443 protein-coding genes, 8 tRNA genes and 1 other RNA gene (1 of these 452 running past the window's edge) are annotated in these 443,117 nt (G+C 71.4%); 297 read left to right on the top strand and 155 right to left on the bottom strand.

From position 1 onward, the window contains the following. The 3 genes in view from ACWH95_RS02560 to ACWH95_RS02550 are tightly spaced (each overlapping or abutting the next) and all read left to right on the top strand, a layout consistent with a single transcriptional unit that may run on beyond the window. A protein-coding gene (locus tag ACWH95_RS02560; protein WP_454120113.1) for an SDR family oxidoreductase crosses the window boundary here: on the top strand, positions 1 to 636 show its 3' portion. It extends 267 nt beyond the left edge of the window; only the last 636 of its 903 coding nucleotides appear in the window; the start codon falls outside the window, past its left edge; it ends in the stop codon at positions 634 to 636. Next, positions 633 to 1,415, top strand: coding sequence for a MaoC/PaaZ C-terminal domain-containing protein (locus tag ACWH95_RS02555; protein ID WP_454120112.1), 783 nt, complete (start codon positions 633 to 635; stop codon positions 1,413 to 1,415). The genes ACWH95_RS02560 and ACWH95_RS02555 overlap by 4 nt, the downstream gene beginning before the upstream one ends. Next, positions 1,412 to 2,326, top strand: coding sequence for an NAD-dependent epimerase/dehydratase family protein (locus ACWH95_RS02550; protein WP_136034126.1), 915 nt, complete (start codon positions 1,412 to 1,414; stop codon positions 2,324 to 2,326). The genes ACWH95_RS02555 and ACWH95_RS02550 overlap by 4 nt, the downstream gene beginning before the upstream one ends. Here ACWH95_RS02550 and coaE read toward each other — a convergent pair. Together coaE and ACWH95_RS02540 are read right to left on the bottom strand one after the other, a co-directional pair. Further along, positions 2,301 to 2,933, bottom strand: a complete 633-nt coding sequence (gene coaE / locus ACWH95_RS02545; protein WP_454120111.1) for a dephospho-CoA kinase — start codon at positions 2,931 to 2,933, stop codon at positions 2,301 to 2,303. The genes ACWH95_RS02550 and coaE overlap by 26 nt on opposite strands. 24 nt (positions 2,934 to 2,957) lie before the next feature. Continuing rightward, positions 2,958 to 3,467, bottom strand: a complete 510-nt coding sequence (locus ACWH95_RS02540) for a GNAT family N-acetyltransferase (RefSeq protein WP_136034128.1) — start codon at positions 3,465 to 3,467, stop codon at positions 2,958 to 2,960. A 130-nt stretch (positions 3,468 to 3,597) separates the two neighbouring features. On the opposite strand from ACWH95_RS02540, the gene ACWH95_RS02535 reads away from it, so the two are divergent. Beyond that, a complete protein-coding gene (locus tag ACWH95_RS02535; RefSeq protein WP_136034130.1) occupies positions 3,598 to 4,158 on the top strand; it encodes an acyl-CoA thioesterase in 561 nt (186 codons plus the stop codon). Between the two features lie 39 nt (positions 4,159 to 4,197). Then, positions 4,198 to 5,598 (top strand): hypothetical protein, encoded by a 1,401-nt coding sequence (locus tag ACWH95_RS02530; RefSeq protein WP_136034132.1) that lies wholly within the window; start codon positions 4,198 to 4,200, stop codon positions 5,596 to 5,598. Here the strand turns inward: ACWH95_RS02530 and ACWH95_RS02525 are convergent. The 3 genes from ACWH95_RS02525 to ACWH95_RS02515 are packed head-to-tail and all read right to left on the bottom strand — an operon-like array spanning position 5,553 to position 7,380. Then, positions 5,553 to 6,143 (bottom strand): hypothetical protein, encoded by a 591-nt coding sequence (locus ACWH95_RS02525; RefSeq protein ID WP_247637793.1) that lies wholly within the window; start codon positions 6,141 to 6,143, stop codon positions 5,553 to 5,555. The two genes, ACWH95_RS02530 and ACWH95_RS02525, sit on opposite strands and share 46 nt — an antisense overlap. Continuing rightward, positions 6,140 to 6,703, bottom strand: coding sequence for a hypothetical protein (locus ACWH95_RS02520; protein ID WP_454120110.1), 564 nt, complete (start codon positions 6,701 to 6,703; stop codon positions 6,140 to 6,142). The genes ACWH95_RS02525 and ACWH95_RS02520 overlap by 4 nt, the downstream gene beginning before the upstream one ends. After that, positions 6,700 to 7,380 carry a hypothetical protein gene (locus ACWH95_RS02515; protein ID WP_454120109.1) on the bottom strand — a complete coding sequence of 227 codons (681 nt, stop codon included), beginning with the start codon at positions 7,378 to 7,380 and terminating at the stop codon, positions 6,700 to 6,702. The genes ACWH95_RS02520 and ACWH95_RS02515 overlap by 4 nt, the downstream gene beginning before the upstream one ends. Positions 7,381 to 7,454: 74 nt before the next feature. Between ACWH95_RS02515 and ACWH95_RS02510 the strand changes: the two genes are divergently transcribed. The 6 genes from ACWH95_RS02510 (at position 7,455) to rocD (ending at position 15,195) form a co-directional block, all read left to right on the top strand. Continuing rightward, complete coding sequence (locus tag ACWH95_RS02510) at positions 7,455 to 11,108, top strand: proline dehydrogenase family protein (RefSeq protein ID WP_454120108.1); 3,654 nt, start codon at positions 7,455 to 7,457, stop codon at positions 11,106 to 11,108. Positions 11,109 to 11,276: 168 nt separating this feature from the next. Continuing rightward, positions 11,277 to 11,711, top strand: a complete 435-nt coding sequence (locus ACWH95_RS02505; RefSeq protein ID WP_136034142.1) for a hypothetical protein — start codon at positions 11,277 to 11,279, stop codon at positions 11,709 to 11,711. Next, entirely contained in the window at positions 11,711 to 11,941 is a 231-nt protein-coding gene (locus tag ACWH95_RS02500; RefSeq protein WP_136034144.1) for a helix-turn-helix transcriptional regulator, read from the top strand. Before ACWH95_RS02505 ends, ACWH95_RS02500 begins: the two co-directional genes overlap by 1 nt. After that, a complete protein-coding gene (locus ACWH95_RS02495; RefSeq protein WP_136034146.1) occupies positions 11,938 to 12,930 on the top strand; it encodes an NAD(P)-dependent alcohol dehydrogenase in 993 nt (330 codons plus the stop codon). Before ACWH95_RS02500 ends, ACWH95_RS02495 begins: the two co-directional genes overlap by 4 nt. A 166-nt stretch (positions 12,931 to 13,096) precedes the next feature. Continuing rightward, on the top strand, positions 13,097 to 13,975 hold the full coding sequence (gene ddaH / locus ACWH95_RS02490) for a dimethylargininase (RefSeq protein ID WP_136034148.1): 879 nt from the start codon (positions 13,097 to 13,099) through the stop codon (positions 13,973 to 13,975). Next, positions 13,972 to 15,195 carry an ornithine--oxo-acid transaminase gene (rocD, locus tag ACWH95_RS02485; RefSeq protein WP_452313275.1) on the top strand — a complete coding sequence of 408 codons (1,224 nt, stop codon included), beginning with the start codon at positions 13,972 to 13,974 and terminating at the stop codon, positions 15,193 to 15,195. The genes ddaH and rocD overlap by 4 nt, the downstream gene beginning before the upstream one ends. An 81-nt stretch (positions 15,196 to 15,276) precedes the next feature. On the opposite strand, the gene ACWH95_RS02480 is transcribed toward rocD, so the two are convergent. From ACWH95_RS02480 to ACWH95_RS02470, 3 genes are read right to left on the bottom strand one after another with little or no spacing between them, the layout of a single operon-like run. After that, positions 15,277 to 15,555, bottom strand: a complete 279-nt coding sequence (locus ACWH95_RS02480) for a hypothetical protein (RefSeq protein WP_136034150.1) — start codon at positions 15,553 to 15,555, stop codon at positions 15,277 to 15,279. Between the two features lie 60 nt (positions 15,556 to 15,615). Then, positions 15,616 to 16,950: an MFS transporter gene (locus tag ACWH95_RS02475; protein ID WP_136034163.1), complete on the bottom strand. Its 1,335-nt coding sequence runs from the start codon at positions 16,948 to 16,950 to the stop codon at positions 15,616 to 15,618. Positions 16,951 to 16,955: 5 nt separating this feature from the next. Then, the gene (locus ACWH95_RS02470; protein ID WP_136034152.1) at positions 16,956 to 17,396 is read right to left on the bottom strand and encodes a MarR family winged helix-turn-helix transcriptional regulator; all 441 of its coding nucleotides are present in this window, start codon (positions 17,394 to 17,396) and stop codon (positions 16,956 to 16,958) included. Positions 17,397 to 17,467: 71 nt separating this feature from the next. Here ACWH95_RS02470 and ACWH95_RS02465 point away from each other — a divergent pair, with 71 nt between their 5' ends. From ACWH95_RS02465 to ACWH95_RS02445, 5 genes are all read left to right on the top strand, one after another. After that, on the top strand, positions 17,468 to 18,211 hold the full coding sequence (locus tag ACWH95_RS02465) for a copper homeostasis protein CutC (RefSeq protein WP_454120107.1): 744 nt from the start codon (positions 17,468 to 17,470) through the stop codon (positions 18,209 to 18,211). 9 nt (positions 18,212 to 18,220) lie between these two features. Beyond that, the gene (locus ACWH95_RS02460; RefSeq protein WP_454120106.1) at positions 18,221 to 19,075 is read left to right on the top strand and encodes an alpha/beta fold hydrolase; all 855 of its coding nucleotides are present in this window, start codon (positions 18,221 to 18,223) and stop codon (positions 19,073 to 19,075) included. Between the two features lie 235 nt (positions 19,076 to 19,310). Continuing rightward, positions 19,311 to 20,048: a DUF1684 domain-containing protein gene (locus ACWH95_RS02455; protein ID WP_454120105.1), complete on the top strand. Its 738-nt coding sequence runs from the start codon at positions 19,311 to 19,313 to the stop codon at positions 20,046 to 20,048. A 33-nt stretch (positions 20,049 to 20,081) separates the two neighbouring features. Further along, a complete protein-coding gene (locus tag ACWH95_RS02450) occupies positions 20,082 to 21,131 on the top strand; it encodes a lipoate--protein ligase family protein (protein ID WP_136028538.1) in 1,050 nt (349 codons plus the stop codon). 65 nt (positions 21,132 to 21,196) lie between these two features. Then, a complete protein-coding gene (locus tag ACWH95_RS02445; protein WP_454120651.1) occupies positions 21,197 to 22,108 on the top strand; it encodes a DNA-methyltransferase in 912 nt (303 codons plus the stop codon). A gap of 3 nt (positions 22,109 to 22,111) precedes the next feature. Here the strand turns inward: ACWH95_RS02445 and ACWH95_RS02440 are convergent, their stop codons facing one another. Genes ACWH95_RS02440 through ACWH95_RS02430 form a run of 3 tightly spaced genes read right to left on the bottom strand, consistent with a single transcriptional unit; the run spans position 22,112 to position 24,352 of the window. Next, the gene (locus ACWH95_RS02440) at positions 22,112 to 22,462 is read right to left on the bottom strand and encodes a cupin domain-containing protein (protein WP_454120104.1); all 351 of its coding nucleotides are present in this window, start codon (positions 22,460 to 22,462) and stop codon (positions 22,112 to 22,114) included. Then, a complete protein-coding gene (locus tag ACWH95_RS02435) occupies positions 22,459 to 23,862 on the bottom strand; it encodes an NAD(P)/FAD-dependent oxidoreductase (RefSeq protein WP_136036949.1) in 1,404 nt (467 codons plus the stop codon). Before ACWH95_RS02435 ends, ACWH95_RS02440 begins: the two co-directional genes overlap by 4 nt. Positions 23,863 to 23,887: 25 nt before the next feature. Beyond that, positions 23,888 to 24,352, bottom strand: a complete 465-nt coding sequence (locus ACWH95_RS02430) for an Lrp/AsnC family transcriptional regulator (RefSeq protein WP_136036948.1) — start codon at positions 24,350 to 24,352, stop codon at positions 23,888 to 23,890. Positions 24,353 to 24,451: 99 nt separating this feature from the next. Between ACWH95_RS02430 and ACWH95_RS02425 the strand changes: the two genes are divergently transcribed. Further along, on the top strand, positions 24,452 to 25,900 hold the full coding sequence (locus tag ACWH95_RS02425; protein ID WP_366626510.1) for a gamma-aminobutyraldehyde dehydrogenase: 1,449 nt from the start codon (positions 24,452 to 24,454) through the stop codon (positions 25,898 to 25,900). Between the two features lie 24 nt (positions 25,901 to 25,924). Here ACWH95_RS02425 and ACWH95_RS02420 read toward each other — a convergent pair whose 3' ends face one another. Further along, complete coding sequence (locus tag ACWH95_RS02420; RefSeq protein ID WP_454120103.1) at positions 25,925 to 26,452, bottom strand: N-acetyltransferase family protein; 528 nt, start codon at positions 26,450 to 26,452, stop codon at positions 25,925 to 25,927. 122 nt (positions 26,453 to 26,574) lie between these two features. Here ACWH95_RS02420 and ACWH95_RS02415 point away from each other — a divergent pair, with 122 nt between their 5' ends. From ACWH95_RS02415 to ACWH95_RS02405, 3 genes are read left to right on the top strand one after another with little or no spacing between them, the layout of a single operon-like run. Beyond that, on the top strand, positions 26,575 to 27,723 hold the full coding sequence (locus ACWH95_RS02415) for an ROK family protein (RefSeq protein WP_247637787.1): 1,149 nt from the start codon (positions 26,575 to 26,577) through the stop codon (positions 27,721 to 27,723). 17 nt (positions 27,724 to 27,740) lie between these two features. After that, entirely contained in the window at positions 27,741 to 28,670 is a 930-nt protein-coding gene (locus ACWH95_RS02410; protein WP_454120102.1) for a polysaccharide deacetylase family protein, read from the top strand. Next, the gene (locus ACWH95_RS02405) at positions 28,667 to 29,992 is read left to right on the top strand and encodes an MFS transporter (protein WP_136045196.1); all 1,326 of its coding nucleotides are present in this window, start codon (positions 28,667 to 28,669) and stop codon (positions 29,990 to 29,992) included. The genes ACWH95_RS02410 and ACWH95_RS02405 overlap by 4 nt, the downstream gene beginning before the upstream one ends. A 3-nt stretch (positions 29,993 to 29,995) precedes the next feature. Here ACWH95_RS02405 and galE read toward each other — a convergent pair whose 3' ends face one another. From galE to galT, 3 genes are read right to left on the bottom strand one after another with little or no spacing between them, the layout of a single operon-like run. Further along, the gene (gene galE, locus ACWH95_RS02400) at positions 29,996 to 30,976 is read right to left on the bottom strand and encodes a UDP-glucose 4-epimerase GalE (RefSeq protein WP_454120101.1); all 981 of its coding nucleotides are present in this window, start codon (positions 30,974 to 30,976) and stop codon (positions 29,996 to 29,998) included. A gap of 46 nt (positions 30,977 to 31,022) precedes the next feature. Next, positions 31,023 to 32,201, bottom strand: coding sequence for a galactokinase (galK, locus tag ACWH95_RS02395; protein WP_247637786.1), 1,179 nt, complete (start codon positions 32,199 to 32,201; stop codon positions 31,023 to 31,025). Beyond that, positions 32,198 to 33,367, bottom strand: a complete 1,170-nt coding sequence (gene galT, locus ACWH95_RS02390) for a galactose-1-phosphate uridylyltransferase (protein WP_454120650.1) — start codon at positions 33,365 to 33,367, stop codon at positions 32,198 to 32,200. The genes galK and galT overlap by 4 nt, the downstream gene beginning before the upstream one ends. A 144-nt stretch (positions 33,368 to 33,511) precedes the next feature. Here galT and ACWH95_RS02385 point away from each other — a divergent pair, with 144 nt between their 5' ends. Next, positions 33,512 to 34,474, top strand: a complete 963-nt coding sequence (locus tag ACWH95_RS02385) for a LacI family DNA-binding transcriptional regulator (protein ID WP_378803836.1) — start codon at positions 33,512 to 33,514, stop codon at positions 34,472 to 34,474. Between the two features lie 2 nt (positions 34,475 to 34,476). Here ACWH95_RS02385 and ACWH95_RS02380 read toward each other — a convergent pair whose 3' ends face one another. Together ACWH95_RS02380 and ACWH95_RS02375 are read right to left on the bottom strand one after the other, a co-directional pair. Then, positions 34,477 to 36,483: a DUF2264 domain-containing protein gene (locus ACWH95_RS02380; protein ID WP_454120100.1), complete on the bottom strand. Its 2,007-nt coding sequence runs from the start codon at positions 36,481 to 36,483 to the stop codon at positions 34,477 to 34,479. Further along, a complete protein-coding gene (locus tag ACWH95_RS02375) occupies positions 36,480 to 37,493 on the bottom strand; it encodes a hydroxyacid dehydrogenase (protein WP_454120099.1) in 1,014 nt (337 codons plus the stop codon). The genes ACWH95_RS02380 and ACWH95_RS02375 overlap by 4 nt, the downstream gene beginning before the upstream one ends. A 193-nt stretch (positions 37,494 to 37,686) precedes the next feature. Between ACWH95_RS02375 and ACWH95_RS02370 the strand changes: the two genes are divergently transcribed. The 10 genes from ACWH95_RS02370 (at position 37,687) to ACWH95_RS02325 (ending at position 48,111) form a co-directional block, all read left to right on the top strand. Further along, positions 37,687 to 38,787 carry a substrate-binding domain-containing protein gene (locus ACWH95_RS02370; protein WP_454120098.1) on the top strand — a complete coding sequence of 367 codons (1,101 nt, stop codon included), beginning with the start codon at positions 37,687 to 37,689 and terminating at the stop codon, positions 38,785 to 38,787. 155 nt (positions 38,788 to 38,942) lie between these two features. Next, complete coding sequence (locus tag ACWH95_RS02365; protein WP_136034629.1) at positions 38,943 to 40,112, top strand: Gfo/Idh/MocA family protein; 1,170 nt, start codon at positions 38,943 to 38,945, stop codon at positions 40,110 to 40,112. Then, the gene (locus ACWH95_RS02360) at positions 40,109 to 41,320 is read left to right on the top strand and encodes a DUF993 family protein (protein ID WP_454120097.1); all 1,212 of its coding nucleotides are present in this window, start codon (positions 40,109 to 40,111) and stop codon (positions 41,318 to 41,320) included. Before ACWH95_RS02365 ends, ACWH95_RS02360 begins: the two co-directional genes overlap by 4 nt. Next, positions 41,317 to 42,189: a sugar phosphate isomerase/epimerase family protein gene (locus ACWH95_RS02355; RefSeq protein ID WP_454120096.1), complete on the top strand. Its 873-nt coding sequence runs from the start codon at positions 41,317 to 41,319 to the stop codon at positions 42,187 to 42,189. Before ACWH95_RS02360 ends, ACWH95_RS02355 begins: the two co-directional genes overlap by 4 nt. Before the next feature lie 60 nt (positions 42,190 to 42,249). Beyond that, the gene (locus ACWH95_RS02350; protein WP_378802821.1) at positions 42,250 to 43,014 is read left to right on the top strand and encodes a sugar phosphate isomerase/epimerase family protein; all 765 of its coding nucleotides are present in this window, start codon (positions 42,250 to 42,252) and stop codon (positions 43,012 to 43,014) included. A gap of 43 nt (positions 43,015 to 43,057) precedes the next feature. Then, entirely contained in the window at positions 43,058 to 44,122 is a 1,065-nt protein-coding gene (locus ACWH95_RS02345; protein ID WP_378802820.1) for a LacI family DNA-binding transcriptional regulator, read from the top strand. After that, complete coding sequence (locus tag ACWH95_RS02340; RefSeq protein WP_454120095.1) at positions 44,119 to 45,222, top strand: glycerate kinase; 1,104 nt, start codon at positions 44,119 to 44,121, stop codon at positions 45,220 to 45,222. The genes ACWH95_RS02345 and ACWH95_RS02340 overlap by 4 nt, the downstream gene beginning before the upstream one ends. A 141-nt stretch (positions 45,223 to 45,363) precedes the next feature. Next, entirely contained in the window at positions 45,364 to 46,215 is an 852-nt protein-coding gene (locus ACWH95_RS02335; RefSeq protein ID WP_136034641.1) for an ABC transporter permease, read from the top strand. Positions 46,216 to 46,246: 31 nt separating this feature from the next. Continuing rightward, complete coding sequence (locus ACWH95_RS02330) at positions 46,247 to 47,281, top strand: ABC transporter substrate-binding protein (RefSeq protein WP_447653225.1); 1,035 nt, start codon at positions 46,247 to 46,249, stop codon at positions 47,279 to 47,281. Between the two features lie 11 nt (positions 47,282 to 47,292). After that, positions 47,293 to 48,111: an ABC transporter ATP-binding protein gene (locus tag ACWH95_RS02325; RefSeq protein ID WP_447653224.1), complete on the top strand. Its 819-nt coding sequence runs from the start codon at positions 47,293 to 47,295 to the stop codon at positions 48,109 to 48,111. Positions 48,112 to 48,204: 93 nt separating this feature from the next. On the opposite strand, the gene pgm is transcribed toward ACWH95_RS02325, so the two are convergent. Next, the gene (gene pgm / locus ACWH95_RS02320) at positions 48,205 to 49,848 is read right to left on the bottom strand and encodes a phosphoglucomutase (alpha-D-glucose-1,6-bisphosphate-dependent) (RefSeq protein ID WP_136034647.1); all 1,644 of its coding nucleotides are present in this window, start codon (positions 49,846 to 49,848) and stop codon (positions 48,205 to 48,207) included. A gap of 77 nt (positions 49,849 to 49,925) precedes the next feature. Between pgm and pheA the strand changes: the two genes are divergently transcribed. After that, positions 49,926 to 50,876 (top strand): prephenate dehydratase, encoded by a 951-nt coding sequence (gene pheA / locus ACWH95_RS02315; RefSeq protein WP_136034649.1) that lies wholly within the window; start codon positions 49,926 to 49,928, stop codon positions 50,874 to 50,876. A gap of 79 nt (positions 50,877 to 50,955) precedes the next feature. Here the strand turns inward: pheA and ACWH95_RS02310 are convergent, their stop codons facing one another. The 4 genes from ACWH95_RS02310 to ACWH95_RS02295 form a co-directional block, all read right to left on the bottom strand. Beyond that, positions 50,956 to 51,162 carry a methyltransferase gene (locus ACWH95_RS02310; protein WP_136035692.1) on the bottom strand — a complete coding sequence of 69 codons (207 nt, stop codon included), beginning with the start codon at positions 51,160 to 51,162 and terminating at the stop codon, positions 50,956 to 50,958. 70 nt (positions 51,163 to 51,232) lie between these two features. Next, positions 51,233 to 52,270: an LLM class flavin-dependent oxidoreductase gene (locus tag ACWH95_RS02305; protein WP_247982217.1), complete on the bottom strand. Its 1,038-nt coding sequence runs from the start codon at positions 52,268 to 52,270 to the stop codon at positions 51,233 to 51,235. 82 nt (positions 52,271 to 52,352) lie between these two features. After that, complete coding sequence (locus ACWH95_RS02300; RefSeq protein ID WP_136034658.1) at positions 52,353 to 52,577, bottom strand: DUF2795 domain-containing protein; 225 nt, start codon at positions 52,575 to 52,577, stop codon at positions 52,353 to 52,355. Positions 52,578 to 52,646: 69 nt separating this feature from the next. Further along, entirely contained in the window at positions 52,647 to 53,069 is a 423-nt protein-coding gene (locus ACWH95_RS02295; protein ID WP_136034660.1) for an Hsp20/alpha crystallin family protein, read from the bottom strand. A gap of 124 nt (positions 53,070 to 53,193) precedes the next feature. Between ACWH95_RS02295 and ACWH95_RS02290 the strand changes: the two genes are divergently transcribed. Together ACWH95_RS02290 and ACWH95_RS02285 are read left to right on the top strand one after the other, a co-directional pair. After that, complete coding sequence (locus ACWH95_RS02290) at positions 53,194 to 53,508, top strand: MerR family transcriptional regulator (RefSeq protein WP_136035688.1); 315 nt, start codon at positions 53,194 to 53,196, stop codon at positions 53,506 to 53,508. Positions 53,509 to 53,538: 30 nt separating this feature from the next. Continuing rightward, on the top strand, positions 53,539 to 55,269 hold the full coding sequence (locus tag ACWH95_RS02285) for a cation:proton antiporter (protein ID WP_136035686.1): 1,731 nt from the start codon (positions 53,539 to 53,541) through the stop codon (positions 55,267 to 55,269). Positions 55,270 to 55,342: 73 nt separating this feature from the next. Here the strand turns inward: ACWH95_RS02285 and ACWH95_RS02280 are convergent, their stop codons facing one another. From ACWH95_RS02280 to ACWH95_RS02260, 5 genes are all read right to left on the bottom strand, one after another. Further along, positions 55,343 to 56,773: a dicarboxylate/amino acid:cation symporter gene (locus ACWH95_RS02280; protein WP_205812751.1), complete on the bottom strand. Its 1,431-nt coding sequence runs from the start codon at positions 56,771 to 56,773 to the stop codon at positions 55,343 to 55,345. A 143-nt stretch (positions 56,774 to 56,916) separates the two neighbouring features. Beyond that, positions 56,917 to 57,258 (bottom strand): hypothetical protein, encoded by a 342-nt coding sequence (locus ACWH95_RS02275; protein ID WP_136034667.1) that lies wholly within the window; start codon positions 57,256 to 57,258, stop codon positions 56,917 to 56,919. 72 nt (positions 57,259 to 57,330) lie between these two features. Next, positions 57,331 to 57,567 carry a helix-turn-helix domain-containing protein gene (locus ACWH95_RS02270; RefSeq protein ID WP_136034669.1) on the bottom strand — a complete coding sequence of 79 codons (237 nt, stop codon included), beginning with the start codon at positions 57,565 to 57,567 and terminating at the stop codon, positions 57,331 to 57,333. Beyond that, positions 57,564 to 58,316: a hypothetical protein gene (locus ACWH95_RS02265; RefSeq protein ID WP_247637773.1), complete on the bottom strand. Its 753-nt coding sequence runs from the start codon at positions 58,314 to 58,316 to the stop codon at positions 57,564 to 57,566. The genes ACWH95_RS02270 and ACWH95_RS02265 overlap by 4 nt, the downstream gene beginning before the upstream one ends. Continuing rightward, on the bottom strand, positions 58,316 to 58,939 hold the full coding sequence (locus tag ACWH95_RS02260) for a hypothetical protein (protein ID WP_454120094.1): 624 nt from the start codon (positions 58,937 to 58,939) through the stop codon (positions 58,316 to 58,318). The genes ACWH95_RS02265 and ACWH95_RS02260 overlap by 1 nt, the downstream gene beginning before the upstream one ends. A gap of 176 nt (positions 58,940 to 59,115) precedes the next feature. Between ACWH95_RS02260 and ACWH95_RS02255 the strand changes: the two genes are divergently transcribed. From ACWH95_RS02255 to ACWH95_RS02240, 4 genes are all read left to right on the top strand, one after another. Then, complete coding sequence (locus ACWH95_RS02255) at positions 59,116 to 61,647, top strand: ATP-dependent Clp protease ATP-binding subunit (RefSeq protein WP_136034677.1); 2,532 nt, start codon at positions 59,116 to 59,118, stop codon at positions 61,645 to 61,647. Positions 61,648 to 61,752: 105 nt separating this feature from the next. Further along, positions 61,753 to 62,253: an amino-acid N-acetyltransferase gene (locus ACWH95_RS02250; protein WP_136034679.1), complete on the top strand. Its 501-nt coding sequence runs from the start codon at positions 61,753 to 61,755 to the stop codon at positions 62,251 to 62,253. A gap of 60 nt (positions 62,254 to 62,313) precedes the next feature. Then, positions 62,314 to 62,958 (top strand): hypothetical protein, encoded by a 645-nt coding sequence (locus ACWH95_RS02245; protein WP_454120093.1) that lies wholly within the window; start codon positions 62,314 to 62,316, stop codon positions 62,956 to 62,958. A gap of 353 nt (positions 62,959 to 63,311) precedes the next feature. Continuing rightward, complete coding sequence (locus ACWH95_RS02240; protein WP_136034683.1) at positions 63,312 to 63,722, top strand: dehydrogenase; 411 nt, start codon at positions 63,312 to 63,314, stop codon at positions 63,720 to 63,722. Positions 63,723 to 63,737: 15 nt separating this feature from the next. Here ACWH95_RS02240 and radA read toward each other — a convergent pair whose 3' ends face one another. Further along, positions 63,738 to 65,105 (bottom strand): DNA repair protein RadA, encoded by a 1,368-nt coding sequence (radA, locus tag ACWH95_RS02235; RefSeq protein ID WP_454120092.1) that lies wholly within the window; start codon positions 65,103 to 65,105, stop codon positions 63,738 to 63,740. 100 nt (positions 65,106 to 65,205) lie between these two features. Between radA and ACWH95_RS02230 the strand changes: the two genes are divergently transcribed. Genes ACWH95_RS02230 through cydC form a run of 5 tightly spaced genes read left to right on the top strand, consistent with a single transcriptional unit; the run spans position 65,206 to position 71,690 of the window. Then, entirely contained in the window at positions 65,206 to 65,883 is a 678-nt protein-coding gene (locus ACWH95_RS02230) for an ArsR family transcriptional regulator (RefSeq protein WP_136034687.1), read from the top strand. After that, complete coding sequence (locus ACWH95_RS02225) at positions 65,870 to 67,285, top strand: cytochrome ubiquinol oxidase subunit I (RefSeq protein WP_136034689.1); 1,416 nt, start codon at positions 65,870 to 65,872, stop codon at positions 67,283 to 67,285. The genes ACWH95_RS02230 and ACWH95_RS02225 overlap by 14 nt, the downstream gene beginning before the upstream one ends. Positions 67,286 to 67,299: 14 nt before the next feature. Continuing rightward, positions 67,300 to 68,328 carry a cytochrome d ubiquinol oxidase subunit II gene (gene cydB, locus ACWH95_RS02220; protein ID WP_454120091.1) on the top strand — a complete coding sequence of 343 codons (1,029 nt, stop codon included), beginning with the start codon at positions 67,300 to 67,302 and terminating at the stop codon, positions 68,326 to 68,328. A 30-nt stretch (positions 68,329 to 68,358) separates the two neighbouring features. Next, complete coding sequence (cydD, locus tag ACWH95_RS02215; protein WP_454120090.1) at positions 68,359 to 70,026, top strand: thiol reductant ABC exporter subunit CydD; 1,668 nt, start codon at positions 68,359 to 68,361, stop codon at positions 70,024 to 70,026. Continuing rightward, on the top strand, positions 70,023 to 71,690 hold the full coding sequence (gene cydC, locus ACWH95_RS02210) for a thiol reductant ABC exporter subunit CydC (protein WP_454120089.1): 1,668 nt from the start codon (positions 70,023 to 70,025) through the stop codon (positions 71,688 to 71,690). The genes cydD and cydC overlap by 4 nt, the downstream gene beginning before the upstream one ends. Before the next feature lie 37 nt (positions 71,691 to 71,727). On the opposite strand, the gene ACWH95_RS02205 is transcribed toward cydC, so the two are convergent. After that, positions 71,728 to 72,504 carry a hypothetical protein gene (locus ACWH95_RS02205; RefSeq protein ID WP_454120088.1) on the bottom strand — a complete coding sequence of 259 codons (777 nt, stop codon included), beginning with the start codon at positions 72,502 to 72,504 and terminating at the stop codon, positions 71,728 to 71,730. Between the two features lie 140 nt (positions 72,505 to 72,644). Between ACWH95_RS02205 and ACWH95_RS02200 the strand changes: the two genes are divergently transcribed. Next, a complete protein-coding gene (locus tag ACWH95_RS02200; protein WP_454120087.1) occupies positions 72,645 to 73,691 on the top strand; it encodes a hypothetical protein in 1,047 nt (348 codons plus the stop codon). Between the two features lie 45 nt (positions 73,692 to 73,736). After that, positions 73,737 to 73,827 (top strand) — tRNA-Ser (locus ACWH95_RS02195). Positions 73,828 to 73,928: 101 nt separating this feature from the next. Here ACWH95_RS02195 and ACWH95_RS02190 read toward each other — a convergent pair. Further along, positions 73,929 to 74,132, bottom strand: a complete 204-nt coding sequence (locus tag ACWH95_RS02190) for an NAD-dependent epimerase/dehydratase family protein (protein WP_372490538.1) — start codon at positions 74,130 to 74,132, stop codon at positions 73,929 to 73,931. Then, a complete protein-coding gene (locus ACWH95_RS02185) occupies positions 74,129 to 74,887 on the bottom strand; it encodes an SDR family NAD(P)-dependent oxidoreductase (protein ID WP_454120086.1) in 759 nt (252 codons plus the stop codon). Before ACWH95_RS02185 ends, ACWH95_RS02190 begins: the two co-directional genes overlap by 4 nt. Before the next feature lie 80 nt (positions 74,888 to 74,967). On the opposite strand from ACWH95_RS02185, the gene ACWH95_RS02180 reads away from it, so the two are divergent. Continuing rightward, entirely contained in the window at positions 74,968 to 75,522 is a 555-nt protein-coding gene (locus ACWH95_RS02180; protein ID WP_247637752.1) for a TetR family transcriptional regulator, read from the top strand. Between the two features lie 161 nt (positions 75,523 to 75,683). On the opposite strand, the gene ACWH95_RS02175 is transcribed toward ACWH95_RS02180, so the two are convergent. Further along, a complete protein-coding gene (locus ACWH95_RS02175; protein WP_454120085.1) occupies positions 75,684 to 77,051 on the bottom strand; it encodes an FAD-binding oxidoreductase in 1,368 nt (455 codons plus the stop codon). A 121-nt stretch (positions 77,052 to 77,172) separates the two neighbouring features. Here ACWH95_RS02175 and ACWH95_RS02170 point away from each other — a divergent pair, with 121 nt between their 5' ends. Then, complete coding sequence (locus ACWH95_RS02170; RefSeq protein WP_247637750.1) at positions 77,173 to 78,375, top strand: phthiocerol/phthiodiolone dimycocerosyl transferase family protein; 1,203 nt, start codon at positions 77,173 to 77,175, stop codon at positions 78,373 to 78,375. A 217-nt stretch (positions 78,376 to 78,592) separates the two neighbouring features. On the opposite strand, the gene ACWH95_RS02165 is transcribed toward ACWH95_RS02170, so the two are convergent. The 4 genes from ACWH95_RS02165 to ACWH95_RS02150 form a co-directional block, all read right to left on the bottom strand. After that, positions 78,593 to 79,315 (bottom strand): CPBP family intramembrane glutamic endopeptidase, encoded by a 723-nt coding sequence (locus tag ACWH95_RS02165; RefSeq protein ID WP_454120084.1) that lies wholly within the window; start codon positions 79,313 to 79,315, stop codon positions 78,593 to 78,595. Positions 79,316 to 79,323: 8 nt separating this feature from the next. After that, positions 79,324 to 80,112: a class A beta-lactamase gene (gene bla, locus ACWH95_RS02160; protein ID WP_454120083.1), complete on the bottom strand. Its 789-nt coding sequence runs from the start codon at positions 80,110 to 80,112 to the stop codon at positions 79,324 to 79,326. Between the two features lie 391 nt (positions 80,113 to 80,503). After that, positions 80,504 to 81,118, bottom strand: coding sequence for a TetR/AcrR family transcriptional regulator (locus ACWH95_RS02155; protein ID WP_454120082.1), 615 nt, complete (start codon positions 81,116 to 81,118; stop codon positions 80,504 to 80,506). A gap of 153 nt (positions 81,119 to 81,271) precedes the next feature. Further along, positions 81,272 to 82,072, bottom strand: coding sequence for a DUF4839 domain-containing protein (locus tag ACWH95_RS02150; RefSeq protein WP_454120081.1), 801 nt, complete (start codon positions 82,070 to 82,072; stop codon positions 81,272 to 81,274). 24 nt (positions 82,073 to 82,096) lie between these two features. Here ACWH95_RS02150 and ACWH95_RS02145 point away from each other — a divergent pair, with 24 nt between their 5' ends. After that, positions 82,097 to 82,399, top strand: coding sequence for a hypothetical protein (locus ACWH95_RS02145; protein ID WP_378823466.1), 303 nt, complete (start codon positions 82,097 to 82,099; stop codon positions 82,397 to 82,399). 58 nt (positions 82,400 to 82,457) lie between these two features. On the opposite strand, the gene ACWH95_RS02140 is transcribed toward ACWH95_RS02145, so the two are convergent. The 3 genes from ACWH95_RS02140 to ACWH95_RS02130 form a co-directional block, all read right to left on the bottom strand. Next, entirely contained in the window at positions 82,458 to 83,153 is a 696-nt protein-coding gene (locus ACWH95_RS02140) for a TMEM175 family protein (protein ID WP_136035220.1), read from the bottom strand. Positions 83,154 to 83,200: 47 nt separating this feature from the next. Beyond that, complete coding sequence (locus ACWH95_RS02135) at positions 83,201 to 84,361, bottom strand: glutathione-independent formaldehyde dehydrogenase (protein WP_136035219.1); 1,161 nt, start codon at positions 84,359 to 84,361, stop codon at positions 83,201 to 83,203. A 195-nt stretch (positions 84,362 to 84,556) separates the two neighbouring features. Then, entirely contained in the window at positions 84,557 to 85,174 is a 618-nt protein-coding gene (locus tag ACWH95_RS02130; protein WP_136035218.1) for a TetR/AcrR family transcriptional regulator, read from the bottom strand. Between the two features lie 75 nt (positions 85,175 to 85,249). On the opposite strand from ACWH95_RS02130, the gene ACWH95_RS02125 reads away from it, so the two are divergent. Then, a complete protein-coding gene (locus ACWH95_RS02125; RefSeq protein WP_136034719.1) occupies positions 85,250 to 85,630 on the top strand; it encodes a DUF1761 family protein in 381 nt (126 codons plus the stop codon). A 17-nt stretch (positions 85,631 to 85,647) separates the two neighbouring features. Further along, positions 85,648 to 85,932, top strand: coding sequence for a DUF1905 domain-containing protein (locus ACWH95_RS02120; RefSeq protein WP_136035216.1), 285 nt, complete (start codon positions 85,648 to 85,650; stop codon positions 85,930 to 85,932). Positions 85,933 to 85,980: 48 nt separating this feature from the next. Here ACWH95_RS02120 and ACWH95_RS02115 read toward each other — a convergent pair whose 3' ends face one another. Genes ACWH95_RS02115 through ACWH95_RS02105 form a run of 3 tightly spaced genes read right to left on the bottom strand, consistent with a single transcriptional unit; the run spans position 85,981 to position 89,015 of the window. Next, positions 85,981 to 87,483, bottom strand: coding sequence for a hypothetical protein (locus tag ACWH95_RS02115; protein WP_247637743.1), 1,503 nt, complete (start codon positions 87,481 to 87,483; stop codon positions 85,981 to 85,983). Then, positions 87,480 to 88,109: an ABC transporter ATP-binding protein gene (locus tag ACWH95_RS02110; protein WP_136036087.1), complete on the bottom strand. Its 630-nt coding sequence runs from the start codon at positions 88,107 to 88,109 to the stop codon at positions 87,480 to 87,482. Before ACWH95_RS02110 ends, ACWH95_RS02115 begins: the two co-directional genes overlap by 4 nt. 12 nt (positions 88,110 to 88,121) lie before the next feature. Continuing rightward, positions 88,122 to 89,015, bottom strand: coding sequence for an SDR family oxidoreductase (locus ACWH95_RS02105; RefSeq protein ID WP_454120080.1), 894 nt, complete (start codon positions 89,013 to 89,015; stop codon positions 88,122 to 88,124). A 66-nt stretch (positions 89,016 to 89,081) separates the two neighbouring features. Here ACWH95_RS02105 and ACWH95_RS02100 point away from each other — a divergent pair, with 66 nt between their 5' ends. The 4 genes from ACWH95_RS02100 (at position 89,082) to ACWH95_RS02085 (ending at position 92,779) form a co-directional block, all read left to right on the top strand. Further along, the gene (locus ACWH95_RS02100; RefSeq protein ID WP_454120079.1) at positions 89,082 to 89,735 is read left to right on the top strand and encodes a TetR/AcrR family transcriptional regulator; all 654 of its coding nucleotides are present in this window, start codon (positions 89,082 to 89,084) and stop codon (positions 89,733 to 89,735) included. Between the two features lie 35 nt (positions 89,736 to 89,770). After that, positions 89,771 to 90,937: a sensor histidine kinase gene (locus tag ACWH95_RS02095; RefSeq protein WP_247637741.1), complete on the top strand. Its 1,167-nt coding sequence runs from the start codon at positions 89,771 to 89,773 to the stop codon at positions 90,935 to 90,937. Continuing rightward, positions 90,934 to 91,590, top strand: coding sequence for a response regulator transcription factor (locus tag ACWH95_RS02090; protein WP_247637740.1), 657 nt, complete (start codon positions 90,934 to 90,936; stop codon positions 91,588 to 91,590). Before ACWH95_RS02095 ends, ACWH95_RS02090 begins: the two co-directional genes overlap by 4 nt. Before the next feature lie 91 nt (positions 91,591 to 91,681). After that, positions 91,682 to 92,779, top strand: coding sequence for a hypothetical protein (locus tag ACWH95_RS02085; RefSeq protein WP_454120078.1), 1,098 nt, complete (start codon positions 91,682 to 91,684; stop codon positions 92,777 to 92,779). Here ACWH95_RS02085 and ACWH95_RS02080 read toward each other — a convergent pair. Continuing rightward, a complete protein-coding gene (locus tag ACWH95_RS02080) occupies positions 92,752 to 93,201 on the bottom strand; it encodes a MarR family winged helix-turn-helix transcriptional regulator (RefSeq protein ID WP_454120077.1) in 450 nt (149 codons plus the stop codon). The two genes, ACWH95_RS02085 and ACWH95_RS02080, sit on opposite strands and share 28 nt — an antisense overlap. A gap of 91 nt (positions 93,202 to 93,292) precedes the next feature. Between ACWH95_RS02080 and ACWH95_RS02075 the strand changes: the two genes are divergently transcribed. The 6 genes from ACWH95_RS02075 to ACWH95_RS02050 all read left to right on the top strand — a co-directional run bounded on the left by ACWH95_RS02075 (position 93,293) and on the right by ACWH95_RS02050 (position 99,987). Beyond that, on the top strand, positions 93,293 to 94,744 hold the full coding sequence (locus ACWH95_RS02075) for a DHA2 family efflux MFS transporter permease subunit (RefSeq protein WP_454120076.1): 1,452 nt from the start codon (positions 93,293 to 93,295) through the stop codon (positions 94,742 to 94,744). A gap of 13 nt (positions 94,745 to 94,757) precedes the next feature. Then, positions 94,758 to 95,690 (top strand): aminoglycoside phosphotransferase family protein, encoded by a 933-nt coding sequence (locus tag ACWH95_RS02070; RefSeq protein ID WP_454120075.1) that lies wholly within the window; start codon positions 94,758 to 94,760, stop codon positions 95,688 to 95,690. 32 nt (positions 95,691 to 95,722) lie between these two features. Then, positions 95,723 to 96,061 carry an ArsR/SmtB family transcription factor gene (locus ACWH95_RS02065; RefSeq protein ID WP_136035516.1) on the top strand — a complete coding sequence of 113 codons (339 nt, stop codon included), beginning with the start codon at positions 95,723 to 95,725 and terminating at the stop codon, positions 96,059 to 96,061. A gap of 1 nt (position 96,062) precedes the next feature. Further along, entirely contained in the window at positions 96,063 to 96,707 is a 645-nt protein-coding gene (locus ACWH95_RS02060) for a dihydrofolate reductase family protein (RefSeq protein ID WP_206252730.1), read from the top strand. A 9-nt stretch (positions 96,708 to 96,716) separates the two neighbouring features. Next, positions 96,717 to 97,178: an SRPBCC domain-containing protein gene (locus tag ACWH95_RS02055; RefSeq protein WP_136034748.1), complete on the top strand. Its 462-nt coding sequence runs from the start codon at positions 96,717 to 96,719 to the stop codon at positions 97,176 to 97,178. 94 nt (positions 97,179 to 97,272) lie between these two features. Next, the gene (locus tag ACWH95_RS02050) at positions 97,273 to 99,987 is read left to right on the top strand and encodes a glycoside hydrolase family 97 catalytic domain-containing protein (protein ID WP_454120074.1); all 2,715 of its coding nucleotides are present in this window, start codon (positions 97,273 to 97,275) and stop codon (positions 99,985 to 99,987) included. A 52-nt stretch (positions 99,988 to 100,039) separates the two neighbouring features. Here the strand turns inward: ACWH95_RS02050 and ACWH95_RS02045 are convergent, their stop codons facing one another. Then, positions 100,040 to 102,178, bottom strand: a complete 2,139-nt coding sequence (locus tag ACWH95_RS02045; RefSeq protein ID WP_454120073.1) for an alpha-galactosidase — start codon at positions 102,176 to 102,178, stop codon at positions 100,040 to 100,042. Positions 102,179 to 102,296: 118 nt separating this feature from the next. On the opposite strand from ACWH95_RS02045, the gene ACWH95_RS02040 reads away from it, so the two are divergent. From ACWH95_RS02040 to ACWH95_RS02015, 6 genes are read left to right on the top strand one after another with little or no spacing between them, the layout of a single operon-like run. Next, on the top strand, positions 102,297 to 104,732 hold the full coding sequence (locus ACWH95_RS02040) for a glycoside hydrolase family 97 catalytic domain-containing protein (RefSeq protein ID WP_454120072.1): 2,436 nt from the start codon (positions 102,297 to 102,299) through the stop codon (positions 104,730 to 104,732). Positions 104,733 to 104,776: 44 nt separating this feature from the next. Beyond that, positions 104,777 to 106,030 (top strand): ABC transporter substrate-binding protein, encoded by a 1,254-nt coding sequence (locus ACWH95_RS02035; RefSeq protein ID WP_454120071.1) that lies wholly within the window; start codon positions 104,777 to 104,779, stop codon positions 106,028 to 106,030. Beyond that, positions 106,027 to 106,965 (top strand): carbohydrate ABC transporter permease, encoded by a 939-nt coding sequence (locus ACWH95_RS02030; RefSeq protein ID WP_247982167.1) that lies wholly within the window; start codon positions 106,027 to 106,029, stop codon positions 106,963 to 106,965. The genes ACWH95_RS02035 and ACWH95_RS02030 overlap by 4 nt, the downstream gene beginning before the upstream one ends. Then, positions 106,958 to 107,845, top strand: a complete 888-nt coding sequence (locus ACWH95_RS02025) for a carbohydrate ABC transporter permease (protein ID WP_247982166.1) — start codon at positions 106,958 to 106,960, stop codon at positions 107,843 to 107,845. The genes ACWH95_RS02030 and ACWH95_RS02025 overlap by 8 nt, the downstream gene beginning before the upstream one ends. Before the next feature lie 3 nt (positions 107,846 to 107,848). Further along, a complete protein-coding gene (locus tag ACWH95_RS02020; protein WP_454120070.1) occupies positions 107,849 to 109,006 on the top strand; it encodes an ROK family protein in 1,158 nt (385 codons plus the stop codon). 30 nt (positions 109,007 to 109,036) lie between these two features. Further along, a complete protein-coding gene (locus ACWH95_RS02015; protein WP_454120069.1) occupies positions 109,037 to 109,564 on the top strand; it encodes a hypothetical protein in 528 nt (175 codons plus the stop codon). Positions 109,565 to 109,600: 36 nt separating this feature from the next. Here the strand turns inward: ACWH95_RS02015 and ACWH95_RS02010 are convergent, their stop codons facing one another. The 7 genes from ACWH95_RS02010 to ACWH95_RS01980 form a co-directional block, all read right to left on the bottom strand. After that, positions 109,601 to 110,548: a carbohydrate ABC transporter permease gene (locus ACWH95_RS02010; RefSeq protein WP_454120068.1), complete on the bottom strand. Its 948-nt coding sequence runs from the start codon at positions 110,546 to 110,548 to the stop codon at positions 109,601 to 109,603. A gap of 35 nt (positions 110,549 to 110,583) precedes the next feature. After that, a complete protein-coding gene (locus ACWH95_RS02005) occupies positions 110,584 to 111,510 on the bottom strand; it encodes a carbohydrate ABC transporter permease (RefSeq protein WP_454120067.1) in 927 nt (308 codons plus the stop codon). Positions 111,511 to 111,516: 6 nt separating this feature from the next. Then, positions 111,517 to 112,887: an ABC transporter substrate-binding protein gene (locus tag ACWH95_RS02000; protein WP_247637734.1), complete on the bottom strand. Its 1,371-nt coding sequence runs from the start codon at positions 112,885 to 112,887 to the stop codon at positions 111,517 to 111,519. A 39-nt stretch (positions 112,888 to 112,926) separates the two neighbouring features. Then, entirely contained in the window at positions 112,927 to 114,624 is a 1,698-nt protein-coding gene (locus ACWH95_RS01995; RefSeq protein ID WP_454120066.1) for a glycoside hydrolase family 13 protein, read from the bottom strand. 140 nt (positions 114,625 to 114,764) lie between these two features. Beyond that, on the bottom strand, positions 114,765 to 115,769 hold the full coding sequence (locus tag ACWH95_RS01990; protein WP_136035510.1) for a LacI family DNA-binding transcriptional regulator: 1,005 nt from the start codon (positions 115,767 to 115,769) through the stop codon (positions 114,765 to 114,767). A gap of 68 nt (positions 115,770 to 115,837) precedes the next feature. Next, positions 115,838 to 116,434, bottom strand: a complete 597-nt coding sequence (locus ACWH95_RS01985; RefSeq protein WP_454120065.1) for a class I SAM-dependent methyltransferase — start codon at positions 116,432 to 116,434, stop codon at positions 115,838 to 115,840. Positions 116,435 to 116,440: 6 nt separating this feature from the next. After that, entirely contained in the window at positions 116,441 to 116,833 is a 393-nt protein-coding gene (locus tag ACWH95_RS01980) for a VOC family protein (protein WP_136034763.1), read from the bottom strand. Between the two features lie 105 nt (positions 116,834 to 116,938). On the opposite strand from ACWH95_RS01980, the gene ACWH95_RS01975 reads away from it, so the two are divergent. Beyond that, complete coding sequence (locus ACWH95_RS01975; protein WP_454120064.1) at positions 116,939 to 118,255, top strand: MFS transporter; 1,317 nt, start codon at positions 116,939 to 116,941, stop codon at positions 118,253 to 118,255. A 7-nt stretch (positions 118,256 to 118,262) separates the two neighbouring features. Here the strand turns inward: ACWH95_RS01975 and ACWH95_RS01970 are convergent, their stop codons facing one another. The 3 genes from ACWH95_RS01970 to ACWH95_RS01960 form a co-directional block, all read right to left on the bottom strand. Continuing rightward, the gene (locus tag ACWH95_RS01970) at positions 118,263 to 118,784 is read right to left on the bottom strand and encodes a hypothetical protein (RefSeq protein ID WP_454120063.1); all 522 of its coding nucleotides are present in this window, start codon (positions 118,782 to 118,784) and stop codon (positions 118,263 to 118,265) included. Between the two features lie 82 nt (positions 118,785 to 118,866). After that, entirely contained in the window at positions 118,867 to 119,661 is a 795-nt protein-coding gene (locus ACWH95_RS01965) for an alpha/beta hydrolase (RefSeq protein WP_454120062.1), read from the bottom strand. Positions 119,662 to 119,737: 76 nt separating this feature from the next. Then, on the bottom strand, positions 119,738 to 120,571 hold the full coding sequence (locus tag ACWH95_RS01960; protein ID WP_454120061.1) for a zinc-ribbon domain-containing protein: 834 nt from the start codon (positions 120,569 to 120,571) through the stop codon (positions 119,738 to 119,740). Between the two features lie 68 nt (positions 120,572 to 120,639). Here ACWH95_RS01960 and ACWH95_RS01955 point away from each other — a divergent pair, with 68 nt between their 5' ends. After that, entirely contained in the window at positions 120,640 to 121,155 is a 516-nt protein-coding gene (locus ACWH95_RS01955; RefSeq protein WP_454120060.1) for a GNAT family N-acetyltransferase, read from the top strand. A 12-nt stretch (positions 121,156 to 121,167) separates the two neighbouring features. On the opposite strand, the gene ACWH95_RS01950 is transcribed toward ACWH95_RS01955, so the two are convergent. From ACWH95_RS01950 to soxR, 4 genes are all read right to left on the bottom strand, one after another. Beyond that, positions 121,168 to 122,568 carry a threonine/serine ThrE exporter family protein gene (locus ACWH95_RS01950; protein ID WP_454120059.1) on the bottom strand — a complete coding sequence of 467 codons (1,401 nt, stop codon included), beginning with the start codon at positions 122,566 to 122,568 and terminating at the stop codon, positions 121,168 to 121,170. Positions 122,569 to 122,619: 51 nt separating this feature from the next. Continuing rightward, positions 122,620 to 123,648 (bottom strand): fatty acid desaturase family protein, encoded by a 1,029-nt coding sequence (locus ACWH95_RS01945; RefSeq protein ID WP_136034775.1) that lies wholly within the window; start codon positions 123,646 to 123,648, stop codon positions 122,620 to 122,622. Positions 123,649 to 123,907: 259 nt separating this feature from the next. Continuing rightward, positions 123,908 to 128,029 carry a DUF7927 domain-containing protein gene (locus ACWH95_RS01940; protein ID WP_454120058.1) on the bottom strand — a complete coding sequence of 1,374 codons (4,122 nt, stop codon included), beginning with the start codon at positions 128,027 to 128,029 and terminating at the stop codon, positions 123,908 to 123,910. 332 nt (positions 128,030 to 128,361) lie between these two features. Continuing rightward, a complete protein-coding gene (gene soxR, locus ACWH95_RS01935) occupies positions 128,362 to 128,796 on the bottom strand; it encodes a redox-sensitive transcriptional activator SoxR (RefSeq protein ID WP_136034779.1) in 435 nt (144 codons plus the stop codon). Between the two features lie 96 nt (positions 128,797 to 128,892). Here soxR and ACWH95_RS01930 point away from each other — a divergent pair, with 96 nt between their 5' ends. From ACWH95_RS01930 to ACWH95_RS01895, 8 genes are all read left to right on the top strand, one after another. Beyond that, a complete protein-coding gene (locus ACWH95_RS01930; RefSeq protein WP_454120057.1) occupies positions 128,893 to 129,654 on the top strand; it encodes a hypothetical protein in 762 nt (253 codons plus the stop codon). A 91-nt stretch (positions 129,655 to 129,745) separates the two neighbouring features. After that, entirely contained in the window at positions 129,746 to 131,065 is a 1,320-nt protein-coding gene (locus ACWH95_RS01925) for a flavin monoamine oxidase family protein (protein ID WP_454120056.1), read from the top strand. Between the two features lie 128 nt (positions 131,066 to 131,193). Continuing rightward, entirely contained in the window at positions 131,194 to 131,358 is a 165-nt protein-coding gene (locus ACWH95_RS01920) for a hypothetical protein (protein ID WP_206252752.1), read from the top strand. A gap of 56 nt (positions 131,359 to 131,414) precedes the next feature. Further along, positions 131,415 to 131,783, top strand: coding sequence for a hypothetical protein (locus tag ACWH95_RS01915; protein ID WP_136034789.1), 369 nt, complete (start codon positions 131,415 to 131,417; stop codon positions 131,781 to 131,783). Positions 131,784 to 131,956: 173 nt separating this feature from the next. Then, positions 131,957 to 133,585 (top strand): MFS transporter, encoded by a 1,629-nt coding sequence (locus ACWH95_RS01910; protein WP_372490598.1) that lies wholly within the window; start codon positions 131,957 to 131,959, stop codon positions 133,583 to 133,585. A gap of 1 nt (position 133,586) precedes the next feature. Next, positions 133,587 to 134,042, top strand: coding sequence for a MarR family winged helix-turn-helix transcriptional regulator (locus ACWH95_RS01905; RefSeq protein ID WP_136034793.1), 456 nt, complete (start codon positions 133,587 to 133,589; stop codon positions 134,040 to 134,042). 61 nt (positions 134,043 to 134,103) lie between these two features. Beyond that, positions 134,104 to 134,598 carry a MarR family winged helix-turn-helix transcriptional regulator gene (locus ACWH95_RS01900; RefSeq protein WP_136036657.1) on the top strand — a complete coding sequence of 165 codons (495 nt, stop codon included), beginning with the start codon at positions 134,104 to 134,106 and terminating at the stop codon, positions 134,596 to 134,598. A 39-nt stretch (positions 134,599 to 134,637) separates the two neighbouring features. Further along, positions 134,638 to 135,726 (top strand): alkene reductase, encoded by a 1,089-nt coding sequence (locus tag ACWH95_RS01895; protein ID WP_454120054.1) that lies wholly within the window; start codon positions 134,638 to 134,640, stop codon positions 135,724 to 135,726. 18 nt (positions 135,727 to 135,744) lie between these two features. Here ACWH95_RS01895 and ACWH95_RS01890 read toward each other — a convergent pair whose 3' ends face one another. After that, positions 135,745 to 136,434, bottom strand: a complete 690-nt coding sequence (locus tag ACWH95_RS01890) for a DedA family protein (RefSeq protein ID WP_454120053.1) — start codon at positions 136,432 to 136,434, stop codon at positions 135,745 to 135,747. Positions 136,435 to 136,604: 170 nt separating this feature from the next. On the opposite strand from ACWH95_RS01890, the gene ACWH95_RS01885 reads away from it, so the two are divergent. The 5 genes from ACWH95_RS01885 to ACWH95_RS01865 all read left to right on the top strand — a co-directional run bounded on the left by ACWH95_RS01885 (position 136,605) and on the right by ACWH95_RS01865 (position 140,624). Then, entirely contained in the window at positions 136,605 to 136,754 is a 150-nt protein-coding gene (locus ACWH95_RS01885; RefSeq protein WP_168387185.1) for a hypothetical protein, read from the top strand. A 42-nt stretch (positions 136,755 to 136,796) separates the two neighbouring features. Continuing rightward, entirely contained in the window at positions 136,797 to 138,152 is a 1,356-nt protein-coding gene (locus ACWH95_RS01880) for an aminotransferase class I/II-fold pyridoxal phosphate-dependent enzyme (protein WP_454120052.1), read from the top strand. Further along, complete coding sequence (locus tag ACWH95_RS01875; RefSeq protein ID WP_454120051.1) at positions 138,149 to 139,381, top strand: aminotransferase class I/II-fold pyridoxal phosphate-dependent enzyme; 1,233 nt, start codon at positions 138,149 to 138,151, stop codon at positions 139,379 to 139,381. Before ACWH95_RS01880 ends, ACWH95_RS01875 begins: the two co-directional genes overlap by 4 nt. Before the next feature lie 14 nt (positions 139,382 to 139,395). Further along, positions 139,396 to 139,469, top strand: a tRNA-Cys gene (locus tag ACWH95_RS01870). 42 nt (positions 139,470 to 139,511) lie between these two features. Then, complete coding sequence (locus ACWH95_RS01865; RefSeq protein ID WP_206252763.1) at positions 139,512 to 140,624, top strand: DegT/DnrJ/EryC1/StrS family aminotransferase; 1,113 nt, start codon at positions 139,512 to 139,514, stop codon at positions 140,622 to 140,624. 2 nt (positions 140,625 to 140,626) lie between these two features. Here the strand turns inward: ACWH95_RS01865 and ACWH95_RS01860 are convergent, their stop codons facing one another. Next, positions 140,627 to 141,478 (bottom strand): AraC family transcriptional regulator, encoded by an 852-nt coding sequence (locus ACWH95_RS01860; RefSeq protein WP_136034807.1) that lies wholly within the window; start codon positions 141,476 to 141,478, stop codon positions 140,627 to 140,629. A gap of 119 nt (positions 141,479 to 141,597) precedes the next feature. Between ACWH95_RS01860 and ACWH95_RS01855 the strand changes: the two genes are divergently transcribed. Beyond that, positions 141,598 to 142,143, top strand: coding sequence for a carboxymuconolactone decarboxylase family protein (locus ACWH95_RS01855; protein ID WP_136034809.1), 546 nt, complete (start codon positions 141,598 to 141,600; stop codon positions 142,141 to 142,143). A gap of 43 nt (positions 142,144 to 142,186) precedes the next feature. Here ACWH95_RS01855 and ACWH95_RS01850 read toward each other — a convergent pair whose 3' ends face one another. After that, positions 142,187 to 142,906, bottom strand: coding sequence for a glutamine amidotransferase (locus ACWH95_RS01850; RefSeq protein WP_454120050.1), 720 nt, complete (start codon positions 142,904 to 142,906; stop codon positions 142,187 to 142,189). Positions 142,907 to 142,934: 28 nt separating this feature from the next. Next, complete coding sequence (gabT, locus tag ACWH95_RS01845; protein ID WP_136044788.1) at positions 142,935 to 144,278, bottom strand: 4-aminobutyrate--2-oxoglutarate transaminase; 1,344 nt, start codon at positions 144,276 to 144,278, stop codon at positions 142,935 to 142,937. Positions 144,279 to 144,354: 76 nt separating this feature from the next. Between gabT (ACWH95_RS01845) and ACWH95_RS01840 the strand changes: the two genes are divergently transcribed. Then, entirely contained in the window at positions 144,355 to 145,134 is a 780-nt protein-coding gene (locus ACWH95_RS01840; protein ID WP_454120049.1) for a YggS family pyridoxal phosphate-dependent enzyme, read from the top strand. Here ACWH95_RS01840 and ACWH95_RS01835 read toward each other — a convergent pair. The 5 genes from ACWH95_RS01835 to ACWH95_RS01815 form a co-directional block, all read right to left on the bottom strand. Continuing rightward, positions 145,116 to 145,349 (bottom strand): CDGSH iron-sulfur domain-containing protein, encoded by a 234-nt coding sequence (locus ACWH95_RS01835; protein WP_136034818.1) that lies wholly within the window; start codon positions 145,347 to 145,349, stop codon positions 145,116 to 145,118. The two genes, ACWH95_RS01840 and ACWH95_RS01835, sit on opposite strands and share 19 nt — an antisense overlap. Continuing rightward, positions 145,346 to 146,389 carry an iron-containing redox enzyme family protein gene (locus ACWH95_RS01830; RefSeq protein ID WP_454120048.1) on the bottom strand — a complete coding sequence of 348 codons (1,044 nt, stop codon included), beginning with the start codon at positions 146,387 to 146,389 and terminating at the stop codon, positions 145,346 to 145,348. Before ACWH95_RS01830 ends, ACWH95_RS01835 begins: the two co-directional genes overlap by 4 nt. A 130-nt stretch (positions 146,390 to 146,519) precedes the next feature. After that, positions 146,520 to 147,935, bottom strand: coding sequence for an MFS transporter (locus ACWH95_RS01825; RefSeq protein WP_454120047.1), 1,416 nt, complete (start codon positions 147,933 to 147,935; stop codon positions 146,520 to 146,522). Between the two features lie 38 nt (positions 147,936 to 147,973). After that, positions 147,974 to 149,050, bottom strand: a complete 1,077-nt coding sequence (locus tag ACWH95_RS01820; protein ID WP_454120046.1) for a carboxylate-amine ligase — start codon at positions 149,048 to 149,050, stop codon at positions 147,974 to 147,976. Between the two features lie 6 nt (positions 149,051 to 149,056). Continuing rightward, a complete protein-coding gene (locus ACWH95_RS01815; protein WP_136034827.1) occupies positions 149,057 to 149,323 on the bottom strand; it encodes a DUF7218 family protein in 267 nt (88 codons plus the stop codon). Positions 149,324 to 149,444: 121 nt separating this feature from the next. Between ACWH95_RS01815 and ACWH95_RS01810 the strand changes: the two genes are divergently transcribed. Beyond that, the gene (locus ACWH95_RS01810; protein WP_017829325.1) at positions 149,445 to 149,609 is read left to right on the top strand and encodes a hypothetical protein; all 165 of its coding nucleotides are present in this window, start codon (positions 149,445 to 149,447) and stop codon (positions 149,607 to 149,609) included. A gap of 70 nt (positions 149,610 to 149,679) precedes the next feature. On the opposite strand, the gene ACWH95_RS01805 is transcribed toward ACWH95_RS01810, so the two are convergent. Further along, positions 149,680 to 149,886, bottom strand: coding sequence for a CsbD family protein (locus ACWH95_RS01805; RefSeq protein WP_136034830.1), 207 nt, complete (start codon positions 149,884 to 149,886; stop codon positions 149,680 to 149,682). Between the two features lie 192 nt (positions 149,887 to 150,078). Here ACWH95_RS01805 and ACWH95_RS01800 point away from each other — a divergent pair, with 192 nt between their 5' ends. Next, positions 150,079 to 150,480 (top strand): hypothetical protein, encoded by a 402-nt coding sequence (locus ACWH95_RS01800; RefSeq protein WP_136036669.1) that lies wholly within the window; start codon positions 150,079 to 150,081, stop codon positions 150,478 to 150,480. A gap of 19 nt (positions 150,481 to 150,499) precedes the next feature. On the opposite strand, the gene ACWH95_RS01795 is transcribed toward ACWH95_RS01800, so the two are convergent. Then, positions 150,500 to 150,847, bottom strand: a complete 348-nt coding sequence (locus ACWH95_RS01795; protein ID WP_206252770.1) for a hypothetical protein — start codon at positions 150,845 to 150,847, stop codon at positions 150,500 to 150,502. A gap of 293 nt (positions 150,848 to 151,140) precedes the next feature. Here ACWH95_RS01795 and ACWH95_RS01790 point away from each other — a divergent pair, with 293 nt between their 5' ends. Next, positions 151,141 to 151,632, top strand: a complete 492-nt coding sequence (locus ACWH95_RS01790; protein WP_454120045.1) for an FBP domain-containing protein — start codon at positions 151,141 to 151,143, stop codon at positions 151,630 to 151,632. A gap of 27 nt (positions 151,633 to 151,659) precedes the next feature. Here ACWH95_RS01790 and ACWH95_RS01785 read toward each other — a convergent pair whose 3' ends face one another. From ACWH95_RS01785 to ACWH95_RS01760, 6 genes are all read right to left on the bottom strand, one after another. Further along, positions 151,660 to 152,532, bottom strand: coding sequence for a PaaX family transcriptional regulator (locus tag ACWH95_RS01785; RefSeq protein ID WP_454120044.1), 873 nt, complete (start codon positions 152,530 to 152,532; stop codon positions 151,660 to 151,662). After that, positions 152,522 to 153,763: a kynureninase gene (locus ACWH95_RS01780; protein WP_454120043.1), complete on the bottom strand. Its 1,242-nt coding sequence runs from the start codon at positions 153,761 to 153,763 to the stop codon at positions 152,522 to 152,524. The genes ACWH95_RS01785 and ACWH95_RS01780 overlap by 11 nt, the downstream gene beginning before the upstream one ends. Before the next feature lies 1 nt (position 153,764). Next, positions 153,765 to 154,730, bottom strand: coding sequence for a hydrolase (locus tag ACWH95_RS01775; protein WP_454120042.1), 966 nt, complete (start codon positions 154,728 to 154,730; stop codon positions 153,765 to 153,767). 1 nt (position 154,731) lies between these two features. Continuing rightward, the gene (locus ACWH95_RS01770; protein ID WP_454120041.1) at positions 154,732 to 155,583 is read right to left on the bottom strand and encodes a tryptophan 2,3-dioxygenase; all 852 of its coding nucleotides are present in this window, start codon (positions 155,581 to 155,583) and stop codon (positions 154,732 to 154,734) included. A 49-nt stretch (positions 155,584 to 155,632) separates the two neighbouring features. Continuing rightward, on the bottom strand, positions 155,633 to 156,688 hold the full coding sequence (locus ACWH95_RS01765) for an alpha/beta hydrolase (RefSeq protein ID WP_454120040.1): 1,056 nt from the start codon (positions 156,686 to 156,688) through the stop codon (positions 155,633 to 155,635). Between the two features lie 120 nt (positions 156,689 to 156,808). Continuing rightward, a complete protein-coding gene (locus ACWH95_RS01760) occupies positions 156,809 to 157,333 on the bottom strand; it encodes a TetR/AcrR family transcriptional regulator (protein ID WP_454120039.1) in 525 nt (174 codons plus the stop codon). An 80-nt stretch (positions 157,334 to 157,413) separates the two neighbouring features. On the opposite strand from ACWH95_RS01760, the gene ACWH95_RS01755 reads away from it, so the two are divergent. After that, entirely contained in the window at positions 157,414 to 158,124 is a 711-nt protein-coding gene (locus ACWH95_RS01755) for an MBL fold metallo-hydrolase (RefSeq protein ID WP_378823532.1), read from the top strand. Positions 158,125 to 158,367: 243 nt separating this feature from the next. Here ACWH95_RS01755 and ACWH95_RS01750 read toward each other — a convergent pair whose 3' ends face one another. Genes ACWH95_RS01750 through ACWH95_RS01740 form a run of 3 tightly spaced genes read right to left on the bottom strand, consistent with a single transcriptional unit; the run spans position 158,368 to position 161,695 of the window. Next, on the bottom strand, positions 158,368 to 158,937 hold the full coding sequence (locus ACWH95_RS01750) for a cysteine hydrolase family protein (RefSeq protein WP_454120038.1): 570 nt from the start codon (positions 158,935 to 158,937) through the stop codon (positions 158,368 to 158,370). Beyond that, positions 158,934 to 160,376, bottom strand: coding sequence for a purine-cytosine permease family protein (locus tag ACWH95_RS01745; protein WP_454120037.1), 1,443 nt, complete (start codon positions 160,374 to 160,376; stop codon positions 158,934 to 158,936). The genes ACWH95_RS01750 and ACWH95_RS01745 overlap by 4 nt, the downstream gene beginning before the upstream one ends. Before the next feature lie 35 nt (positions 160,377 to 160,411). Then, positions 160,412 to 161,695: a M18 family aminopeptidase gene (locus ACWH95_RS01740; protein ID WP_452312738.1), complete on the bottom strand. Its 1,284-nt coding sequence runs from the start codon at positions 161,693 to 161,695 to the stop codon at positions 160,412 to 160,414. 231 nt (positions 161,696 to 161,926) lie between these two features. Here ACWH95_RS01740 and ACWH95_RS01735 point away from each other — a divergent pair, with 231 nt between their 5' ends. Then, on the top strand, positions 161,927 to 162,787 hold the full coding sequence (locus tag ACWH95_RS01735) for an EamA family transporter (RefSeq protein ID WP_136034858.1): 861 nt from the start codon (positions 161,927 to 161,929) through the stop codon (positions 162,785 to 162,787). A 165-nt stretch (positions 162,788 to 162,952) separates the two neighbouring features. Here the strand turns inward: ACWH95_RS01735 and ACWH95_RS01730 are convergent, their stop codons facing one another. Continuing rightward, positions 162,953 to 163,609: a response regulator transcription factor gene (locus ACWH95_RS01730; RefSeq protein ID WP_206252786.1), complete on the bottom strand. Its 657-nt coding sequence runs from the start codon at positions 163,607 to 163,609 to the stop codon at positions 162,953 to 162,955. 319 nt (positions 163,610 to 163,928) lie between these two features. On the opposite strand from ACWH95_RS01730, the gene ACWH95_RS01725 reads away from it, so the two are divergent. Next, positions 163,929 to 164,978 (top strand): sensor histidine kinase, encoded by a 1,050-nt coding sequence (locus ACWH95_RS01725; RefSeq protein ID WP_247637706.1) that lies wholly within the window; start codon positions 163,929 to 163,931, stop codon positions 164,976 to 164,978. Positions 164,979 to 165,217: 239 nt separating this feature from the next. Here the strand turns inward: ACWH95_RS01725 and ACWH95_RS01720 are convergent, their stop codons facing one another. After that, the gene (locus tag ACWH95_RS01720) at positions 165,218 to 165,961 is read right to left on the bottom strand and encodes a GntR family transcriptional regulator (protein WP_454120036.1); all 744 of its coding nucleotides are present in this window, start codon (positions 165,959 to 165,961) and stop codon (positions 165,218 to 165,220) included. A gap of 169 nt (positions 165,962 to 166,130) precedes the next feature. On the opposite strand from ACWH95_RS01720, the gene ACWH95_RS01715 reads away from it, so the two are divergent. The 6 genes from ACWH95_RS01715 (at position 166,131) to ACWH95_RS01690 (ending at position 172,712) form a co-directional block, all read left to right on the top strand. Further along, a complete protein-coding gene (locus ACWH95_RS01715; RefSeq protein WP_136036454.1) occupies positions 166,131 to 167,060 on the top strand; it encodes a phosphate/phosphite/phosphonate ABC transporter substrate-binding protein in 930 nt (309 codons plus the stop codon). A gap of 119 nt (positions 167,061 to 167,179) precedes the next feature. Further along, positions 167,180 to 168,007, top strand: a complete 828-nt coding sequence (gene phnC, locus ACWH95_RS01710; RefSeq protein ID WP_136036455.1) for a phosphonate ABC transporter ATP-binding protein — start codon at positions 167,180 to 167,182, stop codon at positions 168,005 to 168,007. After that, entirely contained in the window at positions 168,004 to 169,773 is a 1,770-nt protein-coding gene (gene phnE, locus ACWH95_RS01705; protein WP_452312730.1) for a phosphonate ABC transporter, permease protein PhnE, read from the top strand. Before phnC ends, phnE begins: the two co-directional genes overlap by 4 nt. Next, positions 169,770 to 170,909, top strand: coding sequence for a TIGR03364 family FAD-dependent oxidoreductase (locus ACWH95_RS01700; protein ID WP_281733181.1), 1,140 nt, complete (start codon positions 169,770 to 169,772; stop codon positions 170,907 to 170,909). Before phnE ends, ACWH95_RS01700 begins: the two co-directional genes overlap by 4 nt. Beyond that, positions 170,906 to 171,613, top strand: coding sequence for a phosphonatase-like hydrolase (locus ACWH95_RS01695; RefSeq protein ID WP_447653190.1), 708 nt, complete (start codon positions 170,906 to 170,908; stop codon positions 171,611 to 171,613). The genes ACWH95_RS01700 and ACWH95_RS01695 overlap by 4 nt, the downstream gene beginning before the upstream one ends. Before the next feature lie 10 nt (positions 171,614 to 171,623). Continuing rightward, positions 171,624 to 172,712 (top strand): alcohol dehydrogenase catalytic domain-containing protein, encoded by a 1,089-nt coding sequence (locus ACWH95_RS01690; RefSeq protein ID WP_454120035.1) that lies wholly within the window; start codon positions 171,624 to 171,626, stop codon positions 172,710 to 172,712. Here ACWH95_RS01690 and ACWH95_RS01685 read toward each other — a convergent pair. After that, positions 172,709 to 173,224, bottom strand: a complete 516-nt coding sequence (locus tag ACWH95_RS01685; protein ID WP_136033179.1) for a CinA family protein — start codon at positions 173,222 to 173,224, stop codon at positions 172,709 to 172,711. The two genes, ACWH95_RS01690 and ACWH95_RS01685, sit on opposite strands and share 4 nt — an antisense overlap. Before the next feature lie 319 nt (positions 173,225 to 173,543). Between ACWH95_RS01685 and ACWH95_RS01680 the strand changes: the two genes are divergently transcribed. Continuing rightward, on the top strand, positions 173,544 to 174,227 hold the full coding sequence (locus ACWH95_RS01680; protein ID WP_168443062.1) for a site-specific recombinase: 684 nt from the start codon (positions 173,544 to 173,546) through the stop codon (positions 174,225 to 174,227). On the opposite strand, the gene ACWH95_RS01675 is transcribed toward ACWH95_RS01680, so the two are convergent. Beyond that, positions 174,224 to 174,733: an FHA domain-containing protein gene (locus ACWH95_RS01675; RefSeq protein ID WP_454120034.1), complete on the bottom strand. Its 510-nt coding sequence runs from the start codon at positions 174,731 to 174,733 to the stop codon at positions 174,224 to 174,226. The two genes, ACWH95_RS01680 and ACWH95_RS01675, sit on opposite strands and share 4 nt — an antisense overlap. Positions 174,734 to 174,917: 184 nt before the next feature. Here ACWH95_RS01675 and ACWH95_RS01670 point away from each other — a divergent pair, with 184 nt between their 5' ends. From ACWH95_RS01670 to ACWH95_RS01660, 3 genes are all read left to right on the top strand, one after another. Further along, positions 174,918 to 175,262, top strand: a complete 345-nt coding sequence (locus ACWH95_RS01670) for a DUF7882 family protein (RefSeq protein ID WP_136033177.1) — start codon at positions 174,918 to 174,920, stop codon at positions 175,260 to 175,262. 88 nt (positions 175,263 to 175,350) lie between these two features. Further along, positions 175,351 to 176,250 carry an SDR family oxidoreductase gene (locus ACWH95_RS01665; RefSeq protein ID WP_136033175.1) on the top strand — a complete coding sequence of 300 codons (900 nt, stop codon included), beginning with the start codon at positions 175,351 to 175,353 and terminating at the stop codon, positions 176,248 to 176,250. A 59-nt stretch (positions 176,251 to 176,309) separates the two neighbouring features. After that, positions 176,310 to 177,227, top strand: a complete 918-nt coding sequence (locus ACWH95_RS01660) for an EamA family transporter (protein WP_136033181.1) — start codon at positions 176,310 to 176,312, stop codon at positions 177,225 to 177,227. 8 nt (positions 177,228 to 177,235) lie between these two features. On the opposite strand, the gene ACWH95_RS01655 is transcribed toward ACWH95_RS01660, so the two are convergent. Beyond that, positions 177,236 to 178,000 (bottom strand): YidC/Oxa1 family membrane protein insertase, encoded by a 765-nt coding sequence (locus ACWH95_RS01655; RefSeq protein WP_136045592.1) that lies wholly within the window; start codon positions 177,998 to 178,000, stop codon positions 177,236 to 177,238. A gap of 61 nt (positions 178,001 to 178,061) precedes the next feature. Next, a complete protein-coding gene (locus ACWH95_RS01650; protein ID WP_136033171.1) occupies positions 178,062 to 178,334 on the bottom strand; it encodes a DUF6412 domain-containing protein in 273 nt (90 codons plus the stop codon). 84 nt (positions 178,335 to 178,418) lie between these two features. On the opposite strand from ACWH95_RS01650, the gene ACWH95_RS01645 reads away from it, so the two are divergent. Next, positions 178,419 to 179,567, top strand: coding sequence for an NAD(P)H-dependent flavin oxidoreductase (locus ACWH95_RS01645; RefSeq protein ID WP_136033169.1), 1,149 nt, complete (start codon positions 178,419 to 178,421; stop codon positions 179,565 to 179,567). A gap of 226 nt (positions 179,568 to 179,793) precedes the next feature. Here ACWH95_RS01645 and ACWH95_RS01640 read toward each other — a convergent pair whose 3' ends face one another. Next, positions 179,794 to 180,720 (bottom strand): hypothetical protein, encoded by a 927-nt coding sequence (locus tag ACWH95_RS01640; protein WP_454120033.1) that lies wholly within the window; start codon positions 180,718 to 180,720, stop codon positions 179,794 to 179,796. Positions 180,721 to 180,974: 254 nt separating this feature from the next. After that, a complete protein-coding gene (gene purU / locus ACWH95_RS01635; protein ID WP_136037330.1) occupies positions 180,975 to 181,826 on the bottom strand; it encodes a formyltetrahydrofolate deformylase in 852 nt (283 codons plus the stop codon). A gap of 84 nt (positions 181,827 to 181,910) precedes the next feature. Here purU and ACWH95_RS01630 point away from each other — a divergent pair, with 84 nt between their 5' ends. Further along, complete coding sequence (locus ACWH95_RS01630; RefSeq protein WP_136037329.1) at positions 181,911 to 183,125, top strand: cation:proton antiporter; 1,215 nt, start codon at positions 181,911 to 181,913, stop codon at positions 183,123 to 183,125. Beyond that, entirely contained in the window at positions 183,122 to 183,592 is a 471-nt protein-coding gene (locus tag ACWH95_RS01625; RefSeq protein ID WP_136033161.1) for a glutaminase, read from the top strand. The genes ACWH95_RS01630 and ACWH95_RS01625 overlap by 4 nt, the downstream gene beginning before the upstream one ends. Before the next feature lie 15 nt (positions 183,593 to 183,607). Here ACWH95_RS01625 and ACWH95_RS01620 read toward each other — a convergent pair whose 3' ends face one another. From ACWH95_RS01620 to ACWH95_RS01605, 4 genes are read right to left on the bottom strand one after another with little or no spacing between them, the layout of a single operon-like run. Beyond that, positions 183,608 to 184,324 carry a glutamine amidotransferase-related protein gene (locus ACWH95_RS01620; protein ID WP_136033159.1) on the bottom strand — a complete coding sequence of 239 codons (717 nt, stop codon included), beginning with the start codon at positions 184,322 to 184,324 and terminating at the stop codon, positions 183,608 to 183,610. A 40-nt stretch (positions 184,325 to 184,364) separates the two neighbouring features. Further along, positions 184,365 to 185,117, bottom strand: a complete 753-nt coding sequence (locus ACWH95_RS01615; protein WP_136033158.1) for a LysR family substrate-binding domain-containing protein — start codon at positions 185,115 to 185,117, stop codon at positions 184,365 to 184,367. Between the two features lie 10 nt (positions 185,118 to 185,127). Further along, positions 185,128 to 185,439, bottom strand: a complete 312-nt coding sequence (locus ACWH95_RS01610; RefSeq protein WP_136033156.1) for a hypothetical protein — start codon at positions 185,437 to 185,439, stop codon at positions 185,128 to 185,130. Further along, complete coding sequence (locus ACWH95_RS01605) at positions 185,436 to 187,019, bottom strand: PspC domain-containing protein (RefSeq protein ID WP_136033154.1); 1,584 nt, start codon at positions 187,017 to 187,019, stop codon at positions 185,436 to 185,438. Before ACWH95_RS01605 ends, ACWH95_RS01610 begins: the two co-directional genes overlap by 4 nt. Before the next feature lie 114 nt (positions 187,020 to 187,133). On the opposite strand from ACWH95_RS01605, the gene ACWH95_RS01600 reads away from it, so the two are divergent. The 3 genes from ACWH95_RS01600 to ACWH95_RS01590 all read left to right on the top strand — a co-directional run bounded on the left by ACWH95_RS01600 (position 187,134) and on the right by ACWH95_RS01590 (position 190,730). Then, positions 187,134 to 188,366, top strand: a complete 1,233-nt coding sequence (locus ACWH95_RS01600) for an ATP-binding protein (protein ID WP_136033152.1) — start codon at positions 187,134 to 187,136, stop codon at positions 188,364 to 188,366. After that, positions 188,359 to 189,018 (top strand): LuxR C-terminal-related transcriptional regulator, encoded by a 660-nt coding sequence (locus tag ACWH95_RS01595; RefSeq protein WP_136033150.1) that lies wholly within the window; start codon positions 188,359 to 188,361, stop codon positions 189,016 to 189,018. The genes ACWH95_RS01600 and ACWH95_RS01595 overlap by 8 nt, the downstream gene beginning before the upstream one ends. A 143-nt stretch (positions 189,019 to 189,161) precedes the next feature. Next, on the top strand, positions 189,162 to 190,730 hold the full coding sequence (locus ACWH95_RS01590; protein WP_454120032.1) for a metallophosphoesterase: 1,569 nt from the start codon (positions 189,162 to 189,164) through the stop codon (positions 190,728 to 190,730). Between the two features lie 52 nt (positions 190,731 to 190,782). Here the strand turns inward: ACWH95_RS01590 and ACWH95_RS01585 are convergent, their stop codons facing one another. The 4 genes from ACWH95_RS01585 to ACWH95_RS01570 all read right to left on the bottom strand — a co-directional run bounded on the left by ACWH95_RS01585 (position 190,783) and on the right by ACWH95_RS01570 (position 197,488). After that, on the bottom strand, positions 190,783 to 191,190 hold the full coding sequence (locus tag ACWH95_RS01585) for a DapH/DapD/GlmU-related protein (protein WP_136033147.1): 408 nt from the start codon (positions 191,188 to 191,190) through the stop codon (positions 190,783 to 190,785). Between the two features lie 81 nt (positions 191,191 to 191,271). Next, positions 191,272 to 192,045, bottom strand: coding sequence for a DNA-formamidopyrimidine glycosylase family protein (locus ACWH95_RS01580; protein ID WP_136033144.1), 774 nt, complete (start codon positions 192,043 to 192,045; stop codon positions 191,272 to 191,274). Continuing rightward, a complete protein-coding gene (locus tag ACWH95_RS01575; RefSeq protein WP_454120031.1) occupies positions 192,045 to 192,854 on the bottom strand; it encodes an EI24 domain-containing protein in 810 nt (269 codons plus the stop codon). Before ACWH95_RS01575 ends, ACWH95_RS01580 begins: the two co-directional genes overlap by 1 nt. 56 nt (positions 192,855 to 192,910) lie before the next feature. Further along, complete coding sequence (locus ACWH95_RS01570) at positions 192,911 to 197,488, bottom strand: ATP-dependent helicase (protein WP_454120030.1); 4,578 nt, start codon at positions 197,486 to 197,488, stop codon at positions 192,911 to 192,913. Between the two features lie 126 nt (positions 197,489 to 197,614). Between ACWH95_RS01570 and ACWH95_RS01565 the strand changes: the two genes are divergently transcribed. Both ACWH95_RS01565 and ACWH95_RS01560 read left to right on the top strand, forming a co-directional pair. Further along, positions 197,615 to 199,603 carry an acyltransferase family protein gene (locus ACWH95_RS01565; RefSeq protein ID WP_454120029.1) on the top strand — a complete coding sequence of 663 codons (1,989 nt, stop codon included), beginning with the start codon at positions 197,615 to 197,617 and terminating at the stop codon, positions 199,601 to 199,603. Then, positions 199,600 to 200,295, top strand: a complete 696-nt coding sequence (locus tag ACWH95_RS01560; protein WP_136033136.1) for a DUF1361 domain-containing protein — start codon at positions 199,600 to 199,602, stop codon at positions 200,293 to 200,295. Before ACWH95_RS01565 ends, ACWH95_RS01560 begins: the two co-directional genes overlap by 4 nt. 49 nt (positions 200,296 to 200,344) lie before the next feature. Here ACWH95_RS01560 and ACWH95_RS01555 read toward each other — a convergent pair whose 3' ends face one another. Next, positions 200,345 to 202,039 (bottom strand): ABC-F family ATP-binding cassette domain-containing protein, encoded by a 1,695-nt coding sequence (locus ACWH95_RS01555; RefSeq protein ID WP_454120027.1) that lies wholly within the window; start codon positions 202,037 to 202,039, stop codon positions 200,345 to 200,347. Positions 202,040 to 202,323: 284 nt separating this feature from the next. Here ACWH95_RS01555 and ACWH95_RS01550 point away from each other — a divergent pair, with 284 nt between their 5' ends. Next, the gene (locus ACWH95_RS01550) at positions 202,324 to 202,671 is read left to right on the top strand and encodes a hypothetical protein (RefSeq protein ID WP_205828297.1); all 348 of its coding nucleotides are present in this window, start codon (positions 202,324 to 202,326) and stop codon (positions 202,669 to 202,671) included. On the opposite strand, the gene ACWH95_RS01545 is transcribed toward ACWH95_RS01550, so the two are convergent. Further along, complete coding sequence (locus tag ACWH95_RS01545) at positions 202,644 to 203,324, bottom strand: alpha/beta hydrolase (protein ID WP_247637688.1); 681 nt, start codon at positions 203,322 to 203,324, stop codon at positions 202,644 to 202,646. The genes ACWH95_RS01550 and ACWH95_RS01545 overlap by 28 nt on opposite strands. A gap of 72 nt (positions 203,325 to 203,396) precedes the next feature. Here ACWH95_RS01545 and ACWH95_RS01540 point away from each other — a divergent pair, with 72 nt between their 5' ends. The 7 genes from ACWH95_RS01540 to ACWH95_RS01510 all read left to right on the top strand — a co-directional run bounded on the left by ACWH95_RS01540 (position 203,397) and on the right by ACWH95_RS01510 (position 210,777). Then, complete coding sequence (locus ACWH95_RS01540; protein WP_136044474.1) at positions 203,397 to 204,002, top strand: DUF4916 domain-containing protein; 606 nt, start codon at positions 203,397 to 203,399, stop codon at positions 204,000 to 204,002. 154 nt (positions 204,003 to 204,156) lie between these two features. Further along, positions 204,157 to 205,641 carry an APC family permease gene (locus tag ACWH95_RS01535; protein WP_136035651.1) on the top strand — a complete coding sequence of 495 codons (1,485 nt, stop codon included), beginning with the start codon at positions 204,157 to 204,159 and terminating at the stop codon, positions 205,639 to 205,641. A 14-nt stretch (positions 205,642 to 205,655) separates the two neighbouring features. Next, positions 205,656 to 206,429, top strand: coding sequence for a gamma-glutamyl-gamma-aminobutyrate hydrolase family protein (locus ACWH95_RS01530; RefSeq protein ID WP_247637687.1), 774 nt, complete (start codon positions 205,656 to 205,658; stop codon positions 206,427 to 206,429). A 32-nt stretch (positions 206,430 to 206,461) separates the two neighbouring features. Further along, positions 206,462 to 207,226: an SDR family NAD(P)-dependent oxidoreductase gene (locus ACWH95_RS01525; protein ID WP_136033124.1), complete on the top strand. Its 765-nt coding sequence runs from the start codon at positions 206,462 to 206,464 to the stop codon at positions 207,224 to 207,226. Then, entirely contained in the window at positions 207,211 to 208,596 is a 1,386-nt protein-coding gene (locus tag ACWH95_RS01520; RefSeq protein ID WP_247637686.1) for a glutamine synthetase family protein, read from the top strand. Before ACWH95_RS01525 ends, ACWH95_RS01520 begins: the two co-directional genes overlap by 16 nt. Position 208,597: 1 nt before the next feature. Then, positions 208,598 to 210,040 carry an aldehyde dehydrogenase family protein gene (locus ACWH95_RS01515; protein WP_247637685.1) on the top strand — a complete coding sequence of 481 codons (1,443 nt, stop codon included), beginning with the start codon at positions 208,598 to 208,600 and terminating at the stop codon, positions 210,038 to 210,040. 14 nt (positions 210,041 to 210,054) lie between these two features. Next, positions 210,055 to 210,777, top strand: a complete 723-nt coding sequence (locus tag ACWH95_RS01510; RefSeq protein ID WP_136036287.1) for a FadR/GntR family transcriptional regulator — start codon at positions 210,055 to 210,057, stop codon at positions 210,775 to 210,777. Between the two features lie 6 nt (positions 210,778 to 210,783). On the opposite strand, the gene ACWH95_RS01505 is transcribed toward ACWH95_RS01510, so the two are convergent. Beyond that, positions 210,784 to 211,851 (bottom strand): threonine aldolase family protein, encoded by a 1,068-nt coding sequence (locus ACWH95_RS01505; RefSeq protein ID WP_206252836.1) that lies wholly within the window; start codon positions 211,849 to 211,851, stop codon positions 210,784 to 210,786. Between the two features lie 61 nt (positions 211,852 to 211,912). Between ACWH95_RS01505 and ACWH95_RS01500 the strand changes: the two genes are divergently transcribed. After that, positions 211,913 to 213,382 carry an MFS transporter gene (locus ACWH95_RS01500; RefSeq protein WP_454120025.1) on the top strand — a complete coding sequence of 490 codons (1,470 nt, stop codon included), beginning with the start codon at positions 211,913 to 211,915 and terminating at the stop codon, positions 213,380 to 213,382. A gap of 149 nt (positions 213,383 to 213,531) precedes the next feature. Here ACWH95_RS01500 and ACWH95_RS01495 read toward each other — a convergent pair whose 3' ends face one another. Together ACWH95_RS01495 and ACWH95_RS01490 are read right to left on the bottom strand one after the other, a co-directional pair. Beyond that, complete coding sequence (locus tag ACWH95_RS01495) at positions 213,532 to 214,191, bottom strand: SDR family NAD(P)-dependent oxidoreductase (RefSeq protein ID WP_378802741.1); 660 nt, start codon at positions 214,189 to 214,191, stop codon at positions 213,532 to 213,534. Positions 214,192 to 214,296: 105 nt separating this feature from the next. Further along, positions 214,297 to 215,736 (bottom strand): DUF6421 family protein, encoded by a 1,440-nt coding sequence (locus ACWH95_RS01490; RefSeq protein WP_378802740.1) that lies wholly within the window; start codon positions 215,734 to 215,736, stop codon positions 214,297 to 214,299. Between the two features lie 72 nt (positions 215,737 to 215,808). Here ACWH95_RS01490 and ACWH95_RS01485 point away from each other — a divergent pair, with 72 nt between their 5' ends. Beyond that, positions 215,809 to 216,267, top strand: a complete 459-nt coding sequence (locus tag ACWH95_RS01485; protein WP_136037198.1) for an Lrp/AsnC family transcriptional regulator — start codon at positions 215,809 to 215,811, stop codon at positions 216,265 to 216,267. A 90-nt stretch (positions 216,268 to 216,357) separates the two neighbouring features. On the opposite strand, the gene ACWH95_RS01480 is transcribed toward ACWH95_RS01485, so the two are convergent. Continuing rightward, a complete protein-coding gene (locus ACWH95_RS01480) occupies positions 216,358 to 217,383 on the bottom strand; it encodes an ArsR/SmtB family transcription factor (protein ID WP_378802739.1) in 1,026 nt (341 codons plus the stop codon). A gap of 45 nt (positions 217,384 to 217,428) precedes the next feature. On the opposite strand from ACWH95_RS01480, the gene ACWH95_RS01475 reads away from it, so the two are divergent. Genes ACWH95_RS01475 through ACWH95_RS01465 form a run of 3 tightly spaced genes read left to right on the top strand, consistent with a single transcriptional unit; the run spans position 217,429 to position 219,097 of the window. Then, on the top strand, positions 217,429 to 217,791 hold the full coding sequence (locus tag ACWH95_RS01475) for a cupin domain-containing protein (protein ID WP_378802737.1): 363 nt from the start codon (positions 217,429 to 217,431) through the stop codon (positions 217,789 to 217,791). A 12-nt stretch (positions 217,792 to 217,803) separates the two neighbouring features. After that, the gene (locus ACWH95_RS01470; RefSeq protein WP_247637680.1) at positions 217,804 to 218,094 is read left to right on the top strand and encodes a DUF4287 domain-containing protein; all 291 of its coding nucleotides are present in this window, start codon (positions 217,804 to 217,806) and stop codon (positions 218,092 to 218,094) included. A 34-nt stretch (positions 218,095 to 218,128) separates the two neighbouring features. Beyond that, positions 218,129 to 219,097 (top strand): 1,4-dihydroxy-2-naphthoate polyprenyltransferase, encoded by a 969-nt coding sequence (locus ACWH95_RS01465; RefSeq protein ID WP_247637679.1) that lies wholly within the window; start codon positions 218,129 to 218,131, stop codon positions 219,095 to 219,097. A gap of 88 nt (positions 219,098 to 219,185) precedes the next feature. On the opposite strand, the gene ACWH95_RS01460 is transcribed toward ACWH95_RS01465, so the two are convergent. Then, positions 219,186 to 219,482, bottom strand: coding sequence for a DUF4229 domain-containing protein (locus ACWH95_RS01460; RefSeq protein WP_136028656.1), 297 nt, complete (start codon positions 219,480 to 219,482; stop codon positions 219,186 to 219,188). Between the two features lie 44 nt (positions 219,483 to 219,526). Then, on the bottom strand, positions 219,527 to 220,426 hold the full coding sequence (locus ACWH95_RS01455) for a hypothetical protein (protein ID WP_136028657.1): 900 nt from the start codon (positions 220,424 to 220,426) through the stop codon (positions 219,527 to 219,529). A gap of 375 nt (positions 220,427 to 220,801) precedes the next feature. Here ACWH95_RS01455 and ACWH95_RS01450 point away from each other — a divergent pair, with 375 nt between their 5' ends. From ACWH95_RS01450 to ACWH95_RS01430, 5 genes are all read left to right on the top strand, one after another. Continuing rightward, a complete protein-coding gene (locus ACWH95_RS01450) occupies positions 220,802 to 221,782 on the top strand; it encodes a glycosyltransferase family 2 protein (RefSeq protein WP_247637678.1) in 981 nt (326 codons plus the stop codon). Then, the gene (locus ACWH95_RS01445) at positions 221,779 to 223,146 is read left to right on the top strand and encodes a polysialyltransferase family glycosyltransferase (protein WP_378802736.1); all 1,368 of its coding nucleotides are present in this window, start codon (positions 221,779 to 221,781) and stop codon (positions 223,144 to 223,146) included. Before ACWH95_RS01450 ends, ACWH95_RS01445 begins: the two co-directional genes overlap by 4 nt. Positions 223,147 to 223,151: 5 nt before the next feature. Next, positions 223,152 to 224,321: a cytidylyltransferase domain-containing protein gene (locus ACWH95_RS01440; protein WP_378802735.1), complete on the top strand. Its 1,170-nt coding sequence runs from the start codon at positions 223,152 to 223,154 to the stop codon at positions 224,319 to 224,321. 91 nt (positions 224,322 to 224,412) lie between these two features. After that, the gene (locus tag ACWH95_RS01435; protein WP_136028661.1) at positions 224,413 to 225,285 is read left to right on the top strand and encodes an N-acetylneuraminate synthase family protein; all 873 of its coding nucleotides are present in this window, start codon (positions 224,413 to 224,415) and stop codon (positions 225,283 to 225,285) included. Further along, positions 225,282 to 226,682, top strand: a complete 1,401-nt coding sequence (locus ACWH95_RS01430) for a DUF6716 putative glycosyltransferase (protein ID WP_136028662.1) — start codon at positions 225,282 to 225,284, stop codon at positions 226,680 to 226,682. Before ACWH95_RS01435 ends, ACWH95_RS01430 begins: the two co-directional genes overlap by 4 nt. Before the next feature lie 31 nt (positions 226,683 to 226,713). Here the strand turns inward: ACWH95_RS01430 and ACWH95_RS01425 are convergent, their stop codons facing one another. The 3 genes from ACWH95_RS01425 to ACWH95_RS01415 form a co-directional block, all read right to left on the bottom strand. Continuing rightward, a complete protein-coding gene (locus ACWH95_RS01425) occupies positions 226,714 to 227,580 on the bottom strand; it encodes an SDR family oxidoreductase (protein WP_378802734.1) in 867 nt (288 codons plus the stop codon). Between the two features lie 160 nt (positions 227,581 to 227,740). Then, on the bottom strand, positions 227,741 to 228,520 hold the full coding sequence (locus tag ACWH95_RS01420; RefSeq protein WP_136028664.1) for an ABC transporter permease: 780 nt from the start codon (positions 228,518 to 228,520) through the stop codon (positions 227,741 to 227,743). Then, positions 228,517 to 229,554, bottom strand: coding sequence for an ABC transporter ATP-binding protein (locus ACWH95_RS01415; RefSeq protein WP_247637675.1), 1,038 nt, complete (start codon positions 229,552 to 229,554; stop codon positions 228,517 to 228,519). The genes ACWH95_RS01420 and ACWH95_RS01415 overlap by 4 nt, the downstream gene beginning before the upstream one ends. A 62-nt stretch (positions 229,555 to 229,616) precedes the next feature. Between ACWH95_RS01415 and ACWH95_RS01410 the strand changes: the two genes are divergently transcribed. The 3 genes from ACWH95_RS01410 to arfB all read left to right on the top strand — a co-directional run bounded on the left by ACWH95_RS01410 (position 229,617) and on the right by arfB (position 231,235). Then, positions 229,617 to 230,609 carry a helix-turn-helix transcriptional regulator gene (locus tag ACWH95_RS01410; RefSeq protein WP_206252849.1) on the top strand — a complete coding sequence of 331 codons (993 nt, stop codon included), beginning with the start codon at positions 229,617 to 229,619 and terminating at the stop codon, positions 230,607 to 230,609. 59 nt (positions 230,610 to 230,668) lie between these two features. Then, positions 230,669 to 230,744, top strand: a tRNA-Met gene (locus ACWH95_RS01405). Positions 230,745 to 230,794: 50 nt separating this feature from the next. Beyond that, on the top strand, positions 230,795 to 231,235 hold the full coding sequence (gene arfB / locus ACWH95_RS01400) for an alternative ribosome rescue aminoacyl-tRNA hydrolase ArfB (RefSeq protein ID WP_378802733.1): 441 nt from the start codon (positions 230,795 to 230,797) through the stop codon (positions 231,233 to 231,235). A gap of 9 nt (positions 231,236 to 231,244) precedes the next feature. Here the strand turns inward: arfB and ACWH95_RS01395 are convergent, their stop codons facing one another. Next, positions 231,245 to 231,859 (bottom strand): TetR/AcrR family transcriptional regulator, encoded by a 615-nt coding sequence (locus ACWH95_RS01395; RefSeq protein WP_136028668.1) that lies wholly within the window; start codon positions 231,857 to 231,859, stop codon positions 231,245 to 231,247. 69 nt (positions 231,860 to 231,928) lie between these two features. Between ACWH95_RS01395 and ACWH95_RS01390 the strand changes: the two genes are divergently transcribed. Then, the gene (locus tag ACWH95_RS01390) at positions 231,929 to 233,209 is read left to right on the top strand and encodes an MFS transporter (RefSeq protein WP_240744482.1); all 1,281 of its coding nucleotides are present in this window, start codon (positions 231,929 to 231,931) and stop codon (positions 233,207 to 233,209) included. A 42-nt stretch (positions 233,210 to 233,251) separates the two neighbouring features. Here the strand turns inward: ACWH95_RS01390 and ACWH95_RS01385 are convergent, their stop codons facing one another. From ACWH95_RS01385 to ACWH95_RS01375, 3 genes are all read right to left on the bottom strand, one after another. Continuing rightward, positions 233,252 to 235,330, bottom strand: coding sequence for a bifunctional lysylphosphatidylglycerol flippase/synthetase MprF (locus ACWH95_RS01385; protein WP_454120024.1), 2,079 nt, complete (start codon positions 235,328 to 235,330; stop codon positions 233,252 to 233,254). 67 nt (positions 235,331 to 235,397) lie between these two features. Next, the gene (locus tag ACWH95_RS01380) at positions 235,398 to 236,051 is read right to left on the bottom strand and encodes a DsbA family protein (RefSeq protein ID WP_378802730.1); all 654 of its coding nucleotides are present in this window, start codon (positions 236,049 to 236,051) and stop codon (positions 235,398 to 235,400) included. A gap of 67 nt (positions 236,052 to 236,118) precedes the next feature. After that, a complete protein-coding gene (locus ACWH95_RS01375) occupies positions 236,119 to 236,559 on the bottom strand; it encodes a hypothetical protein (RefSeq protein ID WP_378802729.1) in 441 nt (146 codons plus the stop codon). 74 nt (positions 236,560 to 236,633) lie between these two features. Between ACWH95_RS01375 and ACWH95_RS01370 the strand changes: the two genes are divergently transcribed. The 3 genes from ACWH95_RS01370 to ACWH95_RS01360 are packed head-to-tail and all read left to right on the top strand — an operon-like array spanning position 236,634 to position 239,504. Beyond that, positions 236,634 to 236,984 carry a PLD nuclease N-terminal domain-containing protein gene (locus ACWH95_RS01370; RefSeq protein WP_136028489.1) on the top strand — a complete coding sequence of 117 codons (351 nt, stop codon included), beginning with the start codon at positions 236,634 to 236,636 and terminating at the stop codon, positions 236,982 to 236,984. Next, positions 236,981 to 238,645, top strand: coding sequence for a 2-succinyl-5-enolpyruvyl-6-hydroxy-3-cyclohexene-1-carboxylic-acid synthase (menD, locus tag ACWH95_RS01365; protein ID WP_378802728.1), 1,665 nt, complete (start codon positions 236,981 to 236,983; stop codon positions 238,643 to 238,645). Before ACWH95_RS01370 ends, menD begins: the two co-directional genes overlap by 4 nt. 16 nt (positions 238,646 to 238,661) lie before the next feature. Then, the gene (locus tag ACWH95_RS01360) at positions 238,662 to 239,504 is read left to right on the top strand and encodes a polyphosphate kinase 2 family protein (RefSeq protein WP_206252856.1); all 843 of its coding nucleotides are present in this window, start codon (positions 238,662 to 238,664) and stop codon (positions 239,502 to 239,504) included. Between the two features lie 15 nt (positions 239,505 to 239,519). Here the strand turns inward: ACWH95_RS01360 and ACWH95_RS01355 are convergent, their stop codons facing one another. Further along, positions 239,520 to 240,773 carry an isochorismate synthase gene (locus ACWH95_RS01355; protein WP_378802726.1) on the bottom strand — a complete coding sequence of 418 codons (1,254 nt, stop codon included), beginning with the start codon at positions 240,771 to 240,773 and terminating at the stop codon, positions 239,520 to 239,522. A 54-nt stretch (positions 240,774 to 240,827) separates the two neighbouring features. Between ACWH95_RS01355 and ACWH95_RS01350 the strand changes: the two genes are divergently transcribed. From ACWH95_RS01350 to ACWH95_RS01325, 6 genes are read left to right on the top strand one after another with little or no spacing between them, the layout of a single operon-like run. Then, positions 240,828 to 241,391 carry a DUF402 domain-containing protein gene (locus ACWH95_RS01350; RefSeq protein WP_454120023.1) on the top strand — a complete coding sequence of 188 codons (564 nt, stop codon included), beginning with the start codon at positions 240,828 to 240,830 and terminating at the stop codon, positions 241,389 to 241,391. After that, complete coding sequence (locus ACWH95_RS01345) at positions 241,388 to 242,107, top strand: class I SAM-dependent methyltransferase (protein WP_136028849.1); 720 nt, start codon at positions 241,388 to 241,390, stop codon at positions 242,105 to 242,107. The genes ACWH95_RS01350 and ACWH95_RS01345 overlap by 4 nt, the downstream gene beginning before the upstream one ends. Positions 242,108 to 242,150: 43 nt before the next feature. Beyond that, positions 242,151 to 243,212 (top strand): polyprenyl synthetase family protein, encoded by a 1,062-nt coding sequence (locus ACWH95_RS01340; protein ID WP_136028851.1) that lies wholly within the window; start codon positions 242,151 to 242,153, stop codon positions 243,210 to 243,212. Between the two features lie 56 nt (positions 243,213 to 243,268). Next, positions 243,269 to 244,642 (top strand): FAD-dependent oxidoreductase, encoded by a 1,374-nt coding sequence (locus ACWH95_RS01335; RefSeq protein ID WP_378802724.1) that lies wholly within the window; start codon positions 243,269 to 243,271, stop codon positions 244,640 to 244,642. A 60-nt stretch (positions 244,643 to 244,702) separates the two neighbouring features. Next, positions 244,703 to 245,734 (top strand): hypothetical protein, encoded by a 1,032-nt coding sequence (locus ACWH95_RS01330; protein ID WP_378802723.1) that lies wholly within the window; start codon positions 244,703 to 244,705, stop codon positions 245,732 to 245,734. Between the two features lie 37 nt (positions 245,735 to 245,771). Further along, entirely contained in the window at positions 245,772 to 246,782 is a 1,011-nt protein-coding gene (locus tag ACWH95_RS01325) for an alpha/beta hydrolase (RefSeq protein WP_454120022.1), read from the top strand. Here ACWH95_RS01325 and ACWH95_RS01320 read toward each other — a convergent pair. Both ACWH95_RS01320 and ACWH95_RS01315 read right to left on the bottom strand, forming a co-directional pair. Beyond that, entirely contained in the window at positions 246,773 to 247,405 is a 633-nt protein-coding gene (locus tag ACWH95_RS01320) for a GntR family transcriptional regulator (protein ID WP_136028859.1), read from the bottom strand. The genes ACWH95_RS01325 and ACWH95_RS01320 overlap by 10 nt on opposite strands. Positions 247,406 to 247,812: 407 nt before the next feature. Beyond that, on the bottom strand, positions 247,813 to 248,301 hold the full coding sequence (locus tag ACWH95_RS01315; protein WP_136035747.1) for a YajQ family cyclic di-GMP-binding protein: 489 nt from the start codon (positions 248,299 to 248,301) through the stop codon (positions 247,813 to 247,815). Positions 248,302 to 248,490: 189 nt separating this feature from the next. Between ACWH95_RS01315 and ACWH95_RS01310 the strand changes: the two genes are divergently transcribed. The 42 genes from ACWH95_RS01310 to rplQ all read left to right on the top strand — a co-directional run bounded on the left by ACWH95_RS01310 (position 248,491) and on the right by rplQ (position 277,238). Next, complete coding sequence (locus ACWH95_RS01310) at positions 248,491 to 249,699, top strand: sugar ABC transporter substrate-binding protein (RefSeq protein WP_247637665.1); 1,209 nt, start codon at positions 248,491 to 248,493, stop codon at positions 249,697 to 249,699. 72 nt (positions 249,700 to 249,771) lie between these two features. After that, the gene (locus ACWH95_RS01305) at positions 249,772 to 251,376 is read left to right on the top strand and encodes an ABC transporter permease subunit (RefSeq protein WP_247637664.1); all 1,605 of its coding nucleotides are present in this window, start codon (positions 249,772 to 249,774) and stop codon (positions 251,374 to 251,376) included. A gap of 1 nt (position 251,377) precedes the next feature. Further along, a complete protein-coding gene (locus tag ACWH95_RS01300; protein WP_136028866.1) occupies positions 251,378 to 252,280 on the top strand; it encodes a sugar ABC transporter permease in 903 nt (300 codons plus the stop codon). A gap of 69 nt (positions 252,281 to 252,349) precedes the next feature. Further along, a complete protein-coding gene (locus tag ACWH95_RS01295) occupies positions 252,350 to 252,502 on the top strand; it encodes a hypothetical protein (RefSeq protein ID WP_168387200.1) in 153 nt (50 codons plus the stop codon). Between the two features lie 117 nt (positions 252,503 to 252,619). Next, a complete protein-coding gene (locus tag ACWH95_RS01290; protein ID WP_136028868.1) occupies positions 252,620 to 253,762 on the top strand; it encodes an ABC transporter in 1,143 nt (380 codons plus the stop codon). 65 nt (positions 253,763 to 253,827) lie between these two features. Then, positions 253,828 to 254,262, top strand: a complete 435-nt coding sequence (locus ACWH95_RS01285; protein ID WP_206252865.1) for a hypothetical protein — start codon at positions 253,828 to 253,830, stop codon at positions 254,260 to 254,262. Between the two features lie 49 nt (positions 254,263 to 254,311). Continuing rightward, positions 254,312 to 254,959, top strand: a complete 648-nt coding sequence (locus ACWH95_RS01280) for a spermidine/putrescine ABC transporter substrate-binding protein (protein WP_205812819.1) — start codon at positions 254,312 to 254,314, stop codon at positions 254,957 to 254,959. Between the two features lie 217 nt (positions 254,960 to 255,176). Then, entirely contained in the window at positions 255,177 to 255,545 is a 369-nt protein-coding gene (rpsL, locus tag ACWH95_RS01275) for a 30S ribosomal protein S12 (protein ID WP_013584051.1), read from the top strand. Positions 255,546 to 255,550: 5 nt separating this feature from the next. Next, entirely contained in the window at positions 255,551 to 256,021 is a 471-nt protein-coding gene (rpsG, locus tag ACWH95_RS01270) for a 30S ribosomal protein S7 (RefSeq protein WP_017201608.1), read from the top strand. 87 nt (positions 256,022 to 256,108) lie between these two features. Further along, positions 256,109 to 258,223, top strand: a complete 2,115-nt coding sequence (gene fusA / locus ACWH95_RS01265) for an elongation factor G (protein ID WP_136028870.1) — start codon at positions 256,109 to 256,111, stop codon at positions 258,221 to 258,223. 148 nt (positions 258,224 to 258,371) lie between these two features. Continuing rightward, positions 258,372 to 259,562: an elongation factor Tu gene (gene tuf, locus ACWH95_RS01260; RefSeq protein WP_136028873.1), complete on the top strand. Its 1,191-nt coding sequence runs from the start codon at positions 258,372 to 258,374 to the stop codon at positions 259,560 to 259,562. 154 nt (positions 259,563 to 259,716) lie between these two features. Then, positions 259,717 to 259,929, top strand: coding sequence for a hypothetical protein (locus ACWH95_RS01255; protein ID WP_105723378.1), 213 nt, complete (start codon positions 259,717 to 259,719; stop codon positions 259,927 to 259,929). A gap of 842 nt (positions 259,930 to 260,771) precedes the next feature. Continuing rightward, the gene (gene rpsJ / locus ACWH95_RS01250; RefSeq protein ID WP_017201594.1) at positions 260,772 to 261,080 is read left to right on the top strand and encodes a 30S ribosomal protein S10; all 309 of its coding nucleotides are present in this window, start codon (positions 260,772 to 260,774) and stop codon (positions 261,078 to 261,080) included. A gap of 8 nt (positions 261,081 to 261,088) precedes the next feature. Next, entirely contained in the window at positions 261,089 to 261,748 is a 660-nt protein-coding gene (gene rplC, locus ACWH95_RS01245) for a 50S ribosomal protein L3 (protein ID WP_136028875.1), read from the top strand. 2 nt (positions 261,749 to 261,750) lie between these two features. After that, the gene (gene rplD, locus ACWH95_RS01240) at positions 261,751 to 262,413 is read left to right on the top strand and encodes a 50S ribosomal protein L4 (RefSeq protein ID WP_136028877.1); all 663 of its coding nucleotides are present in this window, start codon (positions 261,751 to 261,753) and stop codon (positions 262,411 to 262,413) included. Next, positions 262,410 to 262,733, top strand: coding sequence for a 50S ribosomal protein L23 (rplW, locus tag ACWH95_RS01235; RefSeq protein ID WP_025102406.1), 324 nt, complete (start codon positions 262,410 to 262,412; stop codon positions 262,731 to 262,733). Before rplD ends, rplW begins: the two co-directional genes overlap by 4 nt. Before the next feature lie 20 nt (positions 262,734 to 262,753). After that, on the top strand, positions 262,754 to 263,593 hold the full coding sequence (rplB, locus tag ACWH95_RS01230) for a 50S ribosomal protein L2 (protein ID WP_136028879.1): 840 nt from the start codon (positions 262,754 to 262,756) through the stop codon (positions 263,591 to 263,593). Between the two features lie 12 nt (positions 263,594 to 263,605). After that, a complete protein-coding gene (rpsS, locus tag ACWH95_RS01225) occupies positions 263,606 to 263,887 on the top strand; it encodes a 30S ribosomal protein S19 (protein ID WP_017201589.1) in 282 nt (93 codons plus the stop codon). Positions 263,888 to 263,912: 25 nt separating this feature from the next. Beyond that, a complete protein-coding gene (gene rplV / locus ACWH95_RS01220) occupies positions 263,913 to 264,311 on the top strand; it encodes a 50S ribosomal protein L22 (protein WP_025102404.1) in 399 nt (132 codons plus the stop codon). Continuing rightward, on the top strand, positions 264,311 to 265,063 hold the full coding sequence (gene rpsC / locus ACWH95_RS01215; protein ID WP_025102403.1) for a 30S ribosomal protein S3: 753 nt from the start codon (positions 264,311 to 264,313) through the stop codon (positions 265,061 to 265,063). The genes rplV and rpsC overlap by 1 nt, the downstream gene beginning before the upstream one ends. After that, a complete protein-coding gene (gene rplP / locus ACWH95_RS01210; RefSeq protein ID WP_025102402.1) occupies positions 265,063 to 265,482 on the top strand; it encodes a 50S ribosomal protein L16 in 420 nt (139 codons plus the stop codon). The genes rpsC and rplP overlap by 1 nt, the downstream gene beginning before the upstream one ends. Next, positions 265,482 to 265,799 (top strand): 50S ribosomal protein L29, encoded by a 318-nt coding sequence (gene rpmC / locus ACWH95_RS01205; RefSeq protein WP_067121112.1) that lies wholly within the window; start codon positions 265,482 to 265,484, stop codon positions 265,797 to 265,799. Before rplP ends, rpmC begins: the two co-directional genes overlap by 1 nt. Beyond that, on the top strand, positions 265,799 to 266,116 hold the full coding sequence (rpsQ, locus tag ACWH95_RS01200) for a 30S ribosomal protein S17 (RefSeq protein ID WP_136028883.1): 318 nt from the start codon (positions 265,799 to 265,801) through the stop codon (positions 266,114 to 266,116). The genes rpmC and rpsQ overlap by 1 nt, the downstream gene beginning before the upstream one ends. Beyond that, entirely contained in the window at positions 266,113 to 266,481 is a 369-nt protein-coding gene (rplN, locus tag ACWH95_RS01195) for a 50S ribosomal protein L14 (RefSeq protein ID WP_102191664.1), read from the top strand. The genes rpsQ and rplN overlap by 4 nt, the downstream gene beginning before the upstream one ends. 2 nt (positions 266,482 to 266,483) lie before the next feature. Continuing rightward, on the top strand, positions 266,484 to 266,843 hold the full coding sequence (gene rplX, locus ACWH95_RS01190) for a 50S ribosomal protein L24 (protein ID WP_136028885.1): 360 nt from the start codon (positions 266,484 to 266,486) through the stop codon (positions 266,841 to 266,843). Continuing rightward, positions 266,843 to 267,433, top strand: coding sequence for a 50S ribosomal protein L5 (gene rplE / locus ACWH95_RS01185; RefSeq protein ID WP_136028887.1), 591 nt, complete (start codon positions 266,843 to 266,845; stop codon positions 267,431 to 267,433). The genes rplX and rplE overlap by 1 nt, the downstream gene beginning before the upstream one ends. 133 nt (positions 267,434 to 267,566) lie before the next feature. Beyond that, positions 267,567 to 267,965, top strand: a complete 399-nt coding sequence (rpsH, locus tag ACWH95_RS01180) for a 30S ribosomal protein S8 (protein ID WP_136028890.1) — start codon at positions 267,567 to 267,569, stop codon at positions 267,963 to 267,965. Positions 267,966 to 267,971: 6 nt separating this feature from the next. Next, the gene (gene rplF, locus ACWH95_RS01175) at positions 267,972 to 268,508 is read left to right on the top strand and encodes a 50S ribosomal protein L6 (RefSeq protein ID WP_136028892.1); all 537 of its coding nucleotides are present in this window, start codon (positions 267,972 to 267,974) and stop codon (positions 268,506 to 268,508) included. Positions 268,509 to 268,510: 2 nt separating this feature from the next. Further along, entirely contained in the window at positions 268,511 to 268,870 is a 360-nt protein-coding gene (gene rplR / locus ACWH95_RS01170) for a 50S ribosomal protein L18 (protein WP_136028894.1), read from the top strand. A 20-nt stretch (positions 268,871 to 268,890) separates the two neighbouring features. Beyond that, positions 268,891 to 269,565 (top strand): 30S ribosomal protein S5, encoded by a 675-nt coding sequence (gene rpsE, locus ACWH95_RS01165; protein WP_200838869.1) that lies wholly within the window; start codon positions 268,891 to 268,893, stop codon positions 269,563 to 269,565. Next, positions 269,565 to 269,750 carry a 50S ribosomal protein L30 gene (gene rpmD / locus ACWH95_RS01160; protein WP_067121122.1) on the top strand — a complete coding sequence of 62 codons (186 nt, stop codon included), beginning with the start codon at positions 269,565 to 269,567 and terminating at the stop codon, positions 269,748 to 269,750. The genes rpsE and rpmD overlap by 1 nt, the downstream gene beginning before the upstream one ends. Continuing rightward, positions 269,750 to 270,385, top strand: coding sequence for a 50S ribosomal protein L15 (rplO, locus tag ACWH95_RS01155; protein ID WP_136028896.1), 636 nt, complete (start codon positions 269,750 to 269,752; stop codon positions 270,383 to 270,385). Before rpmD ends, rplO begins: the two co-directional genes overlap by 1 nt. Positions 270,386 to 270,537: 152 nt before the next feature. Then, positions 270,538 to 271,860, top strand: coding sequence for a preprotein translocase subunit SecY (gene secY / locus ACWH95_RS01150; RefSeq protein ID WP_136028899.1), 1,323 nt, complete (start codon positions 270,538 to 270,540; stop codon positions 271,858 to 271,860). Beyond that, on the top strand, positions 271,857 to 272,462 hold the full coding sequence (locus ACWH95_RS01145) for an adenylate kinase (protein ID WP_136035977.1): 606 nt from the start codon (positions 271,857 to 271,859) through the stop codon (positions 272,460 to 272,462). The genes secY and ACWH95_RS01145 overlap by 4 nt, the downstream gene beginning before the upstream one ends. A gap of 1 nt (position 272,463) precedes the next feature. Next, positions 272,464 to 273,315, top strand: coding sequence for a type I methionyl aminopeptidase (gene map, locus ACWH95_RS01140; protein ID WP_136035978.1), 852 nt, complete (start codon positions 272,464 to 272,466; stop codon positions 273,313 to 273,315). After that, the gene (locus ACWH95_RS01135; protein ID WP_136028904.1) at positions 273,315 to 273,986 is read left to right on the top strand and encodes a DsbA family protein; all 672 of its coding nucleotides are present in this window, start codon (positions 273,315 to 273,317) and stop codon (positions 273,984 to 273,986) included. The genes map and ACWH95_RS01135 overlap by 1 nt, the downstream gene beginning before the upstream one ends. 168 nt (positions 273,987 to 274,154) lie before the next feature. Continuing rightward, positions 274,155 to 274,376, top strand: coding sequence for a translation initiation factor IF-1 (gene infA, locus ACWH95_RS01130; protein WP_028496510.1), 222 nt, complete (start codon positions 274,155 to 274,157; stop codon positions 274,374 to 274,376). A gap of 64 nt (positions 274,377 to 274,440) precedes the next feature. After that, the gene (gene rpmJ / locus ACWH95_RS01125; RefSeq protein WP_005050492.1) at positions 274,441 to 274,557 is read left to right on the top strand and encodes a 50S ribosomal protein L36; all 117 of its coding nucleotides are present in this window, start codon (positions 274,441 to 274,443) and stop codon (positions 274,555 to 274,557) included. Between the two features lie 149 nt (positions 274,558 to 274,706). Beyond that, complete coding sequence (gene rpsM, locus ACWH95_RS01120) at positions 274,707 to 275,081, top strand: 30S ribosomal protein S13 (protein WP_062632862.1); 375 nt, start codon at positions 274,707 to 274,709, stop codon at positions 275,079 to 275,081. Positions 275,082 to 275,111: 30 nt separating this feature from the next. Beyond that, the gene (rpsK, locus tag ACWH95_RS01115) at positions 275,112 to 275,510 is read left to right on the top strand and encodes a 30S ribosomal protein S11 (protein WP_045249905.1); all 399 of its coding nucleotides are present in this window, start codon (positions 275,112 to 275,114) and stop codon (positions 275,508 to 275,510) included. A 131-nt stretch (positions 275,511 to 275,641) separates the two neighbouring features. After that, complete coding sequence (locus ACWH95_RS01110) at positions 275,642 to 276,631, top strand: DNA-directed RNA polymerase subunit alpha (RefSeq protein WP_136028906.1); 990 nt, start codon at positions 275,642 to 275,644, stop codon at positions 276,629 to 276,631. Positions 276,632 to 276,665: 34 nt separating this feature from the next. Then, the gene (gene rplQ / locus ACWH95_RS01105) at positions 276,666 to 277,238 is read left to right on the top strand and encodes a 50S ribosomal protein L17 (protein WP_136028908.1); all 573 of its coding nucleotides are present in this window, start codon (positions 276,666 to 276,668) and stop codon (positions 277,236 to 277,238) included. A gap of 65 nt (positions 277,239 to 277,303) precedes the next feature. On the opposite strand, the gene ACWH95_RS01100 is transcribed toward rplQ, so the two are convergent. Next, positions 277,304 to 278,524, bottom strand: coding sequence for a PAS domain-containing protein (locus tag ACWH95_RS01100; protein ID WP_454120021.1), 1,221 nt, complete (start codon positions 278,522 to 278,524; stop codon positions 277,304 to 277,306). A gap of 160 nt (positions 278,525 to 278,684) precedes the next feature. Here ACWH95_RS01100 and ACWH95_RS01095 point away from each other — a divergent pair, with 160 nt between their 5' ends. The 14 genes from ACWH95_RS01095 (at position 278,685) to ACWH95_RS01030 (ending at position 291,069) form a co-directional block, all read left to right on the top strand. Beyond that, a complete protein-coding gene (locus ACWH95_RS01095; protein WP_206252867.1) occupies positions 278,685 to 279,704 on the top strand; it encodes a Bug family tripartite tricarboxylate transporter substrate binding protein in 1,020 nt (339 codons plus the stop codon). A 1-nt stretch (position 279,705) separates the two neighbouring features. Next, positions 279,706 to 280,263 carry a tripartite tricarboxylate transporter TctB family protein gene (locus ACWH95_RS01090; RefSeq protein ID WP_454120020.1) on the top strand — a complete coding sequence of 186 codons (558 nt, stop codon included), beginning with the start codon at positions 279,706 to 279,708 and terminating at the stop codon, positions 280,261 to 280,263. Further along, the gene (locus tag ACWH95_RS01085; protein ID WP_136035981.1) at positions 280,263 to 281,810 is read left to right on the top strand and encodes a tripartite tricarboxylate transporter permease; all 1,548 of its coding nucleotides are present in this window, start codon (positions 280,263 to 280,265) and stop codon (positions 281,808 to 281,810) included. Before ACWH95_RS01090 ends, ACWH95_RS01085 begins: the two co-directional genes overlap by 1 nt. A 46-nt stretch (positions 281,811 to 281,856) precedes the next feature. Next, positions 281,857 to 282,654 (top strand): sulfite exporter TauE/SafE family protein, encoded by a 798-nt coding sequence (locus ACWH95_RS01080; RefSeq protein WP_454120019.1) that lies wholly within the window; start codon positions 281,857 to 281,859, stop codon positions 282,652 to 282,654. 187 nt (positions 282,655 to 282,841) lie between these two features. Continuing rightward, positions 282,842 to 283,846, top strand: coding sequence for an SIS domain-containing protein (locus tag ACWH95_RS01075; RefSeq protein WP_136028921.1), 1,005 nt, complete (start codon positions 282,842 to 282,844; stop codon positions 283,844 to 283,846). Positions 283,847 to 283,862: 16 nt separating this feature from the next. Further along, positions 283,863 to 285,149, top strand: coding sequence for an extracellular solute-binding protein (locus tag ACWH95_RS01070; RefSeq protein WP_454120018.1), 1,287 nt, complete (start codon positions 283,863 to 283,865; stop codon positions 285,147 to 285,149). Between the two features lie 63 nt (positions 285,150 to 285,212). After that, on the top strand, positions 285,213 to 286,094 hold the full coding sequence (locus tag ACWH95_RS01065; RefSeq protein ID WP_136028925.1) for a carbohydrate ABC transporter permease: 882 nt from the start codon (positions 285,213 to 285,215) through the stop codon (positions 286,092 to 286,094). A 1-nt stretch (position 286,095) separates the two neighbouring features. Then, positions 286,096 to 286,938, top strand: a complete 843-nt coding sequence (locus ACWH95_RS01060) for a carbohydrate ABC transporter permease (protein ID WP_454120017.1) — start codon at positions 286,096 to 286,098, stop codon at positions 286,936 to 286,938. Next, positions 286,935 to 287,867: a PfkB family carbohydrate kinase gene (locus ACWH95_RS01055; protein WP_168442773.1), complete on the top strand. Its 933-nt coding sequence runs from the start codon at positions 286,935 to 286,937 to the stop codon at positions 287,865 to 287,867. Before ACWH95_RS01060 ends, ACWH95_RS01055 begins: the two co-directional genes overlap by 4 nt. Continuing rightward, positions 287,864 to 288,601 (top strand): GntR family transcriptional regulator, encoded by a 738-nt coding sequence (locus tag ACWH95_RS01050; protein ID WP_136028931.1) that lies wholly within the window; start codon positions 287,864 to 287,866, stop codon positions 288,599 to 288,601. The genes ACWH95_RS01055 and ACWH95_RS01050 overlap by 4 nt, the downstream gene beginning before the upstream one ends. A 46-nt stretch (positions 288,602 to 288,647) precedes the next feature. After that, on the top strand, positions 288,648 to 289,106 hold the full coding sequence (locus ACWH95_RS01045) for an FAS1-like dehydratase domain-containing protein (protein WP_136028932.1): 459 nt from the start codon (positions 288,648 to 288,650) through the stop codon (positions 289,104 to 289,106). Next, positions 289,106 to 289,507, top strand: coding sequence for a MaoC/PaaZ C-terminal domain-containing protein (locus tag ACWH95_RS01040; RefSeq protein WP_136028934.1), 402 nt, complete (start codon positions 289,106 to 289,108; stop codon positions 289,505 to 289,507). Before ACWH95_RS01045 ends, ACWH95_RS01040 begins: the two co-directional genes overlap by 1 nt. Next, positions 289,504 to 290,634, top strand: coding sequence for a UDP-N-acetylmuramate dehydrogenase (locus tag ACWH95_RS01035; RefSeq protein ID WP_136028937.1), 1,131 nt, complete (start codon positions 289,504 to 289,506; stop codon positions 290,632 to 290,634). Before ACWH95_RS01040 ends, ACWH95_RS01035 begins: the two co-directional genes overlap by 4 nt. Positions 290,635 to 290,664: 30 nt before the next feature. Then, entirely contained in the window at positions 290,665 to 291,069 is a 405-nt protein-coding gene (locus ACWH95_RS01030; RefSeq protein ID WP_136028939.1) for a VOC family protein, read from the top strand. 73 nt (positions 291,070 to 291,142) lie between these two features. On the opposite strand, the gene ACWH95_RS01025 is transcribed toward ACWH95_RS01030, so the two are convergent. Together ACWH95_RS01025 and ald are read right to left on the bottom strand one after the other, a co-directional pair. Continuing rightward, on the bottom strand, positions 291,143 to 292,342 hold the full coding sequence (locus ACWH95_RS01025; RefSeq protein ID WP_136028942.1) for a pyridoxal phosphate-dependent aminotransferase: 1,200 nt from the start codon (positions 292,340 to 292,342) through the stop codon (positions 291,143 to 291,145). Between the two features lie 81 nt (positions 292,343 to 292,423). Continuing rightward, positions 292,424 to 293,515, bottom strand: a complete 1,092-nt coding sequence (ald, locus tag ACWH95_RS01020; RefSeq protein WP_136028944.1) for an alanine dehydrogenase — start codon at positions 293,513 to 293,515, stop codon at positions 292,424 to 292,426. A 107-nt stretch (positions 293,516 to 293,622) separates the two neighbouring features. Between ald and ACWH95_RS01015 the strand changes: the two genes are divergently transcribed. Next, on the top strand, positions 293,623 to 294,141 hold the full coding sequence (locus ACWH95_RS01015) for an Lrp/AsnC family transcriptional regulator (protein ID WP_136028946.1): 519 nt from the start codon (positions 293,623 to 293,625) through the stop codon (positions 294,139 to 294,141). Positions 294,142 to 294,148: 7 nt separating this feature from the next. On the opposite strand, the gene pdxR is transcribed toward ACWH95_RS01015, so the two are convergent. Continuing rightward, positions 294,149 to 295,642 (bottom strand): MocR-like pyridoxine biosynthesis transcription factor PdxR, encoded by a 1,494-nt coding sequence (gene pdxR / locus ACWH95_RS01010; protein ID WP_454120016.1) that lies wholly within the window; start codon positions 295,640 to 295,642, stop codon positions 294,149 to 294,151. Between the two features lie 68 nt (positions 295,643 to 295,710). Here pdxR and ACWH95_RS01005 point away from each other — a divergent pair, with 68 nt between their 5' ends. Further along, positions 295,711 to 296,706 carry an aldo/keto reductase gene (locus ACWH95_RS01005; RefSeq protein WP_247637654.1) on the top strand — a complete coding sequence of 332 codons (996 nt, stop codon included), beginning with the start codon at positions 295,711 to 295,713 and terminating at the stop codon, positions 296,704 to 296,706. A 67-nt stretch (positions 296,707 to 296,773) separates the two neighbouring features. On the opposite strand, the gene ACWH95_RS01000 is transcribed toward ACWH95_RS01005, so the two are convergent. The 3 genes from ACWH95_RS01000 to aceA form a co-directional block, all read right to left on the bottom strand. Beyond that, positions 296,774 to 297,208, bottom strand: coding sequence for a hypothetical protein (locus ACWH95_RS01000; RefSeq protein ID WP_136029614.1), 435 nt, complete (start codon positions 297,206 to 297,208; stop codon positions 296,774 to 296,776). A gap of 92 nt (positions 297,209 to 297,300) precedes the next feature. Beyond that, positions 297,301 to 298,956, bottom strand: a complete 1,656-nt coding sequence (gene aceB / locus ACWH95_RS00995) for a malate synthase A (protein ID WP_206252877.1) — start codon at positions 298,954 to 298,956, stop codon at positions 297,301 to 297,303. 27 nt (positions 298,957 to 298,983) lie between these two features. Beyond that, positions 298,984 to 300,309 carry an isocitrate lyase gene (gene aceA, locus ACWH95_RS00990; protein WP_454120015.1) on the bottom strand — a complete coding sequence of 442 codons (1,326 nt, stop codon included), beginning with the start codon at positions 300,307 to 300,309 and terminating at the stop codon, positions 298,984 to 298,986. A gap of 132 nt (positions 300,310 to 300,441) precedes the next feature. On the opposite strand from aceA, the gene ACWH95_RS00985 reads away from it, so the two are divergent. From ACWH95_RS00985 to ACWH95_RS00955, 7 genes are all read left to right on the top strand, one after another. Then, complete coding sequence (locus ACWH95_RS00985; RefSeq protein WP_136029608.1) at positions 300,442 to 301,893, top strand: XRE family transcriptional regulator; 1,452 nt, start codon at positions 300,442 to 300,444, stop codon at positions 301,891 to 301,893. A 22-nt stretch (positions 301,894 to 301,915) separates the two neighbouring features. Further along, on the top strand, positions 301,916 to 303,043 hold the full coding sequence (locus ACWH95_RS00980; RefSeq protein ID WP_454120014.1) for a DUF6226 family protein: 1,128 nt from the start codon (positions 301,916 to 301,918) through the stop codon (positions 303,041 to 303,043). A gap of 202 nt (positions 303,044 to 303,245) precedes the next feature. After that, entirely contained in the window at positions 303,246 to 304,349 is a 1,104-nt protein-coding gene (locus ACWH95_RS00975) for an ABC transporter substrate-binding protein (RefSeq protein ID WP_206252883.1), read from the top strand. Then, complete coding sequence (locus ACWH95_RS00970) at positions 304,349 to 305,146, top strand: ABC transporter ATP-binding protein (RefSeq protein WP_136029602.1); 798 nt, start codon at positions 304,349 to 304,351, stop codon at positions 305,144 to 305,146. The genes ACWH95_RS00975 and ACWH95_RS00970 overlap by 1 nt, the downstream gene beginning before the upstream one ends. Beyond that, positions 305,139 to 305,987 (top strand): ABC transporter permease, encoded by an 849-nt coding sequence (locus ACWH95_RS00965; protein WP_136029600.1) that lies wholly within the window; start codon positions 305,139 to 305,141, stop codon positions 305,985 to 305,987. Before ACWH95_RS00970 ends, ACWH95_RS00965 begins: the two co-directional genes overlap by 8 nt. 103 nt (positions 305,988 to 306,090) lie before the next feature. Beyond that, positions 306,091 to 307,467 (top strand): NtaA/DmoA family FMN-dependent monooxygenase, encoded by a 1,377-nt coding sequence (locus tag ACWH95_RS00960; protein ID WP_206252884.1) that lies wholly within the window; start codon positions 306,091 to 306,093, stop codon positions 307,465 to 307,467. Then, positions 307,460 to 308,344, top strand: coding sequence for a ribokinase (locus ACWH95_RS00955; protein WP_136029596.1), 885 nt, complete (start codon positions 307,460 to 307,462; stop codon positions 308,342 to 308,344). Before ACWH95_RS00960 ends, ACWH95_RS00955 begins: the two co-directional genes overlap by 8 nt. 62 nt (positions 308,345 to 308,406) lie before the next feature. Here ACWH95_RS00955 and ACWH95_RS00950 read toward each other — a convergent pair whose 3' ends face one another. Continuing rightward, positions 308,407 to 309,102, bottom strand: a complete 696-nt coding sequence (locus ACWH95_RS00950; RefSeq protein ID WP_206252885.1) for a PadR family transcriptional regulator — start codon at positions 309,100 to 309,102, stop codon at positions 308,407 to 308,409. A gap of 101 nt (positions 309,103 to 309,203) precedes the next feature. On the opposite strand from ACWH95_RS00950, the gene ACWH95_RS00945 reads away from it, so the two are divergent. Beyond that, on the top strand, positions 309,204 to 309,713 hold the full coding sequence (locus ACWH95_RS00945) for a flavin reductase family protein (RefSeq protein ID WP_136029594.1): 510 nt from the start codon (positions 309,204 to 309,206) through the stop codon (positions 309,711 to 309,713). Beyond that, the gene (locus ACWH95_RS00940) at positions 309,710 to 310,153 is read left to right on the top strand and encodes a riboflavin kinase (RefSeq protein WP_136029593.1); all 444 of its coding nucleotides are present in this window, start codon (positions 309,710 to 309,712) and stop codon (positions 310,151 to 310,153) included. The genes ACWH95_RS00945 and ACWH95_RS00940 overlap by 4 nt, the downstream gene beginning before the upstream one ends. A gap of 102 nt (positions 310,154 to 310,255) precedes the next feature. Here the strand turns inward: ACWH95_RS00940 and ACWH95_RS00935 are convergent, their stop codons facing one another. Beyond that, entirely contained in the window at positions 310,256 to 311,764 is a 1,509-nt protein-coding gene (locus ACWH95_RS00935) for a PucR family transcriptional regulator (protein WP_136029591.1), read from the bottom strand. Positions 311,765 to 311,857: 93 nt separating this feature from the next. Here ACWH95_RS00935 and gabT (ACWH95_RS00930) point away from each other — a divergent pair, with 93 nt between their 5' ends. The 8 genes from gabT (ACWH95_RS00930) (at position 311,858) to poxB (ending at position 322,337) form a co-directional block, all read left to right on the top strand. Beyond that, the gene (gabT, locus tag ACWH95_RS00930; protein ID WP_205814365.1) at positions 311,858 to 313,219 is read left to right on the top strand and encodes a 4-aminobutyrate--2-oxoglutarate transaminase; all 1,362 of its coding nucleotides are present in this window, start codon (positions 311,858 to 311,860) and stop codon (positions 313,217 to 313,219) included. Positions 313,220 to 313,311: 92 nt separating this feature from the next. Next, on the top strand, positions 313,312 to 314,694 hold the full coding sequence (locus ACWH95_RS00925) for a flavin monoamine oxidase family protein (protein ID WP_136029586.1): 1,383 nt from the start codon (positions 313,312 to 313,314) through the stop codon (positions 314,692 to 314,694). Next, positions 314,694 to 315,578, top strand: coding sequence for a universal stress protein (locus ACWH95_RS00920; RefSeq protein ID WP_136036501.1), 885 nt, complete (start codon positions 314,694 to 314,696; stop codon positions 315,576 to 315,578). The genes ACWH95_RS00925 and ACWH95_RS00920 overlap by 1 nt, the downstream gene beginning before the upstream one ends. Next, positions 315,578 to 317,125 (top strand): APC family permease, encoded by a 1,548-nt coding sequence (locus tag ACWH95_RS00915; protein ID WP_136034422.1) that lies wholly within the window; start codon positions 315,578 to 315,580, stop codon positions 317,123 to 317,125. Before ACWH95_RS00920 ends, ACWH95_RS00915 begins: the two co-directional genes overlap by 1 nt. A 24-nt stretch (positions 317,126 to 317,149) precedes the next feature. Further along, the gene (locus tag ACWH95_RS00910; RefSeq protein WP_136034420.1) at positions 317,150 to 318,616 is read left to right on the top strand and encodes an NAD-dependent succinate-semialdehyde dehydrogenase; all 1,467 of its coding nucleotides are present in this window, start codon (positions 317,150 to 317,152) and stop codon (positions 318,614 to 318,616) included. Positions 318,617 to 318,638: 22 nt separating this feature from the next. Continuing rightward, positions 318,639 to 320,003, top strand: a complete 1,365-nt coding sequence (locus ACWH95_RS00905; protein WP_454120013.1) for an NAD-dependent succinate-semialdehyde dehydrogenase — start codon at positions 318,639 to 318,641, stop codon at positions 320,001 to 320,003. A gap of 117 nt (positions 320,004 to 320,120) precedes the next feature. Then, complete coding sequence (locus ACWH95_RS00900) at positions 320,121 to 320,558, top strand: pyridoxamine 5'-phosphate oxidase family protein (RefSeq protein WP_136034416.1); 438 nt, start codon at positions 320,121 to 320,123, stop codon at positions 320,556 to 320,558. Between the two features lie 54 nt (positions 320,559 to 320,612). Then, positions 320,613 to 322,337 (top strand): ubiquinone-dependent pyruvate dehydrogenase, encoded by a 1,725-nt coding sequence (gene poxB / locus ACWH95_RS00895; protein ID WP_136034414.1) that lies wholly within the window; start codon positions 320,613 to 320,615, stop codon positions 322,335 to 322,337. Between the two features lie 27 nt (positions 322,338 to 322,364). Here the strand turns inward: poxB and ACWH95_RS00890 are convergent, their stop codons facing one another. Continuing rightward, on the bottom strand, positions 322,365 to 325,163 hold the full coding sequence (locus ACWH95_RS00890) for a hypothetical protein (protein ID WP_454120012.1): 2,799 nt from the start codon (positions 325,161 to 325,163) through the stop codon (positions 322,365 to 322,367). A 20-nt stretch (positions 325,164 to 325,183) separates the two neighbouring features. Beyond that, the gene (locus ACWH95_RS00885) at positions 325,184 to 327,007 is read right to left on the bottom strand and encodes an HSP90 family protein (protein ID WP_454120011.1); all 1,824 of its coding nucleotides are present in this window, start codon (positions 327,005 to 327,007) and stop codon (positions 325,184 to 325,186) included. 193 nt (positions 327,008 to 327,200) lie between these two features. Here ACWH95_RS00885 and ACWH95_RS00880 point away from each other — a divergent pair. From ACWH95_RS00880 to nusG, 3 genes are all read left to right on the top strand, one after another. After that, positions 327,201 to 327,273: transfer RNA gene (locus ACWH95_RS00880), tRNA-Trp, on the top strand. Between the two features lie 40 nt (positions 327,274 to 327,313). Then, the gene (gene secE, locus ACWH95_RS00875; RefSeq protein ID WP_136034407.1) at positions 327,314 to 327,586 is read left to right on the top strand and encodes a preprotein translocase subunit SecE; all 273 of its coding nucleotides are present in this window, start codon (positions 327,314 to 327,316) and stop codon (positions 327,584 to 327,586) included. Positions 327,587 to 327,628: 42 nt separating this feature from the next. Continuing rightward, positions 327,629 to 328,663 carry a transcription termination/antitermination protein NusG gene (gene nusG, locus ACWH95_RS00870; RefSeq protein ID WP_136034405.1) on the top strand — a complete coding sequence of 345 codons (1,035 nt, stop codon included), beginning with the start codon at positions 327,629 to 327,631 and terminating at the stop codon, positions 328,661 to 328,663. Between the two features lie 81 nt (positions 328,664 to 328,744). On the opposite strand, the gene ACWH95_RS00865 is transcribed toward nusG, so the two are convergent. Continuing rightward, positions 328,745 to 329,143, bottom strand: coding sequence for a VOC family protein (locus ACWH95_RS00865; protein ID WP_454120010.1), 399 nt, complete (start codon positions 329,141 to 329,143; stop codon positions 328,745 to 328,747). A gap of 62 nt (positions 329,144 to 329,205) precedes the next feature. Here ACWH95_RS00865 and ACWH95_RS00860 point away from each other — a divergent pair, with 62 nt between their 5' ends. The 7 genes from ACWH95_RS00860 to ACWH95_RS00830 all read left to right on the top strand — a co-directional run bounded on the left by ACWH95_RS00860 (position 329,206) and on the right by ACWH95_RS00830 (position 334,313). Next, positions 329,206 to 330,183 carry a helix-turn-helix transcriptional regulator gene (locus tag ACWH95_RS00860; RefSeq protein WP_454120649.1) on the top strand — a complete coding sequence of 326 codons (978 nt, stop codon included), beginning with the start codon at positions 329,206 to 329,208 and terminating at the stop codon, positions 330,181 to 330,183. A 145-nt stretch (positions 330,184 to 330,328) separates the two neighbouring features. Further along, complete coding sequence (gene rplK, locus ACWH95_RS00855) at positions 330,329 to 330,760, top strand: 50S ribosomal protein L11 (protein WP_025102337.1); 432 nt, start codon at positions 330,329 to 330,331, stop codon at positions 330,758 to 330,760. An 11-nt stretch (positions 330,761 to 330,771) separates the two neighbouring features. After that, positions 330,772 to 331,461: a 50S ribosomal protein L1 gene (rplA, locus tag ACWH95_RS00850; RefSeq protein ID WP_136034399.1), complete on the top strand. Its 690-nt coding sequence runs from the start codon at positions 330,772 to 330,774 to the stop codon at positions 331,459 to 331,461. A 172-nt stretch (positions 331,462 to 331,633) separates the two neighbouring features. Continuing rightward, complete coding sequence (locus ACWH95_RS00845; RefSeq protein WP_136035368.1) at positions 331,634 to 332,452, top strand: amino acid ABC transporter substrate-binding protein; 819 nt, start codon at positions 331,634 to 331,636, stop codon at positions 332,450 to 332,452. Between the two features lie 3 nt (positions 332,453 to 332,455). Then, a complete protein-coding gene (locus tag ACWH95_RS00840) occupies positions 332,456 to 333,121 on the top strand; it encodes an amino acid ABC transporter permease (RefSeq protein WP_136034395.1) in 666 nt (221 codons plus the stop codon). After that, on the top strand, positions 333,108 to 333,911 hold the full coding sequence (locus ACWH95_RS00835; protein ID WP_136034393.1) for an amino acid ABC transporter ATP-binding protein: 804 nt from the start codon (positions 333,108 to 333,110) through the stop codon (positions 333,909 to 333,911). The genes ACWH95_RS00840 and ACWH95_RS00835 overlap by 14 nt, the downstream gene beginning before the upstream one ends. Before the next feature lie 45 nt (positions 333,912 to 333,956). Continuing rightward, complete coding sequence (locus ACWH95_RS00830) at positions 333,957 to 334,313, top strand: iron chaperone (protein ID WP_454120009.1); 357 nt, start codon at positions 333,957 to 333,959, stop codon at positions 334,311 to 334,313. Positions 334,314 to 334,319: 6 nt separating this feature from the next. Here the strand turns inward: ACWH95_RS00830 and ACWH95_RS00825 are convergent, their stop codons facing one another. After that, a complete protein-coding gene (locus ACWH95_RS00825; RefSeq protein ID WP_454120008.1) occupies positions 334,320 to 334,991 on the bottom strand; it encodes a LysE/ArgO family amino acid transporter in 672 nt (223 codons plus the stop codon). Between the two features lie 70 nt (positions 334,992 to 335,061). Between ACWH95_RS00825 and ACWH95_RS00820 the strand changes: the two genes are divergently transcribed. The 6 genes from ACWH95_RS00820 (at position 335,062) to ACWH95_RS00795 (ending at position 339,119) form a co-directional block, all read left to right on the top strand. Continuing rightward, positions 335,062 to 335,967, top strand: a complete 906-nt coding sequence (locus ACWH95_RS00820) for a LysR family transcriptional regulator ArgP (protein WP_454120007.1) — start codon at positions 335,062 to 335,064, stop codon at positions 335,965 to 335,967. Between the two features lie 155 nt (positions 335,968 to 336,122). After that, positions 336,123 to 336,749 (top strand): SipW-dependent-type signal peptide-containing protein, encoded by a 627-nt coding sequence (locus ACWH95_RS00815; protein WP_378802698.1) that lies wholly within the window; start codon positions 336,123 to 336,125, stop codon positions 336,747 to 336,749. Between the two features lie 7 nt (positions 336,750 to 336,756). Continuing rightward, on the top strand, positions 336,757 to 337,374 hold the full coding sequence (locus ACWH95_RS00810; RefSeq protein ID WP_136034381.1) for a SipW-dependent-type signal peptide-containing protein: 618 nt from the start codon (positions 336,757 to 336,759) through the stop codon (positions 337,372 to 337,374). A gap of 31 nt (positions 337,375 to 337,405) precedes the next feature. After that, on the top strand, positions 337,406 to 338,002 hold the full coding sequence (locus ACWH95_RS00805) for a signal peptidase I (protein WP_136034379.1): 597 nt from the start codon (positions 337,406 to 337,408) through the stop codon (positions 338,000 to 338,002). Continuing rightward, positions 337,999 to 338,628 carry a hypothetical protein gene (locus tag ACWH95_RS00800; protein WP_454120006.1) on the top strand — a complete coding sequence of 210 codons (630 nt, stop codon included), beginning with the start codon at positions 337,999 to 338,001 and terminating at the stop codon, positions 338,626 to 338,628. Before ACWH95_RS00805 ends, ACWH95_RS00800 begins: the two co-directional genes overlap by 4 nt. Continuing rightward, positions 338,625 to 339,119 (top strand): hypothetical protein, encoded by a 495-nt coding sequence (locus tag ACWH95_RS00795; RefSeq protein ID WP_136034375.1) that lies wholly within the window; start codon positions 338,625 to 338,627, stop codon positions 339,117 to 339,119. Before ACWH95_RS00800 ends, ACWH95_RS00795 begins: the two co-directional genes overlap by 4 nt. Positions 339,120 to 339,141: 22 nt before the next feature. On the opposite strand, the gene ACWH95_RS00790 is transcribed toward ACWH95_RS00795, so the two are convergent. Beyond that, positions 339,142 to 339,822, bottom strand: coding sequence for a YqaJ viral recombinase family protein (locus tag ACWH95_RS00790; protein ID WP_136034373.1), 681 nt, complete (start codon positions 339,820 to 339,822; stop codon positions 339,142 to 339,144). 295 nt (positions 339,823 to 340,117) lie between these two features. Here ACWH95_RS00790 and rplJ point away from each other — a divergent pair, with 295 nt between their 5' ends. Both rplJ and rplL read left to right on the top strand, forming a co-directional pair. After that, positions 340,118 to 340,606, top strand: a complete 489-nt coding sequence (gene rplJ, locus ACWH95_RS00785) for a 50S ribosomal protein L10 (protein ID WP_136034371.1) — start codon at positions 340,118 to 340,120, stop codon at positions 340,604 to 340,606. 48 nt (positions 340,607 to 340,654) lie between these two features. Beyond that, positions 340,655 to 341,038: a 50S ribosomal protein L7/L12 gene (gene rplL, locus ACWH95_RS00780; RefSeq protein ID WP_067194328.1), complete on the top strand. Its 384-nt coding sequence runs from the start codon at positions 340,655 to 340,657 to the stop codon at positions 341,036 to 341,038. 72 nt (positions 341,039 to 341,110) lie between these two features. Here the strand turns inward: rplL and ACWH95_RS00775 are convergent, their stop codons facing one another. After that, complete coding sequence (locus tag ACWH95_RS00775) at positions 341,111 to 342,115, bottom strand: LacI family DNA-binding transcriptional regulator (protein ID WP_136034369.1); 1,005 nt, start codon at positions 342,113 to 342,115, stop codon at positions 341,111 to 341,113. 286 nt (positions 342,116 to 342,401) lie between these two features. Between ACWH95_RS00775 and ACWH95_RS00770 the strand changes: the two genes are divergently transcribed. The 6 genes from ACWH95_RS00770 to ACWH95_RS00745 all read left to right on the top strand — a co-directional run bounded on the left by ACWH95_RS00770 (position 342,402) and on the right by ACWH95_RS00745 (position 354,803). Continuing rightward, positions 342,402 to 343,718, top strand: coding sequence for an ABC transporter substrate-binding protein (locus ACWH95_RS00770; protein WP_136036965.1), 1,317 nt, complete (start codon positions 342,402 to 342,404; stop codon positions 343,716 to 343,718). 108 nt (positions 343,719 to 343,826) lie between these two features. Continuing rightward, entirely contained in the window at positions 343,827 to 344,966 is a 1,140-nt protein-coding gene (locus tag ACWH95_RS00765) for a carbohydrate ABC transporter permease (RefSeq protein WP_136034364.1), read from the top strand. Beyond that, on the top strand, positions 344,963 to 345,925 hold the full coding sequence (locus ACWH95_RS00760; protein ID WP_136034362.1) for a carbohydrate ABC transporter permease: 963 nt from the start codon (positions 344,963 to 344,965) through the stop codon (positions 345,923 to 345,925). Before ACWH95_RS00765 ends, ACWH95_RS00760 begins: the two co-directional genes overlap by 4 nt. 345 nt (positions 345,926 to 346,270) lie before the next feature. Next, on the top strand, positions 346,271 to 349,963 hold the full coding sequence (locus ACWH95_RS00755; protein WP_454120005.1) for a fibrinogen-like YCDxxxxGGGW domain-containing protein: 3,693 nt from the start codon (positions 346,271 to 346,273) through the stop codon (positions 349,961 to 349,963). A gap of 225 nt (positions 349,964 to 350,188) precedes the next feature. Beyond that, positions 350,189 to 350,863 carry a hypothetical protein gene (locus ACWH95_RS00750; RefSeq protein ID WP_454120004.1) on the top strand — a complete coding sequence of 225 codons (675 nt, stop codon included), beginning with the start codon at positions 350,189 to 350,191 and terminating at the stop codon, positions 350,861 to 350,863. 202 nt (positions 350,864 to 351,065) lie between these two features. Next, a complete protein-coding gene (locus tag ACWH95_RS00745) occupies positions 351,066 to 354,803 on the top strand; it encodes a fibrinogen-like YCDxxxxGGGW domain-containing protein (protein WP_454120003.1) in 3,738 nt (1,245 codons plus the stop codon). Positions 354,804 to 354,930: 127 nt separating this feature from the next. On the opposite strand, the gene ACWH95_RS00740 is transcribed toward ACWH95_RS00745, so the two are convergent. Then, positions 354,931 to 355,929 carry a glycerophosphodiester phosphodiesterase family protein gene (locus ACWH95_RS00740; RefSeq protein ID WP_454120002.1) on the bottom strand — a complete coding sequence of 333 codons (999 nt, stop codon included), beginning with the start codon at positions 355,927 to 355,929 and terminating at the stop codon, positions 354,931 to 354,933. A 163-nt stretch (positions 355,930 to 356,092) separates the two neighbouring features. Between ACWH95_RS00740 and ACWH95_RS00735 the strand changes: the two genes are divergently transcribed. From ACWH95_RS00735 to ACWH95_RS00715, 5 genes are all read left to right on the top strand, one after another. Next, on the top strand, positions 356,093 to 357,469 hold the full coding sequence (locus ACWH95_RS00735) for a cystathionine beta-synthase (protein WP_136034207.1): 1,377 nt from the start codon (positions 356,093 to 356,095) through the stop codon (positions 357,467 to 357,469). Positions 357,470 to 357,523: 54 nt separating this feature from the next. After that, entirely contained in the window at positions 357,524 to 358,675 is a 1,152-nt protein-coding gene (locus ACWH95_RS00730) for a cystathionine gamma-synthase (RefSeq protein ID WP_454120001.1), read from the top strand. A gap of 156 nt (positions 358,676 to 358,831) precedes the next feature. Beyond that, positions 358,832 to 360,202, top strand: a complete 1,371-nt coding sequence (locus ACWH95_RS00725) for a multidrug effflux MFS transporter (protein WP_378802686.1) — start codon at positions 358,832 to 358,834, stop codon at positions 360,200 to 360,202. A 30-nt stretch (positions 360,203 to 360,232) separates the two neighbouring features. After that, positions 360,233 to 360,877 (top strand): phosphatase PAP2 family protein, encoded by a 645-nt coding sequence (locus ACWH95_RS00720; RefSeq protein WP_206252914.1) that lies wholly within the window; start codon positions 360,233 to 360,235, stop codon positions 360,875 to 360,877. Between the two features lie 20 nt (positions 360,878 to 360,897). Then, positions 360,898 to 361,515 (top strand): N-acetyltransferase family protein, encoded by a 618-nt coding sequence (locus ACWH95_RS00715; protein WP_447653139.1) that lies wholly within the window; start codon positions 360,898 to 360,900, stop codon positions 361,513 to 361,515. Between the two features lie 165 nt (positions 361,516 to 361,680). Here the strand turns inward: ACWH95_RS00715 and ACWH95_RS00710 are convergent. After that, a tRNA-Ser gene (locus tag ACWH95_RS00710) sits at positions 361,681 to 361,768 on the bottom strand. A 193-nt stretch (positions 361,769 to 361,961) separates the two neighbouring features. Between ACWH95_RS00710 and mpaB the strand changes: the two genes are divergently transcribed. The 12 genes from mpaB to trhO all read left to right on the top strand — a co-directional run bounded on the left by mpaB (position 361,962) and on the right by trhO (position 371,572). Then, positions 361,962 to 362,993 carry a daptide biosynthesis RiPP recognition protein gene (gene mpaB / locus ACWH95_RS00705; RefSeq protein ID WP_454120000.1) on the top strand — a complete coding sequence of 344 codons (1,032 nt, stop codon included), beginning with the start codon at positions 361,962 to 361,964 and terminating at the stop codon, positions 362,991 to 362,993. Beyond that, positions 362,990 to 364,249, top strand: coding sequence for a daptide-type RiPP biosynthesis aminotransferase (gene mpaD / locus ACWH95_RS00700; RefSeq protein WP_454119999.1), 1,260 nt, complete (start codon positions 362,990 to 362,992; stop codon positions 364,247 to 364,249). Before mpaB ends, mpaD begins: the two co-directional genes overlap by 4 nt. Positions 364,250 to 364,308: 59 nt before the next feature. Beyond that, positions 364,309 to 365,448 carry a daptide-type RiPP biosynthesis dehydogenase gene (gene mpaC, locus ACWH95_RS00695; RefSeq protein ID WP_240745419.1) on the top strand — a complete coding sequence of 380 codons (1,140 nt, stop codon included), beginning with the start codon at positions 364,309 to 364,311 and terminating at the stop codon, positions 365,446 to 365,448. Beyond that, the gene (mpaA1, locus tag ACWH95_RS00690; protein WP_275090549.1) at positions 365,432 to 365,566 is read left to right on the top strand and encodes an MpaA1 family daptide-type RiPP; all 135 of its coding nucleotides are present in this window, start codon (positions 365,432 to 365,434) and stop codon (positions 365,564 to 365,566) included. Before mpaC ends, mpaA1 begins: the two co-directional genes overlap by 17 nt. Positions 365,567 to 365,604: 38 nt before the next feature. Next, positions 365,605 to 365,730 carry an MpaA2 family daptide-type RiPP gene (gene mpaA2 / locus ACWH95_RS00685; RefSeq protein WP_275090548.1) on the top strand — a complete coding sequence of 42 codons (126 nt, stop codon included), beginning with the start codon at positions 365,605 to 365,607 and terminating at the stop codon, positions 365,728 to 365,730. A 36-nt stretch (positions 365,731 to 365,766) separates the two neighbouring features. Beyond that, positions 365,767 to 365,886: an MpaA3 family daptide-type RiPP gene (mpaA3, locus tag ACWH95_RS00680; protein ID WP_308194330.1), complete on the top strand. Its 120-nt coding sequence runs from the start codon at positions 365,767 to 365,769 to the stop codon at positions 365,884 to 365,886. A 61-nt stretch (positions 365,887 to 365,947) separates the two neighbouring features. After that, positions 365,948 to 366,775: a daptide-type RiPP biosynthesis methyltransferase gene (gene mpaM / locus ACWH95_RS00675; RefSeq protein ID WP_454119998.1), complete on the top strand. Its 828-nt coding sequence runs from the start codon at positions 365,948 to 365,950 to the stop codon at positions 366,773 to 366,775. A 58-nt stretch (positions 366,776 to 366,833) separates the two neighbouring features. Beyond that, positions 366,834 to 368,432 carry a daptide biosynthesis intramembrane metalloprotease gene (gene mpaP / locus ACWH95_RS00670; protein WP_454119997.1) on the top strand — a complete coding sequence of 533 codons (1,599 nt, stop codon included), beginning with the start codon at positions 366,834 to 366,836 and terminating at the stop codon, positions 368,430 to 368,432. A gap of 7 nt (positions 368,433 to 368,439) precedes the next feature. Continuing rightward, entirely contained in the window at positions 368,440 to 369,162 is a 723-nt protein-coding gene (locus ACWH95_RS00665; RefSeq protein WP_136034221.1) for an ATP-binding cassette domain-containing protein, read from the top strand. Further along, complete coding sequence (locus ACWH95_RS00660) at positions 369,159 to 369,887, top strand: ABC transporter permease (protein WP_136037038.1); 729 nt, start codon at positions 369,159 to 369,161, stop codon at positions 369,885 to 369,887. Before ACWH95_RS00665 ends, ACWH95_RS00660 begins: the two co-directional genes overlap by 4 nt. Further along, entirely contained in the window at positions 369,857 to 370,618 is a 762-nt protein-coding gene (locus tag ACWH95_RS00655) for a hypothetical protein (RefSeq protein WP_378878001.1), read from the top strand. Before ACWH95_RS00660 ends, ACWH95_RS00655 begins: the two co-directional genes overlap by 31 nt. Before the next feature lie 48 nt (positions 370,619 to 370,666). Next, on the top strand, positions 370,667 to 371,572 hold the full coding sequence (gene trhO, locus ACWH95_RS00650; RefSeq protein ID WP_136037039.1) for an oxygen-dependent tRNA uridine(34) hydroxylase TrhO: 906 nt from the start codon (positions 370,667 to 370,669) through the stop codon (positions 371,570 to 371,572). A gap of 16 nt (positions 371,573 to 371,588) precedes the next feature. On the opposite strand, the gene ACWH95_RS00645 is transcribed toward trhO, so the two are convergent. Genes ACWH95_RS00645 through ACWH95_RS00635 form a run of 3 tightly spaced genes read right to left on the bottom strand, consistent with a single transcriptional unit; the run spans position 371,589 to position 376,032 of the window. Further along, positions 371,589 to 373,856 carry a DUF3488 and transglutaminase-like domain-containing protein gene (locus ACWH95_RS00645; protein WP_206252922.1) on the bottom strand — a complete coding sequence of 756 codons (2,268 nt, stop codon included), beginning with the start codon at positions 373,854 to 373,856 and terminating at the stop codon, positions 371,589 to 371,591. Continuing rightward, positions 373,843 to 375,033 carry a DUF58 domain-containing protein gene (locus ACWH95_RS00640; RefSeq protein WP_454119996.1) on the bottom strand — a complete coding sequence of 397 codons (1,191 nt, stop codon included), beginning with the start codon at positions 375,031 to 375,033 and terminating at the stop codon, positions 373,843 to 373,845. The genes ACWH95_RS00645 and ACWH95_RS00640 overlap by 14 nt, the downstream gene beginning before the upstream one ends. A 9-nt stretch (positions 375,034 to 375,042) precedes the next feature. Continuing rightward, on the bottom strand, positions 375,043 to 376,032 hold the full coding sequence (locus ACWH95_RS00635; protein WP_136028517.1) for an AAA family ATPase: 990 nt from the start codon (positions 376,030 to 376,032) through the stop codon (positions 375,043 to 375,045). 116 nt (positions 376,033 to 376,148) lie between these two features. Here ACWH95_RS00635 and ffs point away from each other — a divergent pair. The 17 genes from ffs to ACWH95_RS00550 all read left to right on the top strand — a co-directional run bounded on the left by ffs (position 376,149) and on the right by ACWH95_RS00550 (position 398,660). Next, positions 376,149 to 376,245: signal recognition particle sRNA small type (gene ffs, locus ACWH95_RS00630), an RNA gene on the top strand. 54 nt (positions 376,246 to 376,299) lie between these two features. Next, on the top strand, positions 376,300 to 376,911 hold the full coding sequence (locus ACWH95_RS00625) for a rhomboid family intramembrane serine protease (RefSeq protein ID WP_206252924.1): 612 nt from the start codon (positions 376,300 to 376,302) through the stop codon (positions 376,909 to 376,911). Beyond that, entirely contained in the window at positions 376,908 to 377,603 is a 696-nt protein-coding gene (locus tag ACWH95_RS00620) for a hypothetical protein (protein ID WP_247982047.1), read from the top strand. The genes ACWH95_RS00625 and ACWH95_RS00620 overlap by 4 nt, the downstream gene beginning before the upstream one ends. Positions 377,604 to 377,664: 61 nt before the next feature. After that, entirely contained in the window at positions 377,665 to 379,791 is a 2,127-nt protein-coding gene (gene pta / locus ACWH95_RS00615) for a phosphate acetyltransferase (protein WP_206252927.1), read from the top strand. Then, positions 379,788 to 381,008, top strand: a complete 1,221-nt coding sequence (locus ACWH95_RS00610; RefSeq protein WP_136037140.1) for an acetate/propionate family kinase — start codon at positions 379,788 to 379,790, stop codon at positions 381,006 to 381,008. Before pta ends, ACWH95_RS00610 begins: the two co-directional genes overlap by 4 nt. A gap of 100 nt (positions 381,009 to 381,108) precedes the next feature. Further along, a complete protein-coding gene (locus ACWH95_RS00605) occupies positions 381,109 to 381,867 on the top strand; it encodes a beta-phosphoglucomutase family hydrolase (RefSeq protein ID WP_136034889.1) in 759 nt (252 codons plus the stop codon). After that, the gene (locus ACWH95_RS00600; protein ID WP_136044210.1) at positions 381,864 to 384,374 is read left to right on the top strand and encodes a glycoside hydrolase family 65 protein; all 2,511 of its coding nucleotides are present in this window, start codon (positions 381,864 to 381,866) and stop codon (positions 384,372 to 384,374) included. The genes ACWH95_RS00605 and ACWH95_RS00600 overlap by 4 nt, the downstream gene beginning before the upstream one ends. A 74-nt stretch (positions 384,375 to 384,448) precedes the next feature. Then, a complete protein-coding gene (locus ACWH95_RS00595; protein ID WP_454119995.1) occupies positions 384,449 to 386,866 on the top strand; it encodes a DNA polymerase III subunit gamma and tau in 2,418 nt (805 codons plus the stop codon). Beyond that, entirely contained in the window at positions 386,866 to 387,459 is a 594-nt protein-coding gene (gene recR, locus ACWH95_RS00590) for a recombination mediator RecR (RefSeq protein ID WP_136032137.1), read from the top strand. The genes ACWH95_RS00595 and recR overlap by 1 nt, the downstream gene beginning before the upstream one ends. After that, positions 387,456 to 388,385 (top strand): DMT family transporter, encoded by a 930-nt coding sequence (locus tag ACWH95_RS00585; RefSeq protein WP_454119994.1) that lies wholly within the window; start codon positions 387,456 to 387,458, stop codon positions 388,383 to 388,385. Before recR ends, ACWH95_RS00585 begins: the two co-directional genes overlap by 4 nt. A 149-nt stretch (positions 388,386 to 388,534) precedes the next feature. Next, on the top strand, positions 388,535 to 389,821 hold the full coding sequence (locus ACWH95_RS00580) for an aspartate kinase (protein ID WP_136032141.1): 1,287 nt from the start codon (positions 388,535 to 388,537) through the stop codon (positions 389,819 to 389,821). Between the two features lie 179 nt (positions 389,822 to 390,000). After that, complete coding sequence (locus ACWH95_RS00575) at positions 390,001 to 391,071, top strand: aspartate-semialdehyde dehydrogenase (protein WP_136036897.1); 1,071 nt, start codon at positions 390,001 to 390,003, stop codon at positions 391,069 to 391,071. 320 nt (positions 391,072 to 391,391) lie between these two features. Continuing rightward, complete coding sequence (locus ACWH95_RS00570) at positions 391,392 to 394,319, top strand: fibrinogen-like YCDxxxxGGGW domain-containing protein (protein ID WP_454119993.1); 2,928 nt, start codon at positions 391,392 to 391,394, stop codon at positions 394,317 to 394,319. A 153-nt stretch (positions 394,320 to 394,472) separates the two neighbouring features. Then, positions 394,473 to 395,903, top strand: a complete 1,431-nt coding sequence (gene mqo, locus ACWH95_RS00565) for a malate dehydrogenase (quinone) (protein ID WP_240745413.1) — start codon at positions 394,473 to 394,475, stop codon at positions 395,901 to 395,903. A 9-nt stretch (positions 395,904 to 395,912) separates the two neighbouring features. Then, the gene (locus tag ACWH95_RS00560) at positions 395,913 to 396,566 is read left to right on the top strand and encodes a thymidine kinase (RefSeq protein ID WP_136032149.1); all 654 of its coding nucleotides are present in this window, start codon (positions 395,913 to 395,915) and stop codon (positions 396,564 to 396,566) included. A 98-nt stretch (positions 396,567 to 396,664) separates the two neighbouring features. Further along, positions 396,665 to 397,390 (top strand): FadR/GntR family transcriptional regulator, encoded by a 726-nt coding sequence (locus ACWH95_RS00555; protein WP_454119992.1) that lies wholly within the window; start codon positions 396,665 to 396,667, stop codon positions 397,388 to 397,390. A gap of 10 nt (positions 397,391 to 397,400) precedes the next feature. Further along, positions 397,401 to 398,660 (top strand): alpha-hydroxy acid oxidase, encoded by a 1,260-nt coding sequence (locus ACWH95_RS00550; RefSeq protein WP_136032153.1) that lies wholly within the window; start codon positions 397,401 to 397,403, stop codon positions 398,658 to 398,660. Between the two features lie 20 nt (positions 398,661 to 398,680). On the opposite strand, the gene ACWH95_RS00545 is transcribed toward ACWH95_RS00550, so the two are convergent. From ACWH95_RS00545 to ACWH95_RS00520, 6 genes are all read right to left on the bottom strand, one after another. Then, positions 398,681 to 399,523 (bottom strand): DUF1295 domain-containing protein, encoded by an 843-nt coding sequence (locus ACWH95_RS00545; protein ID WP_206252934.1) that lies wholly within the window; start codon positions 399,521 to 399,523, stop codon positions 398,681 to 398,683. A 51-nt stretch (positions 399,524 to 399,574) separates the two neighbouring features. Next, entirely contained in the window at positions 399,575 to 400,342 is a 768-nt protein-coding gene (locus ACWH95_RS00540; RefSeq protein WP_454119991.1) for an HAD-IIB family hydrolase, read from the bottom strand. Next, on the bottom strand, positions 400,339 to 400,815 hold the full coding sequence (locus tag ACWH95_RS00535) for a VanZ family protein (RefSeq protein ID WP_136032158.1): 477 nt from the start codon (positions 400,813 to 400,815) through the stop codon (positions 400,339 to 400,341). The genes ACWH95_RS00540 and ACWH95_RS00535 overlap by 4 nt, the downstream gene beginning before the upstream one ends. 67 nt (positions 400,816 to 400,882) lie before the next feature. Beyond that, positions 400,883 to 400,959 (bottom strand) — tRNA-Pro (locus ACWH95_RS00530). 56 nt (positions 400,960 to 401,015) lie between these two features. Further along, positions 401,016 to 401,957, bottom strand: coding sequence for a metallophosphoesterase (locus ACWH95_RS00525; RefSeq protein WP_136032160.1), 942 nt, complete (start codon positions 401,955 to 401,957; stop codon positions 401,016 to 401,018). Next, a complete protein-coding gene (locus ACWH95_RS00520) occupies positions 401,948 to 404,521 on the bottom strand; it encodes a transglycosylase domain-containing protein (protein ID WP_240744587.1) in 2,574 nt (857 codons plus the stop codon). The genes ACWH95_RS00525 and ACWH95_RS00520 overlap by 10 nt, the downstream gene beginning before the upstream one ends. 87 nt (positions 404,522 to 404,608) lie before the next feature. Here ACWH95_RS00520 and ACWH95_RS00515 point away from each other — a divergent pair, with 87 nt between their 5' ends. Together ACWH95_RS00515 and ACWH95_RS00510 are read left to right on the top strand one after the other, a co-directional pair. Next, positions 404,609 to 404,833 carry a hypothetical protein gene (locus tag ACWH95_RS00515; RefSeq protein ID WP_136032162.1) on the top strand — a complete coding sequence of 75 codons (225 nt, stop codon included), beginning with the start codon at positions 404,609 to 404,611 and terminating at the stop codon, positions 404,831 to 404,833. Then, complete coding sequence (locus ACWH95_RS00510; protein WP_136036890.1) at positions 404,830 to 405,288, top strand: RidA family protein; 459 nt, start codon at positions 404,830 to 404,832, stop codon at positions 405,286 to 405,288. The genes ACWH95_RS00515 and ACWH95_RS00510 overlap by 4 nt, the downstream gene beginning before the upstream one ends. A 53-nt stretch (positions 405,289 to 405,341) precedes the next feature. Here the strand turns inward: ACWH95_RS00510 and acs are convergent, their stop codons facing one another. Beyond that, entirely contained in the window at positions 405,342 to 407,309 is a 1,968-nt protein-coding gene (gene acs / locus ACWH95_RS00505) for an acetate--CoA ligase (protein ID WP_136032166.1), read from the bottom strand. A gap of 417 nt (positions 407,310 to 407,726) precedes the next feature. Between acs and ACWH95_RS00500 the strand changes: the two genes are divergently transcribed. The 10 genes from ACWH95_RS00500 to ACWH95_RS00455 all read left to right on the top strand — a co-directional run bounded on the left by ACWH95_RS00500 (position 407,727) and on the right by ACWH95_RS00455 (position 417,059). Then, positions 407,727 to 408,734 carry a TadA family conjugal transfer-associated ATPase gene (locus ACWH95_RS00500; RefSeq protein WP_136032168.1) on the top strand — a complete coding sequence of 336 codons (1,008 nt, stop codon included), beginning with the start codon at positions 407,727 to 407,729 and terminating at the stop codon, positions 408,732 to 408,734. Beyond that, entirely contained in the window at positions 408,728 to 409,627 is a 900-nt protein-coding gene (locus ACWH95_RS00495; RefSeq protein WP_454119990.1) for a type II secretion system F family protein, read from the top strand. Before ACWH95_RS00500 ends, ACWH95_RS00495 begins: the two co-directional genes overlap by 7 nt. Positions 409,628 to 409,666: 39 nt before the next feature. Further along, on the top strand, positions 409,667 to 409,864 hold the full coding sequence (locus ACWH95_RS00490) for a DUF4244 domain-containing protein (protein WP_136032173.1): 198 nt from the start codon (positions 409,667 to 409,669) through the stop codon (positions 409,862 to 409,864). After that, complete coding sequence (locus ACWH95_RS00485; protein ID WP_206252947.1) at positions 409,861 to 410,202, top strand: TadE family type IV pilus minor pilin; 342 nt, start codon at positions 409,861 to 409,863, stop codon at positions 410,200 to 410,202. Before ACWH95_RS00490 ends, ACWH95_RS00485 begins: the two co-directional genes overlap by 4 nt. After that, positions 410,202 to 410,531, top strand: a complete 330-nt coding sequence (locus ACWH95_RS00480; protein WP_136032176.1) for an Rv3654c family TadE-like protein — start codon at positions 410,202 to 410,204, stop codon at positions 410,529 to 410,531. Before ACWH95_RS00485 ends, ACWH95_RS00480 begins: the two co-directional genes overlap by 1 nt. Before the next feature lie 78 nt (positions 410,532 to 410,609). Continuing rightward, a complete protein-coding gene (topA, locus tag ACWH95_RS00475) occupies positions 410,610 to 413,495 on the top strand; it encodes a type I DNA topoisomerase (RefSeq protein ID WP_454119989.1) in 2,886 nt (961 codons plus the stop codon). Continuing rightward, entirely contained in the window at positions 413,492 to 414,121 is a 630-nt protein-coding gene (tmk, locus tag ACWH95_RS00470) for a dTMP kinase (RefSeq protein ID WP_136032180.1), read from the top strand. Before topA ends, tmk begins: the two co-directional genes overlap by 4 nt. Positions 414,122 to 414,208: 87 nt before the next feature. Next, positions 414,209 to 415,366: a DNA polymerase III subunit delta' gene (locus ACWH95_RS00465; RefSeq protein ID WP_454119988.1), complete on the top strand. Its 1,158-nt coding sequence runs from the start codon at positions 414,209 to 414,211 to the stop codon at positions 415,364 to 415,366. Then, positions 415,363 to 416,916: an alpha/beta hydrolase gene (locus tag ACWH95_RS00460; RefSeq protein ID WP_454119987.1), complete on the top strand. Its 1,554-nt coding sequence runs from the start codon at positions 415,363 to 415,365 to the stop codon at positions 416,914 to 416,916. Before ACWH95_RS00465 ends, ACWH95_RS00460 begins: the two co-directional genes overlap by 4 nt. A gap of 70 nt (positions 416,917 to 416,986) precedes the next feature. Beyond that, a tRNA-Thr gene (locus ACWH95_RS00455) sits at positions 416,987 to 417,059 on the top strand. 85 nt (positions 417,060 to 417,144) lie between these two features. On the opposite strand, the gene ACWH95_RS00450 is transcribed toward ACWH95_RS00455, so the two are convergent. Both ACWH95_RS00450 and ACWH95_RS00445 read right to left on the bottom strand, forming a co-directional pair. Next, on the bottom strand, positions 417,145 to 418,134 hold the full coding sequence (locus tag ACWH95_RS00450) for a MerR family DNA-binding transcriptional regulator (protein ID WP_136032183.1): 990 nt from the start codon (positions 418,132 to 418,134) through the stop codon (positions 417,145 to 417,147). 3 nt (positions 418,135 to 418,137) lie between these two features. Then, positions 418,138 to 418,812 carry a HEAT repeat domain-containing protein gene (locus ACWH95_RS00445; protein ID WP_454119986.1) on the bottom strand — a complete coding sequence of 225 codons (675 nt, stop codon included), beginning with the start codon at positions 418,810 to 418,812 and terminating at the stop codon, positions 418,138 to 418,140. A 91-nt stretch (positions 418,813 to 418,903) separates the two neighbouring features. Here ACWH95_RS00445 and ACWH95_RS00440 point away from each other — a divergent pair, with 91 nt between their 5' ends. After that, entirely contained in the window at positions 418,904 to 419,485 is a 582-nt protein-coding gene (locus ACWH95_RS00440) for an isochorismatase family protein (protein WP_247982034.1), read from the top strand. Beyond that, entirely contained in the window at positions 419,482 to 420,015 is a 534-nt protein-coding gene (locus tag ACWH95_RS00435; RefSeq protein ID WP_454119985.1) for a DUF1697 domain-containing protein, read from the top strand. Before ACWH95_RS00440 ends, ACWH95_RS00435 begins: the two co-directional genes overlap by 4 nt. A gap of 21 nt (positions 420,016 to 420,036) precedes the next feature. Here the strand turns inward: ACWH95_RS00435 and ACWH95_RS00430 are convergent, their stop codons facing one another. Continuing rightward, entirely contained in the window at positions 420,037 to 420,279 is a 243-nt protein-coding gene (locus tag ACWH95_RS00430; protein WP_454119984.1) for a hypothetical protein, read from the bottom strand. A 25-nt stretch (positions 420,280 to 420,304) separates the two neighbouring features. Between ACWH95_RS00430 and ACWH95_RS00425 the strand changes: the two genes are divergently transcribed. Further along, on the top strand, positions 420,305 to 420,823 hold the full coding sequence (locus ACWH95_RS00425) for a CGNR zinc finger domain-containing protein (protein WP_136036245.1): 519 nt from the start codon (positions 420,305 to 420,307) through the stop codon (positions 420,821 to 420,823). Positions 420,824 to 420,826: 3 nt separating this feature from the next. On the opposite strand, the gene ACWH95_RS00420 is transcribed toward ACWH95_RS00425, so the two are convergent. The 3 genes from ACWH95_RS00420 to ACWH95_RS00410 all read right to left on the bottom strand — a co-directional run bounded on the left by ACWH95_RS00420 (position 420,827) and on the right by ACWH95_RS00410 (position 422,479). Then, entirely contained in the window at positions 420,827 to 421,372 is a 546-nt protein-coding gene (locus ACWH95_RS00420; RefSeq protein WP_136031454.1) for a type 1 glutamine amidotransferase domain-containing protein, read from the bottom strand. Between the two features lie 243 nt (positions 421,373 to 421,615). Next, positions 421,616 to 421,688: transfer RNA gene (locus ACWH95_RS00415), tRNA-Lys, on the bottom strand. 131 nt (positions 421,689 to 421,819) lie between these two features. Further along, positions 421,820 to 422,479 (bottom strand): fasciclin domain-containing protein, encoded by a 660-nt coding sequence (locus tag ACWH95_RS00410; protein ID WP_136031456.1) that lies wholly within the window; start codon positions 422,477 to 422,479, stop codon positions 421,820 to 421,822. A 177-nt stretch (positions 422,480 to 422,656) separates the two neighbouring features. Between ACWH95_RS00410 and ACWH95_RS00405 the strand changes: the two genes are divergently transcribed. The 5 genes from ACWH95_RS00405 to ACWH95_RS00385 all read left to right on the top strand — a co-directional run bounded on the left by ACWH95_RS00405 (position 422,657) and on the right by ACWH95_RS00385 (position 427,497). Then, positions 422,657 to 424,369 carry a cytochrome c biogenesis protein DipZ gene (locus tag ACWH95_RS00405; RefSeq protein ID WP_454119983.1) on the top strand — a complete coding sequence of 571 codons (1,713 nt, stop codon included), beginning with the start codon at positions 422,657 to 422,659 and terminating at the stop codon, positions 424,367 to 424,369. A 31-nt stretch (positions 424,370 to 424,400) separates the two neighbouring features. Further along, the gene (gene sigK / locus ACWH95_RS00400; protein WP_205812597.1) at positions 424,401 to 425,003 is read left to right on the top strand and encodes an ECF RNA polymerase sigma factor SigK; all 603 of its coding nucleotides are present in this window, start codon (positions 424,401 to 424,403) and stop codon (positions 425,001 to 425,003) included. Further along, on the top strand, positions 425,000 to 425,788 hold the full coding sequence (locus ACWH95_RS00395) for an anti-sigma factor (RefSeq protein WP_136031460.1): 789 nt from the start codon (positions 425,000 to 425,002) through the stop codon (positions 425,786 to 425,788). The genes sigK and ACWH95_RS00395 overlap by 4 nt, the downstream gene beginning before the upstream one ends. A gap of 28 nt (positions 425,789 to 425,816) precedes the next feature. Next, positions 425,817 to 426,446, top strand: coding sequence for a DNA-directed RNA polymerase subunit beta (locus ACWH95_RS00390; protein WP_136031462.1), 630 nt, complete (start codon positions 425,817 to 425,819; stop codon positions 426,444 to 426,446). Positions 426,447 to 426,612: 166 nt separating this feature from the next. Beyond that, positions 426,613 to 427,497, top strand: coding sequence for an aminodeoxychorismate lyase (locus tag ACWH95_RS00385; RefSeq protein WP_136035811.1), 885 nt, complete (start codon positions 426,613 to 426,615; stop codon positions 427,495 to 427,497). 60 nt (positions 427,498 to 427,557) lie between these two features. On the opposite strand, the gene pstB is transcribed toward ACWH95_RS00385, so the two are convergent. From pstB to ACWH95_RS00350, 7 genes are all read right to left on the bottom strand, one after another. Beyond that, the gene (gene pstB / locus ACWH95_RS00380; protein ID WP_136031466.1) at positions 427,558 to 428,337 is read right to left on the bottom strand and encodes a phosphate ABC transporter ATP-binding protein PstB; all 780 of its coding nucleotides are present in this window, start codon (positions 428,335 to 428,337) and stop codon (positions 427,558 to 427,560) included. Between the two features lie 26 nt (positions 428,338 to 428,363). Continuing rightward, positions 428,364 to 429,458, bottom strand: coding sequence for a phosphate ABC transporter permease PstA (gene pstA, locus ACWH95_RS00375; RefSeq protein WP_247982025.1), 1,095 nt, complete (start codon positions 429,456 to 429,458; stop codon positions 428,364 to 428,366). A gap of 1 nt (position 429,459) precedes the next feature. Continuing rightward, the gene (pstC, locus tag ACWH95_RS00370; protein WP_136031470.1) at positions 429,460 to 430,443 is read right to left on the bottom strand and encodes a phosphate ABC transporter permease subunit PstC; all 984 of its coding nucleotides are present in this window, start codon (positions 430,441 to 430,443) and stop codon (positions 429,460 to 429,462) included. A 105-nt stretch (positions 430,444 to 430,548) separates the two neighbouring features. Continuing rightward, positions 430,549 to 431,652, bottom strand: coding sequence for a phosphate ABC transporter substrate-binding protein PstS (locus ACWH95_RS00365; RefSeq protein ID WP_136031472.1), 1,104 nt, complete (start codon positions 431,650 to 431,652; stop codon positions 430,549 to 430,551). 181 nt (positions 431,653 to 431,833) lie between these two features. Next, on the bottom strand, positions 431,834 to 432,820 hold the full coding sequence (locus ACWH95_RS00360; protein ID WP_136035809.1) for an NUDIX hydrolase: 987 nt from the start codon (positions 432,818 to 432,820) through the stop codon (positions 431,834 to 431,836). Beyond that, positions 432,817 to 434,982 (bottom strand): RNA degradosome polyphosphate kinase, encoded by a 2,166-nt coding sequence (locus tag ACWH95_RS00355; RefSeq protein WP_136031477.1) that lies wholly within the window; start codon positions 434,980 to 434,982, stop codon positions 432,817 to 432,819. The genes ACWH95_RS00360 and ACWH95_RS00355 overlap by 4 nt, the downstream gene beginning before the upstream one ends. Before the next feature lie 45 nt (positions 434,983 to 435,027). Next, positions 435,028 to 435,711, bottom strand: coding sequence for a winged helix-turn-helix transcriptional regulator (locus ACWH95_RS00350; RefSeq protein ID WP_136031479.1), 684 nt, complete (start codon positions 435,709 to 435,711; stop codon positions 435,028 to 435,030). Between the two features lie 74 nt (positions 435,712 to 435,785). Between ACWH95_RS00350 and ACWH95_RS00345 the strand changes: the two genes are divergently transcribed. The 3 genes from ACWH95_RS00345 (at position 435,786) to ygfZ (ending at position 437,964) form a co-directional block, all read left to right on the top strand. Beyond that, positions 435,786 to 436,076: a hypothetical protein gene (locus tag ACWH95_RS00345; protein ID WP_168387152.1), complete on the top strand. Its 291-nt coding sequence runs from the start codon at positions 435,786 to 435,788 to the stop codon at positions 436,074 to 436,076. A gap of 149 nt (positions 436,077 to 436,225) precedes the next feature. Continuing rightward, entirely contained in the window at positions 436,226 to 436,828 is a 603-nt protein-coding gene (locus ACWH95_RS00340) for a nitrobindin family protein (RefSeq protein WP_136044510.1), read from the top strand. Positions 436,829 to 436,848: 20 nt separating this feature from the next. Then, positions 436,849 to 437,964, top strand: a complete 1,116-nt coding sequence (gene ygfZ / locus ACWH95_RS00335) for a CAF17-like 4Fe-4S cluster assembly/insertion protein YgfZ (RefSeq protein ID WP_454119982.1) — start codon at positions 436,849 to 436,851, stop codon at positions 437,962 to 437,964. A gap of 15 nt (positions 437,965 to 437,979) precedes the next feature. Here the strand turns inward: ygfZ and ACWH95_RS00330 are convergent, their stop codons facing one another. After that, entirely contained in the window at positions 437,980 to 438,807 is an 828-nt protein-coding gene (locus ACWH95_RS00330; protein ID WP_454119981.1) for a class I SAM-dependent methyltransferase, read from the bottom strand. 60 nt (positions 438,808 to 438,867) lie between these two features. Between ACWH95_RS00330 and ACWH95_RS00325 the strand changes: the two genes are divergently transcribed. Beyond that, complete coding sequence (locus tag ACWH95_RS00325; protein ID WP_136031487.1) at positions 438,868 to 439,617, top strand: phosphoglyceromutase; 750 nt, start codon at positions 438,868 to 438,870, stop codon at positions 439,615 to 439,617. Positions 439,618 to 439,692: 75 nt separating this feature from the next. On the opposite strand, the gene phoU is transcribed toward ACWH95_RS00325, so the two are convergent. Continuing rightward, positions 439,693 to 440,388 (bottom strand): phosphate signaling complex protein PhoU, encoded by a 696-nt coding sequence (phoU, locus tag ACWH95_RS00320; RefSeq protein ID WP_136031489.1) that lies wholly within the window; start codon positions 440,386 to 440,388, stop codon positions 439,693 to 439,695. A gap of 211 nt (positions 440,389 to 440,599) precedes the next feature. Here phoU and ACWH95_RS00315 point away from each other — a divergent pair, with 211 nt between their 5' ends. Together ACWH95_RS00315 and ACWH95_RS00310 are read left to right on the top strand one after the other, a co-directional pair. Beyond that, on the top strand, positions 440,600 to 441,820 hold the full coding sequence (locus ACWH95_RS00315) for a sensor histidine kinase (RefSeq protein ID WP_136031490.1): 1,221 nt from the start codon (positions 440,600 to 440,602) through the stop codon (positions 441,818 to 441,820). Next, positions 441,817 to 442,500 carry a response regulator transcription factor gene (locus ACWH95_RS00310; RefSeq protein ID WP_136031492.1) on the top strand — a complete coding sequence of 228 codons (684 nt, stop codon included), beginning with the start codon at positions 441,817 to 441,819 and terminating at the stop codon, positions 442,498 to 442,500. The genes ACWH95_RS00315 and ACWH95_RS00310 overlap by 4 nt, the downstream gene beginning before the upstream one ends. 60 nt (positions 442,501 to 442,560) lie before the next feature. Here ACWH95_RS00310 and ACWH95_RS00305 read toward each other — a convergent pair whose 3' ends face one another. Continuing rightward, the gene (locus ACWH95_RS00305; protein WP_136031494.1) at positions 442,561 to 443,034 is read right to left on the bottom strand and encodes a DNA modification methylase; all 474 of its coding nucleotides are present in this window, start codon (positions 443,032 to 443,034) and stop codon (positions 442,561 to 442,563) included. Positions 443,035 to 443,117 lie beyond the last annotated feature (83 nt).

Here is a 443,117-nt window from a genome sequence, read left to right as displayed (position 1 = left end):
GCGTTCGGACGACTGGACATCCTCGTGAACAACGCCGGGTTCGTGCGCGACCGCATGCTGGTCAACGCCGGCGACGACGAGTGGGACGCGGTGATCCGCGTGCACCTCAAGGGGCACTTCGCGCCGCTGCGCCACGCGAGCGCGCACTGGCGTGCCGAGGCCAAGGCCGGGCGGCAGCCGGTCGCCCGCGTCGTGAACACCTCGTCCGGCGCCGGGCTCCAGGGCAGCATCGGGCAGGCGGCCTACTCCGCCGCGAAGGGCGGCATCGCCTCCCTCACCCTCGTGGCCGCCGCCGAGCTGCAGCGGTACGGCGTGCACGTCAACGCGATCGCCCCATCCGCCCGCACGCGCATGACCGAGGGGCCCTTCGCCGACGCGATGGCCGCGCCCGCGCACGGCTTCGATCGCATGGACCCGGCGAACGTCTCGCCCGTGGTCGCCTGGCTCGCCAGCGCGGACTGCGACGTCACCGGCCGCGTGCTGGAGATCGAGGGCGGCCGCCTCTGCCTGGAGGAGGGATGGCGGCACGGGCCCCGGCGTGACCGGGATCGGCGGTGGGACGCGGCCGAGGTCGGCGAGGCGGTGCGGGCCCTGGTCGCCGAAGCTGCTGCCCCCGAGCCGGTGTACGGCGCATGAGCGCGGGCGACTGGGCCGGGCGCGACCTCGGCGAGCAGACAGTCGGCTACGACGAGCGCGACGCGATCATCTACGCGCTGTCTGTCGGGGCCGCCGCGACCGACCTCGATCTCGTGTTCGAGGACCGTCTGCGCGTGCTCCCGTCGTTCGGGCTGACGCTCGCGCAGTGGGCGCCCGACGTGCTCGCCGAGGCGGGGGCGTTCGACGACCGCGCCGTGCACGGCTCGCAGACGCTGGAGGTGCACCGGCCGCTGCCGCGCTCGGGCGAGCTGCGGCTGTCCGCCCGCGTCGGCGACGTGTGGGACAAGGGTTCCGCGGCCGTGTTCGACGTGATCGTGGAGTGCGCCGAGTTCACCGCGACCTGGTCACTGTTCGCACCCGGTGCGGGCGGGTTCGGCGGGGAGCGGGGCCCGGCGCGGGCTGCCACCGACGAGCGACCGGCGGGTGCGACGGCCGACGTGACGACGTTCCCGACGCAGGCCGCCCTGTACCGGCTGACCGGCGACCGCCACCACATCCACATCGATCCCGCGGCGTCCGCGCGGATCGGGCAGCCCGTGCCGATCCTCCAGGGGCTGTGCACGCTCGCCGCCACCACCCTCGTCCTCGCTTCCGAGCAGGGCGCGCATCCGGCCGACCTCCGCTCGCTACGGGGCCGGTTCAGCGGTCCGGTGATCCCCGGCGATGTGCTCGAGGTCGAGTCGTGGCACGGCGGCGACTTCGAGTTGCGGCGCGACGGGACGCCCGTGATCTCCGACGGCCTGGCGGTGTTCGCATGAGCCGGGTGCTGGTGGTCGGCGCGACCGGGATGATCGGCAGTCACGTCGCCGCCGACCTCGCCGCGCGCGGTGACGCGGTGACCGTGATGGCGCGGCGCGAGCCGTCCGAGCGCGACCCCCGGGCCATCGCCGGGATGCCGCGCCTCCGGGGCGACTACACCGACGCCGGGTCCGCCGCGCTGCTCGACGGTTTCGACGCGGTCGTGTTCGCGGCGGGCAACGACATCCGCCACGTGCCCGCCGCGCAGGAGGACGACGCGTTCTGGGAGCGCACGCAGAGCGTCGGGGTGCCGCGCTTCGCCGCGCTCGCGAAGACCGCGGGCGTCGGCCGGTTCGTGCAGATCGGCAGCTACTACCACCAGCTGCACCCGGAGTGGGCGGAGCGGATCCCCTACGTGGCGGCGCGGCGCGACGCCGACGAGCGCACCCGCGCCCTGAGCGACGACGGTTTCGCGGCGATCACCCTGAACCCGCCGTCGATCGTCGGCGCCGATGAGCGCGGCCTGCGGCGGTTCGCCCGCATGATCGCGTGGACGCGCGGCGAGCTCGACGAACCCGCGCTGTTCGCCCCGCCCGGCGGCACCAACTACCTGTCGGTGCGCTCGCTCTCGCAGGCCGTGCAGGGCGCGCTCGATGCGGGCGAAGGCGGGCGGGCCTACCTGGTGGGCGACGCGAACCTCACGTATCGCGACTACTTCCAGCTGCTCGCCGACGCCGCCGGCAGCGCGCACACGATCGAGGAGCGCGACGAGGAGCATCCGTTCCAGCCCGACCGCTTCATCGTGCAGGGCCGCGGCGCGGTGATCGCGTACGAGCCGGACCCCGCGGAGACCGCCCTGCTCGGCTACGACCGGGGCGATGTCGAGCGCGCGCTGGCGGAGATCGTCACCGCGGCGGACGCGCAGCGCTGAGCCGCTCCCACAGCACGGCCGTCGCGGCGAGAGTGTCGGCGAGGGTGCCGTCCGTGCGCAGCACCTCGTCGGCAATCGCGATCCGGTCGGCCTCGGCGCCCTGTGCGCGGAGCCGCCGCTCGGCCTCGGCCGCATCGTGCCCCCGCTCCTCCCGCAACCGTCGCAGGCGCATGGCCTCGGCGGCCTCGACCGTCACGACCCGGTCGTACGTCCAGGGCAGGGGGGCGGTGGTGCGGCTGAGCAGCGGGATCTCGTGCACCACGACACCCGGTTCGCGGCGGGCCTCGGCGATGCGCGCAGCCACCTCGGCCAGCAGAGCCGGGCGCAGCAGGGCGTTGTAGCGGGAGAGGAGGGCGGGATCGTCGAACACGCGTGCCGCGACCGCCGCCCGGTCGAGAGACCCGTCCGCCGCGCGGACCTCGGCCCCGAGCAGCGCCGTGATCCGGTCGAGCAGCGCCGCGCCGTCCGTGGTGCCGGGATCGACGATGGCACGGGCGGCCGCGTCACCGTCTACGATGCGGGCACCGTGCGCGGCCAGGGCGCGCGCGACCGTGCTCTTCCCCGCGGCGATCCCGCCCGTGAGTCCGACCAGGATCGCCGCCGTCACGAGGGTTCTCCCGGTCGCGACGCGTCAGGGACGGACGAAGCGGACCTCGGTGAGCGTCTCGCCGAGGAAGGGCTCGGTGTGCGAGGCGCCGTCGAGGTGGAAGCCGTTGCGCGTGTAGAAGCGGTGCGCGCGGGGGTTGTCCTCCGCGACCCACAGGTAGAGCGGCTCGTCCTTCTCGACCGCGGCGTCGAACAGCTTCTGGCCGATGCCGGTGGAGTGGTACGCGTCGAGCAGGTAGATGAAGTAGAGCTCCCGGAAGGCGGGGGCGTCCTTGTCGCGGGCGGGGCCGGAGCCGACGAAGCCGACGATCTCGCCGTCGACGAGGGCCGCGTTCATCTTGAAGTCGGGGCCCTGGGCGGCCCAGTGCGTCCACAGCTCGGCCATGCGGCGGGGCGAGACCTTCTCCAGCGCGGCCTTGCTGATCAGGTGATCGTAGGTCTCGTGCCAGCACTGCGCGTGCACGCGACCGAGGGCTTCGGCATCCACATCACGGACCGGACGGACGATGACTTCGGGCTGGGCTTCGGCGCTCATGCGGTGACTCTACGCGCGGCCCGTGAAAACTCGAAATCGGCGCGGAGCGGGGTGACGCGCGGGTGAACGGCCTGGAGGAACCGCACAACGATATTCACGGTTCGTGCGCCGCTGGCTACGATCGTCCCTCGTGAACGTGATCTGGCGGACCCTCCTCGTGATCCTCGGCGCGCGGCGTCGCGTGCGGCAGGGGAAGACCCTCGACCCGACCGCGGTGAGCAGCGTCACCGTCACGACCCTCCCCACCGACCTCGACATCCTCCGGCACATGAACAACGGCCGCTATCTGTCGCTGTTCGACCTCGGCCGCTGGGATCACCTGATCCGCACCGGGCTGTTCGACGTGATGAAGCAGCGCGGCTGGTACGCGGTCGTCTCGAGCGAGACCATCACGTTCCGCAAGTCGCTGCAGCTGTGGCAGCGCTTCGAGGTGCAGTCGCGGTTCATCGGCCACGACGACAGGGCGCTGTTCCTGGAGCACCGGGCCGTGGTCGACGGCGAGGTGTACGCCAGGGCCATCGTGCGGGCGCGCGTGCTGCGGCGCACGGGCGGCACCGTGAGCAACGAGGAGCTGTTCGCCGCGGTCGGCAAGCCGGAGGGCGTGCCGGAGATCGACGCCTGGGTGCACGACTGGGCGGCGGCGTCCGCCCTCCCGCCCGTGCGCACGCCCGCCCCCAGCGTCTGGAACTGATCAGGCGCGCGGCGGGCGCACTGCCGATATATTGACGCTGTGCTGGCCATCCTGACGACCGCCGGGCGCGTGCTGCTGCGGCACTGGCCCGCGCTCATGGCGTGGTACCTGGCCGGGGTCCTCGTGCACTACGTGATCACCGAGATCGCCGGTTTCGTGGGTGCCACCTCGGCCACGCTGGGCTTCCTGGTGCTGCCCATCGCGATCCTCGCCCGGCTCGTCAGCCTGGTGGCCATGTTCCTGGTGCTGCGCGACGGGCTGCGCAACCTGCAGGAGGTCGCCCCGCTCCCGGAGTCCGCCGCCGACCGGCGCCGGACGTTCCTCACCGCGCTGCTCGCCGGGATCCTCCCCTTCTTCGCCGTGTACTGGGCGCAGGGCCTGCTCGGCGAGGACGTGCGCACCTACTCGGCCCGTGCCCTCGAGGTGCGCTCCGGGATCATCTGGACCGCGAGCGTCAACGGCGAACCGGCCGTCGGCTCCGAGGACACGGTGCTCAACCTGCCCCTCAACGTCTGGACGATCGCGATCATCGTCGTCGCGTTCGCCGGGCGATGGGCGTGGTCGAAGTGGTCGCCGAAACTCGCCGCCTGGCTCTCGCCCGTGGCGGTGTACTTCGAGGTCGTCTGGGTGTTCTTCTCGGTCATGGTGCTCGGCGACGTGTTCGACGCGATCAAGGCCTGGGTCGACAGCCGAGCCGCGATGGCGGTCCTGGAAGACGTGCGCGAGGGACTGCTGGACGCGGTCGCGCCGCTGCGGTGGCTGTGGGACGGGGTCGGCTGGGTGCTGTCGGAGGCCGGTCCGGTGCTGCTGGCGCCGCTGGCGTGGCTCACGATCGCCGGCGTCGTGTTCGGGCAGGCGATCGTGGCCGAGAAGCTGCGCGTCGAGAGCCGGTTCCTGTCGCGGTTCCGTCAGCACGCCGAGGCCATCCCCAACCCGCTCGTGCGCCGGCTCAGAGACCTCGGCGACGAACTCGGCGCCCGGTTCCGCCCGATCGGTCGCGCGCTGCTGCTGATGTGGCGGGCCGGCCCGCTCCTGGTCGCGTCCTACGCCCTGCTGTACGTGGTGGTGAAGGCGCTCGAGTCGTACCTGGCCTTCGGTCTCACCCGCCTGATCGGTCCGCACGACTTCGTCTTCTGGGCGGTCGCGACGCCCCTCGTGTCCCTCGTCCCGATGCTGCTGATCGAGCCCGTGCGCATCGCCGTGATCAGCGGCGCGTACGACGCCACGCTCGGGCGACTGCGACGCAAGCAGCAGGAGCGCTCCGACACCACCACCGGTTCCGCGGCCGAGGCGGAGATGCGCGCCGTCGCCGATGCCGCGGGGCTGCTGCCCTCCTCGGTCGACGCGGTCGCCGCGGCCGTCGTCGCCGCCCCGCCGCGCGATGCCGTGGGGGGTCAGAGCTCGAACGCGAACCTGAGGAACGAGCCGCCCGCGTCGTAGGGTCGCACATCCACCCAGAACGGGCCCTCCGCGTCGTCCGGCACCACGAACGGCACGACCAGCTCGTACTCTCCGGCCTCTGCGCTCAGGCACGTCTCCGGCTCGTCCGGGTCGGACAGCAGCCCGATCTCCAGACGCACGGGGCGCCACTCGCGGCCCGTCGCCCGCTCCACCAGCTTCGGGGTCTCGCAGCCGATGCCCGCGGTGCTCGCGTCGACCGGCACCGCCACGGCGATCAGCCGCGTGCCGTCGGGGACGTCGAGGCCGCTCACGTCGTCGATCTCGCCCCCGCGCACCGGGCCCCACTCGGCTCCGGCGAGGTCGGCCGAGGCGTCTTCGTCGACCGTGATCGCGGTGACCGCCCTGGCTCCGAACCCGAAGTACTGATACCACTCCTGCCAGCCGACGGCCGCGGCGGTGACCGGGGCGAGCACCGCGAGGGCGACGAGCGCGACGGCGTTGCGACGCCACCACGACGGCCGACGCGGCGCCGGTGCGGGCTCGACCGTGGGCGCGGGCGGGAGCGGCGGAGGCGGGATCGTCATCGGCGGGCCCACCCGTTCTCGTCGAGGAGGATCGCGGACTCGACCGGGAGGTCGGCGAGGTCGAGCGGCAGGTCGACGACCCCGTCGAGCAGCACCTTGCCGATGCCGGCGCCCGCGACCCCGAGACGCAGGGTGGCGCGGTCGTCCGCGACGTCGTCTGGCAGCTCGAAGGCCAGGCTCCCCGCGCGGGGGACGCCGGTCACCAGCCGCTGCTGCGCGAACGTCGTCCCGCGATCGGTGGCGCTGAACGTGCGGTCGCCGATGGTGAGCTGCGCGAGCGAGAGGGTGCTGAGGTCCTGCGTCACGGCGGACGCGGCCTCCAGGTCGACCACCAGCCAGGTGCCGTCGGCCGACCAGCCGTCCGCGTCTTCGACCCGGTCGGCCAGGCGCACGTCGGTGATCGTCACGACGAGGTTGCGCACGGCGGCCTCCTCGCCGATCCGCGTGACCCGGGGGAACGCGGCCGTCGCGGCGTCGTCCGGAAGCGTGACCTTCGACACCACCCACGCGCCGGCGAGCAGCGCCGCGGTGAGCAGCCACACGAGGACGTGCTTCTTCACGGTGCCGTCCCCTCGCCGATCCGTGCCGTGAGGGTCGCGCCGACCCGCACGTCGGTCCAGTAGTCCCCGCGGATCACCCGCGAGCCGACCGCGTGCGTGGAGTCCGGCAGGGTGAGCGTGAGCTCCTCGCCCTCCCGGTAGTCGTCCGGCCCCACGAGCCAGGCGAGCAGCAGTCGTGCGGGGACGTCGGGCTGCAGCGTCGGGGCCCCGCGTCCGTCGTCGGCCCGCGACACCTGCCCCTTCTCGTCGAGGCCCTCGATGCGGATGCCGTCGACCACCGCCGACTCGGGGACGCCCGAGGTCGAGCCGCGCGGGGCGTGGAAGGTGTTCACCGCGTCGACCGTGACCACCAGCACGCGCTCGCCCTTCTCCTCCTCGGGGAACACCCACGTCTGCCCGCGGTCGTCGCGCAGCTCCACCGCCACGACCGTCAGCTCCAGGTCGGACCCCGCGTACGTCTCACCCACCGCGACCTCGGGGATCGGGTCGACCGCGGCCGCCTCCAGCCCGCCGAACACCGCGGTGCCGGCGAGGAGCAGCGCCCCCGCGCCGGTGAGCAGCCACGGGGTCGGGATCAGGTCGATGCTGCGCCGCGCCCACCCCAGCACCCTGGCCCGGGCGGCGGACGCGTCGCTGCGGCCCTGCGGCGCCGTCCCCTCCGGCGGTGTCGTGGTCACGGCAACAGCATAGGGGCGAGGTCGTGCGGCCCGGGCTCCCGCCGAAACAGGGGCCCGGTCATAGGCTGAGGATCATGGCCGAGCTCCCGCCGGATGCCGCGTCGTCCGCCCCCCTCTCCGACCGTGCGATCGACCTCGCGCGCCGCTGGGTGATCGAGGCCGCGGCGGCCGAGGTCGACCCCGCGGCCGCACGCCTGGCCGGGGTGCTGCGCGACGCGAACGGCCTGCCCTTCACGCTCGGCTTCGTCGACGGGGTGATGCGCCCGGAGAGCCTGACCGCGGCCGCCGCCCGCCTGCACCGCATCGCGCCGATCGTGCCCGAGTTCCTGCCCTGGTACCTGCGCTCGGCCGTGCGTCTGGGCGGGGGTGTCGCGCCCGTGCTGCCGACCCCGGTCGTGCCGATCGCGCGGCGGGCGCTGCGCGACATGGTCGGGCACCTCGTGGTCGACGCGCGTCCCGCCAAGCTCGGCCCCGCGATCGAGCGGCTGCGTGCCTCGGGCTCGCGGCTCAACCTCAATCTGCTGGGCGAGGCGGTGCTGGGCGAGGCCGAGGCGCAGCGCCGGCTGGACGGCATCCACGAGCTCATCCGCCGCGCCGACGTGGACTACGTGTCGGTCAAGGTGTCGGCCATCATGAGCCGCATCTCGATGTGGGGGTTCGACGCCGTCGTCGACCGCGTGGTGCAGCGTCTGCTGCCGCTGTACCTGACCGCGGCGGACGACGGCACCTTCATCAACCTCGACATGGAGGAGTACCGCGACCTCGACCTCACGATCGCGGTGTTCACGCGGCTGCTGGAGGATCCGCGGCTGGCGCGGCTGGAGGCCGGCATCGTGCTGCAGGCCTACCTGCCCGACGCGCTGCCCGCGCTGCAGGAGCTGACCGCGTGGGCGCAGGACCGCGTGGCCCACGGGGGTGCCCGCATCAAGGTGCGGCTCGTGAAGGGCGCGAACCTCGCCATGGAGCACGTCGAGGCGCGGCTGCACGGCTGGACCCCCGCGACCTACGACACCAAGCTCGACACCGACGCGAACTACCTCCGCTGCCTGGACTGGGCGCTCACGCCCGCGCACACCTCCGCCGTGAAGCTGGGGATCGCCGGGCACAACCTGTTCGGCATCGCCTACGCCTGGCTGCTCGCGGGCGAGCGCGGCGTGCGCGACGCGATCGAGTTCGAGATGCTGCTCGGGATGGCGCAGGGCCAGGTGCGGGCCGTGTCGCGCGAGGTCGGGGCGGTGCTCCTGTACGTGCCCGTGGTCGCCCCGGCCGAGTTCGACGTGGCCATCAGCTACCTGGTGCGGCGGCTGGAGGAGAACGCGTCGTCCGACAACTTCCTGTCCGCGGCCTTCCGGCTGCACGAGGACGAGGGGCTGTTCGCCCGGGAGCGCGACCGGTTCCTCGACGCCCTCGACCGCTCCACGGACGCGACCCTGCTCCGCGGACCGCGCCGCACGCAGGACCGGCTCGCACCCGTGCACGAGTCGGTTCGCCCGGCCGCCGCGGCCCCGATCCCCGAGGCCGACCTGACGCAGGCGGTGCTGGGCATCGCCCGCGGCGCCGACGGCGCGGACACCGGGGCCTTCCTGGAGACGGCGGTGTACGCGGCCCGCGAGCGCGGGGAGGACACGGGCGGCGCTCCGGGCTTCACCAACACGCAGGACACCGACCTCGCGCTGCCCGCCAACCGGGAATGGGCCGACGGGATCCGCGGTCGCCTGGCCGATTCGACCGTGGGGGAGGCCGTGCTCGCCGCCGCCAGGGTCGACGACGCCGACGAGCTCGCTCGCCTCGTGCAGGGCGTGCGATCCGCTGCCGCGTCGTGGGGCTCGCGTCCGGCGGCGGAGCGCGCGGAGGTGCTGCTACGGGCCGCCGCCGCGCTCGACGGTCGGCGCGGGGAGCTGATCGAGGTGGCCGCGGCGGAGACCGGAAAGGTGTTCGCCGAGGCCGACGTGGAGGTCAGCGAGGCCGTCGACTTCGCCCGCTACTACGCCTCCACGTGCCGCGAGCTCGACGCGATCTCCGGTGCCGTGTTCGAGCCGGCGCGCGTGACCGTGGTCGCGCCGCCCTGGAACTTCCCGCTGGCGATCCCGGCCGGAGGAGTGCTCGCCGCGCTCGCCGCCGGCTCGGGGGTCGTGCTCAAGCCCGCCCCGCAGGCGCGACGCTGCGCCGCCGCGCTCGCCGAGGCCCTGTGGGAGGGCGGCGTGCCGCGCGAGGTGCTCGCCCTGGTCGACATCGAGGAGGGCGAGCTCGGACGGGCGCTGATCACCGACGAGGCCGTGGACCGCGTGATCCTCACCGGCTCGTGGGAGACGGCGGCGCTGTTCCGCTCGTGGCGCCCCGACCTGCCGCTGCTCGCCGAGACCAGCGGCAAGAACGCCATGATCATCACGCCGTCCGCCGACCTCGACCTGGCCGTCGCCGACCTGGTCAAGAGCGCCTTCGGGCATGCGGGGCAGAAGTGCTCCGCCGCCTCCCTCGCGATCCTCGTCGGCCCGGTCGGCCGTTCGCAGCGCTTCGCCCGGCAGCTCGCCGACGCGGTCCGCTCCCTGCGCGTGGGCTGGCCGGCGGATCCGTCGGCCGAGGTGGGCCCCGTGATCGAGCAGCCGCAGGGCAAGCTCGCCTGGGCGCTCACCGAGCTGGAGGGCGACGAGCGGTGGCTGATCGAGCCCGCCCCCGTGGACGGCGACGAGAGCGGACGACTGTGGCGGCCCGGCGTGCGCGTGGGCGTGCAGCCGGGGTCGCGCTTCCACCTCGAGGAGTTCTTCGGCCCGGTGCTCGGCATCATGCACGCGCCCACGCTCGCGCGCGCGATCGAGCTGCAGAACGCGGTCGCGTACGGCCTCACGGCCGGGCTCCACACGCAGGACCCCGACGACCTGTCGCTCTGGCTGGACCGGGTGCAGGCGGGCAACCTCTACGTCAACCGCGGCACCACGGGGGCGATCGTGCAGCGGCAGCCCTTCGGCGGCTGGAAGCGGTCGTCGGTCGGACCCGGTGCGAAGCCGGGCGGCCCGAACCACCTGATCGGCCTCGGCACGTGGCGCTCGCAGCCCGGGGGCGCGGCATCGAGCACCCTGCACCTGCGGGGACTCGACTCGCGCATCACGGCGCTCATCGAGTCGGCGCAGCCGTCGCTGGCGTACGAGGCCTTCGAGTGGCTGCGGCGCGCGGCCCTGTCGGATGCCCTGGCCTGGGACCGTGAGTTCGGGCGGGTGCGCGACGTGTCGCGGCTGGAGGTGGAGCGCAACCTGTTCCGCTACCGTCCGGGGCACGTGGAGATCAGGGCGACCGAGGACGCACGCCTGCAGGACGTGCTGCGGGTCGTGATCGCGGGGGTCCGCGCGGGGGCGGGCTTCGTGCTCTCCACCCCGGTGGGGCTTCCGGCCGGGGTGCGGCACGCGCTGGGCGACCTCGACGCGGTGGTCTTCCTGGAGTCGGACGAGGAGTGGATGCAGCGCCTGCTGCGCGCGGAGGAGGAGCCGGCGGAGGGCGCGAGCGCGGGCGCGCGGTACGACCGGGTGCGTCTGGTGGGCGGCCGGGAGGCGGTCGCGACGCTGCGGGCGTCGCTGGCGGCGGCGACCGCGGGCGACCCCGACCTGGCGGTGTACGACGCGGAGGTGACCGCGGCCGCCCGCATCGAGCTGCTCCCGTTCGTGCACGAGCAGTCGATCTCCATCACGGCGCACCGCTACGGCAACCTCGACCCCTGGAGCGCTCCCGTCATCTGACCCCGCCCCCGCCCGCCGCGCCCACCGGTGCGGGGTCGAAAAGGTGCGTTCCGCGGGCGTGTCCGGCGCGTCTTCGATCCGGCACCGCCGGGCGTGTAAAAGATTCTTGACACGGTGATCCACCGCGCATAGCCTCATGTCAAGAATCCTTTACATTCGGAGGGCGTCATGGTCTACGAGGAACGCAATGTCTGGGCGGGGCTCATCATCAGCCCGATCGTGCTCGTCGCCTACGTGGTGCTCGTGCTGCAGCAGGCGGCGGGCGGACCGCTCACCGCGGTCGACTGGTTCCCGCTCATGCTCTGGAGCATCGGCGGCGGCATCGTCGGCACCATCCTGCTCAGCGTCGCCTGGGGCATCCTGGCCGGGATGCGCGACCCCGACGGCGTCGGCCGCTCCGACATCCGCGACCGCGACATCGGCCGCATGGGCGCCCGCGTGGAGCAGGCGTTCGTGGCGATCGCCGGACTCGGCGTGATCGTGCTGTGCGGGATCGGAGCCGACGTCTTCTGGATCGCGAACACGATGTTCCTCGGGTTCTTCGTGGCCGCGGTGGTCGGCGGCATCGCCCGGGTGATCGCCTACCGGCGGGGGCTCGTGTGATGGTCAAGCCCACCCTCGTCTCCAACAGCATCCGCGCCCACCGCGAGCGGGCAGGGCTCACCCAGGCCGAGCTCGCCAAGACCGTCGGCGTGACGCGCCAGACGCTCATCGCGATCGAGCAGCAGAAATACTCGCCCACGCTCGAGCTCGCGTTCCAGATCGCCCGTGCCTTCGGCGTCGGGCTCGACGAGCTGTTCTCCTATCCGAGCGCCCCCGGAGGTGCCGCATGACCGCCCGCATGGCCGCCTGGCGTCGCGAGACCTACGGCCCCGCCGACGGAGTCGCGCTCGAACGCCTCCCCCTGCCGCAGCCGCACCACGGCGAGGTGCTGCTCCGCGTGCGGGCCACCGCGCTCAATGCGGGCGACGTGCGGCTGCTGCTCGGCGATCCGCTGCTCGTGCGACCGGCGTTCGGGCTCACCCGGCCGAAGCATCCCGTGCGCGGCATGGAGGTCGTCGGCACGGTCGTGGGTGTCGGGCCCGACGTGGTGGGCGCCGAGCTCGACGAGCACGTGGTCGGGGAGCTCGTGGGCGGCGGAGGTCTCGCGGAGTACGTGCGGGTGCCGGCCGCCCGGCTCGTGCCGCTGCCGCCGGGCGTGGAGCCCGAGGTCGCCGCCACGCTCCCGGTCGCCGGGGGCACGGCGTGGCAGGCGCTCGACCTCGGCGGGGTCGGACTGCACGGCGGCACCCCGCGGGTGCTGGTGATCGGGGCGTCGGGCGGGGTCGGCACGTTCGCGGTGCAGCTCGCCGCGCTGCGCGGGGCCGAGGTGTGGGCGTCGTGCCGCGACCGCAACCAGCCGCTGATCGAACGCCTCGGGGCCGTGCGCACGTTCGACCACCGGGTCACGCCCCTGCGCGAGCTGCCCGCGGGGCACTTCGACGCGATCATCGACGTCGCGGGCGGCATCCCGCTGCGGCAGCTGCAGCGACTGGTGGTGCCCGGCGGTCGCGTGGTGCTGGTCACCGGCGACGGCGGGCCCGTGCTGGGTCCGATCCCGCGCATGCTGAGGGCGGTCGTGCTGTCGCTCGGATCGCGGCGCATCCGCCCGCTCGCGGCGACGCCCCGGCCCGAGGTGCTCGCCCGGCTGCTCGAGCTCGTGGCGGATGGCAGCCTCGTGCCGGTGATCGCCGAGACCTACGACTTCGCCGAGGCCGGGGCCGCGCTCGCCCGGCTGCAGGAGGGGCACGTGGTCGGAAAGCTGGTCGTGCGCGGCACCTGAGCGCGGCGGCGCGGGATCTGGCGGGCGGTCAGGCGCGGGTGGCACAATGGTCACCGGCGTGCCCGAGTCGCATCTTCCCCGCACCCGCTCCCGCGCGAGCGACGGGTCGAAGGACCGCCGGGCCCCTGGACAGCGTCCGCCGCGCCCGTTCACACGAGGAGCATCCATGTCGACGCCGGAGACCGCCGTCACCACCGCCCCTGCGCGCACCGCGCACCGCCGCCACTACCTGATGTGCCGTCCAGAGCACTTCACGGTGAACTACTCGATCAACCCGTGGATGGAGCCGGCCAAGCCGACCGACACGGCCCGTGCGGTCGAGCAGTGGCAGAAGCTGTACGACCTGTACGTCGAGCTGGGCCACGAGGTCGAGCTGATCGAGCCGCTCGCCGGATACCCCGACATGGTCTACACGGCCAACGGCGGCTTCCTGATCGACGGCCGCGCGTACGTGCCCGAGTTCCGCTTCGTCGAGCGTCAGGGCGAGGCCCCGGCGTTCGCCGACTGGTTCCGCGCCAACGGCTACGACACGGTGCTGCCCGAAGAGGTCAACGAGGGTGAGGGCGACTTCCTGCTGGTGGGTGACGTGATCCTCGCCGGCACCGGGTTCCGCTCCACGGGCGACAGCCACCGCGAGGTGGGCGAGGTGTTCGGCCGTGAGGTCGTGTCGCTCAACCTCGTCGACCCGCGCTTCTACCACCTCGACACCGCCATCGCGGTGCTCGACCCGGTGCAGGGCGTGGAGAACGGCGGCCCGGAGCGCGCCAACATCGCCTACCTGCCCGGTGCCTTCGACGACGCCAGCCGGGCCGAGCTCGAGCGGCGCTTCCCGGACGCGATCCTGGTGTCCGACGAGGACGGCGCGGTGTTCGGCCTCAACTCGTCCAGCGACGGCTACAACGTGATCATCTCGCCGCGCGCGAAGGGCTTCGAGCAGCAGCTGCGCGAGCGCGGGTACAACCCGATCACGGTCGACCTGTCCGAGCTGCTGCTCGGCGGCGGCGGCATCAAGTGCTGCACGCTCGAACTGCGCGGTGCGAAGTGACCGCGGTCGAGCCGGTGACCGCGGCGGCCGCTGAGGCCACGGCGCACGCGGAGCCGCACGTCGCGCACAACTACCACCCGCTGCCGGTCATGATCGCGCGGGGCGAGGGCGCGTGGGTCACCGACGTGGAGGGCAAGCGCTACCTCGACCTGCTCGCCGCCTACTCGGCCGTGAACTTCGGTCACCGCCACCCCGCCCTGGTCGCCGCCCTCACGGAGCAGCTCGGCCGCGTGACCCTGGTGAGCCGGGCGTTCCAGAGCGACACGCTCGAGCCCTTCGCCGCGGCGCTCGCCGAGCTGTGCGGCAAGGAGCTCGTGCTCCCGATGAACACCGGCGCCGAGGCCGTGGAGACCGGCATCAAGGTCGCCCGCGCCTGGGGCTACCGCGTGAAGGGCATCCCCGAGGGCGAGGCGCGCATCGTGGTGGCCAACGGCAACTTCCACGGGCGCACGACCACCATCGTGAGCTTCAGCGACGACGAGACCGCGCACGACGACTTCGGCCCCTACACGCCGGGCTTCGACCGGGTGCCGTTCGCCGACGCCGACGCCATCGAGGCCGCGATCACGGAGAACACCGCGGCCGTGCTGGTCGAGCCGATCCAGGGCGAGGCCGGGGTCGTGATCCCGCCGGAGGGCTACCTGCGCCGCATCCGCGAGATCTGCGACGCGAAGAACGTGCTGTTCATCGCCGACGAGATCCAGGCGGGACTGGGCCGCGTGGGCGAGACGTTCGCGTGCGACCGCGAGGGCGTCGTGCCCGACCTGTACCTGCTCGGCAAGGCGCTCGGCGGCGGCATCCTCCCGGTGTCGGCCGTGGTGGGCGACCGCGACGTGCTGGGCGTGATCCGCCCGGGCGAGCACGGGTCGACGTTCGGCGGCAACCCGCTCGCGGCGGCGGTCGGGCTGCGCGTGGTGGAGATGATGCAGACGGGCGAGTTCCAGGAGCGCGCACGGGCTCTGGGTGCGCACCTGGAGGCCGCGCTGCAGCCGCTCATCGGCCACGGCGTGACCGCGGTGCGCATCGCGGGGCTGTGGGCCGGCGTCGACATCGACCCGGCGATCGGGACGGGCCGGGCGGTCGCGGAGAGGCTGTCGGAGCGGGGTGTGCTCGTGAAGGACACGCACGGCCAGACCATCCGCATCGCCCCGCCGCTCGTGATCCGCGCGACCGAGCTCGACTGGGCGGTCGAGCAGCTCAAGCTCGTGCTGGCGGGCTGAGCGCCTCACACGCACGCGAAGGATCCGCGGGCGGGCACCGGTCTCCGGTCGTCCCGTCCGCGGTTCCGTCTGCGGGAGCGCTCAGGCCGGCGGGTTGTCCGGGTCGAGCGTCTTCAGGGTGTCCTCCTCGGCGGGGTTGTCCGCGTCGAGGCCGTCCTCCGTGTTCTCCGAGCCGCCGAGCGGGGCGTGACCGGGGCCGGAGCTGCCCTGGATCGCGCCGCCGGTCGACTCGCCGCGGGAGCTGTCGCCCTGGATCGCGCCGCCGGTGCCGTCGCCCTGGCCGTCCTCCTGGGGCACGTCGACGTCGGGCGCGCCCTCTGCCGGGTCCTGGGGGTGGGGGGTGCTCATGTTGTCGTCCATGGCCCGACCGTACGGCGTGGGGTGGGTGACGCGGAGGGCGTTGACAAAACGCCGCGGTCGTCACTCGCCGTCGTCGCGGCGCACCGTGCGGATCGGCGTGGTCACGGTCGCCTTCTCGGTGAAGTCGACCGGTTCGACGGGCTGCACGACCCGCAGCGGCCGCGTCTCGTCGAGGGTGAGCAGGAAGCGGCTGGTCTCGTGCCGGTGCAGGCGCCCGGAGGTGAGCACCCACAGCACGCCGATGGCGCACGCGACGAAGCCCGCCGTGCCGCCCAGCATGATCGCGGCGCGGGGGCCGAACGTGTCGGCGACCCACCCGGCGATCGGCGCGCCGACCGGGGTCGAGCCCATGATCACGGCCATGTACAGCGCCAGCACGCGTCCGCGCAGCGCCGGGTCGGTCGTGATCTGCACGTACCCGTTCGCCGTGGTCAGCAGCGTCACGATCATGAAGCCCGTGAAGGTGAGGGTCACGGCGTAGGCGAGGTAGCTCGGCATGGCGGCCGACACGAACGCGGCGATGCCGAACCCGCCCGCGGCGAGGATCACGACCCGCACGCGCGCGGTGTCGCGGCGGGCGGCGAGCAGCGCGCCGATCAGCGAGCCGATCGCGAGCACCGAGCTGAGCACCCCGTAGCCGTCGGCTCCCGCACCGAACTCGAGGGCCATGGTGGAGGCGAAGATCGGGAAGTTCATGCCGAACGCGCCGATCAGGAACACCGTCACGAACACGACCTTGAGGTCGCTGCGCGCCCACACGTAGCGGAAGCCCTCGGCCAGCCCGCCCCGGTTGCGGTGCTTGGGCCGCGGGGCGAGCAGGTTCGCGCGCATCAGCAGCAGGGCCAGGATCATCGCGAGGAAGGTGGCGGCGTTGGCGATGAACACCCAGCCGGAGCCGATCGCGACGATGAGGAGGCCGCCCACGGCCGGGCCCACCATGCGGGCGAGGTTGAACGAGGCGGAGTTGAGGGCGACCGCGTTCGAGGTGTCGGCGGCGGAGACCATGTCGGACACGAAGGCCTGGCGGGCCGGGGCGTCGAACGCGTTGACGATGCCGAAGCCGAGCGCGAAGGCGAACATCATCGGCAGTGTCATGACGCCGGCCAGCAGCAGCGAGCCGACGGCGATCGCGAGCGCGAGCAGCGAGCCCTGCGTGGCGAGCAGGATGCGGCGGCGGTCGAAGCGGTCGGCCACCCAGCCGGTGAGGCTCACGAGCACGAGGGGCGGCCCGAACTGGAGGGCCATCGTGATGCCCATCGCGGTCGCGTCGTTGTCGGTGAGCTCGGTCAGCACGACCCAGTCCTGCGCGGTGGCCTGCATCCAGCCGCCGACGTTGGAGACCAGGGCGCCCGCGAACCAGATGCGGTAGTTGATGTTCGCGAACGAGCGGAACATGGCGCTCATCGTTCGACCACCCTCCGCATCAGGGCGCTCGCATCGCGCAGGATCGCGAGCTCGGCCTCGGTGTAGTCGACCTCGCGGAGCATGTCGGCCAGCAGCTCGTCGCGGCGGCGGATGGTCTCGACCACGATCTCGGCGCCGGCGGGCGTGATGTCGACCTGCACGCGACGGCGGTCGTCCTCGTCGGGCGTGCGGGCGACGTAGCCCTGCTCCTCGAGCCCGTTGACGATGCTGGTCATGGAGGGGGCGGTCACGCGCTCGCGCTCGGCGAGGGTGGAGATCGTGCGGCGGCCGTTCATGCGCAGATCGGCGAGCACGGCGAGCTGGGTGTCGCTCATGGTGTCGGCGGCGCGGGCGCAGCGGAGGCGGCGGGCGAGCCGGAACGTGGCCAGGCGCAGGTCTGTGGCGGTGAGGGCGAGGAGATCATCGGGCGCAGACATACTTAGTTAGTCTATCTAATATTCGGGCGTCGTGGGCGGGCCGTCGCGGATCCACCCGGCAGAATGGACGGGTGACCCGTACCCTCGCTCTCGAACTCGCCGTCCAGGACCCCGCCGGAGTGCGCATCGCCGCAGAGATCGGCGCCGCCCGTGTCGAGCTCGCCACGGCCCTCGCGCTCGGCGGCCTCACCCCCTCGCCCGGGACCGTGGAGCTAGCGCTCGCCGCCGCCGCCGACGGCCCCGAGGTGCACGTGCTGATCCGTCCGCGCGCCGGCGACTTCCACTACGACGCCGACGAGCTCGCGGTCGCCGAGCGCGACGTGCGCCACGCGATCGCCGCGGGGGCCGCGGGCGTCGTGATCGGCGTGCTCGACGCCGACGGCCGCCTCGACCGCGACGCCGTCGCCCGTCTCCGCGACGCCGCCGGGGGAGCACCCGTCACGCTGCACCGCGCCATCGACGTGACCGCCGACCCGGTCGCCACGCTCCGCACCGCGCGCGAGCTCGGGCTGCGCCGCGTGCTCACCTCGGGCGGAGCGTCCGCCGCGATCGACGGCATCGACACGCTGCGCGCCCTGGTCGCCGCGGCCGAGGGTGCGATCGAGGTCATGGCCGGCAGCGGCGTCGACGTCGCGAGTGCCCCCGTGCTCGCCGAGACCGGCATCGACGCGCTCCACTTCTCCGCCAAGCGCGCGGTCGTCGCCGAGGGTGGCGTGCGCATGGGCTCGGCGTCCGACGGCGTCGGCGGCTACGAGGTCACCGACCGCGACATCGCGGTCGCGATCAGGGACGCGCTCGCGGGGCGCGACCGGTAGGGTCGCAGCGTGACCGACACCCGCGAGTTCACCGATTCCCACGGCATCGCCATCGTCTACGACCTCCACCCGGCTGCGGGCGAGCCCCGCGGCGTCGTGCAGCTGCTGCACGGCGTGGGCGAGCACGCCGGCCGCTATCCCGCGCTGATCGCCGCGCTCACCGGCGCGGGCTTCCACGTGTACGCCGACGACCACCGCGGCCACGGGCGCACCGGTCTGCGTCAGCACGGCGACCCCGAGAAGCTGGGGCGGCTCGGCCCCGGCGGACTCCGGGCGGCAAAGGACGCGATCTGGCAGCTCACCGGCATCATCCGCGACGAGAACCCCGACCTGCCGCTCGTGCTCCTCGGGCACTCGTGGGGGTCGTTCCTGGCGCAGATGCTCGTGAACGAGCACGCCGAGGCGTACGACGCGGTGATCCTCTCCGGCTCGGCCCTGCGGACGCCGCGGTCGCTGAACCCCGCGCCGCTGAACGCCGCGTGGGCCGCCGACGACGCGACCGGATACGAGTGGCTGAGCCGCGACCCCGCGGTGTGGAAGTCCTTCGAGGAGGACCCGCTCACCACGGGCGTGCCCCTCCTGAAGCTCTTCGGTCCGCTCGACGCGGCGCGGCTCTACGGTCGTCCGGCGAAGCACCTCGCCCGCGACCTGCCGATGCTCCTCCTGGTCGGCCGCGACGACCCGGTCGGCGGTCCGCGCAGCGTCCACAAGCTCGCCGACGAGTATCGCCGCCGCTCGGGCCTCACCGACGTCACGACCCTCGTGTACCCCGACGCCCGTCACGAGATCTTCAACGAGCAGCAGCAGGACGAGGTGCGCGCCGACGTGCTCGCGTGGCTCGACGCGCACATCCCCGCCCGCTGACATCCCCGCTGCCGGGCGGCGACCCCGGTGCGAGGTCGTTATCGGCCCTCCGCCCGGCCTCGTGGGCCCCTTTTCGCACCCGCACCGGCCCGTCCGCCCCCACACCCGCACGCGACCGAGGCGGACTGTGACGCGGGATGACGCGCGGTGAAGGAGTGTGACGCGAGCGCGCCGCGCCCGGCGTCGGCGACCTAGATTCGGCTCATCCGCAGCAGGGACGGGAGGGCGCGCGGCGATGGGTTTCCGGAGCGACTGGCACGAATGGCATGCGGCGCGCGAGCGCTACGCCGGCGCGGAGTACGGGCCGTCCGCGCTCGAGTCCACGAACTGGCTCATCAGCGAGCCCGCGGCCGTCGACGGCATCCCCGGGCTCTGGGCCCTCGCCGGCGACGATGGCATCCGCGGCACCGAGCTCGGTCAGGCGGGGTCGAGCGTCACCCTCCGTGGCACCCAGACCCTGCGTCTTGGTCGCCGCGAGCTGCGCGTGTTCGACCGCAACGGAGCGATCGCGCTGCGCGTGTGGAACCCCGCGCGCCCGCAGCGGGAGTGGTTCACGGCGATCGACGCCTACGCCCCGGACGAGCGGTGGCGGCTGCCCGCCACGTTCGAGCCGACGCCGGGCGAGCGGATCCTGGTGACCTCGGTCGACGGCGCCTCGCGCGAGACGGACGTGGCGGGGCGCCTGCACTTCACGCTCGCCGGAGCCCCGCACACCCTCACGGTCACCCGCACCGGCCAGGGCACCCTGAGTGCGGTGTTCTCCGACGGCACCAGCGGCCTGGAGACGTACCGGTTCCGTTTCCTCCCGGTCGAGGAGCCCGCCGAGGACGGGACGGCGGTGCTCGATTTCACCCGCGCCTACCTGCCGCCGTGTGCGTTCTCCGACCAGTTCGTGTGCCCGCTGCCGCCACCGGGCAACCGCTACTCCACGCCCATCCGCGCGGGGGAGCGCGTGGTGGTGCTCGGCGGCTGACCCGCGCGGCACGGCGCGCCTTAAGCTGGAGTCGTGCACGGTGAATACAAGGTCCCTGGGGGCAAGCTCGTCGTCGTCGACCTCGAGGTGGAGAACGACCGGATCGCGCGGTTCCGGCTCGCCGGCGACTTCTTCCTGGAACCCGACTCGGCGCTCGACGACATCAACGCGGCGGTCGAGGGGTTGCCCGTGGAGTCCGACGCCTCCGCGATCGCGGCCGCCGTCCGCGGGGCCCTCCCCGAGGGGGCGCAGCTGCTCGGCTTCACGCCGGAGGCGGTCGGCACCGCCGTGCGACGTGCCCTGGTCACCGCGCCGGGCTGGCGCGACTTCGACTGGGAGATCGTGCACGACAGGGCCGTCTCCCCGCGCATGAACCTCGCGCTCGACGAGGTGCTCACGTCGCGCGTGGGCGAGGGGCGCCGTCGTCCCACGCTGCGCATCTGGGAGTGGGACGAGTCGGCGGTCGTGATCGGCTCGTTCCAGTCGTACCGCAACGAGGTCGACCCGGAGGGCGCGGCCCGGCACGGGTTCGATGTGGTGCGCCGCATCTCCGGCGGCGGGGCCATGCTCATGGCGGCCGGCCAGATCATCACCTACTCGCTGTACGTGCCGGCGTCGCTCGTGGCGGGCATGACCTTCGCCGACTCCTACGCGTTCCTGGACGACTGGGTGCTGCAGGCGCTGCGCTCGCTCGGCATCGACGCGGTGTACCAGCCGCTCAACGACATCGCGAGCCCCACCGGCAAGATCGGCGGCGCCGCGCAGAAGCGTCTCGCCAACGGCGGGGTGCTGCACCACGCGACGCTGTCGTACGACATCGACGGTCAGGTGATGACCGAGGTGCTGCGCATCGGCCGCGAGAAGCTCAGCGACAAGGGCACCACGTCGGCGGCGAAGCGCGTCGACCCGCTGCGCAGCCAGACCGGGCTCGAGCGGGCGGAGATCATCGACCGGTTCGTGGAGACGTTCCGCTCGCTCACGTCCGCCGAAGACGGCACGATCACGCCGGAGGAGTACGCCGACGCCGAGGCTCTGGTGGAGTCGAAGTTCTCCACCGACGCGTGGCTGCACCGGGTGCCGTGACGACCTCGGACGCGGGCGCGGGCCGTCCCGTCGCCGCGGAGGGGGCGCCGCGGGGTGCGGTCGAGATCGTGGAGGGCGACAACCTCGCCGTCGCCGCGACGCTGCCGTCCGGATCGTTCACGCTGGTGTACCTCGATCCGCCGTTCAACACCGGGCGGGCGCGCGAGCGGCAGGTCGTGACCGCACGGCGGACGTTCACGACTCCTCACGACCTCGCCGATCCGGGGGCCCCCGGCGCCGACACGCGGGATTCGCCGGCGGACCTCCGGAGTTCCGAACCCGCGGCGGCGGAGGCCGAGGTGCGGCACGGGTTCCACGGCCACGCGTACGAGCGGGTGCGGGGCATGCTCCGCGCGTACGACGACAGCTTCGACGACTACGGCGCCTTCCTGATGCCGCGGCTGGAGGAGGCGTGGCGGCTCCTGGGCGACGACGGCACGCTGTATCTGCACCTCGACTACCGGGAGGCGCACTACGCCAAGGTGATGCTCGACGCGGTGTTCGGGCGCGACTGCTTCCTCAACGAGCTGATCTGGGCCTACGACTACGGGGCGAAGTCGCGGCGGCGCTGGCCCACCAAGCACGACACGATCCTGGTGTACGTGAAGAACCCGCGCGCGTACGTGTTCAACTCCGACGACGTCGACCGCGAGCCGTACATGGCCCCCGGTCTGGTCACGGCGGAGAAGGCGGCGCGCGGCAAGCTCCCCACCGACGTGTGGTGGCACACCATCGTCCCCACCACGGGCCGCGAGAAGACGGGCTATCCGACGCAGAAGCCCGAGGGGATCCTGCGGCGCATCGTCACGGCGTCGAGCCGTCCGGGCGATCGCGTGCTCGACCTCTTCGCCGGCAGCGGCACGACCGGGGCGGTGGCGTCGGCGCTGGGCCGTGACGCGGTGCTGGTCGACGACAACCCCGAGGCGGTGCGGATCATGGCCGAGCGCATGCCGCACGCCGAGGTCCGTCGCGGTTGAGGCTCAGACCGCGAGGGAGACCTTGCGCAGCGTCTCGGTCACCGTCCACACCGTGCGCATGCCGGCCGACAGGCGCATCACCGACCCGGGCCCGACCTCGACCGACGGCAGCGCGGGCTCGGTGAACTCGATGGTCGCGCGGCCAGACAGCACCACGAACACTTCGTCCTCCTCGGTGTCGCTCGCGGCGCCCGGCGTCATCTCCCAGACGCCGACCTCCGTCCCGTCCGTGGCGTCGAGCACGGCGTACGCCGCGGTCGGCGCTCCGTCGCGCACCTCGTCCGCGGGCAGGGGCTCGTGCGCGAGGGCGACGGCGCGCGCGTCCACGGGCGTGCCCGGTGTCAGCGCGGTCACGAGTCGAACCCCATGCCGAGGGCGTCGAGCGTCTTCAGGAACGGGCCGCGTCGTCCCCCGTCGTGGTCGGCGCGGTCCATCGCGGCGCGCACCAGGTTGATGCCGATCGAGGCGGCGGGCTCGGGCGGGAAGGGGATCGGCTTCTCGCGCACCATGCGCAGCTCCGTGCGCTCGGTCTCCTCCCCGGCGAGCTTGTCGAGCATCACATCCGCGGCGAACCGGGCGGCGCCCACCCCGAGCCCGGTGAATCCCGTGGCGTAGGCCACGCGTCCGCGGCGGGCCGTGCCGAAGAACGCGCAGAACCGGCTGGAGGAGTCGATCGCCCCCGCCCAGCGGTGCGTGAAGCGGAGCCCGGCGAGCTGCGGGAACGTGGTGAAGAAGTGGGAGGCGAGGCGTCGGTGGCTCTCCATCCGGTCCTCGTACGCGGGGCGCACCTTCCCGCCGAAGTGGTAGACCGCGTCGTAGCCGCCGAACAGGATCCGGTCGTCGGCGGTGAGCCGGTAGTAGTGGAACTGGTTGGCGCTGTCGGCGAGGCCCTGGCGGTTGCGCCAGCCGATCGCGTCGAGCTGCTCCGCCGACAGCGGCTCGGTCATCAGCACGTAGTCGTACACGGGCACCGTCATGAGCCGGTTGCGCTTCAGCAGCGAAGGGAACACGTTCGTGGCGAGGGCGATGTTCTCCGCGGTCACCCGTCCGCCGTCGGTCACGAGGGTGACCGGGCCGGCGTCGGGTCCCTCGATGCGGCGCACCATCGTGTGCTCGTGGATCTGCACGCCGAGCTCGACGGCCAGGCGCGCGAGCTCCAGGCCGAGCTTGGCGGGGTGCACGAGGGCCGTGCCCTCCCGGTCCCACGCGCCGGCGAGGAACGTCGGGGAGTGCACCTCGGCCTGCACGGCGTCGCGGTCGAGGAAGCCCTCCTCCTCGCGTAGCCACTCCACCTGGTGCGGCTCCACGGCCACGGCCAGCTGGCCCGTGCGCTCGAACTCGGCGTCGAGGGCGTACCGGCGCACGGTGTCCTCGATGCCGTCGAGGTTCTGCCGCCCCAGCTCCTCGAGCCGGTCGATCTCCTCCGGCCACCGGTTCACGCCGTTCTCGTGGCCGTGCGTGATGCTGGCCTCGCAGAAGCCGCCGTTGCGCCCCGACGCGGCCCAGGCGACGCGCGAGGCCTCGAGCAGCACGACCGTGCGCCCGGGGTCGCGCTCCTTCGCCCTGATCGCGGTCCACAGCCCGGTGTAGCCGCCGCCGACGATCGCGAGGTCGGCGTGCGCCGTCCCGCGCAGCGGCGGATGCGTCGGGCGGTCGACGTCGTCGAGCCAGAAGACCGACAGGGCGGTGTCGCGCAGGGACTCGTCGATGACGGACGGCGCGGGACGCCGGCGTTCGAAGACCGTGGTGCCCATGTTCACTCCCGGGTGCGGGGACGCGTCAGCGCGTTCCCCAGTTGTAGAGGTCTTTGTACAGTCCGGCGTAGAGCAGGCTCTCGGTCTGCACGATGCCGGGGATGGTGCGGATGCGGGTGGCGATGAGGTCGATCAGGTGGTCGTCGTCCTCGCACACCGCCTCGACGAGGATGTCGAAGGTGCCGAGCGTGACGACGACGTACGCGAGCTCGGTGATCGCGGTCAGCTCCTCGGCGATCGCGCGGGGGTCGCCGGAGACGCGGATGCCGATCATCGACATGCGCCGGAAGCCGAGCTGGAGCGGATCGGTGACGGCGACGATCTGGATGATCCCGGCCTCGGTCATGCGCTGCACCCGCTGGCGGGCGGCGGCCTCGCTGAGTCCGACCTCGCGCGCGATCTCGGAGTAGGGACGGCGGCCGTCCTCCTGCAGCAGCTCGACGATGCGCTTGGAGATGTCGTCGAGGGGCGGCTGCGGCGTCGGAGTCATGTACCGATAGTGACATTCTCAGGGGGCTGTCGCAACTGATTCCGTCGTTCGACCCTCGTCATCCTTCAGATTCCGCGTTCGAGTGGCTACCATGGCGCCATGCACACCCCGTCGACGACGACCGAGCCCCTGCACAACTTCCTCGGCGGCCGCGCCGTGCCCGCGCACGGACGGGGACGGCTGCCGCTGATCGACCCGGCGACCGAGGAGCCGTACGGCGAGATCCCCCTGTCCGACGCCGCCGACGTGGACGCGGCCGTCGCCGCCGCGGCCGCCGCGTTCCCCGAGTGGCGCGACACCACGCCCGCGCAGCGCCAGCTCGCCCTGTTCCGCATCGCCGACGAGATGGCCGAGCGGGCGGAGGAGTTCGCCGACCTGGAGTCGCGTGACACGGGCAAGCCGCGAGCCACGCTGGTCGCCGACGAGATCGAGCAGTCCATCGACCAGCTGCGCTTCTTCGCGGGTGCCGCGCGCAGCCTCGAGGGGCGGGCCGCCGCGGAGTACGTCGCCGGACACACGTCGTTCGTGCGCCGCGAGCCGATCGGGGTGATCGCGCAGGTCACCCCGTGGAACTATCCGCTCAACATGGCGGTGTGGAAGATCGCGCCGGCGCTCGCCGCGGGCAACACCGTGGTGCTCAAGCCCGCGGAGGCGACGCCGCTCACCACGCTGCTGCTCGCCGAGATCGTCGCGCGGCACACCCCGCCCGGCGTGTTCAACGTGGTGCTGGGCGACCGCGACACCGGCGCCGCGCTGATCGCCCACCCGGTGCCGCAGATGGTCGCGATCACCGGCTCGGTGCGCGCGGGCATGGCGGTCGCCCGATCGGCCGCCGACGACGTGAAGCGCGTGCACCTGGAGCTCGGCGGCAAGGCCCCCGCACTGGTGTTCGCCGACGCGGCGCTCGACCGCGCCGTGGAGGGCATCGTCGCCGGAGCGTTCTTCAACGCAGGGCAGGACTGCACGGCCGCCACCCGGGTGCTCGTGCACGCGTCCAAGCACGACGAGCTCGTGGCGGCCCTGGTCGCCCGCGCCCGCACGCACGCGCGCACCGGCGGCCCGCACGACCGGGGCGTGCTCTACGGACCGCTCAGCAGCGCCGCCCAGCTCGCCCAGGTGCAGGGCTTCATCGACCGCCTCCCCGCGCACGCCACCGTGGCCACCGGCGGCCGCCGGCAGGGCGACCGCGGCTACTTCTGGGAGGCGACGATCGTGACCGGTGTGCGGCAGGACGACGAGGTCGTGCAGGGCGAGATCTTCGGACCCGTGCTCACCGTGCAGTCGTTCGAGACCGAGGAGGAGGCGCTGGCCCTCGCCAACGGCGTGCCGTACGCGCTCGCGGCATCGGTGTGGACCACGGATCACGCCAGGGCGATGCGGTTCTCGCGCGACCTCGACTTCGGGTGCGTGTGGATCAACACCCACCTGCCGTTCGTGTCGGACATGCCGCACGGGGGCTTCAAGCACTCCGGCTACGGCAAGGACCTGTCCCAGTACGGCTTCGACGACTACACCCGCCTCAAGCACGTCATGAGCGCGATCGACTGACGGGCGGCCCCGGGCCGTCCGGGCTCAGCGCGGGCCGAGGAGCTTGACGCGGCGGTGCTCGCGGAGCGTGAACTGCGGGCGCTGGTCGATCTTGGTCGCCCCGTCGAGCTCCCACCCGTGCCGGGCGTAGAACCCGTCGGCGCGGTCGTTGCCGTCGAGCACCCACAGGTAGCCGCGCGTGTGCCCGACCTCGATCATGCGGGCCTCCGCGGCTTCGAGCAGCGCATGACCCGCGCCCGTCGACCACGTGTCCGGGTCGGCGTAGATGCCGTACAGCTCGGCGTCGTCGAGACCGTCGGGGTCGCGCCCCGAGCCGAACGACGCCCACGCGATCACCGCGCCGTCGCGCACCGCCACCAGGGTGCCCAGGCTCGTGGGCAGCGGGTCGGCGAAGATCCGCCGCCACCCCTCGGCGCGCTCCGAGACCGAGAGCCCGTCGAGCACCTCCTGGTCGATCAGGCCGCGGTAGGCGGTCTGCCACGAGCGCACGTGCACTCGGGCCACGGCATCGGCGTCGTGGGCGCGGGCGTCGCGGATCACGAAGGACGTCATCCCTCCACCCTAGGTGCGTGCGGCGACGGCGGAATCGGGGTGGACGCACGCGGCCGGATGTAGCATGCTGGCCGGGCACCCGAGCCGAACCACGAGCATCGACACCTCCGAGGATCAGCCGCATGTCACGACCCCTTGCCGGACCGCAGAGCCTGCTCCGGTCGCTCAACGGCCGCGCGATCCTGGAGCGGCTCGCCGACAGCGGTCCGCAGACGCGCGCGGAGCTGATGGCGGCGACCGGGCTGTCGCGCACGGCCGTGACCCAGGTGCTGCGGATGCTGGAGGCGGGCGGTGCGGTGGCGGCCGCCGGTGTCGACCGCGGTGCGCGGGGTCCCGCCGCGGGGCGCGTGGCCCTGCACCCGCTGCTCGGGGTCGCCGCCGCGGTGCACGTGGACCATCATGCCGCCCACGTCGTGCTGGTCGATGCGACCGGGACCGTGCGGGCCGAGCAGCACGCGCCGTTCCCCTCGTCCGGGGACCGGGTCGGGCACATCGCCGGGCTCGTGGCGTCGTGCCGGGAGTCCACGCGCGGCCCGCTGCACCTCGCGGTGGTCGGGGTGCCCGGCATCGTGACGGCCGACGGCGGCATCCGCGACGACCAGGGCCCGGACGGCGGTGCGTTCCGCTCGGCGCTGCAGACGGCGCTCGGGTGCCCCGTGCAGGTGGAGAACGACGTGAACCTGGCCGCGCTCGCGGAGCTGACGGCGGGGGCGGGGGCCGAGCTGAGCAGCTTCGCCCTGTTCCTGCTCGACGACGACCTCGGCGCGGGCATCGTGATCGAGGGGCTGCTGCACCGGGGCTTCTCGGGTGTCGCGGGCGAGATCATGTACCTGCCGCAGTCGCCGCTGCCGATCGGCGCCCCCGTCGTGGGGGAGGAGGTGGTGCACGACCTCGCGCTCGGTCTGGGTCTCGACGTGCGGGCGCCGCTGCTGGCCCACCTCGAAGCCGCGCAGCAGGGCGACGAGAAGGCGCGCGAGCTGGTGGCCGAGATCGGCCGGCGCCTGGTGGTGGCGGCGGGCACCGTGGCGCTCGTGCTCGACCCCGAGGCGTTCATCCTCGGCGGCGAGGCCGCGCACCCCGCGCTCGTGGAGGCGGTCGACCGCGTCGCGGAGGAGTTCGCCGCGCAGCTGCCGCTCCGGTTCCTCGTCTCGGCGTTCGGCCCGGAGGCTCCGCTCGTCGGGGTCGTGGGCGAGGCGGCCTCCGCCCTGCGCGCGCTCGTCTTCTCCCGTCTCCTCACCCCCGCGGCCGCCACCCCCCGACCCGGCCGCTGACCCCGACAGGACCCGCCATGACCACTCCGCCCCCGCTCGCCGACCGGCTCGGCCTCCCGTCCGGCGCCAGGGCGATCATCCTCAACGCCGACGACTTCGGCATGTGCCACGCGGCGAACACGGCGATCGGGAGCCTCCTCGAGCGGGGCCGTATCGACAGCGCGACCGTCATGGTCCCGTGCGCCTGGGCGCCCGAGGCGCTCGCGTTCGCCGCCGGTCGACGCGACCTCGATGTGGGCGTGCACCTCGTGCTCACCAGCGAGTGGCGGCGCTACCGGTGGCGTCCGCTCACCGGCCCCGGCACCACCCTCGTCGACGGCGACGGCTTCTTCCCGAACGAGGTCGCCGCGGTCGAGCAGGGGGCATCCGAGGCCGACGTGGCCGCCGAGCTGGCGGCGCAGGTGCAGGCCGCGCTCGACGCCGGAGTCGACGTCACACACCTCGACAACCACATGGGCTCGGTCTACGGACTGCAGAGCGGGCGTGACTTCCTGCGGCCGGTGTTCGAGCTCGCCGCCCGGCTCGGCCTGCCGTTCCGGCTTCCGCGGTACCGGGAGGGCGCGGAGGCCGACCAGGAGCTGCAGGCGAAGCTCGCGAAGGCCACGGCCGCCGCCGATGCGCTCGGCGTGGAGATCATCGACCGGCTGTGGACGCACCCGTTCGAGCTGGCCGGTGAGGGCACGGCGCAGGAGGAGACGTACGAACGGGTGCGCGACGGGTTCCTCGACGTGCTGCGGGCCGTGCCGCCCGGCGTGACCGAGATCTACCTGCACCCGATGACCGACGGCGCCGAGCTGCGCGCCGCCGTCGACTTCGGGGCGGCCAAGCGCGGCTACGAGCTGCGGCTGCTCGACGACCCGCTCGTGGAGCAGACGATCGACGACGAGGGCCTCGTGCGGGTCGGCTGGCGCGACCTGCGCGACCTGCAGCGCGGGGCGGCCCGGTGACGGCGCTCGCGGACCGGCTGCGCGACCGTCGCCTCGACGCGGCCCCGACGCGGGCGCAGTCGATCGCGTTCGGGGCGTCCGGGTTCCCCACGCAGCTGATGACGCAGACGTTCTCCGCGTTCGTCGTCTACTTCTACGTGTCGCACCTCGCGGTGCCCGCCACCTGGGTGGCCGTCGCGATGGTCGCACACGGCATCCTGAACGCGGCGCTCAACCCGCTGGTGGGCGCGCTGTCCGACCGGATCCGCACGCCGTGGGGCCGCCGCATCCCGTGGATCGGCCTCGGCATCGTGCCGCTGGTGGTGGCGTTCGCGCTGGTGTGGATGCCGCCCGACCTGCCCGCGGACGGCCTCATCGCCTGGTTCCTGGTGGTGGTCGCGGTCTACGACATCGCGTTCGTGGTGGTGGTGCTCAACATCTCGGCGCTGTTCCCGGAGATCTTCCGCACGACGGAGGAGCGCGCGCGGGGCAACGTGCCGCGGCAGATCTTCGCGATTCTCGGCATGGTGCTCGGCACGGCGGGCGCCCCGGCACTGTACGACGCGATCGGCTGGCCGGGCATGGCGCTCGTGCTGTCCGGGGTGTGCCTCGTGCTGCTGGCGTGGTCGTTCTTCGGCGGCATGATCGAGCGGCGCGTGCCGGAGGCGGCGTCGGAGGCGATGCGCTGGCGCGACCAGCTCACCTACACGTTCCGCAATCGGGCGTTCGTGCCGTACGTGCTGGGGTCGCTGTGCGTGCAGACCTCGATCGCGGTGATCCTCGCGTCGGTGCCGTTCTACGTGCGGTACTCGCTGGGTGCGGCGGAGGGGGAGGGCAGCCTGCTGCTCGGTGCGATCTTCGTGACCGCGATCCCGTCGATCGTGCTGTGGAGCACGGTGGTCCGCCGCACCTCCCCCCGCACGGCCCTGCTGTGGAGCGTGGCGGTGTTCGGGGTCGCGGTGCTCGGGTATCTGATCCCCACGTCGGTGCTCGGAGCGGCTCTCGTCGGCGTCGCGGTGGGCGTGGGCGTGGGCGGGCTGCTGCAACTGCTCGAGGTCGTGCTGGCGCAGATCATCGACGACGACGCGACGCGCACGGGGCATCGGCGGGAGGGCGCGTACTTCGGCGTCAACGGCTTCGTCGTCCGCGGCTCCGTCGTGCTGCAGGCGATCGTCGCGGCGGTCGTGCTCACGGCGTCGGGGTTCGACGCGACGCTCGGCGAGGCGCAGCCCGACACGGTCGACGGCGCCATCCGGCTCATGCTGGCCGTGATCCCGCTGGGGTTCACCGCGCTCGCGTGGCTGTGCTTCTGGCTCTACCCCATCCGCACCCGCGACGTGTGAGGCTCAGGCGCCGGCGGCCCGCCGTGCTTCCCAGCCCGTGCGCACCATCTCGTCGACCGTGTACCGCATGCGCCAGTCGAGGTCGCGCGCTGCGAGCTCGCCGGTGGCCACGATGCGGTCGGGGTCGCCCGGGCGCCGGGGGCCGACCTCGGGCGTGAAGTCGATGCCCGTGACCCGGGCGACCGCGTCCATGATCTGCGCCACGCTGAGGCCGTCGCCCGAGCCGAGGTTGTACGCCGGCTCGAGGGGCTCGCCCGCCGCGAGGCGTTGCGCGGCGGCCACGTGCGCGGCGGCGATGTCTCCCACGTGCACGTAGTCGCGCACGTTCGTGCCGTCGGGGGTGTCGTAGTCCTCGCCGAAGATCTTCGGGGTGCGGCCCTCCAGCAGCGCCTCGAACACGATCGGGAAGAGGTTGTGCGGGCTCACGTCGTACACCGCGGGGTCGGCCGAGCCGACGACGTTGAAGTAGCGCAGCGAGGTGTGCCGGAGCGGCCGCTCGCTGTCGGCGGTGGCGATGGCCTGGTCGCGCAGCAGCCACTCGCCGATCAGCTTCGACTCCCCGTAGGGGCTCGCCGGCTTCTTGGCGGTGTCCTCCACCACGAGCGGCACGTCGGGCGTGCCGAACACGGCGGCCGAGGAGGAGAACACGATGTTTGCGACGCCGGCGGCCTGCATGGCCTCCAGGATCACGCGGGTGCCCTCGACGTTCTGCGCGTAGGTGTGCAGCGGGCGCTGGACGGAGACCCCCGCGTACTTGTACCCGGCCACGTGGATCACGCCGTCGGCGTCGTGGTCGCGCAGGGCCTTCTCGACCAGGTCGCGGTCGAGGATGCTGCCCTGCACGAACGGCACGCCCTCCGGCACGAACGAGGCGACGCCGCTGGACAGGTCGTCGAGCACGACCGGGGTGAGACCCGCCTCCGCGAGAGCGCGGACCACGTGGGCGCCGATGTATCCGGCGCCGCCGGTGACGATCCAGGACATGCGTTCCTCTCCTGCCGCGACCGTGGCGGCTCGACCACTCATTGTGTCAGGCGTCGCGGCGCGGACCTGCGGACGGGCTGACGGTGAACACGTGCGGCTCGGCGTATCCGGCCTCGGCGAACCGGGCGCGCACGGCGGTCGTCACCGCCTCGACCTCGTCGCGCGGCACGAGCGCGATCGCCGCGCCCCCGAAGCCGCCGCCGGTCATGCGCGCCCCCAGGGCACCGGCGGCGAGCGCGGCGTCGACTGCGGTGTCGAGCTCGGGGGTGGAGATCTCGAAGTCGTCGCGCATCGAGGCGTGCGAGGCGACGAGCAGGCCGCCGATGGCCCGCGCGCCCTCCGCCCGCAGCACGGTGACGGTGTCGCGCACGCGCTGGTTCTCGGTGACGATGTGGCGCACGCGGCGGAAGGTCTCGTCGTCGAGCAGCTCCTGCGCGCGGGCGAGGTCCGCCACCGCGACGTCGCGCAGCGCGGGCACCCCGAGCGCCGCGGCGCCGCGCTCGCACGACTCGCGGCGCGCGCGGTAGCCGCCGGTCGAGTGGGCGTGCTTCACGCGGGTGTCGATCACCAGCACGGACAGCCCGGCCGCGGCCATGCCCAGAGGCACGACCTCGGCCTCCAGCGAGCGGCAGTCGAGGAAGATCGCGGCGTCGGGCTCGCCGAGCATCGACGACATCTGGTCCATGATCCCGGTGGGGGCGCCGACCGCCTCGTTCTCGGCCGTGCGACCGATGCGCGCGAGGGCCACCGCGTCGAGCCCGGTGCCCCACAGCTCGTTCAGCGCGGACGACGTGGCGCCCTCGATCGCGGCCGACGACGACAGCCCGGCGCCCACCGGCACGGTCGACGCGATCGCGATGTCGGCGCCGTGGCCCGGCACCCCCGTCGCCCGGCGCAGCGCCCACGCCACCCCGAGCGGGTACGCGGCCCACTCCGGCACCGCGGGGCGGCTCCCGGGCGCGGTGGGGAACAGGCGGTCGAGGTCGTCGAGGGCGACCTCCACGGGCTCGTCCGCGAACGTGGAGGTGACGCGGAGCCGACCGTCGTCGCGCCCGCCGACCGCCGCGGCCGTGCGCTGCGGGATCGCGAACGGCAGCACGAAGCCGTCGTTGTAGTCGGTGTGCTCGCCGATCAGGTTCACGCGACCGGGAGCCGACCACACGCCGTCCGGCCCGTGCCCGGTCAGGGTCGCGAACAGGGCCTCGGCCTCCCGCACCGCGGTCATGCGGAGACTCCGTCCACGGCGTCCGTGCGGGCGATGGCGTCGCGGAGGCGCTCGGCCCCCTGCTCCGGCGTGACCTCGGCGGCCCACGCCCACATCGCTGCCTCGGAGCCGGCGAGGTACTTGAGCCGGTCGGCGGCGCGGCGGGGGCTCGTCAGCTGCAGGTGCAGGCGCACGCTGTCGCGGCCCACGCGCACGGGAGCCTGATGCCACGCGGCGATGTAGGGCGTCGGGGTGTCGTACAGCGCGTCGACCCCGCGCAGCAGGCGCAGGTAGAGCGGGGCGAGCTCGTCGCGCTCGGCGTCGGTGGTCGAGGCGAGGTCGGGCACGTGGCGGTGCGGCATCAGATGCACCTCCAGCGGCCAGCGGGCGGCGAAGGGCACGAACGCGGTCCAGTGCTCGCCGCGGAGCACGACGCGCTCGGACCGCTGCTCGGTGTCGAGGATGCGGGCGAACAGGTCGGGCGCGGTGCGGTCGATCATGTCGAGCGTGCGGGTCGTGCGCGGCGTCACGTACGGGTAGGCGTAGATCTGGCCGTGCGGGTGGGGCAGCGTGACCCCGATCTCGGCGCCGCGGTTCTCGAACGGGAACACCTGCTGGATGCCGGGCAGTGCGGAGAGGGCTTCGGTGCGGTCGGCCCACGCCTCGATCACGGTCCGGGCGCGCGTGACGGTCTGGGTGCCGAACGATCCCGCGGGCTCGGGGCTGAAGCACACGACCTCGCAGCGTCCGACCGCGGTGCGGGTGCGACCGAGGCCCGGGGCGTCGAGGTCGTCGAGCCCGCGTGGGGCGTCGGCCGCGGCGGGGGCGGTGCCCACGGCCTCGGCGAGCGCGGGGCCGAACGCGGGGGAGCGGTTCTCGAACACGGCGACGTCGTAGCGCGACGGCACCTCGGACGGGTTGCCCGGGGTCTGCGGGGCGAGCGGGTCGGCGTCGGCGCTCGGCATCATCACGCGGTGCTGCCGATTCGCGGCGACCGTGATCCAGTCGCCCGTCAGCACGTCGAGCCGCATGGTCGCGGTGTCGGGTCGCGGGGCGAGGGTGCGGGCGTCGACGGCTCGCTCCGCGCCGAGGGCGGTGCCGGGGTCGTCGTAGTAGAAGAGGTCGCGGCCGTCGGCGAGGGTCGTGGCGCGGCGGACGACGCCGGCACCGAGGACCTGCGTCCGCATCTCAGGGGAATCGGGCGTGTTCACGTCAACATGGTAGGTCTCCGCGCGTGATAACGTCAACATGACGGAGTTGTGAACGGAGGACGCGTGGCACGAGACACCCCCGTTTCCGCATCCGCCGCGCCGGACGCCGCCCGCGTCTCCATGGCCCAGGTCGCCGCGCGCGCCGGAGTCTCGGGCCAGACGGTGTCGCGCGTCGTCAACGGCAGCCCGCGGGTCGATCCGGCCACGCGTGCCCGGGTCGAGGCGGCGATGGCAGAGCTCGGCTACCGGCCGCACCGCGCCGCGCGAGCCCTGCGCACGGGCCGCTCGCACACGATCGGCCTCGTCGTCACCACCCTCGCGACGATCGGCAACTCCCGCATGCTGCAGGCCACGGCCGAGGCGGCGGCCGAACGCGGCTACGCCCTCACCGTGGTCACCGCGTCCGAGGGCGTCGAGGCGGCGTTCGCCCAGCTCGCGGACCAGGGCGTCGACGGCGCGGTCGTCCTGAACGAGGCCTCCGCGCTCGTGCCGTCCGCCCCGAGGCCTCCGGGTCTGCGCCTCGTGGTGGTCGACGCGCCCGCCGAGACCGGGGCGATCGTCGTGCACAGCGATCACGCGGGAGGGGCGGCCGCGGCCACGGCGCACCTGCTGAGCCTCGGACACGCCACCGTGCACCATCTCGCCGGGCCCGCCGACTCCTTCGCCGCCGCCGAGCGCGAGCGGGGATGGCGGGAGGCGCTCGCCGCGGGCGGCATCGCGGCGCCCGCGGTGGTCCGCGGCGACTGGACCTCGCGGTCGGGATTCGCGGCAGGCGCCGCGCTGGCTCCCGCGACGGCCGTGTTCTGCGCGAACGACCAGATGGCCCTCGGTCTGCTGCGGGCCCTGGCGGAGTCCGGACGCCGTGTGCCCGCGGACGTGAGCGTGGTGGGGTTCGACGACGTGCCGGATGCCGCGGACTACCTGCCGCCCCTCACCACCATCCGCCAGGACTTCTCCGCTCTCGCACAGCGGGCGGTGGGGGCCCTCGTCGCGGCGATCGAGGGAGCGGACCCGGCGGCGGACGGCGACCGTGCGATCGTGCCCACCCGGCTGCTCGTGCGCGACAGCACCGCGCACCGCTGAGGTCAGCCGGACGGCAGCAGCTCCTCCGCGTCGAACGCGGTCGTCGACCCGTCCGCCCACACGATCAGCCACCCGCCCTCCTGCGGGGTGAGCTGCGGCGACGCCGAGGCCACGCCGAGCAGCACCCCCACCGCCACCCAGGCCCCCGGGCGCGCCGGAACGGTGAGCCACGGTGTCGCCGTCCGCGGGGCCAGGGGTGTCACGTCGGACTCGACCCGCACGCCCGAGGCCGCCCCGTCCGTGCCGTGCAGCCCCACGAGGCGGCTGTGCCGCGCGGGCGCGCGACCGCCGGGCCGCCCGATGCCGTGCGACGCGTTCCCCGCCTCGGCTCCGGCGGACACGCTCCCCGGGCCGTCCTCGACGAGATCCTCTCCCGACAGCGCCCATCCCCCGACGCGCAGCTGGTCGCCCTCCCGCACCCGCGTCGCGGCCGCCTCCCCCTCCGCGTCGCGGACACGCACCAGCCGCACCTCCCAGGCGCCGCGCACGACCGACACGACGTCGAGCACCGGCCCCGTCTCGGTGACGCGCGCCGCCGCACCGCCGCCCACGTCGAACGCCGACACGAACTCCCGGTGCCAGTGCACCCGCCCCGACGACCCGCCGAGCAGCGTGCCCTCGTGCTGGCAGAGCGTCCCGGTCGAGAAGCCGGAGCGGTGACTCGGGCGACCGTCCCGCACCAGGGCGGCGGTGCCGTCGAGCGGCTCTGTCAGTCCGGGCGTGCGGAGCACGGGCGCGGTCGCCGTCGAGTAGCCGAGCTTGGCGTAGAGCGGCGCGTCCGGATGGCGCTCTCCCGGAACGCCGTGGTCGGTGCCGTGGTTGACGATGCGCACGACACCGTCCTCCTGGGTGCCGCTCGCGAGCCACCCGGGCGCGGCGAGCACCCGCGCGAACGACCCCGCATCGATGGGCAACGGTTCTTCCACGGCCGTCCATACCGGATGGGCGGCGGGCAGCGCGAGCGCGAACAGCCCCTTCGCCGCCCAGGACGGCGACCCCGGTCCCGAGTAGTCCTGCGCGAGCGCCCGCCACGCGCCGTGCCAGCCCAGCGGGAGCACGCCGGAGGCGTCCGGCGTCCCGCGGTCGACGAAGTGCCGCACCTGGCCGCTGATCGCGCGGCGCAGCAGGCCAGGGCCGTGCCGCGATCCGCCCGTGAAGGCCGCAGCGCCCGCCGCCGCCGCTGACGCGAACCGGTATGTGAGGCTGCGGCCCTGGATCAGCGGTCCGCCGTCGGCGCCGATGAGGTGCAGGGCATCGTCGAGGTAGTCGTCGAGGCGGGCGCGGGAGCGGGCGATCCGGGCGGTGTGCCGCGGATCGTCGGCGACCATGTCGGCCCAGATCGCGGGATAGAAGGACAGCGCCCAGCCCGCGTAGTGGTCGAACGAGCGCGCGGCGCCGTCGGAGGTCCAGCCGTGGGCCCGCTCGAACCCGTCGAGCAGGGCGAAGTCGACCTCGCGGTCCTCCGTCGAGAACGGGCCGCCCACGCTCTCCAAGAACTGCTCGACGAGGATGCGGAACCAGGCCCAGTTGTTCGGCGGGTACGAGCCTCCGATGAACCCGGCGAGGTAGTCGATCGTGCGGGTGCGTGCCGTGTCGTCGAGTCGAGCCCAGACGGTGTCCCGCGTGAGGTGGAGCCCGACGGCGAGGGCTGCGGCCTCCACCTTCGCCTGATCGACCTCGTCGGGCCGGGGCCAGCGCTCCGGGTTCCCCCGGTCCACTCCGGCGGCGAGTCCGCGCGCATACCGCGCGGCCAGGTCGCCGGTGCCGTCGGGGTCTCCGGCGATGCGGAACGCGGCGAGCAGGAAGGTGCGGCTGAAGCCCTCCAGGGCGTCGACCGCGGGGCCGAATCCGCCAGGGCGGCCCGGATAGCGCACACCGGCGCCCGTGGGGCTCGCGTGCCGGGCGGCCCCGTCGAGGATGGCGTCGGCGGCCGCCTGGAGGTGCGCGCGACCCCAGCCGGTGTACGGCGACAGATCGCGGTCCTCCGGAGGGAGGGCGAGAGTGCTCACGCGCCGTGCTCCAGGTCGGCCGGGCGCACGGGGTGGAGCGGGGGAGCCCCGGCGATCCAGGCCTCCAGCTCGTCGAGGGCCGCATCGGCGAGCCGCCGCGTCTCGCTGCCGAGCGAGCCGGCGAGGTGCGGGGTGACCGCGACGTTCGGCAGCTGCAGCAACCGCGAGTCCAGGGGCAGGGGCTCGGGTTCCGTCACGTCGAGCACGGCGTCGAGTCGTCCGTCCGCGCACTCGTCGGCGAGGGCGTCGTGGTCGAGGAGCGCTCCGCGGGCCGTGTTGATGATGGTCGTGCCATCGCGGAGGGCGGCGAGCTGTGCGCGTCCGATCATGCCGCGGGTCGCCGGGAGCGCCGGAGCGTGCAGCGACAGCACGTCCACGCGGGGGAGCAGTGTCGCCAGCGGCACGAGCTCGGCGCCCGCGGCCCTGACCTCGGCCGCATCGGCGAACGGATCCGCGACGAGCGCCTCGATGCCGGGGAACGGCCGGAGCAGCTCCACCACGCGCCGGCCGATGCGCGAGAACCCGACGATGCCGACCGTCCGGTCGAGGTTGCCGATGCGACCGCCGACGCGGGCGCCTGTGCGGAGGTCGTGCTGCGGGTCGGCCGTCCGCAGGGGCACGAGGGCTCGCTTGCCGGCGAGGAGGATCATCGCGAGGGTGTACTCGGCGACGGGGGCCGCGTTGGCGTCGGCGGCGGAGGTGACGAGGATGCCGCGGTGCCACAGTGCCTCGGACACGAGGCCGCGGACGCTCCCGGCGGCATGGAACACCGCGCGCAGCCGGGGGAGCCGGGCCAGGGCCGCCTCGTCGAGCGCGGGCGCGCCCCACCCCGTGACGAGCGCCTCCACCCGAGCGAGGCGCTCCTGCGGGGCGGCGGCGTCGACGGCGGTGACGGGAACGGGGTCGTCGATCAGGGCGAGAGCCGCGAGCCGGTTGCGACGGGGGCTGTCGAACAGGAGGTCCCAGGCATCGGGGGACATCGCGACGAGGACGGTGGGACGGGCGGACATGGTCTCCTCGGGGCCTGCGCGACGGACGTCGGCGCCGCTCCAGTGAAGGACGGCGGAGCGGTGCGCGCAACGGAGACGAACACGGTCTGTCATGATCGAACACACTCGAACAAGGAGTCCCGATGCCGATCCCACACCGCGCCCGCTCGGCCGAGCGGTGCCGTGCATCCACGACACACGGGGAGGCCGCGGCGTGAGCGGCGGGGAGGAGGCGCCGCGCTTCGGCATCTCCCGCCGCGAGCGGATCCTCGACGAGCTGCGGCGCGCGGGGGCCGTGCGGGTGTCCGCGCTCGCGCGCGAGCTGGGCGTGGCCGAGCTGACGATCCGCCGCGATATCGCCGACCTCGCGGAGCGGGGGCTCCTCACGCGCGTGCACGGCGGCGCCACGCTCCGCAGCACCCTCGACCCGGCCGCGACTCGGCCGCTGTCCGCTCCGCGACGGTTCGGCATGGTGGTGCCGTCGCTGAGCTACTACTGGCCGCAGGTGGTGGAGGGCGCCCGCGTGGCGGGGATCGAGACCGACACGCAGATCGTGCTCCGGGGGGCGAGCTATGCGGCCGCCGACCAGCGCCGACAGATCTCCGCCCTGGTCGCGTCGGGGACGGTCCACGGGCTGATCGTGGCTCCCGAGACCGCGGGCGCAGACGGTCATGCCCTCCTCGCCTGGCTGGATGCGCTGCCCCTGCCCGTCGTGCTCGTCGAGCGTCGCGCGCCCGACGTGCTCGCGCTGACGCGTCTCGAGAGCGTCGTCACCGATCATGCGTTCGGGGGCGCGCTCGCCGCGAGTCATCTCGCCGGCCTCGGCCATCGGCGGGTCGGCATCCTCACCTCGCCCCAGTCGCCGACCTCCGCCGCCCTGCGCCGCGGGTGGGGCCGTGCGGTCGAGGAGCTCGGTCTCGAGCCGGGGGTCGACCGCGAGGTCGCTCTCGACCGCATGGATCGGTCGGCGGTGGGGCCCTTCGTCGCCGCGCTCCTCGACGAGATCCGGGCGACGGCGACGACCGCGCTGCTCGTGCACTCCGACCCGCAGGCGCTCCTGCTGCAGCAGCACCTGGTCGATGCGGGGTGGCGGGTGCCGGGCGACGTGTCGCTCCTCGCCTACGACGATGAGATCGCGATGAACGGGGCCCCGCCCCTCACCGCGCTGCGCCCGCCGAAGCCGCAGGTGGGCCGCCGCGCCGTGGAGCTGCTCCGCGAACGCCTGCGCGACGGCATCGATCGCCCGGCGGAGCGGGTGGCGCTGGCCCCGGCTCTGCACGTGCGCGCCAGCACGGGGTCGCCGCCGGAAGCGTGACCCGGCGGGCGGCGCGGTGATGCGGCCGGCCGTGCGCGCCCGAGGTCCGCCGCGGTTGCGGGGTGGACGTTCTCGTGCCATGATCTCGGAAAGCGCTTACCCGCATCCTCGAATCCGGGCCGCGCATCCCCCTCCACCGAAAGGAACGGACCGAGATGGCACAGGCCACGACCCGCGAGATCGGGATCATCATGAACGGCGTCTCCGGGCGCATGGGGTACCGGCAGCACCTGGTGCGCTCGATCCTCGCGATCCGCGACCAGGGCGGCATCGAGCTCGCGGACGGCACGCGGGTCACCGTGAAGCCGATCCTCGTGGGCCGCAGCGAGGCCAAGCTGGCGGAACTCGCCGCGGCCCACGGCATCGCCGACTGGACGACCGACCTCGACGCCGCGCTCGCCGACCCGCAGTGGGAGATCTACGCCGACTTCCTCGTGACGAAGGCCAGGGCCTCCGCGATCCGCAAAGCCATCGCCGCGGGCAAGGCGATCTACACCGAGAAGCCCACGGCCGAGTCGCTGGAGGAGGCGCTGGAGCTGGCCCGGCTCGCCCGCGACGCCGGCGTGAAGACCGGCGTCGTGCACGACAAGCTCTACCTCCCCGGCCTGCAGAAGCTCAAGCGCCTCATCGACTCCGGATTCTTCGGGCGCATCCTGTCGGTGCGCGGCGAGTTCGGCTACTGGGTGTTCGAGGGCGACTGGCAGCCCGCGCAGCGACCGAGCTGGAACTACCGCACGGAAGACGGCGGCGGCATCATCACCGACATGTTCCCGCACTGGAACTACGTGCTCGAGAACCTCTTCGGCGAGGTCACGAGCGTCTACGCCCAGGCGGCCGTGCACATCGCCGACCGCTGGGACGAGAAGGGCGAGCACTACACCGCGACGGCCGAGGATGCGGCGTACGGCATCTTCGAGCTGGCGGGCGGCGTCGTCGCCGAGATCAACTCCTCGTGGACGGTCCGCGTCAACCGCGACGAGCTCGTGGAGTTCCAGGTCGACGGCACGCACGGCTCCGCGGTGGTCGGACTCTTCGGCGCGAAGATCCAGCCCCGCAACGCCACCCCCAAGCCGGTGTGGAACCCCGACCTGGAGGACGACCACGACTACGACGCCGACTGGCAGCAGGTGCCCGCCAACCAGGTCTTCCAGAACGGCTTCCGGCAGCAGTGGGAGGAGTACCTGGTGTCCTACGTCGAAGGCACCGACTACCCGTTCGACCTGCTGGCGGGGGCCCGCGGCGTGCAGTTCGCGGAAGCCGGCCTGGCGTCCAGCGCCGAGGGCCGCAAGATCGTGCTCGAACCGCTGACGCTGGACCGGGCATGAGCGCCCTCCGTCTGCTCGCCGCCGACGGGCGCACCTCCGGCGTCGAGCTGCGTGCGCCCGACGCCGTGACCCGGCCGGACGGACCACTGCGCAGCCGGGTGGCGTACGCGGCGGCCCACGTGGTGCCGAAGCCGCACGCCGACAACACCCCCGGACGCCCCGCCGACATCAACTGGGACGCGACGCTCGCGTTCCGCCGCAACGTGTACTCGTGGGGGCTCGGCGTCGCGGATGCGATGGACACCGCGCAGCGCAACATGGGGCTCGACGCGGTCGCGACGCGCGAGCTCATCGCCCGCAGCGCCGAGGTCGCCCGCGAGGAGGGCGGGTCGGTCGTGGTCGGGGTCAACACCGATCAGGTCGACGACGCGCACATCCCGCTCGATCGCATCGTCGACGCGTACGTCGAGCAGCTGCACTTCGCCGAGGAGCAGGGAGCGGGGCCGGTGCTCATGGCGTCGCGACACCTCGCCAGGGCGGCCGAGAGCGCCGACGACTACCGCCGCGTGTACCGGGAGGTGCTGTCCCGCGCGTCCGCGCCCGTGGTGCTGCACTGGCTCGGCACCGCGTTCGACCCCGAGCTGGCCGGGTACTTCGCGCCGACGGCGGCCGCGGACGGCTCGGCCGGATGGGAAGAAGCGGCACGGGTGCTGCTCGACATCATCGCCGAGCACCCCGACGCGATCGCCGGGGTGAAGATGAGCCTGCTCGACGCCGACTCCGAGGTCTGGGTGCGCGACCGGCTCCCCGCGGGCGTGCGGATGTTCACGGGCGACGACTTCCACTACGTCGGCCTCATCGGCGGCGACAGCCTGGGCTCCGGCGGTGCGACGTCGGCCTCGCACGGGCACTCGGATGCGCTGCTCGGGGCCTTCGCCGCGATCGCCCCCGTGGCGTCGGCGGCGATCCAGGCGCTGGATGCGGACGACCCCGACCGCTACCTCGCGCTGCTCGGGCCCACCGAGGAGCTCAGCCGGCAGGTGTTCGCCGCGCCGACCTACTACTACAAGACGGGCGTGGCCTTCCTGTCGTGGCTCAACGGCCATCAGCCGGCGTTCCAGATGGTGGGCGGACTCCACTCCGCCCGGAGCCTCCCGCACCTCAGTCGCGTCGTGGAGCTCGCGAACGCGGCGCTCGCCCTGGAGCGGCCGGAGCTCGCCCGTGAGCGCTGGCACGGCCTCCTCCGGCTGAACGGCGTCGACGCATGACCGCCCCGTTCCCCGACCCGCGTCTCTCCCTCAACCAGGCAACGATCAAGCACGCCGACCTCGCCACGGCGCTGCAGGTCACGGCCGAGGCCGGGCTCGCGGCGATCGGCCTCTGGCGGGAGCCCGTGCAGGACGTGGGCCTCGCGGGGGCGGCGCGCATGCTCGCCGACTCCGGGCTGCGTTTCAGCACGCACTGCCGGGGCGGCTTCTTCACGCTCCCGGCAGGCCCCGCGCGCGAGGCCGCGCTCGACGACAACCGGCGGGCGATCGAGGAGACCGCGACGCTCGCGGCGGCGGGGGCCGAGGGGTCGACGGCGGTCCTGGTGCTCGTCGCGGGAGGGCTGCCCGAGGGGTCGCGCGACCTCGTCGGCGCCAGGGAGCGCGTGCGTGACGCGATCGGAGCCCTCGCCGACGATGCCCGCGGCGCGGGCGTGACCCTGGCGATCGAGCCGCTGCATCCCCTCTACGCGTCGGACCGCGCCGTGGTGTCGACGCTCGGACAGGCGCTCGACATCGCCGCCGACTTCGACCCGGCCGTGGTGGGGGTCGCCGTGGACACCTTCCACATCTGGTGGGATCCCCAGGTGCTCGACCAGATCGCGCGCGCCGGGCGCGAGGGCCGCATCGCCACGTACCAGGTGTGCGACTGGAAGACGCCGCTCGCCGCCGACCCGCTGCTGTCGCGGCACTACCCGGGGGAGGGGGTGATCGACTTCGGCGTGCTCACCCGCGCGGTGCGGGCGACCGGCTACGACCGGGACATCGAGGTCGAGATCTTCCGCGCGGACGTCTGGGCCGCCGATCCGCGCGCCGTGGTCCGGCGCACGGCCGAGTCGTTCGCCGCGACCGTCTCCCCGCACCTGCGATGACCGCCGGTCGTGCCACCGTGGCCGGGTCCCGTCGGCGAGGGGGATTGAGATGATGAGGCCATGACGGGGATGCGCCCAGGGTTGTGCTCGGTGACGTTCCGCGCGCTCGAGCCCGCCCGGATCGTCGCCCTCGCGGCAGCCGCGGGCCTGGAGGTGATCGAGTGGGGCGGTGACGTGCACGTGCCGCCCGGCGATGTCGCGCGTGCCGAAGAGGTGGCGCGGCTCACGGCCGACGCCGGGCTCGCGGTCGCGTCCTACGGGTCGTACTTCCGTGCGGGGTCGGCCGAGCCTCTCACGGCCGTGCTCGACAGCGCCGCCGCGCTCGGGGCCGACCGTGTGCGCGTGTGGGCGGGCTCGACCGGAGCCGCCGCGGCGACGCCTCGCGAGCGCGCCGAGGTGGTCACGCGCCTCCGCGCCGCCGCGGTCGAGGCGGCCGCCCGCGGGATCGGGCTCGCCCTCGAGTTCCACTCCGGCACCCTCGCCGACACGGCCGAGGCCGCCCTCCGGGTGCTCGCCGAGGTCGGCCATCCGGCGCTGTCGAGCTACTGGCAGCCGACGGTCGGGGCTCCCGATGCCGAGGCGCTCGAGGAGTACCGGCGGCTCGCCGCCCACGTGAGCGCCGTGCACGTGTTCTCCTGGTGGCCGCGCACCGAGCGGCACCCGCTGCGCACCCGGGAGGCGCTGTGGACGCGCGTCGCCGCGGAGGCGGCTGCGGCGGAGCGACCGCCCCGCGACGCCCTGCTCGAGTTCGTCCCGGACGACGACCCCGCGCACCTCGCGGGGGAGGCCGCCGCCCTCCGCGCCTACCTCGGCCGGCCCGCATGACCCCGGCCGAGGGGCCCGAGGCGCCCGCCGGTAGGCTCTGGGCATGACCACGCCAGCCGCCCCGGCGGAGCCGCCGACCGCGCGTCGTCCTCGCCACGCCCGCGGTCCGGCGCCCACCCTGCACGACGTCGCCCTCGAGGCCGGCGTCTCGCTCGCGACGGCCTCGCGGGTGCTCAACGGGTCAGAGCGCAAGGTCGCTGCCGCGTTCCGCGAGAGGGTGGAGGCCGCCGCCGCGACCCTCGGCTACACGGCCAACGTCTCGGCCCAGGCGACCGCACGGGGGCGCTCGCCGGTGATCGCCCTCCTCGTGGCCGACATCGCCGATCCCTACTTCGGTCTCATCGCCTCGGGCGTCGCGCGCGGCGCCGACGAGCAGGGCCTCGTCGTCACCGTGGCGATCACGGAGCGCGATCCCGCCCGCGAGGCGCGGATCGTGCGGGCTCTGCGCGGGCAGCGGCCGCAGGGCCTCATCCTCGCCGCGTCACGCACGCAGGAGGAGGGGCAGGCCGAGACGGCCCGAGAGCTCGCGGAGTTCATCCGACTCGGCGGACGTGTCGTGGCGTTCGGCGCGGAGGCCGAGGGAGCGCGCCGCGTCGAGATCGACAACCGCGCCGGTGCCACGGCCCTCGGCCGCCGGATGGCACAGCTCGGGTACCGCTCGGCCGTTCTCGTGGGGGCGGCGGAGGGCGTGCGCACCTCGGACGACCGCCTCGCCGGGTTCCGCGCGGGCTTCGAGGAGGGCGGCGGCGCGGTGGCGCAGACCGTCCGCGGCGACTTCCGACGCGAGTCCGCCGCGGCGGCGATGACCGCGGCCCTCGATGCGGGCGTGCCGACGGGCACGGTCGTGTTCGGGATCAGCGACGTGGTGGCCATCGGTGCGATGGCGGCGATCCGTGCGGCGCAGCGCGAGGTCGGCGCGGACATCGCGGTGTGCGGCTTCGACGACGTGCCGTCCAGCCGGGATGTGACCCCCGCGCTCACCACGGTCCGGGTGCCGCTCAGCGACGCCGGGTACGAGGCCTTCCGGGCGATCGTCGACGACGACTGGACCCAGCCGCCGCTCGCGCTCGAGGTGGTCGTGCGCGACAGCACCCCGGGAGCGGCGTGACCCGGGTCGTCCTCGCGCCCGACAGCTTCAAGGGCAGCATCACCGCGGCTGCGGCGGCGCAGGCACTCGCCGCGGGGTGGGCGGAGGTCGAGCCCGACGCAGAGTTCGTGCATCGCCCGATGGCCGATGGCGGGGAGGGCACGGTGGCGGCGTTCGCGGCGGCCGTCCCCGGGGCGCGGCGCATGCCCGTGCGCGTCACCGGTCCCGCCGGCGACGCGCACGACACGTCCTGGCTCCTCCTGCCGCCCGACGACGGTGCACCGCACGGCACCGGAGTGGTCGACATCGCCTCCACGTCGGGCATCGAGCTGCTCGCCGCACCGCGTCCGTGGGACGCGGACACCACGGGCTTCGGGCAGGCCATCGTCGCCGCGCTCGACCACGGCGTCTCGCGGCTGGTGCTCGGCATCGGCTCCAGCGCGTCGACCGACGGCGGCATCGGCATGCTCACCGCTCTGGGCGCCCGCTTCCTCGACGGCGCGGGACGCCCGGTCGCGCCCGGAGCCCGGGGCCTGGACGACGTCGCGGCCGTCGACCTCGACGGCCTGCGGGCGGCTCCCGAGGTGCGGGTGCTCACCGATGTGACGAATCCGCTCACGGGCGCACGCGGGGCCGCGGCGGTCTTCGGTCCGCAGAAGGGCCTGGCCGATCCGGGCGACATCTCCCGTGTCGACGCGGCGCTCGCCCGGCTCGCGTCGCTGCTGGACGTGGACGCGGAGCACCCGGGCGCCGGAGCGGCGGGCGGCACCGGGGCGGCCCTCGTGCGCTGGGGTGCTGTCCTCGCCCCGGGGGCTGCCGAGGTGGCGGAGCTCATCGGCCTCGCCGACGCCGTCCGGGGCGCCGACGTGGTGGTCACGGGCGAGGGGTCGTACGACGGCCAGTCCGGCGACGGGAAGGTGCCGTCGTTCCTCGCGGGGATGGCGGCCGCGGCGGGCGCACGCCCCCTGCTCGCGGCGGGGCGCATCACGCCCGACGCCGACGTCGGGATCTTCGCCGCGACCGTCTCCCTGACGGTCCTCGCCGGCTCGGGGGAGAGCGCCCTGGCGCACCCCGCCCGCTGGCTCCGCGTCGCCGGCGCCGCCCTCGCGCGCTCCCGGTGACCCGCGTGCCGGTCGGGGATCCCCGAGCCCGCGCGCCTCGACGAACCGCGCGCGTTGACACGAGGGAACCGGCGGCATAGACTCGCAACACCGCTCGGGAATGCGCTTTCCCGAATCCTTCACGAAGATGTCGAGGACCACATGTCGTCTGCCCCCAACGCGACCATGACCCTGGCGCTGGCCGCCGACCGACCCGAGCCCGCGGGCATCGTCCGCTGGTGGAGCCGCCACTGGCACCCGCTCGTCTTCGTGCTCGCGGTCATCGCCCTGTGGTGGGTCTCGACGAGCCTCGGGTGGGTGCCGGCGTTCATCATCCCGTCGCCCGCCGACACCTGGGCGGCCTTCACCGACAACGCGGCCTACCTGGCGCAGAACACCTGGGTCACGACCTACGAGACCGTGATCGGATTCGTCATCGCGGTCGTCGTCGGCGTCCTCGTGGCGGTGCTCATGGTCTACTCCCGCGGCCTGGAGCAGACGCTCTACCCGGTGATCCTGTTCGCCCAGGTCATCCCGAAGATCGCGATCGCGCCGCTGTTCGTCGTGTGGCTCGGGTTCGGCGCCGAGCCCAAGATCCTCGTCGCCGTGCTCATGGCGTTCTTCCCCGTCGTCATCTCGGGCCTCGCGGGTCTGCGCACCGTCGATCCCGAGATCCTCCAGCTCACGTCGACCATGGGAGCGAGCCGCTTCAAGACCTTCCTCAAGGTGCGACTGCCCGCCGCTCTCCCCGAGCTTCTGTCCGGACTGAAGGTCGCCGCCACGCTCGCGGTGACCGGCGCGGTGGTCGGCGAGTTCGTCGGCGCGAACGAGGGGCTCGGCTACGTCATCCTGCAGGCCAACGGCAACCTCGACACCGCGATGCTCTTCGCGGCGCTGATCATCATGTCGCTTCTCGGCGTGATCCTCTTCGGCATCATCCAGGTCGCCGAGCGCTTCCTCATCCCGTGGCACGCGTCCAAGCGCGACGTCGCCGCGGCCACCGTCCGACTCTGACCCCCCCTCGCACCTACGAAAGAAGGCACTGATGAAGAAGTCAGGCACCATCCTCAGCTCCATCGCCCTCGCGTCCGCGGCGGTGCTCGCCCTCTCCGGGTGCGGCGGCTCCTCGGCCCCGGCGGGCGAGGGCGGCGACGACACCGACGCGCTCACCCCGGTCACGCTCATGCTCAACTGGTACCCCTACGGGGAGCACGCCGCGTTCTACTACGGGGTCGACCAGGGCATCTTCGAGGAGCACGGGATCGACCTCACGATCAAGGCGGGGCAGGGCTCGACCAAGACCGCCCAGGCCGTGGGACAGGGCCAGGTCGACTTCGGCTGGGCCGACACCCCCGCCGTCCTCGCGAACATCGACAAGGGCGTCGGGATCAAGAGCGTCGGCGTCTTCCTCCAGACGACGCCGTCGGCCGTGCAGGTCTTCGCTGACTCCGGCATCTCCGGCCCGGAGGACCTGAAGGGCAAGACCATCGCCGTCTCCGCCGGCGACGCTCCGACCACGACGTTCCCGATGTACCTCGAGGCGGTCGGGCTCGACGAGGGCGACGTGACCCAGCAGAACCTCGACGCCGCGGGCAAGATCGCCGCGATGCTCTCCGGCCAGGTGGACGGGCTCATCGGGTTCGCCCACGACCAGGGACCGACCATCGCCGACAAGAGCGGCAAGGACGTCGAGTACCTGCGCTACTCCGACGCGGGGCTGAACTTCTTCAGCAACGGCCTCATCGCCCCGAACGACACGATCGAGAACGACCCGGAACTCGTCGAGGCGCTGGTCGCCGCGACCTCGGAGGCGTTCGAGGCCGCGCAGGAGGACCCGGAGGCCGCGGTCGCCGCGATGGAGGGCAAGGACCCGCAGATGCCGGCCCAGAAGGTGCTGCTGCACCAGTGGGAGGAGACCATCGAGCTGCTGCACACCGACGCCACCGAGGGCCAGGCTCCCGGAGCGAATGCCGCCGAGGACTGGGAGGCCACGCTCGAGGTGCTGTCGACGGCGGGCCTCATCTCCGGCGACGGTGACGTCGAGACCTACTACGACGACGCGTTCACCCCCGGGAAGTGAGGTCGGATCTCATGCTCACCCACGATCAGCAGGCGCGCGCCACGGCGGCCACGCCCACCGGCCCCGCGCTGGAGGTCTCCGACCTGGCGATCACGTTCGCCTCCAAGCGCCGTCAGGTCACCGCGCTCGAGGGGGTCGACCTGCGCGTGGAGGAGGGCGAGTTCCTCTCCATCGCCGGCCCGTCCGGATGCGGCAAGTCGACGCTGCTCAAAGCCGTGGCGGGACTCACCGCTCCCAGCCGCGGCAGCATCCGCCTCCGCGGGGACGAGGTCCGCGGTCCCCGGCGGGACATCGGGTACGTCTTCCAGCGCGCGGCGCTCCTCGAATGGCGCAGCGTCCGCGGCAACATCCTCCTCCAGGCCGAGATGCGCGGGATGGACATGCGCAAGGCCCAGGCCCGTGCCGACGAGCTCATCGAGATGACCGGTCTCACCGGCTTCGAGAAGTCGCTGCCGCACGAGCTCTCGGGCGGGATGCAGCAGCGCGTCTCGCTGTGCCGCGCGCTGCTGCACGAGCCGCGGGTGCTGCTCATGGATGAGCCGTTCGGTGCGCTCGACGCCCTGACGCGCGAGCGCATGAACGTGGAGCTGAACCGCATCTGGAGCGCCACCGGGACCACCGTCCTGCTCGTGACGCACTCGGTCGCCGAGGCGGTCTACCTCGCGAGCCGCGTCATCGTGATGAGTCCGCGTCCCGGCCGGATCCTGGAGGAGCACCGGGTCGACCTCCCGGCCCGCCGCGGGTACGCCGAGGTACTGGAGACGCCGGAGTTCCACCGGGTGTCGAGTCGCGTGCGCGAGCTGCTCGGCTCCTCCACCGACGCGGACTGAACCGCCCCGGCCTCCGGTCCCACCCCTGTGCGGGATCGCGAACGTCCCCACCCGCTCCGGGGTCGTTCCGATCCCGCCGGGGTCGCCCGGGTGTCAGTCGCCGAGGGCGGCGGACACCACGGCGCGGGCCTCCTCCTGCACCTCGGCGAGGTGCTCCGGGCCGCGCAGGCTCTCGGCGTAGAGCTTGTAGACGTCTTCCGTGCCCGACGGGCGGGCGGCGAACCACGCGTGCTCGGTCTGCACCTTGAGCCCGCCGATCGCCGCACCGTTGCCGGGGGCGTGCGACAGCTTCGCCGTGATGTCCTCGCCGGCCAGCGTGGTCGCGGTGACCGACTCCGGCGCCAGCTTGCCCAGCGTGGCCTTCTGCTCCGGCGTCGCGGGGGCGTCGACGCGCTGATACGCCGAGGCGCCGAACGCCTGCTCCAGCTCGGCGTAGCGCTCCGACGGGGTCTTGCCCGTGACCGCGATGATCTCCGCCGCGAGCAGGCACAGCAGGATGCCGTCCTTGTCGGTCGACCACACGGAGCCGTCGCGGCGCAGGAACGACGCACCGGCCGACTCCTCGCCGCCGAACGCGACCGTGCCGTCGAGCAGCCCGGGCACGAACCACTTGAACCCGACCGGCACCTCCAGCAGGCGGCGGCCCAGCGACTCCGCCACCCGGTCGATGATCATTGACGACACGAGGGTCTTGCCGACTGCGGCGTCGCGCGGCCACTGCTCGCGGTGGGAGAAGAGGTAGTCGATCGCGACGGCGAGGTAGTGGTTGGGGTTCATGAGCCCCGCATCCGGGGTCACGATGCCGTGCCGGTCGGCATCGGCGTCGTTCCCGGTGAGCACGTCGTAGTCGCCCTTGCGGGCGACCAGGGACGCCATCGCCGACGGAGACGACGGATCCATCCGGATCTTCTCGTCCCAGTCGAGGGTCATGAAACGCCAGGTCGGGTCGACCTCGGGGTTCACCACGTCGAGGTCGAGGTCGTGCATCTCGGCGATCAGCGCCCAGTACTCCACCGACGCCCCGCCGAGGGGGTCGGCCCCGATGCGCACGCCCGCGCTGCGGATCGCGTCGAGGTCGATGATCGACGGCAGGTCGCGCACGTACGCGTCGCGGAAGTCGTACCCGGTGATCGCGTCCCAGTCGACGTCGGCGAACCGCTCGCGCTTCACCTCGGTGAGGCCGTCGGCGATGAGCTGGTTCGCGCGGTCGGCGATCCAGCCCGTGGCGTCGGTGTCGGCGGGACCACCGTGCGGCGGGTTGTACTTGAAGCCGCCGTCGCGGGGCGGGTTGTGCGACGGGGTGACCACGATGCCGTCGGCCCGGCCGGGGTCGTCGGTCGCGCGACCCCTGTTGTACGTGAGGATCGCGTGGCTCAGGGCGGGCGTCGGCACCCAGGAGTCGCGGGCGTCGACGCGCACGTCCACGCCGTTCGCGAGCAGCACCTCGATCGCGCTGCGCTCGGCGGGCAGCGACAGGGCGTGCGTGTCGCGGCCGAGGAACAGCGGCCCGGTGATGCCCTGCGCGGCGCGGTAGTCGACGATCGCCTGCGTCGTGGCGAGGATGTGGTTCTCGTTGAAGCTCTTCGTCAGCGAGGAGCCGCGGTGGCCGCTGGTGCCGAACACGACCCGTTCGGCCGGGACCGTCGGGTCGGGCACGCGGTCGTAGTAGGCGGCGATCAGCTCGTCGACGTCGATCAGGTCACTTTCCTCCGCGGGGAGGCCGGCACGACTGCTCATCCTCTCAGTCTGCCCCGTGATCCGGATGCGCGCATCCGCTTGACATCCGGGAGGCCGGTGCGCGAGCGAGGGCTAGGCTGAACGCCGTGACCGATCGCCGCACCTACAGCTATCTCGGACCAGCCGGAACCTTCACTGAGGCGGCACTCGACCAGGTGGCGGAGGCCAGGGGGCAGGTGTGGCGTCCCGTGCACAACGTCGGCGAGGCGCTCGACGACGTGCTGGAGGGCCGCAGCGACGCCGCGATGATCGCGATCGAGAACTCGATCGAGGGCGGCGTCTCCACCACGCAGGACGCGTTGGCGACGCTCCCCGGGCTGCGCATCATCGGCGAGTACCTGGTGCGGGTCAACTTCGTCCTGGTCGCCCCGCGCGGCACCACGCTCGACCAGGTGGAGGTGATCGCGGCGCACCCCGTGGCGTACGCGCAGTGCCACGGCTGGCTCGGCGAGCACCTGCCGCGGCACTCGCACGTGCCGGCGGCGAGCAACGTGGCCTCGGCGATCGGCGTGCTCGACGGTTCGCTGCCCGCCCAGGCGGCGATCGCGGCCCCCGGCATCGTGCAGCACTACGACGTGGACGTGCTCGCGGAGGGCATCGGCGACAACGCGGCCGCCGTCACGCGCTTCGTGCTGGTCACCCGCACGACGCGCTCCCCGGAGCCGACCGGGGCCGACAAGACCTCCCTCATCGTGGAGCTGCCCCACGACCACCCCGGCTCGCTGCTGGAGATGCTGGAGCAGTTCTCCACCCGCGGCATCAACCTCTCGCTCATCGAGTCTCGCCCGATCGGCGACGAGCTCGGCCGCTACCGCTTCGTGATCGACGCCGACGGTCACATCGAGCACGAGCGCATGGCCGACGCCCTGCTCGGCATCCGCCGCTTCAGCCCGCGCGTGGTGTTCCTCGGGTCGTACCCGCGTGCCGACCGGCAGATCGTGCAGTACCCCGACCGCTACTCCGACGACGTGTTCATCGAGGCACGCGACTGGCTGCGCGGCATCCTCTCCGGCGAGCCCGAGTCCTGACACCCGTCCCCGGGCTTCGCGGGTCGAGCACGCGTCGGGACCGAGGGCCCCGGCGCGTCTCGAGCGACGGTCGCGGTGGTCAGTGCTCCTGGAACAGCGGCCACGCGCTGCCGGGAGCCATGCGCGCATGCAGTGCCCCCTTCGCCGACGCGAGGCTCGGGTAGGTCCCGGCCACGGCGTCCGCCCCGGCCATCGTGACCGCGTACCCCTCGTCGTCATGGCGGATGCTGCCGACCACGCCGTTCGGGCCGTAGGCGACCCACAGTGCGAGTGTCCTGGTGCTCATCGTCGAACCCCTCTCTCTGCCGCTGAGGCTACGCCTCGGAGTCGGCCGGGGCCAGCCCCTCGCGCCGGGCTCAGGCGGTCGCGATGAGCTCGAGCGTCTGCGTGCGTCCGGGCGAGGTGTCGGCGGGCTCGGCCTCGAACGCTCCGGCGACGGGCGAGAGCATGACCTCGTCCACGCCGTGCTGCGTGGCGAAGGCCCGCACCTCTGCGGCGACGGACTCGCCCGTGCCGACGAACCACCGCGACCGGGCGGCCTGCACGACCTGGTCGGTCGCGGCGTCGGAGGTCGCGGCGAGTGCCTGCTCCACGGTCTCCAGCGCCACCAGGGGCTGGTTGAGCCGCAGCCGGGCCATCATCCGCAGCTGGGGGAGGGCGCGCTGCTCGGCCTCGTCCGCGGTGGGGGCGGCGACCGCGTTGACGGTGAGGAACGTGCGCGGCTCCGGGTGCTCCTCGCTGGGGCGGTAGTTCGTGCGGTACAGGTCGAGCGCCCGCTCCAGCCCCTGGCCGGAGAAGTGGTTGGCGAACACGTAGGGCAGTCCGTGCGAGGCGGCGAGCTGCGCGGAGTAGTCGCTCGACCCGAGCAGCCACACCTCGGGCACGCCGGTCGCGGCGGGGGTGGCCCGCACGGTGTACTCGCCGCCCGACGTGAAGCGCACCGTGGCACCGTCGGCGGAGAAGAGCGCCGCGATGTCCTGCACGTGACGCGGGAACTGCTCGACGTCGCTGGTGGTGCCGCTGCCGCGCAGCAGCTGCGTGATGACGGGGTCGCTGCCGGGCGCGCGGCCGAGACCGAGGTCGATGCGTCCTGGCGCGATGGCCTCGAGCGCCGCGAACTGCTCGGCGACGATGAGGGGTGCGTGGTTCGGCAGCATCACGCCACCCGAGCCCAGGCGCAGCCGTCGGGTGCGCGCGGCCGCCGCGGCGATCAGCACCGGGGGCGTGGTCGAGGCCACCGCGGGCATGTTGTGGTGCTCCGCGAACCAGTAGCGGCGGTAGCCGAGACGGTCGGCGGTCTCGGCGAGCGAGAGGGAGGCGGCGATGGCCTCGGCGCTGGTCTGGCCGGAGCGGACCGGCACGAGGTCGAGGACGGAGAGGGCGACGTCGTTCATCCCCGGGTGCAACCCGAGACGTCGCGCGCGCATTCCCGGCCTCGCACCGGTGCGTCCGTGACGCGACCGCGCGGGTGCGGGCTCAGGCGGCCCGGGCGGCGGGGGTCAGCGACTCGCGGAGCGCGGCGCGGGCCAGGCGGTAGCGGATGTGCCAGGCGGCGCTGTAACTCTGCTCGGGGAGGGTGCGCAGCACGGCACGGTCGTCGGCGTCGAGTCCGTCGCGGGTGGCCTCGCGCAGCAGGTCGTCGCGCGTCGCCGGGTACTCCATGCCGGCGAGGAAGCGATCGAGGGTGGGGGAGAGGGCCATGGGTCGTCCTTTCTGCGGGGAGGAGGAAAGGGAAGGACGGGGGCGGCGCGTGGGCGCCGCCCCCGCGGGTCAGGCGTCGATGGCCTGGCGCTGCTCGCCGGACTCCACGACGATCTTGCGCGGCTTGGCGCGCTCGCTCACCGGGATCACGACCGACAGCACCCCGCTCTCGTAGGAGGCGCTGATGCTGTCGAGGTCGACGCCGTCGCCGAGCGAGAACTGGCGCAGGAACGAGCCGGCGCCGCGTTCGCGGGCGAGCCACCGCACGCCCTCGCGCGTGTCGGCGGTGCGCTGGGCGCGGATGGTGAGCTGACCGCCGTCGAGGTCGACGTCGATCGAGCCCGGGTCGGCGCCGGGGAGGTCGGCGTGCAGGATGTAGCGGTCACCGTCGCGGTACAGGTCCACCGGCATCGACCGGGGTGCGCGAACGGAGTCCAGCACGCTCGCGGCGAAGCGATCGAGCTGGCTGAAGGGATCGAAGGTCAGTGCCATGAGGTTCTCCTTTCGTGCGGCCCGTATGGGCTGAGGTGGTGTGCAGATTATCTGCACGTGGGGTATAGATTTGTTATAGAACGAGATGACCGATCTCGCAACCCCGATCCGAGGACACGTCAGGATGACCGCACGCGACTCGCGCACACCCGTCTACGGCATCGCCGTGGCTGCCCAGCTCGTCGACCTGCCGGAGGCGACCATCCGCCTCTTCGAGAGCAAGGGGCTGCTCGTCCCCGCCCGCAGCGACGGTGGCACGCGCCGCTACAGCGACGACGACATCGAGCGGCTGCGACGCGCGGCCGAGCTCCGCGGCGACGGGCTCAACATCGCCGGTATCGCCCGTGTGCTCGACCTGCAGGACGAGAATGCCGGACTCCGCGACGCGCTCGACGCGGAGACCGCCCGCACGCCCGCGCGGCGTCGCCCCGCCCGCTGACCCGTCCTCGGACGACGCTACGCTTCCCCCATGGAAGCCGGGATCTTCTACGTCCTCGTCGGAGCCGTCGCCGTGGCCGCGTTCGCGCGCTGGCGCGGGTGGCCGGCGCCGCTGCTGGTGACGGTGGTCGCGCTCGCCGCCTCGTTCCTGCCGATCGTGCCCGACCTGTCCATCGACGGGCACCTGCTGCTTGGCCTGGTGCTGCCGCCGCTGCTGTACTCCGCCGCGCTGGATGTGTCGTTCGTCGGCTTCAAGCGCAGCCTGCCGCAGATCCGACGGCTCGGCATCTGGCTCGTCCTGCTCACCGCGCTCGCGGTCGGCCTCGTGGCGTGGTGGATCCTGCCGTCGCTGACCCTCCCCGGTGCGCTGCTGCTCGGAGCGATCGTCGCACCGCCCGATGCCGTGTCCGCCGCCGCGATCGGCCGCCGTCTCGGGCTCCCGCGGCGCATCATGACGGTGCTGTCGGGCGAGAGCCTCATCAACGACGCCACCTCGCTGACCCTGTACCGCGTGTTCGCGGCGATCCTCGCCGGGGCCACCCTGACGGTGTGGGACGGGGTCTGGCAGTTCCTGGTCGCGGTGGGCGTCGGCGTCGCGGTCGGGCTCGTGTTCGGGATCGTGCTCCACCAGCTGCGCATGCGCATCAGCGACCCCGTCGTGATCGGCACGTTCGGGCTGCTCGCGCCGTTCGGGGCGTACGGCATCGCCGAGCACCTCCTGGGCTCCGGTGTGCTCGCGGTCGTGGCGATGGGACTGTACGTGGGGTTCAACGCCCCGCGCACCGACTACACGACCAGGCAGCAGGAGGCGCCACTGTGGCTGTCGGCCGACCTGCTGCTGGAGAGCTTCGTGTTCGCGTACATCGGACTGCAGTTCCCGCGGGTGCTCCGCGACCTGAGCAGCGAGTCCGTGGGGCGCATCCTGCTGCTGTCCCTCGCCGTGCTGGTGGTGGTGCTGCTCGTGCGGCCCCTGTACATCTACCCCACCAGCGCGTGGGCGAACTTCCAGGACCGCCGTCGGCTCGCGCGCATGGACCGGGGGATCGCCTCGGGGGAGTTCGACGAGCGTCGGCGGCGGTCGCGGCGCTGGCGGCAGTACAGCGCGGACGAGCTGCGCACGCAGATCGTGCGGGAGCGCATGGCCGGACTCCAGCTCACGTGGAAGGACAACGCCGTGATCTCCTGGGCGGGAATGCGCGGCGTGGTCACGCTCGCGATCGCGGTGGCCGCGGCCGACCTCGCGACGCTCGACACCGAGGCCTCGCACGCGATCGTCGTCGTGGCGTTCATCGTGACGGTGGGCACGCTGCTGCTGCAGGGGCTGACGCTCCCGCTGCTCATCCGGCGGCTCGGGATCCGGGGCGACGCCGAGCACGCGGAGGACGAGGCCGCGCTCGAGGCGGTCAAGGCCAAGAGCCGGGAGGCGGGCAAGGAGTACCTGGCGCAGAAGCGCGTCGAGTGGGAGCAGAAGCACGGTGCGGTCGACCTGAGCGTGTTCGACGCCTTCACGAAGCGCATGACCAGGGTGGAGAAGGACACCGACGAGGCGCAGCGGGTGGAGGACACCTCGAGCCGTCCGTCGTTCGACGACCTGGTCGCGCTGTCGAAGGGGTGGTTGCAGGTGCGGAGGGAGATCCTGGTCGCCGAGCGCGACGCGGGCAACCTCGACGAGGAGGTCATGCGGGAGCTGCTGACCGCGATGGATGCGGAGGAGCTGGCGATGGACACGCGCGGCGCCACGCGTCAGCAGGGCCGCGTCTGACGCGGTCGCCCCGCGCCCCGCACACGAGAACGCCCCGCCTCCCGGAGGAGACGGGGCGTTCCGGCGTGACGGGTCAGCGGGCGCCGGCCGGCTCCGGCGCGGTGTCCGAGGCGGCGTCGGCCTCGGGGGCGTCGTCGTCGGACGAGTCGTCGGCGAACGGCAGGCCCTCGCGCGGCGCGTTGTAGAGCTCCTCGTTGAGGATGCCCTCGCGCTTGGCGACGATGGTCGGGATCAGCGCCTGGCCCGCGACGTTGACCGCGGTGCGGCCCATGTCGAGGATCGGGTCGATCGCGAGCAGCAGACCGACGCCCTCGAGCGGCAGACCCAGGGTCGACAGCGTGAGCGTGAGCATGACGACCGCGCCCGTGGTGCCGGCGGTGGCGGCGGAGCCCACGACCGAGACGATCACGATCAGCAGGTACTGCACGAAGTTCAGCTCGATGCCGAAGAACTGGGCGACGAAGATCGCGGCGATGGCCGGGTAGATCGCGGCGCAGCCGTCCATCTTCGTGGTCGCGCCGAGCGGCACCGCGAACGAGGCGTACGAGCGGGGCACGCCGAGGTTGCGCTCGGTCACGCGCTCCGTGAGCGGCAGCGTTCCGATGGAGGAGCGGCTCACGAACGCGAGCTGCACCGCGGGCCAGACGCCCGAGAAGTACTGCTTGATCGACAGGCCGTGCGTGCGCACGAGGATCGGGTAGACCACGAACAGCACGAGAGCGAGGCCGATGTAGATCGCGGCGGCGAACCAGCCGAGCGACGCGAGCTTCTCCCAGCCGTACTTGATGACGGCGGAGCCGATGAGGCCGAACGTGCCGATCGGGGCGATGCGGATGATCCACCACAGCACGCGCTGGATGACCTTGAGCAGCGACTCGGTGAAGACGAGGAACGGCTCGGCCTTCTTGCCCGCCTTGAGGGCGGCGATGCCGACGACCGCGGCGACGACGATCACCTGCAGGATGTTGAAGCCCACCGTGGAGGTGAACGCGCCCTCGGTCGCGCCGGGGGAGGTGCTGACCGTGAGGCCGAGGAAGTTCTGGGGGATCAGGCCGAGGAGGAAGTTCCACCACGTGCCGACCGTGTAGGGGTCGCCGGGCTCGAGGCCCTCGCCGGCGCGGTTGCCCGGCTGGATCACGAGGCCGAGCCCGATGCCGATGATGACGGCGATGAACGCGGTGATCGCGAACCACAGGATGGTCTGACCGGCCAGGCGTGCCGCGTTCTGCACGCGGCGCAGGTTGGAGATGCTCGCGACGATCGCGGTGAAGATCAGCGGGACGACCGCCGCGCGCAGCAGCGTGACGTAGGAGCTGCCGATCGTGTCGAGCGTGGCGGACAGACCGGTGGGGTTCTCGGCCGTGGCGCCGAGCTGACGGCCGATCAGGCCGGCGGCGATGCCGAGGACGAGGGCGGCGATGATCTGGAAGCCGAACGAGGTCAGCAGCTTCCGGACCGGCCCGCGGGTGTCTGGCGCCTTCTGGGCGCGTGCGGTGGTGCTCATCGAGGTGGGGACTCCAGAGATCGCGGCGCGCCGGGATGCGCGCCATGAGGCTCAACGCTAGAGCTGGCTGGGAATTCCCTGGGCGGATATGACGAAGCATGACGGCCGCCCCTCCGCAGCCGTCATGCTCCGGGTTCGGGGGGTCAGGGCGCGACGCACTCGTTCAGGTTGTCGGTGATGATCTGCGTCGTGAGCGCCTTGTCGGCTTCGTCCTTCTGCTTGTCTTCGCCGTTGGCGATGTAGGTGAGCGTCTCGTCGCTCAGCTCGGAGTCGACCAGCGCGTCGGCGAGGCAGCTGGCGGCCTCGTCGGTCATCGCCTGCTCCTGGCTCGTGCCGGCGAACACCTTCTGGATCCCCTCGGCCACCTCGTCGGACGACGGGCGGGCCGGTCCGCCGCACGCGGCGAGGGACAGGGCGAGCGCGACGGCGGGCACGAGGGCAGCGAGGCGGGCGGCCGGGCGGGCCGCGGGTGCTGGCTTCTTCATGCGGACGACGCTAGTGCGCCACAGCAGATCCATAGAAGGGGCTTGCGTGCGGAGGCGCATCCATGCTCCGCGTCAGCGGGCCGCGAGCACGAGCAGGTCGCCCACGTCGCACTCCAGCGCCTCGCAGATCGCCCGCAGCGTGGAGTAGCGGATCGCGCGGGCGCGGTCGTTCTTGAGCACGGACAGGTTGACGATGCTCACGCCGACCGCGGCGCTCAGCTCGGTGAGGGTCATGCCGCGCTCGGCGAGCAGCTCGTCCAGGCGGCAGTGGATGCCGGTGAACTCCTCGTCGCTCTCGGCCGGGCTCACACTAGCCCCTCCGTCTCCTTCTCCAGGGCGGCGCGCTGCTGCTCCAGGCGCATGCCCTGCCGGAACACGGCGGCGAGGGCGAGCAGGCCGAGCGCGGCGGCGAACGGCAGCGGCGTCACGGTGAGCTGATACGCCGCGGGGTACCACGGGCTGCCGATCGGGAGGGCCTCCCGCAGGCCCGCCGTGGCGGCGATCCCGTTCAACAGGTCGGAGGCCACGCCGAGCACCACGAGCGTGACCGCGCCGCCGACGAGGGCGCGGGTCACGACCAGGGAGAACGCGCGCCCGCGCAGCGTGTGGAAGCAGATGAGGGCGAGGACCACGGCGGGCACCGTGGCGAGCGCCAGGCTGCTGAGCTGTGCCGCCGCGGCGAGGAGGCGGAGTCCGAGCGAGGCGTTGCCCACGGTGAAGTCCGTCAGTTCCGTGCCGCCGCAGGTGAGGGCGGTGTGCGCACCGTCGCCGAACTCGGAGCAGGGGAGGGCGGCGGGCCAGTCGAGGAAGACGACGGTCCGCCCGTGCAGCTCCGCCCAGTCGACCGCGAACGCCTTGACGACGACCGCGATCGCGCCGAGTGCCGACAGGATCACCCACCATCCCGACAGCGTGAGCGCCGCATCGAGGGTGACCGTGCGGCTGCCGCGCCGGCGGCTGTTCCAGACGACGAGGGCGACGACGGCGGCGCCGACGGCGAGGGCGATCGCGATGTTGAGCAGCGAGGGCCAGACGGCCTCCGAGCCGAACGTGATCATCAGACCAGCCCCTCCGTGTCGCGCTGCAGGCGGCGGCCGACGGCGAACACGCCCGCCACGAGGGCCAGGGCGAACGCCCACCCCACGGGTGCCAGGTCGAACTGCACGAGCAGCGTCCACAGCACGTCTTCGACGCCGGGTTCGGTCGCGGCCAGATCCTTCACGATCTCGGCCCGGCCGATGCCGCCGGCGAACTGCCCGAGCAGCGTGCCGGCCATCAGCAGGCAGGCGGCGACCGCGAACATCCACCCGAGCGAGGCGCGGAACGGGCGGGAGCGGATGAGGGACACTCCCAGCCACCAGACCACCGCGCACAGGGCGACCGTGGCGAGCGCGGGCAGCGCCGTCTCCAGCAGCAGCAGCCAGCGGGCGGCGGTGGGCGGCGCGGTGAGGGTGACGAGTGCGGAGTCGACGGTGGCGCCCTCGATCCCGGCCATTCCGTCGAGGGCGGTGAGGTCGACGTCGTGCACGGGCATCGCGATCGTCGGCGACGGCGAGAACAGGGTGGCGGCGGCCTGGGCGACGGCGACGATCGCACCGATTCCGACGCTCACGGCTCCGGTCGCGATCAGTCCGAGGGCGATGCCGTCGGCGAGCGAGGGTCGTCTATCCGTGGCGAGCATGGGCTCCTCCTGGAGATCGGGGGGTTATCGACTTTCGTTAACATAACGACTGTCGATAAACGGGTCAAGCCCCCGCTATGCCCACGGCGAACACGGGCATACCCGGCATTCCTGGTCGTTACTCTCGATGTACAAGCGCTTCATGCGTCTTCGCCCCGTGCGAATAAGGAGTCAACATGTTCGAGAGATTCACGGACCGAGCCCGTCGAGTGGTCGTCCTCGCCCAAGAAGAGGCGAAGATGCTCAACCACAACTACATCGGCACCGAGCACATCCTGCTCGGCCTCATCCACGAGGGCGAGGGCGTCGCAGCCAAGGCGCTGGAGTCGCTCGGCATCTCCCTCGACGCCGTGCGCGAGCAGGTGCAGGACATCATCGGCCAGGGTCAGCAGCAGCCGACCGGCCACATCCCGTTCACGCCGCGCGCCAAGAAGGTGCTCGAGCTCAGCCTCCGCGAGGCTCTGCAGCTCGGCCACAACTACATCGGCACCGAGCACATCCTCCTCGGCCTCATCCGTGAGGGCGAGGGCGTGGCCGCCCAGGTGCTGGTCAAGCTCGGCGCCGACCTCAACAAGGTGCGCCAGCAGGTCATCCAGCTGCTGTCCGGCGCTCCGGGGCGCGAGCCCGCGTCGGTCGGCGCGCAGACCAACGACTCGCCCGCCGGCGCCCAGGGTGGCTCCGCGGTGCTCGACCAGTTCGGTCGCAACCTCACCCAGGCCGCGCGCGACAACAAGCTCGACCCGGTGATCGGGCGCGAGAAGGAGGCGGAGCGGGTCATGCAGATCCTCTCCCGCCGCTCCAAGAACAACCCCGTCCTGATCGGTGAGCCCGGCGTCGGCAAGACCGCCGTCGTCGAGGGCCTGGCGCAGGCGATCGTCAAGGGCGATGTTCCCGAGACGCTGAAGGACAAGCAGCTCTACTCGCTCGACCTCGGCTCGCTCATCGCCGGTTCCCGCTACCGCGGCGACTTCGAGGAGCGCCTGAAGAAGGTCACCAAGGAGATCCGCACGCGCGGCGACATCATCGTCTTCATCGACGAGATCCACACCCTCGTGGGTGCGGGTGCCGCCGAGGGCGCGATCGACGCGGCGAGCATCCTCAAGCCGCTGCTCGCCCGCGGTGAACTCCAGACGATCGGCGCCACCACGCTCGACGAGTACCGCAAGCACTTCGAGAAGGACGCCGCTCTCGAGCGCCGCTTCCAGCCGGTGCAGGTGAACGAGCCGACGCTGCCGCACGCGATCAACATCCTCAAGGGGCTGCGCGACCGCTACGAGGCGCACCACAAGGTGCAGATCACCGACGGCGCGATCGTGGCCGCGGCGAACCTCGCCGACCGCTACGTCTCCGACCGGTTCCTCCCCGACAAGGCGATCGACCTGATCGACGAGGCCGGCGCGCGCCTGCGTCTGTCGATCCTGTCGAGCCCGCCCGAGCTGCGGGAGTTCGACGAGAAGATCGCCGCCGTGCGCGAGCAGAAGGAGCTCGCCTCCGAGGAGCAGGACTTCGAGAAGGCCGCGTCGCTGCGCGACGAGGAGAAGAGCCTGCTCGCCGAGCGGCTGCGCCTCGAGAAGCAGTGGCGTGCGGGCGACGTCGCGACCCAGGCGGTCGTCGACGAGGGCCTGATCGCCGAGGTGCTCGCGCAGGCCACGGGCATCCCCGTGTTCAAGCTGACCGAGGAGGAGTCCAGCCGACTCGTCTTCATGGAGAAGGCGCTGCACCAGCGCGTCATCGGTCAGGAGGAGGCCATCGCGGCCCTCTCCAAGACCATCCGTCGTCAGCGTGCGGGCCTCAAGGACCCGAAGCGCCCCTCCGGTTCGTTCATCTTCGCCGGCCCCACGGGCGTCGGAAAGACGGAGCTGGCCAAGGCGCTCGCGGAGTTCCTGTTCGACGACGAGGCCGCGCTCATCTCGCTCGACATGAGCGAGTTCGGCGAGAAGCACACCGTCTCGCGGCTGTTCGGTGCCCCTCCCGGGTTCGTCGGCTTCGAAGAGGGCGGTCAGCTCACCGAGAAGGTGCGGCGCAAGCCGTTCAGCGTGGTGCTGTTCGACGAGATCGAGAAGGCCCACCCCGACATCTTCAACTCGCTGCTGCAGATCCTTGAAGAGGGTCGCCTCACCGACGGTCAGGGTCGGATCGTGGACTTCAAGAACACGGTCATCATCATGACCACCAACCTTGGTGCACGCGACATCGCCGGCGGTCCCGTGGGCTTCCAGATCGAGGGCAACAACGCCACCAGCTACGAGCGGATGAAGGGCAAGGTCAACGAAGAGCTCAAGCGGCACTTCAAGCCCGAGTTCCTCAACCGTGTCGACGACATCATCGTCTTCCCGCAGCTGAGCAAGGACGAGCTGGTGCAGATCGTGGACCTGTTCACGAAGCGCCTCGGCGAGCGTCTGCTCGACCGCGACATGACGATCGAGCTGTCGCAGGCCGCCAAGGAGCGTCTGATCGAGATCGGCTTCGACCCGGCTCTGGGCGCCCGGCCGCTGCGTCGCGCGATGCAGCACGAGATCGAGGACCGTCTGTCGGAGAAGATCCTGCACGGCGAGCTCGACTCGGGCGACCACGTGAAGGTCGACGCGAAGGACGGGGAGTTCCTGTTCGAGCACGGTCCGCGCGGCGAGAAGGTCGCGGTCGGTGTCAACACCGGCGGCGGCGCCATCGCCGGTACGCCCGACCTGGCGATCACCGGCAACGACTGATCCCACCCGGGTCGTGAGCCCGGACGTGAAGGGGCGGATGCTGCGGCATCCGCCCCTTCCTCGTGTCTGGGAGGCGCACGGAGGGTGCGGTTCTAGGCTGGTCGGGTGAGCGACTACATCGTCCGGCCCGCCCGCAGCGCCGATATCGTCAGCATCCGCAACCTGCTCCAGCCGCTCGTGGAGCAGCGCATCCTGCTCGGCAAAGACCTGGCGGTGCTGTACGGCGCGGTGCAGGAGTTCGTGGTGGCGGAGGCCGACGGCGAGCTGATCGGCTGCGGCGCCCTGCACGTGATCTGGGAGGACCTCGGCGAGGTGCGCACCCTGCTCGTGCGCGACGACTGGCTGCACCACGGCATCGGTCGCGCGATCGTCGAGCGCCTGGAGGAGAACGCGCGCGCACTCGGACTGACGCGCCTGTTCTGCCTCACGTTCGAGGTGGATTTCTTCGGCCGCCGCGGCTTCACCCCCATCGGCGAGCAGGTCGTCGATCCCGACGTGTACTCGCAGCTGCTGCGCAGTGGAGACGCGGGTGTCGAGGAGTTCCTCGACCTGGCGCACGTCAAGCCGAACACGCTCGGCAACACCCGCATGCTCAAGGTGCTCTGAGGCCCGACGGGCGCACGACGCCTCCCAGGATCGCGGGGCTCGATCGCTTAACCTGGAACCATGCCCCGTCGTTCCGCCGCCGTCTACCGTCGTCGGCGTCTGGTGGTGCTGCTCGGGCTGATCCTGGTCCTCGCGGTGATCGGGGTGTCGGTGTGGCTGCTGGTCGCGCGCCCCTGGGCCGCCGCGACCGATGCGACCCCGGCGCCGACGTCCTCCTCGACGACCGAGACGACGCCGCCGCCCACGGGTTCCGCGAGCCCGGCGCCCACTCCGAGCGCCTCCGAGACGCCCGCTGTCGTGGCCTGCCAGGCGAAGGACATCGAGGTCACGGCTGTCACCGACGCCGACACCTACGCGGCGGGCGTCACCCCGCGCCTGTCGATCTCGCTGACGAACAAGGGCGCCACGGACTGCACGATCGACGTGGGGTCGAGCACCCAGGTGTTCACGGTGTCGAGCGGCGCGGACGTGTGGTGGCGGTCGACGGACTGCCAGGAGAACCCGAGCAGCATGATCGCGACGCTCACCGCCGGATCGACCGTGGTGAGCAAGGAGCCCGTGGTGTGGGACCGCACCCGGTCGAGCGTGGAGACGTGCGCGCAGGAGAACCGGCAGCGGGCGCCCGGTGGCGGCGCGTCGTACCATGTGGCCGTGTCGATCGGCGGCTTCCCCAGCGCCACCACGGCGCAGTTTCTGCTCTACTGATCGCACGCTACGGCTTTGCGGGCGATCCGGACGTGCGGCTTCGGATTGCTTCGTCTGCTGCGGCAACCGATCCGAATTGCGGCGACCTTCGCGTCGGAGGGCCTCTTGTGCTGACACGAGTCGTTCTTTGGGATACCATAGACATGACTCTCCGCCTATGCGGCATAAGCCATCCCCAGTGGCGTCGAACTACAGCGTCCCCAGCGCTTCGACACCGCCGCTCGAGAGTCCGAGGGCCCTCTCGAGTACCCCAGTCCCCAATGGAGGACTCGAGAGGGCCCCAATCTTTTTCCCGCGCCGGCCGGAGGTCGCCGTGGAGCCGCGCTCGTCGTGTCGATGCCTAAGCTGGAGACATGGCTGCGAAGAAGGCGAAGTCCGGCAAGAAGAAGCCCGCACCCGAGGACTTCCGGTCCGAGGCGCTGGCGGTGGCCCTCGAGAAGCAGGACGTGGCCGCGGTCGCTCTGGCCCTGCGGCACGGCACGACCGTCGTCCCGCTCATCAAGCCCGGTGCGCGCGACAACCCGCTCGACGGCGGCGAGGTGTGGACGTACCGCGACCCGAACACGGGCGACCTGGCGCTGCTGCTCTTCAGCGACGCGAAGAACAAGCCGGCCAACCTGCCGCCCGGTGTGGGCATCTACGACGCGGCCTGGCTGCGGCGGTTCCTCTCCGCGCACCCCATCACGACCGTGTTCCTCGACATCGCCGGTCCCCATCCCATGCAGGCGGATCCGGTCGAGCTGCTCAAGGCGCTCGACGCCTGATCGCGGCGCCGCGGCTCAGAACGGCGGGATGTCGCGGTCGGGACGCCGGGCCGCGTTCCGCGAGCGGATGTCGCCCAGGGCGGCGCGCAGCGTCTTCGACCGGTCGTCGACCACCTGTTCGTAGCCCAGTCGCGCCGCCTCCGTCCGGCGCTGCGCGGCCTGCGTGACCGGCCGCACCTCGCCCGCCAGGCTGAGCTCGCCCACCGCGGCGACCGTGCGCGGCACCGAGATCATCTGGATGGACCCCGCCACCGCGATCGCGATCGCGAGGTCGGCCGCGGGCTCGGTGAACCGCACGCCGCCCACCGTGGAGACGTAGACGTCGAGGCTGCCCGTGGGCACCCCGGCCCGGCGCTCCAGGATGGCCAGCACCATCGCGACGCGCGACGCGTCGAGGCCGTGCACGATGCGCCGGGGGTTCGGGGCGTTGCTGGGCACCGTGAGCGCCTGCACCTCCACCGGCAGCGCGCGGCGGCCCTCCAGCGAGATCGCGACGCACGTGCCGGGCTCGGATGCCCCCTGCGACAGGAAGAGACCGGACGGATCGGGCACCTCGGCGATGCCGTCGCCGGTCATCTCGAAGCAGCCCACCTCGTCGGTCGGCCCGAAGCGGTTCTTGAGCGCGCGGATGAAGCGCAGCGACGTCTGCCGGTCGCCCTCGAAGTGGCACACCACGTCGACCAGGTGCTCCAGCACGCGGGGACCGGCGACCTGCCCGTCTTTCGTGACGTGCCCGACGATGATGATCGGCAGGTCCCGCTCCTTGGCGACGCGGATGAGGGTCGCGGCGACCTCGCGCACCTGGCTGGGCTGTCCTGCCGCGCCGTCGGTCAGTGACGACGACACCGTCTGCACGGAGTCGACGATCACGAGCTGCGGCTGCACCTCGTCGATGTGGCCGAGGATCGTGGCGAGGTCGGTCTCGCTCGCCAGGTACAGCTCGTCGTGCAGCGCGCCGGTGCGCTCGGCGCGCAGCCGCACCTGAGCGGGGGACTCCTCGGCGCTCGCGTACAGCACCCGCCGCCCGGCACGTGCCGCCTGCGCGGCGACCTCGAGCAGCAGCGTGGACTTGCCGACGCCCGGCTCGCCGCTGAGCAGGATGGCGGCGCCGGGGACGATGCCGCCGCCCAGCACGCGGTCGAACTCGCCGACCCCGCTCGTGCGCCGGGGTGCGTCCTGTGTCGTGATCTGCGTGATCGGTCGCGCGGCGCGGTCGGCGGTGGGGGCGAGGGCGCTCACGCGTCGGAGGATGCCGGTCTGGGTGGCCTGCTCCTGCACGGTTCCCCACTGCTGGCACTCGCCGCAGCGGCCGACCCACTTGGCCGTCGTCCACCCACACTCGGTGCACACGTAGGCGGGGGGAGCGGGTTTCCGGGTGGCCATGCCCCCAGGCTATCGGCGGGATCAGACATCCCTATCGCCCGGGTGATTATTCACGGCCCGGTCCCCCAACAGGGGTGTGGATCGCCAGAATAATGGAGACATGTCCAACGGCGGGTCCGTCTGCGGACCGATCTCGAGCTACTCCCGGGTGCGCATCCTGCACCTGCTCTTCGAGGCGGGGGTGACCGGTGCGTCCCGGCACCTCACGATCGGCGAACTCTGCGCGGCCACCGGCCTGCACGCCAACACCGTCCGCGAGCATCTGCAGCGCCTCATCGAGGGCGGCTACGTGATCCCCGAGGTGGAGCACCGCACCACCCGCGGCCGCCCGCGCACGCTCTACCGCGCCGCGACCGGTGCGTCCGACGCATCGAGCCCGGTCGCCAGGGACAAGGCCAAGGCGGCGGCCCGTCGCGGCGACCTGCTGCGCAGCGTGGTGCCCTCCGCGGCCCCGAGCGCCCTCGGCCGTGACGCCGTGCACCAGCTCGACGCCCTGGTCGAGCACCTGGAGGAGAGCGGTTTCGAACCGGTCGTCGACGACCGGGTGCTGACGGTCGACCTGAGCCCGTGCCCGCACGCCGCCGGCCGTCCCGAAGACCGCCCGCTCCTGTGCCAGGTGCACCTGGGCCTCATGCAGAGCGTGCTGACCGAGGCCGGGGGACCGCTCGTCGCCGCGTGCGTGCGCGACGCTCAGAGCCCATCGGAGTGCACGGTGCAGCTGCGCGACACCACGACGCAGCAGTCCGACAGAAGAGGAGTCGCGCATGGAATGGCTTGATCCGCTCGTCCTGTCCCGATGGCAGTTCGGGCTGACGACCGTCTACCACTACCTCTTCGTGCCCCTGACGATCGGCATGGCCCTGGTGGCCGCGATCTTCCAGACGGCGTGGGTGCGCACCGGCAAGGTGCAATACCTCCACCTCACCCGCTTCTTCGGCAAGATCTTCCTGATCAACTTCGCCATGGGCGTGGTCACCGGCATCGTGCAGGAGTTCCAGTTCGGCATGAACTGGTCGGACTACTCCCGCTTCGTCGGCGACGTGTTCGGAGCCCCGCTGGCCTTCGAGGGTCTCCTCGCCTTCTTCTTCGAGGCGACCTTCATCGGCCTGTGGATCTTCGGCTGGGACAAGCTGCCGCAGAAGCTGCACCTCGCGACCATCTGGTGCGTCTCGATCGGCAGCATCCTGTCGGCGTACTTCATCATCGCGGCGAACGCGTTCATGCAGAACCCGGTCGGCTACACGTTCAACGAGGCGACCAACCGTGCCGAGCTCACCGACTTCTGGGCGTTGCTGACCAACCCCGTGGCGCTCGCCGCCTTCCCGCACACCATCTTCGGCGCGCTCATGTTCGCCGCCGGTGTCGTCATCTCGGTCTCGGCCTGGCACCTGGCGCGGGGCCAGCACTTCGACACCATGCGCGTCTCCCTCAAGTTCGGGCTGTGGGCCATGATCTTCTCCACCGCGGGCGTGGTGCTCACCGGCGACCAGCTGGGCCTGGCGATGTACGCCGCGCAACCCATGAAGATGGCCGCCGCCGAGGCGACGTTCAACACCGTATGCGGACCGGACGCCTCCTTCAGCCTGTTCACGCTCGGCACGCCGGACGGCAGCTCCGAGCTGTTCTCCATCCGCGTCCCGTACCTGCTGTCGCTGCTGTCGACGCACACGCTCGACGCGTGCGTGCACGGCATCAACGACCTCAACGCCGAGTACGCCCAGACCTACGCCGCCACGGGCCTGACCGACTTCGCCCCGATCCTGTGGGTCACGTACTGGTCGTTCCGCTGGATGATTGGCCTCGGCATGGCCGCCGCCCTCGTCGCGGTCGCCGGCCTCTGGGTCACCCGCAAGAACGCCAAGAAGCCGGTCGCGCCGTGGATGTGGAAGGTCGCGATCTGGTCGTTCCCGCTCGCGCTCGCCGCCAACATCATGGGCTGGGTGTTCACCGAGATGGGTCGGCAGCCGTGGATCGTGTTCGGGCTGATGTCCACGCGAGACGGCGTCTCGCCCGGTGTCAGCGGTGTCGAGGTGCTCATCTCGCTGATCGCCTTCACCGCGATCTACGCCGCCCTCGCGGTGGTCGAGGTGCGGTTGATCGTGAAGGCCGCCCAGAAGGGGCCGGACACCGATGAACAGCCCCATGAGGAGACGGCTCAGCTGCCGTCGGTCGTGTACTGAGAGGAAGGAGCATCATGGATCTCGCAACGCTCTGGTTCTGGATCGTCGCCTTCCTCTTCGTGGGGTACTTCGTGCTCGACGGATTCGACTTCGGCGTCGGCATGTCGCTGCCGTTCCTCGGCAAGGACGACGTCTCCCGCCGGCAGGTCATCAACACGATCGGCCCGGTGTGGGACCTCAACGAGACGTGGGTCATCGTGGCCGGTGCCTCGCTGTTCGCGTCGTTCCCCGAGTGGTACGCCACCCTCTTCAGCGGGTTCTACCTGCCGCTGCTGCTCATCCTGCTCGCGCTCATCCTGCGCGGCGTCTCGTTCGAGTACCGCCACCAGCGCGAGAGCAGGAAGTGGAAGCAGGGCTTCGACCGGATGATCGTGATCGGCTCGGTCGTGCCCGCGCTGCTGTGGGGCGTCGCCTTCGGCAACATCGTGCAGGGCGTCGCGATCGACGAGAACCACATCTACGTCGGCGGCTTCTTCTCGCTGCTCAACCCCTACGCGCTGCTGGTCGGCGTGACCACCCTGCTGCTGTTCTTCCTGCACGGCGTGCTGTTCGTGGCGCTCAAGACCGACGGGCAGGTGCACGCCGATGCCCGGAAGCTCGCCGCCCGCGCGGCCGTGCCCACCGTGATCGCCGCCGCCGCGACGGTGCTGTGGACCTACTTCCTCGCCGCGGGGCGGGAGGCGCCGCTGCTGTGGCTGGTCGCGGGTGCCGGTGCCATCGCCGCGGTGTCGCTCATCGCCGCGATCGTGCTGTCGCTGCGGGGCCGAGACGGCCAGGCCTTCACCGCGGGCATCGTCACGGTGATGACGGCCGTGGTGATGCTGTTCGCCGCGCTGTTCCCGTTCGTCATGCCGTCGACCATCGACCCGGCGTTCAGCCTGACGATCGCGAACGCGTCGAGCACTCCGTACACGCTGCAGATCATGACCTGGACCGCGCTGATCGCGCTGCCGCTCGTCATCGCGTACCAGACCTGGACATACTGGGTGTTCCGCAAGCGCGTCACCCGCAGCTCGATCGAGGGGGCGCCGGCCCACGCGTGACCCTGCCCCGCCCCCGATGATCGCCCCCGCATGAAACCCGTCGACCCGAGACTGCTGCGCTACGCGGCCGCCGCCCGTGGGTACCTCGCGGCCTCCGCGGTGATCGGCGTCGCGCAGACCGCGGTCACGATCGCGTTCGCGTGGCTGCTGACCGAGGCCATCACGGGCGCGATCGCCGGACGAGACGTCACCGTGGTGCTGCTCACGCTGCTCGCGACGGCACTGGTGCGCGGGGTGCTGATCGCCGCGTCCGACGCCGCGGGTACACGGGCGGCCGCGCGCACGGGCATGCAGCTGCGCTCCGCGCTCGTGGCGGCCGTCGGGCGCCTCGGGCCGGGGTGGCTGGCGCAGCGGAACCAGACGGCGCTCGCGGTGACCGCGGGGCACGGGCTGGAGGCGCTCGACGCCTACTTCGCCCGGTACATCCCGCAGCTGGTGCTCACGGCGATCGCGACACCCGTGCTGGTCGCGGTCATGTGGTGGCAGGACTGGCCGAGCGGGCTCACGGCCCTCATCACCCTGCCGCTCATCCCGCTGTTCCTCATCCTGATCGGCATCGCCACCCGCACCGTGCAGAAGCGGCAGTGGCAGACGCTGCAGCGACTGGCCGCCCGGTTCGCCGACACCGTGCAGGGACTGTCGACGCTGCGCCTGTTCGGCCGCGACGCCCGGGCGGCCGACCGCATCGAGGCCACCGCCGACGACTACCGTCGCGAGACCATGAAGGTGCTGCGGTTCTCGTTCCTGTCGGGCTTCTCCATGGAGCTGCTGTCGTCGCTGGCGGTGGCGCTCATCGCGGTCGCGGTGGGGTTCCGGCTGCTGTCGGGCGAGCTCACGCTCGAGGTCGGGCTGTTCGTGCTGCTGCTGGCGCCCGAGGCCTTCCTCCCCATCCGGCAGGTGGGCGTGCAGTTCCACGCGGCGGCGGAGGGGGTCGCCGCGACCGAGGACGTGTTCGCGGTGCTCGACGAGGCGCGGGGCGACGGCTCCGGGGTACACGACTCGGGAGCGCCTGCCGCGGTGAGCGCCTCCGGCGCGGTCCCCGGCGCAGCCGCCGTCCGTTCTCCGGAGTCGCGAACCCCCACGGACGGCGCCCTCGTCGTGGAGCAGCTGGGTGTGCGCGACCTGCCGCCCGTGTCGTTCACCGCCGAGCGCGGCACCATCACCCTCATCGAGGGGCCGAGCGGCGCGGGCAAGTCGAGTCTGCTGGCGGCCCTGCGGGGCGCGGTGCCGTTCGCGGGCGAGGCGACGTGGTCCGGGCGTGACGTCCGCGGCCTCGCGTCGTCGGAGTGGCTGGCGTGGGCGGGCCAGTCGCCCGGGCTCATCCGCGGCACGGTGGCGGACAACGTCGCCCTCGGCGACCCGGAGCCCGATGCCGAGCGGGTGCGGAGGGCGCTCGACGCCGCCTGCGCCGAGGGGATCGACCCCGCGCGAGAGCTCGGCGTGCAGGGCAGCGGACTGTCGGGCGGGCAGGCGCAGCGGGTCGCGGTGGCGCGGGCGCTCTACCGCCAGGCGGGGATGCCGCACGCCGTGCTCGCGCTCGACGAACCCTCCAGCGCGCTCGACCCCGCCACGGAGGAGCGGCTGTGGTCCTCGCTGCGCGCGCGGGCGGACGCCGGAGCGACCGTGGTGCTGGTCTCCCACCGCCGGTCGGCGCGCGACATCGCCGACCGCGTGGTCGCCCTGGGGGTGAGCGCATGAGCGAGACCACCAGGGCCCGGCGGGTGCGCGAGGTTCTCCGCCTGGCGCAGCCGCCCGTCGCGCGGTTCCTGCCCGGCCTGATCTGGGGCGTGCTGTCGGCGGGCGCGGCCGTGAGCCTGCTCGCGGTGAGCGGCTGGCTGATCGTGAGCGCCTCGATCGTGGACTCGCTCGTGCCGCTGTCGGTGGCCGTGGTCGGGGTGCGGTTCTTCGCCGTGACCCGCGCCGTGACCCGCTACCTCGAGCGGCTCAGCGGGCACGATGCGGCGCTGCGGCAGCTGGCCTCGACGCGCTCCGACCTGGTGCGCCGCCTCATCCCGCTCTCTCCCGCGGGGCTCGGCGCGACCGACCGGGGACAGGTGCTCGCGGCGCTCGTCGACGACGTGGAGAATCTGCAGAACCTGCCGTTGCGGGTGGTGCAGCCGCTCGCGGTGTCGGCGCTCGTCGCCGTGGGGGCTGTGGGGTTCCTCGCCTTCGTGTCGCCCGCGGCCGCGCTGACCCTCGCCGTGTGCCTGGTCGTCGCCGCGCTCGCCGCGATCGGGCTCGGGTGGGTGTTCGGCTCCCGGGCCGAGTCGGCCGTGTCTGCCCGTCGCGCCGAGGTGTCGGCGGCACTGGTCGACTACCTCGGCAGTCTCGACGTGCTGCTCGCCTACGGGGCGGAGGGCCAGGCGCGCGAGCGCATCCGGGTGGCCGACGCCGCCCTGCGCCGGGTCGTGAGCAGGGCCTCGGTCGCCCAGGCCGTCGCCGCGGGCACCGTGTCGCTCGTGGCGGGGGCTGCGTCGGTGTGGGCGCTCGCGGCGGCCGCGCCGGGACTCGCGACCGGGGCGATCGATGCGCCGTGGCTCGCGGTCGCGGTGCTCGTGCCGATGGTGGTGTTCGAGGTGTTCGGGGCCGTGCCGATCGCCGCGGCCTCGTGGCGCAGCGTGCGGGCGAGCGCCGAGCGCATCGTGGACGTGCTGCCGGAGCGCATGCCGTCGGAGCTGCGGACGGACGCGGGGGAGGATGTCGCGTTCGACGGCACACCGCGGGTCACGCTCCGCGGGGTCGCGGCGCACTGGCCCGGAGGGGTCCCGGCACTGCGCGGCGTCGACCTCGACCTCCGGCCCGGGGAGCGCGTGCTCGTGACCGGTCCGAGCGGTGCGGGCAAGAGCTCGCTCGCGGCCGCCCTGGTCGGGTTCCTCCGCGTGACAGGGGAGTACCGCATCGACGGGCGCGACGCCGCGGCACTGTCGGGTCCGGCGCTGCGCCGCACGATCGGCCTGTGCGAGCAGCACCCGCAGCTGTTCGACGAGGATCTGCGGCAGAACCTCCTGTTCGCCAGGGACACCGCGACCGACGCGGAGCTCCTCGACGCGCTCGACCGCGTGGGGCTCGGGGCGTGGGCGCGCGAGCGCGGGGGCCTCGACGCCAGGGTGGGCGACCGCGGGGCGCTGGTGTCGGGCGGCCAGGCGCAGCGCATCGCCCTGGCCCGCGCGCTGCTCCGGGGGTTCCCGGTGCTGGTGCTCGACGAGCCGACCGCTGGCGTGGACCCCGACGCCTCGGACGCCCTGTTGCGCGACCTGCTCGACGCCGCGGGCGACCAAACGGTGCTGCTGATCTCGCACGTGGATCCCCCCGCGGGAACGGTGGACCGGGTGGTGCGGCTCGACGGCGGTCGCACGCTCTGAGGCGTCGCGCGACCGGCGTCGCGGCGGGACATCGAGGTCAGACGCTCATGTCGACGGGCGGCTCCATCACGATGCCCTGCGCCTCGAACGCGCGGCGGCGCTCCTCGATGCGGCGGTGCATCTCCACCTGCGCGGCCTCGACCAGGCGCGGGTCGAGCTCGACGGTGGGCGGGTGCGGGTCTCCGTGGTGCGCGGCGATGTAGGCGTCGAGCTCGGGGCCGCTGGTCCACGACGTGATGAGGGCGTACCGCGGGGCCGTGCCGCGGTGCCACACGGCGTGCCAGAACCGCTGCGTGTCGATCACGATGCGGGAGCCGGCGTGCAGTGGCAGACGCACCTCGGTCGCGGGGTCGAAGCGGTCGGCACGGAGGATGAGCATCGACTCCGTGTCGTCGGTGAGGTTGACGTAGCCGCGCACCACCCAGCCCGTGCCCGGTTCGTTGAGCCGGTTGTTGTCGTCCTGGTGCAGGTTGTAGATCGCGTCGGCGTAGTCGTTGGGCTGCAGCTCGATCACGCGGCACCGGCCGATGCCCGCGCCCGGCTCCAGCGCCCGGCTCTGCAGCGTCGGCGCGATCGCGACCTGCGCGTCGATCCACACGCCGTCCTTGTCGGTGCGGGGAGGCGTGCGGTTCCAGAAGCCGTTGCAGTCGATGTCGCCCGCGTAGCTGGTGAGCGGGGCGAAGCGGGTGATGCCGGACGAGCGCCAGCCGACGTACTCCAGGTCGCGCCACTCGGCGGGATCGATGGGGCTCGTGTCGTCGTCGAGGACGACGTAGCCGGTGTCGGCGAGAGCCTCCGAGGTGATGAATGCCATGCTGCTGTCCTTCCCGTCGATGCCACCCCAAGACGGCGGGTTCTTAGGCAATCCTAACCGGCTGGTGCGGAGGTGCCGGGCGCCACGACCGGGCAAAAGGCGCGGGCGGTCGCGCCGCACCCCACCGATATCCTGGGGCGATGACGCAGCCCCAGGGTGCCCTTCTCGTGGGCAGTGTGAACTACGACGACGCCGAGACCACGATGCGCACGGCGGCGGAGCTGCTGGGCGACCGCCTGCGCCGCCTCCCCGACGGCGAGGTCGGCAAGCGGTTCCACTGGATCATGTTCCAGCCCGACGTGATCGGCCGGGCCGACGGCATCGAGCGGATCGGCGACGAGCCCATCCCGTTCCCGGCCGGCATCGACGCGCGGGGGCTCCGCCTCGCCGAGGGCGTCGACCCCGCGCGCATCGAGCTGCCCCCGCTCGGGTATGCCGAGGCCGCTCTCGAGTCGTACGCCCTGTTCACCCGGCTCCGCGAGGAGGGTGCCGTGGCGCCGGGCACCCGGTTCCAGGTGTCGCTGCCCACGCCGCTCGCCGTGATCTCCTCGTTCTTCCACGGCGACGACCGCGCGGCGATCGAGCCGGTGTACACCGCGGCCATCCTGCGCGAGCTCGATGAGATCCTCGCCGGGATCCCGCACCACGACCTCGCCGTGCAGTGGGACGTGGCCAGCGAGATGGGCATCATCGAACGCGCGTCGGGCTACGGCGCGGTCATGGAGGCGTGGTGGCCGGGCGACCCGTTCGACGGGCTGGTGTCGCGCCTCGCCGCCCTCGTCGACGCGGTGCCAGCCGACGTCGAGGTGGGGGTGCACCTCTGCTACGGCGACGCGGGGGAGAAGCACTTCTTCGAGCCGTCCGACGCCGGGAACCTCGTGCGCTACGCGAACGCCGTGGCCGCCGCGAGCTCCCGACCGCTCACGTGGCTGCACCTCCCGGTGCCGATCGCCCACGACGACGCGGCCTACTTCGCCCCGCTCGCACAGCTCGAGCCCGTGGACGAGCTGTACCTCGGCCTCGTGCACCGGGAGGACGGCGAGGAGGGCGCCCGTCGACGGATCGCCGCAGCGACCCCGTTCGTGCCGGCGTTCGGCGTCGCCACCGAGTGCGGCATCGGTCGCGCCCCCGCAGGCTCGACCGAGGGCATCCTCCGCACCCACGCCGCGGTCGCCGCGGCCTGGTGACCGCTCGATTCGCGCGGTCGCCCCGTGTGTCGTAAACTGATCCGCGGTGACGTGTCCGAGCGGCCGAAGGTGCAACTCTCGAAAAGTTGTGTAGGGTAACCCCCTACCGTGGGTTCAAATCCCACCGTCACCGCCACCACGAAGGCCCCGACTCCCGTTGATATGACTGGGATGCGGGGCCTTCGTCATGTTCGACGAAGCGGTTGCGGTAAGCCCAGTCTCTCCACTCGCTCGGGCTCAGGATGGATGACATTCACTCGCAGACTCCGTGGCTGGCGGGTTGCTCGTGCGGGTGAGGTCGGCGGTGGCAGTCCGGACGCCGAGGGCGCTGCCGCCGGTTCGGCGGCTGATGGCCAGGACATCCTTTCCGTCACGTGCGAGGCGGTCGACGATGCGGCGGCCGGTCTGCCCGGTGGAGCCGAAGACGGCGATCGTGCTCACAGGAGGACTCCACCGGAGACCTCGAGGCGCTCACCTGTGACCCACCGCATGCCGGGCGCGACGAGCGCGACGATGGCATCGGCGATCTCCGCCGGTTCGCCGACCCTGCCGAGCGCGGTCTGCTGGCTCAGCCCGGCGCGCAGTTCTGCGTCGTCGCGCATGGCGCCGCCATTGAAGTCGGTGGCCGTCGGACCGGGGGCGATCGTGTTGATGCGGATGCCGCGTCGTCCGAGCTCGAGCGCGAGACTCCGCGACAGGGCTTCGACGGCCGCCTTGGATGCCGCATAGACGGCGGTGGCGGGACTCACATGACGACTCAGCGAGCTCGACACGTTCACCACCCGTCCGCCTTCGGCGAGGTGCGGTGCGAGTGCCTGGATCAAGAGGAACGGCCCGCGGACGTTGACGCCGAACGTGTCGTCGATCTCGGCGGCCCTCACCTCACCCAGAGGGGCGAAGCGCCCGATCCCCGCGTTGTTGACGAGCACCGCGAGGGGAGACCCCGGCCACTTCGCAGCGACCGCGGCGAGAAGCGTCGTCGTCGCGGAGTCGATGGACCGCGGGTCCCCGATGTCCAAATGCAGCGGCAGCGCCTCGCCACCGGCTTCCTCGATGCGGCTCACGACGGCGCGGGCCGACGCCCCGGAGCGGGTCGCCACGACGACGCGGTATCCGTTCTCGGCGAGGGCCAGCGCGGTCGCTTGCCCCAGCCCCCGGCCTGCGCCGGTGACGATCGCGATCTCTGGATGATCCATGCTGACTCCTCGATAAGTAAATAACTACTTACCGATAACGTAGAAGCGCGGTCGGAGATCGTCAAGTCGAAGGGCAGCGCATGAGAGACGCGGAAGCCACCCGGTCACGGATCCTGGCCGCGGCCATCGAGGAGTTCGCCGCGCACGGTTTCGCCGGCGGCCGGGTCGATCGGATCGCGCGGGGCGCCGAGAGCAACGTGCGGATGATCTACGCGTACTTCGGGGGCAAGAGCGGTCTTTTCGATGCTGCACTCGAGACCGCGTTGCGCACGCTCGCGAACGATGTGCCTCCGGATCCCGACGACCTGGCCGGATGGGCGGGGAGAGTGTTCGACCATCACCAGGAACGTCCTGACATTCTCCGCCTGAGCATGTGGGCACGGCTGGAGCGACCTTCCGCGCTGTCTGAGCCCAGCGACGTGTATTCCGCCAAGGTGGAGGGGGTGCGGGCGGCGAGCCCGGGCGCTCTGTCGCCGGTCGACGTCCTCGTCTTCATCTACGCGATCGCGCAGGCCTGGCAGCTCTCTCCGACCGGCCTCACGGGCCTCGAGGGTGCGCACGACGATCCGCGCCGAATCGCGGCGCATCGGCGCGCGGTCGTCGCAGCGGTCGAAGGCATGCTCCGAGACGCGTGAAGCCCTCGGGCGAGAGCGAGTCGCATCCGAGGTAATCGTGACGATCACGACGGACGGTCGGCTGGGCCGTTCAGGGCCGGGGTGCGTGCAGGGCCGGTCCTCCGCGTGATCCACCACACGGCAGCGGTGATCAGGTCAGACGATGTCGTGCTTCCCCGGTGTCATCGACCGCGAGGAGTCGACCCGATGGGGATGCCGGTGAACCTGCCTGTCGGGTCCACGTCTCGTTTCACGGCGTCGAGGCGGGAGATGTTGTTGCCAAAGGTCGCGGCGGCACGTGCGGTGTCGCGGGGTGGGAGAAGGTTCGGGTAGGCGGCAGGGAGGGCGAGGGGGTGGAGCGCGTCGAGAATGCGATCCGCCCAGGCGATCTGCTCGTCGTGACCGTCCGTGTCGGCGGTGGCTGCGATGATCTCGACCATGAGGTGCGGTTCCCGGAGCGCCCATGCGGAATGGTCGGCGCTGATGCGGGTGGCGGCGCCGTGGAAATGGTGGATGTTGATCGCGCTCAGAGGAGACGTGCGGCGTCGCTCTCCGTCCGCCAGGACCTCGATGACCTCGGGTGTGAGGCCGGTCACGGACGCCGTGCGGAGTGTGTAGTGACGCCCGGAGGGGAACATGCCGTCGAGCGCGTGGAGCGCCTGCTGTGGCGTGGCGGGTCCGATCGTGGATGCCAGAGGTGTTCCCAGGCGTTCGATCACTCGCACCCACTCGGAACCCTCGTCGGCTTCGCCGCTCCAGTGCAGCGTCACGAGCAGCGCGGCGTGGCCGTCGGGGCCGCTGCCGATCGCGGGGCTGACGGCGAGCTGATCGGGGAAGGTGGGGAGGGCCCGGTCGAGGGAGGCGAGCACTTCACTCATGTCGGCCGGCGAGAAGACGACGGTCCCGGCGAGCATGGTCGGGACTTCCTCGAGGGAGATCTCGAGAGAGGTGACGACGCCGAAGTTCCCGCCCCCTCCGCGAAGTGCCCAGAGGAGGTCCGCGTTCTCCGCGTCGGAGGCTGCCACGATCGACCCGTCGGCAAGAACGACTTCTGCCGAGATGATGGTGTCGGCTGCGAGGCCGAGAATCCCGAGGTAGGGGCCGTATCCGCCGCCGAGGGCGAGCCCGGTGAAGCCGACCTCATTGACCGTGCCCACTGCGGCGACGAGGCCGTGTTCCCCTGCGGCATTGATCACGTCCTCCAGGCGGGCCCCGCCCTGGACCGTGGCGGTTCGTGCCGTCGCATCGATCCAGACGCCGCGCAGCTGCGAGAGGTCGAGGGTGAGGCCGCTCTCCGCCCGCGCTCGGCCGACCCAGTCATGGCCGCCGCCTCGGACGGCGATCGGCACGTCGTCCGGGACCGATTCGAGCACGTATCGGACATCTGCAGTGCTCGCGACTCGGGCGATGATCTCCGGGCGATGCGTCGGGTGTGCGCTCCAGAGTGCGACGGCCGTCGCGAACGAATCGTCTCCCGGCTGGAGCACCCGCTCTCCCATCACATCGCGCAGACGGCTCGCCAATGCGTCCCAATCGATGTCTCTCGTCATCGTCTCTCCTCTTCGTTCGAGCGGGTGGAACCGAGTCGAGCGGCAGGCCCTCCCCTCCGCGAGCTAGCACGCCGTGCTAGCTTCTGAGTACGCTAGCACGCCGTAATAGACCGGAGAGCCGATGAACATGCCCCCCACGTCCACCCTTCGCCCGTTGGGAGCGTTCGAGCGGATCATCGATCTCTACATCTCCCGCAATCCCGTGCAGTTCTCGCTCGCCGTCGAACTTGCCTCGCCGATCTCCCCGGGGCGGCTGAGGCGCGCGCTCTTCGAGCTGCAAGCTCTCCATCCGCTCCTGACGGCCCGCATCGACCGAGGTGACGACCGCCCAACCTTCCGCCGAGACCACGCCCTGATCCCCGTGAGGCAGGTGCGGGAGAGCGATTGGCAGACCGAAGCCGCCGCCGAACAGACCCGCCCCATCGACCCCGAGGGCAGCCCGCTGGTTCGTGCCACGTTGATCACCGACGCCGGGCCGACGCGCGCCTCGTCGGTGGTGCTCACGTTCTCTCATCAGATCAGCGACGGACGCGGAGCCCTCCTCGCCGTTCACGATCTGGTCGCCCTGCTGGCAGGACGAACGCGGCGCGCGCGCACCGTCCCGGACGCTCAAGAGGATCACGTGCAGCTCTTGCCTTCCGCCGAAACGCCGGCGGTCGGCCTGTCTGCCGACGAGGAGGCGCCGAGGCCCGCTGCCGTCCGACCCTTCGATGCCGCATCGCCCACGATCGACGTCGCCGAGCTCGACGACGTCACGACGGGCCGCCTTCGTGCCGCTGCCCGAGCGAATGATTCGACCGTTCAGGGGGTCCTGTGTGCTGCTGCGGCATTGGAGCTGCTCGCGGGCTCACCGCAGGAGCAGGTCCGCATCAACGTGCCCATCGACCTGCGTCCGCTCCTCGGGCTCGACGACGCCGTGGTCAATCGGTTCGTCGCGACCACCGTGATGCTGAGTGCGAACGCGGAAGACGACCTGTGGTCGCTGGCGCGGCGTGCCTCCATGCAGCTGCGGTCTGCCCGGGAGCGCGCGGCGGAATCGATCGCGATACTCGCGTCGCTCCCGCCCGGCGACGCGGCGGCGGCCGAGGCGGCGATGCTCACCGCGACGGCCGCCGACCTGGAGATCAGCAATCTCGGTGTCTCCGCCGACGAGGGCTCCGGCGTGCTTTCGATCTGGGGTCCGACGATGACCACGCAGGTGAGAGGCGAGCGCATCCTCGGTGTTCTCACGCAGGGGGGTCGTCTTCGGCTCACCCTCACGACGCACGAGCAGATCGGAACACTCGTCGCCGGCATCGTTCGCAGGGTGACGTCTGCCGTCTAGCGCGACCGCTCCTCCTATAGCGTGGGGGTGATGCCGACGTCGACGCGGTACTCGGCGCCGGTCAGCCACCCCGCTCGATCCGGAGGGCACGAGATGCCTGCTCTCGTTGCGGACCGTGGACCTCGAGAAGCGGTTCCCCGGTCTCGTCGACACCGTGGGCACGCTCGTGCAGGGGGCGAAGGCCTAGACACCACGATCCCCGCGGACGGACGTGCCTTCAGCCGGCGATGAGGTGGACGTAGACGACGGAGATGATCGATGAGGACGCGTTGTTGACGGCGTGCACGACGACTCCGGGCCAGACCGACTTCGTCTTGTGCATCAGCCAGGCGGACGCGAGGCCGACGATGACGGCGACCGGCGTCGACAGGTTGAGTCCGTGGCTGAGCGCGAAGACGATGCTGCTGAGGATCGCCGCGAGCCAGACGCCATAGCGGGTGAGCAGGGTGAAGAGCACTCCGCGAAACAGCAGCTCCTCGCCGATCGGGGTGAGGACCGCTCCGAGGAGGATGGCGCCGAGGAACCCGCCGATGCCGCTGGTCGCCGCGGATTGGTAACCGCTCTGGAGATTGGCGGCGTCCGTGGTCATGCTCACCAGCGTCGTCACGGCCAGGTTGAGAGCGACGACTCCGATGCCGATCATGAATGCGATCGCGAGCCATTTCGGCGCCACACGCGTGATGCCGAAGAGCGCTGCCGGACGCCTGCGAAGGGCGATCATGACGAGTACTCCGCCTGATGGCGCGAGCCCCGAGATCGCGAACAGCGCCAGGCCCTTGGCGACCGCGTCATCGTCCGGCATCTGGAGGTAGAGCAGGATCCCGATCGCGTAGAGCGTGATGGCGACGCCGGTGGCCAGCCAGAGGTCGGGCCAGGTGACCCGACCGTTCCTAACGCTGTCATGCAGGTTGGCGGCGGTGGTCCGATCGCTGTGCGACATTCTTCTCCTCAGGTGCTGCGGTCGAGTGCGTGCAGGGCGATGGAGGCGGCTCCGGCCACGAGCGTGTTGTCGAAGTCTGCATGTGGATCGTTCCGCGACGTCAGCACCGTGATGATGATGGGGTCTTCTCCGGGTGGCGTGACGAGGGCGATGTCGTTGCGGATCGGACCTGCGCCTCCGGATTTATCGGCGACCGTCCAGCCTGCTGGTGCACCGGCGCGGATGAGGGCGTCTCCGGTGCGGTTGTCGCTCATCCAGTCGACGAGCAGCGCCGTGTCCGCAGCGGACAATGTAGAGCCGTCCAGGATCCTCGCGAGCGAGGCCGTGAAGGCGGCAGCGGTCGTGGTGTCCTCGGCGCTGCCCGGTTCAATCGTGTTGAGGGTCGGCTCGTCGTTCACGACCTCCGTGGTGGCATCGCCCAGCTCGGCGAGTGCATCGTCGAGGGCTGCGGGACCGCCGATCCGGTCGAGGATGAGATTGAGAGCCGCGTTGTCGCTGACGCGCACGGCGGCTTCGGCGAGCTGCGCGTAGGTCAGGCCGTCCTCGACGTATTGCGAGGTCACGGGTGCATGGCCGGCGGCGGCGGCTTCTTCCGTCGTCCACCGCACGATCTCGTCGCGGGCTGCGCCCGACACGGACTGGAGGAAGACCGCCGCGGCGAAGGCCTTGATGGTGGAGGCGAAGCCGAAGCGACGGTCCTCGCCGTACGAGACGGATTCACCGCTTCCGGTGTCGACCGCCATGACGCCGACGGTCGCGTCGTATTCCCGTTCGAGACCCGCGAGTTCGTCTGCCACGAGCGCGTCGAGGTTCGATGAGGTCGCACGGGCCGGAGGAGACGCCGGGGCGGATTCGGCGGCAGGCGGAGGCGCGCCCACGCAGCCCGTGAGTGCGAAGCCGGCGAGAAGGCAGCAGAGGCCGAAGGTCAGATTTCGGCGCATGCCCTCACGCACCTCCGAACGCCCCGGTGGGCGCGAAGACGAGGTCGGCGAAGCGCGTGCCGATGAGGCGGTGCGTCTCGCTGTCCGGGTGCAGGGGCGGCGGATGGTTGCGCCTCCATCAGGCGCAGCTGAAAGTCGGCGTCACGCTGATACACGTGTGAGGGGAGCCTGTGCGGCCTCATCCCGCGTTCCACCTTCTCGAGCCGCGCCACGCCGTCGACGAGTTCGGGTGTGATGGGGGTGGTGATCATCGCGCGTCGGGCCACTCGCTCATGACCGCGTGCACGGCGAGCCGCAGACTCGCCATCTCGGCGTCGACGCCCACGGCATCGGAGGGCAGCGCACGTTCGGTCATGAGCCCCGCCAGCACGGTCGAGAGGAATCGCGCTCGCTCCTCGACCCGACCTCCGGAGATCGCACCCTCGTCGATCAAGGTGGTCAGCCATTGCGCGATGCGATGCCGCCCCATGCGGTCCAGCGCGATGTAGGTCGCTGCCTCGTCCTCGGATGGAGCCGTGGCCACATACGCCTCGTACAGCGCCCCCCATTGCTTCCGGACGCTCTCGCCCACCCCGACCTGACGGAGGATCAGCTGTAAGCATGCGATGAGTCGTTCCTCCGCCGTCGAGGAATGATCATTGATCGGATCATCGGGGATCTCCAGGTCATACATCGCGGCCACCACCGTGTCGATGAGTTCCCGCTGTGTCGGGAAGAAGTGGCGGAGCGAGCCCGTGCTCACCTGAGCGCGGGCTGCCACTGCTCTCACACTCAGACGTGCTGTGGGGTTCTCGCCCAGCATGGTTGCCGCAGCGATGAGTATCTTCGCCCGCGTTCCCGGTTCCTTCGATGCTTCGTCCATTTTCCCTCACGAGCCATCCGTCTATAACAGTGTGCTAGTTTAGCCGACGTTGACTATCTCACTGTATTAGATTTCTGGAAGTCGAGATGGCGGCGGGAACTGGACGCGTGGGAAGCGAGCCATGGCAGTGCCCCTGGCTACCGGGCGGAGACCTCAGCGCACGCTGGTCTGCACCGGCGTGAGAAGGAAGAGCTGACCGTCGGTCGAGCCGACGCGAGCGATGACGTGGAGGTTGTCGCCGACGCCGATCGTGTCCGGCGCGTCATCGGTCAGGTGCAGGTCGTTCGTGATGGAGACGTCGCGGAACTGGAAGCTCGGGCCACCGTTCGAATGGGTCTCGCTGTAGTCGCCGCTCGCGATGAGGATGTCGTAACGGGTCGTGGAGCCCTCATGGCGGTTCATCGCCCCGATCGCGCCGTCGAACTCGATCAGCTGGCCGGCGTACTGCGCGGCGAAGGCCTCGACGGTCGGGCCGTCCTGGGGACCCGTGAGCAGAGCCGCGAGGTCGGCGTTGTTCTCGACGGTCAGCGGACTCTCCTCAGCGGGAGCCGGCGCGGTGGACTCCTGGGGCTCCGTCGACGACTCGTCTTGCGGCGCGACGGCTTCGGAGCGGGGAGTGTCCGCCGGTGCCGGGCTGCCCTCTTTGTCATCGCCGGTGACCGCGACCATGATCCCGATGAAGATGCCGAGGACCACCAGCACGCCGCCGATGATCGCGAGCGGCTTCCACGGGAACGCAGGCTTGGGGCGGCGGAAGACGAGCTCGGTGCGGACCTTGCCGGTGTTCTGGGTGACGAGCTCCCAGCCGTCTTTCTCCCACTTCGCGGTCATGAGCTTCTCGGTGCCACGGACTGTCTGAACGCTCCTGGTCTCGTACTCCACCGTCTCGGCGGCAGCGTCGGATACCCTGGCGAGGATCTGAGGGGCGAACTGCCCACGCATCTTCCCTGGCATCGCTCATGCGAGATGGACGACACGGTGAACACTCACGACCGGCACGAGATCGACCCCGAAGAGACGGGTGAGTTGCGGCGGCAGCTCGAGGAGATCCGCATCGAACTCGAGAGCATCTCGCGCGATCGAATGCGATGGCCGGAGGGGTCCCCCCTCCACCTGCAGGATCGCTCGGAAGAGCTCGAGTCCAAGGCAGACGCGATCCGAGCGCGGCTGGGCATGCCACCGGCGACCGGCAGGCCCCCGAAGGGGAGTTGGTGGGGATGGCCCGCGTTGATCGGGGTCACTGCGGCGATCTTGGCCGGTGTCCTCTTGTTCACGCGCTGATGATGCGTGGCCCAGGACGGGGGTCACAGCCCACCGTCACCCTCGTCCCGTCCTGGGGTCAACGCTCGTCCTGCTTCCCCCGGGGGAAAGGCCGGGGCGCCCGGTCGTGCCCGTGGCTGGTGATGCCGTAGAACACGGGGATGGCGAGGAAGATCACGGACGCGACCAGCGGATGCACGAGGACTCCGAGCAGCCCGGCGGCGAGGTAGAGGGCGACGCCGATGAGCGCGCGCGGTCGCTCGTGCGCGAAGTACGAGTCCTCCACGTCGTCGTTCGTGAGGTCGGGATGCCGCGCCAGATGCGAGAAGAAGACGAGCCAGGCCGAGCACAGCAGGGCTCCGATGAGGGCATACAGCGCGACCGCGACCCGCTCGTCGGTGAGGTTGCCCGTCCGCGCCGTCTCGGCGATCACCGCGGTGGGCCACGGGATCAGGGCCAGGGCTGCGAGGATGCCGAGGTTCGCCCACTGCAGACCGCGGTCCATCTCGCGGATGCGGGTGAAGGCGGCCTTGTGATTCAGCCAGATGACGGCGAGGTAGGCGTATGACGCCGCATAGGCCAGGTAGGTCGGCCACTCCTCGAGCAGCGCGGTCAGCAGCTCGCCCGGCTCCGCTCGGGGTGGTCGGAGGTCGAGCACGAGGAGGGTGATGACGATCGCGATGATCGCGTCGCTGAACGCCACGGCGCGTCCGGGTTCCGCGCGCGTGCTGCGGCCCTTCTGCGGTCGGGGCTCCGGTGCGCCGCTCGTCGCCATCGCCTCACCCTCCTGTTCGACTCCTGCTGCGACTCAGTCCCGGTCCGTCACGCCGCGTCCGGTGCCTGGTCGGGGTGGAGGACGACCTTCGTCCAGCCGTCGTCGCGCTTGTCGAAGTGCTCGTACGCCTCCGGGGCCTCTTCAAGGGAGAGGTCGTGGCTGACGATCCGTGACGGCGTCGCCTTCTCTCCGGCGATGAGGTCGCGCAGCGCCCGGTTGTACTTCTTCACCGGGCACTGGCCGCTGCCGAGCTTCTGGCCGCGGAACCAGAACTCCCCGAAGTCGAAGGCGAGCTTGCCCTGTTTCGCCAGCTCGTCCGAGGCGCCGGGGTCCTGCGGGATGAACACCCCGACCACGCCGATCTCACCGGTGAACCGCACCGACTTCACGAGCCGGTTCAGCGTGAGGGTGGGATCCTCGGCGCCGCCGGGGTCGTGGGCCTGATAGCCGACGCACTCGCATCCGTTGTCCGCGCCGAGCCCCATCGTCATCTCGGTGACCGCCTCGACCGGATCCACCGCCGAGTCGTCGATCGCGATCGCTCCGATCTCCTCGATCTTCCGCAGGCGGTCGGGGTGCCGGTCGACGACCATGACCTTGCCGGCGCCCTTGATGATCGCCGAGTATGCCGCCATGAATCCGACGGGCCCCGCTCCGTAGATGACCGTCTGGTCGCCGGGCTTCACGTGCGCGAGCTCGGTGGCGTGGTAGCCGGTGGGGAAGATGTCGGCGAGCATCACGTAGTCGTTCTGCTTCTCCTCGGCATCCTCTCCCAGTCGCAGGCAGTTGAAGTCCCCCCACGGCACGCGCAGGAGTTCGGCCTGCCCGCCCGCCCACGGACCCATGTCGGCGAAGCCGTACGCGGCACCCGCCCATTCGGGCACCGGCTGCGCGGTCAGGCAGTAGTTGGTGAAGCCGCGCTCGCAGTTCTTGCAGTGCCCGCAGGCGACGTTGAAGGGGATCGCGACGTAGTCGCCCACCCTCACCTTGTCGACTCCGTCGCCGACCTCGATCACCTGGCCCAGGTTCTCGTGACCGAACCATCGGCCGGTCTCGAAGCTCGTGCGGCCTTCGTACATGTGCAGGTCCGACCCGCAGATGTTCGTGGTGGTGATCCGGACGAGTACGTCCGTCGGACGTTCGATCCGTGCGTCCGGTACGTCGGTGACGTTGACCGAGCGCGGACCCTCGTAGACGACTGCTCTCATTTCCTCTTCCTTTCAGCGATGTGAAACGTCGATGGGGTGTCGCAGTGAATCGGGGTCGGGCTGATCACCTCGCTTCGTCCGTGTCGTGACGTGGCTCTCGGGGCTGCGGAGAGCCCGGCCAGCGTGGCCCCGCACCCGGGGGCGAACTGAGGGCCTTTCCAGATCCGCGCCGACGGAGGACAATGCAGGCGCGGGTCAGGGCCGTCCGTAGCGGGCGAGGAACGCGTCGACCGCGCGGGGCACTGGGCCGCCCGTCTCGTCGACCCCCAGCAGTTGCGCGTTCAGGGCGGGCCCGATCACGAGCCACGTGAACTCGGAGGCCGCGGCGTGCGCATCATCGATCTGCAGCCCGCGGTCGACGGGGAGCTGCGCGAGCGTGTCGGCGAGGTTCTGGATGTTCCGGTTCCAGCTCTCCTCGAGGTAGAGCCGCGCGACCTCGGGGTGGGCCGGGGCCTCGGCGATCACGAGGCGTCGCATCCGCAGCACGGGCTCGCTCAGGATCCCCGCGCGCATGGTCTCCGCGAGCTCGGTGAGGCCGCGGCGCACATCGTCGTCGGCGGCGAGCCGTTCGAGCGCCGGGCGCATCGCGTCGCGGCCCGCGGCCGCCCACTGCCGCACGACCGCGGTGTACAGCTCGGTCTTGGAGGAGTGGTCGCGGTAGAGCGAGGCCTTGGAGATGCGGGCCCGTCGGGCGACCTCCTCCATGGACGCCCCGGCGTACCCGTGCTCCAGGAACACGTCGCGCGCGGTGGCGAGGAGGGCGTCGCCGGTGAGTCCGGGCGGGCGGCCGGGGCCGGAGGCGCGCGAGGTCATACCGCCCACTTTAGTACTTGACAGTTCTCTATGCCGAGCGTAGTTTCGTACCAATCGGTACTAAAGGAGCCGCTCATGATCGTCCTCGGCATCGCCCTCGCCACGGTGGCCTCGTTCCTCGCCAGCGCCGCGCTCTACGCCATCCCCGCGGTCTCGACGCTGATCGCACGGACCAGCACCCCGCGCCCCGGGCTCCCCGTTGCCGTGCAGATGCTCACGGTCGTCGTCCGCAGCCTGCTCGCCGCCGGGCTGATCGCCGGGCTCATGGCGACCGCGGGGTGGCACGGCGCCGGAGCCGGAGCGCTGCTCGGGCTCGCGCTCTCCGTGCTTCCCCTCACCCTGCTCTCGGGCGGCGTGATCCACGAGAACACGGCCGTGCCCGCGGCCGGTGTCCACCTGCTCGACTGGGTCGTGAAGCTCGTGCTCACCGGCGCCATCGTCGGGCTCTTCCTCTGAACGGCACGGGAGCCACCATGACGAACAGCACTCCGCTCGACATCACCTTCACCGCGACGCTCGGCAAGGTCCGCGACGGCGACACCTGGACGTGCGTGCAACTGCCCGACTCGGCGACGGTCTTCGGAACGCGCGGCCTGGTGAAGGTCGCGGGAACGGTCGACGGCGAACCCTTCCGCGGCGCGTTCATGGCCCTCGGCGACGGCACGCACAAGCTCCCCGTCGCGGCCGCCATCCGCCGGCGCATCGGCAAGACCGACGGCGACAGCGTCACGGTGCACCTGACCGAGCGCCTGAACTGACCGCGGGTCTCGGCACGGCCCGCACCGGTGGTCCTAGTGCCGGTGGTCCTAGTGCCGGTGGCGCCAGCGGTGCGCGCAGAGCCCGATCAGGACGACCGCGGTGCCGAGCGCGAAGCCGGGCACGTCGACGATCATCGCGGTCGCGGCGCCCGCGAGCCCCGCGAGCAGCACCCCCTGGAGTGCCCAGGCGAAGCGCACGGCGCCACCGAGGTCGCCCATCGGCGTCGGCATCGGCGCGAGCAGCGCGGGCGGAAGCGGCCCCTGGAGTGCGGTCGCCAGCCGCGTGAGGACCCCGAACAGTCCGAGGAGCAGCACTCCGAGGACCGGTGGCCAGACGGTCGACCCCGTCGCGGCCGCGCACACGACCGCCACCACGAGCAGCACGGCGGTCGAGACGGACACCGGGAAGAGGGCGTGTCCGGCGAGGAGTCGTTCGTCGCTCATCCCATAGAGCGGCAGATCGGCGGCCGCGGCCACGGCGTGCCGGATCCCGTCGGTGAGGGGACCGAGCCCGGCGAACAGGAGCACGCCGGCCGCCGCACCCCAGGCCCACTGCTGCCCCGACGCGCCCACGGCGAACGCGCCCAGCACGCCGGCGCCGGCAACGGCGACCACACCGAGGAGGAGCCGACCGGGCGTGCGCACGGCTCCGATCGCGTCGCTGCGCAGCACCACGACCGCGGACCATCGGTGCGGCCGCACGGCACGAAGCCGTCGACCGACCCGCGGGGGAGTCCGGTAGACCGCGGCCGCGGCCCCGAAGTCCATCCCCGTCGCCCGCACGGTCGCCGAGTCCCAGCGCAGCGACTGGGCGAGCAGGTCGGTGAGCTCCAGCCGATCCAGCAGCATCGGCACCGTCGCGGACAGCCCGGTGGCCAGCGCGCTCAGCGCGACCAGCGCGGCGAGCGCGGAAAGTGCGTCGCCGGCGGGGAACGCGAGCCCGGCCCAGCCCCAGGGCGTGAACGGCCGCAGACCCGGTGTGGCCGTGGTCGCGGCGCCGAGGGCGACGACCGCCGCCGCACCCGGCAACGCCGCGCGAGGAAACACCTGGCCGATCAGCCACAGGATCGTCGCGATGACGCCGACCAGCGCGCCCGCCACGACGAACACGGTGACATCGAGCATCCCGGTTCCATGGCTCGCGGCCACGGCAAGGCCCACCATCGCCGCCGACGCGGTGGTCAGGGTCGCGACGACGACGCCGGCCCGCAGCACCGGACCACGGAACACGTCCGCGCGGGCGAGCTCGGCGGAGGCGAGGGCATGCGTCAGGAACGGTGCCCGCAGTGCCGGTCCCCTCTTCGGGCCACAGAGCAGGGCCCCGCCCCACAGCCCGGCGACGATCGCGACGGTCGCGCCAGGCGCTTCGCCCGAGGTGAGCGCGAGCGTCGCCTGCGGACCGGTCAGACCCAGCCACGCCGCGCGGACGAGGGGGACGACCGCCACCAGCGCCACCAGGAGCCCGAGGTACGCGGCGTACGCGTGGTCGGCGCGGGTGCGGGCGCTCCGAGAACGCCAGACCCGCACGGCCGCGGTGACGCGGGTGCTCACGCTGCCGCGTCCAGCCAGAGCGTCTGGTCGGCGATCGCCTCCGCGAGCGTGGGGCTGTGCGTCGACACGACCACGGCGGCACCGTCGGCGCGGCGCGCCCGCAGCACGCCGATCATCGTCTCCAGATGCTCAGGGTCGAGGCGCTGCTCCGGCTCGTCGAGGATCAGCACCTCGAACGGCCGCGCGAGCACGAGCGCGATGCCGAACAGCTGCGTCTGACCGGACGACAGCTCGTGGGGGAAACGTTGCTCGAGGGGGGTGAGCCCGAGCTCGGCGAGCACGCGCCGCGCCTGCTCCGCGGCGCCGGCGGCATCGGCCGTCCACGTCGTCGCCACCAGGAGGGCGTGCTCGAACACCGTGAGGTCGGGCGCGGTCGGCGGCAGGCCGATCATCGCGGCGACGCGGCGGCGGAACCCGGGATCACGCGGCGCCACCGGCTCTCCGTCGATGCGGACACGGCCGTGCGAGGGCATGCGGGTGCCCGCCAGCACGCGCAGCAGCGTCGACTTGCCCGAGCCGTTCGCCCCGCGGATCACCAGCGCGGAGCCCCGCTGCGCGGACACTGTGACGGCCGGGAGGAGGGTCAGGTCGCCCGTGTGCACCGTGACACCGTCCACCTCGATCATGGACACATCCTTTCAGCTGCCCGCCCCCCGAGCGGGGTCCGGGCGGGTCGGCGACGGCGGCGCGCTGAGCCGGCGCGACTCCCGCAGCAGTGTGCGGATCTCGCGGGGGCGGTAGCGCAGGAAGATCCGCTGCGGTCGGGTGCCCCGCGTCAGGGCATCGGTCCCGCCGTCACAGTGGATGACCTGGCCGGTCAGAAAGCGGTTCTCGGCGGACACGGCATGGGCGAGCAGGGCGGCGACGGATGCGACCGGCCCCGGTGCCCCCAGCGGCTGCGGCAGCGCCGTCTCCAGCAGGCGCCGCTCGCGCTCCCAGTTCCGCATCACCAGTTCCGTGGCGATGATCCCCGGTGCGACCGCGTTCACGACAATGCCGCGACCCGCCCACTCCGGCCGCACGGAGGCGGTCCGGATCCACTGGTTGAGAGCGATCTTGCTGGAGCGGTAGAGCTGGCTGCCGCGGCGCGTGCGGATGAGCCTTGCGGCCACGCGCCGCGCGGTCGCCTCATCGCCCCGCAGGCACGCCCGCACCAGTGCCCCGCTCCCGCGGTTCAGCGTCGACGACGAGGACACGACGGCGGCGGCGGGGGCGGCTGACCGGGCGAGAAGCGGCCGCAGGTCCTCCAGGACGGCGACGGCGCCGAAGTAGTTGAGGGCCACGGTCTCCACCCGCGGTGCGCCGATGCCGGCCGCCGCGACGACGCCGTCCACGCGGCCGCCGCTGCGCGCGTCGACCTCGATGCGCAGCCGCGCGCGGCCCTCGGGCGTCGCCAGGTCGGCACGGACGTCGACCGTGTCGCCGATGCCGCACGTGATCACCCGGCCCTGAGCGGAGAGCCGGTCGGCGACGGCGCGGCCGAGGCCGGAGTCCGCTCCGGTGACCACGTACAGGCGGGGGTCGGCATCCATGATCACAGCATGGACGAAAGATTGCAGATCTGCAAACTTATGGCGGGGCGACGCTAGGCTCAATCCATGCGAGAGGCGCACGAGAACGGGCACGAGGCCCGACGCCGGCGGACCAGACAGGCCGTGCTGGCCAGCGCGTCCGAGCTCTTCCACGCCCAGGGGTACGACGCCACGACGGTCGCCCAGATCGCGCGCCACGCGAACGTCTCGGAGCGCACCTTCTACGTGCACTTCCCCGCGAAGGAGGACGTGCTCTTCGCCCACGTGCACGACTTCACGGCGCTCGCCCTGGGCGCCGCCCACGGCAGTGCCTCACCGCACGCCGCCGACCGCGTGCAGGAGGCCCTGCGAGTGCTCATCGACGCCTCCACCACCGACGAGGCGCTCGCTCGGCAGGCATCGATCCGCGCGGCCCTCGGGGCTCGCGGCGAGTTCCCGCGCGCCCTCGCCACTCAGCTCCTGGCGCTGGCGCGCGCACTCACCCGGGAGATCTCGGCGCGCACCGACGCGGGCGCCGCCGACGTCGCGCCGATGGTGGGAGCGGCGCTGGGAGCGGTCGAGGGCGCCGGAATCGACGCCGCTCTCCGCGGCGTCGACGGTGAGGGGAGGCGCACCGCGATGCGCGGGGCGCTGGACGCGGCCCTCCGCGGGTTCCGCCCATCCGCCGCGACACCGGGTGGGCACGACGGCGGAGGCCGCGGAACTCACCCGTCCGGGTGAGCCGCGCGAGCCTGCGGGGTGGAAGCATGAGGACGATGAGGTCGGACACCGGGGCGGTCGAGTCGACGGGGCGCGCCTGGGTGCGCGTGGACCTCCTCGTCGCCGTGATCGCCGCAATCGTGCTGCTGCCATCGAGCCTCGCCGTGCTGGGGGACCCGGCGTTCCGCCCCGAGCCGTTCGCGTTCGCCATCGTCGTCACCCTCTGCCTGCTCGTGCATGCCGCGACCTTCGTCGCGATCCGTCATCCCCTCGCCGCCCTCGCCGCCGCCGACGCGGTCATGCTCGTCCTCGTCCTCCTGTCGCCGACCGCCGCCGTCCCCACCGCCTTCCTGCCGTCGGCCGCGGCCTACCTGCTGGTGGTCGGCCAGGTGGCCGCGCGCTCGCGTCGGCCGTTCCCGATGCTCGCGCTGGCGGGCGGCATCGGCGGCGCTGCCCTCATCGCGGTGGTCGAACCGCACCTCGGCGACTTCCGGCTCGGCACGTTCGTCGGCCTCTGCGGCGCGATCGCGGCCGCCTGGGCGCTCGGCCTCGTCGTCCGCGTGCGCAGGGATCAGACCGAGGAGCGCGCCACGGCCCGCGTCGCGCGTGCGATCACGGATGAGCGCGCCCGCATCAGCCGGGACCTGCACGACGTCGTCGCCCACGCCGTGACCGTCATGATCGCCCAGGCGGAGGTCGCTCGGCTGACGCGCGACGACGATCCCGCCCGCAGCGACGCCTCCCTCGCGATCGTCGTCGACACCGGCCGGGAGGCGCTGCGCAGCATGCGGTCGACCGTGGCACCGGAGGCGCCGCGTGAACCGCTGCCCACGGTCGACTCCCTCGCGGCCCTCGTGGAGAGCGTGCGCACTCCGTCGGTGCGGGCGCTGCTCGAGGAGTCGGGCGAGCGGGGTCCGCTGCGCGCCGACGCCGCCCTCGCGCTGCATCACGCCGTGCGGGAGGCGCTCACCAACGCCCTGCGGCACACGTCGGCCCCGGTCGTGATCGACGTGCGCCTCCGCTGGCTCCCCGGGCGGCTGCGGGCGACGGTGACCGACGACGGCGGCACTGGTCCTGCCGAGTCCGACCTCGGCAGCGGCATCGGGCTGATCGGGATCGCCGAACGCGTGCGGCTGGCGGGTGGCACGCTCACCGCACGACCCCGGAGTCCCGCGGGCTGGTGCGTGCAGGTCGACCTCCCTGTGACGCGGAGCGCGGCATGAGTGTGCGGGTGCTGCTCGTGGACGACCAGGAGCTGCTGCGCACCGCGATCGCGCTGACCCTCGAACGGGACGCGCGCATCGCGGAGGTCGTCGCCGTCGCGTCGGGCGAGGCCGCCGTCGAGCACGTCCGCGCCCACGCCGTCGACGTGGTCCTGATGGACATCCGCATGCCCGGGATGGACGGGATCGCTGCGACGCGCGAGATCCTGCGCATCCGTCCCCGCCTCCGCGTGCTGATCCTCACCACGTTCGACCTCGACGAGTACGTGTACGCCGCGATCCGCGAGGGCGCGAGCGGCTTCCTCACGAAGGATGCGACACCGCAGGCGCTCGCCGACGCCGCGGTCACGGTGGCCGAGGAGGGGTCCGTGCTGTCGCCGCGCGCGACGGCGGCGCTGCTGGGGTTCGTGCGTGACGGGGCACCGACGGTCGATCCGGCCGAGGTGCTGGCACAGCTCAGCCCGCGGGAGCGGGAGGTGGCGCGCGCGCTGGCCACCGGCGCCTCGAACGACGACATCGCGCGTCGGCTCTTCCTGTCGGCGAACACCGTGAAGACGCACGTCAAGGCGGTGCTCGCCAAGCTCGACGTGCCCGACCGCGTGCACGTCGTCATCTGGGCGTACGAGAACGGGCTGTTGCGTCCGCGCGGGTGACCGGGCGGGCCCGGAAGGATCACCCGGACGGGTGAGGGTGACGCCTCCTGCGGGCGAGGTCGGAGGATCCGCGGATTCCTAGCGTGGAGGCATGTCACCTCTGAGTCGCCCCGTCACCCTCTGCACTCTCGTCGCCGTGGCCGCCGGCGCCCTGGCCGTCGCCGCCTTCACCCTGGCGACGATGGTCGTCCCGGGCATCGATCCGCTGCCCTCCAGTCTCGCGGGCCACCTCGGCGCCGGGGTCGAACGCGCCCTCTCGCTCATCGGTGCGCTGGCCGCGCTCGTCCTCTCGGTCGGTGCGCTGGTCGCCAGGGCGGTGTTCCGCAGTGTTCCTCCGTGGCTCGTCCGCACGGCGGCGCTGGTCGCCGCGCTGCTGCTTGCACTGACGACGCCCGGCGGCATCATCCCGGTTGCGGGGTACGCCTTCGCGGTGAGCGTGGTCGGGGGAATCGTCGCCCTGGTGATGCTGGTGGCGCTTCGCCGTCCCTGGAGGGGGCTTCTGCTCGGGGCTGTGCTGATCGGTGTCGCCGCGGCGGCGCTTGCGTTCGGATCGGGCGAGCTCGTGCCCCGGGTCGCGGAGGCGCTCGGTGCGATGCTCCCGGGCGCCGCCGTCCCGCTCGCCCACGTCGTCGCGTCCGCCGGTCTCTTGATCTGGACCATCGGCGAGGCCGCTGGTGCCCGCGGGCGGCTGGCCATCGCGGTGCTCCGACACCGCCGGTCGCTCACGGTCGCCGCGGCGGCCTGCGCCCTGCCCTATGTCGTCGCGCGGGCAAGCTGGCTGACGCCGTGGCCGCTCTTCGGGGGGAGCGCGGAACTCTTCGCCGCAGAGCCCACCGTCCGGGTGGTGGGTCTCGTGCTCGGTGCGGGGATGCTGGCGGGCGGTGTGCTCACGCTGGGCCTCATCCGTCCGTGGGGTCTCCGGTTCCCGCGCAGCCTCGCCGGCCTCGGAGGGCGACGGGTCCCGCCCGCGCTGGCCATCATCCCCGCGAGCGTCGTGAGCGTCCTGTTCACGGCTGCCGGGCTGCAGTTCGCGGTCGAGGGGACGGGATCGATCGGTGAGACCGGTTATCTGCTGCTCATGTTCCCGTTCTGGCTCTGGGGTCCGCTGCTCGGTCTCGCGACGTGGGGATACGCGATGGTCAGGGCCACACGACCGGCCCGTCAGCCTGCGACGGCGTCCGCCGGCTGAGGCGACGGGGCCTGCGTGAGCCGGGACAGGGAGCGCAGGAAGGGCTCCCTGTCCTCTTCCGGGAGGCGGTCGAGCAGCGACGAATAGAGGTCGTCGAGGGCGCCGGCGGTGGACGACACGATCGCGTGCCCTCGGTCGGTGACCTCCACGATCCGCACACGGCGGTCCTCCGCCAGGACGCGCCGCTCGGCCAGTCCCGCGCGTTCGAGGGCATCGAGGGTGTTCACCATCGTCGACTTGTCGAGGCAGGCCAGTTCCGCGAGTTCCTTCTGCGTCTTCTCGCCGGCTGTGGCGCAGAGGAGGACGCTCACCGTGCGCAGCGTGGTGTCCTGCGTCTCCAACTGCGCGGTGGCCTGCTGTTCGATCGACCGGGTCAGCAGCTGCAGCTGCACCACGAGGTCGCTCACCGTGCGCGCGATCATGTCGACAGAATAGCATCGCACTTATATCGTCTAGAGATAGATCATCTGCTACTGTCTGACCACCTCACTTCCCTATCGAACGGCCACCACCATGAATTCCGCCCGCGCCCGCTGGACGGCGCTCAGCGTCCTCTGCATCGGCACCCTGATGACGGTCCTCGACGAGACCATCGTCAACGTCGCGCTGCCGGTGATGCAGCGCGAACTCGGGTTCACCCAGGCCGGGGTGTCCTGGGTGATCAACGCCTACCTCCTCGCGTACGGCGGTCTGCTGATCTTCGCCGGACGCCTCGGCGACCTGATCGGGCATCGGCGCGTGCTGCTGATCGGCGTGTCCGTCTTCACCGTCGCCTCGGTGTCGGCGGGGCTGTCGTCGAACGCCACGATGCTCGTGATCTCGCGCTTCGCCCAGGGCAGCGGCGCTGCGATGATCACCGCGGTCACCCTGGCCCTGATCGTGACCATGTTCACCGACCAGCGGGAACAGACGCGGGCCATCGGGTTCTACAGCTTCACGTTCGCCGGGGGCGGTGCGCTCGGGCTCCTCGTGGGCGGGGTGCTGATGCAGCTGACCAGCTGGCAGTGGCTGTTCTTCATCAACCTCCCGATCGGACTGCTCAGCCTCGTCGTCGGTTGGCGTCTGCTGCCCCGCGGTCGCGGCCCCGGTCTGACCGCCGGACTCGACATCCTCGGCGCCGGTCTGCTCGTGTCGGCGGTGTCGCTGCTGGTCTACGGCGTCATCACGGCCGAGCACCTCGGCTGGGGCGGCCAGACCCTCGTTGCCCTCGGCGTCGCCGTCGTCCTGCTGATCGCGTTCGTCGTGCGGCAGCGCACCGCGCGGGTGCCACTGCTCGCCCTGCGCATCCTGAAGGATCGCGACGTCGCGGGAGCGAACGTCGTGCAGTTCCTGGTCACCGGCGCCCTCTACGGCTCCTTCTTCCTCGCGACCCTGCTTCTGCAGCAGGTGCTCGGATACGCCCCGATGCAGATGGCGCTGTCGTTCGTTCCGCTGACGGTCGTCACCGCGATCGCCTCGATCCTCCTCGCCCCGTTCGTCACGGCGCGCTTCGGCGAGCGGATCGCGCTCGTCCTGGGACTCCTGGTCTTCCTGGCGGGTGCGCTGCTGCTCTCGCACGTGCCCGTCGACGGGGGCTACCTCGCGGACGTGCTCGTTCCGCTGCTCCTGCTGGGCCTCGGCATCGGCACCGTGCTCCCGCCGATCATGGGCCTCGCGATGTCCGGCGCCGCGCCGGACCAGGTCGGCGTGGTGTCGGGGCTCGCCAACTCGACCGGGATGATCGGCGGTGCGGTCTGGACGGCGGTCGTCGCGTCTCTCAGCGGGGCGGTCACGTCGACGCTCGTCGCTGCCGGCGCCGACGAGCGGGTCGCACTCCGCGACGGGCTCGCGGTCGGAGCCCTCGCGATCGCGGGCGTCCTCGGCGTCGCGCTCGTCGTCGCGGGGGTCGTGCTGCGGCGACGGATCCCGGAGGAGGCCCAGGGGTCCGCGGACCGGGATCGACGCGACGTGCCGACCGCGCTGTGATGGACTGGCGAGCATGACCAACGAGGACCGACTCGCTCTTCCGCGTCCGATCCGCGAGCGGTTCGAGGCCGGCGACGCCGCGACCAGGGAGTGGGTGAGCGCTGTCCCCGCGGTCGCGCACGAGCTCTTCCAGCGGTGGGCGCTGCGACCCGACGGCGAGGTGCGGGCGGGGGAGGCGGGCATCGTCGTGCCGGTGCGCGGCGAGGAGGGCGCCCCGGCCGCGCTCAAGCTGCAGGTGCCGCGCCCCGAGACCACGGCGGCGATCCTCGGTCTCACCCGCTGGGACGGACGGGGTGCCGTCCGCCTTCTGGACAGCGACGAAACCCGGGGTGCCATGCTGCTCGAGCGCCTGGATGCCGAGCGACCACTCGCCGCGATCGACGACGACGACGAGGTCGTCCGGGTCATCGGCGACCTGCTGCGGCAGCTGCATCGCGCACCCGCCCCGGAGGGTCTTCCGCGCCTCGGGGTGGTCGCGGCGGAGATGATCGAGGCGGCGCCTGCCGCGGCGCGGGTGCTCGACGGCGACGACCGCACGCGGCTCGACCGGTGGGTGCGCACCGTCGCGGAGGTGCAGCCCGAGCCCGGAGATCGCCTCCTGCACTGGGACCTGCACGACGGCAACGTGCTCGCCGCCGACCGTGCACCGTGGCTGGCGATCGACCCCGAGCCGCTCGTGGGTGATCCCGGATTCGACCTCTGGCCCGCCCTGGACAGCCGGTGGAGTGCCGGCGGGGCGGCCGACGCCGTGGGTCTCGTGCGCCGCCGCTTCGACATCCTGACCGAGATGCTCGACCTGGATCGCCGCCGCGCCGCCGCGTGGACGCGCGCGCGGCTGCTGCAGAACACGCTGTGGGACATCGAAGACGGTCACACCGCCATCGGTGTCCCGGCGAAGGTCGTGGACGAGGCGCTCGCCTCTGTCGGCGTCGGCGAAGGGTCTTGACGGGAGAGGCACCCCGCCTAATACTTAGGTATATGCCTAAGTATCCCGACGACCTCGACGCCGTGCTCCGCGCCCTCGCGGACCCCACGCGCCGGGCGATCGTCGAGAGGCTCGCCTCATCGCCCGCCATCGTCTCGGAGCTCGCGGCGCCGTTCACGATGACGCTGCCCTCGCTGCTGCAGCACCTCGGAGTCCTGGAGGCCGCGGGGGTGATCACGTCGGAGAAGCAGGGCAGGGTCCGCACGGTCACCCTGCGCCCCGGCGGCCTCGACGTGCTCCACCTCTGGCTCGGCCAGCAGCGCACACCGGCCGAGCACAGGGCCGACCGGCTGGGCATCCACCTCGCCCGCACCGCCCCGAAGGAGCACTGACATGACCCGCGTCCGCATGGACCTGTTCGCCTCCCTGGACGGCTACACGCCCTCCGACCTCACACCCGACAGCCCCATGGGGGAGGACTGGGGGCGCCTCACCGCGGCCTACGCGGGCACCCGCACGTTCCGCGAGAGGATCTTCGGCGACACCAGCGGCGCCGGAACCACCGGTGTCGACGACCGCTACGCCCGCGCGTTCTTCCAGGGCGTCGGTGCCGAGATCATGGGCGCGGGGATGTTCGGCCTCCACTCCCACCCCGACGACCCCGACTGGAAGGGATGGTGGGGCGACACCCCGCCGTTCGGCACGCCCGTCTACGTGCTCACCCGCACCGCCCCCCGCCCATCGATCCCGATGGACGGCGGCACCACGTTCCACTTCCGCGACGCCGCGATCGAGGACGTGCTCGCCGAGGCGTCCGACGCCGCCGGCGACCTCGACGTGCGGATCGGCGGCGGGTACCGCACGGCGCAGGCGTTCCTGCGCGCGGGACTCGTCGACGACCTGCACCTCCTGGTCGCGCCGCTCTTCCTCGGCCGCGGATACCGCCTGTGGGACGACCTGACCGGCTTCGAGAACACCTACACCGTGACGACGGAAGCGGCCGAGAGCGGCGTCGTCCACGTCACCCTGACGCGATAGGACACCGCGATGACGACGGAGCACCGGCTCGCACACTCCGGATTCACCCTCACCCGCGACTACCCCGCGCCGCTCGACCGGGTGTGGGCCGCGTTCGCGGACGAGGACCAGAAACGCGGATGGTGGGGCGACGCGGACGCCATCGAAGAGCGGGAGTGGGCGTTCGACTTCCGTGTCGGCGGGCGCGACGTCCACGAGGGGCGGTTCCACGACGGACCCGTGTCGCGGTACGTGGCCACCTACACCGACATCGTCGACCGGGTGCGGATCGTCACCGCGTACGACATGTGGCTGGACGGGGAGCACATGTCGACCTCGGTCGCATCCCTGGAGTTCGAGGCGGTCGACCTCGGCACGCGCTTCACCCACACCGAGCACGGCGTCTTCCTCGACCGGTTCTGGGACGACGGACCAGGGCGCGAGGCCGGGACGCGCGGGCTCCTCGACGCGCTCGGATCCTTCCTCGCCTGAGCCCCCGCTCCTTCGGCGACTTTCTTGACGGCGTAACTTTACGGTGTCAATATAGTCGCGTCACCGCGACGACGCGGGGGCGGAAGGAGCCATGATGGCGAAACTCCAGAGGACGTCGCTGGCCACGGTGGCCGCGCTGGTCCTGTCCATGGGGGTGCTCGCGTCGGCCTCACCGGCGCTCGCGTCCACCGATCACACCGTCACGTCGCCCGATGGGCAGACGTCGCTCACGGTGCGGCACGAGAACGACGGATCGCTGTCGTACTCGGTCGTGCAGGGCGGCCTCGCCGTGATCGACAGCTCGAAGATGGGCGTCGTCACGTCCGCGGTCGACCTGTCGACCAGCCTCACGTTCGGCACCGAGACGACCACCCCCGTCGTGCAGAACTACTCCCTCGTGGAGCACTTCGACGGCCCGATCTCGTCGTCGGCGAACCAGATGACGCTCACGTTCACCCGCGGATCCGCGCAGCTCGCGGTCGTGGTGCGCGCCCAGAACGACGGCGTCGCGTTCCGCTACCAGGTGTCGGGCGTGGGATCGACCACCATCACCCGCGAGGCGACGACCTTCGCCCTCCCCGCGAACACCGGGCTGTGGGCGAGCGACTACCGGTCGGCGAGGGACTATGAAGACGCCTACCCCTACGTATCCGCCATGTCGATGGGGTCGCGTCACTTCGCGATGCCGACGCTCGCCAGCCTGTCGAACAACGCCAAATGGGCGCTGATCTCCGAGGCCGCGGTGTACGTGAACCCCACCTACCCGGCCGTCCGGCTCGACGCGCAGGGCAACAACAACCGCACGCTGAAGGTGCAGCTCCCCGGCCCGGACAGCAACGTGTTCGACACGTCCACCGCCGGCACCCAGGTCGCGACCACCGGCTCCTTCACCACGCCGTGGCGCGCGATCGCCGTCAGCTCCTCGCTCGACGCCATCGTCAACACCTCCCTCATCACCGACCTCAACCCGGCACCCGCCGCGGGCACCGACACGTCGTGGATCCGTCCGGGCAAGGCGCTGTGGTCGTGGTGGTCGAACGAGGAGAAGGCCTCGGAGGGCGACGACATGCTGCGCTCGCAGAAGGAGTACATCGACACCGCCGAGCAGCTGGGCATGCAGTTCGTGACGGTGGACTGCTGCTACAACGACGGCGACGGCTCGATCGAGCAGCTCGTCGCCTACGGCAAGAAGCGTGACATCGGCGTGTTCATCTGGAAGAACAAGGGCGACTACGTCAACAGCGACGGCAGCTACTACACGCAGGCGCAGCTCGACACCGCGATGCAGGCGATCGCGAACCGCGGGGTCGCCGGGGTCAAGATCGACTTCATGCAGTCCGACCGGCTGGAGACCATGGCCCTGTACGACCGGATCGCGAAGGCGGCGATGAAGGCGAAGGTGCTCGTCAACTTCCACGGCAGCACGAAGCCCGCGGGGGAGAACCGCACCTATCCGAACCTCATCACCTCGGAGGCCGTGCTCGGCAGCGAGCAGTACAAGTACGGTCGGCCGCCGACGGGCACCGACACGGCGACGTACCCGTTCACCCGCAACCCGATCGGCGGCATGGACATGACGCCCGTGATCTTCTCCAACTCGAACCTGCTCACCACCCACGCGCACCAGCTCGCGCAGAGCGTGCTGTTCAGCTCGGCCATGCAGCACTTCGCCGACTCGGCCGCCGCGTACGAGACCTGGGTGGGGCGGCACGTGCTGAGTGCGGTTCCGACCGTGTGGGACGAGAGCCGACTGATCGAGGGGTTCCCGGGCGACTACGCGACCATCGCGCGGCGGACGGGATCGGACTGGTTCATCGGCTCGGTGTCCGACACGGCGCGCACCACGAACATCCCGCTCACGTTCCTGGGCTCCGGCTCGTACACCGCCACCCTGTTCAAGGACGGCGCGACCGACCGGCAGATCGTGACCGAGACACGCACTGTGACGTCGAGCTCGACCCTGGCGATCCCGGTGCGCGCGAACGGCGGCCTGACGGTGCAGATCAGCGCGACGCCGCTGCCCTTCGCCGGTACCGGTGACCGTGTGCTGGAGGCCGAGGCGAGCGGCAACACGCTCGCGGGCGGCGCCAGCGTCGCCGCATGCCCCGGCTGCTCCGGCGGCTCGAAGGTCGGCAGCCTCGGCAACGGTGCCACCGTGCGCTTCAACGGCGTCCAGGCCGCCACGGCGGGGACGTACGTGCTGCGGGTGGGCTACCTGGCCGAGGACCCGCGCTCGTTCACGGTCTCCGTCAACGGCGGGGCCGCGCAGACCGTCAGCCCGCCGCGCTCCGGCAAGGGCAACGCGGGCAACCCGAGCGGCTGGGACATCGTGCGCGACGTCGAGGTGCCCGTGACCCTCGCTGCCGGCGCCAACACGATCACGATCGGCGGCAGCAGCTACGCCCCCGACATCGACCGCATCATCGTGCTGCGCTCCTACGAGGCGGAGGCGACCGGCAACACCCGCACCGGCACCGCGGCCGTCGTGGCGTGCACCGGACCGGAGTGCTCCGGGCAGAAGGTCGGCGACCTCTACGGCGCGTCCACCCTCGCCTTCACCGGGGTGCAGGCGCAGCAGGCGGGATCGACCACCGTGCACATCCGGTATGCGGCCGCCACGGCGCGGTCGGTGCAGGTCAGGGTGAACGGGGGAGCGCCGATCACGGTCGCGTTCCCGGTCACCGCCGACTGGAACGACATCAGCACGCAGACCGTGCACCTGCCGCTCGCGGCAGGGTCGAACACCATCACGTTCGACGCGGCCGGGGCCTACGCGCCCGACATCGACCGCATCATCGTGCGGCAGTAGCGGACACACAGGAGGGGCGGCGCGGATCGACCGCGCCGCCCCTCTTCCGTGCTCAGTCCGCGGGGGTCGCGGTGAGGTGCAGCAGCATCGCCTGCCCGGGATTGAGCACCGGCAGCGGCAGGCCCTGCGCGAGCACGGCTCCCGTGAACGTCAGCTCGGGCGCGGCTTCCACCCACGCCGGGTCGGCGACCTGGTGACGGCTGGCCGCGCCCACCTCCTCCCGGATCCGCACGCGGTAGTGCTGTGCGGGATCGAGCCCGGGGATCGGCACGCGCGGACTGTGCGCTGTCGCGCTCGTCGCCGTCCGCACCCACGCGAACACCGCCTCGGTCTGCGCGGTGTCGACCACCCCGTGCAGCAGGGCGCCGTCGTCCACCTCATCGCCGCGCACGGTGGTGCCGCCGTGCAGCAGGCCGCGCAGCTCGCGGTACAGCGCCGTCCACGCGGCGACCTGCGCCTTCTCCTCCGCGGTGATGCGGGTGAGGTCCCACTCCAGCCCGGCGTGACCGAAGAGCGCCGTGATGGCCCGGAACGAGAAGTCCGCGTGACGGTGGGTCGTGTGCGACTCGGTCGGACCGACGTGCGCGCCGATCAGTTCGGGCGGGAGGAGCGTCTGCGTCCAGCGCTGGATCGCCTGCCGCTCGACCGGGTCGTTGCAGTCGGAGGCCCACACGCGGTCGGTCACGCGGAGGATGCCGAGGTCGGCCCGCGCCCCTCCGCTCGCGCACGACTCGATCTCCAGGTGCGGATGGCGACGGCGCAGCTCCTCGAACACCCGGTACACGCCGAGGGTGTGCGCGTGCACCCTCCGGTCGCCGCGTGCACCGGTGGCGGCGTGGAGGTCGCGGTTGTGGTCCCACTTGAGGAAGTCCGCCGTGGAGGAGTGCACGATCTCGTCGAGGCGTTCCACGAGGTACGCCACGACCTCGTCCTGCGAGAGGTCGAGGACGAACTGGTGCCGCGACTCGAGCCGCGGGTCCTCCCCGAGGATCCAGTCGGGGTGGGCGCGCGCGAGGTCGGAGTCGGGGTTGACCATCTCGGGCTCGACCCAGAGGCCGAACTGCATGCCGAGGCCGTGCACCTGGTCGGCGAGGGGCCGCAGTCCCTCCGGCCACACGGTGTCGTCGACGTACCAGTCGCCCAGGCCCGCGGTGTCGCCGCGGCGACCGCGGAACCAGCCGTCGTCGAGCACGAACCGCTCCACGCCGACCTCGGCGGCGACGCGCGCGAGCTCGCGCAGGGTGTCGATGTCGTGGTCGAAGTACACGGCCTCCCACGTGTTGAGCAGCAGGGGGCGCGGCGACCGCGGGTGCGTGGGCCGGGCGCGGATCGCCTCGTGGAACCGCGCGGTCAGGCCGTCGAGCCCGCGGTCGCTCCACGCGAACACGGCCGTGGGGGAGGGGTACGACTCGCCGGGACCGAGCCCGACCTCGCCGTGGTCGAGGAGTTCGCCGGCGCCGAGCACGCTGCTGTGCACCCCGGCGCCCTCGGGGAGCCGCTCCACGAGCACCTCCTGGTTGCCGCTCCAGGCCAGATGGGCGGCCCACACCTCTCCGCTGCGGAACCGGAATCCGCGCGTGCCCGTCGCGGTGAGGAACGCGGAGTCGTGCCCCGGCCGCCCGCGTCGGGAGGAGCGCAGCCAGGTGCCGTCGCGCAGCTCGGACCGCTGCGGGTGGTGCTCGTGCGTCCAGCGGCCGGTGAAGTCGAGCAGCTCCTGCGCGCGCGCCGGAAGGGGCAGCAGCACGCGGGCCGCGGCGACGTCGATCCAGCGGTCGGAGGTGAGGTTGTCGATGCGGATGTCGGCGTGAAGAAGGCCCGCGGCATCGAGGCGGTAGGCGAAGGCCGCGTCGACCGAGGAGCTCTCGTCGCGGAGCGTGAAGACGACGCCGTCGGCATCGTGCTCGACGCGGTGGAGCTCGAAGCGCTCGATCACGACGTCGTCGTCGTGCACGTCGAGCGCGGGGGTGCCCGACCAGCCGAACGCCCTGGAGGCGGCGATCGAGAACGAGCGAGGCAGGTCGAGAGAGCTGTTCATGGCCGCGGGAGCGGTGCTGGCGAGGAGGCCGTCGAGCTCCTCGTCGCGGAGGGCGGCCCCCCAGTGCGCGACGGACGGGAGCCCGAAAACGTCGAACGCGAAGACGATGCTCGTCCCGGAGCGCGAGAGGTGGGCGTACTCCGGCGTGACCGTCACCCCGTCCCGGACTTTCTGTTCATCGTGAAGTTTCATACTTGACGTCATGAATTAATCATGCGTATCCTCGACACAACCCGCAACCCGAACTTTTCCGAACGACAACGGAGTCCGTGCCTTGAGCCACGCCACCCCCGCCACCGCCGTCGAGATCTCCACCGGCCGACGCCGCGCCGTCCTCGCGATCGCCGACGGCCGTCCCGCCCTGGAGCTCCTGCTCGACGAGGCGCCGCTCGCCCGCATCGCCCTCGGGGTCGACGTGGACGGTGCCGACCTCGCCGCAGGGGCCGCGATCGTCGGCAGCGACGACCGCGAGGTGCGCGAGGAGTGGGACGCCGCGCTCGGCAAGGCCACCGGGCCGCGCGCCGCCGTGCACCGCGAGACCACCGTCACGCTGCGCAGCGGCACGCTGACCTGGGCCGTGGTCGTGCGGGTGAGCGACGACGGCTTCGCCTTCCGCTACGTGCTCCCCGCCACCGCGGCCTCGCTCGGCGCCGAGCACACCCGCATCGACGCGGGCGACCACGGCCGCGCCTGGGTGCTCGAGTACCAGACCTGGTACGAGACACCGCGGTTCGGCAGCGACCTGCGCGACCTCGCCCCCGGGTCGTACGGCTTCCCCGTGCTGGTGGAGTGCGACCCGCAGCGGTTCCTGCTGCTGAGCGAGTCCGACATCGACGGTCGCAGCTCCGGCGCGCACGTCGACTGGGACGGGACCGTGTTCCGCGTGACCCCGGCGGACGACCGCATCGAGGTCGAGCCAGGACACCGCACGCCATGGCGCGTGATCGTCGCCGGCACGCTCGCCGAGGTCGTCGCCACCGAGCTGATCGACGCGCTCGCCCCCGCCGCGCAGCCCGATGCACCGCGGCCGCGGCCCGGGCGCGCCGCCTGGTCGTGGTGGTCGAGCCAGTACTCCGGCGCCTACCTCGACGTGCAGAAGCGCTTCACCGACTTCGCCGCGGAGCAGGGCTGGGAGCACGTGCTCGTGGACTGCGGGTGGGATGCCGCCTGGGTGCCCGAGCTGGTGTCGTACGCGAGCGCCCGCGGCATCCAGGTGCACCTGTGGAGTGCGTGGAGCGACCTCGACGGCGCGGAGGCCCTGCGCTCCCTCGCGCTGTGGCGGTCGTGGGGCGTCGCCGGCATCAAGGTCGACTTCATGGAGTCGGAGTCGCAGGAGCGCTACCGCTGGTACGACGCGATCATCGCCGAGAGCGCCCGCGTCGGACTCGTCGTCAACTTCCACGGATCGGTCATCCCGCGCGGCTGGGCCAGGACCCACCCGCACGTCGTCAGCTACGAGGGCATCCGCGGTGCCGAGTACTACGTGTTCTACGGGCACCCGCTCACCGCCGCGCACAACGTGATCCAGCCGTTCACGCGCAACGTGGTGGGCTCGATGGACTACACCCCCGTCACCTTCAGCGCCCCGGAGCGGGAGACCACCGACGCCCACGAGCTCGCGCTCGGCGTGGTGTACGAGAGCGGCATCACCCACTTCGCCGACGACCCCGACCAGTACCGCTCCCGTCCGCTCGCCGCCGCGTTCCTCGCCGAACTGCCCGCGACCTGGGACGAGGTGCGCCTGCTCGACGGTCACCCCGACACGCACGCGGTCGTGGCGCGGCGCAGCGGCGACCGCTGGTTCATCGGCGGGATCGGTGCGTACACCTCCGACGCGGTCGTCGAGCTCGACCCCGCAGCACTCGTCGGGGGCCCGGCCGCGGTGTGGGCGATCGGCGACGTCGACGGCGCCCTGACCGAACTCGCAGCCCCCGAGCCCGGAACCCGGATGCGCGTCCCGCTCGCGCCGCGCGGCGGTTTCGTCGCGGTCGTCGCCCCCGCCGCCGCTCCCGTGCGCCGGGCGGTCCAGCGGGCCGAGCTCCCCCGGCCGACCGTCGCCGAGAGCCTGATCGTGCTGCGCGGGACCGAGGTCACCGTGGGCACCGACGCGGCCGCCGTGCGCACGCCCCCCGGGTGGACAGCCGACCGCGGCGCCGACGGCGAGTGGATCGTCGCGCCGCTGCACCGTCCTGACCAGGGCGACGTGGCCGTGCTCACCCTGGAGAACCCCGGCCACGACGGCGTCCCCGTCGTGTCGCACGTGCGGGTGCTCACCCCGTTCGACGGCGGCGTGCACGACGTGTCGCGGCTGCCGTTCGTGTCCGCGCGCAACGCCGTGGGACCGGTCGAGCGCGGGCGCGCCAACGGCGGCGGCGACCCCAGGGACGGCGGCCCGCTGCAGGTGCGCGGCGTGTCGTACCCCGACGGGCTCGGCGTCTCACAGGACTCCGAGATCACGATCGCCGTGGCCGGATCCGCCACGCGCTTCACGGGCTCCGTCGCCGTGGACGACGAGACCCCCGACACCGCGGCCGTCGCCGAGATCCTCGTCGACGGAGTGACCGCCGCCCGGCTCACGCCGAGCGCCACGACCGCACCGCTGCCGTTCGACATCGACGTCACCGGGGCGTCGCTGCTGACGCTGCGCACGTCGCCCGACTCGGCCGACGAGACGCACGTCGACTGGCTGACGCTGCGGCTGAGCGAATGACTCCTGGCATCGTGGCCAGGCTGACCAAGAGGAGGACCACTCACATGCGCAGATGGACTGCTGGCGGGGTAGCGGCGGTCGCCGCCCTCGCTCTGCTCACCGGATGTTCGAGCACCGGGACGAGCGGTGACGACGCCGGGGGCGACGTCACCCTCACCTACGGGGTGTGGAGCCAGGACGAGACGATGCAGGCGCTCGTCGACGCCTTCGAGAAGGAGAACCCGGGCATCACGGTCGACCTCCAGGTCAACCCGTGGACCGAGTACTGGACCAAGCTGCAGGTCGGAGCTCAGGGCGGCACCGCCCCCGACGCGTTCTGGATGCTGGGCGACCGGTTCCAGGTGTACGCCGCGAACGACCAGCTCCTGCCGCTGGGCGATGCGATCGAGGACGCGGGGGTCGACCTCGGCGTCTACCCCGAGGCCCTGGTCGACCTGTTCACCTACGATGACGAGCTGTACGGCCTGCCGAAGGACTTCGACACCGTCGGCCTCTGGTACAACAAGACGCTGTTCGACGCCGCCGGGGTCGCCTACCCGACCGACCAGTGGACCTGGGACGACGTCTCCGCCGCCGCGGCGCAGCTCACCGACCCGGCCGCTGGCGTGTACGGCATCGCCGCGCCGCTCAACCGGCAGGAGGGCTTCTACAACACGGTCGCGCAGGCCGGCGGTCACATCATCGACGACGGGAAGTCCGGCTACGACGACCCGAAGACGCAGGAGGGCCTGCGCTTCTGGACCGACCTGCAGAAGGCAGGGGTCTCGCCCACGCTCGAGCAGTTCGCCGACACCGAGGCCGTCGCCCAGTTCGAGAACGGCTCCGTCGCGATGTACTACGGCGGCTCGTTCTACGCGCAGCGGTTCTACGAGAACGCCGACCTGCGCGCCGCGGTCGACGTGACCGTGCTGCCGCAGGGAGCCGAGCGGGCGACCGTGATCAACGGCATCCAGAACGTCGGCTTCGCCGGCACGAAGCACCCCGAGGAGCTGAAGAAGTTCCTGCTCTTCCTCGGCGGCAAGGAGGCAGCGGAGATCCAGGCCGCGACCGGCGCGGTCATCCCCGCGTACGAGGGGACGCAGCAGGCCTGGGTCGACTCGATGCCGGAGTTCAACGTCCAGGCGTTCATCGAGCAGGTTCCCGACGGCGTCGTCTACCCGGTCTCGGCCGACACCGCGGCGTGGAACGCGCTCGAAGACGATTACCTCCCCGCCGCCTGGAACGGCACCGAACCGGTGGAGGACGTGGCCGACCGGCTCGCGACCGCCATGAACGACGTGCTCGCGAAGGAACGATGACCTCTCACACGACAGGGCGGAGCGCCGCGGGGCGCTCCGCCCGCACGACCATCGCCCGCCGGCGCGCGCGCGTCTCCGGGCTGCCCGGGCTCGCGTTCATCGCACCGGCGCTCGTCGGTCTGCTCGCGCTGTACATCCTCCCGCTGCTGACCACGGTGTACCTCAGCTTCACCGAGACGAAGCCGTTCGGCGGCGAGACTTTCACGGGCATCGACAACTACGCGGCCCTGGTCGCCGACCCGCAGTTCTGGAACGCGCTGCGCAACAGTGCGATCTACACCGCGATCGTGCTGCTCGGCATCCCGATCAGCATCGTGATCGCCACGCTCATCCACGCCGTCCGCCGCGGCAAGAACGTCTACCGGGTGCTCTTCTTCCTCCCCATCGTCACGCTCCCGGTCGCGGTCGGCATGGTCTGGCGCTACATCTTCAACGGCGAGTTCGGCCTGCTCAACCAGGCGCTCGGGGTGGTCGGCATCGACGGGCCGAGCTGGGTCGCCGACCCGAGCGTCGCGATCTTCGCGGTCTCGATCGTCGGCATCTGGATGAGCCTGGGCACGAGCATCATCATCCTCGGGGCCGGACTCCAGGGCGTGCCGCCCGAGCTGCTGGAGGCATCGGCGCTCGACGGCGCAGGACCGGTCCGACAGTTCTTCGCGGTGACGCTGCCGCTGCTGTCGCCCAGCATCTTCTTCGTCTCGGTGCTCTCGGTCATCTCGTCGCTGCAGATGTTCGACCTCATCTACGTGATGCTGATCCGCGGGTCGCAGGCCGAGACCGCCTCGCAGACCATCGTCTACTACTTCTTCCAGCAGACCTTCGTGCGCTTCGACCGCGGCTACGGCTCGGCGATCGCGATCGTGCTGCTGCTGCTCATCATGCTGGTCACGGCCGTGCAGTTCCGGCTGCAGCGGAAGGCGGTGTTCTATGGCTGACACGGCCACGCTCGTCCTCGCCGACCCCGAGGTGCAGCGCCCGCCCGCGCCCCGGGTGCGCGCTCGCCGCCGTTCGCAGTGGCCGCTGCACCTGATCCTGGGGGTGTGCGCGGCCGTGATGGTGTTCCCGTTCGCGTGGCAGATCCTCACCGCGTTCAAGACCGTGTCGGAGTCGCGCGCCGTGCCGCCCGTGTTCCTCCCCGACGAGCTCGACTTCGGCGCCTTCGAGCGCTTCTTCGCCACCGTCCCGTTCGGGAGCATGCTCGGGGTGTCGGCCCTCGCCCTGATCCTCCGGGTCGCGGGACAGCTGGTGGTGTGCACGCTCGCGGCCTACGGCTTCGCACGGTTCCGCTTCCCCGGCCGCGACGTGCTGTTCGTGCTGTTCCTGGTGATGCTCATGGCGCCCAGCCAGCTGTTCCTCATCGCCCAGTTCGACCTGATGAAGACGCTGGGCCTGCTCAACACGGTGCCCGCGATCGCGATCCCCGGCGTGTTCTCGGCGTTCGGCACGTTCCTGCTGCGGCAGGCGTTCCTCGCCCTCCCCGCCGACTACGAGGAGGCCGCGCGCCTGGACGGCGCCAACGCCCTCCAGATCTTCTGGCGCATCATGCTGCCGATGGTCGGGCCGACGGTCGCGGCCCTCGCGGTGCTCACGTCGCTGTACTCGTGGAACGACCTGCTCTGGCCCCTGATCGTCACGTCGTCACCGGACACGATGACCCTGCCTGTCGGTCTGGCGAACCTTCAGGGGCAGTATGGAACCGACTACCCCACACTCATGGCGGGGTCGTTGGTGGCGTCGCTCCCGCTCGTCGTGATATTCATCGCACTGCAACGGCAGTTCTTCGCCGGAATCGCCTCGAGCGGACTGAAAGGCTGAAACGTGAATCGCATACCGGTCTCCTCGCCCGCCTCCGTCACGGTGTTCCGGCGCATCCTCACCCACGGGCCGATCGGCCGCGTCGACATCTCGCGCGCCACCGGCCTCTCCCAGGCCGCGGTGACGAAGGCCGTCACGCCGCTCATCACCGCCGGTTTCGTGGTGGAAGACGACGAGCTGCGCTCCACCCCGGTGGTCGGCCGCCCGATCAGCCCGCTCGCCGTGGCGCGCGACCGTGCGCACATCATCGGGATCAAGATCACCGCCGAGCGCACCTACGGCGTGCTGACCGATCTCGCGGCGAACGTGCTCGCGCGCACGGAGGAGCGCAACGCGAGCACCGCGGTCGACGACGTGATCGCCGCGGCGACGAGCGTCGTCGACCGGCTCCGCGATTCCTCGCCCACCCCGATCGACGGACTGGGCGTCGCGGTGTCCGGCGATGTCGACCGCGAGGGCGGCATGGTGCGCGACTCCCCGCTGCTCGGGTGGAAGGGGGTCGCGCTCGCCGAGGCGCTGGAGACGGCCACGGGCATCCCGGCCCTGCTCGAGAACGACGTGCGGGCGCTCACCGTCACCGAGCTTCTGTTCGGATCGGCGCGCGACGCCAGCTCGTTCGCGGTCATCACGATCGGCACGGGCATCGGCTGCGGCATCTACCTGCACGGCAAGGTGGTGGAGGGCGCGCACGGGGTCGCCGGCGAGATCGGTCACCTGCCGCTCGGTCCGCGCGACGCGGTGTGCAGCTGCGGCCGCCGCGGCTGCGTGGAGGCGGTCGCGTCGACCCCGGCCGTGCTCGAGCTCGTGCGTGCGGGGCACGACGACCCGTCCATCACGACGGAGGACGCGTTCGCCCTCGCGCACGACGGAGACCCGGTGGCGCGCCGCGCGTTCGAGCAGGCGGGGGAGGTGATCGGCTCCGCCCTGGCCGCGCTCGTCAACCTGGTCGGACCGGAGACCGTGGTGATCGCCGGGGAGAACGTGACGGAGTACGACCTGTACGCCAACGCCCTCCGCACCGCCTTCTCGGAGCACGCCTTCGGCGCCGCGAGCGAGTGCGACATCCAGTTGCGCCCGCACCGGTTCGACGACTGGGCGAGGGGAGCCGCCGCGTGCGTGATCGAGGTGATCGCCGGAGGTCTGGCCACCCAGGCCGCCTGAACGCCGCCCCGTGTTGGTAGCATCCCGCACATGAGCTCGCCGGAACCCGCCCCCTCTCGGCCGCCGCGCGACGAGGCCGTCGAGCGGGCCGCGCTCAAGGAGCGCGTGTACGCCACCTTCACCGGGCTCGCCATCGTGCTCGTGCAGAACGCGAACGCGGAGCACACCAGCGCCGCGCGGGCCACGGTCACCCTGCTGGTAGGCATCGTGGCGATCGCCCTCGCCGGGTTCGCGGCCGACCTGATCGCGCACCTCGCGACCCACGGCCGCTTCCCGCGCGGGGCCGAGCTGACGGAGCTGCTCCGGCTCACCGGCACCGCCATCGGCTCGGCCGCGATCCCGCTGCTCGTCCTGCTGGCGGCGGTGCTGGGCTGGATCGAGCTGCAGACGGCGCTCACCATCGCGTCGGTGGTGTACCTGGCGATCCTGGGACTCATCGGCTACGTCGCGGTCCGCCGTACGGGCCTGAGCGGATGGAAGCAGCTGATCGCGATGGGGATCCTCGTGGGGCTCGGCGCCCTCGTCGTCGTCGTGCAGCAGCTCGCACACGGGCACTGAGCGACGGTCGCGGCGCCGGCCCCGTCGGCGGCGCGGTCAGCCCTTGACCGCGCCGCCCAGTCCCGCCGAGCGCAGGAACACCGACTGGAACAGCAGGAACATCGCGATCGGGATGAGCGTCGCGATCGCGAGGGCCGCGAGGAACACGTCGAGCTCGGTCTGCGACTGCACCGCCGGGAGCCGCACCGACAGCGGCTGCACCGCGGGGTCGGGCAGCACCAGCATCGGCCACAGGTAGTCCTTCCACGCCGCGATGATCGCGAACACCGACACCACGCCGAGGATGGGCTTCGACATCGGCAGCACGATCGACCAGAACAGCCGGAACGGCCCGGCACCGTCGGTGCGTGCCGCCTCGAACACCTCGCGCGGCAGCGAGTCGAAGAAGCGCTTCACCAGCAGGATGTTGAACGCGTTCGCCCCCATCGGCAGCCACACCGCGAGGTAGTTGTTGAGCAGGTTCACGTCGCCGGGCAGCGGCGGGTTCACGATCGTCAGGTACAGCGGCACCAGCAGCACGATCCCGGGGATGAACAGCGTCGCCAGCACGAGCGCGTTCAGGATCGGCGCGTAGCGGGGGCGCAGCACCGACAGCGCGTACCCGGCCGTGGTCGCGACGAACAGCTGCACGAACCACGCGCCGAGCGCGATCACCACCGTGTTCAGGAAGTACTGGTCGATGTGGATGTCGTTCCACGCGGTCTCCAGGTTCGCCCAGTCGATGCCGTTCGGCCACAGCGCGAACGGCCGCTGCAGGGTGTCCTGGGTGGGGGTCACGGCGGACTTCGCGAGCCACAGGATCGGCCCGAGACCGGCCACCACGAGACCCACCGCGAGGAACACGTGCGTGAGGGTGAGGCCGACGCGGATGCCGGGGCGCCGGCGCTCGGAGGCGGAGATCACGGTGCGGTCGCCCACGGCGTCGGCGGCTCGGGCGGCCGCTCGTTCCGCGGCGCGGGAGGACAGGCGGGTGGTGAGGCTCACGTCGTGCTCCAGCGGTCGGTCAGTCGGAAGTAGAGCTAGGACAGGACGGCCAGCACGATCGCCAGCAGCACCGAGACCGCTGTGGCCTCGCCGTAGTCGCCGCCCAGGCTGTTCCGGAACGCCTTGTCGTAGATGTAGAGGAGCACGGTCTTGGTCGCGCCGGCCGGCCCGCCGCCCGTGAACAGGAACGGCTCGAGGAACACCTGCGCGGTGGCGATCACCTGCAGGATCAGCATGATGAAGAGGATGCCGCGCAGCTGCGGCAGCGTGACGTGCCACACCTTCTTCGCGATGCCGGCGCCGTCGACCTCTGCCGCGTCGTACAGCTCAGGCGGCACGCCGAGCAGCGCGGCCAGGTAGATGATGATCGATCCGCCGGCCCCGGCCCAGGTGGCCTCCAGCACGAGAGACGGCATCGCCTGCACCGCGTCCTGGATCCACGGCTGCGGCGGGATGCCCACCCACCCGAGCACGGTGTTGAACACGCCGGACGGGTCGGCGCTGTAGAAGAACTTCCACAGCAGCACCGCGACGACGGGCGGGATCACGACAGGGAGGTAGGCGAGGGCGGAGTAGATGCCCTTGCCGCGGCGCACCTCGCTCATCAGCACCGCCATCAGCAGCGGCAGCGGGAAGCCGAACAGCAGCGCGAGCACCGCGAACCAGAGCGTGTTGAGCACGGCGCGGCCGAGCTCCGGGTCGCCGATCACCGCGAGGTAGTTGTCGAATCCGACCCACTCGGAGACGATCAGGTTCGTCTTCTGCAGGCTCATGATCACGGACTGCACGATCGGCGACCACGAGAAGAACACGAACACGAACAGCATCGGCAGCACGAACACGAGGTTCGCGAGCCCGCCGCCGCGCAGCCACGTGAGCGGCGAGCGGCGACGGGTCGGGCGCACAGCGGGCGGCGGAGGGGTGTCCGCCGCCGCCCGCTGCTCGGGGAGCGTCATCGTCATGGAGCGTTACTCGTCGAGCTTCGCCTGGGCGTCGGTCTGCGCCTGGGCGAGCAGGGCGTCGATGTCGGCGTCCTGCTGGGTGAGCACGGTCTGCACCACCGCGTCGAGCAGCGCGTAGACCTCCTGGGTCTTCACCTTCGGCTCGCCTACGGGCGTCTGGTCCCAGATGCGGTCGCTGAACGGCTTCATCTGGTCGACCGGAACGTTGATGTAGTCCGCGATCCACACCTGCGACTCGTCGTACAGCTCACGGCTGAGCACCGGCAGCAGCGGGGTGCCAACGGCCTGCCCCGACTCGTCGAGGGTCTTCGCGTCCTGCACGGCCGCGTCCTCGTCCATCAGCTTCTGCATGTAGTACCAGTCGATCCAGGTGACAGCGGCGTCCTTGGTGGCGTCGTCGACCGTGGGGCTGATCACCGCGATGTCGCCGCCGCCGAGCGTGCCGGGGTCGTCGCCCTCCATCGGCACGACCGTCATGCCGTAGATCTCCGAGTCCATGCCGAAGTCGCGCACGAGGGCGGTGTAGATGTCGGAGCCCGAGGTGTACATGCCGATGTTGCCCGCGGCGAACTCCTGGTTGATGGTGCCCCAGTCCAGGTCGACCTTGGAGCCGAACGACCCGTCCTCCCACTTCACGTCGTGGAGGAACTGGAGGGCGGCCTTGGTGGCGTCGTTGTCGATCGTGGACTCGGCGGTGCCGTCGCCGTTGTCGGTCTGCGTGCGGCCGCCGCGCGCGACGGTCTGCGAGGTGAGCTGCCAGCCGCCGGTGTTGTTGATCGCCATCTGCGCGTAGCCGGCCTTGCCGGTGGCGTCGGTGATGGCCTTGGCGGCCTCGCGGATCTCGTCCCACGTCTGCGGCGGGTCGTCGGGGTCGAGGCCGGCCTGCTCGAACAGGTCGCGGTTGTAGTGCAGCGCGGCGGCGTAGGCCTGGCGGGGGAAGCCGTAGATCTTGCCGTCGTCGCCCGTGACGCCCTCGAGGATGATCGGGTTGAACTTGTCGGTGTACCCGAGCTCGTCGATCGCGTCGGTCACGTCCATGAGCTGGCCGTTCTCCAGCAGCGTCTTGGAGTCGGTGAACGGCACGGTGAACACATCGGGGAGGCTGCCGCCCGCGAGCTGCACGGCGAACGTCGGACCCTCCCACTCGTACTCGACACCGATGATGTCGATGTCGGGGTGCTCCTTCTCGAACTGCTTCTCCTGGGCGGCGAACGCGTCGTACGCGGCGGCGTCGGCGCCGGGCGGGAACGTCGCGACGCGCAGCTCGAGCCTGCCGTCGGAGCCGGAACCGGTGTCGTTCGCGGAGCATCCGGCCAGAGCGCCCGCCGTGGCGAGCACGGCGATCCCGGCGACCAGGGCCTTCTTCGGTGACTTCATCGTCTGTCCTTCCATGTGATGCGGATCGGGTGGTGCGGGTCAGTGGGGCGCGCGACCGGTGCGCGCCGGGCGCAGCGTGAGCCACGCGGTGGCGTCGGCCGGCAGGGTGCCGTCGAGCGGCGTGCTGGACAGCAGCACCGCGTGGTGGGCGGGGAGCGGGATCGGCGTCGCACCGAGGTTGGTGGTGCTGACGGTGTCGTCGCCGCGGCGGAACGCGAGCACGTCGGATCCGAGCTCGAGCCACGACAGCTCGCCGTTCGCCAGGTCGCGCACCTCGCGGCGCAGCCGGATGGCCGCGCGGTAGAGGTGCAGGGTGGACGCGGGCTCGAGCTCCTGCGCGTCGACCGTGAGCCCGGCCCAGTCGGCGGGCTGCGGCAGCCACGGGGCGCCGCCGAACCCGTACGGGCTCGCGTCGCCCGCCCACGGCAGCGGCACGCGACACCCGTCGCGGCCGGGGTCGACGCCGTGCGACCGGAAGTGCATCGGGTCTTCGATCGCGTCGAGCGGCAGCTCCACCTCGGGCAGCCCCAGCTCGTCGCCCTGGTACACGTACAGGCTGCCGGGCAGCGCCGCCACGAGAAGGGCTGCGGCGCGCGCTCGCCGCAGCCCGCGCGCGGTGTCGGTCGCGGTGCCGAAGCGCTTGCGCTCGAATGCGAACGACGAGTCGGCCTGCCCGTAGCGGGTGACGGGGCGCGTGACGTCGTGGTTCGACAGCACCCAGGTGGCGGGGGCGCCGACCGGTGCGTGCTCGGCGAGGGTGCGGGTGATGGAGGCGCGCATGGCCGCGGCGTCCCACGGCTGGGTCATGAACCCGAAGTTGAACGCCGTGTGCATCTCGCCGGGTCGCAGGTACCGCGCGAAGCGCTCGGCGTCGTCGAGCCACACCTCGCCGACGAGCACGCGCTCTCCGGCGTAGTCGTCGGCCACGGCCCGCCACTCGCGGTAGATGTCGTGCAGCTCGTCGCGGTCGATGTGCGGGTGGTTTTCCGCGGGGGCGGAGCCTGCGGGCAGGTCGGGCAGCGCGGGGTCCTTCACCGGCAGGGCGGCGGAGTCGATGCGCACACCGGCGGCGCCGCGGTCGAACCAGAAGCGCAGCACCTCCTCGTGCTCGCGGCGCACGTCGGGGTGGTTCCAGTTGAGGTCGGGCTGCTGCGGCGTGAACAGGTGCAGGTACCACTCGCCCGGTGTGCCGTCGGCGTTGCGCGTGCGCGTCCAGGTCTCGCCCTGGAAGCTCGACACCCAGTTGGTGGGGATGCCGGAGCCGTCGGCGCCGCGGCCGGGGTGGAACCAGAACCGTTCCCGCTCCGGGCTGCCGGGGCCGGCGGCCAGTGCCTGCCGGAACCACTCGTGGCGGTCGGAGATGTGGTTGGGCACGATGTCGACGATGGTGCGGATGCCGAGCTCGAGTGCCTCGGCGATCAGCAGCTCGGCCTCCTCCAGGGTGCCGAAGCGCGGGTCGATGGCGCGGTAGTCCTGCACGTCGTAGCCGCCGTCGGCGAGGGGGCTGCGGTACCAGGGGGTGAACCAGAGGGCGTCCACGCCGAGGCTCTTCAGATACCCGAGGCGGGAGCGGACGCCGGCGAGGTCGCCGATGCCGTCGCCGTTCCCGTCGGCGAAGCTGCGCACGTAGATCTGGTAGATCACCGCGGTGCGCCACCAGCCCTCGTCCGTCGGGGGGACGGGCCGGGAAGCGGGGGCGGTGCTGCGCAGAACGTCGGTGTCCACGGGTCTCCTCATCGACGGTGATGAGTTGAATGTAGCTTTCCGAAGGGATTGACGCAAGAATCGGACAAAAGAATGAAAAACAGAAAGGACTCAAGCACGTGCGAAAGCCCCCGGGGGAGCCCGCGGGGGAGGAGCGGCGGAACGCCGCCGATTCAGTGCAGCGGACCGGTGGAGGCGCGCAGCACGAGCTCGGGCTCGAACAGCAGCTCGTCGGCGGCCTGCGGCGTGCCCGCGATCTGCGCGAGGAGCAGCTCGATCACGGCCCGGCCCATCGACTCGATCGGCTGGCGCACGGTGGTCAGCGGCGGCTCGGTGCAGCTCATCAGCGCCGAGTCGTCGAAGCCGACCACGCTCACGTCGCCCGGCACGGACAGCCCGGCTCGGCGGGCGGCGCGCACGGCCCCGAGTGCCATCGGGTCGCTCGCGCACACCAGGGCCGTGGCTCCGGCGGCGAACAGTCGCGCGGCCCCCGCCTGGCCCGACTCGAGCGAGTAGAGGCCGCGCGCCACGAGCTCGTCGCTGAGCGGAGAGCCGAGCTGGTCGAGCAGTCGGCGGGCGGCGTCGAGCTTGCGGCGCGAGGGGATGTGGTCGTCCGGCCCGAGCAGCAGACCGATGCGCCGGTGCCCGAGCTGATGCACGTGGAGCACGGCCTGCTCCGCGGCCGCGACGTCATCGGTGGAGACGGTGGGGAACGGCAGCTCCGGCACGCGCGCGTTCACGAGCACGGTCGGCAGGTTCACCGCGCGCAGGCGCTCGTAGTGCTGGTGGGCGGCGTCGGCCTGCGTGTAGTTGCCGCCGAGGAACACCACGCCCGACACCTGCTGGGCGAGCAGCAGATCCACGTAGTCGGACTCGGTGACCCCGCCGGCGTTCTGCGTGCAGAGCAGGGGCGTGTAGCCGTTCTGGGTGAGCGCACCGCCGACGATCTCGGCGAACGCGGGGAAGATCGGGTTCTGCAGCTCCGGCAGCACGAGGCCGACCAGGCGTGCCCGCTCGCCGCGCAGCTTCGTGGGCCGCTCGTAGCCCAGCACGTCCAGCGCCGTGAGCACGGCCTGCCGGGTGGCGTCCGAGACGCCGGGCTTGTCGTTGAGCACGCGGCTGACCGTCGCCTCGCTCACGCCGACCTTGCGGGCCACCTCTGCCAGACGCTTCGACATGCGCTCAGTGTACGCAAGTCCTTGCAAGATCGCGCAAGCGGGTTGCGCTCACTCGCCGGGGCTCGCACTCACGCCGGTTTCGTCCACGTGAGGCTGAAGCGGTAGTAGAACCGTCGTCGCACCCGGCTGCCCGGGAGGATCGTGGCAGCGGCGTCGCGGATGTGCGTGAGGGATTCGGACGGTCGTGCGGTCGTCATGTCCGGATAGCCGGACTCACGGTGCACCCCGCTCATGACCCGGATCGGGAGCAGCAACGCCCCGGAGATCGCCCAGTCGAGGACGCTCGCGTTTGCCGACAGGCCGACGATGCGGAGCTGTCCTCCCGGAGCGAGCAGGTCGCGCAGGCGTTCGAGTGCCGGGATCAGCGGCAGGTGATGCAGCGTGGCCACGCAGGTGACGAGATCGAACCGCTGCCCCTCCAGGTCGGGTGAGGTCAACAGGTCACCGTGGATAAGGCGCACGGGCGAGGACTGCGGGAACCGCTCCCTCGCTCGGGAGAGCGCCGCGGCGTCGGGGTCGATGCCCGTGACCTGGCTCGCCCTTCCCGCGAGCTTCTGAAGGAGGAGCCCGTCGCCGCAGCCGACGTCGAGCACTCGGGCCCCCTGGCGCACGGCGGCGACGAGTTCCCGGTGGTAGGCGGTGTTGTGATTCCAGTAGTCGTCCACGCTGCTCTAACCCGCGACGGCGGGGTCCCCCGCGAACGCGATCGCGCCCAGGAAGTTGTCGCTCGGGTCGCAGAACTTCAGGAACCGCGCGAAGCCCAGGTCCTCGATGCTGGCGATCTGCGTGTCGGACGCCCGCAGCCGCGCGGCCAGGTCGTCGAAGCGCTCCGTCTTGAGGAAGAGGGCCGGCTTCGTGTCGCCGTCCACGGTGACCCGCATCGGCGTGTACTCCGCCGCCTCCCAGAGCATGAGGTCGAGGCCGGGGTCCAGGCGCAGCATGGCGTAGGTCCCGTAGTGCGTGAGCACGCGGAAACCGAGCACGTCCGAGTACCAGCCGATGGCCTCGTCCAGGTTCTTCGCGGGCAGCTGGACATGGTCGAGGGCGGTGACGACGGGGGTCATGGGTGTCCTTCCGGGTGGGACTCCCAACCTATCCGCGGCCGCCGTGGGGAATGCCGCGTCCGATACCCGCCAGAACCTCGGGCGGCGGACTGCTGGGCTGAGGGGATGCACCCGCGAGCCCCCCGCCCTCCGCTGCCTCCGGCGTTCACGCGACTGTCCTGGTCGAGCGTCCTCACGCAGTTCGCCGAGCAGATCGCCCTGGTGGCCGTCCCGCTCGCAGCCGTGCTGCTGCTGGGCGCCGACGCCGCGGGCACGGCGCTGCTCCAGGTCGCGCAGACCCTCCCGTTCCTGCTGCTCGCCATCCCGTTCGGGCTCCTCGTCGACCGTTCGTCTCCGCGCCGGCTCCTCCTGCTGTCCGAGGCGCTGCGCGCGAGCACGCTCGTGGCGGTGATCGTCCTCCTCGCCCTCGACGCCCTGCGCTTCGAGTCGTTGCTGGCCCTCGGTTTCGCGGGAGCCGTGGGCACCATGGGCATCAGCGTCGCCGTGCCCGCCGCCGTTCCGCGCACCGTCTCGCGCGATCGCCTGGTCGACGCGAACCGGTGGCTGGAGCTCGGGCGCAGTGCGGCGTTCATCGGGGGGCCGGCCGTCGCCGGGGCGATCGTGTCGCTGGGCGGCGCCGACACCGCGTTCGTCGTGGCGACCGTCGCCTGCCTGGCCGCGCTGGCCGTGCTCGCGCGCACCGACATCCCCGCCCGCGTGGCCGCACCCCGCACGACACCCTGGCGCGACATCGGCGAGGGACTGCGCTTCGCGTTCTTCCATGCGCTGCTGCGGCCGATGATCGTGACCTCCTTCGTGTTCAACGTGGGGTGGTTTCTGCTGCAGTCGGTGTTCGTGGTCTACGCGCTCGACCGCCTCGGCATGACCCCCGCGACGGTCGGCGCCGCGATGGCCGTGTACGGCGGCGGCATGGTGATCGGCGCACTGCTCGCCCCGGTGCTGTCGCGACGGTTCGCGCTCGGCGCTCTGACGATGCTGGGGCCGCTCGGCGGGTTCGCCGCCGCGCTCCTGATGGCTGCGACGCTGTGGGTGCCGGCGCCGGCGTTCGCGTTCGCGGCGTATCTGCTGTTCGGGCTCGGGCCGGTGCTGTGGACCATCGGCACGACGTCGCTGCGTCAGGCGGTGACGCCGGTGTCGATGATCGGCCGGGTGTCGTCGGTGCTGGTCGTCGCCACGTACGGGGCCCGCCCGGTCGGCGCGGCGCTCGGGGCCGTGGTCGCCGCCGGGGTGGGAGTCGAGGCGTGCATCGTGCTGTGCGCCGGGGTGTTCGCCGCGCAGCTCGGCTACGTCCTGCTCTCGGCGCTGCGCCGGGTGCGGGAGATCCCCGCCGACGCCGCGGACGCTGCGGTCGAGGCGACACCGCCGGACGAGTCCGCGGGCGGACGGACGGCACCCTCCGCCCGGGGGTCCGCATCCGAGTAGTTCCGCGTCAGACCCGGCCCGATTGCGTGCGCAGCGCCCTGGCCTCGGCCCGCGTGATGCGCGCCTGGACCACGGAGGCGACGCCCAGCGCGGCACTCACCACCACCAGCCCCGCGACCACGAGGAACAGCACGTTCGCGTCGATCGTGTCGGACTGCCAGCGCGACAGATCGGTCGGGAGGGGGGCGGGCTCGCCGAGGATCGACGTGATCGCCGGATCGAGCACGAGCGTCGCGACCGCGCCGATCGCCGTGACGATCGCGGCGATCCCGAGTCCGTTCAGCGGGAGGTAGCGGATGACCAGCGCCGCGATCCAGACCGGGATCAGCGCGATCGCGGCGATCGGGACGGCGACGGTCGCCCAGCGGTCGGCCCGGCCGAGCGCCGCGAGCAGGATGAGCAGGAACAGGAGGATCGCGACGGTGCCCACGACCAGCGTGAGCAGCACGTTCAGCTGCCGGACCGCCGCCGTCCCGCGGCGGTGCTCGGCGACGAAGTCACCGAAGTCCTGTTTGGCGCTGTGTGTCATGTTGCCGAGTCAAGCGCGCGGGCGGCGTGCGGTTCAACATCCCGGAGGAAGTGCGGACTCGACCGTTCGGCCAGTCCCGGAATCACGCGGGTGTGCGTCCGCCCGTCGCTCCATCGGACGACAGCCGCGGCTCGCCGATGCCGGAGGCGGTGAGGGCACCGAGGGTCTCGTCGAGCCACGCGATGCTCTCGGGAACCCAGCTCCGGGCGCGCGGCGAGAGGGAGCGCGGGTTCAGGTGCGCCGCCCCGGTCGAGAAACCGTGGGCACCGTACGAGTAGACGTGGGCCTCGAAGGGCACTCCGGCTCCGGCCAGCGCGGAGGCGAAGGCGAGCGTGTTCTCCACGACCGTCACGTCGTCGTCGCGCGTGTGGAAGAGGAAGGTGGGGGCGGTGTCGGCCGTGACGTGCTCCGCCGGGTAGGGCATGCCCGGTCGGCAGCGGTCGGCGATCTCCGGCAGGATCACCGGGTAGCCGAGGATCGCGGCGGCGGGCCGGTGCTCGGCCATGGTCGCCGCGACCGCCGCGAGGTGCCCGCCGGCGGAGAACCCGATGACGGCGATCTTCGTCGGGTCGAGGTGCCACGCCTCGGCGTTCGCCGTGAGCTGTGCCATCGCCTGCTCGTAGTCGTCGAGCGGGCGCGGCCAGGCTCCCTGATCGCCGACCGAATAGCGCAGCACGAACGCCTGATACCCCGCCGCGAGGAACGGGTAGGCGACGGGATCCGCCTCCCGGTCGCTGCAGTACTGGTAGCCGCCGCCGGGGAGGATCAGCACGGCCGGGCGCGCCGTGACCCCGGCGAACTCGCCGTCGACGGGCTGCACGTAGCAGGTGAGCGTGACGCCGCGCTCGGCGTTCAGGGTGACGGTCTCGCCGAGCATCGGGGCGGCCTTTCGGGGTGGGGGCGGGGTGGTCGTCAGGCTACCAAGCGCGGGACGTCGCGGGGGAGCGCGGCGCTCACGCGCGCAGATACGGGTCGACGAGGAGCGGGCCCCGGATCTCGCGGAGCCGCTCGACGAGCCGATCGATCGCCGCCCGGCCGAGCCCCGTGAGCTGCACGTCGTACGGGCCGAGGGGTTCGAGCGGACCGGTGCGCAGCCGCACGACCTCCCAGCCGGCGCCCCGCACCGCGCGGTCCTTGCGGCGGTCGGCCTCCTCGCGCTTGCCGACGTGCTCGAGCCCGTGACGGCCGACGGAGTCGTACTCGATCACGACCCGCAGCTCGGGCAGCAGGATGTCGGGCCACACCTCGGTGTGCCGGAAGAACGGCCGCACGACCTTGATCGCGTTGAGGCCATCGGTGAACTCCAGCCGGTCGCGCAGCATCGCGCGCAGCTTCGCCTCGGCCGCCGACGCGGGCTTCGGCGCGCACGCGCTGAGGAACGGGGTGCCCTTCGGCAGGTCGGGGGTCTTCGTGCACAGCGCGGGGGCGGGCTTCTTCGGGCGGGCGGGCAGCGCGCGAGCCTCGCCCAGCACCACCGGCTGCGGGCGGGCGAGCGCGGAGCACTCCGGACACCACGACGAACGCCGCCGCACGCGCCCCGGTCGTTCGCGCTGCTCGGTCGGGGTGGCCGCGAACCGGTGCCCGAGCGGACACTCCCAGCACAGCAGCACGTCGGCGGCCAGCGGCACCTGCGACAGCGCGATGCCGTGGTTCAGCTCCGGGTGGTACTGGCGGACGAGCTCGGGATACGCCGACCACGCCGACCGGTAGGTGCCCACCGCGTAGGGCACGGCGGCACCGCGCGAGAACTGGCGTCTCGCCCACCACGTCGGCACGGGATCTGGCATGCGGGAGACGGTAGGCGCGACCTCCGACATCGGTCGCGGATGTCGGAGGTCGACGGCAGACTCCCCGCATGGACACCCTCGCCCTGCGGCCGTGGTCGCCCGCCGACCTGCCGCTGCTGCACGCCGCCAACACCCCGGAGATGACCGCGCATCTCAACGGACCGGAGAGCGAGGCGGAGATCCTGGCGCGTCACGAGCGGTACCTCCGGCTGCAGCGCGACGGCGAGGCGCGGATGTTCGCGATCGTCGACGAGAGCGGTACGCCGCTCGGCTCGATCGGGCGGTGGAAGGTCGAGGGAAGCGCGGGCCCCTCATGGGAGACCGGGTGGTTCGTGCTGCCCGCGGCGCAGGGGCGGAGGGTCGCCGCGCGGGCGCTGTCCCTCCTCGTCGCGGAGGCGCGCGAGCACCACGAGGGCCGGAGGCTGCTGCTTGCGTTCCCCGCGGTCGACAACCCGGCCTCCAACGCGGTGTGCCGCCGCGGCGGGTTCGAGCTCGTGGGCGTGGCAACCGAGCGGTTCCGCGGGGCCGACCTCACCGTGAACGGGTGGGCGCTCGACCTCACCGCGACCCCTCGCCCGCGCTGAGCCGCGCCCGCGTCAGCGCCGCACGCGCGCCCTGGTCTTCGCGACGCCCGAGAGGGTCGCCCGCACGGGGGTGCCGAGGTAGAGGCCGAGGGAGGCGCCGGAGGCGAGCGCGATGCCGATCACCGCGGCGTCGATGAGCGAGCCGCCCGTGGCGAGCATCCCGGCGGAGGTGCCCGCCGCGTGCACCATCTCCAGCAGCCCCTGGAACACCGCGACCCCGGGCACGAGCGGCACGATCGCCGCCGTCGTCACCGCGACCGAGGGCACGTGCAGGTTGTGCGCGATCAGCATGCCGACGAAGCTCGCCAGCAGCGCGCCGACCGCGCTCGCCGCCGCGGGGTGGAGGTGTAGCGCCACGGTGCCCGCGTACCCGGCGAGCGTCAGGGCGCTCAGCAGCGCGCTCACCAGGATGATCCGCAGTCCCGCGCCGTTGAACACCGCCACGGCGACCGCGATGATGACGGCACCGGCGAACTGGTTCAGCAGCGGCCCGAACGGGGCGGGGTCGTCGGGCAGCCCCATCGTGAAGCCGAGCACGCCGCCCAGCTCCAGCCCGACGAGGATGCCGATCACGACCCCGAGGGTCTGCATCGTGAGGTCGAGGATGCGGCCGCCCGCGGTGAGCGCGAAACCGTCGATCGCGTCCTGCGCGGCACCGACCACGGTGAGTCCGGCGAGCATGAGCACGATGCCGGACGCGACGATGATCGACGGCCGGATGCCCACGAAGGGCTCGACGCCGGCGCTGCCCAGCGCGGACACCGCGACCGCGACGACCGTCGTCACGAACCCGCCCGCGATCTGGCTGAAGAACAGGGGCACCCGCAGCCGCGCGAGCCCGGCCTGGGTGAGCGCGGCGCACAGGGCCGCGACGAACGTGAGCCCGACGATGATCGGGGAGGCGCCCAGCATGATGCTCACGCCCACCGCGAGCAGCGCACGGGCCACGATCACGACCGGCTGCTGGTAGCGGAACGGCATCCGCCGGATCACGCGGAAGGCGGTGCGGGCGGACTCCAGGTCGAGCCCGGCGTCGATGTCGGCGACCAGGGCCTGCACGCGCTGCAGCTTGGCGTGGTCGGGGGCGGCGACCCGCACCACGCGCACCAGGGTCTCCGGCCACACCTCTCCGCTGAAGTGGAACGACACCGTGATCGAGTTGTAGGTGACGTCGACCTGCACGCCCTTGAGTCCGTAGGCCTCGCACACGCGGGTGATCGCGAGGGTCACCTCGTGCGCGGACGCCCCCACCGCGAACATCGACTCGCCGATGCGGGTCGCGAGGTCGAGCACGCGCGGCACGGTGCGCTCGTCGATGACGGGCAGGGCCTCGGTGTGCGCGACGCTCGACGGGTCGGTGTGCAGCAGCCGGCGGACCGAGGAGAGCAGTCGCTGGGGAGAACGCGCGGACATGGAGTCCATTCTCCCGCGCCGCGACGGCGCCCCCGGCCGGCCGGGCGGCGGTCAGGCGCGGCGCAGCTGGGCGGCGGCGGGGCAGTCGAACGGGTCGCGCGCGGCGAGCCCCACCCGGTTGAGGTAGTCGATCACGATCGCGTAGGAGCGCACGAGGCTCGTCTCGGTGTACGCGATGCCGTTGGCGGCACAGTAGTCGCGCACGATCTCCCGCGCCTTCGCCAGGTGCAGGCGCGACATGTTGGGGAACAGGTGGTGCTCGACCTGGTGGTTCAGGCCGCCCATGAGCCAGGTGACCCAGCGGCCGCCGTGGATGTTGCGCGAGGTGCGCACCTGCTTGGAGAAGAAGTCGAGCTTGGCGTCGGGCGCGATGATCGGCATGCCCTTGTGGTTGGGGGCGAACGACGCGCCCATGTACACGCCGAACACCGCGAGCTGCACCCCGAGGAACGCGAACGCCATCCCGAGCGGCAGCATCAGGAACACCGGGATCAGGATGATCGCGAACCGGGCGACGATGAGCGACAGCTCGATCCAGCGGCCCTTCACGTTCTTGCGGGTGAGCAGGTGCTTGAGGCCGATGTAGTGCAGGTTGAGGCCCTCGAGCGTGAGCAACGGGAAGAACAGCCAGCCCTGCTTGCGGGTGATCAGCCGCACGAGGCCGCGGGACTGCGCGGCATCGGTCTCGAGGAAGGAGATCGTGTCGACCTCGATGTCGGGGTCGCGGCCGACCTGGTTCGGGTTGCCGTGGTGGCGGGTGTGCTTCGAGTCCCACCAGTGGTAGCTCATGCCGACGATCCCGGCGAGGATGCGCGCGAGGCGGAAGTTCGCGGGACCGGACGACAGGATCTGCCGGTGCGCTGCCTCGTGCGCGAGGAACGCGATCTGCGTGAAGACGATGCCGAGCGCCGCCGCGATGAGCAGCTGGAACCAGCTGTCGCCGAGCAGCAGGAAGCCGGTGACGCAGCCGGCGAGGGCCAGCAGCAGGGCGCCGCCGACGAGCGAGTAGAACACGGGGGTGCGCTGCAGCAGCCCGGTCTCCTTCACCACCTGCTGCACGTCGCGGTACGCCCGTGTCATCGGGGGGAATTCGGCGGTGCCCGCGTAGGTCTGGCGGACGGGGCCGAGGGTGGAGGCGGGGGAGGCGGTTCGGGTGAGAGAGATGATGCTCTCCTGTCGATCGGGAGCCCTTGAGCTGTGGAAGCCAAGGGCGGATGCCGATCGCTGTCCTCAGGCTAACCCGGCCCGCATACGCCGCACGGCATGCGTCGAAGCGGCTCCGCAGACGACGAGAGCGGGGTGGCCGGATGGCCACCCCGCTCCCGTCGAGCACCGTCGACTACTCGGCGTTCATGTCGCTCCGACGACGGCGGGCGACGACGTACACGCCGCTGCCGACCAGCAGGAGCAGGAGCGCGATCGGCACCGACCACACCGGCAGCTCGCCACCGGTGGTGGCCAGGCCCGGCATCGGCGGCACGTCGTGCTCGGTGCGGCACGGCTCGTTGGCCGCGCAGCCGCCGCGCGGGTCGTCGGTGGTGACGACGTTGTCGATGTCGCCATCGCCGTTGCCCGTGACGGTCACCGAGTAGGTGATCGTCACCACGTCACCCGCGACGAGGTCGCCGGTCCAGGTGAGGTCCACGCCGTCACGGGTCACGGTCCCCGCGGACGCGACCGCATCGTCGTTGTACGTGGCGTCGTCGAGCACCGCGGTCAGATCGTCGAGGATCCGCGCACCGGGGATCGGTCCGACGCCGGTGTGGCGCACCGTCAGGGTGTAGTCGATCACGTCGCCGCGGTCGACCCGTCCCGGTGCGGGGTCCGATGTCTTCTCGAAGGTGTACGCGCCGACCTGGTGCACCGTGGCGCAGTCGGTCTCGCTCTGGCAGCCCGGGCTCGTGACCACGTTGGGCAGCTGCCCGTCACCCGATCCGATCGCCCCGACGGTCACGGAGTACGTGATCGTCGCGACCTCGCCGGGCGCGAGCGTCGCGTTCCAGGTGAGGTTCGCACCGTCCATCGCCACCGTGCCGAGGCTCGCCGCCACGTCGCCGTTGTACGACGCGTCGTCGAAGACACCGGTCAGGTCGTCCGACAGCAGTGCGGCCACCGATCCGGCACCGTCCTGCGTGACCGTGATCGTGTAGTCGATCACCTGGCCGGCCGCGACCGTCGTGCCCGACACCGGGTCCGAGCTCTTCACGACGGCGTAGGTGCCGGTGTAGTGCTCGGTGGTGCACACCGACTCGGATTCGCAGCCGGGGCTGGTCACGACGTTGGTGAGCGTCGTGTCGCCACCCTCGACGACGGTGACCGAGTAGGTGATCGTCACCACGGCGCCGGGAACCAGGTCGCCCGTCCAGGCGAGCTGTGCCGTCGCCGGGTCGAACGTCGCGGCACCGCTGGTGGCGGTGATCGTGTCGTCCCACGTGGCGTCGTCCAGCACCTCGGACAGGTCGTCCGTGAGCGTCGCGCCCGTCACGGCGGCGAGGCCGGACTGGGTGACGGTCACGGTGTAGGTGATCGTGTCACCCGTGGCGACGTCGGTGCCCGGGGCGGGATCGGAGTCCTTCACGACGGAGTAGGAACCCGCGAGGTGGTTCGTCGTGCAGTCCTCCGGCGTGAGGCAGCCCGGGCTGGTGACCGTGTTGGTCAGGCTGGTGTCGCCCGCGGCGGTCACGGTCACCGAGTAGGTGATCGTGACGACGTCGCCCACGGCCAGGTCGCCGGTCCAGCTCAGCTCCTGCGTGTCCTCGTCGTAGTCGAGGTCGCCGGCGGAGACCTCCGCGTCGTCGTTCCACGTGGCGTCGTCGAGCACCTCGGGCAGCTCGTCGGTGAGGACGGCGTCCTGCACCGCCCCGCTGCCGGTCTGCGTCACCGTCACCGTGTAGGTGATGACGTCCCCCGGCTGGACGGCCGTCCCCGGTGCGGGGTCGGACGTCTTGACCACGGAGTACGCCCCGACGAAGTGCTCCGTGGAGCAGACGTCGGCGGTGGCACAGCCCGGGCTGGTGACGACGTTGAGCAGGTCGGTGTCTCCGGCGCCGCTGACCCCGACCGAGTAGGTGATCGTGGCCACCTCGCCCGGCTGGAGCGTGCCGTTCCACGTGAAGGCGTTCGTCGCGGGATCGAACGACGCGGTGCCGAGGTCGGCCGCCAGGTCGCCGTTCCACACGGCGTCGTCGAGCACCCCGGTCAGGTCGTCCGTGAGCACGGCGTCGACCGCGCCCGTACCCGCCTGGGTGACGGTCACCGTGTAGGTGATGGTGTCACCGGGGGCCACGTCGGTGCCCGACGCGGGGTCGGACTCCTTGACCACCGAGTAGGTGCCGTACAGGTGCGTCGTGCCGCACGTCTCGGGCGAGGCGCACCCGGGGCTGGTGACCTGGTTGATCAGCGACTGGTCGCCGTCTCCGGTGACGGTCACCGAGTAGGTGATCGTCACGACGGCGCCGGGGGCCAGGTCGCCCGACCAGTCCAGCTGCTCGCTGTCCTGGTCGAAGGACACCGTGCCGGCGGAGGCGACGAGGTCGTCGTTCCAGGTGGCGTCGTCGAGCACGTCGGAGAGGTCGTCGGTCAGCGTCGCGCCGTCCACGGAACCCTGACCGGTCTCGGTGACGGTGACGGTGAACGTCAGCTTTTGATCGTCGGACACGGTCGTGCCGGACGCAGGGTCCGAGGTCTTCACCACGGAGTACGCGCCGATCGGGTGCACCGTCGAGCAGTCGTCCGCGGTCGCACAGCCGGGGCTGGTGACCACGTTGCCGAGACTGTAGTCGCCCGCGGGCAGGTCTGACATGTCGTCGACGGTCACGGAGTAGGTGATCGTCGCGGTCCCGCCCACGGGGAGGGTGCCGTTCCACGACAGGGTGGTTCCGGTCACGTCGACCGTTCCCGTGCTGGCGGTGACGTCGCCGTTGTACGCGGCGTCGTCGAGCACGTTCGCGAGGTCGTCGGTGAGCGTGGCGTCCGCGGGGACGTTGCCCACCTGTGCCACGTCGATCGTGTAGGTCACCACGTCACCCGACTGGACCGACTCGCCGTCGGCCGGGTCGGACGACTTCACCACGGTGTAGTTCGCCGCGGGTGCGACGATGATCTGCTCCTGCTCGTCGACCGGCGTGAAGGTCCAGTCGTCGATGTGGCGCACGTCGCCCCAGGGGCCGTCGACGCCGTTGTTCGCGTTGTTGGGCTGGATGCTCATGTCGCAGGGCCAGCCGTGCACGCCGCCGGGGACAGCGCTCGCCGTCCCCGCCCGTCCGTCCATCACGGGCGGAAGGCAGTCCGTGCGGTGATTCGCGAGCTCCAGGGTCGTGTCGTTCCAGTACAGGGTGGACGACCCGGCCGCCGGGCCGTTGATCGCGGTCACGGAGATGCCGCCGCGGCTCTCGATGTCGGAGTTGACGAAGTGGATCTCACCCGCCTTGGAGATACCGGCGCGCGCGGCGAACTGCGTCGTCGCGGGAATCGGTGCTCCGAAGGCGTCGAGTCCGTCGAAGGACACCGTCTGCGCGCCGTCCCCGTTGACCGCCACGGTGATCAGGCGATCGCCCGCGGTTCCGTAGAAGCCGTCGGCGTCCGCGTCGACCCAGAGGTCGACCGAGCCGACGTGACCGCTCGTGGTGAAGGTGAACGTGCCGGCACGCGTGTCGTTGCCGGCGGGCGCGAACGCGAAGCCGGAGATGTCCGGTGTTTCCGGCGCGGGCAGCACGAAGTGGCTGCCGTCCACGGCAGAAGCCGACGCGGGGAGGTCGGCCGCGGGCGTCTCGAAGAAGATGTGGTACGGCACACCGCACGAGTCGCTCGGCTCGATGCCGGGGATCTCCGAGCCGGTGGGCGCTCCCATGGCCGCGCTGCCGTAGTACGGCGTGCACGTCCCTGGCAGCACGTTGCCGAACTGGTTCACCTGGAACCGGCTCGAGATGCCGCGGAAGTCCGAGTACGTCGACCGGTACTGGTAGCCCGTCGAGCCGACGTACCAGAGGTCGAAGGTCGCCGGTTCCGTGTCTTCCATGATGAAGTCGTCGGACCACACGCGGCCGGGGATCGGCGTGCCGCCCGAGCTGACGGTGATGTTCCACTGGAAGGTGCCGGCGGCGGCCTGCGAGTCGGCGACGGGACGGACGAAGTCGATCGTCCAGATGCCGCTGACCGCCGCCGTCTGGGTGCCGAACGTGCAGGCGGTGCCGACGACCGCGTCGGCGGCCACGGTGCACTCGAACGTCTCACCGGACGGCGATGTGGCCCGGAGCGTGGCCGACTGGGATCCGACCCCTCGCACGAGCTTCGAGATGTCGCCGGTGAGCTGTTCGCCGGCGTTGACGTAGGCGAAGAACTGGTTGGTCTGACGAAGCGTCGTCGTGCCCCAGCTCTGGGTGGCCTCGGCGCTCGGAGCGGGGCCTCCGAGCGTGCTCACCCCGACCAGTGCCGAGGTGACGAAGAGCGATGCCAGGAGCATGCTCGTGAATCGGCGCACGCGACCGGGTGGTCGCGAGAGTACTGCTGCTGTGGAATCCACGGGTATCCCTTCAATGGTTGGTCGATCACGCCGGCGCGACGACACCGTGCGACGACGTGATGATCGGTTCCCTCGCGGACGCGCACCCGCGCCTGGCTGTCGGGACAGCCCGCGACCGTGAGGACGGCAACACGGATGGACGTGTGCCGTCTAGAAGGTAAAGGGTTACTCGTTACCGACACAACGCCGTTCGGACGGCCTGGCGGCCCGACGCAGAGGTCTGGCCGATCGTCGGATCCGCGCTGGACGAACGTCGAGCGCGGCGTGCCCGGTCAGATGCGGCGGGGGCCCGGACCGTCGTCGCCGAGGGTGTCGTCGGGATTGAGCAGGCGGCACGCCTTGAGCGACAGGCAGCCGCAGCCGATGCACCCCGTGAGCTCGCGCTGCAGGTGTTCCAGCTGGGTGCGACGCTCCTCGAGCTGTGTGCGCCACAGCTTCGCGACCCGGCGCCAGTCGGCGTGCGAGGGCGGCGTGTCGATGGGCAGCGTCTGGAACAGCTCCTGCACCTCGCTGAGCGGGATGCCGATGCGCTTGGCGACGACGATCAGCGAGACGCGGCGGAGCATGTGCCGGCGGTAGCGGCGCTGGTTCCCCGCGGTGCGCGTCGACGAGATAAGGCCGAGCTGCTCGTAGAAGTGCAGCGCGGAGGGGGCGACGCCGGTGCGCCGGGTGACCTCGCCGATCGGAAGCAGGTCTTCGGGTTCCATCGTGCGCTCCCTTCGCTCGACCTCAACAATAGATGAGGTCTGCGCGGGTGCGGGGCGACGGCGGCGCCCCTCCACCGGAGAACGGGGAGGGGCGCCGTGGGGCGAGGGCGGCTCAGCTCGCTCGCCCTGTGGTTCGTGCGGCACGAGAAGCGCAGCCGCATCGGGATCCTTTCCCGGGTCACGTTCGTGCGCGGCTCCTCCCTCGGGTGGGTGTACCTGACGGTCGCGGTGCTGGCCTTCGCGATCGGCACGGAGGCGTTCATCCCGCTCTTCGGGCAGGAGATCGGGGGACTGATGCCGTTCGTCGCCGGGCTGCTCGGTGCGGCGCTGTCGCTCGGGTGGTCCGTCACGCAGATGTTCACCGCGAACGCCACGGGGGTCCGGTCCCGGCGGGTGCTCATCACGGTCGGCCCGCTCACGGTCGCGCTCGGGCTCGCCGCGTACGGGCTGCTCCAGCACGAGGACCCGTCGGCACTCGTCGTCGCGCTGCGGTTCGTCACGCTGTTCGTCGCCGGTGCGGGGATCGGCCTGGGCTTCCCGCACCTCACGGTCGCGGCGCTCGGCAGCACGCGCGATGAGGAGGAGGGGGCGAAGGCGGCGGCCGCCGTGAACACGGTGTTCCTCATCGCGAGCGCCTTCAGCGCGGCGATGGCGGGCGTGCTCGTGAACCTGGCGCTGCCCGACCTGGTCGGCTCGGCGCGGCTGCTGATGCTGACCTTCGCGGTCGTGTCCGTGCTCGGCATGATTCTGGCGCGCGGAGCGAGCTGGGGCATCGGGCTTCGCGCGGACGCAGACGACGCGGACGACGCGACGCCCGCCACCACGGCGGTCCCGCGTCGGGCGACGGACGCGGGGTGACCCGCGTCCGTCGAGGTGATGGGGCGGTGGCGACGGGCGGGGATGGGTATCGTCGAGGCGAGGACGCCGATGTCCCGCCGCGGGAGGAATCATGGAACGGGTCGACACGGTCGTGGTCGGAGCCGGGGTCGCGGGACTGACCGCGGCACGGCTGCTGCAGGACGCCGGGCGCACGGTGGTCGTGCTGGAGGCTCGGGACCGCGTCGGCGGTCGCGTGCACACGGATCGGACGGACGGCGCCACCGACCTCGGCGCCTCGTGGATCCACGGCGTCGACGGGAGCCCGGTGGCGGCGGCGGCCGCGGCCTTCGGCATGCGCACGGTCGAGTTCACGGTGGGCGGCTACCAGGTCGACGGTCGTCCGATCGCGAACTACGGCGTGGACGGGCGGCGGCTGCCCGATGAGGCCGCCCGTGCCTTCGCGGCCGACGTGCACGCGGTCGATGCCGTCCTGCCCGAGGTCATTGCGGCGTCGGCGCCCGAGGCCTCGTACCGCGAGGCCACGGAGGAGGCCCTGGCGCGGCAGGGGTGGGATGCGGATCGCACCCAGCGCGTGCGCGAGTATCTGGAGCACCGCGCGGAGGAGCAGTACGGCGCGTGGATCGAGGACCTCGCGGCGCACGGGCTCGACGACGACCAGATCGACGGCGACGAGGTCGTGTTCCCCGACGGCTACGGCGCGCTGCCCGAACGGCTGGCGCAGGGTCTCGACGTGCGGCTCGGCCACGTGGTGACGGCCGTCGACTGGACCGACGGGGTGCTGGTGCACACGGGGCGCGGCGTGTTCGCGGGCGACACCGCCGTGGTGACGCTGCCGGTCGGGGTGCTCCACTCCGGGGCGGTCGACATCGTGCCCCCGCTGCCTTCGGCCAACGCCGACGCGCTCGGACGGCTGCGCATGAACGCGTTCGAGAAGGTGTTCCTGCGCTTTCCCGAGCGGTTCTGGGACGAGGGCGTCTACGCCATCCGGCAGCAGGGCCCGGAGGGCCGCTGGTGGCATTCCTGGTACGACCTCACCGCGGCGCACGGGCGTCCGACGCTGCTGACCTTCGCCGCGGGGCCGGCGGCGACCGCGACGAGGGACTGGGCAGACGAGCAGGTCGTGGCCTCGGTCATGGCGCAGCTGCGGCGGCTGTACGGCGACCGGGCCGTGGAGCCCGTGGCCGTGCACCGCACCGCGTGGCAGGACGACCCGTTCGCGCACGGCTCGTACGCGTACATGACGCTCGGTTCCACGACCGCCGACCACGACGATCTCGCGACGCCGATCGGGGGCGTGCTGCACCTCGCCGGGGAGGCCACCTGGACAGATGACCCCGCGACCGTGCCGGCCGCGTTGCTGTCCGGTCACCGCGCCGCCGAGCGCATCCTGGACGCGGCCGTCCCGATCGAGCGGCTCTGGGCCGACTGACCCCTGGGTGCTCGACGGGCGGGCTCGTGCTCGCGGGAGTGTGGGGCCTGGCGTGACGGCGGTCAAGCCCCTGCGCTCGGCCGTGGTCGCGCGCGTAGCGTCGGGGCACCAGACAGAGGAGGCACGACATGAGTGATCCGCAGAACACGCAGGGCACGCCGGGGGCCGACGAAGAGGCCGACACCGCCTCGGGTGGCGCACCCGACGAGGGCGGCGACACGACGGACGAGGTGCTGGAGCGCGAGACCACCGACGACGAGGGGCGCCCGCTCGACAACCCGTCGGGCGGCTGACCCCGCGGGGGTGGCGGGTCAGGATCGGTCCAGGTGGCCCGGGTTACCCTCGGGTCATGCGCCGATTCGCCGTCGTCCCCCTCCTCCTCGCCGCCGGGCTCCTCGCGGGCTGCTCGCAGGTCACCCAGGCGGCCGGCGACGCCCTCGGGGTCGATGTGCAGGGCGCGTGCGCCACGATCGACGACGCCTACGCGCAGTACCAGGGTCTGCTCGACCAGGGTGGGGCGACCGCGGAACAGGCGGATGCGGCGCGCGATCGGCTGGTGGCGACGCTCGACGATCTGGCGGCCGGGATCGACGGCCACCTGGGGGACGTGATCGCCTCGGGTGCCGATCAGATCGATGGACTGGGAGACCTCCAGTCTCCGGAGACAATCCAGGCCGTGGAGCAGTTGCACGAGTCGCTGGGGGCGTTCTGCGGCTGACGCGGACGGGGCTCCCGGGATAGTTGCGTTTTCGCAACCATCGGCGTATGGTTGATCTCGATCAACTTTCTACGCAGGAGCGTTCCCCCTTGTCACACACCTCTTCTTCTCCGGCCGACGCCACGCGCTCGGCCCGCGAGGTCTTCACCGCGATCTCCGGCCTCATCGTCGGCATGTTCGTCGCCGTGCTCTCGGGCACCGTGGTGTCGACCTCGATGCCGGTCATCATCGCCGACCTCGGCGGCACGCAGTCCCAGTACACGTGGGTCATCACCGCGAGCCTGCTGGCCACCGCCGTCTCCACCCCGATCTGGGGCAAGCTCGCCGACCTCGTCGACCGCAAGGTACTCATCCAGATCTCGCTGATCCTCTTCACGGTCGGCACCGTGATCGCCGGGTTCTCCACCGACACGAACATGCTCATCGCCGTGCGGGTGATCCAGGGCATCGGCGTCGGCGGGCTCATGTCGCTGGTCATGATCGCGGTCGCCCTCATCATCTCGCCGCGCGAGCGCGGCAAGTACATGGGCGTCGTCGGCGGGATCATGGCCCTCGGCACCATCGGCGGCCCGCTGCTCGGCGGCGTCATCACCGACGCGTGGGGCTGGCGCGCCAACTTCTTCGTCGGCGTCCCGTTCGCGATCGTCGCGCTCGTGCTGCTGCAGTTCACGCTGCACCTGCCCAAGCCGCAGCGCGACACGAAGGTGTCGATCGACTACTTCGGCATCGTGCTCCTGGCCGTGGGCGTGTCCAGCCTCCTCATCTGGGTGTCGATGGGTGGCAACCAGTTCGACTGGGACTCCTCGACGAGCATCGTGCTCGCCGTGATCGCCGGCGTCGCCATCGCCGGGTTCGTGGCGGTCGAGTTCTTCGTGAAGGAGCCGATCGTGCCGATGTCGCTGTTCCGCAACCGCACGTTCACGCTGTCGGTCATCGCCTCCATCGCGATCGGCGTCTCGATGTTCGCCACCTCGGTGTTCCTCGCGCAGTACTTCCAGCTCGCTCGTGGCGCCACGCCCACCGAGTCCGGCCTCATGACCATCCCGATGATCATCGGGCAGATGGGTGCGTCGATCATCATCGGCCAGCTGGTCAGCCGCTTCGGCAAGTGGAAGGGCTGGATGCTCACGGGCTCCGTGCTCGCCACGGTCGGCGTGAGCCTCATGTCCACGCTGCGCTACGACACCCCGTTCATCCTGGTCGCCGTCTACATGTTCGTGCTCGGGGCCGGCCTCGGCATGGTCATGCAGAACCTCACCCTCATCGTGCAGAACGACACCGATCCGCGTCAGCTCGGCGCCGCGTCGTCGAACGTCAACTTCTTCCGCACGATCGCCGGCACCATCGGCGTGACCGTGATGGGATCGCTGCTCTCCTCGAGCGTCGCGACGTACGTCAAGGACGGGCTCGAGGGCTTCACGCCGTCGAGTCAGGCGGAGGTCGACGCGCTGAAGCACCTCGCCTCGGGCGACGTGCCGAAGGTGGGCCAGCTGCCCGACGCCATCCGCTCGATCGTCGAGAGCGCCTACGGCCACGGTATCGCCGACGCGTTCATCATCGCCATCCCGCTCGCCGTGATCTCGATCATCGCGATCGCGTTCATCAAGAACAAGCCGCTGTCCACCAAGAACGCCGCGGAGCAGCTGCGCGAGCAGGCCGAGGAGTCGGTCATCGAGGTGTCGGAGGCCGAGGTGGGCGCCTCGCTCTCCACGGGCACGATCCGTACCACGCGGGCCGAGCCGGCGACCACCACGGGAACGGTGGGCGTGCTCGAGCGCGAGGATCGGACGCGGGAGCGCTGAGATGATCGCCCCCGACGCGGTCGGCACTGCCGACGTCGACACGGCGCTCAGCGACCTGCAGGCGCACCTCAACCTGATCTTCGCGCGGACCCGGTCGCTGTGGAAGGAATCCGCAGCCCGGGTCCACCCGGAGCTCCCGGTGGCGGGGTACAAGCTGCTCACGTTCATCGACAGGGCCGGGTCGGCCAATGCGCACGAGCTCGCCGAGCGCTTCGACATGGACAAGTCGGTCGTCAGCCGCCAGGTGCGGATGCTCGAGGAGCTGGGGCTGCTGGACTCCCATCCCGACGAGCGTGACGGCAGGCTGCGGGTGCTGACCGCGACCCCGGGGGCGTGCACCGCGCTCGCCGAGGTCCGTCGCGAGTACGGCACCCGGCTGCGGGCCGTGATCGACCAGCTCACGCCGCGCGAGATCGAGGCCGCGTCCAAGGCCTTCCGGCTGCTGTCGGAGGTGTGACGCCGCCCGCCCGAAGCCCCGCCACCCCGGAGGTGGCGGGGCTTCGCCGTACACTGGCGGCATGAGTGCCCCGTCCGACCCCGCCCCCGGCGAGGGCGCCGTCGACACCTCCGCGTCGTCGGAGATCGACGTCGATCACGCCGCCGTGGTGCGCGTCGAGCACGAGCTCGGGCGACTGATCGCCCGCATCCGCGTCGCCTGGCGCGAGGCCGCGGTGACGGTGCATCCCGAGCTGCAGCCGCTCGGCTATCAGGTGCTCACCTCGATCCTGTCGGGCAAGGCGGCGACGGCCGGTGCCCTCATCGAGCGGCTCCAGACCGACAAGTCCGCCGTCAGCCGGCAGGTGCGGCAGCTCGAACAGCTCGGACTCGTCGAGAGCATCCCCGACCCGGAGGACCGCCGTGCCCGTCGGCTCGTGGCGACGCCCCTCGCGCAGGAGCGGGTGGCACTCGCGCGTTCCCGCTACGAGGGGCGGATCGGCGAACGACTGCGGAAGTGGTCGACCGCCGATCTCGACCACTTCGCGACCCTGCTGGCCGACCTCGGCGGCGGCTGAGCGGGAATACCGCGGGCGCTGCGGGGATTGGTCCCCACTGTGACTCTTTACGACCCCGCCCTCCTCGGCGCCCTGCCGCTGTCCAACCGCGTCGTCATGGCGCCCCTCACGCGCACCCGCGCCGGCGCCGACGGCGTGCCGACGCCGGTCATGGAGGAGTACTACCGCCAGCGGGCCGGGCAGGGCCTCATCGTCTCCGAGGGCACCTGGCCCGCCCGTGAGGGCATGTCCTACCCGGGTCAGCCGGGCATCGTCACCCCCGCCCAGATCGAGGGGTGGCGTCGCATCACCGACGCCGTCCACGCGGCCGGCGGCACGATCGTGATGCAGCTCATGCACGGCGGACGCGTCGGGCACCCCGCCATCTCGGGTGAGCCGCGCGTCGTGGGGCCGAGCGCCCTCGCCGCCCCCGGCCAGACCCGGACGCCGGAGGGGAAGCGCGACCTTCCCGTCGCGCACGCGCTCACGCTCGACGAGATCCCCGTGGTCGTGGAGCAGTTCGCGCAGGCCGCGCGCAACGCGGTCGCCGCGGGCTTCGACGGGGTCGAGGTGCACGGCGCGAACGGCTACCTGGTGCACGAGTTCCTGTCGCCGGTGTCGAACGTGCGCGACGACCGCTACGGCGGGTCGCCCGAGAACCGCGCGCGCTTCGCGATCGAGGTCACGGCGGCCGTCGCGGCCGCGGCCGGCGCGGACCGCACGGGTATCCGCCTGTCGCCGCAGCACGGCATCCAGGGTGTTCTGGAAGACGACGCGGATGACGTGCGGGCCACATACACCGCGGTCGCCGAGGGGCTCGCGCCGCTCGGCCTCGCGTTCCTCGACGTGCTCCACGCCGAGCCGTCGGGCGACCTCGTGCAGCACCTCCGCCGGGTGGCGGGCGCGCCGCTGATCGTCAACACGGGCTTCGGCGTGCCCACCACGCGGGAGTCCGCGGAGGAGCTGGTGGCGGAGGGGTGGGCCGACGCGGTCGCGGCGGGCCGCCCGGTGATCGCGAACCCCGACCTGGTGGAGCGCTGGCGCACCCGCGCGGAGCTGAACGAGCCGCGTCCCGAGCTCTTCTACGGCTCCGCGGCCGAGGGGTACGTGGACTACCCGTCGCTCGAGGGCGTGCGCTCCGGGAACTGACGGCGGGAGGGGTCGGCGTCAGGCCGGCCCCTCCTCCTGCTCGCGCCGCGCGGCCGCCTCGCGCATCCGCCGCCGGATGCGCAGCGCGATGAAGACCACGAGCAGCAGAACGATGGCGCCGACCGCGATGTCGGAGAGCAGGCCGCTCCACTGCTCCAGGATCGGGCGGATCGCGGGGCCGAACGCGAAGCCCAGGCCGATCCAGATGCCGTTCCACACCGCCGACCCGATGGTGGTGTAGAGCGTGAAGCGCCACAGGGCCATGCGCTCGATGCCGGCCGGGATGGAGATGAAGGAGCGCACTAGCGGCATGCACCGGCCGAGCAGCACCGCGCGGCCACCCCACCGCTGGAAGAACGCCTCCGCCTTGTCGAAGTCGTCGTGGTCGAGCAGGGGGATGCGACCGACGAGGCGTCGTGTGCGGTCCCGGCCGATCGCGGCACCGATCGCGTACCAGATCCAGGCCCCGACGAGACCGCCGATCGTGGCGGCCGCCCAGGCGCCCCAGGCGCTCATACGTCCGTCGTACGCGAGGAAGCCGGCGGCGGGGAGGATCGCCTCCGAGGGGATCGGCGGCACGAAGGTCTCGATGAGCACGGCCAGCCCGACGCCAATCTCGCCGAGCGACTCGATCAGGCTGAGGACCCAGCCGATGAAGCCCTCGTATCCGGACTGGGGGGCGGCGAGGGCGAGGGTGCCGTGGGTCATCGTGTCCTCTGTCGGGGGATCGCGGTGATCGTGCGGGGGTCCCCTGCACGGTATCGCCCCTCCCTGGGCTCCACCTGCGCGGGTGCCGCACGCTCGCGCGTCCTGTCAAGGTGCTGGTGCGCGCAGGTCCGGTCGGCCGATGCTGGGACATCCGACCCCGAGGAGGAGACATGTCCGATCAGCGACGCGACGAGACGACCGGGTTCCACGGTGAACCGCCGACGGCGAACAACGGCGAGGGCGACGCCCCGGAGGTCGACGTCACCGACCTTGGTGAGGAGGAGCGGGAGGACGGCGTGGAGGTGGACGACCGCCCTTAGCCCGACTTTGACATAGGTCAATATCTGGCCTACGGTCGAGGCATGGCCTCGGAAGACTCGCGCGATCCCCTCCACGACCGGATCGCCGGGTCGACCGCCGCTGAGATCTCCGACAGCATCCGCGACCTCGTCGAGCGCGGCGCCCTCACCGCCGGCGACCAGCTGCCTCCCGTGCGCACCCTCGCCGAGCGCCTCGGCGTCAACCGCAACACGGTGCTGGCGGCCTACCGGGCCCTCGTCGTCGCGCGCATCGCGGCCACCGGCGGGCGCACCGGCACCACCGTGCTCGGCCCGGGGACCGGTCCCGACGAGGGTTTCACGCCGGGCACCGTGCTGCGCGACATCGGCAGCGGCAACCCGCAGGCGGCGCTGCTGCCCGACCTCGCCGCGGCGTTCGCGACCGTGCGCCCGGAGCACGTGCTGTACGGCGAGTCCGTCATCGACCCCGAGCTCGCCGAATGGGCGACCACGTGGATCGCCGAAGACCACCCGCGCCCGTTCCGGCTCTCGGTCACGGCGGGGGCGGTCGACGCGGTCGAGCGGCTCCTCGCCCAGACGCTCGTGCAGGGTGACCGCGTCGGGCTGGAGGACCCGTGCTTCCTCTCCAGCATCCAGACCGCGCGGCTCGCGGGGTACGCCCCCGTCGCCATCCCGGTCGACGCCGAGGGGATGACGGTCGACGGCGTGCGCGCGGCCCTCGACAGCGGGGTGCGCGCGATCGTCTGCACGCCCCGCGCCCACAACCCGACGGGCGCGAGCATCACCCCCGCGCGCGCGGCCGAACTGCGCGCCGTGCTCGCCCCCTACCCGCACGTGCTGCTGATCGAGGACGACCACTTCTCGCTGCTCGCCCCCACGCCCTACGCCAGCATCATCGCGCCCACCCATGCGCGCTGGGCCCTGGTCCGTTCGGTGTCGAAGTTCCTCGGACCCGACCTGCGTCTCGCTGTCACGGCGTCCGACCCGGTCACGGCCGGACGCCTGGCCCTGCGACTGAGCCCCGGCACGATGTGGGTCAGTCACGTGATGCAGCGTCTCGCCGCCGGCATGCTGCGCGATGCCGATGTGCGGGAGCAGATCGCCAGAGCCGGCGCGCACTACGCCGCCCGCCACGCCGACTTCGTCGCACTGCTGCGCGAGCGCGGGATCGCGGCCGACGACGGGGCCGGGCTCAACGTGTGGCTCGACGCGCACGACGATGCCGCGCGCGCGGCCGAGCGTCTCGCCGCGCGCGGCTGGCTCGTGCGCTCGGGAGCAGACTTCGCGCTCGAGCACGGGGGGCCGGGCGCCCGCCACCTCCGCCTCACGGTGCACGACCTTGACGACGACGACCTGCAGCGCCTGGCCGACGATGTCGCGGCGGTCGTCACGGTCGCGGGGCGGGAGTCCGCGGGATGACCGGGGTGCTGCGCGTCGGGCGCTCGTCGCGGCTCGACGGCGTGCAGTACGACCTGCGCGGCACGGTGGCCGCGCGGGCCGCGGAGCTCGAGGCCCGCGGCGAGGAGATCCTGCGGCTCAACATCGGCAACCCCGCGCCCTTCGGGTTCGAGGTGCCGACGGTGATCGTGGAGGCGCTGCGGGCCGCCCTGCCGCACGCGCACGGATACTCCGAGTCGCTCGGCCTGGTCGAGACCAGGGAGGCGATCGCGGCGCACTACGCCCGGCGCACGGGCTTCCCGCGGGTGGACCTCGACGACGTCACGGTGGGCAACGGCGTCTCCGAGCTGGTCGGCCTCGTGCTGCAGGCGCTGCTCGAACCCGGTGACGAGGTGCTCGTACCGAGTCCGGACTACCCGCTGTGGACGGCGTCCACGGTGCTCGCCGGTGGCACCGCGGTGCACTACCCCTGCGTCGAGGAGGAGGGCTGGCTGCCCGACCTCGACGCGATGGCCGCGCTGATCGGCCCGCGCACGGTGGCCATCGTGGTCATCACCCCGAACAACCCCACGGGGGCGGTGTACGACCGGCGCACGCTGGAGGGCATCGCCGAGCTGGCGCGACGGCACGGGCTCCTGCTGCTGTCCGACGAGATCTACGACCGGGTCGTCTATCCCGGGCACGCGCACCTGTCGATGGCGGCGGTCGCGTCGGATCAGCCGTGCGTGACGTTCGCGGGACTGTCCAAGACCCATCGCATCGCCGGGTACCGCGCCGCGTGGGCGGTGACCTGCGGCTTCGCGCCCGACGACCCGTTCCTGTCCGGACTGCGGCTGCTGGCCTCGCTGCGCATGTGCGCCTCCGTGCCGGCGCAGCACGCGATCACCGCGGCGCTGGAGCACGACACCTCGCTCGACGCCCTGGTCGCCGCCGACGGCAGGCTCACGGTGCAGCGCGACGCCGCCACCGCCGCGTTGCGGGCGATCCCCGGTGTCGAGGTGACGGAGGCGGGCGGCGGGCTCTACCTCTTCCCGCGGCTGGACCCCGCGCGCTACCCGGTGCTCGACGACGAGCGTCTGGTGCTCGACCTGCTCGACGCGGAAGGGATCCTCCTGGCGCACGGCCGCGGGTTCCACTGGCCGCGGCCCGACCACCTGCGGATCGCGTTCCTGCCGGAGGCGCCGGTGCTGGTGGATGCACTGCGGCGCTTCGGCGGGTTCCTCCAGGGCTACTCTCCGCCGGGGAGCTGACGCCGTAGAGACCCGGTGGAGTGACCGAGTGGCCAGGTCGCGGTCCGCAAGACCGTGTACGCAGGTTCGATTCCTGCCTCCACCTCCAGACCGGCTCGCCCGAGCCGACCAGACGACGAAGGACACCGCCATGCACGACCAGCTCATCCCCGCCGCGAAACCCCTGATCGGCGATGAGGAGGTGGCTGCGGTCGAGCGGGTGCTGCGCAGCGGCATGCTCGCGCAGGGCGCCGAGGTCGCGGCGTTCGAGGAGGAGTTCGCCGCCCAGTTCCTCCGCGGGCGCACGACCGTGGCCGTGAACTCCGGGACGAGCGGGCAGCTGCTGGGACTGATCGCGGCGGGCGTCGGGCCGGGGGATGAGGTGATCGTGCCGTCGTTCACGTTCGCCGCCGTCGCGAACTCGGTCGTGCTCGCCGGCGCCACCCCGGTGTTCGCCGACATCGAGCCCGTGCACTTCACCCTCGACCCGGAGCACGTGCGCGCACTCGTCACTCCGCGCACGAAGGGCGTCATGCCGGTGCATCTGTACGGCCACCCGTTCCTGGTCGATGGGATCGAAGAGGTCGCCGCGGCGCACGGCCTCGCGATCTTCGAAGACGCCGCGCAGGCGCACGGCGCGTCGTGGCGGGGTCGCCCTGCCGGCACGATCGGGTCGTTCGCGATGTTCAGCCTGTACCCCACGAAGAACATGACGGCGATCGAGGGCGGCATGGTCGCCTGTGCGGACGAGGGCATCGCCCGCCGTGTGCGGCTTCTGCGCAATCAGGGCATGGAGACGCAGTACGCCAACGAGATCGTCGGCTACAACAACCGCATGAGCGAGGTGCACGCGGCGGTGGGCCGGGTGCAGCTGCGCAAGGTCGCGGCGTGGACGGCGCAGCGGCAGCGCAACGCGGCCGTGCTCGATGCCGCGCTCGACGGCATCGACGGGCTCACCGTGCCGCGGGTCGCGGAGGGGGCGGAGCACGTGTACCACCAGTACACCGTGCGCATCGCGGACGGGGAGCGCGACCGCGTGCGGGAGGCGCTGCGCGAGGAGCACGGCGTGGGCACGGGTGTGTACTACCCGATCCCGAACCACCGACTGCCGTCTCTCACGCGCTACGCGCAGGGCGTGGAGCTGCCGGAGACCGAGCGGGCCGCGGCCGAGGTGCTGTCGATCCCCGTGCATCCCTCGCTCACGGACGGCGAGCTCGACCGCGTCGTCTCCGGGCTCACCGCCACGATGTCGGCGGGCGGCTGAGGCTACGCGGCGAGACCCAGCCACGCACGCGGCGAGTGGCCGAGACGCTGCGTGAACACCCGGGAGAACGCGGAGGCGCTCGCGTAGCCGAGCTCCGCGGCGACCGCGCTGACCGTCATGCCCGCGCGGAGCTGTTCCTGCGCGATCGTGAGCCGCCACTCGGTGAGGTAGTCGCCCGGCGCCCGGCCGACGACCTCTTTGAAGCGGGCCGCGAAGGCGCTGCGCGACAGGGCGGCGCGGCGGGCGAGGGCCTCCAGCGTCCAGGCCTCTCCGGGGGCCTCGTGCATCGCGACCAGGGCGGGGGCGAGCCGCTCGTCGGCGAGGCCCGGCAGCAGCCCGGGCGGCAGGGCGAGGCCGTCGGGGTGGTCGAGCATCCACCGCAGCAGTTGGATCAGCACGACCTCGAAGAGGCGGTCGGCGAGCAGCGGGCGACCGCAGCGGACGTTGTCGACCTCGGCGAACAGCAGGTCGAGCGCGGGGGAGAGGGTGGCGACCTCGTCGAGGGGCAGCACGATCACGGGCGGCAGCGTGCGGACGAGGGGGTGGGTGGCACCGCCGTCGACGTCGATCGTGGCGCACGCGAAGTCGGATTCCGCGGTCGGGGCGTTGAGGAACGTATGGTCGAGCGGGCGGGGGAAGAACAGCAGGCTCGGGCGGGTGATGCGCTCGCGCGCACGGCCGCCGTCGACGCGCGGATACGTCAGCTCCAGTTCGCCGCGGCGCAGCACGTGCAGGAACCCCTGTCCTCGGCTCGCCGCGAACTCCGTGGTGCCGCACAGGGGCCCGGTGTGGAAGAGCCGCGTGCGCACGCGGAACCGATCGAGCAGGGGTGTGAGGCGGTCGAGGGGTGGCACCTCTCCATTCTCTGGACGATCTGCGGTGAATGCAAGATCGGATGATGCGTATCGTCCGGAGGATTCGAGAAGACTGAGGGCGGGTCGACACCCGGCCCGATCGAACAAAGGAGCATCCCGTGCCCAACGTCCCTCTCATCGACCGTGACGCCGCCACCGGACCCGTCAAGGACCAGCTCGACCAGATCGGTGCCGCGTTCGGCGCCGTCCCCGCCATGTTCCGGGCCGTGGCGAACTCCCCGGCCGCGCTGACCAGCATGTGGAGCGCGTTCGGCGCCTACGGGGGCGGTTCGCTCGGAGCCGCGCTCAGCGAGCAGATCGCGGTGGCCGTCGCCAACCGCAACTCGTGCGGTTACTGCCTCGCGGCGCACACCGCGCTGGGCAAGAAGGCCGGGCTCTCCGCCGACGCGCTCGCCGCGGCGCAGGAGGGCACCTCGGAGGACCCGCGCACCGCGGCCCTGCTGACCTTCGCGCTCGCGGTGGTCGAGCAGCGCGGGCAGGTGAGCTCCGCCGAGGTCGACGCCGTGCGCGCCCAGGGCTGGAGCGACGAGGAGATCGTCGAGACGATCGGCCAGGTGGCGCTCAACCTGTTCACGAACTACGTGAACCTCGCGCTCGACGTGCCGATCGACTTCCCGACGGTGCCGCTGCGTCGCGCCGCGTGACGACACGGGAAGGGGCCGGATCCGCGGGGGATCCGGCCCCTTCTCAGTGCGCGGGCTCGACCTCGTCGAGCCAGGTTCCGATCGCCGTACGCGCGCGGTGCTCGAGTCGGGGGCCGTGCGCGGCCGCCTGTCTCCGGATCGAGCGGGGGTCGATGCCGCGGTGGTGCAGCTCGTGCGCATGGCCGATCAGCCAGCGCTCGATCGTGCGGTGGTCGGCTTCGACGTGGAACTGCAGCCCGAGTGCACGACCCCGCGAGAACGCCTGGTGCGGGAAGCCGGGCGTGCGGGCGAGGTGGCGCGCGCCCGGGGGGATCTCGAAGGCGTCACCGTGCCAGTGCAGCACGGGCTCGCCGTCCAGCGCCGACAGCGGTGAGGTGCGCCCGTCCGGCGTGAGGTCCACCGGCGCGTACCCGATCTCGACGCCGCCCGTCGGGGCGACCCGAGCCCCCAGCGCCTCGGCGAGCACCTGGGCGCCGAGGCAGATCCCGAGCGTGGGACGGTCCGCCGCGAGCCGTGCCGACAGGGCGTCCTTCGTGGGGGCGAGGAACGGGTAGCGGTCGTCGTCGTACACGCCGACGGGGCCGCCGAGCACCACCACCAGATCAGCCGAGGCGACCTCGGCCCGGTCGAGTTCGTCGACGCCGGCGTCGTGATACCGGACGCGGTAGCCGCGCTCCTCCAGTAGCGGCGCGAGGACGCCGAGGTCTTCGAACGCGACATGGCGCAGAGCGAGGGCGGTGCGCGTGGGGGTCGATGCGCTCATGGGTCTCCTGGTCGGGTGGGAGTCGCGGTCAGCCGAGTGCGGCGAGGGCGTCGTCGATCACGCTCACCGCCGTGTCGAGCTGCGCGTCGGTCGTGGTGAGCGTGGGGAGGAAACGGATGACGTTGCCGTCGCTGCCCGCGGTGAGGAGCAGGATGCCTCGCTGCGCGGCGAACTCCGCGATGGCCGTCGCGGCACCCGCGAGGGGCCGCGTGGTGCCGGGCTCGCTCAGCTCGAACGCCTGCATCGCCCCGATCCCGCGGACGTCGCCGATGATCCGGTGGCGCGACGCCAGCTCGGTCAGCCGTGCCCGCAGGTGCGCGCCGATGCGGTCAGCGTCGTCGAAGAACTCGCCCTCCGCGAGCTCGTCGAACACCGCGACGGCCGCGGCGATCGACACGGGGTTGCCGCCGAACGTGCCGCCGAGTCCGCCGGGGTCCGGTGCGTCCATGATCTCGGCGCGGCCGGTCACTCCCGCGAGCGGCAGTCCGGCCGCGATACCCTTCGCGGTGAGCACGAGGTCGGGCACGAGGCCGAAGTGCTCGCTCGCGAACCAGGTGCCCGTGCGGCCCAGGCCGGTCTGGATCTCGTCGGCGATGAAGACCACGCCGTGGCGCGTGCACCACTCCTGCAGCGCGGGCAGGTAGCCGTCGGCGGGCACGACGAAGCCGCCCTCGCCCTGGATGGGTTCGGCGATGACGGCGGCGAGGTCGCCCGCGCCGATCCGCTGCTCGAGGTAGCCGATCGTGCGGGCCGCCGCCTCGGCGCCGCTCAGGCCGTCGCGGTACGGGTAGGAGTTGGGGACGCGGTGCACATCGGGCGCGAACGGGCCGAAGCCCGCCCCGTACGGCACGGCCCGGTGGTTCATCGCGAGCGCCAGGTTCGTGCGGCCGTGGAACGCGTGATCGAGGGCGGCGACGGCGCGGCGGCCGGTGTGCCTGCGGGCGATCTTCACGGCGTTCTCGACGGCCTCGGCGCCGGAGTTCGCGAGCATCGTGCGCTTCTCGTGGTCGCCGGGGGTGTGCGCGGCGAGCAGCTCCGCGAGGTGCACGTAGCCCTCGTAGGGGGTGACCGTGAAGAGGGTGTGGGTGACGCGGTCGAGCTGATCCGCCGCCGCGGTGACCGCCGCGCGGTTCGTGTGCCCGATCGTGGTCACGCCGATGCCGCTGCCCAGGTCGAGGAAGCGGTTGCCGTCGACGTCGGTGACCCAGGGGCCGTCGGCGTGCTCGATGTAGACCGGCAGCACGCTGCCGACGCCGCGGGGCACGACGCGCAGGCGCCTCTCGTGCAGCGCGCGACTACGGGGGCCGGGCACCTCGGTGCGCAGGCGCGGGGTGATCAGGGCGGTGTCGGAGAACAGGCCGGGCACGGTCATGGGCGGACTCCTTCGGAGGGAGGGCGACGGCCGGCGGGCGCGCGGCGTGACTCGAAGCTATGTTAGATTTTGGCCTATGTCAAAGTCAGCCGACGAGGAGAACACCTCCGCCCGCTACCCCACGGCCACCACCGTCGCCGACTTCCGAGCCAACGTCGCCGCCGTCCGCGCGCGCATCGACGCCGCCGCCGACCGCGCCGGGCGCGATGCCGCGAGCGTGCGGCTGCTGCCGGTCAGCAAGACCGTGCCGACCGAGCGGGTGCGCATCGCGATCGACTCCGGGCTGCGGCTCCTCGGCGAGAACAAGGTGCAGGAGGCCGTGCGCAAGCACCGTGAGACGGAAGACCTCGACGTCTCGTGGGCGATCATCGGACACCTGCAGACCAACAAGGCGCGCGATGTCGCCGCGTTCGCGCACGAGTTCCAGGCACTCGACCGGCTCCGGGTCGCCGAGGCGCTGGACCGAAGGCTGCAGGCGGCCGGTCGCGGTCTCGACGTGTTCGTGCAGGTGAACACCTCCGCGGAGGACTCGAAGTTCGGCATGCCGCCCGCGGAGCTGTCCGGGTTCCTGAAGGCACTGCCGGTGTACTCGTCGCTGCGGGTGCGCGGGCTCATGACGCTCGCGATCCTCACCCCGGACGAGACCAGGGTGCGCGCGTGCTTCCGCGTGCTGCGCGAGTTCCGCGACCGCGCCAGGGCGGACGATCCCGACCTGATCGGCGACGGGGAGCTGTCGATGGGGATGTCGGGCGACTACGAGATCGCGGTCGAGGAGGGGGCGACGTGCGTGCGGGTCGGGCAGGCGATCTTCGGCGCGCGCGCCCTGCCCGACAGCTACTACTGGCCGGAGGGCTGACGCGGCCCCTCGTCGTCGGTCCGGAAGCCGGCCGCCTTGTGAGTGCCGTCGCAGAACGGCTTCACGGCGGACAGGCCGCAGCGGCACAGCGCGACCGTGCGGCGGCCGGGGTCGATCAGCGCGCCGTCCGCGGACCGCAACTCGATGTCGCCGCGGACGAGCAGGGGCCCGTCCGGGTAGGGGGTGACGGTGACCGGCTCGTCGCGCCCGCTCATGACGACTCCCGCCCGCGCAGCGCCGAGGCGCCGGCCGCCCAGGCGTCGAGCATGTGCTGTCCCGCCCAGCCGTCCACGGTGAGGCACGCGGCGGCCCCGAACACGATGTCGCCGAGCACCTCGGGGCGGTCCTCCGCCAGGCTGCCGGCGAGGTCGCGCGCGGCGATCTGCTCGTGCACCGCGTCGGCCTCCACGTGCTCGTCGAAGTAGGCGGCCACCTCGTCGGTGAAGCCGAGGCGCCGCAGCCCGTCCGCGTAGAAGCGGCACGGGATCGACGACGTCATCTCGTACGCGGCGAGGTGCCCGACGATGGCGCCGACCAGCCGGCGGTTGAGCCCGAACAGGGTCATCAGATTGTGCGAGGCGAGCGTGATCGCGGGGGCGTCGTCGACGTAGGCGCCGTACGTATCGTCGAGGTCGGCGGCCCGCATGGCCCTGGCGTACAGCTCCGCGTGCACGCGCTGCGGCCGGCCGCCGCCGTACTCGTCCGACTGGATCTCGACGAGGGCCGCCTTCGCCCGGCCGGTCAGACGCGGGATCGCCCACGAGTGCGGGTCGGCTTCGCGCAGCGTGTAGATCGAGCGGAGGATCAGCGACTCCTCCGCCTGCTCCCGCGTGGCCTTCTTGGCGATGTAGCGCGCCACGCTCGGTCCGGCGTCGGCGGCGGCGAGCGCGAACAGGGCCCGGCCCACCGCGTCGACCGTCGGCTCGGGCAGCTCCGGCACCGGCACGGTCTCGCGCAGGGCCGCCTCGAACGCGTCTTCCAGGAGGCGGCGGGCGGTGATGACGCCCGCGTCCCACTCCCGCGATGCGTCGAGCGCGGGAAGCGATCCGTACGACGACGCGTACAGCACGAACAGGGCGAGCTGGATGTCGTCGTCGCGGACGACGTCGGTGGTCTCGGCCACGGCGGTCGCCGCGAGCTCCGGCAGGTCGACGCTGTCGTCGCCGTGGACGAGGCAGGACAGCACGGCGGCCGACAGCGGGCCGCGCGGGGAGAATCCGACGGCGGTGTCGGGGTCGAGGGTGGAGACGGTCATGTGGAGGGGCTCCCATCGGATCGATCACCGGCATCATCGCGCGAGCGCGCGAACGGAGCCAGGGACTTGACGCCGAGCCGTCGGGGAGGCATGCAGCGACCGCGCTCCTGCGCGCGGACGTCTCGTGCTCTCAGCCGCGACCGGGCACGGGCGGGGCCGGAGCCGGGGCGCCCTCCGCGGAGGCCGTCGGGTCTTCGGACGGGTTGCGACGGATGCCGATCCACGACACCACGCCGCCCAGCACCAGGAGCGCGGCCGTGACCCAGGCGGCGCTGTGGAAACCGTCGAGGTCGAGGGCGCCGCCGACGATCGTCGACAGCATCGCCACCACCAGGAGCCCGGCCACGCGCGAGACCGCGTTGTTCACGGCCGAGGCGATGCCCGAGTGGTTCTCGTCGATCGCGCCGAGGATCGCGGCCGTCAGCGGAGCGACCGTGAGCGAGAGGCCCAGCCCCATCACGACCATGGCGGGAAGCACCTGCCACCAGTAGTCGAACTCGGCGGACACGGTCAGCAGCATCAGCGCACCGGCCGCCATGATCAGCGGACCGATCGTCATGAAGATGCGCGGACCCCAGCGCCCCGCCCACCCTCCCGCGCGCGAGCTCACCAGGATCATGAGGATCGTCATCGGCAGGCTCGCGAGACCCGCGGCGGTGGCACTGAGCCCGGCGCCCTGCTGCAGGTACACCCCGACCACGAAGCCGTTGAGCGAGAGCGCGGCGTACACGAACAGCGTCGCGAGGTTGCCCCAGCCGAAGTCGCGCACGCGGAACAGCCACAGCGGCATGAGCGGGGCGGCCGAGCGGCGCTGGCGCAGCAGGAACGCGGCGAACAGGGCGGCGCCCGCGACCGCGGGGATCCAGATCGCGGGCGAGGCCCATCCGAGATTCGGCTGCTCGATCAGGGCGAACACGACCGCACCGAGTCCCACGGCGCACAGCGCACCGCTCCACCAGTCCACCCCGACGCCGCGGGGCCGCTCGGGCAGCTGGAGTCGAGCCAGCAGCAGCAGCGTCACGCCGATGGGCAGCACGTTGATGAGGAACACGAACCGCCACGACAGGAAGTCGACGAACAGCCCGCCCAGCAGCGGCCCGACGAGCTGCGCCGCGGTCGTGAAGGCCGTCCAGACGCCGATGGCCCTCGCCTGCACGTCGCCGCGCATCGTGGCCGTGATCAGTGCCAGGGAACTCGGCACGAGCAGGGCGCCCGCCGCTCCCTGGGCCGCGCGGGCGACGATCAGCATGAGCGGGTCGACCGCCGCGGCGACCGCGATCGAGGCGATGCCGAACGCGATCAGGCCGATACGCATGACCACCACCCGGCCATACGCGTCGGACAGCGACCCCGCCAGCAGGATCAGCGCGCTCAGGGTGATGAGGTAGGCGTCGACCACCCACTGCTGCGTGGTGATGCCGCCGCCGAGCTCACGGCTGATGGCGGGCAGCGCGACGTTCACCACCGTGCCGTCGAGGAAGGTCACGAAGGACGCGAGCACCGCGATCGCGATGACGAGCCGCTGGAGGGGGGCGAAGGAGGCCACGAGCCGACCCTACTCCCGGCCGCGGACGCCGGGGCGGGTCAGGCCGACGCGGTCGCCGTCCCCGCGCGGAGCAGTTCCGTGAGCCCCTCGCGACCGCCGTCGCGGTAGGCGGTCCGCTGCCGCTCGGCGCCGGTTCCCTCCGCGCGCAGGCGTCCCAGGGCCTCGTCGACCGCGGCCTCGTCACCGAGCTGCTGCAGCACCGGGCGGATCTCGGCGAGCAGGCCCTCCGCGACCGCCCACGCGTCGGCGACCTCGCCGGACAGCGGGTCGACGATGCGCGCGCCCATCCCGGCCCGCGCCGCCGTCCACACCGACGCGTCCAGGGCGTCGATGCGTTCCTCGGCCAGCCGCTGCTCGGTGCTCAGCGCGATCGCCCGGCACAGCAGCGCCGACAGCACGGCATCGTCGGCGGTGAGCTGCGCGTCGGCGATCCGTGCCTCGACGGTGGGGTATCGCTCGGACAGCCGCACCGCCCACGACAACGAGCTGGCCTCGCCGATCGTGCCCAGGGCGAGCAGCTGCCCGACCCGGGCGCGGTAGTCGTCGAGGTCGTGGAACCGCGGCGGGCACCAGGATGAGGGCAGTCGCCGGATGAGCATGCTCCGCCAGCTCGCGAAGCCCGCGTCGAGGCCGTGGGCGAACGGGCTGTTGGCGCTCAGCGCGAGCAGCAGCGGGAGCCAGCCGCGCAGGCGGTTGAGCGCGCGCACCCGTTCCTCCTCGTCGAGCACCTCGACGTGCACGTGCAGGCCGTTCACCTCGTGCTCGCGGGTCAGGTGCGCGAGCCGCCGGGCCACGTCGTCGTAGTGCGGTGACGGGGAGAGCCGGGGTGAGCGCGCGGTGGTGAACGGGCTCCCGGTCGGGGCGGCCACCGCGTGGAGGGCGCGGGCGTGCTCGCCCAGCAGGCTGCGCAGGCCGCGCAACTGGCGTCGCGCCGCCTCCGGGGTCGACACCGGCTCGGTGAGGCACTCGAGCTGCGACGCCAGGTACTCCGTGGTCACCCGCCCGGTCAGCGGGCGGTCGCCGATGCGCTCCAGGATGTCGCCGGAGAGGCCGACGGGCAGCAGCGAGTTCTCATCGAGCAGGAGGAACTCCTCCTCGATCCCGAAGCGCGCCATCCCGCCTCAGTGGTTGCGCAGAGCGGAGATGAGCTCCGCCTTGCGCTTCCCGCTGTAGCCGGTCAGTCCGATCTCCTTGGCCCGCTTGCGCAGTTCGGCGACCGTCCAGTCCTCGTAGTCGCCGTGCTTCCCGCCCCGGCGGCCGACCGTGCTGCGGCCGTCCCTGGCGGCGGCGTTGGAGATGCGTGCGGCCTTCTCCTTCGAGGCTCCGTCGTCGCGGAGCTCTTCGTACAGCTCCGGGTCCTTCAGGGAGTTGTTACGTGCTCCTGGCATTGCTCTGCTCCTTCGCGCACTCGGAGGGTGGAAGTCAACCCCCTCGAACGAGGGTGTCCGTGCGGTCTAGCGTGAGGGCACCGCAGTCGGGCGCCCGCGCCCCCAGAGAAGGGAAAGACCGATGAACATCCTCCTGATCATCGTCATCGTCATCGCCGTGATCCTCGCGATCACCGGAGGACTGGTGCAGTCGCTCCAGTTCCTGCTGTGGGTCGGTCTGGTGCTCCTGGCTATCGCCGTGATCGCCTGGCTGATCCGAGCGATCAGCGGCAGCCGCAAGGTCTGACCCGTGTGCGGAGGGGGAGGCTCGCCGGTCCGGCGAGCCTCCCCCTCTTCATGGGATCAGCGGGGCGGGATCAGCGGTCGAACGCGTCCCGGACGCTGTCGCCGGCCTTGCCTGCGGCGTCCTTCACGTTCTCGCCGGCCTGCTTGGCGTCAGCCTTCACCTGATCCGCCTGGCCCTCGGCCTCGAGCTTCTCGTTGTCGGTGAGCTTGCCCACGCCCTCCTTGACCTTCCCGCCCAGCTTCTCGGCGGAGTTCTTCATGTCGTCTGCGCCACTCATGTGGGGCTCCTCTCCTCGGCGGATCGATTGCTCTCCGAGCCTCGCATCGGTGGCGACGACGGTCCACGGGATTGACAATCGCCCCAGGCCGTGTCAGCGTTCCGCCCCATCGACGGGGGACCCCCTCAGCGGCTAGCCTGGCGCCAGGCGGGTGGTCCTGCCCGCTGTCCTCGACGAAGGGAGCGGAGCCCGATGGACGCGACGATGATGGGCGCGATGTCGAAGAGCATGGAGTCCATGCCCGACATGGCGATGATGGACATGGCGGTGCTGCAGGCCTGCATGGACGCGTGCGCCGCGTGCGAGCAGGCGTGCACCGTGTGCTCGACGCAGCTGATGGACTGCGCGCCCGCGTGCATGAACTGCGCCGACATGTGCCACACGATGATGCGGTCGATGCTGCGGATGCAGGGCATGACCCCCGCGACGATGATGGCGATGCTCGACGCGTGCATCGCCATGTGCCAGATGTGCATGGACGAGTGCATGCAGCACGCCGATCACAGCGACGTCTGCCGCCTCTGCGCGCAGGCGTGCCAGGCGTGCATGAACGCGTGCATGGCCGTGCGCGACATGATGATGGCGAGCGCCTGACGCGGCAGGACGGTCGCCGTCAGACGGTGGCGACGTTGAAGCGCGCGTCTCCCACGGCCAGCACGCCGTAGGGGACGTGGAGGGCGACGGGGGTGCCGACGGCCGCTTCGAGCGCGGCGCCGGAGCCGTTCCACAGCGCGTGCGCGGTGCCGTCGAGGGTGCGCACGACCAGGTCGCCGGTCACCGGATCGGCGGACTCGACCAGCGCGTCTGCCCAGTCGGCGGGCGTGGCGGCGGCCAGGCGGGCCTGGATCAGGTGCAGCGCGTGTCCCGGTGCGATCGAGGAGCAGCGGCCACCCGCGCGGCACATGCACGTCGCACGCTCGCTCACCTCGAGGGGTGACAGGCGGTGGGGCGACGTGGACACGGTGGTCTCCTTCGGTTCGGCGTTCCGGCCACAGTAGGCGGCGCGGGCGGCGGGACGCGAGGGCGGGCGACATCGGGCGAAACAATCGGGTGTAGGCTCGCCGGGTGCTGTCGTCGATGAGCGCCCTCGGGGCGCGGAGCGGAGCCGCAGGCGCGTTCAGCGCCGCGGGCAGAGGCTGAGGACCGGCCGGAGGCGGAACCCCCGTCCCCGGTGCTGCACCGTACCCGGCTCCTGTCCGGGGTCCTCCACCTGAACCGACTCGCCGCACGGCGACCGTCCGAAAGCACACACCCATGCGTCCCCTCGACGAGCGCGACATCCGCGCCTCCTTCCTCAACGCCTCCCGCAAGGAGGTCTCCGACCTCACCCTGCCCGCCGGTTTCGCCGACATCGACTTCGATCGGCTCGATTTCCTCGGCTGGACCGACCCCAAGCAGCCCCGTCGCGCCTACGTCGTGACCTGGGTCGACGATGCCCCGGTGGGCGGGCTGCTGCAGCGCGCCGAACAGCGGGTGCTCGCCCGCGCCCAGTGCTCGTGGTGCGAAGACGTGACCCTCCGTAACGACGTGCAGCTGTTCGTCGCCCGCAAGGCCGGTCCGGCCGGACGCAAGGGCGACTCGGTCGGCGTGCTGGCCTGCGCCGGGTTCGAGTGCAACCGCTCGGTGCGGATGCTGCCGCCCCTCGCGTACCAGGGCTACGACCGGGAGCTCGCGCGCGACCTGCGGATCGTCCGGCTGCAGGAGCACGTCACCGGGTTCCTGGCCGAGGTGGCCGGGACCGCCTGAGGCCGTGGGCGGCGGGCCGGTGCGTCCTCAGCGCCGGTCCGCCACCGCCGGGTCCGGGGTGTCCGCCCGATCCACCCCGGCCGCCGTGACGGCGCGCACGTGCGCCAGCGCCGGCGCGGACAGCTCGGCCGACAGCGCCGTGAAGCGCTCCACGCTGCGGGCGCCGGGCCAGTCCGCCGGCAGCATCGACGCGGGCAGCCCGGGGTCGGTGTAGGGCAGCACGCGCCACCGGTCGAGCAGGTGCACATACGCGGCGAACGGCTCGGGTGGCAGCATGCTGAGCGACGCCTGGAAGGCGAGGTGCTCCGTCCGCAGCGCACCCAGGTCCCACCACTGCGCTGCCGCCTCCACGAGGGTGCCGGCGGGAGCGGGGGCCACGGCGTCGAACAGCGTCGCCCACTGCCGCGCGCCGAGCTCTTCCAGGATCTGCGTCGCCTCGTCGCGCAGGTGACCGGGGCAGATCCACAGGGCGGGCGACACCACGCCCGCGCCGATCCACTGCAGCCGGCGACGCAGCTGATGCCGCACGCTGCGGGCGCTCTCCGGGATCGAGAACGACACCAGGCACCACGGGTCGGTGTCGCCCATCTGCCGCATGGTGAAGATGCGCCGGTCGCCGCGCTCCAGCATGGGCAGCGCCTCCGGGTTCAGGCGGTATCCCGCGGTCTCGCCGCGCTCGGCCAGCAGCAGCCCCTTCTGCTTCAGGCGCGTCACGCCCGTGCGGGCCTGGGCGGCCGGGATCCCCAGCTCGCCCGCGAGGTGCACGAGATGCGCGGCGGAGATCCAGCCGCCGAGGGGCCGCAGATACAGCCCGATCAGCGTCCGCAGCAGCGACGCCGTGCTGCCGGGGCGGGCATCGATGTCGTCGCGCACGGCGGTCGGCGCCGCCTCAGTCGTCATCGGACTCCAGGGCGTCGCGCACGGCCAGCACGCCCGTGATCGTCTCGACGTGCGAGGTGCTGAGCGGGGAGAGTCCGAGGCGGATGCCGTCGGGGAAGCGGAAGTCGGGGATGATGCCGTCCGCCCAGAGCCGGCGGGTGACGTCGCGGAAGTCGGGGTGGCCGATCGTCACATGCCCGCCGCGTCGCGCGGAGTCGCGGGGGCTCAGCAGCCGCACGCCGAGCGGGGCGAGCACCTCGTCGTACGCGCGCACCGCGAGATCGGTCAGCGACTGCGACTTGGCCCGCACCCCCGCGATCGTCGACTGCTCGATCAGGTCGAGCATCCCCTGCATCGCGAGCATCGAGGTGACGGGCGGCGTGCCGCTGAGCAGCTGCCGGATGTCGCCGCTCGGCACGTACTCCGGCCCCATCGCGAAGATGTCCTCCGCGCTCCACCACCCCTGGATCGGCTGCCGGAGCACGCCCTGCAGCCCGTGGCGGAGGTACGCGAACGCGGGGGAGCCCGGGCCGCCGTTCAGGTACTTGTAGGTGCAGCCGACCGCGAGGTCGACGCCCCACGCGTCCAGCTGCATCGGCACGACGCCGGCCGAGTGGCACAGGTCCCACATCATGAGCGCCCCCGCCTCGTGCGCCGCCGCCGTGATGCCCGGCATGTCCGCCAGCGCGCCCGAGCGGTAGTCCACGTGGCTGAGCGACACGAGCGCGGTGCGGTCGGACACCGCGGCCGTCACGTCGTCCACCGTCACGCCGTGCACCGGGTCGGGTTCCAGCCAGCGGATGGTCAGCCCCGTCTCGGCGGCGAGGCCCTCGGCGAGGAACCGGTCGGTGGGGAAGTTGCCCGTCTCGATCACGAGCTCCGTGCGGGCGGGGTCGGCGGCGGCCGCGGCGCGCATGAGCTTGTAGATGAGCACGCTGGTCGAGTCGGCCACGACGGTCTGCCCGGGGGCGGCTCCGAGCGCGACCTCGCCGATGCGGTCGCCCAGGCGCATCGGCAGTGCCATCCACTGCTCGTCCCACGAGCGGATGAGCCGGGTGCCCCAGTCCTCGCGCACGAACGCGGCGAGCTTCTCCGGCATGTCCCGCAGGGGGCGGCCGAGGGAGTTCCCGTCGAGGTAGGCCGTGACCCCCGGCGCCTCGGCGAACGCGTCGAGGTGCGCGGCGAGCGGGTCGGCCGCGTCGAGGGCGCGGGCGGCGTCGAGCAGGGCGGCGTCGGAGGAACGGTCGGTCATGTCACACCTTCAGGTCGGCGGCGGTCAGCGGGCGGGCGTCGAACGGATCGGTCGAGCCGTCCGGGAGCAGGAGCAGCAGCGCGCCGGGCTGCCGCGGGTCCACGGGGGCGAGGGCGCGCAGCAGGGCGGCGTCGTCGAGCCCCGCGCGGCGGAGTGCGTCGAGCTCGGCGGGGTGGAGGTCGACCGGGGTGGGGCCGTTGCCCATGTCGGTGCCGTAGAGCACGGCGCCCCCGGCGGCGTGGAACCGTCGCACGTTGTCGACGGCGATGCGCAGGGCGGCGGGGTCGTGGATCGCGAGGGTCGAGATCCAGGAGACCGAGGCCGCGTGGCGGGCGACCTCGGCGTCGTCGAGGCGCTCGGTGAACGGCGCGTGCGCGAGGCGGGCGGCTCCGAGGCGTACGGCCCGCTGCGCCTCGTCGGGGCCCTCGGCGTGCACGACCACCGGCAGGCCGTGCGCGTCCGCGCGCTCGACGATCGCGTGGACGACCGCGTCGGCGAACACCGGACCGGCCGTGCTGTTGCCGGCGACCTTGAGGAGGGCGACCCCGGCGGCCGCGAGATCATCGACCGCGGCGACGGCGGCAGCCTCGTCCGCGACCTCCCGCACCGACCCCGCGGGGGCCCAGTCGCGGTCGGACGGGTAGCCGCCGGGCGGGGTGAGGAACGCTCCGGCGTACCGGACCTCGACGGCGTGATCCGGGGTGGCCGAGGTGTGCACCGCGAGCTCACGCAGCACCGCGGGGTTCCCGCCCAGGTCGTCGACCCGGGCGAGGCGCGAGGTGCGCAGCAGGGCGTGATCGACGAGCTGCAGGTGCACGTGGTGGTCGGTGAAGCCGCCGACGACCCCGCCGGGGACGCGGGGGAGGCCGGGGGCCGGAGTCTCGGCGCGGAGCCGCACGTGTTCCGCGGTCGCCTCGACGACGCCGTCGCGCCACCGGGAGCCGTCGAAGTACGTCGCGGCGTGCATCTCAGCTGCCGATCTCGGTGCGGACGGTGTAGAGCTCGGGGAAGAACGTGAGGTCGAGGGCGCGCTGCAGGAATCCGACGCCGCTGGAGCCGCCCGTGCCGACCTTCATGCCGATCGTGCGCGACACGGTCTTGAGGTGCCGGAACCGCCAGAACTGGAAGTTGTCCTCCAGGTCGACCAGGTCTTCGCACGCCTCGTACAGGTCCCAGTGCGTGCCGGGGTCCTGGTAGATGGCGCGGATCGCGGGGACCAGCGCCGGGGTCTCGCGGTAGGGCTCGCGCACGTCGCGGTCGAGGATCTCGGCCGGAACGGGTAGTCCGCGGCGGGAGGCGTAGCGCAGGAACTCGTCGTACAGCGTGGGCTTCTCCCACTCGGCGGTGAGCAGCGCCAGGTTCGCGGGATGGTCGCGGAAGACGCCGAGCATCTTCTCGTTCTTGTTGCCCAGCGCGAACTCCACGGCGCGGTACTGCACCGACTGGAAGCCGGACGAGGTGCCGAGTGAGCCGCGGAACTGCGCGTATTCGGTCGGGGTCAGGGTGGCGAGCACGGACCACTGCTGTGTCATCACGTCTTGGATCTTCTTGACCCTGGCGATGCGCTTGAGGGCTTCACGCAGGTCGTCGGCGGCCAGCAGCGTGCGCGCGGAGGACAGCTCGTGCAGCACCTGCTTGAGCCACAGCTCGGTGGTCTGGTGCTGGATGATGAACAGCATCTCGTCGTGGTGCTCCGGCTGGCTCACGGGGTGCTGTGCGGTGAGCAGCTGATCCAGGGCGAGGTACGAGCCGTAGGTCATCCGTCCGGTGAGGTCGGTGACGATGCCGTCTTCCAGGGCGCGCTGGTTCTCCGGGTGCATGCGGAAAACATATCACTTCCGTGGCGACCGTCACAGGAGTGAAATGTTCTCAGCGGGTGGTGTACTTCCCCAGGAACGCGATCGTCTCGTCCAGAGCGGTCCGGGCATCCGGCAGGTCGAGGTGGAACTGGTACTCGTGCGGCAGGGCGGGCTCGTGATCCATCGGCCAGAACAGCGTCGTCACCTCCACCCCCAGAGACTCGAGGCGCTTCGCCATCGGGATCGACTGGAGCCAGGTGAGACCGTCGCCGTTGCCGCCGGAGATGTAGGTGGCGGGGAAGTCCGCGGTGACCCAGTCGAGCGTCGACATCGTCGACCCGGTGGAGTCCTCCGCCCAGGTCTTGGTGCCCGAGTACGCCCACATCGCGGTCTTGAGGCCCCAGCCGGCGATGCCGTCGAGCTCGGCCAGGGCCGCGAGGTCGTACACGCCGCAGTTGAGGATCGTGGCGGCGAGCTGGTCGGCCTTCAGCGACGGGTCGATGCCGACGATCTCGGCGTAGTCGGGGTTGGTGATGAGCGCGGCCATCTGGCTGGCGAGCTGGCTGCCGGCGGAGTCGCCCGCGAGCACGATCTGGTCGGGGTCGATGCCGAGTTCCGCGGCGTGCTCGTCGATGTAGGCGAGGGCCTGGTCGAGCTGCCGCACGGCGAGCGGGTACACGCCCTCGGGCCCGATCGTGTAGTTCACCCCGACGGTCGTGTAGCCCTCGGCCGCGAGGATCCGGAGGTACGGGTCGACGTTCTCCTTCTCGCCCGAGATCCAGGCGCCCCCGTGGATCCACACCACGGTCGGCAGTGGACCGTCGGCGTCGGCCGGGCGGAACACGTCCATCGTCGTGTCGGTGCCCGCGTCGCCGTACGCGATCCCCTGCTGCACGTCGAGCGCGGTGTCGGGCACGTGCTTGTCCATCTCGGCGGCGGTCTCGTCGCCGCCCTTCGTGAACACCGCGCGGATGACCATGGCGGACGGCCAGGGGGTGAGGCTGCTGATGAGGGCGACCACGGCGGCGACGGCCACCACGATCACCACGATCACCTTCGTGCGGTGCCAGGGCTTCCGGGCCTTCGTGGGGTGGACGGACTCTCCGGTGTGCGCATCGGTGCTCATGGACCCTCCCGGCAACAGTGTGCCAGTATTCCGGCCTGTCGAATCGCCGGTGCGGGCGGGTGTGTCCTGGCGCCCCGTGCGATCGCGGCCGTCCCTGCGGGCCCGGGCCCGGGGAGGGGCTCAGCGGGAGAGGCCGCCGATGAGCTGCCGCAGGCCGTAGGCGTAGGCGCGGTCGACGTCGCCGCCCAGGCGGAAGGCGCCCGCGAGCTCCATCTGCAGGAACCCGGTCGCCCAGGCGGTGAAGAGCCGGGCGGCGTCGAGGGCGTCGTCGTCGCCGACCGTGGCCGCGCACGCCCGGATGACCGGTGCCGCCGAGCGCTCGAGGGCTTCCTGCGGCACGGGTGCGGCGAACATCAGCCGGAAGCCCTCGGGGTGCGCGTGCGCGAAGGCGCGGTAGGCGGTGGCGAGCTCGGCGAGGTCGTCGCCGGCCCTCTCGAGGCGCTCGCCCAGCGCGTCGACCGTGGCGGTCGCCACCGCGGCGAGCAGTGCCTCGCGATCCTTCACGCGCTTGTAGAGCGAGGGGGCGCGCACGCCGACGCGCGTCGCCACGGCCTGCATCGTGAGGCCCGAGGGACCGGACGCCTCGAGGATCTCTCGTCCGGCGGTCACGATCGCGTCGGTCGTGGTGCGTTCGGGGGTCGGCATGCATCCTCCAGTGATGGCTATTGACAGTAGCCATCATAGCTACGTATCGTAGCTATCGCAATCATCCGAGAGGACCCGCCATGCAGCTCGCCCCGCACCTCCACCGCCTCGGCAACGACATCGTCGCCTCGTACCTGATCGACCTGCCCGAGGGCATCACGCTCATCGACGCCGGTCTGCCCGGACACTGGAAAGACCTGCAGCACGAGCTGTCCGCGATCGGTCGTCCGCTGTCCGACGTCCGCGGTCTCGTGCTCACCCACGGCGACAGCGACCACATCGGGTTCGCCGAACGCCTGCGCCGCGAGACCGGCGTGCCCGTGATCATCCACGCCGCCGACGCCCACCGCGTGCGCACGGGCGAGAAGCCCCGGACGCCGATGGGGCCCGCGCGCCCGCTGCCGATGCTGGGCTTCCTCGCCTACGGCCTGCGCAAGAACGCGCTGCGCACGCCACACGTGACCTCCGTCGTCGAGGTGGAGGACGGTGCGGTGCTCGACCTGCCGGGTGCCCCGGTGGTCGTCGGTCTGCCCGGCCACTCGCCCGGCAGCATCGCGGTGCACGTGCCGGCGGTCGACGCGGTGTTCGTGGGCGACGCGCTCACCACGCGGCACGTGCTCACCGGGCGCGAGGGTGCCCAGCCGGCTCCCTTCACGGATGCACCCGCAGAGGCCCTGGCGTCGCTGGACCGGCTGGCCGCGCTCGACGCGTCGTGGGTGCTCCCCGGGCACGGCGCTCCCTGGCGCGGCTCCCCGGCCGACATCGCCGCCGCCGTCCGCGCCGCCGCCTGACCCCGTCCGCTCCGGTCGCGGTGCCCCGGTCGCGGTGCCCCGGTCGCGGTGCCCCCGGTCGCGGTGCGGATCGAAAACGCGCCCGGGTGGGACTCGCGCGGCCCGTTTTCCACCCCGCACCGTCTAGGGGGCGGGTTCTGGATCAAAAAGGGTCCGGGGGGTGCCCCGGGCGGTGCGTTTTCCACCCCGCACCCGCGCCCCGCACCGCACCCACGCCCCGCGCGCGCCCGCGAGCACGCGGGGTCAGCGCGACAGGAGGGCGGACGTCTCGGCGACCGTGATCTGCGGCGGGTAGAGGCTCATGACCTGCACCGCGGCGGCGTGGTTCTCCGCCGTGGAACCGGCGCAGGCGTCGGCGGCCAGGGTCACCCGGGCCCCCGCGTCCGCGGCAGCGAGCGCCGTGGAGATCACGCAGCAGTCGGTGGACACGCCGGCCAGCACCACCGGCCCGCCGTGTCCCACCACCGCCTCCAGCTCCGCGCCCCACTTGCCGAACGTGGGCAGGTCGAGCGTCGGGTGCGGGGACAGCCCGCGCGCCGCGGGAACCAGGTCGAACAGTGCGTCGTCGGCCGGGCGGTCGGCGAAGGGCCACGCGGCGAAGTAGTCGCCCCAGGAGGTGGAGCGGTCGGCCGTGGGCAGCCACCGCGTCACCAGCACGCGGTCGCCGAACGCGTCGGCGAGCCGCCGGATGTTGCCCATCGCGTCGTCGAAGAACGGCGACCCCCACGCGGAGTCGGGCGAGGCGAAGATGTGCTGAGGGTCGATCACGACCAGCCAGGCGTCCCGTGAACCCGGGCCGGCGGTCGTGGTCACGCCGCCTCCTGCCGGCGGATCTTCCCCGCCCTGGCGAACCAGGTCACGACGAACGACAGCACGAGCGCGAAGAACACCCCGAGGTTGGCGTACGCCCAGTCGCCGTCAGCGCCGCCGACCAGGAACAGCAGATACCCCTGCCAGTTGTTCCACGGGGCGGCCTCGGCGAAGCCGTTGAGCACGAATCCCCAGCCGATCACGCTCGCGACCACCAGGGTGACGATCGAGGTCCAGTCCCAGGCGCCGTAGCGGCCGCGGCTGTCGAACAGCGCCTGCTCGTCGTAGTCGACGCGGCGGCGGAGGATGTCGGCGATCAGGATGCCGGCCCAGGAGGCGAGCGGCACGCCGAGCGTGATGAGGAAGCTCTGGAACGGGCCGAGGAAGTCGGTCGCGAAGAACACCACGTAGATCGTGCCGAGCGTGAGGATGACCCCGTCGATCGCGGCCGCCGACGGGCGCGGGATGCGGATGCCGAGGCTCAGCAGGGTCAGGCCGGAGGAGTAGATGCCCAGCACGGCGCCCGACACGAGGGCCAGGACCGCGGTGAGCAGGAACGGCACCAGCACCCAGAGCGGGAGGATGCTCGCGAGCGCGCCGATCGGGTCGGCCGCGATCGCCGTCAGCAGGTCGTCGTCGGAGCCGCCGAGCAGCAGGCCGAACACGACGAGGATGACCGGCGCGACAGAGCCGCCGATCGTGTTCCAGGCGACGATCGCGCCGTCGGAGGCCGTGCGCTTCTGGTAGCGCGACCAGTCCGCGGCGATGTTGATCCAGCCCAGGCCGAACCCGGTCATCACCATCACGAGTGCGCCGATCACCTGCCCGATGCCGCCGTCCGGACGCGCGAGCACCACGCCGAGGTCGATGCTCGGGATCGCGAGGACGATGTAGAGCACGGTCACCGCGCCGGTGACCCAGGTGAGCACCGACTGCAGGCGCATGATCGTGTGATAGCCCAGCACGGAGGCCGTGACGATGAGCGCGGCCACCACGACGGTCGCGACGACCTTGAGCCACAGGCTGTCGCCGTCGCCGCCGAGCTGCGTGATCACGGTCGCGGTGGCGAGCACGGCCATGATCGCCAGGAACGTCTCCCAGCCGATCGAGGTGAGCCACGAGACGATGCCGGGGATCTTCTGCCCCTGCACGCCGAACGCCGCCCTCGAGAGCACCATGGTCGGCGCGGAGCCGCGCTTGCCCGCGATCGCGATCAGCCCGCACAACAGGAACGACACCACGATGCCGATCACCGACACGAGCGTCGCCTGCCAGAACGAGATGCCGAAGCCGAGCACGAACGAGCCGTACGACATGCCGAACACCGACACGTTCGCGGCGAACCACGGCCAGAAGAGGTCGCGCGGCTTCGCGGTCCGCTCGGATTCGGGGATGATCTCGATGCCTGCGCGCTCGATGAGAGCCGGCCTGATGTCGGTCATCTGCTCATGATGGCACTGCTGCGCCCGTGCAGGGCTCAGCCGGCGAAGAACGCTCCGGCCACGCGTGTCAGGTCGTGCAGGTCGCTCACGCCGGCGAGCTCCCGCGCCGAGTGCATCGACAGGATCGGGATGCCCACGTCGACCGTGCGGATGCCCAGGCGCGTCGCCGTGATCGGTCCGATGGTGGAGCCGCAGGGCACGCCGTTGTTCGACACGAACTCCTGCGTGGCGACGCCCGAGCGCTCGCACCACTCCCGCCAGGCGGCGCTGCCGACCGCGTCCGTGGCGTAGCGCTGGTTGGCGTTGAGCTTGAGGATGGGGCCGGAGCCGAGCACCGGCTGCACCACGGGGTCGTGGCGGCCGACGTAGTTGGGGTGCACCGAGTGACCCACGTCGCTCGACAGGCACCACGACGCGGCGTAGGCCCGACGGCGGGCCGACGCGTCGGCGCCCAGCCCGTCGTAGACCCGCTCCAGCACGTCCTCCAGGAACGGGCCGGCCGCGCCGGAGCGCGACTCCGACCCGAGCTCCTCGTGGTCGAACGCGGCGAGCACCGCGATCGGCGCACCAGCGGCGGGCTCGTGCGCCTGCAGCGCCACCACGCCGGCGTGCACGGAGGCGAGGTCGTCCAGGCGACCGGAGGCGAAGAAGGCGCTGTCCTTGCCGAACACCGCGCCGCGTGCCGCATCGGCCACTACCACGTCGTAGCCGCGGATGTCAGACGCCGACACCTCGGCGGAGGCCGCGAGCTCCGCGAGGATGTCCGCCTCGGACGGGTCGCCCAGTCCCCACACGGGCTGCGTCTCGGTCTGCTTGTCGAGCGCGAGGCCGTTGTTCACGCCGCGGTCGAGGTGGATCGCCAGCTGCGGCAGTCGCAGCAGGGCACCCGTGTCGGCGAGCACGACGCGGCCGTCGGCGAGGGCCAGGCGACCGGCGAGGCGCAGCTCCCGGTCGAGCCAGGAGTTCAGCAGCGGGCCGCCGTAGACCTCGACCGCCGCCTGCAGCCACCCGCGGACACCGGTCGTGGGCTGCGGCTTGAGTTTGAAGCCAGGGGAGTCGGTGTGGGCGCCGAAGACCTGCACGGGCGTGGTCGCGGTGGCGTCGGCGGGGACGACCCAGGCGATCGCGGCTCCGTCGCGCACCACGACGTACCGCCCGCCCGCGGCGGACGGCCACGCGTCGTGCTCGTCGAGCCGCGTGAACCCGGCGTCCTCCAGGCGACGGGCGACCTCGGCCGCGGCGTGATAGCTGGAGGGGGAGGCGGCGACGAAGTCGGCGAGGTCCTCGGCGTGGGCGAGAGCGACCGGGGTGACGGGCATGGGCATGACCTTCCTGCGCGGGGTGTCTTTCGAGCGTAGTCGCGACCGGCGTTCCCCTCCGGTTCACCTCGGACGGCTAGGGTGGTCCCGATAGCGCCTAGGGTTCCGGGGTCCGCACCCGTCTGGTCCGAGCGGCGCCACGGTCCGCTCCCGTGAGCGGGCCGTCATCTGACAGGACAAAAGCCCGGAGGACCCTGTTCGTCGTGCCTGCGCCGAACGGAAGGGTCTGTCGTGTCCCCACTCGCCTTCGTCCTGGTCCTCGGTGCCGCCGTCGCCCACGCCGCCTGGAACGTGATCGCGCACGGCATCAGCCGCGCCGGCTCGCCGTTCCTGTGGTGGGGCGCGGTGGCCAGCACGGCCGTGTGGATCGGGGCGGTGCCGTTCACGGGGGGCCTCGGCACGTCCGACCTCGCCTCGTTCGCCCTCGGGGTGGGTGTCTCGGCCGTGCTGCACGTGGTGTACATGGCGGTGCTGCAGCGCGGCTATCGCGAGGGCAGCCTGTCGACCGTGTATGCGACGGCGCGCGGGACCGGTCCCTTCCTGTCGGTGATCGTCGCGGTGCTGCTGCTGGGGGAGCGGCCGTCGGGCATCGCACTGGTCGGCGTCGCCGCGGTGATCGTCGGCGTGGTGGCGGTCGGGCTGGTGGACCGGGGGAGCGGCGGAGGGCGGGGCGTCGACCTCGGCCTGGTGTTCGGGCTGCTGACGGGCGTCGCGATCGCGGTGTACACGATCTGGGACACGCACGCGGTGCGCACGTGGAGCCTGTCGCCGGTGGCCTTCATGGTGGGCACGACCCTGCTGCAGGTGCCGTTCTACTCGATCGCGGTCCGTCGCCGCTGGCCCGCGGTGTGGGCGCTCGGGCGTGCCCAGTGGCGCCGCATCCTGGCGTTCGGTGTGCTGTCGCCGCTGTCGTACATCCTCGTGCTGTCGGCGATCCAGATCGCTCCGGTCGCGCTGGTCGCGCCGTTGCGCGAGGTGAGCGTGGTGCTGGTGAGCCTGTTCGGCGCGGTCGTGCTCAGGGAGTCGCGGCCAGGGTGGCGGGTGGGCGCCTCGCTCATCGTGCTGACCGGCATCGTGCTGCTTGCGCTGTGACCCCGGCGGTTCCATTCTGGAGATGGCGCGGGGTGGAAGAACGACAGCCCTCGGACCGTCGACGCCGACGGTCCGGAGATGGATGCAGGTGTGAGCACTCTCCCGGATCCCCGCGGCGCGAGCGGTGCGCCAGCGGGATGCCCGCGTGCCGCGCGAGGCACGGGGTCAGCGGAAGGTGACCAGCCCCGCGTGCGCGGCCGTGACGAGGATCTGCACGCGGTCGCGCAGGTGCCACTTCGACATCATGCGCCCGAGGTGCGCCTTGACCGTGCCCTCCGACACGATGAGTGCCTTGGCGATCTCGGCGTTCGACATGCCCTTCGCGAGGCACTGCAGCACCTCTTCCTCACGGTCCGTGAGCGGTTCGAGGGCATCGGCGGCGGTCGCGGCGGGCGTGGAGTCGCGCACGTGCCGGATCAGCATGGAGGCGATGCGCGGGGACAGCGAGCTCTGGCCGGCGAACACCTCGCGCACGCCGGTCACGATGTCCTCCGCGCTGGAGTCCTTGAGCAGGTAGCCCGACGCCCCGGCGCTCAGCATCGGCAGGACCGTGTCGCTGCCGTCGAGGGTGGTCACGGCGAGGATCCGCACATCGGGCCACCGTTCGGCGATGGCCGCCGTCGCCTCGATGCCGTTCATCTCGGGCATCTGGACGTCCATCATGACGACGTCCGGCTTCTCCCGTTCCACCGTGGTGAGGGCCTCGCGACCGTCCTCCGCCTGCGCCACGACCGTGATCTCCGGCGCGCGCGACACGAAGTGGGACAGCGCGGAGCGGACCAGTGGATCGTCATCGACGATCACGACGCGGATTTCCTGCATGGAGGAAGCCTAACCGCGCTGCACCCGCGGATCCGCGCTGTAGACCTTTGGCCATCGAGGTCTGGACTCAAGACAGATGTGCGCGCTCAGCGTCGTCGAGAAGATGAATACAGACATCGACAAACGACTACAAAATGGAGGTGAACGTAATGACTTTCTGGCAGCAGGTTAGCAAGTTCTTTGGTCTCGTCCGCTAGAGTACCTGGCGAATAGGAGATAGTGAACCATGGCCTTCGACCATTCGATTCGCGGGTCTGCGGATACACTCCGGCTGGTCCGAGGTGAGAAACTCACCGCTATCGAACGCATCGTCGTTCTGGTGATCATCTCCATCACTATCGCCGTCGATCTGATCGGCCTCGTCGTGACTCCGGGTGTGAACCCGGCCGTCCTCGTGGTGAGCATTTCTTCGACGGCAGTCTTCGCCCTTTATCTCTGGAAGCCCCTCATCGCGACATGCGCCCTCGGCGTCGTGTTCGCGCTCTCCTTTCTGGCAGGAACCGAGTACCAGGTCCTGACCGCCGCCGCTGTCGCGGCCGGATTGGTCATGCGACTCGGCTGGACCTCGCTGATCCTGTCGTACACCGGCGCGTTCCTCGTCGCTGCCGCCGTCGTCGCCATGCGCGACGCCGACGCCGGCGTGAACGTCGCCATCTACCTCGTCTTCGCCGCTGTCGCGGGAGCCGTCGGCTTCGCGCTGCGGATCGCGTTCGCACGCGGCAGCCGCCTGGAGCGTCAGCTCGAGGCAGCGGCCGAACAGGAACGCGAAGCAGTGCTCGCCGAGCGGCGATGGATCGCCGGCGAGTTGCACGACAGCATCGCGCACCACCTCACGGTGGTGTCGCTGCACGTGCAGATGCTCGAGGACCCCGGAACCAGTGACGATTCGCGTGAGGCCATCCGGGTGGCCGCGCGCAAGGCCATGACCGATCTCCGGTTCGTGATCGAGCTGGCCGACGACGGGCCCCGGTCGGCAGGCATGCCGACGGGCGACCTCGTCGCGGCGATCGACGAAGCACGCACCGAGTTCGCGGCCGCCGGGCACACGGTGGTGTGCGAAGGCGACCCGGGCGACGAGCGCATCCCGCGCGCCGTGGAGATCGTGCTGGCGCGCATCGTGCGCGAGTCCGCCACCAACATCTTGAAGTACGCCGGCGAGGGCACGGTCGAGATCCGTCTCGCCGTGGACGACGACACCGCGCACCTGACCCTGCGCAGTCCCCTTCCGACCACGCCCCGCCGCGAGCTCTCGTCGAGTCGCACGGGCCTCGGCCGCATGGCCGAGCGCGTCATGGGCGCGAGCGGTGAGTTCAGCGCGGGGGAGGTCGACGGGCACTGGCTCGTGTCGGCCGCACTGCCGGTGGCCTGAGGCGCTACAGTGGCAGAGTGCGCTGCGTGTGCACGAACAGACCTAGACGAAAGTCTAAAATGGTCTCGACTTTCGGCACTTCAGAGCCCAATTCGTACCGGCATATGCTGAAAGCTCCCCAGATAAAGCGTCCCCAGCGCTGCGATCGCGGGCGCGATCTTTCTGGCTTCTGAACACTCCCGTGCCCGCGATCGCGAATCTGTTTCCGGGCCCTTTCCCCTGCGGCCGAATCCCTCTCCTCACGCACCCACAGCGCGCATGAAGTGCCCATCGGTCGAGATGCCGGACGCCGCCACCGTGAACCGGACCACCTCGCTGAGGTAGCGGTCCTCCGAGGCCTCGAAGACGCGTCCGTCGGCGTCGCGCGACGTGCGCGTGAGTCGCAGGATCGGTGCGCCCCGCGGAACCCGCAGCAGGCTCGCGTCCTGCTCGTCGGCTGCGACCGCATCGATCTCGTGCCGCAGCGTGACGATCGGATGCCCGAGGGAGGCCAGGTACTCGGTGATCGAGACCTCGTCCAGATCGACCTCGAACAGCCGACGCCCGACGTCTTCGGTGTAGGCGAGGCGCTCCAGCATGGTCGGCCGCCCGTCGAGGAGGCGCAGGCGGACGACGCGGACGATGGTGTCGTCGCGCCCCACGCCGAGCGCGGGACCCAGGTCGCCGGCGCGGCGCAGGCTGAGCTCCTGCGTCTCGGCGCCGGGGGTCACGCCGAGCTCGCGCGCCCAGCGCGTGAACGGCACTGACACGTCGACCGCCTGGTTCGCCTTGCGCGCGACGACGCGCGCCGGGCGTCCGCGACCGGTCTCGATCAGCCCCTCGGCGCGCAGCGCCGCGAGCGCGTTGCGGATCGGGCCGCGGGAGGTGTGCCAGCGCTCGGCGAGCTCGGCCTCGGTGGGTACGTCGTCGCCAGGGCGCAGCGTGCCGTCGCTGATCCGGGCGCGCAGGTCGTCGGCGATCTGGGTGTACACAGCTTCGGCCACATAGGTACATTACTTCGCCATCGCGCGGATGCCGCGGATAGCCGGTGAGTGTTCACCCAGGCGAATGGCGGGTGAACGCGCCCTGAACTCTTCCGAGATAGGTATACATCTGAAGACCGGGCCTGTCAGAGTCATCGAGGATCACCCCTCCCACCCTGAAAGGTCCACCATGAAGCTCCGTGCTCTCCCCGCCCTCGCCGGCGCTGCGATCCTCGCGCTCGGCCTCGCCGCCTGTGCCGGAACGGCCGAGGCCACCGACGCCCCCGGCGACGCACAGTCCGCCGGCGCGAGCGGGTTCGCTGTCGACGAGAACACGCTGGTCTTCGGCGTCGTGCCCGACTCGGTCGACACCGAGACCAACTATCAGCCTCTGATGGACTACATCGCCGAGGTCACCGGGAAGACCGTCGAGTACCACGAGTCCACCGACTACGCCGCGCTGATCGAGGCCGCCGTCGCCGGGAAGGTCGACGTCGCGTCGTTCTCCGGCTTCACCTACGTGACCGCCACCAACAACGGCGCGAAGCTCACGCCCATCTCGTCGATCATCACCGAGGAGGGCCAGGAGCCCGGCTACTACTCGCAGGCGATCGTCCCCGCCGACAGCGACATCACCAGCCTGAAGGACTTCGCCGGCAAGAAGGTCTGCTTCGTCGACCCGTCGTCGACCTCCGGCTACCTCTTCCCCTCCTACAACCTGCTCGAGGCGGGCATCGACCCCCAGGCCGACATCACGCCGGTCTTCGCGGGCAAGCACGACGTGAGCGTGCAGAAGGTCGGCGAGGGCGTCGAGTGCGAGGTCGGGTTCGCCGAGGACTCCGAGGTCGAGAAGTCCGACAAGGTGAAGGTGATCGACGAGACCATGGTGCCCGGTGCGCCCCTGGTCTACTCCTCGTCCCTCCCGGACGAGGTCGCGCAGGAGCTCGTCGACGCGCTCGGCGAAGTCACGATCGACGACATCATCGCCGCGGGCATCGACGGCGCCGACTCCGACGCGTTCCGCAGCGTGTTCTACGCCACGAAGCCGGTCGACGACGCGTACTACGACCTGATCCGCGACATCTGCGCCGAGACCGAAGCGGAGCAGTGCAAGGCCTGACGGCCTGACACGCCCGTCGTCTCGCCGGCGCTCGCTCAGGAACCCGACTGCGGTTCCTGAGCGAGCGCAGCGGGACGAAGGGCCTCGCACCGGACCCGACCGCACGACAAGGAGATGCCATGACCGCGGCCACCGACACCCTCATCCGCCTCGACGGCGTGACCAAGACCTTCGGCAGCACCACGGCTCTGAGCGACGTGTCGCTCACCGTGGCCCGCGGCGAGATCGTCGTGCTGCTCGGCCTGTCCGGCTCAGGGAAGTCGACGCTCCTGCGACACCTCGACGGGCTCGAGGTGCCCACCGCCGGCACGGTCGACGTGCTCGGCGCCGCGGTCCCCGCGCTCCGCGGTCGGGCGCTGCGCGACCTGCGCAGCCGCGTCGGCTTCATCTTCCAGCAGTTCGAGCTCGTGCCGTCGCTGACCGTGCTGGAGAACGTGCTCACCGGCTCGCTCTCGCGCGTGCGCGGCCCCCGCCTCGGGCTCTGGGGCTACTCCCGCAGCGCGAGGCTGACCGCTCTCGAACACCTCGACCGGGTCGGCCTGCTCGACCGGGCGTACCAGCGCAGCGACACCCTCTCCGGGGGACAGCAGCAGCGCGTGGCCATCGCCCGTGCGCTCATGCAGAAGCCCGACATCCTGCTCGCGGACGAGCCCGTCGCCTCGCTCGACCCCGAGTCCAGCGAGCAGGTCATGGCCCTCATCCGCCGCATCGCCGCCGACGAGGGGCTCACCGTGGTGTGCAGCCTGCACCAGGTGGACCTCGCCATCAGCTGGGCCGACCGCATCGTGGGGCTGAGGCACGGAGAGGTCGTGCTCGACACCCCCACCGACGGCCTCAGCAAGGCGGAGGTCATGGAGATCTACGGACGTGTGGCCACGACGACCGCGGAGATCACGGCCGTGCAGGTCGAGCTCGCCGACGCAGCCACCCCGGCGGGCGTGGCATGACGGCCCTGGACACGTCGGCGGCGCCCGGCACCCGCGGCGGCGCGGCACCGCGCGGGGGCGCACCCACCGGTTCGGGCGGGGCGACCGTCGCGGCCCGTGCGCCCCGGCGCCGGCCCTCGCCGGAGCGCATCGCCGCGGGACTCACGCTCGTCGCGCTCGTCGTGCTCGGTGTGCTCGCGGTGCGCGACGTCGACATCTCGATCCCCGCGATGGTGCAGAGCTGGGGCAACGCGCAGAACTTCCTGGCCCGCGTCGGCGGCCTCTCCTTCCCGGAGCCCGGCGAGCTCCTGTGGCTCATCGCGCTGACGGTGGGCCTCGTGCTCGTGGGCACCCTGCTCGCCGCGGTGCTGTCGGTGCCGATCGCCTACCTCGCCGCCTCCAACACCACCCCGGGAGCGGGCTGGCGCGCCGCGGCGCGGTTCGTCGGCGTGCTGACCCGCGCCCTGCCCGACGTGGTGCTCGCGATGGCGTTCGTGCTGATGTTCTCGCTCGGCACCCTGCCCGGCATCCTCGCGATCGGCATCCACTCGATCGGCATGATCTCCAAGATGTTCGCCGACGCGATCGAGCAGATCGACGAGGGTCCGCGGCTGGCGATCCGGGCCGCGGGCGGCTCGAAGCTGCAGGAGTTCACCGCCGGCATCCTCCCGCAGGTGCTGCCGAGCTGGGTCGCGACCGTGCTGCACCGCAACGACATCAACCTGCGCGGCAGCGTCGTCCTCGGCTACGTCGGCGTCGCAGGGCTCGGTCTGGAGATGTCGTACGCGTTCAAGGCGCTCAACTACGGCAAGGGTCTCGGCATCGCGCTCGTGATCTTCGCGCTGTGCATCGCGATGGAGGTCGTGTCGAGCCTCGTGCGCGGGGCCATGCTGGGCGAGCAGCGGCAGACGCGCTCCTGGATGGACCGCCTGGTGCACCCCCGGCTGCGCCGCACGACCGCGCCCACCGCCGCCCGGTCGGAGTGGGCAGCGACACCGCAGACCGCCCTCCGCCGCCCCTGGACCGCGCAGCGCGTGCGCCACACCCTCGCCGGGGTCGCCGCCGTCCTGGTCGTGATCGGCAGCGTCGCGGTGAGCCAGATCACCTGGCTCGACCTCTTCACGTTCTGGGCCAAGCTCCCCGAGGTCGCCGCGCGCTTCTGGCCGCCGTCGTTCGGGAACTACGACGCGCCCGCGATGCTGGAGGCCATGCGCGAGACCGTCGCGATCGCGCTCGCCGCGACCGTGCTCACCCTGCTGCCCTCCCTGCTGCTCGGCTCGCTCGCCGCCCGCAACGTCGCCCCGAACGGAGCCGCGCGAGGGACCGCGCGCCTGCTGCTCGTCGGCATCCGCGGCATCCCGGAGCTCATCCTCGCGATCGTGCTCGTCGTCATCACGGGACTGGGCGCCCAGGCCGGCGTGATCGCGCTCGCGATCGGCGGCATCGGGTTGCTGGGCAAGCTCATCGCCGACTCCCTCGAAGAGGTCGACCGCGGACCGGAGCGCGCACTGCGTGCGGTCGGTGCGACCCGCCTGCAGACCTACGCGGCCGCCACCGTGCCGCAGGGGACCAGGGCGCTGATCGGGCACAGCTTCTACATGCTCGACACCAACATCCGTGCCGCCACCATCCTGGGCATCGTCGGCGGTGGCGGCGTGGGGTACTACCTGCTGAACGCCAGCCAGGGATCCCGCTACGAGACGGTGACCGCGATCGTCCTGATGATCCTGGTGACCGTGCTCGCGGTGGAGGGTCTCGCGATGTGGATGAGGAAGGTGTTCCGATGACCCGCGCGAACGACACCGCCGACGTGGTCGTGATCGGTGCGGGCATCGTGGGGCTCGGCGCCGCGTACGCCGCCGTCCGCCGGGGGCTGCGCGTGATCGTGCTCGACCGCAGCGACCGGCCCGTCGGTGCGACCGTGCGCAACTTCGGGCACCTGTGCATCGGCGCCCAGGGCGGAGACGCGCGGCGCTACGCCGACACCTCGCGCGAACTGTGGCTGCGGCTCGCCCGCGACGCCGGGTTCTGGCTGCGCGAGTCCGGCACGCTCGTGGCCGCCAGGCACCGGGACGAGCTGGACGTGCTGGAGGCCGCGGCGCACGATGGCGGCATCCGGATGCTGGACAGCGCCGAACTGCGCCGCCGGGCGCCGCTGCGCGCGGAGGGGCTGCACGGTGGCGCGCTCATCGATGCCGACCTGCAGACCGATCCGCGCACCGCGGCCGCCGCGATCGTGCGCCACCTCGCCGCGAACGGTGTGGACTTCCGCTTCCGCACCGCCGCGACCCGCCTCGCCGACGGACGGGTCGAGACCACGCGCGGTCGCATCGATGCCGGGGTCGTGGTCGTCGCCGTGAACCACGACCTCGACCAGCTGCTGCCCGAGGTCGCCGAGCGGCACGGTGTCGCCCGCTGCGCCCTCGACATGATGCGGGTCGCGGCGACCCTCCCGCGACCGCTCGACGCGCCCCTGCTCACCGGGTGGTCGCTCATCCGCTACGGCCGGTTCGCCGCGACCCCGCAGGCCGCGGCGCTGCGCGAGCGCCTACACGCCGAACGCCCCGACCTCGCCGCGCTCGACCTCAACCAGATGTACACGCAGCTGCCCGACGGCACCCTGATCCTGGGCGACTCGCACGCGACCGCGACCGCTCCCGCGCCGTTCCAGCCCGAGGCCGCGTTCGCCGCGTTCCTCGCGGAGGCTCTGGCGCTGTTCGACATGCCGGAGCCGCGCGTGATCGAGCGGTGGCAGGGCGTGTACGCCAAGGCCCCGGGCGAGTTCCTCGTCGACCGCGGCGACGACGGCACCCTGGTGATCGCCGCGACCACCGGCATCGGCATGACCTGCGGGCTCGGACTCGCCGAGCTCACCCTCGCCTCGGCCCTCGGCCGGGCACCCGCCCTGGAAGGAACACCATGACCACTCCGATCGAACTCGTCGTCCTCGACATGGCCGGCACCACCGTGCGCGACGACGGCGTGGTGGAGCAGGCGTTCCAGCGCGCCGCCGAGCGCACCGGGGTGGCCGCGCGGCTGCCGTGGGAGGAGGCGCTCGACCACGTGCGCGCCACCATGGGGCAGTCGAAGCTCGACGTCTTCCTGCACCTCGCCGACGGCGACCTCGCCGCCGCGCAGCGCGCCACGGCCGCGTTCGAGGACGCGTATGCGGAGATCGTCGCGGAACACGGCGTGACCGAGATCCCCGGGGCCGCGGACGCGATCCGGAGCCTCAAGGACGCCGGGCTCGCCGTGGCCCTGACCACCGGGTTCGCGCCAGTGACCCGGCAGGCGCTGCTCGACGGGCTCGGATGGGGCGACCTCGTCGACGTGGCGCTCTCGCCCGTGGACGCGGGCCGCGGCCGTCCGGCGCCCGACCTCGTGCTCACCGCGCTCCTGCGCTGCGGGGCCTCGGCGGTGCACGCGGTCGCGGTGGTCGGCGACACCGTGAGCGACGTGCAGTCCGGGCGCCGCGCCGGGGCCGGGTTCGTGGCGGGCGTGCTCACCGGCGCGCACGACCGCGCCGCCCTGAGCGGCGCGGGAGCCCACGCCGTGCTCGCCGACGTCACCGCCCTGCGCGGCGCGCTCGCCCAGCGCGACCTGCTGCCCACCGTCTCCGCGCGCTGAGCATCCGGCCATGGGAACCGTGCTGATCCGCCCGCCCGGTCACCGGAGGGACGTCGCCCTGCGCCCCGCCGCCACCGCCATGGTGTGGATCGGCGACGGGCACCCGCACGAGACCATCGCGGTGCCCGGCGTCGCCCTCGGCGACCACGACGTGCTGGTCGCTGTCGAGATGTCGACCATCTGCGGCTCCGACGTGCACACCGTGCAAGGGCGGCGCGCGGCCCCCACGCCGCTCGTGCTCGGGCACGAGAGCGTGGGGCGGGTCATCGCGCTCGGTGACGCCGGAGCGGACGCGACCGACGGGGCCCCGCTGCGCCTCGGCGACCGCGTGGTGTGGTCGGTCACGGTGTCGTGCGGCACGTGCGACCGCTGCCGCCGCGGGCTCACCCAGAAGTGCCGCGACCTGGGCAAGTACGGCCACGACAGGGTGGGCGTGCACGGCGACCTCACCGGCGCGTTCGCCAGCCACGTGCAGCTGCGCGCGGGGACGGCGGTCGCGCGGGTGCCGGAGTCACTGCCCGCCGCGGTGCTCGCGCCGGCGGGCTGTGCGACGGCGACCGCGTGGGCCGCGGTGACCAGGGCCGCGCGCGACATGCCCCTCGACGGCGCGACGGTGCGCGTGCACGGCGCCGGGCTGGTGGGGCTCTCCGCCGCGGCGATCGCCGTCGAACACGGGGCGGTGGTGGAGGTGCGCGACCCCGACCCCGCGCGACGGGCCCTCGCCGCGCGCTTCGGGGCCACCGCGCTCGACCGGGAGCCCGACGTCGTGATCGAGGCGTCGGGGCACGCGGTCGCGGAGGCACTGGCCGGGGTCGCGGTGGGTGGCACGGTCGTGCTGGTCGGCAGCGTGTTCCCCGCCGAGCCGGTCCCCGTGGATGCCGAGGCCGTGGTGCGGCGCCTGGTCACCGTGACCGGGGTGCACAACTACACGTCGCAGGACCTCGCCGACGCGGTCGCGTTCCTCGCCGGTCGCGGCCGCGCCTACCCCTTCGCGGACGCGGTCGGCGCCGTGCGCTCGCTGCTCGGCATCGACGCGGCCCTCACCGAAGCGGCGGCCCCCGGAGCCCCGCTGCGCATCGGCCTCGTGCCGGGCCGCTAGTCCTCGCCGCCCGACCCGCGGCGGGGCCCCGCGGGGTGCAGGCCCTCGGCGTGGAACGCGAGCAGGCGCACCGCGGCGTCGACGCTCGCCGACAGCACCTCGTCGGGGTCGCCCGTGAGCGCGAGCCGCCGGTGGCCCGAGTCCTCCGCGGTCGCCCAGCCGAGGTACACGGTGCCGGCGGGGTGGCCGCCCTCGGGGCCCGGGCCACCGACACCCGTGGTCGAGACGCAGATGTCCGCCTCGAACAGCCGCAGGGCCCCGGTGGCGAGCTGCTCGGCGCACGCCGCGGAGGTGGGGTCGGTTCCCGGCGTGAGACCGAGCACCCGCTCCTTGACCTCGGTGAAGTAGGCCACGATGCCGCCCGCGAACCAGTCGGACGCGCTCTCCCCGGCGCCGATGGTGTTCGCGAGCCGCCCGGACGTGAGCGACTCCGCCACGCTCACCCGCAGACCGCGGGTGCGGGCGAGCTCGCTCAGCCGCTCCAGCTCGGGCGTCTCGTTCGGCGCGGTCATCGCTCGCTGCTCTCGGACGTGCGCGTCATGGGCGATCCTCTCGTCTCGGTCGTCGCGCCACGCGTCCCGCCGCGGCGCCTGATCCGACGGTAGGGGACGGGGCGACACGGACGCAGGGGATTGACAAGGAGAGCGACGGCGTCAAGCCCCTGCCGGTGGTCGTCCGGCCCGGCCAGGGTCGGTCCATCGGACATCGCGAGGAGGCGGACATGGGAGAGCAGACGCGGGACACCGCGGGGATGCGTGCGGTCTTCTGGACGTGGGCGGGCATCATCGCGGTCGGGCTGGCGATCATGATCGCGCTGCCGCTGGGAGGTCGATGACCGTGCGGAGCCGGATCAGGGATCACGCCCTCAGCCTGTTCTTCCTCGCGCTGTTCGCGGCGGCGCTGATCGGCCAGTCGATCGCCGGATACCTGCGCAACAACGACGAGCTCGTGGAGCACGGGCAGGCCACGATCGGCTTCCTCGACTTCGTGTGGTCGTCGGACTTCGCGGTCGACGTGGCCGAGAACTGGCAGTCCGAGTTCCTGCAGTTCTTCCTGTTCATCGCCGCGACGATCTGGTTCGTGCAGCGCGGTTCACCCGAGTCGAAGAAACCGGGAGACGAGGGTCCGGGGAGCGACGCGGATCAGCTGGTGGGACGCCACGCCCGCCCTGACTCCCCGCGATGGGCCAGGGCGGGCGGGTGGCGCGCCGCCGTGTTCGGCAACTCGCTGCTGATCGTGATGGGGGCGGTGTTCCTGCTGTCGTGGTTGGCGCAGTCGCTCGCCGGGACCGTCGTGATGAACGCGGAGAACGCGCAGCACGGCGCGGCGGCGATCACCTGGCTGGACTACGTGGTCTCGCCCGACTTCTGGGATCGGACGCTGCAGAACTGGCAGTCGGAGTTCCTGGCCGTCGGCACCATGGTCGCGTTCGCGATCTACCTGCGTCAGCGCGGGTCAGCCGAATCGAAGCCCGTGGGGACGCCGCATCACACCTCGGCGTCGGAGTCCGACTAAGGCGCGCGCTCGCCGTCGCCGTCGTAGTCGGGGCGCGGCGGCTGCAGCGGCTGGTCGGAGTACTCCCCGCCGAGGCGTCCGCCGTAGGGGCGCCCGTGGTCGGCGAACTCGTCGCGGGCGAAGACCAGCTCCCACGGGCCGACCGTGAACCGCGAGCCGGTGCGCAGCGTCTCGGTGCGCTCGCCGGGGTGCGTGGCGTCGGCGTCGGGGTTCGAGTTCATCTCCCCGTCGGCGTGCAGCGTCACCACGTACTCGTCGCGGTCGTCGTGCACCACCGTGGCGTGCACGGGCTCGGTGTCGGCGAGGCGCAGCTCGTTGCCCGCCGCCGATCCGATGCGCACCTCGTCGACGTCGAGGGCGAACTCGGTGCGCTCGTCGTCGCGGCGCACGCGCAGGCGCGGGTTGCCGGCGCCCCGTTCGGCGTGGGTGGTGCCGGGCGTGTAGCCCTCGTCGGGACGGTCGTCGATGTGGCGTGCGTTCATGGCGGTGCCCTCCTCGGGTGTCATGGCCCCGAGGCTAGTCCGCTCCGGCTTCCCGCGCGCGGGGCTTGACTTCCGTGCCTCGCGCGCTCCAGGCAGCCACTCGGCCCGCGGAGTTGCGGCCCGCCCGGGGCGAGGGCTTACGCTACCCCCAGGGCACGATCCCGGCGGTGGCCGGGCGGGAACCGGATCGACCGAGGAGCATCACCCGATGGGCAAGTTCATCTACGAAGGAAGCGTGAAGAGCGAGATCGAGGATCGCGCCCTCACGCACCTGCAGCTCGTGATCACGGCGAAGCTGCGCCGGGGGGAGCCGTTCCCGTTCAGCTGGCGTGAGGACGCGAGCGTGGGCGGCGGACGCACCACGGTGTGGATCCAGCCGGGCAGCTCGCTCGTCTTCAAGTACTTCGGCAGCCGGCAGCCCTCGATCAACCGCGCCTGGATCGAGGCGCTCGCCTTCACCGCCAACGCCCCCAGCGGCCTGTACCTGGTGCCGGAGCCCGCGGAGGCGGGCGAGCAGCCGGGCGGAGACACCCCGGTCACACCGCCGCTCTGAGGTGTCAACCCCCTGCCCCCGGTCGGCGGTTGCCGTGATGCTCGATCCGAGCACGACACGACAGCCACTCGACACAGGAGGAGCGGACATGACCGACACCACCCGCGACAGCGGCCTCACTGACCCCCGGCACGCGCACCGCGAGGAGGGCTTCCCGGCGCAGAGCCAGGATCAGCCCGGACTCACCGAGCGCACCACGCCCGAACCCGACCACGGCGAGTCCTCGTACGTGGGCCACGGACGGCTCGAGGGGCGACGCGCGCTCATCACCGGCGGTGACTCGGGCATCGGTCGCGCGGTCGCGATCGCCTTCGCCAGGGAGGGTGCCGACGTCGCGATCGTGCACATGCCCGAGGAGCAGGACGACGCGGAGGACACGCTGGCCCTCGTGCGCGAGGCCGGACGCACCGGCGTCAGCATCCCCGGCGACGTGCGGGACGAGGCGTTCGCGACGGAGGCGGTGCACCGGGCGCGGACCGAGCTCGGGGGACTCGACGTGCTGGTGCTGAACGCCGCCTACCAGCACGACATCGACGGCTTCGAGAACCTCGACACCGAGAAGATGCGTCGCGTGTTCGACACGAACCTGGCCGGGCTGATCTTCTCCGCGCGCGCCGCCTTCCCCGACCTGGAGCCCGGCGCCAGCATCATCGTCACCTCATCGGTGCAGTCGGCGCAGCCCTCGCCGGGACTGATCGACTACGCCATGACGAAGGCCGCGCAGGTCGCGTTCGTGAAGGCGCTCGCCGAGGAGGCGGGCCCGCGCGGTATCCGCGTGAACGCTGTGGCGCCCGGGCCGATCTGGACGCCGCTGATCCCCGCTACCGGGTGGGGTCCCGAGCGCCTGGAGACCTTCGGGCAGGACACCCCGCTCGGACGCGCCGGACAGCCGGCCGAACTCGCCGGCGCCTACGTGTTCCTCGCGTCGGAGGAGTCGTCGTACGTCTCGGGCACGGTCGTCGCGGTGACCGGGGGCAAGGCCCTCTGAGGCCCCATCGAGCTGCGTGGGCGGCGGGGCGACGGGCTCCCGCCGCCTAAGCTCGTATGGTGCAGAAACCCGCGGCATCCGGCACCCTCGTGGGGGTCGCGCTCGTCATCGGCTCGTGCCTCTCGCTGCCGTTCGGGGCCGCCGTCGCCGCGCAGCTCTTCCCCGTCCTCGGCCCCTGGGGCGTGACCTCGCTGCGGGTCGCGATCGCCGCGGTGCTGCTGGTCGTGCTCGTGCGCCCGAGGGTGCGTGGGTGGACGCGGCAGCAGTGGCTCGCGGCCGTGCTCTTCGGGGTGTCGCTCGCCGCGATGAACGGCTTCTTCTATGCCGCCATCGACCGCATCCCGCTCGGGCCGGCCGTGGCGATCGAGTTCCTCGGCCCGCTCGTGCTCGCGGCCGTGCTCACCCGGCGGCTCGCCGATGCCGTCTGGGTCGCGGTGGCCCTGCTCGGCATGGCGCTGCTCGGCATCGACGGCCTGATCGGCGCGGAGCCCCTCGACCCGCTCGGCGTGGTTTTCATCCTGATCGCGGCCGGCTTCTGGGTGATGTACATCCGGATGAGCGCCCGCGTCGGAGCCCTCATCCCCGGCAGCAGCGGGCTCGCGATGGGGCTCGTCGTGGCGGCGGTGCTGCTGATCCCCGTGGGGGTGCCCGCGGCCGCGACGGTCGCCGCCGACCCGTCGCTGCTGCTGCTGGCCGCGGTGACGGCCGTGCTGTCGTCGGTCATCCCGTACAGCTTCGAGCTGGCGGCGCTGCGTCGCCTGCCGCAGCGGGTGTTCGGGGTGCTCCTGAGCCTGGAGCCCGCGTTCGCGACCCTCGCCGGATGGCTCCTCCTGGGGCAGGACGCGACGGTGCTGCGGCTGCTGGCCGTCGCGCTCGTGATCGCCGCGAGCGTGGGGACGACCCTCGGCGTGCGCCGGGACCGGAGGGGTGAGGAGCCGTCCGGCCCCTTCACCGCCCCGATCCCGCTGCCCGACTGACCCCGAGGTCACGCGCGGGCGGCGGCGGGCTCCGGCAGGGGGAACCGCCGGCGGAGCACCACGCGCTGCACGAGCGTCCACACGACCGTGACCGTGAGGTAGAGCGCGGCCGCGAGCGGGACGAACGCCGCGAACACGGCCGTGAGGTAGTGCAGCGCCGACATCGCCCGCAGCACCCCGGGCGAGCTGAGCGGCGAGTCGTCGCCCTCGACGGGCGCGGGGCGGAACACGCGCCGGGTGACCTCGGCGACCGCGATCATCACCGCCAGCAGCACCCCGAACACCGCGAACGTCGCCGGGGTCGCGGTGCCGCCGAACAGTGCGGAGACCAGGCTCGTGCCCAGCGGGGCGCCGAACAGGTCGTGCGCCAGCAGGTCGTTCGGGTGTCCGGCGATCTCCGGCCGCAGGAACAGCGTGTAGAGCAGCCCGACGACCGGGGCCTGGGCCAGCACGGGGAGCATCCCGGCGAACGGCGAGGTGTTCTCGGAGCGGTAGAGCTCCATCATCTCCTTCTGCAGCCGCTCGGGGTTCTTCTTGTGCCGACGCTGCAGTTCGCGCAGCCGGGGAGCGAGGCGCGCCCTGGTCTGCTCGGCCCTCGCCTGCGAGATGCCGACGGGGATGAGGAGGGCACGCACCAGGAGCGTGACGAGCACCACGGCGAGGGCCGCGGCGGACGGGCCGGCGAGGGGCTCGAGGGCGGTGGAGAGGCCGGTCAGGGCCGTGTAGGCCGCGTTCAGGAGCGCGGCGAGGGGAGGGAAGGCGAAGATGTCCACGGGTGTCCGTTCGTGAGGTCGGGAAGGGTCGGCGAAGGCCGCGCGCTCCCGTCGGAACGGGCTACGCGGCGATCGCGACTCCCGGCGCCCGCGGACGCGGATGCCCCGCGGCATCCGGGTCGCTCTGCGGCAGCAGAGTGCCGACGTCGATGGCGCGGAGGGGATGCGGGGCGTCGGCCTCCGGTCGCTGGCGCACGCTCAGCACGACGGCGAGGGTCAGCGCGGTGACCGCGAGGAGGGCCACGGCGAGCCCGAGCGCGGTGGCATCGGGAAGAGCGACGAGCCCGAGCGCGGTCGCGACGATGCCGAGCATCTGCCCGATCCACTGCCGCATGTGCACACCCCGCTCTCTGCCACCGAGGCTAGCAGGGGGCGTCGTCCCGCCCGCGGCCGTCCGCCGCGGGCGTAACGTCGAAGCATGAGCGACCTGCGCACCCTGTTCGGCATCACGCACCCGATCGTCCTCGGTCCCTTCGGCGGGCTGTCGTCCGTCGCGCTCACCGCGGCCGTGAGCAACGCCGGGGGCCTGGGGTCGTTCGGCCTCTATGGCTACGACGGCGACCGTATCCGGGCGACCGGGTCCGAGCTGCGCGCCGCGACCGACCGGCCGTTCGCGCTGAACATCTGGTTGCCGACCGGCGACGAGGTCGAGCCCAACCCGCAGCACACGGTCTTCGCCCAGGCGCTCCAGCCGTTCTACGAGGCCGTGGGGGTCGCCGTGCCGACGCGGCCGGAGCGCTACGTCCCGCCGCTCGACGAGCAGCTCGACGCGATCTGGGAGGTCGCCCCGGCGGTGCTCAGCGTGGTGTTCGGCGTGCCGTCGCCCGAGGTCGTCGCGGAGGCTCACGACCGGGGCATCCGGATCGTCGGCACGGCCACGACGGTGGCGGAGGCCGTCGCGCTCGCCGAGGCCGGTGTGGATGCGGTGGTGGCGACCGGAGCGGAGGCCGCCGGACACCGGGTGTCGTTCCTGCGTCCCGCCGAGGAGTCCCTGGTGGGGACGTTCGCGCTCGTGCCGCAGGTGGTGGACGCGGTCGGGGTGCCGGTGATGGCGGCGGGCGGCATCGCGGACCGCCGCGGCGTCGCGGCCGCCCTCGCCCTCGGTGCCGCCGGCGTGCAGGTGGGGACGGCCTTCCTCGCCACGGACGAGTCCGCGGCGACCGCGGCGCACCGGGATGCGATCCGCGCGACCGCCGCGGACGACACCGTTTTGACCCGGGCGATGAGCGGACGGCTCGCGCGCGGCGCCCGCAACCGCGCCGTGCGGGCGATCGAGGCGAGCGGCACCATCGCCCCCTTCCCGATGCAGAACTGGCTCACTGGCCGCTTCCGCACGGCGGCCGGGGAGCAGAACCTCGGCGAGCTGCAGTCGCTGTGGCTGGGCCAGGCGGCTCCGCTCGCCCGCGGCACCACCGCCGCCGACGTGTTCGCCGAGCTCGCCGCCGGGCTTGTCGATGGGCGTGTCCTCGTCGAGTGGATCCGGGACGAGAGGCTGCCTGATCGACTATCCCGTGCGACCTCTGAGCTTGATAGCCGGATTCGGGAGAACCGGCATGCCTGGGAGTGATTCGTTGGCGATCTCAGTGCACCCGTGTCGGTCTGTGCAGCAAAACGCCCGCACTTCCGTCGGGCGGAAGCGCGGGCGATCGCTGCGGAACTACGCCCACTGCCGGCTCTACTCGCGCGGCGTACGTCGGTTCTTGCGGTGCTTCTTATGTGACCTGCTCGCGATGGCGAAGAACACCACCAAGAAGAACATCGCAGACATCATCACCCAGAGCATGCGGGCAAACCTAACACTTCACGCTCGTGGGAATGAACGACGGGACGTCGAGCTTGAGGCAGCGACCTTCGCCGGACGCGTTGCCTGCCACGGTCGCGATCGCCGCAACTGCGCCCGCACCAACCGTGTACAGCACGGCGCTGACAGCTACCCCGCCAGGCAGCGCTGCGATCGCTGCACCCGCGGCGAGAATGAACCCGACGACGGCGCCTGTGTCTCGCATGCTTCGGGTTTCGGACTTGTTGTAATAGATCGAGAAGTAGTAACCGTGGCCAACGACGCGAGGATCAGCGGTCACGGGGAAAGCGGTGTTCGCGTCCGGTTTGATTCTCTGCAGGAGTTGGTTCCCGACGAGCTCGAAGGACGTTGCAACTTCCGCGCCGTTGGCATCGACGGCCCAGGGAGCGTCGATTGTTGCCAGAACGAATTCGCCGCTGAGTCCGTGCTTCCCCAGAGCGTCACGGAGAACAGGGCCGGGAACGATGTCGTAGCCTCCATCTGAACGCTTCTGAGCAGCCCACCCTTCCGGAATCTCGGTAGCGTACTTGGACACGAGATTCGAATCAGCGTCAGTGAATACCGTCAGAAGCCGCGCGCTCCCATCGGAGAGCACCTGCGCGGTGGTATCCGCGCCGTCTGAACTTCTGCTGTCCTGAGCTGTGAGCGTGAGCGACGGTCCCGAGTCGAGGTCGTACGAAATGCTCGCTTCCTGATGGTGTGCGTTCTCCGCCACCAGGGCGCCCTCCCCTGTGCTCAAGTCGACCGAAGCCGACTCGTGCTGATCGTTGATGACCTGTGCGTTCAGCGGCGCTTGTGCGATGGCATCCGCTACAGGATCACGTTCCTCCGCGCTGGCCGCCGTGACTCCGGATGCCACGAGCGCACCGGAGAGAAGCGCAGCATAGATCGCCAGTCTCGTCGTTCTCTTTGTCCTCATCGTTTCGTCCCCATTTCTGATACGGAGGCCAGGTCGACTCTCCGTTCCCATTCTTAGACGGGAGCCAAAAACTGTATGTAGGGTCTTCGGCCTACAGGCATATCACCTGTAACGTGATACTGGGCGGCCGACTTCAGTCGTTGTATGCCGCTCCTATAGGACTCGGCATGAAGGTACGACCGTCACTCCCCACCGCGGCGTCCCACGGTCTCGCCGTCGACGTGCTCGCCGGGCTCCCGGGGGAGTGAAGCGGGTCAGAGGATGACGGTCGAGCGGCCGTGCACGATCACGCGGTCCTCGGCGTGCCACTGCACGGCGCGCGCGAGCACGAGGCGCTCGACGTCGGCGCCCCGGCTCTGCAGCTCGGCGGCGGACTCGGAGTGCGTCACCCGCGTGACGTCCTGCTCGATGATCGGCCCCTCGTCGAGGTCGGCCGTGGCGTAGTGCGCGGTCGCGCCGATCAGCTTCACGCCGCGCTCCTTGGCCCTGGCGTACGGGTTGGCGCCGATGAACGCGGGCAGGAACGAGTGGTGGATGTTGATGACGGGGGCTTCGAGGCGCGTGATGAAGTCGTCCGTGAGGATCTGCATGTAGCGGGCGAGCACGACCAGGTCGACGTTGCCCTGCAGCAGTTCGAGCTGTCGCTCCTCCATGGCCTGCTTGTCGCCCGAGGGGATGTGCACGAACGGCACGCCGAACGAGCGCACGGCCTCGGCGAGGTCGGGATGGTTCGACACGACCATGGTGATGTCGATGTCGAGCTGCCCGCGCTGCGTGCGCCACAGCAGCTCCATGAGGCAGTGGTCGTACTTCGACACGAAGATCGCGACGCGCTTGCGCCGGGACACGTCGTGCAGCGACCACTCCATGCCGAAGCGCTCCGCGACGTCGGCGATGTCGGCCTCGAGGGCGGGGCGCGCGGCGGCCAGACCGGGGAGGTGGATGACGGTGCGCTGGAAGAAGCGTCCGCCCTCGGAGTCGGTGGAGTGCTGGTCGAGCGAGATGATGTTCGCACCGTGCCGCGCGAGCACACCGGCGACCGCGGCGACGATGCCGGGTTGGTCGTCGCAGGCGATCAGCAGGCGGGCGGTATCGGGCTGGCTCATGGGGGCTCCTCCAGGGTGTGCCTCGATTCTGCCGTGTCGCGCGGGCGGGGAGCGAATCGCCGGGGGCGTCGCTACCCTGAGACCGTGGACGCGAGCGACGTCGGCCTGGTGCTGATCCCCCTGCTGGCGGTCGCCGCCCCTCTGCTCGCCCGGGGCGTCCGGCCGCTCGTGCGCGTGCCGATCATCGTGTTCGAGCTCGTGCTGGGGATCCTCGTCGGCCCCGCCGTGCTCGGCTGGGTCGAGCCGGGTCCGCTGCTGGAGAAGCTGAGCGACTTCGGCCTGGCCGTGCTGTTCTTCGTCGCGGGCTCCGAGATCGACTTCCGCACGGTCGCCGGGAAGCCGCTCGCCCGGGCGTCGCTCGGGTGGCTGCTCAGCGTGCTGCTCGGGATCGGGCTCGGGTTCTTCTTCGCGCCGGGGGAGGGCATGGTCGTCATCGGGATCGCCCTCAGCTCCACCGCCCTCGGCACCCTCATGCCGATCCTCCGCGATGCGCGGGAGCTGGACACCCCGTTCGGCCGGGCGATCAGCACGATCGGGGCGGTCGGGGAGTTCCTGCCGCTGATCGCCATCTCCCTGTTCCTCAGCACCAGGACCACGCCCCTGGCGACCGCGGTCCTGCTGACCTTCGTGGTGCTCGCCGGACTCGCCGTTCTGATCGCCCACCGCATGCCGCACGGGCGACTGCACGGCATCGTGCGGGCGACGCTGCACACCTCCGACCAGTTCGGGGTGCGGTTCGTGATCCTGCTGATCGCCGCCCTGGTCGGACTCAGCGTGATGCTCGACCTCGACATGCTGCTGGGGGCGTTCGTCGCCGGCGCGATCTGGCGGATCATCATGGCGCGGGCCCCGAAGAAGGACGCCGAAGAGGTGGAGAGCAAGATCGAGGCGATCGCGTTCGGCTTCCTCGTGCCGATCTTCTTCCTCTACACCGGCGTCACGTTCGACCTCGACGCGCTGCGCTCCTCGCCGACGGCACTGGCGCTGGTGCCGGTGTTCCTGGTCGCGCTGCTGGTGTTCCGCGGGTCGGCCGCACAACTGTCCGCGCCGGCGGGAGCGGGCCTGCGCGACCGTACCGCCCTGGGCCTGCTCGCCGCGACCGGTCTGCCCATCATCGTGGCCGTCACCGGCATCGGCGTGGATCAGGACATGCTCGACACGGGCACGGCCGCGGCGCTCGTCGGTGCCGGCATGCTGTCCGTGCTGCTGTACCCGCTGATCGGCATGACCCTCCGCGGCGACCGCGCTCCGGTGGTCGGGCCCGCCCTCGCCGACCGCACGAGGCAGGGGGAGCTGTGACCTCCGCCTCCGCCCTGCTGACCGACGCGGTGGCCGCGCTCGCCGGGGTGCCGCGCGAGGGGCTCGGCGAGGAACGGGAGTCGCGCTGGCGCGGCCGCCGCATCGTGCGCGTGGGGGACGCCTGGCATCTGGGCGTGCTGCTGCTCACCGACACGCACGCCCTCGCCACCGCCGAGGTGCTGCGGGCGGCCGACCCCGGACGCCGCGGCTACACGGCCGAGTCGGCACGGGCGCGCGCCGAGCGCCGAGCGGAGGCTCTGCGCGGTGGCTTCCGGGAGGGCGAGGTGGTGCACGTGGGCTGGAGCGTGATCGACGTCGCCGGGGTGGACGCGGGCGGCTCCTCGGGCCCGCTCGCCCTCGTCGACGGGGTGCCATCGGTGCGGTGGAGCACCGCGGGCGGCTTCATGCCCCTGGAGTCGTATCTCCGCGAGCGGATCGAGCTGCTGCGCGGGGGCGCCACCGCGTGAGGGCGCGGTGACGGCTCAGGCGAAGGTCTCCGCGAAGCGTCGCAGCAGCGCGGCCCCCTCGGTGACCGACGCCGCGAGCACCTCCCGCTGCACGGCGTCGAACCGCTCGGGGTCGAAGTAGCCCGTGGTGCGGTAGAACGTCATCCGGTCGGCGAAGTCGCGCGGCGTGGGCTCCGGGTGGAACTGCGCCGCGTACAGGTGCGACCCCACCCGGTAGGCCTGCACGGGGCAGGCGTCGTTCGTGGCGAGCAGCACCGCGCCCGGAGGCACGGCCGCGGCGCTCTCCTTGTGCGCGGTGAACACCGTGAGCGCGGGCCCGCTGGGCCCGAACACGGGGTCGGCGTCGCCCTCCGCCGTCGTGCGGATCACGGTCGCGCTCGCCGGCTCCGGCATGGTCGTGACCACCTCGCCGCCCCGCATCCGCGTGAGCACGCCGATGCTGAAGCACGTGAAGAACGCCGCCACGGTGGCCGCGGTCGCGGCGTGCGCGATCGTCTCCAGATCGGCCTCCACGCGCTGCTGCGTCGGGCTCTTCACCCGGTCGCTCACGTTGAACGGCGATCCCCCGATCACGATGCCCCGGTAGCGCTCCAGATGCGCGGGGCTCAGCGGCTCATGCAGGAGGTCGAGCCGGTCGACCACGTCGACGCCGAGCGCCCGGCGGAAGGAGGCGTGCTCGGCGTCGGCCGCCCCGACCTCGGGACGCACGCAGACATAGAGGAGCGAGGCCATCAGGAGATTCTAACGAGGGGCCGGGACGGCGCCGACGCGCTCAGCGGGACGAGTTCGCGGTGCGTCCGCGCACGATCCCGACGAACGCCTCGACGTCGGGCGTCGTCCGGTCGCGGCGCCAGGCCAGCGCGACGGTCGACACGGGGCCGCCCGCCAGCACGCGGTGGTCGGCGTCCTTGCGGTGGTGCAGGCGTGCGAGCGACATCGGCACGATCACCACGCCCACGCCCGAGGCGGCGGTGGCGATCGCGTCGGACGTGGCGAGGGGTGCGAACCGCGCGGCCGTCGTCCCGGGGAGCGCGAGGCCGCCCCACACGTCGTCGCTCAGCGCGATGAGCACCTCGCCGTCCAGGTCGTCCGGGGTGAGCTCGTCCGCGGCCATCAGGTGGGAGTCCGCGGCGGCCACGACCACGGGCACCTCGTCGTACAGCGGGATCACGTGCAACGACGCGTCGTCGAGCGGCAGGCGGACGAGGGCGGCGTCGAGGTCGTCGAGAGCCGAGCGCTGCGCGGCGACCTCGATCGGGACGAGCTCGAGCGGCACGTCGGGGAGGCGCTGCTTCCACCGGTCGATCCAGGTGCCGGGAGTGGCACCGGGCACGGCGCCCAGCCGGAACGTGCGCGGCTCGTCCGCCGCGGCGGGTGCGGCGTCGAACACGACCTTGCGGGTCGCGGGCGCCGGGGCCTTCTTCGACGCCCCGGGGCGCGGACGCGCACCGGGGACGGCCCGGTTCCGGCGCGGGGGCGTGCCCTTGCCGGAACCCTTCGCGGGTCGTCGTCCCTGGTGCGCCATGCCGTCCAGGCTACTCGGCGGTGTGCGCGACCGGCGCCTCGGCCGCATCGGGGGCGAACGCCGCGACGCCCTCCGTCCGCCGGCGTTGGCCCCGCCGCACGAGCCCGGCGGCTCCGCCCACCAGCAGCAGCGCACCGGCGCTCAGCAGCACCACGGTGAGGATGGTGGCGGGCGTGAGGGTGCCCACTCCGTCGGCGAGGGCGGCGCGGCGGTCGTCGTCGGCGAGCACCCACAGGGCGGCCCCGGCGATCGCGGCCAGCACCACGCCCCAGATGACGGCGGCCCAGCGGGTGCGCGGGGTGGTGATCGTGTCCGTGCTCATCGGTCGTCCTCCGGTGATTCCTGGACCGTGATGGCGATGACGCCGCTGGTCTGGTGGATGGTGACGGGTTGCACGGTGGTCGGCGAACCGGAGCCGGACGTGATGTCCTCCGACACGGTCCAGGTGCCGTCGTCGCGCGTGAGGGGCCAGGTGCCGCTGTCGGTGATGCGGCCGGCCTCGGGGTCGACGCGGATCCAGCTCACCTCGACGTCGTCGCCGACCGTGCCGCGCAGCGCCAGGCGCACTCCCTCGTCCACGAAGATCTCGGTGCGACCGGAGCCCTTGTCGATCAGCATGGGCCGCGGTCCGTCGTCGTGCGCGTGCAGCTGCACGTACAGGTCGCCGAACGGCTGACGCACCTGTGCGGGCTGGTTGTTCGAGATCGACGCGTACCCCAGCGTGGTGCCGGGCACCGCCGCGACGCCGCCCGCGACGAGGCCGCCGACGAGCGTCGCGATGGTCGCGAACGCGAGGAAGCCGCTGCGGCGCCGGAGTGCCCCGGCGACGATCATCGACACCGCGAGCACGAGCGCGGCCGACAGCAGCCCGAGCGCTCCGCCCAGGCCCTCGCCCACCGCGAGCCCCACGCCCGCACCGACAACGATCGCGAGTCCGAGCGCGGCCATCACCGCGGCGAAACCGGCACGCGGGTTCGACGCCCGGCGGACGCGTCGTCGCTCGGCGGCCTCCGCGGCGAACACCGCGGCCTCGGCCTGGCGCTCCCGTCGCAGCTGATCCCTGGCGGCACGCTCCGCATCCTGCTGCTGGCGCCGCCACGCCTGGTCCTGCTCCTTCCAGGCCGCGTGCTGCGCGCGCCACGCCTCCAGCGCGGCGGGGTCGTTCGCTCCGGGCGGCAGGGGCGCGGGAGGGGCGGGCGGGAGGAGGCCGGTGTCGGCGAGCGGCACGGTGTCCGCGGGGGTCGCCGCCGCGGAGTCGAGCGTCGACGGCGGGACGGAGGTGGCGTCCGCCCCCTCGGCGGGACCCGAACCCGCGAGGGGGGCGGACGCGCCCGGGGCCGCCTGACCTGCGGAAGCCATCGGCAGGTCCGGCGCGGAAGCGCCCGGGGTGCGGCTCGCAGCGCGCACGATCAGGAAGAGCAGGCCGGCCGCGAGCACCAGGCCCACGATCCAGCTGAAGAGGGACAGCGCCGACCAGCTCTCGTAGCCCAGCCCGAACAGCCGCCCGGTGAGCGGTGCGGTGGGCAGGAGGCCGACGATCGCCATCGCGAGGATGCCCAGCTGCACCGGCTCGTACCGGCGCTCCAGCAGGTCGCGCAGGTGCACACGGCCGTCGGTGTCGGGCAGCAGCGCCCAGGCGACGGCGTAGAGGAAGATCACCGGCAGTCCGAACAGCGCGGCCACCACGAGCACCCCGCGCACGATCAGCGGGTCGATGCGCAGCCGTGCGGCGATGCCGGCCGCGACGCCGCCGAGCCACCCGTCGGAGCGCGCGACCCCGAGACCGGCGACCCACAGCAGGAAGCGCTCGGCGCCGCGGGGAGCGGTGCGTCCGGAGGGCGCGGCGCCGTCGACCGGGGTGTCGGGATCGGCGGGCGGCGGGGGAGCGGTCGGAATCGTCATGCTTCGATCCTGCCGTCCGCCGCGGCCGGCCGACCATCGGGGGAACCCCTGAGCGGACCCTGGTTCCGCGTCCGGGGAGCCCCCGGACGGCGCGACGGATGATTGGATGACGGTATGTCCTCCTCGGCGTCCGCCCCCGCGCCCGCCGGTCGCGTCCCCGTGTCGACGCGGCCGCCGTTGGCGCGCGACCGCGACTGCCTGGTCGCCGGGGTGAGCGCCGGGCTCGCGCGCCACCTGGGTGTGCGCGCGTGGATGGTCAGGGCGCTGTTCCTCGCGCTCACGCTGTGTGGCGGCGCCGGCGTGCTGCTGTATGCGTGGTGCTGGGCCTTCATGCCGTGGGCGGAGGGGGAGGCCGCGCCCACCCGTCGCGTTCCCGTCGCGTGGCTGCTGCTCGCCCCGGCCGCGGTGGGCGCCCTCGTGATCGTGGTGTGGCGGGGTGGGAGCGAGGCGCTCGACGGGTCGATCCCGCCCTCGGTCGCCGCCGTGGTCGTCGGCGGCACCGCCCTCGGGGCCACCGCCGCCGGGCTCTGGGCCACGCTGATCGACCGCACCGACACGGCCCGCGGCCCCCGGCATACCGTGTGGGTGCGGATCCTCGCCGTGCTGCTTCTCGGGCTCGTCTCGCTGCTGCTGCTGTCGTGGCCCATCGCCCGCTCCGGGGTGGCCCTGGCGCTGCTGCCGCTCGGCGGGCTGATCGCGGTGGTCGCGTCGGCCCTGATCCCGCGGTGGCGCGAGCTGGCGGGCGAGCGCATCCGGCGCATCAGGGAGGAGCAGCGCAGCGTGATGGCGGCGCACCTGCACGACTCCGTGCTGCAGACGCTCGCGCTCATCCAGAACCGCGCCGGCGCATCGAGCGAGGCCGCCCGGCTCGCCCGCGCGCAGGAGCGCGAGCTGCGCGCCTGGCTGTACGACGGCGACGCCCCGGCCGACAGCGACCTGTCCACCGACCTGCGCGACTACGCTGCCGCGCTCGAGCTCGACCACCCGGTGCGCATCGAGGTGGTGTCGGCCGGGCTGTCCGCGGAGCGGGCGAGCGGGGAGCTGGCGGCGGCCGCCCGCGAGGCGATGCTGAACGCGGCACGGCATGCGGGCGGCGAGGTCGCGGTGTACATCGAGGGCAGCGCGCGGGGTGTCGACGTGTACGTGCGCGACCGCGGCAGCGGCTTCCGCCTCGACGACGTGCCCGGCGACCGCCTGGGCGTGCGCCAGTCGATCATCGGCCGCATGCGCAGGGTGGGCGGGTCGGGCGCGGTGCGCAGCGACGACGGCGGCACCGAGGTGCACCTCACCCTGCCGGCGGTTCCCGCGCAGGACCGCACCCCGCTCGGACAGGAGACCCGTGGCTGACAGCATCCGCGTCGTGATCGTCGACGACCACTCGATCTTCCGCTCCGGGCTGCGCGCCGACCTCGACGCGAGCGTGACCGTGGTGGGCGAGGCGGCGGACGTGCCATCCGCGGTCGCGGTGATCGCCGAGACGCAGCCCGACGTGGTGCTGCTCGACGTGCACCTTCCCGGTGGTGCGGGCGACGACGCGACCGGGGGAGAGGCGGTGATCCGCGGATCGCTGCCGTCGAGCACGCGGTTCCTCGCGCTGAGCGTGTCGGATGCCGCCGCCGATGTGGTGCGGGTGATCCGTGCCGGGGCCCGCGGCTACATCACGAAGGGCTCGTCGGGCGGCGAGGTGAGCGCGGCCGTGCACGCGGTCGCGGAGGGCGACGCGGTGTTCTCGCCGCGCCTCGCCGGGTTCGTGCTCGATGCCTTCGGCGCGGTCGCCGGGGAGACGGCCACCGCGACCGACGAGCTCGATCGGCTGTCGGCGCGCGAGCAGGAGGTCATGCGGCTGATCGCCCGCGGCTACGCCTACAAGGAGGTGGCCGCCGCGCTGTTCATCTCCATCAAGACGGTCGAGACGCACGTGTCGTCGGTGCTGCGCAAGCTCCAGCTGTCGTCCCGGCACGAGCTCACGGCGTGGGCGTCGGAGCGCCGACTGCTCTGATCGGGCGTGACCCTGTCATACTGCCCGTTGTGCATTCGGCGTCCGACCTGTGACCCTGGATGCACCTCCGCTGTGGGACGGAGAGGGCGGGCGGTCGATCGTGGGGATCGACGGCGAACGGGGGTGGGGAGATGCGCTCTGCGATGCGCAGGAGCCGCGGTGTGCGGGTGCTCGGCGGGGTGCTCGCCGTGCTCGGGGGACTCGTGCTGGCCTCCCCGGCGGCGATCACGAGCGCCGGGAACGACGAGCGCGAGCGCCCGGAGCCCTTCACGATCGTGGTGCTGCCCGACACGCAGAAGTACACCGTCTCGGACGAGCTCGCGCAGAGCCTGAACGCGCAGACGCAGTGGATCGTCGACACCCGTGAGCAGCTCAACACGAAGTTCGTGATCCAGGTGGGCGACCTCGTCGACTCCTGGCCCGACGTGCACCAGTGGGAGCGCGCGAGCCGCGCGATGGCGATCCTCGACGACGCCGGGGTGCCCAGCTCCGTGCTGCCGGGCAACCACGACCTCGACGTGACGACGGGCGAGTCGAGCACGTACGACGAGTACTTCCCGCCGAGCCGCTACGCCGATGCGACCTGGAACAGCGCGACGGTGTCGTACGGCGGGTACCTCGGCCAGGACCGGTTCGGACCGGACGGCATCGACCGCCAGAACAAGGACAACTACAGCCTGCTGACCGTGGGCGACACGAAGCTGCTGCTGCTCAGCCTCGAGTACGAGACGCCCGCGTACGCACTGGAGTGGGCGCAGCGCGTGATCGACGCGCACCCCGACCGGACGGTGATCCTGGCCGTCCACGGTCTCATCACCACGGGCGGCGCGCGGTCGACCGCCACCGAGCGCACCGACGTGACCCCGGTGACCGAGGTCGACCTGTGGCGGGACTTCATCTCGCAGAACTGCTCCATCGCGATGGTGGTCAACGGGCACTGGGCGGTGGGAGACGCGGGCGAGGCGCGGCGCAGCGACCTCAACGCGTGCGGGCGCCCCGTGCCGCAGATCCTGTCGAACTACCAGGGCCGCGCCAACGGCGGCGACGGGTGGCTGCGGTACTACACCGTCGACCCGGCCGCGGGCACGGTCGATGCCCACACGTACTCGCCCACGCTGCGGCAGTACGAGAAGGACGACGACGGCCGCTTCGCGCTCCCGCTCGACCTCACGCCGACGGACGACCGGGTGCTGTTGCGCGGCGGGTCGGACTGGAAGGTGTGGAACGAGCTCGGCGCGTGGCCGCGCGGGTGGAAGAGCGCGGCGTTCGACGACGACGACTGGCAATCCGGCACGGCCCCGCTCGGGTGGGGCAAGGGCGTGCAGACGCCGATCGACCTCGGTCCGCCGCCGGAGAACCGTGCGCGTGCCATGTTGTTCCGGCAGACGGTGGATCTGGATGACGTCGAGGAGCTGTCGACGGTGACGGTGAGCACGAGGGCCGATGACGGCGTCGCAGTCTGGGTCAACGGCACCCTGATCGGCACCTCGCACCTCGCGTCGAAGAAGCCCACGAGTGAGACGTTCGCGGACGTCGGCCGTTCGACCGACAACGCCACGGACGACCCTGTGACCTTCACCGTGCCGCGAGGCCTGCTGCACGACGGCGAGAACGTCGTGGCCGCCTCCGTCCACGTGAACTACCTGGGCACGAACAGCAGCACGTTCGACCTCGTGATGACGGGTCGGCGATCCTCGTCCGACGGCGAGTGACCGGCCGCCGGACGGTGATGCCCGGTGCGGCCCGGCCCTGCCCGAGTCGCGGTCAGGCGGCCAGCCAGAGGCCCTTCTGATCTGTGGCGACCGTGAGGCCGGCGGCGACCGTCTCGTCGTCGCCGATGCGGGCGCCGGGCACGATGCGGGCGCCGGGTCCGATGTCGGTGCGGACGCCGACGTGCGCGTGGTCGCCCACCGCCGCCCCCGGTCCCACGTGCGCGTGCGCGTCGATGTACGCGCCTTCGCCGATCACGGCGTCTTCGTCGATCCACGCCCCGCGCGCGATGATGGCTCCCGCCCCGACGCGCGCGCCGGGTTCGATGTAGGCGCCCGCCTCGATGTGTGCCTTGGGGTGCACCTTCGCGCCGTGCGCGACGAGACCCCGACCGTTGGCGTGCTTGCGGTACCGCAGCGTCGCCCCGTGGTCGTTCTCGATGTCGACGTAGTTCTTGCCCACGATTCCTCCCGTGTTCCGGAGTTCTCCGGATATATCAACAACCACGGGCGGGGTGTTTTCATTCCCCCGGATGGATGCGGCTCAGCGCTGGCAGCGCGGGCACCAGAACGTGATGCGCTCGCGGGTGGGATCGGCGCCCTGCTCGCCCCGCCGGATGAGGGTGCCGCAGCGGCGGCACGGGCGTCCGGCACGTCCGTACACCCATGTCCCCTGGCCCGGACGATCGATGCCGGTGAAGGTGCGGTGGCGGCGGTCGCGGTTCGCGCGGATGGTGCGCACACCCAGGTCGAGCAGCGCGGCCACGTCGACGTCCGCCGTCGGCGTCGTCGGGAGGATTCCGCGCAGGAACAGGAGTTCCGCGGCGTACTCGTTCCCGAACCCGGCCACGTTTCGCTGGTCGAGCAGCGCCACGTGGATGCTGCGGGTGTCGGCACCGAGTCGTCGCACGGCCTCGGCCGCATCCCAGTCCGCGGCCAGCGGATCCGGTCCGAGGTAGCCCACCAGCTCACCCTCGTCGCGGGTGGGGACGACCTCGACCTCCGCGATGTCCACGCCGACGGCCTCACGCTCGGCGGTGCCCACGATCGCGCGCACCTTGAAGGCCGGGTGCCGCCACCTCTCGCCGGCGCGGTACACGAACCAGGCGCCGTCCATGCGCAGATGGGAATGCAGCGTGCTGTCACCGATGCGCAGCAGCAGATGCTTGCCGCGCGGCACCGCCGCGTGCACGCGCTGTCCGGTCAGATCGACCGTCGCGAAGCGGGGCACGCGCAGGTCGAAGCGCGTGACCTCGGCACCCGCCAGTGCCTCGTCGAGACGCCGTGCGGTGCGGAAGACGGTGTCGCCCTCGGGCATCAGCGCCTCCCGTCCGGTGAGGGCGGCGTCACGGCGGGCGGAACGGCGGCGTCGGACGGGGCGGTCGCCGCGGGCAGGGGCCGGCGGGTCATCATGTCGCGGGCGAGCATCGTGCTCCCGGCGACCGCAGCGGGCATCACCGCGATCGCGCCGCCGGGGATCAGGAAGCACAGCTGCGTCGCGACGCCGAAGCCCAGCACGCGCGCCCTGCTGCCGGAGAACAGGACAGCGCGGTCGGACGGGCTGAGCTCACGCGCATCGAACGCGCGCCCGGTCAGCTCGCGCGCCAGCAGCCGTCCGGTCAGGATCACGCCCATCACCGGGGCCAGGGCGCCGCCGACCGCCGGGATCAGGCCGAGCACCAGCACGAGCAGCGCGATCAGGATGCCGAGGACCACCAGCCGCAGGCCCTCGCCGACGGTGGTCCAGAACCCGCCGCCGTCCGTCGCGGGCGGGTGGCCGAGGTCGACCTCGACCGCGTGCCAGATGCGCTGGTAGAACGGGTCGCCGATCGTGAGGGTGAGGGCGCTGAACACCGAGCTGGCCAGGGCCAGGGCGGCCGCGACCACCACGAGACCGACGGCCGTGCGCAGCAGACCGCGCCAGGGCTCGTCCCACCGGTCGGCGAACGGCGTCAGCCAGGACGAGATCGACGGCATCCCGATGATGAGCGGGATGATCGCGGCGGCCAGCACGATCACGGCGATCACCGCGGGGATCAGCCCGAGCGCCATGAGCCCCGGGCGCGTGCGCCACACACCGAAGCCGCGGAACAGGGTGCGGACGCCGGCGCTGAACTCTCTGACCATGGCTCCAGGGTAGGTGTCGGGCGGGCGGGGTGGCGGCGACGAGCGCGCGGGAGTGCTCAGACGGCCTTGCGGAGCGTGAACCCCCGCGGCGTCTGCACGAACCCGGCCTCCTGCAGGGCGGCCGCGAGCTCGGTGCCGTAGACGCCCTCGCCGTTGACCTTCTCCACCGTGAGGGTGTCGAGGCGGCGGTCGCGGGCGGTCGCCGCGAGGTCGGCGGTCGCGGCGCGCAGCACCTCGGGGTCGTCGGTGAAGCACAGCACCGTGCGCCCGCCGCGCTCGAGCGACAGCACCAGCGCGCCGTCGACCAGCACCACGAGACCGCCCGCCTTGCGCCCGGGCCGGTGCGACACGCCGTCGAGCTTCGGCCAGCCGAGCGCGGCGCCATAGGGGTTCGCGGGGTCGGTGGCCGCGAGGGTCACAGCCGTGCGGGGCGGCGGATCCGCGAGCCCCGCGTAGGTGCGCAGCCGGTCGACCGTCGCCGAGGCCGCGAACTGCGCGGCGCCGAGCTTCTCGATCACATAACCGCGCCGGCAGTGTCCCGCCTCCTCGAAGCCCGCCAGCACGCGGTACGCCTGGGCGAAACCGCCGGGCACGCCCTCCGCCTGCACCGCGCCGCGGGTCACCACGCCGTAGCGGTCGAGCAGGAGCCCGGCGGTCACGGTGGCGCGTCGCGCGGCATCCGTCTCGATCGCCGGCAGCAGAGACCAGCGTCCGCCGATCGAGGTCGGCCGTGGTGCCGTGCGCGTGAGCGACATCCCGCGGTAGGTGCGCGCGCGGGGGGCACGCCGCTTCACCTTGTGCGCCTGCGACCCGCCCGCGAGCAGCGAGCGGATGGGCGCGAACGTGTCGTTCGTCACGTGCCCCGACCAGGTCAGGGCCCACAGCGCCTCGAGCACCGACTGCTCGTTCTCGGCTCCGGTCATGTCCTTCAGCTGCGCCGCGAAGTAGGCGCCGCCCGCGGCGAGGGCGTCGAGCAGCCGGGCCTCCAGGGAGTCTGCGGCGATCTCGGCGTCGGGCTCGGGAAGCGTGAACGGGGCGAGGTCGACGGGGTGCAGCGACACCCAGCCGTCGCGGCCCGGAAGCGTGCCGTGGCCCGACCAGATCACCTCGCCCGCGGCCGTGAGCTCGTCGAGCATCGCGGGGGAGTAGTCGCGCACCCGCGACGGCAGCACGAGCGACTCCCACGCGCTCGCGGGGATCGGCACACCCGCGAACTGCTCGATCACGGTGAGCACGCCGTCGATGCCCTCCAGCGGCCGACCGAGGTGCTGCCAGTCGGGCAGGAATCGCGCGTAGGCCTCCGGCGACACCGGCTCGACGGAGCCGCGGATTGCTGCGAGCGAGCGCATGCGCAGCCGTCGCAGGACCTCGGTGTCGCACCACTCGAGGTCGTCGCCGCTGCCTGCCGCGGTCGGCAGGAAGTAGCCGCTGGTCAGACGACCGTTCGTCTCCAGGCGCTGCAGCGTGTGCCGGGCGACCGCGGCGCCGAGACCGAACCGGGTCGCGACCGCCGTGGTCGTGAAGGGCCCGTGCGTCCGGGCGTACCGCGCCACCAGGTCGCCCAGGGGATCGGCGACCGGCTCGAGGAACGCGACCGGGATCCCCGTGGGCAGGGCCGCGCCGAGGGCGTCGCGCAGCCGACCGGCGTCTTCGATCGCGGCCACCCTGGCGACACCGGCCACGGTGACCGGGATGGCACGGCGGGCGCCGATCAGCTCGTCCAGCAGCGTCGCGGCGCTGGCACCGGCGGTCGAGTCGGGGTCGAGTCGCGCCGACACCTCGTCGGCGTCGAGCGGGCCCAGCATGCGCAGCAGGTCGGCCACGCCCTCCAGACCGCGCACCCGCCGCTCGGGGTCGAGGCGCTGTGCCTCGCGCTCGAACTGCGCGATCACGTCGGGGTCGAGCAGCTCGCGCAGCTCCACCGTGCCCAGCAGCTCGCCCAGCAGTGCGGGGTCGACGGAGAGGGCGGCCGCCCGGCGTTCGGCCAGCGGCGAGTCGCCCTCGTACATGAACGCGCCGACATACCCGAACAGCAGGTCGCGGGCGTAGGGGGAGGGCTGGCCGGGCTGGGTCTCCACGAGCCGGACGCGGCGGTCGCCGATCGCCGTCGCGAGCTTGCGCAGGGACGGCAGGTCGTACACGTCCTGCAGCACCTCGCGCAGCGTCTCCAGGATCACCGGGAACGTGGGGTGCCGGCGGGCGACCTCGAGCAGCTGCGCCGACCGCTGCCGCTGCTGCCACAGGGGCGTGCGCCGGTTGGGGTTCGTGCGGGGCATGAGCAGCGCCCGCGCCGCGCACTCGCGGAACCGGGAGGCGAACAGCGCCGAACCCCCCACCTCCTGCGTGACCAGCTGCTCCAGCTCGTCGGGGTCGAACACGAACAGCTCGGCGCCGGGCGGCTCGGCCTCGGCGTCGGGGATGCGCACGATGATGCCGTCGTCGCTCGCCACGGCGGAGCCCTCGACGCCCAGCCGCTCGCGCACCCGCGCGTTGATCGCGAGGGCCCAGGGCGCGTGCACCTTCATGCCGTACGGGGAATGGAGGATCACGCGCCAGTCGCCGACCTCGTCGTGACCGCGTTCGACCGTGAGGGTGCGGTCGGTCGGCAGGGTGCCCGTCGCCTCGCGCTGCTCGGTCAGGTGCGCCATCAGATTGGCGCGCGCCTGCTCGTCGAGCCCGGCCTCGATCAGCCGCTGCTGCGCCTTCTCCGGTGAGGCGGACGACACCTCGCGGGAGAACGCGCCGAGGGCCTCACCGAGCTCGTACGGCCGGCCGATCCCGTCACCGTGCCAGAACGGCACCTTGCCCGGCTGGCCGTACGCGGGGATCACGTTCACGCGGTCGTGGGTGATCTCGGCGATGCGCCAGCTCGTGGTGCCGAGCGTGAACACGTCGCCCACGCGCGACTCGTACACCATCTCCTCGTCGAGCTCTCCGACCCGCGCCCCGGTCGACTCGCCCGCGACGAACACCCCGAACAGCCCGCGGTCGGGGATCGTGCCGCCGCTGGTCACCGCGATGCGCTGCGCCCCGGGGCGACCGGTCAGGGTGCCCGCGTCGCGATCCCACACCAGACGCGGCCGCAGCTCGGCGAACTCGTCCGAGGGGAAGCGGCCGGCGAGCAGGTCGAGCGTGGCCTCGTACGCCGAGCGCGGAAGGGACTGGAACGGCGCGGACCGCCGCACGGTCTCGAACCACTCCTCGACGCTGATGGCGCCGAGGGCGCTCGCCGCCACGGTCTGCTGCGCGAGGATGTCGAGCGGGTTGCGCGGCACCTGGATGGCCTCGATCTTGCCGGCGAGCATGCGCTCCGTGACGATCGCCGTGTGCAGCACGTCGCCGCGGTGCTTGGGGAACAGGGCGGCGCGACTGATCTCGCCCACCTGGTGCCCGGCGCGCCCGACGCGCTGGAGCCCGGACGCGGCGGACGGCGGAGCCTCGACCTGGATCACCAGGTCGACCGCGCCCATGTCGATGCCCAGCTCCAGGCTGCTGGTCGCGACGACGCAGCGCAGCACGCCCGACTTCAGCTCCTCCTCGACCTGCGCCCGCTGCTCCTTCGACACCGAACCGTGATGGGCTTTCGCGAGCACCGGATCCGCTCCCGCGGTCGCCCCCGCCTGCGCCATCATCGCCGCGGGCACGGACGCGTCGGGAAGCGCGACCCCGATCCGCTCGGAGTAGATCTCGTTGAGGCGTCCCGTCAGCCGCTCCGCGAGGCGGCGGGAGTTCGCGAACACGATCGTCGAGTTGTTCTGGAGGATGCGGTCGACGATCGCCTCCTCCACGTGCGGCCACACCGAACCGGTCACCTCGGTGTATTCCGCGTCGATCCCCGGTGCCTCGGGCGGCGCACCGGGGGGCGGCGGCGGGTTGGTCATGTCGTCCATCGGCACGACCACGCCCAGCTCGAACGTCTTGGACGCCGGCGGGGCCACGATCTCGACCGGGTCGGCTCCGCCGAGGAACCGCGCGACCTCGTCGAGGGGTCGCACGGTGGCGGACAGCCCGATCCGCTGCGCCGGCTTCTCGTTGCCGTGCGCGGCCCGCAGCGCGTCGAGGCGTTCCAGGCTGACCGCCAGATGCGCGCCACGCTTGGTGGCTGCCACGGCGTGCACCTCGTCGATGATCACGGTGTGCACGTCGCGCAGGGTCTCCCCGGCGCGGCTGGTGAGCATCAGGTACAGCGACTCGGGTGTGGTGATGAGGATGTCGGGCGGGTCGGACACGAGCTTGCGCCGGTCGCTGGAGGTGGTGTCGCCCGAGCGCACCCCGACCGTGACCGCGGGGGCGGCGAGCCCCAGTCGCCGCGCGGACTGCCCGATCCCGATCAGCGGGGACCGCAGGTTGCGCTCGACGTCGACACCCAGCGCCTTCAGCGGGGAGATGTAGAGGATGCGCGTGCGCCCGGAGTCTGCGTCCACGGGCGCCTCGGCGCGCTCGCGGAACACGCTGTCGATCGCCCAGAGGAACGCCGACAGCGTCTTGCCGGAGCCCGTCGGCGCGACCACGAGCGCGTGCTTGCCCGCCGAGATCGCCTCCCACGCCCCCGCCTGAGCGGGAGTGGGCGCGGTGAAGGCGCCGCGGAACCAGTCCTGGGTGGCGGGCGTGAAGCGTTCGAGCACATCGCTCATCCCCCCATCTTCGTGGACGCCGCCGACATTGGGGCCGACGGGCGCTCGCCCCGGCGCGACAGGGGCGCACTCAGGAATACCGGGTAACGTCTAGCGTGTTACCGTCCGAATCGAAGTGACATCCTCATGCCTCTCCTCGCCTCCTCCTCCGCCGCCTCGGCGTCCCCCTCCTCTCGCGTCTCCGGGCTGACCGGACTGCGCGCCCTGGCCGTCGTCGCCGTCCTCGGCTACCACCTCCTCCCCGCTGCGGTGCCCGGCGGATTGATCGGCGTCGACGTCTTCTTCGTCGTGAGCGGCTTCATCGTCACCCGACTCCTGCTGCGCGAACGCGCGCGCACCGGCCGGGTGTCGCTCGGCGCGTTCTGGGCGCGGCGCGCCCGACGCATCCTGCCGGCACTCGCGCTCGTGCTGGCCGTCTGCATCCCGCTCGCCTTCCTGGTCGCTCCGCACCTGCTGTCGGGCATCCGGCGTCAGTTGATCGGCGCTCTCACGTTCAGCTCGAACTGGCTGGCGATCGCCGCGGACGGCGACTACTTCCAAGCCGACCAGCCCGACCTGTTCACCAACCTGTGGTCGCTGGCGGTCGAGGAGCAGTTCTACCTGATCTGGCCGTTGCTGCTGGTCCTGCTGCTGGTGGTCGTGCGCTGGCGTCGCCGCACCGTCGTCGTCCTCGCCCTCGTGCTGGCCGTGCTGTCAGCGGGGGCGATGGTGCTGCTGTCGGCGCCGCCGCTGGGATCGCCGACCCGCGCCTACTTCGGCACCGACACCCACGCGTTCGGACTGCTGCTGGGCGTCGCTCTCGCCGTCGGGATGGGAGCGGGAGAGGTGCGCATGGCCACCGGTCGGCAGGCCGTGGCGCGGACGGCTCTCGGCGTCGCCTCGCTCGGCGTGCTGGTCGCGCTCGCCGTGGTGCTGTCGGACGCATCTCCCGCTGCCGCGCACGGCGGCCTCGCGCTGGCCAGCCTCGCCGCTCTCGGCCTGATCTGGTCGGCGGCGACGGTGCCGCCGCTCGGCCGTGTGCTGGATGCGGCCCCGCTGTCCTGGCTGGGCGAGCGCTCGTACGCGGTCTACCTGTGGCACTGGCCGCTGCTGCTGATCCTGGGGGCCACCTCGCTCGCGGCGCAGCCACTGCTCGTCGCGGTCGTGACGGCGGCGCTGTCCATCCTCGTCGCCGCGCTCTCCTACGCCTTCGTCGAGACACCCTTTCGGCGCGGCCTGCGCGTGCATCCGCCGCTTCCCCGTCGACACGTCGTGCTGCCGGCGCTCGTGGTCGGGGTGCTGGCGGTCGCGAGCGCGGGCATCGCGATCGGCCATGACGACGCCTCGGCGGCCGAGGCCCTCGTCGAGCGCGGCCGCGAGGCGATCGCCCACGCCGCCTCCGCCCCGGCCGCGTCGCCGCAGACGGGTTCCGGCGCCGACTCCGGTCCCTCGCCCTCGCCCTCGCCCTCGCCGACCAGCACCGCGGCGACGCCGCCGCCCATCCTCGGCACCGACATCACGGCGGTCGGCGACTCGGTCATGCTCGCCGCCGCGCCCGAATTGCAGAACGCGCTGCCCGGCATCGCCATCGACGCCCAGGTCTCGCGCAGCATGTGGCCGGCCACGGGCATCCTGTCGTCGCTCGCGAACGACGGTGCCCTGCGTCCGACGGTCGTCGTGGGGCTGGCGACCAACGGCGGCGTCGATCCCGACCTGCTCGCCGACATCCTCGGGATCGTCGGCCCGGACCGCACCCTGGTGTTCGTGAACGCGCACGCGCAGCGCAGCTGGATCCCGGGCGGCAACGCGACGCTCGCCGACTTCGCCGCCGCGTATCCGAACGTCACGGTCGCCGACTGGGACGGTGCCATCACGCCCTACCCTGACGACCTCGCCGGCGACGGCATCCATCCGCAACCCGCGGGCGGCGACATCTATGCGGCGGTCGTCACGGGGGCGATCGCCCAGGCGCACCTCGACGAGGCACAGGCCGCCGACGCAGCCGCGAAGGCCGCGGCCGATGCCGCCCGGGAGGCGGCGAAGGCGGCGAAGAAGCCCGCGGCGGGGACCGCTCGTCCCGATGACATGCAGCACGACGATTCGCACGCCGTCCCGACCCCCACGCCGACGCCGTGACGGCGGTCCTGCTGATGGGGGCGGGGGTGGTCGCCCTGAACCTGTATGCGCTCGCCCTGGTCCTGCTGCGCGCGCCGGTGTATCGCGTTCCGCTGTATCGGCCTATGGTGCTGAACCTGGCGCTGTCTGCCGCGCCGGCCCTGGTTCTGGCGGCCACCCTCGCCATCGAGGTCGCCGTCGATGCCCGCGCCTCGTCGCCCGTCCCCTGGATCATCCTGGTGATCGGGGCCGTGGTGTGGCTACTGCTCCTGCCGAACTCGGCCTACCTGATCACGGAGCTCAACTTCACGCACCGCCGCGAGGGCGAGGTGGTGCCGCTGTGGTTCGACATCGTCGCGACCCTGGCACTGGCGATGTCCGGGGTGTTGAACGCGCTCGTCAACGTTTTCGTGGTCCAGATGCTCGTGGTGGCGATCTGGTACGAGGACGACGCCGCCCCCTTCACCCGTGCGGACTCTTGGCTGGTGGTCGCCGCCGTTCTCGTGCTCGTGTCGTTCGGCATCTATCTCGGCCGTCACATCCGCTTCAACTCGTGGGACCTCGCGCGCCCGATGAGGTTCGCGCGGCTGCTCGTCGCGCACTTCGCGGCGCCGGGACGAGTGACCGAGGCCGTGGGCTTCTGCGTCGTGCACACCCTTCTGCTCGGCATCCTCTACGCCGTCGTCGCCCTGCCTCTGGCGGTGTCGGTCTGAGTCGCGTGCGGGTCCCGCGCCGCCGGACGACGCCGCGGGACCCGGGCGTTCACGACGGCGGGAGCGCCGTCTCCTGCAGCGCACCCTCCGCGTCGATCTCGAGGGTGAGGTCGAGGTCGAGTCGCCGCAGGAACGCATCATCGTGGCTGACGATGAGCACGGCGCCGCGATAGGTGCGCAGCGCCTCGACCAGCTGATCGACCGTGTCCAGGTCGAGGTTGTTGGTCGGCTCGTCCAGCACCACCAGGTGGGGCGCCGGGTCCGCCAGGAGGAGTCTCGCCAGCGCCACGCGGAACCGCTCGCCCCCGGACAGCGCCGCGACCGGGCGCTCGACGGTCGCTCCACGGAGGAGGAACCGGGCCAGGCGGTTGCGCAGCTCCTTCTCCGGCACGTGCGGGGCCCGGCGGGCGATGTTGTCGAACACCGACGCGCCCTCGTCGAGGCCGTCCACGCGCTGCGGAAGGTAGCCGATCCGGTCGGTGAACGCCTCCGCCCGCAACTCCGGCCGGTCGTCCCTCGGGAGGTCAGGCCCGGAATCGGCCACACCGGGTGGAGCCGCTGCGATGGGGTCCCGATCTCCTGTGTCGCGAACACCGCTGGCGACGAGCCGTTCGAGCAGGGTGGTCTTGCCGGCGCCGTTGCGACCGATCAGTGCCACGCGCTCGGGGCCCTGCACGATCCAGGAGCGCTCGCCGTCGCCGAGCTCGGCGATGCGGCGCGCGCGGGAGACCTGCGGGTCGGGGAGCTCGATCTTCATGGTGTCGTCCGAGCGGATCCGGCGCCCGGCCTCGTCGTGCGCGGCGCGGGCCGCCTCCTCCTTCGCCCCGACCTCGGTGCGCAGCTTGCCTGCCGACACCTCAGCGGCCATCTTCCTGCCATGCGCGATGATCTTCGGCACGCGCTTCTCGACCTCGGCCTTCTTGGCGGTGCGGGCGCGGTGGGCGAGCTTGACCTCCGCCTCGATGCGCTGCCGCTTCTCCTTGCGCAGCGCCTGCGCCGCGGCGACCTCGGCCTGCCGCGCCGCGTCCTGCTCGGCGTCCAGCCACGCGCGCCACTCGGAGTACGGCCCGCCGAACACGCTCAACGTCTGCCCGTAGAGCTCGGCGGTGTCGTCCATCAGCTCGAGCAACGACAGGTCGTGGCTGACCACGATGAGCGTGCCCTTCCACGCCTGCACCATCGCGCCGAGCGTCGCCCTGGCGTCGCGGTCGAGGTTGTTGGTCGGCTCGTCCAGGAGCGTGATCGGCGCGCGCCGCAGGCGGATCCCGGCGATCGCGACGAGGACGGCTTCGCCGCCCGACAGCTCGCCCACGGTGCGGTCGAGGAACGCGGGGGCGAGTCCGGCCTCCGCAAGGGAGGCCTCCGCGCGCGCCTCGATGTCCCAGTCGTCGCCGACCGCGTCGAAGTGCGCGGGATCGACGTCGCCCGCGGTGATGGCGCGCACCGCGTCGAGCGCGGTGGAGACGCCGAGCAGCTCCGCCACGCGGCGGTCGACGTCGAGCGTCAACTGCTGCGGCAGGTACGCCACCTCGCCGGAGGTGGAGACGGATCCGGACGTGGGGGTGAGCTCGCCGGCGATCAGGCGCAGCAGGGTGGACTTGCCGGCGCCGTTGCGTCCGACCAGGCCGGTGCGCCCGGACCCGAAGGCTCCGGACACGCCGTCGAGTGCGACCGAGCCGTCGGGCCACGTGTAGGTGAGGCGGTCGAGCACGACCGAGGGGTGAACGGTGGTGGGGTATGACACGGGGTGTCTCCTGTCGAGTGCGGGGGTGCACTGACACCGGGGCCCGGGGTGGCGCGAACGGGTCGCACCCGGAGGGCGGGGTCTGCCGGGGAGTCGGCGATCGTCGGGTCAGCGCGCGGAAAGAGGAGCGCGGAGGCGACGATTCAGATCAAAGGACTTCCAGACACGGCGGACAGGACGCCACGACGATACCCGGGCGTGTCGGCGTTCGCAACTCCCGGGCGTGTCGCGCCTCCGTCGCACGGGGGATGCCGGCACCGCGACGGATGCGTAGCGTGGAAGGCATGGCGGATCGGAACCCCAGCCCGGAGGAACTCCGGGCACGCACCGGCCTCGGCGTCGGCCTCGCGCTCGGCGTGGCGATCGGCGTGTCCCTCGGCATGGCGATGAAGAACTGGGCCCTCGGCATCGGCATCGGTCTGGCGATCGGCGTGGCTCTCTCGGTCGCTTTCCGCGGCTCCGGGCGGGCGGACCCGAGCGGGCCGGACGGCGAGCGAGACCCGGGGCATCCGGAGGACGGGGTGGACGGGGGTGAGCGGGAGCGCCCGGAAGCTGCGGCGGACCCGGGAACTCCGGTCGACCCGGGAGTCCCGGGGGAGCGCGGTCAGGACGGGCGGGACCCCTCCGCCTGATCCGCGTCGATCCCGTCGACCCAGGTCGTGAGGAAGCGGTGCACGTCGCCGAGCTCGTCCTCGGAGATGCTGTGCGTGAGGCCGCTGTAGACGCGGCCGGACAGCTCGGCGTGCGACGGCAGCCACTGGGCCGTGTGGTCGATGAGCGCCGGAGGGATCACGTCGTCGTGCGTGCCGCGACCCCAGAACACGCGGGGCCGGAGCTCCGTCAGGGTGTCGTCGCCCGGCAGCGGCTCCGGTGCGACATAGCCGCTCAGTGCGACCACGGCGTCGAAGCGCTCCGGCGCGAGCCGCAGTGCCTGCAGTGACACGGCCGCGCCCTGCGAGAACCCGAGCAGCGCGACCGACGGGGCGTCGCCCGCCGCGGCGTCGAGCCAGCGGAGGAACGCCTCCGCCGCGAGCGTCACGGCGGTCGAGCTGCGCCCGTCCAGGCCCTCGATCGGGTACCAGGAGCGTCCGGGTTGGGGCCACGGCGGCGCGAGCGGTGCGGCGACAGAGGCGACGGCGAGTCCGCCGGGCAGGTAGGGGACGAGCCCGAACAGGTCGTGCTCGTCGGCGCCGTACCCGTGCAGCAGGACCACGAGGGGGAGCCCGGCGCGCTCCGCCGTCGACCAGCGGGTGGCGGTGTCGTCGATCGTCAGAATCTCACTCACCCCGTCATCCTGCCAGGCGACACCGACGCGCCGCCGGTGTCCCTCGTCGGAGGGTGCTGATAGAAAGGACGCATGGCGGTGCGCACACCCGATCCCGATCCGGAGCCCGACGACGAGGGCCTCGGCGCGTTCCGCGACGCCACTCCGCCGGCGCCGGACGCGAACCCCGGCTGGCTCAGCGACGTGGAACTCGAGGAGGCGCGTCGACGCCTTCCCATGCTGTACGTCGAGGCGATCCCGGTCCGCACCGACGGCTCCGGTCAGGTCACGGAGATCGGCATCCTCCTGCGCTCCACGCCGATGGGGGAGATGACCAGGACCATCGTGTCGGGTCGCGTGCGCTTCGGGGAGACGATCCGCGACGCCCTGTTCCGTCACGTCGAGAACGATCTGGGGCCCATGGCCTTCCCGCTCCTTCCCCCGCAGCCGCTGCCGTTCACGGTGGCGGAGTACTTCCCGATCCCCGGGGTCAGTGCCTATCACGACGACCGCCAGCACGCGGTGTCGCTGGCGTTCGTGGTGCCGGTGACCGGGACGTGCGAGCCGCGGCAGGACGCGCTGGAGGTCACCTGGTTCTCTCCCGAGGCCGCCGCGTCCGACGCGGTCGCCGCCGAGATGGAGGGCGGCCGGGGCACGCTCATCCGGCACGCCCTGGCGAGCCTGGGCCTGCTGCGCTGACCGCGCGCTGACGGCCCCGGGAGCGGGGCGTCGCGCTGTTCGTCGTGCCTCGGCGGACGGGGATGATCGCCGTTCCGTGGAAAAGTCTTGCGCTGTCGCCGATCAATGGGCTAAAGATTAGACCATTGATCCAATCGGCAAAGGATGCTTCGACATGGATGCTTCGACAACGACGTCGCCCTCCGCAGAACAACCCCGCGAGCGCAACCTCCGCGGCAACCTCGGGGCGGTGGCCGTCACCTTCATGGTGATCGCCGCCGCCGCGCCCCTCACCGTGGTCGGCGGCATCGTGCCGATCGGCTACCTGCTCGGCAACGGGATCGGCTTCCCGGTCATGTTCCTCGTGGCCACCGTGATCCTGCTGCTCTTCTCCGTCGGCCTCACCGCGATGAGCCGCTACCTGCCCCGCGCCGGCTCCTTCTTCGTGTTCATCACGCACGGACTCGGTCGCACCCCCGGCCTCGCCGCCGCCTACCTCGCCCTGGTCTGCTACACCACCGTGCAGATCGCGGTGTTCTCCTACCTCGGCGCCACCATCTCATCGAGCATCGCGCTGCTCGGCGGGCCCGAGATCCCCTGGTGGCTGCTCACCCTGGTCTCCGTCGCGCTGGTCGGTGCGCTCGGGTACCGGCAGATCGAGCTCAGCTCGCGCGTGCTCGTCGTGGTGCTGCTCGCCGAGATCGGGATCGTCGTCCTGCTGGGGCTCGTCATCCTCGTCACCGGCGGAGCCGACGGCGTGACCTTCGGCTCGTTCGTCCTGCAGAACGTGCTCTCCGGGGCACCCGCGCTCGGGCTGATGTTCGCCATCGCCAGCTTCATCGGGTTCGAGTCCACGGTGGTGTACCGCGACGAGGTGCGCACGCCGGAGCGCACCATCCCGCGCGCCACCTACGCCTCCGCGATCGTGATCGGCGTCTTCTACGCGTTCGCCGCCTGGACCGTGGTGGTCGGCGTGGGGGAGGGAGACGTGATCGGCGAAGCCGCCGCCGACCCCACGACCCTCATCACCCGCGTCACCGAGCAGTACCTCGGCCCGGTCGGCTCGGTCGCCGTGGCCCTGCTGTTCCTGGGCAGCATGTTCGCGGCGGTGCTCTCGCTGCACAACGTGCTCACCCGCTACCACCACGCCATGGCCAACGCCCGCGTGCTGCCCGACCGTGTCGGCAGCGTGCACACCCGACACGGATCGCCCCACGTCGCCTCGCTGGTGCAGGTCGCCACCTCGGGCGTCGCGATCGCCCTGCTCGCCATCCTCGGCTTCGCGCCGGAGAACATCTTCTCCTGGTTCGCCGGCATCGGCACCCTCGCGATCGTGATCCTCATGGCCGTGACCTGCCTCGCCGTGATCGTGTACTTCGCCCGCACCCGCGCCCTGCGCAGCCCCTGGCACACCGTGATCGCCCCCGGCCTCGGACTGCTCGGGCTGGCGGTGTCCGCCGTGCTCATCGCCGCGAACTTCCCGCTGCTCGTCAGCGACGTCGACGCCGACGGCAACCCGGCGTGGGGCGTCATCAGCATCACCCTCGTCGCCGTCGTGATCATCGCCCCGGTGATCGGCCTGGTGCAGGCGGCGATCATGCGGGCGAGCGCACCGGCGGCCTACGCCCAGATCGTGCGGCGCTTCGACGAGAACGCCTGACCCCGAACCGAAGGATGGACATCATCAGTCTCCCCGCCCTGCCCCGGCCCCTGATCGGCATCTCCGGTCGTCGCACCAGCGGCGCGGCGATCGGCGCCCCGTACGGCTTCGCCGACGCCCCGCTGGAGGCGTACCTCAGCGAGTACGCCACCTCGGTGCTCCGCGCCGGCGGCCTGCCCGTGCACCTGCCCATGGATGCCGACCCGGCCGAACTCGTGGCGCGGCTCGACGGCGTCGTCATCGTCGGCGGCGACGACGTGGACCCGCGCCGGTACGGGCAGACCCCCGGCCCGTTCACGCCCCTCGTCGACCCGCAACGCGACGAGTTCGAGTCGGGGCTGATCCTCGCCGCGATCGAGCGCGCGCTGCCGCTGCTGGGGGTGTGCCGGGGAGCGCAGCTGCTCAACGTGGTCCGCGGCGGCACCCTGCATCAGCACCTCGCCGCGGGCGAGGGCGAGTCGCACGGCTCGTACGCCTACCCCCGCGCCCACCGGGTGCACGAGGTGCGCACGGCAGAGGGCAGCGTCGTGCACGGCCTCTACGGCGAGAGCACCCGCGTGAACTCGTTCCACCACCAGGCGGTCGACACCCCCGGCGCCGGGGTAACCGTGACCGGCTGGGCGCCCGACGGCGTCGTCGAGGCGATCGAGCTCGACGGGCTGCCGGTGGTGGGCGTGCAGTGGCACCCCGAGACCTTCGGCGGTGACCCGGTCTTCGACTGGCTCGTCGATCAGGCGTCCGCGCACACCGCGGTCGCCCCCACCCCCGCGACCGAGAGCGTCGCCTAGGCGCCGCAGACGCACGAACAAGGAGAGACACCATGCGACACGCAGACAGGAACGCCTTCATCACGGGCGCAGGATCCGGGATCGGCCGCGAGACCGCCCTCCGCCTGGCGAGCGAGGGAGCACGCATCCTCGTCACCGACGTCTCGGCCGAGGGCGCCGCCGAGACCGTGCGCCTGATCGAGGCGACCGGCGGCACGGCGCTCGCGGCGGTGGTGGACGTGCGCTCGCGCGAGCAGATCCGCGCCGCGGTCGCGCAGGCCGCCCAGGCGTGGGGAGCCCTGCACCTGCTCGTCAACAACGCCGGCGTGGTCACCGAGCACTCGTTCGAGACGCTGACCGAGGAGGCGTGGGACTTCGTCTTCGACATCAACCTCAAGGGCCAGTTCCTCGTGGCGCAGGAGGTGGCGCCGCTCATCGCCGAGTCGGGCGGCGGCGCCATCGTCAACCTCTCCACCGTGGAGGCACTGGTCGTGGTGACCAGCACCGGCACCGCGCAGCCGCACTACAACGCCAGCAAGGGCGGCGTGCCCATGCTCACCAAGGCGCTCGCGGTCGAGCTCGCGGCCAAGAACATCCGCGTCAACTGCGTCGCCCCCGGCCCCATCGCGACCGACTTCTTCGACTACGAGAGCGTCACCAGCCCCGAGGCGCTGGAGTTCATGAAGCAGCGGCTGCTCGTGCCGCGGGTGGGCCTGCCGAGCGACATCGCCGCGGCCGTATCCTGGCTGCTCAGCGACGAGGCGTCCTGGATCGACGGCATCCAGCTCCCCGTCGACGGAGGGTGGCTGACGCGATGATCGACGACGTGCGCCTGGCGCCGGACGAACTGGAGGCCGCGGGGATCCGCACCGTGATCGTCGCGACGCCCGACCTCCAAGGTCGGCTCGTCGGTCGCCGCATCCCCGTCGAGGGCTTCGGCCGGGTCGTGGCGAACGGTGTCGACATCTGCACCTGCGCGTGGGCATGGGACATCGATCAGGGGCTCGAGCTGATCGACCAGAACCGCTTCGCCCTGTGCGGCATGCACAACGGCGTGCCCGACGTCACGCTGCTCCCCGACCTCGACACCCTGCGTCCTGCGGCGTGGCTGGAGGGTGTCGCGATCTGCCTCGCCGACCCGGTCGACGTGCACACGCACGAGCCGATGCCGCTGTCGCCGCGGGTGATCCTAAAGCAGGAGCTGGCGCGCCTGCGCGACCTCGGTCTCACGCCGCTCGCGGGCACCGAGCTGGAGTTCTACCTGTTCCGCAACGACCCGCGGGAGCTGCGCCGCTCGGGGTTCCGCGATCTCGATCCGACGACCCTCACCCCCTCCGACTTCATGATCCACGAGGGCAACCTCTACGAGCCGTTCTTCCAGAGGCTGCGGTCCGACCTGCGCGCGAGCGGCATCCTCGTCGAGGCCGCGCAGAGCGAGTGGGGTCTCGGGCAGTGGGAGATGACGTTCGAGTACGGCGACCCGCTGGAGATGGCCGACCGGCATGCGCTGTACAAGCTCGCGGTGCGTGACACCGCCGCCCGGGCGGGCATGTCGGCGACCTTCATGGCGCGTCCGCTCAACGACCAGCCGGGCTCGTCGTGCCACGTGCACGTGTCGTTCGTCGACGACGAGGGCACGGCGCTGTTCTGGGACGAGTCCGACCCCGATCACCTCAGCCCCCGCATGCGCTCGGCGATCGCCGGGGCGCTGGAGCACGCGCCGGCGCTGATGGCGTGGTACGCCCCGACGGTCAACTCGTACCGCCGCAGCAACTCCACCGACGTCGCCGGCAGCGGGCGCACCTGGGGCTTCGACAACCGCACCACCACGGTGCGTGTGGTCGGCCACTCGCCGCAGGCGCTCCGGTTCGAGTTCCGCCTGCCCGGCGCCGACACCAACCCGTACTTCGCGCTCACGGGCATCCTCGCGTCGGCCCGCGACGGGATGCGGACGGGGGCCGAGCTCGGCGATCCGGTGCGCGGCAGCGCCTACGACCTCCCCGGCGACGGCGCCATGCCCGCTGACCCGCGGCAGGCGGGAGCGCTCTTCGCCGAGAGCGCGTTCGTGCAGGAGCTGCTGACGCCGGAGCTCATCTCGCATCAGCGCATCCTGCTCGACCACGAGTGGTCCACCTTCATGTCCCGCGTCACCGACTGGGACCTGCACCGCTACTTCGATCGGATCTGAGATGACCTTCCCCGCCCTGCGCACCTGGATCGGCGGCGTCGCCGAGGAGAGTCCGGAGGCCGACGGCTCCTGGCTGCACGACCCGAACACCGGCGAGGCCCTCGTGCCCACCGCCTCCAGCTCCCTGGAGCAGGTCGACCGGGCCGTCTTCGCCGCCCGTCGGGCGCACGACGATGGCCGCTGGCGCGGACTCGCCCCCGAGGAGCGCGCGGTCCGGCTGGGGGCGCTGGCCGCGTGGCTGGACGACCGTGCCGAGGAGATCGCCCGCCTCGACGCGCTCAACAGCGGGGTGCCGCTCGCGGTGACACGGCTGTTCGGCGGAGCCAACGGTGCGACCCTGCGTGACGCCGCCCGCCGAGCCGTCGTCCGAGGGGACGTCGCGGAGCTCCCCGCGGAGCAGGGCGGCGTGCGACTGCACCGTGTGCCGTGGGGACCGACCGCGCTCATCCTGCCGTGGAACGCGCCCAGCGCCATGGCCGTGAAGAAGACCGCGTTCGCGCTCGCCGCCGGAGCGACCGTGGTGCTCAAGCCCTCGTCGTTCTCGCCGTGGAGCGCGCAGCTGCTGCTGGAGGGTGTGCACGAGGCGGGCATCCCCGACGGTGTCGTCGGACTCGTGCAGGGCGGTGGCGGTGTCGGCCGCGCCCTGGTCGCCGACGAGCGCATCGCCGCGATCTCGATGACCGGCTCCACGCCGACCGGCCGCGCCATCGCCGCCGCGGCCGCGCCCCGGTTCGCCCGGCTGCAGCTGGAGCTCGGCTCGAACAACGCCGCGATCGTGCGGGCCGACGCCGACCTGGAGCAGGCGGCGCAGGCGCTCGCCGACGGCGTCCTGAAGCTGTCGGGGCAGTGGTGCGAGGCTCCGCGTCGTGTGCTGGTCGACCGCGCCCGGCGTGACGAGCTGGCCCGTCTGCTCATCGCGGCGTTCGCCCGCCGGACCATCGGATCCAGCCTCGACGACGCGACCGAGGTCGGTCCGGTGGCCTTCGCCGCCCGACGGGACGAGCTCGACGACCAGCGGGAGCGGCTGGCGGCCGCCGGCGCCGAGCTGCTGCGCGTGTCCGCGGTGCCGGAACGGGGATGGTTCTTCGCCCCCACGGTGGCGGTGCTCGACGGCCCGGGGCTCGCGGACGAGGTGTTCGGGCCGATGCTGCTCGTGGGCGGCTACGACGACGAGGACGAGGCCGTGCGCCTGGCGAACACCGGCCAGGTCGGGCTCGCCGGTTACGTGTTCGGGGCGGATCAGGAGGGGGCCGCGGCGCTGGGCACCCGCCTGGTCGCGGGCGAGGTGAAGGTCAACGGCACGAGTGTGCTCGACATGTCGCCGGCCTCCGCGCAGAGCTTCTTCGGCGCGAGCGGCCTCGGCGGGCACGGCGACGACGATGTGCTTGACTTCTTCACGGGGAAGCAGGTCGTCGGCACGGACCGCGCCGGTCTTCCCCTCTGACCGGAGGAGTGGCCATGGGCGAGCGTGACGACGCGCCGCACGACTTCTCCCGCGCCGTGCTGCACCCCGTGTCGGGCTATCAGGCCGTGGCGGGGTTCCTGCGCCGGGAGATGGCGCTCGGCCGCATCCGCCCCGGCGACCGCCTGCCTCCGGAGCGGCGTCTGGCGGAGCAGCTCGGCGTCTCGCGCGAGACCCTGCGGCAGGCGCTGCGCATCCTGGAGGGGAGCGGCCAGATCGTCATCACCCGGGGAGCGTCCGGCGGGGCGATCGTCCAGGACGCGGCGCTGGATCCGCGGCTCATCCGCGACGAGGTGCGCACGCGCTCGGCCGAGATCGGCGAGCTCACCGAGTTCCGCGAGATCGTCGAGTCCGGTGGGGCGGCGCTCGCGGCGGCGCGACGCAGCACGGCGGATCTGGAGGCGATGGCCCTCGCCCAGAGCGAGCTGGCGGGGGCGGCCACCAAGGCCGAGTCCCGCATCGCCGACACGCACTTCCATCTCGCGCTCGCCGCGGCGTCGGGCAACACGTTCGTGCGCGACGCGGTGGAAGAGGCGCGCGTGCGGATGTTCGAGCCCGTCGACCTGATGAGCTTCGACTTCGTGAAGGAGTCCAGCTGGCACGCGCACGAGCGCATCCTCGATGCCGTGCGGCGGGGCGACGCCGACGCGGCCGATGCGGCGATGCGCGCGCACCTGCGCACCACGCGCGAGGAGTTCACGCGCGTGGTCGACGACTGAGACCGCTCAGGCGGTGGTGAGGCGTCCGAGCGCGTCGACGAAGGCGTCCACGTCGGACTCCTCGGTGTCGAAGCCGCACATCCACCGCACCTCGCGCCGGGCCGCGTCCCAGTCGTAGAAGCGGAACACGTCGCGCAGCCGGTCGGCAACGCCCTCGGGCAGCGTCGCGAAGACGCCGTTGGCCTGGGTGGGCTGGGTGAACTCGACACCGGCGACGGAACCGTCGGCGAGCCCCGCCTCGATGCGGGAGCGGAGCCGGGCGGCCATGGCGTTCGCGTGCCGGGCGTTGCGCAGCCACAGGTCGCCCTCGAGCAGCGCGATCAGCTGCGCCGAGACGAAGCGCATCTTCGACGACAGCTGCATGTTGAACTTGCGGGCGTAGGGCAGCCCGTCGGCGGCGGAGGGGTTCAGCACCACGATGGCCTCGCCGAGCATGGCCCCGTTCTTCGTGCCGCCGAAGGTCAGCACGTCCACGCCGACGTCGCGCGTGAAGGCGCGCAGCGGGAGGTCGAGTGCGGCGGCCGCGTTGGACAGCCGGGCGCCGTCGAGGTGCAGCTTCATGCCCCGCTCGTGCGCGTGGTCGGCGATCGTGCGGATCTCGTCGGCCGTGTAGAGGGTGCCGAGCTCGGTGGACTGGGTGATCGACACGACCAGCGGCTGCGCGCGGTGCTCGTCGCCCCAGCCCCACGCCTCGCGGTCGATGAGCTCGGTGGTGAGCTTGCCGTCGTCGGTGGGCACGGTGAGCAGCTTGAAGCCGCCGATCTTCTCGGGCGCGCCACCCTCGTCGACGTTGATGTGCGCGGTCGATGCGGCGATCACGGCACCCCAGCGCGGCAGCATCGACTGCAAGCCGGTGACGTTCGCGCCGGTCCCGTTGAACACCGGGAACGCCTGGACGCCCTCGCCGAAGTGCTGCTGGAAGACCTCCTGCAGGCGGGCGGTGTAGGCGTCTTCGCCGTACGCCACCTGGTGGCCACCGTTCGCGGCGGCGATCGCGGCGAGGACCTCGGGGTGGATGCCGGAGTAGTTGTCGCTGGCAAAGCCCCGCAGAGCGGGGTCATGGGGGATGCTCACCGGTCAAGCCTAATCGCGGTTCCCCTACCGGATGTCCGAGCCCCGCCCTACCCTCGAACCCATGGAGCGCACCGCGGCGAAGACGGCCTTCGCGAACGTCCTCGTCAACACGTTGATCGCCAACGTGACGACGAGCTTCCTCTGGTTCGCCCTCACGTTCTGGGTGTACATCGAGACGCGGTCGGTGCTGGCCACCGGGATCATCGGCGGCGCCTACATGCTGTTCGTCGCGTTCTTCGCGATGTTCTTCGGCACGATCGTCGACCGGCACCGCAAGCACCGGGTCATGCTGCTGTCGAGCGTCATCTCGGCGGTGGCGTTCCTGGTCGCGGGCGTGCTCTACGTGTGGCAGCCCGAGGCGGCGCTGCTCGACCTGGGCGGCCCGTGGTTCTGGCTGTTCTCTGGCATCATCCTGTTCGGCGGCGTGATCGAGCAGCTGCGCAACATCGCGCTGTCCACGACGGTGACACTGCTGGTGCCCGAGGAGAAGCGGGCCAACGCGAACGGTCTGGTCGGCACGGTGCAGGGCATCGCGTTCCTCGTGACCAGCGTGTTCTCCGGCCTGTCGATCGGGTTCCTCGGCATGGGGTGGACGCTGGGGATCGCGATCGTGGCGATGGCGCTCACCTTCGCGCACCTGCTGTTCATCCGCATCCCGGAGTCCGAGCCGGAGGTCGACCCCGAGGCGAAGAGCGCGGTCGACTTCCGCGGCAGCGTGCAGGCCATCCGGCAGGCGCCCGGGCTGTTCGCCCTCATCGTGTTCTCCACGTTCAACAACCTCATCGGCGGCGTCTACATGGCGCTCATGGACCCGTACGGCCTCACGCTGTTCGATGCGCAGATGTGGGGCTTCGCGCTCGCGTTCTCCTCCACCGGCTTCCTCATCGGCGGCGGTCTGGTCGCGAAGTTCGGCCTGGGCAAGAAACCGGTGCGCACGATGCTGCTCGTGGTGATCGCGATGGGGCTCCTCGGCGCGATCTTCATGCTGCGCGAGTGGTGGCCGCTGTACGTGCTGGGCATGTGGGTGTACATGGCGCTGGTCCCTCCGGTCGAGGCCGCCGAGCAGACGGTCATCCAGAAGGTCGTGCCGTTCACGCGACAGGGGCGGGTGTTCGGCACGGCGGCGGCGATGGAGGCCGCGGCCGCCCCGATCACGGCCTTCCTCATCGCGCCGATCGCGGAGTACGTCGTGATCCCGTACATGGACACCGCCGAGGGGCAGCGGCAGTGGGAGTGGCTGCTCGGCGAGGGTGAGGCGCGCGGCATCGCCCTCATCTGCCTGTTCGCCGGACTGATCATGGTCGTCGCGGCGACGCTGGCGTTCTTCACGCGGTCGTACCGTCACCTCACCGAGCTGTACGCGACGGCGCCGGATCAGGCGCCCGACGCGACGGACGAGGGCACCGGCCCCGCGGCACAGGATCCTCTCGGTGAGCGGCAGGAGACGGGCGACGCGCGCGACCGCCGCGCGCACGGCCACCACCCCGATGCGCCCCCGGTCGTCCGCGGCATCCCGCCCGAGTCCCGCTGACCCACACGGACGCAGCCCCGCCCGGAGCCCGCCCGCCCGCAGCCCGCCCGTCCGCCGTCCGCAGCCCGCCGTCCGCAGCCCGCGCGTCCGCAGCCCGCGCGTCCGCAGCCCGCCCGTCCGTCGCCCGTAGTCCGCGCGACGTCGGAGGCTCAGTCCAGGTCGATGATCCGGTCGTTGAGCTCGGCCGCGTCGTCTTCCCACAACGCCGCGACCCGGGCGGCGAGGGCGGCGGGGTCGAGCGCCTTCGCGCGGAACACCACCGCGGCGGCGCGCAGCGGCTCGCCGGCGTCGCGCGCGGCCTTCGCGTACCCGTGCGCGACCGCGCGCGTCCACGCCTCGCTCGCCGCCTTCACCGCCGCGTAGTTCGCGCCACCGGCGAGGGGGCGCGCGACCGCCGTCGACGACACGACCGCGAACCGCCCGGCCGGCGAGGCGCGCAGGGCCGCATCGAAGGCCCGGCTGGTCGCCCGCACCGCCTCGAGCGCCGGGAGCAGCGCGTCGAAGTCCTCGTCGCTCTGTCCCGCGAGACCTCCGCCGCCGCGCCAGCCGCCCACGAGCGGCACCACGGCATCGACGGGTCCGAGCCGCTCCGCGAGCGCGGTCATCTCCGCGAGGGAGGTCGCATCGGCCACCCGGGTCTCGGCTCCCGCGTCGGCGAGAGGGGTGAGGCGTTCGGCCGAGCGGCCGGTCGCGACCACCCGTGCGCCGGCGTCGTGCAGGGCCCGGGTGACGGCGAGTCCCGCGGCGCTGGTGGCCCCGGCCAGGAGCACGGTGCGTCCGCGCGGTCCGTGCGGCGTGGTGTCGGTCATGCGATCACTCTCCTCCTGTCGAGAAGGCCTCTGCGGCCGGACCCGGATTCGGGTCTCCGGCCGCAGAGGCTGTGCGCCCCAGCGTCACAACGGTGGCGGTGCGGATCAGTCGTCCGTGCCGCGGATGCCGACCGTCGATTCGATGACGGGCTTCATCTTCTTGTCGAGCGTCTCGAAGAACATCGACAGGGGGAACTCGTCGTCCATCACCGCGTCGGTGTAGCCCTTCGGGGCGCCGGCGAGGATCTCGTCCGAGAGTCCGCGTGCCCACTGCGAGGCGGGGTGCGGGGTGAGCGTGCCGCGCACGAGGTCGTAGGCGGCGAGCCAGTGCGCGACCTTCGGACGGTCGATCGAGTGCCAGTACAGGTCGTCGATCGCATCACCCAGCGCCACGACCGCGTCGGGCACGCTGTCCCAGTCGAACGCCAGGGCCGTGTCGGTCCAGTGCAGCACGCCGCGCTGGTGCAGCCACGCGAACAGCAGCTGGCCGCCCACCGCGTCGTAGTTGCGGACGCGGGTGCCGGTGATCGCGAAGCGGAAGATGCGGTCGAAGATCACGGCGTACTGCACCAGGTGCGCGTACTCGTGCATCTCGCGCTCGGTCTCGGTGAGCTCCTCGCCCGCCGCCACGCGGGCGTCGAGGGCGCGCTCGATCTTGACCGACTCGCGGAACGCGGTCATGTCGCAGCGCATCTCCTCCAGCGAGTACAGGAAGAACGGCATCCGCTGCTTGATCATGAACGGGTCGAACGGCAGGTCGCCGCGCATGTGCGTGCGGTCGTGGATGATGTCCCACATCACGAACGTCTTCTCGGCCATCTCCTGGTCGTCGAGCATCGCGGCGGCGCGCTCCGGCAGCTCCAGGTTCGTGATCCCGGCGGCGGCGCGCACGACCCGGCGGTAGCGGGCGGCCTCGCGGTCCTGGAAGATGGCGCCCCACGTGAACGTCGGGATCTCGCGCATGGCGACGGTCTCGGGGAACAGCACGGCGGAGTTGGTGTCGTAGCCCGGGGTGAAGTCGACGAGTCGCAGCGAGACGAACAGCTTGTTGCCGTAGTCGCCGGCCTCGAGCGCGGCGATGAACTCGGGCCAGATGGTCTCGACGATCAGCGCCTCGACCAGGCGATCGCTGGAGCCGTTCTGGGTGTACATCGGGAAGACCACGAGGTGGCGGATGCCGTCGATGCGGTGCTGCTGCGGCTGGAAGGCCACGAGGGAGTCGAGGAAGTCCGGCACGCCGAAGTCCTCCGACGCCCAGCGCTCGAAGTCGGCGACGGACGCGGCGAGGTAGTCGGCATCGTGCGGGAAGGCGGGCGCGAGTGCGCGGATGCTCGCGGTGATCGCGCCGACGAGCGCGCGGGCGTCGTCGTGGTGCGCGGCCTCGGGGATCGAGCCGTCCTTGATCTGCAGCTCGCGCAGCGCGATGGCGGCCGACTTCAGCTGGGTCCAGGCGGCGGACTGCTCGGCGGTCGACGCGTCCTCGACGACCTCGGGTTCGCCGACGATGGCCTGGACAGCGGAACTGTTGGCGGAAACGAGGGACATCGGAACCTCCGATCGCAGTGTTTAACGGAAAGATTCCGGCGAATACGGAATCCTGACGATAATCTTACAGCCATGGATGATTCTGTCGACCGCGCGATCCTGGCCGCGATCTCCCGTGACGGCCGCGCCACGCTGTCCCAGCTGTCCGAGGCCGTCGGCCTCTCGGTCTCCGCCGTGCAGTCCCGCCTGCGCCGCCTGGAGACGCGCGGGGTGATCTCCGGCTACCGAGCGATCCTCGACCCGGAGCAGGTGGGCACTCCGCTGTCGGCGTTCATCGAGATCACCCCGCTCGACCCCGCCCAGCCCGACAACGCGCCGGAGCTGCTCGAGCACCTGGGCGCGATCGAGGCCTGCCACTCCATCGCGGGGGAGGCGAGCTACATGCTGTTCGTCCGCGTTCCGACCCCCCGCGACCTGGAGCAGCTCGTGCGCGACGTCCGGCTCGCCGCCAACGTGAGCACCCGCACGACGGTGGTGCTGCAGACCTACTACGAGCACCGCCCGATCATCCCGGTCGGCGCCGGGGAGTAGTCCACCGCCGCAGCGCGCACCGTCGGCCGGCATCCGCGTCGCGTCGCCGCTGTCTGCGCGGTCGAACGACCGCGCGCTGACCCGCCCGCGTCAGAGCGCCGCGCCGACCACGGCCTCGCCGAGCGGGGTGCGCAGGTGCAGCATGCGGCTGCCGCGGCGCTCGCTCGCGATCAGCCCCGACTCCCGCAGCACGGTCAGGTGGTGCGACGCCGTCGACACCGCGATCCCGGCCTCCACGGCGACCTGCGACGTGGTGCGCTCGGCGCCCGCCCGCAGCAGGATGCCGGCGCGGGCCGGGCCGAGCAGGGCACCCAGGGCCGACTCGACCTCGGTGGTGTCGCGCGCCCACCCGGCCGTGACCCCGCGGGCCGGATAGAAGAGGGTCGGCTGCGCGGGCGGCTCGGTGAGCACCATGCAGCCCCACGACGACATCACGGAGGGCACGAGCACCAGTCCGCTGCCGCGGCAGTCGACCCGCTCGCTGTGCCGCCGCAGCGACACCCGCACGGCGCCGTCGCCCCACGACACCTGCCGATGCAGGTCGCTCGCCATCCCCGCGATGCCCGACGTGGCGATCGCGCGCGCCCGCACCGCGATGTCCGCGCGCAGGAGTCGTTCGAGCTGCGGCCAGACCGGGTCCAGCGCCACCTCCCACAGCTCCGACCAGGCGTCGGCGATCCGCGCCCTGGCCCGCGCCGGATCGTCCCGCATGTCCCGCAGCGCCTCGCGTCGACGGCCGGCGGAGCGCTGCACCATCTTTCCGAGGTCCACGCGCATGGGCTCCAGCGCGGTCGTGCGGAACGCCGCGAGCTCCGCCTCCGGGGTGAGGTCCCACCGCGGGGTCGTGGTGAGGAAGTCGGGAAGGTAGCCGTCGTCGCCGATCACCGCGGCGAGCAGCGCGAAGCCGTCGCGCGGCAGCCGTTCGCGCACGCCGCGCAGCCACCCCCACTGGAGCGGATGCGCCGCCAAGCGGAGGAGAGCGCGGACGGCGTGGGCCAGTTCGTGGCCGGGGGAGACACCGAAGCGCACCGCCTCCATGTCACCGGGACTCAGGTGGAACTCGACCCGGTGATCCGGGTGCTCCCGCCCCTCGATGGGTGCCGTGTTTCGATCCACATCGAAACACTAGGGGCCCGCGGGTGCGCTGTCGAGACTGGGCACATGACCACCACACCCGCTCCCTCGTCGCTCGTCCGCGACGCCGACCTCCGCATCGGCACCGGCCGCAGCCGCCGGTTCGTCGGGGCCGAGCACGGCGCCGACGTCTCCTACTTCTTCGTCGAGAATCAGCCGGGCGAGGGTCCAGGGCTGCACTGGCACCCGTACTCGGAGACCTGGGTGGTGCTGGAGGGGACCGTCCGCCTCCGCGTCGGCGACCAGACCCTCCTCGCCGGACCGGGCGACACCGCCACGGTCGCGGCCTTCACGCCGCACGGCTTCACGAACGCGGGGGAGGGGCTGCTGCGCATCCTGTGCATCCACGCCTCCGCCACCATCGTCCAGACCTTCCTCGACAACGACTGATCAGGAGAACCCATGTCCTTCCAGGCCTACCTCGACAAGGTCGAGACCCAGACCGGGCTCACGCCCCGCCAGTTCATCGAGCTCGCCCGCGCCCAGGGCTTCGACGAGGGCACGAAGTCCACGGTCGTGCTCACGTGGCTCAAGCAGGAGTACGGTCTCGGCCACGGTCACGCGCAGGCCATGACCCACGTCATCCTCAAGGGACCGAAGATCAGCGACAAGCACGTCGGCACGGCAGGCTCCCACAGCGATGCGTCCGACACCCTGTGGCTCGACGGCAAGGACAGCAACCCGCACCGCTGAGGGTCCCCTCGCCGCGCGGACTAGGATTTCGTGCGTGGCAGCATCCTCCCGGCGCAAGAAGAAGAGCGGCACCCGAACCCGACCGCACACCAGCGGAAACCCGGCCAAGCGGCCCGTGGTCGAGGCCGGTCCGGTCACCGTCTCCGACTGGATCGGCGCCGCACGACTGCGCACCCTGCCGCTGGCGGTCGCGCCGGTCGTGATCGGCACGGGCGCCGCGCGCAGCACGGGGCCGGAGTTCCACTGGGTCATCGCCCTCGCCTGCCTCGCGGTCGCGGTGCTGCTGCAGATCGGCGTGAACTTCACGAACGACTACAGCGACGGGGTCCGCGGCACCGACGCCCACCGTGTCGGTCCGGCGCGGCTGACGGCCTCCGGGCGGGTGAAGCCGCGCACCGTGCTGATCATCGGGCTCGTGTTCTTCGCGCTCGCCGCGGCGGTCGGCCTCGCGATCGTGGTGCGCACGGAGCAGTGGTGGATGCTGGCCGTCGGCGCCGCGTGCATCGTCGCGGCGTGGTTCTACACGGGCGGCAAGCGCCCCTACGGCTACTACGGCCTGGGCGAGGTGTTCGTCTTCGTGTTCTTCGGGCTGGTGGCGACGCTCGGCACCACGTGGGTGCAGATCTTCGCACTCCCGCAGCAGGCGTGGCTGGGGGCGATCGCGGCCGGCCTGTTCGCGTGCGCGGTGCTGCTGGCGAACAACCTCCGCGACATCGAGCAGGACCGCGCCGTCGGCAAGCGCACGCTCACGGTGCTGATCGGGCGGCGTGCGACCCAGGTGCTGTTCACCCTGTTCGTCCTCGCGCCGTTCGGGATCGCGGTGTTCCTGGCGCTGCTGTTCCCGATCGCGTGGATCGCGCTGCTCGCGCTGCTGGCGGGGCTGCCCGCCGTGCTGATCGTCTGGACGTACCGTCAGCCGCGGGAGCTGGTGACGGCACTGGCCCTGACCTCGCTCACGTCGCTGCTCTACGCGGGCGCGCTGTTCTGGGCGTTCGTCGGCTGATCTGGACGTTCATCGGCTGGTCTCGGCGTCCGTCGTGATCCGGGCGTCCGTCGCGATCTCCGCGTCCGTCGGTTGACCGCGGAAGGGCTCAGTCGCGGCGGGTCTCGTCGGGGGCGGCGTCGATCGCCTCGTCCTCCGCATCGGCATCGGCCTGCTGACCCGACACGCGGCCCTCGCGCCGCTCGTGCAGACGCGCCGAGGCGTCGGACAGCGGCGTGCGCAGGAACAGCATCGAGATGCTCGCCCCGATGAGGGCGGCGAAGATGGCGGCGAGCCACCAGAACTCGCGGAAGATCGGGAAGAAGAACCACAGGATCGCCAGCGGGACGAGGAATGCCAGCAGGCGCAGCACGGTGTAGACGAGGAGGGGGGCGGGCTTCTTCACTCCCTCAGTCTACGTTCGCCCGCCGATGTGCCAGCCGCCGCCGCTCACCCGGGGAGGTCGAGCGCGGAGAAGGGGATGCCGCGGACGACGCGTCGCCACGGGTGCTCGCCGAGCGTCCACAGCACCCCCGCCTCGGGGTCGAGGGCGAGGTCTTCGCATCCGGCGGGCAGCGGAACGGGGTGTCGCCGCCAGGAACCGTCGCGATCGGTCCACAGGGCTCCGGGGTGCAGCAGATCGGACTGCGACACGAAGCGCGTCTCACCCCAGCGCACGGCGCCCTGCAGGTGCCGGAGGCCGGGCGCGACCCGGTCGCGCTCCACGAAGCGGGGCTGCGCGGCGCTCGGGATGTCGAACTCGCCGACCACGCCGCGGTCGTTCCCGCGGTACTCGCCGATGAGCACACGGGGCAGGGGAGTGCCGTCGGCCGTGAACACCCGCCCGAGGAACGAGCAGCGGAGGTCGACCGGGTGCTGCGCCGTGCGCACGGCGACGAGCACGGTGCTGCGACCGCCGCGGCGGCGGCTCCCGGCCAGGCGGTGGGCGTCGGAGCCGCGCACCCGGCGGAGCCGCGCCAGGTCGAACTCCCAGATCCCCTGGCCCGTGGCCGCCGCGAACAAGCGGTCGTCGAACCACGCGAGGCCGCCGGCGTGGATCGGGGCGGGCTCCAGGCGGCCGTCCTCCCCGGGGACGGCGAGCACCACGTCGAGGTGACGCGACCGGTCGAGGTCGATCATCGTGACCCGGGAGGCGAGGTGGCGGCCCGCCCTGTCCTGGCGGAACCAGCTCACCGCGAGCGTGCGTCGTCCGCGCAGCCGGCCCACGTCGATGCCCTGGGGATACCAGCGCTCTGTCCACGTGCGCGCGGACAGCCAGCGCAGGTCGATCCCGGTGCTCCGGCGGCGCCGTCGCACCGGTCGCCAGATCGTTCCGAACGGCCAGAGCATGGGGTCCATGGTCGCGGATGCCGGGTGACCGCGCCAATCGACGCGGCTCCCCGCATCGATTCGGCATCTCGTGGAGAGGTATGTATCATGTTACGTGTTGAGTGTTGATCTTCATGGAGTCGCTCTCGACGCACACCCCTCGGCCCGCTGGTGGGGGCCAGTAAACCGCGGGGTGGGCCGGCACCGCACGGTGTCGGTTTCCCGGGTGCTCGCACCCGGCAGTGCAACGCACTGGGGGTGTGGTTCGTTCGGGTGCGGACCACACCTCAGCGTTGTGCCTGCCGCGCCTCGCGTCACCCGCCGTTCACCGTGACGTCGCCGACCGGACACGCGCGACTGCGACGATCTCCGCACACCGCCCACCCCGGGAGTTCCGTGCGCACGCCCCTCGTCACCGTCATTCTTCCCGCGAAGGACGCCGGACCCTACATCGGGACGACCCTCGAGACCCTCACCCGGCAGTTCGACGACCCGCACGATCTGCAGCTCGTGGCGATCGACGACGGCTCCCGCGACGACACGCGCGCTCTCATGCAGCACTACGCCGACCGGTTCCCGCGCGCCAGGGTGGTGCACAACCCGACGCCGCGCGGCCTGGCGAGCGCCCGCAACCAGGGTCTCGCGCTCGTCGAGGGCGAGACGTTCTGCTTCCTTGACGGCGACGACTGGTTGCAGCCGCGGCGGCTGGCCGTGCTGGCCTCTCGCCTGCGCGCGCTGCGCTGCGACTTCGTCCGCACCGATCACGTGACCGTCACCGGCACCCGCCGCACGCTGGTGCGCGCGCCGTTCCCCTGGCGCGAGACCGTCGCCCCGCCGCGGAGCGCCATCCTGCCCGCCGACGAGCCGACCATGGTCGACTACCCGTACGCGTGGGCCGGGCTGTTCCACCGCCGCCTCCTCGACCGGGGCCTGGCCGGGTTCCCGCCCGGACTGTTCACCGCGGAGGACCGGCCGTGGATCTGGCGGCTGCACCTGGAGGCCTCGTCGTTCGCGGTCGTCGACGCCCCGGCACTGCTCTACCGCCGCGGCGTCGCGGGCTCGCTCACCCAGATCGCCGACCGGCGGCAGCTCGACTTCGCCGAGGCCCTGTCCCAGGTCGTCGCCCTGGCGCAGCGCGACCGCGACGCCGAGCGCTTCCTGCCCAAGGCCGTGTGGACCGCGCTCGCGCTCAGCTCGCACCACCTGGTGCGCTCGCGGCGCATGTCGCCGCCGGTGCGCGCGGAGATGCGGTCGCGCATCCGCGAGCTGCTCCGCGGTCTCCCCGCGCCGGAGGTCGCCGCGGTGGTCGAGCGGCTCGACGCGCCCCGGCGCCGCGTGCTCGCGCGCACGCTCCGACGTGCGGGGCACACGCCGTGACGCGGGTCTTCGCGCTGCACAGCGCCTACGGTCTCGCGACCGCCGTCGCCGCGATCGACAGCGGCCTCCTCGATGGGCCGACCGCCGCGCGCCCCGAGCAGGTGCTGGTGCCGTTCACCTCGTCGCGCGTCCCCGAGCTCGCGGTCGGCATCGACGCCGACCCGGCCCTGAGTCGGCTGCGCGCCCGGTTCGACCGCATCGAGCCGCTGGGAGACCTCCTCGGCCCGCTGCACCCCAGCGCGTGGGAGCCCCCGGAGGGCGAACTGCCCGTGCTCGGTCGGCTGATCGCCCGGGCCTGGGGCATCGACCCCCGCGACCTGGAGCTGTGCGTGCAGAGCCCGCAGGTCGCTCCGGCGCGGACGCTGTTCGGGCTGTTCCCCGACGCGCGTCTCACGATCGTGGGCGACGGCCTCATGACGTATGCGCCGATGCGGGTGCGGCTGCCGCACACCGTGACGGCACGGATCGGCCGTGTGGTCTACGCCGACGTCGTGCCCGGCGTGCGTCCGCTCGTCGCGTCGCCGACCGCCGAGACGGTGCCGGTGCCGCCCGCGGCCTTCGCGGCGGCGCTGCGCGAGACCGCGACGCCGGAGGTGCCGACGGTGCCGGCGGACCCGGAGCCGGGACCGTCCACCGTGCTGGTGCTCGGGCAGTACCTGTCGGCGCTCGAACTGCAGACACCGGCGCAGGAGATCGCGCTGCAGCAGAGCCTGGTCGACCGGGCGGCTGCGTGGGAGCCGCAGCGCATCGTGTTCAAGCCCCATCCGGCGGCGCCACCCCTGCTCACCGATGCCGTCCGTGCCAGGGCGCAGTCGCTCGGCATGGCGTTCGAGGAGCACCGCGGCACGGGGCCCGCGGAACTGGCGGCCGAACGCCTCGATGCGCGAGCCGTGGTCGCGGCGTTCTCCACCGCGCTGCCGACCGTGCACACGGTGTTCGGCCGCGACATCGGTGCCGCCGGGACCGCGGACCTGCTCGGCACGCTCGCTCCGTTCGAGAACAGCAACCGCATCCCGCTCACGATCGTCGACGCCCTCACCCGCACCGACGCCGCGCGCCCGGAGCCGCCCGAGCTGCAGCGCCTCGTCGATGCGGTCGGCTATGCCATGCAGCCGCTCGTCGCCGAGCACCTGCGAGAGCGCGCGGAGGAGTTCCTGCGCGACCTCGACGACGACGAGCGCCGCCGGTACTTCTCGGCGGAACGCCTCACGCAGCTGCGGTTGCCCGGCGCCGCGCCCGCGACCCTGCGACAGCGCCTGCGGCACCCCGCGGGCGGCATCGGGCGGATCGAGGAGTGGCGGCTGACGGCGATCGGGGCACGGCGTCGCGCCGGTCGCGCGTGGCGGGAGATCCGGGGAGGATGACGAGCATGCAGCAGACAGACGAGGGAGCGCCGCGGACGGTGGCGATCATCCCGGCGCGCGGCGGGTCGAAGCAGATTCCGCGCAAGAACCTGGAGCGCGTGGGCGGGGTGCCGCTCGTGGCCAGGGCCGTGCACGCGGCAACGGCCGCCGCGGGCATCGACGCGGTCGTGGTCTCCACCGACGACGACGAGATCGCGGCGGTCGCGGAGGCCGCGGGCGCGCGCATCGTCCGGCGCCCCGCGGAGCTGTCGGGCGACACCGCGTCGTCCGAGGCGGCGATCCTCCACGCGCTCGACGAGCTCGAGCGCCGGGGAGAGTCGTTCGCGGTCGTCGCGTTCGTGCAGGCCACGTCGCCCTTCGTGCCGAGCGTGGAGCTGTCCGCCGCCGTCGACGCGGTGCGGAAGGGCACGGCCGACAGCGCGTTCGCGGCCGTCGAGACGTACGGCTTCCTGTGGCGCACGGGGCCCGACGGGGAGGCGGAGGCGCTCAACCACGACGCGAGCCACCGTCCACGGCGCCAGGACCGCGAGCCGCATCACCTCGAGACCGGGGCGTTCTACGTGTTCCGGGCGGACGGGTTCCGCCGCAGCCGGCACCGCTTCTTCGGTCGCACCCGCATCATCGCGGTGCCCGAGTGGAGCGCGATCGAGATCGACGACGCGGAGCAGCTCGCGGCGGCGCGGGCTCTGGCGGCCCTGCGCGAGACTCCCGCGCGGATCCCGGTGCGCGCGGTGGTCACCGACTTCGACGGCGTCCACACCGACGACACCGCGATCGTCGACGCCGACGGAGGGGAGCGGGTACGGGTGAGCCGGGAGGACGGCATGGGCGTCGCGCTGCTGCGCCGCGCCGGCGTGCCGATGCTGATCCTCTCCACCGAGGTCAACCCGGTCGTGCGGGCGAGGGCCGACAAGCTGCGCGTCCCCGTGCTGCACGGCATCGACGACAAGGAGGACGCGCTGCGGCGGTGGGCGCAGGAGCAGGGCATGCCGCTCGCCGACATCGCGTACCTCGGCAACGACGTGAACGACCTCCCGGCGATGCGCATCGTCGGGTGGCCGGTCGCCGTCGCCGACGCGCATCCCCTCGTGCGGGCCGAGGCCAGGGTCGTGCTGCACCGCCGCGGGGGAGACGGTGCGGTCAGGGAGCTCGTCGAACGCGTGTTGTCGAGCTGACCGCCCCCGGTAACCCTCCGGTCGAGGGCCGTTCACCCGCGGCGCGTACTCAGGAAGGACGGCGGCAACCCGCTCGACGACCGGAGGAACCATGACTGTCAGCATCGGCTCGCGTGTGATCGGCGGCGGCCGTCCGGCCTACGTCATCGCGGAGATCGGCCTCAACCACAACGGCGACGTGGACATCGCCAAGCGACTGATCGACGTCGCGGCGCGGGCGGGGGCCGACGCGGTCAAGTTCCAGAAGCGCACCCCCGAGATCTCCACGCCGGAGCACATGCGCGATGTACCGCGGGAGACGCCGTGGGGTGTCATGAGCTATCTCGACTACCGGCGCCGGGTCGAGTTCGGCCGCGACGAGTACGTCGAGATCGGCGACCACGCCACGCTGCTCGGGCTGGACTGGTTCGCGTCGCCGTGGGATGTGCCGAGCGTGGCGTTCCTGGAGGAACTGAACGTCGTGGCGCACAAGGTCGCCTCCGCGAGCCTGACCGACACCGAGCTGCTGACCGCGCTGCGCGAGACGGGCAAGCCCGTGATCCTCTCCACCGGCATGTCCACGATCGAGCAGATCGACCGCGCCCTCGACACCCTCGGCACCGACCGGGTCGTGCTGATGCACGCGACCTCGACGTATCCGCTGGAGCCGGAGGAGGCGAACCTGCGGGTCATCGCGACCCTCCGCGACCGCTACCCCGGCATCCCCGTCGGATACTCGGGCCACGAGCGCGGCCTGCAGATCTCGCTCGCCGCGGTCGCGATGGGCGCCGTCGCGGTCGAACGGCACATCACGCTCGACCGGACGATGTGGGGCTCCGACCACGCCGCGTCGCTGGAGCCGACCGGACTCGAGCACCTGGTGCGCGACATCCGGGTGATCGAGCGGGCGGTGGGCGACGGCGTGAAGCGCGTGTTCGACAGCGAGCGCGCCCCCATGGCCAAGCTGCGTCGCGTGCCGGCATGACCGACGCCTCCGGGCTGCGCGTGGTCGCGGTCGCCGATGCCGACTCGTTCGTGAAGTGGTCTGCCTCGCTGCTCGGCGCGGTGCCCGGTCTGCGCCCGCAGCTGCTGCTGGTGCGCACGCCCCTCACGGTGAGCGCGGAGCAGGAGCGCGCGGCGCGGGAGGGCACCGGGGTCGCGGCGACAGATGTCACCCGGCTCGACCTCGCGCAGGTGGCGGCGTGGCTGGACCGGCAGCGGCCCGACGCGGTGCTGCTCGCCGGTCGCGGGCCGTTCGTGCGGCTGCTCGGAGGCGTGATCGACTCGCTCGCGCACCGGCCCGTCGTCGTGTCGGGGCTGCCCGGTATGGCGATCCCGGCGCAGCGCGGGGCCCTGGAGTACCGGCGTCACACCGACCTGCTGATCGTGCACTCCCACCGCGAGGTCAGGGCGTTCGCCGAGCTGGGGGAGCGGATCGGGGTGCCGGTGCCGCTGGCGCTCGCGACCCTTCCGTTCGCACGGGGCCCGTACGGCGGCCGGAGGCGGGCGGAGCGTGCCGAGGCGCGGATCCTCGCCGGAGGGGCGCCGCGGGCCGCCCTCGCCGACCGCCCGACGGAGCCGGTGGCCGACGCGGAGCCGCGACCGGGTGCCACGGACGTCGTCTTCGCCGCCCAGGCGCTGGTGCCCGCGGATCGCGCGGCGAGGGCCGACATCGCGGCCCTGCTGGTGCGCACCGCCGAGGCCGACCCCGACCGGCGTGTGGTGGTGAAGCTGCGTGCGCGACAGGGCGAGGCGGAGACCCACCTCGACCGCGAGCCCTACACCGGGCTCTTCGGGGCCGCGCGGCCGCGGAACCTCGTGTTCTCGCACGCCCCGATGGACACGGCGCTGGAGACGGCGGCCGGGCTGGTCACCGTGAGCTCGACGGCCGCCGTGGAGGCGCTGGCGCACGGGGTGCCGGTCATCGCGCTCGACCGCTTCGGGGTGAGCAAGAGCCTGCTCAACACGGTGTTCGTCGGCAGCGGGCTGCTGGGCGGGGCGGGCGAGGTCGTGGCCGGACGCTTCCGGCGCCCGCACCCGGCCTGGCTGTGCGACAACTATTTCCACCCCGCCGCCGAGTCGGACTGGTGGGACCGGGTGCAGGAGCTGGTCGCGCTGCGCCGAGCGGGCGCGCTGCCTCCGCGCCGGGTGCCCGCCGCGCGCGGGGGTGCGCTGCACGAGGCCTGGCACCGGGCGAGTGTGCTCGGACGGGAGGACCGCAGCATCTCCGGACGGCTCGCGCTCGCGGTCGGAGCCCCGGCGGTGCGGCTGCTGTCCGGCGTCCGCGCTCGCCGCAGTCCGGAGGGCGCCTCCACGTGGGCGGACCCGTCCACGGACTACACGCTCGAGCCGAACCCGTTCGCCGACTCGCTGCGTCGCTGAGCCCCGGCTCGTCCGCCCGGGTCGTGGTGCGTCAGAGGCGGCGCCAGTCGTGGCTCTCGACCGCGGCGCCGGCCTGCGGGCCCATCTGCAGCATGCCGCCGTCGATCACGACCGAGGCCCCGGAGATGTAGGCGGCTTCGGGCGAGGCCAGGAAGGCGATCAGCGCGGCCACCTCGCGCGCGTCCCCTGGTCGTCCGAGCGGGATGCCGGGGCGGTCCTCCGTGTGCGGGTCGGTGTCGGTCTGCCCGGTCATGGGTGTGGCGATCTCGCCGGGGGCCACGCTCACCGCGCTGATGCCGTGCGCACCGAGTTCGAGCGCCAGGTTCTTCATGAGGCCGCCGAGCCCGTGCTTCGCGGCGTCGTACGCGCTCGCCCCGACCATCGGCTGATGCTCGTGCACGCTGGTGACCGCGATCAGCCGGCCACCGCGTCCGGCCGCGACCATGGCCCGCGCCGCCCGTTGCAGGCACACGAACGCGCCGGTGAGGTCGGTGTCGACCACGCGGTTCCACTCGTCGAGGGTCACGTCGAGGAACGGGGTCTGCAGTCCCGCTCCGGCGTTGTTGACGAACACGTCCACCCCGCCGAGCTCGGCGATCAGGCCGTCGACCGCGTCGCCGCACGCGGGGATGTCCGCCACGTCGAGTCGGGCGACCACGGCCCTGGCGCCGTGGCTGCGCACCTCCTCCGCGGTCTCCTGGGCGCCGGCCTCGTCGCCGTGCCAGGTGATGCCCACGTCGATGCCGGCCGCGGCGAGGGCGACCGCGGTCGCGCGGCCGATGCCCGAGTCCGCGCCGGTCACGATCGCGCGTCGGGCCTCGGCTTCCAGGCGCGCCTGGGGCTCCCCGGACTCCAGGCCCGTGGTCGGCGTCTTGTCGTTGTGCTGCGATTCGGACATGCGGCCCTCCTGCTGCTCGTGGTCGTGCGGGCGACGATACGAGGGCCGAGGGAGCACGGTCGATGCGCTTGACGGCGGCGGGTGGCGGCGCTAGCGACCCGATGCCCCGCGGCGGTGGCCCCGCAGACGCGAGGCCGCCGCCGCGGGCGTCGAGCGCGGGTCAGTTGCTGCGGCGGATGGCGCGCACGCCCACCACGAGGCCGACCGTGGCCACCGCGAGTGCGGCGATCCAGCCCCACAGCACGGTGAGGTCGCCCAGGTCCCCGGCGAACAGCGCCCGCTCCGCCTGCACGACCCAGTTCACCGGGTTGACCGTCGCGACCGCGCGCATCCAGTCCGGCGCGGCGTCGAGCGGCAGCAGCATCCCCGACAGGATCAGCAGCGGGAAGATGAGCGACTGCTGCACGCCCCAGAACAGCCACTCCCGGTCTTTGGTCGCGAGCGCGAGCGAGTACGAGAGCGAGCCGAGGCCCACCCCGAACACGGCGAGCAGCGCGAGGCCGATCAGCAGGCCCGGCACGTCGACCGCGAACCCGAACGGCCATGCGATCAGGACGATCACGAGGGCCTGCACCACGATCGGCGCGATCTCCTTCAGCGCGCGGCCGACGAGGAGGGACGACCGGGCGAGCGGGGCGACGAGGGTGCGCTCGTGCGAGCCGGTCATCATCTCGTACTGGAGGTTCGACCCGGTGGCGCCGGTGCCGAACAGCACGATCATCACCAGCACACCCGGCACGAACCACGACAGGGTCTCGCCCGCGGGCTGTCCGGACTGGCCGATCAGCAGCGGGGCGAACAGCCCGAGGAACACCAGGGGCTGCAGCAGGCTGAAGATCAGGGTGAACGGGTCCCGCACCACGGGCTTGAGCTCCCGCGTCAGCACGTGGCGGGTGTCGCGTGCGAGGTTCGGGCGCACGAGCGTGTCGGTGGTGGTCATGAGAGGACTCCTGTCGTGGTCGGGGTGGAGGCGGGCGTGGGCTCGTCCGTGGACTCGGGGGATCCTGCACCCTCGCCCGCATCGCGCAGGGTGCGTCCGGTGAGGGCGAGGAACACGTCGTCGAGTGTGGGCGGCACTCCGGTCGCGCGCTGCACGACGATGCCCGCGGCGTCGAGCTCCCGCACGACAACGGGCAGCAGCCGGTCGCCGTCGGGCACCGCGAGGGAGAGGGAGGCGTCATCCCGCACGACCTCGGCCGGGCTCCGTCGGGCGACCACGGTGCGCGCCCGCTCGGCCTCCGCGGCGTCGGCGAACCCGAACGTGAGCACGTCGCCCGCGAGGGTGGCCTTGAGCGAGGCCGCGTCGTCGTCCGCGATGATGCGGCCCTTGTCCATCACCATGACCCGCTCGGCGTAGCGATCGGCCTCCTCCAGGTAGTGCGTGGTGAGGAAGACCGTGGTGCCGTGCTGTGTGCGCAGGTCGAGGATGTGCTCCCACAGGTTCGCGCGGCTCTGCGGGTCGAGCCCCGTGGAGGGCTCGTCGAGGAACAGCAGGGGTGGTGCGTGCATGAGCCCGAGGGCGATGTCGAGCCGGCGCTTCTGCCCGCCGCTGAGCTGCTGCACGGTGCGGCCCGCGAACGACGACAGGTCGAGCGAGTCGATGAGCTCGTCCGCCCTCCGCACGCTGTCGCGCTTCGTCAGGCCGTAGAAGGCGCCCTGGCTGAGCAGTTCGTCGCGCACGCGCTGGGAGAAGCTGCCGCTCGTGAGCTGACCGACGTAGCCGATGCGCGCGCGGACGCCCGCGGCGTCGGTGCGGATGTCGTGCCCGACCACGCGCGCGCTGCCGGCCGACGGCGGGATCAGGGTGGTGAGCATGCGGAGGGTCGTCGACTTGCCGGCGCCGTTCGGGCCGAGGAATGCGACGAGCTCACCCCGCACGGCGCTGAAGGAGACGTCGGTGACCGCGTGCACCGGCGCCTTTTTGACGGTGAAGGTCTTGGTCAGGCCTTCGGTCTCGATGAGGGTTTCGTTCATGGAAGCGAGCGTAGAAAGCAACGCGGACACATCCTGTCCGCATCGTCTGCCAATCTGAGGTCATGTCCGACACCACCGCCCGCGCCCTCGCCCTGCTCAACCTGCTGCAGACGCACCGGCACTGGCCGGGCACGGAGCTCGCCTCGCGACTGGGCGTCACCGAGCGCACCGTCCGCCGCGACGTCGACCGCCTGCGCGAGCTGGGCTATCGCGTCGAGTCCACGCCGGGATCGGCCGGCGGCTACCGGCTGGAGGCGGGGAGCGCCGTGCCGCCGCTGCTGCTGACCGACGACGAGGCGGTCACGATGGCGATCGGCCTGCGGGTCGCCGCCACGCAGCAGATCGTCGGTGGCGCGGAGGTGACGCTGACCGCGCTGGCGAAGCTGGAGCAGGTGCTGCCCTCGGCGCTGCGGCAGCGGGTGAACGCGCTCGCCGCGGCGGTGCAGCCCCCGCGGATCGGCGCGGGACCGGTGGTGTCGCCCGTGGTCATCGGCGAGATCGCGCTCGCCACGCGCGACCACGAGCGGCTGCGGCTGCGCTACGTCGACGGGCAGGGGGAGGAGAGCGTGCGGCGCGTGGAGCCGCATGCCCTCGCCCCGGCCGGACGCAAGTGGTTCCTCCTGTGCTGGGACCTCGACCGCGAGGACTGGCGCACGTTCCGCGTCGACCGCATCACGTCCGTCGAGCACACCAGGGTGCTGTTCGCGCGGCGCGAGCTCAGTGCGCAGGAGATCGAGGAGCGGGTGCTGATCGCGGCGTCGTGGTCGCCGCAGAAGATCGAGACCGACGCGGTGATGGAGCTGCCGCTGGCGGAGATGCAGGAGCGGTTCGGGCCGTGGGGACAGGGCGCCACGGCGGAGGGACCCGACCGCACGCGCTGGCCCTTCGGCGGCGCGGACTGGCGGGAGGCGATGTACGGACTGCTCTGGATCCCCGCGGGCGTCGAGTACACCACGAGCTTCCCCGAGCCGCACCGTGCGGAGCTGCGCGAGGCGGTCGAGCGACTGCTGCGGGCGCTGGACGCTCCGGCGCCCGCGTCATCCGCGGACTCATAGGGTCATCCCAGGGAACGACCCTGGCGGGGAACATCACGGCCAGGTAACGTCAGTGCCATCGCGGCGATCCGGGCGGTCCCGGGCCCCGGCTCATATCCGGAGGCGTTGCGGGTTCGACTCCCGCCGTCGCGTCCACTCCCTGAGGCGTTCACGTCCGCGTCCACGACATGGCGCATGATGGACGGATGCCCACCGCCCCTCGACCCGGACTCCGCGTCACGGCCGGTCTCACGATCCCCGACGCCGAGCTGTCGTGGCGCTTCTCGCGCTCCTCCGGCCCCGGGGGACAGGGGGTGAACACGGCGGACTCGCGCGTGGAGCTGGTGTGGGACGCCGCGGGTTCCGCGGTCCTGTCGCCGGTGCAGCGCGAGCGGATCCTGGAGCGGCTGCGGGGACGGCTCGTCGGCGGGGTGCTGACGATCGCGGCGTCCGAGCATCGGGCGCAGCTGCGCAACCGGGAGGCCGCACGCGAACGCCTGGCCGCCCTGGTGGCGGAGGCCCTGCGTCCGCCCGCCCCGCCGCGCCGCGCGACGAAGCCGAGCCGCGGCTCGAGGGCGCGTCGGCTCACGGCCAAGCACCGCCGCACCGACGTCAAGAGCCTGCGGCGTCGTCCGCGCGAGGAGTGAGGGAGCCGCTCAGCCGGAGTCGCGGGTGAGCCGCTTCTCGACGGGGCCCCAGCCCTCCTCCAGCACGGTGAATCCGGCCTCGAGGATGTCGCGCTGGTCGTCGCTCTCGGTCACGAGGATCTGCATCTGCAGGATGAACCGGGAGTACACGCGGATCTCCGCCGTGGGGGCGGTGAGCCCGAGCTCCTCGGCGATCGCGTCGGCGAGGGCGTCTTCGTGCCGCAGCCACATCTTCGCCGCGTAGTCGCGCAGGGCCGGCGTCTCGTTGAGGAAGCGCAGGAAGGTGCGGGCGACGTCGTCTCCGTGCTCGTCGAGGTTGGCGCCGATCTCGGCGGCGTAGAAGTCATGGATCGCGCGGTTGATGGTGACGCCGGTCCTGCGGTCGCGCACGGCGGCGACGAGGCGGTCGCGCTGCTCGTCGTCCTCGTCGAAGACGAGCGCCTCCTTCTGGGGGAAGTGGGCGAAGACGGTGGTCGGGGAGACGTCGGCGGCGTCGGCGACCTCGCGGATGCTGACGTTGTCGAAGCCGCGCTCGAGGAACATCCTCGTCGCGACGTCGGAGATGTTCTTGCGGGTCGCGGCCTTCTTGCGCTCGCGGCGGCCGAGGGGCGCGGGGGTGGTCATGAGAGCCAGGCTACCGCGCTCGGTACAAAAGTGGCTTGACACCAAAACTGGTATCGCTACACTTTCGGTATGACTTCACCCATCTCCTCGGTCCGTGGTGCCACCCGCGCCTGGATCATGCTCATCGTGCTGACGATGCTCACCGTCATCGGCATGACGGTGGTGCTCCCCGTGCTGCCGTTCGTCGTGCTGCAGTACGTCTCGCACGAGCGCGACCTGGCCCTCTGGGTCGGCGTGCTGGAAGCGGTCAACGGCCTGTGCGCCTTCCTCGTCGCGCCTTTCCTCGGCCGGCTCTCCGACCGGTTCGGCCGACGGCCCGTCATCATCGCCGCCGCCTTCGGTGCCGCGTTCTCCATGGCCCTGTTCGGCATCGGCGGAGCGCTCTGGGTGCTCGTGCTCGCCCGTGTCATCCAGGGGCTGACGGCGGGCGACCTGCCCGCGCTGTTCGCCTACCTCGCCGACATCACCCCGCCGGAGAAGCGTGCACAGCGCTTCGGCCTGCTCGGAGCGCTGACCGGCATCGGCACCATGATCGGCCCGGCCGTCGGCGGGCTCCTCGCGGCGATCGACCTGCGCCTGCCCGTGTTCCTCACCGCCGCCGTCGCCCTGGTGATCGCGATCCTCAGCATCTCCCTGCTGCCGGAGAGCCTGAAGCCCGAGAACCGCATCCCGCGGATCACGCTGCGCGCCGTGCAGCCGTTCGCGGTGTTCCGCGAGGCGTTCGGTCGCCGGGAGCTGCGCGGCCTGATGATCGCGTTCGGCCTGCTCGCGCTGCCGTTCGGCTTCTTCGTCAACAACTTCAGCATCCTCGCGCTCGACGCCATCCAGTGGGGGCCGACGCAGATCGGGCTCCTCACAGCGGGCGTGGGGATCGTCGACATCCTCATCCAGGGCGTGCTGCTGGCCATCCTGCTTCCGCGGATGGGGGAGCGCGGCGTGATCCTCAGCGGCATCGTCGCCCAGGCGATCGGCCTGGCCGGTCTCGCGGTCGTCGCGACGCTGATCGCCCAGCCGTGGCTGTTCATCGTCGGCGCGCTGCTGCTCGCCGCCGGACAGGGAGCCGCGCAGGCCGCCATGGACGGCGCGATGTCCAACGCCGTCGGCGACGACGAGCAGGGCTGGCTCGGTGGCGCCACCCAGTCGCTCAACGCCGCGATGGGCACGGTCGCGCCGCTGATCGCCGCGGCCCTCTACACCGCCGTGAGCCACGCCGCCCCCTACTGGCTCGGGGTCGGGCTCATGGCCGTCGCGGGGATCGTCGTGGCACGCGCCCACATCGCGAACACCGCGAAGCGCCCGCGCCCCGCACCCTCCGGCCCGGCGCCCGCGGAGCTCGTGGCCGCCGAGTGACAGCTCCGCGGGGTGCCCCGGTGATGCGGTGCACCCCGCGGCTCAGTCCTTCCCGCCTCCGCGGACGAGTTCCAGCCCGGCACCGGCGAACTGCCGCAGCGTGGCATCCGGCAGGAACGCCCGCGTCAACGCGCCGCCGATCCGGGTGAGGTCGCTCTCGTCGCGGAACAGCAGGTACATGGTCTCGTAGCGCGGGTGGAACTTCTGCTTGAACCGGTGCAGCGAACCGAACCCGTACACGGGTTCCAGAGCCTCCGCGAGCCGGTCGCTGAGCGCCGCGATCATGCCCGCGTCCGGCGGGTAGTCGTGCGCGAGCGGAGCCCCGGAGAGCGACATGATCTGCGCGCCCTCGTCGGAGAACTGCTTCGCGGACGACCCGATGAGGTACTCCATGACGGGGCCGAATCCGCCCTCCCTGCGGCGCATCAGGTCGAGCGTCCACCCCCGCACGACGCCGCCCTCGCCGTAGATGGGCAGCCAGGAGAGGAAGCCGTCGACGTCGCCGTTGGGGGCGATGGCGAGGGCGAGCCGTACCTCCGGATCCTCCGCCTCCTCGAGGGTGCCGAGTGTGAAGCGCATCTCGGGGAGGTCCTTGTCGCCGACCCAGGCCTCGGAGATCGCCCGCAGCTGCTGCTGCACCCCCCAGGGCTCCTCCTTCAGATGCGTCATCCGGAACGTCATGTCCTCGCGTCCTGCCTTGTTGAGGGAGGTGCGCACGGAGTTCCAGCGCTTTCCGGTGAACTCCAGGCCCGGCAGGTCGACGATCGTGTCGTCCGCCACGACCAGGCTCCGCCAGGTCTCCGGCACCGCGGCCCGCGTGGCCTCGTCGGCGCTGAAGAAGCAGGGGATGAGCCCGGCGCCCTCCGCCGCGCGGATGAAGTCCCGCACCGCATCGGTGCGGCGTTCGCGCGGCCCGATCGGATCCGCCAGTGCCAGTGCCACGCTGTTGCGCCGCTGATACGCGACGATGCCGCCGTCCACGCGCGCGAACGCGTTGCCCTCCCAGGTGGTCATCCACGACAGGGTGCCGCCGCCGTGGGTCTTCAGCTCCTTCTCCAGGTCGGCGAGCGTGGGTGCCGGCTGCGCGCCGAGCTTCGACCGCCGTCGGGCTCGGAACGCCCGCCGCACCACGATCAGGTAGACGAGGATCAGCAGCCAGAGCACGCCGCTGGCGAGGGCGAGCTCGGTCTCGCCGTCGATCTGCAGTTCGAGCTGTGCCTCGCTGGTCAGGATGATCAGCGCCAGGATGAGCGCACCGGAGAGCACGTTGAGGCTGGCGAGGATGATCGCGAGCACCCACGCCCATCGCCGACCGCGACGCAGCCCGTTCGCGATGAGCAGGATGACGGCCGCGTCGAGCGCGGTGTCCAGGAATCCGCCGGAGACGGGTGCGGTGGGGCCGAAGGGGCCGTCGGTCGGGACCAGGACGGTGATGACCTCGGTCGCCAGCAGGAGCAGCACGGCCATGACCGCGATGAGGCGCTGCTCGCGGACCGTCGTGTGCCGCACGCGCAGGCTGCGGTCCACCGCGAGGATCAGCAGCACCGCCAGCAGATGCTCGAGGTCGGCGACCTTGCCCCAGAACATCATCGCGATGAAGACGAACCCGAGGAGGATGAGCCAGCCGCGTACCCGCCACGGGGGACGGAACAGGCCGACGGCTGCAGCGATGCAGGCCATCGTGCCCCCGGACGCGCCCACGTCGAGCGCGCGCGCCTGCTCCGCCGCCCACGCCCACTCGAACTGCGACAGCAGCAGGAGCAGCAGCGCGGTGGCGAAGATCGCGAAGAGCTGTCCCACCACGTAGTAGGCGATCGCGACGCGGCTTCCGCGACGGAACTCCAGGTACCCCATGCCCCAGAAGCCGGCGATCGTGAACAGGTATACCCACGGCTGGTTGACGAAGAACGTGCCGGTGACCGGCGTCCACCATTTGCCGTCCGACAGGTTGGGCAGGCCGTACGCGACCGAGGGGAACAGCTCCGAATCCTCGAACGGCCGCCACAGTCCCTGTGAGACGACGCCGACGACCAGGATCAGGCCCACCATCGTGAGGGTCGCCGGGATGCGCCGGGCGACGGTGATCAGGGGGCGCGCGGGAGCGGAGGCATCCTCGGACATGCGCTCAGCGTAGCGACGGGTCCCCCCGGCCGGCGGGACCCGGCCGGGGTATTCCGCTGCCGCCGGGTCAGTCCGCGACGGCCTTCGCGATCGCGTCCTCCAGATCGCCCCAGGCCGTCAGCTCGAGCATCTCGCCGTCGACGAAGAACGTGGGGGTGCTCGTGACGCCGAGTCGCTCGCCGTCACGCTTGTCCTGCTCCACCCGCGCGAGCGTGGCGGGGTCGGCGATGGCCTCGTCGTACGCCGCGAGATCGAGGCCCAGCTCCTGGGCGAACGCGCGGAACACCTCCGGGGTCTCCTCGGGCTGCTCGCCCCAGTTCGCCTGCGTCGCGAACAGGTGGTGGTACATGTCCTCGAAGCGGCCCTGCTGCGCGGCGGCCTCGGCGGCGAGGGCGGCCTGTGTCGAGTTGACGTGGCCGGGGAGCGGGAAGTAGCGCGCGACGTAGCGGATGTCGCCGTCGTACGTGTCGCGGAGCTCCTCGACGATCGGATAGAAGGCGCCGCACGCCTCGCATTCGAAGTCGAGGAACTCGACGACCGTGACGGCGCCGGGACCGCCCTCGTCGAGCACGTGCGAATCGGTGCGGACGGTCGGCTGGCGCTGGCCCGCGTCGGGGTCGGGCTCGTCGGCGCGCTGGGTGATGGCCCAGACGATGGCGACGATCAGCAGGACGACGGCGACGGCGATGGCGATCAGGGTCGCCTTGACAGGGGTTCTCACGGGGTTCTCCAGACAGGGGTACGACGGATGGGGGTGCCGCGGGCGCGGCGCGGAGTCGTCGTACGGCTCAGGTCCGGGAGAGGGACAGTTGTGCGAGGGAGGGGGCGAGCCGGCGCGGGCGGGGCGTCGCGCGCAGCGGCGGGGTCGTGCGGGGTGTCCGGCCGAGCGGCGTGCCGGGTCCGCGGAGCATGCGGCGGCCGAGGAGCAGCACCAGGGTGAGGCAGCACAGCGCCGCCGCGGTGCAGGCGACCGCGGCCATTCCGGTCGAGTCCTCTGGGGCGGCCACGGCGACGGCGGCGGCGACGGGGGCGCCGTCCGTGGTCTCCGCCTCCGCGGCGGAGGTCCCGGCGGCGAGGCACAGGGTCGCGTGGCTGTCGCCGGGGCCGTGCGCGGTGGACCAGGCGCCGACGACGAGGAGGAGCGCGAGGCCGACGGCGGTGACGACCCTGGCGAGCAGGATCCGCTCGGCGCGCGCTCGCGGGCTCCGGGTGGTCGCGAGAGGCGGCATGACCCGCGCAGTCTAGCAACGGGGCCTTTGCCTCTCCGGGGCCCCGCCCGCGCGGACACGCCTACACTGGAAGGGTGGCGAGACTACTCATCATCGGCGGCTTCCTCGCCGCCGTGTTCTGGGTGTTCAGCATCGTCGACTGCGCCGTGCAGCCGCCGACGCGGCACCGGGGTGTGCCCAAGGCCGCCTGGATCGCCATCGTCGTCCTGATCCCGGTCATCGGCGGCATCCTCTGGTTCGTGATCGGCCGTCGTCGCGCGAACGATCAGGGTGTGCAGCGCACGCTCGCCCCGGATGACGATCCGGCGTTCCTGCGCAGCATCAGCAAGGCCGAGCAGGACGCCCGGATCCGCCGTCTGGAGGAGGAGCTCGCCCGCCTCGACGAGGAGACCGACGAGCCGCCCACCGCGGATCCGCGCCCGTGACGTCGTCGCCCGCGTCGGACGCCGCGGCGTCCCTGTTCGCCGAGCTCGTGGCGAACGGCGTGCGCGACGTGGTGCTGTCGCCGGGGTCGCGCTCGCAGGCCCTCGCACTCGCTGCGGCGCGACTGTCCGACGACGGGGTGCTGCGGCTGCACGTGCGCATCGATGAACGCGTCGCCGGTTTCACCGCCCTGGGCATCGCACGCGAGACGGGCGTGCCCGCCGCGGTCGTGTGCACGAGCGGGACGGCGGTCGCGAACCTCCTGCCCGCCACGATGGAGGCGTTTCACGCGGGGGTGCCGTTGTTGCTGCTCACGGCCGACCGTCCGCCGGAGCTGCGCGGTGTCGGCGCCAACCAGGCCACCGTCCAGCCGGGGCTGTTCGACCCGTGGGTGCGCGCCACGGTCGACGCCCCGGTGCCGGGCGACGGCGACTGGCGGGGTCTGGCGGCCGAGGCCGTCGCCGCGGCCGTGGGCGTCGCCGACACCGCAGCCGTCCCGGGCGTCGCCGGCCCCGTGCACCTGAACCTGCCGTCGCGCGAGCCGCTGTCCGGGGCGATGCCCCCGGTCGACGTGCGCGACGGCGCGGCACCGGTCGCCGCCGTGTCCGAGCCGGTCGTGCTGCCGCGCGGTCCGCGCACGGTCGTGCTCGCGGGCGCCGACGCGGGTGCCGCCGCGGAGGAGCTCGCCCACACGGCGGACTGGCCGCTGATCGCCGAGGTCGTGAGCGGCGCGCGGTTCGGGCGTCGCCTCGTGCACGGCTACCGTCGGCTGCTCTCCCGCGACGACCTCGGCGGCCGCATCGAGCGTGTCGTCGTGTTCGGCCATCCCACGCTGAGCCGTGAGGCCGCGCGGCTGCTGTCGCGCCACGACGTGGAGGTCGTGGCGGTGCGCCGCGGCGGGGAGGAGCTCGACCTCAACCACCGCACGCGCGCGGTCGCGGCGGTCACGGTGGCCCCGGGGGAGCCCGACCGCGAGTGGCTCGGGCAGTGGATGCGGGCGTCGGCTGCCGAGGCCGTCGACCTGAGCGAGCAGGCGCCCGACGCCGATGCCCTCGCGTCCACCGACCTCGCCGCCCGGCGCGACGCCGTCCGCGCGGAGCTCGACGCCGTCCGCCGCCCGCTCGACCGCGAGCGGCTGGTCGACGCGGTGTGGCGGGCCACGTGGCCGCACGACCGCCTCGTGTTCGGGTCGTCCCGGCTCGTGCGCGTGGCCGACGAGGTCCTGGCGGGCAAGAAGGTCCCGGTGCACGCCAACCGCGGGCTCGCGGGCATCGACGGCACGATCGCCACCGCCACCGGTATCGCGGTCGCGAGTCAGGCCGCCGGCGCCCCCGGGATCACGCGGGTGCTGCTGGGTGATCTCGCGTTCCTGCACGACGTCGGGGCGCTGCTGCTGCCGCCCGGAGAGCAGGAGCCGCGGCTGCAGGTGATCGTCGGCAACGACGGCGGCGGCACGATCTTCGACGGGCTCGAGGTGGCGTCGTCGGCGCCGTCCGCGCATCTCGACCGGGTCTTCTACACCCCGCATGGCGTGCGCCTGGAGCATCTCGCGCTGGCGTACGGGTGGGAGTATCAGCGCGTCACGACCCGGACGGCGCTGGATCAGGCCCTCACGTCCCCGCACGGCGGACGTCAGATCATCGAGGTGCCGCTGGCGCGGTGACTGGCAGGATGTGCGTATGAACGCGCACACCTGGACTCAGAACCTGCGGGTGGGGCCCGGCTTCCGCCTCGCCGATGTCGATCCGGACGCCACGCCGGGGTACGACCACGGCAAGTCGCGCGGGAGGGAGGACCTCGCCGCCGGGCTGGAGCGGTTGAACGACCTGCAGGAGCGTCTGTTCGCGCAGAGTCGGGTCGGCACGGCGCAGGACGCGGTGCTTCTGGTGCTGCAGGCGATGGACTCGGCGGGCAAGGGCGGCATCGTCCGGCACGTGGTCGGCGGTGTGGATCCGCAGGGCGTCGCGCTCGCCGCGTTCAAGGCCCCGACCGAGGAGGAGCGGCGGCACGACTTCCTGTGGCGCGTCGAGAAGCGCCTCCCGGAGCCCGGCTTCATCGGGGTGTTCGACCGTTCGCACTACGAGGACGTGCTGATCGGGCGGGTGCGGCAGCTCGCCGATGCCGCGGAGATCGAGCGCCGCTACGACGCGATCACCGCGTTCGAGGAGCGGGTCGCGGCCTCCGGCGTCCGCATCGTCAAGGTGATGCTGCACATCTCGCCCGAGGAGCAGAAGGCGCGACTCATGGAGCGGCTGGAGCGTCCGGACAAGCACTGGAAGTACAACCCGGGCGACGTGGACGAGCGGATGCTGTGGCCGCAGTACATGCAGGCCTACCAGACGGTGTTCGACCGCACCTCGACCGACGCGGCGCCGTGGTACGTGGTGCCGGCGAACGCCAAGTGGTACGCGCGGCTCGCGGTGCAGGAGCTGCTGCTCGCGGCGCTGCAGGACATCGACCCGCAGTGGCCCGTCGCCGACTTCGACGTGGAGGCGGAGAAGAGGCGGCTGGCCGCGAGCTGACCGGGGCTGTGGTCGTCAGGCCAGGGCGTCGACCAGGGGGCGGAACTTCACGCGGGTCTCCAGCAGTTCGCTCTCGGGATCGGATCCCGCCACGATCCCGGCGCCGGCGTAGGCGGTCACCGCGATCGCGCCTCCGGTCGCCGTGAACTGCGCGCACCGGAGCGCGATGGCCCACTCGCCGTTGCCGTCCGCGTCGACCCAGCCGACCGGTCCGGCGTAGCGCCCGCGGTCGAAGGGTTCCAGGTCGCGGATGGTGGAGACCGCCGCGGCCGAGGGCGTGCCGGCGACCGCCGCGGTCGGATGCAGCGCGCGCACGAGGTCGAGGGCCGATCTCCCCTCCTCGAGCTCGCCCTCCACATCGGTCGCGAGGTGGAACAGGTTCGGCAGCTTCAGGAGGAACGGCTGCTCGCTCGCGGCCAGCGCCCTGGTGTGCGGGCGGAGCTCCGTGAGCACGCTCTGCACCGCGTACTGGTGCTCGTCGAGGTCTTTGATGCTGGAGGCCAGGTGCGTCGACGCGGCCGTGTCGGCGTCGGCGTCGGCACCGCGGCCGATGGTGCCGGCGAGCACGCGCGCGGTGACGGTGCGGTCCTGCACGGTCACGAGGGTCTCCGGGCTCGCGCCGATGAGCCCGTCCACCGCGAACGCCCAGGTGTCGGGGTAGCCGGTCGCGAGGGCTCGCACGAGGCGCCGCAGATCGGACCCGGCGGGGACGGTGCCGCGCAGGTCGCGCGCGAGCACGACCTTGCTGAGCTCCCCGTCGGCGATGCGCTCGAGCGCGGCGCGGACCGCGTCCTGGTAGCCCTGGGGGCTCTGTGCGCCGGGGCCGACCGTACCGGCCCAGTGCGGACCGTACGGGCGGGTCTCGAGCGCTGTGGGTCGCGCGGTGTCCTCGGCCAGGCGGATCCGCGTCTCCCAGAACCGGTCGCCGTGGCGGCCGAGCACGCGGGAGGGGATCGTGAGCACGCTGTCGGCGGTGGACGACGGATCGAACGTGAAGGCGCCGAACGCCACGAGCCCGGTGCCCGGCAGCCCCAGGGGGTCGGTCACGTCGGCCTGGGCGGACAGCCCCCGCCAGAACGTCGCGAGGGCTTCGAGACGCGTCTGCCCCGGTTCGGCGGTCGGACGGATCTCGGCGAACGGCTCGCCGACCGCGACGATCCCGTCTCCACGGCGGAGCCAGGCGAGGGGGCGTGCGGGGTCGGCGTAGGCGAGGAGGTCTTCGACCGGGTCGATCTGTCGGGTCTCCACGACCAGGTGGGTGTGATGCACGTGTCCAGCCTAGGCCGCGGCGCCGGCGGCGATCCCGCGTCGTAGGGTGGGCGGATGAGCGACGCGCGCCCCGCACCCGGCACCGAGATGGTCTTCCAGTGGCGCAAGTGGGACGGGTCGCCGCACTGGCGGCACGAGTGCGTCTACCTGGGTGCCGATCACTGGGGCGACTGGGTCGGTCAGCCCGCCGGCTGGCACAGCGTCCGCCCGGGGGCGGAGTTCCACGCCGCGACGCCCAATGTGACGCTGGTCCCGCCGAGTCGCGACTTCGCCCTGACCGTGAACCGGCAGCACCCGCGCGGCCTGCGCATCTACATCGACCTGGGGTGGGAGGTGCAGTGGTCGGACGACCCGCTGCGTGCCGTCGGGATCGACATGGACCTCGACGTCGTGCGCGTGGAGGGGGAGCGCGGCACCTGGGTCGACGACCGCGACGAGTGGGCCGAGCACAGCGTCGTGTACGGGTATCCGGCCGACGTCATGACCCACCTGGAGGCGCTCGCGCTCGACCTGGAGGGGCGGGTGCGGGCGAGGGCCGCGCCGTTCGACGATGCCACCGCCGACGTCTGGCTCGACCGGCTGGAGGCGCTCGATCTCGCGCCTAGACTGAACGCGTGACCTCGAACGACAAGAACCGCGCCGACCTCGGCAAGGACCCCGCCCGCGTGAGCGGCATGTTCGACCAGGTCGCGGCGGGCTACGACCGCACGAACACCGCCATGACGTTCGGCAACGACGCCCTGTGGCGCGCGGCCACCACCCGGGCCGTGGCGCCGAAGCCGGGGGAGCGCATCCTCGACCTCGGGGCGGGCACCGCGTCGTCCTCGGCGTCCCTGGCCCGCAGCGGCGCGCAGGTCGTCGCGGCCGACTTCTCGCCGGGCATGCTCGCGGAGGGCCGACGTCGGCACGGAGCGATGCGCAACCTGTCCTTCGTGCAGGCCGATGCCACCGCCCTCCCGTTCGAGGATGGCGAGTTCGACGCGGTCACCATGTCGTACGCGCTGCGCAACGTGAACGACCCGAAGAAGGCCCTGCGCGAGCTCTACCGCGTGACCAAGCCCGGCGGACGCTTGGTGATCAACGAGTTCTCGACGCCGCCGGGCAAGCTGTTCCGCGGGGCGTACCGCTTCTACAACGCCCAGGTGCTCCCGCGGGTGGCCCGGGTGGCCGGGACGAACGGCGATGCGTACGACTATCTGAACGAGTCGATCCGCGAGTGGCCGGACCAGAAGCGGCTGTCCGCGTGGATCCGCGATGCCGGGTGGCAGGACGTCGCGTACCGCAACCTCTCGTTCGGGATCGTCGCCCTGCACCGCGCGCGCAAGCCCGCGTGAGCACGGCGCGAACCGCGGCATCCGACGCGGGTAGGCTGGGAGCGTGACTTCGAGCCCCCACCCCCCGGGTTCGCGACTGGCGAGCCGTCTCGGCTTCAGCGATCGCGTGTTCATCGGCCCCGCCGGACGCCGGGTGGCCCGCACGATCGAGGACGGGCTCGAGCTCGTGGAGACCGGGCTCGCCGATGACGTCCGCGTGGCCGATCCGCTGGCCGACGCTGCGAGCCGCTATCTGTACGAGGCCGGCGGCAAGCGCATCCGGCCCGTGCTCACGCTGCTCGCCGCGCAGCTGGGTGACGGCAACACCCCCGAGGTGATCGACGTCGCGAAGGCGCTGGAGATCACCCACCTCGGATCGCTGTATCACGACGACGTCATGGACGGCGCCGACCGCCGCCGCGGGGTGCCCGCTGCCCATGCGGTCTGGGGCAACAACATCGCCATCCTCACCGGCGACATCCTGTTCTCCCGGGCCAGCCAGCTCATGTCGCGGCTCGGCGAGCGGGCGATCCGTCTCCAGGCCGACACGTTCGAGCGCCTCGTCCTCGGACAGATGCACGAGACGCTCGGTCCGCAGCCCGATGACGATCCGATCGCGTTCTACATCCAGGTGCTGGCCGACAAGACCGGTTCGCTCATCGCCGCGGCGACGCAGGGGGGCGTGATCTTCTCGAACGCGCCGACCGAGTACGAGGAGCCGCTGCGGGTGTACGGCGAGAAGATCGGCGTCGCGTTCCAGCTGCTCGACGACGTGATCGACCTGTCGGCCAAGCCCGAGGAGACCGGCAAGGTGCCGGGCACCGACCTGCGCGCCGGCGTGCCGACCATGCCCTACCTGCTGCTCAAGGCGCAGAAGGATGCGACGGCCGAAGACCTGGCGGCCCGCATCGACGACGGCGTCGCGCTCATCGCGGACGGCGCCGACCCCGCGATCCTCGACGGCCCCCTGGACGAGCTGCGCGACCACCCGGTCACGCAGAAGACCCTCGAGCTCGCGCATGCGTGGACCCAGGAGGCGATCGACGCCCTCCGGCCGTTGCCGCGCGGCACCGTGCGCGAGGCATTGACCCGATTCGCCGAGACCCTCGCCGAGCGCTCGAGCTGACGCGACCCGCGGCTTCGCGCCGCGTGACGGCGGCGACGGCATACGAAAGGACCTCCATGACCAAGCTCCGACTGGCCATCGTCGGCGCCGGCCCCGCCGGTATCTACGCCGCGGACATCCTGCTGAAGGCCGAGCGCAAGTTCGACGTCTCGATCGACCTGTTCGAGCAGCTGCCGGCCCCCTACGGGTTGGTGCGGTACGGGGTCGCCCCGGACCACCCGCGCATCAAGGGCATCATCACGGCCCTCCGCGATGTGCTCGACCGCGGCGACATCCGCCTGTTCGGCAACGTGCGCTTCGGCGAGGACATCACGCTGGACGACCTCAAGCGGCACTATCACGCGGTGATCTTCGCGACGGGCGCGATCCGCGACACCTCCCTCGACATCCCGGGCATCGATGCGGTCGGATCGTACGGCGCCGCCGACTACGTGAGCTGGTTCGACGGCCACCCCGACGTGCCGCGCGAGTGGCCTCTCGACGCGGAGTCGGTCGCGGTGCTCGGCAACGGCAACGTGGCGCTCGACGTGTCGCGCATGCTGGCCAAGCACGCGGAGGACCTGCTGGTGACCGAGGTCCCGGAGAACGTGTACGAGGGGCTGAAGGCGAGCGCTGTCACCGACGTGCACGTGTTCGGTCGCCGCGGTCCGGCCCAGGTCAAGTTCACCCCGTTGGAGCTGCGCGAGCTCGGGGAGCTGCGCGACGTCGACATGGTCGTGTACGACGAGGACTTCGACTACGACGAGGCGGCGCGCGACGCGATCGCCAGCAACAAGCAGGTCATGGTGATCGACCGCATCCTGCAGTCGTGGCGCAAGCGCGACTCCGTCAACAACGCGGGGGGAACGGCCTCGCGCCGCCTGCACCTGCACTTCTGGGCGAAGCCGGTCGAGGTGCGCAAAGACGACCAGGGCCGCGTCGCCGCCCTGGTGTACGAGCGCACGAAGCCCGACGGGCAGGGTGGCGCGATCGGCACGGGCGAGCTCCGTGAGGTCCCGGTGCAGGCGCTGTACCGCGCGATCGGCTACTTCGGCTCCCCGCTCCCCGGTGTTCCGTTCGACAAGAAGCACGGCGTGATCCCGAACCGCGAGGGCCAGGTGCTGGCGAAGGACTCCAACGAGCGCGTGCCCGGCGTCTATACGACGGGATGGATCAAGCGCGGACCTGTCGGGCTCATCGGGCACACGAAGTCCGACGCCATGGAGACCGTGCGGCACGTCATCAACGACCAGGGCTCCTGGTGGCACCCGGAGGATCCGTCGGAGGAGGCCATCCCGGCGCTGCTGGCCGAACGCGGCGTCGCGTGGACCGACCTCGACGGGTGGCACCGCCTCGACGAGCACGAGATCGCGTTGGGCGCCCCGCACGAGCGCGCCCGCGTGAAGGTCGTGCCGCGCGAGGAGATGGTGCGGGTGTCGCGGGGCGAGTGACCCGCCCGGATCGCCGCAGCGCGCCCGGGCCGGAGGAGCACTCCGCCCTAGGCTGAGGGCATGCGACACCGCCCCCTCCTGGCCCTCGCGGCCGTGACCGTGCTGCTGCTCTCCGGATGCGCGCCGGAGCCTGAGCCCACCGAGACGTCGACGCCGTCGGCCTCGGCGTCGCCCACGCCGACGACGGATCCGATCGTCGCCCCGACGCCGGCGTTCGATGTGAGCTGCACCGACGTGGCCGCCGAGATGACCGCCGCCACCGGTGAACCGGCCGGCGAGGTCGCGGAGGTGCTGGGGGTGTGGTCGGCGCCGAGCTGGTATCCGGGACCCGCACAGCACATGTTCCAGCGGGCGGGCGGCATCGCGTGCTCGTCCGGTACGAGCGAGCGCAACTGGGAGGTCTCGGTCGCACCGGGCGCGACGGCCCTGATCGAGGGCGCGGAGTCGCGCGGTGGCTACGCGGGTGAGGAGGCGCGCTGCGAGGTCGGCGGGTACTGCTTCTTCCAGGTCGTGGAGGGCGAGGTGCTGGTGTCCGGGGCGGTCGTGGATCCGGCGCTCGGCCCGGACGATGCGCCGGCGATCAAGGAGGGACTGCGTCGCATCGGCGCGGCCGCCGCGGCGTCGCTGCGTGAGGTCGTGGTGCCGGAGAGCGCGATCGCGGGCGTGGAGTGCTCGCGGTTCCTCACCGACGTCGAGTTCGGTGAGCAGCTCGGCACCGAGGTGCACGTGATCGACGGCTTCGGCGGGTGGTCCATCCCGGCCGAGGTGTACCAGACGGTGAACGGTTCCCGCATCTGCTACTACGCTTCGGGCGACGACGAATACAGCGCGCAGGGCTACCTGATGCTCACGACACTGCCCGGAGGGGCGTGGGCGTTCGAGCGGATCGAGGGCGAGAAGCCGGTGGAGGTCGCGGGCGCGGATGCCGCGCTCACGGGTGTGGACGAGCAGGGCCGCACGGTGCTCGACGTCCGCGTCGGGACGGATTGGCTGCGGCTGATCACCTTCCAGGGATCGGGCATCAGCGACCTCGCGCCGCTCGCGTCGACCATCGTGGAGAACTTCGGTGTCGGTCGCCCGGGCGGTCAGTAGCCCCGTGGGCTAGCCTGGCGGCGACGGGGGGAGACGCATGGCCGATTGGATCCCGGATGTGCTGGGCGAGGAGTTCGAGCAGCTGACGCTCGACCTCGGCGTCGATGACCAGGGACCCGTGGTCGCCACACTGGTGCGTGCGCTGCCCGCGCCGTCCGGCTGGTGGGATCGGGCCAGGGGGCGTCGGCGCCCGCTCGAGGGCGTGGACGTGCTCTACATCCACGGCTGGTCGGACTACTTCTTCCAGAAGCGGCTGGCGCGCTTCTGGACGGCTCGCGGGGCGCGCTTCTTCGCGCTGGACCTGCGCAAGTACGGACGCAGTCTGCGCGAGGGCCAGACCCCGGGGTACATCAGCGACCTGGCGACCTATGACGAGGACATCGCCGCCGCACTGACGGCGATGGGCCGAGGTGAGGGGGGAGAGGAGTCCGCACGGCGGCTGGTCCTCCTCGGTCACTCGACCGGCGGGCTCACGTTGAGCCTGTGGGCGTCCCGGCACCCGCACACCGCGGACGCCCTCATCCTGAACAGTCCGTGGCTGGAGTTCCAGTTCGCCCCCGTCCGCGCGGCGATCGCGCCGATGGTCGAGTTCCAGGCGCGGATCCGGCCGCTGGACGCGGCGCCCCAGGTCGACCTCGGCTACTACACCAGGGCCCAGCAGGAGGTGGCCGACCCCGACGACCCGATGGACGTGAACCTCGCCTGGCGTCCGGTGCAGACCATGGCGGTGTACGCCGGCTGGTTGAACGCGATCCTGTCGGGCCATCGGACGGTGGCGGCAGGGCTGTCGATCGAGGCACCGGTGTGCGTGCTGCTGTCGGCGCGTTTCGTCCCGCCGACGCGATGGTCGGACGACCTCACGTCGGCGGATTCGGTGCTCGTGGTCGATGACATCGCCCGTGCAGCGCTCCGGCTGGGCTCGACGGTGACCGTCGAGCGCATCGACGGAGCGCTGCACGACGTGTTCCTGTCGCGACACGCGGCCCGTGAGGACGCGTATCGACGCCTGGACCGCTGGGTGGTCGGCTGGAGGGCCGCTCAGACGTAGTACATCGCACGGGCCAGGCGTTCCGCCTCGTCCCCGTTGCCCCGCGTGACGGCGATCTCGAAGTCGTCGTACACCTGTCGCATGCGCTCACGGTCTCCGCGAGGGACCACCCACGCGCGCAGGTTACGGGCGAGGGCGACGTCGACGTCGGTGATCAGCATGCGGTGCTGGTGGTTGCCGCTGTGCTCCGCGAGATACGCGAACACGGCCCACCGCGCACTCGAGGTCGATGCCCCGTCGCGCAGCGTGCGGCGCACCTCTTCCATCAGGCGGACGACCCGCTGGCGCTCCGCCGGGCTGAGCCGTGGCACGGCCATCCGGGCGGCGATGCCCGCCTGGTACCCGGCGAACTCGAGCGACTGCGTCACGACGGCCGCCGTCACCGCGGTCACCTCGGTGTACCGACTCGGGTACATCGTCACGAGCCCGAGTCTCTCGAGTCGCTGCAGCGCCTCTCGGACCGGGGTCCGGGAGACGTGGAGCTCATCGGCCACGTCGACGTCGCGGATGCGCTCGCCCTCCCCCAGTTCGCCCTCGACGATGAGTCTTCCGATGTGGTGGAAGACCTCGTCGGCGAGGAGTTGCTTGCTTTCTCCGATGGTCTTCGTCTCGACGTGCCCCATGGACCAGCCCCCAGTTTCACTTCTTGTCACGGTTCCGCGGCCCCCCGTGTGGCGGTGGGGCCGGCGACTCCGTGCCGATCTTTCTCACCTGCGGATCCGATGTTCGTGGGGGCGGGCAGCGGGCCGGTGAGCTGTTCATTCTTCCTTCACCGTGGTGCGGGCACTTCGGATCCGGTGACGCGAGCCCGCGGTGCCTGCACCCTCGTCCCCACGAGAGCGCCTGCGAATCCCGGGCACCTCGTTCCGCGCGGGCGGCGTGCAACGAGGGCGTCCATGGCTCCGACGGATCGGGGCCGCTTCCAGTCTTGGTCAAGCACACCGATATCTCGATATGCGTTGACCGGGGAAAGTCGGAGCGCACGCGAAAGGGGACCCGGCGACGCCGGATCCCCTCTGTGCCGCGCGACCTAGCGGTAGTTGACGAACTGCAGGTCGATGTCGAGGTCGGAGCCCTTCAGGAGAGCGATCACGGCCTGGAGGTCGTCGCGGCTCTTCGACTGCACGCGCAGCTCGTCGCCCTGGATCTGGCTCTTCACGCCCTTGGGTCCCTCGTCGCGGATGATCTTGCCGATCTTCTTCGCGTTCTCCGACGAGATCCCGTCCTTGAGGCTGGAGACGATGCGGAACTCCTTGCCGCTCGCGAACGGCTCGCCCGAGTCCAGGCTCTTCAGGGAGATGCCCCGCTTGATGAGCTTCGACTGGAACACGTCGAGCACGGCCTTCGCGCGCTCCTCCGAGCTCGCCGTGATGAGGACCTGCTCCCCGCTCCACGCGATGGATGCCCCGGTGCCCTTGAAGTCGTAGCGCTGCTCGACCTCTTTCCGTGCCTGGTTCAGGGCGTTCTCGGCCTCCTGATGATCCACTTTCGAGACGATGTCAAAGGAACTGTCAGCCATACAGGCAGTGTATCGAGCAGCCCTCGCGACGACAGGCGTGGAAGCGTTTTCAGTCGGGTGCCGCCCCGCGTGCCCCATCACAGGTTGATATCGACGCTGCTCTCGATTGCGATCCCGCTCCTGATCGATGCATACTGTAAGCGCTTGCAGTCCTTGCAGGTTGAACAGCATTGAGAGAGGCACACACCAATGAAGGTGAACAAGAGGGGCGTGCTCGCCGCGGGCGCGATCGCCATCGTTTCGACTCTGACGCTCGCCGGCTGCTCCGCGGGGACCAGCGGCGGATCCTCCTCCGGCGGCGACGACAGCGGCTCGCTCACGGTCTGGGTCGACGCCGAACGCGTCGACGCCCTCCAGGGTGCGGCCGACGCCTATCAGGACAAGACCGGCGTCAAGGTCGAGCTGGTCGGCAAGTCCGTCGACGACATGAAGGACGACTTCATCCAGCAGGTGCCGACGGGCAAGGGCCCCGACATCGTGATGGGCGCCCACGACTGGCTCGGCGAGCTGTCGACCAATGGCGTCGTCGCCCCGATCGAGCTCGGTGACAGCTCCGAGGACTACCTCCCGGTGGCCCTCCAGGCTGCGACCTACGACGGAACGGTCTACATGCTGCCGTACGCGGTCGAGAACATCGCCGTCCTGCGCAACGCCGACCTCGTGCCCCAGCCGGCCACCAGCTTCGATGACATGGTCTCGAAGGGGAAGTTCGTCGTCGAGCAGGGCACCGAGGGCAACCCCTACCACCTCTACCCGTTCCAGACCGCGTTCGGTGCCCCCGTCTTCGGCACCGATGACAGCGGCAGCTACGACCCGAGCGACCTGCAGCTCGGCAGCGAGGGCGGCTTCGCCTTCGCCGAGTGGCTGGGCGCGCAGGGTGCAGCCGGCACGCTCAACACCGACGTGGACGGCGAGATCGCGAAGCAGCAGTTCCTCGACGGCACGGCCGCGTTCTGGCTGACCGGCCCGTGGAACGTCGGCGCAGCCACCGAAGCCGGCATCAACGTCGCGATCGACCCGATCCCGAGCCCGACCGGCCAGACCGCCTCCCCGTTCGCGGGTGTGAAGGGCTTCTTCGTGAGCGCCGAGTCGAAGAACAAGGTCGCGGCGAACGACTTCCTCGTCAACTACATCGGCACCGAGGACGTGCAGCTCGAGCTGTTCAAGGCGGGCAACGTGCTGCCCGCCCTCACCGCTGCGGCCGACTCCGCGGCGTCCGACCCGATCATCGCCGGATTCCAGGCCGTGGGTGCCGACGCCGTCCCGATGCCGGCCATCCCCGCGATGGGCGCAGTGTGGCAGTACTGGGGTGTGGCCGAGGCCGCCATCATCAACGGTGCGGACCCGAAGGCGACGTGGCAGAAGCTCGTCGACGACGTGACCGCCGCGATCAAGTAACCGCCGCAACGGCACAGACCCTGCCGGAGCGGGCCGCACCGCCCGCTCCGGCAGGATCATGACGAGGACGACATGACAGACACCGACGAGCGCATCGCGCCTCCGACCAAACGACACCGCCAAGCCGCCGCCATCGCCGAAGCGGCGTCCCGACCGATCGGCTGGATGCTGCTGAAGATCCTGCTGCTGGCCATCGTCGACGCGATCGCGGTCTATGCGGCCTTCGTGCTCTTCGCGCACCGGGAGTGGCTGATCCTCGCGATCGTCGTCCTGGTGACGATCCTCGTCAACTACATCTACTTCTCGCGCCGGCGCGTCCCGGCGAAATACCTGACCCCCGGCATCATCTTCCTCGTCCTCTTCCAGGTGTTCACGCTGCTCTACACGGGATACATCGGGTTCACGAACTACGGCACCGGCCACAACGGCACCAAGGAGCAGGCGATCTCCTCGCTCCTTGCCTCCGCGCAGGAGCGCGTCGAGGACTCGCCGACCTACCCCGTGACCGTGGTCGAGCAGTTCGGCACCTACGGCTTCCTGGTGACCGACCCCGGCACGGGCGATGCGCTGCTCGGCACGGCCGACGAGCCGCTGCACGAGGTCGACGCCGACTTCCAGGGCGGGCAGGCGGTCGCGGTCGACGGGTGGACCACCCTTCCGCTCGCGACGGTGTTCACGCTGTCCGACCAGCTGGAGCAGCTCTCGGTGCCGTTCAGCGACGACCCGAACGACGGGAGCCTCCGCGCGCCGGACGGGCAGAAGGGCTACCTGTACGTCTCGACGCTCGCGTACGACGCGACGGCCGACACCATCACCGACACGGACACGGGCACCGTGTACCGCGACACGGGGGAGGGTGCGTTCACCGCCGAGAACGGCGATCAGCTCCTTCCCGGCTGGCAGACGACGGTCGGCTTCGACAACTTCGTACGCGCGGTGACGGACTCCTCGATCCGGGGTCCGCTCATCTCGGTCACCGTGTGGACGTTCGTCTTCGCCCTGGTCTCGGTGGCCTCCACGTTCTTCCTCGGGCTGTTGCTGGCGCTCGTGTTCAACAACACGCGGATGCGGTTCCGCAACGGCTACCGCATCATCCTGATCCTGCCGTATGCGTTCCCCGCGTTCCTCTCGGCGCTGGTGTGGGCCGGCATGATGAACGAGAGTTTCGGCTTCATCAACCAGGTGCTGTTCGGCGGTGCCGCGATCCCGTGGCTCACCGATCCCGTGCTGGCGAAGGTGTCGGTGCTCCTGGTGAACCTGTGGCTCGGGTTCCCATACATGTTCCTGGTGTGCATGGGCGCGCTGCAGGGCATCCCGGAGGACGTGAACGAGGCGGCCGTCATGGACGGGGCGAACGCCTGGCAGATCTTCCGGCGCATCAAGCTCCCCCTGCTGCTGGTGACGGTGGCCCCGCTGCTGATCTCGTCGTTCGCGTTCAACTTCAACAACTTCAACCTGATCTACATGCTGACCAAGGGGGGTCCCCGGTTCAGCGACGTGTCGATCCCGGTCGGCCACACCGACATCCTCATCTCGATGGTCTACAAGGTCGCCTTCACCGGGCAGACCCGCGACTACGGACTCGCCTCGGCGTTTACGATCCTGATCTTCATCGTGGTCGCGACCATCTCGATCATCAGCTTCCGCAAGACCAAGGCCCTCGAGGAGCTGAACTGACATGAGCACGACCAGCCCGACCGCCGCCCGTCCGGCTCCGCGCCGCCGCTCGTTCCGCGCCTGGTTCGCCGACACCGGCTGGCGGCACCTCGTCGCGATCGTCGTGAGCGCGTTCGCGCTCTTCCCACTGCTCTACGTGGTCTCGGCCTCGCTCAACCCGAAGGGCACCCTGACCGGTTCGAACCAGCTGTTCTCCGCCATCGGCATCGACAGCTACGTGCGCATCCTGAGCGACCCGCAGAACCCGTACGGCACCTGGTTCCTGAACACCCTGCTCATCGCGGTGGTCACCGGCGCCGTGACGGTGTTCATCGGAGCCTGCGCCGCGTATGCCTTCTCGCGCATGCGTTTCGCCGGGCGCCGCGTCGGTCTCGTCACGATCGTGGTGGTGCAGATGTTCCCGCAGCTGCTCGCGGTCGTCGCGATCTTCCTGCTCATGTCGACCATCGGCGACTGGTTCCCGGCGATCGGGTTGAACACCCATACCGGGCTGATCCTGGTCTACCTCGGTGGAGCGCTCGGGGTGAACACGTATCTGATGTACGGCTTCTTCAACACGATCCCCAAGGAGATCGACGAGGCGGCACGCATCGACGGCGCGGGTCACGCGCGCATCTTCTTCACGATCATCCTGCGCCTCGTCGCGCCCATCCTGGCCGTGGTCGGGCTGTTGTCGTTCATCGGCACGGTCAACGAGTACGTCATCGCGAGCGTCATGCTCGTCGACGTCGATCAGCAGACGCTCGTGGTCGGGCTCACCAAGCTCGTCGCCAATCCGCGCTACGCGGACTGGTCGGCCTTCAGCGCGGGCGCGGTCATGGCCGCGATCCCGGTGATGATCCTGTTCCTGTTCCTGCAGAAGTACATCGTGGGCGGTCTCACCGCCGGCGCCACGAAGGGCTGAGCCCTCCGGTCACCCGTCGCCTCGGCGTTGCACCCCGACGGCCGGCGGGGCGCGACGTACCCTGGCGACATGGCACGGGTGGGTGGTCGCAGCATCGGGATGAGCTGGGTGGCCGGGGTGATCTGCACCGTGATCATCGGCGGCCTGCTCTGGCTGTCGTTGCCGATGATGCCGGTGCTGGCGCAGTTCTTCGGCGACGCTCTGCGTTCCGCCCTGCCCTGATCCGCGGTTCCCCCCTTCCGCAGGCACCGACCCGGCGACACGTCGGCACGCCTCCGTGAGGGCCTGGACACGCGGCGGTACCCTCGCAGAGCACACATCGATGAGAGGCGCACCCCCATGAGTGATCCCGAGGCTCGTCAGCCCGAGAAGCCGCGCGACGTCGACGACGTCGTCGGTAGCGCGAACGCCGGTCTCGATGCTGCCGCCGCAGCCCGAGCGGACGTTCCCGGCTCCGACGCGGAGGCCGAGGCGGAGCGCACGCCCGCCGACGCGAACCCGGAGCGCCAGGACCCGCCGGTCGACCCCGATCTCGCCGCGTTCGAGGCCGCCGAGCGCGACCACCCCGGCACCTTCAGCTCGACCGCTCCCGCCGCGGGCGCGGTACCCGTCGCCGACCGTGCGGCCGCCGCCGAGCAGCGAGCGGATTCCGACCGGCTCGCCGACGACCGCGGTGCCGAGCGTCTTCCCGCCGACCGGCTCGCGGGCGACCGTCCGGATGACCGCGTCGCGGACGATCGTCGCGACGCCGATGCGACCGCGGCCTTCCCGACTCCCGGGGCGGCCTCCTGGTCGCCACGTCACGAGGAGTCGTCCATGGCGGACACGGCATACGCCCCGCACTCCGACGACGCCGACACACGCATCGTCCCGTCGGAGCCGTACGTCGGGACAGCCGGCGCCGCCGCAGCTCAGCCTCAGCCGATCTTCGTTCAGGCTCCGGAGCCGCCGCGCGACCGCGGAAACCGCGGAACGGCCGGGGCGATCGGCCTCCTGGCGACGGTCGCCTTCGCCATCCTCTACCTCGGCACCGCGGTCGGCCTGCGCGCCATCGCCGGAGACGTCACGGGCGAGAACATCGGCGAGGCCTTCCTCGCGCCGCTGCTCACGTGGGGCTACTGGACCCCGGTCGTCGTGTTCTTCCTGGGCTTCTGGCTCCTCGGCGCGATCATCAACCGCGGCCGCTGGGGCCTCTGGGTGGTGTTCGGCATCATCGTCGGGCTCATCGCGTACGCGGGGCACATCCTCGGACAGCTCTTCGAGGCTCCGTTCTGGAAGCTCACCGCTTCGCAGGGCCTGGAGCTCGCGGGGGAGCAGCTGCTCGCCCCGCTCGCCATCGCTGCATTCGTGTTCGCCAGGGAGCTGACCATCTGGTTCGGTGCCTGGGTGGCCCGCAGCGGCGCCCGCAAGACGGAGCTGAACGCCGAGGCGCAGCGCGAGTACGAGCGCACCCTCGAAGCCGGCCCGACGCTGGCGAGGTAGTCACGCACGCCACCACGCCGAACCCCCGCGGGCCCGAGTCCGCGGGGGTTTCGCCTGTCCTCGCGGTGGTGCTCGCCTCCATCGGGTTCTTCGCGCTGTCGGTGTTCGGGCTGGGCGCGCTGAGCGTGGCGACGGATCGGGACATCATCGCGGTGGAGGGCCTCGGCCAGGTGCCGGGTGTGGTGGGCATGATCCTGGCGGTGGTCGCGTTCGCTCTGTCGCTCGGCGCGACGCTGCGGCGCCGGCGTCCGTCGTTCGGCTCCGCGCTGGTGATCGCACTCCTCACCGCGCTGGTCCATCTCGCGACGCTGTGGATTGCGGTGCTGGCTGCCGCAGAGAGCCTCATCATCGCGACGGCCGTCGCGGGAGACCTCGTCCGGGGCGGCGCTAGCGCGGTGGTCCTGGTGGCGGCGGCGATCGCGGGCTGGAGTGGTATCGCCCTCCGTCGGACCCGCAGCGAACGTCCGCGATGGCCCTGGGAGCACGACGAGGGGGAGTGACCCCCCGCAAATCCGCGCGGGGAGCGGTGACGCGCCGTACGCTGGTGTCGTGGAGCGCTCACTGGAGACGCAGGTGGACCAGGCCGTCGAGGCGTGGTTGCGCTGGGTGCCGCGCTGGGAGCCGGCCACCCACCGCGGCCGGGTCGCGCCGTGCCGTCGCTGTCTCGGTTCGCCCATCCTCGCCGCGGCCGGGATCGCGGGCGACACACCCCACGGCGTGCAGCACGGGCTGTCGACGCGCATCAAGACGATCGTCGACCACGCGGTCGCGGACTACACGGCCCGCAACCTTCCGATGCTCCAGCGCGAGCTCGACAGCCAAGCGGCCAGGAACAGAGCACGCAGCTACCGCCCGACCGAGGACCTGGCTCCCGAGTTCGAGGGCCTGCCGCTCGACCCGGAGCCGGTTCCCGGCGCACCGTTCCTGTTCACGATCGCCGGTCTCGCCGACGACTCAGCGGCGGAGCTCCCGCCGCTGCCGCCCCTGTCGGAGGAGGCGAAGATCGCGCTACGGCAGGAAGTGGCCCTCGCCGACGAGTACGCGAACCTCATCGGCCGCGAGATCTGCGGCCTGCTGCTGCGCCACCGCGTCTCCATTCAGGCGGCGGTGTCGCAGCACGTCGAACCGCAGATCGAAGCCATGCTCGCCGAACTCACGGAGTCGCTCGACTCCCCGTTCGGCCCCGACGTGAGCTGAGGCGGCGCCGGTCGCCCTCATTTGACCGCGTTGGTTACGCGGCATTACACTTGATCAGGTGTGTGCACGTCCTGACGTGCGCGCTGGGCGTCGGCCCCATGCCGGTCCGCCCCCACGGCATACCCACCACACCAAAAGCTCGCCGGTTCCGGCGTGCCGGTGGGTCATGATGTGAAACCCATCACGCTGTCACCGTGCAGCACTATGAGGAGAGAACGTGCCAACCATTCAGCAGTTGGTTCGCAAGGGTCGCTCGCCCAAGGTCTCGAAGACCAAGGCGCCCGCGCTCAAGTCGAACCCGCAGCAGGCCGGGGTCTGCACCCGCGTCTACACCACCACCCCGAAGAAGCCGAACTCGGCGATGCGCAAGGTCGCCCGTGTGAAGCTCCGCAACGGGACCGAGGTCACCGCGTACATCCCCGGTGAGGGCCACAACCTGCAGGAGCACTCGCTGGTGCTCGTCCGCGGCGGTCGTGTGAAGGACCTCCCCGGTGTGCGTTACAAGATCGTCCGTGGCGCCCTGGACACCCAGGCCGTCAAGAACCGTAAGCAGGCTCGTTCCCGCTACGGCGCGAAGAAGGGTTGAGTTAGATGCCTCGTAAGGGTCCCGCCCCGAAGCGCCCCGTCGTCAACGACCCGGTCTACGGCGCACCGATCGTCACCTCGCTGGTGAACAAGATCCTCGTCGACGGCAAGAAGTCGCTGGCCGAGTCGATCGTCTACGGCGCCCTCCGCGGTGTCGAGGCGAAGAACGGTCAGGACGCCGTCGCCACGCTCAAGAAGGCGCTCGACAACGTGCGCCCCACGCTCGAGGTCCGCAGCCGCCGCGTCGGTGGCTCGACCTACCAGGTTCCGGTCGAGGTCAAGCCGCACCGCGCGAACACCCTCGCGCTGCGCTGGCTCGTGAGCTACGCGAAGGGTCGTCGTGAGAAGACGATGACCGAGCGTCTCCAGAACGAGATCCTGGACGCGTCGAACGGCCTCGGTGCCGCGGTCAAGCGCCGCGAGGACACCCACAAGATGGCCGAGTCGAACCGCGCGTTCGCTCACTACCGCTGGTAATCAGCTCGGCCCGTCCCTCGGCCACCCGCCGAGGGACGGGCACCCCCTCTTCGCAGTACGACTGCTCCAAAAGATAAGGACACTCCTGTGGCACAAGACGTGCTCACGGACCTGAGCAAGGTCCGCAACATCGGCATCATGGCGCACATCGATGCCGGCAAGACCACGACGACCGAGCGCATCCTGTTCTACACGGGCGTCAACCACAAGCTCGGCGAGACGCACGACGGCGCCTCGACCACCGACTGGATGGAGCAGGAGAAGGAGCGCGGCATCACGATCACGTCTGCCGCCGTGACCTGCTTCTGGAACAAGAACCAGATCAACATCATCGACACCCCCGGTCACGTGGACTTCACGGTCGAGGTGGAGCGCTCGCTCCGCGTCCTCGACGGTGCGGTCGCCGTGTTCGACGGCAAGGAGGGCGTGGAGCCCCAGTCCGAGACCGTGTGGCGTCAGGCCGACAAGTACAACGTCCCCCGCATCTGCTTCGTCAACAAGATGGACAAGCTCGGCGCGGACTTCTACTTCACGGTCGACACGATCATCAACCGCCTCGGTGCCAAGCCGCTCGTGCTGCAGCTCCCGATCGGTGCCGAGAACGACTTCGTCGGCGTCATCGACCTCGTCGAGATGCGCGCACTGGTGTGGCCCGGCGACGCCAAGGGTGACGTGACCATGGGCGCCTCGTACGAGGTGCAGGAGATCCCGGCCGACCTCAAGGACAAGGCCGAGGAGTACCGCCAGCAGCTGCTGGAGACGGTCGCGGAGACCGACGAGGAGCTTCTCGAGAAGTTCTTCGGCGGCGAGGAGCTGACGGTCGCAGAGATCAAGGGCGCCATCCGCAAGATGGTCATCGCCAGCGAGATCTACCCGGTGCTCTGCGGCTCGGCGTTCAAGAACCGCGGCGTGCAGCCGATGCTGGACGCCGTCGTCGACTACCTCCCGTCCCCGCTGGACGTGCCCGCCATCGAGGCGCACGACCCGAAGGACGAGGAGAAGATCATCGAGCGTCACCCCGACGCGAAGGACCCGTTCGCGGCCCTGGCGTTCAAGGTCGCCGTGCACCCGTTCTTCGGTCGCCTGACGTACGTGCGCGTCTACTCGGGTGAGCTCGAGTCGGGCGCTCAGGTCATCAACTCGACCAAGGGCAAGAAGGAGCGCATCGGGAAGATCTTCCAGATGCACGCCAACAAGGAGAACCCGGTCGACAAGCTGACCGCCGGCAACATCTACGCCGTGATCGGACTGAAGGACACCACCACCGGTGACACCCTGGCCGACCCGCAGCAGCCGGTCGTGCTCGAGTCGATGACGTTCCCGGAGCCGGTGATCGAGGTCGCCATCGAGCCGAAGACCAAGGCCGACCAGGAGAAGCTGGGTCTCGCCATCCAGAAGCTCGCTGAGGAGGACCCGACCTTCCGCACGGAGCTCAACCCCGAGACCGGTCAGACGACCATCAAGGGCATGGGCGAGCTGCACCTCGACATCCTCGTCGACCGCATGAAGCGCGAGTTCCGCGTCGAGGCGAACGTCGGCAAGCCGCAGGTGGCGTACCGCGAGACGATCCGCAAGGCCGTCGAGAAGCACGACTACACGCACAAGAAGCAGACCGGTGGTTCGGGTCAGTTCGCCAAGATCCAGTTCAACATCGAGCCGCTCGAGCTCGACGGCGAGAAGACGTACGAATTCGTGAACGCGGTCACGGGTGGCCGCATCCCGCGCGAGTACATCGGCTCGATCGACGCCGGTTTCCAGGACGCGATGAACGTCGGTGTCCTGGCGGGCTACCCGATGGTGGGCGTCAAGGCGACCATCGTCGACGGTGCGGCACACGACGTCGACTCCTCGGAGATGGCGTTCAAGATCGCGGGCTCCATGGGCTTCAAGGAGGCCGCGCGTCGTGCCAACCCCGTGCTGCTCGAGCCGCTGATGGCCGTCGAGGTCCGTACTCCCGAGGAGTACATGGGTGACGTCATCGGTGACTTGAACTCGCGTCGTGGCCAGATCCAGTCGATGGAGGACGCCGCCGGCGTCAAGGTCGTGCGCGCTGCGGTGCCGCTGTCCGAGATGTTCGGCTACATCGGCGACCTGCGTTCGAAGACCTCCGGTCGCGCCGTCTACTCCATGGAGTTCGACAGCTACGCCGAGGTCCCGCGCGCGGTGGCCGACGAGATCGTCCAGAAGGCCAAGGGCGAGTAACACTTCCTGGGAACAGGGCCCGCCGTCCTGTTCCCAGGTCACCTACAACTTCACATTCCCTCTCTACTAAACTGAGAACCTAACCCGTAGAGAACCGGTCGCAAACCAGTGCCCGGCACCTCTACAACGACGTCCTGAGGAGGACCCAGTGGCTAAGGCCAAGTTCGAGCGGACCAAGCCGCACGTCAACATCGGAACGATCGGTCACGTCGACCACGGCAAGACCACGCTCTCCGCAGCGATCTCGAAGGTGCTTGCTGACAAGTACCCGTCCGACACGAACGTGCAGCGTGACTTCGCTTCCATCGACTCGGCGCCGGAAGAGCGCCAGCGTGGTATCACGATCAACATCTCGCACATCGAGTACGAGACCCCGAAGCGCCACTACGCGCACGTCGACGCTCCCGGCCACGCCGACTACGTCAAGAACATGATCACGGGTGCGGCTCAGATGGACGGCGCGATCCTCGTGGTCGCCGCCACCGACGGCCCGATGGCCCAGACGCGCGAGCACGTGCTGCTCGCCAAGCAGGTCGGCGTTCCCTACCTGCTGGTCGCGCTGAACAAGTCGGACGCGGTCGACGACGAGGAGATCCTGGAGCTCGTCGAGCTCGAGGTCCGCGAGCTGCTCGCCGGCCAGGGCTTCGACGAGGACGCTCCTGTCGTCCGCGTCTCCGCTCTCAAGGCTCTCGAGGGCGACGAGAAGTGGACCCAGGCGATCCTGGACCTGATGCAGGCTGTCGACGACAGCGTTCCGGACCCGGAGCGTGACCGTGACAAGCCCTTCCTCATGCCCGTCGAGGACGTCTTCACGATCACCGGTCGGGGCACCGTCGTCACGGGTCGCGCCGAGCGTGGCACGCTGGCCATCAACTCCGAGGTCGAGATCGTGGGTCTGCGTCCGACGCAGAAGACGACCGTCACCGGTATCGAGATGTTCCACAAGCAGCTCGACGAGGCCTGGGCCGGCGAGAACTGTGGTCTGCTCCTCCGCGGCACCAAGCGCGAGGACGTGGAGCGTGGCCAGGTCATCGTGAAGCCGGGTTCGGTTACGCCGCACACCGACTTCGAGGGCACCGCGTACATCCTGTCCAAGGACGAGGGTGGCCGCCACAACCCCTTCTACACGAACTACCGCCCGCAGTTCTACTTCCGCACCACGGACGTCACCGGCGTCATCTCGCTGCCCGAGGGCACCGAGATGGTCATGCCCGGCGACACCACCGACATGACGGTCGAGCTGATCCAGCCGATCGCCATGGAGGAGGGCCTCGGCTTCGCCATCCGTGAGGGTGGTCGTACGGTCGGCGCCGGTACGGTGACGAAGATCATCAAGTAAGCATCTGCTTCCTCGCAAAGGGGTCGGACCTTCGGGTCCGGCCTCTTTGTCGTTTTCCACGCTCTAATCGGGCTTCCGCGGGCGGGGGAGGGCATGCACAATGAGTGTGTCCGGTCTCATCGGCCGGACACACACACCTCCGAAGGGGAGCCACATGGGTATCGACGACGCCGTGAACAAGGGCAAGGACCTGTACGAGCAGAACAAGGACAAGATCGCCGAGGCCGTCAAGAGCGAGCAGGCCGAGGACATCAGCGACAAGGTGCTCGACGGTGTCGCCGACTTCGCCAAGAAGATCGCTCCCGGTGCGGCCGACAAGATCGACGAGATCCGTGACAGCGCGGACAAGGCGGTCGGCAACGAGTAGCCCGAGATCGTTCACGAGCGGCGCTTCCTCCGAGGGGCGCCGCTCTTCTCGTACCCGGACGCTCTGGAATCTCGGCACGCGCGAGCGCGAACTGGCGAACTGACGGAGAGATCGAGTAGGATGATGCAGACCGCCTGGGGATCTTGCGGTCGGGGAAACCGAAGGGGTTCGGTTTCCTGAAGCACGCGGTTCTACCGCGTTCACACTGGGGAAAACGATCTTGGGGATCATCGTGCGACGCGCGCACTCTTTGCGCCAGAGCGTCTCCCCGCCTGCGCGGCGGGTCTTCCGCCGTGCCCTCGGTCGAGGCGTCCGGCGTCCCTTCACGCTGGGCACCTCGCGTTCGGTGTGCCCCCTCGCACTGAACGCCCTCCCCAAGCGGGGCGAGGCATGGGGATGCCTCGCCCCGCGCTCCACTCGGGCCTGAGCACGAGCTGCAGACCCCCGCCGAAGAGGGCGGACACGAGGCGCGACACGCCCGGGTTTGCAGAAGTGAAATCGCCCGTGGCAGAATAGACAGGTTCGATATTCCGTCGCCGCTGTGCGTGCGCCGGATCACTGCCAGGGCAGTGCATAGACGGTGCCTCTTCGGAAGCACAGGGTTCTAGGCCGCGGGCAGCAGAACACAATCCCGACACCTTCATTTCGAGGGCATCGCCGTGCGCGGCGAGGGTCGGGCATCCGTTCGCCTCCGGGCGTCCGGCTGACAGCAGAACAGTGGTGCAGCAGATCGGTTCGCAGAGCCGTTCTCGTGCCGAGGCGCAATCCGCGCCGACGTGCGTCCAATGCCCCAGGGCCACCCGGTCCAGGACGGTACGACGCTTATAGAGAGAGAGCAGACAATGGCGGGACAGAAGATCCGCATTCGCCTGAAGTCGTATGACCACGAGGTCATCGACACGTCCGCACGCAAGATCGTCGACACCGTGACCCGTGCGGGCGCGACTGTCGTCGGACCCGTGCCCCTTCCGACCGAGAAGAACGTCGTGTGCGTCATCCGGTCGCCCCACAAGTACAAGGACAGCCGCGAGCACTTCGAGATGCGCACCCACAAGCGTCTGATCGACATCGTCGACCCGACGCCCAAGGCCGTCGACTCGCTGATGCGCCTCGACCTGCCGGCCGACGTCAACATCGAGATCAAGCTCTGAGGTTCGACATGGCTGACATCAACTCCAAGGTTTCCAAGGGCATGCTGGGCACGAAGCTCGGCATGACCCAGGTGTGGAACGAGAACGGCAAGCTCGTTCCCGTCACCGTCATCGAGCTCGCGCCGAACGTGGTCACGCAGATCCGTACGCCCGAGAAGGACGGCTACAACGCCGTGCAGATCGCGTACGGCCAGATCGACCCCCGCAAGGTGAACAAGCCCCTCTCGGCTCACTTCGAGGCAGCCGGCGTCACGCCGCGTCGCCACGTGACCGAGATCCGCACGGCCGACGCCGCCGACTACTCGCTGGGCCAGGAGCTCACGGTGGACGGCACGTTCGAGGCCGGCCAGCTCGTCGACGTCGTCGGCACGAGCAAGGGCAAGGGCACCGCCGGTGTCATGAAGCGCCACAACTTCAAGGGCGTCTCCGCCTCGCACGGTGCGCACCGCAACCACCGCAAGCCCGGTTCGATCGGCGCCTCGTCGACCCCGAGCCGTGTCTTCAAGGGCATGCGCATGGCCGGCCGTATGGGTGGCGAGCGCGTGACCGTCCTCAACCTCACGGTGCACGCCATCGACATCGAGAAGGGTCTGATGCTCGTCAAGGGCGCCGTCCCCGGTGCTCGTGGCCGCATCGTCTACGTCCGCAACGCAGTGAAGGGTGCCTGATCATGGCTGACTCCACTCTCGCGCTCGACGTCCTCAAGGCAGACGGCAAGAAGGCTGGCTCGGTCGAGCTGCCCGCCGCTCTGTTCGACGTCAAGACGAACATCCCGCTCATCCACCAGGTCGTCGTCGCGCAGCTCGCGGCGGCTCGCCAGGGCACGCACTCGACCAAGCGTCGTGGCGAGGTCTCCGGCGCCGGCCGCAAGCCCTTCAAGCAGAAGGGCACGGGTAACGCCCGTCAGGGCTCGATCCGCGCGCCGCACATGACCGGCGGTGGCATCGTCCACGGCCCGAAGCCGCGTGACTACTCGCAGCGCACGCCCAAGAAGATGATCGCGGCCGCCCTCCTCGGCGCGCTCAGCGACCGCTTCCGCGGCGACCGCCTGCACGCGATCGACACGTTCGGCACCGACGGTGCTCCGTCGACCAAGGCCGCCGCGGGCTTCCTCGCCCAGGTCGCCACGTCGAAGAACGTGCTCGTGGTCATCGAGCGCGGCGACGAGCTCGCGCTCAAGAGCCTGCGCAACCTCGGCAACGTGCACCTGCTGTCGTTCGACCAGCTCAACGCCTACGACGTTCTCGTCTCCGACGACATCGTCTTCACCCAGGCCGCGCTCGAGGGCTTCATCGCCTCCAAGTCCGGCGCCAACCAGGAGGTCTCCGCATGAGCGAGCAGGCATCTGTTCTCCAGACGGCCCTGAACAAGGACCCGCGCGACATCATCCTGAAGCCGGTCGTGTCCGAGAAGAGCTACGGGCTCATCGACGAGGGTAAGTACACCTTCCTCGTCGACCCGCGCGCTTCGAAGACCGAGATCAAGCTCGCCATCGAGAAGATCTTCGGTGTCAAGGTCGCGTCGGTCAACACGATCAACCGCGTCGGCAAGGCCCGTCGCACCCGCTTCGGCACGGGCAAGCGCAAGGACACCAAGCGCGCCATCGTGAGCCTGAAGTCGGGCACCATCGACATCTTCACGGCAATCGGCTGATCCGGGGGATAAGGACAATCATGGCTATTCGCAAGTACAAGCCCACGACCCCGGGCCGTCGCGGCTCGTCAGTGGCTGACTTCGCCGAGATCACCCGATCGACGCCGGAGAAGTCGCTGCTGCGCCCGCTCTCGAAGACCGGTGGTCGCAACAACCAGGGCCGCATCACGACCCGTCACATCGGTGGTGGCCACAAGCGCCAGTACCGCGTCATCGACTTCCGTCGCAATGACAAGGACGGCGTGAACGCCCGTGTCGCTCACATCGAGTACGACCCCAACCGCACCGCGCGCATCGCGCTCCTGCACTACTTCGACGGCGAGAAGCGCTACATCCTCGCGCCGGCGAAGCTGAACCAGGGCGACATCGTCGAGTCGGGCCCCGCGGCGGACATCAAGCCGGGAAACAACCTCCCGCTGAAGAACATCCCCACGGGTACCGTCATCCACGCCATCGAGCTCCGCCCCGGCGGCGGCGCGAAGATGGCGCGCTCGGCCGGTGCATCCGTCCGCCTCGTGGCGAAGGACGGCCCCTACGCCCAGCTGCGTCTGCCCTCCGGCGAGATCCGCAACGTCGATGCGCGCTGCCGCGCGACCATCGGCGAGGTCGGCAACGCCGAGCAGTCGAACATCAACTGGGGCAAGGCCGGCCGTATGCGCTGGAAGGGCGTCCGCCCGACCGTCCGTGGTGTCGCGATGAACCCGGTCGACCACCCGCACGGTGGTGGTGAGGGCAAGACGTCCGGTGGTCGTCACCCGGTCTCCCCGTGGGGTCAGGCCGAGGGTCGCACCCGTCACGCCAACAAGGAAAGCGACAAGTACATCGTGCGTCGTCGCAACGCCGGCAAGAAGCGCAAGTAGGAGTAAGAGAAGATGCCTCGCAGTCTTAAGAAGGGCCCCTTCGTCGACGAGCACCTGCTTCGCAAGGTGGTCGTGCAGAACGAAGCCGGCACCAAGAACGTCATCAAGACCTGGTCCCGTCGGTCCATGATCATCCCGGCCATGCTGGGTCACACGATCGCGGTCCACGACGGACGCAAGCACATCCCCGTGTTCGTGTCCGAGACCATGGTCGGTCACAAGCTGGGCGAGTTCGCGCCCACCCGCACCTTCCGCGGCCACGAGAAGGACGACAAGAAGGGCCGTCGCCGCTGACGCGGGGACGATAGAGGAGAGAGAAATGGTGGAGTCCATCGCACGCGTGCGACACATCCGCGTGACCCCTCAGAAGGCTCGTCGTGTCGTCGCGCTCATCAAGGGCAAGCAGGCCCAGGAAGCTCTCGCGATCCTGAAGTTCGCGCAGCAGAGCGCCAGTGAGCCGATCTACAAGCTTGTCGCGTCGGCCATGGCCAACGCGCAGGTCAAGGCGGATCGTGACGGCGAGTACCTCGACGAGCAGGACCTGTACGTGAAGAACGCGTACGTGGACGAGGGCACGACGCTCAAGCGTTTCCAGCCCCGTGCACAGGGTCGCGCTTTCCAGATCAAGAAGCGCACGAGCCACATCACGGTCGTGCTCTCGACGCCGGAGGCGGCTCCTGCCGCGGCCGGCGACAGCAACAAGAAGGCGAGCAAGTAATGGGACAGAAGGTCAACCCGTACGGCTTCCGCCTCGGCATCACCACGGACCACGTGTCGCGCTGGTTCTCCGACTCGACGAAGCCGGGTCAGCGTTACGCCGACTACGTGGCCGAGGACATCAAGATCCGTCGCCTGCTGCAGACGCAGCTCGACCGCGCCGGCGTCTCGAACATCGAGATCGAGCGCACCCGTGACCGCGTCCGCGTCGACATCCACACCGCCCGTCCGGGCATCGTGATCGGTCGTCGTGGTGCAGAGGCCGAGCGCATCCGCGGCGACCTCGAGAAGCTCACGGGCAAGCAGATCCAGCTGAACATCCTCGAGGTCAAGAACCCCGAGGCCGACGCTCAGCTGGTCGCGCAGGGCATCGCCGAGCAGCTCTCTGCTCGTGTGGCGTTCCGTCGCGCGATGCGCAAGGGTCTGCAGGGCGCTCAGCGCGCCGGCGCCAAGGGCATCCGCATCCAGGTCTCGGGCCGTCTCGGCGGCGCTGAGATGAGCCGCTCGGAGTTCTACCGCGAGGGTCGTGTGCCGCTGCACACGCTGCGCGCGAACATCGACTACGGCTTCTACGAGGCCAAGACCACCTTCGGCCGCATCGGCGTGAAGGTGTGGATCTACAAGGGCGACCTCACCGCCAAGGAGCTCGCACGCGAGCAGGCCAACGCGCCGAAGTCGCGCCGCGACGACCGTGGTGACCGCCGCCGTGCCCCGCGCAACGAGGCACCTGTTGCAGAAGGAGCTTCGGCATAATGCTCATCCCCCGTAAGGTCAAGTACCGCAAGCAGCACCACCCGGGTCGCTCGGGTCAGGCCACCGGCGGCACGAAGGTCTCCTTCGGCGAGTTCGGCATCCAGGCCCTCACGCCCGCGTACGTGACGAACCGTCAGATCGAGTCCGCTCGTATCGCGATGACCCGTCACATCAAGCGTGGCGGCAAGGTGTGGATCAACATCTACCCGGACCGTCCGCTCACGAAGAAGCCGGCCGAGACCCGCATGGGTTCCGGTAAGGGTTCCCCCGAGTGGTGGGTCGCCAACGTCAAGCCGGGCCGCGTCCTCTTCGAGGTCGCGGGTGTCGACGAGCAGCTCGCTCGCGAGGCACTGACCCGTGCAATCCACAAGCTGCCGCTCAAGGCACGCATCATCAAGCGCGAGGAGGGCGACGCGTAATGGCGATCGGCACCAAGGAGCTCGCTCCGGCAGAGCTCGACACGTTCGAAGACCAGCGCCTCGTTGAGGAGCTGCGCAAGGCCAAGGAGGAGCTGTTCAACCTCCGTTTCCAGTCGGCCACCGGCCAGCTGGAGAGTCACGGCCGCATCCGCGCCGTCAAGCGCGACATCGCGCGCCTGTACACCGTGATCCGCGAGCGTGAGCTGGGCATCCGTGCGACGCCCGCTCCGGTCGAGGCTCCCGCGAAGAAGGCGACCAAGTCGAAGGCGAAGAAGGCGGACGCCGCCGACGACGCCGTGAAGGAAGAGGCTGAGTGATGGCCACCAAGAAGGAAGCTGCCGTCGAGGTTGAGCACGCCGCTCACGACGTTCGCGACGCGGACGCCCGCGGGTACCGCAAGGCCCGTCGCGGCTACGTCGTCAGCGACAAGATGGACAAGACCATCGTCGTCGAGGTGGAGGACCGCGTGAAGCACCCGCTTTACGGCAAGGTCATCCGCCGCACGTCGAAGGTCAAGGCGCACGATGAGGCGAACACCGCCGGCATCGGCGACCTGGTCCTGATCAACGAGACCCGCCCGCTGAGCGCCACGAAGCGCTGGCGCCTGGTGGAGATTCTGGAGAAGGCCAAGTGATTCAGCAGGAGTCCCGACTCAAGGTCGCCGACAACACCGGCGCCAAGGAGCTGCTCACGATCCGCGTTCTCGGTGGTTCGCGCCGCCGCTACGCGGGCCTGGGCGACACCATCGTCGCAACCGTCAAGGACGCGATCCCCGGTGGCAACGTCAAGAAGGGCGACGTCGTCAAGGCGGTCATCGTCCGCACCAAGAAGGAGGTCCGTCGTCCGGACGGCTCCTACATCAAGTTCGACGAGAACGCCGCCGTCATCCTGAAGAACGACGGGGAGCCCCGCGGCACCCGTATCTTCGGCCCGGTCGGCCGTGAGCTTCGCGACAAGAAGTTCATGAAGATCGTCTCGCTGGCACCGGAGGTCATCTGATCATGGCGAAGATCAAGAAGGGCGACCTGGTTCAGGTCATCTCGGGCGCCAAGCCCGAGCGTGGTGGCGACCGCGGCAAGCAGGGCAAGGTGCTCGACATCCTCGTCGAGCAGAACCGTGTCGTCGTCGAGGGCGTCAACTACGTCACCAAGCACACGCGCGTCGGTCAGACGCAGCGTGGCACCAAGACGGGTGGCCTCGAGACCGTCGAGGCGCCCATCCACATCTCGAACGTCGCACTCGTCGACCCCTCGACCAAGAAGCCGACCAAGGTCGGCCACCGGGTCGAGGAGCAGACCAAGGACGGCGTCAAGCGCACCGTCCGCGTGCGGTACGCGAAGAAGAGCGGTAAGGACCTCTGATGGCAACGACCGACGCTGCGGTGGCTGGCAAGATCCAGCCCCGCCTGAAGGCGAAGTACAACGCCGAGATCAAGAAGGCTCTGCAGGACGAGTTCGGCTACTCGAACGTCATGCAGATCCCCGGCCTGGTCAAGGTGGTCGTGAACACCGGTGTCGGCGAGGCGGCTCGCGACAGCAAGGTGATCGATGGTGCGGTCGAGGACCTCACCCGCATCACCGGTCAGAAGCCGATCGTCACGAAGGCTCGCAAGTCGATCGCGCAGTTCAAGCTGCGTGAGGGACAGGCCATCGGCGCGCACGTCACCCTCCGCGGTGACCGCGCGTGGGAGTTCGTGGACCGTCTGGTGTCGCTCGCTCTGCCCCGCATCCGCGACTTCCGCGGTCTGTCGGCCAAGCAGTTCGACGGCAACGGCAACTACACGTTCGGTCTCCAGGAGCAGAGCGTGTTCCACGAGATCGATCAGGACAAGATCGACCGCGTCCGGGGCTTCGACATCACCGTCGTGACCTCGGCGAAGACGGACGACGAGGGCCGCGCGCTTCTGCGTCACCTCGGCTTCCCGTTCCGCGCGGACGACGCTCAGGCGTAACACCGTCGACGGGCTCAGTGGTCTCGTGTCACTGAGCCCGTCGATGTGCACGTACAATTGAAGATTGCGTGCTCATCGCAGGCCGTCTGTCGTGTAACGGCAGCCGGAACCTCATGAACGAAAGTAGACAACCATGACAATGACAGACCCGGTCGCAGACATGCTGACCCGTCTGCGCAACGCGAACTCGGCGCACCACGACTCCGTGACCCTGCCGTCGAGCAAGCTCAAGACGCACATCGCGGAGATCCTCCAGCAGGAGGGCTACATCGCCGGTTGGGAGACGTCCGACGCGCGCGTGGGCAAGAACCTCACGCTGACGCTGAAGTACGGCCCGAACCGCGAGCGCTCCATCGCGGGCATCAAGCGCGTGTCGAAGCCCGGCCTTCGCGTGTACGCGAAGTCCACCGAGATCCCCACGGTCCTCGGCGGCCTCGGCGTGGCCATCCTGTCCACCTCCTCCGGTCTCCTCACGGACCGCCAGGCTGAGCAGAAGGGCGTGGGCGGAGAAGTTCTCGCCTACGTGTGGTAATCCGAAATGTCGCGTATTGGACGACTTCCCATCGACGTTCCCGCGGGCGTGACCGTTTCGGTCGACGGCCGTGAGGTCGCGGTGAAGGGCCCCAAGGGTGAGCTCACCCTCACGGTGGCCAGCCCCATCGAGGTGTCGGTCGAGGAGAACCAGGTTCTCGTCACCCGCCCCGACGACGAGCGCGAGTCCCGGTCGCTTCACGGCCTGACCCGCACGCTCATCAACAACAACATCATCGGCGTGACCCAGGGCTACTCCAAGGGTCTCGAGGTCGTCGGCACCGGTTACCGCGTGCAGCAGAAGGGCAGCTCGGTCGAGTTCGCCCTCGGCTTCTCGCACCCGGTCCTGATCGACCCGCCCGCCGGCATCACGCTCACGGTCGAGGGCACGAACAAGCTCACCGTCAGCGGGATCGACAAGCAGGCCGTCGGTGAGGCGGCTGCGAACATCCGCAAGATCCGCAAGCCCGAGCCGTACAAGGGCAAGGGTGTGCGCTACGCCGGCGAGGTCGTGCGTCGCAAGGCCGGAAAGGCTGGTAAGTAACCATGGCTGTGAAGTCGAAGTCCGACGCCCGCGCGCGTCGTCACGCCCGTCTTCGCAAGAAGATCGTGGGCACCGAGGCGCGTCCGCGTCTCGTCGTCAACCGTTCGGCGCGTCACGTCTTCGTGCAGCTCGTCGACGACAGCAAGGGTCACACGGTCGCGTCGGCATCGACGCTCGAGACCGACCTGCGCTCGCTCGAGGGCGACAAGACCGCCAAGGCTCGCAAGGTCGGCGAGCTGCTCGCCGAGCGTGCGAAGGCTGCCGGCGTTTCCGAGGCTGTGTTCGACCGTGGCGGCAACCGCTACGCGGGTCGTGTCGCCGCCATCGCCGACGGCGCCCGTGAAGGGGGTCTGGCACTGTGAGTGACAACAAGGAGAACGAAGTGACCGAAGCGGCAGCTGCCACTTCCGAGACGGCCGCCGGCACCACGCAGGCTGAGCCGACTCGTGACCAGCGGGACGGCCGCCGCGGCGGACGTGACCGCAACCAGGGCGGCCGCGACCGCAACTCGCGCGACCGCGGCGACAACCAGTTCCTGGAGCGCGTCGTCACCATCAACCGCGTCTCGAAGGTCGTGAAGGGTGGTCGTCGCTTCAGCTTCACCGCTCTCGTGGTCGTCGGTGACGGCAACGGTCTGGTGGGCGTCGGCTACGGCAAGGCCCGCGAGGTCCCCCTGGCGATCTCGAAGGGTGTCGAAGAGGCCAAGCGCAACTTCTTCCGCGTGCCCCGCGTCGGCAGCACCATCCCGCACCCCGTGCAGGGTGAGTCGGCCGCCGGTGTCGTGCTGCTGCGTCCGGCCGCTGCCGGTACCGGTGTGATCGCCGGTGGTCCGGTCCGCGCCGTGCTCGAGTGCGCTGGTATCCACGACGTGCTGTCCAAGTCGCTCGGCTCGTCGAACACGATCAACATCGTGCACGCGACGGTCACCGCCCTGAAGGAGCTCGAGGAGCCCCGCGCCGTCGCCGCACGTCGTGGTCTCGAGTTCGACCAGGTCGCCCCGGCGCGTCTCGTGCGTGCCGAGGCCGAGGCCATCGCTGCACAGAAGGTAGGTGCCTGATGGCCGCGCGACTCAAGGTCACGCAGATCAAGTCCAAGGTGAGCGAGAAGCAGAACCAGCGCGACACGCTGCGCAGCCTCGGTCTCAAGCGGATCGGTGACAGCACCGTCCGCCCCGACGACGCGCAGACGCGCGGCTACGTCAAGACCGTCGCCCACCTCGTCAAGGTTGAGGAGATCGACTAATGGCTGAGAAGAACGACGCCGCCGTCGAGGCTGAGAAGGCCCCGAAGAAGGCTGCCGCTCCCAAGGCTGCTGCTGAGAAGAAGCCCGCTGCGAAGAAGGCGCCGGCCAAGACGGCCGCCTCCGACGCGAAGGCCGACGCCGCCGCGAAGCCGGCTGCGAAGAAGGCCGCGCCGAAGAAGGACGCTCCCGCGTCCCGCCCCGGCGTGCTCAAGGTGCACCACCTGCGTCCGGTCCCCGGCGCCAACACCGCCAAGACCCGTGTGGGTCGCGGTGAGGGCTCGAAGGGCAAGACCGCCGGTCGCGGCACGAAGGGCACGAAGGCCCGCAACACCGTGCGCGTCGGCTTCGAGGGTGGGCAGATGCCGCTGCACATGCGCACCCCGAAGCTGCGCGGGTTCAAGAACCCGTTCCGCGTCGAGTACCAGGTCGTCAACCTGGAGAAGCTCGCGGAGCTCTACCCCCAGGGCGGCGACGTGACCGTCAGCGACCTGGTGGCCAAGGGTGCGGTCCGCAAGAACGAGAAGGTCAAGGTTCTCGGCAACGGCGACATCGCCGTGAAGCTCACCGTCGCGGTCGACAAGGTCTCGGGTTCCGCCGAGCAGAAGATCGTGGCTGCGGGCGGATCCGTCAAGTAACCACCGCAGAAGAGGGGTCGGAGATTCTCCGGCCCCTCTTCTGATTCGGCAGGCGGGCAGGCGGCGACGCCGCAATCGCAGACCTCGGAGTGAGTTACCCTGGTCTTTCAGCCGTCCTTCAGGGATCGGCAACCTTTTCAGGAGGAACGTCCTTGTTTAGCGCCATCGCGCGGATCTTCCGCACGCCCGACCTGCGTCGGAAGATCGGTTTCACGCTCGCCATCATCGCGATCTACCGACTCGGCTCGAACGTCCCCGCGCCGTTCGTGAACTTCCCGAACGTCGAGGAGTGCCTCGCGGCCAACACCGGCACCGAGGGCCTGCTCGGACTGGTCAACCTCTTCTCCGGCGGCGCGCTGCTGCAGCTGTCGATCTTCGCCCTCGGCGTGATGCCGTACATCACCGCGACGATCATCACGCAGCTCCTCCGCGTCGTCATCCCGCACTTCGAGGCGCTGCACAAGGAGGGTCAGGCCGGACAGGCGAAGCTGACCCAGTACACGCGGTATCTCACGATCGCGCTCGCGCTGCTGCAGTCGACGACGCTCGTCACGGTCGCCCGCAGCGGTCAGCTGTTCGGCGCGACCGACATCGCGGCCTGCCAGCAGCTGCTCACGAACGACGTGTGGTGGGCGCAGCTGCTCATCATCATGGCGATGACCGCCGGTACCGGCCTCATCATGTGGTTCGCGGAGCTCGTGACCGAGCGCGGCATCGGCAACGGCATGTCGCTGCTGATCTTCACCTCGATCGCCGCCACCTTCCCGGGCGCCATGAGCATCATCTGGCAGACGAAGGGCTTCGAGATCTTCCTGCTCGTGCTCGTGGTCGGCATCATCGTGATGGGCCTGGTGGTGTTCGTCGAACAGTCGCAGCGCCGCATCCCGGTGCAGTACGCCAAGCGGATGGTGGGCCGGCGCACGTACGGCGGCACGAACACGTACATCCCGATCAAGGTGAACATGGCGGGTGTGATCCCCGTGATCTTCGCGTCGTCGCTGCTGTACATCCCCGCGCTGATCGCGCAGTTCAACACCCCGCAGGACGGCTCGACGCCGCCCGCCTGGGTGAGCTGGGTCACGGCGAACTTCACGAGCGGCAACAGCCCGATCTACATGATCGCCTACTTCCTGCTGATCATCGGGTTCACCTACTTCTACGTCGCGATCACGTTCAACCCGGTCGAGGTCGCCGACAACATGAAGAAGTACGGCGGCTTCATCCCCGGCATCCGCGCGGGTCGCCCGACGGCCGAGTACCTCGACTACGTGCTCACCCGCATCACGCTGCCCGGCTCGCTCTACCTGGGTCTGATCGCGCTGATCCCGCTGATCGCCCTCGCCACGGTCGGTGCCAACCAGAACTTCCCGTTCGGTGGCGCGTCGATCCTCATCATCGTCGGCGTCGGACTGGAGACGGTCAAGCAGATCGACGCCCAGCTGCAGCAGCGACACTACGAAGGGCTTCTCCGATGACAGCATCCGCACGTCTTCTCATCGTCGGTCCGCAGGGTTCCGGCAAGGGCACGCAGGGTGTGCGCATCGCCGAGACCTACGGCATCCCGGTCGTCTCGACCGGAGACATCTTCCGCGCGAACATCAAGGAGGGGACGGCACTCGGCCAGCAGGTCACGGCCATCCTCGACAAGGGCGACCTCGTGCCGGACGAGCTGACGAGCGAGATCGTGCGCGACCGGCTGAGCCAGGAGGATGCCGCGAACGGCTTCCTGCTCGACGGCTACCCCCGGAACACGGCTCAGGTCGAGCACCTCGACGCGTTCCTGGAGGGCCGGGGGGAGGCGCTCGACGCCGTGATCCTGCTCGACGTCCCGCGCGAGGAGAGCATCGCGCGTCTCGCGCTCCGTGCCGCGGAGCAGGGGCGCTCGGACGACACGGACGAGGCCATCGCACACCGCCTGGACATCTACGAGAACGAGACGGCCCCGATCATCGAGGTCTACAGCGCGCGCGGGATCGTCGACCGCATCGACGGCGTCGGCTCGCTCGAGGAGATCACCGAGCGCATCGCTGCAGCACTCTCCGCGAGGGGTCTGCGCTCCGCGGCCTCCGCAGCCTGAGATGTTCCGCCGCTCGATCTACAAGACCCCGGCGCAGTTGCGCGCCATGGTCGAGCCCGGGCTGATCACGGCCGCGGCACTCGATGCCGTCCGTCCCCTCATCAGGGCGGGCGTGAAGACCATCGAGCTCGACGCCGCAGCCAACCGCGCGATCCGCCAGCGCGGGGCCGAGTCGAACTTCCAGCTCGTGCGCGGCTATCACCACACGATCTGCGTGTCGGTGAACGAGCAGGTGGTCCACGGCATCCCGGGGGAGCGCGTGCTCGAGCCCGGCGACATCGTGTCGGTGGACTGCGGCGCCCAGTACGAGGGATGGAACGGCGACAGCGCGATCACGGTCGTCGTCCCCGACGCGGAGCGTCCGGAGCTCGTGGCCCGTCGCGAGGAGCTCTCGCGCGTGACCGAGGGGTCGATGTGGGCGGGCATCGCCGCGATGGCCACCGCGACCTCGATCGACGAGATCGGCGCCGCGATCCAGGACTACATCGAGGCGCAAGGGCCGTCGGTGGTGTCGGGGGAGCCGTACGGCATCCTCCGCGAGTACGTCGGCCACGGGATCGGCCGCAAGATGCACGAGGCCCCGAGCGTGTTCAACTACCGCACGCCCGACCGCGGCGCCGACGTGAAGCCCGGGCTCGTGCTGGCGATCGAGCCGATGGTCACCGCCGGCGGCGAGGCCACGTTCATCGAGGACGACGACTGGACCGTGACCACCGTCGACGGCACTGACGGCTCACATTGGGAACATAGCGTCGCCCGACATGATGGTGGCATATGGGTGCTCACCGCGCCCGATGGCGGAAGAGCCGGACTCGCCCCGTTCGGGGTCGAGCCTCGAGAGATCGGAAAGTAATGGCAGCGGCGAAGAGCAACACCAACTGGTTCGCGATCGGCATCTCCATCGCCGTCGTCGTGGTCCTGGTCGCGATCGGTGGACTCGTGGTGTTCCTCAACAACCAGGCCACGTCGCCAGGAGCCGTGCCGAGCGCCAGCAAGAACTTCGACCCCGAGGCCGGTTCGATCAGCAAGGGCGACGGCAAGGACACCGTCGCGGTGTTCCTCGACTTCCAGTGCCCGGCGTGCAAGGCCTTCGAGGACCAGTTCGGTGCGCAGCTGGAGGAGAAGGCGGCGAGCGGGGAGATCACGCTCGTGAACCACCCCATCGCGATCCTCGACCGCTTCTCGCAGGGCACCGAGTACTCGTCGCGTTCGGCCGGGGCGGCGTTCTGCGTCGCGGAGTCCGACGCCGACCTCTACTTCGACTACGCGAAGGTGCTGTTCGAGAACCAGCCGACGGAGAACACCGCGGGTCTGACCACCGACCAGCTGGCCGAGTTCGCGAAGCAGGTGGGTGCGGACGACGACGTCGTCTCGTGCATCACCGACGAGACCTATCGCAAGTTCGGCGCCGCCCAGGCGAAGAAGAACGACATCAAGGGCACCCCGACCGTGGAGATCAACGGCGAGCGGCTCGACCTGCAGAATCAGGCCGACATGAAGAAGCTCACCGACCTCCTGAGCTGAGTGTGATCCGCCCCGATGCCCCGTCCGGCCAAGTTGCCGGACGGGGCATCGTCGGATAACATAGATCTTTGGTGCCTTGTGCCATGCGTTCGGCGTGTCCGATCGGCCAGGCGCCACCCCCACCCATCCACCGCAGATCGACCGGTCTGCAGAAGCGTCAGCGAGGCTATGGCTAAGAAAGACGGTGTCATCGAGATCGAAGGCGTGATCTCCGAGGCTCTGCCCAACGCGATGTTCCGCGTTGAGCTCACCAACGGACACAAGGTCCTGGCGACGATCTCCGGAAAGATGCGGCAGAACTACATCCGCATCATCCCCGAGGATCGTGTCGTCGTGGAGCTCAGCCCCTACGATCTGACCCGCGGCCGCATCGTCTACCGCTACCGCTGATCGGTCGAGAAGTAACACCCCAGGCATTCCGCCTGCCCGGTGAAGACAGCGAACAGGAAACAACATGAAGGTCAACCCCAGCGTCAAGCCGATCTGCGACCACTGCAAGGTGATCCGCCGCCACGGCCGCGTCATGGTGATCTGCAAGAGCAACCCGCGTCACAAGCAGCGCCAGGGCTGAGTGCCCACCGCTGCGTGAGCAGCGCTCTCGCAATCTCATAACTCAATACGACACGGCAGGATCAGAACCCGCGACAGCGGGGGACACCTCGGGGCGGAGGCCCGGGCACCGATCCTGCTCCACACCTCCACAACACCCAGGAGAACCGCATGGCACGTCTTGCCGGCGTTGACATCCCGCGCGACAAGCGCGTGGTGATCGCCCTTACCTACATCTACGGCGTCGGCCGTACCCGCTCGGTCGAGATCCTCAAGGCGACCGACATCGACGAGAGCATCCGCGTGAAGGACCTCAGCGACGACCAGCTCGTCGCCCTCCGCGACTACATCGAAGGCAACTACAAGGTGGAGGGTGACCTTCGCCGCGAGGTCGCCGCAGACATCCGCCGCAAGGTCGAGATCGGCTCCTACGAGGGCCTGCGCCACCGTCGTGGCCTCCCGGTCCGCGGCCAGCGCACCAAGACCAACGCCCGTACCCGCAAGGGCCCGAAGCGCACCGTCGCCGGCAAGAAGAAGGCCCGCTAAGCAGCGGCCAGGGACTAGGAGAACACTTTCATGGCTGCACCCAAGGCCGCCGCGCGCAAGCCGCGCCGCAAGGAGAAGAAGAACATCGCGCTGGGCCAGGCCCACATCAAGTCGACGTTCAACAACACCATCGTTTCGATCACCGACCCGTCCGGCGCTGTCATCAGCTGGGCGTCGTCGGGTGGCGTGGGCTTCAAGGGCTCCCGCAAGTCGACCCCGTACGCCGCAGGCATGGCCGCCGAGTCGGCCGCCCGCCAGGCGCAGGAGCACGGCGTCAAGAAGGTCGACGTCTTCGTGAAGGGTCCGGGCTCCGGCCGCGAGACCGCGATCCGCTCGCTGCAGGCCGCCGGCCTCGAGGTGGGCTCGATCCAGGACGTCACCCCGCAGGCGCACAACGGCTGCCGCCCGCCGAAGCGTCGCCGCGTCTGATGCGTGCACCGAGCCGCTCGTCTCTCCGGAGCCGAGCGGCTCGGCGCCCCGCGCGGGCATCGACTTCCACAACTCAAGACCTCACCCCACCACATGTCATATAGCGGGCATGTGATCGAAAGGAACACAGAGTGCTTATTGCACAGCGTCCCACACTGACCGAGGAAAAGATCGTCGAGAACCGGAGCCGGTTCATCATCGAGCCTCTGGAGCCCGGCTTCGGCTACACGATCGGCAACGCGCTGCGCCGCAGCCTGCTGTCGTCGATCCCCGGCGCCGCTGTCACCAGCGTCCGTATCGACGGCGTGCTGCACGAGTTCAGCACCATCCCCGGCGTGAAGGAGGATGTCACCGAGATCATCCTCAACATCAAGCAGCTGGTCGTCTCCAGCGAGCGCGACGAGCCCATCACGGCGTACCTGCGCAAGACCGGTGCCGGTGAAGTGACCGCCGCCGACATCTCGGCTCCGGCCGGTGTCGAGGTGCACAACCCCGAGCTCGTCATCGCCACGCTCAACGACACCGCCAAGTTCGAGCTCGAGCTGACGATCGAGCGCGGTCGTGGCTACGTCTCGGCGACGCAGAACCGCAACGAGTACGCCGAGGCGGGCCAGATCCCGATCGACTCGATCTACTCGCCGGTCCTCAAGGTCAGCTACCGCGTCGACGCCACCCGTGCCGGTGAGCGCACCGACTTCGACAAGCTCGTCCTCGACGTCGAGACCAAGTCGGCGATCAGCCCGCGCGACGCCGTCGCCTCGGCCGCCAAGACGCTCACCGAGCTGTTCGGTCTCGCCCGCGAGCTGAACGTCGAGGCCGAGGGCATCGAGATCGGCCCGGCGCCCGTGGAGGCTGTGAACTCCAACGAGCTGTCGATGCCGATCGAGGACCTCGACCTGTCGGTCCGCTCGTACAACTGCCTGAAGCGTGAGGGCATCAACACCGTTTCGGAGCTCGTCGCCCTCTCGGAGACGCAGCTCATGAACATCCGCAATTTCGGCCAGAAGTCGGTCGACGAGGTGCGCGACAAGCTCATCTCGCTCGGTCTGTCGCTCAAGGATTCGGTGCCCGGTTTCGACGGCGCCCACTTCTACGGCGGCAGCGAAGACGAGTCCTTCTGATACCCGACCTTTCCTGACCAGGAGTTAGACGATTATGCCCAAGCCCACGAAGGGTCCCCGCCTCGGAGGCGGCCCCGCCCACGAGCGCCTGCTGCTTGCCAACCTGGCTGCCGCGCTGTACACCCACAAGTCGATCAAGACGACCGAGACCAAGGCCAAGCGCCTGCGTCCGCTCGCCGAGCGCCTGATCACCTTCGCCAAGCGCGGAGACCTGCACGCACGCCGTCGCGTGCTGTCGGTCATCGGTGACAAGGAAGTCGTGCACGTCCTGTTCAACGAGATCGCTCCGCTCGTCGCGGACCGCGAGGGTGGCTACACGCGCATCACCAAGGTCGGCAACCGTAAGGGCGACAACGCTCCGATGGCCGTGATCGAGCTCGTCCTCGAGCCCGTCACCCCGAAGGCGAAGTCGACCAAGAAGGCTGCTGCCGCGCCGAAGGCCGAGAAGCCCGCCGCCGAGGAGACCCCCGCCGAGGAGACCACCGAGGCTCCGGCCGAGGAGACCCCGGCCGAGGACGCCGCTGCCGAGGCCGGCGCCGAGTCGCAGGCCGAGGGCGAGGCCGCTGAGGCCGCCGCCGAGGACGCTGTCGAGAAGAAGTCCGAGTAACACTCGTACGCCACGAAGCCCGCCACCCCACCCGGGGTGGCGGGCTTAGTCGTCATCGGGGGACGTCAGCGGCCGTCGGTGCTGCGATAGCGTGCGCCAGGCCGGCCCTTCGTGCTGTAGTCGAGCGAGCGCACCGCCTGCCCGGTGGCGGCCAGATGCTCCAGGTAGCGGCGGGCGCTCACGCGGGAGATGTCGAGGTCGGCGCCCAGCTCCGCCGCCGAGGCGTCCGGACGGGCGGCGAGAGCCGTGGACACCCGGTGGAGCGTCTCCGCGCTCAGGCCCTTCGGCAGGCCGAACCGCTCGCGGAACGCGATGATGGCGTCTGCCGCCTCCACGCGCTGCACCACGTCGTGCAGCTCGGTGTGATCGCGCAGCAGCAGGGTCGCGCCGCGGTCGGCCTCGTCGTCGCGTCTCGCGGTGCTGCGGGCGACGAGCACGTGCGACCCCACGATCACCGGGCGGCCCGCGGCCTCGCCCTCACGCAGCACCGTCGTGAGCTCCTCGCCCAGGACGTCGGCCGCTACGGCACCGTCGAGGTCGCCCGCGTCTCGTCCGAGGAAACGGGCGGCCGCGTCGTTCGCGAGCGTGATGCGCCCGGAGCCGTCGACCGTGACCACGCCCTCGCTGAGCCCGTGCAGCGTGGTCTCCTGGTTCTTCACGAGTGCCGCGATCTGATGGGGCTCCAAGCGGTAGATGCGGCGCCGGATCACCGAGGTCACCCATGCCGCTCCGAACACGCCCAGCACGGCAGCGGCGAGCATGGCGGAGATCAGCCACACCAGGTTGGCGGTGAACTCCTCACTGAGCTCCGACTCCAGGATGCCCACCGATGCCGTGCCGATCACGGCGCCGTCCTCATCCCGGATCGGCACCTTCACGCGCCAGGAGGTGCCCAGCGTGCCGGTCTGCGTTCCCACGTAGATATCGCCGCCGAGCGGGATCGACGGATCGGTCGAGACCCGTTCGCCGATGCGCTCCGGGTTCGGGTGCGAGTAACGGATGCCCTCGTCGTTGGCGACCACCACGTACGCGAGGTCGGACGCCTCCCTGATCACCTCCGCGACCGGCTGGATCGCGGCGGAGGGATCATCGTCGTCGAACGCGTCGAGCACCACGGGCAGCGCGGCCACGGACTGCGCGACGGCCTGCATGCGATCCTTGTAGGCCTCGCGGAGCGCGTTCTCCTGGAACGCCCCGGCGGCGATCCCCGTGGCGAGGGTCACCAGGAACACGATCAGCGCCTGCAGCGCGAGCAGCTGCATCCGGAGCGTCATCTTCGAGGCCACCCGCTCATTCTCCCGGCTGTCGAACCAGGGCGCGAGCCGCGCGGACCGGCGTTCGCGACCAATACTTACGGAACGCGACCAATGGTTTCGGAAGCTTGAGCGGCCGCATCCACACCTCGATGGTGGACGGATTGCACTCGAACGCTCAAGGAGGAGCGCCATGAAGTACGTCCGCATCGCCACCCTGACCGCCGCGGTCGCCGCCACCGCCCTCGCTCTCACCGCGTGCTCGTCGGGAGGCGGAGACGCCGGAGGCTCGGACGGAGACGGCGAAGCCGTCGCCATCACCGACCTGAACATCGTGGTCCCCGCCGACCCTGGCGGCGGGTGGGACCAGACCGGCCGCGCGATGTCGCAGCTGCTCACGGAGGAGGGGATCGTCGGCTCCGCCCCGGTCACGAACGTCGGAGGCGCCGGGGGGACCGTCGGCCTCGCGCAGCTCGCCAACGAGAAGGACCCGGCGACGCTCATGGTGATGGGACTGGTCATGGTCGGAGCGGTCGAGACCAACGCGTCCGCGGTCCGCATCGAGGACATGACGCCGATCGCCCGCCTCACCGACGAGCCGCTCGTGGTGGTCGTGCCCGCGGAGTCGGAGTACGACACGCTCGAGGACCTGGTGGAGGACGTCGTCGACCGCGGACAGGCCGTGACCATCACCGGCGGTTCGGCGGGCGGGGCCGACCACATCCTGGCCGGGCTCCTGCTGGAGGAGGCGGGCCTGGACGGCGGGGAGATCGCGGAGAAGCTCAACTACACGCCCAACTCCGGTGGCGGCGAGGCGACGTCGCTGATCCTCGGCGGCAAGGTCGCCGCGGGCATCTCGGGCGTCGGCGAGTTCCTGCAGCACATCGAGGCGGGGACGATGAAGGCGCTCGCGGTGTCGTCCGACGAGCCCGTCGCGCAGCTGCCCGACGTCGACACCATCACCGACGCGGGCTACGACGTGGTGCTCACCAACTGGCGCGGCGTGATCGCCCCGGGGGGCATCGACGACGCCGAGCGCGCGGAGCTGGAGCGCATCGTGACCGAGCTGGAGGAGTCGGACGCCTGGAAGGACGAGCTGGAGACCCGCGGGTGGGCCGACGCGTTCCTCACCGGTGCGGAGTTCGACGAGTTCCTCACCGGCAACATCGGTGAGGTCACCACGACGCTGCAGAACATCGGGCTGGTCGGCTGACATGTCGACCGGGTCTCCCGGACCCTCGGGCCTGCAGACCGGCACACGCCGGTCCGTGGGCTCGCTCGGGTCTCTGCCGCGGGGCGAGCTCGTCTTCGCCCTCCTCATGGTCGCGCTCGGTGTGTTCGCCCTCGTCGGCGTGTTCTCCATCCACGTCCCTGCCGGGGCCCAGGTGGGTCCGACCGTGTTCCCCCTGTTCGTGTCGGTGCTGCTGCTCGGGTCGGCGGTGGCCGTGGTCGTGAGCATCCTCCGCGGTCACCGCGGCGTCCCGGAGGACGGCGAGGACATCGACCAGGAGCTTCCGACGGACTGGCTCGCGCTCGTGAAGATCGTGGCGCTCGTGGTGGCGCACCTGCTGCTGATCGAGCCGCTCGGGTGGGCGCCCGCCGCGGCGCTGCTGTTCGGCGGTGGCGCCTGGGCGCTCGGAGCACGCCGATGGTGGGTGGCCCTGCTGGTCGGTGCAGCCATCGCGCTCGTGGTGCAGATCGTGTTCGGCGGACTGCTCGGGCTGTCGCTCCCGTGGGGGCCGGCGCTCGGCTGGCTGGGGAGGATGCTCTGATGGACAGCTGGACCCTGCTCCTGGAGGGCTTCGCGACCGCGCTGCAGCCCCAATACCTCGTGTTCGCGTTCTTCGGCGTGCTGATCGGCACGGCAGTGGGCGTGCTCCCGGGTATCGGCCCCGCCATGACGGTGGCCCTCCTCCTGCCGCTCACCTACACGCTGGAGCCGGCCGCGGCCCTGATCACCTTCGCCGGCATCTACTACGGCGGCATGTACGGCGGATCGACCACGAGCATCCTCCTCAACACTCCCGGGGAGTCCGCCTCGATCGTCACCGCGATCGAGGGCAACAGGATGGCCAAGCTCGGCCGGGGCGCCGCGGCCCTCGCGACCGCGGCGATCGGCTCGTTCGTCGCCGGCACGCTCGCGACGATCGGCCTCACGCTGCTGGCGCCGGTGCTGGCGCAGTTCGCCGTGAACCTCGGACCGGCGGACTACGTGGCGCTGATCGTCGTCGCGTTCGTCACGGTCGGCGCGCTCATGGGCTCCTCGGTGCCGCGGGGCCTGCTGTCGCTCGGCGTCGGGCTGTTCCTCGGGCTGGTCGGCACCGACTGGCTGTCCGGGCAGCAGCGCTACACGCTCGGCCTGCTGCCGCTCGCGGACGGCATCGACGTGGTGCTGGTGGCGGTGGGCCTGTTCGCCGTGGGGGAGACGCTCTACGTCGCCGCCCGTCTGCGCCACGGTGCGGTCGACGTGATCCCGGTGGCGCGCGGGTGGCGGAGCTGGATGACGAAGGACGACTGGCGGAGGTCGTGGAAGCCGTGGCTGCGCGGCACCGCCATCGGGTTCCCGATCGGGACGATCCCGGCGGGCGGTGCCGATGTCGCGACCTTCCTGTCGTACGCGACGGAGCGGAAGCTCTCCCGCCGCAAGGACGAGTTCGGGCGTGGCGCCATCGAGGGGGTGGCCGGGCCGGAGTCGGCGAACAACGCGGCGGCGGCCGGAGTGCTCGTGCCGCTGCTGACGCTCGGCCTGCCGACCACCGCGACCGCGGCGATCATCCTGACCGCGTTCCAGACGTACGGCCTGCAGCCGGGCCCGCTGCTGTTCACGGGACAGTCCGACCTGGTGTGGGCGCTGGTGGCGAGCCTGTACATCGGCAACGTCATCCTGCTCGTGCTCAACCTCCCGCTCGTGGGCATGTGGGTGAAGCTGCTGCAGATCCCTCGGCCGTACCTCTACGCGGGCATCCTGCTGTTCGCCGCGTTCGGTGCCTATGCGCTGAACTTCGCGGTCGTCGACATCCTGATCCTGCTCATCATCGGTGTGCTGGGGTACTTCCTCCGCCGGTACGGGTTCCCGGTGGCACCGCTCGTGGTGGGCATGATCCTCGGGCCGATGGGCGAGGAGCAGCTGCGTCGCGCACTTCAGTTGAGCCAGGGTGACCTGACGACGCTCGTCGCGCAGCCGTTCGCGGCCGTCGCCTACGCCGTGCTCGCGCTGCTCATCGCGGGCGGGCTGTGGCTGCGGCGTCGGCAGCGGCGGTACGAGCAGGCGCTCACGGCGTCGATCGCGGTGCCGGTGAAGGCCGACTCCGAGGTGTGAGAGCCGCGGGTTCGAGCAGGGGAGGGGTCGGGAGTAGGCTGGTCCGGTGACTGACGCGCAGGCCCTGAGACGCGGGCCTCGCGCCTACACGGCATTCATCGGCATCGGCCTGCTCGCCGGTCTCCTCTCCGGCCTGTTCGGCGTCGGCGGCGGCACGGTCATCGTCCCGCTCCTGGTGCTCCTGCTGCACTTCGACCAGCGGCTCGCGGCCGGCACCTCGCTGGCCGCGATCGTGCCGACCGCCAGCGTCGGTGTCATCTCGTACGCCACCACCGGATCGGTGGCATGGATCCCGGCCCTGATCCTCGCCGCGGGCGCCGTGGTGGGCGCGCAGATCGGCACGCGCCTGCTCCAGCGCATCTCGCAGACCGCGCTGCGCTGGGGCTTCGTGGGCTTCCTGGTCGTGGTGATCGTGAGCCTATTCCTGGTGATCCCCTCGCGTGACGCCGTGTTCGAGTTGACCTGGCTCACCGGTATCGCCCTGGTCGGCGTCGGCGTGGGCACCGGCATCCTCGCCGGACTCATCGGCGTCGGCGGCGGTGTGATCGTGGTACCGGTGCTCATGCTCGCGTTCGGCACCAGCGACCTGGTCGCCAAGGGCACGTCGCTGCTGATGATGATCCCGACCGCGATCTCCGGCACCGTCGGCAACCTCCGCAACCGGAACGTCGACCTTCTCGCCGCCGCGCTCATCGGTGTCTCGGCGTGCACGACGACCGCGCTCGGCGCGTGGCTCGCGACGATCGTCAACCCCTCCGTGGGCAACATCCTGTTCGCCGCGTACCTCGTGGTGATCGCGGTGCAGATGGCGATCAAGGCCGTCCGCGGCCGTCGTCGCGCCTGATTCCGCGCTTTCCGCTCGCCGGCTCCTGACCCGCGCCGACAGGGTCCTTCGTCGCCGGGAGGTTTTCTGCGACCCCTTTTTCCGCAGACCTCTTTACAAGCCGACCGGTCTCTCGCTAACGTCAGTCATCACATGACGTCATATAACAAGTCATGATGTTTGCTACCGGTCATCAGAAGGGACCATCTTGTCTGCCACCGCTCTGTTCGTCGACTCCGCCGCCATCGAGAATCAGCTCGCTGCGGCTCGCCAGGCGATCGCGACCCGGGACACCATCTCGCGCGTCGTGCTCACCGCCTGCGGCGGCTCCTACGCCGTCATGCAGCCCATCGAGTACCTCTTCGGAACGAAGGCCGTCCGGCTCGAGGCGACCGCCCTGAACGCCGCCGAGTTCACCTCGCGCGCCTCGTCCCGCGTCGACGCGGACACCCTCGTCCTCCTCTGCTCGCACTCGGGCACCACCCCGGAGACGGTCGAAGCCGCCCGTCACGCCCGCGAGCGCGGCGCCCTCACCGTCGCCTTCACGTTCGACCCCGCCTCCCCGTTGGCCGAGGCCGCGGAGCATGTCGTGGCCTACCAGCACGGCGAGGGCAAGAGCGAGGCCCACGTCGGGCCGGCGCTCCTCCTGCGCCTCGCCGCCGGCATCCTCGACGACCGCGAGCAGGCGGGTATCGCGACCGCCGTCGACGACGCCGTGGCACAGTTGCCCTCGCTCGTTCCCGCAGCCCGCGAGGCGCACGCCGCCGCCGCCGATGCCTGGGGCTACGCCTCCCGCCGCGAGCCCCTCATCTACACCATGGCCGCGGGATCCAACTTCGGCTCGGCCTACTCCTTCGCCATCTGCCTGCTGCAGGAGATGCAGTGGGTGCACTCCGCCGCGATCCACGCCGGCGAGTACTTCCACGGCCCGTTCGAGATCACCGAGGAGGACGTGCCCTTCATCGCGCTGCTCGGCCTCGACGAGACCCGCGCCGTGGAGCAGCGCGCCGTCGACTTCGTCACGAAGCACTCGAAGCGGGTGCTGGTGCTCGACGCGCAGGAGTTCGGCCTGGACGTCGTCGCCCCCGAGGTCCGTGGCGTCTTCGCCCACCTGCTCTTCAACATCGTGCTGCGCGCCTACGCGGACGCGCTCGCCGACCACCGTGGTCACCCCCTCAGCGTGCGCCGCTACATGTGGCGCATGGAGTACTAGGAACGAAAGGATCGCAATGATGCGAACGTCAACCCGGATCGGCGTGGCGGCTGCGGCCGCTGTCGCCCTCGTCGTCCCCCTGGCCTCGTGCGCCGGAGGCGAGAGCGAGGCCGCGGACGGCCAGGTGGAGATCAGCTTCTTCCACCGCTGGCCGAACGAGCCGAAAAACTCGTACTACAGCGACATGGTGGCGGAGTTCGAGAAGGAGAACCCCGACATCACCGTCTCCGTCGAGAGCGTGCTCAACGACGCCTACAAGGACAAGGTCAAGGTCGTCGCCGGCTCCGCGAACGCCCCGGACGTGCTCTTCACGTGGAGCGGATCGTTCGTCGATGAGCTCGTCGCCAACGACGCGCTGCTCGACCTGGGGCCGTGGCTCGAAGAGGACACCGCGTTCCGTGACAGCTTCTACCCGAGCCAGCTCGAGGCCTTCGAGGTCGACGGCACCTCCTACGGTCTGCCTGTGGGGATGCAGTCGAAGCTGTTCTTCTACAACAAGGACGTCTTCGAGGAGCTGGGGCTCGAGCCGCCGACGACATGGGACGAGTTCATCGACGTGCTGGAGGAGATCCAGGACGCGGGGATGACCCCCATCGAGTACGGCGCGCAGGAGCAGTGGACGATCGCGCACTACGTGGGCACGCTCAACCAGCGCGTGGTCGACCCGGAGGTCTTCGCCGCGGATCAGGATCCCGCCACCGGCGAGTTCACCGACCCCGGGTACGTGACCGCTCTGGAGAGGTTCCAGGAGCTGGCGGAGTACATGAACGACGACCTCACCGCCGTCGGGCACGAGATCGCGCGCAACGCGTGGATCGCGGGGGAGGCGCTCATCATGTACATGCAGAGCGCCGAGGTGGGGTACTTCGGCGACGCGCAGTTCGAGTACGGCACGTTCAACTTCCCGGCCGTCGAGGGAGGCAAGGGCGACCCGGAGGAGTTGACGGGGGCACCGGAGGGCTTCGCGATCTCGAAGACCACGAAGCACCCGGAGGAGGCGCAGCGCTTCCTGGAGTTCCTGCTCAGCAAGCAGAGCGGCATCGCCTACGCCGAGCGGGCGGGGGAGCTGAGCCCGGTGAAGGGTGCCGTGGAGGAGGCGGACGTGCCCGAGATCTCCCAGGAGCTCGCGCAGGGGATCGTCGACGCCTCGGCGATGACCACCTGGCTCGACAACGCCTACGATCCGCAGATCGTGCAGGCGTACCTGTCCGAGACGCAGCTGATGCTCAGCGGCCAGCAGACCCCGGAGGGTGTCATGGCCGCCGTGCAGGAGGCGGCGACGCGGGTGCGCGACGCCTCCTGATCCGCCTCGGGGCCGCCGTCGCCCGCCGTCGGCGGCCCCTCCCACTTCGGAAGAGACACCGTGATGAGAACACGATCCCGAGCCTGGTCGAACCTGCTCTACGTGCTTCCCGCGATCATCCTGATCGGGGTGTTCGTGTACTACCCGCTGGTCGCCAACGCGGCCTTCGGCTTCTTCTCCTTCAGCGCCGGCGCCGGTGAGATGCGCTTCGTCGGCCTCGACAACTTCGCCCGCCTGCTGTCGGACCCCGTGATCGCGACCGCGCTGGGCAACAACATCCTGTACGCGGTCGTGTCGATCGTGTGCCAGGTGCTGGGCGCTCTCGTGATCGCGGCCTGGCTCACCCGGCTGCTGGGACCGCGCATGGGCGCCTTCCTGCGGAGCGTCTACTTCCTCCCCGCCGTCATCTCCATGACGGTGATCGCGCTGCTGTTCACGTTCGTCTACAACGCCCGTGGCGGACTGCTCAACGCCCTGCTGGAAGCCGTCGGGCTCGGCGGCCTGCAGACCGCGTGGCTCGCCGACGTCGACACGGCCATGGGGGCGGTCATCGGCGTCTCGCAGTGGCAGAGCATCGGCTACGTCTGCATGCTCTACGTCGTGGCGCTGCAGCAGATCCCCGAGGAGTACTACGAGGCGGCGTCGCTCGACGGCGCCGGCCGCATCCGCCAGTTCTTCAGCATCACCGTGCCGCAGGCCAAGGAGATGATCTTCGTCGCCATGATCCTCACCGTCTCTGGGGCCTTCACGGTCTTCAACGAGCCCTACATCCTCACCAAGGGAGGCCCGGGCAACACCACCCAGGTGCTGGCGACCTACATGTACAACCAGGGCTTCTTCCAGAACCAGATGGGCTACGCCTCGGCCATCGCCAGCCTGATCTTCGTGATCACCCTCGTGCTGTCGGTCGTGCAGATGGTGTCGTTCCGAAGCGGGAGGGACTGAGATGAGCGGCACCCGGCTCCGTCCGGCGGAACGTCTCCGCCAGGTTCCCGTCCACCTCGTCCTCGTGATCTACGCCGTCGTGATCGCCTACCCGCTGCTGTGGATGGTCATCTCGTCGTTCAAGTCGTCGTCCGAGATCTTCACCGACCCCTGGGGACTGCCGTCGGTCTGGCTCGTGCAGAACTACGCGGCCGCCTGGGACCGCGGCATCTCCGACTACTTCGTGAACTCGGTCGTCGTCACGATCGTCTCGACGGTGGCCACGGTGGCGATCGCGGCACTGTGCGCGTACGGCATGGTGCGACTGTCGAGCCGGATCGCGAACATCGTCCTGATCATCGCCATGGGCGGCCTGGTCGTCGCACCGCAGGTGAGCCTGATCCCGCTGTACCGGCTGCTGGACGCGATGGGCCTGCTGAACACCTCCTGGGCGATGATCCTGCCCTACGTGGCGTTCCGGCTGCCGATGGCGATCCTCCTCATCCGGTCGGTGTTCCTCGGGATCCCGCGCGAGCTGGAGGACGCCGCGACCATCGACGGCTGCGGCTCGTTCGGCGTCTTCCGCCACGTCTACCTCCCGCTGAGCGCCTCGGTGCTCACCACGGCCGCCGTGCTGACCGGCTACTTCGCCTGGAACGAGTTCCTCTTCGCGATCGTCTACATCGACGCCGATGCGCTGCGCACCATTCCCGCCGGACTGATGTCGTTCCGGGACTCGCTGTCGACCGAATGGGGGGTGCTGCTGGCAGGATTGACGATCGCCGCCCTCCCGATCGTGGTGGTGTTCCTCGCACTGCAGCGCTACTTCGTGGCGGGCGTCGCGGCGGGGAGCGTGAAGGGATGACCATGGACGTGGATGACCTCCGCACCGCGCTCGCCGCGGTGCCCCCGCCCTCGCTCGTCGGCGTGGGTGACAACGTTCTCGACTGCTACCTGCACGAGGACCTCGCCTATCCCGGGGGCAACGCCCTGAACGTCGCCGCCTACAGCCGGCTGTTCTTCGGGGGAAGTGCCGCGTTCATGGGCATCATGGGCGACGACCGGTTCGCCGACCACGTGCGCGGCGTGCTCGACGAGATCGGCGTCGACGCCGCCCGGGTCCGTCGTGTGCACGGCGCCAACGGGATGGCGTTCGTCGCCCTCGACGACGACGGCGACCGGCGCTTCGTGGCCTCCAACCGCGGCGGGGTGCAATCCGAGCTGCGGCTGCGGCTGAGCGAGGTCGACCACGAGTATCTCGCCCGCTTCGCCCGCGTGCACACGTCGGTGTACTCGTCGCTGGAGCCCGAGCTGCCCGCCATCGCCGAGCGCGGGACGCGGGTGTCGTTCGACTACTCCGACGACGCGTCACCCGAGGTGATCCGCAGCACGGCACCGCACGTCGACGTCGGCTTCTTCTCCGGGGGCGGACTCTCCGATGCCGAGGTCGAGGAACTGGGCCGCTACGCCGTGCGCTGCGGCATCGGGTCGGCCGTGGTCACCCTGGGCGCCCGCGGATCCCTCGCCTTCGACGCGCAGTCCGTGCATCGCACCGGCATCCGCCCGGTCACCGCGGTCGACGCCCTCGGCGCGGGCGACGCGTTCCTCACCGGGTTCCTCGCGGCGCGGGCGGCCGGCGCCGACCTCGGCGACTGCCTCGACGTCGCCGCGACGAGCGGGGCGCTCGCCTGCACCCTGCGCGGTGCCTTCGGATACCCTGTGCATGCCGGGGACGACGCGCGAGCGCAGATGCTGCGCCACTATCCGGCGCCGGAGAGGAGGGCTTCGACGTGACTCAGCTGTCGCCGGGGGTGGGATCGACGCCGCTGCACGAGCAGGTCCGCGGGCTGCTCCTGCGCGAGATCGACGCGGGCACCTACGGCGAAGGGGAGCGGTTGCCGTCCGAGCCGGAGCTGTGCGAACGCTTCGGCGTCAGTCGCATCACGGTGCGTCGCGCGGTCGCCGATCTGGAGAGCCTCGGCATCGTGCGACGGCAGCAGGGCCGCGGCACGTTCGTGGCGCCGCGCCGCGAAGTGATCGGAGCCATGACGCTGGGCGGATTCGCCGACACGGTCGTCGCCGACGGCGTCAAGTCCCGTCGCATCATGCGCGCCGAGACCGTCCCCGCCGACGAGAAGCGCGCGCGCCGTCTCGGCGTGCAGGTGGGTGACCCGGTGTTCCGTCTCGTGCGCGTCTTCGCCCTCGACGACATCCCGCTGTCCATCGACGACAGCCGGTACTCCCTCACCCGCTTCCCCGAATTCGACCGGCACATCCGCGACGACACCTCCACCTACCAGGTGCTCCGCGACGTCTACGGCGTGGAGTTCTCGGAGATGTACCGCGAGATCGACGTGGGGTTCACGAACGCGCAGACAGCGGAGTGGCTCGCGCGCCCCGAGCACGATCCGCTCATCGTCATCCGCAAGCGTGCTCTCGACCGCTCCGGCGAGATCGTGCACACCTCCCGGGTGAAGGTCGTCCCCAGCCGGATGACGTTGAACATGGTGGCGCGATCGAAGGACTGACGGTCGCGAGGGCGTCCGGTGTCCACCCCCTCGGTAGGATCGAGGGGTGGCAGTCAACCAAGATCTGATCGGCCGGGAGTTCCCGCCGACCGCCCCCTATCTGGTCGGCAGGGAGAAGGTGCGCGAGTTCGCGCGCGCCGTCTTCGCCGACGCCCCGCAGCACACCGACGTCGAGGCGGCCCGCGCAGCCGGCTACGCCGACGTGGTCGCCCCGCCGACCTTCGCGATGGTGATCCAGGACCTCACGCTCCAGCAGCTGCTGGGCGACGAGAACGCCGGGATCGAGCTGTCGCGCACGGTCCACGCGGAGCAGCGGTTCCGCTACTCGCGGCCGATCGTGGCGGGCGACGAGCTCACCGCACAGCTGCGGGTCACCGGCATCCGCATGATGGGCGGCAACGCCATGATCACGAGCGAGACCGAGATCGTCGATGACGAGGGTGCGCACGTGGTCACCGCCACCACCGTGCTGCTCGTCGGCGCGGAAGAGGGAGAGGACGCCTGATGGGCTTCACCGTCGGAGACGTGGTCGCCGAGCGCACCGTGCACCTCACCCGCGAGTCCCTGGTGCGCTACGCCGGTGCCTCCGGAGACTTCAACCCCATCCACTACCGCGACGACGTGGCCGCATCGGTCGGGCTCCCCGGCGTGCTCGCGCACGGCATGCTCACGATGGGCATCGCCTCGTCGGTGGTCGTGGCTGCCCTCGACCCCGCCACGCGCATCGTCGACTACGGCGTGCGCTTCACCAAGCCCGTCGTGGTCGACACGGTGGACGGTGCCGACATCCATGTGGCGGCGACGGTCGGCGCGGTCGACGACGACACCGCGCGGATCGACCTGAAGGTCACGTTCGACGACACGAGCGTGCTCGTCAAGGCGCAGCTGCGCGTCGCCGTCCGATGAGAGAGGTCGAACCCCTGCGGCTGGCCGAGCTCACGACGCTGCGCACCGGCGGCGCCCCCGAGCGCATGTTCGACGCCACCACGACCGAGGGTCTCGTCGAGGCGCTCCGCGAGACCTGGGAGCGGGGCGACCCGTGGTTGGTGCTGGGCGGCGGCTCCAACCTCTTCGTGGGGGACGAGCCGTTCGACGGCACCGTCATCCGCGTCCGCACGACCGGGATCGAGGAGCTCCCCTCGCCGCATGCGGGTCGTATCCGGCTGCGCGTGCAGGCGGGCCACGGCTGGGATGACCTCGTCGCCTACGCGGTCGAGCACGGGTACGCCGGCCTGGAGGCCATGAGCGGCATCCCGGGGACCGTCGGTGCATCTCCCGTGCAGAACATCGGCGCCTACGGCCAGGAGATCCAGGAGACGCTGGTCGAGGTCGAGCTGATCGACGAGTCCACGGGTGAGATCTCGACCGTGCCCGCGGCGGAGCTCGGGCTGGGCTTCCGCACCTCGGTGCTCAAGCATCACCACGGCAGCGAGCCGAAGCGCCGCGCCGTGATCCTGTCGGTGACGGTCGACCTGCTGGTCGCGGGGGAGCGGGTGGTGCGCGGTGAGCAGCTCCGTCGCGCGCTCGGGCTGACCGACGACGCGCCGGTGCCGCTGACCTGGGTGCGGGAGCGCATCCTGGCGACCCGCGGGTCGAAGGGCATGCTGCTCGACGAGCACGACCCCGACACGCACGGCGTCGGCTCCTTCTTCCAGAACGCGATCGTGACGGCTGCGCAGGCGCGCACGCTGCCCCCGGAGTGCCCGCGCTGGCCGGTGGCCCCCGACCTCGACGCCGTGACGGTCATCCCGCTCGCGTCGTACGACGGGTACGTGCCGCCGACCAGGGCCGAGGCGCCCGACGTGAAGGTGAGCGCGGCCTGGCTGATCGAACAGGCGGGTATCCGCAAGGGCTTCAAGCTCCCGCGGTCGCGCGCCTCGGTCTCCACCAAGCACGCCCTCGCCCTCACGAACCGCGGTGGGGCGACCGCGGCGGAGGTCGCGGAGCTGGCGCGGTTCATCCAGAGCCGCGTGCACGCCGAGTTCGGGCTGGTGCTGCAGCCGGAGCCGGTGCTGCTCGGCGTCGACCTCTAGGGCGTCCGACCCGCGTCGTACACTCGCCGCATGAGTGGACTGATCCCGTACCTGCTGTTCCCCGGCACCGCCGCCGAAGCCCTCGGCCACTACCGCGACGTGTTCGGGGGTGAGTTGCAGCTGATGGACTACGCGCAGGCCGGTCGCCACGACGGTCCTGGTGACGCCGTCGCGCACGGGCAGCTCAGCGGCGGCCCGGTCGAGCTCGCCGGAGCGGATGCGGGCGCCGACGACGACGCGGTGCAGATGAGCGGCATGTTCCTGTCGCTTCTCGGAACGGCGGATGCGGCGACACTGACGCGCTGGTTCGGTGAGCTCGCCGCCGGCGGGCGAGTGATCGATGCGCTGCAGCGGCGGCCGTGGGGCGACCACGACGGAACGCTCGTCGACCGCTACGGCATCCGCTGGCTCATCGGCTTCCACCCCGAGGACTGACCCGCGCGCAGCACCGGGACAGACGACGAGACCCGCCCGGCCGGGAGCGGCGGGGCGGGTCTCGGGGTGTCGGTCAGGAGAACAGTCGCTGCAGGCGCTGCACGCCCTCGAGGAGCTGCTCGTCGCCGAGCGCGTACGACATGCGGATGTAGCCGGACGGGCCGAACGCCTCGCCGGGCACCACGGCGACCTCGGCCTGGTCGAGGATGAGGTCGGCGAGCTCCAGCGACGTGGTCGGGGTCACCCCGCCCCACGTGCGACCGAGCAGGCCCTGCACATCGGGGTACACGTAGAACGCGCCGAGCGGGTTGGGCACCACGAGGCCGTCGATCTTCGACAGTTCCGACACGATGAGGCGACGACGCCGGTCGAACGCCTCGCGGAACTGCTCGGCCTCGGTCTGCGGGCCGTTGAGCGCCGCGATCGCCGCCTTCTGCGCCACGTTGTTCACGTTGCTGGTGAGGTGCGACTGCAGGTTGCCGGCGATCTTGATCGCGTCGGCCGGGCCCACCATCCAGCCCACCCGCCACCCGGTCATGGCGTACGTCTTGGCGACGCCGTTGACGAGGATCGTCTGGTTCGCGGCCTCGGGCACGGCCTCCACGATCGACGTGGCCTTCACGCCCTCGTAGGTGAGGTTCTGGTAGATCTCGTCGCTGATGATCCAGATGCCGTGCTCGACGGCCCACTCGCCGATGGCCTTCGTCTCCTCGGCCGTGTACACCGAGCCGGTGGGGTTCGACGGCGACACGAACACGAGCACGGTGGTGCGCTCGGTGCGCGCCGCCTCCAGCTGCTCGACCGTGACCTTGTACTCCTGGTCGGCGCCCGCGAACACCTCGACCGGCGTGCCGTCGGCGAGTCGGATGGCCTCGGGGTACGTGGTCCAGTACGGGGCGGGCAGCAGCACCTCGTCGCCCGGGTTCACGACCGCCTGGAAGGCCTGGTACACCGACTGCTTGCCGCCGTTGGTGACGATGACCTGGCTGGGCGAGACCTCGAGTCCCGAGTCGCGGAGCGTCTTGGCGGCGATGGCCTCGCGCAGCGCGGGCAGTCCAGGGGCCGGGGTGTAGCGGTAGCTGGCCGGGTCGGCGAGGGCCTCGGCGGCGGCGTCGACGATGAACTGCGGCGTCGCGAAGTCGGGCTCGCCCGCCGCATACGAGATGACGGGCTTGCCCTCGGCCTTGAGGGCCTTCGCCTTGGCATCGACCTTGAGCGTCGCGGACTCGGCGATGGCGGACAGTTTGCGGGAGAGAGGAGCGCGTTCGGTCACGGTTACGAGCGTACTCGCGTCGCCACGGCGGTCGACATGTGGGGACCGGCCAAGATCCGCGGTTCTTTCGGGTCGGGAAGGTCAGTCCGCGAGACCGTGGGCGCGGGCGACGGCCTCGAGCGTGATGCGTCCGCCCTGGACGTTGAGCCCCTTCGCCAGCGCCGCGTCCTCCGCGGCCGCGCGCTCCCAGCCCTTGCCCGCGATCGCGGACACGTAGGGCAGCGTGGCGTTGGTGAGGGAGCGGGTCGCCGTCGTGGGAACCGCTCCCGGCATGTTCGCGACGCAGTAGTAGATGGAGTCGTGCACCGCGAAGGTGGGGTCGTCGTGCGTGGTGGGCCGCGAGCCCTCGAAGCAGCCGCCCTGGTCGATCGCGATGTCGACCAGCACCGAGCCCTTCTTCATCCCCGCGACCATGTCGTCGGTCACGAGCTTCGGCGCGGCGGCCCCGGGGATCAGCACCGAGCCGATCACGAGGTCGGCCGTGGCGAGCTCCTCGGCGATGTCGTAGCGGCTCGACGCGCGGGTCTCGAGCGCGCCGCCGTACCGGTGCTCGAGCTCGCGCAGGCGCGGCAGGGAGATGTCGACCACCGTGACCTTCGAGCCGAGGCCGAGCGCGTTGGCTGCCGCGTGCTCTCCGGCCACACCGCCGCCGATGACGACCGTCTTGGCGCGCGGTGTCCCGGCGATCCCGCCCAGCAGCATGCCGCGGCCGCCCTGCGACCGCAGCAGCGAGTACGAGCCCATGGTGACCGAGAGGCGTCCGGCGATCTCGCTCATGGGGACGAGGAGGGGAAGCGATCGGTCGGGCAGCTGCACCGTCTCGTACGCGACGGCCGTGGTCCCCGCGGCCACGAGGGCGTCGGTGAGCGGGCGGTCGGCGGCCAGGTGCAGGTAGGTGAACAGGGTGAGATCGTCGCGCAGGAAGCCGTACTCCGCGGCGACGGGTTCCTTGACCTTGATGAGCAGGTCGGCCTCGCCCCAGGCCTCTTCGGCGGAGTCGACGATCTCGGCGCCCGCCGCGCGGTAGTCGTCGTCGGCGATGCTGGAGCCGATGCCGGCCCCCGACTGCACGAGCACGCGGTGGCCCTCGTGCACCAGGCGATCCGCGCCCGCGGGAGTGAGGGCGACGCGGTTCTCGTTGTTCTTGATCTCGGTCGGGACGCCGATCTTCATCGATCCTCCTGGTCTCGGGGTGCGTAGGCGCAGACCAGAATCGCAGAAACGTCGAGGAAGGGACAGATTTGATGAAGGCAATTCGGCCATCGCGAGAATCCTGAATAATGCTTCGTATGGCCACCACGTCTTCCGCCCCCGAGCCGAACAGCGTTCGGGCACCGGCGCTCGACCAGACCGATGCCCGCATCGTGCAGCTGCTCACCGTCGACGGCCGCATGACCAACGCCGAGCTCGCGGCGCGCCTCGGCGTCGCGCCCTCCACCGCGCACGCCCGGTTGCGCGCCCTCGTCGACCGCGGCGTGATCACCGGCTTCCACGCCAGCGTCGACGAGCGGCAGCTGGGCGCGGGACTCCAGGCGATCATCGGCGTGAGCCTGCGCCCGAGCGCCCGGCGCGAGAGCATCGTGGAGTTCGCCGACCGGGTGCGCGCCCTGCCGCAGGTGATCCAGGTGTTCTTCCTGGGCGGCGACGACGACTTCCTGCTGCACATCGCGGTCGCGGACTCGTCGGAGATGCGCGAGTTCGTCCTGGAGCACCTGTCGGCGCAGAGCAGCGTCGCCTCGACCCGCACGAGCATCGTGTTCGACTACCACCGCAACTCCGTGGCCGCGCCGTTCCACTGAGCGGAGGTCAGGAGCGCACGGAGCGGAGGACCAGGGCGAGCCGTGCCGCGGCCTCCTCCACCAGTGCGTCGTCGAGGTTGCCGTAGCCCAGCACGAGTGCCTCGAACGGTGTGACGGCGACGGCGTACCGCTGCAGCGGCGTGAGCGCGATGCCGAGGCCCGCCGCCGCCGACACGACCTCTGCCGCCGTGCACCACGGGGGGAGCCGCAGCACGAGGTGCATCCCCGCGGCGATCCCGGAGACCTCGAGGCCCGGCAGCTCCCGGTCGAGCGCGTCGAGCAGGCGCTGCCGTCGACGGCGGAACCGCGAGCGCGAGGATCGCAGATGCCGCTCGAAGTCGCCGCGCGTGAGGAAGTGCGCGAGGGCCGCCTGGTCGACGAGCGACGGGGGTCCTGCGGCGGGGGCGGGGGCGAGGTCGGACGGCAGGAGCATCCACCCGACGCCGAGGGCCGGGGAGACCGACTTCGACAGCGACCCGATCAGGGCGACCCGATCCGGAGCGAGGCGCTGCAGGGCGGGGACGGGGCGCCGGTCGTAGCGGAACTCCGCGTCGTAGTCGTCTTCGATCAGCAGCGCATCGGCGGCGCGGGCCCAGCGCACCAGGCGCTCGCGCCGCGCCGGCGACAGGGCGGCGCCGAGCGGGAACTGGTGGGCGGGCGTCACGAGCGCCGCGCGGGCACCGGTCTGCGCGGCGAGCTCGACCAGGCTGTCGGTGTCGATGCCCTCCGCGTCGACCGGGACCGGGATGGGCCGCAGTCCGTTCTGCTCCGCCTGCACGCGCAACCGCGACCAGCTCGGGTCCTCCACCAGGATCGCGCGGTGGCCGCGCCGGTGCAGCTCGCGCGTGAGGAGGTCCATCGCGTCGGTCGCCCCGTGGGTGATGATGACGTGGTCGGGGTCGGCCACCGCGTGCCGCGAGCGGGCCAGGTACGACGCGACGGCCGCCCTCGCGGACGGATGCCCCGATGTCGGTGCGGCGGCGAGTTCGCGATCGGGCAGCGCGGTCAGGGCCGCCCGCAGCGCGGACGACCAGCGGGCACGCGGCACCGCGCGCAGGTCGGGGATACCGGGCCGCAGGTCGTAGCGCGCCGGTGCCCGCGTCGCGGTGTGGGACTCGGTCGCGGTGTCGGCCGCGGGCGCGAGTTCGCGCGCACCGGTGGTACCCGTGCGGCCCGGGTGGCCGGGTCGCCGTGCACCCGCGGGTTGCGGGGGAGGAGGAGCTCCGAGGCTCTCCGCGACGCGCGTCGCCGAACCGGTCCGCGCCTCCAGCACTCCCTCGGCGACGAGCTGCCCGTAGGCCTCGGTCACCACCCAGCGCGAGACCCCGAGCGTCTCGGCGAGGGTCCGGCTCGGCGGCAGCGCGGCGCCGGGGGTGAGGCGTCCGTCATCGATCGCGCGGCGCAGGGCCGACTCCACGCGATCGCGCAGTGGGTCGCCCTCGACGTCGGAGTCGAGATCGATCAGGGTCTCCCACGCGAGAATCGGTCTGGTGTTCTGCATCGTGATTGGAGTGTAGCGCCGGACCGATAGCTCTCTAGCGTGGAGCCGTCCCCGAGAAAGGAACCCCCATGCAGTACCGCACCCTCTCCGACGGCCGCACGTCTTTCGACGTCTCCACGCTCTGCCTCGGTGCCATGAACTTCGGCACCCGCACCGACGAAGAGACCTCGCGCGCCATCCTCGACCGCTTCGTCGAGGCCGGTGGCACGTTCATCGACACCGCGAACAACTACAGCCTCTGGGCGGGAGGTCACGGGCGCGAGAGCGAGCAGCTCCTCGGCCGCTGGCTGCACGACCGAGGCAACCGCGACGGCGTCCGCATCGCGACCAAGATCGGCGCCGCCCAGAAGGATCCGGCGAAGCCGCTGTCCAACACCCCTCCGACGAACTTCGAGGGGCTGTCGGCCGAGGTCATCCGGCGGCAGGGCCCCGAGAGCGCGCGCCAGCTCGGCATCGACCGCATCGACGTGCTCTACGGTCACGTGGACGACACCGAGGTGCCGCTCGCCGAGACCGTCGGTGCGTTCGGGGAACTGCAGCGCGCGGGGCTCGTCGGCATCGCTGGCATCTCCAACGTGCCCACCTGGCGCGTGGTGGAGGCACGGGAGGAGGCCCAGCGCCAGGGCGTCGCGCCGTACGGCGTCGTGCAGCAGCAGTACAGCTATCTGTATCCGGCGCCCCGGCTCGGCCGGAACAACTTCGTGACGCCCGAGCTGCTGAGCTATGCGGCCTCGACCGGCACGGACGAGCGACCCCCGCTCGCGATCACCGTGTACTCACCGCTGCACCAGGGCGCCATCGCCCGGGTGGACAAGCCGCTGTGGGGCGGCGTCGACCACCCCTCCAGTCACGTCCGCCGCGCGCTGCTGCACGAGGTCGCCGCGGAGCTCGGAGCGACCGCGAACCAGGTCGCCCTCGCGTGGCTGCTCGGCGCCGAGGTGCCCGTCATCCCCGTGGTCGGCGTCTCCAGCGTCGCGCAGCTCGACGAGGCTCTCGGTGCCGCCGACCTCGTGCTCGACGCGGAGGTGCGCGCCCGTCTCGACGCGGAACCCGGAGAGGAGTGATCCCCGCCGCACGGCCGAGGGCCCGACACCGTGCGGTGTCGGGCCCTCGTGCGCGCGAACCGGGGGCTCAGGTCTCGAAGGATGACGGCACCGCGCAGTAGTCCGCGAAGCGGCGGGCGGGGTGCGCGGGATCCGTGAGGTCGACGAGGGCGTTCGCGGCCGTGTGCGGCGGCTCCTCCCCGGCGAGCTGCCAGAGCACGGAGTTCCACAGGCCACGCGCCGTGGGCGACACCACCGCGGCGGGACCGGAGACGAGCAGGATGGTGCCGTCCGCACTGCCGGTGCGGAACGGTGTGATGATGAGGGCACGCAGCGCCGTCTCGTCTACCGCGGTGAGGTGCACGCGCTCCACCGTCTGGTCCGCGGCGGTGAGCGCGGTGGCGAGCGCATCGGCGGCGAGGCGCGACCGCTCGGCATCGGCTCCCGCGACCGCGAACAGCCGGCGGCCGCGCGGATACAGGTGCAGGAACTCCTCGGCGATGCCGGTCCACACGTCGCTCATGGGTCCAGGCTACGCCCGCACCGGACGACCGGGGCCGCGGCGGACGCACCGGTGCCGCGGGCCTCTCGACCCGCGGCACCCGTGTCCCGCGCTCAGTCCTCGTCGATCAGGAAGCGGCTGTACGCGCCGAGGGTGAGGAACGCGGGGAACTCCTCCTGCAGGGCGACCTCGCGGAAGATCTCGGCCGCGTCGTCGAAGCGGTCCCCGTCGCGGCGGTCCACCCCGTCCAGCACCTCCGCGATCAGCCCCTCCACGTACTCGACCGTGATCGGGGTGCCGTCCTGCGTCGTGCGGTCCTGGTGGATCCACTGCCACACCTGCGACCGGCTGATCTCGGCGGTCGCCGCGTCTTCCATGAGGTTGTCGATCGCCACCGCTCCGAGCCCGCGCAGCCACGCCTCCAGGTAGCGGATCGCGACCGACACGTTGTCGCGCACGCCCTGTGCGGTGATCGGCCGCCCGATGTGCAGGTCGAGCAGGTCCTCGGGGGTGACGTGCACCTCGGGGCGCTGCCGGTCGACCTGGTTCGGACGGTCGCCGAGCACCGCGTCGAACTCGGCCTGCGCCGTGGGGATGAGGTCGGGGTGGGCGACCCAGGTGCCGTCGAAGCCGTCACCGGCCTCGCGCTTCTTGTCGGCCGACACCTTCTCCACCGCGCGCGCCGTGACCTCGGGATCGCGGCGGTTGGGGATGAAGGCGCTCATGCCGCCGATCGCGAAGGCCCCGCGCTTGTGACACGTCTGCACCAGCAGCTCGGTGTACGCCCGCATGAACGGGACCGTCATCGTCACCTCGCTGCGGTCCGGCAGCACGAACCGGGCTCCGCGCCCGCGGTAGTTCTTGATGATGGAGAAGATGTAGTCCCAGCGACCGGCGTTGAGGCCCGCGCAGTGGTCGCGCAGCTCGTACAGGATCTCGTCCATCTCGAACGCGGCGGGCAGCGTCTCGATCAGCACGGTCGCGCGGATGGTGCCGTGCGGGATCCCGACGTACTCCTCACTGAAGGAGAACACGTCGTCCCACAGCTTCGCCTCCTCGCTGGACTCGAGCTTGGCGAGGTAGAAGTACGGCCCGCGGCCGCCGTCGATCAGCGCCTGCGCGTTGTGCAGGAAGTAGAGGCCGAAGTCGACCAGCGAGCCGGAGGCCGAGGTGCGGCGGCCGGCGCGGTCGATGAACCCGATGTGCTTCTCGGGCAGGTGCCAGCCGCGCGGGCGCATCACGATCGTGGGCGTGCGCTCGGCGGTGACGCGGTACTCCTTGCCCTCGGGGGAGGTGAAGGACAGCTCGCCGCGGATGGCGTCGCGCAGCGACAGCTGCCCCTCGATCACGTTCTTCCAGGTGGGGCTCGTGGCGTCCTCCTGGTCGGCGAGCCAGACGCGGGCGCCCGAGTTGAGGGCGTTGATGGTCATCTTCGGGTCGGTGGGCCCGGTGATCTCGACGCGGCGGTCCTCCAGCCCGGGCCCGGCACCCGCGACGCGCCAGTCGGCGTCGGCGCGGATGTGCGCGGTGTCGTCACGGAAGCGCGGGTCGTGGCCGTTGCCGATCTCGAAGCGGCGGCGCAGGCGGTCGGCCAGGCGGTCGTGGCGGCGAGAGGCGAAGCGGTGGTGCAGCTCGGTGAGGAAGGCGATCGCCGCGGGGGTGAGGATCTCGTCGTAGCGGTCGCGGATCGGTCCGGTGACCTCGATCGCAGGTCCCTGCCGGGTCGTCGGGATCGGGGCGGTGGTCGGGGGAGCGGTGGGAGTGGTCATGATGCGGATCCTTTGCAGAGGTGGGGATCAGTGGAACTGGGCGGCCTCGGTGGAGCCGGCGAGGGCCAGGGTCGCGCTGTCGGGGTTGAGCGCGGTGGAGATCACGTCGAAGTAGCCGGTGCCCGCCTCGCGCTGGTGCTTGGTGGCGGTGTAGCCGTCGGCCTCGGCGGCGAACTCGGCCTCCTGCAGCTCGACGTAGGCGCTCATGGCGCGCTCGGCGTAGCCGCGGGCGAGGTCGAACATGGAGTGGTTCAGGGCGTGGAAGCCCGCCAGCGTGATGAACTGGAACTTGTAGCCCAGGTCGGCCAGCTCCTGCTGGAACGTCGCGATCTCGGCGTCCGACAGGTGGCGCTTCCAGTTGAAGCTCGGGGAGCAGTTGTAGGCCAGGAGCTTGCCGGGGAACTCGGCGTGGATCGCCGCGGCGAACTTCCGGGCGAGCTCGATGTCGGGCTCACCGGTCTCGACCCACAGCAGGTCGGCGTAGGGCGCGAAGGCGAGCCCACGGCTGATGACCGATTCGATGCCGGGACGGATGCGGTAGAACCCCTCGGTCGTGCGCTCGCCGGTGGTGAACTCCCGGTCGCGCTCGTCGACGTCGCTCGTGAGCAGGTCGGCGGCCAGGGCGTCGGTGCGGGCGATGATCACGGTCGGCACCCCGGCGACGTCGGCCGCGAGTCGCGCGGCGTTCAGCGTGCGGATGTGCTGCTGCGTGGGGACGAGCACCTTGCCGCCCAGGTGACCGCACTTCTTCTCGCTCGCGAGCTGGTCCTCCCAGTGGATCGCGGCGGCGCCGGCCTGGATGAGCGACTGCGCGAGCTCGTAGGCGTTGAGAGGCCCACCGAATCCGGCCTCGGCGTCGGCGACGATCGGGGCGAGCCAGTCCTGCGTGATCTCGCCCTCGGCGTGCTCGAGCTGGTCCTGCCGGAGCAGCGCGTTGTTGATGCGGCGGACCACGGCGGGCACCGAGTTGGCGGGGTAGAGCGACTGGTCGGGGTAGGTCTGCCCGGCGAGGTTGCCGTCGGCGGCGACCTGCCACCCGGAGAGGTAGATGGCCTTGAGCCCGGCCCGCACCTGCTGCACGGCCTGCCCGCCGGTGTAGGCGCCGAGCGCGCGGACGTAGTCCTCGGTGTGCAGGAGGTTCCACAGGTTCTCGGCGCCGCGGTGCGCGAGGGTGGCGTCCTCGCGGACCGAGCCGCGGATGCGGATGACGTCGTCGGCGGAGTAGGTGCGCTCGACGCCGTCCCAGCGGGGGTCGGTGTCCCAGATCTCCTGGAGCTCCGCCGCCGTCTGAACCTGGTCGCCGGCGCGCAGGCCGGCGGGGCGCGGGGTGGGGTTCGATGCGGTGTTCGTCATGGTGTCTCCTCGGATGGAACCGGCGTCGGTGCCGGTGGCGTGGTCCCACTCTGTGTGAACTTCGGCGCTCTTCTCGGCCGGATCGAAGGAGAAGTTTGCCCTTCTTTCTGTTTTCGTGACAGAATCCCCGCCATGACCAGCACCGAGGCCGCAGAAGACACCGACGCCCTCACGATCGGGCGACGGATCCGTCAGCTGCGCACCGCTCAGGGGATGACCCTCGAAGAGCTCGCGACGGCGGTGGACCGCGCTCCCAGTCAGCTGTCGATGATCGAAACCGGCAAGCGCGAGCCCAAGCTCACGCAGCTCCAGGCGATCGCGCGAGCGCTCGGGGTCACGATCGACGCGCTGCTGGAGGGCGAGCCGCTCGACGAGCGCAGCAGCCTGGAGGTCGCGCTGGAGCGGGCGATGAAGGGCCAGACGTTCCGGGCGCTCGGCATCGATCCGTTCCGCATCGCGAAGACCGTGCCGACCGATGCGCTGAAGGCGATGCTCGCGCTCCACGGCGAGATCGACCGGCTGCGGGACGAGCGGGCGGCCACGCCGGAGGAGGCGCGGCGGGCGAACGTGGAGCTGCGGCACCTGATGCGGAGGCAGGACAACCACTTCGCCGACCTGGAGGCCAAGGCGTCGGAGATCCTCGCCGCGGTGGGGCACCCGGGCGGACCCCTCACGCAGCGGACGGCCTCGGAGATCGCCGCCTACCTCGGCTTCACGCTGCACTACGCCCCCGACCTGCCGCAGACCACCCGCAGCGTCGCCGATCTCGCCCACGGACGGCTCTACCTGTCGAGCAGCGTCCCGGCCAAGGGTGATGCGCGGACGGCGGTGCTGCAGGCGCTCTCGAGCCGGATCCTCGGGCACGCCGAGCCGCGCAGCTACGCCGAGTTCCTGCGGCAGCGCGTCGAGACGAACTACCTCACGGGCGCCCTCCTCATCCCGGAGGCCCACGTCGTGCCGACGCTCAAGGACGCGAAGCAGCGGCGTGCGATCTCGATCGAGGACCTCCGCGACGCCTACTCCGTGTCGTACGAGACGGCCGCGCACCGCTTCACCAACCTCGCGACACGGCACCTCGACATCCCGGTGCACTTCCTCAAGGTGCACGAGTCGGGCACCATCACCAAGGCGTACGAGAACGACGACGTGAACTTCCCGACCGATCGGCTGGGCGCGATCGAGGGACAGATGTGCTGTCGACGGTGGACCTCGCGGGTCGTGTTCGACGAGGACGACCGCTTCAACCCGTACTACCAGTACACGGACACGGGCAACGGGACCTATTGGTGCACGGCCCGGGTCGAGGCGTCGAGCGAGGGGCTGCACTCCGTGAGCGTGGGGGTGCGGTTCGACGACACGAAGTGGTTCGTGGGCCGCGACACCCCGCACCGCGGCGTCTCGAAGCACTCGGTCGAGGTGTGCTGCCGCCGTGCCCCCGCGGAGCTGGAGGAGCGGTGGCGCGAACAGTCGTGGCCCAACGTGAAGACCCCGCGCACGCTGCTGGCGACCCTGCCCACCGGCGCCTTCCCCGGCGTGGACACCACCGACGTGTACGAGTTCTTGGAGGCCCACGCGCCGCGGTGACCCCGCTCGGTACGCTCGGTCGATGAGCAGTGCTGTCTTCCCCGGTCCCCTCGGCCCGATGCCCGAGGCGGGTGCCGCCGCGGTCCTGTGGATGCCCCCGCAGGCGGATGCTCCGGGGCCGGTCCGGTTCGTCGACGGCTTCGAGCCTTTCGCCGAATTCGCGCGGGGCCACGAGGTCGACCCCGCGCTGCTCGCCGTCGATCTCGGGGCGACGTGGGACTTCGTCGCCGGTCATCCTGAGGTCCTCGAGAGCGAGACGCTGGCCGCGGGGGCGGCGCGGTTCGTGGGGAACGTCATCGCGGTCGTGCACCCGGCCGCGACATGGCGGATGACGAGTGAGCCGGAGATCGGGACCAACACCCTCTCGATCCCGGTCGCCGGTCTCGTGCAGGGGATGGTGCAGCAGCCCGGCCAGCGGGATGCGTTCCTGCAGATGCTCGCTGCGTGGGAGCAGGACGACATTGATGATGCGGAGATGAGGGCGCTGTCCGCGGAGGATGCGGCTCCCGCGGTCGTCGTCGGCCCGGCGCGCGCGTATGTCCGGCCTGCTCTCCCGATCCTGACCTTCCACGACGACCGCGGCGAGGGGATCCCCTACGGGCACCGCTGGCCCGACGGCATCGCGCCGGAGGAGTCGTACTCCCGGGAATCCCACCCGGAGCGCTTCGCACCGCTGTCCCTCGTGGTCGACGCGCTCGTCGAGCACCTCCGTCGCGAGTACGAGGTCGAGGTGCGGCGAGAGAGGGGGGAGGGAGGGACCGAGCACGTCGTGCTCGAACCGGCGCGCGGTGCGCAGATCACGATCACGCCGGGCGTTCCCTCCGTCCGCATCGACGCGGGTGCCCACTTCCACGCGATCGTGCCGTCGTGCATCTGCGATGCCTGCGACGAGACCGCCGAGACCGCGGCGGACGAGCTGGAGCGGATCGTGCTGTCGGTCGCCGCCGGGGGCTTCCGGGAGAAGTACCCCGTGGGTCGCCGTGCGTGGCTGTACACGGAGATCCGGTCGCCGGACGGCGAGCGGCGGGAGAGCAGCTCCGGTCCTGCACCGGAGATGCCCGCCGAGGCGCGAGAGCGCGCGGCCGCCCTGCTGCGCGGGCTCGACGACGGCTGGTGGCCCGCCTGGCCGCTCCGCTCCATCCCCGCCTGACCCCGCCCGACCCCGGCCCCACCTCCGCCCCGTCGTGCCCCGCATGCACGACGGTGTTCCGCGTGCACGACCCGACGGTCGGGAGAGTCGTGCGCCCGTCGCCCGATCGTGCCGGATGAACTTAGTTTGATCTTGCTTAGTCAAGATTGACTATGTTACTTTCATCGAGCCATCAATGACGAACGGCCGAGAAGGGACCCTCATGGCTACTTCCTCTGCGGAAACCCGATTCCGCACCACTGCCACCCTGACGTGCGTTCTCGCCGCCACGCTGACGCTCGGAGCATGCTCCGCGCAGACGCCGGGCGGCGATACCGCCCCCACGAGCGCAGACGGATCCGACGCCTGCCAGCGCAACCAGGACGCCGGCACCATCACCTACATCTCCGGCTACGGCTACTCCGCCAGCGCCGGGCAGCTCGACGTGTTCCTCGCGAAGGAGCTCGGCTACTTCGACGACCTCTGCCTCGATGTCGAGATCAACGCCTCCGGCGCGAACGGACAGCAGCTCGTCGCCTCCGGTCAAGCGCAGTTCACCGCCCTCGGCTCCGCGTCCGACGTGATGCTCGCCGCCGCCAACAGCAAGAACCTCACGGCCGTCGCGACTTACGGCACGACCCCGCCGTTCTCGATCTTCGGCAACGAGAAGCTCGAGGACCTCACCGACCTCGAGGGCGGCTCGCTCGGCTACTTCATCAACCTCACGCCCATCGCCTCGGCCATGCTCGACGAGGCCGGCGTCGACGTGTCGAAGGTCGAGATGGTGAAGATGACCAACTACGACCCCACCGTGGTCGTGCGCGAGCAGGTCGACGCGATCGTCGGCTACGCCTCCAACCAGCCGCAGACCCTCAAGGCGCAGGACCTCCCGTTCAGCGAGTTCCTGCCGTCCGACCTCGGCGTCGAGGGCACCTACAACGTGATGGAGGTGAACTCGCGTTTCCTCGCCGAGCACCGCGAGGTCGCCGCCGACTTCCTGCGCGCGAGCCTCAAGGCACTGCAGTTCTGCCTCGACGAGTCCGACGAGTGCATCGACATGCTCGCCGAGCTCGCGGAGGAGAACGGCCAGGGCGCCGCGTTCCCGCGCGACCAGCTCGCCCGCACGTGGGAGGTCGAGTCGGCCTGGGTGCGTGAGAGCGCGGGCGGCAACCCCGGCGTGCAGACCGAGGCCATGTGGGAGCCCGAGTACGAGATCGTGCAGGAGTACGGCGACGTGAAGAACCTGCCCGCGATCGCCGACATGATGGACCCCGACCTGGTGGCCGACCTCTACGACGGCGACGAGCTCATCTGGACGGCGAAGTGATGACCGCGGCCACGGGCGCCGGCGTCGAGGTGCGCAACGTCTCGAAGTCGTTCGGGGTCGACGGAGCCAGGGTCACCGTGCTCGACGACGTGAGCCTCACGATCGGCATGGGCGAGTTCGTGTCGGTGATCGGCCCGAGCGGCTGCGGCAAGTCGACGCTGCTCAAGGTCGTCGCCGGGCTCCTCGACGCCGACTCGGGCACCGTGACCATCGACGGCGAGAGCGTCACCGCGGCATCCCGCGACAAGAAGATCGGCCTCGTGCCGCAGTCGCCCGCCCTGCTTCCGTGGAAGACCGTGCGCGAGAACGTCGAGCTCCCCGTGCGGATCAACCGCGGGGCGAACGGCGACCGCGCCCTCCGCGACCCCGCGGAGCTGCTGTCGACCTTCGGCCTCGGGCACGCCCTGAAGAAGTACCCCGGGCAGCTGTCCGGCGGCATGCAGCAGCGCGCCGCGATCGCCAGGGCCTTCGTGTTCGACCCGGCGATCATGCTGATGGACGAACCGTTCTCGGCCCTCGACGAGATGAACCGCGATCTGCAGCGCATCGCCCTGCTGGACTTCTGGCAGTCCAACCGCAAGGCCGTCATGTTCGTCACGCACTCCGTGCCCGAGGCCATCATGCTCTCGGACCGGATCGTGGTGATGGCCGCCCACCCCGGGCGCATCGCCGAGGTGATCGACGTGAACCTGCCGCGGCCCCGCACCGAGGAGGCGTACGCCACCGACGAGTTCCGCGACCTGGAAGCAGTCGTGCGCGGTGCGCTGCGCGCGCAGACGGAGAAGGCCCATGTCTGAGCTGACCATGAGAGACACCACCGCCACCCTCGCCACCGCGCGCCTGCGCGAGACCCCCCGCCGCGGCGTCCCGTCGTGGCTGCGCTGGGGATCGTGGCTGCCCACCCTCATCACCTTCGTGATCGCGGCGCTGCTGTGGCAGATCGTCGCATGGACCAACCCCTATGTGCTGCCCACGCTGGAGGCGATCGGAGGAAGCCTCGTCGACGACGCGGGCATGTACTGGTCGAACTTCCTGGTGACGCTGCTCGAAGTGGTGGTCGGCGCCTCGGCCGGCATCCTCGCCGGGTTCCTGCTGGCGGTGGTGATGGCCGAGTTCCAGATCATCGAACGGGCCGTGATGCCGCTCGTGATCATCGTGATGGTCACGCCGATCGTCGCGATCGCCCCCGCGCTGGTCGTCGCGTTCGGCTTCGGCATGGTGCCGAAGTTCATCGTGACCGGGCTGGTGGTGTTCTTCCCGATGCTGGTCAACTCGCTCGCCGGACTCCGCGACGTCGACCAGAAGGCGCTCGACGTGTTCAAGACCCTGCATGCCTCGCGGTGGGAGATCTTCCGCGAACTGCGATTCCCTGGCAGCATGCCCTACGTCTTCGCCGGGCTGCGGATCGCCCTGCCGCTGGCCGTGGTCGGAGCCGCGGTCGCGGAGTTCGTCGCCGCCGGGCAGCAGGCCGGCCTCGGCTCGCTCGTCACCACCTCCGCCGCACAGGCGAACCTCCCCGTCACCTGGGCCAGCATCGCGCTGCTCTGCCTGCTCGGTGTGCTCCTGATCGTGCTCCTCGCGGTCGTGCGCAAGCGCGTCCTGTGGTGGAGCGACGGCGAGGTCACCGCCAAGGGCTGACCCGGCCCCACCCGCCCCGGGGGTGCGCCCCCGCCCCGGGGTTCCCCCGGCGTGCCCGGACACCCCACGACGACACCACCCACCCACAAGGAAGGCACCCGCCATGACCGATCACCCCGTGAAGCAGCTGCGCCTCGGCCTCTTCGAGAACGCGCAGGCGAACGACTCCGGCACCGCGACCTGGCGCCACCCGGACAACGGGCGCTACCTCTTCGACCGACTCGACTACTGGCGCGACACCGCGCGCATGGCGGAGGACGCGGGCTTCGATTTCCTGTTCCTCGCCGACGCGTGGGGGTGGGCCGACGTCGCGGGCGAGCGTCCCGACATCTGCTCGATCGAAGGCCTCGACCTGCCGCGACTCGACCCCGCCGTGCTCCTCGCGGCGCTCATCCCGCAGACCACGCGCCTCGGACTCGTCGCCACCGGGTCGACGCTGCTGGAGCCGCCCTACGCGTTCGCGCGGCGCATGGCCAGCCTCGACATCCTGTCCGGCGGGCGCATCGGCTGGAACGTCGTCACGACCGGCACCGCCGACACCGCCGTGCAGGGCTTCGGGGTGCCGATGGTCGGGCACGACGAGCGCTACCTGATGGCCGACGACTTCATGCAGGTCGTGTACAAGCTGTGGGAGCAGGCGTGGGAGGAGGGGGCGCTCGAGCGCGACAAGTCCGGCCGCTTCGCCGACCCGGCCAAGGTGCACCGCATCGCGCACGACGGCCCGTACTTCCGCTCGCACGGCTACGGCAACACGCAGCGCTCGCCGCAGGGCACCCCGGTGCTGTTCCAGGCGGGCGCGTCTCCGGCCGGCCGCGAGTTCGGCGGCAAGCACGGCGAGGCGATCTTCGTCGGCAGCGGCTCGGTCGAGCAGCTCCGCGGCCACGCGACCGCGATCCGCGAAGAGGCCGTGAAGAACGGCCGCGCCGCGCACGAGGTCAAGATCATGTCCGCGTTCGCCGCCGTCGTCGGCAGCACCGAGGAGGAGGCTCGTCGCACGTACGCCGAGGTCGCCGACGCCCAGAACCCCGAGGTCACGGTCGCCTCCTACGCCTGGTTCACCGGCCTCGACCTGTCGTCGTACGACCCGGGCACACCGATGTCGGAGCTGAGCACGGAGCTGTCGCAGACCCAGGTCGCGCGCTTCGCCGACAAGACCGTGGGCGACGTGCTGGGCGACTGGCACGCGCACGGCGTCGGCGCCCGCCCGCTCATCGGCACCCCGGAGCAGGTGGCCGACCGGATGATCGCGCTCGCCGACGGCGCCGACCTCGACGGCTTCCTGTTCGCCCCGGTCATCCCGCCGGCGTCCACGAAGGACTTCATCGAGCATGTGCTGCCGATCCTGAAGGAGCGCGGCGCGATCGCCGAGCCGTCCGACGAGCCGCAGTCGCTGCGCGAGCGGCTGATGGGAACCCCGACGCCCGCGCTGGCCGAGTCGCACGTGGGTTCGACGTTCCGCCGGTCGATGGCGCGTGTCTGACGAGCTGTCCGGCGTCGCTGTCGTGGGGAGCGCGAACCTCGATCTGGTGGTCGAGGTGTCGCGCCCCCCGCGCATCGGCGAGACACTGCTGGGCCGCGCCGGCGGCCGTTTCGCGGGCGGCAAGGGCCTGAACCAGGCGGTCGCCGCGGCCCGCAGCGGCGCGCCGACGCGGTTCTGCGGTGTGGTCGGGACGGACGAGGGCGCCGCACTGCTGGAGCGCACGCTCGTGGACGCCGGGGTGACCTCGGCCCTGCGCCGCTCGGATACCGCCCCGACCGGGGTCGCGCACGTGCTGGCGCTGGAGGGCGGCGACAACAGCATCATCGTCGCGGCCGGCGCGAACGCGGAGCTGTCGCCGGAGGATGCGGTCGCCGGGGTCTCCGGGGCCGCCGTCGTGCTGGCGCAGCTCGAGGTGCCGGTGCCCGCGGTGTCGGCGGCACTGCGGGCGGCGCGCGACGCCGGCGCCACGACCGTGCTGAACGCCGCCCCCGCCCACGCCGCGACCCTCGGGCTGCTGGAGTGCGTGGACGTGCTCGTGGTGAACGAGACGGAGTGCGCGGAGCTCGGCGGCATCGACCTCTTGCACCGCGCCGGGGCCGCGACCGTGGTGCTCACGCGCGGCGCCGGGGGAGTGGACCTGCACCGCACCGGTCGCCCGGTTGTGCACGTCGAGGCGTTCCGTATCGATCCGGTCGACACGACGGGCGCGGGCGACGCGTTCTGCGGCGCGCTCGCCGGTGCGCTCGCCCGTCGGGTGCCGGTGGAGGACGCCCTCGCCCTCGCGTGCGCCGCGGGGGCGATCGTGGCGCTGCACCGGGGAGCGACCACTCCGGCGCTCACGCCCGAGGCGCTGGCGGAGCTGACGGCGACGCGCTGAGGCCGGTCCGGAGGGGGCGGCGCGGGGTGCGGTCAGTCCTTCGCGGTGCTCTTCGTCGCCGTCTACGCGGTGCTCTTCGTCGCCGTCTTCGCGGTGCTCTTCGTCGCCGTCGTTGCGGTGCTCTTCTTCGCCGTCTTGGCGGGGCTCTTCGTCGTGGCGGCCGCCGCCTCCCGCTCCGGCGTCGTGTCCTCGGCCGTCTCGCCCGCGAAGGCGTACTCGCCGGCCCGCAGCCGTTCCAGCAGGTCGAGCAGCCACTGCTTCTCGGCGGTGAGCCGGGCGGTGGAGAGGTCGAAGATCTCGCGCACGTACTTCGGCGTGGTCTCGGAGCGCAGGGTGTCCTGCACATCGAAGCCGTTCTGCGTGATGATCGCGTCGCTCTTGATGAGGCGGTGCTCCAGGCCCGCGATGACCTCCTGGCGGCTCAGCACGAACATGAACGAGGCGACGGTCATGATCGCCTGGGTGTCGAAGGCCGCCACGTTCCAGAGGTTCTCGCGCAGCATCCGCTGCAGCTCGACCTCGCCCGAGGGGGTGATGCGGTACGTGGTGCGGGCGGGGCGCTTGCCCTCGGCCTCGGTGCCGCTCTCCGCGATGTACCCGTCGACCTCCAGGGCCCGGAGGGCGTTGTAGATCGAGCCGGGCTGGATGTGCGCCCACTCGTCGACGTGCCAGGTCATCAGTTCTCGCCGGAGGAAGTAGCCGTGTACCGGCTGGAACTGCTTCACGGCGCCGAGGACGACGAGACGGGTGGTCGACATGTCGTTCATGCTAACGGCTGGGATGCGCGTTCCCGGTTGTTTGAGTGGTCAAATTTGTCTATAGTCGCCTTAGTCAAAGTTGACTATCGAAAGGACTCGTGATGACCACTGCCGTGACCGATGCCCTGCCGCGCGACCGTGCGCTCCGTCGTGCCTTCTCGGTCTATCCCACGGGGGTGGTCGCCCTCGCGGCCGTCGTGGACGACCGCGCCGTCGGGATGGCGGTCAACTCCTTCACCTCGATCTCCCTGGAGCCCGCCCTCGTCGCGGTCAGCGCCGCCCGCACCTCGAAGACCTGGCCGGTGCTGCGTGCCGTCCCGGAACTCGGGATGAGCGTCCTCGCGGCACACCACGAACCGCTCAGCCGCTCCCTGTCCGCGCGGGAGGGGGACCGGTTCGGGGGTCACGCCTGGCACCGCACCGACGGCGGGGCCGTGCTGGTGGCCGACGCCGCGCTCTGGCTCACCTGCCGTCTGCACAGCACGTTCGACGGTGGCGATCACGAGATCGCTCTGTACGAGATCCAGGACGTGACGCTCTTCGACGACGTCGAGCCGCTCGTGTTCCACCAGAGCCGCTACCGCGCGATCTCTCCCGCCGCAGGCGTGTGAGCGCACCCGTCCGCGAGATCGCCGGAGTGGTCGTCCCCGGCGACGGTCGAGGACGCGACCTCGGGTTCCCGACCGCCAACCTCGCCCTTGACGGCCCCGGCCTCCCCGCCGACGGCATCTACGCCGCGCTGGCCTGGATCGACGACGAGCAGGAGGGGATGCCCGCGACCGTGAGCGTGGGTGCCAACCCGACCTTCCACGGCAGCCGGGAGCGCCGGGTGGAGGTGCACCTGCACGACACGGACCTCGACCTGTACGGGCACCGCCTCCGGGTCGAGCTGCTCTCGCTGCTGCGCCCGACGCTCTGCTTCGACACCGTCGCGGCCCTCGTATCCCAGACCGCCGCCGACATCGAGCGTGCCGGGGCCCTCCTCGCGACGGTGCCGCGGGCGCGCACCGGACGCCCGGCCTCGCGCCGAGGGCACGGTTTCTCCGTGTGAACAGGCGGGGTGGTCGGCAGCAAGCCGCGCACTCGGCGAGGGGATGGAGCCGCGCGAGATGAGGTGGCGCGGGCCTGAGGCGGTGCAGGGGCGGGGCGCGGATCAGTCGCGCGCGGTCTGCAGCAGCGCCCAGAGCTCGGCGCGGGCGGGGAACGACGCCAGATCCACGCCCAGCATGGCCCCGGCCTGCGCGACCCGCGAGCGCAGGGTGTGCCGGTGGATGCCCAGCGCCGCGGCGGCCGGCTCCGCGCGTGCGTCGTGCTCCAGCCAGACCCGCAGCGTGTGCTCGAGCCCGGTGCCGCCCGCCGCGTCCTGCTCGCGCAGCGGCGCCAGGCGCGACTCCGCCACCAGCCGCGCCTCGTCGGTCGCCAGCGCCGTGAGGATGTTCGCACCCACGGTGTCCGCGTAGCGCACGACGGCCGCAGACGCGGGTTGCCGCAGGGCCGTCAGCGCCTGGGCGTGCGCACGCGAGAAGACCGCGTAGCCCTCGGGGCCGGAGACTCCGATGCGGATGCCGAAGCGCTCGGCGACCTCGTCCAGCAGCCCCTCGTCGCCCGAGGACACGCACATCGTCAGGCCCTCGGGCGACTCCGCCAGGAACGACACCGTGCCGTGGTCCGCCCGGCGCCGCTCCCACCAGTCGACCAGCGGTCCGGCCGGGGCGTCGGCGGCGACCGCCACCACGATCGGTGCCGGAGGGAGGGCGCCGAGCACGCGGCGGGCGAGCGCGGGGTCGTCGGCCAGCAGCGACTGCAGCAGCTGGGTGTGCAGGCGGCGACGGCTCCTGGCGAGCTGCTCGCTCTGCTCCAGCGCCAGTCCGGCCATCGCGATCACCGAGGTCACGACCGACCGGGCCTCCGCGTCCAGCGTCTCGGCGGCGACCGCGATCACCCCGCGCAGGTGCCCTCCGCGCCCGACGGTGAAGAGCATGAAGGTGTGTGCGTCGATCGTGAGAGACTGCCCCGCCTCCAGTCCACGGCCCAGGATCTCCAGCACGCGGTCGGCGAGCAGATCGAGCGTGGCGGTGTCGACCGCATCACGCGGATGGGCGAACAGCAGCGCCCCTGCCGCGTCGTACATGCCCGCCCAGACGTCGAGCCGGCGGCCGAGCTCCGCGACGATCGCGTCGAGGCCGCGCGGGCGGAGGGCGGCCAGGGCGAGCGCGCGCTGCGTGTCCAGCGCCCAGGAACGGCGGGCGTACGCCTGGGCCGCGATGGCCTCGGAGTGTGCGCGGGCGACGGCGATGAACGGCGTGCGGTAGGGCACCTCGAACAGGGGGATGCCGTGTGCGGCGCAGGCGGCGATGAGCTCGTCCGGGATCCCGGAGCGGTGCACCTCGGTGCCGAAGCCGAGCCCGAGCACGCCGCGGTCGGCCAGCCGCCCGACGTAGGAGGGGATGTCCGCGGCGCCGTCGAACTGCGTGCCCGTGGTGAGCAGCGCCAGATCCTCGGACAGGAAGGGCGTCGGGTCTGCGAGGTCGGAGCCGTGCACCCACCGCAGCGGCCGGTCGAGGGCGCCGTCGGGCAGGGCGTGCTCGTCGGACACGAGTGTCAGGCCGAGGTCCCTGCGCTGGAGCAGGGACCGCAGCGTGGGGGCGTCGGTGGGGGCCATGGGCTTCCGGTTTGTACGAGGTGGCGAATCCGCTGCTCAGATTGTACAGACCGGCGAATGCGACCCTCCCGGCGGCGGTCGTACGCTCGCGACATGGCACTCCTCGACACCGCAGCACCCGCAACCCCCCTCGGCGGCCCCGACCTCCCGCAGGAGCGTCGCCTCGTCACGGAACTCCCCGGCCCGCGCTCGGCCGAGGTCCTCGCCCGCAAGGCCGACGCCGTCGCCGCCGGTGTCGGCCACACCGTGCCGGTCGCCGCCGTCGCCGCGGGCGGCGGAGTGGTCGTCGACGCCGACGGCAACTCGCTCATCGACCTCGGCTCCGGCATCGCCGTCACCACGGTCGGCAACGCGCACCCCAAGGTCGCCGCGGCCGTCGCCGCTCAGGCCGCGCAGTTCACCCACACGTGCTTCATGATCTCGCCCTACGAGTCGTACGTCGGGGTGGCCGAGGCGCTGAACCGGGTCACCCCCGGCGACTTCGCCAAGAAGAGCGCGCTGTTCAACTCGGGCGCCGAGGCGGTCGAGAACGCGATCAAGATCGCCCGCAAGCACACCGGACGCCAGGCCGTCGTGGCGTTCGACCACGGTTACCACGGCCGCACCAACCTCACGATGGCGCTGACCGCCAAGTCGATGCCGTACAAGAGCGGCTTCGGCCCGTTCGCCCCCGAGGTGTACCGCGCCCCGATGTCGTACCCGTTCCGCGACGGCCTCGAGGGCGCGGAGGCCGCGGCCCGCGTGATCCTGCAGCTCGAGAAGCAGATCGGCGCGGACAACCTCGCCGCCGTCATCATCGAGCCGATCCAGGGCGAGGGCGGCTTCATCGTCCCCGCCGAGGGCTTCCTCCCCGCGATCGTCGAGTGGTGCCGCGCGAACGGCGTGGTCTTCATCGCCGACGAGGTGCAGACCGGCTTCGCCCGCACCGGGCACATGTTCGCGAGTGAGATCTTCGGCATCGAGCCCGACCTCATCACGACGGCCAAGGGCATCGCGGGCGGCCTGCCGCTGGCCGCGGTCACCGGTCGCGCCGAGATCATGGACGCCTCGCACTCGGGCGGCCTCGGCGGCACCTACGGCGGCAACCCGATCGCGTGCGCCGCGGCCCTCGCCGCGATCGACGTGTTCGAGAACGACGGCGTGATCGAGCGCGCCCGCGAGATCGGCGAGATCCTCATCGGCCGCCTCACCGCGCTGCAGTCCGACGACGCCCGCATCGGCGACGTGCGCGGACACGGCGCGATGGTCGCGGCAGAGTTCGTCGACCCCGAGACCAAGGCCCCCGACGCCGCGCTCACCGCCGCGGTCGCGAAGGCCTGCATCGCGCAGGGCGTGATCGTGCTCACGTGCGGCACCTACGGCAACGTCATCCGCTTCCTGCCGCCGCTGTCGATCGGCGACGAGCTGCTGAACGAGGGCCTCGACGTCGTCGCGCAGGCGCTCGCCTCGGCCTGACCCCGCTGTCCGGCCGCGTCCCCGGATCGGGGGATTTCGGGACGCGGCCGGTACTTCATCCCCCACATCCCCCGACGACGAAGGAGTTGCAGATGGCTGAGATCACTCGCGACGTGCTGATCGTCGGCGCCGGAGCCGCAGGGCTCACGGCCGCCAACGATCTGCGCAAGGCCGGCCTGTCGGTCGCCGTGCTGGAGGCCCGCGACCGCGTGGGCGGCCGGCTGTGGACCGACGTGATCGACGGCGCCATGCTCGAGATCGGCGGCCAGTGGGTGTCGCCCGACCAGGACGCCCTGAAGGACGCGATCGAGGAGCTCGGGCTCGAGACCTACAGCCGCTACCGCGAGGGCGACAGCGTCTACGTCGGCCCCGACGGTCAGGCGCACCGCTTCACGGGCGAGATGTTCCCGGTGTCGCCGGAGACCGAGGCCGTGATCGCCCGCATCACCGGCATCCTCGACGCCCTCGTGGCCGAGATCGACCCGGACAAGCCGTGGGAGCACCCGAACGCGGCGGAGTGGGACTCCATCTCGTGGGACGCCTGGCTGCGCTCGCAGACCGACGACGACGAGGCCGTACGCAACCTCGCCTTCGCCACCGGCTCGGCGATGCTGACCAAGCCGACGCACTCCTTCTCGCTGCTGCAGTCGCTGCTCATGGCGGCCTCGGCCGGCTCCTACTCGAACCTCGTTGACGCCGACTTCATCCTCGACAAGCGCGTGGTCGGAGGCCTGCAGCAGGTGCCGCTGCGTCTCGCCGAGCGCCTGGGGGAGGACGTGCTGCTGAACCAGCCCGTCCGCAGCCTGGAGTGGTCGGATGACGGGGTCGTGGCGACCACCGACGACCTCACGGTCCGCGCACGGTACGCGATCCTCGCGCACGCCCCCATCCTCTACAACCGCATCTCCTTCGTCCCGCCGCTGCCGCGTCGCCAGCACCAGCTGCACCAGCACCTGTCGATGGGCTTCGTCATCAAGGTGCACGCCGTCTACGACCGGCCGTTCTGGCGCGAGCAGGGCCTGAGCGGCACGGCGTTCAGCCCGTACGAGCTCTCGCACGAGGCGTACGACAACACCAACCACGGCGACGAGCGCGGCACCCTGGTCGGCTTCGTCTCCGACGCCAACGCCGACGGCGTGTTCGAGCTGTCGGCCGAGGAGCGCAAGGAGCGCATCCTCGAGTCGCTGTCGCACTATTACGGCCCGGAGGCCAAGAACCCGGTCGTGTACTACGAGAGCGACTGGGGCAGCGAGGAGTGGACGCGGGGCGCGTACGCCGCGAGCTTCGACCTCGGCGGGCTGCACCGCTACGGCGCCGACCTGCGCACGCCGGTCGGACCGATCCACTTCGCCTGCAGCGACATGGCCGGAGCGGGTTACCAGCACGTCGACGGGGCGATCCGCATGGGCCACCTCGTCGCGGCGAACATCGTCGACGCCCGCCGCGAGGCCGGCGCTCCCGAGAGCATCGGCTGATGACCGGCTCGGTCGTCGTCGGCTACACGGCGACGGACGCGGGGGCGGACGCCGCGGCGCTGGGCGCCCGGCTGGCCCGCAGCATCGGCGCGACGCTGCACCTGGTGATCGTGCTCCCCACCGAGGGCACCCGCAGCGCGGCCGTCCCGCCGGAGCGCGCGTATGAGGACGTGATCCGCACGCAGGCACGGAAGTGGCTGCAGGACGCGGTCGTGCGGCTCCCGCAGGAGCTGGTGCGCAGCGGCCACGTGCGCTTCTCCGAGTCGTTCGCGGAGGGGCTCATCGCGGCGGGCGAGGAGTTCGACGCGAGCGTGATCGTGATCGGCACCGCGGGCGGCGGCCTCTTCGGCCGTCACCGCCTCGGCAGCGTCGCATCCGAGCTGCTGCACTCCTCGCCGATCCCGGTCGCCCTCGCGCCGTCGGGGCTCGCGCAGCAGGACGACCACGTGCTCCCGCGCGTCACGGTCGCGGTCGGCACGCGTCCGGGTGCGGAGGGCGTGCTCGACCAGGCCGTCGCCCTCGCCGGGGCGGCCGAGGTCTCCCTGCGGCTGGTGTCGCTCGTGCCGTTCGACGTGCCGCCCGGCCTCGACACCGGCGCGATCCGCCTGGCCGGCAGCGAGCACGCCCACCGGGTGCTCGCCGTCGCTGCCGAGCAGCTGCCGGACGGCCTGGGCGCCGTCGTCGAGGAGGCACCGGGCGAGACGGTCGAAGACGCCGTCGCCGGGCTCTCCTGGCTCCCGGGCGAGGTGGTCCTGGTCGGCTCGAGCCGCCTGGCACAGCCGCGCCGTCTGTTCCTGGGCTCCACGGCGGCGAAGATGCTGCACGAGCTGCCCGTTCCCATGATCGTCGTCCCGCGCACCCGCAACGAAGCAGGAGACCGCTGATGAGCAGCACCAACCGGGCGACGGAGCCCGCATCCGGCGTCACGACCGGCATCTCCACGAAGGGCCTGAGTGCCGGCACCGTCGGCCTCATCGGCGCCGTCGTGATCGGCATCTCGTGCATCGCCCCCGCCTACACGTTCACGGCCGCCGTCGGCCCCACCGCGTCCGAGGTGGGCGCGCAGATCCCGGCGATCATCCTCGTCGGCTTCATCCCGATGCTCCTGGTGGCCTTCGGCTACCGCGAGCTCAACAACCGCATGCCCGACTCCGGCACGTCCTTCACCTGGGCCGCCCGCGCGTTCGGACCCTGGGTGGGCTGGATGGCCGGCTGGGGCCTGGTCGTCGCGACGATCCTGGTGCTGTCGAACCTCGCCGGGGTCGCCGTCGACTTCCTGTTCCTGCTGCTGTCGCAGATCACGGGCAACGCCGGGATCGCCGACCTGGCCGGGGTGACGTGGATCAACATCGGCGTATGCCTGCTGTTCATGCTGGGGGCGACGTGGGTGTCGTACCGCGACATGCAGACGACCCAGAAGCTGCAGTACTGGCTGGTGGGCTTCCAGATCCTGGTGCTGGTGTTCTTCGCGGTCGCCGCGATCGCCCAGGCCGTGAGCGGCAACGGCTTCGACTACCAGCCGTTCGACCTCAACTGGTTCAACCCGTTCGCGATCTCGTCGTTCAGCGCCGTGGCGGCCGGTCTCTCCCTGTCGATCTTCATCTTCTGGGGCTGGGACGTCACGCTCACCATGAACGAGGAGACGAAGGACCCGGAGAAGACGCCGGGCCGCGCGGCCACGGTCACCGTGCTCACGATCGTCTCGCTGTACCTGCTCCTCGCCGTCGCGATGATCATGTTCGCGGGCGTGGGCACGGGCGAGCTCGGCCTCGGCAACGGCGACATCCAGGAGAACGTGTTCTTCCACCTCTCCGGACCGATCCTCGGGCCGCTCGCGTTCCTCGTGTCGCTGGCGGTGCTCACCAGCTCGGCGTCGTCGCTGCAGTCGACGTTCGTCGGTCCGGCGCGCACCCTGCTCGCGATGGGCCACTACGGCGCCCTGCCGAAGTCGTTCGCGAAGGTCAGTCCGCGGTTCTTCACCCCCGGCTACGCCACGATCGTCTCGGCCATCGTCGCCTCGGCGTTCTACGCGGTCATGCGCGTGGTCAGCGAGGACACCCTGTGGGACACGATCCTCACGCTCGGCATGATGATCTGCTTCTACTACGGCATCACCGCGTTCGCGTGCGTCTGGTACTTCCGCAAGCAGTGGTTCGACTCCACGCGCAACGTCTTCTTCACGTTCCTGTTCCCGCTGGTGGGTGGCATCATCCTCGCGATCCTGTTCTTCACCACGCTGATCGACTCGATGGACCCGGCCTACGGCTCGGGGTCGGAGATCGGCGGCGTCGGGATCGTGTTCATCCTCGGGATGCTGATCATCGTCGTGGGCATCGCGGTGATGATCTGGAACGCGATCCGCCGCCCGGCGTTCTTCCGCGGACAGACGCTGAGCATCGACGCGCCGCCGAGCCGGCGTCGTCGCCCCTAGCCCCCACTCACAGAAAGAGAACCCATGAGCACTCAGACCGAGCAGGCGCTGCTCGACAGCATCCCCACTGGACTCTTCATCGGCGGACAGTGGATCGACGGCGAGACCGGCGCCACGTTCGACGTCAAGGACCCGGCCACGAACCAGGTGATCCGCACGATCGCCGACGCCACGCCCGCCGACGGCATCCGCGCGCTCGACGCCGCGGTGGCCGCTCAGGACGAGTGGGCCGCCACCGCTCCGCGTGTGCGGAGCGAGATCCTGCGCCGCGCGTTCGACCTGGTGCAGGCGCACAAGGAAGACCTGGCGCTGCTGATGACCCTGGAGATGGGCAAGCCGCTCGCCGAGGCGCGCGGCGAGGTCGCGTACGGCGGCGAGTTCCTCCGCTGGTTCAGCGAGGAGGCCGTGCGCATCAGCGGTCGCTACGGTCTGAACCCGGAGGGCACCGGGCACATGATCGTGTCGCAGCGCCCCGTCGGGCCGTCGTTCTTCGTCACCCCGTGGAACTTCCCGTTCGCGATGGCCACCCGCAAGATCGCGCCGGCGCTCGCCGCCGGGTGCACGGTGGTCATCAAGCCCCCGGCACTCACGCCGCTCACGACCATCTTCTTCACGAAGCTGCTGGAGGAGGCGGGGCTCCCCGCCGGCGTCGTCAACGTGGTGCAGACCTCGAAGTCCAGCGCCCTGTCGGCGCCGATCATCGCGGACCCCCGGCTGCGCAAGCTGTCGTTCACGGGGTCGACCGAGGTGGGCCGCAAGCTCATCGCGCAGGCGGCCGAGGGCGTGCTGCGCGTGTCGATGGAGCTCGGCGGCAATGCACCGTTCGTGGTGTTCGACGACGCCGACCTCGACAAGGCCGTGGAGGGCGCGCTCGCCGCGAAGTTCCGCAACATCGGCCAGGCGTGCACGGCGGCCAACCGCTTCATCGTGCACCGTGACGTGGCCGGCGAGTTCGCCAAGCGGGTGACCGAGCGCGTGAACGCGATGAAGATCGGCCGCGGCACCGAGGAGGGCGTGGCGATCGGCCCGCTCATCGACGAGGACGCGGTGGCCAAGGCGGGCGAGCTCGTCGACGACGCGGTGGAGCGCGGCGCGACGCTGCTCGCGGGCGGCAAGGCGCTCGAGGGCACCGGCACGTTCTACGAGCCCACGGTCCTCACCGATGTCGTGGCCGGCAGCGCGATCCTGCGCGAGGAGATCTTCGGCCCGGTGCTGGCGATCGCCACGTTCGAGACCGAGGATGAGGCCGTGCGCCTCGCGAACGACACCGAGTACGGCCTGGTGTCGTACGTGTTCACCGAGAACCTGCAGCGCGGTCAGCGCATGATCGACGCGCTCGAGACCGGCATGATGGGACTCAATGTGGGCGTGGTCTCCAACGCGGCGGCTCCGTTCGGCGGCGTCAAGCAGTCCGGTGTCGGCCGCGAGGGCGGCTTCGAGGGTATCCACGAGTACCTGTCCACCAAGTACACGCTGATCCCGGTCTCCTGACCGGACGGCAAGAGGAGGAGACATGACCGACTACGCCGTCGTCAATCCCGCCACCGGCGAGACCCTGGCCACGTACGACACGTTCACCGATGCGCAGATCGAAGAGGCGGTCGCGGCCGCCGACGAGGCGCACCGCGAGTGGTCGCGCTCGACCACGGTCGCGGAGCGCGCACAGCTGCTGCGCCGCGCCGCCGAGCTGCATCGCGAGCGCCGCGACGAGTTGGCCGACGTGTTCGTGCGCGAGATGGGCAAGCCGCGCGAGGCCGCGCTCGGCGAGGTCGACTTCGCCGCCGACATCGCCGAGTACTACGCGGATCAGGCCGAGGACATCATGGCCGACCAGCCCATCACGATCCTCGGCGACGGCTCGGCGATCATCCGCCGGTCGTCGCTGGGGCCGCTCGTGGGCATCATGCCGTGGAACTTCCCGGCCTACCAGATCGTGCGCTTCGCGGCGCCGAACCTGATCGTCGGCAACACGATCCTGCTGAAGCCCGCGCCGCAGTGCCCGGAGTCGTCGAGCGCGATCGAGGCGATCTACCACGACGCCGGGTTCCCGAAGGGCGCGTACCAGAACGTGCTCGCCACGAACGAGCAGATCGCCGACATGATCGCCGACCCGCGCGTGCAGGGCGTCTCGCTCACCGGCTCGGAGCGTGCGGGGGCGGCGGTGGCCGAGGTCGCCGGACGGCACCTCAAGAAGGTCGCGCTGGAGCTCGGCGGCTCCGACCCGTTCCTCGTGCTCTCGACCGACGACCTCGACGCGACGGTCCAGGCCGGCGTGGACGCGCGCCTCGACAACAACGGTCAGGCGTGCAACGGCGCCAAGCGCTTCATCATCGTCGACGAGCTGTACGACGCGTTCGTGGAGAAGTTCACGGCGGCGATGGCGGCCGTCGAGGCGACCGACCCCACGCAGGACGACACCGTGCTCGGACCGGTGTCGTCGGAGGCGGCGGCGGAGAACCTGCAGAAGCAGATCGACACCGCGGTCGCCCAGGGCGCCACGCTGCTGACCGGGGGCACGCGCGACGGGGCGTTCTTCGCGCCGACCGTGCTCGCCGACGTCACGCCGGAGATGGACGTGTACCGGGAGGAGCTGTTCGGCCCCGCCGCCGTCGTGTACCGCGTGGCCGACGAGGACGCCGCGGTGCAACTGGCCAACGACACCACGTTCGGGCTCGGGTCGTACGTCTTCACGACCGATGAGGCCCAGGCGGAGCGGGTGGCCGACAAGATCGAGGCCGGCATGGTGTACGTCAACCTGGTTCTCGCCGACAGCCCGGAGCTGCCGTTCGGTGGCATCAAGCGCAGCGGCACCGCGCGTGAGCTCGGACACCTCGCCGCCGACGAGTTCGTCAACAAGAAGCTCATCCGCATCGGCTGAGTCCGACGCGGTGACGGTGCCCGGGGGTCGATCGGCCCCCGGGCACCGTCGCGTCCGGACCTGTGACGTTCGGACGGGTGCTGTCCAGCCGGCGGGTCCGTGGGTGACAATGGCGGCATGAGTGTGCACAGCGACCCCGTCCGGACCCTGACCGATGCCGAGAGCTGGGAGCGCCTGCGCGGACAGGAGCTCGGACGCCTCGTGACCCACATCGGCGACACGATCGACATCTTCCCGATCAACTACGCGGTCGACGGGGACGGCATCGTGTTCCGCACCGCTCCGGGGAGCAAGCTGTTCGAACTGACCGCGAACGCCGATGTGCTGTTCGAGGTCGACGACCACACCGACGTCGACGCGTGGAGCGTGGTCGTGCGCGGGCACGCCGCGGCGCTGGAGACCGATGCCGATGTCGCGCGCGCCGAGGCCGCGGGACTGCGCCCGTGGATCCCGACCGTCAAGCGGGTGTTCGTCCGCATCGCACCCGCCTCGGTGTCGGGACGCGCGTTCCATCGTGATCCCGAGCCGGAGCGCGACGGCCCCCAGGAGTACTGACCGGCCCGCGTCAACCCCGGCACCAGGGCGGAGGGGCGGGCGTAGGGTCGGGGTATGGCCAACGTCGCTGAGAACATCGTCAAGACTCTGCACGCCAACGGGATCGATCGGGTCTACGGCATCCCCGGGGATTCACTCAACGGATTCACGGACGCGCTGCGCAAGGACGGCCGCATCCGCTGGGTGCACGTGCGCCACGAGGAGTCCGCGGCGTTCGCGGCCGCCGCGGACGCGGGCACCACGGGTGAGCTGGCCGTCGTCGCCGGCTCGTGCGGGCCGGGCAACCTGCACCTCATCAACGGGCTGTACGACGCCCAGCGTTCCCGCGTGCCCGTCCTGGCGATCGCGGCGCACATCCCGACGACCGAGATCGGCACCGGCTACTTCCAGGAGACGCACCCGCAGGAGCTGTTCCGCGAGTGCAGCGTGTACGTCGAGTACGTGGCGGACCCGAAGCAGATGCCGCGGCTGATGGAGATCGCGATGCGGGCGGCGATCGAGCAGCGCGGTGTCGCGGTGCTGGTGATCCCTGGCGATGTGGCGCTGGCGGAGATCGAGGATGACCGCGCGGTCGTGGTCCGCCGCGCCCGGCCGGTGGTGGCACCGAGCGGGGCGGAGCTGGAGCAGGCGGCCACGCTGCTGAACGCCGCGAAGCGCGTCACGATCCTCGCCGGCGCCGGCGTCGAGGGCGCGCACGACGAGGTGATCGCGCTGGCCGACCGTCTGGGCGCGCCGATCGTGCACGCGCTGCGCGGCAAGGAGTTCATCGAGTACGACAACCCGTTCGACGTCGGCATGACCGGTCTGCTCGGGTTCGCGTCCGGCTACCGGGCGATGGAGGCCGCCGACACGCTGCTCGTGCTCGGCAGCGACTTCCCGTACGAGCAGTTCTACCCCGACCACGCGACCACGATCCAGGTGGACATCCGCGGCTCGCAGCTCGGCAAGCGCCACCCGCTCGACCTCGGACTCGTGGGCGACGTCGGCGCCACCGCAGAGGCCCTGCTGCCGCGCCTCGCCCGCAAGGACGACCGCACGCACCTCGACGACGCGACGGCGCACTACCGCAAGACGCGCAAGAAGCTCGACGAGCTCGCGGTCCCGGCGAAGGGCGACCGCCCGATCCACCCGCAGTACCTCGCGCGGCTGCTCGACGAGCATGCCGCGGACGACGCGATCTTCACGGCCGACGTGGGGTCGCCGACGGTGTGGGCGGCGCGTTACCTGACGATGACCGAGCACCGTCGACTGATCGGCTCGTTCACGCACGGCTCGATGGCGAACGCGCTGCTGCACGGCATCGGCGCGCAGGTCGCCCACCCGCAGCGCCAGGTCGTGGCCCTCGCGGGCGACGGCGGGCTGTCGATGATGCTGGGCGAGCTGCTCACGCTCACGCAGAACCGTCTGCCCGTGAAGACCATCGTGGTGAACAACTCCTCGCTGAACTTCGTGGAGCTGGAGATGAAGGCCGCCGGGTTCGTCACGTACGGCACCGGACTGGACAACCCGAGCTTCGCCGCCATCGCCGAAGCCATGGGGATCTTCGCCCGCCGGGTGGAGCGCAGCGACGAGCTGCCGGACGCCGTCCGCGAGGTGCTGGCGCACGACGGTCCCGCCCTGCTCGACGTGGTCACCGAGCGTCAGGAGCTCTCGATGCCGCCCGCGATCGAGGCGGCGCAGGTGAAGGGGTTCGCGCTGTACGCGATCCGCACGGTCATGTCGGGCCGTGGCGACGAGCTCCTCGATCTGGCGCGGGCGAACTGGCGCCAGCTGTTCTGACGCCTCCGGCCGCGCCGGGGTGCGGGCTCAGCTCTCCAGCAGCGCCCGCACCTCGGCCGCCTCGCCGTGGCGGCCGAGCCCTTCGAGCACGTCGCCGAGCTCGAGCGCGGTGACCTGACGCAGCGGCGGGAAGCCTTCGGCGTGCTCCAGGGCGCTGCGGTAGACCGCGACCGCGTCGGCGGCGCGCTCGTTCCCCGCGAGCAGCCGGGCGGCGAACAGCTCGGAGCCTCCGGCGGAGCCCGGGTCGCCCAGCTCCGCGAACGCGTCCGCGGCGGTGAGCGCGGCGGCCACGGCCTCGTCGATCCGTCCGAGCTGCGCGAGCGCGCGGGCGCGGGAGTCCGTCACGTCGGCGTGCAGCCACCCGGCCTCGTGCTGCTGCGCGAGGGCGGCGACCTCGTCGAACAGGGCGAACGCCCGCTCGTCGCCGCGTCCGCCGTAGGCCTGACCCAGGCTGTGGAGCACCTCGCTGAGGGCGCCGACCGCTTCCGGCGCGCCCCGGACGATCTCGGCCGCGCCCTCCAGGAGGCGGATCGCGTCGTCGTGCTCCTCGAAGCGGGCGAGGATCTTCGCCTGCTCGGTCATCGCCATCGCCTGGTCGGCGTGCTCCTCGCCCTCGCCGAACAGTTCGGCGGCGTACCCGTGCACGCCCACCGCCTGTCCGAACTCGCCCGACTCGGCCAGAGCGCGCGCGAGCAGGGTGGCGGTCATGCCGCGGGAGGCGGGGGCCACGTCGGCCTGCTCCTCGCGCTGCAGCACGTCGCCGAACAGCTCGGCCGCCTCCTGGGCGTCGCCGGAGCGCAGCATGGCGCGGGCGAGCCGGAAGTCGACGCCGGTCGCGTCGCCTCCGGCCTCGGCGCGCAGGCGCGAGGCGAGGCGGTAGCGCGAAACGGCGCGGTCGGGGTGGTCGGCGTCCTCCCACAGTGCCCCGGCGAGCACGTGCGCGTCGGCGAGGGCCCGTGTGGCGCCCAGCTCGGCGAGGAGGCGGCAGACCTCGTCGGCGTCCGCGGCGCCGTCGAGGTGCTCGCCCGTCCCTCCGCGCACCCGGGCCCTGGTCTGCAGCGCCTGGGCGCGATGCCCGGCGGAGAGGTCGTCCTGCGCGAGGAATCGGTCGAGCAGAGCGGTCGCGGCCTCCAGGTCGCCCTTGGAGAGCACGGCCCCGATGGCGACGAGCGTGGTGGTGTTCGACAGCCGGGTGTCCTCGGCCTCGGCGAACGCGCGGGCGGCGTGCTCGGCGAGGTCGAGCGCGGCGTCGGGCTCGTCGGCGTGCAGGTGCAGCGAGGCGCGGCTGATGGCGAGGTCTCCGCGCGACCACGCCGGAAGGCGCTCGGCGGCGGCCAGTTCCTCCTCCAGGGCGGCCCTGGTGTCGTCGGTGTCGAGTCCGAACGTGGCGAGGCCGAGGCGCAGCTCCAGCTCGGCCTGCACGTCGCGGCCGGCGTCGCGCAGCGCGGCGATGCGCTCGGGCAGCACCTGCTCCGCCTCCTCGATGCGGTCGAGCGCCACGAGGATCCCCAGGCGCATCGACAGCAGCTGTGCGCGTTTGCCGGGGTCGGTCACCTCGAGCGCACGGGGGAGGGCGTCGAGCGTCTCGTGCTCGGCGCCGAACTGGGCGAGCTGCATCACGCGGTCGAACCAGCCGTCCGCGTCCGTCGGGGTCGTGGCCGGTGCGGTGGCGACGAAGGCGTCGGAGCGGATCGGCACGTCCCAGCTCTCGTCGGCCAGGCGGCGCGAGCGGGCGAGGCTCCGCGCGTGCCCGTCCGTTCCGTCGCGCTCGTCGAACTGCGCGCCGATGCGCTCGGCGGCCGTCCAGGCGGCGGTGGCGAGCTCGGCCGCGGTCCACGCGCCGTCGTGCTCTCCGAAGAGCCCGACGAGGGCGGGGGCGTCCGCACCGCGGACGGGGGTGTCGCCGTGCCCGGTCGCCACGACCCTGTCCAGTGCGACGGCGAAGGCGGTGAGGGCCGCGAAGTGCGCGTCGACGTTCAGGCCGTCGTGCGCGAGCCATCCGATGTGCCGCTCGATCAGGGCGAGGGCACGCGCCTCGTTGCCGGTGACGGCCGCGAACACGATGTTGTTGGCGACGATGCGGAGGTTGTCGGGGTTGTCCTTCGCGAGGCGGTAGCTGCGCAGGTGGGCGGTCTTCGCGTCCTCCAGGCGTCCGGCGCGGAGGTAGGGGAGGAGGACGCGGGAGAGCGCGTGCTCGGGCTCCTCGCCGCACGAGAACCCGCCCTCGATCATCTCCTCGACCAGGCGGATGGCGTCGGCGTCGCGGTCGGTGTCGGCGAAGAAGCCCGCGAACTGGCTGCGGCCGCAGGCGTCGCAGTGGCTGTGGTCGTCGCGGGGTGTGGCCTCCAGCTGCACGCGCAGCGCCTCGGCGTCGTCCATCCGGCCGGCGTCCCACGCGTCCTCGAACCGGGCGGTGAGCACGCCGCTGAGGCCGAGGCCCGCGGCGCGGTAGTGGGCCTCCATGTCGTCGAGCACGGCGGCGATCTGCTCCTGCGAGAACGCGGGGGACGACCGCAGCGACGAGGCCATCCACTTGAACTGCCACATGAGGTCGGCACCGCCGTTGTCGAGGTCGGCGGGGAAGCGCTGCGGGTCGGCGTCGTGGTGGGCGAGGCACCACGCGAAGGAGTTGAGCATCACGTCGGTGGCGCCGACCATGTTGGCCGAGGCGGTCTGCCGCATGCGGGCCTCGTACTCCAGGCGCTCGTCGCCGAGCTCGACGGCGAGGGCCACGGCCTCCGCGACGAGGGCCTGCTCCTCCGGACCCCACGGGGTGCGGTCGATCTCCTCGATGAGCTGCTGGAAGCGCTTCTTCGGACGTGCCATGGGAGCCTTTCGGTGGAGTGTCAGCGGGCGTCGCCGAAGGGGAGGGAGTCCCCCTCGATGCCGGCGGAGAGCGAGACGAGGTCGGCCAGCGCGCTGGTCATGAGCGCCCGGTCGGCGTCACGGAGCGGATGGTGGCCGGCGAGGAGCGCCTGGATGTAGAGCAGCTGCACGGTGCGGGCGAACACGGCGTCGTCCTCGACGCGCACCAGGGCGCGCACCACGCGGTTGGACCAGTTCAGGCACAGCCGTGCGGTGAGGTCGTCGTCGCGGGCGGCGGACAGCGTCTGGTCGATGCGGTCGAGCACGCCGCCCCACAGTGCCCCGGCGACCCCTCTGGTGCGGCCGCGGTCGATCGCGCGCAGCACCTCGGGGTCGGCGACGTACAGCCCGGTGAGTGCGGGCTGGTCGATCGAGCGCACGACGACGGCGCAGTCGGAGGCGGCGAGCACGGCCCCCGCGCGGGTCTCGAGCGCCACGGCGGCGTCGCGGTCGTCCAGGGGCGGGGGATCGAGACGGTCGAGCTCGCCGGCGACGTCCACCTTCTCCACGGTGACGGCGGGGTAGAGCTCGGGCAGCAGGCGCACGAGGTCCGCGTCGTACAGGTAGCCGCCGTTGACCAGCACCTCGTCGGCGGGCGAGATCCCGGCGACCTGGCGGAACTCGTCCACGGTCTGCGCGTAGCGGATGTGCGGGTAGCGCTCGACCAGGTCGCCGATGCGCAGCGTGCCGTGTGTGGTCTCGACGGTGAGCCACCGGGTGATGAAGCGCGCGAGCTCCTCGTCGTGGCGCACGAGCGACTTGAGGCCGACCTCGTGCACCGCCACGAACTGTGCGAGGCGGTGCGGCTCGCGCAGTCCGAGCTCGAGCACCCAGCGGCGGATCCCCGCGCCGAGCTGCTCGCGCACGTGCTCCAGGGCCGTGTCCTCCACGAGGGACTCCCGGCTCGCGGTGGGGGCGAGGCCGGTGGAGTCGACGACCGCCCGCACGAAGAACGCCCAGTCGGGCAGCACGTCGTCCACGCGCTCGGACAGCAGCATGCGGCCGAGGTACATGCGGGTGGCCTGGCGCGCGCCGGGCGGGGGTGCGTAGGGGAGCACGTAGGCGAGACCGCGCGTGCCGGTCCCCGGTTCGCCGAGCTCGATCACGTCGAGGGGGTTCGCGCCGAGCAGGTCCCGCCCGTAGGCGACGGCCGCTTCGGGGTCGTTGGCGGGGGAGAGGAACGGCGGCTCGCGCGTGATGTCGACGTCTCCGGCGCCGGTGTCGATCGTGACCCGCATGGGGAGGAACTCGCCGAACGTGGTGGCGAGCTCGTGCACGGCGGCGGGCCGGAGCAGCTCGTCGGCGTCGAACCGCGGTACGAGATGCACGCTGGTGCCGACCGGGAGATCGTCGTCGAGCTCGACCACCTGGAACGTGCCGTCGGCGCTGCCCGTCCACTCCACGGCCGCGCCGCCTCGGGCGCTGCGCGAGCGGATGACGATGGTGTCGGCGACCATGAAGCAGCTGAGGAGTCCGATGCCGAACTGCCCGAGGTAGTCGCTGCGGGGGAGGTCGAAGATGTCGCGCTTCGAGCTGCGGCCGACCGTGGCGAGCAGGTCGGCGACCTCGGCGGCGGTCAGGCCGACGCCGTCGTCGCGGAGCACGAACTCGCCGGTCTGCGCGGTGAGCGGCGTGATGCGGATGCGCCCGCCGCCGCCGTCGACCTCGTGACGGGCGGTGATCGCGTCGCGGGCGTTCTGCAGCAGCTCGCGCAGGTAGACGCGGGGGCTCGAGTAGATGTGCCTGCTCAGCAGATCGACGACTCCGCGCAGATCCACCTGGAACTGCTGCACATCCCCACCCACACGCGCCCCTTCTCGCCGGCATCCGCTCGCCGAGCCTAGCAACAACCCGTATATCGAGCCCGGTTCGGCACCGTCGGGCGGATGCCGTATGCTTGTGGAGCAGTTGTTCTCTGCATTCTTTCGCCGTGCCTCGGGTCTTCGGATCTCGGCGCAGCGCGGGGATGGGAGGGCACCCCGAGGCCTCCGGGTCTCTAGGGCGGTAGCTCAATTGGCAGAGCAGCGGTCTCCAAAACCGCAGGTTGCAGGTTCGATTCCTGTCCGCCCTGCGCGTCAGTGCAACGCTGGCACACGAAAGGTACATTCAGGATGGATCAGGACGAACCGCGCGGCGAGGTCGTCGCGGCCGGCGCCACGCGCCAGAAGAAGGGCAACCCCTTCTCCCGGTTCTTCGGGGGCATCGCCCTGTTCATCCGCCAGGTCATCGCCGAACTGCGCAAGGTCGTCACCCCGACCCGCAAGGAGCTGTTCAAGTTCACGGGTGTGGTGCTCGTCTTCGTCGTGATCGTGATGGGCATCGTCTACGGTCTCGACTACGTCTTCGGGCTCCTGACCCACTACGTGTTCGGTATCCCTGGCTGATGACCCCCGCGGCGGCAGCCGCAGCTATGGAGAAGAAGCAACGTGTCTGAACGATATTCCGACGACGCCGACTGGGCGACCGCCGCAGAGCAGTCCAGCGAGGAGGACGAGGCCCAGGAGGGCAACGTGCTCGCCGCTGAGGAGTTCTCGGTCACCTCTGCCGAGCACGTCGCGGTCCACGTCGAAGACGAGGACGGCGAGGACGACACGGACGACATCGACATCGACATCGACGACCCGGAGGCGGACGCGATCGTGAACGACGCTCTCAACCTGGACGAAGCGGCGGAGTCCGAGGCCGCCGCCGAGGTCCTCAACGATTCCGTGGCCGAGGAGGCCGCCGAGCAGGAGGCCGAGGCGGCCGACGAGGTCACCCCGTACGACGGTCCCGACGTGAACGGCGAGGACGACCGTCCCGCAGCCGAGTCCGAGGAGGAGGACGCCGAGTCCGAGGAGGACCCCTACGAGGCCTTCCGCATGGACCTGCGCATGCTCCCCGGCAAGTGGTACGTCATCCACTCGTACGCGGGCTTCGAGCGCAAGGTGAAGGCCAACATCGAGCAGCGCAAGTCGACGCTCGAGGTCGAGGACGAGATCTACCAGGTCGAGGTCCCGATGGAAGACGTGGTCGAGATCAAGAACGGCCAGCGCAAGATGGTCACCCGCGTGCGCATCCCCGGCTACGTGCTGGTGCGCATGGAGCTCACGGAGGACACCTGGTCGGTCGTGCGCCACACCCCCGGCGTCACCGGCTTCGTGGGCAACGCCCACAACCCGACGCCGCTGCGCTTCGAAGAGGCCTTCAACATGCTGAAGTCGCTCGTCGAGGTGAAGGACGTCCCGACCGCCAAGAACATCGCGGCGAAGGGCGGCGTCGCCGTGGCCCGTCCGCTGCCGGCCGAGGTCGACTTCGAGGTGGGCGAGACCATCACGATCAAGGAGGGCTCGTTCGCGGGTCTTCCCGGTTCGATCAGCGAGATCAAGCCGGAGAGCGGCAAGCTCACGGTCCTCGTCTCGCTCTTCGAGCGCGAGACGCCGGTCGAGCTGTCGTTCGACCAGGTCACCAAGATGATCTGACACTGCTGTCATCAGAACGCCCCGCCGGCTCATCCGGCGGGGCGTTCTGCGTGCGGCCGCGGGGCTCCCCGCACCCGTCGGTCAGCCCGCGTGCTGTGCGGCCCAGTGCGGGCTCTGGATCAGGCCGAGGAGATTGCCGAACGGGTCGCTGACCGACGCCGACCACCACCCCTCGCCGCGCTGGGTGACGGGGTCGAACGGGGTGGCGCCGAGGGCTGCGAGGCGGTCCATCTCGGCGTGGATGTCGTCGACGTGCAGGCTCACGAGCGCGCCTCCCGGCTGCGGCAGGGCGGGGCGGAAGCGGGCGTCCATCAGCGCGAACTCGTCGTCGTCGTCGCCGAAGCGCCATTCGGCGTACTGCGGGGTCCCCTGTGCGGGGCGGGTGAAGTACGGCGCGGCGTCGAACACGCGCGCGTACCAGTCGATCGCGGCGGGCATGTCCTCGGCGACGAGGTTGAGGTTGGCGAGACCACGGAACATGGGATCTTCTCCTTCGGTGGGAACGGCTTTCCTTCTATGCTCGACCGTGAAGTGATCACCTTCTGATCACTTCGGAAAAGAGGTTCCCGATCCGTGCCGATCGCCTGATCCAGGCTCTGCTGCTCCTGCAGGGCCGCCCCCGGATCACCGCCGCGGAACTGGCCGCCGAGCTGGAGGTCTCGGTGCCCACCGCGCGCCGCGACTTGGAGGCGCTCGCCATGGCGGGTGTGCCCCTCTATCCGTCTCGGGGGCGCGGCGGCGGGTGGCGCCTGATCGGAGGGGCCCGGACCGATCTCACGGGACTGACCGAGAGCGAGGTGACGTCGTTGCTGGTCGCGCTCAGCCAGAGCCGCGCCGCCGCGCCGGAGCACACGGCCGCGGTGCGCAAGCTCATGCGTGCCGTGCCGGAACCGTTCCGCGAGGGCGCGCAGCGGGTGGCGGAGTCGACCGTGCGGGATGCGCCCTGGGGTGAACCCGATGATGCGCCGGAGCGGCCGGCGGTGTCGGAGCTGCAGCGGGCGATCGCTGCGCGCCGCCGGGTGCGCTTCGGCTACGGCGACGCCGGGCGGCCGGTCGAGGTGGTGCCGCTCGTGGTCGGCAGCCGCGGTCCGCGGTGGTATCTGCTCGCGGCGCCGGGCCGGAACGGCGGGGCCGACGTGGACCGGCTGCGCACGTACCGGGTCGACCGGATCGCGGATCTCGCCCTCACCGACGAGCGGGGGGAAGGGCCGGACGGCTTCGACGCGCCTGCCGCGTGGGAGCGGATGGTCGAGACGGTCGAGGGGCTGCGGGGCGAGGCGCGCGCCGTGATCCGCGCGGAGGCCTGGGCCGTGCGCGCGGTGCTCGACCGCTTCGGGCGCCAGGCCGCGGTGATCGATGCCGACGAGAGACTGATCGAGGTGCGGGCGCACCGTGCGGACGCTCTGGCCGAGCAGCTCGCCGGATGGACGGGCGCCGTGGAAGTCCTCGAACCCGCCGAGGTGCGCGCAGCCCTGCGCGAGCTCGGGCAGCGGATCGCGGAGCAGTACCGCGACCCCTGACCCCGCGCGGGAGCGGGGCGCGGGATGCGGTAGACTCTTATGGTTTGTGTGCCGCTTCGGCGTGCGCGCTGACGACCACGACCCGGAGATGCCGGGTCCGTGGGAGAAGCGGGTGTCCGCATCCGCCTCGAGGAAAGGAAAGAGAATGGCACCGAAGAAGAAGGTGACCGGCCTGATCAAGCTTCAGATCAACGCCGGTGCCGCCAACCCGGCGCCGCCGATCGGCCCCGCGCTCGGTCAGCATGGCGTCAACATCATGGAGTTCTGCAAGGCGTACAACGCCGCGACCGAGTCGCAGCGCGGCAACGTCATCCCCGTCGAGATCACCGTCTACGAGGACCGCAGCTTCACCTTCGTCCTGAAGACCCCGCCCGCGGCGGAGCTCATCAAGAAGGCCGCCGGCGTGCAGAAGGCCTCGGCCACCCCGCACACCGTCAAGGTCGGCAAGATCACCAAGGACCAGGTCCGTCAGATCGCCGAGCAGAAGCAGGCCGACCTGAACGCGAACGACATCGAGGCCGCCTCGAAGATCATCGCCGGCACCGCCCGTTCCATGGGCATCACGGTCGAGGGCTGAGGAGAATAATCATGGCTACCAAGTCCAAGGCTTACAAGGCTGCCGCCGAGAAGATCGAGGCAGACCGTTTCTACACGCCCGCCGAGGCCGTCGCGCTCGCGAAGGAGACCGGTTCGGCGAAGTTCGACTCGACCGTCGAGGTCGCGCTGAAGCTCGCCGTCGACCCCCGCAAGGCCGACCAGATGGTGCGCGGCACCGTCATCCTGCCTCACGGCACCGGTAAGACCGCCCGCGTCATCGTCTTCGCCACGGGCCCCGCGGCCGAGGCCGCGATCGCCGCAGGTGCCGATGAGGTCGGCGGCGCCGAGCTCATCGAGAAGGTCGCCGGCGGCTGGACCGCGTTCGACTCGGCCGTCTCCACCCCGGAGCTCATGGGCCAGGTCGGTCGTCTCGGCAAGGTGCTGGGTCCGCGTGGCCTGATGCCGAACCCGAAGACCGGCACCGTGACCCCGAACCCGGCCAAGGCCGTCGAGGAGATCAAGGGCGGAAAGATCGAGTTCCGCGTCGACAAGCACGCCAACGTGCACTTCGTCGTCGGCAAGGCGTCCTTCACCGCCGAGCAGCTGAACGAGAACATCGGCGCAGCGCTCGAGGAGATCGTCCGCCTCAAGCCGTCGAGCGCGAAGGGCCGCTACATCCAGAAGGGTGCGGTGTCGACCACGTTCGGCCCCGGCATCCCGCTGGACGTCAACGCCATCTGAGCCTGACTCACCGAAACGCCCCCGGGTTCCGCCCGGGGGCGTTTCGCGTCCTCCGCCCCGCGTCGACACGGAGCGTCATCGGATGCGGGGGATCTCGCGACGGCACGTACTGTGGGGAGGTCCCGCGCCGGTCGCGTAAACTCGCACCGCGCCTCTCACCCCAGGAGGGTCCATGTCCCGTCGTCTCATCGCCGTCACCGCACTCGTCGTCGCCGCCGCGGCGCTCACCGCCTGCAGCGGCTCCACCACGCCCGCGAGCACGTCCGGTGCGGAGAGCACCGCGGGCTCCGACTTCGGCCTGGTGAAGGACGGCACGCTCACGGTCGCGACCGAGGGCACCTACCGCCCGTTCAGCTTCCACGACGACGGCGGCTCGGGCGACCTGACCGGCTACGACGTCGAGATCATCCAGGCCGTCGCCGACAAGCTGGGCCTCGAGGTGGAGTTCCAGGAGACGCAGTGGGACGCGATCTTCGCCGGTCTCGACGCCGGCCGCTTCGACGTGATCGCGAACCAGGTCTCGATCAACGACGAGCGCGAGGCGAAGTACCTCTTCAGCGCGCCCTACACCGTGTCGCCCGGCGTCATCGTGGTGGCCGAGGACGACGACTCGATCAGCTCGTTCGACGACCTGGCCGGCAAGACCACGGCCCAGTCGCTCACCAGCAACTGGTACGAGCTGGCGACCGACTCCGGCGCCAAGGTCGAGGCCGTCGAGGGCTGGGCGCAGGCCGTGGAGCTGCTGCGTCAGGGCCGTGTGGACGCGACCGTGAACGACAAGCTGACGTTCCTCGACTACGAGACCACGAACAGCCCGACGGGGCTGAAGATCGCGGCGGAGACCGAGGACGCCGGCGAGCAGGCGTTCGTGTTCACGAAGGACAAGACCTCGCTCGTCGAGGCCGTGGACGGCGCTCTCGAGGAGCTGCGCGCCGACGGCACCCTGGCGGAGATCAGCGAGAAGTACTTCGGCGAGGACGTCTCGCAGTAACCGATGGCGAACCCCTGGCAGCTGTTCCTCGACTCGCTCTGGCCGATCGCCTGGGCGGGCCTGACGGCGACGGTGCCGCTCGCGCTGGTGTCGTTCGCGCTGGGGCTGCTGATCGCGGTCGGGGTCGCGCTGATGCGGATCTCGGTGCATCCGGTGGTGGCGGGCGTCGCGCGCTTCTACATCTCCGTGATCCGCGGCACGCCCATGCTGGTGCAGCTGTTCGTGATCTTCTACGGGATGCCGTCGATCGGCATCACGCTCGACCCATGGCCGAGTGCGATCATCGCGCTGTCGCTCAACGTGGGCGGGTACGGAGCCGAGGTCGTGCGGGCCGCGATCCTGTCGGTGCCGAAGGGGCAGTGGGAGGCGGCGTACACGGTCGGGATGAACCGCACCCGCACGCTCACGCGGATCATCCTGCCGCAGGCGGCACGGGTGTCCGTGCCCCCGCTGTCGAACACGTTCATCTCGCTCGTGAAGGACACCTCGCTCACGTCGCTGATCCTGGTGACGGAGCTGTTCAAGGTCGCGCAGCAGATCGCGGCGACGACCCTCGAGTTCATGGTGATCTACCTCGCCGCGGCGCTGGTGTACTGGGTGTTCTGCCTGGTGCTGTCGTTCGGCCAGAGCGCCCTGGAGAGGAGGCTCGACCGCCGTGTCGCCCACTGACCAGACACCCGTCCCGCTGCTGTCCGCCCGCGGACTGCGCAAGAGCTTCGGCGACACCGAGGTGCTGCGCGGGATCGACCTGACGCTGCACCGCGGAGAGGTGCTGGTGCTCATCGGCCCGAGCGGCTCGGGGAAGACCACCGTGCTGCGCGCGCTCAACGGCCTCGAGACGCCGGACGCCGGCACCATCACGGTCGACGGCGGGCCCGAGCTCGACTTCGCCCCCGCCGAGCGGCCGCGGCCTCGCGCGCAGAAGCAGCAGCGGCTCGCCCTGCGCGATCGCTCCGCGATGGTGTTCCAGCACCACAACCTGTTCCCGCATCTGACGGTGCTGCAGAACGTGATCGAGGGGCCCTGGCGTGTGCAGCGGCGGCCCAGGGCCGAGGTCGTGGCCGAGGCCCTGGCCCTGCTCGACCGGGTGGGCCTGGCGGACAAGGCGGACGCCCGTCCGCATCAGCTGTCCGGAGGACAGCAGCAGCGCGTGGGGATCGTGCGTGCTCTCGCTCTCAAGCCCGACCTGCTGTTGTTCGACGAGCCGACGAGTGCGCTCGACCCCGAACTCGTCGGGGAGGTGCTGCTGGTGATCAAGGAGCTCGCCGACGAGGGGTGGACCATGGCGGTCGTCACGCACGAGCTGAGCTTCGCGCGCGAGGTCGCCGACCACGTCCTGTTCCTGGACGGCGGGGTGGTGGTCGAGGAGGGGCCGCCGGCCGAGATCTTCCGCGCCCCGCGACACGAGCGCACGCAGCGGTTCCTCACGCGCATCCTCCGCCCGCTCGACGGCGCCTGAGACCCGGGGCTCGTGCGCGCCGCCGATCGGTGACAGGATGCGGTCGTGGGAACCATCGACGACTACCTGACCGGGCTCGCCCCCGCGGACCGCGCGGCGATCGGCCGCGTGTACGCGATCGCGCGGGAGGAGGAGCCGGATGCAGAGCAGGGCACCGGCTACGGCATGCCCGCCCTCGTCCACGGGGGCAGACCGCTGCTGTCGGTGATGCGCGCCAAGAAGCACATCGGCGTGTATCCCTTCAGCCCCGACGCGGTCGCGGCCGTGGCGGCGGCGCTGGCCGATCATCCCGGCGCCAGCGTGGACAAGGGGACGATCCGCTTCCAGCCGGAGCATCCGATCCCGGAGCAGACGCTGCGCGCGCTGGTGCGGGCGCGGCTGGCGCAGATCGACGGAGCCTGAGCCGGATCAGCCGCCGAACACGGGGAGGATCAGGCTCACGGCGAGCGCGACCATGATCACGGCAATCACCGCGTCGAGAACGCGCCACGACCGCTCGGTACGCAGCCAGCGCCCGAGGTAGCGTGCCCCGAAACCGAGGGCCGTGAACCACAGGACACTGGCGAGGATGGCCCCGGCGGCGAACAGCCAGCGCTGCTCGCCGTGCGTCGCGGCGATCGACCCGAGCATCAGGACGGTGTCGAGGTACACGTGCGGGTTGAGCCAGGTGAGCGCGAGGACGGTGAGGAGCACGGGGGCCAGACGTGTTCCGCTCCGGATGGCGGTCGCGGTGCCGCCGGCCGATCGACCGGTCCCCGTTCCGTCGGCGGGGGAGGACGCATCGACCGCCAGCACCTCACCGCCGCGCCAGGCGCGCCGTGCCGCGAGCAGCCCGTAGCCGAACAGGAACAGCGCCCCGGCAACCCGGGCGACGACCACGAGCCACGGCGCAGCCTGGAGCAGGAAGCCCAGCCCGGCGACACCGGCGGCGATCAGCACGGCGTCGGAGACGGCGCACACGATCACGACCGCCAGCACATGCTCCCGCCGGATGCCCTGGCGCAGGACGAAGACGTTCTGGGCGCCGATGGCCACGATGAGGGAGAGGCCGAGTCCGAGACCAGCGAGGACGGTGAGCATGGCACCAGCCTAGGAAGCGACTGCCATCAGAGAAAGCGAAGATTCCTTGCGAACCATTAGCATCACTGATGTGAGGATCGATCCGGAGCTCGCCGCGACCCTGGCCGCCGTCGCCGACGAAGGCACTCTCGACGCGGCATCGCGCCGACTCCGGATCACGCCGTCCGCGGTCAGCCAGCGGCTCAAGAGCCTGGAGGAACGGCTGGGGCGCATCCTGCTCGTGCGCAGCAAGCCCGCGCGGCTCACCGAGGCCGGTGAGGCGGTGGTGCGGCTGGCCAGGCAGGTGGCGCTGCTGGAGCACGACGCGCTCGCCGGGGTGGGCATCGGCGACGACGGCTCCGAGCGGCGCATCGTCGTTCCGCTCGCCGTGAACGCCGACTCGATGGCGACGTGGTTCCTCGCGCCGATGGCACGACTCTCCGCCACGCACGACGTCGACGTCGACCTGCACCGGGACGATCAGAACTTCACCGCCCGGCTGCTGGAATCCGGCACGGTGATGGCCGCGGTGACGAGCGAGGAGACCCCGGTGGCCGGATGCTCGGTCGCACCTCTCGGGGTGCTCGAGTATCGCGCCATGGCGGAGCAGGGCTTCGCGGACCGGTGGTTCGCCGAGGGGGTGAGCGCCGCCGCTCTCGCCCGCGCGCCGTTCGTCGACTTCGACCGTCGCGACACGCTGCAGCACGAGTGGCTCGCGGCCATGTCCGTCACGCAGCAGGGCGTGCCGCGGCACTACGTCCCCGCGTCCCACGACTACGCGATCGCGGTGTCGCTCGGCCTCGGCTGGGGGATGGTCCCTCGGCTGCAGGAGACGCCCGGACTGGTCGCGCTCGGGGGTCCGACGCTGAAGGTCGCGCTGTACTGGCAGCAGTGGAACCTGCGGTCGACGCTGCTCGACACCATCGCCGCCGAGGTGGCCGACGAGGCGCGGCGGGTGCTCGCCCCGGTCGCGCCCGCCCGCCGGTCGCGCCGCTGACAGGACGATCCCCGGCTGCGCGGATTGTGCCACGGCTGCGCGCGGATCCGCCTTGTCTGGTCCGAGGGGCTCGGAGAGGATGCGAGGACGCGGGAGAATCCTCCGAGTTCCGCTCGCCGGCGTTCCCCGAGATCGACGACGGAGGGGGAAACGACATGGCGACGACCACGACCCGGCGAAAGGTCCGCGCGGTCCTGGCAGGAGGACTCGTCCTCGGAGTGGGAGCGGCGGTCACGCTCGCCGCCTGGAACGACTCCGAGTTCGCGACCGGCACGTTCACCGCCGGCTCGTTCAACCTGGAGGGCTCGACCGACGGCACGGCCTTCACCGACCACAACGTCGACGACGGCGACACGGCCGCCACCCTCGCGTTCACGCTCCCTTCCGGCGTCGTCGGCAACATGTCGCCCGGCGACACCGTCTACGCGGGTTTCTGGGTGCGTCTCGCGGCCGGCACGACCACCGGGGCCAGCCTCGTCGCGGCGGGCACGACCGCGGATCCCGCGGCGAGCTCCAACACCGATCATCTGTCCTACGCGATCTACCCGCTCGCTCCCGGCGCCACCTGCAACGCGGCCAGCGCGACCGGAACCGCCGTCGCCTCCGGGGCCACGCTCGACGCACAGACGGGCGTGACCGCCGTGACGCTCACCGAAGGAGCCTCCGCCGCCACCCCGGGCACCGCCGTGCAGCTGTGCGTCGCGGTCACGGCCGCCGCCGCGCTCGAACCCGGCCTGGTCACGAACGCGACCTGGGAGTTCACGGCCACGTCGACGAGCTGAGCGGGCCATGGGTACCCGCAGGCAGCGGCGGGAGAGGATCCGGCTCCGCTCCCGCCGCCTCCGAGCCCTCCTGGCGGGCGGCCTGGTGCTCGGCATCGGGGCGACCGCGACACTCGCCGCCTGGAACGACTCGGAGTTCGGCTCGGCCACGTTCACGGCCGGCCGGTTCGACCTCGTCGGGGCGACCGATGGCGTCACGTTCTCCAGCCACGCGACCACGGGGACGGCGGCCGCCCTGAACTTCCAGCTCCCGCCCACGGCCATGGCGCCCGGCACCACGACGTATGCGCTGTTCAGCGTCAAGACCGCGTCGCCCTCGGTCGCCGGCGTGCTCCAGCTCACGGCCGGGACGCCGGGCGGCACGGGTCTCGCGTCGTCGCTCACCTACGGGGTGCGTGCGATCGCCGGGACCACGTGCTCCGCGGCGACCTACCCCGGCGGCACCGCCGTGGTCGCGGACGGCTCCGCGCTCACGGCCGGCGGCGCCTCGACGCAGGCGGTGTCCGCGAACGGCGCATCGGTCGTGAACTACTGCTTCGCGGTGACGCTGCCGACGACGGCGCCGAACACCGCGCAGGGCCTGGCGATGACCCAGACATGGCAGATCCAGGGCACGTCGTCGTAGCCGCCGCGGGGCACGAGCGAGAGGAGGGGTCGTGACGGCACTCACCCGCCGCGAGGCGCGCGCGCAGCAGAGCGGGGAAGCGGGGGCGCGGGCGCAGCACCCCACCCGGCGCCTCGGGTTCGCGCGCGCGTTGGGCGATGCGCTGCTGTGGCTCGCCGCCGCCGCGGGCGTCGTGTGCATCGTGCTGGTGCTGCTGGCGGCCACGGCGCAGATCACGCTCATCCTGTTCCGCACGGGCTCGATGTCGCCGACCATCCCGGCCGGATCGGTCGCCGTGGTGCAGCGGGTCCCTGCCGCGGCGGTGGAGGTGGGTGACGTCGTGACGGTCGACCGCCCCGGCGACCTGCCCGTGACCCACCGCGTGACCGCGGTGCAACCGGGCGCCGCGGCGGGGGAGCGCGTGCTGACGCTGCGGGGCGATGCGAACGCGGTCGACGACCCGTTTCCGTACACCGTGACCTCCGTGCGCACCGTGCTGTTCGCGGTGCCGGGCCTGGCGACCGTGATCGTCGCACTCGGGCATCCCGTCGTGCTCGGCGGCATGACCGTGGCCGCGACCGCGCTGGTGGTGTGGGCCTTCTGGCCGCGGTCGCCGCGACGCGCTCGCACCGAGGGCGGTCCGCCGTGAGGCCCCGCGTCGCGCTCGCGGTCCTGGCGCCCGTCTGCCTGGCCCTTGCGGCACCGGCGGCGGCGGTCGCTGCCCCCTCCACCGAGGTGGTGCAGGGCCAGGTGCTGCGCCTGGTCTCGGTCGCGGACTGGGACGCCGCCCGCGACCTGCGACCCGACCGGCCGGTGCAGTGGGACGTGCAGGTGAGCGCCGACGCGCCGGATCCCGGGGTCGTGCGGCTCGGCGTGAGCGCGTCCGGGTCGGCTCGGTTGCGGCTCGACATCGCCCTGTGCGCGGAGCCGTGGCAGGACGCGGTGTGCCCGGCGGGGGCGACGGTCTTGCGGACGGACTGGAGCGTCCCGCGCGACGGCGCCGAGGTGCCGCTCACGGCCATGCGTGACACCGAGACCGCGCATCTGCGGCTGACGATCGCGCTCGACCCGGCGGACGGCTCCGGCAGCACCGAGGTGCGCGTGCTGGCTCACGGCGCGGGCGAGAGCGCGGCGGTGGGCTCCGACGGTGCGCTCGCGGTCACGGGTCCGTCGCCGTGGCTGCCGCTGGCGGCGGTGGGCGGCGGACTGCTGCTGACCGGGGCTCTCGTGGCGCGGGGGCGTCGCGGAGGAGAGCGCGGGGAGGGGCGAGGATGACACGGCCGTGGCGGCGCACGATCGCCGGTGTCCTCGGGGTCGGGGTCCTGGTCGGCGTGGCGCTGCTGCCCGCGGTGCAGCCGACCGAGGCGCGGTTCACCGACCCGGAGTACGCGGCGGGGTCGTTCACCGCGTCGCAGCTGACGACGCCCACGATCACCTCGTGCAGCGTGACCAACCTGCTCGGCACGTTCACGGGCTTCACGATCACGTGGAGCTCCGGATACCTCAAGCCGCAGCAGCGACTGTCGATCAACAACGTCGCGGTCGACAACGCGAACGTGACGCAGAGCGGCAGCGGCCCCTACTCCTACTCCGCGACGATCAGCTCCGGTGTGCTCAGCACGCTGCTGGGGAGTCTGCTCGGCTCGTCGAACACGGTGCGGGTCGAGGCCGTCCTGCCCGGCACGGCCTGGGTGTCGCCCGCGGCGACCCGCACGCTGTCGGTGGGCGGACTGCTGGGGCTCGGGGGCAACAACACCTGCACGTGAGGTCGTGCCGGCGGTGCGGCGTTCAGTCGGCGAGGGCGAGGGCGCGGAAGAGGTCGCGCTCGCGCAGCTGCTCGCGGCGGCTGGCGGAATCGTCCTGCGTGCGGGCGGGAACGTCGCGGCCCGTGGTGCGCCGGTACAGCTCGTCGATCAGGGCGGTGGCCAGGTCGACCAGCTTGGCGATCTCGCGGTCGTCGCGGTCGATCCACACGCAGCGAGGCTCGTCGTGCACCGGAGCGAAGTCGACGTGCTCCTCCCACACGAACAGCGTGCGCTCGGCACCGAGCACGTGCTGCTGCCACCAGACCTGTCGCAGGTAGGTGCGCGGGATGCCGCGGAACGCCTTGTTCGTGGTCTTGATCTCGGCGAGGCGGATGCGCCCGTCGGCGTCGACCGCGATCCCGTCGGGCGTGGCGAGGTGGCGGTGCTCCACCTCGGCGCGGAACAGCGCGGAGGAGGGGAGGATCCCGTGCGTGGCTGCGACCCAGGCCGCGATCTCCGGCTCGCGCCGTCGGCCGTGGTCGGTGTACGCGTTGCCGCCGAAGCGGGGGCCGCCGCCCAGCTTGGAGTCGGCGGCACGGGCGATGGAGCGCTCGCTCGTGAGCCCGGCGACGTCGGTCGCGGTGATGCCGCGGGACCGCGCCCGCATCCACGCCACCCGGTCGCGAGAGTCCGCGACGATACGGGCGTGGAGTTCGGGGGTCACCTGAAAACCCTAACCCCGTCCGCCGACGCTCCCTCCCTGCACACGCCGCGTCCCCGCACGGCCGCCGGGGATTTGGGGAGGGGCGCGCGCTGAGGTAGAGTGGGTGGCAACCGAAGACCGCTGGTCATCGTGTGTGCGCAAGCACGCAGGATCGAAGCTCTGCATCGCAGGGGCCCGCGCAGGTGTCACGAACTTCCGAGCTCCGTGCGCTTGCGCCGGAGCTCTTCTCTTTGCAGGGGGTCGGAGGCCGGCGCCCCACCACCGTGCGGCGCCTCGTACACATCAAGGAGTGACCATGGCGCAGAAGGATGCATCGGTCGCCGAGCTCACGAAGTCATTCGAGAACTCGAACGCCGTCCTGCTGACCGAGTACCGCGGTCTGACGGTTGCCCAGCTCAAGCAGCTGCGCAACAGCATCCGTCAGGACGCCGAGTACGCCGTGGTGAAGAACACGCTGACCAAGATCGCCGCCAACAAGGCCGGCATCTCCTCGCTGGACGACGACCTCAAGGGTCCGTCGGCCGTCGCGTTCGTGCACGGTGACTTCGTCGCCACTGCCAAGGCTCTGCGTGACTTCGCCAAGGCCAACCCGCTTCTGGTGATCAAGTCCGGCATCTTCGAGGGCAAGGCCCTCTCTGCCGACGAGGTCAACACGTACGCCTCGCTCGAGAGCCGTGAGGTTCTGCTGGCGAAGGCCGCGGGAATGATGAAGGCGACGATGGGCAAGGCTGCCGCCACCATCGACGCGCTTCGCGAAAAGCTGGAGACCGCAGAGGCCGCGTAAGCGACCGGCGATCTCGTCACCACCACCCCATCTATTAGGAGATACATCATGGCGAAGCTCACCACCGAGGAGCTGCTCGAGCAGTTTGCCGGCCTCACCCTCATCGAGCTGAACGACTTCGTGAAGGCGTTCGAGGAGAAGTTCGAGGTCACCGCTGCTGCCCCCGTCGCCGTTGCCGGTGCCGCCGGTGGCGCAGGCGAGGCCGCTGCCGAGGAGGAGAAGGACTCGTTCGACGTCATCCTCGAGGCTGCCGGCGACAAGAAGATCCAGGTCATCAAGGCTGTCCGCGAGCTCACCTCGCTCGGCCTCGGCGAGGCCAAGGCCGTCGTCGACGGTGCTCCGAAGGCCGTCCTCGAGGGCGCCAACAAGGAGACCGCCGAGAAGGCCAAGGCTGCTCTGGAAGAGGCCGGCGCGACCGTCACCCTCAAGTAATTCCAGCGCACCAGCGCTTCTGCGAAGGCCCCGGGTTCCGCCCGGGGCCTTCGTGCGTCCGGGGAGGGGTGCTCAGCGCGGTGGTGCGGTGGAGCTGCGCACGACGAGCGACGAGGGGGCGGTCACCCGCTCGATGGGGGCCTCCGGCTCCGCCATCCGTCGGATCAGCAGCCGCACGGCCTCGTGACCCTGGTCGCGGGGAGACTGCCCGATCGTGGTGAGGGCGAACATGTCCGCATGGGCGTGGTCGTCGATGCCGACCACGCTGAGCTCGGTGGGCACGGCGATGCCCAGGCGTCGAGCGGCGATGATCGCCCCGATCGCCGCCTCGTCGCAGACTCCGACGATCGCGGTGGGCCGGTTCCGCCGGTCTCCGAGGAGCCCGGCGGTCGCGGCATAGCCCCCGGGCATGGTCGGTGCCGCGCCGACGACGCGGGCGTGGGCGAGCAGGCCCGCCGCGCGGAGCGCGCCGTGGTACCCCTCGAGCCGCTGCGCATCGCCGTAGCTCAGTGCGGCGGCGTCGGTCGCGCCCCCCACGAACGCGATGTCCTCGTGGCCGAGCTCGATCAGGTGCTCGGTGGCGATGCGGGCGGCGGCGGTGTCGTCGATCGAGACCGCGCTCGATCCCTCGCTGTACGGCCCGACGCTGACCAGCGGGCGACCCGTGCGGTGCAGGCGCTCGAGCTCGCGCGCGCTCGGCTGGATGCCCACCGCGATGATGCCGTCGAACCTCCGACCGGGCAGCACGGTCTCGAACAGCCGTTCCCTGGTCTGCGTCCCCTCGGGAACGCCGTACAGCGACAGGTCGTAGTCCACGGAGAGGAGCGACTCCTGCACCCCGGCGAGCAGCTCGGCGAAGAACCAGCGGTCGATGGGCGGCATCACGAGGCCGACGGTCTGCGTGCGTCCGGTCGCGAGGCTCGTGGCGGACGAGTGGGCGACGTAGGCGAGGTCGTCTGCGGCGTCCATGACCCGCTGCCGTGTCTCGTCGGACACGTAGCCGCGTCCGCTCAGCGCCCGGCTCGCGGTGGCCTTGGACACCCCGGCACGCGACGCGACGTCCGCGATCGTGCTCATCGGTCCTCCTCGACCAGGGTCCACTTCGATGTGGGGACGGCGACGCCCGGGCTCGCCGGGTGACAGCGTAGCGGCTTGACCGTGGAAAAGGAACCGGTTCCACACTGATCCGGAGGGAGCGCTCCCATCCGCGACGCGGCGGTGCATCGGAATGGTTGCGAGCTTGTGACCCTTGCGTGTTGTGCGGGGAGCGGGCCGCCAGTATGTTGGCCTGGAATCGGTTCCCTAATCGACGCCGGTGCTGGCGACGGACAGCGGAACCCTGTACTCGAAGAGGAGAATTCACATGGCTCTGTCACAGCGTTCCCGGCTGGTCGTGCCGCTGGCCCTGATGGGCGTCGCGGGCATCGCTCTCGCCGGCTGCGGGGCTCCGGGAGGTGCGCCGAGCACCGGAGGCGGCGGAGGCGACGACGCCACCGTCACGATCTACGGCACGATCGTCGACTCGGAGGCGGAACTCCTCCAGGAGTCCTGGAAGGACTGGGCCGACGAGAACGGCATCACCATCAAGTACGAGGGCAGCCAGGACTTCGAGACGCAGCTGGGCACGCGCGCCCAGGGCGGCAACCCGCCGGACATCGCGATCTTCCCGCAGCCGGGTCTGTTCGCCGACTTCGCCGACCGCGGCTTCCTGAAGCCCGCCCCGGAGGAGGTCGAGAAGAACGCCAACGAGTACTGGACCGAAGACTGGGTGAACTACGGCACGGTCGGAGACACCTTCTACGGTGCCCCGCTCATGGCGAACGTCAAGGGCTGGATCTGGTACTCGCCCGCCAAGTTCGCGGAGTGGGGCGTCGAGGTCCCCAAGACCCTCGACGAGATGACGGCGCTGACCGAGAAGATCCAGGCCGCCACGGGCACGCCCGCCTGGTGCGCCGGCTTCGAGTCCGGCACCGCGACCGGCTGGCCGGGCACCGACTGGATCGAGGACTACGTGCTGCGCCAGTCCGGACCCGACGTCTACGACCAGTGGGTCACCAACGACGTGAAGTTCACCGACCCGCAGATCAAGCAGGCGTTCGACTCGGTCGGACAGATCCTGCTCAACCCGGCCAACGTCAACGCGGGCTTCGGCGACGTGCGCTCGATCAACTCGACCGCGTTCGGCGACGTGGCACCCAAGCTCGCCGCCGGCGAGTGCGCGCTCACGCACCAGGCCTCGTTCCTGTCGGGCTTCTTCCCCGAGGGCACGAACATCGCCGAGGACGGCGACGTGTGGGCGTTCATGCTCCCCGGCGAGTCCGAGGGCGACACGGCCGTCACGGGCGCCGGTGAGATCGTCGGCGCGTTCAGCGAGTCCGAGGCCACGCAGAAGGTGCTCGCGTACCTGTCCAGCCCCGAGTGGGCCAACAGCCGCGTGAGCCTCGGCGGCGTCACCTCGGCCAACAACGGGCTCGACCCGGCGAACGCCAAGGACCCGATCCTCCAGGAGACCATCAAGATCCTGCAGGACCCGGAGACCACGTTCCGCTTCGACGCCTCCGACCTGATGCCCGGTGCCGTCGGTGCCGGAACCTTCTGGAAGGGCATGGTCGCGTGGGTCAACGGCACCTCGACGGACGAGGTGCTCACGCAGATCGAGACCGGCTGGCCCTCCAGCTGATCCCGGGGAAAGAGGGGCCGCCCCGCACCAGGGGCGGCCCCTCTGCTCCCTCGGCGCCCACATCGACGTGGGCGCCGTGATCCGATCCGCGTGACGTAAGGGGAATCCGTGAACGCGACAGTGTTTTTCCAATGGATCGGCTCGCTCCCGCCGATCCTGCAGGCCGTCGCCGTGGTCATCGCCTTCGCGGTGGTCGTGGCGATCATCCTGCTGCTCGTGGACATCGCTCCACGCCGGGGCACGCAGTACACCATCATCCGGCTGGCGATGTGCCTGCTCATCCCGCTCGCCGTGATGTGGTTCTTCAACTCCTACTACTGGGCGATGGGGGTCGCGGTCCTCGTCGGCGCCGTCTTCTTCTTCCTGGACTACCGGTCCCGCGATGGAGCGGGCTACCTGATCCAGCTCGTCGCCTTCATGGCTCCGGCGATGCTGCTCCTGCTCGTCGGCCTCATCCTCCCGTCGATCCAGACCATGTACACCTCGTTCTGGAACTCCTCGGGCAACACGTTCGTCGGGTTCGCCAACTACGTGTGGATCTTCACGCAGTCGGACGGCATCACCTCGGTCGTCAACACCATCATCTGGGTGCTGCTGGTGCCGACGGTCTCGACGATCGTCGGTCTCGCGTACGCGGTCTTCATCGACAGGACCCGCGGCGAGAAGATCTACAAGGTGCTGGTGTTCATGCCGATGGCGATCTCGTTCGTCGGCGCGAGCATCATCTGGCGGTTCATGTACGAGTACCGCGGACCGGAGTTCGAGCAGATCGGTCTGCTGAACCAGATCCTGGTGTGGTTCGGCGGGACGCCGCAGCAGTGGCTGCTGAACCAGCCGTGGAACAACCTGTTCCTCATCGTCGTGCTCATCTGGGTCCAGACCGGTTTCGCGATGGTCGTGCTGTCGGCCTCCATCAAGGGCGTCCCGGCCGAGCTGCTCGAGGCCGCCGAGCTCGACGGCGCGAACGCGTGGCAGCGGTTCATCTCGGTGACCGTACCGGCGATCCGCCCGGCACTCATCGTCGTGCTCACCACGATCTCGATCGCCTCGCTGAAGGTGTTCGACATCGTCCGCACCATGACCGCCGGCAACTACGGCACGTCGGTGCTCGCGAACGAGATGTACACGCAGTTCTCGAAGTTCGAGGCGGGGCGCAGCGCCGCGCTCTCCGTCATCCTGTTCATCCTGGTGCTGCCGATCGTCATCTACAACGCGCGCCAGATCAAGAAGCAGCGGGAGATCCGATGACCGACACCGTAGGCACCGAGACCCCGGCCAGCACGCGCGCCGTCACGACCGGGGGTGGCCTCGACGGCGCCGCCGGACGCGCCAGGAAGAAGCTGTCCCGTCCGTGGGCGTCCGCCGCGTCGATCGTCATCGCGGTCCTGTGGACCATCCCGACGCTCGGGCTGTTCATCTCGTCGTTCCGTCCGCGCGACGAGATCCAGTCGACCGGATGGTGGACGTTCTTCACGAACCCGCAGGTCACGCTGGAGAACTACGTCGATGTGCTGCAGTCCGGCACGACGCAGCTGACCATCCTCGAGTCGTTCATCAACTCGATCGCCATCACGATCCCGGCGACCGTGGTGCCGCTGATGATCGCGGCCATGGCGGCGTATGCGTTCGCGTGGATCGACTTCAAGGGCCGCAACGCCCTGTTCATCTTCGTGTTCGCGCTCCAGATCGTGCCGATCCAGATGGCGCTGGTGCCGCTGCTCAGCTCGTTCTCGCGCGGCCTCAACCTGTTCGGTCTGCAGGTGACCCTGCCGCTCGGAGCATCGGACGGCTACGCGCAGGTGTGGATCGCGCACTCGATGTTCGCGCTGCCGCTGGCGATCTACCTGCTGCACAACTTCATGTCGGAGATCCCCGGTGAGATCATCGAGGCGGCCCGCGTGGACGGCGCCTCGCGCGGACAGATCTTCTTCCGCGTCGTGCTGCCGCTGACGATGCCGGCGATCGCCTCGGTCGCGATCTTCCAGTTCCTGTGGGTGTGGAACGACCTGCTCGTGGCGCTGGTGTTCGCCGACGGAGCGGCCGCGCCGATCACGAAGCTGCTGGCCGAGATCACCGGGACGCGCGGCAACGACTGGTACCTGCTCACGGCGGGTGCGTTCGTGTCGATCATCATCCCGCTGATCGTGTTCTTCGCGCTGCAGCGCTACTTCGTGCGCGGCCTGCTCGCCGGGTCCACCAAGGGGTAGTCGAGACAGGAGCGCTCGCCGGAAGGGGCCGGTCACCGTCGCGGTGGCCGGCCCCTTCCGTGTGTCGCGGACGGGCTCGGCGGTGCGTCCCGGCGGCGGCATGCAGGAACTTCACATGATCGGAACGGGTGTCTCTGCGTAATGGAACGCTCCCGATCCCGTCTCATGGCATAGGGACGATCTGGGGACGTCCGCTCGGGGGTGGAGCGATCCGGTCCGGATGTTTGGGGCATCCGGTCCGGCAGTCTGCAGTGTCGTGTCTGCGTTTCGCCGTGGCAGGAGTGTGCCGCGGCGGCGCGTCCGCAGCGAGAGCTGATGTCGGAAGCCAGAAAGACACAACAACAGATGAACATCGTGGGGAATCGCGCGCGCGCCTGGGGAGGCCGCGCGGTCATGGGGGCTGCGATCGCAGCCCTCGCAGTGGTGGGCGCCCTGCTCACGCCGGGCGCGGCGTCGGCGGTGGTCGCCTCGGGCCCGGACGGGCGCACGCAGGAGACGGCGGCGGCGTCGTGCTGGGAGATCAAGCAGAACAACCCGGCGGCGGCGGACGGCGTGTACTGGCTGGTGACGCCGGGCCTGGTCTACCCGCAGCAGTTCTACTGCGACCAGACGACCGACGGCGGCGGGTGGGTGCTCGTGGGCCGGGGTCGGGAGGCGTGGAAGGAGAGCTACAACGGTCTCGGCACGCCGGAGCAGGTGGCGAACGCGCCCACGGGAACGGCCGCGTTCGCTCCGGCCGAGCTGCCCGCCAAGACCGTCGACGGCCTGCTGAACAACGGCCGCCCCGATGCTCTGCCCGACGGGATCCGCGTGCGGCGCGCGACCAACGCCGCGGGCAGTGCCTGGCAGGAGGTGCGGTTCTCGCTCGCGAAGAGCGACCGCTGGGAGTGGACCTTCGGCGCCAAGCACGACCTCGCCGACTGGGGCTTCGGCATCAGCGGCGGCATCGACACCACGGGAACCGGTGGCGTGACCGCCGCCTTCAACGACGACGCGGGCATGAACAACGTCGTGTTCTCGCAGCGGGCCACGCACGGCTACCGGATGGGCTGGGCGTACGGCTCGGCGGTGACCGGCACGACGGACGCGTCCTCCTACCTGTGGGCTCCGGCGGGGCAGGGGTACGCGACGCCGTTCGCCCAGGTGTTCCTGCGGCCGCAGCTCACCCTGTCGACGCTCGACTTCGGTGCCGTCCCGACCACGGGCACGCCCGCGAGCACGCTCCCGTCGATCCCGAGCTCGTACGCCGTGAAGACGTCGTGGGGTGTCTCGGGGCTCGCCAACGGCCAGTCCGGAGAGACGAACGTCGAGGTCTCGGACTTCGGTGAGGTCGCCGGGAAGGTCTTCGTCGGCGGCAACTTCCTGAACGTGCAGCAGACCAAGGACGGCGCGGGGCAGACGTCGCAGCCGTACCTGGCGGCGTTCGACGTGCACACCGGCGCGTGGGTCCCGACCTTCCGGCCGAAGCTCGACGGACAGGTGAAGTCGGTGCAGGCGCTGCCGGACGGCCGGCTGGCGATCGGCGGGCAGTTCTCGACCGTGAACGGGGTGGCGCAGCCGGGACTGGCGATCCTCGATCCTGCGACCGGGCAGCTCTCGGGCTGGCAGGTCAAGGTCGAGCACCGCGCGACCGGTGCGGTCCCCTTCGTCCGCGACCTGGACGTGCAGGGCGGCTACCTGTACGTCGCCGGTTCGTTCACGCACCTGACCTCCGTCGGCACGACACCGACGACGGGCGGCGCGTGGAACGGCGGCCGTATCGTGCTGGCCACCGGCAAGCCCGACACCGCGTGGAACGCGAACCTCAACGGGACGGCGGCCTCGGTCGACGCGAACGCCCAGGGCGACCGCGCGTACTTCTCCGGCTACTTCCTGATGAAGTCGTCGACCCCGGCGCCGTCGGCCGCGGTGCTGCAGACGACGGCGGGCGCACCGCTGGCGACCACCTGGACGCCGGAGTTCAGCGACGACCGCAAGGACGAGAACGGCGCGTACGTCAACGCGGTGTGGCAGCTCGGCATCATCGAGGTCGGCGGGCGTGTGTGGATGGGCGGCTCGCAGCACTCGATGTTCTCGTACGACCGGAACACGCTCCAGCGCGTGGGCGGTTGGATCACGCAGGTGGGCGGCGACATGCAGACGGTCGAGACCAACGGCTCCGTGGTGATCGGCGGCTGCCACTGCGGGGACTACGTCTACGACGACGCCTACAGCCAGACGCTCGTCGGCGGATTCAGCCGGGCGGACAAGATCAATCTGGTGGGGGCGTGGGACGCGAAGTCCGGCACCTACAGCCCGGACTGGTCGCCGATGGTGGAGGCGCGAGCGGGGTACGGCGCGTGGGGGACGTTCTTCGACAGCACCGGCACCCTGTGGGTGGGTGGCGACTTCAACCGGTCGCAGCTTCCGGGTGGTGCGGAGCAGTGGTCGGGCGGGTTCATCCGCTTCGCGCCGCGGGATGCGGTGGCGCCGACGACCCCGGGGGCGGTGTCGTCGACCCCATCGGCAGACGGGAAGACGGCGACGCTGACGTGGGGCGCGTCGACGGATGCGGGTTCGGGTGTGACGTACGAGGTGCTGCAGGGCAACCGTGTGATCGCCTCCACGACCTCGGCCTCGTACACCGTGCCGGTGACCTCGACCGCCGCGAACTACGTCGTGCGGGCGCGGGATGCGGTGGGCAACCGGTCGGCGTCGACGGCGGCGTTCACGGTCGCTCCGGCCCCGGCGAACGCGCTGACGTTCGTGGGCAACGGGGACTCGTGGTCGTGGCGGTACTCGTCGGACGCGCTGCCGGCCACGTGGAACGCGACCACGTTCGACGCGTCGTCGTGGCCGGTCGGGAAGGCGCTGTTCGGGCGGGGCGTGTCGGGGGCGGCGACGAACATCGATCCGTCGAACCTGGCGACCAAGCCGTTGAGCGCGCAGTTCCGCAAGACGTTCACGGTGACCAGTGCGGCGAGCGTGACGAATGCGAAGGTCTCTCTCATCGCGAACGACGGCGCGGTGGTGTACCTGAACGGCCGTGAGCTCGGGCGGGTGCGGATGCCGGCGGGCACCGTCACGCAGAACACCTACGCGACGGCGGCGGTGACGCAGTCGTCGGCGGCGGGCACGCGCGCGGTGTTCAGCGTTCCGGCCGGTGTGCTGACGGAGGGCACCAACGTGCTGGCGGTGTCGGTGCACGCGAACTTCCGCACGACCGCGGACCTCGGGTTCGACCTGGCGTTCACGGGCGAGCGGGCGGCGCCTCCTGGCCCGGTGACGGGTCTGGTGGCGACGCCGGCGCAGACGTCGGTGGTGTTGGGGTGGACGGCTCCGGCGGGTTCGACGGCGGCGGCGTCGTATGTGGTGTCGCGGAACGGGGTGAAGGTGGGGACGGTGACGGCTCCGTCGACGACGTTCACGGATACCGGTTTGGTGGCGGGGACGGCGTATACGTATGCGGTGGTGGCGGTGTCGGCTGCGGGGGTGGCGTCGACTCCGGTGACGGTGCAGGCGACGACGACGGCTGCGGCTCCGGTGGGCCCGGCGGTGTCGGTGCCGAGCGGGTCGGCCTGGTCGTGGCGGTACTCGGCGGATGCGTTGCCGGGGGACTGGAACACGGCAGGGTTTGATGCGTCGTCGTGGGCGGTCGGGAAGGGCGTGCTGGGGCGGGGGGCGACGGTGGCGACGAACATCGATCCGTCGAATCTGGCCACGAAGCCGTTGAGTGCGCAGTTCCGGACGTCGTTCACCGTGTCGGATGCGGCGTCGGTGAAGGACGGGACGGTGTCGGTGATCGCCGATGACGGGGTGGTGCTGTATCTGAACGGGGTGGAGCTGGGGCGGGCGAATCTGCCCGCCGGGTCGATCACGCAGAACACGTATGCGACGGCGGCGCCGCGGGCGACGACCGCGGCGGGGGCGCGGGTGACGTTCCAGGTTCCGGCGACGCTGGTGAAGGAGGGGACCAACGTGCTGGCCGCGTCGGTCCACGCCAACTACCGCGGCACACCCGACCTCACCTTCGACGCCGCACTCACCATGCCGCGATAACCGGAGGGGCGGGGTCGGGCGCCTCCGGGTGCCCGGCCCCGTCCGCATCGCAAATCGATCCGGGATTCCGGCGTAATGAATCGGGCGTCGAAACGTCTCATGGTATGGGGACGTTCGCAGCGGGGGTGAGCTGAGCCGGAGGCATCTGCCTGCCGCCTCACCCGCGCCCGCATTCGGTCGTGGGTGCAGTGCGCCGATACGCAACGACGGACACGAAGGAATCCGATGTACCTGAAGGGAACTCGAGCACGCACCTGGGGGATGCGTGCTCTGGTGGGAGCGACGATCGCCGCCACCGCATTCACGACCTCGCTGGTGACCGCCGCCTCGGCGGGCGGAGCGGTGTTCGAGATGATGACCGCGCATGCGCCCGCGGCGAAGGGGGCGAAGATGGTCACGATCCACAGCGGGTCGACGTGGGCGTGGCGGTACTCGACCCAGGCCCTGCCCGACGACTGGAACGGCGTGGACTACGACGCCGCCGGGTGGAACAGCGGGCCGGGTCTCCTCGGCCGCGGCGTCACGGGGGAGACCACGAACATCGACCCCACGAGCCTGTCCGCGAAGCCGGTCAGCGCCCAGTTCCGCAAGGCGTTCACGGTCACCGGCGCCGGGCGCGTGCACGACGGCACGGTCACGGTGATCGCCGATGACGGAGTCGTCGTGTACCTCAACGGGGTCGAGCTCGGCCGGGCGAACCTGCCGGCGGGACCACTCGACCAGGACACGCTCGCCACGGCTGCCCCGCGGGCGGACGCGGCCGCACGGAAGACGTTCAGCTTCGTCGTGCCGGCGAAGCTGCTCGTCGAGGGCACGAACGTGATCGCCGCCTCCGTGCACGCGAACACGCCGACCACGCGGGATCTCAGCTACGACCTCACGCTCCAGATGCCCCGCTGACATCGCAGGACGCAGGGCATACCTTGCGACAGCCCAACATTCTACGTGTCACTGCGTAATGAACCCGGTGTCCCTGCGTCTCATGAGTGTGCAGCGTCTGTGACGCCTGCGCGCACGCGCGACCGCGGCGAGCTCGTGGGGTGGGTTCGTCGTGCAAGAAGCCAGAGATCGGCCTGAGCCGATGACAGAGAAGAAGGATTCGATGAATCTCATGCAGAACAGGGTGCGGGGCTGGGGTGCCCGCGCTCTCGTCGGCGCGGCTTTGGCCGCCGCCGCGGTAGCGGGGTCGCTGGTCGTCCCGGCCGCGGCGTCGGCCGCGACCGCGCTCCCCGACGGCAAGACCCAGGAGACGGCGGCCGCGTCGTGCTGGGAGATCAAGCAGAACTATCCCTCCCAGCCGAGCGGTGTCTACTGGCTCGTGACGCCGAAGCTCGTCTACCCGCAGCAGTTCTACTGCGACCAGGTGAGTCTCGGCGGCGGCTGGGTGATGATCGGCCGCGGGCGCGAGGGATGGAAGGAGAACTACAACGGCCTCGGTACCCCCGAGCAGATCTTCTCCACGCCCAGCGGTACGGCGGCATTCAAGCCCGCGCAGCTTCCCGCCAAGACGGTGGACGGACTGCTCAACGGCGGACGACCCGATCAGCTTCCGCCGAACAGCATTCGCGTCAACCGCGCCTCGGCGCTGGACGGCACCCGCTGGCAGGAGGTCCGCTTCAGCCTGACCCGGCGCGACCGCTGGAACTGGACCCTGAGCGGCGGCAACCCGGTGGGCAGCTGGGTGTTCGGCGGCTACACCGGGTCCGGCGGGTGGACAGGTTCCGTCGGGTGGGGTGGCCCCACCATGCCCCAGGGTTATGGTTTCGGTAACGACGACGGCACCGGGTGGAACATGACCGGGGTTGCTCAACGAGCGACGCACAAGTACCTCGAGGGCTGGTCCTACGGTGCACAGGTCACCGGCGCCGACACTCCCACCTCCTACATGTGGGCCCCGGCCGGACAGGGGTACGCCATCCCGTTCGCCCAGATGTTCGTCAGACCACAGCTGAAACTCGCCGACCTGGACTTCGGGACGGTGCCATCGACGGGCACGCCGGCATCGACGCTGCCCTCCATCCCGAACAGCGACGCGATGAAGACCGTATGGGGGGTCTCCGGTCTGGCGAACGGCCAGGCCGGGGAACTCAACGTCGAGGTGGCCGAATTCGGTCAGGCCGGTAACACGGTGTTCGCGGGCGGCAACTTCCAGTACGTGCAGCAGACGCGCGATGGTGCCGGCAAGGTGGAGCAACCCTACCTTGCGGGATTCGACGTGAACACCGGTCAGTGGGTGTCGTCCTTCCGGCCCGTCCTGAACGGCCAGGTCAAGGCGATCGCGACGCTGCCCGATGGGCGTCTCGCGATCGGCGGGCAGTTCACGACGGTCAACGGTGTCGCTCAGCCAGCCCTGGCCTTCCTGGATCCGGTGACGGGGCAGCTCTCCGGGCAGCAGGTCAAGGCGGAGCACCGCACGGTCGGTGCGGTTCCCTACATCCACGATCTGGATATCCAGGGCGGCTACCTCTACGTCGCCGGCTCGATGACGCACCTCACCGCAGTGGGGACGACGACGAGTGCGAGCGCCTGGAACGGGGGTCGCATCAATCTCGCGACGGGCCTTCCGGACACCAACTGGAACGCGAACCTCAACGGCACCACGGTCGCCGTGGACGCATCCGCGCGGGGCGATCGTGCCTACTTCGCGGGGTACTTCGACTCCAAGGGTGGCACGTACACGCCGGACGGAACGGCGATTCAGACGGGTGCCGGGGCTCCGCTGACGAGTCCGGTGTGGGCGCCGTCGTTCAGTGAGTCGACCGTCGACGCCCAGGGGCACTATCAGGGGTACCTGTGGCAGAACGGTGTCGCGGAGATCGGAGACCGGGTGTACCTCGGCGGGTCGCAGCACTCGCTGTTCGGCTACGACCGCAACACCTTCCAGCGCGTCAGCGGATCCATCACCCACAACGGTGGCGACATCCAGACCGTGGACGACAACGGATCCATCGTGGTGGCGGGGTGCCACTGCGGCGACCACGCCTACCAGGACAAGTACCTGAAGAAGGAGATCACGGACCCGTGGACCGAGGTCGACAAGATCAACTACGCCGGTGCCTGGGATGCGGCGACGGGCAAGTACATCCCCGACTGGTCTCCGGTCGTGCAGTCGCGCGCGGGTCAGGGTGTGTGGGGCTCGTTCTTCGACAGCACCGGCGCGCTCTGGATCGGTGGTGATCTGACCGACTCCATGCGGGCGGGGCAGGTCAACCAGTGGTCCGGCGGTTTCATCCGGTTCGCGCCGCGGGATTCCGTGGCTCCGTCGACGCCGGGCGCGATGTCGTCGACGCCGAACGCGGATGGGGCGACCGCGACGCTCGCGTGGGGGGCATCCTCCGATGCGGGTTCCGGTGTGACGTACGAGGTGCTGCGTGGCAACCGGGTGATCGCGTCGACGACGGCGACGAACCTGACGGTCCCGGTTCCTGCCGGGGCGACGACCTACGTCGTGCGGGCGCGGGATGTCACGGGCAACCGCTCGGCGTCCACCGCGGTGTTCACTCTGCAGCCGGCGTCCCCGAACGCGTTGACCTTCGTGACGAACGGGGACTCGTGGTCGTGGCGGTACTCGTCGGATGCGCTGCCGGCGGACTGGAACGCGACGACCTTCGACGCGTCGTCGTGGGCGGTCGGAAAGGGCCTGTTCGCGCGGGGCGTTTCGGGGGCGGCGACGAACATCGATCCCTCGAACCTGGCGACCAAGCCGCTGAGCGCGCAGTTCCGCAAGACGTTCACGGTGGACGACCCGACGACGGTGGTGAACGGGAAGGTCTCGGTGATCGCGAATGATGGTGTGGTCGTGTACCTGAACGGGGTGGAGCTCGGTCGGGTGCGGATGCCCGCGGGTGCGATCACGCAGAACTCGCTGGCGAACGCCGTGGTCTCGAATGCGACAGCGGTCGGCAACCGGGTCGTGTTCGACGTCCCGGCCGGTGCACTCGTCGCCGGCACGAACGTGATCGCCGCATCGGTGCACGCGAACTACCGTGCCACGACCGATCTCAGCTTCGACCTGGCGTTCACGGCGGAGCGGGGCACGGCTCCGGCTCCCGCACCGGGCCCGGTGACGGGTCTGGTGGCGACGCCGGCGCAGACGTCGGTGGCGTTGGGGTGGACGGCTCCGGCCGGGTCCACGGCGGCGGCGTCGTATGTGGTGTCGCGGAACGGGGTGAAGGTGGGGACGGTGACGGCTCCGTCGACGACGTTCACGGATACCGGGCTGACGGCGGGGACGGCGTATACGTATGCGGTGACGGCGGTGTCGGCTGCGGGGGTGGCGTCGACTCCGGTGACGGTGCAGGCGACGACGACGGCTGCGGCTCCGGTGGGCCCGGCGGTGTCGGTGCCGAGCGGGTCGTCGTGGTCGTGGCGGTACTCGGCGGATGCGTTGCCGGGGGACTGGAACACGGTCGGGTTCGATGCGTCGTCGTGGGCGGTCGGGAAGGGCGTGCTGGGGCGGGGGGCGACGGTGGCGACGAACATCGATCCGTCGAGCCTGGCCACGAAGCCGTTGAGTGCGCAGTTCCGGACGTCGTTCTCCGTGTCGGATGCGGCGTCGGTGAAGGACGGGACGGTGTCGGTGATCGCCGATGACGGGGTGGTGCTGTATCTGAACGGGGTGGAGCTGGGGCGGGCGAATCTGCCCGCCGGGTCGATCACGCAGAACACGTATGCGACGGCGGCGCCGCGGGCGACGACCGCGGCGGGCGCGCGGGTGACGTTCCAGGTTCCCGCGACGCTGGTGAAGGAGGGGACCAACGTGCTCGCCGCGTCGGTCCACGCCAACTACCGCGGCACACCCGACCTCACCTTCGACGCCGCACTCACCATGCCGCGATAACCGCCACGGACACGCGCCGCGGCACCCGCCGCGGTCGTGAGGAGGAACAGAAGCCGAAGCCGAGGGGGCACACGGAGGGGCCGGACACCACCAGGTGCCCGGCCCCTTCGGTCATACCCGTGCCGGTTCAGCGGGAGCGGCCGTCTCTCCACGCCACCGCGTCGCGGGGAGAGTCGACCAGCACGGCGTCGATGCCCAGGCGGCCGAGCTCGCGGTACCGCTCCGCGCCCGTCACGCCGATCACCATCAGGTTCACGCGGTCCTTCGGGTCGAGACACGCGACCGACTCGCGGTCCCACGGCGTCACCTCCACCTCGGTCGTCGCGGTGCCTGAGGTGAACGTCTCGCTCACGGCGACCGTCCGCCGGTCCTCGAACGCCATCCACGTCCCCGCGGCCGGAGGCGCGTCGCAGTGGTGGGCCAGGGCGATCTCGAGCAGCCGCTCGCGCGTGAGGTCGCGGTCCTCGGCGACCTGCACGTCTCCGGCCGCCCTGGCCGCGCCGCTCGCTACCGCGTCGGTGGAGTACACGACCGTGTTCGCCGTGCGACGGGTCTCGCGCAGCACCGCGAGCACGGCCTGCACGAGCGGCTCCGGGTTCGCCTGCTTGAGGTCGAGGAACAGCAGTCGACCCGCCGGCACCTCGGCCAGCGCCCGGCGGAGGGTGGGCAGCAGCGCCGCACCCGAGCGGTAGGGCGTGTCGGTGCTGCCGCGGGGGTGGAAGTTCCAGCCGGCGTTCAACCCGGTCAGCTCGTCGGCGGTGTGCTCCGCGACCGTGTCGGTGCCGTCGGTGTTCGCGGCGAGGTCGACCGGGCGGTACAGCACCGGCACGCCGTCCTTCGACAGCTGCACCGTGAGCCAGAGTCCGTCGGCGCCGTCGTCGAGCGAGCCGCGGATGCCCTCCAGGGTGTTCTCGGGGTAGTCGGCCGTGCCCGCGCGATGGGCGATGATGAGCGGCTCGTGGCGATGACGGTCGGGGGAAGCGCCGGCGTCTCGGGTGGCCGGTCGCGCGGGGGACCCGCTCGCGGCGAGAGCCTGTTCGCCGGTGGCCGCGGCGAGCGGCAGGAGGCAGCCGAGGGCCAGGGCGGCGGCGGCGCGGATCCAGGGGCTCGATGGTCGGATGGACATGGTGGTGCTCCTTCACGGGGTCCCCGCCGCTTCCGATGGACTCCCCGCCGCGCGGGCAGGCTAGCATCGCAGCGGCGATCACCCGGTATACCCGCCACGACGGGCAGCTCGTCGGCGTCGTCACACCCGCGTGGGCGCCGTGGTGCCGCCGTATTCTGGGCTCATGGCCTACGCAGAATCGATCGTCGACCTGGTCGGCGACACGCCCCTCGTGAAGCTCCAGCGCGTCACGGAGGGCATCGCGTGCACGGTGCTCGTCAAGCTCGAGTACCTCAACCCCGGCGGTTCGGCGAAGGACCGCATCGCGACCCGGATCATCGACGCGGCCGAGGCCAACGGCGACCTCGCCCCCGGCGGCACGATCGTCGAGCCCACCAGCGGCAACACCGGGGTGGGCCTCGCCCTGGTCGCCCAGCAGCGCGGCTACCGGTGCGTGTTCGTCGTGCCGGACAAGGTCGGCGAGGACAAGATCGACGTGCTCCGCGCCTACGGGGCCGAGGTCGTGGTCACGCCCACCTCGGTCGCCGCCGACAGCCCCGAGTCGTACTACAGCGTCAGCGACCGGCTGGCGCGGGAGATCCCCGGGGCGTTCAAGCCGAACCAGTACGAGAACCCGAACGGTCCGCGCAGCCACTACGAGACGACCGGGCCGGAGATCTGGCGCGACACCGAGGGCGCGGTCACGCACTTCGTCGCCGGAGTGGGCACGGGCGGCACCATCACGGGCACGGGCCGCTACCTGCGCGAGGTGTCGGACGGCCGCGTGCGCATCGTCGGCGTCGACCCCGAGGGCAGCGTCTACAGCGGAGGCACCGGGCGGCCGTACCTGGTCGAAGGCGTGGGGGAGGACATCTGGCCCGGCGCCTACGACCCCTCCGTGCCGCACGAGATCGTGGCCGTGAGCGACGCCGAGGCCTTCGCGATGACTCGACGGCTGGCGCGCGAGGAGGGCATCCTCGTCGGCGGGTCGAGCGGCATGGCCGTGGTCGGCGCCCTGCGGGTGGCCCGCGACCTGCCCGCGGAGGCGGTGATGGTCGTGCTGCTGCCCGACGGGGGGCGCGGCTACCTCGGAAAGATCTTCAACGACGGCTGGATGCGCTCGTACGGCTTCAGCGAGGTGGAGGAGGGCGAGACCGTCGCGGACGTGCTGGCCGCCCGCCCGTCGCGGACGGGACACGGGCTGCCCGACCTCGTCCACGCGCATCCCACCGACACCGTGCTGGAGGCGATCCGCATGATGACGGAGTACGACGTGTCGCAGCTCGTCGTGCTGAGCGCCGAGCCGCCCGTGATGATGGGCGAGGTCGTGGGCACCGTCGACGAGAAGGGCCTGCTCGACCTGCTGTTCCGCGGCGACGCCGAGCCCAGCGATGCCGTCGGTGCGCACGTGGGGGAGCGGCTGCCGCTGGTCGGCATCCACGCGCCGGTCGCGCAGGCCAGGGCGGCCCTCGCCGAGGCCGACGCGCTGCTGGTGACGGAAGACGGCAAGCCGCACACGGTGCTCACCCGGCAGGACCTGCTGGCGTACCTGTCGCGCTGACGCGGGGCGTAACAGGGGCCGTCGACGCGCGAAGCCCGGTCGTAGGCTGAGGGCATGTCCGAGCACGCCTTCGCCACCCGAGCCATCCACGCGGGCCAAGCGCCCGACCCGACCACCGGGGCGATCATCCCGCCGATCTATCAGTCCTCGACCCACGTGCAGGACGGCATCGGCGGCTTCCGCGACGGCTACGAGTACAACCGCGCGGGCAACCCGACGCGGTCGTCGCTGGAGACGCAGCTCGCGGCTCTGGAGGGCGGCGTGAGCGCGCTGTCGTTCGCGTCGGGGCTCGCCGCGGAGGATGCGCTGCTGCGCGGCGTCCTGAAGCCGGGCGACCACGTGCTGCTCGGCAACGACGTCTACGGCGGGACCTACCGTCTGCTGACGAAGGTGCTGGCGCCGTGGGGCATCGTCACCACGACCGCCGAGCTGTCCGACCCGGATGCTCTCCGGGCGGCGATCCGCCCCGAGACGCGGATCGTCTGGCTGGAGACGCCGAGCAACCCGCTGCTGAAGGTGGTCGACATCGCGCTGATCGTCGAGATCGCCCACGCGGCCGGGGTGCTCGTGGTGGTGGACAACACGTTCGCGTCGCCCGCGCTGCAGCAGCCGCTGGCGCTCGGCGCCGACCTGGTCGTGCACTCCACCACGAAGTACCTCGGCGGGCACTCCGATGTGCTCGGCGGGGCCGTGGTGTTCGGCGACGACCGCTTCGTGGAGCCGGTCAAGTTCCAGCAGTTCGCGGTGGGTGCGGTCTCGGCGCCGCTGGACGCCTGGCTCACCACCCGCGGCATCAAGACCCTCGCGGTGCGCATGCGGCAGCACTCCGAGAACGCCCAGGCGATCGCGGAGTGGGCGGCCGCGCGACCGGAGTTCGCCGAGGTGTACTACCCGGGCCTGTCGTCGCACCCGGGTCACGCGGTGGCGGCGCGGCAGATGAGCGGCTTCGGCGGCATGCTGTCGCTCGGGCTCGCGGCCGGTGCCGAGGCGGCGCGGTCGTTCGCGGAGAGCACGAGCGTGTTCCAGCTGGCCGAGTCGCTCGGCGGGGTCGAGTCGCTGATCGGCTACCCGCCGGAGATGACGCACGCCTCGGTGCGCGGGACCGAGCTCGCGGTGCCCGAGAACGTGGTGCGGCTGTCGGTCGGCATCGAGGACGTCGCGGACCTGATCGCGGATCTCGAGGAGGGCCTCGCGCGCCTCGGCTGACCGGCCTCAGCACTCCCCGTACGGGATCGACGACGCACCCCCGGAGCGCTCCGGGGGTGCGTTTGCCGTCCCGCTGGACGAGGCGGCGACGGTAGCATGAAGGGTTCCCCTGGCCGAATCGATTCGACCACGCTCCGCCGATTCTGGAAGGACCTCGTGTCCGACGCCCCTCGCACCGACAGCACTCCGACCACCCCCGGGCCCGCGCCCGAACGCACCGCGACCGGCAGCATCCGCACCTCGTCGCCCACCGGCGCCATCCGCACGCTCGGATCGAACCCGGCCACCGCGCCGATCATGCTGCACCCGGGCGACGCGATCCCGCTCGGACGTCGCACGCTCACGATCATCCTGCTCGGAGCCCTCACGGCCCTCGGGCCGTTCACGATCGACCTCTACCTGCCCGCGTTCCCCGTGCTGGAGGAGGACTTCCAGACCACGGCCGCCGCGATCCAGCTCACCCTGACCGGCACCATGATCGGCTTCGCGCTCGGTCAGCTCATCGTCGGACCGCTCAGCGACAAGATCGGCCGCCGCACTCCGCTCATCGCCGTGACCGCGCTGCACGTGCTGGCCAGCCTCGGTGCCGCGTTCGCCCCCGACCTGCCGCTGCTCGGTGCTGCCCGGGTGCTGATGGGCATCGGCGCCGCGGCGGGCGGTGTGGTCGCGATGGCCGTGGTGCGCGACCTGTTCGGCGGGCGACGCCTGGTGGTGATGCTCTCGCGGCTCGCGCTCGTGTCCGGCGTGGCACCCGTGATCGCTCCGCTGATCGGCTCGTGGCTGCTGACGCTCATGCCCTGGCGCGGGATCTTCGGCGTGCTCGCGGCCTACGGCGTGGTGATGCTCGTCTCGACGGTGCTGTTCATCCGGGAGACCCTCCCGGTCGCGCGACGCAAGGACCCCGGTGGCGCGACCATGCGCGAGCGGTACCGGTCCGTGCTGACCGACCGGGTGTTCCTCGGGGTGCTCGTGATCGGCGGCATGACGTTCTCCGGCCTGTTCTCGTACCTGTCGGCGTCGCCGTTCCTGTTCCAGGTGACGCACGGGCTCGACCCGCAGCAGTACGGGCTGCTGTTCGCGGTGAACTCCCTCGGCGTCGTGATCGGCGTGCAGACCGCGTCGCGCCTCGCCGCGCGCTTCGGGCCGCAGTGGGTCATGGCGTACTCCACTGCGGTGCTGCTGCTCGCCGCCTCCGCCATCGTCATCACCGACCAGCTCGGCCTCGGCCTGTGGGGGACCGTGATCCCGCTGTTCGTGTTCATGACCGCCTGCGGCTTCACGTTCCCGAACGTGCAGGTGCTCGCGCTCGACCGTCACGGCAAGGCCGCAGGCACCGCCGCGTCGATCATCGGCGCGACGAACTTCGGCGTCGCGGGGCTCATCTCGCCGCTGGTGGGCTGGATCTCGCAGGACGCGGGGATCACCGCGACCACCATGGCGTCGGTCATGGTGGGCTGCGCCGCGGTGGGCATCCTCGCCCTGTGGTTCGTGGTGCGCCCGCGCACCGTCGGCATGCTGACGCCCTGAGGTCGCACGAGCATCGGTCAGAATAGGACGATGAATCGACGGATGCTGCTCTGGTGGGGCGTCGCCTGCCTGCTCCTGGCCACCGCACTGGGCGCGGTCGTCGTGCTCACCTCCCCGCAGACCTTCGGGTTCGACCGGTGGTGGAACGAGACGATCGTGCGCATCCGTGCCGACTGGATGCTCGACTTCGCCCTGGTGCTGAACTGGATCGGCGGCGGCTGGGTCGCCATCCTCGGGGTCCCGCTCCTGGCGATCCTGATCCTCCTGCTGCTGCGGCGCTGGCGAGGGGCGCTGTTCGCAGCGATCTGCTTCCTCGCGAGTGCCGGAGCGGTGCAGCTGCTGAAGAACATCTTCGGGCGCGCTCGTCCCGACGACATGCTCGTGGTGAGCGACTACGGCTCCTTCCCGTCCGGGCACACCGCGAACGCCGCGACCATCGCGGTGGTCGTCTGGGTCCTCTTCCCCCGCGTCTGGACGGCGATCGCCGGAGCGGTCTGGGTGCTGGCGATGGCGCTGTCGCGCACGTTCCTGTCGGTGCACTGGGCGACGGACACGCTCGGCGGTGCTCTCGTCGGTGCGGGTGTGGTGCTGGCGCTCGCCGCCTGGCTGCTGCCGTGGGTGCGCGCCGACGTGGCGGACCGTGCCGCCCGCGCCGATAGGCTGAGCCAGACCTGACCCGACCCGAGGAGTACTCCGTGGCGCGTATCCGCCCCTACCGGCCCACCGACCGTGCCGCGATGTACGAGATCTGTCTCAAGACCGCCGATGCCGGCGGTGACGCCACCGGCATCCTGTCGGACGACGACCTGTGGGGCGCGCTGTTCGCCGTGCCGTACGTGGAGCGCCACCCCGACCTCGCGTGGGTCGTGGAGGGAGACGACGGCCGGGCGATCGGCTACCTCGTCGCGACCGACGACACCGACGCGTTCTACGCCTGGTTCCGCGACGTGTGGTGGCCTCCGTTCCACGAGCGCTACCCGCGCCCCCAGGCCGTGGACGGACGCGAGAGCCGCCTGATCGACTATGCCTACACGCGCGAGCCCGGCGCCGAGCCGCACGCCGCCGCGTACCCGGCCCACCTGCACATCGACCTGCTGCCCGAGACGCAGGGGCAGGGGATGGGGCGGCGCCTGGTGGAGACGCTGTTCGGCGAGCTCCGCCGCCGCGGTGTGCCCGCCCTGCACCTGGGGATGGATCCGGCCAACGCGGGTGCGGCGGCGTTCTACGACCGGCTCGGCATGACCCGTCTCGCGGAGACCCCCGGCGGCATCACCTACGGCGTGCGCTTCGATGACGAGGCCGGGGCGCGCTGACGCCTCCCCATCCGACGAGAAGGCCCCCGCAACGGCGGGGGCCTTCTCGTTTCTGGCGGCGACGGCGGGACTCCGGTGCTCGCTGCGCTCACTCCTCCCGAATCCCACGATGCTCGGGAGAAAGCCAGAAGGGCCCCCGCTGGCGCGGAGACCCTTCTGGCTTTCTGGCGGTGACGGCGGGATTCGAACCCGCGGTTGCTTGCACAACACACGCTTTCCAAGCGTGCTCCTTCGGCCGCTCGGACACGTCACCAGGGAACAACCTGTCCATCCTATCCGATGCGATGTGGTGCGCGTGACCGGGCCCGGGGACGTCATCCGAAGAGGCAGATGTGTAATATTGCACCTCACTAGGGTGCTCTATAACCTCAAGTGAGGACGCGACCGACACTGGGGAGGTCGCACTCCGGGGGAATCATGCGAGCGCAAAAAAGAGGGACGCCCTGATGTCGGGCGATGAGATCATCGGTGCGCGCGCTCTGCGCGAGTGGATAACCGGTGAGCGCCATCATTACTCGCGGGTGTTCTTCGTGGACCGGGACGCCCCCGCCCACCAGGTCCTGGCGGCCGCCGAACGCCGCGACGCGGTCTTCCTGCCGGATGGGAGTGAGCCGTGCGAGACCCACGCCGAGGTCATCCGCTACGGGGGTGGGTGGGACGACATCGGCGATGAGCTGTTCCTCGGCCCGCACGGCGTCGAGCGCCAGGACTACATCGCGGCGGCCTTCGTACAGATCGTGGGACCGATCGTCGTCGGATTCTCCGATGAGACGAGCTGGCGGGCATTCCTCGACGATGCGGAGCTCGCTCGACGCACCGGCGTGTTTCCCGCCGCCCTGCTCGATGCCCGCGTGCTCCTCGCGGACCGCGTCGCGCTCGCTTCTCCCGTAGCGCTGATGCGTCCGAGTGCCGTCCGCGTCCGCAGCGACGGGCGGGTCTCGGCGGGCATGCAGGGCGAGGTGGTCGGTGCGGTCACCGAGCTGCCGTCTCTTCTCGCTGCAGCGCTGCCGGGGGCCGCCCTGGTGGGCGGAGTCATGCCCCGAGACAGGGTGCTCGACGACCTCCGCACGCGGGGCTGGGTCGGGCGATACCTCACGGCACTGGAGCTGATGAGAACCCTCTCCCTCGCGAGCACCGACGCGGCGATCGCGGGCTTCGGCTGGACGCCCTTCGACGACGGGCTCTGCGATGCCGAACCCCGGACCGCCGATCCGCTTCTCCTCGAGACGGGGGACGGGTTTCTGCTCGCGGATCTCACGACGCGGCGCCGGCAGCTGCTGTCCCCCGACACGGCCAGGGTCGTGGCGGTCACGCAGACGTCCAGCGATACGGAGAGTGCGGCCGCGCGCGTGGCGCGACAGCTCGAGGTGCCGAAGTCCCAGGCGCTCTCGCTCTGCCTCGAAGCGATCGATGCGCTCGGCGTGCACTGCGGGCGGCGAGCCGTCGACTCGTCCTCGACGACAGGAGCCGTGCGGTGAGCGCGCCGCACGCCCTCTGGACCTCGATGCTGCCGGCGGACACGACCTTCGCGCCGGACCGGGTCGCGGTCGGAGCCGCGGGTCATCGGATTGCCTTCGCGGACGGCTCGACGCGGCTCTGTGCGACGAGCGGGCTGTGGAACGTCCCGCTGGGCTTCGGCAACCCTGCCGTGGCCGAAGCCGTGAGTCGGGCGAGCCGCGACGCCTCGTATCTCTCCCTCTTCCGGGCTCCGCATCGCTACGCCGAACACGCTGCGGACGCTCTCATCGACCTCGCCGGCTCGCTCCGCTACCGCCGCGTGATCTTCTCCACCTCCGGCGGGGCGGCGAACGACGCAGCCATGAAACTCGTCCGCCAGTACTGGGCGCAGAAGGGGCGCCGGGACCGGACGATCAGCGTCGGCCTCCGCGGCAGCTATCACGGCACGATGTACGGCAGTCACGCCCTGAGCGGTGACGATCTCCTGCAGTCCGTGTACGCCGTCGACCGCCGCTCCGTGCGGCACGTGTCGGCGCACGACGACGGTGAGGAGCTGGCGACCCTGATGGCACGGGAGGGCTCGCGGGTGGCCTCGGTCGTCGTGGAACCGATCCTGGGCAGCGGCGCGCACGTGCTCTCCGACGCGTTCGTCGATCGCCTTCTCGCCCTGCGCGAGGAGTACGGCTTCCTCGTCGTCGCCGACGAGGTCGCGACGGGTTTCGGCCGCACGGGCACGATGTTCGCGACCGACACCTGGCCCGCCGCACCCGACGTGCTCGTCCTGTCGAAAGCGTTGACCAACGGTGCGATGGGGGCCGCCGCACTCCTGGTGGGGCGGGAGATCGCCGTCGCCTTCACAGACGGCGGATGGACGTTCGTGCACGGGGAGACGCAAGCGGGGACCCCGATGTGCGCGGCAGCGATCCTCGCCGTGATCGATGAGCTGCGTCGTATCGACGTGGAGTCGGCGACACAGGCGCTGGCCGTCGAACTGCAGAACCTGGTGCGGTCGTGGAAGACGGAGCAGCTGATCGCCGACAGCACCGGTCGCGGGTGTTTCGTCGGGCTTGCCCTTCGTGACGAGCACGGACAGGAGCTCTCCGGAGCCGCCGTCCTGCGGGTCGTCTCCGCGATCGCCGATCACGGTGTCGTCGTGCATCCGGGGCCCAGTGCGATCGAGCTGATCCCGGCGTACGGTTTCGGCGCGCCGGAGCTGCGAGAGGTCGACACCGCCGTCCGCGCCGGCCTCGCCGAGGCACGTGGGGCGCTCTCATGACCAGCGGATTCGCGGGTCGCGTTCCGACTCTCTGGCACGGACCGGGGATCGCCCGTCGGATGACGCGTCAGCTGACGGCAGGGCGTGAGGCGCTCGTCATCGCAGATCCGGCCGCGGTGCTCCCGCTTCCCACCGGACGCTCGGTGCGCACGCGGACACTCGACACCGGGCGCGCCGATGTCAGAGCGGTCGTCGCGATCGCTCGCGAGATGATGGACCGCCCGCCGGAGGTGGTGGTGGCCGTCGGAGGTGGAAGCATCCTCGACGCGGGCAAGATCGCCGCGCTCGCGCTGGCCCGGGGTCATCTCCTCGACTACGCCATCGGGCACGCGCGGCTGTCCGCGCTCACCGTCCTGCCCGACGCACTCCCGCCCGTCGACCTCGTGGCCGTGCCGACGACGCTGGGGACCTCGTCGGAGACGAACGGCGTCGGAATCCTCACGAACGAACGGGGCTCTCGACTGATCGTCGGCCGCGCCCTCCGCCCCCGCCACGCCCTGGTCGACCCGTGGAACTTCTCCACCCTCAGCCCGGGTGCGGTGCGCGAGGGAGCGCTGGAGGCGTTCCTGCGCATCGCGGGTGCGGCGACCAGCGTCCAACGAAGCCCGAGGGCCGACAGCGACGCCGTCGCTCTCGGAAGGGCCCTGCTCGAGACCGCGGCGCACGACGCCGGATCGCCCTCGGGGAGACAGCGCCTCGCGCGTCTGAGCGGAGCCACGCAGCGCAGCGCGGCGCTGCGTGGAGGCGATCCCTTCAGCGCGCGGCACTGGTATCTGGCGAACGAGGTTTCCTCTCACCTGGGCGTGCGCAAGATGGTCGCGACGGCGGCGGTCATCGGCGCGGTCTGGCGCCGAATCGGAGCGGGCGACGCTCGCTGGGGTGACCGGGAGAGTCTCGCGGATTTCTGGGCGCGTGTCGCTCACGCGGTGGCCCTTCCCCTCGACCCGGCGGACGGCATCGACGCGCTGCTCGAGCGGTGGCGGATTCCGAGTCCGCCCCGGCCGGCCGCAGCGCTCCTGCACAGCATCGCCGAGGCCGCCGAGCAGTCGTGGGGCGGGCGTCGGCCGATGCTCCACGGGCTCGACGCGGGAGACCTCCGCGCTGTGCTGGGCGACGGCAGATGGAGCCTCCGAAACGCAGCGGCGAAAGCCGGACGATCGACGAAGGAAGGAGGTGAACGAGATGGAACCACGCAGTGACACGTGCATCCGATTCGAAGAGCTGGATCCCATGGAGGCCCCGAGCTGGGACAGCTTCTACAAGGGCGTCATCGGTGCTCTGATCCTCATCGGTGCGGGCGCGGCGATGGCCACGTGATCTGACTTGACGGCGGGAGAGAGCGAAGGGAGGTGAGCATGCACGCTGCGACGCCGACGCTCGAGTTCACAGAACTCGAGGCCATGGACGCGCTCAACGACGGCGATGACTTCATGCGGGGTTTCGCCGTCGGAGTGATCATCGGGATCCTCGCTCTGACGTAGGAGACGCACTCGGACGAGTGCCCAAGGAGGTGCACAGTGCAGAAGACATCGATCGAGTTCGTGGAGCTCGAGCAACTCGACACACCGATGGAGTGGTGGGAGCACGCCAGCTACATCATCGCCATCATCGGCGGGGCGGTGGCGATCGCCACCTGACAGAAGGGTGCGGGCCGCAGGCGGGGGCCCGCGCCCGCTCACACCGGGAAGGCGAAGACGAATGGCAGATCTGATCACGGAGGCGGTGGCCGCACGGCTCCGCGCGGTCGGCGCGCACGCCGTGCCGGAGGACCTGTACGCGGCTGCGGGCAGTACCTTCTACGAACGGCTCGTCGGCTCCGATCGTGCCGAGATCCGGGAGGTGCTCGCGCTCGCGCGGAAGACCGAGGGTCCGATCCTCGACCTCGCGGCGGGAACCGGACGGCTCACGATCCCTCTGGTGCGCTCGGGCCGGCGCGTGATCGCGCTCGACCTGTCGGCCGACATGCTGGCCCTCGTGCGGCACGTCCTCCCGGGGGAATCCGCCGTGGAGTGCGTCGTGGCGGACATGCGCGACTTCACGCTCGCGCGACGCTTCCGCCTGGTCATCCTCGGTGCCACCTCTCTCACCCTGTTGAACGGGGAAGACCGCGCTGCGCTGTACGCCGCCGTTCGGCGGCACCTCGCTCCGGGCGGTCTCTTCGCATTCACGCTGGCGGGGGCCATCGCGGAAGCGGAACTGCGCGTGACGAGGATCGAGAAGATCTGGGTTCCGGGGCCGGATGGCGCGGAGAGGTATCTGTTCAGCCAGCAGATCGAGGACGACGGCTCCGCCCGACTCGTGAACTGGCTGCGCGCGGACGATCTGGTACCGGGGGGAAGGGTGACGGTGTTCACGAGCCGCCTGCAGGTTCTCGGCCTGGATGAGATCTGCCGTGAGATCGCGGACGCCGGGTTCGAGGAACCGAACGTTTCTCCCGTACGGTCTCCGCAGGGTGCGGAGATCGTGATGGTGACGACGTCCGCGGTTTCCTCCACGACGATCGCGGCTGACGATGCCGTCGCCTGAGCCGCCCCACCGGCAGCGCTTTCGCGGGACCGCCCCGCTGGGTGCCGAGGACCGTCCCGTGCGCTCCGCAGACGTCTCCTTCGAACGTGTCGGGGAGGACGCGGTGTGGGTCGCGTCCGTGCACGGCGTACCGACGTCGCGGGTCTCGCGCTCCGTCGTCGATCTGCTGGAGGCGATGGACGGCGAGACACCGCTCCACGTCCTCCGCACCCGCTTCGCACCGTCCGAGTCCTCGGAGAGCTTCCTTCGACTCGTCGAGCGCTTCCGAGCGAGCGGATTGCTGGAGGGCGCAGGAAGAATCCCGCCGGGGCGGCTGTCGTATCGTGCCCCGCTCACCCTGCAGGTCGCGACCCTGCGTGCGCCCGAGCTCTTCCAACGGTTGCACCGTCTGCTCCCGTCGCTTCCCAAGAGGGTGATGCTGATCCCCGTCGTCATGGCCGGGCTCGGGGCTGTTGCCGCCCTTCTTCAGGCGGCGGATGTCGTCCGGGTCGTCGTGACACCGGTGCCGCTGGCCGCCCTCCTCGGCACCGTCATCGCGCTCGGGCTGCTCACCCTGCTCCACGAGACGGCCCACGGCCTCACACTCACCGGCTTCGGCGGCACGCCCCGTCGGGCCGGTTTCATGATCTTCTATCTCGCTCCCGCGTTCTTCGTCGATGTGACCGACGGCTGGCGTCTCCGCGACCGTGGGCAACGCGTGTCGGTCGCCCTCGCCGGACCAGCCGTGCACGTGGTGGCCGCCGGAGTCGCTCTGGTCGCCGCTCTCGCGCTCCCGCCGTCCGAGCTTCGTCAGGCCGTGCTGCTGGCGGGTGTCTCGTGCGTCCTCATCGTCCTGATCAATCTCATCCCCTTCGTGCGCTTCGACGGATACATCGCGCTCATGAGTGCTCTCGACGAGCCGAATCTGCGCGAACGCACGATCCGCGATGCCTCGGACCGCCTGGTCCGGCTCCTCTTCGGGGGTGGGCGGTCGGAGAAGCGAGTGCCGCGGTGGTGGAGCGTGCCGTTCGGTCTGGCGAGCCTGTTCACGCCGTGCGTGTTGGTGTTCCTCGCTGTTGCACGGGTGGCGAAGGCGGGTACCGCGGGCGGCCCGGTGCTCTCCGTCCTCACGCTCGCTCTGGAGGTCATCGTGGCGATCACCGGGCTGACGATCGTGCTTCGGGCGCTCGTGCGCGTGCTCCGGGCCGGAGTGTCCCGAGTCCGATTCGCGACCGTGCTCGCCGTGATGACCGGCGCTGTCGTCATCGCCGGTGCCCTGATCCCCGTGCCACGCACGGTCACGCTCGGCTTCTGGACGCATGACGGCCGGATGTCGCTCGTGCAGGCCGGAGGAGGACGCGCTTCCGGAATCCCCGACGGCACCCGCGTCGACCTGATGACCAGCGGGATCCTCGGGAGCGCGGTGATCGGCACCGGGACGGTCGTGCACCGGTCCCCGACCCCGGTGACGGTGCCGTTGGACGCGCTGGTCCCGGTGTCCGCCCCCGACGTCTCCGTCGCCGCGGTGAGTATCGGCGTCGTCGAGTTATCCCCAGACCACCCAGCCCCGCCGGGCACCGGGCAGGCGCGTGCTCATCTGGGGACGACCGATCTGTGGCACGCGCTCTGGACGGCGGGAGTGACCGAGCCGTTGTCGACTCTCATGGACGAAAGGTAGGAGAAGGATGAACAGGAAGGATCGGGCGATCGAGGTCCGAGGGCTCACCAAGAGGTATGGCCATCGGGCGGCGGTCGATGGGCTCTCATTCGGGGTGCCGCGCGGGTCGATCGTCGGGCTGCTCGGCCCGAACGGGGCGGGTAAGTCGACCACCCTCCGAGCGATCGTCGGGCTGCTGCGACCGACGGAGGGGGAGTGCCTCATCGACGGCCGCCCGTTCGCGTCGCTGGAGAACCCCGCGACGCACGTCGGAGTCCACATGGACGGGTTCGGGTTCGAGGTGGGCATCACGGGGCGACGGCATCTGGAGATCGCCCGGCTGGCGGCGGGGGCTCCGTCGCAGCGCGTGGATGAGGTGCTGGACGAGGTGGGACTCGCGCCCGACGCCCGCCGCCGCGTCAAGACCTACTCGACGGGGATGGCGCAGCGACTGGGCTTGGCGACCGCGCTCGTCGGCTCGCCGCGGACACTGATCCTGGATGAGCCGGCGAACGGGCTGGATCCGGACGGCATTCGTTGGCTTCGCGGCTTTTTACGGAGCTTCGCCGACCGTGCCGGCACGGTGCTTATCGCGAGCCATCAGCTTCCCGAGCTCGAACAGGTGGTCGATGAGGTGGTCGTGCTCAAGCGTCGCGCCCTGTTCGCGGGGCCGCTGCGGGATCTCGTCACGAGCGACGCCGAGTCGCTGGAGAGCAGGTACTTCGAATTGATCGAGGGGGTGTCGGCGTGACGTCGGTGATTCGCAGCGAGCTGCTGCGTTCGGTGAGCGGCTTCTCCGTGCTCGCGATCTTCCTGGTCGCCGTCCTGCTGCCGGTGTACGTTCTCTGCTCGGATGGCTCGCACTTCGACCTCGCGGGCCTCGAGCCCGCCGCCGCGACACTCCAGGTTCTGCAGCCCCTCGCCTGGACGGCCCTCTCGGCCGCGTTCGTGGGCGCCTACACCGTCACCCGCGAGTACTACTACGGCTCGATGGACCGTACCCTCGTCGCCGTGGGGTTCCGGCGCGCCTTCGCGGGCAAGCTCGTGGCGGGGGCGCTGGTCGCCGTCGGCACCTCTCTCGTCATCTGCGTGCTCTGGACGGCGGCCGCCGCGATCCTCCTGACACGGGAGGGGCAGTCCTTCGTCCTCGGCGACGACGCCTGGGGAATGTACGGAGGCGCGCTCGTCGGCGCCGTCCTCGGCGCTCTCCTCGGAGGTGCGATCGGCTGGATCACCCGGAACTACTACGTGACGGCGGCGATCCTCCTCGCCTATCCGCTGGCCGTGGAGTTCGCGCTGCTGCGGACGGCGCCGGAGGTCGCGAGGTACTCGCCCGGCATGGTCCTCGCCGCGATCGGAGCCCCCGCGTATCAGGGGCGGTTGCTCGACCTCCTTCCGGCGCTGGGCGTCGCGCTTGTGTGGACGGGCGGTCTGGTCGGGATCGCGTGGGCGCGAGGACGCCGGGCCGTCGCGTGATCGGTCGGGCTCTGCGTGCGCAGGCGCGCGACGTCGGCGGCGACCTCGTACTGCTCGGTGCAGCGGTGGCGGCGCTCGTGATCTCGCTCCCGCTCGCGGCGAGCATTCCCTCAGAGCTCGCGGATGCCCCTGCCGGTGTCCGTGACACCCTCACCGCGCCGCTCCACACCGTCCTGGCGACCTCCGCGGCCGTTCTCGCGGCGGTCTACGGCTCGTTCCGGTACACGGTCGATCGGCGCGACGGCGTCATCGCGCAGCGTCTGATGCTGTTGCCGCGGTGGGCGGTCCTTCTGGTCCGGCTGCCGACGTCGGCGATCGGGGGAGCGGCCGTCGCGCTCGTCGCACTCCTCGGCGGCCACGTCGTACTGTGGGCCACGATGGGCGGCATTCCCCTGGACGCAGCGGCGGTGGGCGCCACTCTCGCGCTCGGTGCCCTCGCCGGCCTGTGGGGAGTGGGGATCGGGATGATCGTCCAGGCCCACCTCGTCGCGCTCTTCGTCACGTCCCTGTCGCTCGGGGTCGCGACGCTCGTCGCGCTGTTCTGGAGCGCCGGGGCCGCGAGTCTTCCGCTGCTCGCGTTCCTCCAGACCCTCGGGTTCGACGTGACCGCCGTCGGGCTCTCCACGGGCGATCAGCTGTACGGCCTTCTCCCGGCCGGGCTGACGGCGGCCTGGGTGCTCGCGGCCGTCGGCGGGGGGAGCCTCGCGTTCCTGAGCCGCGACGTCACGTGACCGCCTCTGACCCCGGCCGCGGTCAGGTCGGCGACGTAGGATTCCGGGGTGGCAACCCCCAAGATCGTCCTCTTCTACGCCTTCACCCCGCTCGCCGATCCCGAGGCGATACGGGTGTGGCAGCGCGACCTCGGCGAGGCGCTGGGACTGCGGGGACGACTGCTGATTTCGAAGGACGGCATCAACGGCACGCTCGGTGGCGATCTCCCCGCACTCAAGAAGTGGGCGCGCTCGTTCCGGTCGTACGCGCCGTTCCGCGACGTCGACCTCAAGTGGAGCGAGGGCACAGGGCTGGACGAGCACGGCCGCAGCCTCGACTTCCCGAAGCTGAGCGTGAAGGTGCGCGACGAGATCGTGTCGTTCGGGGCGCCCGGCGAGTTGCGCGTGGACGAGCACGGCGTCGTCGGCGGCGGAGCGCGACTCACCCCGGAACAGCTGCACGAGCTCGTGGCCGAGCGCGGCGAGGAGGTCGTGTTCTTCGACGGTCGCAACGCGCTCGAGGCGCAGATCGGGCGCTTCCGCGGCGCGGTCGTGCCCGCCACCGAGACCACGCGCGACTTCGTGGACCTGCTCGACTCCGGGGTCTACGACGACCTGAAGGGCAAGCCCGTCGTGACGTACTGCACGGGTGGCATCCGCTGCGAGGTGCTGTCGAGCCTGATGACGGCCCGCGGGTTCGGCGAGGTGTACCAGCTCGAGGGCGGCATCGTGCGTTACGGCGAGAAGTTCGGCGACGACGGACTGTGGGACGGCTCGCTGTACGTGTTCGACGGCCGGGGTTCCGTCGACTTCAGCGATCACGCCCGGGTGATCGGTCGTTGCGCGGGCTGCGGCGCCGCGACCAAGCGCACCGCGAACTGCCCCGATCTCTCGTGCCGTGCGCAGTTCGTCGTGTGCGACGACTGCGACACCGTGCGCTGTGCCGCGCACCCCGCCGAGGCCGCCGCGTCCTGATCACCCGCGGGGGCGCTCAGGCCAGCAGCGCCGCATCCGCTCCGCGCGGGGCGTACAGCGACCGCGGCAGCAGTCGCGCGCGCACCCGGGTCGGGCCGTCGACGCTGTGCTGCAGGCTCGACAGCACCGCACGCAGGGGTTCCGCGAGATCGTCGGTCTCCTGTGCGCCGGGGCGGGCGTAGTTGGCGCGCTCGACCGCGGTGGTGAGGCGCTGCAGGGCTGCGGCGTCCGCGCCACGGCCGCGCGCGAGGGCGGCGGCTCGCGCACGGGGGCTGTCGGCGTCCGACACCGGCAGCGCCAGGTCGAGCAGGGTGTCGCGCAGTTCCGCCCACGCGGCGGCCGCGTCGCCTCGGGCCGCGCGACGCATCCGCATCCGCCGCTCGATGAGCCGCACGATCCCGGGGAGCAGGAGCAGCACGACCACCCCGAGCGTCACGAGCGCGACCGGGGTCGGGTCGAGGCGGCGCAGCTCTCCGGATCCCGCGGACCCGGGGTCCGCGTCACCCCGGTCGACGTCGGGGCCTTGCGTCTCCTGCGTCTGCGGCGCCGTGGTCGGCGCGGGCTCCGTGATCCCGCCGGTCGCACCGCCCTGGGCCTCGCCCGCGCGGAACGCCGTCGGGACGCCGAGCGACGCGGTGGGCTCGAACGACACCCAGCCGATGCCGGGGAACAGGACTTCGGGCCAGGAGTGCAGCTGGTCGCTCGTCACGGAGAAGATCGACTCGTCTCCGCGCTTCTCGTCGGTGAGCGAACCGGGGAGGTACCCGACCACGATCCGCACCCGCATGTCGAGGCTCTCCGCCATCAGGGCGAACGCGCCGGCGAAGTGCACGCAGTACCCGGAGCGCTCCTCCAGGAAGCGGGCGACGGCGTCGGCGCCGGTGCCGTCGAAGCCCTCCTCCACCGGCGTCTCCAGCGAGTAGTCGAACTGCGCGCGGAACCAGTTCTGCAGCGCCACGAGCCGGTCGTAGTCGGTGTCCGCGTCGGCGGTCACCTCGGCCGCGAGCTCGCCGATGATCCCGGGCAGCTCGACGTCCTCGATGTCGGGATCCGCGAGCGGCGGGGCCGCGTCGACCGCACGGATCTGCTCGAGCGTCGGCGTGACGCGTGTGGAGCTCACGGTGTAGTCGTTGCCGGCGGCGTCGGACCGACGCGAGTACAGCGTGCGGTTCTCGGGGGCCACCCGCCACGACCCGTTCAATCCCGACACGTCGGTGGCGGGGTACGGCACCGGCAGCCAGGCGCTCGACATGCGCAGGATGCGGATGGACGTGGTGGCGTCCTCGGTCGCGACGCCCTCGCTCCACTCCGGCTCCCCGAAGCCGTCCGCCTGCGACTGCAGGTCGCCGCGGTCGGGCTGCCACACACGGCCGTCGAAGCGGGACAGCGTGGTCAGGCGCAGATAGGGCGCGGAGGCGGCGTCGGTGGCGAGGGTGAGCACCTCGACCGGGTTGGGCTGGCGCAGGTCGTCGCCGAGGCGCAGCGACGCGTCGACGGTCACGCCGACGCCGGTGCCGGCCATGGTGGGGGCGACGGGCAGCGCGGGCGTCACCACGAGCGCGGAGACGACGGCGGCCGCGCCGACCCCGACGGCGACCGACAGCGAGCTCCGGCGCGGAGAGGAGCCGTCGCGCTGCGCGGTGACCCGGAACAGCAGCAGCGCCGTGAGCGCGAGGGCCACGAACCAGGCGACGTTCGGGTCGCCGAAGGTCACGATCATCGGCACGGCGCCGATCACGCCGATCAGCACGGTGGCGAGCACGGCCGAGCGCTGGGCGACCAGGTGGTCGAGCAGGATCGCCACCACGGCGAAGCCCGCACCGAGGGCACCCGCCAGTGCGGGGGAGGCGTCGAGCGGCGCCGAGCCGAACACGATCTGCTCCCAAGCGGCCGCCCCCAGGCCCTGGAACACCGCGAGGGTCGTCGCGGTGGGAACGACCCCCAGGATCGCGGTGTCGCCCGCGAGCAGCAGCGTGAGCACGGCGACCGCGACCGCGACCTGGGCGAGCAGCGCGCCGAGGTCGCCCAGTCCCGCGCGCCGGCGGCGGAGGAGGTGACGGACGAGCATCCCGGTGCCCACCACGGCCACCACGATCAGCACGACCGTGAACGACCAGGCCCCCGGCGTGATCACCGAGGTGAACGGCCACAGGGCCACGAGCGCTCCGACCGCGGCGAGCACGCCCGTGGCGACGACGCGATCCGGTTCGTCGCGGTCGCGGTGCCACCGCGGCACGGTGCGCGGCGGCGGGGTCGCGGCGCGCGGCTGCTCAGCGCGGAACATCGCCCGCTCCGCTCCGCGCGGCCAGCGCGTCGTCCCAGGCCTCGGCGACGTCGGTGCCGAGGGCGGCGACGGTCCACCCGTGCTGTCGTGCCGCGTCGGCCGCACCCGGCAGCGGCTCGGTGGCGAACAGCAGCGGGGCCGCGGCTCCCGCGGGACGCAGCAGCGCCGCGTCCTCCTCGTCGACGCGTCCGGTGACGAACACGAGCGGCCCGGGCGGGGTGCCGCCGACGAGGGCCGCGAGCTCCCGGGCCTCGCCGCGCGGGGTCACCAGGGCGAGTGCGACGAGCAGGCCGTCGCGGTCGTCCTCGTGTCCGCGGAGCGCGCCGAGCAGCGTGCCCGCGGTGTCGATCACGTCGACGCTGTAGCCCTCGGCGGCGAGGTGCAGGGCGGCCGAGGCGCACAGCGACACCGCGGACTCGAAGGCCGGGTCGGCGGCGTCGCCCTGCGGGTCCCAGCGACCGGCGCTCCGGTCGAGGACGACCAGCGCGTCGGGGCTGGACTCCTCCTCCTCCTGGCGCACCATCAACTCGCCGCGGTGGGCCGTGGCCCGCCAGTGGATCCGGCGCATGGAGTCGCCGGGGGCGTAGCCGCGCGGGGACAGGTTGTCGCTGCCCTGTCCGAGGCGGGTCGACGAGGTGTGGGCCGTCCCTCCCGCCGCCCCGATGCGCACGGCGAGCGGCGTGAGCGCGAACACCTCCGGCACCACCGTGATGGTCCGGGTGTCGCCGAACGCCTGCTCCCGCTGTGCGAGTCCGAACGGGTCGACCGTACGGAGCATGAGGGGGCCGAGCGGCCAGACGCCGCGCCGCACCCCCGTGATGAGGTAGCTCAGCTGCGCGGTCTCGGCGGGATACTCGCCGCTGGAGTCTCCGGCGACCGCGTCGGGCAGCACGTCATGCCACAGGCCGTGCGGCACCCGCAGCGCCCGCAGCGTGAAGCGCACCGTGACCCGCGAGGCCTCCGACACCGTGAGCAGGTCGGTCGAGATCTGTCGCGCGACCGTCCCTGAGCGCCGTGGCAGCCGCACCGCCAGCGCGGAGAACAGGGTGAGGGCCGCCAGGAACACGGCCATGAAGAGGAGGATGCGCGCGCCGAGCACGTTCGCCGCGACCAGGCAGCCGAACGCCGCGACGAGCGTGCCGGTGCCCCGGCGGGTGAGGAGGAGGCGTCGTCGCATGGCGGGGTCTCAGGAGCGGGTGGCGACCGGGACGCGCACGCGCTCGGCGATCTGCGTGAGCGCGGCCTCGATGGGCTGGGCTCCGGCGCGATGGGCGCCGCGCGCGGGGAGCAGGCGGTGGGCGAACACGGGGAGGAGCAGCGACGTGATGTCGTCGGGGATGACGTAGTCGCGGCCGTCGAGGGCCGCCCACACCTTCGCCGCACGGACGAGCTGGAGGGTGGCGCGGGGGCTGGCACCGAGATGCAGGCTCGGGTCGGAGCGGGTGGCCTGGGCGAGTGCGACCGCGTACTCCTCCAGGGCCGGGGCCACGTGCACGGCCCGCGCCCACGCGATGAGCTGCGCGACGGATGCGGCGTCGGCCACGGGCGTCACGGTGGCGAGCGGGTTCACCACGTCGCGCTGCCGCAGCATGAGGGCTTCCGCGCCCGGGTCGGGGTAGCCCATCGAGATGCGCATCATGAAGCGGTCGCGCTGCGCCTCGGGGAGGGCGTAGGTGCCCTCCATCTCCAGCGGGTTCTGCGTCGCCACCACGAGGAACGGGTCGGGCAGGCGGTGCGTGGAGCCGTCGACCGTGACCTGGCCCTCCTCCATGGCCTCCAGCAGCGCGGACTGCGTCTTGGGGGAGGAGCGGTTGATCTCGTCGGCGATCACGATGTGGGCGAACACGGCGCCCCGCTTGAACTCGAACTCCCGGTCGACCGGGTTGTACACCGACACACCCGTGACGTCGCCGGGCAGCAGGTCGGGCGTGAACTGGATGCGGCGGACCGTGGCGTCGATGCTCGCGGCCAGTGCGCGGGCGAGCATCGTCTTGCCGACGCCCGGCACGTCTTCGATGAGCAGGTGGCCCTCGGCGAGCAGGCACACGAGCGCGCTGCGTACGGCGTCGGGCTTGCCGTCGATGACCTGGCTGATCGAGCCGAGAATCGCCGCCGTCTGGGCGGCGAATCGCTCGGCGTCGATCGTGACCGGGGTCAGGGGGGCGTTCTCAGGCATGCGATCCCTCTCACGTCGACGCAACGATGCGCGTGAATCGATCGTACGCTCCGCGCGGCGTGCGGGACCATGCCCGCGTGGGTTCGTCGCCCCGCCGCTGGTCGGGTAGAGTGGACGACGGCTCTCCGCGTGGCGGCATCCAGGCCAATTCCCCCAGGGCGGAAACGCAGCAAGGGTAACCGGGCTCTGCTGGGTGCGCGGAGGGTCTTTTCTTTTGCCGGGCCCGGTACACAGGCGTTCGTCGGACGGGCCTGCGACAATCGAGCGGTGACCGTCCCCCCTCCTTCGCGGCCGCCGCATCCGCTCGCGCGCTTCGCCTCGCCGGTGCTGCTGCTGGCGGTGATGTGGCTCGTGCAGTTCGCCGATGCCGTGCTGCCCGGATCGTTCACGGGCTTCGGTCTGCGGTCGTGGGACCTGTCGGGGCTCAGCGGCATCATCCTCGCCCCGCTGCTGCACGCGAGCTGGGCGCACCTCATCGCCAACTCGGTGCCGTTCCTCGTGCTCGGCTGCCTGGTCGCGGTCGAGGGGGCGCGACGCTTCTGGGCCGTCACCGTGATCGTCGCGGTCATCGGCGGGGTCGGCACCTGGCTCGTGAACGCTCCAGGCACGCTCACGGTCGGCGCCTCGGGCCTGGTGTTCGGCTACTTCGGCTACGTCGTGATGCGCGTGTTCGCGCCGGGGCGCGTCGCCCATCGCATCCTCTACGCCGTGATCGCCGTGGTCGTGATCGGCGTCTACGGCGGCACGATGCTCGCGGGCGTGATCGGCGTGGCCGACGGCGTCTCGTGGCAGGGGCACCTGTTCGGCGCGATCGGCGGCGGCGTCGCGGCGCTCATCGGGCGGCGCTCCCATCCGGCGGCGGGAGCCGTGCGCCCGTGACCGCGTCCCGCGCGAGGCCGCGGGCGGGCAAGCCCGCCGCCCGGCGGAGGCCCGCGGCGAAGAGGTCTCCGGCGGCTCGGCGTCGTGCGGCCGCGCGGCGCCGGACGGCATCCCGTGCGCGCTGGCGCACGCGCGGCCGGCGTCTGCTCGTGTCCGCCGGCGTGGTGGCGGTGGTCGCAGGGCTCCTGGTGCTCATCCCGCTCGGCCTGGCCCGCGACCCCGCGCCGGTCTGCATCGACCGCCCGGAGACCTTCCCCGCGGCGGGCATCCAGGGGTGGCGCGGCGAACAGCTGGAGAACGCGGCGACCATCATCCGCACGGCCTCCGCGCTCGGCTTCGGGCGCGACGGGCAGATCCTCGGCGTGATGACCGCGATGGGGGAGAGCAGCCTGCGCGCGATCGACTACGGCGACTGGGAGACCCGTGGCTGGACCAACCCCGACGGCTCGCGCACCACGAGCATCGGCCTGTTCCAGCAGCAGGACTGGTGGGGCAGCGTCGAGCAGCGGATGGACCCCGCGGCCTCGGCCACGCTGTTCTACGAGCGTCTCGGGCGGCTTCCGGAGTGGCAGTCGATGCCGGCGTCGCACGCGATCCACCGCGTGCAGATCAACACCGACCGCGAGTACTACGCCCGCTACCAGGAGGATGCGACGGCCGTGGTCGACGCTCTGTCCGGACCGTGCGAGTGACGGCGCGTTAGTCACGGCACCGTCCGGGCGCGTCCGACGGCGCCCCGCCTAAGCTGGGGGCGTGGCGCGGAGCATCTACATCACCTCGGCCGAAGGCCATACCGGGAAGTCGACGATCGCCCTCGGGGCGCTCGACGCCCTGATGCGCGTCTCCCCGCGCGTCGGCGTCTTCCGACCCATCGCGCGGTCGGTCGCCGAGCGCGACGAGATCCTCGAGCTGCTGCTCGCGCACGACGGCGTGCAGCTCGACTACGACGACTGCATCGGCGTGACCTACGACGACGTGCGCGCCGACCCCGAGGCCGCGCTGGCGACCATCGTCGCGCGGTTCAAGGCGGTCGAGGCGCAGTGCGACGCGGTCGTGATCGTCGGCAGCGACTACACCGACGTCGCGAGCCCCGCGGAGCTCGGGTTCAACGCGCGCATCGCCGCGAACCTCGCCGCGCCCGTGCTGCTCGTGCTGAGCGGCCGCGACCAGCAGCGTCAGGCCGAGCAGCTGGGCACCACCACCGCCCGCACGCCCGCCGCCGTGGGGCAGATCGCCGCCCTCGCGCTGTCCGAGCTCGCCGCGGAACGGGCGGAGCTGTTCGCCGTGGCGGTCAACCGCGCCGACCCTGAGGCGCTGGAGCCGATCGTCGCCGCCGTTCGCGCTGTGCTTCCGGCCGACCGCACCCCGGTGTGGGCGATCCCGGAGGACCGCGCTCTCGTGGCACCGTCCATCCGCGGCATCCTCGCGGCGATCGACGGCACGCTGCTCGCGGGCGACGAGGAGCGCCTGACCGCGGTCGCCCTGTCGATCGTCGTCGCCGGCATGTCGATGGTGAACGTGCTGCCGCGGATCACGGAGGAGGCCGTGGTGGTGATCCCCGCCGACCGCACGGAGGTCCTCCTGGCCGCCCTGCTCGCCGATTCCTCCGGGACCTTCCCGCGCATCGCCGGCATCGTGCTCAACGGGCCGTTCCCGCTGCCCGCGCCCATCCTGCAGCTTCTCGACGGGTTCGCGTCGTCCGTGCCGATCATCACGACCGACCTGGGCACCTACGACACGGCGGTGCGCGTGATGGGGACGCGCGGACGGATCACGGCCGATGCCCGCGGGCGCTACGAGCGGGCGCTCGGTCTCTTCCAGGCGCACGTCGACATCGCCGAGCTGACCGAGCAGCTCGGGCTTGCCGAGGCACACGTGGTCACGCCGCTGATGTTCCAGTACGGCCTGATGGAGCGGGCGCGGGCCGACCGTCGCCGGATCGTGCTGCCGGAGGGCGACGACGACCGCATCCTCCGCGCGGCCGCGACGCTGCTCGCGCGAGACGTGGCCGACCTCACGATCCTGGGCGACGAGGCCGCCATCCGCGCGCGGGCCTCCGAGCTCGGCGTCGACATCGCCGACGCGCAGGTCCTCAGCCCCACCGACCCCGAGCTGGTGCAGCGGTTCGCGGAGGAGTACGCCCGGTTGCGCGCGCACAAGGGCATCACGCTGGAGCGGGCGGCCGACACGGTCACCGACGTGTCGTACTTCGGCACCATGATGGTGCACCTGGGTCTCGCCGACGGCATGGTGTCGGGGGCCGCGCACACGACAGCCCATACGATCCGCCCGTCGTTCGAGATCATCAAGACCAAGCCGGGGGTCGAGGTCGTGTCCAGCGTGTTCCTGATGGCGCTCGCCGACCGCGTCCTGGTGTACGGCGACTGTGCCGTGATCCCCGACCCCACGGCGGAGCAGCTCGCCGACATCGCGATCTCGTCGGCGACGACGGCGCGGCAGTTCGGGATCGACCCGCGCGTCGCGATGCTGTCGTACTCCACGGGGGAGTCCGGCAGCGGCGCCGACGTCGACAAGGTGCGCCAGGCCACGGCGCTCGTGCGGGAGCGCGCGCCGGAGCTGCCCGTGGAGGGCCCGATCCAGTACGACGCCGCCGCCGACGCCGCGGTCGCCAAGGCCAAGCTGCCCGACTCCGCGGTGGCCGGCCGCGCGACGGTCTTCGTGTTCCCCGACCTCAACACGGGCAACAACACCTACAAGGCCGTGCAGCGGTCGGCGGGAGCGGTCGCGATCGGTCCGGTGCTGCAGGGTCTCAACAGGCCGATCAACGACCTGTCGCGCGGGGCGCTCGTGGACGACATCGTCAACACGGTCGCGATCACCGCCATCCAGGCGCAGAGCGCAGAGGGGGAGCGGGCGTGAGCGCGATCCTGGTGATCAACAGCGGATCCTCCTCGCTGAAGTACAGCCTGATCGACGTCGAGCGGGAGGACGAGCTCGCGAGCGGGCTGATCGAGCGCATCGGCCAGGAGTCGAGCCCGGTGTCCCACACCGTCCGCCCGGTCGTGGCCGCCGACGCGGTGCCGACCATGCTCGATGCGACGTACCGCGAGGAGCGGCCGATCCCCGACCACGCGGCCGCGTTCGAGGTGATGCGCGAGCAGTTCGCGGCGCACGGGCCCTCCCTCGACGCGCACCCGCCGGTCGCCGTCGGGCATCGGGTGGTGCACGGCGGGGCACGCTTCTACGCCCCCACGCTGATCGACGCCGACGTGGAGCGGCAGATCGGCGAGCTGGCCGTCCTCGCCCCGCTGCACAACCCCGCGAACCTCGCCGGGATCCGGGCCGCGCGTGCGGTGTTCGACGCCGTCCCGCACGTGGCGGTGTTCGACACGGCCTTCCACCAGACCCTTCCGCCTGCGGCCTACACCTACGCGATCGACGCGCAGCTCGCCGCCGAGCACCGGGTGCGCCGTTACGGGTTCCACGGCACGAGCCACCAGTACGTGAGCGAGGCCGCGGCCCGCTTCCTCGACCGACCGCTGGGGGAGCTGCGCCAGCTGGTGTTCCACCTCGGCAACGGGGCCTCGGTCACCGCGATCGACGGCGGTCGCTCGGTCGAGACGTCGATGGGGCTCACGCCGCTGGAGGGGCTCGTCATGGGCACGCGGTCGGGCGACCTCGACCCCGCGGCACTCGTGCATCTGTCGCGACGCGCGGGGTACACGATCGACGACCTCGACACGCTGCTGAACACCCGCAGCGGACTCGCGGGGCTGGCGGGGCGCAGCGACATGCGCGACATCCTCGCCGGGGTCGCGGAGGGCGACGAGGCGGCGGTGCTGGCCTTCGACGTGTACGTGCACCGGCTCCGCGCCTATGCGGGGGCGTACATCGCGCAGCTGGGCGGGGTCGACGTGATCTCCTTCACGGCGGGCGTCGGCGAGAACGCGGCCCCGGTGCGGGCGGCGGCCCTGGCGACCCTGGGCTTCGCGGGCGTCGAGCTCGACCAGGAGCGCAACACCGCCAGAGAGCGCGGGATCCGGGTGATCTCGACCGACGCGTCGCGGGTGACGGTGCTGGTGGTGCCGACCGACGAGGAGCTCCAGATCGCCAGGCAGACGGCCGAGCTGCTCTGATCGCGGCTGCGGGGTTACCCCGTGCGTGCCGCCCGCATTACGCTGGCACAGTGGCACGGAGAGGTGCCGATCCGTCCCTCGCCCTTCTCCTGGAGGCCCTGTGCCAGAAGCGCTGCCCGACCTGCTCCTCGCCGATGGAGTGCTGTTCGATCTCGACGGCGTGCTCACGCCGACCGCCGAGGTGCATATGAGGGCGTGGAAGGCCGTCTTCGACGACGTGTTCGCGCGCTGGGGCATCACCCCGCCGTACACCGACGAGGACTACTTCGCGTATGTCGACGGCAAGAAGCGCTATGACGGGGTCGCGAGCCTGCTGCGCAGCCGCAACGTCGAGGTGCCGTGGGGATCGGTCGACGACGACCCCTCGGCCGAGACCGTGTGCGGGATCGGCAACCGCAAGAACGCTGCCTTCGCGGCGTCGCTGCGCGGGCAGGGCATCGCCCCGTTCCCCGGCTCGCTCGCTCTGGTCGAGCGGCTGCACGCGGCCGGTGTGCCGATGGGCGTCGTGTCGAGCTCGAAGAACGCCGAGGAGGTGCTCGCCGCCGCCGGCATTCGCTCGTTCTTCCGCGTCGTGGTCGATGGCGTGGTCGCGGAGCACGACGGCCTGGCCTCCAAGCCCGCGCCGGACATGTTTGCGGCGGGTGCCGTCCGCCTGGGCGTCGACCCCGCCCGCAGCGTCGCGGTCGAGGACGCCACGTCCGGTGCCGCGTCCGCCGCCGCCGCCGGCTATGCGACCGTGATCGGCGTGGACCGCGGCACCGGTGCCGACGCGCTGCGCGCCGCCGGCGCCACGCACGTGGTCGACGACCTCGCTGCCCTGCTTCCCGACACCCGCACCGACATCCCGGAGACCGCATGATCGACCGCGACCGCTTCCCCGTCGACCCGTGGCGTCTGATCGAGACGCACTACTCGGAGGAGGGTGTCGGCGAGACGCTGTTCTCGGTCGGCAACGGCTACCTCGGCCTGCGCGGCAACCACATCGAGGGCCGCGGTGCGCACGAGCACGGCACCTTCATCAACGGGCTGCACGAGACCTGGCCGATCCGCCACGCCGAGCAGGCCTACGGGTTCGCCGAGGTGGGGCAGACCATCGTGAACGCGCCGGACGCCAAGGTGATGCGGCTGTACGTCGACGACGAGCCGATCTCGCTCGACGACGCCGACGTGCGCGAGTACGCCCGCACGCTCGACATGCGCACGGGCGTGCTGGAGCGTCGCGTGGTGTGGGAGACGCCGTCAGGCAAGCGGGTCCGCATGCGGGATCAGCGGCTGGTGAGCTTCGAGGAGCGTCACCTCGCGGTGCTGCGCCTCGAGGTCGTGGTGGAGAACGCGGACGCGCCCGTCACGATCAGCTGCCAGCTGCTGAACCGCCAGGACGGCGCCGGTGTTTACGCGGGGACGCCGATCGGAGCCAAGAGCGGCGCGGGCTTCGACCCGCGCAAGGCGGAGCGCATCGCCGACCGGGTGCTGGAGCCCGCGGAGCACTGGCAGGATGGGCTGCGCTCGGCGCTGTCGTACCGGGTCGCGGCGTCGGGCATGACCGTCGCGGTGGTGGCCGACCACATCGTCGAGACCGAGAACCAGTACAACGCCAGGACCCTGTGCGAGCCGGACATCGCGAAGAACGTGTTCCGGGTGCAGGCCAAGGCGGGCGTGCCGATCACCATCACGAAGCTCGTCAGCTACCACACCTCGCGGGGCGTGCCGACGCGGGAGCTGGTCGACCGGTGCCGTCGTTCGCTCGACCGCGCGACCGATGAGGGCGTGGAGTCGGTGTTCCGGCGGCAGCGCGAATGGCTCGACGCGTTCTGGGAGCGCAGCGACGTGCAGATCGGCGGGCGTGACGACCTGCAGCAGGCCACCCGCTGGTGCCTGTTCCAGCTCGCGCAGGCTTCGGCGCGCGCGGACGGGGCCGGCGTCCCGGCGAAGGGCCTCACGGGCTCGGGCTACAGCGGCCACTACTTCTGGGACACCGAGATCTACGTGCTCCCGTTCCTGACCTACACGACCCCGCGGTGGGCGTACAACGCGCTGCGCGCCAGGGTGAAGATGCTTCCCGCCGCCCGTCGGCGGGCGGCGCAGCTCAACGAGGCGGGCGCGCTGTTCCCGTGGCGCACGATCAACGGCGAGGAGGCGTCGGCGTACTACGCGGCCGGCACGGCGCAGTACCACATCAACGCCGACATCAGCTTCGCGCTGGGCAAGTACGTGCGCGCGACGGGCGACGAGGCGTTCCTGCGCCGCGAGGGTGCCGACATCGCGATCGAGACGGCGCGGCTGTGGGCGACGCTCGGATTCTGGCGCGGTGCGCGGCTGGTCGAGCAGTCGGACGCGGGTGACGGCCTGCAGACGTTCCACATCCACGGCGTCACGGGGCCGGACGAGTACACGACGGTCGTGAACGACAACCTGTACACGAACGTCATGGCGCGCTACAACCTCCGCTACGCGGCCAAGGTGGTGCGCGAGATCCGCGACAGCTACCCCGAGGACTACGCGGCACTGGTCGAGCGCACGGGGCTGGGGCCGGGCGAGGCGGAGTCGTGGGAGCGGGCGGCCGAGGCCATGTACATCCCGTACAGCGAGAGCCTGGGCATCCACCCGCAGGACTCGCTGTTCCTGGAGCGCGAGGTGTGGGATCTGGCGAACACGCCGGCGGATCAGCGGCCGCTGCTGCTGCACTTCCACCCGCTGGTCATCTACCGGTTCCAGGTGCTGAAGCAGGCCGACGTGGTGCTGGCGCTGTTCCTGCAGGGCAACCACTTCACGCCGGAGGAGAAGAAGGCCGACTTCGACTACTACGACCCGCTGACCACGGGCGACTCGACGCTGTCGGCCGTGGTGCAGTCGATCCTGGCCGCGGAGGTGGGGTACCAGGATCTGGCGCAGAAGTACTTCGAGCAGTCGCTGTTCGTCGACCTGCACGACCTGCACCACAATGCGTCGGACGGCGTGCACGTGGCCTCGGCCGGCGGGGTGTGGACGGCGCTGGTGTGCGGCTTCGGCGGCATGCGCGACTACGCGGGCGACCTGAGCTTCGACCCGCGGCTCCCGGCGGGGTGGCCGTCGCTGTCGTTCCCGCTGCAGTGGCAGGGCTCGGCGCTCACCGTGACGGTCACGCGCGAGGAGCTGCGGGTCGAGGTGCGCAGCGGCCCTCCGGTGCCCTTCAGCGTGCGTGACACCGCGTACTTCGCGACGCTGGAGGACCCGGCGGTGGTGCGGCTGGCCGACCAGGGGCCCGTGATCGCCGGGCGGCCGACGCTGCGGGAGTTCGCCGATGCGCGGCGCGACGACGGCACGCGCCTGTCGGCCTCGGTGCCGGTGATCACGACCGCGATTCCGGTCGTCGAGCCGATCGACTGAGCCGGGCCGCGCCTCCTCCGTCGAGGAGGGGGCGCGACCCGCCGAACGTCGGTGGCACGCCGTAGGCTGGGGTGGTGACCACAGCCCTCTACCGCCGCTACCGCCCCGAGACGTTCGGCGAGATGATCGGGCAGTCGCAGGTGACCGATCCGCTCATGACGGCGCTGCGCGGAGACCGCGTGGGTCACGCCTACCTCTTCTCCGGTCCCCGCGGCTGCGGCAAGACCACGTCGGCCCGCATCCTGGCGCGCTGCCTGAACTGCGCCGAGGGCCCGACCGACACCCCGTGCGGCGCGTGCCCGAGCTGCGTGGAGCTGTCCCGCGCGGGCGGCGGGTCGCTCGACGTGGTGGAGATCGACGCGGCGAGTCACAACGGCGTCGACGACGCGCGCGACCTGCGTGAGCGGGCCACCTTCGCCCCGAGCCGCGACCGCTACAAGATCTTCATCCTCGACGAGGCGCACATGGTCACGCCGCAGGGGTTCAACGCGCTCCTGAAGCTGGTGGAGGAGCCGCCGGAGCACGTGAAGTTCATCTTCGCGACCACCGAGCCCGAGAAGGTCCTCGGGACCATCCGCTCGCGCACGCACCACTACCCGTTCCGGCTCGTGCCGCCCGCCGCGATGCTCGAGTACGTCGAGAAGCTGTGCGCCGAGGAGGGCGTGGTCGTCGACCAGGGCGTGCTGCCGCTCGTCGTGCGTGCGGGCGGCGGCAGTCCCCGCGACACGCTGTCGCTGCTCGACCAGCTGATCGCCGGGTCCGACTCCCCGGCTGGGTCGGAGACGGTCACCGTGGGCTACGCGCGCGCCGTGGCACTGCTCGGCTACACGCACGGGGCGCTGCTCGACGAGATCGTCGATGCGCTCGCCGCGGGCGATGCCGCCGCGGCCTTCCCCGCGATCGACCGCGTGGTGCAGACCGGGCAGGATCCGCGGCGCTTCGTCGACGACCTGCTCGAACGCCTGCGCGACCTGATCGTGATCGCCGCCGTGGGCTCGGGGGCGTCCGCGGTGCTGCGCGGCATCGCGGAGGACGAGCTCGACCGCATGCGCCGCCAGGCCGAGGCGTTCGGGGCGCTCCGGCTCTCGCGCACGGCCGACGTCGTGAGCGCGGCCCTCGACGACATGTCCGGCGCCACGTCGCCCCGCCTCCACCTCGAGCTCATGGTCGCGAGAGTGCTGGCGGAGGCCTCGGGCGCGGGCGCTGCTCCCGGCACCGCGTCGTCCGCGGTCGGGGGATCGGCCCCCGCGCCGGCTGCGGCTCCCGCGTCGGCCGCGGCCGCAGCACCGTCTGCCGTGCCACCCGCACCGGCCATGGCGCAGGCGTCTGCCGCGCCGGGAACGTCGGCGACGCCCACCTCGTCCGGGGCTCCCGCTGCACCCTCACCGGCCCCGGCACCGTCCGCTGCTCCCGCTGTGCCGACGCCCGCCTCGACCGTGGCACCGGCCGCGTCGGCTCCCGCAGCGCCCGCGTCCTCCGCGGCGAATGAGGCGGTGTCGTCCGATCGGGCCTCCGATCCCGCGAGCCCCGACCGCGCCACCTCCACCTCCACCTCCGCCTCCACCTCCGCCTCCGGGGGCTCCGACGCCGGAGGCTCAGCCGCCGCCGACGACACCGCGTCGGCGCCGTCCGTGTCTTCGCCGCCCCCCGCCGGCCCGGTCACGTTCGACCGCATCCGCGCGGCGTGGCCGTCGGTGCTCACCCGGCTCGAGGGCATCAGCCGCACGTCGTGGCTGCTCGCCACCGCGGTGCAGCCGCTCGCGTACGACACCGACTCCGAGGTGCTCACGCTCGGGTTCACGAGCCAGCACGACGTGGCGAAGTTCAAGGGCACCACGCCCGGCTCCGGTCCGTCCGACCACCTGCGCTCCGCGATCGAGCAGGAGGTCGGCGTCCGGGTGAAGTATCTGCCGGCGCCGATGCCGCAGGGGGGAGCGCCGCGCCAGCCCGCATCCTCCGGGTCCAGCGCCCCCGCCGACGCCGCACCCGCATCGGAGCCTGCCTCAGCGGCGCGAGCCCGCCCGCAGGTCCGCAGCGACTCCGCCGCGCCCGTGACCGAGTGGGCCGTGGCCGCGATCCCCACCGCGGAGCCGGTGGCCGCCGCCGCCCCGGCGCTCGCGGTCGACGAGGAGCCCGAAGAGGTCGAGGCCGCCTCGTCCGCGCCCGCTCCACCGGCCGACGGTGCCGTGGACCGCGACGAGCCGCCGCTGCCCGGAGACGACGAGGCGCCCGCCTTCGACGACGAGCCGCCCTACGACCCGTCGTACGAGCCGGCGTACGAGCCGCGATCCCCGTCCGCCCCACCAGCGGCGCGCCCCACCGCGCAGCCGTCCAGGGCCGCCGCTCCGTCGGTCGCCACCCCGCCCGTCGTGGTCGAGCGCACCCCCGCCGCCGGGGGCGTGCAGCGCTACGGTGAGGCCGTGATCCGCCAGGTGCTCGGAGCGACGTTCCTTCGCGAAGAGCCCTACGAGCCCCCCACGAGGTTCTCCTGATGTACGACGGCATCGTCCAAGAGCTGATCGACGAGTTCGGCCGGCTTCCCGGCATCGGGCCCAAGTCCGCGCAGCGCATCGCGTTCCACATCCTGCAGACGCCCACGTTCGACGTGGCGCGGCTGGCCGAGCTGCTCACCGAGATCCGCGTGCGCGTGCGCTTCTGCGAGATCTGCGGCAACGTCGCGGAGCAGGAGCGGTGCGCGATCTGCCGTGATCCCCGTCGCAATCAGGCGCTCATCTGCGTGGTCGAGGATGCGAAAGACGTGGCGGCGATCGAGCGCACGCGTGAGTTCCGTGGCCTGTACCACGTGCTCGGCGGCGCCATCAGCCCGATCGCGGGCATCGGACCGGACGATCTGCGCATCGCGCAGTTGATGACGCGCCTCGCCGACGGCACGGTGCAGGAGGTCATCATCGCCACGAACCCCAACCTGGAGGGCGAGGCGACCGCGAGCTACCTGAGCCGGCTGCTCACCACGATGCAGATCACGGTGTCGCGCCTGGCGTCGGGGCTGCCCGTGGGCGGCGACCTCGAGTACGCCGACGAGGTCACGCTCGGTCGTGCCTTCGAGGGGCGGCGCGTGCTGTGACCCCGCACTCCGGCTTCACGCGCCGGGGCTGGCTGCTCTTCGGAGTCATGGCCCTGCTGTGGGGCGTGCCCTATCTGTTCATCAGCATCGCGGTGGAGTCGATCTCCCCGCCGGCGATCGTCGCGGGCCGCACGCTGATCGCGGCGCTGCTGCTGCTGCCGTTCGCGCTGCGCAGCGGAGCCCTGCGCGCGGCGCTCCGGCACTGGCCCTGGGTGCTCGCGTTCGGCGCTGTCGAGATGGCCGGGCCCTTCGTGCTCCTCGGTCACGCGGAGATGACGCTGCCGTCGGGGATGACGGGGCTCCTGGTCGCGACGGTTCCGCTGTTCGCGGCGCTGATCGCGCTCGGAGGCGGCGACCGCGGCGTGCTGCGCCCCGCCCGGGGCATCGGTCTGCTCGTGGGTTTCGTCGGCGTCGCGATCGTGGTGGCCGGCCCCGGTCTGTTCGGCGGCGACGTGAGTCTGCTGGCGGCGGGTGAGGTCCTGCTGGTCGCGGTGCTCTACGCGATCGCGCCCTTCATCGTGGCGCGAAAGCTGGCCGACGTGCCGTCGCTGGGCACCATCACGCTGTCCCTGCTGATGATCGGCCTCGTCTATCTGCCGATCGGTCTCCTCACACAGCACGAGGTGCCGACGCTGCCCTCGCTCGGGGCTCTGCTCGCCCTGGCGGTGATCTGCACGGCGCTGGCGTTCCTGGCGTTCTTCGCTCTCATCCGCGAGGTGGGCCCGGTGCGCGCCCCGCTGTTCACGTACGTGAACCCGGTGGTCGCGATCGTCCTCGGGGCGATCGTCCTGTCCGAGCCCCTCACACCGGGACTGCTGATCGGCTTCCCGCTGATCATCGTCGGCTGCTGGTTCGCCGCGACCGGCGGGCGGCTGCGCCCCGTGCCCCCGCCGTCCTCCACCCCGGCCCCGCCCGTCGCCCTCTGAGCCCCTCGCCCTCTGAGCCCGTCGCCCTCGCGGCTCCCCAGAGCCGTGTACTCGGCGGAGCCTCCGTGTCCGTCACATGCGCGGTCGGGCATGTGCGCGATCCGTAGAATGAGCGTGGGCGGATCCGCCCGTCATCCCCGGGAGTGAACGTGGCCCTCATCGTGCAGAAGTACGGCGGCTCGTCCGTCGCGAACGCAGAGAGCATCAAGCGCGTCGCCAAGCGCATCGTCGACACCCGTCGTGCGGGCCACGACGTGGTGGTCGCGGTCAGCGCGATGGGCGACACGACCGACGAGCTGCTCGACCTCGCCAACGAGGTGGCGCCGATCCCGGCACCGCGCGAGCTCGACATGCTGCTGTCCAGCGGTGAGCGCATCTCGATGGCGCTGCTGGCGATGGCGATCCACTCGATGGGCTTCGAGGCGCGGTCCTTCACGGGCAGCCAGGCCGGGATGATCACGGACTCGCAGCACGGCGCCGCGCGCATCGTCGACGTCACGCCGGTGCGGCTCCGTGAGGCGCTCGACGAGGGTGCGATCGTGATCGTCGCCGGGTTCCAGGGCTTCAACCGCGACACCCGCGACATCACCACCCTCGGCCGTGGCGGCTCCGACACCACCGCCGTGGCCCTGGCGGCAGCGCTCGACGCCGACGTCTGCGAGATCTACAGCGACGTCGACGGCATCTTCACCGCGGACCCGCGGGTGATCCCGAGGGCGCAGAAGCTCGACCACGTGTCGAGCGAGGAGATGCTCGAGCTCGCGGCGAACGGTGCGAAGGTGCTCTACATCCGCGCGGTCGAGTACGCACGCCGTCACGGCGTCCTGATCCACGCCCGGTCGACCTTCTCGTCGGCCGAGGGCACGTACGTTCTGGGCGAGGGCATGAAGAACCCTCGCGAAGCCGAGGGAGCAGCCATGGAAGAGCCCATCGTCGCCGGAGTCGCCACGGACTTCAGCCAGGCCAAGATCACGGTCGCGGGCGTGCCCGACGTTCCTGGCAAGGCCGCCGACATCTTCAAGATCGTCGCGAAGTCGGGCGCGAACGTCGACATGATCGTGCAGAACGTGTCGGCCGCGTCCACCGGACGCACCGACATCTCGTTCACGGTGCCGAAGGCGGATGCCACCGCAGCCCTGAAGGCCCTTGCGGGTGAGCAGGCCGAGGTCGGCTTCCTGAACCTGGTGCACGACGACCAGATCGGCAAGCTCTCGGTCGTCGGTGCGGGCATGCGCACGCACTCGGGTGTGTCGGCGACGCTGTTCGAGGCGCTGTCGGAGGGCGGCATCAACATCGAGATGATCTCCACGTCGGAGATCCGCATCTCGGTGGTCCTGCGCGCCGACGACCTGGCCGAGGCGGCCCGCACCGTGCACACCGCCTACGGGCTGGACGGCGAGGCCGAGGCGACGGTCCACGCCGGCACCGGTCGCTGATCCTGCCATCGGCCGCCCGGATCCTGCCGACGTCGTCACGGCGCCGTCACGCGGGCGGTCGGCCGCTGTCGGCACGGTAGACTCACCGAAACCCTGACACCGGCGCCAGGCGTGGCCTCCGCATCCCGTCGCCGCGCCCGAAGCCTCGTACGCCGTACCGCACGAAGCCAAGGAACCTCATGACCCGCATCTCCGATTCAGGACTCTCCGTCGCCATCGTCGGCGCCACCGGCCAGGTGGGCACCGTGATGCGCGAGATTCTCGCGGAGCGGTCGTTCCCGATCCGCGAGCTGCGCCTGTTCTCGTCGTCGCGATCCGCGGGCACCGCGATCGAGTTCGGCGGCGCGACCGTGATCGTGGAAGACGTGGAGACGGCGGACCCCGCGGGCATCGACATCGCCCTGTTCTCCGCCGGCGCGACCGCGAGCCGTGCCTACGCGCCGCGGTTCGCCGAGGCGGGCGCGGTCGTGGTCGACAACTCGAGCGCGTGGCGGATGGACCCCGAGGTCCCGCTCGTGGTGAGCGAGGTCAACCCGCACGCGATCGACGCCCGTCCGAAGGGCATCATCGCCAACCCGAACTGCACCACGATGGCGGCCATGCCGGTGCTCAAGGCGCTCGACGCCGAGGCCGGGCTCGAACGGCTCATCGTCTCGACGTATCAGGCGGTCTCCGGCTCCGGTCTCGCCGGCGCCCAGGAGCTGCTGGGCCAGGTCGAGGGCGTGCTGGCTCAGGGCAACACCCTGGAGCTGGTGCACGACGGTTCTGCCGTCGACTTCCCGGAGCCCGAGAAGTACGTGGCACCGATCGCGTTCGACGTCATCCCGTTCGCGGGCAACCTCGTCGACGACGGTGACAACGAGACCGACGAGGAGAAGAAGCTCCGCAACGAGAGCCGCAAGATCCTCGAGCTCCCGGGTCTGCGCGTGGCGGGGACGTGCGTGCGGGTGCCGGTGTTCACGGGTCACTCCCTCTCGATCAACGTCGAGTTCGCGCGGGACATCACGCCCGAGCGCGCGCGCGAGGTCCTGAGCGCGGCCCCCGGGGTCGTGCTCGATGAGGTGCCGACGCCCCTGCAGGCCGCCGGCAAGGACCCGAGTTTCGTCGGTCGCATCCGCGCCGACCAGTCCGCGCCGGAGGGCAAGGGGCTCGTGCTGTTCCTCAGCAACGACAACCTCCGCAAGGGAGCCGCGCTGAACGCGGTGCAGATCGCCGAGGTGCTCGCGGAGCGCCTGGCCCCCGTGCGCTGACCCGGGGCGCGGGACCGTCCCGCCCACGGGGACAGCGGGACCTGACCGTCATCGCATATCGGCATGCTCAAGGATCGAACCGCTCGGCAGGTAACGTGTTAGCCGGCCGAGGTCGCCGCTCCGCGCATCCGCGGGTCCCGACGGAGACCTCCTAGCCGGGCCGTCCCGATCGGGGCGGCTCCTGGTCGTCCCTCCGCGGGGGCGCAGGCGCCGCGGCGCGTGCGCGCGGAGGGGCGTGGATTCTGGGGGTAGGACGAATGGGTCTCGATCGGAGATCACGGGGGGCACGATTCCGTCGTGCCCTGGCGACGGCGGCCGCGGTGACGGCGACCATCGCGGGCTCGCTGGTGGTCGGGGGTGCGCCGGCGTCTGCGGCGGCGGCTCCCGATGGCCTGACGCAGGAGACGGCCGCGGCGTCGTGCTGGGAGGTGAAGCAGAACGATCCGACCGCGCCGGACGGCGTGTACTGGCTGGTGACTCCGCGGCTCGTGGCGCCACAGCAGTTCTATTGCGATCAGACCACCGGCGGAGGCGGATGGGTGCTCATCGGCCGCGGCCGCGAGGGGTGGAAGGAGGGCTACAACGGTGTGGGAACACCCGAGCAGATCCGCGACACCCCGGCGGGCACTGCGGCGTTCGCGCCCGCGCAGCTGTCGTCGAAGACGATCGACGGGTTGCTCGACGGCGGTCGCGTCGACGCGCTGCAGGAGGGCGTGCGTGTCCGTCGCGCGCTCGACACGGCGGGTTCGGCGTGGCAGGAGGTGCGCTTCTCCTTCGCCAACCGCGACCGCTGGGTGTGGACGATGGGCGGCGGGCACGTCCTCACGTCGTTCTCCTTCAAGAACCCGGGGGAGCGGTCGAAGACCACCGGCAGCGGCGGGACGTCGGCCGTGTTCGGCGTCGACACCGGCACCAAGCGCGTCCGCTTCGAGGAGGGCGATCTGCCGTACCGCTTCCGCAACGGCTGGTCGTTCGGGGCGCAGGTGTCGGGGAACGAAGACCCGTCGTCGTACCTGTGGGCTCCGGCGGGCACGAGGGGCAAGGCGCGCCCCTTCGCCCAGGTGTTCCTTCAGCCGAAGCTCATGACCAGAGACCTCGACTACGGCACGATCGGGTCCCAGGGTGCTCCGGCCATCACGCAGTCCGCGATTCCCAACAGCAACGCCATGACCACGACGTGGGGTGTCGCCGGGCTCGCCAACGGGCTGTCCGGGGAGGCGAACACCGAGGTGGCGTCCTTCGGCGAGGCGGGCGGCAACGTGTTCGTCGGCGGGAACTTCGCCACGGTCCAGCAGTCGGAGGCGGGCGCCGGTCAGGTGGCGCAGCCCTACCTCGCCGCGTTCGCCCTCGGCACGGGCGCGTGGGTCTCGTCGTTCCGGCCCGTCCTGAACGGGCAGGTGAAGGCGATCGCCGGTCTTCCCGACGGGCGGGTCGCCATCGGCGGCCAGTTCTCGACGGTGAACGGCGTTCCGCAGGCCGCGATCGCCTTCCTCGACCCGGCGACCGGGCAGCTGTCCGGTCCGCAGGTCGTCGCCGAGCATCGGGCGGCGGGGGCGGTGCCGTACGTGCGGGACTTCGACGTGCAGGGGGACTACCTGTATGTCGCCGGTTCGTTCACCCACCTTCGGGCGGCCTCGTCGACCGTCAGCGCGAGCGCGTGGGACGGGGGCCGGATCGACCTCACGACCGGCCGGCCGGACACGGCCTGGAATGCCAACCTCAACGGCACGAGCATGTCCGTGGACGCGTCGGCGGCCGGCGATCGTGCGTACTTCGCCGGCTACTTCACGATGCAGGGGGCGATCACGACCACCAGCGCTGCGGCCCTGCAGACCACGGCGGGTGCCGCCGGTGTCACGCCGCACTGGACGCCGACGTTCAGCAGGCCGATGTACGACGCCGCGGGGAACCCCACGGGGTGGGTCTATCAGAACGCGGTGACCGAGACGGGCGGTCGACTGTGGCTCGGCGGATCCCAGCACTCCCTGTTCTCCTACGACCGCACCGACTTCCGCCTGATCAGTGGAAACGTCACGCTGAAGGGCGGCGACTTCCAGACGATCGCCCAGAACGCGGACTCGACCCTCATCGCCGCCGGGTGTCACTGCGGTGATTGGGTGTATGAAGACGCCTACACGAACCCGGAGACGCCGACGACTGCCTCGGAGATCGACGACATGTCGTTGATCGGCGTCTGGGACGCGGTGACGGGTCGACACGTCTACGAGTTCGCGCCCGATCTTCAGGCGCGCGAGGGGCACGGCGCCTGGGCCTCGTTCTTCGACAGCACGGGTGTGCTGTGGGCGGGTGGCGACATCACCCGCTCGGTCCGTGCGGGTGGTTCCCGGCAATGGTCCGGTGGTTTCGTGCGGTTCGCTCCGAGGGACTCCGTCGCCCCCGCTGTGCCGACGGGCCTCACGGTCACCCCGGCCGGCGGGGCGACGACGTTGACGTGGAACCGCATCTCGGATTCGAGCTCGGTCACCTACGAGGTGCTGCGCGGCAACCGCGTGATCGCGTCGACGACGGCGGCGAGCTACACGGCGCCGGCGTCGTCGGAGGCTGCGACGTACTACGTCCGGGCGCGGGATGCGGCGGGCAACCGCTCCGCGACCACGGCGGGTGTCGCCGCGGCTGCCGACGCCGCTGCTCCGGCCCCCGCTCCCGCTCCGGTCGCGCCCGACGAGGCCGTCACCCCGGACGCAGCCGTGCAGCCCGGGCAGCCGTCGACGGACACGTTCATCGCCAACGGTGCGACGTGGTCGTGGCGGTACTCCGCCGATCCGCTCCCCGCGGACTGGAACACGGTGGAGTTCGACGCGTCCGCCTGGCACACGGGCCCCGCGGTGCTGGCGCGCGGGGTCGCCGGTGCGGCGACGGACATCGACCCGGACGACCTCGCGGTCAAACCGCAGAGCGCGCATTTCCGGACCGCCTTCACGGTCGACGACCTGACGGGTCTGCACGACGGAACCGTGTCGGTGATCGCGGATGACGGGGTGGCCGTCTACCTCAACGGCGTGGAGATCGGGCGGTCGAATCTTCCGGCCGATGCGACCCTCCGCCAGACGACGTTCGCGTCGTCCTCGGTGGCACCCGGCAAGGCGGCGGCCGGTCGCGCGTCCTTCACGGTGCCGGTGTCGCTGCTCCGGCCGGGCGTCAACGTCATGTCGGCGGAGGTGCACGAGAACAATCCGGGCAGCGCCAACATGAGCTTCGACCTGACGTACACCGCTCCGCGCAACTGAGAACGGACGACGCCGAGCCCGCTCCCGCCGCACGGGGGAGCGGGCTCCGGCGTGCCCGAGCGGGGTCGCCCGGCGGACGATCGGCCCCGAGCCACGCCCTAGACTGGTCGGGTGACTGAAAACGTCGATGTCGTGCTGATCGGTGGTGGCATCATGAGCGCCACCCTGGGTACTCTGCTGCACGAGCTGCAGCCGGAGTGGAAGATCGTCGCCTTCGAGCGGCTGTCCGACGTGGCGCAGGAGAGCTCCAATCCCTGGAACAACGCGGGCACCGGGCACGCCGCGCTCTGCGAGCTCAACTACATGCCGCAGCAGGGCGATGCTCCGCTCGACCCCGCGAAGGCCGTGTCGATCAACGAGCAGTTCCAGCAGAGCCGGCAGTTCTGGTCGTCGCTCGTCGAGAAGGGTGTGCTGGACGCGCCGTCGACGTTCATCAACGCGACCCCGCACATGACGTTCGTGCGCGGCGAGAAAGACGTGGCGTACCTCAGGAACCGCTACGAGGTGCTCAAGGAGCAGCCGCTGTTCGCGGGCATCGAGTACAGCGAGGACTCCCGCGTCATCAACACCTGGGCGCCGCTGCTGATGCAGAAGCGACGCAAGGGCGAGCCCTTCGCCGCCACCCGGGTGCCCGCGGGCACCGACGTCGACTTCGGCGCCCTGACGCACCAGCTGTTCGATCACCTCCGCGAGTCCGGCGTCTCGGTGCGCACGAACCACGAGGTGAAGTCTCTCAAGCGCCAGAAGGACGGCACCTGGCTCCTCAACTACCGCACCACGGTGGGGCGCACGCCCAACCAGATCAAGGCGAAGTTCGTGTTCGTCGGGGCGGGCGGCTGGGCGCTCAAGCTGCTCCAGCGGTCGGGCATCCCGGAGATCAAGGGCTACGGCGTCTTCCCGATCGGTGGGCAGTTCCTCAAGACCACGAACCCGAAGATCGTCGCTCAGCACAAGGCGAAGGTGTACTCGCAGGCGTCCGTCGGTGCGCCGCCGATGTCGGTGCCGCACCTCGACACCCGCGTGGTCGACGGCGAGGCGTCGCTGATGTTCGGCCCGTTCGCGACCTTCAGCCCGAAGTTCCTCAAGAACGGCTCCATGCTCGACATCGTGACGCAGGTGCGCGCGCACAACCTGTGGCCGATGCTGCGGGTGGCGTTCGCGAACCCCGATCTGATCACCTACCTGATCAGCGAGCTGATGAAGAACCACCGCAAGAAGGTCGACAGCCTGCGCACGTTCATGCCCACCGCGAAGGACGAGGACTGGACGCTCATCAACGCCGGTCAGCGCGCGCAGGTCATGAAGAAGGATGCGAAGAAGGGCGGCGTGCTGCAGTTCGGCACCGAGGTGGTCGCCGCCGGCGACGGCTCGATCGCGGGGCTGCTCGGCGCCTCTCCGGGGGCTTCCACGGCCGTGCCGATCATGCTCGATCTGCTCAAGAAGTGCTTCCCGGGCGAGTTCCCCGCGTGGGAGCCGCGGCTGCGCGAGCTGATCCCGACCTTCGGCCAGAAGCTCAACGCCGATCCGGCGCTCGCGGAGGAGTCCACGGCGGCGACCGCCGCCGCCCTCGGCATCAACGCCTGAGACCGGACCGTGGCGAAGCTCTACTTCCGCTACGGCGCGATGAACTCGGGCAAGTCGACCGCCCTGCTGCAGGCTGCCTACAACTATGAGGAGCGGGGCCAGCACGTGCTGCTCGCCAAGCCCGCGATCGACACCAAGGGCGCGGCGGAGATCGAGAGCCGCCTCGGCGTCACGCGGCAGGTGGACTTCCTGATCGGGCCGGAGGACGACGCGCGGGCGCTGTTCGCAGAGCATCGTACGCGCATGCGGCGCTCCACCGAGGAGGAGCTGCTGCCGACGGCCCCGATCGACGTGGCGTGCCTGCTGGTGGACGAGGCGCAGTTCCTCACGGCCTCCCAGATCGACGACCTGTTCCGGGTCGCGGTGGAAGACGGCATCCCCGTGATGGCCTACGGCATCCGCAACGACTTCCTCACCCACGCGTTCCCCGGCTCCGCGCGGCTGCTGGCGATCGCGCACTCGCTGGAGGAGCTCAAGACCATCTGCCGCTGCGGGCGCAAGGCGGTGTTCAACGGCCGCGTCGTCGGCGGCCGCTTCGTGTTCGACGGAGATCAGGTGGCGATCGACGAGGGCGCGGACGGCTCCGCGTCGCCCGAGCTCACCACCTACGAGTCGCTGTGCGGCACCTGCTACCTGGAAGAGTCGGGCGGGCGCCTGGGGTGACCTGATCGCTCTCGCTGCCGCCCGTCTCCTCGCGAGGCGGGCGGCTTTGCGTGGTCTGACCACACGGGGTACGCTGTGGTCAGACCACAGGAGGCGGGATGGCGGAGGAGCAGCCGGCGCGAGCATGGCGACTCGTGCTCGAGCACATCGAGCGCGACCTCCTCGACGGACGCCTCGGCCCCGGCGACCGGCTGCCGTCGGAGCGCGACCTGGCGAGCGACCTGGGTGTCGGACGCTCCAGCGTGCGCGAAGCCTTCCGCGTGCTCGAGGTGCTCGGCCTCATCCGCACCGCGACCGGATCGGGCCCGCAGGCGGGAGCGATCGTGATCGCGACGCCGACCGGGGGCATGTCCGCGCTGCTGCGGCTGCAGGTCGCGGCGCAGGGCTTCCCGCTCGACGATGTGGTGCGCACCCGCCTGGTGCTGGAGGACGCGGTCGTCGCGGCCCTGGCGTCCGGAGGCGGCGGCGACACCGCGAAGGCCCACGAGCTGCTGCACGCGATGGACGCCGCGGGCTTGACCCCGTCCGAGTTCCTCGCCCTGGACGCCCAGCTGCACCTGTCGCTCGCCGAGGGCAGTGGCAACACGGTCATCGCCGCGATGATGGCGGGGCTGCGGTCGTCGATCGAGTCGTATGTGCTCGCCGGAGCCGCCGCGATCCCCGACTGGGACACGATGGCGACACGGCTGCGCGCCGAGCACCACGCCCTCGTCGCCGCGATCGACGCGGGCGATGCGGAGGCGGCCCGCGCGCTGGTCCGCGCCCACATCACTGGCTACTACACGTCCGCGGGGCTCACCCGCGACATCCACCCCCACGACTGAGAGGCACGCCATGGTCCAGCGCCAGCTCCCCAACCCCGCCGAGCTGTTGGAGCTCATGAAGTTCAAGAAGCCCGAGCTCGACGGCCGCAAGCGCCGGCTCGACGCGGCTCTCACGATCGACGACCTCCGTACGATCGCGAAGCGCCGCACGCCCAAGGCGGCGTTCGACTACACCGATGGCGCGGCGGAGGGCGAGCTGTCGCTGAGCCGCGCCCGCCAGGCGTTCCAGGACGTGGAGTTCCACCCCGGCATCCTCAAGCCCGCGCCGGATGTCGACACGACGGTCGAGATCCTCGGCGGGCCGTCCGCGCTGCCGTTCGGCATCGCCCCGACCGGGTTCACGCGGCTCATGCAGACCGAGGGGGAGGTCGCCGGTGCCGGCGCTGCGGCCGCGGCGGGCATCCCGTTCACGCTGTCCACGCTCGGTACGACCTCGATCGAGGGGGTCAAGGCCGCGAACCCGCACGGGCGCAACTGGTTCCAGCTCTACGTCATGCGCGACCGCGAGATCTCGTACGAGCTGGCACGCCGTGCCGCCGCCGCGGGCTTCGACACGCTGCAGTTCACGGTGGACACGCCGGTCGCCGGTGCCCGGCTGCGCGACAAGCGCAACGGCTTCAGCATCCCGCCGCAGCTCACGCTCGGCACGATCGTCAACGCGATCCCGCGGCCCTGGTGGTGGTTCGACTTCCTGACCACGCCCAAGCTGGAGTTCGCGTCGCTGAGCTCCACCGGCGGCACGGTCGGCGAGCTGCTCGACGCCGCGATGGACCCCACGATCAGCTATGACGATCTCGCGGTGATCCGTGACATCTGGCCCGGTCGCATCGTGATCAAGGGCGTGCAGAACGTCGAGGACTCCGTGCGACTGCGCGACGCCGGTGTCGACGGCATCGTGCTGTCGAACCACGGCGGTCGTCAGCTCGACCGCGCGCCGATCCCGTTCCACCTGCTGCCCCAGGTGCGCCGGGCCGTGGGCGACGACTTCACCGTCATGATCGACACCGGCATCATGAACGGCGCCGACATCGTGGCCTCGGTCGCGCTCGGGGCGGACTTCACGCTGATCGGCCGCGCGTACCTCTACGGCCTGATGGCGGGCGGCCGCCAGGGCGTCGACCGGACGATCGCGATCCTGCGCAGTGAGATCGAGCGGACCATGCGTCTCCTCGGCGTCGCGTCGCTGGCGGAGCTCGAGCCGGCCCACGTCACGCAGCTGACGCGTCTGGTGCCTGTCGCGCGCGACGCCGCGGGGGCCGTCGTCCGCTGACGTCGCCGTGCCGGGTTCCGCTACGACTGCGGGGCCACGGCGCGGCGCCGCGGTGGCCACGGCACGAGCATCGACGTGGTCTGCCGGTAGTCGGCGTATGCGGGGTACTTCGACGCGGTGATCGACTCCGTGAAAATCGTCGAGCCGAGGAACAGCACCGTCAGGAGCGCGGCGCCGACGATCGTGGGGTTCAGCACGCCCCCGAGCACCCCGGCCCCCGCGGTGGCGGCCGCGGTCGCGCCCAGCGCGTAGAACGCCCACCACTGCGCCTGTTCGAAGAAGAAGTTGGGGTGTCGGCTGTAGCGGAACAGCCCGGTCGTCGCGAAGCCGGGCGCGAGGTCACCGCCAGCCTGCTTCTTGCGCTGGTGGAAGTTCCACTGCTGCTGGTCGGCGACCGTCTCGCCGACCAGGAACCCGAGGAATGCGATCGTGAACAACGCGTCCCACCCGGTCAACGCGGTGGGGTGCTGGGCGGCCAGCCATGCCGGAAGGGTGATCAACACGAGCAGGGTCATCTGGTACCCGATGATGAACAGCAGATTGAACACCTGGAACTGCCACGGGCGCATCCGCTTCCGCAGGATCGCCCAGCGGTAGTCCTCCATGCCGGTGTAGCCGCCCTTGCGGGCGAAGTTGAACGTGAGCCGCGCGCCCCAGGCCGTCACCAGGATCCCCATCAGCACGATGCGCGCTGATCCGGCGTCGGCGGTGAAGGCGCCGGCCACGAAGATCCAGACATAGACGACGGGGACGATCGACCACGCGCGGTCGACCCACGACGTGTCACGGGTGATCAGCGACAGGATCCAGCACACGAGGCTGGCCAGCGCTGCGACGAGGACGACGATCTGCAGGGCATCCATGACGCCATGCTAGAGCCAAGCCAGGCCGGGTGTCCGGCACCGGCCGCCGCCTCAGACGCGCGACGTGAGGGTGGGCAGCAGGGCTTCGAGGCGGGTGGCGGTGTCCTCCCAGCCCTCGACGGCGATCGACGGGACCCCGATCGCGAGGACCGGGTAGTCGTTGCCGCCCTCGTCGAGCCGGTCGCCGTAGAACAGCATCGCGTCCAACGGGATGCCCGTGTGCGCGGAGAGCTGCCTCATGCCGAACGCCTTGTCGATCCCGACGCGGGTGATGTCGATCGAGGTGGAGCCCCCCGAGCGCACCTCGAGCCCGGGGAGTCGGGCGGCGACCGCGTCGCGCAGGGCCGCGCGCTTGCTGCCGGACGGATCCCACGCGTGCTTGGCCTCCCGCGGAGCCCGCTGCCCGAGCGCGGAGAACGTGATCTGCGAGCCGCGGTCCTCCAGGATGTCGCCCCAGGGGTCGGTCTCCCACAGGCCGAGCCGCTCCGCCTCCTCGCGGAGCGCCGTGAGAGCGGACGCCTTCTCGTCGTCGCTCAGGTCGTGCGCGTACACCGGCGCGAAGTCGGCGCCGTCGTGGCGCAGGTAGCGGGTGCCGCAGGTCGGCAGCAGGTGCAGCCGGGCGAGAGCTGCGGCGTCGGCATCGGCGAGCTGGGCGATCACCTGTGTGCGGAACTGGGGCTCGTTGCCCCCGGAGATGATGGCGACGTCGACGCTGCGGAGAAGCTCGCGCAGGAGGCCGGAGATCCGCGGGTCGATCGGGCCCTTAGAGGGGGCGAGGGTGTCATCGAGGTCGAAGGCGACGAGTGCGGGCGAGGTCATGATGCCTCCAGCCTAGGAGGTCGCAGCCGTGAAGAGCGTGGAGCTGCGAGCAGCGTGCACAGGAGGGCGAGGGCCACGCCCAGGGTGGCCCCGGTGGAGTTGGCCAGCACGTCGTTCATCGTCGCATCGCGGTGGGGCAGGGCGAGGTGCTGCGCGGTCTCGATCGCGAGAGAAAGTGCCGGTCCGACCAGCAGCGACAGCGGCCACACACGGCGGGGGAGGAGCAGGAACGCGAGGACGCCGAGGGGCACGAAGACCGCGATGTTCGACAGAACTTCCAGCCGCGTGAACGTCAGTGCGGTCCAGCCGAGCCGGTGGGTGAGCGACACGATCACGTCGAGCAGATTCGGGACCGCATGCTCGACCCGGGACGGCGTGAGCGTGAGCAGGGCGAGCCCCGCGAGGAACGGGACGCCGAGGGCGAGCGCCCAGATGCGGGTGGCGCGACGCGGCGGAGGCAGGAGCGTCCCCATGCGGTCCCCTTTCGCACGCTCTCCGATACAGAGAAGGCCGCCCGTGGGGGCGGCCTTCCGGTGTCACTGGTCGGGGTGACAGGATTTGAACCTGCGACCTCTTCGTCCCGAACGAAGCGCGCTACCAAGCTGCGCCACACCCCGTTTGCAACCCTCCGAGTCTACAGGGAAATCCCCTGAGCGCCCAATCGGGGCGGTGATCACGAGTGGGGGATCAGCGTGAGCAGCGTCGCCTCCGGGCGGCACGCGAAACGCACGGGCGCGTAGATCGAGTGCCCGCAGCCGGCGCTCACGTTCAGCGGGACGCTGCGGCCGTCGTGCGTCCAGGTGCTGAGTCCCTTGGCCTGCTTCAGCGGGATGTCGCAGTTCGCCACGAGCGCGCCGTAGCCGGGGAGGCAGACCTGCCCGCCGTGCGTGTGACCGCCGAGGATGGCGTCGGCGCCGAGGTCGACGAAACCGTTGAGCACGCGCTGATACGGCGCGTGCGTGACGCCCAGCACCGCCGTTCCGGGCTCGCGCGGGCCCAGGCCCTCGATGGCCGAGGGGAGCGCGTCGAGGCGGTCCCAGTCGCGGTGTGCGTCGTCCACGCCGAACAGGTCGACGGCGGTGCCACGCAGGGTCAGTCGCGCCGCGCGATTGTTGAGGTCGGTCCAGCCGAGCTCGTCCGTGAAGAAGCGGTCCATCGACTCCGTGTCGAGCACGGTCGGCTCGCGGTGGCGCCGCGAGGGTCCGGAGAAGTAGCGCAGCGGATTGCGCGGCGCGGGGCCGTTCACGTCGTTCGAGCCGTGCACGAAGACCCCGGGGATGCCGGCGAACGGGGCGAACGCGCGGCGGATCCCCTCGAGTCCGCGCTCGTGACCCAGGTTGTCGCCGGTGTTCACGATCAGGTCGGGCCGCAGCTGCGCGAGCGACGCGAGCCAGTCCTGCTTGCGGTGCTGCCACGGGGCCATGTGCGCATCGGACACGTGCAGGATGCGCAGGGGAGGGGTGCCGGGGGCGAACGCCGAGGCGGACACCTCGCGCACGGTGAAGAGGTAACGTTCGATTCCCACGCCCCACACCGCGGCGGCGGCGCCCACGGCCCCCACCGCGCCGAGCGCGATGAGGGCCGGATGAGCCGAGCGCGACGAACCTACTGGCACGTCACGACCACGGTGGTGCTGCTGTTGACAGGAGTGCCCGGTGCCGGATTGGTCACCGCGACCGCAGACCCCGGCGGGTTGCACGAATTGTCGAACTCGTAGGACGCGACTCGAGCCGCCTTGAGTGCGGCGTCCGCCTGGTCTCGCGACATCCCGACGATGTTCGACGGCACCACGGCACCACGGCCGTTGCTGATCGAGAGGGTCACGGTGGCAGCCGTCGCAGCCTCGCCCGTCGGGTCCTGTGCCGCGACGAGGCCGGCCGCGAGGTCGCTGTCCACCTCTCCGCCGATCGCCACCTGGAAGCCCGCGTTCTCGAGGGTCGAGCGCGCCTGGTCCTGCGACATGCCGACCACGCTCGGAACGGCCTTGAGCTCCTGACGGATCAGGTTGTTGTCCGGCTGGGGGAAGCGGTCGCCGCCGTAGGCCTCGTTCGCGGCCGCCTGCGCGGCGCGGGCCAGCGGGTAGCGCATGTCGTTGAGATTCCAGCGACCGTAGCTCTTCCGGTAGATGTTCTCCTGGCCCTGCCAGCGTCCCGCCCACACGGCCGTCGCGACCTTCGTGCTCGACTCGATCATCATGGTCGACCACGTGTTGTGCGTTCCGGTCTTGCCGATCAGCGGGGTGCCGTCGCCCGGGTTCGCCCGCGAGCCGGTGCCGCCGCCGCCCATGACGGTTTGCAGCGCGTAGGCGGCCGTGGCTGCGACCTCGGGAGAGATCACGCCGGGAGTGCACGACGACGCGGGCAGCTCACGGTCCTTGCCGTCCGGACCGATCACGCGGTCGATCGCCCGCGGCGTGCAGTAGGTGCCGCCGCTCGCGACCGTGGCGTAGGCGTTGGCCATCGCGATGGGCGAGATGTTCTTCGCGCCGAGCACGTCGTACGGCACGTTCTCATCGGTGGTCTTGCCGCCGTTGGCCAGCGTGACGCCCAGGCGGTCGGCCACCTTGTTGATGTCGCAGAGGTCGAGCTTGGAGGCCATCGCGAAGTACCCGCTGTTGAGCGAGTTCTTCGTGAAGTTCAGCACGGTGTCGGTCGAGCCGCCGCCGCCGCCGAAGTTGCCGATCTCCTTGGTGTTCGCGACCATGGTGCCCCCACCGCACGAGGCCGCGGTGAACTTCATGTTGGTCTGCACGCGGCCGTTCAGGGTCTCGCGCACCGAATGACCCTTCTCGAGCCAGTCGATCAGCGTGAACAGCTTGTAGGTCGAGCCCACCTGGAAGCCGTTGGAGTCTCCGTGCTTGCGGTCGCCCGCGAACACGAGAGAGGTGTAGGCGGGATCGGTGGTCGGGGTCTCGGTGAACATCGTGTTCTGGGTCATCGAGAGGATCCGGCCGGTGCCCACCTCGATGGACACACCTGCGGCACCGAAGTGCATGCCGTCGTAGTTGGCCGGGACGATGTCGGCCATCTCCTGCGCCGCCGGGTTCTGGATGCGGTAGTCCAGCGACGTGAAGATCTTCAGACCGCCGCGGCGCAGCAGGTCGCGCCGCTCCTGCGGCGTGGCGCCGAACGCCTCGTCGTTCAGGACGATCGAGCGCACGTACTGGCAGAAGTAGGCGTTCGTGCCGGCGGCCGCACAGCCCTGCGTCGGCGGGTTGATCGCAGGAACGATCGGGGAGGCCTTCGCCTCGTCGTACTGGGCCTGGGTGATCTTGCCGTCGTCGAGCATGCGGTAGAGCACGTAGTCGCGGCGCTTGAGGGTGTCCGCGTAGCCGTCGGCGGCGTTGTTGTGTCCGACCTGAGCATCGTCGGTGTACGTGCCCTCCACCGGCTTGTCGATCCGGTACGTGTTGGGGTTCTGCACGATGCCGGCGAGCGTCGCGGCCTGCGCGACCGTCAGGTTCATCGCCGTCGTGGAGAAGTAGTACCGGGCGGCGGCCTCGATGCCGTAGACCGTGCCACCGAAGTTCGCGATGTTCAGGTAGCCCAGCAGGATGTCGTTCTTCGAGAAGTCCTTCTCGATCTGGATCGCGTAGCGCATCTCCTGCAGCTTGCGCTCGATGCCCTTGCTGCCGACCGCGTTCGTCGCGTCCAGCCAGCACTGCTGGAGCTCCTCGGAGTACGTGTCCGACGTGGTGTCCACGTCCTGCTCGCACTGCTGGATCAGCACGTTCTTCACGAACTGCTGGCTGATGGTCGAGGCGCCGCGGCTGGATGTGCCGCGGACGTTGTCGATCAGCGCCTTCATGGTGGCGCCGAGGTTCACTCCGCCGTGGCTGTAGAAGCTCTTGTCCTCACTGGAGAGGATCGCGTCGTAGAGCACCGGGCTGATCTGCTCGTACGTGACGGGGACGCGGTTCTGCTCATAGAACGACGCGAGGGCGACCGGCGTGCCGTCGGGCTGGGTGGCGTAGATCGTCGACTGCTCCATCGGCGTGCCAGGGCTGAGGTTCTCGGGGAGCTTGTCGAAGAGTGTCAGTGCCGTGGTGCCGGCGACTCCCGTCATCGCGAGGACGGGGGTGACGCTGGCGGTGACGAGCAGACCGGCGACGGCGCTCAGTCCGACGAGCCCGACGAGACCGCCGAGCACGCCCTTCACCGTGCGATTCTTGTGGGGCATACGCTTGATCGTAGGGGAGTTCCCTGAATACACCCTCTGACGAACACGCCCGCTCGGCCTGTTCGCGTCCCGATCGACAGGAGAGCCATGACCACGTGGGAGTACCTGACCACGCCGCTGCTGATCCACAACACCGCCGCGATCCTCAACAACTGGGGCAAGCAGGGCTGGGAGCTCGTCCAGGTGGTGCAGGGACCGGAAGGCGGCCTCGTGGCGTACTTCAAGCGCCCGGTGACCACCGACGGCTCCGCGAACGCGGGCCTCGCCGCCGCCGCCGAAGCCGCGCGTCAGTTCGAGGGGGGTCAGGCATGAGCGTCTCCACGCGCCTCGCCGAGCTCGGCATCGAGCTCCCCGCCGTCGCCGCTCCCGTCGCCGCCTATGTCCCGGCGGTCGCCCACGGCGGGCTCATCTACACATCCGGCCAGCTCCCGTTCGTCGACGGCGCCCTGCCCGCGGTGGGCAAGGTCGGCGCCGAGGTCTCCGCGGAGGACGCCAAGGCCTTCGCGCGGACGTGTGCCCTCAACGCGCTGGCCGCGGCCGCCGACGTCGCGGGCGGGGTCGACCGCATCGCCGGTGTCGTGCGGGTGGGCGGCTTCGTCGGTTCAGCCGAGGGCTTCACCGGCCAGCCCGGCGTCATCAACGGCGCGAGCGAGGTGCTCGGTGAGATCTTCGGTGACGAGGGCCGCCACGCGCGCGCGGCCGTCGGCGTCGCCGAGCTCCCGCTCGGCAGCCCGGTCGAGGTCGAGGTGACGTTCCGCCTCGCCTGACCCCGACACGCGAACGCCCCCTCCGACGGGAGGGGGCGTTCGTCGTCTGCGGGCTACTTCACCTGCGCGGAGATGATGCTCATGACCGCGGTGTCGGCCAGGGTCGTCGTGTCGCCGACCTCGCGGCCCTCGGCCACATCGCGCAGCAGACGCCGCATGATCTTGCCCGAGCGGGTCTTGGGCAGCTCCCCGACGATGTACACGTCTCGAGGGCGCGCGATGGCACCGATCTGTTCGCCGACCCAGAGCCGGAGCTGCTGCGCGAGCCCCGCCGGGTCGTGGGCGGCGAGATAGCTCTCCTTGATGATGACGAATGCGACCACCGCCTGGCCCGTGGTCTCGTCGGACGCCCCGACCACCGCGGCCTCCGCGGTGGCCTCGTGCGCCACGAGCGAGGACTCGATCTCCGCCGTCGACAGCCTGTGGCCCGACACGTTCATGACGTCGTCGACGCGGCCGAGCAGCCAGAGGTCGCCGTCCTCGTCGAGCCGTGCACCGTCACCCGCGAAGTAGTAGCCCTGCTTCTCGAACTTCTCCCAGTACGTCTCGCGGAAGCGTTCCGGGTCGCCCCAGATGCCGCGCAGCATGCTCGGCCACGGCTCGGTGATCACGAGCAGTCCGCCGTTGCCGTTGCCGACCTCGACGCCCTGCTCGTCCACCACGTCGAGGGTGATCCCGGGGAGGGGGACCTGCGCCGAGCCGGGCTTCGTGGCGGTGACGCCGGGGAGCGCCGACACCATGATGGCGCCCGTCTCGGTCTGCCACCACGTGTCGACGATCGGGGTCTTGCCCGCGCCGATGACCTCGCGGTACCACATCCACGCCTCGGGGTTGATGGGCTCGCCGACCGATCCGAGCACTCGCAGCGACGACAGGTCGAACTTCTGCGGGACGCTGCGGCCGACCTTCATGAACGACCGGATCGCCGTCGGGGCCGTGTAGAAGATGGAGACCTTGTACTTCTCGATGATCTCCCACCAGCGTCCGGGGTGCGGCGTGTCGGGCGTGCCTTCGTACAGCACCTGGGTGGCACCGTTGGCCAGCGGGCCGTACGTCACATAGCTGTGGCCCGTGATCCACCCGATGTCGGCGGTGCACCAGTACACGTCGGTCTCGGGCTTGAGGTCGAACACGTACTTGTGGGAGTACGCGGCCTGCGTGAGGTAGCCACCGGAGGTGTGCAGGATGCCCTTCGGCTTCCCCGTGGTGCCGGAGGTGTAGAGGATGAAGAGCGGGTTCTCGGCGGGGAAGGCCTGAGCCGTGTGCTCGGCGGAGGCCGCCGGGACGACGTCGTGCCACCAGATGTCGCGCCCGTCCGTCCAGTCCACCTCGTTCTCGCCACGACGAACGACGAGGACGTGCTCGACCGTCTGCTGCTCGCCGTCGCCGCGGTCGGCCAGAGCCTGGTCCACGGCGGGCTTGAGCGCCGAGACGCGGCCCTTGCGGTAGCCGCCGTCGGCCGTGATGACGAGCTTGGCTCCGGCGTCGTCGATGCGGGAGCGGAGGCTGTCGGCACTGAATCCGCCGAACACGACGGAGTGGATGGCGCCGACACGTGCGACCGCGAGCATCGCGGCGATCGCCTCGGGGATCATCGGCAGGTAGATGGCGACGCGATCGCCGTGACCGACGCCGAGTCCCTCCAGCACGTTCGCGACGCGCTTGACCTCCTCGGTCAGCTCGGCGTACGTGATGCGACGACTGTCGCCGGGCTCGCCCTCCCAGTGCAGGGCGACGCGGTCGCCGTTGCCGGCCTCGACATGACGGTCCAGGCAGTTGTAGGCGACGTTGAGCTCGCCGTCGTCGAACCACTTGGCGAAGGGCGGGTTGTTCCAGTCGAGGACCTGGGTGAACGGCGTGTGCCAGTGGATGAGATCGCGCGACTGCTCGGCCCAGAAGCCTTCGCGATCCGCCGCGGCGCGCTCGTACAGTTCCTGTGACGCGACGGACTGCGCCGCGAACTCCTCCGATGGCGGGAATCTCCGGGTCTCGTCGAGAAGGTGGTCGATCTGGCTGCTCATCGGCAGGCGCTCCTTTGCGGCATACGGGTCATGCAGGCGTGGTCGCACGGGGGGAGGCGCGACCAGGTCAGGGCGAATCTATCGGCGTGCCACGCCCTCGAGTACTGCCGAAAGTCGGTAGTGGCGCTGGTTTTGTCAGGACGGTCGCCTTGCGTACACTCGACGACAGCCGAAATCTCATTCCGGCCTTGGCGCGCCCGATTCCCCCGATCGCGCGGCGCCGTGGGCGGCATCTCATTCCCCCCGTGAGATGCCGCCCATCTCTTTGGGAGCGCTCCCTCTGCCCGGGTCCTCTCCCTTGTCGACCCGCGGCCCCGAGTTCTCCACGGGCAGCCGGGCTGAGGCCTTGTGCACAGACGCCGATGCCGGAGTCGCCCTGCGGCGGCACGCCTCGCCCGCCGTGCCTACTCTCGCCGCATGCCTGAACGATTCGTCATCCGGTCGAAAGACGCGGCAGCGGGGGATGCGGTCACCGCCCCTCCCCATGCCGTGCTCCTCGCGGAACCCGCATTCGCGCCGCTGGCCCCCCATGTGGACGACACCGTCACCGACGTCTTCGTCAACGGGGCAGACGGACTCTTCCTCGACCGCGGCAGCGGCGCGCAGCCCGTTCCGTCGTGGCGAGCGACCGAGCGGGAGGTACGCGACCTCGCGGTCGCGCTCGTCGCGCTCGGCGGCCGGCACCTCGACGACCAGGCGCCGTGCGTGGACGTGCGCCTCGGCTCGGGCGTGCGGGTGCACGCCGTGCTCGCCCCTGTCTCCACGACCGGCACGGCGCTGTCCATCCGGATCCCGCGGGTCCATGCGGCCGACCTCGACGCCCTCGCCGCACTGGGCACGATCGATGCGCAGCAGCACGTCTGGCTCGACAAGCTCGTCGCGGAACGGGCGAACCTCTTGATCACGGGCGGGACGGGTACGGGGAAGACGACGCTGCTGTCGGCGCTGCTGTCGTCGGTACCGCCGGGTGAGCGCATCGTGACGATCGAAGACGTGGCGGAGCTGCGGCCACGGCACCCGCACCACGTCGCCCTCGAGGTGCGTCAGGCGAACCTCGAGGGCGCGGGCGGCATCGGACTCGCCCGGCTCGTCCGCGAGTCGTTGCGCATGCGCCCCGATCGGCTGGTGGTCGGCGAGTGCCGCGGCGAGGAGGTACGGGAACTCCTCACCGCCCTCAACACCGGCCACGATGGTGGCGCCGGCACGATGCACGCGAGCGGTGTCGCGGACGTGCCCGCGCGGCTCGAGGCGCTCGGCGCGCTTGCCGGAATGGACCCCGTGGCGCTCGCTCGTCAGGCCGTGAGCGCGTTCACCGTCGTCCTCCACCTGCACCGGGGGTCCGACGGAACGCGGCGCATCGCCCACGTCGGGCGACTCGTGCTGGAGAGCGATCGGCTGGGCATCGAGGAGGTCCGACCATGGTGAACAGGAGGCGTCGCGCGATGCAGTCCGCGCACGAGGTCGACCTGGCGCACTCCGTGCAGACGCTGGCCGTGCTGCTGCAGGCAGGTGCAGCGCCGCTCGTGGCGTGGCGCCATCTCGCCGGGACGGGCGACCCGAATGCGATCGCGGTCCTCGCGCGCGTCGACGACGGAACACCGCTCGTCACTGCGATCGATGCGGCCGGCGGTCGCTGGCGGGAGCTGGCCGCGGCCTGGGAGATCGCCACCGTCGTGGGCGCGCCCCTCGCGGAGGTCCTCCGCACGATCGCCGGGTCATTGCGCGACGCGGCCGCCGCCGCCGACGATGTCCGCGTCGCGCTGGCTGAGCCCGCCGGAACGGCGCGACTGCTGCTGTGGATGCCCCTCGCGGGACTGCTCCTCGGCGTCGCCCTCGGCTTCGACACGATCGGGGTGCTCCTCGGCACACCCGCCGGGGCGACCTGCGCCGTCGCCGGGCTGCTGCTGGTCGGAGCGGCTCGCATGTGGACGCGACGGCTGCTCCGCCGTGCGCAGCCCGCGTCGGGGACGCCGGGGATCGCCGCCGAGCTCGTCGCGGTCGCCCTTCGCGGGGGTGCCCCGATCGACCGTGCACTCCGGCTCGTGGCAGATGCGGCGGTCGTGGACCAGGGAGGGGAGGAGAGGGTGCGCCGGGTACTGGAGCTGTCCCGGACGGCGGGCGTTCCCGCCGTCGAGCTGCTGCGTGCCTCCGCGGCGCAGGACCGGCATGCAGCGCGCGTGCAGGGGCGCCTCCGCGCGGCAGTGCTCTCGACGCGACTTCTCGTGCCGCTCGGCGTCTGCACTCTGCCGGCGTTCCTCCTGCTGGGGGTGGCTCCGCTGATGCTCAGCGTGCTCGCCTCCACGTCCATTCCTGCGTGAGTCGCTCGAACCACCCAATAAAGAGGAAGAAGGAAGAATATGAACACCATTCCCCGACTCGACCGCCGTCGTGCAGCCGCCCTGTTCGGCGACGACACAGGAGCGGCGACGGCCGAGTACGCCATCACCACCATGGCCGCGGTCGCGTTCGCAGGATTGCTCGTCGTCATCATGAGGTCGGACGAGGTGCGCGGCATCCTCACCGATCTCGTGCGGCGTGCGCTCACGGTGTCATGAGCAGGCCGCTGGGCGAGCGCGGCGCGGTGGCGGCGGAACTGGCGCTCGCCCTGCCGGCCGTCGTGCTCGTGCTTCTTCTCGGCGTCGGGGCGCTTGCCGCATCGTCACGACAGGTCGCGCTCCAAGATGCGACGGCGGACGCCGCCCGTCTGCTGGGGCGGGGCGAGGGCGACGCCGCGGCCGCGGCTGTGGTGCGGCGGGCGCTTCCCGACGCCAGGGTGACGTTCGCCGCCGTCGACGATCTTGTCTGTGCGACGGCGACGCTCGACCTCACCGTGGGACCGCTGATGCGCCTCCCGCTACGCGCCGCGAGCTGCGCTCTCGACGGGGGTCGGTGATGGCGGGGACGGTGCTGGCCGCCGGCGTGCTCGTCGTCGGCGCGACGCTCTCCGTCGGGCTCGCCGCCGTCGGCGGGGCGGCCGTGACCGCGCAGCGTGCAGCGGACGCAGCGGACGCCGCGGCGCTCGCCGCCGCCGATGCGCGCAGCGGTGCGATTCCCACGGCTCGCACGCCGTGCGACCTGGCCGCGCACGTCGCCCAGGCCGGAGGGGCACGCCTGATCGCGTGTTCGCTGGCCGGGGACGTGGCGACCGTGACGGTGTCGGCGGCGTACGCTGGACTCGCAGCCGTCTCCCGCGCCCGTGCCGGGCAACCCGAGGAACCGTGACGGCCGCGCGACCCTCGCTCGCTGTGAAGTACCCCGCACAGCGGTGTGTATGGTGTGCTTCGAAGAAAGGACGCACCCTTGGCTGAAGGCAAGAAGCTCGTCATCGTCGAGTCCCCGACGAAGATGCGGTCTATTCAGGGATACCTCGGCGACGGCTACGAGGTGCTCAGCTCCGTCGGCCACATCCGCGACCTCGCCGACAAGAAGGACATCCCCGCCGACGACAAGAAGGCGTATGGGAAGTACTCGATCGACATCGACAACGGGTTCGACCCGTACTACGTCGTCTCCGACCGCAAGACCAAGACGGTCGCCGAGCTGAAGCGTGCGCTGAAGAGCGCCGACGAACTCCTGCTCGCCACCGATGAGGACCGTGAGGGTGAGGCCATCGCCTGGCACCTGCTCGAGACCCTCAAGCCCAAGGTGCCCGTCAAGCGCATGGTGTTCCACGAGATCACCAAGGATGCGATCCAGGCCGCCGTGGGGAACACGCGCGAGCTGGATCATGCCCTGGTCGATGCGCAGGAGACCCGCCGTATCCTCGATCGTCTGTACGGGTGGGACGTCTCGCCGGTGCTCTGGTACAAGGTCAAGACCGGGATCTCCGCCGGACGGGTGCAGTCCGCGGCGACGCGTCTGATCGTCGACCGCGAGCGCGAGCGCATGGCTTTCGTGTCGGCTGAGTACTGGGACGTCGACGCCGACGCGGCCGCGACCGGCACCTCCTTCCGGATCCGTCTCGTCCGGGTCGACGGCGGCCAGCTCGCCCGCGGCACCGACTTCGATGACACCGGAAAGCTCAAGAAGGCCGTCGTGGTGCTCGACGAGGCACGCGCTGCCGCACTGGCCAGAGCCGTCGACGCCACGGGGGCGGGGACGGTCACCAAGGTCGAGGCGAAGCCCGGCACCCGGAGCCCGTACGCCCCCTTCACGACGTCCACCATGCAGCAGGAGGCGGGTCGCAAGCTCTCGATGAGCGCCAAGCAGGCGATGAGCGTCGCCCAGCGCCTGTACGAGAAGGGGTACATCACCTATATGCGTACCGACTCCACGGCGCTGAGCACCCAGGCGGTGCAGGCGGCGCGGAGCCAGGCTGTCGCTCTCTACGGTGACAGCGCGGTGCCGCTCAAGCCGCGCGTCTACAAGTCGAAGAGCAAGAACGCCCAGGAGGCCCACGAGGCCATCCGTCCCTCGGGTGAGAACTTCTGCACGCCGGCGTCGCTGTCCTCCGAGCTCGACCGCGAGGAGCAGCGTCTCTACGACCTGATCTGGAAGCGCACGGTCGCGAGCCAGATGGCCGACGCCAAGTACGAGACGACCACTGTCACGATCGCGGTGGACGCCGACGGCCAGACCGCCGAGTTCACCGCATCCGGCACGGTCTACACCTTCAAGGGCTTCCTGGAGGCCTACGAGGAGGGCCGCGACGAGAAGCGCGGCGACGCGGACGCCGCCGAGAACCAGTCGCTCCCGGCCGTCGCGGTCGGGGACGAACTCGCCGTCTCGCAGGCCGAGGCCAAGGGCCACCGCACGACCCCGAAGCCGCGCTACACCGAGGCGTCGCTGGTCAAGGTGCTGGAGGAGAAGGGCATCGGTCGTCCGTCGACCTTCGCCACGATCCCGGAGACCATCCTCGACCGTGGCTACGCGGTCAAGCGCGGACAGGCGCTCGTGCCCACGTGGCTGGCGTTCAGCGTGGTGCGGTTGCTCGAGGAGCACTTCGCCGAGCTGGTCGACTACGACTTCACCGCGGCGCTGGAGGACGACCTCGACACGATCGCCCGGGGCGAGCAGAACCGCGTGGAATGGCTCAAGTCGTTCTACTTCGGCTCGGAGTCGCACGTGGGACTGCGGCAGGTCGTCGACAACCTCGGTGAGATCGACGCGCGGGCCCTGAACTCCACGCGCATCACCGACACCGCGACGCTGCGCTTCGGCAAGTACGGCCCCTACCTGGAGGTCACGGATCCGGAGAACCCGGACGCGAAGCCGCGCATCGTGAACGTGCCGGAGGACCTGGCGCCCGACGAGCTGACGGCGGAGAAGGCGCAGGAGCTGATCGACGCCCCGGTGGCGGGGGACCGCGTGCTCGGTACGAATCCGGAGAACGGCAAGATCGTCGTCGTCAAGGACGGCCGGTTCGGGCCGTACGTGCAGGAGAACGACCCGGTCTCGGACGACGCCGCGGTCGACGAGGCGACCGGTGAGGTCGTCGAGGCTCCCAAGCCCAAGCGCGGTGCGAAGAAGGAGACGGCGCCCAAACCGCGGACCGCCTCGCTGTTCCGCTCGATGTCGGTGGACACGCTCGACCTCGACACGGCCCTCCAGTTGCTGAGCCTCCCGCGGGTGGTCGGCGTCGACCCGGAGTCCGGCGACGAGATCACCGCGCAGAACGGCCGATTCGGCCCGTACCTGAAGAAGGGCACCGATTCGCGGTCGCTCGAGAGCGAGTCGCAGATCTTCGACGTGACGCTCGACCAGGCCCTCGAGATCTACGCCCAGCCGAAGTATGGTGCAGGTCGTCGCGCCTCGAGCGCGCTGGCCGAGTTCGACGCCGACCCCGTGAGCGGGAAGCCCATCCGCGTGCGCGACGGTCGCTTCGGTCCCTACGTGACCGACGGTGAGACGAACGTCACGATCCCGCGCGGCCAGAAGCCCGAGGACATCACGTTCGAGATCGCCGTGCAGATGCTGGCCGACAAGCGCGCGAAGGGCCCTGCGCCCAAGCGCGGCTCGCGTACCGCCGCGAAGAAGGCTCCGGCGAAGAAGGCTCCGGCGAAGAAGGCTCCGGCGAAGAAGGCGAGCGCCGACGGAAAGGCCACGACGGCGAAGGCGACGGCGGCGAAGAAGACCGGGAAATCCGCGGGCTCCACGTCGGCGGCGCGCTCGGCCGCGGCGAAGAAGGCGGCGGCGACGCGCGCGGCGAACGCGGCGGCGAAGGCGGCGGAGAAGGCCGGCTCGTGACCGCGAGCCGGGGCGCCTGGATCACTCTCGAAGGCGGGGACGGCTCAGGCAAGACCACTCAGGCGAACGTTCTCGCCGACTGGCTGGAGCAGAGCGGGCGCACCGTGGTGCGCACCAGGGAGCCGGGGGGATCCGAGGTCGGCACGCTGATCCGCGAGATCGTGTTGCACCACCGCGGGGACATCGCGCCGCGCGCCGAGGCCCTCCTTTACGCCGCCGATCGGGCGCATCACGTCGCGACGGTCGTGCGCCCGGCGCTCGCGCGCGGTGAGGTCGTGCTGCAGGACCGCTACCTCGACTCGTCCGTCGCCTACCAGGGTGCCGGTCGGGTGCTCGACCCGGCCGAGGTGCGGGACCTGTCGCTGTGGGCGGCCGAGGGCGCACTTCCCGATCTCACGGTGCTGCTCGACCTCGACCCCGCCGCGGCGCGCACCCGACTCGACTCGGCCGACAAGCCCTTCGACCGCCTCGAGGCCGAGCAGGCCGAGTTCCACGAGCGCGTGCGCGAGGCCTACCTCGACCTGGCCGCCGCGGAGCCGGAGCGCTTCCTCGTGCTCGATGCCGCACAGCAGCCCGAGGCGATCGCGGAGCGGATCCGAGCTCGCGTCGCTGAGCTCCTGGACTGATCCTCCACAGGTCGAACAAAGACGGCTGCGACCACGGATGACGGGAGACGTCCCCGCGGCGTCGGCGGTCCCGATTAGGCTGAGGACATGCCCCCGACTCTCGCCCCCGCATTCCCCTGGGCGGACGTCTGGGGCCAGGACGCGGCGGTCGACACGCTGCGCGCGGCGGCAGCCGATCCGTCGGCCCTGTCCCACGCCTGGCTGATCACCGGCCCGCCGGGGTCGGGGCGGTCGACGCTCGCGTACGCGTTCGCCGCGGCGCTGATCGCCGAGGGTCCCGATGACGATGCCACCATGCGCCAGGTCCTCGCCGGCACCCATCCCGACGTCACGGCGCTGCGCACCGACAAGGTCATCATCACGATCGCGGAGGCGCGATCCCTGGTCGAACGCTCGTACTTCGCCCCGTCCGCCGGGCGCTACCGCGTCATCGTCGTCGAAGACGCCGATCGCATGGTGGAGCGCACGTCCAACGTGCTGCTCAAGGCTCTGGAGGAGCCCCCGGAGCAGACGGTCTGGATCCTCTGCGCGCCGAGTGAGGCGGATCTGCTTCCCACCATCCGTTCACGCGTGCGGTCGCTGCGGCTGCGGGAACCCGACGTCGCCGATGTGGCACGACTCATCAGCCTCCGCACGGGGGTCGATGAGGCGGTCGCCGAGCAGGCGGCGCGTCACGCGCAGCGACACATCGGGATGGCCCAGCGGCTCGCCACCGATGACGCCGCACGACGTCGTCGTGAAGAGACGCTGCGCGCCGTCATCGGTGTCCGCGGTGTGAACGACGCGGTCGATGTCGCCGGGCGCATCATCCAGGCGGCGACCGAAGACGCCAAGGCGCTCACGTCCGAGCGCGACGCGAACGAACGGGCCGCGCTGTTGCGCACCGTGGGCGTGGCGGAGGGGCAGGCCGTGCCGCCGGCGCTCCGCCCGCAGGTGTCCGCGCTGGAGGACGAGCAGAAGAAGCGGGCCACGCGGAGTCTGCGCGACGGCATCGACCGCGTGCTCACGGACATGCAGTCGCTGTTCCGTGATGTGGTGATGCTCCAGTTCGGGCGCAGCGACGACCTCATCAACAGCGAACTGCGCCCCGAACTCGTCGATCTCGCGGCGGCATGGCCCGTCGCCCGGACCCTGGTCGTCCTCGACCACCTTGCCGAGACCCGGCAGTCGCTGGAGCGCAACGTCGCTCCGCTGCTCGCCCTGGAGAGCTTGCTCGTGACGGTCACGAGCGGGAGGAAACCGTGAACACTCGCCCCCTGTCGCGCCTGCGTCGCGCGGCCGCGCTCATCGCCGGACTGGCCGTCGCCTCGGTCGCCCTCTCGGGCTGCCTCTACGCGATGATCCCCGAACAGTCGGCACGCCCGGCGGGCGAGAAGGAGCCGGACACCGAGGGTGTCGCGGCCGACCTGCTGCCCTACTACTCCCAGAAGCTGGACTGGACGGAGTGCGGCACCGGCTTCGAGTGCACCGACGTCACGGCGCCTCTCGACTGGGAGAACCCCGGCTCCGGCGAGATCCAGCTCGCGGTGGTGCGGCATCGCGCGGAGGGCACCGCGGTCGGCTCGCTCCTCACGAACCCCGGCGGGCCCGGCGCGAGCGGGGTCGACCTGGTACTCAGCAGCCTCGGCTATGCGGTCGGCCCCGCACTGGTCGAGAACTACGACGTGATCGGCTTCGACCCCCGCGGGGTGGGCGGGTCGACGGCCGTCACCTGCTACGACGACGCCGAGATGGACGACTACCTCTACGGCATCCCCGAGGCCCAGCGGGGGAGCGCCGAGTGGGAGCAGGAGCTGCTCGACGGGCATCGCGCCTTCGCTGAGGCGTGCGACGCCAACAGCGATGGCATCCTGCCGTACATCACCACGGTCAACGCGGCCCGCGACATGGACCTGATCCGCGCGGTGCTGGGAGACAAGCAGCTCAACTACCTCGGCTACTCGTACGGCACGTTCCTCGGTGCCACCTACGCCCAGCTCTACCCCGAGAAGGCCGGACGCCTCGTGCTCGACGGGGCGATCGACCCCTCCGTCCCGGGACTCGAGGTCGGGGCCACGCAGGCGCTGGGATTCGAGTCGGCGCTGCGGGCGTACATGCAGAACTGCCTCGATTCGGGCAACTGCCCGTTCAGCGGCTCGGTCGACGAGGCGATGGCCGACCTCGGAGCGCTCCTGGCCAGCGCCGACCGCACGCCCCTCGAGAACGGGGACGGACGGCTGATGGGCGCCGATGCGCTGATGACCGCGATCATCGCCGCGCTGTACTCGCAGGACAGCTGGGACTACCTCACCCAGGCCCTGGAGGAGGCGCTGCAGGGCGACCCCACGACCGCGTTCGTGCTCGCCGACTTCTACAACGGTCGGGAGAACGGCACCTACATCGACAACTCCAGCGAGGCCTTCCGCGCGTACAACTGCATGGACTATCCGGTGGAGGACGACCCGGCGGCCGAGGCGGCGATCACCGCGAAGATCGCGGAGGGGGCACCCACGATCGCGCCCTACTGGACCGGCCCGGACCCCTGCGAGGTGTGGCCCTATCCGCCGACGGGGACACGCGGGGAGATCGCAGCGGAGGGCGCCGGCCCCATCGTCGTCGTCGGTACCACCAATGACCCGGCGACGCCGTACGAGTGGTCCGAGTCGCTCGCGAACCAGCTGGAGGAGGGCGTGCTGATCACCCGTGTGGGCGAAGGGCACACCGGCTACAACAAGGGCAACACCTGCGTCGACGACGCCGTCGAGGGATTCCTGCTCGACGACGTGGTGCCCGAGGACGGCCTGCGCTGCGAGTAAGGGCGGGCTCGATTCGCGAGCGAGGCCGAGACAGGGTAATATCGGTGATCGCGCCGCTCACGCGTCGCACGCCGCTTTAGCTCAGTCGGCAGAGCATTTCACTCGTAATGAAAAGGTCGTCAGTTCGATTCTGACAAGCGGCTCACTGAAACCCCCGGGATCCTCGAGATCCCGGGGGTTTCTGCGTGTGCGGAGCTGCGCCATCGGGCGTGGCACGGGCGCCGGCGCCTAGGTGCGCCGTGCCAGGAGCGCGGACGCCGTGAGCGCCACCCCGCGATCCTCATCCCGTGCGAATCCGCCCAGGGCCTCGTCCGCGCTCAGGCCACGAACCCCCGCCAGTGCGGCGGCGAGCCGGCGACGCGCGACGACCGAGGCGCCGTCGGCGGCACGCTGCACGTGCTCGGCCACGGTCCGCGCGGCTGCGGGGTCTTCCGCGAGTCGTTCGAGCACCTCCGCGGCGGCGACGTCGTCGACCCCGGCTGCCACGTCCGCCACCAGCCGGGGAATCACAGCCGTGTCCCCGTCGCGGCCCCGTGCTCGGGCGGCCGCGGCCGCGATCTCCCGGTCGGGGTGCTCGATCGGCGCGCCGAGGGCGGCCCGCGCCCGTGGTGTGTCGAGCTTCTCCAGCGCGCGCATCGCGCGGTGACGACGCGCGGCCTCGGCGTCGTGCAGTCCTCGCTCCAGCGTCGGCACGGCGTCGTCCCCGGCCCGCGCGACCGCCCACAGCAGGGCCCCGGCGGTGTTGAGGTCGTCCTCCCGCAGCAGCGCCGCGACGAGGACGGCCGTGGACGCGTGGTCGGCGTCCGCGGTGAGGGCGAGCGTCTGCCGCGCGGACGCGTCCGGCGCCTCCAGGCCCCGCAGGAGCTCCACCATGCGCAGGGCGTCGGACCAGTCCCGCGGCTCGCCCGACCGCACCTGTTCGAGGCGCTCCGCCAGCTCGGTGAGCACCGCGAGCCGCGCGCGCGTGCGATGCAGGAGCCGCTCGATCGTGTCGGACGGCGCGCGGGCGTCGTCCGCGAGAGCTGCGGGGATGTCCGCGAGCGGGAGGCCGAGCGAGCGCAGGTTCTCGATGTGGAACAGCCGGCGAAGATCCGCGTCCGAGTAGTCCCGGTACCCGCCCGCGGTGCGTTCGCTGGGCGACAGCAGGCCGATGCGGTCGTAGTGCCGCAGCATACGCGCGCTGATGCCCGAGCGCGCCGCGACCTCGCCGATCAGCACGCCTCAGCCCTCCGCGGGAGCGGGAGACGCCTGCAGCGCCACGATCCGCTGCGCCTCTCGGATCGCCGCGCCGAAGTCGTCGTCGGGGTCGTCGATCAGCCGCGCGGTCGCCAGGGCATGCGCGCGCACGGCGGGGTCGGCGTCGTGTGCGGCAGCGGCGGCCACGGCGGCCCCGGCGTCGTCGAGCATCGCGATGGCCCGACTGAGGCTGCGCTGCAGCTCCCGGTCGCCGCGCCCGAGCTGGGTCGCCAGCTCCCGCGCGAGCGCCGGCCGCTCCTCGTCCGGCACGAGCCCCGCCGCGGCGCGCCACGCCGCGCGTGCGACCTCGGGGTCGCCGTCGCGCAGCAGCTCGGGCGACACGGCGGGCCAGGCGCGACGGTCGCCGATCTTCGACAGCGTGTGTAGGGCCTGGCTCCTGGCCTGCGCCACGGGTGACCGCAGCTCCGGCAGGAGGCGGTCCACGGTCGGCTCGGCGTCGTGTCGGGTGAGTGCCCACGTGAGCATGTCGCGCACGAAGAAGTCGGGCTCCACCGCGCTCTGCTCGACGAGCACGTCGATGTAGCAGGGGTTCGGCGTGGTGCCGGCCGTGAGAGCGGCCTGCAGGCGCGCCGAGGACGCGGTCGACTGCAGGGCAGCGCGCAGTCGCGACGCCGGGTCGAGGGGATGCTGTTCGGTCATGGTTGCCTCCGCCGTCCATTCCACACCTTGTCACGATGACAGGGTCAAGCGCTGCCCGGTCGACGGCGCCCGCACGGCGTACCCTCAAGGCATGAGCAGAGCACTCCTCATCGTCGACGTCCAGAACGACTTCACGGAGGGCGGGGCGCTCGCGGTGGAGGGGGGAGACGCGGTCGCCGAGGCCGTCTCCGCCTTTCTCACCGTGCACGCGGCCGACTACGACGTGATCCTCGCCTCCCGCGACTGGCACGATGCGGACGGCGACAACGGCGGACACTTCTCCGGCTCGCCTGACTTCGTCGATACGTGGCCGGCCCATTGCGTCGCGGGCACGGCGGGCGCGGACTACGACCCGCTGCTCGACACGACCGCGGTCACCCACCACGTCCGCAAGGGGCAGGGTGTGCCCGCGTATTCGCTGTTCGAGGGCATCACCGACGACGGCGACACCGCCGGGGCCGTGCTCTCGGCCGCCGGAGTCGTGTCGGCCGATGTCGTCGGCATCGCGACGGACCACTGCGTGCGCGCCTCCGCGCTGGATGCCATCGCGCACGGCGTGCGGGTCCGCGTCCTCACCGACCTGATCGCCGGGGTGGCCGCCCGCTCGAGCGAGGCTGCGCTGGCCGAGCTCGTGCACGCCGGCGCGGTGCTGGCCGAGAGCGGCGACGCGTGAGTCGCAGCGTCCTGCTGCTGCGCGGGGTCAACGTGAGCGGGCGCAACAGCGTGCCGATGGCGCGACTGCGCGAGGTGCTGGAGGAGCGGACGGAGCTCGCCGCTGTGTCGACCTATATCGCCAGCGGCAACATCCTCTGCGCGACGCCCGACGACCCCGAGGCGGCCCGCGCGACGGTGCGCCGCCTGATCGCGGAGGAGTTCGGCGTCGACACGCCCGTCATCCACCGCACGCACGCGGAGCTCGTGGCGACGGCGGCCGCGCAGCCGTTCCCCGACGGCGAGGCGAGGTACGTGCACGCGATGTTCCTGGAGGGGCCGCCCGCGCCGGGTGCGGTCGCGGCGCTCGAGCAGCGACTCGTGCCAGGGGAGCGGATCGCGCTGGTGGGTCAGAACCTGTGGATCGATTACGCCGAGGGCGGCGTGCACTCCACGAAGCTCACCACGAGCGTGCTCAACCGTGCCCTGGGGGTGGCCGGAACCGCCCGCAACCTGCGCACCACGCAGAAGCTCATCGACCTCACGGCCTGAGCGGGGCGGGGCGAGGGGGCCTCATCGCTGGTCGGTGTCGGCGGCGTCGGAGCCGTCGGGAGCTGCGGCGAGGGGGCGGCTGAGCGCGCGCGGCGGGAGGTGCGGATGCGCGGCGACGTCGACCCGGCGCGTGCCGCAGTCGAGGCAGCGCACGTAGAGCACGACGCCCTCGCTGGTGGGGTGCCGCGACTCCACGAGCCAGGCGTGCTCGTGGCGGTCGACGGGCGGGACGAGAGGGACGGGGAGGGTGTCGGCGGCGGTCATGGGACCAGCGTGATGTAATGGTCTTATGCATCTCAACCCTTACGGCGAGTATGCCGTGCTGCTGGCCGCGTCGCTGGCCAACGACTGGCCGGCCGACCGGCAGGGCATCGAGGAGCGCACGCTCGCCCTCGGGATGACGCAGACCTTCCCGCCCGCCGACGGCGACCACGCCGCGGTGCGGGCGGTGATCGACGACTGGCTCGCCATCGTCGATGCGCCCGACCCCGACGAGCGCGCCGCCCTGCTCAACGCGCAGCTCGCCGCCGCCGGCGCCTATCCGCGACTCGTCGACCACGACGACGAGGGGTGGCACCTGCACTACCGCGACGACGTGCGGTCGTTGCCGTTCGTGCTGCGCGCGACCATCAACCTCGGCACCGCGCTGCACCTGGTCACGCGCGGCATGAACCGGCTCGGACGCTGCGAGGCCGCGCCCTGCCGCAACGTGGTCGCCGATGTGACGCGCAACGGCCGCCAGCGGTTCTGCTCCGTGAGGTGCGCGAACCGGGCGGCCGTGCGGCGCCATCGGGCGCGCGTCGGGTGAGGGTCAGGCGGTCTGTCCCGCGTGCTTGCCCTCGCCGATCTCCTCGACCAGCTTCGCGTTGAAGGCGGGGAGGTCGTCGGGGGTGCGGCTGGAGACCAGGCCCTCGTCGACCACGACCTCCTCGTCCACCCAGCTCGCGCCCGCGTTACGCAGGTCGGTCTTCAGGCTGGGGTAGCTCGTGAGGGTGCGGCCGTCGACCACGCCCGCCTCGATCAGGATCCAGGCGCCGTGGCAGATCACCCCGACCGGCTTGTGCTGCTCGAAGAAGGAGCGGGCGAGTGCGATGGACGCCTCGTCCATGCGCAGGTGGTCGGCGTTCACCACGCCGCCCGGGAGGACGAGCGCGTCGAACTGGTCGGCGGAGGCATCGGCCGCGGTCAGGTCGACCGCCTGCTCGTGTCCGTTCTTGCCCGTGATGGCGGCGCCGTCGGGGGCGATCATGGTCGCACTCGCGCCCTCCGCGGTCACGGCCTCCCACGGGCTGGTCAGCTCGCTGTCCTCGAAGCCGTCGGTCGCCAGGAACGCCACGCGGTTTCCGCTGAGAGTCATCGTCTGTCCTTTCGCTGGGGGAGTCGCCCGGATCCGGGCGCACCATCACCCTCTCTCGGGGGCCAGGAGCGCGGACAGGGGGTGGCCAGGAGGCCGCGCGGATGATACGAGGGCGGGCTCACGCGAGGTCGCGCTGGAGGGGGATGAGCAGGCGATGGCGACCACCCCGGTGCACGCCGCATCGACCCGGCCACGGTCGTGACGCCGCACGCACCCGCAGGGGTGGCGACGGAGGAATGACGGTGGGCCCCGTGGGGCTCGAACCCACGACCCGCGGATTAAAAGTCCGATGCTCTGCCAACTGAGCTAGAGGCCCGTGCTCCCAGTCTAGGGCGCACGACGAAGGGCCGTCGGCGCACAGCTCGCCGACGGCCCCTTCACCTTCCCTGACTCCTCCCGATCAGAGAAGGCCGTGTGCCGGTCGGGTCGCCCGGCACCTCCCCGCGCTTACTGCGCCGGGGGCATCAGGACCGAGTCGATCAGGTACACGGTCGCGTTCGCGGTCTGCACGCCGCCGCAGATGACGTTGGCGTCGTTGACCATCCACTGGTCACCGCTGCCGGTCACCTCGAGGTCGGCGCCCTGCACGGTCGTGTGCATGCCGGCGATGTCGGCCGGCTCGATCTGGCCGGGCACCACGTGGTAGGTGAGGATCGACGTCAGCGTCGCGCTGTCGGTCTTCAGGGCCTCGATCGTGGCGGGGTCGATCTTCGCGAACGCGTCGTCGACCGGCGCGAACACGGTGAACTCGTCACCGTTGAGCGTGTCGACCAGGTTCACGTCGGGGTTGAGCTGGCCGCTCACCGCGGCCACCAGCGTGGTCAGCATCGGGTTGTTCGACGCGGCGACCGCGACCGGGTCCTGCGACATGCCCTGGATGGAACCGGCGCCGTCCGGGACCTCTTCGGCGTAGGCCGCGCAGCCCGGGCCCACGAGGTTCGCGGCGGGGTCCATCTCCATCGGCGTCGACTCCGACGTCTCGGGGGCCTTCGGCTCCGACGACTCCTCCGTCGTGCTGCCGCTGCCCATGGAACACGCGGAGAGCAGGAATGCGCTCGCCAGACCCAGGGTGACTGCTGCGGTGACCTTCTTCTTGGTGCTGAACATGTCGAGCTCCTTCGAAACTCCGGCCACGGCCTCTCCGTGGCGTTGACCGGTGTTCGGAACCGTCTCGGGATCGGATGGGACGAATTCGGAAAAAGTTCGCGAATCCTCCCTCGCGGGGTCCGATCCAATCCATTGGGCGGCCCGGAGCGAACAGAGCCTGACAGAAGCGAGGACCTCATGGACCTGATCATCATCGGCCTGCTCGGCGGGCTCATCACCGGCATCTCGCCGTGCATCCTGCCCGTGCTCCCGGTGATCTTCCTCACCGGCGGCGCGCAGTCGGCGGCCTACGACGGAGAGGCGGTGCCCGCCCGGCGAAGCCGCCCGTACTTCGTGATCGCGGGCCTCGTGCTCAGCTTCACGCTGGTGACGCTCGTGGGTTCGCTGATCCTGGGTCTGCTGAACCTGCCGCAGGACATCATCCGCTGGGTGGGCATCGCGGTGCTGGTCGTGATCGGCGTCGGCCTGATCGTGCCGCGGTTCCAGCACCTCCTGGAGCGGCCGTTCCAGCGCTTCGGGCAGCGCGAGGTGAAGAACCGGGGTAACGGCTTCGGTGTCGGACTGGCCCTCGGCGCGGTGTTCGTGCCGTGCGCCGGACCGGTCCTCGCGGCGATCATCGTGGCGGGCTCGACCGGCCAGATCGGCGTGGGCACGGTGCTCCTCACGGTGTCGTTCGCGATCGGCGTGGCCGTCCCGTTGCTGGTGTTCGCGCTCGCGGGTCGCAGCGTGGTGGAGCGCATCCGCGCCTTCCGGTCGAAGGAGCGCGCGCTGCGCATCGCCGCCGGCATCGCCATGATCGCACTCGCCGTGGGGCTCGTGTTCAACGTGCCGCAGGCGCTGCAGCGGCTCCTTCCCGACTACACGGCTCCGCTGCAGGAGCAGATCGCCGACTCCGAGCAGGTGCAGGACGCGCTGGACCTCGGTGGCCTGGTCAACGACGAGAACAAGGACCTCGACCAGTGCACGAACGGTGCGACCGAGCTCGAGTCGTGCGGCACTGCCCCGTCGATCAAGGGCATCCAGCAGTGGCTGAACACGCCCGACGGCGAGGCGATCGACCTGAAGGATCTGCGGGGGCAGGTCGTGCTGATCGACTTCTGGGCGTACTCGTGCATCAACTGCCAGCGGTCGATCCCGCACGTGGTGGCCTGGGACGAGGCGTACCGCGACGCCGGACTGCAGGTCATCGGGATCCACTCGCCGGAGTATGCGTTCGAGAAGGATCCGGGCAACGTCGCCGCGGGCGTGCGCGACTTCGGCATCGCGTATCCCGTCGCGCTCGACAACACCCTGTCGACCTGGACGAACTACCGCAACCGTTACTGGCCGGCGCACTACCTGATCGACGCGGACGGCACCGTGCGCCACATCTCCTTCGGCGAGGGCAACTACGCGGCGACCGAGTCGATGATCCGGGAGCTGCTGCAAGACGCGGATCCGGACGTGCAGCTGCCGCCGGCGACGGACGTGAAGGACGAGACGCGGGAGCTCGGCTCGACGACACGGGAGACCTTCCTCGGCTCGTCGAAGGACGTGAACTACGGCGGCGGGGACGAGTACCGCCGCGGTGAGGGCAGCTTCTCGTTCCCGAAGGACCAGCCCGACGACAGCTTCGCGCTGGACGGCGACTGGACGGTCGAGACGCAGTACGTGACCCCGACGAGCGACGACGGACGCATCCGCCTGGAGTATCGCGCGGGCGAGGTGCGGATGGTCGTGGCGGGCTCGGGTGAGGTCGTGGTGCGCGATCAGGACGGCGAGGAGCAGACCATCGCGATCGACGGGACGCCTCGCTCGTACGGCCTGGTCGAGCAGGGCGACATCGCGAAGGGAACGCTCACGCTCGAGGTCCCGGCCGGTGTCGAGGTCTATTCCTTCACATTCGGGTGACGTCTGCGCGGGAACGGGGAGGAGATACGGCATGCTTATGGAGATGGTCATCGACGGGATGGACGTCCCGGAGGACGGGGCAGCGCCGAAGGATGCCGTCGCCGACCTCCTCGTCCGCGTCGCGTCCGGTGATCAGGCTGCCTTCGCCGAGCTGTACGACTCCCTGTCCCCGCGGGTCTTCGGCCTCATCCTCCGCGTGCTGGTCAACCGCGCGCAGAGCGAGGAGGTGCTCCAGGAGGTGTTCCTGGAGATCTGGCAATCCGCTTCGCGGTTCGCTCCGAACAGAGGACAGGGACGAACCTGGGTGATGACCATCGCCCATCGACGGGCCGTCGACCGGGTGCGGGCATCGCAGTCGAGCGCCGACCGCGATGTGCGAGCCGGCTTCAAAGACCTCGGTGTCGCGCACGACAGTGTCGCGGAGCGGGTGGAGCTGGGCATCGAGGGGGAGCGGGTCGTCGCGGCGCTGTCAGGGCTTCCTGACGCGCAGCGGGAGGCGCTCGTCCTGGCCTACTACGGCGGTTACAGTCAGAACGAGATTTCGGCGCTCGTGGGGGCGCCGCTGGGGACGATCAAGACACGGATGAGAGACGGGCTGACCCGTCTCCGCACGGCGATGGGGGTGACGGCATGAACGAGAAGGACTTCGCGGAACTCGCGGCGGGTGCCGCGCTCCACGCGCTGTCCGCCGACGACGAGAACCGGTACCGCCGGGCACTCGTGGAGCATCCGGAGTGGGCGGCCGTCGCAGACGTCGACGCGGACAGCGTCGCGCTGCTGGGTGAGGGCGTGACGCCGGTCGCCCCGCCGCCCGGCGTTCGTGCGGCTCTGCTCGCCCAGATCGCCCAGACGCCGCAGGGCGACACTGCCCCGCACGACACCGACGCGCACGACACCGCGGGGCGCACCCCCGGGGTCGCGTCCGCCGGTGGCCCCGAGGAGCCCGCCGTCCGCAGGCCGCGCCGCTGGACCCGCCTGGCCTTCGCGCTCGCCGCGTGCCTGGCGCTGCTGGTCGGCGTCGGCATCGGAGCGGTGGCGCTCAACGCACAGCTCACCCGTCCCGCCAGCGTCGTGGCGCTGCAGGAGATCGAGGCCGCGGGCGATGCGCAGCAGGCCACGGTCGAGCTCGACGGCGGGGCCACGGCCACCGCCCACTGGTCGGGCTCGGTCGGCAAGGCCGTGCTCGTGACGAACGGTCTGCCCGAGACCGACGCCGGCAAGACGTACGAGCTGTGGTTCGTGCGCGGCGAGGAGCCGATCGCGGCCGGTGTGTTCGACCCGGAGGACGGTGCGGCGACCGCGCTGCTCGAGGGCGAGATGCGGGCGGGTGACGCGATCGCGGTGACCGTGGAGCAGGAGGGCGGCTCGCCGTCCGGGCAGCCCACCACGGATCCGGTCATCGTCATCCCCACGGCCTGAGCCGCGGCGGCGGGCGTACCCTGGAGGGATGCCCGAGCAGCACCACCGGCCCGTGCGCCGCCCCTCCCACGCGTTCGACAACATCGTGGGGTCGAGCGACCCCGCGGAGGAGAGCAGGGTCGCGCACGCCACGGCCTCCGCGCTGCTGACGCGCGTGCGCGAGGACGAGACCGGCGCGAGCGTGGAGCGGCTGATCGCGTTCACGCGCGAGCACGGCATCGACGAGATCGCGGAGCTGTGGTCCACCGCGCCGTCGCGCACGCTGCCGGGCTCGCTGTGGCGCCTGTACGTGCTGCAGCTCGCGATCCACGGCGACCCGCGCACCGCCGCGCTCCTGTACGACCGGGGGCGCGTCGAGCTGCCCTCCGCCGACGCCGTGGTGGCGGGTGCCCCGGTGCCGGCGAGCCCGGACGAGCTGGTCGCGCTGATCGACACGATCCTGCGCGGCGCCTTCCGGGGCGATTTCGCGGTGGCGCTCGACCGGGCGGCGGCGTTCTGCCGCGTGCAGGCCTCGGGCGCGACGCACACCGCGGACGACTACGAGGTGACGGAGCCGGAGCGCGCGAGCGAGCTGACCACGCGGGCGCTGCGGTTGAGCACGTATGCGCAGGACCTCTCGGCCTCGGCCGCGCTGTGGCGCATGGGCGCGCTGGCCTGACAGCGCCGCGGCCGGCGCCCGGACAGAGAAAGACCGGGCCGCAAGAACGCCTCTCGGCGGAAGGCCGCTCGCAGCGGCGAAAATTGGAGCCCGGGGTTATGCGGCCCGGCCACTCCAGTGTAACGCGAGCGCGCGACAGGTATTCCCGGCGTTCTAGGCTCGTGGCATGACCCGACGCTTCGCCCTCATGCTCGACCCCGTCGCCGCCGACGAGCAGCGCGACGACTACACCGGCACGTTCACGCAGGTCGACGCCACGGCTCCGGCCCTGAGCGTCGGCGAGCTGAGCACCCAGCGGGGGGACGGCGTGTTCGAGTCGATCGGCGTCGTCGACGGTCATGCGCAGGAGGTCGTGCCGCACCTGGAGCGACTGGCACACTCCGCGCGACTGTGCGACCTCCCCGAGCCGAACCTCGAGCAGTGGCGGCAGGCGGTGCAGCGGGCCGCGGCGCAGCTCGGCGCGGGGGAGTCGGTCATCAAGCTGATCCTCAGTCGCGGCGTGGAGCACGGACCCACACCCACCGCCTGGGTCACGGCCGCTCCCGCCGCGGACTTCTCCGCCGTGCGCCGCGACGGCGTGAAGGTGGTCACGCTCGACCGCGGGTACGACCTCGGTGCCGCCGAGCGGGCGCCGTGGCTGCTGCTGGGCGCCAAGACCCTGTCGTACGCGGTGAACATGGCGGCGCTGCGCGAGGCCAAGCGGCGCGGGGCCGACGACGCGGTGTTCCTCTCGAGCGACGGCTTCGTGCTGGAGGCGCCGACGGCCTCGCTCCTCCTGCGCTTCGGCGACCGGTTCACGACCCCGGCGCCGAACGGCGGGATCCTGCACGGCACCACACAGCTCAGCGTGTACGACCACCTCAGCGCGCGCGGGTTCGAGGTCGGCTACGACCGCATCCCCGCGGGCGACCTCACCCGGGCCGATGCGGCGTGGCTGGTGTCGAGCGTGCGTCTCGCGGCGGCCATCACCGCGGTCGACGGTGTGCCGCTGCCGGTGGATGCCGCGCTCACGGACGAGCTCAACGCGTACCTGCTCTCGCCGCGCGACTGAGGCCGCAGACACGGAAGGGCCCGGGTGCCGTCGCACCCGGGCCCTTGTCGTACCGGCGGTTCAGCCGAAGCGGCCGGAGACGTAGTCCTCCGTCGCCTGCACCGACGGCGTGGTGAAGATCGACGTCGTGTCGTCGTACTCGATGAGCTTGCCGGGCTTGCCGGTGCCGGCGATGTTGAAGAACGCCGTCTTGTCCGAGACACGGCTCGCCTGCTGCATGTTGTGGGTCACGATCACGATCGTGAACTCGTTCTTGAGCTCGCCGATCAGCTCCTCGATCGCGTACGTCGAGATGGGGTCGAGCGCCGAGCACGGCTCGTCCATCAGCAGCACCTCGGGCGACACCGCGATCGCGCGGGCGATGCACAGACGCTGCTGCTGACCGCCGGAGAGGCCGGAGCCGGGGCGGTCGAGCCGGTCCTTGACCTCGTTCCAGAGGTTCGCGCCGGTGAGCGACTTCTCGACCAGGTCGTCCTGGTCGCTCTTGGACATGCGGCTGTTGTTGAGCTTGACGCCCGCGAGCACGTTCTCCTTGATCGACATCGTGGGGAACGGGTTGGGGCGCTGGAACACCATGCCCACCTGGCGGCGCACGAGCACCGGGTCGACGCCGGCGCCGTACAGGTCCTTGCCGTCGAGCAGCACCTCCCCTTCGACGCGGGCGCCGGGGATGACCTCGTGCATGCGGTTGAGGGTGCGCAGGAACGTGGACTTGCCACAGCCGGAGGGGCCGATGAACGCCGTCACGCTGCGCGGCTGGATGTCGAGGGAGACGCCTTCGACGGCGAGGAAGTTGCCGTAGTAGACGTTGAGGTCGTTGACTTCGATGCTCTTGGACACGGGGTTTCCTGTTCTGAGGTTCGGGCTCAGCGGCCGGAGAGTTTCGGGGCGAACCACTTCGCGATCAGACGCGCGAGGAGGTTCAGCACCATGACGATGAGGATGAGGGTGAGGGCGGCGGCCCAGGCGCGCGCGACCGCGGCGTCGGGGTTGGTGCCCTGGTTCATGTACTGGTTGTAGGCGAACACCGGCAGGGTCATCATCTGACCGTCGAAGATGTTCGTGTTGAGGCTCTGCGTGAAGCCGGCGGTCAGCAGCAGCGGGGCGGTCTCGCCGATCACGCGGGAGATCGCGAGCATGACCGAGGTCATGATGCCGGCGATGGAGGTGGGCAGCACGACCTTGAGGATCGTCAGCCACTTCGGTACGCCCAGCGCGTAGGAGGCCTCGCGCAGTTCGTTCGGGACGATGCGCAGCAGTTCCTCGCTGCCGCGGACGACGACCGGGGTCATCAGCACGGCGAGGGCGAGCGCACCCATGAAGCCCATCGAGATGCCCGGTCGCAGCAGCAGCGCGAACACGGCGTAGATGAACAGACCGGCGACGATCGACGGGATGCCCGTCATCACGTCGACGAAGAACGTGATGGCCTTCGCGATCTTCCCGCGCCCGTACTCGACCAGGTAGATCGAGGTCATGAGCCCGATCGGGACCGAGATGATCGTGGCCGTCAGGGTGATCAGCACGGTGCCCCAGATGGCGTGCACGATGCCGCCGCCGTCGCCGACCACGTTGCGCATGGAGTAGCTGAAGAACTCGGCGTCGAAGCGTTCGATGCCGTTCGCCACCACGGTCCACAGCAGCGACACGAGCGGCAGCAGCGCGATCAGGAAGGCGGTGGCGACGAGGGCCGTCATGAGCCGGTCCACGGCCTTGCGGCGGCTCTCGGCGATCGACGAGATCACCGTGATGATCACCATGTAGAGCAGGATGCCGACGATCACGGTGCCCGCGATGTTGAAGTCGGCGAGCGGCGTGTCCGACCCCGCCGCGGCGACGCCGAACACGGCCGCGGAGACCGCGAACGAGACGCCGAGCAGGGCCCACGGCGCCCACTTCGGGAGGCGGCCGGAGGTGAGGGAGGCGCTCGGCGCGGGGGGAGCGCTGGTGAGGACGGTCATGTCAGTTCGCTCCAGAGAACTCGGCGCGGCGGGCGACGATCCAGCGCGCCACGGCGTTGACCGCGAAGGTCACGACGAAGAGGATGAGGCCGGTCGCGATGAGCGTGTTGACGCCCGTGCCGTGCGCCTCGGGGAAGGCGAGGGCGATGTTCGCGGGGATCGGCGTGGGGTTCGTGGCGGTGAGCACCAGGAAGCTCACGACCGCCGAGGGGGAGAGCACCATGGTCACGGCCATGGTCTCGCCCAGGGCCCGCCCGAGCGCGAGCATCGCGGCGGAGACCATGCCGCCGCGGGCGAAGGGGAGCACGGCCATGCGCACCATCTCCCAGCGGGTGGCGCCGAGGGCCAGGGCGGCCTCCTCGTGCAGCTTCGGCGTCTGCAGGAAGACCTCGCGGCAGATGGCGGTCATGATCGGGATGCACATCACGGCGAGGACGAGGGCCGCGGTGAGGATGGTCTTGCCCGTGGCGGAGACCTGACCGCCGAAGAAGGGCACCCAGGAGGCGTTGTCGTTCAGCCAGACGTAGATCGGCTGGAGCAGCGGGGCGAGCACGAGTCCGCCCCACAGGCCGAAGACCACGGACGGCACGGCCGCGAGCAGGTCGATGATGTAGCCGAGTACGGCCGCGAGTCGGCGGTGCGCGTAGTGCGAGATGAACAGCGCGATGCCGATGGCGATGGGGGCCGCGATGATCAGGGCGATGAACGAGGCCCACAGCGTGCCGAAGACGAGCGGCCAGACATAGGCCCAGAAGGATTCGCCGCGCAGGATGTGGTTGTCGGTGGTGTCGAGCTGGAAGGCCGGGAGGCTCTGGATGATGAGGAACGCGGCGACGAGGGCGAGCACGACGAGGATGATGATCCCCGCTCCGAGTGCGGTGCCGGAGAACACCCGGTCGCCGAGTCGCTGCTTGGCCTTGATCGGTGCGGGCGGCGCCGGGGTCGGTGCCGGTGCCGTGGTGGGCTCCTGCGCGGTCGTGCTCATGATCTCCCTGTTTCGGGCCGGGTGGAGATGGATCGGGTGCTGACCCGGCGGAGCCCCCGCGTCCGTGTCGGGACGCGGGGGCACCGTGTCAGCGGATCGGCGGGATCAGCCGACCTGGATCAGGTCGATCGCGGCCTGGACCTGCTCGCGCAGGCCGTCCGAGATCGGGGCGCTGCCGGCGTTCTCCGCGGCGGCGTCCTGGCCCTCGGCGCTCGCGATGTACGTGAAGTAGGCCTTCACGAGCTCCGCGACGTTGCTGTCCTCGTACTGCTCGCAGCCGATGAGGTAGCTGACCAGGGCGATCGGGTAGGCGCCGTCCGCGGCGGAGGCCGGGTCGACGTCGAAGACGAGGTCGCCCTCGCCGCGGCCCTCGGCGAGCGGCGAGGCCTCGACGAGCTTCGCCGCGGCCTCGGCCGAGTAGGGCACGAACTCCTCGCCGACGCCCACGGCGACCTGGCCGAGGCCGTCCGCCTGCGAGGCGTCGAGGAAGCCGATGGCGCCGTTGCCGGCGGTGATGGCCTGCTTCACGCCCGAGGTGCCCTGAGCGGCCTCGCCGCCCTGGATCGGCCACTCGTCCGAGACCTCGTAGGTCCACACGTCGGGAGCGGTCGCGCTGAGGTACTTCGCGAAGGTCTCCTGCGTGCCGGACGGGTCGGAGCGGTGCACGGGCGAGATCGCCAGGTCGGGCAGCTCGACGCCCTCGTTGAGAGCGGCGATCGCGGCGTCGTTCCAGTTGGTGATGGTGCCGGCGAAGATGCCCGCGATGGTCGCGGCGTCGAGGTTCAGGGTGTCGATGCCCTCGAGGTTGAACGCGACCGCGACGGGCGAGATGTAGAGCGGGACCTCGACGATGTCGTCGGTCGTGCAGGCGCCGAAGCCGCCGGCGGCGATCTCCTCGTCGTTGAACGCGCGGTCGGAGCCGATGAAGTTGCTGCCACCCTCGAGGAAGTTCTCGCGGCCCGTGCCGGAGCCGGTGGGCTCGTAGTTGACGGTCACGTCGGGGTTGGCGGTCTGGAACGCGGCGACCCAGGCCTCCTGGGCGGCGGTCTGGGAGGACGCGCCGGTCGCGTCGATCGTGCCGGAGAGCGTGGACTCGCTGGGCTCGTCGGTGGAGCCGCCGGTGCCGCCTTCGTTCGCGGCACAGCCGGCGAGTGCGAGAGCGGCGACGGCGCCGATGGCGCCGATTCGTGCGATTCGGGAGATCTTCACTGTGGATCCTTCGATCGTGGAGGGTTGGGGCCCGGTGCAGGGCACACAGTGACGCTAGGGGCGACGGTTAACGAGACTCTCCCTCGCAGGTGAACGGCAGGTGAACGACCGGAGACGCTCTGGGGGCGATCCCAGGCGCCGTGCGGGCTCGAGCCCCCTCGTTCGCGGGTCCGCCGACGGGTCAGACCTTCGGAGCGTGCGTCTCGATCGAGATGATCCCGGAGCCGGGATTCGTGGCGGACACGTGCACGACGGAGAACGCGCCGGTCTCCAGATCGGCGGCGCTGGTCACGTACGAGCCGCGCACGGTGCCGGTGGCGAGGGCGATCTCGGCGAGCAGGGCGGGCAGCACGGGGCCGTGGCTGCACAGCACGGCGGGCTTGCCGGAGCGGATGCGGCGTCCGACGACCGAGCGGAGGTCTGCGGTGCCGTCCTCCCACGCGTCCTGGCTGATCTTCTCCGTCTTCACCGGCTTGCGGTCCAGGGCCTTCGCCAGCGGGGCGACCGTCTGCACGCAGCGCACCGCATCGCTCGTGATGAGCTTGCGCACGCCGAACGCGCGGAGCGGACCCACGATCGCCTTGGCCTGGCGTCGGCCGCGTTCGGTGAGCGGCCGCGCGGAGTCCGCGCCGTCCCACTCCGAGCGGGGGAGGGCCTTCGCGTGCCGGAGCGCGATCACCGGGAAGGTGCGCAGGACGCCGTCGTCGACGAGGGCCGCGAACGCGTCGAGGATCTCGTGGTCGACCGGGTAGCTGAGCGCGGCGCGGGCCTTCTTGACGCTGACCCACTCGAGCGCGGCGATCTCCCGGTTGGGCACGAACGTCGACGCCCGGATGGCCTCGTCGGTCGCCTCGGCCGCCCAGTAGTGCACGACCTTCTGCTTGCGTGAGGCGAGCAGGTAGCGGCTCACCCCCACGGGGACGCCGAGGGCGACGCGGATGCCCGTCTCCTCGTGCACCTCGCGCACGGCCGTCTCCGCGAGCATCTCACCGGGGTCGACCTTGCCCTTGGGGAGCGTGACGTCGCGGTACTTCGTGCGGTGGATCAGCAGGATGCGCAGCTTGCCGTCGACCAGGCGCCACACCACGGCACCCGCGGCGTACACGGCCTTGTCCGCCCACTTGGAGCGGGCGATGTCCTCGGGGAGCTGGAGCTGCCGCGCCGTCATCGGACCGCCCGCGCCCGCCGGCGCCGCTGGATCATGCCCATGGTCTTGTCCTGCAGGTCGACCAGCGGCCTGCCGTCCGCGTTCACGGCGTGGCGCTCCCAGACGCCGTCGGCGCCGAGGTGCCACGACGACGTGCCGTCGTCCATCGCGAGGTCGAAGAACGCCGTGAGCTCCTTGAGGTGCGCGGGGTCGGTCACGCGCACGAGCGCCTCGACGCGACGGTCGAGGTTGCGGTGCATCATGTCGGCGCTGCCGATGTAGACCTGCGGGTCGCCGCCGTTCTCGAACGCGAAGATGCGCGAGTGCTCCAGGTAGCGGCCGAGGATGCTGCGGACGGTGATGTTGTCGCTGATGCCCTCGAGGTCGGTGCGCAGGCTGCAGATGCCCCGCACCCACACGTCGACCTTCACGCCTGCGGCGCTGGCGCGGTACAGGGCGTCGATGATCTCCTCGTCCACCATCGAGTTCACCTTGATGCGGATGTGTGCGGGCACGCCCGCCTCGGCGTTGCGGCGCTCGGCGTCGATCAGGCGGATGAGGCCCTTGCGCAGGTGCAGCGGCGCGACCAGGAGGCGCTTGAACTTCTTCTCGATCGCGTAGCCGCTGAGCTCGTTGAACAGCCGGGTCAGGTCCTTGCCGACCTGGGCGTCGGCGGTGAACAGGCCGAAGTCCTCGTAGATGCGGCTGGTCTTGGGGTTGTAGTTGCCCGTGCCGACGTGGGAGTAGTGCCGCAGCAGGCCGTCCTCCTCGCGGATCACGAGCGCGAGCTTGCAGTGCGTCTTGAGGCCGACCAGCCCATAGACCACGTGCACGCCGGCCTTCTCCAGCTTGCGTGCCCACACGATGTTGTTCGCCTCGTCGAACCGCGCCTTCACCTCGACCAGGGCGAGCACCTGCTTGCCGGCCTCGGCGGCGTCGATGAGTGCCTGCACGACGGGGCTGTCGCCCGAGGTGCGGTACAGCGTCTGCTTGATCGCGAGCACGTGCGGGTCTCGCGCCGCCTGCTCCAGGAACGCCTGCACGCTGGTCGTGAACGACTCGTAGGGGTGGTGCACGAGCACGTCGGACTTGCGGATGGCCTTGAAGATGTCGGCCCGGTTGCTCGATCCCGCCGGCTGGAACGCCACCGCGGTCGTGGGCAGGTGCGGCGGGTAGCGCAGGTCGGGACGGTCGATGCGTGACAGGTCGAACAGGCCGCGCAGGTCGAGCGGTCCGGGAAGGCGGTAGACCTCCAGATCGGTGATGTCGAGCTCGCGCACGAGCAGGTCCATCGTGACGTCGTCCATGTCGTCGGTGATCTCGAGGCGGATGGGCGGGCCGAACCGGCGGCGCAGCAGCTCCGCCTCCAGCGCCTGGATGAGGTTCTCGCTCTCGTCCTCCTCGATCTCCACGTCCTCGTTGCGGGTGAGGCGGAACGCGTGGTGGTCGAGCACCTCCATCCCGGGGAACAGGTCACCGAGGTGGTTGGCGATCAGCTCTTCCAGGCGCAGGAAGCGCTTGATCTCCCCGGTGGACGGCACCTCGACGAAGCGCGGCAGCATCGGCGGCACCTTGAGACGGGCGAACTCCTGACGGCCCGTGCGGGCGTTGCGGATGCGGATCGCGAGGTTCAGCGACAGCCCGGAGATGTAGGGGAACGGGTGAGCGGGGTCGACCGCCAGCGGCATGAGCACGGGGAAGACCTGCGCGCCGAAGTAGTCGGACAGCGCGCTGCGCTCCTCGTCGGTGAGGTCGGACCACTCGGTGATCTCGATGCCGGAGTCGGCGAGGGCGGGACGCACCAGGTTGGTCCACGCGGCCGCGTGCCGCAGCTGCAGCGCGTGTGCTTCGCGCGAGATGTCGGCCAGGGCGTCGACGGGGGAGCGGCCGATGTTGGTCGGCACCGCGAGGCCGGTCATGATGCGGCGCTTGAGGCCGGCGACGCGCACCATGAAGAACTCGTCGAGGTTGCTCGCGAAGATCGCCAGGAAGTTCGCGCGCTCCAGCTCGGGCAGCGTCGGATCCTCGGCGAGCTCGAGCACACGCTGGTTGAACGCGAGCCAGCTCAGCTCGCGGTCCAGGTACCGGTGGTCGGGCAGTTGCGAGTCCGGGGACTCCACGGCATCGAAGTCGTCGTCTTCGGCGTCACCGAGGCCGGCGTCGGCGAGTGCGGGATCGATCATGGGGTACATCTAAGCACCGGGAGGTGTCGGGCGTGTGAACGCCGGTCACCCCGTGCCGACGAGGCTCTCGTCGTCGTACACGTTGAAGCGGTACCCGACGTTGCGGACCGTGCCGATGATCTGCTCCTGGTCGCCGAGCTTCGCCCTGAGCCGTCGCACGTGCACGTCGACCGTGCGGGTGCCGCCGAAGTAGTCGTAGCCCCATACCTCGCTGAGCAGCTGCTCGCGCGTGAACACCCGCGACGGGTGCGTGGCCAGGAAGTGCAGGAGCTGGAACTCCTTGTAGGTGAGGTCGAGGGGCTTGCCGTGCAGCTTGGCCGAGTACGACTGCTCGTCGATCGTGACGCCGGAGGCCTGCACGCGCGCGGGCTCGGACACCTCGTCGCGGCGGGCGATGGCGAGCCGGACGCGGGCGTCGATCTCGGCGGGGCCGGCCGTCGCGAGCAGCACGTCGTCGATGCCCCAGTCGCCGGAGAGCGCGCTCATGCCGCCCTCCGTGACGACGAGGAGGAGCGGGGCCTGCTGGCCGGTGGCGCGCAGCAGCCGGCACAGCGACTTCGCTCCGACCAGGTCGTGGCGGCCGTCGACCACCGCCACGTCGTACTCCGGAGCGTTCACGAGCTGCGCCGGTTCGGCCGGGATCTGGCGGGTGCGATGGCTGAGCAGCTCCAGCGCGGGAAGCACCTGCTCCGAGAGGGGAGCGTTGGTCAGAACCAGCACCAGGGCCACGCGCACTCCTCACCGGCGGGGGGTTCGACGCCGTGCCGCCATGATAGCGGCCGTGGATGCGCAAGAATGGAGACATGTCAGAACCCGCCCTCGCTCCGCGCAACGCCTTCACCGGCGTGATCGTGGTGTGGGCGGTGGCCTTCGTCGGCACGATCCTGATCGGCATCTTCGCTGCGGAGGAGTGGCGCATCCCCTGGATGCTCGTCGGGTTCGGCGCCGTCGTCCTGATCTCCTTCGCGGTGCAGCTCTGGTACGGCCGCACGCAGGGGTTCATCTTCCGCGTGGCGAGCAGCGTCACCGGCGCCCTGCTGCTGATGGGGGTCATCTCGGTCGGGTTCGGGCTGGCGGCACTCATCCCGTCCTGACGCCGATCCGGCGCGGTATGGTGGATCCATGGACATCATGGCGCTCGAAATCTTCTTCATCGGCCTCCTGGGCCTCGCGAGCCTGGCGATCGTCTTCGTGTCGGCCGTGGTGCTGCGCAACCTCTTCCGCGGTCAGCGCTGACGAGATCGTGATCGAGCTCCCGACCGACCTTCCCGCCGATCTCGTTCCGCTCTCGTGGCTGATCGGGGTCTGGGAGGGCACCGGCGTGATCGAGTACCCGGTCGGCGAGGAGCGTCTGCAGGGCGAGTTCACCCACCGCGTCAGCTTCAGCCATGACGGTGGTCCCTTCCTCAACTACGCCGCGACCGCCACCTTCACCGGCGAAGACCAGTCGGCGTCGATTCCCCTGACCGCCGAGTCCGGCTTCTGGCGCCTCGCGCGCCCGGCTGCTGCATCCGATGCGGGCCCCGCGCTGCTGCCGCCGACCGTCGCGCCGGTCGTCCGCACGGTCGACGACGTGGAGGAGCTCCGCGGACCGAACGGCGCGTTCCCGATCGAGGTCTCGATCGCCCGCTCCGACGGCATGCTCGAGTTCTACCTCGGCGAGATCAACGGCCCGCGCGTCGACCTGGCGTCCGACGCGATCGTGCGCGGAGCGGGGACGAAGGAGTACGGCTCGGCCTCGCGCATGTACGGCCTGGTCGACGGCCACCTGTTGTGGGCCTGGGACATCGCCGCGCTCGGCACACCGCTGCGCGCGCACGCCTCGGCCCGCCTCGCGCGGGTGTGAACGGAGAGGGGCGAGCAGGCATGGGCGTGTTCGACGAGCGGAACGGGGCCGTCCTCGGCGACGGGGGCGTGGCGCACTTCGGTGATCCCTTCCGCGAGCAGCGCTGGCTGGCGGCGGGCGAGGCGCTGGTCCCGCTGGACGACCGCGCCGTCATCGAAGTGGCGGGCCCCGAGCGTCTCGGCTGGCTCGACTCCATCACGTCGCAGGCCGTCGGGCGACTCGCGCCGGGCGAGAGCACCGAGCTGCTGGTGCTCGATCCCCAGGGGCGGGTGGAGCACGCCGCCGGTGTCGTCGACGACGGTTCCGCGACCTGGCTCATCGTCGATGCCGCCGACGCGGAGGCACTGGCGGGCTGGCTCACCCGCATGAAGTTCCGCACCCAGGCCACGGTCGAGGTGCGCGACGACGTGGCGCTGCTGGGCTTCGTCGACGGGGGCGCCGCATCCGAGCGCATCCGCGCCGTCGACGGCGTGTTCGTGTGGGCGGACCCCTGGCAGCGCGTCAGCGCGGGCGGGTATCAGTACGCCGCGACCGCCGAGCACCCCGGGGCCGAGCTGGCCTGGCGCATCGCCATCGTCACGAGCGGCAGCGTGCCCGCGCTCGCCGCGACCCTCGACGACGGCGAGGTCGCCGGACTGCTGGCCGCGGAGGCTCTGCGCATCGCCGCGTGGCGACCGCGGTGGGCGTCCGAGGTCGATGAGCGGTCGCTGCCGCACGAGTCCGACTGGCTGCGCAGTGCGGTGCACCTCGACAAGGGCTGCTACCGCGGGCAGGAGACCGTGTCGAAGGTGCACAACCTCGGTCATCCGCCTCGGCGGCTCGCCGCGCTGCACCTCGACGGCAGCGACGCAGTGCTCCCCGAGCCCGGCGCTCCGGTCTTCGCGGGCGACGACGAGGTGGGGCACATCACCTCGGTCGCGCGACACCACGAGGAGGGCCCCATCGCGCTCGCGATCCTGTCGCGCCGCGCCCCGGTCGGGGATCTGGTCGTGCGCTCCGAGGGCGTCGACATCGCGGCGTCGCAGCAGGTCATCGTCCCCGCAGACGCGGGCGCCACGGCGGAGGTGCCCCGCCTGACGCGGCTGTCGCGCCGCCCGACCGCGCCGGACCCGCGCCGCACCTCGCCGTCCGCCTGAGCGGGCGTCCCGGCGTCAGGTCGTGCGCGGGGCGACCGCGTCCCACGGCAGCGTGAGCTCGCCGAGACGCCAGCGCGTGCGGCCGCCCTGCACGGGCCACCCCTGGTCGCGCAGCGCGGACACGGCCGCGAGGAACCGCTGCGTGGCGCCGAAGGTCGACAGGGGAGCCGCGCGGTCCCACTCCCGGTCGAGCTCGGTGAGCAGCGCGTGGATGCGCTCGCCGGGGACGTTGCGATGGATCAGCGCCTTCGGCAGCCGCTCCGCCACGATGCTCGGACGCTCGAGTCCCTCCAGTCGCAGCGAGATCGTGAGGCGCAGCGCCGATCCATCCCGGTCCACGTCGACCCAGCTGGCGATGCGGCCGATCTCGTCGCACGTCCCCTCCACGAGCAGGCCGCCGGGGGCGAGGCGCGCCGCCATCGTGCGCCAGGCCGCGGGGACCTCGGGCTCGTCGTACTGCCGGAGCACGTTCATGGCGCGGATCACGGCGGCGCGGCGGTCGCCCGGCAGCGGCACCTCGAAGCCCCCACGCGCGAACGACACCCGCAGATCAGGAGGGAATCCCGTCCGACCCGCCCGGACCTCGGCGAGCTGTCGCGTGGCCGTGGCGACGCGCGCCGGATCGATCTCCAGGCCGAGCACCTCCGCGTCGGGACGGACCCGGCGCAGGCGCGCGGCGAGCTCGAGCGCCGTGACCCCGCTGGCGCCATAGCCGAGGTCGACCACGAGCGGATCCTCCGCGCGACGCAACGCGGTGCTCGCGGCGATCCAGCGGTCGTTGCGGCGCAGCCGGTTGGTCCCGGTCGTGCCACGGGTCGGCTGGCCGAGCGGAGATGACGCCATGCGTCCATCCTCTCCCGTGCCCGGCGCAGTCCGATCCACGGCCGCGGATAAACTGGCCGCATGACTGCGAAGCGCACCCTGATCCTGCTCCGCCACGGCCAGAGCGAGTGGAACGAACTGAACCTCTTCACCGGCTGGGTGGACGTCCGCCTGACCGAGCAGGGCAAGGGCGAGGCCCGTCGCGGCGGTGAGCTGCTCGCCGAGTCCGGCATCCTCCCCGACGTGCTGCACACCTCGCTGCTGAGCCGAGCGATCCAGACCGCCGACATCGCGCTGGACGCGGCCGACCGACTGTGGATCCCGGTCACGCGCTCGTGGCGACTCAACGAGCGGCACTACGGCGCGCTGCAGGGCAAGGACAAGGCGCAGACGCTGGAGGAGTTCGGTCCAGAGCAGTTCCAGCTGTGGCGCCGTTCGTTCGACGTGCCGCCGCCCCCGCTCGACGACGCGAGCGAGTTCAGCCAGGTGAACGACCCCCGGTACGCGCACATCGACGGTGAGGTGCCGCGTACGGAGTCGCTCAAGCTCGTGATCGACCGTCTGCTGCCGTATTGGGAGACCGCGATCGTGCCCGACCTCGAGGCCGGCAAGACGGTGCTGGTCACCGCGCACGGGAACTCGCTGCGCGGGCTCGTGAAGCACCTCGAGGGCATCAGCGACGACGACATCGCCGCGCTCAACATCCCCACCGGTATCCCGCTGGTCTACGAGCTCGACGAGAACAACGCGCCCACGGGCCCCGGCCGCTACCTCGACCCCGAGGCCGCCGCCGCCGGTGCCGCCGCCGTGGCCGCGCAGGGCAAGAAGTAACGCGCACGCCCTGACGCGAGAGACCCCCTGCCGCCGATCGGCGCAGGGGGTCTCTCGCGTACGACGGGCGACGCGTCAGGCGTGTCCGAGCTCCTGCTGCTCCACGGCGAGGGCGATGTCCTCCTCCTCGACGTGCCAGTCGCCCGTCGCCAGGTACACGACCTTCTTCGCGACGGCGACCGCGTGGTCGGCGAAGCGCTCGTGGTAGCGGCTGGCCAGCGTGGCGTCGACGGTGGCGACGGCCTCGCCCTTCCAGTTGTCGCTGAGCACCTTCTCGAACACGCTGGCGTGCAGCTCGTCCACGTCGTCGTCGGCGTTGCGGATCTGGTCGGCGAACTTCAGGTCCTGGGTGCGCAGCAGCTCGGCGAGCGTGCGCGAGATCTCGACGTCGAGCTCGCCCATCCGCACGAAGGTGCCCTTGAGGCCCTTCGGGATGGCGCGCTCGGGGAAGCGCAGCCGGGCGAGCTGTGCGATGTGCTCGGACATGTCGCCCATGCGCTCCAGGGAGGCGCTCACGCGCAGCGCGGTGACGACGATGCGCAGGTCGCGCGCGACCGGCTGCTGGCGGGCGAGGATCTCGATGGCCTGCTCGTCGAGCGCGACGGCCAGCTCGTCGATCTTCGCGTCGTCGGCGATGACCTCCTCGGCCAGGGCGACGTCGCTGGTGGCGAACGCGCGCGTCGCCTTGTCGATCGAGACGGTGACGAGGTCGGCGATCTCGACGAGGCGGGACTGCAGGTCCTCGAGGGACTGGTGGAAGACTTCGCGCATGGGGGCGCAACCTTTCGTTCGGATCTCTGCTGAGTCGTCAGCGCGAGGCGGCGGGGCGTCCGCACGAGTTCGGGCCTGTGCGCAGGCCTGAAGCGATTGTCTGCCCCGAAGGTTAACGAACGGTGCCCAGCGAGTGAATAGTACGTCTCGCCTCCCCGTCACGGCGCGGAAACCCGCCGGACGGGCGGTGAACGCGCTCTACGCTGGAGTCATGACCCTGCCGCAGCTCGCGCTGTCCTCCCTTGCCATCGGGCTGGTGATCGGCGTCGGGATGTCGCTCCTGGTCGTCTGGGCCTACCGGGCGAGGGCGCGTGCGGAGGAGGAGACGTCGACGTCGATCCCGCAGGGGATCACGGATGTGCTCGGCAGCATGGACGACGCGGCCTGCGTCGTCGACGCCTCGGGACTCGTGCTCGCGACCTCGCGGGCGGCGGCGCGGTTCGGCATCGAGGTCGGTTCCACACTGGAGAACCCGGAGCTGCGGCAGCTGGTGCGCGGCGTCCGCGCGTCGGGCGACACGGCGATGGAGTCGCTGCGCATCACTCGCGGAGGGCTCAGCCTCGATCCGCGCCTGGTGTCGGCACGGGCGAGTGCGATCGGGGCGCGCCTGGTGCTGCTGATCGTGCGGGATGTCACCGAGCAGGAGCGCCTGGACCAGATGCGTCGGGACTTCGTGGCGAACACGAGTCATGAGCTCAAGACCCCGGTGGGGGCGGTGAGCCTGCTCGCGGAGGCGATCGAGTCCGCCGCCGACGATCCCGCACAGGTGCGCGTCTTCGCGTCGCGCATCTCGGCGGAGGCCAACCGACTCGGACAGCTCACCGGCCGCATCATGAGCCTGTCCCGCCTGCAGGCGGAGGACGGCCTGACGGAGGTCGGACCCGTCTCGATCGACGAGGTCATCGCCTCGTCCATCGAGGCGCACGTCGTGCAGGCCGATTCGGCGGGGGTGGAGCTTGCCCGCGGGGGCGACCGCGGCGTGTGGGTGCGCGGCGACGCGCAGATCCTCATCGAGGCGGTGGGCAACCTGATCGCCAACGCGATCGTGTACTCCCCGCGCGGCTCGCGCGTAGGTGTGGGGGTGCGGGCCGACGACGACGTGGTCGAGATCGCCGTGTCCGATCAGGGCATCGGGATCGCGGAGGCCGACAGGGAGCGGATCTTCGAGCGCTTCTACCGTGCGGACGAGGCGCGCTCGCGCCGCACCGGCGGCACAGGGCTCGGACTGTCGATCGTGAAGCACGCCACGCAGCGCCACGGCGGCGAGGTGCGCCTGTGGTCCCGGCCGGGCCGTGGCTCCACCTTCACGATCCGTCTTCCGCAGATCGCCGCGCCGGCGAACGCCGATCGTGACAAGAAGAACAAGAAGAAGCGTGCGCGGAAAGCGGCCAGGTCGGCCGGCTCGCGCGTCCGAAACGGAGAGACCGCATGACCCGCATCCTTCTCGTCGAAGACGAGCCCGACCTCGCTGATCCCCTCGCGTATCTGCTGCGCCGCGAGGGGTACGAGGTGGAGATCGCCGAGGACGGTCCCGGTGCGATGGCGGCGTTCCGGGAGCGCGGTGCCGACATCGTGCTGCTGGACCTGATGCTGCCGGGGATGCCCGGCACCGAGGTGTGTCGTCAGATCCGGTCGACGTCGGCCATCCCGATCATCATGCTGACCGCGAAGGACTCCGAGGTCGACATCGTGGTGGGGCTCGAACTGGGCGCCGACGACTACATCACCAAGCCGTACTCGTCGCGGGAGCTGCTGGCCAGGATGCGGGCCGTTCTGCGTCGGGTCGTCCAGGCCGAGGGCGAGCTCGACGAGAGGGTGCTCGAGGGCGGACGCGTGTCGCTCGACATCGATCGCCACACGGTGTCGGTCGCGGGGGAGCAGATCAACATGCCGCTGAAGGAGTTCGAGCTCCTCGAGGTCCTGATGCGCAACTCCGGGCGCGTGCTCACGCGGGGGCAGCTGATCGACCGGGTGTGGGGGAGCGACTACTTCGGTGACACGAAGACGCTCGACGTGCACATCAAGCGGATCCGGTCCCGCATCGAGGAAAACCCGAGCGAGCCCGTGATGCTCGTGACCGTGCGCGGTCTGGGCTACCGCTTCGAGGGCTGACGACGGGGGACGCGAAGAGGCCGGCACCCGTGGGTGCCGGCCTCTTGTGTTCGTGCGGTGTCAGTCGCCCTCGGGGGCGAGGTCCGAGTAGTAGGGGAGGGTGCCGTCGAGCACGGGCACCGCGGTCGTGACGCCGGCCGAGTCGCCGGACTGGAAGTGGATGTCGACCGTGGCGCCGGGCTTCGTGTCGAGCCCGACGATGCGCAGCGGCTCCTCGTCGGAGCCGAGGCTGATGGTCTGGCCGGCGGAGACGGTGACCGTGAACGGGTCGACGCCCTCCAGGGTGATGGTGAGGGTGGCGCGGTCCTGCGTCGGGTTGACGATCGCGCCGACGAAGTTGCCGACGGAGCCGTCTTCGTTCGCGATGACCAGGGCGTTCCGCACGTCGATCGGGCCGTCCTTGTCGGAGACGTTCACGCCGTCGGAGGCCGCGTACTCGATCTTGGTCGACTGCGGCGTGATGAACGTGCACCCGGTCGCGCCGAGCAGAACGAGGGCGCTGATGGCGGCAGACGCGACAAGGCGCGATTTCACGGGTCCTCCTGAGGTCCGGCGGGATATCCGTACCCATTCTATGGGTATGTGTCAGCGGGGCGTGGACGAGGAAGCGCGAACCT

This window comes from Microbacterium sp. NPDC055502 (assembly GCF_053643635.1).
Note: the sequence above shows the minus strand (reverse complement) of the source record. Positions and strands in the feature narration are given on the sequence as shown.

Bases quoted from the DNA above. Each gene is read 5' to 3' on its own strand.
- ACWH95_RS00865 (WP_454120010.1), bottom strand. From the start codon at position 329,143: ATGTTCCGTGGTCTCGCCAACCTCAACCTCGTCGCCGAGGACATGCCC.
- ACWH95_RS01095 (WP_206252867.1), top strand. From the start codon at position 278,685: ATGAAGTACGTCCGCATCGCCACCCTGACCGCCGCGGTCGCCGCCACC.
- ACWH95_RS01335 (WP_378802724.1), top strand. From the start codon at position 243,269: ATGACCAAGCTCCGACTGGCCATCGTCGGCGCCGGCCCCGCCGGTATC.
- ACWH95_RS02180 (WP_247637752.1), top strand. From the start codon at position 74,968: ATGAGAGACGCGGAAGCCACCCGGTCACGGATCCTGGCCGCGGCCATC.
- ACWH95_RS00735 (WP_136034207.1), top strand. From the start codon at position 356,093: ATGGCCTACGCAGAATCGATCGTCGACCTGGTCGGCGACACGCCCCTC.
- ACWH95_RS02325 (WP_447653224.1), top strand. From the start codon at position 47,293: ATGCTCACCCACGATCAGCAGGCGCGCGCCACGGCGGCCACGCCCACC.
- ACWH95_RS00540 (WP_454119991.1), bottom strand. From the start codon at position 400,342: ATGACCTCGCCCGCACTCGTCGCCTTCGACCTCGATGACACCCTCGCC.
- ACWH95_RS01475 (WP_378802737.1), top strand. From the start codon at position 217,429: ATGACCACCACACCCGCTCCCTCGTCGCTCGTCCGCGACGCCGACCTC.
- ACWH95_RS00535 (WP_136032158.1), bottom strand. From the start codon at position 400,815: ATGGGGACGCTCCTGCCTCCGCCGCGTCGCGCCACCCGCATCTGGGCG.
- rplA (WP_136034399.1), top strand. From the start codon at position 330,772: ATGGCTACCAAGTCCAAGGCTTACAAGGCTGCCGCCGAGAAGATCGAG.
- rpsQ (WP_136028883.1), top strand. From the start codon at position 265,799: ATGGCCACCAAGAAGGAAGCTGCCGTCGAGGTTGAGCACGCCGCTCAC.
- ACWH95_RS02300 (WP_136034658.1), bottom strand. From the start codon at position 52,577: ATGGCCCTCTCCCCCACCCTCGATCGCTTCCTCGCCGGCATGGAGTAC.
- ACWH95_RS02085 (WP_454120078.1), top strand. From the start codon at position 91,682: ATGTCACCTCTGAGTCGCCCCGTCACCCTCTGCACTCTCGTCGCCGTG.
- ACWH95_RS00810 (WP_136034381.1), top strand. From the start codon at position 336,757: ATGGGTACCCGCAGGCAGCGGCGGGAGAGGATCCGGCTCCGCTCCCGC.
- ACWH95_RS00720 (WP_206252914.1), top strand. From the start codon at position 360,233: ATGAATCGACGGATGCTGCTCTGGTGGGGCGTCGCCTGCCTGCTCCTG.
- radA (WP_454120092.1), bottom strand. From the start codon at position 65,105: ATGGCCACCCGGAAACCCGCTCCCCCCGCCTACGTGTGCACCGAGTGT.
- map (WP_136035978.1), top strand. From the start codon at position 272,464: ATGTTCCGCCGCTCGATCTACAAGACCCCGGCGCAGTTGCGCGCCATG.
- rplX (WP_136028885.1), top strand. From the start codon at position 266,484: ATGGCGAAGATCAAGAAGGGCGACCTGGTTCAGGTCATCTCGGGCGCC.
- ACWH95_RS01805 (WP_136034830.1), bottom strand. From the start codon at position 149,886: ATGAGTGGCGCAGACGACATGAAGAACTCCGCCGAGAAGCTGGGCGGG.
- aceA (WP_454120015.1), bottom strand. From the start codon at position 300,309: ATGACGAACACCGCATCGAACCCCACCCCGCGCCCCGCCGGCCTGCGC.
- ACWH95_RS02510 (WP_454120108.1), top strand. From the start codon at position 7,455: ATGGCCGAGCTCCCGCCGGATGCCGCGTCGTCCGCCCCCCTCTCCGAC.
- ACWH95_RS02055 (WP_136034748.1), top strand. From the start codon at position 96,717: ATGACGACGGAGCACCGGCTCGCACACTCCGGATTCACCCTCACCCGC.
- gabT (WP_205814365.1), top strand. From the start codon at position 311,858: ATGGCACTCCTCGACACCGCAGCACCCGCAACCCCCCTCGGCGGCCCC.
- ACWH95_RS00575 (WP_136036897.1), top strand. From the start codon at position 390,001: ATGACCCGCATCTCCGATTCAGGACTCTCCGTCGCCATCGTCGGCGCC.
- ACWH95_RS02555 (WP_454120112.1), top strand. From the start codon at position 633: ATGAGCGCGGGCGACTGGGCCGGGCGCGACCTCGGCGAGCAGACAGTC.
- ACWH95_RS00975 (WP_206252883.1), top strand. From the start codon at position 303,246: ATGGCTACTTCCTCTGCGGAAACCCGATTCCGCACCACTGCCACCCTG.
- ACWH95_RS00495 (WP_454119990.1), top strand. From the start codon at position 408,728: ATGGTGAACAGGAGGCGTCGCGCGATGCAGTCCGCGCACGAGGTCGAC.
- rpmC (WP_067121112.1), top strand. From the start codon at position 265,482: ATGGCGATCGGCACCAAGGAGCTCGCTCCGGCAGAGCTCGACACGTTC.
- ACWH95_RS01540 (WP_136044474.1), top strand. From the start codon at position 203,397: ATGGCGGTGCGCACACCCGATCCCGATCCGGAGCCCGACGACGAGGGC.
- ACWH95_RS00745 (WP_454120003.1), top strand. From the start codon at position 351,066: ATGAATCTCATGCAGAACAGGGTGCGGGGCTGGGGTGCCCGCGCTCTC.
- ACWH95_RS01690 (WP_454120035.1), top strand. From the start codon at position 171,624: ATGGGAACCGTGCTGATCCGCCCGCCCGGTCACCGGAGGGACGTCGCC.
- ACWH95_RS01740 (WP_452312738.1), bottom strand. From the start codon at position 161,695: ATGCCCGTCACCCCGGTCGCTCTCGCCCACGCCGAGGACCTCGCCGAC.
- ACWH95_RS01695 (WP_447653190.1), top strand. From the start codon at position 170,906: ATGACCACTCCGATCGAACTCGTCGTCCTCGACATGGCCGGCACCACC.
- ACWH95_RS01530 (WP_247637687.1), top strand. From the start codon at position 205,656: ATGGACATCATCAGTCTCCCCGCCCTGCCCCGGCCCCTGATCGGCATC.
- ACWH95_RS00740 (WP_454120002.1), bottom strand. From the start codon at position 355,929: ATGTCCATCCGACCATCGAGCCCCTGGATCCGCGCCGCCGCCGCCCTG.
- ACWH95_RS02125 (WP_136034719.1), top strand. From the start codon at position 85,250: ATGATCGTCCTCGGCATCGCCCTCGCCACGGTGGCCTCGTTCCTCGCC.
- ACWH95_RS01060 (WP_454120017.1), top strand. From the start codon at position 286,096: ATGAGCGGCACCCGGCTCCGTCCGGCGGAACGTCTCCGCCAGGTTCCC.
- galK (WP_247637786.1), bottom strand. From the start codon at position 32,201: ATGACCGCGGTGCGGGAGGCCGAGGCCCTGTTCGCGACCCTGACCGGG.
- ACWH95_RS01550 (WP_205828297.1), top strand. From the start codon at position 202,324: ATGGCGGATCGGAACCCCAGCCCGGAGGAACTCCGGGCACGCACCGGC.
- ACWH95_RS02075 (WP_454120076.1), top strand. From the start codon at position 93,293: ATGAATTCCGCCCGCGCCCGCTGGACGGCGCTCAGCGTCCTCTGCATC.
- ACWH95_RS02140 (WP_136035220.1), bottom strand. From the start codon at position 83,153: ATGGCGACGAGCGGCGCACCGGAGCCCCGACCGCAGAAGGGCCGCAGC.
- ACWH95_RS01035 (WP_136028937.1), top strand. From the start codon at position 289,504: ATGAGAGAGGTCGAACCCCTGCGGCTGGCCGAGCTCACGACGCTGCGC.
- ACWH95_RS01890 (WP_454120053.1), bottom strand. From the start codon at position 136,434: ATGACCCACGGCACCCTCGCCCTCGCCGCCCCCCAGTCCGGATACGAG.
- ACWH95_RS01320 (WP_136028859.1), bottom strand. From the start codon at position 247,405: ATGGGGCACGTCGAGACGAAGACCATCGGAGAAAGCAAGCAACTCCTC.
- ACWH95_RS00645 (WP_206252922.1), bottom strand. From the start codon at position 373,856: ATGTTCCGCGCTGAGCAGCCGCGCGCCGCGACCCCGCCGCCGCGCACC.
- ACWH95_RS01980 (WP_136034763.1), bottom strand. From the start codon at position 116,833: ATGACCCCCGTCGTCACCGCCCTCGACCATGTCCAGCTGCCCGCGAAG.
- ACWH95_RS02000 (WP_247637734.1), bottom strand. From the start codon at position 112,887: ATGAAGTCACCGAAGAAGGCCCTGGTCGCCGGGATCGCCGTGCTCGCC.
- ACWH95_RS01390 (WP_240744482.1), top strand. From the start codon at position 231,929: ATGACTTCACCCATCTCCTCGGTCCGTGGTGCCACCCGCGCCTGGATC.
- ACWH95_RS00965 (WP_136029600.1), top strand. From the start codon at position 305,139: ATGTCTGAGCTGACCATGAGAGACACCACCGCCACCCTCGCCACCGCG.
- ACWH95_RS02275 (WP_136034667.1), bottom strand. From the start codon at position 57,258: ATGAAGAAGCCAGCACCCGCGGCCCGCCCGGCCGCCCGCCTCGCTGCC.
- ACWH95_RS01665 (WP_136033175.1), top strand. From the start codon at position 175,351: ATGACCGACACCACCCGCGACAGCGGCCTCACTGACCCCCGGCACGCG.
- ACWH95_RS01925 (WP_454120056.1), top strand. From the start codon at position 129,746: ATGGAACGGGTCGACACGGTCGTGGTCGGAGCCGGGGTCGCGGGACTG.
- ACWH95_RS00985 (WP_136029608.1), top strand. From the start codon at position 300,442: ATGACCAGCACCGAGGCCGCAGAAGACACCGACGCCCTCACGATCGGG.
- ACWH95_RS02295 (WP_136034660.1), bottom strand. From the start codon at position 53,069: ATGGCACTGACCTTCGATCCCTTCAGCCAGCTCGATCGCTTCGCCGCG.
- ACWH95_RS01775 (WP_454120042.1), bottom strand. From the start codon at position 154,730: ATGCACGCCGCGACGTACTTCGACGGCTCCCGGTGGCGCGACGGCGTC.
- ACWH95_RS00315 (WP_136031490.1), top strand. From the start codon at position 440,600: ATGACCCTGCCGCAGCTCGCGCTGTCCTCCCTTGCCATCGGGCTGGTG.
- ACWH95_RS01670 (WP_136033177.1), top strand. From the start codon at position 174,918: ATGGGCAAGTTCATCTACGAAGGAAGCGTGAAGAGCGAGATCGAGGAT.
- ACWH95_RS02185 (WP_454120086.1), bottom strand. From the start codon at position 74,887: ATGGATCATCCAGAGATCGCGATCGTCACCGGCGCAGGCCGGGGGCTG.
- ACWH95_RS01145 (WP_136035977.1), top strand. From the start codon at position 271,857: ATGACAGCATCCGCACGTCTTCTCATCGTCGGTCCGCAGGGTTCCGGC.
- ACWH95_RS01755 (WP_378823532.1), top strand. From the start codon at position 157,414: ATGCAGCTCGCCCCGCACCTCCACCGCCTCGGCAACGACATCGTCGCC.
- mpaC (WP_240745419.1), top strand. From the start codon at position 364,309: ATGACGCGTCAGCTGACGGCAGGGCGTGAGGCGCTCGTCATCGCAGAT.
- ACWH95_RS01600 (WP_136033152.1), top strand. From the start codon at position 187,134: ATGTCCTCCTCGGCGTCCGCCCCCGCGCCCGCCGGTCGCGTCCCCGTG.
- ACWH95_RS02480 (WP_136034150.1), bottom strand. From the start codon at position 15,555: ATGGACGACAACATGAGCACCCCCCACCCCCAGGACCCGGCAGAGGGC.
- ACWH95_RS00360 (WP_136035809.1), bottom strand. From the start codon at position 432,820: ATGACGGCGCGGCAGCTCCAGCTCCCCGAGGACATCGCCCGCTCCAAG.
- ACWH95_RS02095 (WP_247637741.1), top strand. From the start codon at position 89,771: ATGAGGTCGGACACCGGGGCGGTCGAGTCGACGGGGCGCGCCTGGGTG.
- ACWH95_RS01255 (WP_105723378.1), top strand. From the start codon at position 259,717: ATGGGTATCGACGACGCCGTGAACAAGGGCAAGGACCTGTACGAGCAG.
- ACWH95_RS00970 (WP_136029602.1), top strand. From the start codon at position 304,349: ATGACCGCGGCCACGGGCGCCGGCGTCGAGGTGCGCAACGTCTCGAAG.
- ACWH95_RS02455 (WP_454120105.1), top strand. From the start codon at position 19,311: ATGGGTTTCCGGAGCGACTGGCACGAATGGCATGCGGCGCGCGAGCGC.
- ygfZ (WP_454119982.1), top strand. From the start codon at position 436,849: ATGGGCGTGTTCGACGAGCGGAACGGGGCCGTCCTCGGCGACGGGGGC.
- ACWH95_RS02525 (WP_247637793.1), bottom strand. From the start codon at position 6,143: ATGACGATCCCGCCTCCGCCGCTCCCGCCCGCGCCCACGGTCGAGCCC.
- ACWH95_RS00420 (WP_136031454.1), bottom strand. From the start codon at position 421,372: ATGACTCTCAGCGGAAACCGCGTGGCGTTCCTGGCGACCGACGGCTTC.
- galT (WP_454120650.1), bottom strand. From the start codon at position 33,367: ATGCGGACGCAGGTCCTCGGTGCCGGCGTCGTCCGCCGCGCCACGACC.
- arfB (WP_378802733.1), top strand. From the start codon at position 230,795: ATGCCCACCGCCCCTCGACCCGGACTCCGCGTCACGGCCGGTCTCACG.
- ACWH95_RS02110 (WP_136036087.1), bottom strand. From the start codon at position 88,109: ATGATCGAGGTGGACGGTGTCACGGTGCACACGGGCGACCTGACCCTC.
- ACWH95_RS01745 (WP_454120037.1), bottom strand. From the start codon at position 160,376: ATGACCGACATCAGGCCGGCTCTCATCGAGCGCGCAGGCATCGAGATC.
- ACWH95_RS01495 (WP_378802741.1), bottom strand. From the start codon at position 214,191: ATGACCGACACCACGCCGCACGGACCGCGCGGACGCACCGTGCTCCTG.
- ACWH95_RS01645 (WP_136033169.1), top strand. From the start codon at position 178,419: ATGAGCGACCTGCGCACCCTGTTCGGCATCACGCACCCGATCGTCCTC.
- infA (WP_028496510.1), top strand. From the start codon at position 274,155: ATGGCTAAGAAAGACGGTGTCATCGAGATCGAAGGCGTGATCTCCGAG.
- ACWH95_RS00490 (WP_136032173.1), top strand. From the start codon at position 409,667: ATGAACACCATTCCCCGACTCGACCGCCGTCGTGCAGCCGCCCTGTTC.
- rplQ (WP_136028908.1), top strand. From the start codon at position 276,666: ATGCCCAAGCCCACGAAGGGTCCCCGCCTCGGAGGCGGCCCCGCCCAC.
- rpsK (WP_045249905.1), top strand. From the start codon at position 275,112: ATGGCTGCACCCAAGGCCGCCGCGCGCAAGCCGCGCCGCAAGGAGAAG.
- ACWH95_RS00950 (WP_206252885.1), bottom strand. From the start codon at position 309,102: ATGTCGACCACCCGTCTCGTCGTCCTCGGCGCCGTGAAGCAGTTCCAG.
- ACWH95_RS02345 (WP_378802820.1), top strand. From the start codon at position 43,058: ATGACCACGCCAGCCGCCCCGGCGGAGCCGCCGACCGCGCGTCGTCCT.
- rpmJ (WP_005050492.1), top strand. From the start codon at position 274,441: ATGAAGGTCAACCCCAGCGTCAAGCCGATCTGCGACCACTGCAAGGTG.
- ACWH95_RS00555 (WP_454119992.1), top strand. From the start codon at position 396,665: ATGGCGGAGGAGCAGCCGGCGCGAGCATGGCGACTCGTGCTCGAGCAC.
- ACWH95_RS02005 (WP_454120067.1), bottom strand. From the start codon at position 111,510: ATGACGATGACGCTCCCCGAGCAGCGGGCGGCGGCGGACACCCCTCCG.
- ACWH95_RS00345 (WP_168387152.1), top strand. From the start codon at position 435,786: ATGTCAGAACCCGCCCTCGCTCCGCGCAACGCCTTCACCGGCGTGATC.
- ACWH95_RS02165 (WP_454120084.1), bottom strand. From the start codon at position 79,315: ATGTCGCACAGCGATCGGACCACCGCCGCCAACCTGCATGACAGCGTT.
- ACWH95_RS02175 (WP_454120085.1), bottom strand. From the start codon at position 77,051: ATGACGAGAGACATCGATTGGGACGCATTGGCGAGCCGTCTGCGCGAT.
- ACWH95_RS02130 (WP_136035218.1), bottom strand. From the start codon at position 85,174: ATGACCTCGCGCGCCTCCGGCCCCGGCCGCCCGCCCGGACTCACCGGC.
- ACWH95_RS02260 (WP_454120094.1), bottom strand. From the start codon at position 58,939: ATGCTCGCCACGGATAGACGACCCTCGCTCGCCGACGGCATCGCCCTC.
- ACWH95_RS02540 (WP_136034128.1), bottom strand. From the start codon at position 3,467: ATGAGCGCCGAAGCCCAGCCCGAAGTCATCGTCCGTCCGGTCCGTGAT.
- ACWH95_RS01415 (WP_247637675.1), bottom strand. From the start codon at position 229,554: ATGAACGAAACCCTCATCGAGACCGAAGGCCTGACCAAGACCTTCACC.
- ACWH95_RS00405 (WP_454119983.1), top strand. From the start codon at position 422,657: ATGGACCTGATCATCATCGGCCTGCTCGGCGGGCTCATCACCGGCATC.
- rplD (WP_136028877.1), top strand. From the start codon at position 261,751: ATGGCTGACTCCACTCTCGCGCTCGACGTCCTCAAGGCAGACGGCAAG.
- ACWH95_RS00485 (WP_206252947.1), top strand. From the start codon at position 409,861: ATGAGCAGGCCGCTGGGCGAGCGCGGCGCGGTGGCGGCGGAACTGGCG.
- rplJ (WP_136034371.1), top strand. From the start codon at position 340,118: ATGGCGCAGAAGGATGCATCGGTCGCCGAGCTCACGAAGTCATTCGAG.
- ACWH95_RS00825 (WP_454120008.1), bottom strand. From the start codon at position 334,991: ATGCTCACCGTCCTCGCTGGTCTCGGACTCGGCCTCTCCCTCATCGTG.
- ACWH95_RS01470 (WP_247637680.1), top strand. From the start codon at position 217,804: ATGTCCTTCCAGGCCTACCTCGACAAGGTCGAGACCCAGACCGGGCTC.
- ACWH95_RS02435 (WP_136036949.1), bottom strand. From the start codon at position 23,862: ATGGGCACCACGGTCTTCGAACGCCGGCGTCCCGCGCCGTCCGTCATC.
- galE (WP_454120101.1), bottom strand. From the start codon at position 30,976: ATGTCCTGGATCGTCACCGGCGGCGCCGGATACATCGGCGCCCACGTG.
- ACWH95_RS01310 (WP_247637665.1), top strand. From the start codon at position 248,491: ATGAAGGTGAACAAGAGGGGCGTGCTCGCCGCGGGCGCGATCGCCATC.
- ACWH95_RS01610 (WP_136033156.1), bottom strand. From the start codon at position 185,439: ATGAGCACGGACACGATCACCACCCCGCGCACCCGCTGGGCCGCCGTC.
- ACWH95_RS01425 (WP_378802734.1), bottom strand. From the start codon at position 227,580: ATGTCCGAATCGCAGCACAACGACAAGACGCCGACCACGGGCCTGGAG.
- ACWH95_RS01965 (WP_454120062.1), bottom strand. From the start codon at position 119,661: ATGCTCGGCGAGACCGTCACCCTGAACGCCGAGCGCGGCGTCACGCTC.
- ACWH95_RS01905 (WP_136034793.1), top strand. From the start codon at position 133,587: ATGATCGCCCCCGACGCGGTCGGCACTGCCGACGTCGACACGGCGCTC.
- ACWH95_RS01970 (WP_454120063.1), bottom strand. From the start codon at position 118,784: ATGACACACAGCGCCAAACAGGACTTCGGTGACTTCGTCGCCGAGCAC.
- ACWH95_RS01410 (WP_206252849.1), top strand. From the start codon at position 229,617: ATGTCCGACACCACCGCCCGCGCCCTCGCCCTGCTCAACCTGCTGCAG.
- rpsG (WP_017201608.1), top strand. From the start codon at position 255,551: ATGCCTCGTAAGGGTCCCGCCCCGAAGCGCCCCGTCGTCAACGACCCG.
- ACWH95_RS00355 (WP_136031477.1), bottom strand. From the start codon at position 434,982: ATGATCGATCCCGCACTCGCCGACGCCGGCCTCGGTGACGCCGAAGAC.
- rplL (WP_067194328.1), top strand. From the start codon at position 340,655: ATGGCGAAGCTCACCACCGAGGAGCTGCTCGAGCAGTTTGCCGGCCTC.
- ACWH95_RS01525 (WP_136033124.1), top strand. From the start codon at position 206,462: ATGCGACACGCAGACAGGAACGCCTTCATCACGGGCGCAGGATCCGGG.
- ACWH95_RS00910 (WP_136034420.1), top strand. From the start codon at position 317,150: ATGAGCACTCAGACCGAGCAGGCGCTGCTCGACAGCATCCCCACTGGA.
- ACWH95_RS01510 (WP_136036287.1), top strand. From the start codon at position 210,055: ATGGGCGAGCGTGACGACGCGCCGCACGACTTCTCCCGCGCCGTGCTG.
- rplV (WP_025102404.1), top strand. From the start codon at position 263,913: ATGGTGGAGTCCATCGCACGCGTGCGACACATCCGCGTGACCCCTCAG.
- ACWH95_RS01435 (WP_136028661.1), top strand. From the start codon at position 224,413: ATGACTGTCAGCATCGGCTCGCGTGTGATCGGCGGCGGCCGTCCGGCC.
- ACWH95_RS00640 (WP_454119996.1), bottom strand. From the start codon at position 375,033: ATGCGACGACGCCTCCTCCTCACCCGCCGGGGCACCGGCACGCTCGTC.
- phnC (WP_136036455.1), top strand. From the start codon at position 167,180: ATGACCGCGGCCACCGACACCCTCATCCGCCTCGACGGCGTGACCAAG.
- ACWH95_RS02470 (WP_136034152.1), bottom strand. From the start codon at position 17,396: ATGTCTGCGCCCGATGATCTCCTCGCCCTCACCGCCACAGACCTGCGC.
- rpsM (WP_062632862.1), top strand. From the start codon at position 274,707: ATGGCACGTCTTGCCGGCGTTGACATCCCGCGCGACAAGCGCGTGGTG.
- ACWH95_RS01490 (WP_378802740.1), bottom strand. From the start codon at position 215,736: ATGTCCCTCGTTTCCGCCAACAGTTCCGCTGTCCAGGCCATCGTCGGC.
- ACWH95_RS01620 (WP_136033159.1), bottom strand. From the start codon at position 184,324: ATGGCCTCGCTCCTCTATGTCTGCGTGCGTCCCGAGGTCGGGGCGGCC.
- ACWH95_RS01300 (WP_136028866.1), top strand. From the start codon at position 251,378: ATGAGCACGACCAGCCCGACCGCCGCCCGTCCGGCTCCGCGCCGCCGC.
- ACWH95_RS01575 (WP_454120031.1), bottom strand. From the start codon at position 192,854: ATGGTCAGAGAGTTCAGCGCCGGCGTCCGCACCCTGTTCCGCGGCTTC.
- mpaA1 (WP_275090549.1), top strand. From the start codon at position 365,432: ATGGAACCACGCAGTGACACGTGCATCCGATTCGAAGAGCTGGATCCC.
- ACWH95_RS01360 (WP_206252856.1), top strand. From the start codon at position 238,662: ATGAACGCGCACACCTGGACTCAGAACCTGCGGGTGGGGCCCGGCTTC.
- ACWH95_RS00500 (WP_136032168.1), top strand. From the start codon at position 407,727: ATGCCTGAACGATTCGTCATCCGGTCGAAAGACGCGGCAGCGGGGGAT.
- rplR (WP_136028894.1), top strand. From the start codon at position 268,511: ATGGCTGTGAAGTCGAAGTCCGACGCCCGCGCGCGTCGTCACGCCCGT.
- ACWH95_RS01325 (WP_454120022.1), top strand. From the start codon at position 245,772: ATGGCCGATTGGATCCCGGATGTGCTGGGCGAGGAGTTCGAGCAGCTG.
- ACWH95_RS02245 (WP_454120093.1), top strand. From the start codon at position 62,314: ATGCCCCGTCGTTCCGCCGCCGTCTACCGTCGTCGGCGTCTGGTGGTG.
- ACWH95_RS01420 (WP_136028664.1), bottom strand. From the start codon at position 228,520: ATGACCACCACCGACACGCTCGTGCGCCCGAACCTCGCACGCGACACC.
- ACWH95_RS02265 (WP_247637773.1), bottom strand. From the start codon at position 58,316: ATGATCACGTTCGGCTCGGAGGCCGTCTGGCCCTCGCTGCTCAACATC.
- rplC (WP_136028875.1), top strand. From the start codon at position 261,089: ATGGCTGACATCAACTCCAAGGTTTCCAAGGGCATGCTGGGCACGAAG.
- ACWH95_RS01030 (WP_136028939.1), top strand. From the start codon at position 290,665: ATGAGTGGACTGATCCCGTACCTGCTGTTCCCCGGCACCGCCGCCGAA.
- ACWH95_RS02420 (WP_454120103.1), bottom strand. From the start codon at position 26,452: ATGACGTCCTTCGTGATCCGCGACGCCCGCGCCCACGACGCCGATGCC.
- ACWH95_RS01990 (WP_136035510.1), bottom strand. From the start codon at position 115,769: ATGTCGAAGCGTCTGGCAGAGGTGGCCCGCAAGGTCGGCGTGAGCGAG.
- sigK (WP_205812597.1), top strand. From the start codon at position 424,401: ATGCTTATGGAGATGGTCATCGACGGGATGGACGTCCCGGAGGACGGG.
- ACWH95_RS01485 (WP_136037198.1), top strand. From the start codon at position 215,809: ATGGATGATTCTGTCGACCGCGCGATCCTGGCCGCGATCTCCCGTGAC.
- pstA (WP_247982025.1), bottom strand. From the start codon at position 429,458: ATGACCGTCCTCACCAGCGCTCCCCCCGCGCCGAGCGCCTCCCTCACC.
- ACWH95_RS01305 (WP_247637664.1), top strand. From the start codon at position 249,772: ATGACAGACACCGACGAGCGCATCGCGCCTCCGACCAAACGACACCGC.
- ACWH95_RS01015 (WP_136028946.1), top strand. From the start codon at position 293,623: ATGCTTCGTATGGCCACCACGTCTTCCGCCCCCGAGCCGAACAGCGTT.
- ACWH95_RS02090 (WP_247637740.1), top strand. From the start codon at position 90,934: ATGAGTGTGCGGGTGCTGCTCGTGGACGACCAGGAGCTGCTGCGCACC.
- ACWH95_RS00795 (WP_136034375.1), top strand. From the start codon at position 338,625: ATGACACGGCCGTGGCGGCGCACGATCGCCGGTGTCCTCGGGGTCGGG.
- ACWH95_RS01615 (WP_136033158.1), bottom strand. From the start codon at position 185,117: ATGGCGCACCAGGGACGACGACCCGCGAAGGGTTCCGGCAAGGGCACG.
- rpsC (WP_025102403.1), top strand. From the start codon at position 264,311: ATGGGACAGAAGGTCAACCCGTACGGCTTCCGCCTCGGCATCACCACG.
- ACWH95_RS02025 (WP_247982166.1), top strand. From the start codon at position 106,958: ATGGCTGACACGGCCACGCTCGTCCTCGCCGACCCCGAGGTGCAGCGC.
- ACWH95_RS00510 (WP_136036890.1), top strand. From the start codon at position 404,830: ATGAGCGTCTCCACGCGCCTCGCCGAGCTCGGCATCGAGCTCCCCGCC.
- ACWH95_RS02425 (WP_366626510.1), top strand. From the start codon at position 24,452: ATGCACACCCCGTCGACGACGACCGAGCCCCTGCACAACTTCCTCGGC.
- ACWH95_RS01350 (WP_454120023.1), top strand. From the start codon at position 240,828: ATGAGCGACGCGCGCCCCGCACCCGGCACCGAGATGGTCTTCCAGTGG.
- ACWH95_RS00840 (WP_136034395.1), top strand. From the start codon at position 332,456: ATGGCGAACCCCTGGCAGCTGTTCCTCGACTCGCTCTGGCCGATCGCC.
- ACWH95_RS01605 (WP_136033154.1), bottom strand. From the start codon at position 187,019: ATGACGATTCCGACCGCTCCCCCGCCGCCCGCCGATCCCGACACCCCG.
- recR (WP_136032137.1), top strand. From the start codon at position 386,866: ATGTACGACGGCATCGTCCAAGAGCTGATCGACGAGTTCGGCCGGCTT.
- ACWH95_RS02415 (WP_247637787.1), top strand. From the start codon at position 26,575: ATGTCACGACCCCTTGCCGGACCGCAGAGCCTGCTCCGGTCGCTCAAC.
- ACWH95_RS02200 (WP_454120087.1), top strand. From the start codon at position 72,645: ATGACGCAGCCCCAGGGTGCCCTTCTCGTGGGCAGTGTGAACTACGAC.
- ACWH95_RS00410 (WP_136031456.1), bottom strand. From the start codon at position 422,479: ATGTTCAGCACCAAGAAGAAGGTCACCGCAGCAGTCACCCTGGGTCTG.
- acs (WP_136032166.1), bottom strand. From the start codon at position 407,309: ATGAGCAGCCAGATCGACCACCTTCTCGACGAGACCCGGAGATTCCCG.
- ACWH95_RS01765 (WP_454120040.1), bottom strand. From the start codon at position 156,688: ATGAGCACCGATGCGCACACCGGAGAGTCCGTCCACCCCACGAAGGCC.
- ACWH95_RS02065 (WP_136035516.1), top strand. From the start codon at position 95,723: ATGCCTAAGTATCCCGACGACCTCGACGCCGTGCTCCGCGCCCTCGCG.
- ACWH95_RS02240 (WP_136034683.1), top strand. From the start codon at position 63,312: ATGGCTGCGAAGAAGGCGAAGTCCGGCAAGAAGAAGCCCGCACCCGAG.
- ald (WP_136028944.1), bottom strand. From the start codon at position 293,515: ATGAAGATCGGCGTCCCGACCGAGATCAAGAACAACGAGAACCGCGTC.
- ACWH95_RS00945 (WP_136029594.1), top strand. From the start codon at position 309,204: ATGACCACTGCCGTGACCGATGCCCTGCCGCGCGACCGTGCGCTCCGT.
- ACWH95_RS02035 (WP_454120071.1), top strand. From the start codon at position 104,777: ATGCGCAGATGGACTGCTGGCGGGGTAGCGGCGGTCGCCGCCCTCGCT.
- aceB (WP_206252877.1), bottom strand. From the start codon at position 298,956: ATGACCACTCCCACCGCTCCCCCGACCACCGCCCCGATCCCGACGACC.
- ACWH95_RS02225 (WP_136034689.1), top strand. From the start codon at position 65,870: ATGGAATGGCTTGATCCGCTCGTCCTGTCCCGATGGCAGTTCGGGCTG.
- ACWH95_RS02230 (WP_136034687.1), top strand. From the start codon at position 65,206: ATGTCCAACGGCGGGTCCGTCTGCGGACCGATCTCGAGCTACTCCCGG.
- ACWH95_RS01005 (WP_247637654.1), top strand. From the start codon at position 295,711: ATGCAGTACCGCACCCTCTCCGACGGCCGCACGTCTTTCGACGTCTCC.
- ACWH95_RS01315 (WP_136035747.1), bottom strand. From the start codon at position 248,301: ATGGCTGACAGTTCCTTTGACATCGTCTCGAAAGTGGATCATCAGGAG.
- ACWH95_RS01910 (WP_372490598.1), top strand. From the start codon at position 131,957: ATGTTCGTCGCCGTGCTCTCGGGCACCGTGGTGTCGACCTCGATGCCG.
- ACWH95_RS01760 (WP_454120039.1), bottom strand. From the start codon at position 157,333: ATGCCGACCCCCGAACGCACCACGACCGACGCGATCGTGACCGCCGGA.
- ACWH95_RS01375 (WP_378802729.1), bottom strand. From the start codon at position 236,559: ATGCCGCCTCTCGCGACCACCCGGAGCCCGCGAGCGCGCGCCGAGCGG.
- ACWH95_RS01135 (WP_136028904.1), top strand. From the start codon at position 273,315: ATGGCAGCGGCGAAGAGCAACACCAACTGGTTCGCGATCGGCATCTCC.
- ACWH95_RS01070 (WP_454120018.1), top strand. From the start codon at position 283,863: ATGATGCGAACGTCAACCCGGATCGGCGTGGCGGCTGCGGCCGCTGTC.
- rpsS (WP_017201589.1), top strand. From the start codon at position 263,606: ATGCCTCGCAGTCTTAAGAAGGGCCCCTTCGTCGACGAGCACCTGCTT.
- cydD (WP_454120090.1), top strand. From the start codon at position 68,359: ATGAAACCCGTCGACCCGAGACTGCTGCGCTACGCGGCCGCCGCCCGT.
- ACWH95_RS02105 (WP_454120080.1), bottom strand. From the start codon at position 89,015: ATGGATGCCGACCCCCGCCTGTACGTGGTCACCGGAGCGGACTCCGGC.
- ACWH95_RS00770 (WP_136036965.1), top strand. From the start codon at position 342,402: ATGGCTCTGTCACAGCGTTCCCGGCTGGTCGTGCCGCTGGCCCTGATG.
- pdxR (WP_454120016.1), bottom strand. From the start codon at position 295,642: ATGCAGAACACCAGACCGATTCTCGCGTGGGAGACCCTGATCGATCTC.
- rplW (WP_025102406.1), top strand. From the start codon at position 262,410: ATGAGCGAGCAGGCATCTGTTCTCCAGACGGCCCTGAACAAGGACCCG.
- ACWH95_RS01835 (WP_136034818.1), bottom strand. From the start codon at position 145,349: ATGAGCGGGCGCGACGAGCCGGTCACCGTCACCCCCTACCCGGACGGG.
- ACWH95_RS01815 (WP_136034827.1), bottom strand. From the start codon at position 149,323: ATGCCAGGAGCACGTAACAACTCCCTGAAGGACCCGGAGCTGTACGAA.
- ACWH95_RS02060 (WP_206252730.1), top strand. From the start codon at position 96,063: ATGACCCGCGTCCGCATGGACCTGTTCGCCTCCCTGGACGGCTACACG.
- ACWH95_RS01945 (WP_136034775.1), bottom strand. From the start codon at position 123,648: ATGACACGGGCGTACCGCGACGTGCAGCAGGTGGTGAAGGAGACCGGG.
- ACWH95_RS02410 (WP_454120102.1), top strand. From the start codon at position 27,741: ATGACCACTCCGCCCCCGCTCGCCGACCGGCTCGGCCTCCCGTCCGGC.
- ACWH95_RS00815 (WP_378802698.1), top strand. From the start codon at position 336,123: ATGGCGACGACCACGACCCGGCGAAAGGTCCGCGCGGTCCTGGCAGGA.
- ACWH95_RS00390 (WP_136031462.1), top strand. From the start codon at position 425,817: ATGCCCGAGCAGCACCACCGGCCCGTGCGCCGCCCCTCCCACGCGTTC.
- ACWH95_RS00845 (WP_136035368.1), top strand. From the start codon at position 331,634: ATGTCCCGTCGTCTCATCGCCGTCACCGCACTCGTCGTCGCCGCCGCG.
- ACWH95_RS01680 (WP_168443062.1), top strand. From the start codon at position 173,544: ATGACCGTGCGGAGCCGGATCAGGGATCACGCCCTCAGCCTGTTCTTC.
- ACWH95_RS02305 (WP_247982217.1), bottom strand. From the start codon at position 52,270: ATGAACGACGTCGCCCTCTCCGTCCTCGACCTCGTGCCGGTCCGCTCC.
- phoU (WP_136031489.1), bottom strand. From the start codon at position 440,388: ATGCGCGAAGTCTTCCACCAGTCCCTCGAGGACCTGCAGTCCCGCCTC.
- ACWH95_RS02015 (WP_454120069.1), top strand. From the start codon at position 109,037: ATGAGCTCGCCGGAACCCGCCCCCTCTCGGCCGCCGCGCGACGAGGCC.
- ACWH95_RS01830 (WP_454120048.1), bottom strand. From the start codon at position 146,389: ATGACCGTCTCCACCCTCGACCCCGACACCGCCGTCGGATTCTCCCCG.
- cydC (WP_454120089.1), top strand. From the start codon at position 70,023: ATGAGCGAGACCACCAGGGCCCGGCGGGTGCGCGAGGTTCTCCGCCTG.
- ACWH95_RS00915 (WP_136034422.1), top strand. From the start codon at position 315,578: ATGAGCAGCACCAACCGGGCGACGGAGCCCGCATCCGGCGTCACGACC.
- ACWH95_RS01430 (WP_136028662.1), top strand. From the start codon at position 225,282: ATGACCGACGCCTCCGGGCTGCGCGTGGTCGCGGTCGCCGATGCCGAC.
- ACWH95_RS02550 (WP_136034126.1), top strand. From the start codon at position 1,412: ATGAGCCGGGTGCTGGTGGTCGGCGCGACCGGGATGATCGGCAGTCAC.
- ACWH95_RS00635 (WP_136028517.1), bottom strand. From the start codon at position 376,032: ATGCCTGAGAACGCCCCCCTGACCCCGGTCACGATCGACGCCGAGCGA.
- ACWH95_RS01330 (WP_378802723.1), top strand. From the start codon at position 244,703: ATGCGACACCGCCCCCTCCTGGCCCTCGCGGCCGTGACCGTGCTGCTG.
- ACWH95_RS00310 (WP_136031492.1), top strand. From the start codon at position 441,817: ATGACCCGCATCCTTCTCGTCGAAGACGAGCCCGACCTCGCTGATCCC.
- ACWH95_RS02155 (WP_454120082.1), bottom strand. From the start codon at position 81,118: ATGGACGAAGCATCGAAGGAACCGGGAACGCGGGCGAAGATACTCATC.
- ACWH95_RS02355 (WP_454120096.1), top strand. From the start codon at position 41,317: ATGACCGCCCCGTTCCCCGACCCGCGTCTCTCCCTCAACCAGGCAACG.
- ACWH95_RS00755 (WP_454120005.1), top strand. From the start codon at position 346,271: ATGAACATCGTGGGGAATCGCGCGCGCGCCTGGGGAGGCCGCGCGGTC.
- ACWH95_RS01915 (WP_136034789.1), top strand. From the start codon at position 131,415: ATGCGCCGATTCGCCGTCGTCCCCCTCCTCCTCGCCGCCGGGCTCCTC.
- ACWH95_RS01640 (WP_454120033.1), bottom strand. From the start codon at position 180,720: ATGAGGACAAAGAGAACGACGAGACTGGCGATCTATGCTGCGCTTCTC.
- ACWH95_RS01685 (WP_136033179.1), bottom strand. From the start codon at position 173,224: ATGACCGCGCCGAACGAGACGCCCGAGCTGGAGCGGCTGAGCGAGCTC.
- ACWH95_RS00445 (WP_454119986.1), bottom strand. From the start codon at position 418,812: ATGACCGAACAGCATCCCCTCGACCCGGCGTCGCGACTGCGCGCTGCC.
- rplB (WP_136028879.1), top strand. From the start codon at position 262,754: ATGGCTATTCGCAAGTACAAGCCCACGACCCCGGGCCGTCGCGGCTCG.
- ACWH95_RS01950 (WP_454120059.1), bottom strand. From the start codon at position 122,568: ATGTCCGCGCGTTCTCCCCAGCGACTGCTCTCCTCGGTCCGCCGGCTG.
- poxB (WP_136034414.1), top strand. From the start codon at position 320,613: ATGGCCAACGTCGCTGAGAACATCGTCAAGACTCTGCACGCCAACGGG.
- ACWH95_RS02505 (WP_136034142.1), top strand. From the start codon at position 11,277: ATGGTCTACGAGGAACGCAATGTCTGGGCGGGGCTCATCATCAGCCCG.
- ACWH95_RS01885 (WP_168387185.1), top strand. From the start codon at position 136,605: ATGTCCGATCAGCGACGCGACGAGACGACCGGGTTCCACGGTGAACCG.
- ACWH95_RS00465 (WP_454119988.1), top strand. From the start codon at position 414,209: ATGCCCCCGACTCTCGCCCCCGCATTCCCCTGGGCGGACGTCTGGGGC.
- pstC (WP_136031470.1), bottom strand. From the start codon at position 430,443: ATGAGCACGACCGCGCAGGAGCCCACCACGGCACCGGCACCGACCCCG.
- gabT (WP_136044788.1), bottom strand. From the start codon at position 144,278: ATGACCGTGCCCGGCCTGTTCTCCGACACCGCCCTGATCACCCCGCGC.
- ACWH95_RS00760 (WP_136034362.1), top strand. From the start codon at position 344,963: ATGACCGACACCGTAGGCACCGAGACCCCGGCCAGCACGCGCGCCGTC.
- ACWH95_RS01790 (WP_454120045.1), top strand. From the start codon at position 151,141: ATGCGTCCCCTCGACGAGCGCGACATCCGCGCCTCCTTCCTCAACGCC.
- ACWH95_RS01000 (WP_136029614.1), bottom strand. From the start codon at position 297,208: ATGAGCGACGTGTGGACCGGCATCGCCGAGGAGTTCCTGCACCTGTAT.
- ACWH95_RS01065 (WP_136028925.1), top strand. From the start codon at position 285,213: ATGAGAACACGATCCCGAGCCTGGTCGAACCTGCTCTACGTGCTTCCC.
- ACWH95_RS00905 (WP_454120013.1), top strand. From the start codon at position 318,639: ATGACCGACTACGCCGTCGTCAATCCCGCCACCGGCGAGACCCTGGCC.
- ACWH95_RS02170 (WP_247637750.1), top strand. From the start codon at position 77,173: ATGAACATGCCCCCCACGTCCACCCTTCGCCCGTTGGGAGCGTTCGAG.
- ACWH95_RS01940 (WP_454120058.1), bottom strand. From the start codon at position 128,029: ATGCTCCTGGCATCGCTCTTCGTCACCTCGGCACTGGTCGGGGTGAGC.
- ACWH95_RS02030 (WP_247982167.1), top strand. From the start codon at position 106,027: ATGACCTCTCACACGACAGGGCGGAGCGCCGCGGGGCGCTCCGCCCGC.
- ACWH95_RS00980 (WP_454120014.1), top strand. From the start codon at position 301,916: ATGAGCAGTGCTGTCTTCCCCGGTCCCCTCGGCCCGATGCCCGAGGCG.
- ACWH95_RS00385 (WP_136035811.1), top strand. From the start codon at position 426,613: ATGACCCGACGCTTCGCCCTCATGCTCGACCCCGTCGCCGCCGACGAG.
- rplE (WP_136028887.1), top strand. From the start codon at position 266,843: ATGGCAACGACCGACGCTGCGGTGGCTGGCAAGATCCAGCCCCGCCTG.
- rplF (WP_136028892.1), top strand. From the start codon at position 267,972: ATGTCGCGTATTGGACGACTTCCCATCGACGTTCCCGCGGGCGTGACC.
- ACWH95_RS02205 (WP_454120088.1), bottom strand. From the start codon at position 72,504: ATGGCATTCATCACCTCGGAGGCTCTCGCCGACACCGGCTACGTCGTC.
- ACWH95_RS01780 (WP_454120043.1), bottom strand. From the start codon at position 153,763: ATGACCGACCGTTCCTCCGACGCCGCCCTGCTCGACGCCGCCCGCGCC.
- secE (WP_136034407.1), top strand. From the start codon at position 327,314: ATGGATCAGGACGAACCGCGCGGCGAGGTCGTCGCGGCCGGCGCCACG.
- mpaB (WP_454120000.1), top strand. From the start codon at position 361,962: ATGTCGGGCGATGAGATCATCGGTGCGCGCGCTCTGCGCGAGTGGATA.
- ACWH95_RS00900 (WP_136034416.1), top strand. From the start codon at position 320,121: ATGAGTGTGCACAGCGACCCCGTCCGGACCCTGACCGATGCCGAGAGC.
- ACWH95_RS00890 (WP_454120012.1), bottom strand. From the start codon at position 325,163: ATGGCACGTCCGAAGAAGCGCTTCCAGCAGCTCATCGAGGAGATCGAC.
- ACWH95_RS01955 (WP_454120060.1), top strand. From the start codon at position 120,640: ATGGACACCCTCGCCCTGCGGCCGTGGTCGCCCGCCGACCTGCCGCTG.
- rplP (WP_025102402.1), top strand. From the start codon at position 265,063: ATGCTCATCCCCCGTAAGGTCAAGTACCGCAAGCAGCACCACCCGGGT.
- ACWH95_RS01570 (WP_454120030.1), bottom strand. From the start codon at position 197,488: ATGAGCGATGTGCTCGAACGCTTCACGCCCGCCACCCAGGACTGGTTC.
- ACWH95_RS01650 (WP_136033171.1), bottom strand. From the start codon at position 178,334: ATGCGGCAGTGGATCGGGCAGATGCTCGGCATCGTCGCGACCGCGCTC.
- ACWH95_RS00750 (WP_454120004.1), top strand. From the start codon at position 350,189: ATGTACCTGAAGGGAACTCGAGCACGCACCTGGGGGATGCGTGCTCTG.
- ACWH95_RS02150 (WP_454120081.1), bottom strand. From the start codon at position 82,072: ATGCCAGGGAAGATGCGTGGGCAGTTCGCCCCTCAGATCCTCGCCAGG.
- ACWH95_RS00960 (WP_206252884.1), top strand. From the start codon at position 306,091: ATGACCGATCACCCCGTGAAGCAGCTGCGCCTCGGCCTCTTCGAGAAC.
- ACWH95_RS02495 (WP_136034146.1), top strand. From the start codon at position 11,938: ATGACCGCCCGCATGGCCGCCTGGCGTCGCGAGACCTACGGCCCCGCC.
- ACWH95_RS01395 (WP_136028668.1), bottom strand. From the start codon at position 231,859: ATGACCACCCCCGCGCCCCTCGGCCGCCGCGAGCGCAAGAAGGCCGCG.
- ACWH95_RS01295 (WP_168387200.1), top strand. From the start codon at position 252,350: ATGGCACGGGTGGGTGGTCGCAGCATCGGGATGAGCTGGGTGGCCGGG.
- ACWH95_RS01040 (WP_136028934.1), top strand. From the start codon at position 289,106: ATGGGCTTCACCGTCGGAGACGTGGTCGCCGAGCGCACCGTGCACCTC.
- ACWH95_RS01875 (WP_454120051.1), top strand. From the start codon at position 138,149: ATGACCGGGGTGCTGCGCGTCGGGCGCTCGTCGCGGCTCGACGGCGTG.
- ACWH95_RS01440 (WP_378802735.1), top strand. From the start codon at position 223,152: ATGCAGCAGACAGACGAGGGAGCGCCGCGGACGGTGGCGATCATCCCG.
- mpaM (WP_454119998.1), top strand. From the start codon at position 365,948: ATGGCAGATCTGATCACGGAGGCGGTGGCCGCACGGCTCCGCGCGGTC.
- ACWH95_RS02120 (WP_136035216.1), top strand. From the start codon at position 85,648: ATGACGAACAGCACTCCGCTCGACATCACCTTCACCGCGACGCTCGGC.
- ACWH95_RS00325 (WP_136031487.1), top strand. From the start codon at position 438,868: ATGACTGCGAAGCGCACCCTGATCCTGCTCCGCCACGGCCAGAGCGAG.
- ACWH95_RS02335 (WP_136034641.1), top strand. From the start codon at position 45,364: ATGTCGTCTGCCCCCAACGCGACCATGACCCTGGCGCTGGCCGCCGAC.
- ACWH95_RS00935 (WP_136029591.1), bottom strand. From the start codon at position 311,764: ATGGCCCCCACCGACGCCCCCACGCTGCGGTCCCTGCTCCAGCGCAGG.
- ACWH95_RS00440 (WP_247982034.1), top strand. From the start codon at position 418,904: ATGAGCAGAGCACTCCTCATCGTCGACGTCCAGAACGACTTCACGGAG.
- ACWH95_RS00730 (WP_454120001.1), top strand. From the start codon at position 357,524: ATGTCCGAGCACGCCTTCGCCACCCGAGCCATCCACGCGGGCCAAGCG.
- ACWH95_RS01455 (WP_136028657.1), bottom strand. From the start codon at position 220,426: ATGCTCTGGCCGTTCGGAACGATCTGGCGACCGGTGCGACGGCGCCGC.
- ACWH95_RS01535 (WP_136035651.1), top strand. From the start codon at position 204,157: ATGGATGCTTCGACAACGACGTCGCCCTCCGCAGAACAACCCCGCGAG.
- ACWH95_RS01055 (WP_168442773.1), top strand. From the start codon at position 286,935: ATGACCATGGACGTGGATGACCTCCGCACCGCGCTCGCCGCGGTGCCC.
- ACWH95_RS00425 (WP_136036245.1), top strand. From the start codon at position 420,305: ATGCATCTCAACCCTTACGGCGAGTATGCCGTGCTGCTGGCCGCGTCG.
- rpmD (WP_067121122.1), top strand. From the start codon at position 269,565: ATGGCCGCGCGACTCAAGGTCACGCAGATCAAGTCCAAGGTGAGCGAG.
- ACWH95_RS00430 (WP_454119984.1), bottom strand. From the start codon at position 420,279: ATGACCGCCGCCGACACCCTCCCCGTCCCTCTCGTCCCGCCCGTCGAC.
- ACWH95_RS00395 (WP_136031460.1), top strand. From the start codon at position 425,000: ATGAACGAGAAGGACTTCGCGGAACTCGCGGCGGGTGCCGCGCTCCAC.
- ACWH95_RS02360 (WP_454120097.1), top strand. From the start codon at position 40,109: ATGAGCGCCCTCCGTCTGCTCGCCGCCGACGGGCGCACCTCCGGCGTC.
- ACWH95_RS02375 (WP_454120099.1), bottom strand. From the start codon at position 37,493: ATGTCCGCCCGTCCCACCGTCCTCGTCGCGATGTCCCCCGATGCCTGG.
- ACWH95_RS02290 (WP_136035688.1), top strand. From the start codon at position 53,194: ATGACCGCACGCGACTCGCGCACACCCGTCTACGGCATCGCCGTGGCT.
- ACWH95_RS01085 (WP_136035981.1), top strand. From the start codon at position 280,263: ATGGACAGCTGGACCCTGCTCCTGGAGGGCTTCGCGACCGCGCTGCAG.
- ACWH95_RS02385 (WP_378803836.1), top strand. From the start codon at position 33,512: ATGGCCCAGGTCGCCGCGCGCGCCGGAGTCTCGGGCCAGACGGTGTCG.
- ACWH95_RS02080 (WP_454120077.1), bottom strand. From the start codon at position 93,201: ATGATCGCGCGCACGGTGAGCGACCTCGTGGTGCAGCTGCAGCTGCTG.
- rplK (WP_025102337.1), top strand. From the start codon at position 330,329: ATGGCACCGAAGAAGAAGGTGACCGGCCTGATCAAGCTTCAGATCAAC.
- ACWH95_RS01975 (WP_454120064.1), top strand. From the start codon at position 116,939: ATGCACCCGCGAGCCCCCCGCCCTCCGCTGCCTCCGGCGTTCACGCGA.
- cydB (WP_454120091.1), top strand. From the start codon at position 67,300: ATGGATCTCGCAACGCTCTGGTTCTGGATCGTCGCCTTCCTCTTCGTG.
- ACWH95_RS01995 (WP_454120066.1), bottom strand. From the start codon at position 114,624: ATGAGGAGACCCGTGGACACCGACGTTCTGCGCAGCACCGCCCCCGCT.
- ACWH95_RS02330 (WP_447653225.1), top strand. From the start codon at position 46,247: ATGAAGAAGTCAGGCACCATCCTCAGCTCCATCGCCCTCGCGTCCGCG.
- ACWH95_RS02070 (WP_454120075.1), top strand. From the start codon at position 94,758: ATGACCAACGAGGACCGACTCGCTCTTCCGCGTCCGATCCGCGAGCGG.
- ACWH95_RS00920 (WP_136036501.1), top strand. From the start codon at position 314,694: ATGACCGGCTCGGTCGTCGTCGGCTACACGGCGACGGACGCGGGGGCG.
- ACWH95_RS01820 (WP_454120046.1), bottom strand. From the start codon at position 149,050: ATGGCGCGCTTCGGGATCGAGGAGGAGTTCCTCCTGCTCGATGAGAAC.
- ddaH (WP_136034148.1), top strand. From the start codon at position 13,097: ATGTCGACGCCGGAGACCGCCGTCACCACCGCCCCTGCGCGCACCGCG.
- ACWH95_RS02100 (WP_454120079.1), top strand. From the start codon at position 89,082: ATGCGAGAGGCGCACGAGAACGGGCACGAGGCCCGACGCCGGCGGACC.
- ACWH95_RS02475 (WP_136034163.1), bottom strand. From the start codon at position 16,950: ATGTTCCGCTCGTTCGCGAACATCAACTACCGCATCTGGTTCGCGGGC.
- ACWH95_RS01515 (WP_247637685.1), top strand. From the start codon at position 208,598: ATGACCTTCCCCGCCCTGCGCACCTGGATCGGCGGCGTCGCCGAGGAG.
- phnE (WP_452312730.1), top strand. From the start codon at position 168,004: ATGACGGCCCTGGACACGTCGGCGGCGCCCGGCACCCGCGGCGGCGCG.
- rpsH (WP_136028890.1), top strand. From the start codon at position 267,567: ATGACAATGACAGACCCGGTCGCAGACATGCTGACCCGTCTGCGCAAC.
- ACWH95_RS02280 (WP_205812751.1), bottom strand. From the start codon at position 56,773: ATGAGCACCACCGCACGCGCCCAGAAGGCGCCAGACACCCGCGGGCCG.
- ACWH95_RS00330 (WP_454119981.1), bottom strand. From the start codon at position 438,807: ATGGCGTCATCTCCGCTCGGCCAGCCGACCCGTGGCACGACCGGGACC.
- ACWH95_RS02285 (WP_136035686.1), top strand. From the start codon at position 53,539: ATGGAAGCCGGGATCTTCTACGTCCTCGTCGGAGCCGTCGCCGTGGCC.
- ACWH95_RS01700 (WP_281733181.1), top strand. From the start codon at position 169,770: ATGACCCGCGCGAACGACACCGCCGACGTGGTCGTGATCGGTGCGGGC.
- ACWH95_RS01675 (WP_454120034.1), bottom strand. From the start codon at position 174,733: ATGACACCCGAGGAGGGCACCGCCATGAACGCACGCCACATCGACGAC.
- purU (WP_136037330.1), bottom strand. From the start codon at position 181,826: ATGAGCCAGCCCGATACCGCCCGCCTGCTGATCGCCTGCGACGACCAA.
- ACWH95_RS01785 (WP_454120044.1), bottom strand. From the start codon at position 152,532: ATGACGACTGAGGCGGCGCCGACCGCCGTGCGCGACGACATCGATGCC.
- ACWH95_RS02430 (WP_136036948.1), bottom strand. From the start codon at position 24,352: ATGACTCCGACGCCGCAGCCGCCCCTCGACGACATCTCCAAGCGCATC.
- ACWH95_RS01290 (WP_136028868.1), top strand. From the start codon at position 252,620: ATGAGTGATCCCGAGGCTCGTCAGCCCGAGAAGCCGCGCGACGTCGAC.
- ACWH95_RS02135 (WP_136035219.1), bottom strand. From the start codon at position 84,361: ATGAGAGCAGTCGTCTACGAGGGTCCGCGCTCGGTCAACGTCACCGAC.
- ACWH95_RS02500 (WP_136034144.1), top strand. From the start codon at position 11,711: ATGGTCAAGCCCACCCTCGTCTCCAACAGCATCCGCGCCCACCGCGAG.
- ACWH95_RS02050 (WP_454120074.1), top strand. From the start codon at position 97,273: ATGGCGAAACTCCAGAGGACGTCGCTGGCCACGGTGGCCGCGCTGGTC.
- ACWH95_RS01730 (WP_206252786.1), bottom strand. From the start codon at position 163,609: ATGCAGGAAATCCGCGTCGTGATCGTCGATGACGATCCACTGGTCCGC.
- ACWH95_RS01810 (WP_017829325.1), top strand. From the start codon at position 149,445: ATGAACATCCTCCTGATCATCGTCATCGTCATCGCCGTGATCCTCGCG.
- ACWH95_RS01385 (WP_454120024.1), bottom strand. From the start codon at position 235,330: ATGTCCGAGGATGCCTCCGCTCCCGCGCGCCCCCTGATCACCGTCGCC.
- ACWH95_RS01580 (WP_136033144.1), bottom strand. From the start codon at position 192,045: ATGCCCGAGGGCGACACCGTCTTCCGCACCGCACGGCGTCTCGACGAG.
- ACWH95_RS00520 (WP_240744587.1), bottom strand. From the start codon at position 404,521: ATGCCCCACAAGAATCGCACGGTGAAGGGCGTGCTCGGCGGTCTCGTC.
- mpaA2 (WP_275090548.1), top strand. From the start codon at position 365,605: ATGCACGCTGCGACGCCGACGCTCGAGTTCACAGAACTCGAGGCCATG.
- ACWH95_RS00665 (WP_136034221.1), top strand. From the start codon at position 368,440: ATGAACAGGAAGGATCGGGCGATCGAGGTCCGAGGGCTCACCAAGAGG.
- ACWH95_RS01865 (WP_206252763.1), top strand. From the start codon at position 139,512: ATGCACGACCAGCTCATCCCCGCCGCGAAACCCCTGATCGGCGATGAG.
- ACWH95_RS02255 (WP_136034677.1), top strand. From the start codon at position 59,116: ATGTTCGAGAGATTCACGGACCGAGCCCGTCGAGTGGTCGTCCTCGCC.
- ACWH95_RS00480 (WP_136032176.1), top strand. From the start codon at position 410,202: ATGGCGGGGACGGTGCTGGCCGCCGGCGTGCTCGTCGTCGGCGCGACG.
- ACWH95_RS01770 (WP_454120041.1), bottom strand. From the start codon at position 155,583: ATGCACCCGGAGAACCAGCGCGCCCTGGAAGACGGCATCGTCACCGAC.
- ACWH95_RS01800 (WP_136036669.1), top strand. From the start codon at position 150,079: ATGGACGCGACGATGATGGGCGCGATGTCGAAGAGCATGGAGTCCATG.
- rplO (WP_136028896.1), top strand. From the start codon at position 269,750: ATGGCTGAGAAGAACGACGCCGCCGTCGAGGCTGAGAAGGCCCCGAAG.
- mqo (WP_240745413.1), top strand. From the start codon at position 394,473: ATGAGCGCCACCCTGGGTACTCTGCTGCACGAGCTGCAGCCGGAGTGG.
- ACWH95_RS01900 (WP_136036657.1), top strand. From the start codon at position 134,104: ATGAGTGCCCCGTCCGACCCCGCCCCCGGCGAGGGCGCCGTCGACACC.
- ACWH95_RS00925 (WP_136029586.1), top strand. From the start codon at position 313,312: ATGGCTGAGATCACTCGCGACGTGCTGATCGTCGGCGCCGGAGCCGCA.
- soxR (WP_136034779.1), bottom strand. From the start codon at position 128,796: ATGGAACCCGAAGACCTGCTTCCGATCGGCGAGGTCACCCGGCGCACC.
- ACWH95_RS02350 (WP_378802821.1), top strand. From the start codon at position 42,250: ATGACGGGGATGCGCCCAGGGTTGTGCTCGGTGACGTTCCGCGCGCTC.
- ACWH95_RS01715 (WP_136036454.1), top strand. From the start codon at position 166,131: ATGAAGCTCCGTGCTCTCCCCGCCCTCGCCGGCGCTGCGATCCTCGCG.
- ACWH95_RS00550 (WP_136032153.1), top strand. From the start codon at position 397,401: ATGGTCCAGCGCCAGCTCCCCAACCCCGCCGAGCTGTTGGAGCTCATG.
- ACWH95_RS02310 (WP_136035692.1), bottom strand. From the start codon at position 51,162: ATGAGCACCAGGACACTCGCACTGTGGGTCGCCTACGGCCCGAACGGC.
- ACWH95_RS01590 (WP_454120032.1), top strand. From the start codon at position 189,162: ATGCGCAGGAGCCGCGGTGTGCGGGTGCTCGGCGGGGTGCTCGCCGTG.
- ACWH95_RS01850 (WP_454120050.1), bottom strand. From the start codon at position 142,906: ATGAGCGCATCGACCCCCACGCGCACCGCCCTCGCTCTGCGCCATGTC.
- ACWH95_RS00775 (WP_136034369.1), bottom strand. From the start codon at position 342,115: ATGAGCACGATCGCGGACGTCGCGTCGCGTGCCGGGGTGTCCAAGGCC.
- rpsJ (WP_017201594.1), top strand. From the start codon at position 260,772: ATGGCGGGACAGAAGATCCGCATTCGCCTGAAGTCGTATGACCACGAG.
- ACWH95_RS01565 (WP_454120029.1), top strand. From the start codon at position 197,615: ATGCCTCTCCTCGCCTCCTCCTCCGCCGCCTCGGCGTCCCCCTCCTCT.
- ACWH95_RS01920 (WP_206252752.1), top strand. From the start codon at position 131,194: ATGAGTGATCCGCAGAACACGCAGGGCACGCCGGGGGCCGACGAAGAG.
- ACWH95_RS01840 (WP_454120049.1), top strand. From the start codon at position 144,355: ATGTCAAAGTCAGCCGACGAGGAGAACACCTCCGCCCGCTACCCCACG.
- ACWH95_RS01090 (WP_454120020.1), top strand. From the start codon at position 279,706: ATGTCGACCGGGTCTCCCGGACCCTCGGGCCTGCAGACCGGCACACGC.
- pgm (WP_136034647.1), bottom strand. From the start codon at position 49,848: ATGAGCAGTCGTGCCGGCCTCCCCGCGGAGGAAAGTGACCTGATCGAC.
- ACWH95_RS02365 (WP_136034629.1), top strand. From the start codon at position 38,943: ATGGCACAGGCCACGACCCGCGAGATCGGGATCATCATGAACGGCGTC.
- ACWH95_RS01500 (WP_454120025.1), top strand. From the start codon at position 211,913: ATGGAGCGCACCGCGGCGAAGACGGCCTTCGCGAACGTCCTCGTCAAC.
- ACWH95_RS00545 (WP_206252934.1), bottom strand. From the start codon at position 399,523: ATGGATGCCCTGCAGATCGTCGTCCTCGTCGCAGCGCTGGCCAGCCTC.
- ACWH95_RS01960 (WP_454120061.1), bottom strand. From the start codon at position 120,571: ATGCCAGATCCCGTGCCGACGTGGTGGGCGAGACGCCAGTTCTCGCGC.
- ACWH95_RS01880 (WP_454120052.1), top strand. From the start codon at position 136,797: ATGGCCTCGGAAGACTCGCGCGATCCCCTCCACGACCGGATCGCCGGG.
- ACWH95_RS00515 (WP_136032162.1), top strand. From the start codon at position 404,609: ATGACCACGTGGGAGTACCTGACCACGCCGCTGCTGATCCACAACACC.
- ACWH95_RS00600 (WP_136044210.1), top strand. From the start codon at position 381,864: ATGATCGACCGCGACCGCTTCCCCGTCGACCCGTGGCGTCTGATCGAG.